The 461,373-nt window shown below is 41.6% G+C and carries 388 protein-coding genes, 3 tRNA genes, 1 other RNA gene, 12 pseudogenes, 3 riboswitches and 2 other annotated features (2 of these 409 only partly in view); of the genes and pseudogenes, 51 read left to right on the forward strand and 353 right to left on the reverse strand.

The annotated features are described in order from the left end of the window. The 5 genes in view from R8695_RS08525 to R8695_RS08545 are tightly spaced (at most 14 nt apart) and all read right to left on the reverse strand, a layout consistent with a single transcriptional unit that may run on beyond the window. Positions 1 to 1,574: the 5' portion of an ABC transporter ATP-binding protein gene (locus R8695_RS08525; RefSeq protein WP_154780660.1), read on the reverse strand. It extends 163 nt beyond the left edge of the window; only the first 1,574 of its 1,737 coding nucleotides appear in the window; the start codon lies at positions 1,572 to 1,574; its stop codon lies off the left edge, out of view. Between the two features lie 14 nt (positions 1,575 to 1,588). Then, positions 1,589 to 3,334 (reverse strand): ABC transporter ATP-binding protein, encoded by a 1,746-nt coding sequence (locus tag R8695_RS08530; protein ID WP_154780661.1) that lies wholly within the window; start codon positions 3,332 to 3,334, stop codon positions 1,589 to 1,591. Next, on the reverse strand, positions 3,331 to 4,845 hold the full coding sequence (locus R8695_RS08535; protein WP_154780662.1) for an ABC transporter ATP-binding protein: 1,515 nt from the start codon (positions 4,843 to 4,845) through the stop codon (positions 3,331 to 3,333). The genes R8695_RS08530 and R8695_RS08535 overlap by 4 nt, the downstream gene beginning before the upstream one ends. Before the next feature lie 5 nt (positions 4,846 to 4,850). Beyond that, positions 4,851 to 5,588 (reverse strand): energy-coupling factor transporter transmembrane component T, encoded by a 738-nt coding sequence (locus tag R8695_RS08540; RefSeq protein WP_154780663.1) that lies wholly within the window; start codon positions 5,586 to 5,588, stop codon positions 4,851 to 4,853. Further along, positions 5,588 to 6,169, reverse strand: coding sequence for an MptD family putative ECF transporter S component (locus R8695_RS08545; protein WP_144123473.1), 582 nt, complete (start codon positions 6,167 to 6,169; stop codon positions 5,588 to 5,590). Before R8695_RS08545 ends, R8695_RS08540 begins: the two co-directional genes overlap by 1 nt. Positions 6,170 to 6,394: 225 nt before the next feature. Between R8695_RS08545 and R8695_RS08550 the strand changes: the two genes are divergently transcribed. Continuing rightward, complete coding sequence (locus R8695_RS08550; RefSeq protein ID WP_117738842.1) at positions 6,395 to 7,360, forward strand: AraC family transcriptional regulator; 966 nt, start codon at positions 6,395 to 6,397, stop codon at positions 7,358 to 7,360. 111 nt (positions 7,361 to 7,471) lie between these two features. Here R8695_RS08550 and R8695_RS08555 read toward each other — a convergent pair whose 3' ends face one another. The 11 genes and pseudogenes from R8695_RS08555 to R8695_RS08605 all read right to left on the reverse strand — a co-directional run bounded on the left by R8695_RS08555 (position 7,472) and on the right by R8695_RS08605 (position 18,072). Then, positions 7,472 to 7,744 carry a hypothetical protein gene (locus R8695_RS08555; protein WP_154780664.1) on the reverse strand — a complete coding sequence of 91 codons (273 nt, stop codon included), beginning with the start codon at positions 7,742 to 7,744 and terminating at the stop codon, positions 7,472 to 7,474. 117 nt (positions 7,745 to 7,861) lie between these two features. Then, positions 7,862 to 8,064, reverse strand: a pseudogene (locus tag R8695_RS17690) (hypothetical protein); the annotation flags it as partial. A gap of 422 nt (positions 8,065 to 8,486) precedes the next feature. Next, positions 8,487 to 10,280, reverse strand: a complete 1,794-nt coding sequence (locus R8695_RS08565) for a DUF4209 domain-containing protein (protein ID WP_154780665.1) — start codon at positions 10,278 to 10,280, stop codon at positions 8,487 to 8,489. 123 nt (positions 10,281 to 10,403) lie between these two features. Continuing rightward, positions 10,404 to 11,786 (reverse strand): DUF6034 family protein, encoded by a 1,383-nt coding sequence (locus R8695_RS08570; RefSeq protein ID WP_154780666.1) that lies wholly within the window; start codon positions 11,784 to 11,786, stop codon positions 10,404 to 10,406. Positions 11,787 to 11,896: 110 nt separating this feature from the next. Further along, the gene (locus R8695_RS08575; RefSeq protein WP_117942129.1) at positions 11,897 to 13,156 is read right to left on the reverse strand and encodes a sensor histidine kinase; all 1,260 of its coding nucleotides are present in this window, start codon (positions 13,154 to 13,156) and stop codon (positions 11,897 to 11,899) included. A 2-nt stretch (positions 13,157 to 13,158) separates the two neighbouring features. After that, positions 13,159 to 13,818 (reverse strand): response regulator transcription factor, encoded by a 660-nt coding sequence (locus tag R8695_RS08580; protein WP_015525013.1) that lies wholly within the window; start codon positions 13,816 to 13,818, stop codon positions 13,159 to 13,161. Between the two features lie 170 nt (positions 13,819 to 13,988). Beyond that, positions 13,989 to 14,783 carry a CPBP family intramembrane glutamic endopeptidase gene (locus R8695_RS08585; protein WP_154780667.1) on the reverse strand — a complete coding sequence of 265 codons (795 nt, stop codon included), beginning with the start codon at positions 14,781 to 14,783 and terminating at the stop codon, positions 13,989 to 13,991. A gap of 69 nt (positions 14,784 to 14,852) precedes the next feature. Next, positions 14,853 to 15,569: an AAA family ATPase gene (locus R8695_RS08590; protein ID WP_117593977.1), complete on the reverse strand. Its 717-nt coding sequence runs from the start codon at positions 15,567 to 15,569 to the stop codon at positions 14,853 to 14,855. 33 nt (positions 15,570 to 15,602) lie between these two features. Continuing rightward, positions 15,603 to 15,854 carry a DUF6019 family protein gene (locus tag R8695_RS08595; protein ID WP_015542760.1) on the reverse strand — a complete coding sequence of 84 codons (252 nt, stop codon included), beginning with the start codon at positions 15,852 to 15,854 and terminating at the stop codon, positions 15,603 to 15,605. A gap of 63 nt (positions 15,855 to 15,917) precedes the next feature. After that, positions 15,918 to 16,268 (reverse strand): DUF2116 family Zn-ribbon domain-containing protein, encoded by a 351-nt coding sequence (locus tag R8695_RS08600; protein ID WP_092072149.1) that lies wholly within the window; start codon positions 16,266 to 16,268, stop codon positions 15,918 to 15,920. Positions 16,269 to 16,623: 355 nt separating this feature from the next. Next, entirely contained in the window at positions 16,624 to 18,072 is a 1,449-nt protein-coding gene (locus R8695_RS08605; protein ID WP_154780668.1) for a L,D-transpeptidase family protein, read from the reverse strand. Positions 18,073 to 18,448: 376 nt separating this feature from the next. Between R8695_RS08605 and R8695_RS08610 the strand changes: the two genes are divergently transcribed. Beyond that, a complete protein-coding gene (locus R8695_RS08610; protein WP_205730803.1) occupies positions 18,449 to 18,757 on the forward strand; it encodes a hypothetical protein in 309 nt (102 codons plus the stop codon). 88 nt (positions 18,758 to 18,845) lie between these two features. Here the strand turns inward: R8695_RS08610 and R8695_RS08615 are convergent, their stop codons facing one another. The 21 genes from R8695_RS08615 to R8695_RS08715 form a co-directional block, all read right to left on the reverse strand. Beyond that, positions 18,846 to 20,594 (reverse strand): M56 family metallopeptidase, encoded by a 1,749-nt coding sequence (locus R8695_RS08615; RefSeq protein ID WP_015542764.1) that lies wholly within the window; start codon positions 20,592 to 20,594, stop codon positions 18,846 to 18,848. Positions 20,595 to 20,600: 6 nt separating this feature from the next. Further along, on the reverse strand, positions 20,601 to 20,990 hold the full coding sequence (locus tag R8695_RS08620) for a BlaI/MecI/CopY family transcriptional regulator (protein WP_059085781.1): 390 nt from the start codon (positions 20,988 to 20,990) through the stop codon (positions 20,601 to 20,603). Between the two features lie 132 nt (positions 20,991 to 21,122). Further along, positions 21,123 to 22,025: a hypothetical protein gene (locus R8695_RS08625; RefSeq protein WP_119235188.1), complete on the reverse strand. Its 903-nt coding sequence runs from the start codon at positions 22,023 to 22,025 to the stop codon at positions 21,123 to 21,125. Between the two features lie 410 nt (positions 22,026 to 22,435). Beyond that, positions 22,436 to 23,221, reverse strand: a complete 786-nt coding sequence (srtB, locus tag R8695_RS08630) for a class B sortase (protein WP_055056204.1) — start codon at positions 23,219 to 23,221, stop codon at positions 22,436 to 22,438. A gap of 68 nt (positions 23,222 to 23,289) precedes the next feature. Further along, positions 23,290 to 29,808, reverse strand: coding sequence for a SpaA isopeptide-forming pilin-related protein (locus R8695_RS08635; protein WP_317676259.1), 6,519 nt, complete (start codon positions 29,806 to 29,808; stop codon positions 23,290 to 23,292). A 155-nt stretch (positions 29,809 to 29,963) separates the two neighbouring features. After that, positions 29,964 to 31,229, reverse strand: coding sequence for a DNA primase (locus tag R8695_RS08640; RefSeq protein WP_117593743.1), 1,266 nt, complete (start codon positions 31,227 to 31,229; stop codon positions 29,964 to 29,966). Between the two features lie 64 nt (positions 31,230 to 31,293). Continuing rightward, a complete protein-coding gene (locus tag R8695_RS08645) occupies positions 31,294 to 32,454 on the reverse strand; it encodes an ERF family protein (RefSeq protein ID WP_117738855.1) in 1,161 nt (386 codons plus the stop codon). Positions 32,455 to 32,490: 36 nt separating this feature from the next. Next, positions 32,491 to 33,204 carry a hypothetical protein gene (locus R8695_RS08650; protein ID WP_117639912.1) on the reverse strand — a complete coding sequence of 238 codons (714 nt, stop codon included), beginning with the start codon at positions 33,202 to 33,204 and terminating at the stop codon, positions 32,491 to 32,493. A 16-nt stretch (positions 33,205 to 33,220) separates the two neighbouring features. Beyond that, positions 33,221 to 33,739, reverse strand: a complete 519-nt coding sequence (locus R8695_RS08655; RefSeq protein WP_015525057.1) for a hypothetical protein — start codon at positions 33,737 to 33,739, stop codon at positions 33,221 to 33,223. A gap of 56 nt (positions 33,740 to 33,795) precedes the next feature. Next, positions 33,796 to 34,908, reverse strand: coding sequence for a hypothetical protein (locus R8695_RS08660; protein WP_154780669.1), 1,113 nt, complete (start codon positions 34,906 to 34,908; stop codon positions 33,796 to 33,798). 18 nt (positions 34,909 to 34,926) lie between these two features. Beyond that, complete coding sequence (locus R8695_RS08665) at positions 34,927 to 35,058, reverse strand: hypothetical protein (protein WP_005423021.1); 132 nt, start codon at positions 35,056 to 35,058, stop codon at positions 34,927 to 34,929. Positions 35,059 to 35,534: 476 nt separating this feature from the next. Then, positions 35,535 to 35,762: a cold-shock protein gene (locus R8695_RS08670; RefSeq protein WP_005423033.1), complete on the reverse strand. Its 228-nt coding sequence runs from the start codon at positions 35,760 to 35,762 to the stop codon at positions 35,535 to 35,537. Between the two features lie 113 nt (positions 35,763 to 35,875). Continuing rightward, on the reverse strand, positions 35,876 to 36,379 hold the full coding sequence (locus R8695_RS08675; protein ID WP_049940373.1) for a hypothetical protein: 504 nt from the start codon (positions 36,377 to 36,379) through the stop codon (positions 35,876 to 35,878). Then, a complete protein-coding gene (locus tag R8695_RS08680) occupies positions 36,339 to 37,028 on the reverse strand; it encodes a hypothetical protein (RefSeq protein ID WP_154780670.1) in 690 nt (229 codons plus the stop codon). Before R8695_RS08680 ends, R8695_RS08675 begins: the two co-directional genes overlap by 41 nt. A 70-nt stretch (positions 37,029 to 37,098) precedes the next feature. Beyond that, positions 37,099 to 37,752 carry a hypothetical protein gene (locus tag R8695_RS08685; protein WP_154780671.1) on the reverse strand — a complete coding sequence of 218 codons (654 nt, stop codon included), beginning with the start codon at positions 37,750 to 37,752 and terminating at the stop codon, positions 37,099 to 37,101. A gap of 18 nt (positions 37,753 to 37,770) precedes the next feature. Further along, entirely contained in the window at positions 37,771 to 38,223 is a 453-nt protein-coding gene (locus R8695_RS08690; RefSeq protein ID WP_055066318.1) for a zinc-finger-containing protein, read from the reverse strand. Positions 38,224 to 38,314: 91 nt separating this feature from the next. Beyond that, the gene (locus R8695_RS08695; protein ID WP_118037303.1) at positions 38,315 to 39,277 is read right to left on the reverse strand and encodes a S1 RNA-binding domain-containing protein; all 963 of its coding nucleotides are present in this window, start codon (positions 39,275 to 39,277) and stop codon (positions 38,315 to 38,317) included. Positions 39,278 to 39,715: 438 nt separating this feature from the next. Next, positions 39,716 to 40,006, reverse strand: a complete 291-nt coding sequence (locus tag R8695_RS08700; protein ID WP_117639918.1) for a type II toxin-antitoxin system YafQ family toxin — start codon at positions 40,004 to 40,006, stop codon at positions 39,716 to 39,718. Then, positions 40,003 to 40,281 carry a type II toxin-antitoxin system RelB/DinJ family antitoxin gene (locus tag R8695_RS08705; protein ID WP_055066319.1) on the reverse strand — a complete coding sequence of 93 codons (279 nt, stop codon included), beginning with the start codon at positions 40,279 to 40,281 and terminating at the stop codon, positions 40,003 to 40,005. The genes R8695_RS08700 and R8695_RS08705 overlap by 4 nt, the downstream gene beginning before the upstream one ends. 227 nt (positions 40,282 to 40,508) lie before the next feature. Beyond that, positions 40,509 to 41,234 (reverse strand): transposase, encoded by a 726-nt coding sequence (locus tag R8695_RS08710; protein ID WP_330412472.1) that lies wholly within the window; start codon positions 41,232 to 41,234, stop codon positions 40,509 to 40,511. Between the two features lie 123 nt (positions 41,235 to 41,357). Then, positions 41,358 to 41,837, reverse strand: a complete 480-nt coding sequence (locus R8695_RS08715) for an ABC-2 transporter permease (protein WP_227222849.1) — start codon at positions 41,835 to 41,837, stop codon at positions 41,358 to 41,360. 76 nt (positions 41,838 to 41,913) lie between these two features. Between R8695_RS08715 and R8695_RS08720 the strand changes: the two genes are divergently transcribed. Continuing rightward, the gene (locus R8695_RS08720; protein ID WP_117738860.1) at positions 41,914 to 42,108 is read left to right on the forward strand and encodes a hypothetical protein; all 195 of its coding nucleotides are present in this window, start codon (positions 41,914 to 41,916) and stop codon (positions 42,106 to 42,108) included. 260 nt (positions 42,109 to 42,368) lie between these two features. On the opposite strand, the gene R8695_RS08725 is transcribed toward R8695_RS08720, so the two are convergent. From R8695_RS08725 to R8695_RS08810, 18 genes are all read right to left on the reverse strand, one after another. After that, positions 42,369 to 44,783, reverse strand: coding sequence for an ABC transporter permease (locus R8695_RS08725; RefSeq protein ID WP_154780672.1), 2,415 nt, complete (start codon positions 44,781 to 44,783; stop codon positions 42,369 to 42,371). A gap of 14 nt (positions 44,784 to 44,797) precedes the next feature. Continuing rightward, entirely contained in the window at positions 44,798 to 45,463 is a 666-nt protein-coding gene (locus R8695_RS08730; protein WP_117738863.1) for an ABC transporter ATP-binding protein, read from the reverse strand. Positions 45,464 to 45,660: 197 nt separating this feature from the next. Beyond that, positions 45,661 to 48,039 (reverse strand): ABC transporter permease, encoded by a 2,379-nt coding sequence (locus R8695_RS08735; RefSeq protein WP_154781076.1) that lies wholly within the window; start codon positions 48,037 to 48,039, stop codon positions 45,661 to 45,663. Positions 48,040 to 48,053: 14 nt separating this feature from the next. Further along, positions 48,054 to 48,719, reverse strand: a complete 666-nt coding sequence (locus R8695_RS08740) for an ABC transporter ATP-binding protein (protein ID WP_117738863.1) — start codon at positions 48,717 to 48,719, stop codon at positions 48,054 to 48,056. 177 nt (positions 48,720 to 48,896) lie between these two features. Beyond that, the gene (locus tag R8695_RS08745) at positions 48,897 to 49,928 is read right to left on the reverse strand and encodes a sensor histidine kinase (RefSeq protein ID WP_154781069.1); all 1,032 of its coding nucleotides are present in this window, start codon (positions 49,926 to 49,928) and stop codon (positions 48,897 to 48,899) included. Beyond that, positions 49,925 to 50,617 carry a response regulator transcription factor gene (locus R8695_RS08750; RefSeq protein WP_117738865.1) on the reverse strand — a complete coding sequence of 231 codons (693 nt, stop codon included), beginning with the start codon at positions 50,615 to 50,617 and terminating at the stop codon, positions 49,925 to 49,927. The genes R8695_RS08745 and R8695_RS08750 overlap by 4 nt, the downstream gene beginning before the upstream one ends. Positions 50,618 to 50,621: 4 nt before the next feature. Continuing rightward, positions 50,622 to 53,213, reverse strand: a complete 2,592-nt coding sequence (locus tag R8695_RS08755; protein WP_227222846.1) for an FtsX-like permease family protein — start codon at positions 53,211 to 53,213, stop codon at positions 50,622 to 50,624. Position 53,214: 1 nt separating this feature from the next. After that, positions 53,215 to 53,877 carry an ABC transporter ATP-binding protein gene (locus R8695_RS08760; protein ID WP_117715689.1) on the reverse strand — a complete coding sequence of 221 codons (663 nt, stop codon included), beginning with the start codon at positions 53,875 to 53,877 and terminating at the stop codon, positions 53,215 to 53,217. A gap of 308 nt (positions 53,878 to 54,185) precedes the next feature. Then, entirely contained in the window at positions 54,186 to 56,414 is a 2,229-nt protein-coding gene (locus R8695_RS08765; protein ID WP_182279782.1) for an ABC transporter permease, read from the reverse strand. Next, complete coding sequence (locus R8695_RS08770) at positions 56,401 to 57,168, reverse strand: ABC transporter ATP-binding protein (protein ID WP_117738867.1); 768 nt, start codon at positions 57,166 to 57,168, stop codon at positions 56,401 to 56,403. Before R8695_RS08770 ends, R8695_RS08765 begins: the two co-directional genes overlap by 14 nt. 101 nt (positions 57,169 to 57,269) lie before the next feature. Next, the gene (locus R8695_RS08775) at positions 57,270 to 58,283 is read right to left on the reverse strand and encodes a sensor histidine kinase (protein WP_117738868.1); all 1,014 of its coding nucleotides are present in this window, start codon (positions 58,281 to 58,283) and stop codon (positions 57,270 to 57,272) included. Beyond that, entirely contained in the window at positions 58,280 to 58,951 is a 672-nt protein-coding gene (locus R8695_RS08780) for a response regulator transcription factor (RefSeq protein ID WP_117738869.1), read from the reverse strand. Before R8695_RS08780 ends, R8695_RS08775 begins: the two co-directional genes overlap by 4 nt. After that, entirely contained in the window at positions 58,948 to 59,133 is a 186-nt protein-coding gene (locus R8695_RS08785) for a helix-turn-helix domain-containing protein (RefSeq protein ID WP_055201202.1), read from the reverse strand. Before R8695_RS08785 ends, R8695_RS08780 begins: the two co-directional genes overlap by 4 nt. A 123-nt stretch (positions 59,134 to 59,256) precedes the next feature. Next, positions 59,257 to 59,670, reverse strand: a complete 414-nt coding sequence (locus R8695_RS08790; protein ID WP_117738870.1) for a sigma-70 family RNA polymerase sigma factor — start codon at positions 59,668 to 59,670, stop codon at positions 59,257 to 59,259. A gap of 517 nt (positions 59,671 to 60,187) precedes the next feature. Next, positions 60,188 to 60,373: a cysteine-rich KTR domain-containing protein gene (locus tag R8695_RS08795; RefSeq protein WP_117738871.1), complete on the reverse strand. Its 186-nt coding sequence runs from the start codon at positions 60,371 to 60,373 to the stop codon at positions 60,188 to 60,190. Position 60,374: 1 nt separating this feature from the next. Further along, positions 60,375 to 60,797 carry a YjdF family protein gene (locus tag R8695_RS08800; RefSeq protein WP_117996885.1) on the reverse strand — a complete coding sequence of 141 codons (423 nt, stop codon included), beginning with the start codon at positions 60,795 to 60,797 and terminating at the stop codon, positions 60,375 to 60,377. After that, positions 60,794 to 61,318 (reverse strand): PadR family transcriptional regulator, encoded by a 525-nt coding sequence (locus tag R8695_RS08805; protein ID WP_055201204.1) that lies wholly within the window; start codon positions 61,316 to 61,318, stop codon positions 60,794 to 60,796. Before R8695_RS08805 ends, R8695_RS08800 begins: the two co-directional genes overlap by 4 nt. A gap of 69 nt (positions 61,319 to 61,387) precedes the next feature. Further along, entirely contained in the window at positions 61,388 to 62,764 is a 1,377-nt protein-coding gene (locus R8695_RS08810) for an MATE family efflux transporter (protein WP_317676266.1), read from the reverse strand. A gap of 214 nt (positions 62,765 to 62,978) precedes the next feature. Here R8695_RS08810 and R8695_RS08815 point away from each other — a divergent pair, with 214 nt between their 5' ends. Beyond that, on the forward strand, positions 62,979 to 63,506 hold the full coding sequence (locus R8695_RS08815) for a PadR family transcriptional regulator (protein WP_055056202.1): 528 nt from the start codon (positions 62,979 to 62,981) through the stop codon (positions 63,504 to 63,506). A gap of 145 nt (positions 63,507 to 63,651) precedes the next feature. On the opposite strand, the gene R8695_RS08820 is transcribed toward R8695_RS08815, so the two are convergent. After that, a complete protein-coding gene (locus R8695_RS08820) occupies positions 63,652 to 64,065 on the reverse strand; it encodes a sigma-70 family RNA polymerase sigma factor (protein WP_055056201.1) in 414 nt (137 codons plus the stop codon). Positions 64,066 to 64,220: 155 nt separating this feature from the next. Between R8695_RS08820 and R8695_RS08825 the strand changes: the two genes are divergently transcribed. Then, positions 64,221 to 64,646, forward strand: coding sequence for a hypothetical protein (locus R8695_RS08825; RefSeq protein ID WP_167515471.1), 426 nt, complete (start codon positions 64,221 to 64,223; stop codon positions 64,644 to 64,646). Between the two features lie 216 nt (positions 64,647 to 64,862). Here the strand turns inward: R8695_RS08825 and R8695_RS08830 are convergent, their stop codons facing one another. The 17 genes from R8695_RS08830 to R8695_RS08910 form a co-directional block, all read right to left on the reverse strand. Further along, positions 64,863 to 65,570 carry a hypothetical protein gene (locus tag R8695_RS08830; RefSeq protein ID WP_243139524.1) on the reverse strand — a complete coding sequence of 236 codons (708 nt, stop codon included), beginning with the start codon at positions 65,568 to 65,570 and terminating at the stop codon, positions 64,863 to 64,865. Next, positions 65,567 to 66,865: a COG1361 family protein gene (locus R8695_RS08835; protein WP_154780362.1), complete on the reverse strand. Its 1,299-nt coding sequence runs from the start codon at positions 66,863 to 66,865 to the stop codon at positions 65,567 to 65,569. The genes R8695_RS08830 and R8695_RS08835 overlap by 4 nt, the downstream gene beginning before the upstream one ends. A 2-nt stretch (positions 66,866 to 66,867) precedes the next feature. Beyond that, complete coding sequence (locus R8695_RS08840) at positions 66,868 to 67,518, reverse strand: ATP-binding cassette domain-containing protein (protein WP_044925097.1); 651 nt, start codon at positions 67,516 to 67,518, stop codon at positions 66,868 to 66,870. Positions 67,519 to 67,561: 43 nt separating this feature from the next. Then, positions 67,562 to 68,290: an ABC transporter permease gene (locus tag R8695_RS08845; RefSeq protein WP_308418826.1), complete on the reverse strand. Its 729-nt coding sequence runs from the start codon at positions 68,288 to 68,290 to the stop codon at positions 67,562 to 67,564. Between the two features lie 18 nt (positions 68,291 to 68,308). Then, a complete protein-coding gene (locus R8695_RS08850; RefSeq protein ID WP_154780361.1) occupies positions 68,309 to 69,199 on the reverse strand; it encodes a hypothetical protein in 891 nt (296 codons plus the stop codon). Position 69,200: 1 nt separating this feature from the next. Next, the gene (locus R8695_RS08855) at positions 69,201 to 70,685 is read right to left on the reverse strand and encodes a DUF6034 family protein (protein WP_154780360.1); all 1,485 of its coding nucleotides are present in this window, start codon (positions 70,683 to 70,685) and stop codon (positions 69,201 to 69,203) included. Positions 70,686 to 70,784: 99 nt separating this feature from the next. Then, entirely contained in the window at positions 70,785 to 72,206 is a 1,422-nt protein-coding gene (locus R8695_RS08860) for a sensor histidine kinase (protein ID WP_154780359.1), read from the reverse strand. Continuing rightward, positions 72,203 to 72,868 carry a response regulator transcription factor gene (locus R8695_RS08865; protein ID WP_005423065.1) on the reverse strand — a complete coding sequence of 222 codons (666 nt, stop codon included), beginning with the start codon at positions 72,866 to 72,868 and terminating at the stop codon, positions 72,203 to 72,205. Before R8695_RS08865 ends, R8695_RS08860 begins: the two co-directional genes overlap by 4 nt. 59 nt (positions 72,869 to 72,927) lie before the next feature. Then, positions 72,928 to 73,140 (reverse strand): hypothetical protein, encoded by a 213-nt coding sequence (locus R8695_RS08870; RefSeq protein ID WP_117627829.1) that lies wholly within the window; start codon positions 73,138 to 73,140, stop codon positions 72,928 to 72,930. Continuing rightward, the gene (locus R8695_RS08875) at positions 73,121 to 74,146 is read right to left on the reverse strand and encodes a hypothetical protein (RefSeq protein ID WP_154780358.1); all 1,026 of its coding nucleotides are present in this window, start codon (positions 74,144 to 74,146) and stop codon (positions 73,121 to 73,123) included. Before R8695_RS08875 ends, R8695_RS08870 begins: the two co-directional genes overlap by 20 nt. Before the next feature lie 11 nt (positions 74,147 to 74,157). Further along, positions 74,158 to 74,343 carry a hypothetical protein gene (locus R8695_RS08880; RefSeq protein ID WP_154780357.1) on the reverse strand — a complete coding sequence of 62 codons (186 nt, stop codon included), beginning with the start codon at positions 74,341 to 74,343 and terminating at the stop codon, positions 74,158 to 74,160. 127 nt (positions 74,344 to 74,470) lie between these two features. Further along, positions 74,471 to 75,823: a L,D-transpeptidase family protein gene (locus tag R8695_RS08885; RefSeq protein WP_243139523.1), complete on the reverse strand. Its 1,353-nt coding sequence runs from the start codon at positions 75,821 to 75,823 to the stop codon at positions 74,471 to 74,473. A 212-nt stretch (positions 75,824 to 76,035) separates the two neighbouring features. After that, positions 76,036 to 77,463: a DUF4179 domain-containing protein gene (locus R8695_RS08890; protein WP_118048779.1), complete on the reverse strand. Its 1,428-nt coding sequence runs from the start codon at positions 77,461 to 77,463 to the stop codon at positions 76,036 to 76,038. Next, a complete protein-coding gene (locus R8695_RS08895; RefSeq protein ID WP_118048780.1) occupies positions 77,463 to 77,981 on the reverse strand; it encodes an RNA polymerase sigma factor in 519 nt (172 codons plus the stop codon). Before R8695_RS08895 ends, R8695_RS08890 begins: the two co-directional genes overlap by 1 nt. Before the next feature lie 292 nt (positions 77,982 to 78,273). After that, entirely contained in the window at positions 78,274 to 78,906 is a 633-nt protein-coding gene (locus R8695_RS08900; protein ID WP_005423087.1) for a PBECR4 domain-containing protein, read from the reverse strand. A gap of 398 nt (positions 78,907 to 79,304) precedes the next feature. Beyond that, positions 79,305 to 79,643, reverse strand: coding sequence for a glycoside hydrolase family 95-like protein (locus tag R8695_RS08905; RefSeq protein ID WP_243008091.1), 339 nt, complete (start codon positions 79,641 to 79,643; stop codon positions 79,305 to 79,307). A gap of 110 nt (positions 79,644 to 79,753) precedes the next feature. Further along, positions 79,754 to 80,176 carry a group II intron maturase-specific domain-containing protein gene (locus R8695_RS08910; protein ID WP_005423092.1) on the reverse strand — a complete coding sequence of 141 codons (423 nt, stop codon included), beginning with the start codon at positions 80,174 to 80,176 and terminating at the stop codon, positions 79,754 to 79,756. Between the two features lie 239 nt (positions 80,177 to 80,415). Between R8695_RS08910 and R8695_RS08915 the strand changes: the two genes are divergently transcribed. After that, positions 80,416 to 81,288, forward strand: a complete 873-nt coding sequence (locus R8695_RS08915; protein WP_118048783.1) for a helix-turn-helix domain-containing protein — start codon at positions 80,416 to 80,418, stop codon at positions 81,286 to 81,288. A gap of 62 nt (positions 81,289 to 81,350) precedes the next feature. On the opposite strand, the gene R8695_RS08920 is transcribed toward R8695_RS08915, so the two are convergent. The 9 genes and pseudogenes from R8695_RS08920 to R8695_RS08960 form a co-directional block, all read right to left on the reverse strand. Beyond that, positions 81,351 to 82,703, reverse strand: a complete 1,353-nt coding sequence (locus tag R8695_RS08920; protein ID WP_118048784.1) for an FtsW/RodA/SpoVE family cell cycle protein — start codon at positions 82,701 to 82,703, stop codon at positions 81,351 to 81,353. Positions 82,704 to 82,706: 3 nt separating this feature from the next. Continuing rightward, on the reverse strand, positions 82,707 to 83,036 hold the full coding sequence (locus R8695_RS08925; protein WP_055066334.1) for a PadR family transcriptional regulator: 330 nt from the start codon (positions 83,034 to 83,036) through the stop codon (positions 82,707 to 82,709). Between the two features lie 129 nt (positions 83,037 to 83,165). After that, a complete protein-coding gene (locus tag R8695_RS08930) occupies positions 83,166 to 83,516 on the reverse strand; it encodes an FtsX-like permease family protein (RefSeq protein WP_147329815.1) in 351 nt (116 codons plus the stop codon). 357 nt (positions 83,517 to 83,873) lie between these two features. Next, positions 83,874 to 84,236, reverse strand: a pseudogene (locus R8695_RS08935) (GDP-mannose 4,6-dehydratase); the annotation flags it as partial. Beyond that, positions 84,227 to 84,391, reverse strand: a pseudogene (locus R8695_RS08940) (TnpV protein); the annotation flags it as partial. The pseudogenes R8695_RS08940 and R8695_RS08935, both read right to left, overlap by 10 nt. Before the next feature lie 227 nt (positions 84,392 to 84,618). After that, on the reverse strand, positions 84,619 to 85,176 hold the full coding sequence (gene lepB, locus R8695_RS08945; protein WP_118048785.1) for a signal peptidase I: 558 nt from the start codon (positions 85,174 to 85,176) through the stop codon (positions 84,619 to 84,621). Between the two features lie 159 nt (positions 85,177 to 85,335). Beyond that, the gene (gene asnB, locus R8695_RS08950) at positions 85,336 to 87,195 is read right to left on the reverse strand and encodes an asparagine synthase (glutamine-hydrolyzing) (RefSeq protein ID WP_118034806.1); all 1,860 of its coding nucleotides are present in this window, start codon (positions 87,193 to 87,195) and stop codon (positions 85,336 to 85,338) included. A gap of 520 nt (positions 87,196 to 87,715) precedes the next feature. Continuing rightward, a complete protein-coding gene (locus R8695_RS08955) occupies positions 87,716 to 88,822 on the reverse strand; it encodes a DUF4179 domain-containing protein (RefSeq protein ID WP_118034805.1) in 1,107 nt (368 codons plus the stop codon). Beyond that, positions 88,816 to 89,355: an RNA polymerase sigma factor gene (locus R8695_RS08960; RefSeq protein ID WP_055056185.1), complete on the reverse strand. Its 540-nt coding sequence runs from the start codon at positions 89,353 to 89,355 to the stop codon at positions 88,816 to 88,818. The genes R8695_RS08955 and R8695_RS08960 overlap by 7 nt, the downstream gene beginning before the upstream one ends. Positions 89,356 to 89,898: 543 nt before the next feature. Between R8695_RS08960 and R8695_RS08965 the strand changes: the two genes are divergently transcribed. Then, positions 89,899 to 90,576 carry a hypothetical protein gene (locus R8695_RS08965; protein WP_118048786.1) on the forward strand — a complete coding sequence of 226 codons (678 nt, stop codon included), beginning with the start codon at positions 89,899 to 89,901 and terminating at the stop codon, positions 90,574 to 90,576. Here R8695_RS08965 and R8695_RS08970 read toward each other — a convergent pair. From R8695_RS08970 to R8695_RS08980, 3 genes are all read right to left on the reverse strand, one after another. Beyond that, positions 90,568 to 90,699 (reverse strand): hypothetical protein, encoded by a 132-nt coding sequence (locus tag R8695_RS08970; RefSeq protein WP_005424140.1) that lies wholly within the window; start codon positions 90,697 to 90,699, stop codon positions 90,568 to 90,570. The two genes, R8695_RS08965 and R8695_RS08970, sit on opposite strands and share 9 nt — an antisense overlap. An 88-nt stretch (positions 90,700 to 90,787) precedes the next feature. Then, positions 90,788 to 91,006, reverse strand: coding sequence for a helix-turn-helix domain-containing protein (locus R8695_RS08975; protein WP_005424142.1), 219 nt, complete (start codon positions 91,004 to 91,006; stop codon positions 90,788 to 90,790). A gap of 354 nt (positions 91,007 to 91,360) precedes the next feature. Then, positions 91,361 to 92,002: a hypothetical protein gene (locus R8695_RS08980; protein ID WP_005424144.1), complete on the reverse strand. Its 642-nt coding sequence runs from the start codon at positions 92,000 to 92,002 to the stop codon at positions 91,361 to 91,363. A gap of 158 nt (positions 92,003 to 92,160) precedes the next feature. On the opposite strand from R8695_RS08980, the gene R8695_RS08985 reads away from it, so the two are divergent. The 6 genes and pseudogenes from R8695_RS08985 to R8695_RS09010 all read left to right on the forward strand — a co-directional run. Beyond that, positions 92,161 to 93,618, forward strand: coding sequence for a DDE-type integrase/transposase/recombinase (locus R8695_RS08985; RefSeq protein ID WP_015542790.1), 1,458 nt, complete (start codon positions 92,161 to 92,163; stop codon positions 93,616 to 93,618). 482 nt (positions 93,619 to 94,100) lie between these two features. Further along, entirely contained in the window at positions 94,101 to 94,460 is a 360-nt protein-coding gene (locus R8695_RS08990) for a BlaI/MecI/CopY family transcriptional regulator (RefSeq protein WP_008704785.1), read from the forward strand. A 10-nt stretch (positions 94,461 to 94,470) separates the two neighbouring features. Next, positions 94,471 to 96,144, forward strand: a complete 1,674-nt coding sequence (locus R8695_RS08995; protein WP_020993729.1) for a M56 family metallopeptidase — start codon at positions 94,471 to 94,473, stop codon at positions 96,142 to 96,144. A gap of 54 nt (positions 96,145 to 96,198) precedes the next feature. Continuing rightward, complete coding sequence (locus R8695_RS09000) at positions 96,199 to 96,642, forward strand: RNA polymerase sigma factor (RefSeq protein WP_008704783.1); 444 nt, start codon at positions 96,199 to 96,201, stop codon at positions 96,640 to 96,642. Then, positions 96,629 to 96,718, forward strand: a pseudogene (locus R8695_RS09005) (helix-turn-helix domain-containing protein); the annotation flags it as partial. The gene R8695_RS09000 and the pseudogene R8695_RS09005, both read left to right, overlap by 14 nt. Next, a pseudogene (locus tag R8695_RS09010) lies at positions 96,706 to 97,005 on the forward strand (DUF4368 domain-containing protein); the annotation flags it as partial. The pseudogenes R8695_RS09005 and R8695_RS09010, both read left to right, overlap by 13 nt. 466 nt (positions 97,006 to 97,471) lie before the next feature. Here the strand turns inward: R8695_RS09010 and R8695_RS09015 are convergent. The 14 genes from R8695_RS09015 to R8695_RS09080 all read right to left on the reverse strand — a co-directional run bounded on the left by R8695_RS09015 (position 97,472) and on the right by R8695_RS09080 (position 113,810). Continuing rightward, complete coding sequence (locus R8695_RS09015) at positions 97,472 to 97,861, reverse strand: HEPN domain-containing protein (protein ID WP_022388711.1); 390 nt, start codon at positions 97,859 to 97,861, stop codon at positions 97,472 to 97,474. Next, positions 97,854 to 98,195 (reverse strand): nucleotidyltransferase domain-containing protein, encoded by a 342-nt coding sequence (locus tag R8695_RS09020; protein ID WP_015542791.1) that lies wholly within the window; start codon positions 98,193 to 98,195, stop codon positions 97,854 to 97,856. The genes R8695_RS09015 and R8695_RS09020 overlap by 8 nt, the downstream gene beginning before the upstream one ends. 217 nt (positions 98,196 to 98,412) lie before the next feature. Then, entirely contained in the window at positions 98,413 to 98,733 is a 321-nt protein-coding gene (locus R8695_RS09025) for a hypothetical protein (protein WP_117592288.1), read from the reverse strand. A 4-nt stretch (positions 98,734 to 98,737) separates the two neighbouring features. After that, positions 98,738 to 100,639 carry a VirD4-like conjugal transfer protein, CD1115 family gene (locus R8695_RS09030; RefSeq protein ID WP_308418824.1) on the reverse strand — a complete coding sequence of 634 codons (1,902 nt, stop codon included), beginning with the start codon at positions 100,637 to 100,639 and terminating at the stop codon, positions 98,738 to 98,740. Next, positions 100,636 to 101,631, reverse strand: coding sequence for a DUF6017 domain-containing protein (locus R8695_RS09035; RefSeq protein ID WP_117627843.1), 996 nt, complete (start codon positions 101,629 to 101,631; stop codon positions 100,636 to 100,638). The genes R8695_RS09030 and R8695_RS09035 overlap by 4 nt, the downstream gene beginning before the upstream one ends. Positions 101,632 to 101,657: 26 nt before the next feature. Continuing rightward, positions 101,658 to 102,428, reverse strand: a complete 771-nt coding sequence (locus tag R8695_RS09040) for a hypothetical protein (protein ID WP_243103297.1) — start codon at positions 102,426 to 102,428, stop codon at positions 101,658 to 101,660. Between the two features lie 438 nt (positions 102,429 to 102,866). After that, positions 102,867 to 103,514, reverse strand: coding sequence for a DUF6100 family protein (locus R8695_RS09045; protein ID WP_226844694.1), 648 nt, complete (start codon positions 103,512 to 103,514; stop codon positions 102,867 to 102,869). Between the two features lie 61 nt (positions 103,515 to 103,575). Beyond that, the gene (locus R8695_RS09050) at positions 103,576 to 104,121 is read right to left on the reverse strand and encodes a DUF5697 family protein (RefSeq protein WP_227222833.1); all 546 of its coding nucleotides are present in this window, start codon (positions 104,119 to 104,121) and stop codon (positions 103,576 to 103,578) included. Positions 104,122 to 104,314: 193 nt separating this feature from the next. Further along, positions 104,315 to 106,978 carry a VirB4 family type IV secretion system protein gene (locus R8695_RS09055; protein WP_154780369.1) on the reverse strand — a complete coding sequence of 888 codons (2,664 nt, stop codon included), beginning with the start codon at positions 106,976 to 106,978 and terminating at the stop codon, positions 104,315 to 104,317. 562 nt (positions 106,979 to 107,540) lie between these two features. Further along, positions 107,541 to 108,119, reverse strand: a complete 579-nt coding sequence (locus tag R8695_RS09060; protein WP_317676114.1) for a hypothetical protein — start codon at positions 108,117 to 108,119, stop codon at positions 107,541 to 107,543. Between the two features lie 223 nt (positions 108,120 to 108,342). Next, entirely contained in the window at positions 108,343 to 110,430 is a 2,088-nt protein-coding gene (locus R8695_RS09065) for a transglycosylase SLT domain-containing protein (protein WP_227222835.1), read from the reverse strand. 10 nt (positions 110,431 to 110,440) lie between these two features. Continuing rightward, positions 110,441 to 112,567, reverse strand: a complete 2,127-nt coding sequence (locus R8695_RS09070) for a hypothetical protein (protein WP_154780355.1) — start codon at positions 112,565 to 112,567, stop codon at positions 110,441 to 110,443. A gap of 69 nt (positions 112,568 to 112,636) precedes the next feature. After that, positions 112,637 to 113,032, reverse strand: coding sequence for a hypothetical protein (locus tag R8695_RS09075; protein ID WP_226844683.1), 396 nt, complete (start codon positions 113,030 to 113,032; stop codon positions 112,637 to 112,639). 223 nt (positions 113,033 to 113,255) lie between these two features. After that, positions 113,256 to 113,810, reverse strand: a complete 555-nt coding sequence (locus R8695_RS09080; RefSeq protein WP_022388723.1) for a hypothetical protein — start codon at positions 113,808 to 113,810, stop codon at positions 113,256 to 113,258. Between the two features lie 151 nt (positions 113,811 to 113,961). Between R8695_RS09080 and R8695_RS09085 the strand changes: the two genes are divergently transcribed. Further along, positions 113,962 to 114,207, forward strand: a complete 246-nt coding sequence (locus R8695_RS09085) for a helix-turn-helix domain-containing protein (protein WP_015525038.1) — start codon at positions 113,962 to 113,964, stop codon at positions 114,205 to 114,207. A gap of 311 nt (positions 114,208 to 114,518) precedes the next feature. Here R8695_RS09085 and R8695_RS09090 read toward each other — a convergent pair whose 3' ends face one another. From R8695_RS09090 to R8695_RS09155, 14 genes are all read right to left on the reverse strand, one after another. Then, positions 114,519 to 114,740: a hypothetical protein gene (locus R8695_RS09090; RefSeq protein ID WP_005424177.1), complete on the reverse strand. Its 222-nt coding sequence runs from the start codon at positions 114,738 to 114,740 to the stop codon at positions 114,519 to 114,521. A 255-nt stretch (positions 114,741 to 114,995) separates the two neighbouring features. Further along, positions 114,996 to 115,211, reverse strand: coding sequence for a helix-turn-helix domain-containing protein (locus R8695_RS09095; protein ID WP_022388724.1), 216 nt, complete (start codon positions 115,209 to 115,211; stop codon positions 114,996 to 114,998). Continuing rightward, positions 115,204 to 115,644, reverse strand: a complete 441-nt coding sequence (locus R8695_RS09100; RefSeq protein WP_005424179.1) for a sigma-70 RNA polymerase sigma factor region 4 domain-containing protein — start codon at positions 115,642 to 115,644, stop codon at positions 115,204 to 115,206. The genes R8695_RS09095 and R8695_RS09100 overlap by 8 nt, the downstream gene beginning before the upstream one ends. A gap of 358 nt (positions 115,645 to 116,002) precedes the next feature. Then, positions 116,003 to 116,281 (reverse strand): zinc ribbon domain-containing protein, encoded by a 279-nt coding sequence (locus R8695_RS09105; protein WP_158583648.1) that lies wholly within the window; start codon positions 116,279 to 116,281, stop codon positions 116,003 to 116,005. A gap of 134 nt (positions 116,282 to 116,415) precedes the next feature. Beyond that, a complete protein-coding gene (locus R8695_RS09110) occupies positions 116,416 to 116,844 on the reverse strand; it encodes a hypothetical protein (RefSeq protein WP_154780354.1) in 429 nt (142 codons plus the stop codon). Positions 116,845 to 116,846: 2 nt separating this feature from the next. Then, positions 116,847 to 117,794 carry a ParM/StbA family protein gene (locus R8695_RS09115; RefSeq protein WP_005424183.1) on the reverse strand — a complete coding sequence of 316 codons (948 nt, stop codon included), beginning with the start codon at positions 117,792 to 117,794 and terminating at the stop codon, positions 116,847 to 116,849. Positions 117,795 to 117,912: 118 nt separating this feature from the next. Beyond that, on the reverse strand, positions 117,913 to 118,476 hold the full coding sequence (locus tag R8695_RS09120) for a hypothetical protein (RefSeq protein ID WP_005424184.1): 564 nt from the start codon (positions 118,474 to 118,476) through the stop codon (positions 117,913 to 117,915). Then, positions 118,449 to 118,628, reverse strand: a complete 180-nt coding sequence (locus R8695_RS09125; protein WP_226844680.1) for a hypothetical protein — start codon at positions 118,626 to 118,628, stop codon at positions 118,449 to 118,451. Before R8695_RS09125 ends, R8695_RS09120 begins: the two co-directional genes overlap by 28 nt. 375 nt (positions 118,629 to 119,003) lie before the next feature. Next, the gene (locus R8695_RS09130) at positions 119,004 to 119,366 is read right to left on the reverse strand and encodes a hypothetical protein (protein ID WP_044925425.1); all 363 of its coding nucleotides are present in this window, start codon (positions 119,364 to 119,366) and stop codon (positions 119,004 to 119,006) included. Between the two features lie 85 nt (positions 119,367 to 119,451). Continuing rightward, positions 119,452 to 120,402 (reverse strand): DUF1848 domain-containing protein, encoded by a 951-nt coding sequence (locus R8695_RS09135; protein WP_154780353.1) that lies wholly within the window; start codon positions 120,400 to 120,402, stop codon positions 119,452 to 119,454. Between the two features lie 670 nt (positions 120,403 to 121,072). Then, positions 121,073 to 121,231 (reverse strand): DUF4186 family protein, encoded by a 159-nt coding sequence (locus R8695_RS09140; RefSeq protein ID WP_154780352.1) that lies wholly within the window; start codon positions 121,229 to 121,231, stop codon positions 121,073 to 121,075. Positions 121,232 to 121,410: 179 nt separating this feature from the next. Next, a complete protein-coding gene (locus R8695_RS09145; protein WP_154780351.1) occupies positions 121,411 to 122,928 on the reverse strand; it encodes an alanine/glycine:cation symporter family protein in 1,518 nt (505 codons plus the stop codon). Between the two features lie 215 nt (positions 122,929 to 123,143). Further along, positions 123,144 to 123,419 (reverse strand): class IV adenylate cyclase, encoded by a 276-nt coding sequence (cyaB, locus tag R8695_RS09150; RefSeq protein WP_154780350.1) that lies wholly within the window; start codon positions 123,417 to 123,419, stop codon positions 123,144 to 123,146. Positions 123,420 to 123,474: 55 nt separating this feature from the next. Beyond that, positions 123,475 to 123,900, reverse strand: a complete 426-nt coding sequence (locus tag R8695_RS09155) for a 2-thiouracil desulfurase family protein (protein WP_154780349.1) — start codon at positions 123,898 to 123,900, stop codon at positions 123,475 to 123,477. Between the two features lie 337 nt (positions 123,901 to 124,237). Then, a riboswitch (PreQ1 riboswitch) is annotated at positions 124,238 to 124,282 on the forward strand. 115 nt (positions 124,283 to 124,397) lie between these two features. On the opposite strand from R8695_RS09155, the gene R8695_RS09160 reads away from it, so the two are divergent. Both R8695_RS09160 and R8695_RS09165 read left to right on the forward strand, forming a co-directional pair. Then, positions 124,398 to 125,372 carry a nucleoside hydrolase gene (locus R8695_RS09160; protein WP_154780348.1) on the forward strand — a complete coding sequence of 325 codons (975 nt, stop codon included), beginning with the start codon at positions 124,398 to 124,400 and terminating at the stop codon, positions 125,370 to 125,372. Positions 125,373 to 125,388: 16 nt separating this feature from the next. Then, entirely contained in the window at positions 125,389 to 125,964 is a 576-nt protein-coding gene (locus R8695_RS09165) for an ECF transporter S component (protein WP_243139522.1), read from the forward strand. A gap of 477 nt (positions 125,965 to 126,441) precedes the next feature. On the opposite strand, the gene R8695_RS09170 is transcribed toward R8695_RS09165, so the two are convergent. From R8695_RS09170 to R8695_RS09190, 5 genes are all read right to left on the reverse strand, one after another. Continuing rightward, the gene (locus R8695_RS09170) at positions 126,442 to 127,035 is read right to left on the reverse strand and encodes an FAD-dependent oxidoreductase (RefSeq protein WP_317676275.1); all 594 of its coding nucleotides are present in this window, start codon (positions 127,033 to 127,035) and stop codon (positions 126,442 to 126,444) included. A gap of 223 nt (positions 127,036 to 127,258) precedes the next feature. Then, a complete protein-coding gene (locus R8695_RS09175; protein ID WP_154780347.1) occupies positions 127,259 to 127,747 on the reverse strand; it encodes a hypothetical protein in 489 nt (162 codons plus the stop codon). Positions 127,748 to 128,149: 402 nt separating this feature from the next. Further along, the gene (locus tag R8695_RS09180; protein ID WP_154780346.1) at positions 128,150 to 129,685 is read right to left on the reverse strand and encodes a DNA/RNA helicase domain-containing protein; all 1,536 of its coding nucleotides are present in this window, start codon (positions 129,683 to 129,685) and stop codon (positions 128,150 to 128,152) included. Between the two features lie 182 nt (positions 129,686 to 129,867). Next, complete coding sequence (locus R8695_RS09185; protein ID WP_118512096.1) at positions 129,868 to 130,242, reverse strand: RidA family protein; 375 nt, start codon at positions 130,240 to 130,242, stop codon at positions 129,868 to 129,870. 65 nt (positions 130,243 to 130,307) lie between these two features. Then, positions 130,308 to 130,526, reverse strand: coding sequence for a response regulator (locus R8695_RS09190; protein ID WP_154780345.1), 219 nt, complete (start codon positions 130,524 to 130,526; stop codon positions 130,308 to 130,310). Between the two features lie 292 nt (positions 130,527 to 130,818). Here R8695_RS09190 and R8695_RS09200 point away from each other — a divergent pair, with 292 nt between their 5' ends. Beyond that, a complete protein-coding gene (locus R8695_RS09200; protein ID WP_154780344.1) occupies positions 130,819 to 131,481 on the forward strand; it encodes a hypothetical protein in 663 nt (220 codons plus the stop codon). A gap of 105 nt (positions 131,482 to 131,586) precedes the next feature. On the opposite strand, the gene R8695_RS09205 is transcribed toward R8695_RS09200, so the two are convergent. The 3 genes from R8695_RS09205 to R8695_RS09215 form a co-directional block, all read right to left on the reverse strand. Continuing rightward, positions 131,587 to 133,992 (reverse strand): helix-turn-helix transcriptional regulator, encoded by a 2,406-nt coding sequence (locus R8695_RS09205; protein WP_243139521.1) that lies wholly within the window; start codon positions 133,990 to 133,992, stop codon positions 131,587 to 131,589. A gap of 227 nt (positions 133,993 to 134,219) precedes the next feature. Then, entirely contained in the window at positions 134,220 to 135,950 is a 1,731-nt protein-coding gene (locus R8695_RS09210) for an alpha-amylase family glycosyl hydrolase (protein ID WP_154780342.1), read from the reverse strand. A 241-nt stretch (positions 135,951 to 136,191) separates the two neighbouring features. Next, positions 136,192 to 138,741 (reverse strand): beta-mannosidase, encoded by a 2,550-nt coding sequence (locus R8695_RS09215; protein ID WP_154780341.1) that lies wholly within the window; start codon positions 138,739 to 138,741, stop codon positions 136,192 to 136,194. 178 nt (positions 138,742 to 138,919) lie between these two features. Between R8695_RS09215 and R8695_RS09220 the strand changes: the two genes are divergently transcribed. Both R8695_RS09220 and R8695_RS09225 read left to right on the forward strand, forming a co-directional pair. Next, complete coding sequence (locus R8695_RS09220) at positions 138,920 to 139,432, forward strand: hypothetical protein (RefSeq protein WP_118512088.1); 513 nt, start codon at positions 138,920 to 138,922, stop codon at positions 139,430 to 139,432. Positions 139,433 to 139,641: 209 nt separating this feature from the next. Next, positions 139,642 to 141,123, forward strand: a complete 1,482-nt coding sequence (locus R8695_RS09225; RefSeq protein ID WP_154780340.1) for a helix-turn-helix domain-containing protein — start codon at positions 139,642 to 139,644, stop codon at positions 141,121 to 141,123. Between the two features lie 336 nt (positions 141,124 to 141,459). Here R8695_RS09225 and R8695_RS09230 read toward each other — a convergent pair whose 3' ends face one another. Continuing rightward, the gene (locus R8695_RS09230; protein ID WP_118512084.1) at positions 141,460 to 141,939 is read right to left on the reverse strand and encodes an acyl-CoA thioesterase; all 480 of its coding nucleotides are present in this window, start codon (positions 141,937 to 141,939) and stop codon (positions 141,460 to 141,462) included. A gap of 326 nt (positions 141,940 to 142,265) precedes the next feature. Between R8695_RS09230 and R8695_RS09235 the strand changes: the two genes are divergently transcribed. Next, the gene (locus R8695_RS09235; protein WP_118512082.1) at positions 142,266 to 143,645 is read left to right on the forward strand and encodes a citrate/2-methylcitrate synthase; all 1,380 of its coding nucleotides are present in this window, start codon (positions 142,266 to 142,268) and stop codon (positions 143,643 to 143,645) included. A gap of 102 nt (positions 143,646 to 143,747) precedes the next feature. Continuing rightward, on the forward strand, positions 143,748 to 145,610 hold the full coding sequence (locus tag R8695_RS09240) for a serine hydrolase domain-containing protein (RefSeq protein WP_154780339.1): 1,863 nt from the start codon (positions 143,748 to 143,750) through the stop codon (positions 145,608 to 145,610). Positions 145,611 to 145,673: 63 nt separating this feature from the next. On the opposite strand, the gene eno is transcribed toward R8695_RS09240, so the two are convergent. The 6 genes from eno to R8695_RS09270 form a co-directional block, all read right to left on the reverse strand. Beyond that, a complete protein-coding gene (eno, locus tag R8695_RS09245; protein ID WP_167829762.1) occupies positions 145,674 to 146,978 on the reverse strand; it encodes a phosphopyruvate hydratase in 1,305 nt (434 codons plus the stop codon). Positions 146,979 to 147,179: 201 nt separating this feature from the next. Continuing rightward, the gene (locus tag R8695_RS09250) at positions 147,180 to 147,455 is read right to left on the reverse strand and encodes a hypothetical protein (RefSeq protein WP_243139520.1); all 276 of its coding nucleotides are present in this window, start codon (positions 147,453 to 147,455) and stop codon (positions 147,180 to 147,182) included. 7 nt (positions 147,456 to 147,462) lie between these two features. Next, entirely contained in the window at positions 147,463 to 147,675 is a 213-nt protein-coding gene (locus tag R8695_RS09255; RefSeq protein WP_118512076.1) for a sporulation initiation factor Spo0A C-terminal domain-containing protein, read from the reverse strand. 154 nt (positions 147,676 to 147,829) lie between these two features. After that, positions 147,830 to 148,144, reverse strand: a complete 315-nt coding sequence (locus R8695_RS09260) for a helix-turn-helix domain-containing protein (RefSeq protein ID WP_015568871.1) — start codon at positions 148,142 to 148,144, stop codon at positions 147,830 to 147,832. 190 nt (positions 148,145 to 148,334) lie between these two features. Then, positions 148,335 to 149,174: a PD-(D/E)XK nuclease family transposase gene (locus R8695_RS09265; RefSeq protein ID WP_154780337.1), complete on the reverse strand. Its 840-nt coding sequence runs from the start codon at positions 149,172 to 149,174 to the stop codon at positions 148,335 to 148,337. A gap of 103 nt (positions 149,175 to 149,277) precedes the next feature. Continuing rightward, positions 149,278 to 149,469 carry a hypothetical protein gene (locus R8695_RS09270; RefSeq protein WP_243139519.1) on the reverse strand — a complete coding sequence of 64 codons (192 nt, stop codon included), beginning with the start codon at positions 149,467 to 149,469 and terminating at the stop codon, positions 149,278 to 149,280. A gap of 78 nt (positions 149,470 to 149,547) precedes the next feature. Here R8695_RS09270 and R8695_RS09275 point away from each other — a divergent pair, with 78 nt between their 5' ends. Together R8695_RS09275 and R8695_RS09280 are read left to right on the forward strand one after the other, a co-directional pair. After that, positions 149,548 to 150,210, forward strand: a complete 663-nt coding sequence (locus tag R8695_RS09275) for a S24 family peptidase (protein WP_243139518.1) — start codon at positions 149,548 to 149,550, stop codon at positions 150,208 to 150,210. A 56-nt stretch (positions 150,211 to 150,266) separates the two neighbouring features. After that, positions 150,267 to 150,467, forward strand: a complete 201-nt coding sequence (locus R8695_RS09280) for a helix-turn-helix transcriptional regulator (protein ID WP_118512070.1) — start codon at positions 150,267 to 150,269, stop codon at positions 150,465 to 150,467. A gap of 57 nt (positions 150,468 to 150,524) precedes the next feature. On the opposite strand, the gene R8695_RS09285 is transcribed toward R8695_RS09280, so the two are convergent. After that, complete coding sequence (locus tag R8695_RS09285) at positions 150,525 to 150,959, reverse strand: flavodoxin family protein (RefSeq protein ID WP_154780336.1); 435 nt, start codon at positions 150,957 to 150,959, stop codon at positions 150,525 to 150,527. Next, positions 150,956 to 151,330, reverse strand: coding sequence for an MmcQ/YjbR family DNA-binding protein (locus R8695_RS09290; protein ID WP_167829761.1), 375 nt, complete (start codon positions 151,328 to 151,330; stop codon positions 150,956 to 150,958). The genes R8695_RS09285 and R8695_RS09290 overlap by 4 nt, the downstream gene beginning before the upstream one ends. Positions 151,331 to 151,580: 250 nt before the next feature. Between R8695_RS09290 and R8695_RS09295 the strand changes: the two are divergent. Together R8695_RS09295 and R8695_RS09300 are read left to right on the forward strand one after the other, a co-directional pair. Next, positions 151,581 to 151,891, forward strand: a pseudogene (locus tag R8695_RS09295) (MobC family plasmid mobilization relaxosome protein). Next, positions 151,858 to 153,237, forward strand: a complete 1,380-nt coding sequence (locus R8695_RS09300) for a relaxase/mobilization nuclease domain-containing protein (RefSeq protein WP_154780335.1) — start codon at positions 151,858 to 151,860, stop codon at positions 153,235 to 153,237. Before R8695_RS09295 ends, R8695_RS09300 begins: the two are co-directional and overlap by 34 nt. A 15-nt stretch (positions 153,238 to 153,252) precedes the next feature. Here the strand turns inward: R8695_RS09300 and R8695_RS09305 are convergent, their stop codons facing one another. The 42 genes and pseudogenes from R8695_RS09305 to R8695_RS09510 form a co-directional block, all read right to left on the reverse strand. Continuing rightward, on the reverse strand, positions 153,253 to 153,645 hold the full coding sequence (locus tag R8695_RS09305) for a hypothetical protein (protein ID WP_243139517.1): 393 nt from the start codon (positions 153,643 to 153,645) through the stop codon (positions 153,253 to 153,255). A gap of 136 nt (positions 153,646 to 153,781) precedes the next feature. Continuing rightward, a complete protein-coding gene (locus R8695_RS09310) occupies positions 153,782 to 154,237 on the reverse strand; it encodes a YaiI/YqxD family protein (RefSeq protein WP_154780334.1) in 456 nt (151 codons plus the stop codon). Positions 154,238 to 154,260: 23 nt separating this feature from the next. Then, entirely contained in the window at positions 154,261 to 154,845 is a 585-nt protein-coding gene (locus R8695_RS09315; protein ID WP_154780333.1) for an SOS response-associated peptidase, read from the reverse strand. Beyond that, complete coding sequence (locus tag R8695_RS09320; RefSeq protein ID WP_154780332.1) at positions 154,835 to 159,619, reverse strand: helicase domain-containing protein; 4,785 nt, start codon at positions 159,617 to 159,619, stop codon at positions 154,835 to 154,837. Before R8695_RS09320 ends, R8695_RS09315 begins: the two co-directional genes overlap by 11 nt. A 14-nt stretch (positions 159,620 to 159,633) precedes the next feature. Further along, positions 159,634 to 162,810, reverse strand: coding sequence for a sacsin N-terminal ATP-binding-like domain-containing protein (locus R8695_RS09325; RefSeq protein ID WP_154780331.1), 3,177 nt, complete (start codon positions 162,808 to 162,810; stop codon positions 159,634 to 159,636). Further along, complete coding sequence (locus R8695_RS09330; protein WP_154780330.1) at positions 162,797 to 166,162, reverse strand: DEAD/DEAH box helicase; 3,366 nt, start codon at positions 166,160 to 166,162, stop codon at positions 162,797 to 162,799. Before R8695_RS09330 ends, R8695_RS09325 begins: the two co-directional genes overlap by 14 nt. A 28-nt stretch (positions 166,163 to 166,190) precedes the next feature. After that, the gene (locus tag R8695_RS09335; protein WP_154780329.1) at positions 166,191 to 166,427 is read right to left on the reverse strand and encodes a hypothetical protein; all 237 of its coding nucleotides are present in this window, start codon (positions 166,425 to 166,427) and stop codon (positions 166,191 to 166,193) included. Between the two features lie 13 nt (positions 166,428 to 166,440). Beyond that, the gene (locus R8695_RS09340) at positions 166,441 to 167,460 is read right to left on the reverse strand and encodes a transglutaminase domain-containing protein (RefSeq protein ID WP_154780328.1); all 1,020 of its coding nucleotides are present in this window, start codon (positions 167,458 to 167,460) and stop codon (positions 166,441 to 166,443) included. A gap of 14 nt (positions 167,461 to 167,474) precedes the next feature. After that, positions 167,475 to 168,308, reverse strand: coding sequence for a PP2C family serine/threonine-protein phosphatase (locus R8695_RS09345; RefSeq protein ID WP_167515472.1), 834 nt, complete (start codon positions 168,306 to 168,308; stop codon positions 167,475 to 167,477). 16 nt (positions 168,309 to 168,324) lie between these two features. Further along, positions 168,325 to 169,125 carry a vWA domain-containing protein gene (locus tag R8695_RS09350; RefSeq protein WP_154780326.1) on the reverse strand — a complete coding sequence of 267 codons (801 nt, stop codon included), beginning with the start codon at positions 169,123 to 169,125 and terminating at the stop codon, positions 168,325 to 168,327. 13 nt (positions 169,126 to 169,138) lie between these two features. Further along, the gene (locus R8695_RS09355) at positions 169,139 to 169,753 is read right to left on the reverse strand and encodes a hypothetical protein (protein WP_154780325.1); all 615 of its coding nucleotides are present in this window, start codon (positions 169,751 to 169,753) and stop codon (positions 169,139 to 169,141) included. Positions 169,754 to 169,767: 14 nt separating this feature from the next. Next, entirely contained in the window at positions 169,768 to 171,066 is a 1,299-nt protein-coding gene (locus tag R8695_RS09360) for a serine/threonine-protein kinase (RefSeq protein ID WP_154780324.1), read from the reverse strand. Beyond that, entirely contained in the window at positions 171,066 to 171,575 is a 510-nt protein-coding gene (locus tag R8695_RS09365; RefSeq protein ID WP_154780323.1) for a hypothetical protein, read from the reverse strand. The genes R8695_RS09360 and R8695_RS09365 overlap by 1 nt, the downstream gene beginning before the upstream one ends. An 81-nt stretch (positions 171,576 to 171,656) precedes the next feature. Further along, the gene (locus tag R8695_RS09370) at positions 171,657 to 172,724 is read right to left on the reverse strand and encodes a leucine-rich repeat domain-containing protein (RefSeq protein ID WP_154780322.1); all 1,068 of its coding nucleotides are present in this window, start codon (positions 172,722 to 172,724) and stop codon (positions 171,657 to 171,659) included. A gap of 66 nt (positions 172,725 to 172,790) precedes the next feature. After that, positions 172,791 to 174,869 (reverse strand): protease Lon-related BREX system protein BrxL, encoded by a 2,079-nt coding sequence (gene brxL / locus R8695_RS09375; protein ID WP_154780321.1) that lies wholly within the window; start codon positions 174,867 to 174,869, stop codon positions 172,791 to 172,793. Positions 174,870 to 174,882: 13 nt separating this feature from the next. Further along, positions 174,883 to 175,890 (reverse strand): hypothetical protein, encoded by a 1,008-nt coding sequence (locus R8695_RS09380; protein WP_154780320.1) that lies wholly within the window; start codon positions 175,888 to 175,890, stop codon positions 174,883 to 174,885. An 11-nt stretch (positions 175,891 to 175,901) separates the two neighbouring features. Continuing rightward, on the reverse strand, positions 175,902 to 178,448 hold the full coding sequence (gene pglZ, locus R8695_RS09385) for a BREX-1 system phosphatase PglZ type A (RefSeq protein WP_154780319.1): 2,547 nt from the start codon (positions 178,446 to 178,448) through the stop codon (positions 175,902 to 175,904). Positions 178,449 to 178,659: 211 nt separating this feature from the next. Further along, entirely contained in the window at positions 178,660 to 179,700 is a 1,041-nt protein-coding gene (locus R8695_RS09390; protein ID WP_154780318.1) for a hypothetical protein, read from the reverse strand. A 54-nt stretch (positions 179,701 to 179,754) separates the two neighbouring features. Beyond that, on the reverse strand, positions 179,755 to 180,432 hold the full coding sequence (locus R8695_RS09395) for an HNH endonuclease family protein (RefSeq protein ID WP_154780317.1): 678 nt from the start codon (positions 180,430 to 180,432) through the stop codon (positions 179,755 to 179,757). 3 nt (positions 180,433 to 180,435) lie between these two features. Further along, positions 180,436 to 181,752, reverse strand: a complete 1,317-nt coding sequence (locus R8695_RS09400; RefSeq protein WP_154780316.1) for an AAA family ATPase — start codon at positions 181,750 to 181,752, stop codon at positions 180,436 to 180,438. A 68-nt stretch (positions 181,753 to 181,820) separates the two neighbouring features. Continuing rightward, positions 181,821 to 184,547, reverse strand: a complete 2,727-nt coding sequence (locus R8695_RS09405; protein ID WP_154780315.1) for a hypothetical protein — start codon at positions 184,545 to 184,547, stop codon at positions 181,821 to 181,823. Next, complete coding sequence (locus R8695_RS09410; protein ID WP_154780314.1) at positions 184,534 to 187,062, reverse strand: TOTE conflict system archaeo-eukaryotic primase domain-containing protein; 2,529 nt, start codon at positions 187,060 to 187,062, stop codon at positions 184,534 to 184,536. The genes R8695_RS09405 and R8695_RS09410 overlap by 14 nt, the downstream gene beginning before the upstream one ends. 158 nt (positions 187,063 to 187,220) lie before the next feature. After that, positions 187,221 to 190,874, reverse strand: a complete 3,654-nt coding sequence (gene pglX / locus R8695_RS09415) for a BREX-1 system adenine-specific DNA-methyltransferase PglX (RefSeq protein WP_154780313.1) — start codon at positions 190,872 to 190,874, stop codon at positions 187,221 to 187,223. 25 nt (positions 190,875 to 190,899) lie between these two features. Continuing rightward, entirely contained in the window at positions 190,900 to 194,505 is a 3,606-nt protein-coding gene (gene brxC / locus R8695_RS09420) for a BREX system P-loop protein BrxC (RefSeq protein WP_154780312.1), read from the reverse strand. Positions 194,506 to 194,522: 17 nt separating this feature from the next. After that, positions 194,523 to 195,110 (reverse strand): DUF1788 domain-containing protein, encoded by a 588-nt coding sequence (locus R8695_RS09425; RefSeq protein WP_022427246.1) that lies wholly within the window; start codon positions 195,108 to 195,110, stop codon positions 194,523 to 194,525. 2 nt (positions 195,111 to 195,112) lie between these two features. After that, positions 195,113 to 195,703, reverse strand: a complete 591-nt coding sequence (locus R8695_RS09430) for a DUF1819 family protein (protein ID WP_154780311.1) — start codon at positions 195,701 to 195,703, stop codon at positions 195,113 to 195,115. Then, positions 195,703 to 195,924 carry a helix-turn-helix domain-containing protein gene (locus R8695_RS09435; RefSeq protein WP_154780310.1) on the reverse strand — a complete coding sequence of 74 codons (222 nt, stop codon included), beginning with the start codon at positions 195,922 to 195,924 and terminating at the stop codon, positions 195,703 to 195,705. Before R8695_RS09435 ends, R8695_RS09430 begins: the two co-directional genes overlap by 1 nt. Positions 195,925 to 196,123: 199 nt before the next feature. After that, positions 196,124 to 196,945 (reverse strand): zinc ribbon domain-containing protein, encoded by an 822-nt coding sequence (locus tag R8695_RS09440; RefSeq protein WP_154780309.1) that lies wholly within the window; start codon positions 196,943 to 196,945, stop codon positions 196,124 to 196,126. Positions 196,946 to 196,993: 48 nt separating this feature from the next. Next, positions 196,994 to 197,647 carry a vWA domain-containing protein gene (locus R8695_RS09445; protein WP_154780308.1) on the reverse strand — a complete coding sequence of 218 codons (654 nt, stop codon included), beginning with the start codon at positions 197,645 to 197,647 and terminating at the stop codon, positions 196,994 to 196,996. Positions 197,648 to 197,744: 97 nt separating this feature from the next. Next, positions 197,745 to 198,380, reverse strand: a complete 636-nt coding sequence (locus tag R8695_RS09450) for a hypothetical protein (RefSeq protein ID WP_154780307.1) — start codon at positions 198,378 to 198,380, stop codon at positions 197,745 to 197,747. A gap of 24 nt (positions 198,381 to 198,404) precedes the next feature. Continuing rightward, on the reverse strand, positions 198,405 to 198,530 hold the full coding sequence (locus tag R8695_RS09455) for a hypothetical protein (RefSeq protein ID WP_279238206.1): 126 nt from the start codon (positions 198,528 to 198,530) through the stop codon (positions 198,405 to 198,407). A gap of 195 nt (positions 198,531 to 198,725) precedes the next feature. Next, positions 198,726 to 200,297, reverse strand: a pseudogene (locus R8695_RS09460) (LPD25 domain-containing protein); the annotation flags it as partial. A gap of 104 nt (positions 200,298 to 200,401) precedes the next feature. Continuing rightward, the gene (locus R8695_RS09465; protein ID WP_243139516.1) at positions 200,402 to 201,067 is read right to left on the reverse strand and encodes a hypothetical protein; all 666 of its coding nucleotides are present in this window, start codon (positions 201,065 to 201,067) and stop codon (positions 200,402 to 200,404) included. A 5-nt stretch (positions 201,068 to 201,072) separates the two neighbouring features. Then, positions 201,073 to 201,699: a M56 family metallopeptidase gene (locus tag R8695_RS09470; protein ID WP_243139526.1), complete on the reverse strand. Its 627-nt coding sequence runs from the start codon at positions 201,697 to 201,699 to the stop codon at positions 201,073 to 201,075. Between the two features lie 27 nt (positions 201,700 to 201,726). Next, a complete protein-coding gene (locus tag R8695_RS09475; protein WP_118511312.1) occupies positions 201,727 to 202,116 on the reverse strand; it encodes a hypothetical protein in 390 nt (129 codons plus the stop codon). Between the two features lie 216 nt (positions 202,117 to 202,332). Further along, positions 202,333 to 202,593, reverse strand: a complete 261-nt coding sequence (locus tag R8695_RS09480) for a heavy-metal-associated domain-containing protein (RefSeq protein WP_118511314.1) — start codon at positions 202,591 to 202,593, stop codon at positions 202,333 to 202,335. A 75-nt stretch (positions 202,594 to 202,668) separates the two neighbouring features. After that, entirely contained in the window at positions 202,669 to 204,132 is a 1,464-nt protein-coding gene (locus R8695_RS09485) for an FMN-binding protein (protein WP_154780306.1), read from the reverse strand. 121 nt (positions 204,133 to 204,253) lie between these two features. Beyond that, the gene (locus tag R8695_RS09490) at positions 204,254 to 206,365 is read right to left on the reverse strand and encodes a penicillin-binding Tp47 domain C-containing protein (protein WP_154780305.1); all 2,112 of its coding nucleotides are present in this window, start codon (positions 206,363 to 206,365) and stop codon (positions 204,254 to 204,256) included. Positions 206,366 to 206,411: 46 nt separating this feature from the next. Beyond that, on the reverse strand, positions 206,412 to 207,446 hold the full coding sequence (locus R8695_RS09495; protein ID WP_154780304.1) for an FAD:protein FMN transferase: 1,035 nt from the start codon (positions 207,444 to 207,446) through the stop codon (positions 206,412 to 206,414). A gap of 148 nt (positions 207,447 to 207,594) precedes the next feature. Then, entirely contained in the window at positions 207,595 to 208,392 is a 798-nt protein-coding gene (locus tag R8695_RS09500) for a 4Fe-4S binding protein (protein WP_118511322.1), read from the reverse strand. Further along, positions 208,392 to 208,949, reverse strand: coding sequence for an FMN-binding protein (locus R8695_RS09505; RefSeq protein WP_167829760.1), 558 nt, complete (start codon positions 208,947 to 208,949; stop codon positions 208,392 to 208,394). Before R8695_RS09505 ends, R8695_RS09500 begins: the two co-directional genes overlap by 1 nt. 194 nt (positions 208,950 to 209,143) lie before the next feature. Next, positions 209,144 to 211,384 carry an Ig-like domain-containing protein gene (locus tag R8695_RS09510; protein ID WP_154780303.1) on the reverse strand — a complete coding sequence of 747 codons (2,241 nt, stop codon included), beginning with the start codon at positions 211,382 to 211,384 and terminating at the stop codon, positions 209,144 to 209,146. 369 nt (positions 211,385 to 211,753) lie between these two features. On the opposite strand from R8695_RS09510, the gene R8695_RS09515 reads away from it, so the two are divergent. Then, a complete protein-coding gene (locus tag R8695_RS09515) occupies positions 211,754 to 212,236 on the forward strand; it encodes a Gx transporter family protein (RefSeq protein WP_118511328.1) in 483 nt (160 codons plus the stop codon). A gap of 62 nt (positions 212,237 to 212,298) precedes the next feature. Here R8695_RS09515 and R8695_RS17930 read toward each other — a convergent pair whose 3' ends face one another. From R8695_RS17930 to R8695_RS09540, 5 genes are all read right to left on the reverse strand, one after another. Beyond that, positions 212,299 to 212,634 (reverse strand): hypothetical protein, encoded by a 336-nt coding sequence (locus tag R8695_RS17930; RefSeq protein ID WP_118511330.1) that lies wholly within the window; start codon positions 212,632 to 212,634, stop codon positions 212,299 to 212,301. Further along, complete coding sequence (locus R8695_RS09525) at positions 212,631 to 214,154, reverse strand: Y-family DNA polymerase (protein ID WP_154780302.1); 1,524 nt, start codon at positions 214,152 to 214,154, stop codon at positions 212,631 to 212,633. The genes R8695_RS17930 and R8695_RS09525 overlap by 4 nt, the downstream gene beginning before the upstream one ends. 24 nt (positions 214,155 to 214,178) lie before the next feature. Further along, the gene (locus R8695_RS09530; RefSeq protein WP_118511334.1) at positions 214,179 to 214,541 is read right to left on the reverse strand and encodes an ArsR/SmtB family transcription factor; all 363 of its coding nucleotides are present in this window, start codon (positions 214,539 to 214,541) and stop codon (positions 214,179 to 214,181) included. 82 nt (positions 214,542 to 214,623) lie between these two features. Continuing rightward, the gene (locus R8695_RS09535) at positions 214,624 to 216,489 is read right to left on the reverse strand and encodes a heavy metal translocating P-type ATPase (RefSeq protein WP_154780301.1); all 1,866 of its coding nucleotides are present in this window, start codon (positions 216,487 to 216,489) and stop codon (positions 214,624 to 214,626) included. A 113-nt stretch (positions 216,490 to 216,602) separates the two neighbouring features. After that, positions 216,603 to 216,821 carry a cation transporter gene (locus R8695_RS09540; RefSeq protein ID WP_055059772.1) on the reverse strand — a complete coding sequence of 73 codons (219 nt, stop codon included), beginning with the start codon at positions 216,819 to 216,821 and terminating at the stop codon, positions 216,603 to 216,605. Between the two features lie 257 nt (positions 216,822 to 217,078). Between R8695_RS09540 and R8695_RS09545 the strand changes: the two genes are divergently transcribed. Then, positions 217,079 to 217,453 carry a metal-dependent transcriptional regulator gene (locus R8695_RS09545; RefSeq protein ID WP_118511337.1) on the forward strand — a complete coding sequence of 125 codons (375 nt, stop codon included), beginning with the start codon at positions 217,079 to 217,081 and terminating at the stop codon, positions 217,451 to 217,453. 38 nt (positions 217,454 to 217,491) lie between these two features. Here the strand turns inward: R8695_RS09545 and R8695_RS09550 are convergent, their stop codons facing one another. From R8695_RS09550 to glpK, 13 genes are all read right to left on the reverse strand, one after another. Next, positions 217,492 to 219,588, reverse strand: a complete 2,097-nt coding sequence (locus R8695_RS09550; RefSeq protein WP_154780300.1) for a heavy metal translocating P-type ATPase — start codon at positions 219,586 to 219,588, stop codon at positions 217,492 to 217,494. Continuing rightward, positions 219,588 to 219,905 (reverse strand): DUF6110 family protein, encoded by a 318-nt coding sequence (locus R8695_RS09555; protein ID WP_154780299.1) that lies wholly within the window; start codon positions 219,903 to 219,905, stop codon positions 219,588 to 219,590. Before R8695_RS09555 ends, R8695_RS09550 begins: the two co-directional genes overlap by 1 nt. A gap of 365 nt (positions 219,906 to 220,270) precedes the next feature. Continuing rightward, a complete protein-coding gene (locus tag R8695_RS09560) occupies positions 220,271 to 220,678 on the reverse strand; it encodes a transcriptional repressor (RefSeq protein ID WP_182437444.1) in 408 nt (135 codons plus the stop codon). Positions 220,679 to 220,776: 98 nt separating this feature from the next. Beyond that, a complete protein-coding gene (locus R8695_RS09565) occupies positions 220,777 to 220,908 on the reverse strand; it encodes a FeoB-associated Cys-rich membrane protein (RefSeq protein WP_118511343.1) in 132 nt (43 codons plus the stop codon). Positions 220,909 to 221,001: 93 nt separating this feature from the next. Beyond that, on the reverse strand, positions 221,002 to 223,161 hold the full coding sequence (feoB, locus tag R8695_RS09570; protein ID WP_154780298.1) for a ferrous iron transport protein B: 2,160 nt from the start codon (positions 223,159 to 223,161) through the stop codon (positions 221,002 to 221,004). Positions 223,162 to 223,286: 125 nt separating this feature from the next. After that, positions 223,287 to 223,508: a FeoA family protein gene (locus tag R8695_RS09575; RefSeq protein WP_118511347.1), complete on the reverse strand. Its 222-nt coding sequence runs from the start codon at positions 223,506 to 223,508 to the stop codon at positions 223,287 to 223,289. A 59-nt stretch (positions 223,509 to 223,567) separates the two neighbouring features. Next, positions 223,568 to 223,777: a FeoA family protein gene (locus tag R8695_RS09580; protein ID WP_118511349.1), complete on the reverse strand. Its 210-nt coding sequence runs from the start codon at positions 223,775 to 223,777 to the stop codon at positions 223,568 to 223,570. A gap of 143 nt (positions 223,778 to 223,920) precedes the next feature. Then, on the reverse strand, positions 223,921 to 224,199 hold the full coding sequence (locus tag R8695_RS09585) for a DUF2325 domain-containing protein (protein WP_154780297.1): 279 nt from the start codon (positions 224,197 to 224,199) through the stop codon (positions 223,921 to 223,923). 329 nt (positions 224,200 to 224,528) lie between these two features. Then, the gene (gene hydF / locus R8695_RS09590; protein WP_154780296.1) at positions 224,529 to 225,737 is read right to left on the reverse strand and encodes a [FeFe] hydrogenase H-cluster maturation GTPase HydF; all 1,209 of its coding nucleotides are present in this window, start codon (positions 225,735 to 225,737) and stop codon (positions 224,529 to 224,531) included. Between the two features lie 25 nt (positions 225,738 to 225,762). Further along, entirely contained in the window at positions 225,763 to 226,791 is a 1,029-nt protein-coding gene (gene hydE / locus R8695_RS09595) for a [FeFe] hydrogenase H-cluster radical SAM maturase HydE (protein WP_154780363.1), read from the reverse strand. A 132-nt stretch (positions 226,792 to 226,923) separates the two neighbouring features. Continuing rightward, positions 226,924 to 227,904 carry a transglutaminase-like domain-containing protein gene (locus R8695_RS09600; RefSeq protein WP_154780295.1) on the reverse strand — a complete coding sequence of 327 codons (981 nt, stop codon included), beginning with the start codon at positions 227,902 to 227,904 and terminating at the stop codon, positions 226,924 to 226,926. A 287-nt stretch (positions 227,905 to 228,191) separates the two neighbouring features. Further along, on the reverse strand, positions 228,192 to 229,067 hold the full coding sequence (locus R8695_RS09605) for a phosphoribosylaminoimidazolesuccinocarboxamide synthase (protein WP_182437442.1): 876 nt from the start codon (positions 229,065 to 229,067) through the stop codon (positions 228,192 to 228,194). Positions 229,068 to 229,246: 179 nt separating this feature from the next. Then, positions 229,247 to 230,743, reverse strand: coding sequence for a glycerol kinase GlpK (gene glpK / locus R8695_RS09610; RefSeq protein ID WP_154780294.1), 1,497 nt, complete (start codon positions 230,741 to 230,743; stop codon positions 229,247 to 229,249). A 134-nt stretch (positions 230,744 to 230,877) separates the two neighbouring features. Between glpK and R8695_RS09615 the strand changes: the two genes are divergently transcribed. Continuing rightward, complete coding sequence (locus R8695_RS09615; RefSeq protein WP_154780293.1) at positions 230,878 to 231,246, forward strand: NusG domain II-containing protein; 369 nt, start codon at positions 230,878 to 230,880, stop codon at positions 231,244 to 231,246. Between the two features lie 47 nt (positions 231,247 to 231,293). Here R8695_RS09615 and spoIVA read toward each other — a convergent pair whose 3' ends face one another. The 4 genes from spoIVA to R8695_RS09635 all read right to left on the reverse strand — a co-directional run bounded on the left by spoIVA (position 231,294) and on the right by R8695_RS09635 (position 237,043). Next, on the reverse strand, positions 231,294 to 232,763 hold the full coding sequence (spoIVA, locus tag R8695_RS09620) for a stage IV sporulation protein A (protein WP_154780292.1): 1,470 nt from the start codon (positions 232,761 to 232,763) through the stop codon (positions 231,294 to 231,296). A gap of 228 nt (positions 232,764 to 232,991) precedes the next feature. Further along, positions 232,992 to 234,680 carry a [FeFe] hydrogenase, group A gene (locus R8695_RS09625; protein ID WP_154780291.1) on the reverse strand — a complete coding sequence of 563 codons (1,689 nt, stop codon included), beginning with the start codon at positions 234,678 to 234,680 and terminating at the stop codon, positions 232,992 to 232,994. Positions 234,681 to 234,695: 15 nt separating this feature from the next. Further along, entirely contained in the window at positions 234,696 to 236,567 is a 1,872-nt protein-coding gene (locus R8695_RS09630; RefSeq protein WP_118511365.1) for an NADH-quinone oxidoreductase subunit NuoF, read from the reverse strand. Further along, positions 236,564 to 237,043: a complex I 24 kDa subunit family protein gene (locus tag R8695_RS09635; protein WP_118511367.1), complete on the reverse strand. Its 480-nt coding sequence runs from the start codon at positions 237,041 to 237,043 to the stop codon at positions 236,564 to 236,566. The genes R8695_RS09630 and R8695_RS09635 overlap by 4 nt, the downstream gene beginning before the upstream one ends. A 302-nt stretch (positions 237,044 to 237,345) precedes the next feature. On the opposite strand from R8695_RS09635, the gene R8695_RS09640 reads away from it, so the two are divergent. After that, positions 237,346 to 238,851 carry a 4Fe-4S dicluster domain-containing protein gene (locus R8695_RS09640; RefSeq protein ID WP_118511369.1) on the forward strand — a complete coding sequence of 502 codons (1,506 nt, stop codon included), beginning with the start codon at positions 237,346 to 237,348 and terminating at the stop codon, positions 238,849 to 238,851. Between the two features lie 105 nt (positions 238,852 to 238,956). Here the strand turns inward: R8695_RS09640 and R8695_RS09645 are convergent, their stop codons facing one another. From R8695_RS09645 to R8695_RS09750, 21 genes and pseudogenes are all read right to left on the reverse strand, one after another. Beyond that, positions 238,957 to 239,658, reverse strand: a complete 702-nt coding sequence (locus R8695_RS09645; protein ID WP_243139515.1) for a YoaK family protein — start codon at positions 239,656 to 239,658, stop codon at positions 238,957 to 238,959. Positions 239,659 to 239,961: 303 nt separating this feature from the next. Continuing rightward, positions 239,962 to 240,528, reverse strand: a complete 567-nt coding sequence (locus tag R8695_RS09650; RefSeq protein ID WP_118511373.1) for a Fe-S-containing hydro-lyase — start codon at positions 240,526 to 240,528, stop codon at positions 239,962 to 239,964. Position 240,529: 1 nt separating this feature from the next. Beyond that, positions 240,530 to 241,372 (reverse strand): fumarate hydratase, encoded by an 843-nt coding sequence (locus tag R8695_RS09655; protein WP_118511375.1) that lies wholly within the window; start codon positions 241,370 to 241,372, stop codon positions 240,530 to 240,532. A gap of 136 nt (positions 241,373 to 241,508) precedes the next feature. Next, complete coding sequence (locus R8695_RS09660; protein WP_154780290.1) at positions 241,509 to 243,122, reverse strand: FAD-dependent oxidoreductase; 1,614 nt, start codon at positions 243,120 to 243,122, stop codon at positions 241,509 to 241,511. A 14-nt stretch (positions 243,123 to 243,136) separates the two neighbouring features. Beyond that, complete coding sequence (locus R8695_RS09665) at positions 243,137 to 243,814, reverse strand: 2Fe-2S iron-sulfur cluster-binding protein (RefSeq protein WP_008703029.1); 678 nt, start codon at positions 243,812 to 243,814, stop codon at positions 243,137 to 243,139. Between the two features lie 178 nt (positions 243,815 to 243,992). Continuing rightward, positions 243,993 to 244,847, reverse strand: coding sequence for an FAD/NAD(P)-binding protein (locus R8695_RS09670; RefSeq protein ID WP_022380684.1), 855 nt, complete (start codon positions 244,845 to 244,847; stop codon positions 243,993 to 243,995). Continuing rightward, positions 244,847 to 245,878 (reverse strand): 4Fe-4S dicluster domain-containing protein, encoded by a 1,032-nt coding sequence (locus R8695_RS09675; protein ID WP_055058019.1) that lies wholly within the window; start codon positions 245,876 to 245,878, stop codon positions 244,847 to 244,849. The genes R8695_RS09670 and R8695_RS09675 overlap by 1 nt, the downstream gene beginning before the upstream one ends. 3 nt (positions 245,879 to 245,881) lie before the next feature. Then, complete coding sequence (locus R8695_RS09680; RefSeq protein ID WP_022380682.1) at positions 245,882 to 246,856, reverse strand: 4Fe-4S dicluster domain-containing protein; 975 nt, start codon at positions 246,854 to 246,856, stop codon at positions 245,882 to 245,884. Further along, entirely contained in the window at positions 246,844 to 247,287 is a 444-nt protein-coding gene (locus R8695_RS09685) for a hydrogenase iron-sulfur subunit (RefSeq protein WP_008703025.1), read from the reverse strand. The genes R8695_RS09680 and R8695_RS09685 overlap by 13 nt, the downstream gene beginning before the upstream one ends. Further along, positions 247,278 to 249,266 carry a CoB--CoM heterodisulfide reductase iron-sulfur subunit A family protein gene (locus R8695_RS09690; protein WP_022380681.1) on the reverse strand — a complete coding sequence of 663 codons (1,989 nt, stop codon included), beginning with the start codon at positions 249,264 to 249,266 and terminating at the stop codon, positions 247,278 to 247,280. Before R8695_RS09690 ends, R8695_RS09685 begins: the two co-directional genes overlap by 10 nt. Before the next feature lie 6 nt (positions 249,267 to 249,272). Beyond that, positions 249,273 to 249,662 carry a 4Fe-4S dicluster domain-containing protein gene (locus R8695_RS09695; protein ID WP_008703021.1) on the reverse strand — a complete coding sequence of 130 codons (390 nt, stop codon included), beginning with the start codon at positions 249,660 to 249,662 and terminating at the stop codon, positions 249,273 to 249,275. After that, on the reverse strand, positions 249,659 to 250,453 hold the full coding sequence (locus R8695_RS09700) for a CoB--CoM heterodisulfide reductase iron-sulfur subunit B family protein (protein WP_022380680.1): 795 nt from the start codon (positions 250,451 to 250,453) through the stop codon (positions 249,659 to 249,661). Before R8695_RS09700 ends, R8695_RS09695 begins: the two co-directional genes overlap by 4 nt. 559 nt (positions 250,454 to 251,012) lie before the next feature. Continuing rightward, a complete protein-coding gene (locus R8695_RS09705) occupies positions 251,013 to 251,963 on the reverse strand; it encodes an L-lactate dehydrogenase (RefSeq protein ID WP_118511381.1) in 951 nt (316 codons plus the stop codon). A 204-nt stretch (positions 251,964 to 252,167) separates the two neighbouring features. Then, the gene (locus R8695_RS09710) at positions 252,168 to 253,499 is read right to left on the reverse strand and encodes a threonine/serine exporter family protein (RefSeq protein WP_154780289.1); all 1,332 of its coding nucleotides are present in this window, start codon (positions 253,497 to 253,499) and stop codon (positions 252,168 to 252,170) included. A 27-nt stretch (positions 253,500 to 253,526) separates the two neighbouring features. Continuing rightward, positions 253,527 to 254,327: a DUF4866 domain-containing protein gene (locus R8695_RS09715; protein WP_154780288.1), complete on the reverse strand. Its 801-nt coding sequence runs from the start codon at positions 254,325 to 254,327 to the stop codon at positions 253,527 to 253,529. A gap of 252 nt (positions 254,328 to 254,579) precedes the next feature. Beyond that, positions 254,580 to 256,706, reverse strand: coding sequence for a hypothetical protein (locus tag R8695_RS09720; RefSeq protein WP_154780287.1), 2,127 nt, complete (start codon positions 256,704 to 256,706; stop codon positions 254,580 to 254,582). Positions 256,707 to 256,730: 24 nt separating this feature from the next. Next, positions 256,731 to 259,991, reverse strand: a complete 3,261-nt coding sequence (locus R8695_RS09725; RefSeq protein ID WP_154780286.1) for a leucine-rich repeat protein — start codon at positions 259,989 to 259,991, stop codon at positions 256,731 to 256,733. Between the two features lie 586 nt (positions 259,992 to 260,577). Next, on the reverse strand, positions 260,578 to 261,528 hold the full coding sequence (locus R8695_RS09730; RefSeq protein ID WP_154780285.1) for an L-lactate dehydrogenase: 951 nt from the start codon (positions 261,526 to 261,528) through the stop codon (positions 260,578 to 260,580). Between the two features lie 157 nt (positions 261,529 to 261,685). Then, positions 261,686 to 262,449, reverse strand: a pseudogene (locus R8695_RS09735) (ATP-binding protein). After that, a complete protein-coding gene (locus tag R8695_RS09745) occupies positions 262,446 to 263,084 on the reverse strand; it encodes a Mu transposase domain-containing protein (protein WP_243139513.1) in 639 nt (212 codons plus the stop codon). Before R8695_RS09745 ends, R8695_RS09735 begins: the two are co-directional and overlap by 4 nt. A 27-nt stretch (positions 263,085 to 263,111) precedes the next feature. Continuing rightward, on the reverse strand, positions 263,112 to 263,549 hold the full coding sequence (locus R8695_RS09750) for a hypothetical protein (protein ID WP_243139512.1): 438 nt from the start codon (positions 263,547 to 263,549) through the stop codon (positions 263,112 to 263,114). Between the two features lie 171 nt (positions 263,550 to 263,720). Here R8695_RS09750 and R8695_RS09755 point away from each other — a divergent pair, with 171 nt between their 5' ends. Then, a complete protein-coding gene (locus R8695_RS09755) occupies positions 263,721 to 264,605 on the forward strand; it encodes a tyrosine-type recombinase/integrase (RefSeq protein WP_154780284.1) in 885 nt (294 codons plus the stop codon). Beyond that, positions 264,602 to 265,516, forward strand: a complete 915-nt coding sequence (locus R8695_RS09760) for a tyrosine-type recombinase/integrase (RefSeq protein WP_154780283.1) — start codon at positions 264,602 to 264,604, stop codon at positions 265,514 to 265,516. The genes R8695_RS09755 and R8695_RS09760 overlap by 4 nt, the downstream gene beginning before the upstream one ends. A gap of 52 nt (positions 265,517 to 265,568) precedes the next feature. Here the strand turns inward: R8695_RS09760 and R8695_RS09765 are convergent, their stop codons facing one another. The 3 genes from R8695_RS09765 to R8695_RS09775 form a co-directional block, all read right to left on the reverse strand. After that, positions 265,569 to 266,369, reverse strand: a complete 801-nt coding sequence (locus tag R8695_RS09765) for a DUF4866 domain-containing protein (RefSeq protein WP_154780282.1) — start codon at positions 266,367 to 266,369, stop codon at positions 265,569 to 265,571. Between the two features lie 201 nt (positions 266,370 to 266,570). After that, the gene (locus tag R8695_RS09770) at positions 266,571 to 267,752 is read right to left on the reverse strand and encodes an iron-containing alcohol dehydrogenase (protein WP_154780281.1); all 1,182 of its coding nucleotides are present in this window, start codon (positions 267,750 to 267,752) and stop codon (positions 266,571 to 266,573) included. Between the two features lie 300 nt (positions 267,753 to 268,052). Further along, complete coding sequence (locus R8695_RS09775) at positions 268,053 to 268,466, reverse strand: DUF4097 family beta strand repeat-containing protein (RefSeq protein ID WP_154780280.1); 414 nt, start codon at positions 268,464 to 268,466, stop codon at positions 268,053 to 268,055. A gap of 272 nt (positions 268,467 to 268,738) precedes the next feature. Between R8695_RS09775 and R8695_RS09780 the strand changes: the two genes are divergently transcribed. Continuing rightward, entirely contained in the window at positions 268,739 to 269,845 is a 1,107-nt protein-coding gene (locus R8695_RS09780) for an RNA-guided endonuclease TnpB family protein (protein WP_154779768.1), read from the forward strand. Between the two features lie 195 nt (positions 269,846 to 270,040). On the opposite strand, the gene R8695_RS09785 is transcribed toward R8695_RS09780, so the two are convergent. Beyond that, positions 270,041 to 270,571, reverse strand: coding sequence for an O-acetyl-ADP-ribose deacetylase (locus R8695_RS09785; protein ID WP_118512479.1), 531 nt, complete (start codon positions 270,569 to 270,571; stop codon positions 270,041 to 270,043). A gap of 280 nt (positions 270,572 to 270,851) precedes the next feature. Here R8695_RS09785 and R8695_RS09790 point away from each other — a divergent pair, with 280 nt between their 5' ends. Next, positions 270,852 to 271,715: a serine hydrolase domain-containing protein gene (locus R8695_RS09790; RefSeq protein ID WP_154779769.1), complete on the forward strand. Its 864-nt coding sequence runs from the start codon at positions 270,852 to 270,854 to the stop codon at positions 271,713 to 271,715. A 138-nt stretch (positions 271,716 to 271,853) separates the two neighbouring features. On the opposite strand, the gene R8695_RS09795 is transcribed toward R8695_RS09790, so the two are convergent. From R8695_RS09795 to R8695_RS09895, 21 genes are all read right to left on the reverse strand, one after another. Continuing rightward, entirely contained in the window at positions 271,854 to 274,805 is a 2,952-nt protein-coding gene (locus tag R8695_RS09795; RefSeq protein WP_154779770.1) for a response regulator, read from the reverse strand. Between the two features lie 5 nt (positions 274,806 to 274,810). After that, positions 274,811 to 276,661, reverse strand: a complete 1,851-nt coding sequence (locus R8695_RS09800) for an ABC transporter substrate-binding protein (protein ID WP_154779771.1) — start codon at positions 276,659 to 276,661, stop codon at positions 274,811 to 274,813. Beyond that, on the reverse strand, positions 276,661 to 278,841 hold the full coding sequence (locus R8695_RS09805) for an ATP-binding response regulator (RefSeq protein WP_154779772.1): 2,181 nt from the start codon (positions 278,839 to 278,841) through the stop codon (positions 276,661 to 276,663). The genes R8695_RS09800 and R8695_RS09805 overlap by 1 nt, the downstream gene beginning before the upstream one ends. Next, the gene (locus tag R8695_RS09810) at positions 278,825 to 279,640 is read right to left on the reverse strand and encodes a substrate-binding periplasmic protein (RefSeq protein WP_118512469.1); all 816 of its coding nucleotides are present in this window, start codon (positions 279,638 to 279,640) and stop codon (positions 278,825 to 278,827) included. Before R8695_RS09810 ends, R8695_RS09805 begins: the two co-directional genes overlap by 17 nt. Positions 279,641 to 279,817: 177 nt before the next feature. Next, positions 279,818 to 279,911: riboswitch (cyclic di-GMP riboswitch) on the reverse strand. Between the two features lie 136 nt (positions 279,912 to 280,047). Continuing rightward, positions 280,048 to 280,818 carry a glucosaminidase domain-containing protein gene (locus R8695_RS09815; RefSeq protein ID WP_243139458.1) on the reverse strand — a complete coding sequence of 257 codons (771 nt, stop codon included), beginning with the start codon at positions 280,816 to 280,818 and terminating at the stop codon, positions 280,048 to 280,050. Position 280,819: 1 nt separating this feature from the next. Continuing rightward, a complete protein-coding gene (locus R8695_RS09820) occupies positions 280,820 to 281,674 on the reverse strand; it encodes a bifunctional 5,10-methylenetetrahydrofolate dehydrogenase/5,10-methenyltetrahydrofolate cyclohydrolase (RefSeq protein WP_118512467.1) in 855 nt (284 codons plus the stop codon). 143 nt (positions 281,675 to 281,817) lie between these two features. Beyond that, positions 281,818 to 282,447, reverse strand: coding sequence for a cyclodeaminase/cyclohydrolase family protein (locus tag R8695_RS09825; protein WP_008703872.1), 630 nt, complete (start codon positions 282,445 to 282,447; stop codon positions 281,818 to 281,820). Positions 282,448 to 282,546: 99 nt separating this feature from the next. Further along, on the reverse strand, positions 282,547 to 284,232 hold the full coding sequence (locus R8695_RS09830) for a formate--tetrahydrofolate ligase (protein ID WP_154779773.1): 1,686 nt from the start codon (positions 284,230 to 284,232) through the stop codon (positions 282,547 to 282,549). Positions 284,233 to 284,352: 120 nt separating this feature from the next. Continuing rightward, the gene (locus R8695_RS09835) at positions 284,353 to 285,021 is read right to left on the reverse strand and encodes a DUF3786 domain-containing protein (RefSeq protein WP_118508877.1); all 669 of its coding nucleotides are present in this window, start codon (positions 285,019 to 285,021) and stop codon (positions 284,353 to 284,355) included. 58 nt (positions 285,022 to 285,079) lie between these two features. Continuing rightward, positions 285,080 to 287,020: a corrinoid activation/regeneration protein AcsV gene (gene acsV / locus R8695_RS09840; protein WP_055057459.1), complete on the reverse strand. Its 1,941-nt coding sequence runs from the start codon at positions 287,018 to 287,020 to the stop codon at positions 285,080 to 285,082. 106 nt (positions 287,021 to 287,126) lie between these two features. Beyond that, positions 287,127 to 287,912, reverse strand: a complete 786-nt coding sequence (acsE, locus tag R8695_RS09845; protein WP_022380768.1) for a carbon monoxide dehydrogenase/acetyl-CoA synthase methytransferase subunit — start codon at positions 287,910 to 287,912, stop codon at positions 287,127 to 287,129. A gap of 117 nt (positions 287,913 to 288,029) precedes the next feature. Further along, positions 288,030 to 289,388, reverse strand: a complete 1,359-nt coding sequence (acsC, locus tag R8695_RS09850; protein WP_154779774.1) for an acetyl-CoA decarbonylase/synthase complex subunit gamma — start codon at positions 289,386 to 289,388, stop codon at positions 288,030 to 288,032. Between the two features lie 22 nt (positions 289,389 to 289,410). Further along, a complete protein-coding gene (gene acsD, locus R8695_RS09855) occupies positions 289,411 to 290,355 on the reverse strand; it encodes an acetyl-CoA decarbonylase/synthase complex subunit delta (RefSeq protein WP_022380766.1) in 945 nt (314 codons plus the stop codon). Positions 290,356 to 290,431: 76 nt separating this feature from the next. Next, positions 290,432 to 292,567: an acetyl-CoA decarbonylase/synthase complex subunit alpha/beta gene (acsB, locus tag R8695_RS09860; RefSeq protein WP_055059584.1), complete on the reverse strand. Its 2,136-nt coding sequence runs from the start codon at positions 292,565 to 292,567 to the stop codon at positions 290,432 to 290,434. 124 nt (positions 292,568 to 292,691) lie between these two features. After that, positions 292,692 to 294,818 carry an acetyl-CoA decarbonylase/synthase complex subunit alpha/beta gene (gene acsB / locus R8695_RS09865; protein ID WP_118508873.1) on the reverse strand — a complete coding sequence of 709 codons (2,127 nt, stop codon included), beginning with the start codon at positions 294,816 to 294,818 and terminating at the stop codon, positions 292,692 to 292,694. Between the two features lie 23 nt (positions 294,819 to 294,841). Next, on the reverse strand, positions 294,842 to 295,606 hold the full coding sequence (locus R8695_RS09870) for an ATP-binding protein (protein WP_019161837.1): 765 nt from the start codon (positions 295,604 to 295,606) through the stop codon (positions 294,842 to 294,844). Positions 295,607 to 295,650: 44 nt separating this feature from the next. Beyond that, positions 295,651 to 297,543: an anaerobic carbon-monoxide dehydrogenase catalytic subunit gene (cooS, locus tag R8695_RS09875; protein WP_154779775.1), complete on the reverse strand. Its 1,893-nt coding sequence runs from the start codon at positions 297,541 to 297,543 to the stop codon at positions 295,651 to 295,653. Between the two features lie 206 nt (positions 297,544 to 297,749). Next, positions 297,750 to 298,520, reverse strand: a complete 771-nt coding sequence (locus R8695_RS09880; protein WP_118508871.1) for an ATP-binding protein — start codon at positions 298,518 to 298,520, stop codon at positions 297,750 to 297,752. Between the two features lie 31 nt (positions 298,521 to 298,551). After that, entirely contained in the window at positions 298,552 to 299,484 is a 933-nt protein-coding gene (locus R8695_RS09885; RefSeq protein ID WP_154779776.1) for a methylenetetrahydrofolate reductase, read from the reverse strand. Positions 299,485 to 299,609: 125 nt separating this feature from the next. Continuing rightward, positions 299,610 to 299,792 (reverse strand): CooT family nickel-binding protein, encoded by a 183-nt coding sequence (locus R8695_RS09890; protein WP_118508869.1) that lies wholly within the window; start codon positions 299,790 to 299,792, stop codon positions 299,610 to 299,612. Between the two features lie 13 nt (positions 299,793 to 299,805). After that, complete coding sequence (locus R8695_RS09895; protein WP_118508868.1) at positions 299,806 to 300,201, reverse strand: DUF8180 domain-containing protein; 396 nt, start codon at positions 300,199 to 300,201, stop codon at positions 299,806 to 299,808. Between the two features lie 411 nt (positions 300,202 to 300,612). Between R8695_RS09895 and R8695_RS09900 the strand changes: the two genes are divergently transcribed. Then, complete coding sequence (locus R8695_RS09900) at positions 300,613 to 301,440, forward strand: aldo/keto reductase (RefSeq protein ID WP_118508867.1); 828 nt, start codon at positions 300,613 to 300,615, stop codon at positions 301,438 to 301,440. 87 nt (positions 301,441 to 301,527) lie between these two features. Here the strand turns inward: R8695_RS09900 and R8695_RS09905 are convergent, their stop codons facing one another. The 4 genes from R8695_RS09905 to R8695_RS09920 are packed head-to-tail and all read right to left on the reverse strand — an operon-like array spanning position 301,528 to position 305,877. Beyond that, positions 301,528 to 302,544, reverse strand: a complete 1,017-nt coding sequence (locus R8695_RS09905) for an NAD(P)H-dependent glycerol-3-phosphate dehydrogenase (RefSeq protein WP_118508866.1) — start codon at positions 302,542 to 302,544, stop codon at positions 301,528 to 301,530. A 15-nt stretch (positions 302,545 to 302,559) separates the two neighbouring features. Continuing rightward, complete coding sequence (gene plsY, locus R8695_RS09910; protein WP_154779777.1) at positions 302,560 to 303,204, reverse strand: glycerol-3-phosphate 1-O-acyltransferase PlsY; 645 nt, start codon at positions 303,202 to 303,204, stop codon at positions 302,560 to 302,562. 2 nt (positions 303,205 to 303,206) lie between these two features. Further along, a complete protein-coding gene (der, locus tag R8695_RS09915) occupies positions 303,207 to 304,532 on the reverse strand; it encodes a ribosome biogenesis GTPase Der (RefSeq protein WP_118508864.1) in 1,326 nt (441 codons plus the stop codon). Next, a complete protein-coding gene (locus R8695_RS09920) occupies positions 304,495 to 305,877 on the reverse strand; it encodes a DUF512 domain-containing protein (protein ID WP_154779778.1) in 1,383 nt (460 codons plus the stop codon). The genes der and R8695_RS09920 overlap by 38 nt, the downstream gene beginning before the upstream one ends. Before the next feature lie 225 nt (positions 305,878 to 306,102). Here R8695_RS09920 and R8695_RS09925 point away from each other — a divergent pair, with 225 nt between their 5' ends. Continuing rightward, positions 306,103 to 307,272 carry a ribose-phosphate pyrophosphokinase gene (locus R8695_RS09925; protein WP_118508862.1) on the forward strand — a complete coding sequence of 390 codons (1,170 nt, stop codon included), beginning with the start codon at positions 306,103 to 306,105 and terminating at the stop codon, positions 307,270 to 307,272. 69 nt (positions 307,273 to 307,341) lie between these two features. Here R8695_RS09925 and pgeF read toward each other — a convergent pair whose 3' ends face one another. From pgeF to R8695_RS10045, 24 genes are all read right to left on the reverse strand, one after another. Then, a complete protein-coding gene (gene pgeF / locus R8695_RS09930; protein ID WP_118508861.1) occupies positions 307,342 to 308,190 on the reverse strand; it encodes a peptidoglycan editing factor PgeF in 849 nt (282 codons plus the stop codon). Further along, positions 308,187 to 308,558, reverse strand: coding sequence for a YraN family protein (locus R8695_RS09935; RefSeq protein ID WP_118508860.1), 372 nt, complete (start codon positions 308,556 to 308,558; stop codon positions 308,187 to 308,189). The genes pgeF and R8695_RS09935 overlap by 4 nt, the downstream gene beginning before the upstream one ends. A 65-nt stretch (positions 308,559 to 308,623) precedes the next feature. Continuing rightward, positions 308,624 to 309,379, reverse strand: a complete 756-nt coding sequence (locus R8695_RS09940; protein ID WP_118508859.1) for a ribonuclease HII — start codon at positions 309,377 to 309,379, stop codon at positions 308,624 to 308,626. A gap of 2 nt (positions 309,380 to 309,381) precedes the next feature. Continuing rightward, positions 309,382 to 310,242 (reverse strand): ribosome biogenesis GTPase YlqF, encoded by an 861-nt coding sequence (gene ylqF, locus R8695_RS09945; RefSeq protein WP_154779779.1) that lies wholly within the window; start codon positions 310,240 to 310,242, stop codon positions 309,382 to 309,384. A gap of 6 nt (positions 310,243 to 310,248) precedes the next feature. After that, complete coding sequence (gene lepB / locus R8695_RS09950) at positions 310,249 to 310,854, reverse strand: signal peptidase I (RefSeq protein WP_118508857.1); 606 nt, start codon at positions 310,852 to 310,854, stop codon at positions 310,249 to 310,251. A 78-nt stretch (positions 310,855 to 310,932) separates the two neighbouring features. After that, positions 310,933 to 311,280, reverse strand: coding sequence for a 50S ribosomal protein L19 (gene rplS / locus R8695_RS09955; RefSeq protein ID WP_118508856.1), 348 nt, complete (start codon positions 311,278 to 311,280; stop codon positions 310,933 to 310,935). Positions 311,281 to 311,447: 167 nt separating this feature from the next. Then, positions 311,448 to 312,323 carry a methionyl aminopeptidase gene (locus R8695_RS09960; RefSeq protein ID WP_154779780.1) on the reverse strand — a complete coding sequence of 292 codons (876 nt, stop codon included), beginning with the start codon at positions 312,321 to 312,323 and terminating at the stop codon, positions 311,448 to 311,450. 84 nt (positions 312,324 to 312,407) lie between these two features. Further along, positions 312,408 to 313,376, reverse strand: a complete 969-nt coding sequence (locus tag R8695_RS09965) for an OmpA family protein (protein ID WP_118508854.1) — start codon at positions 313,374 to 313,376, stop codon at positions 312,408 to 312,410. Between the two features lie 15 nt (positions 313,377 to 313,391). Next, complete coding sequence (locus R8695_RS09970; RefSeq protein WP_118508853.1) at positions 313,392 to 315,032, reverse strand: MotA/TolQ/ExbB proton channel family protein; 1,641 nt, start codon at positions 315,030 to 315,032, stop codon at positions 313,392 to 313,394. Positions 315,033 to 315,171: 139 nt separating this feature from the next. Next, positions 315,172 to 315,780 (reverse strand): histidine phosphatase family protein, encoded by a 609-nt coding sequence (locus tag R8695_RS09975; protein WP_154779781.1) that lies wholly within the window; start codon positions 315,778 to 315,780, stop codon positions 315,172 to 315,174. Next, positions 315,780 to 318,197 carry a phenylalanine--tRNA ligase subunit beta gene (gene pheT, locus R8695_RS09980; RefSeq protein ID WP_154779782.1) on the reverse strand — a complete coding sequence of 806 codons (2,418 nt, stop codon included), beginning with the start codon at positions 318,195 to 318,197 and terminating at the stop codon, positions 315,780 to 315,782. The genes R8695_RS09975 and pheT overlap by 1 nt, the downstream gene beginning before the upstream one ends. Before the next feature lie 24 nt (positions 318,198 to 318,221). Then, positions 318,222 to 319,241, reverse strand: a complete 1,020-nt coding sequence (gene pheS, locus R8695_RS09985; RefSeq protein ID WP_154779844.1) for a phenylalanine--tRNA ligase subunit alpha — start codon at positions 319,239 to 319,241, stop codon at positions 318,222 to 318,224. A 90-nt stretch (positions 319,242 to 319,331) separates the two neighbouring features. Continuing rightward, positions 319,332 to 319,566, reverse strand: a binding site (T-box leader). Between the two features lie 43 nt (positions 319,567 to 319,609). Then, complete coding sequence (locus tag R8695_RS09990; protein WP_118508850.1) at positions 319,610 to 320,572, reverse strand: YihY/virulence factor BrkB family protein; 963 nt, start codon at positions 320,570 to 320,572, stop codon at positions 319,610 to 319,612. Between the two features lie 96 nt (positions 320,573 to 320,668). After that, a complete protein-coding gene (locus tag R8695_RS09995) occupies positions 320,669 to 321,958 on the reverse strand; it encodes a SpoIID/LytB domain-containing protein (RefSeq protein WP_154779783.1) in 1,290 nt (429 codons plus the stop codon). A 45-nt stretch (positions 321,959 to 322,003) separates the two neighbouring features. After that, on the reverse strand, positions 322,004 to 323,065 hold the full coding sequence (locus R8695_RS10000) for an aldose epimerase family protein (protein ID WP_118508848.1): 1,062 nt from the start codon (positions 323,063 to 323,065) through the stop codon (positions 322,004 to 322,006). Positions 323,066 to 323,151: 86 nt separating this feature from the next. Continuing rightward, positions 323,152 to 323,333: non-coding RNA, 6S RNA (gene ssrS / locus R8695_RS10005), on the reverse strand. 71 nt (positions 323,334 to 323,404) lie between these two features. Beyond that, complete coding sequence (thrC, locus tag R8695_RS10010; protein WP_154779784.1) at positions 323,405 to 324,895, reverse strand: threonine synthase; 1,491 nt, start codon at positions 324,893 to 324,895, stop codon at positions 323,405 to 323,407. 182 nt (positions 324,896 to 325,077) lie between these two features. Next, positions 325,078 to 325,983 (reverse strand): cell wall hydrolase, encoded by a 906-nt coding sequence (locus R8695_RS10015; RefSeq protein ID WP_118508847.1) that lies wholly within the window; start codon positions 325,981 to 325,983, stop codon positions 325,078 to 325,080. 293 nt (positions 325,984 to 326,276) lie between these two features. Next, positions 326,277 to 328,769 carry a methyltransferase domain-containing protein gene (locus tag R8695_RS10020; protein ID WP_118508846.1) on the reverse strand — a complete coding sequence of 831 codons (2,493 nt, stop codon included), beginning with the start codon at positions 328,767 to 328,769 and terminating at the stop codon, positions 326,277 to 326,279. Between the two features lie 254 nt (positions 328,770 to 329,023). Next, positions 329,024 to 329,764, reverse strand: coding sequence for a pyruvate formate-lyase-activating protein (gene pflA, locus R8695_RS10025; protein ID WP_154779785.1), 741 nt, complete (start codon positions 329,762 to 329,764; stop codon positions 329,024 to 329,026). Positions 329,765 to 329,782: 18 nt separating this feature from the next. Next, the gene (gene pflB / locus R8695_RS10030; RefSeq protein ID WP_020993932.1) at positions 329,783 to 332,038 is read right to left on the reverse strand and encodes a formate C-acetyltransferase; all 2,256 of its coding nucleotides are present in this window, start codon (positions 332,036 to 332,038) and stop codon (positions 329,783 to 329,785) included. 405 nt (positions 332,039 to 332,443) lie between these two features. Further along, positions 332,444 to 334,099, reverse strand: coding sequence for a 2-isopropylmalate synthase (locus R8695_RS10035; RefSeq protein WP_205730792.1), 1,656 nt, complete (start codon positions 334,097 to 334,099; stop codon positions 332,444 to 332,446). Between the two features lie 129 nt (positions 334,100 to 334,228). Next, positions 334,229 to 334,485: a binding site (T-box leader), on the reverse strand. Positions 334,486 to 334,533: 48 nt separating this feature from the next. Next, positions 334,534 to 334,607 (reverse strand) — tRNA-Pro (locus tag R8695_RS10040). A gap of 148 nt (positions 334,608 to 334,755) precedes the next feature. Continuing rightward, the gene (locus R8695_RS10045; protein WP_118508844.1) at positions 334,756 to 335,997 is read right to left on the reverse strand and encodes a DUF1015 domain-containing protein; all 1,242 of its coding nucleotides are present in this window, start codon (positions 335,995 to 335,997) and stop codon (positions 334,756 to 334,758) included. A 211-nt stretch (positions 335,998 to 336,208) separates the two neighbouring features. On the opposite strand from R8695_RS10045, the gene dpaL reads away from it, so the two are divergent. The 4 genes from dpaL to arcC all read left to right on the forward strand — a co-directional run bounded on the left by dpaL (position 336,209) and on the right by arcC (position 341,353). Continuing rightward, entirely contained in the window at positions 336,209 to 337,438 is a 1,230-nt protein-coding gene (dpaL, locus tag R8695_RS10050) for a diaminopropionate ammonia-lyase (RefSeq protein WP_154779786.1), read from the forward strand. A 78-nt stretch (positions 337,439 to 337,516) separates the two neighbouring features. Beyond that, the gene (locus R8695_RS10055) at positions 337,517 to 338,827 is read left to right on the forward strand and encodes a YgeY family selenium metabolism-linked hydrolase (protein WP_154779787.1); all 1,311 of its coding nucleotides are present in this window, start codon (positions 337,517 to 337,519) and stop codon (positions 338,825 to 338,827) included. 241 nt (positions 338,828 to 339,068) lie between these two features. Beyond that, entirely contained in the window at positions 339,069 to 340,262 is a 1,194-nt protein-coding gene (ygeW, locus tag R8695_RS10060; protein ID WP_118508841.1) for a knotted carbamoyltransferase YgeW, read from the forward strand. Between the two features lie 146 nt (positions 340,263 to 340,408). Beyond that, complete coding sequence (arcC, locus tag R8695_RS10065) at positions 340,409 to 341,353, forward strand: carbamate kinase (protein WP_154779788.1); 945 nt, start codon at positions 340,409 to 340,411, stop codon at positions 341,351 to 341,353. A 126-nt stretch (positions 341,354 to 341,479) separates the two neighbouring features. On the opposite strand, the gene R8695_RS10070 is transcribed toward arcC, so the two are convergent. From R8695_RS10070 to R8695_RS10170, 21 genes and pseudogenes are all read right to left on the reverse strand, one after another. Beyond that, positions 341,480 to 342,064 (reverse strand): nucleotidyltransferase family protein, encoded by a 585-nt coding sequence (locus tag R8695_RS10070; protein ID WP_154779789.1) that lies wholly within the window; start codon positions 342,062 to 342,064, stop codon positions 341,480 to 341,482. Positions 342,065 to 342,070: 6 nt separating this feature from the next. Further along, the gene (gene yqeC, locus R8695_RS10075; RefSeq protein WP_154779790.1) at positions 342,071 to 342,787 is read right to left on the reverse strand and encodes a selenium cofactor biosynthesis protein YqeC; all 717 of its coding nucleotides are present in this window, start codon (positions 342,785 to 342,787) and stop codon (positions 342,071 to 342,073) included. Continuing rightward, positions 342,747 to 343,612: pseudogene (yqeB, locus tag R8695_RS10080) on the reverse strand (selenium-dependent molybdenum cofactor biosynthesis protein YqeB). The gene yqeC and the pseudogene yqeB overlap by 41 nt, the downstream one beginning before the upstream one ends. An 81-nt stretch (positions 343,613 to 343,693) precedes the next feature. Further along, a complete protein-coding gene (gene xdhC / locus R8695_RS10085) occupies positions 343,694 to 344,182 on the reverse strand; it encodes a xanthine dehydrogenase subunit XdhC (protein WP_118508836.1) in 489 nt (162 codons plus the stop codon). Next, positions 344,179 to 345,063, reverse strand: a complete 885-nt coding sequence (gene xdhB, locus R8695_RS10090; protein ID WP_118508835.1) for a xanthine dehydrogenase subunit XdhB — start codon at positions 345,061 to 345,063, stop codon at positions 344,179 to 344,181. Before xdhB ends, xdhC begins: the two co-directional genes overlap by 4 nt. Positions 345,064 to 345,079: 16 nt before the next feature. Continuing rightward, on the reverse strand, positions 345,080 to 347,353 hold the full coding sequence (gene xdhA, locus R8695_RS10095) for a xanthine dehydrogenase subunit XdhA (protein ID WP_154779792.1): 2,274 nt from the start codon (positions 347,351 to 347,353) through the stop codon (positions 345,080 to 345,082). A 330-nt stretch (positions 347,354 to 347,683) separates the two neighbouring features. Beyond that, on the reverse strand, positions 347,684 to 348,175 hold the full coding sequence (locus R8695_RS10100; RefSeq protein ID WP_154779793.1) for a 4Fe-4S binding protein: 492 nt from the start codon (positions 348,173 to 348,175) through the stop codon (positions 347,684 to 347,686). A 2-nt stretch (positions 348,176 to 348,177) separates the two neighbouring features. After that, entirely contained in the window at positions 348,178 to 350,760 is a 2,583-nt protein-coding gene (gene xdh / locus R8695_RS10105) for a selenium-dependent xanthine dehydrogenase (protein WP_154779794.1), read from the reverse strand. 265 nt (positions 350,761 to 351,025) lie between these two features. Further along, a complete protein-coding gene (gene ygfK, locus R8695_RS10110; RefSeq protein ID WP_154779795.1) occupies positions 351,026 to 354,025 on the reverse strand; it encodes a putative selenate reductase subunit YgfK in 3,000 nt (999 codons plus the stop codon). A 129-nt stretch (positions 354,026 to 354,154) separates the two neighbouring features. Continuing rightward, complete coding sequence (gene ssnA / locus R8695_RS10115) at positions 354,155 to 355,486, reverse strand: putative aminohydrolase SsnA (RefSeq protein WP_118508830.1); 1,332 nt, start codon at positions 355,484 to 355,486, stop codon at positions 354,155 to 354,157. Positions 355,487 to 355,729: 243 nt separating this feature from the next. Next, a complete protein-coding gene (locus R8695_RS10120; protein WP_154779796.1) occupies positions 355,730 to 356,500 on the reverse strand; it encodes a DUF975 family protein in 771 nt (256 codons plus the stop codon). Between the two features lie 3 nt (positions 356,501 to 356,503). Beyond that, on the reverse strand, positions 356,504 to 357,103 hold the full coding sequence (locus R8695_RS10125; protein ID WP_118508828.1) for a histidine phosphatase family protein: 600 nt from the start codon (positions 357,101 to 357,103) through the stop codon (positions 356,504 to 356,506). After that, on the reverse strand, positions 357,096 to 357,476 hold the full coding sequence (locus R8695_RS10130) for a bifunctional adenosylcobinamide kinase/adenosylcobinamide-phosphate guanylyltransferase (protein WP_118508827.1): 381 nt from the start codon (positions 357,474 to 357,476) through the stop codon (positions 357,096 to 357,098). The genes R8695_RS10125 and R8695_RS10130 overlap by 8 nt, the downstream gene beginning before the upstream one ends. Positions 357,477 to 357,489: 13 nt before the next feature. Further along, positions 357,490 to 358,272 (reverse strand): adenosylcobinamide-GDP ribazoletransferase, encoded by a 783-nt coding sequence (locus R8695_RS10135; RefSeq protein ID WP_118508826.1) that lies wholly within the window; start codon positions 358,270 to 358,272, stop codon positions 357,490 to 357,492. After that, positions 358,269 to 358,814, reverse strand: coding sequence for a bifunctional adenosylcobinamide kinase/adenosylcobinamide-phosphate guanylyltransferase (locus R8695_RS10140; RefSeq protein ID WP_118508825.1), 546 nt, complete (start codon positions 358,812 to 358,814; stop codon positions 358,269 to 358,271). The genes R8695_RS10135 and R8695_RS10140 overlap by 4 nt, the downstream gene beginning before the upstream one ends. Beyond that, the gene (gene cobT, locus R8695_RS10145) at positions 358,814 to 359,866 is read right to left on the reverse strand and encodes a nicotinate-nucleotide--dimethylbenzimidazole phosphoribosyltransferase (RefSeq protein WP_118508824.1); all 1,053 of its coding nucleotides are present in this window, start codon (positions 359,864 to 359,866) and stop codon (positions 358,814 to 358,816) included. The genes R8695_RS10140 and cobT overlap by 1 nt, the downstream gene beginning before the upstream one ends. A gap of 27 nt (positions 359,867 to 359,893) precedes the next feature. Continuing rightward, positions 359,894 to 360,310: a GtrA family protein gene (locus R8695_RS10150; RefSeq protein ID WP_154779797.1), complete on the reverse strand. Its 417-nt coding sequence runs from the start codon at positions 360,308 to 360,310 to the stop codon at positions 359,894 to 359,896. Beyond that, positions 360,307 to 361,263 carry a glycosyltransferase family 2 protein gene (locus tag R8695_RS10155; RefSeq protein WP_154779798.1) on the reverse strand — a complete coding sequence of 319 codons (957 nt, stop codon included), beginning with the start codon at positions 361,261 to 361,263 and terminating at the stop codon, positions 360,307 to 360,309. The genes R8695_RS10150 and R8695_RS10155 overlap by 4 nt, the downstream gene beginning before the upstream one ends. A 129-nt stretch (positions 361,264 to 361,392) precedes the next feature. After that, complete coding sequence (locus tag R8695_RS10160; RefSeq protein ID WP_154779799.1) at positions 361,393 to 364,149, reverse strand: YfhO family protein; 2,757 nt, start codon at positions 364,147 to 364,149, stop codon at positions 361,393 to 361,395. 241 nt (positions 364,150 to 364,390) lie between these two features. Next, a complete protein-coding gene (nifJ, locus tag R8695_RS10165; RefSeq protein WP_118508820.1) occupies positions 364,391 to 367,927 on the reverse strand; it encodes a pyruvate:ferredoxin (flavodoxin) oxidoreductase in 3,537 nt (1,178 codons plus the stop codon). Between the two features lie 247 nt (positions 367,928 to 368,174). Continuing rightward, positions 368,175 to 368,582 (reverse strand): RrF2 family transcriptional regulator, encoded by a 408-nt coding sequence (locus R8695_RS10170; RefSeq protein ID WP_118508819.1) that lies wholly within the window; start codon positions 368,580 to 368,582, stop codon positions 368,175 to 368,177. A gap of 283 nt (positions 368,583 to 368,865) precedes the next feature. Between R8695_RS10170 and R8695_RS10175 the strand changes: the two genes are divergently transcribed. Beyond that, the gene (locus R8695_RS10175) at positions 368,866 to 370,506 is read left to right on the forward strand and encodes an ABC-F family ATP-binding cassette domain-containing protein (protein ID WP_118508818.1); all 1,641 of its coding nucleotides are present in this window, start codon (positions 368,866 to 368,868) and stop codon (positions 370,504 to 370,506) included. A gap of 70 nt (positions 370,507 to 370,576) precedes the next feature. Here R8695_RS10175 and ybaK read toward each other — a convergent pair whose 3' ends face one another. From ybaK to R8695_RS10230, 11 genes and pseudogenes are all read right to left on the reverse strand, one after another. Then, positions 370,577 to 371,062, reverse strand: coding sequence for a Cys-tRNA(Pro) deacylase (gene ybaK, locus R8695_RS10180; RefSeq protein WP_118508887.1), 486 nt, complete (start codon positions 371,060 to 371,062; stop codon positions 370,577 to 370,579). A gap of 16 nt (positions 371,063 to 371,078) precedes the next feature. Continuing rightward, entirely contained in the window at positions 371,079 to 374,129 is a 3,051-nt protein-coding gene (locus tag R8695_RS10185) for an EAL domain-containing protein (protein ID WP_154779800.1), read from the reverse strand. Positions 374,130 to 374,185: 56 nt separating this feature from the next. Next, on the reverse strand, positions 374,186 to 374,884 hold the full coding sequence (locus tag R8695_RS10190) for a TM7S3/TM198-like domain-containing protein (RefSeq protein WP_154779801.1): 699 nt from the start codon (positions 374,882 to 374,884) through the stop codon (positions 374,186 to 374,188). Positions 374,885 to 374,941: 57 nt separating this feature from the next. Then, complete coding sequence (locus R8695_RS10195) at positions 374,942 to 376,204, reverse strand: transglutaminase domain-containing protein (protein WP_154779802.1); 1,263 nt, start codon at positions 376,202 to 376,204, stop codon at positions 374,942 to 374,944. A gap of 162 nt (positions 376,205 to 376,366) precedes the next feature. Continuing rightward, the gene (locus R8695_RS10200) at positions 376,367 to 378,271 is read right to left on the reverse strand and encodes a C40 family peptidase (protein ID WP_243139459.1); all 1,905 of its coding nucleotides are present in this window, start codon (positions 378,269 to 378,271) and stop codon (positions 376,367 to 376,369) included. Positions 378,272 to 378,554: 283 nt separating this feature from the next. Beyond that, a complete protein-coding gene (locus R8695_RS10205) occupies positions 378,555 to 379,142 on the reverse strand; it encodes a zinc dependent phospholipase C family protein (RefSeq protein ID WP_118508813.1) in 588 nt (195 codons plus the stop codon). Positions 379,143 to 379,242: 100 nt separating this feature from the next. Then, positions 379,243 to 379,482, reverse strand: a complete 240-nt coding sequence (locus R8695_RS10210; protein ID WP_243139460.1) for a hypothetical protein — start codon at positions 379,480 to 379,482, stop codon at positions 379,243 to 379,245. A 95-nt stretch (positions 379,483 to 379,577) separates the two neighbouring features. Then, positions 379,578 to 379,856: a hypothetical protein gene (locus R8695_RS10215; protein ID WP_118508812.1), complete on the reverse strand. Its 279-nt coding sequence runs from the start codon at positions 379,854 to 379,856 to the stop codon at positions 379,578 to 379,580. A 292-nt stretch (positions 379,857 to 380,148) separates the two neighbouring features. Next, complete coding sequence (metA, locus tag R8695_RS10220) at positions 380,149 to 381,081, reverse strand: homoserine O-acetyltransferase MetA (RefSeq protein WP_118508811.1); 933 nt, start codon at positions 381,079 to 381,081, stop codon at positions 380,149 to 380,151. Positions 381,082 to 381,126: 45 nt separating this feature from the next. Then, positions 381,127 to 383,085, reverse strand: a complete 1,959-nt coding sequence (ligA, locus tag R8695_RS10225; protein ID WP_154779804.1) for an NAD-dependent DNA ligase LigA — start codon at positions 383,083 to 383,085, stop codon at positions 381,127 to 381,129. Between the two features lie 91 nt (positions 383,086 to 383,176). Continuing rightward, positions 383,177 to 383,827 (reverse strand): annotated as a pseudogene (locus R8695_RS10230) (pseudouridine synthase); the annotation flags it as partial. 109 nt (positions 383,828 to 383,936) lie between these two features. Here R8695_RS10230 and R8695_RS10235 point away from each other — a divergent pair. Further along, positions 383,937 to 385,163, forward strand: a complete 1,227-nt coding sequence (locus R8695_RS10235; RefSeq protein ID WP_154779805.1) for a polysaccharide deacetylase family protein — start codon at positions 383,937 to 383,939, stop codon at positions 385,161 to 385,163. Between the two features lie 196 nt (positions 385,164 to 385,359). On the opposite strand, the pseudogene R8695_RS17935 reads toward R8695_RS10235, so the two are convergent. The 12 genes and pseudogenes from R8695_RS17935 to R8695_RS10290 form a co-directional block, all read right to left on the reverse strand. Further along, positions 385,360 to 385,527, reverse strand: a pseudogene (locus R8695_RS17935) (transposase); the annotation flags it as partial. Positions 385,528 to 385,686: 159 nt separating this feature from the next. Continuing rightward, the gene (locus tag R8695_RS10240; protein ID WP_243139461.1) at positions 385,687 to 386,604 is read right to left on the reverse strand and encodes an SH3 domain-containing protein; all 918 of its coding nucleotides are present in this window, start codon (positions 386,602 to 386,604) and stop codon (positions 385,687 to 385,689) included. Between the two features lie 55 nt (positions 386,605 to 386,659). Beyond that, a tRNA-Arg gene (locus R8695_RS10245) sits at positions 386,660 to 386,731 on the reverse strand. Between the two features lie 237 nt (positions 386,732 to 386,968). Beyond that, positions 386,969 to 388,591, reverse strand: coding sequence for a Na+/H+ antiporter NhaC family protein (locus R8695_RS10250; protein ID WP_118508808.1), 1,623 nt, complete (start codon positions 388,589 to 388,591; stop codon positions 386,969 to 386,971). A gap of 154 nt (positions 388,592 to 388,745) precedes the next feature. After that, positions 388,746 to 388,912: riboswitch (Lysine riboswitch) on the reverse strand. A 114-nt stretch (positions 388,913 to 389,026) separates the two neighbouring features. Beyond that, positions 389,027 to 389,860 carry a hypothetical protein gene (locus tag R8695_RS10255; protein WP_167829741.1) on the reverse strand — a complete coding sequence of 278 codons (834 nt, stop codon included), beginning with the start codon at positions 389,858 to 389,860 and terminating at the stop codon, positions 389,027 to 389,029. 30 nt (positions 389,861 to 389,890) lie between these two features. After that, the gene (locus tag R8695_RS10260; RefSeq protein WP_154779806.1) at positions 389,891 to 390,949 is read right to left on the reverse strand and encodes a DUF6077 domain-containing protein; all 1,059 of its coding nucleotides are present in this window, start codon (positions 390,947 to 390,949) and stop codon (positions 389,891 to 389,893) included. Next, positions 390,946 to 393,360 carry a xanthine dehydrogenase family protein molybdopterin-binding subunit gene (locus tag R8695_RS10265; RefSeq protein ID WP_154779807.1) on the reverse strand — a complete coding sequence of 805 codons (2,415 nt, stop codon included), beginning with the start codon at positions 393,358 to 393,360 and terminating at the stop codon, positions 390,946 to 390,948. Before R8695_RS10265 ends, R8695_RS10260 begins: the two co-directional genes overlap by 4 nt. 2 nt (positions 393,361 to 393,362) lie before the next feature. Beyond that, the gene (locus tag R8695_RS10270) at positions 393,363 to 393,830 is read right to left on the reverse strand and encodes a (2Fe-2S)-binding protein (protein ID WP_118508804.1); all 468 of its coding nucleotides are present in this window, start codon (positions 393,828 to 393,830) and stop codon (positions 393,363 to 393,365) included. Continuing rightward, positions 393,820 to 394,638: an FAD binding domain-containing protein gene (locus R8695_RS10275; RefSeq protein ID WP_154779808.1), complete on the reverse strand. Its 819-nt coding sequence runs from the start codon at positions 394,636 to 394,638 to the stop codon at positions 393,820 to 393,822. Before R8695_RS10275 ends, R8695_RS10270 begins: the two co-directional genes overlap by 11 nt. 248 nt (positions 394,639 to 394,886) lie before the next feature. Continuing rightward, a complete protein-coding gene (locus R8695_RS10280; RefSeq protein WP_154779809.1) occupies positions 394,887 to 395,354 on the reverse strand; it encodes an ABC transporter permease in 468 nt (155 codons plus the stop codon). Further along, positions 395,351 to 395,485 carry a hypothetical protein gene (locus R8695_RS10285; RefSeq protein WP_279238192.1) on the reverse strand — a complete coding sequence of 45 codons (135 nt, stop codon included), beginning with the start codon at positions 395,483 to 395,485 and terminating at the stop codon, positions 395,351 to 395,353. Before R8695_RS10285 ends, R8695_RS10280 begins: the two co-directional genes overlap by 4 nt. A 64-nt stretch (positions 395,486 to 395,549) precedes the next feature. After that, positions 395,550 to 395,777, reverse strand: a complete 228-nt coding sequence (locus tag R8695_RS10290; RefSeq protein ID WP_154779810.1) for a hypothetical protein — start codon at positions 395,775 to 395,777, stop codon at positions 395,550 to 395,552. Positions 395,778 to 396,095: 318 nt separating this feature from the next. Here R8695_RS10290 and R8695_RS10295 point away from each other — a divergent pair, with 318 nt between their 5' ends. Then, a complete protein-coding gene (locus tag R8695_RS10295) occupies positions 396,096 to 396,683 on the forward strand; it encodes a cytidylate kinase-like family protein (protein WP_154779811.1) in 588 nt (195 codons plus the stop codon). A 138-nt stretch (positions 396,684 to 396,821) separates the two neighbouring features. Here R8695_RS10295 and R8695_RS10300 read toward each other — a convergent pair whose 3' ends face one another. The 4 genes and pseudogenes from R8695_RS10300 to R8695_RS10315 form a co-directional block, all read right to left on the reverse strand. Then, positions 396,822 to 397,919 carry a DUF362 domain-containing protein gene (locus R8695_RS10300; protein ID WP_118508800.1) on the reverse strand — a complete coding sequence of 366 codons (1,098 nt, stop codon included), beginning with the start codon at positions 397,917 to 397,919 and terminating at the stop codon, positions 396,822 to 396,824. 84 nt (positions 397,920 to 398,003) lie between these two features. Continuing rightward, complete coding sequence (locus R8695_RS10305) at positions 398,004 to 398,873, reverse strand: DegV family protein (protein ID WP_243139462.1); 870 nt, start codon at positions 398,871 to 398,873, stop codon at positions 398,004 to 398,006. 104 nt (positions 398,874 to 398,977) lie between these two features. Beyond that, positions 398,978 to 399,148: pseudogene (locus R8695_RS17700) on the reverse strand (winged helix-turn-helix domain-containing protein); the annotation flags it as partial. Between the two features lie 96 nt (positions 399,149 to 399,244). Next, positions 399,245 to 399,679, reverse strand: coding sequence for a DUF2383 domain-containing protein (locus tag R8695_RS10315; protein WP_154779813.1), 435 nt, complete (start codon positions 399,677 to 399,679; stop codon positions 399,245 to 399,247). A gap of 88 nt (positions 399,680 to 399,767) precedes the next feature. Here R8695_RS10315 and R8695_RS10320 point away from each other — a divergent pair, with 88 nt between their 5' ends. Continuing rightward, on the forward strand, positions 399,768 to 399,911 hold the full coding sequence (locus R8695_RS10320) for a hypothetical protein (RefSeq protein WP_154779814.1): 144 nt from the start codon (positions 399,768 to 399,770) through the stop codon (positions 399,909 to 399,911). A 35-nt stretch (positions 399,912 to 399,946) separates the two neighbouring features. On the opposite strand, the gene R8695_RS10325 is transcribed toward R8695_RS10320, so the two are convergent. Further along, the gene (locus tag R8695_RS10325) at positions 399,947 to 400,525 is read right to left on the reverse strand and encodes a phosphatase PAP2 family protein (RefSeq protein ID WP_118508797.1); all 579 of its coding nucleotides are present in this window, start codon (positions 400,523 to 400,525) and stop codon (positions 399,947 to 399,949) included. Positions 400,526 to 401,314: 789 nt separating this feature from the next. On the opposite strand from R8695_RS10325, the gene R8695_RS10330 reads away from it, so the two are divergent. Further along, entirely contained in the window at positions 401,315 to 402,700 is a 1,386-nt protein-coding gene (locus R8695_RS10330; protein WP_154779815.1) for an MATE family efflux transporter, read from the forward strand. Between the two features lie 113 nt (positions 402,701 to 402,813). On the opposite strand, the gene R8695_RS10335 is transcribed toward R8695_RS10330, so the two are convergent. From R8695_RS10335 to R8695_RS10380, 10 genes are all read right to left on the reverse strand, one after another. Then, on the reverse strand, positions 402,814 to 403,245 hold the full coding sequence (locus R8695_RS10335) for a DUF6465 family protein (protein ID WP_118508794.1): 432 nt from the start codon (positions 403,243 to 403,245) through the stop codon (positions 402,814 to 402,816). Between the two features lie 354 nt (positions 403,246 to 403,599). Further along, the gene (locus R8695_RS10340; RefSeq protein ID WP_154779816.1) at positions 403,600 to 406,017 is read right to left on the reverse strand and encodes an ABC transporter permease; all 2,418 of its coding nucleotides are present in this window, start codon (positions 406,015 to 406,017) and stop codon (positions 403,600 to 403,602) included. A 14-nt stretch (positions 406,018 to 406,031) separates the two neighbouring features. Then, positions 406,032 to 406,730, reverse strand: coding sequence for an ABC transporter ATP-binding protein (locus tag R8695_RS10345; RefSeq protein ID WP_118508792.1), 699 nt, complete (start codon positions 406,728 to 406,730; stop codon positions 406,032 to 406,034). Between the two features lie 443 nt (positions 406,731 to 407,173). Then, positions 407,174 to 409,459, reverse strand: coding sequence for an FAD-dependent oxidoreductase (locus tag R8695_RS10350; RefSeq protein ID WP_243139463.1), 2,286 nt, complete (start codon positions 409,457 to 409,459; stop codon positions 407,174 to 407,176). A 21-nt stretch (positions 409,460 to 409,480) separates the two neighbouring features. Next, positions 409,481 to 410,434, reverse strand: coding sequence for an ABC transporter ATP-binding protein (locus R8695_RS10355; RefSeq protein WP_118508791.1), 954 nt, complete (start codon positions 410,432 to 410,434; stop codon positions 409,481 to 409,483). Beyond that, positions 410,431 to 411,438, reverse strand: a complete 1,008-nt coding sequence (locus R8695_RS10360; protein ID WP_118508790.1) for an ABC transporter ATP-binding protein — start codon at positions 411,436 to 411,438, stop codon at positions 410,431 to 410,433. The genes R8695_RS10355 and R8695_RS10360 overlap by 4 nt, the downstream gene beginning before the upstream one ends. A gap of 20 nt (positions 411,439 to 411,458) precedes the next feature. Next, positions 411,459 to 412,319 (reverse strand): ABC transporter permease, encoded by an 861-nt coding sequence (locus R8695_RS10365; RefSeq protein ID WP_243103050.1) that lies wholly within the window; start codon positions 412,317 to 412,319, stop codon positions 411,459 to 411,461. Beyond that, complete coding sequence (locus R8695_RS10370) at positions 412,312 to 413,262, reverse strand: ABC transporter permease (RefSeq protein WP_118508788.1); 951 nt, start codon at positions 413,260 to 413,262, stop codon at positions 412,312 to 412,314. The genes R8695_RS10365 and R8695_RS10370 overlap by 8 nt, the downstream gene beginning before the upstream one ends. A gap of 228 nt (positions 413,263 to 413,490) precedes the next feature. Beyond that, positions 413,491 to 414,999, reverse strand: coding sequence for an ABC transporter substrate-binding protein (locus tag R8695_RS10375; protein WP_118508787.1), 1,509 nt, complete (start codon positions 414,997 to 414,999; stop codon positions 413,491 to 413,493). Between the two features lie 250 nt (positions 415,000 to 415,249). Continuing rightward, positions 415,250 to 416,263, reverse strand: coding sequence for a M42 family metallopeptidase (locus tag R8695_RS10380; protein WP_118508786.1), 1,014 nt, complete (start codon positions 416,261 to 416,263; stop codon positions 415,250 to 415,252). 538 nt (positions 416,264 to 416,801) lie between these two features. On the opposite strand from R8695_RS10380, the gene R8695_RS10385 reads away from it, so the two are divergent. The 3 genes from R8695_RS10385 (at position 416,802) to R8695_RS10395 (ending at position 420,652) form a co-directional block, all read left to right on the forward strand. Next, the gene (locus R8695_RS10385) at positions 416,802 to 417,470 is read left to right on the forward strand and encodes a GntR family transcriptional regulator (protein WP_118508785.1); all 669 of its coding nucleotides are present in this window, start codon (positions 416,802 to 416,804) and stop codon (positions 417,468 to 417,470) included. Between the two features lie 380 nt (positions 417,471 to 417,850). Further along, on the forward strand, positions 417,851 to 419,077 hold the full coding sequence (locus R8695_RS10390; protein WP_154779817.1) for an iron-containing alcohol dehydrogenase: 1,227 nt from the start codon (positions 417,851 to 417,853) through the stop codon (positions 419,075 to 419,077). A 174-nt stretch (positions 419,078 to 419,251) separates the two neighbouring features. Beyond that, positions 419,252 to 420,652, forward strand: a complete 1,401-nt coding sequence (locus tag R8695_RS10395; RefSeq protein WP_154779849.1) for an aldehyde dehydrogenase — start codon at positions 419,252 to 419,254, stop codon at positions 420,650 to 420,652. A gap of 147 nt (positions 420,653 to 420,799) precedes the next feature. On the opposite strand, the gene R8695_RS10400 is transcribed toward R8695_RS10395, so the two are convergent. The 7 genes from R8695_RS10400 to R8695_RS10430 form a co-directional block, all read right to left on the reverse strand. Continuing rightward, positions 420,800 to 421,459 (reverse strand): DUF4317 family protein, encoded by a 660-nt coding sequence (locus tag R8695_RS10400; RefSeq protein WP_118508783.1) that lies wholly within the window; start codon positions 421,457 to 421,459, stop codon positions 420,800 to 420,802. A 12-nt stretch (positions 421,460 to 421,471) separates the two neighbouring features. Then, entirely contained in the window at positions 421,472 to 421,714 is a 243-nt protein-coding gene (locus R8695_RS10405; RefSeq protein WP_154779818.1) for an SGNH/GDSL hydrolase family protein, read from the reverse strand. 667 nt (positions 421,715 to 422,381) lie between these two features. Further along, entirely contained in the window at positions 422,382 to 424,682 is a 2,301-nt protein-coding gene (locus R8695_RS10410; RefSeq protein ID WP_154779819.1) for a PTS sugar transporter subunit IIABC, read from the reverse strand. A 439-nt stretch (positions 424,683 to 425,121) separates the two neighbouring features. Then, positions 425,122 to 425,694 (reverse strand): Fic family protein, encoded by a 573-nt coding sequence (locus R8695_RS10415; RefSeq protein WP_243139465.1) that lies wholly within the window; start codon positions 425,692 to 425,694, stop codon positions 425,122 to 425,124. Positions 425,695 to 425,931: 237 nt separating this feature from the next. Further along, positions 425,932 to 428,562, reverse strand: a complete 2,631-nt coding sequence (gene ppdK, locus R8695_RS10420; protein WP_055058049.1) for a pyruvate, phosphate dikinase — start codon at positions 428,560 to 428,562, stop codon at positions 425,932 to 425,934. Between the two features lie 364 nt (positions 428,563 to 428,926). Next, on the reverse strand, positions 428,927 to 430,183 hold the full coding sequence (locus R8695_RS10425) for a 6-phosphofructokinase (protein ID WP_154779820.1): 1,257 nt from the start codon (positions 430,181 to 430,183) through the stop codon (positions 428,927 to 428,929). A 361-nt stretch (positions 430,184 to 430,544) separates the two neighbouring features. Continuing rightward, the gene (locus R8695_RS10430; protein WP_154779821.1) at positions 430,545 to 430,694 is read right to left on the reverse strand and encodes a hypothetical protein; all 150 of its coding nucleotides are present in this window, start codon (positions 430,692 to 430,694) and stop codon (positions 430,545 to 430,547) included. Positions 430,695 to 431,017: 323 nt separating this feature from the next. Between R8695_RS10430 and R8695_RS10435 the strand changes: the two genes are divergently transcribed. Beyond that, the gene (locus tag R8695_RS10435) at positions 431,018 to 431,896 is read left to right on the forward strand and encodes an aldose 1-epimerase family protein (protein WP_118508777.1); all 879 of its coding nucleotides are present in this window, start codon (positions 431,018 to 431,020) and stop codon (positions 431,894 to 431,896) included. 129 nt (positions 431,897 to 432,025) lie between these two features. Continuing rightward, on the forward strand, positions 432,026 to 432,898 hold the full coding sequence (locus R8695_RS10440) for a homocysteine S-methyltransferase family protein (RefSeq protein WP_118508776.1): 873 nt from the start codon (positions 432,026 to 432,028) through the stop codon (positions 432,896 to 432,898). A gap of 105 nt (positions 432,899 to 433,003) precedes the next feature. On the opposite strand, the gene R8695_RS10445 is transcribed toward R8695_RS10440, so the two are convergent. From R8695_RS10445 to glgB, 12 genes are all read right to left on the reverse strand, one after another. Beyond that, complete coding sequence (locus R8695_RS10445) at positions 433,004 to 434,137, reverse strand: DUF362 domain-containing protein (protein WP_154779822.1); 1,134 nt, start codon at positions 434,135 to 434,137, stop codon at positions 433,004 to 433,006. Between the two features lie 83 nt (positions 434,138 to 434,220). Next, entirely contained in the window at positions 434,221 to 435,849 is a 1,629-nt protein-coding gene (gene ptsP, locus R8695_RS10450) for a phosphoenolpyruvate--protein phosphotransferase (RefSeq protein WP_154779823.1), read from the reverse strand. Between the two features lie 9 nt (positions 435,850 to 435,858). Beyond that, positions 435,859 to 436,893: a polyamine ABC transporter substrate-binding protein gene (locus tag R8695_RS10455; RefSeq protein WP_154779824.1), complete on the reverse strand. Its 1,035-nt coding sequence runs from the start codon at positions 436,891 to 436,893 to the stop codon at positions 435,859 to 435,861. Between the two features lie 89 nt (positions 436,894 to 436,982). Then, positions 436,983 to 438,827 (reverse strand): extracellular solute-binding protein, encoded by a 1,845-nt coding sequence (locus R8695_RS10460; protein ID WP_154779825.1) that lies wholly within the window; start codon positions 438,825 to 438,827, stop codon positions 436,983 to 436,985. 11 nt (positions 438,828 to 438,838) lie between these two features. After that, positions 438,839 to 439,654, reverse strand: a complete 816-nt coding sequence (locus R8695_RS10465; protein WP_154779826.1) for an ABC transporter permease — start codon at positions 439,652 to 439,654, stop codon at positions 438,839 to 438,841. Next, a complete protein-coding gene (gene potA / locus R8695_RS10470) occupies positions 439,654 to 440,697 on the reverse strand; it encodes a spermidine/putrescine ABC transporter ATP-binding protein (protein WP_154779827.1) in 1,044 nt (347 codons plus the stop codon). The genes R8695_RS10465 and potA overlap by 1 nt, the downstream gene beginning before the upstream one ends. Positions 440,698 to 440,722: 25 nt before the next feature. Continuing rightward, on the reverse strand, positions 440,723 to 441,499 hold the full coding sequence (locus R8695_RS10475) for an ABC transporter permease (RefSeq protein WP_118508770.1): 777 nt from the start codon (positions 441,497 to 441,499) through the stop codon (positions 440,723 to 440,725). Continuing rightward, a complete protein-coding gene (locus R8695_RS10480) occupies positions 441,496 to 442,350 on the reverse strand; it encodes an ABC transporter permease (protein WP_154779828.1) in 855 nt (284 codons plus the stop codon). Before R8695_RS10480 ends, R8695_RS10475 begins: the two co-directional genes overlap by 4 nt. A 1-nt stretch (position 442,351) precedes the next feature. Next, on the reverse strand, positions 442,352 to 443,425 hold the full coding sequence (locus tag R8695_RS10485) for an ABC transporter ATP-binding protein (protein WP_154779829.1): 1,074 nt from the start codon (positions 443,423 to 443,425) through the stop codon (positions 442,352 to 442,354). Between the two features lie 4 nt (positions 443,426 to 443,429). After that, positions 443,430 to 444,764: a peptidase dimerization domain-containing protein gene (locus R8695_RS10490; RefSeq protein ID WP_154779830.1), complete on the reverse strand. Its 1,335-nt coding sequence runs from the start codon at positions 444,762 to 444,764 to the stop codon at positions 443,430 to 443,432. Between the two features lie 568 nt (positions 444,765 to 445,332). After that, a tRNA-Thr gene (locus R8695_RS10495) sits at positions 445,333 to 445,405 on the reverse strand. A gap of 59 nt (positions 445,406 to 445,464) precedes the next feature. Beyond that, positions 445,465 to 447,855, reverse strand: a complete 2,391-nt coding sequence (glgB, locus tag R8695_RS10500; protein ID WP_154779831.1) for a 1,4-alpha-glucan branching enzyme — start codon at positions 447,853 to 447,855, stop codon at positions 445,465 to 445,467. Between the two features lie 172 nt (positions 447,856 to 448,027). On the opposite strand from glgB, the gene R8695_RS10505 reads away from it, so the two are divergent. After that, on the forward strand, positions 448,028 to 449,002 hold the full coding sequence (locus R8695_RS10505; RefSeq protein WP_154779832.1) for a carbohydrate kinase family protein: 975 nt from the start codon (positions 448,028 to 448,030) through the stop codon (positions 449,000 to 449,002). Positions 449,003 to 449,119: 117 nt separating this feature from the next. On the opposite strand, the gene R8695_RS10510 is transcribed toward R8695_RS10505, so the two are convergent. From R8695_RS10510 to tgt, 7 genes are all read right to left on the reverse strand, one after another. Then, complete coding sequence (locus R8695_RS10510; protein WP_118508764.1) at positions 449,120 to 450,283, reverse strand: phosphoglycerate dehydrogenase; 1,164 nt, start codon at positions 450,281 to 450,283, stop codon at positions 449,120 to 449,122. Then, complete coding sequence (gene serC, locus R8695_RS10515; protein WP_118508763.1) at positions 450,283 to 451,365, reverse strand: 3-phosphoserine/phosphohydroxythreonine transaminase; 1,083 nt, start codon at positions 451,363 to 451,365, stop codon at positions 450,283 to 450,285. Before serC ends, R8695_RS10510 begins: the two co-directional genes overlap by 1 nt. Beyond that, positions 451,349 to 453,040, reverse strand: a complete 1,692-nt coding sequence (ilvB, locus tag R8695_RS10520; protein ID WP_154779833.1) for a biosynthetic-type acetolactate synthase large subunit — start codon at positions 453,038 to 453,040, stop codon at positions 451,349 to 451,351. Before ilvB ends, serC begins: the two co-directional genes overlap by 17 nt. Before the next feature lie 43 nt (positions 453,041 to 453,083). Further along, positions 453,084 to 454,757, reverse strand: coding sequence for a dihydroxy-acid dehydratase (gene ilvD, locus R8695_RS10525; protein ID WP_154779834.1), 1,674 nt, complete (start codon positions 454,755 to 454,757; stop codon positions 453,084 to 453,086). 97 nt (positions 454,758 to 454,854) lie between these two features. Next, entirely contained in the window at positions 454,855 to 455,937 is a 1,083-nt protein-coding gene (gene leuB, locus R8695_RS10530) for a 3-isopropylmalate dehydrogenase (RefSeq protein WP_118508760.1), read from the reverse strand. 261 nt (positions 455,938 to 456,198) lie between these two features. After that, the gene (gene yajC / locus R8695_RS10535) at positions 456,199 to 456,498 is read right to left on the reverse strand and encodes a preprotein translocase subunit YajC (RefSeq protein WP_118508759.1); all 300 of its coding nucleotides are present in this window, start codon (positions 456,496 to 456,498) and stop codon (positions 456,199 to 456,201) included. A 216-nt stretch (positions 456,499 to 456,714) separates the two neighbouring features. Beyond that, positions 456,715 to 457,869 (reverse strand): tRNA guanosine(34) transglycosylase Tgt, encoded by a 1,155-nt coding sequence (gene tgt / locus R8695_RS10540; RefSeq protein ID WP_118508758.1) that lies wholly within the window; start codon positions 457,867 to 457,869, stop codon positions 456,715 to 456,717. Between the two features lie 241 nt (positions 457,870 to 458,110). On the opposite strand from tgt, the gene R8695_RS10545 reads away from it, so the two are divergent. Then, positions 458,111 to 461,373 carry the 5' portion of a 2-hydroxyacyl-CoA dehydratase gene (locus R8695_RS10545; protein ID WP_154779835.1) on the forward strand. The gene runs 979 nt beyond the window's last position, so only the first 3,263 of its 4,242 coding nucleotides appear in the window; its start codon is at positions 458,111 to 458,113; its stop codon lies off the right edge, out of view.

A 461,373-nucleotide genomic window follows, 5' to 3' on the forward strand; every position in this document is an offset into this window, starting at 1 on the left:
GCAATCATGATGATGGTCTTGTCGTGGGTCAACGCCTCAATAGCCCGCTGCAATTCATCCTCGTTCTCCGGGTCAACACTGCTTGTTGCCTCGTCCAAAATGATGATGGGTGCATTTTTCAGCATGGCGCGGGCGATGGAAATACGCTGTTTCTCGCCGCCGGACAAAGTGCCGCTGCCCTCGCCAATCACAGTATCATAGCCCTCCGGCAGAGCGGAGATAAAGTCATGGCAGCAAGCCTTTTTCGCCGCCTCAACCACCTGCTCATGAGTGGCGTCCGGGCAGCCAAACTTGATATTGTTCTCAATCGTATCTGCAAATAGGTACACGCTCTGAAACACCATCGAGATATTCTTCATCAGGCTGTCCAGCTTGAAATCCCGTATATCCGTACCACCTATGGTAATCTTCCCGGCGTTCACATCCCAAAAACGGGCAATCAGGTTACACATCGTTGTCTTTCCTGCCCCAGAAGGTCCGACAATAGCTGTAGTCGTTTTTTCGGGAATGGTAAAGCTGACCTGATCCAGTATCTTGCGGTCTGTGTAGGAAAAGTCCACCTTGTCAAACACGATCTCACTGGACTTCGGCGTAATGTCAGCGCCTTTCTCGTCCATCACCGGCATGTCATCAATGGAGTTTGCCGTATTCATCGAGGCCGCCAGCATTTGAAGCAGAGAAGCCATGTTCCCGGCGTTCTCCAAATCGTTGAACACCATGAAAGAAGCGATTACCAAAATCAGGCCGTAGGCTAGCGGCAGAGAGCCATCCAGCCAGAACCAGATTGAGGCCAAAAGCAGCAAGACGCTGAACACCCGGACAACCACTTGCTTGATAGCGTCATAGGGAACGCTGGCTTTTGTCAGTTTCAGGTTATCCCTGCAGCTTGCCTGAATAGCGTTTCCAATGGATTGAGTGCTATCCCGTTCTAGCCCAAATGCCTTTACAATCCCCATGCCCTGAATGTACTCCAACACGGACTCCACAAGGGACTCCTGCGTGTGCTGGCGCACCGAGCTTAGGGTCGCAGACTTGCGGAGGGCCAGTTCCGCCGCCGCAAGATAAAGCAGGACACCGACAGCAGCCACAAGCCCGATCCGCCAGTCGAATATCAGCAGGACAATGACAAGAGCCACCGAGTTGAAAAATCCGCCCAGTACAGACACCAGGACACGAGCCGCCAAGTTCTCTACATCGCCCAAAGTCGTTGTGACAATGGCGGTAATGTTCCCGATACTATTCTTGTTGAAGTAGCCCATCGGGATATAGCGCAGCCGATCTCCGATGTGGATACGCTTTTCCGCTACCATGCAATAGCCGGTTTCCGTTTGCTCCATCGTGGAAAAGTAGGTCGTGATGATACGCCCGATGAGGGATACCGCCATAATTCCCAACGAGATCCAGACAATACTTCCGTCCCGGTTGTCAGATACCAGCGCACCAATCACTACAAAGAGGGCGGCAAACTGCATGGCTGAAAACAGCCCGGACAGAAATGCAAACAACAGGGATTTTTTCAAAAGCCCCTTTTTGCTGCCTGCAAAAGCAAAGATTTTTTTCAATGTTCCATACATCTGACAACACCCCCTTACATCTGATCTTTCGCGCCGATATGCGCCTGCCACATATCCCGGTAGAGGGGGCAGGTTTCCAGCAGTTTCTCATGCGTGCCCTGTGCGTGGACGGTTCCATCCTTCACAACAACGATGTTGTCCGCGCCAACAATGGTAGACAGCCGATGTGCAATCACAATCAGAGTCTTGCCGACAGTCAAAGCGGAAATAGCTTTTTGCACTAGTGCTTCATTTTCGGGATCAATGTAGGCTGTTGCCTCGTCCAAAATAACAACCGGCGCATTTTTCAGCATGGCGCGGGCGATGGCAATACGCTGGCGCTCCCCGCCGGAAAGGTGGGAACCGGCGCTGCCGACAATCGTATCATAGCCTTTGTCCAGCTTGCGGATAAAGGCGTCGCAGCCACTTTGTTTGGCGGCCTGTTCTACCTCCGCGTCTGTGGCGCTGGGCTTTCCCATACGGACGTTTTCCCTGATACTGCGGTTAAAAAGATAGTTATCCTGGGATACATAGGAAATCTGGTCTGAAATTTCGGACAGCGGTATATCCTTCAGCTCATGGCCGCCGAGGGTAATGCTGCCGGATGTAACATCCCAATACCCGGCAATCAGCTTCGCCACCGTGGACTTGCCAGAGCCGGACGGCCCTACAAGGGCCGTTATGGTTCCGGGCCGGATGGCAAGGTTCACATCATGCAAAACCTCCGTTGTCCCGTCATAGGAAAACGACACAGACCTAAGATAAATGCCGGTATCTTCCAGATTGACCGGCGTGTCCTTATGGTTCAGTTCTTCGGCGTTCAGAAGCTGGCTGATTTCTTCCACATTTGTCCCCAGTACGGCCAAATCGTCCGTAAAGGTAAAGGCCGCGATAATCGGCCCGATCAGCCCCAGCGAGAAAATCACAATGGACAGGAAGGTGGAAAGTTCCAGGCTGCCGGAGAGCCAAAATGCAAAACCGCAGGGCAGCACGCAGATCAGCACTGAGGGCAGGATGGCGTTGTAGGCGCTCATGGTTTTCTGGTTTTCCCGCATCCAGTCCACATAGTAGTTGGCATTATAATTCACCGCGTCAGAATATTTTTTGTAGGAACCGGCGGACTGGCTGAACGCCTTTACCACCTCAATTCCGCCGATGTACTCTACAATGGCGTTTGCCATCAGCTTTCCCGCTTTAACCGCGCCCTCCCATTTGACGGGATAATTCTTCATACCGGCAGACATGACAGCAAGGCCCACCACCAGCGTAACAAGGGATAGGAGCGCCATGCGCCAGTCCATAACGAACAGATATACGACAATCACCAAAGGCACCAGAACATTTGCGGTCATTTCCGGGAGCAGGTGTGCTAAGGTCGATTCCATGCCTTCAACCCGGTCAACAATCGTCGTTTTGTACTGGCCGGACGGAGTATCTAAAATCGTCCCCATCGGGATGCGGGCCAGCTTTGCGGTGATATTCTCTCGCAGATCGCGCAGCGTGTAATAGGTCGCCGTGTGGGAAATCGTTGTAGAAAGACTGGAAAACAGCACTTTCCCAAAGTAGCCGCACAATGCAATAATGCCAGCGGTCACATAGCGGGAAAAATTCTGTTCCCCAGACAACATCATTGTGACAATATGCGCCACGCAGAAATAGGGCACCATCTGGCAGGCCACGCCTAATACTGCAAGGATAATACTGCCGATGAATTTTCCATGATAAAGTTTGCCCCATCCCCATAAGACGCCTATGGGCGACTCTTTCTTTTCCTCCTTCATTCTGTGGACACCTCCTTCTTCATATCACTCAGGAAAAACTTTAGCAGGCGTTTTCGGCCATTGCTGTCCTCTATGGAATAGCTTTCCTGAATTTGCCCGTTTTCTAAGTGAAGGACATAATTGCAGCAGCGTAGAATAAATTCCGGGTCATGCGTTACCACAAGCGCGGTTCTTCCGGCATTTGCCACCTGATTGACAACATTGGCAACCTGCCTCATGTGAAACAGGTCAAGGCCGCTGGTCGGTTCATCAAATAAAATCAGAGGGCGTTCCGAAGCAATCGCAGAGGCAACCGCCACGCGCTGCTTTTCACCGCCGGACAGTCCCATCGGGTGGCAGTCCTCAAAGGAAAGCAAGTCCATCTCCTTTAAGATTTCTCTTGCCCTTTGCTTATTCTTGGTTCTCATACTGAGCAGAATTTCATCCAGAACACTTTCGGTAAAGAGCTGGTGGTTTACATCCTGCATGACCATATAACAGAGTTTCAATCGTTCTTTTCTGGAATAGTTCTTGCTCTGATCCTGCACCGTTCCTTTGAAGTGCTTTTCCAACCCGCAGAGGCACCGGGCAAAGGTGGATTTTCCCGCACCATTATGTCCGATGATGGCCGTGGCGCTGCCGGATGGGAAAGAGGTTTCCGTTATATGCAAGGTTTCCGGCTCATGCTTATAGGCAAAGGACACATTCTTTATCGTCCAAACCGCCTCATTCATTCTCTGCGGCGTGCCTTCAACTTCTGAAAGCCCCGCAAGATCAAGAGGGCGCAATCCCATATCATCGCGCAGTCTTGCCGACAAGCCGCAAAATTCCTCTGCTGTATAATCACCTTCGATTTCTCCATCTTTTAGGTACAAGACACGGTCAAAGAGGCCGGACAGATAATACAGCCGATGTTCAGAGATGATGATGGTCTTTCCCTGCGATTTCAAAGTAAAGAGTAGCTGTCGGAAATCAGCGATAGCGTATGCGTCAAGGTTGGATGATGGCTCATCAAGCACATAAATATCCGGGTCAATCGCCGCTGCCGATCCGCAGGCGATTTTTTGCTTTTCACCGCCGGACAAAGAAAAAATACTTCTATCAAGCAGCGGCTCCAACTTTAGCTGTGCAGCTACACGCTTTACACGGTCACGCACAAGATCTTCCTCTATGCCGTGATTCTCTGGGCCGAAAGCCAGTTCGCTGGTCGTGTCCACATTGAAAAACTGAGAACGCGGATTTTGAAATACAGAACCGACTTTCAGAGAAATATCAAACAGTGACAGGTCACGGGTATCCTTTCCATCCAGATAGACGGAGCCGGTATAAGTCCCCTCATGATAATGGGGGATCAAGCCGTTAAACAACCGGGTCATGGTTGTTTTCCCACAGCCGGAAGTCCCGCAGAGCAGGACAAAAGAACCGTCCTCAATAGTGCAGGAAATATGTTTCAAAGCGGCACCGGCCTGCCTCTCACTGTCGGGAAGGGTACTGGCAGGATAAGAAAAGGACACATCTTGACATTTAATCATTTCCTTCACCCCCTTGCGGCAAGCACATAGATTTGCGCTGCAAATGCTCCTAGACAGATCAGCAGGAAAACAACATCCTGCACATGAAAACCCAGCTTACAGATATTCGTCCGTTTTACCGGGCCTCCCAATCCCCGCGTAAGGGCTGCCTGGGACAGTTCCTCTCCGATTTTGACGGAGCAGATCATCATGGGGACAATCCGATACTCTAAAATCGCACCGACTTTTCCACCCCCAAAGCGGACGCCACGCATCCGCATGGCGTCCCCAATAGCGCTCCCTTCTTCCGCAACCGTGGGAAAGAAGCGAAACATCACAGACATAGGAATGGTGATCTGCTGCGGCAAGTGGAGCCGTTCCATCGCCGCAACAAATTCGCTGACCGTGGTTGTCGTTACCACGAAATATCCCATGACCACGCTGGGGGTGAACCTCAGCAGAATGCCAACAATGGCTACTGCAATGTAGTTTGCTACGCCAGCCAGTCGTGACAGACCGAACATTTCCAGGCACAGACTGCCTCCAAAAATCAGGATATAGAGAACAGCGCCTTTCCATTTTCTGGCCACTGACAAAAGTAACAGCGGGATCGCCGCCAACACGATGATGTAATACTGCATGATACTTTCATACGAACCGCCTAAAATAAAGACAGCTATGGTAATCAGTACCGCCAGTTTTGTCCGGGGGTCTAATAAAATTCCACTATTGTTTTTTTGACTTGCAAGAAGTTCGCGGCTCATTACACAATTCCCGCCCGCTCAAAGTGCTTTTTGAAAATCTTCCGTCCGATCAGGCCGCCGACAAGACCACTGACGAAAGCAGCAATAAGCAGTACCGGCAAAATCCAGTCGGGCATATAAGCCATGAGCGTGTCGGCATATTCCTGACCGTAACCGGGGAGCAGGTTCTGATAGTAAGCGTCACGCGTCACAACGATGGGAATAAAGGCGCCGATTACCCACATGGAAAAAACACCGTGAATCAACACTTCGCGCTTGGCATTTTTGTAGTCACAGGCTTTCATCATAAAATCGGAAATCAGCCCGAAGATCACCCCGGTAGGGATGCACCACCAGCCCATGCCGGTCAGCAGCATAATGATACCCAGCAGCACTCCGCAGATGGTAAGCATACCGAATTTCTTAATTTTGGAGAAGAACAACATCATCGGAATACCGCCGACAAGCGGCACGATCACGCTGATAAGCGGAATAAAGATCGGGATAAAACCGATAGACGCCGCTGCGAAAATGACGATAAAGTAAATCGCCGTAAAAATACCGATGTTGATTAAGTCCTTTCCTTGCAATTTGTTGTTCATTGCGAAACCTCCTAACATGATTACTTTTACCTTTGTTAGTTCTTGCTAACTAACCCTAATGATAGCATAAATTCAGCTGTGCTTCTATGCACATATCGGTATTTTAAGCCCGTATAGCAAGGAGTTTTTTCGCTCTGCCAGAATATCCATTGACCGGGAGTTTTCTCGCAGGTATAATAATATCAGCGATTTTGCGTGATGAAAGGGGCGAAGCAGTTGCGTAACATGATATACAACATTTTAGAAAACAGCGATGCTGTTTCTGGTGTGACCTTGAAAAACAGTCCAAATAGCAGCACATTGCTTTTGGATCGGGCAGATGGCAAGGGACGCATGACATTCCATACGCTCTTTCCGGGGCTGACTTTGGCTTTTATTTTTGTAAACGCTCCCGTATGGCCGGAGTCGGATGAAAATTCAAATCTAAAGCCTTTGCTGATTAACTATTGCGTTTCGGGCAGAAGTGAATTGCTTCTGGATGACGGCTCCTACATTTACCTGAAGGAAAATGATTTTTGTGTCAGTGAACAGACCGCACAGAAAGAATATATCTTTCCCACACGGCAATATCAGGGCATAAAAATATACTTTGACCTGCCACTTCTTTTACAGTCCTGCGGTGAACTTTTGAAATCTTTTTCACTTGACCTCCCTACGCTGGAAAAAAGTTATTGTGGCAACCATAAGACATATATCAACGAAGCGGACAGCGAGCTAGAAAATATATTTCAAAAACTCTGGCGGCTATCCGAAAGACCCTCTGCCTTCCTTTTGCAAATCTATACTCTTGAACTTCTCCACCGGCTTCTTAACATGGAAATCCGGCCTCCGAAAACTTGCGGCTTCTACACGGAAACACAGGTTGAAATTGCAAAAAGGGCGGCACAAATCCTTTCTGATGACCTTCGCCAGCACATCCCTGTAAGACAGATTGCAGAACGATTTTCGGTCAGTGAAACCAGCCTGAAAAATTATTTTAGAGGCGTATATGGACAGAATATATCCACCTGGCTGCGGGAAATCCGTATGAACGAAGCCGCAAGGCTTCTTTCGAACACAAAGCGTCCGATTGCCGAAATATCAGAACAGGTTGGCTATTCTAATCAAGGAAAATTTGCAGCTGTATTTAAAAAACAGCTTGGATTATCACCCTTAGAATATCGACGATTCAAAAATTTGGAAAAATACTAAAGCCGAGATAGATTAATACTCTCGGCTTTATTCATTTCACATTCTTTATACAAAATTATCCCTCTAAAAGTTTATTATCATTTGCGTACCTATATTTGTCATTGCACAATGTCAAAGTTTCTTAATTTCTTTATAGGCTGACATAAATTCTTTTTTTCCAACAGGTGCCCATTTAAAACCCAGTTTTTCTAAAATGTATATTGTTTTATCAACTTTGATCTTCCTAGTATTTCTACCAATATCCGGAACAATTTGGCATTCAAAAACTAATTGTTTGATCCACTCCTTCTCTTTGATATTTGCTTGTTCGTAATAATTATAGATTTCCTCTACAGAGAGTTCTTTTAAAACCTTGTTTTGCACTTCTTTTCGGCCGGAATCCATAGGAACATTCTCTAAAGTCAGCTTCGAATACTGGCTCTATTGCTATCTTTGTACGGTATCAATGATTGTTACCTCTTTTCCAGCTTCAATCTCTTTATTGCCGTTCTTATCAGTAGCAACACGCTCTTTTGACTCCGTCCAGTATTGCTTACTTTCTGCATGAACGGGTGTAGTCGGTAAGCAGTAACGACAGTTGCAAGAGCTAAGAAGCCCGTACACAATCGTTTCAATGTCTTTTTCATAAATCTAATGCTCCTTTCATTTTTGGTAATAAAATAGCCGTCCAATAAGAACGGCTGGACATAGAAAAGGAACGTCATTTTAGGCGTTCCATAGTCTATGAGTTATTCATTTTTTTGTTGTTTCAATACTGATGTGCTGTACCATATCTTTGCATATCTAGGAAAACTTGCGTATCAAGGCTCATTCGTTAGTAGTAAATAAGTAGTAAATTGATGTGTTTGTTTCCTTGAAAATGCTGATAGATACTGTGTTTTAGCGGATAATCAGATTTTTATTGTGTTTTTTATTTAAAAATATATGTTTATGAAAAACACTCTGACTACTAATAAGTTGGAGTGTTTTTATAATTCATATTATATTTATAGATTTACTCTCAGTGCTACACATTCCGGGGGTTGAGGCCGTCCCCAAAGTGCGTTTTGATATCCAAACGCTATGCTTGCCAGATACTTCCGAACACTTTTTAAGGAAACCATACCATCCGTCCAACCATTTTATATTAATTCTCATCCATATTATCTTTCTTCTCCATCAGCTGTTTCAGCTTTTTATTTATTTTGCTTCTATTCTCCTCCTGTAATTTTCCGCAGAATAGATAGCAAAATTTCAGTGCAAACCACCAGATATACAAAGCTTTAAAGCTCTGGAATGCCTGATCATCCAGCATTCCATGTGCCACATTGTTGCGCATGTTAAATCCAAATTTTGAACAGAAAATCGTATTTAAAGCAAATATAAGGTCTTCATCCAGGCTTTCTTTTACTCCTTCCAATTCTAAGACAGCGTGCATTGGTTTTACTTCTTCAATCCCTTCTTCATTCATGTTGTAAACAGGTTCTCCACATTCCACTGCCAGATATCTTACTGCATTTTCTATCTGTGGAATCAGGATACTTAGCGCCGTCAAAAAATCTCCTGAAAAGCCAAACATAAGACCCTTGGTATACGATTCTTTTCTCCCCTCCGGAATCGCACAACTTACATCTACAATCTTTTTTACATCACTCTCTTCGATCACAAATCTGGAACGAATATATTCAAACGTATTTCTCACCAGAATCTGTGCAAAATAATCCATCTCCATGGCTGCTGTCCGCTCCATATTATCCTTAAGCGCACCTTCATCGATTGTTCCATCAGGCTTTTTCACAGGCCTGCTTTTAGCAATTAATTTTCCTCCTTTTCCAAGGATTGCCGCTGGAAATATCGTGTTCAGGATCCCAGTCCTATTTAATACTTGATTCTTTACCTTTTCTCTTACCGGAATCGGAAGAAATGAAGCAAAATAACATAATGCCTCTTCTTTATCAAGATCTTCCAGTTGGCGGAACAGTTCTTTTACAATGCCGCTGGCATCCTGTTTATCACTCCATACCATCATCTCCGAAAGGGAAGCTTCTTCTATCTGTGCTATTTCCTGCAACAGTGCCTTTCTTTCTTCTTCTGTACCCTGTATGGTCTTTAACAACTGAATAACCTCTTTCAAATAGTGAATCTTTCTCATTAAATTTCCTTTAGAAGAGGCCCCGGCATATTCAGCCTCCATCCGGACAGCCTGAATCTTACGTCTTCGTATCGCAATCAGTTTAGGTTCAGTAATACACTTTTTCTTCTGCCAGTTATTTTTTCTGCAATAGAGTTCTTCCAACAGATCACAAAACTTACCAATGAGCGGTGCATCGCAGCTATTGTCATCGTAGGTTTTCAAGATATTTTCCACATAAGGGATCAGATATCCTGTATCCACTTTTTCCTCCATGGCAGTTTTTATCAAATATCCAATTTTTGCATGGCTGCTGTTATCATACTCTTCTAATACTTTTATCAGCAGATTCTTTCGCACCTCTTCATTGATTTCCTTGCTTCGGATTTTTTTAGAGATAAACAAGATCCGGTTTATAGCCATGATATGATCTGCAAATGCACCGGTGTTCTTCAAGTGTTCGCAATAAGCCGTTTCTGCTATTTTAGCATTTGAGAAATCATTTTCCACAACCCATAAAAAATCCGATATCTTTGCCTTGTTGATCGGTGCGATGGGATAGCTTCGGATTTCCTCCAACAATGCCTGATACTCTTCTCTATTTATATCTTTCCGATTCCAAATGCTGCGGGCATAGGAAAATGGTACGTCTTTAGGCGTATCGATCCATCGTTCCACAATAATATCCACCAGAAGATTCCTGAATTCCCCATCCATCGGTCCGCAGAAATCTGTCAGTGCTTTCTCTGCCGTTTGAAAATTAGGTTCTTTTAAAATCTCTGCGATCTGTTCTGCCATTTTTTCTGCCATACATATTCCTCCAACCTTTTTCTATAGGAAAAGTATAACGTATTTTTCTTTTTCCTGTAAAGCAGAAAGACCTGAAATTCCAGGTCTTTCGGTCATCATTGATTAGAAATTGAAATTCACACTCTATTTTACATCCTTGGAACCCATAGAAGCCGCCCATCCAGCCTGAATCCTTTGTATTACGCTTCCATCCCGTGCATCGATCGTAAGGAGTGGAACACCTGCATCATCCATCGTCACGTCTCCTATGACCGGTCCATCATCCCCATTTCCGTACTCATACTCTGGCTCTTTGGATGTCCAGGTTCCATAAAAATCCCACACCGGGATCAGGACTGCTTCGGTATCGCTGCCTTCACTGTCTGGCATGCACATATAACCTAGCTGTACCTTTGTTATGGTTATCTCCGCACTCTGTGCATCAATGGACGGATAACGGTAGTGGCTTCCTCCATCGACAGAGATCAGACGATTCTTGTCTTCTGTCATGACCTGCAAAGTGATCGTTTTTTCAAAGATATCCTTGACCTCATCAAAAGGAAGTAGGAACAGCCTTTCATCGGAAGCATTCGATGCTTCTATGGGATTTCGGTGCAGAAAACTCTGAAGTGTCCCACTGCAAAAGTCCATCGTCAGTACTTCATTTTCCCATCCTTCAGACTGTCCTTCATGAAGTGTTCCATCTTCGTTTTCCCATTCAAGAGCCTGCTCATTAACAGGCAGAGAGGTTTCCCTCACATAATTAACCGGAACCCCGTCTATCATCCGTTCAAAAATGAAATCATCTTTTTCCAAGGTAGTGCTTCCTTCAGTAAGTGCTTTTGAGGAACTTTCAAATATCTCCCAGTTTCCGGACACAAGACCTGAAACCTTCTCCTTTGCTTCCTTTTCAGATACTTTCCCGCTTCCTGCCTTTATATAATTTTGAAAGCGTTCTTCCCTTTCTTTTTTCTCACTCGATTCCAGGGTCATGTCTCCACAATCGTCAAAGATAAACTTCGCTATCCCAAATCCGAGTTCCTCCACATCCGATACCTGCTCACTCTGTGTATAAGAATACCGATAGGTCAGTCCATCTACTTTATATGTCCCCGCCTGTTCGTTCTCATTCTTCTCTTCCTGCATGGGCTGTCCTTTTCCGAATGTGTCTTTTATTTTATTCTGTTCTTCTTCAGGAATCGCCACCCTTTTTACTTTTTTTAAACAGATTGCATCTACATCCGGGACTTTTACCGGTGCATCCGCTGTCAGGGTAAAATTCATCGGGGTTTCTTTATCCTCCCGGTCCGCTGATCTTAGATCTGCTTGGATCGTTGTCTGGTATGTTTCCGGTGCCTGTACCTGTTCGGCAACGGTTTTCTGAACTGTCTCCTTTTTCTCTTCTTTTTTCTGTTCTGTCTGATCCTTTTCTTCCACAACAGCAGACTGGACAACACGGTCACATCCGGATAATGTCAAAAGATTCATACACAGAACGGCTCCCATAAACATTTTTATTTTCTTCATCCTTTTTCCATCCTTTCCTTTCGGTATTAAAAAAGGTACCCTCTTCTTATGAGAAAAGAGTACCATATTGCTTTGCCGATGTATTCATCAAGATGTAAACAAATTGTAAATCAGAAGATGGCTCTTACCGTGGTCCCCTCTCTCTGTCTGCTTTCGATTTTCAAGCATCCGCCATGGATTTCAGCCACCTTCACACAGAGTGCCAGCCCAAGTCCGGATCCGCCTTCTTTTCGGCTTCGTGATTTGTCCACCATATAGAATGCATCTGTGATCTTTCCCAGTTCTTCCTCCGGGATCCCCATTCCGGTATCCGACACCTCAAAGATCTTTTTTCCAGCTTTCTCATAAGCCTTTACCCAAATGCTTCCACCGGCATCCGTAGCCTTTAGGGCATTGTCGATCAGGTTTATCAGAAGGCTTTCCATCAAGGCCGGATCTATTTTCATGGAAAAGGCTTCACATTCCATCTTGAGGTGCACCGCTTTCTTTTCTGCCTGTTCTTTTTCCATGTCTATGACATGGTTTAAAAGGTCACCTGCCATGGTCATTTCCATCTGTATGGCATGGTTCTGATAAAGCCCCAGCATCTGCAGCATCTTCCCAGAAAGAGCCTCCAGGCGTTTTCCCTCCCGGTTGATATGTTCCAGTGCCCGGTCTTTCTGTTCATCTTTCAGCTTTACATGGCGCAGGGTATCCGAATACCCGATAATGGACGTTAACGGGGTACGCATTTCATGGGAAAGTGCCCCCATGAGTAGCTCCTGTTTCTCTGCCACTTCCTGTAGCTTCTCCATCTGTTCCACAGTTCTTCGCATCATCATATAAATAAAAAGGCCGGCGATCAGGAACACAGCCAGATAAATTCCCAAAAACCAGACAGCGGTCTGTCTCAGCTCTGCAAAAAGCCCTGTGACTTCCCGGACAGAGAGGACTTCGTATCCTTCCGGTCTGGATAATGGTTCCAGCTGGAGAAGGAGGTATTTCTGTCCCAGTTTCTGTATCTTGTAGGCATACGGATCTCCTTCATCTTTTAAGCCTAAGTTTTCGAGCCCCACCACTTTATAATCTGTCAGGTTTTCAATGACGGCATTGCTTTTTCGGTCGATCAGGGCCATGCCTTCCCCACAGCATCGCTGGAACTGAAAGCCCATATAAGCCTGCTTTCCAGTCTCGGACATCTGCTCATATTTGCTGTTATCCCAAAATTGTTCCAGGAGTATCTTGCCATTTCCCAGCTGTCTTCCGTAGGTCTCTGCAGCATTATTGAGGCTTCGTTTTCCTGTGATATAAAGACTTAGCGTTCCCACTGGGATCAGGGCACATAATAGCGTTACCAGCATAAGAAGTACCGTTCGTTTCCACAGCTTCATCCTTATTCCTCCAGACGGTATCCAAGTTTCGGGATCGTCCTGATCTCATCATAAAGTTCCAGCTTTTTTCTGAGCTGTCCGATATGGACATCCACCGTCCTGCTTTCTCCCAGGTAGTTTTCTCCCCAGACCCGTTTTAACAGTTCTTCCCTTCCAAGCGCAATGTTCTTATTTTGCAGGAGCAGCACAAAGAGGTCATATTCCATTGGCTTTAGGCTTACCGGAAGCCCGTCTTTGTAGACCTGATGGCTTTGCATGTCCACCAGGATGTTCCGGACCGTTAAGACTTTCTTGGCCCGTCCCGTCCTCTCCAGCACCTTCTCAATGCGTACCAGAAGTTCCAGCATCTCAAAAGGTTTTACCATATAATCTTCCGCACCCAGCTTTAATCCCTTCACCTTGGAAGCCACATCATCCTTTGCAGTCAGGTAGAGCACCGGAAGCTCCTTCTTTTTAAAATCCTCCATCAATGCAAACCCGTCTTTTCCCGGCAGCATGATATCCACTACTGCCAGGTCCGCGTCCTCCTGCCATAAGAGCAGCCTCTGGGCTTCTTCCCCATCATACGCTGCCACAGTCTCATACCCTGCTGCCTCCAGGTTCATGCACAGCAATTCTGAAATTGCACGGTCATCTTCTATCACCAAAATTTTATTTTTCATTCCCGTTGCCACCTCTAACGCTTTTCTATAGTATAGTTTTTTATATCCCAAGTCTACATTGCATTTGTTCTTGTTTTCTCATCATTTATACGCATCAGGGCACGATAATGTGACCAGCTCAATTCAGGGCACAGTGTGTCTCGAATTAGAAAAGTACAATAAAACTGAAATTATAGATTTTTGTCCCTTTTCTTTTTTGCCATTACGAATCCAAACATTAAAATCAAGTTCATAAACAGTACAACTATGCTACCTTCAATTTTACAGCTGCCACCCGACAAAATTGAATTTCCACTAATTACCATGTTGAACAAATGCGGATAATCTTCTGCTAATGATACTCCACCCAAAATAATTGCACCAACTCCATTCCATAAAAAATGGATTACAATCGGAGCAACTAAGGATTCCGTGTATTCCAAAACTGCCGTCACGAAAAGACTCATCGTTATAACATTTAGTACAGGAAGTATTCCTGCCTCAAAAGCCCCACCATGTGCAAATGTAAATAATCCGGTAGATATAAGGACAGCGACAACTATGTTGTAATTATTTTTTATCATCTGATATAAGTAACCACGAACTAACACTTCCTGCATAACGCTATTGATAAAAGCTGAAAATAACCATAACCAAAGCATAGAAATTTGGTTTCTGCCATTAATATGTATGACCCCTGTTAAAGATAATATTACAACAGATACTCCTAACCAAATAGCTCCTGTGATACACCCAAATACGATATTATAAACAGGTTTTCCAGTCAGATGTAATCGTATGTTTCTTTTATCTATTAACCAGAAAATAATTGTAAAACCAATAACTGACAATAATGGAATCAATTCTGCCCAAAATCTCCAGACTGCCGCACTTTTTGTATCTGGTATAGGCAAAATTGAAACACATATAGCCCAGCCTACAAAAAAGGCAAACGTTTTTAATGATACCAATACTAATTTCTTCATGTAATATTTTCCTCTACAATCCAGATTTTCTTAATTTCACAAACTTGAATCCGTCGATTCCTTTATTATCTAATCTGTTAGCAATTTATCCAACAGCATCTGCCTGTTGTTTATGAACATTTCTGTTATCCGATAGCTCTCTGTTTCTTCATATTCGCATAAATGTATTCGTCCATCATCAAAACAATAGATATCTGCATCAGGTATTCCTAACAAAATTGGCGAATGCGTAACTATAATAAACTGTGCTCCCTCTTTTGCACAACTATATATTTGCATCAACAATGTAAGCTGTCTCTGTGGGGATAATGCAGCTTCAGGTTCGTCAAAAAGATACAAGCCATTTGGACGCAGATTATTCTGTGCCAATGCGAGAAAACTCTCTCCATGTGATTTTTCATGATATTTAGCGGAAGGATGTGTGAGATCCGCATATTCTTCTTCCTTCGTTGCAACATTATAAAAACTTTCAGCCCTAAGAAAATAACCCCACTTTTCCTTCCGATAGCCTTTGGAAATTCTTATCGCATCACACAATTCTGAATGTGTATCATGCGTAGAAAAAACATAATTCTTTGTTCCACCCTCCGGATTAAAACCATGTGCTACAGCAAGTGCCTCCAATAAAGTCGATTTACCACTGCCATTTTCTCCGACAAAAAAGGTAATTGGTTTATTGAAAACAAGTTTTTCAATCCCTTTAAAAGCCTTAATTCTCTTTAAATAACTATCGTTATCAATTCTATTCCAATCGAATAATACTCCTTGTAAGAATTGATCATTCATCTAATCACCTGCCTGTAAAAAACACTTTCTAATCTACCTTTTCTTGCTCTTTGGACAAGAAGCATCATTCGCTCTAAGTAGCTCGGTCAACTGGAATTTATCTTCTAACTCAAATCCGAGTTCTTTCAATTCTTTTTCGTTTCTGACATCTTCTTCCGTTTTCTTTCCAGTAATGGCACTGTAGGCTTCTTTGATTCCATTTTTCACTGCCCATTTGATGACGAAATACAGCGCAATCAAAATAATAATTGCGGTTCCCCCGCTTAAGCCTAATTCATTCCACATAATCATTAACTCCTCCGATTTCGTGACTTTCAATTTATTTTCAATTTTGCAGGCTGGAATTTATCATTGAATAAAACACATCCATACTCCAACTGCTATAAGCAATATGCCTGATATTCTTCCTGCGAATTTTGACTTTTGATATCCTAGAAAATTAATTGTTTCAGGAGTTGTAAATGGCAATAAAACAACATCTATACCCATTACTACAATCCCAATTCCTATTATAAAGACATTATTGTTAGAAATAATGCCATAAAACATAACTAAGAATCCCAAAATAATGCCTAATGTAAAATACTTGATTTTATGGCTGTCTTTATCCATCATCTTTTCATAACAATTTTCACATTTACTGTTACAAAATTCAAAATTATCATTGAGTTTTTTGCCACAATATTTGCATTTTTTCACACTCTATTCCTCCATAATTTTCGTTTTGTCACTAACATGATATCATATTTTTTCCTCAATTACATCCACCTAATTTTAATACACTGCCATTCGTTTTGCTTCTGTAACCAGCATCCTCTTGATCTTCTCCTGCAAGGGTTCCTTTGCATCTTCATCAATCGAATAGATCTCATTTATCTCGATTTTTTTCGCTTACCGGTCAAAATGGTCAAAGACTTCTTTCCATATCTGGACGGAACATACACACTTTTCTTCCATGAAAATATTGCTGATAATTATAAAAAAACAGAAGACCATTTAAGATCTTCCATTTTATAAACAAACCTCTATATAAAACTATATATACTGCCCATTTTTAATAAAAACAGACAATCGGCACACTTTCGTCTATCCTATTATAAAGTTCTGCCGCTTTGTCTGCCGGAAGATTAATGCATCCATGGGATCCACCACCTTCCCGGAAACGATTTCCTCCAAAGTATGGCTGCCATGAAGCATCATGAAATCCAATCCCCCCATTAAAAGGCATCCAGTAAGTTACTGGTCTTTCATATTCATATTTCCCATTTTCCAACATCTTTCCTTTCAGCACAGATGGACTTTTCTTGTAATACAATTGAAAAATTCCCGGTTGTGTCTGCCGTTCTACATACTGCATATCTCCTGACACAATATCCGATTCCAAAATGATAGAACCATCCTGATAATAATATAAATGCTGTGCAGACAGGTCTACTTCAATATACGTGTTGCCTATATCATTCATACCCCGTGCATTCGCCCGCATAGCGTACACCGGTTCCCGGTTTATCTGTACTCCTGCAATCATTTCCTGCATAATGGTTTCTATTTCTTTTTCCTGATCGATCTTCCATCCATAAACAGAACTATACACCTGAACAGTACGTCCGCTTGTTGTACAAAATTCCCTCTCTGTATTTACTGTATCATGTGTGGCAGCCAGCTGTGCCACATATTCTGCTACACACTGTCTCAGCTCATCCTCATTTTTTTGCAGCTGTCCTCTCTCATCAAAAATCAGCCAGTTTCTGATTTCCTCTCCATCCAATGTTACCGTTTCTTCTCCAAACACGTACACGATTTTGGTCTGGATCAGATTTTGACATTCTTCCAATGAATTTTTAAGATCTGAATCATCTTTCATTACTGCCGCTTTTACATAAACAGCCGGACAGCTATTCAGATCAATGGTTCTTTTTTTGCCAGCAACTGCTTCTGACAGTGCCTGATAGGCTCCATTGAAATCCAGAGTATTCCCTTCTGTTTCCGGTACGATTTCAAACTTCGAATCTTTATAAGCTACATACGCATCTTCTGGTGCTATCTGATTCTCTTTTTTTACACATTCCAGTTTTTCCAGCTGTTCTTTTAACTTCACTTTATCATAGATCATGTTTTCCTTGGCTGTATAATTTTGCTTCTTCCAAAATCCCTGAACCCATTTATATGGTTTTTGTTCATCCAGATATTGGGAAATACTGCCATCCGAAACATAACGATATCCGATCAATTTTCCATTGATACTCTGTGATTTCAGCTTTCTTGCCTTTACTTCCAGCAGATAGTCCTCTGCTTTCTTTGCAACCGCCTGTTCTGCCTCTTCCGATGTTTTTCCAGAACAGTTAATCCCATTGATCGTTGTTCCCCGAAAAAATCTGTCAGAATAGTAATAAGACATTCCTGCATAGCCAGCCATAGCAAAGAACACTATGATGACAGTGATCATTATCCACATTTTTTGCTTTCCATTATCCTTATCGGTTATCTCTTTTCTTTTTCCCATCCATGCCCCCTGTTTTTAACGATAAACAGCATTCAGACAAATTTTTTAAATCGTCTGATTTTAATATCTCCGATTTAATAAAAAATAACCAAGGCTGCTGGAAAAAACATTTTCTTTTCAAGCGCTTTTTCTGAGAAACGTTCAGGAACTCCTGCCAAGCAAAACGGCAACTCTAAGTTGTATTTTTCCAAGGGTTTCCGGTTCCATAAAATGTCCCGCACAGATCCATCCGCTACCAATTTCCCTTGATTTAAAACCAATACCCGGTCACAGGTTTCCAGTAGCAGATCCAGATCATGGGTTACAATGATCCTTGTTGTCAGAAGCTTCTGCAGGATTCGTATCAGCCGTCTCCGGTTCTTTGGGTCTAATGCTGTTGATGGTTCATGGAAAAGTACAGCTTTACATTCCAACAGAACAGGCCGGCGATGGCTATGACTACATTAGCTGGGACGGCGTGGCAAAGACTGGAGGAATGGTATATTATAGTGTCTCTGAAAATTATGGCAATGGTGGAAACTACATTTCCTCTATAAAACCAGGCGAAAGTGTACAGCTGAACATGGCCTGGATCGTAAATGAAAGTAACCTCAAAAATCTGTATCTGAATGTGACTGGGGACGGAGCTTCGTATGAGTTCTCTGAATATATACTGAAAAAGGGACTGGTAGATATTCGCCAATAATGTGTCATCGTTTATAATCCCATTTTTTATATGTCATATATAAAAAAAGCGTTTTTCGATTCCTTTTGGTTTCGAAAAACGCTTTCTTTTATTCTGTATAGATGTTCCCATTCTCATCCGTCCAGGTGCCGTCACCATTGTCTGTGTATCCGACCCCATCTGCGTCACAATAATAATAATCTCCGTTTGTTGTTTCTATTACATTAACAGTACCGTTACTACCCTGGAGTTCATGCTGTTCCAGTTGGTTTCCGAAATGATAACCTTCGTCATTCCAGGTACGATATGAATTTCCATTGGCATCTGCCCAGTTTCCATCTCCCTGATAACTGTATCGGCTCCCATAATAATCAGAATAGGTCCCATCTCCGTTATCGTAAAGAACTCTGGATTCTTCATCTCCTCCACCCGGTGCTACAATTGATGCTACACCGGAAGTAGTACTGAATCCACTGGTATATGGTACGCCTGCTGGCAGATTTTCATAAGATGAAACAGACCCGTTGTTGTCAGAGGTAATTCCATCATCGGTCGTTTCACTTACCTGTCCGCTGTTTTCCATGGCAGGTTCATCGTTTGTTTCCGCATCTGCTTTTTCCTCTTCGTCTACAGAATCCTCTGTATCTGTATTCTCTGTCACTCCTCCTTCGTCCTGGGTTTCAGCAGCTTTCTGCATAGTTACCATTTCAGAAAATGGTGCATAATCCGGTACATTATTTTTCTCTGGATCTGCATTTTTTTCAATACCAGACTTCTCCGTCTCTACTGAAACTGTATCTGTCCCGGCAGAGACATTAAATACCAGATTACCGCCTGCAAGCAGCAGCGTCACAAGAATTCCCGGAAGAATTCCTTTGCGGAGTTTCCGAATGTTCACCATATACAGAATCCGATCTTTAAACACCATTTCGCTGTCATTAAGACTTGCTGTCACATATGGAATCTGATTTTCCATGGCTACTGTCCTGAGAAGCAGCTGTCGATATAATTTATGTTCCTTTTTATTAACTCTGCGAACAACTGCTGTATCACACAGATTCTCAATATCCTTATCCGCTTCTTTCAGCATGATAAGAAGAAAGGGATTGAACCAGTATATCGATGCACAGATTCGAAGGAGCATCTTATACCAGAGATCCCGATGGCAATAATGTGTAAGTTCATGGTAAAAGATAAGTTTTCTTTCTTCTGCTGAATACCCGGTTGCTGGTAGATACAATTTTGTATGTAAAAGTCCTGCAAGAAGCGGTGTGGTAAGACCTGCGTTTTGCCTGAGTTCCGGTATTCTGCGTACGTGCTTCTTTTGACACGCTGCACGGTACATCTGAATACTCACCGTATCACTTACCTGCAGACTCATCCGTTCCAGATTCCTTATAGAAAAATAATATGCCAGCAATTCTCCCGTCAGTTTAAGTACCGCTACGCTCAGCCAGACAGCAGCAAAAATCAAAGCCACAATTCCCAGCCATTTATCTGATTCGTACCTGACAGTTCTCTTTTGTTCCGGGATTTCTGTCAGATTTTTCATGTCTTTGCTCGCAGATGATACGTTTTCTGTTATCTTCTGACTTTCCTCTGGTCTGACTGCGTAATCCGTTATCTTCGGGCTTTGCGTATTCTGTTGACTGCTTCTAAGTACTTTGAAATCCACCAGTGCCAGATTCGCCGGAAGGCGCACCGGAACACAAAGGCTTATCGTAATCAACAGCCAGATAAGGTACTTCCATCTCGCTGATACACGTCCTTTAAACAGAGTCGCAAGCACTTTTACCAGTAAAATTACTACTGCTGCAATAACATTCAGTTTCAGAATGTGTAGAATGAAAACCTCCATAATTCGCTATTCCTCCCTGTCCTCCAGGTTCTTAAGAAATTCACTGAGATCCTGGACTTCTTCCGAGCTGATCTTCTTTCCATGATAAAGTGAAGTTACAAACTTTTTTAGTGAATTCCCATAAAGTTTCTCAAGAACACTCTGGCTTTCATGTGCCTGATAATCTGACTGCGAAACCAGGGGTGTATACAGATTCATTTTTCCCTGTTTCGTCACTTCCACGAAATTTTTGTTCTCCAATCTGGTCAGCAATGACAAAATTGTTGTTGATGCAAGTTTTTTCTTCATAGTGATCACTTTCTCAATCTCCGGTCTGGTCATCGGCGGAGTATTATTCCAAAGAACGAGCATAATATCCAGCTCTGATTCCGGAAGTCTCTGGTAAGTTTTTTTCACTTTTTCATACCTCCTGTTACATATTTTCTACAAATGTAGGAATAACTCTATTTTACCACGGTTCACGGAAATGGCAAGGGCTTTTGCACAATTTGCAAATGCCCTTGCCATTCCTGCAGCTACTGACCACTATCAGTCTATTTCTGTATAACTGCTGCCATTTTCATCACTCCATGTCCCGTCTCCGTTGTCCGTAAATCCTGTACCATTTTCATCCTGGAAATAATAATCACCATTTGTAGTTTCCGTAACCGTCACAGTATTACCGTTTGCATCCTGAAGGTCATGCTGTTCCAACGTATGTCCCAGATGATGAGTATCATCATTCAGAGCTGAGTAGGTATTTCCATTTTCGTCGGTATAAGTCTCATCCCCATTATCGGTATAGTTCATTCCATCATCTCCACGATATTCACAAGAATAATCTTTGTGAAGAATGTAATTAATCTCAATGGTATTTCCATCACTGTCAACTAATGTCATTGGTGAAGTAGAAAGGATATCGGAATCATCATTGCTGTCCGAGGATTTTGCAGAAGCATTTTCTTCTGTATCGGAGGAATCTGAATCTCCTCCTGACTTCTGACTGGCAGTATCTGTAGTTGCCTTATCAGAATCATCAGAAGAATCATCGGTCTGGTTTTCATTCTCCTGTCTGGTAAGTGAAGGATTTCCAGGATACGAAATATATTCTACAAATTTTCTGACTTCACTGATGTCATCTGCATCTTTTGCATATCCCACTGCCATATACAGGCTGTTTCCTTCTGAATAAATTGTCTGATAGCAGGCATCGTATGTGTCATTGCATTTGGCAATCCCTGTTTTGACATCCTCCAGTGAATATTTATAGATATTTACATAATCATTTCCGTTCGTATAGCTTGCATAGGTACCTTCCGTATCTGCTTTTTCCCATTCAGATCCAGCCGGCGGCTGTGTATAGAAATCGTTATTTCCTGCTGCCATAACCGTTGCAGCTGAAAAAATCCCAAGTGTTGCTACCGTCATAAGTGTCATAAATTTTGTCTTCATCGTGGATTCTCCTAGAATTTTATTTTCTACATCTGTAGAAGTTAATTGTATTCTACAACTGTAGAATACAATTGTCAATTCTTTTTTCTATATTTTTTTATCATTTCAGTTTAATTTCTATTTTTCCTTCCACTGGGCTATATAAATCCAGAGGATCTTCATCACTTTCATAAACACATCCTTCGCCTTCTCCAAATGATTTGCGGCATACTGGACATGATAGTCAGAACTAACATTTCTTTTTTCATTTTTCTGCAATCATATTTCCATCAAAAGAGCCATTTTACGCCATTCCTGCAATAAAAAAAGGCCTTTCCGGATAGACCATGATTGTTCCTGTCCATCCAGAAAGGCCTGAAAATTAATATGTTATATTTTGTAGAAATTGTCTATTAAATTCCTGCAAGCATTTAAATAAAATCGTGGGTTTCGTTTTCCACAAACTCCCCATCTAAGAAAGCAAGATCATCCGTAGCTTCCTGTACTTCTGTTTCCTCGTCAGAATATTCTATCTGTTCTCCATTCTCTTCCTGCCTTTCACACCATACAACCAGACGTTTAGAGGTATCTGTTCCACAGGTGGAAAGCAGAAGCGTCGGAACTTCCTCCTGTGTTCCAAGTAAGAAAGCATCTCCATCTGCCGGTGTATACTCGCATTTTACGATCACAAAGATCCATACCCCTTCATCTGGAAGATACAGATAGAGGATATGGTGTTCTTTTAAGAATTCATCGTCAAGGAAATTTCGAAGTCCGCGGAACATGCTGCCATCTTTCATATTGTGGCCATAAATGATGTTCTTGTCATCAGAAAAATCGGCATTGTTATCGGAATCCAGGAAAATGGCCCCTGCCACATGTTCTGCCTTTTTAAAAGTATGTGTCAGGTAATAGGAGTCATCGTTTCCCTGGACTACCGGGTAATCAATGCTGGTATCCGGGATCCGGATCCATGCAACGATATCCGGATTGATCTTTTTCAATGCTCTAAAATCAACCACGGTCTGTTTCCCATCGCTTCCGTCTGTTCCTTCTGTGTGGTCATCCTCATCTGTTTCCTTGACGTATGTACGCAGGTCTTCATATTCCTGCACACCTTCCCGGTACATAAAGTAAATGCCAAGACCGGTACATACGCAAAAGCTGAGTACCATCAGGCAGACTGCCACGATCATGATTTCTTTTATGTGTCTCATACAAACCTCCGATTATTCTTCCTGGAAAAAGGGCTGCCGGTAAATCGAGCAGCCCTGAACCGTATTCCTTAATTTCCTTTTTTCTTCTTATACCAGATCACGCCGCCAATGCCACAGGCAGAAAGGACTGCCAGAAGGATCGGAAGCCAGATGTTGGTGCTGTCCCCTGTTTTCGGGCTGTTTCCTGTCGGTGTGCTGCCGGAAGGGGATTTGGTGTTTTTGATCTCTTTTACGATCTCGATCACCTTGGTTTTTCCGTCTTTGTATTCAAAGCGGATCTCTTCTTTTTTGCTGCTTAATTCATAACCATTTGGTGCTTTGGTCTCTACCAGGATATATTCCACGGTTTTCTCTACTTTTCCATTTTTATAAGTAGCAATCGGAATCTTGCCGCTTGTCGCTGTTCCGGTCTTATCCGTTACCAGTTTTTCTACGACTTTTCCGCTTTCCTTTTCACGCAGTTCAAATTCTGCTCCTGAAAGGGCTGCCTTACTGGTGGAATCAGTCTTTTTGATGACCAGTTTTCCATATGGATGTGCGTCCTTCATTTTGACTTTCTGGACTTTTCCAGTATCTTTTACCGTAAATTTCACATCTTCCGCAATGAGGTATCCATCCGGGGCCTGCTCTTCACGAAGGGTATATTCGCCTACCGGAAGTTTTTCGACCATATGCGGTTTATCCGTGGACGTCCAGCTTTCAACTTTCTTTCCATCTTTATCCAGGATGATCAGTTTTGCTCCCGGTACCTCACTGGAATCCGTAATGTCTTTCTTGCTGATTTCCACTTTGGTCACATCATCAAGCATCTGGTGTTTCTGTACTTCTTTTGTGTTTTCGACGGTAAATTCAATACTTTCCGCAGTCACATAACCATCTGCCGGCTTTGTTTCTGTCATCTTGTATTTCTTTCCTACGATAAGGCCCTTGATGATATGTGCTTCCTCTTTGGATACCCATTCATCCACCGTATTTCCATCCTCATCTGTTACCTTTAAGGATGCTCCCGGAAGTTCTTTTTTGTCCGTCAGGTCTGCTTTGGAAAGTTCTACCGTAGTCTGTTCATCTTCAAAGGTGAACGCATACTCTGCAACACTGGTTCCACTGCCCTGGTACTCAAAAGTGAATTCCTGCGGTTCCTGGTCTGTCACATAGCCATCCGGGGCGGCAAGTTCCTTAATGTAGTACCTGCTATCAACCGGGAGATCTGCAGCAAACTGGATCTTTCCCTCCTCATCTGTGGTCTTCAGTTCGATCAGGGTGTCTTTCGCAAGGAGTACTTTTCCTTTTGAAGATACGATGTCGTCTGCTGCATAGAGGCCAAAGATTGCCCCGGAAAGTACTTTGTCACTGTCCTTTTCTTTTTTCAGGACTTCCACCTGTACCCTCTGGCGCGCATTCTGCCAGTCGGCACTATAAGTAACCAGAGGTGTATCCTGGTCACGGTATGTAAGATCCACATATCTTGGTTCATTATCCAGAACGTAGCCATGTGAGGTCTCTTTTTCCACGATGTAATAGCGTCCAAGCGGGAGGTTATCCATCTGGGCGATGCCATTTCCATCTGTTGTAATGGAGCCGACCAGTTCATCTGCTGCATAATAATCTGCACTTACCCCGTCTGCTGCACGGATGGCTTCTGCCGCGTAAACATTGAAGGTTACATCAGTCAGGTTTCCAGTCACATAGTTGAACAGGTGCTCGATCATGCCTTTTGCATTGTCAAGAAGGGATACGCTGTCTAAGAATTCCCCTTTCTTGTTTACCAGAAGTCTTGCTACCGGGACTTCATCTTCCATTTTGACTTTCTGTACTTCTGCAGTATCAGAGATCGTAAACTCTACGTCTGTTGCACGTAAGTAGCCATATGGTGCAAGCTCTTCACGCAGAATGTAAGTTTTTCCAACCTGAAGTCGCTTGATCACATGTGGGGAATCTTTTACGGATGTCCAGGAATCGATCACGTTGCCATCCTTATCCAGTACACTCATGGAAGCCCCGTCAAGTTCTGTTCCGGTCGTGATATCTGCTTTTGTTACTTCTACCGTTGTCGGCTGGTTTTTCTTCACGGATTTTAATTTGATCGTTTTTACGTCCTGGCCCTGGTATGTGGCATCAAATTCCAGGATCTCATCGGAAGATACATAACCCGCCGGCGCCTGCAGCTCTTTCAGATAGTATCTGCCAAGCGGAAGATCCAGCGTAAACGCTGCCTTACCTTTTTCGTTGCTTGTGATCTCCTGAAGCAGTGTATCTGCTTTTACGATCACCTTGTCGCCGGAAGAAATCGCTTCTTTATTGTATAATCCAAAGGTTGCACCTTTTAAAGCCTTTCCGGTCTCGGCATCCTGTTTTTCCACGCTCAGCTCTACTTTCTGGCGTTCATTGGAAAATTCCAGTTTTTCTTCGATCTCAGGTGTGTTCTGATCCTTATAGATAAAGGATACTTCCTGGCTGTCTGGATTTAAGACAAATCCGGACGTTGCTTTTGTTTCTTTCACACGGTATTTTCCAAGCGGAAGGTCTTTGATAACAGCTTCCCCATTTTTATTAGTGGTCACTGTTTTTACCAGGGTATCCTTTGCATAGATCACGTGACGGTTTCCCTGCTCATCCACCTGATGATCCGGTGTGAAAATATCTTCTGCTGCGTAGATTTCAAATTCTGCCCCTTCCAGGGAAGTTTCTTCGTATACAAAATCCTTTTTAAAGGATTTTAAGGTTTCACCAGATTTATGGATCACCAGTTTACCTTTGACCGGATGGTTTTCATAGGTCACGGTAATGATGGCATCCCCGCTGACAGAATCCATCTGATAAGCTGTATTCTTGTCAACTTTGATCTCCACATACTGGGTATTCTGGGTGTAGCCATCCGGCGCGCTCACTTCCTCGATCCTGTAATTTCCGCATTTTAAGGATTCCGGAAGGATCAGGTAACCATTTTCGTCCGTAAAATAGGATTTATGGACAACCGTATTTGGATAGGTCGTTACCTGTTCCACATACTTTTTCGCATCCAGGTCATACACTTTGAATTCTGTATTGGCAAGGAGGACCGGCTGTTTGGTCTCATCATCCTGTTTCACGATCTTAAGCTTTGCTTTGAACTCATCGTCCAAAAGGACTCTCCATACCTGCGGTGTGCTGCTGTTCTCGGTTACGGTTACGATAAAATCATCTACCGGCATAAAATTATGCGGTGTTGTAGTCTCACGGACAATGTAGCGTCCATAAGGAATCGGGATGCTGCACGCATAGCCGCGTTCATCGGTAAACATTTCTGTTTTTCCGTCTTCTGTAAGAACGATCGGGGTCGCATTTGTAAAGTCATAACTTCCATCGTCCTTTACAGTCAGGCTGCTGATCAGATAAGCAGAGAATCCGGCACCTTTTAAAAGATCCGCATCGGTCTTATCATTATCCGCTGCTTTGATCAACTGGAATGGCTGTTTGATCACGTCTTCTTTGGAAACGGTATTTCGTTTTACCGTCTCTACCTGATCTCCTTCGTAGTTACAGTTTACATCATGCTCCTCTTCGTCCAGAAGATAACCTACTGGAGGCGTGATCTCCTTCAAATAATACTTTCCAAGATACAGATTGCTTACACTTGCTTTTCCCGCTTTATCGGTCGTCAGGGTAGCTACCTGCTCGTCCTTTTTATAAAGGACTCCGCTCCTGCCATCCGGATGGTTAATGTCTTCCCTTGCATAGAGCCCGTAAATGGCTCCTTCAAATACGGCATCTCCCTGTGCGCTGTTTCCTGTCTTGCTGTCTTCTTTTACCAGGTCGATCGTTGCATTTACACGTTTATTTGTAAAGGTATAGCTAAAGTTTACCTTTTCTTCCTTATCATTGGTAAACTTAAAAGTGAAGGTGTAAGTATCCTCACTGTTTCTAAGGTAAAGTTCCGGTGCCTGGATCTCCCGGATGCTGTAGCTGTAATTGATCGGAAGTTCCGCTTTATAAGAAGCTTTTCCATCGGCTCCGGTCGTTGCTTTTTCGATCAGTGTTCCTTTGGGAACAACGGTCTTACCATCAACTTTGATATCTTCTGCTGCATACAGCCCGTAGATGCCTCCGGAGAGCGGATTTTTTGTCTCTTCGTCCTGCTTTTCCACACGGACCGCTGCCTTCTGGCGTTCATTAAAAAAGGTGGCACTGCCGGTCTGCACTTCTACGGTCTGTCCCGCATACACAAGCTCAACCGTCTTGGACTCTCCTTTGCATACATAATTATCCGGAGCTTTCATCTCGGTTACTGTGTAGGTGCCAAGATAGAGATCCTTTAACGTAACGCTTCCGTCATCTCCGGTAACCAGATTATCCTTGACAAGTGCACCTTTTTTATAGATGAGGGTGCCATCTGCCGCCTTGATATCTGCACCTGCATAAACACTGTAAACGGCTCCTTTCAATTTCCGTTTTTCGTAGGCAAAGGTCACACCATCTTCCGTGACGGTCGCTCCGGTAAGCACTTCTCCTTCTTTATAAATGGTGAGTGCACCTTTTTGCTCTTTATCCGTTAAGTTCTTGGAAGCGGTCTGCCCCACGACCAGCTTTACTCCATAGGCTTTCGTATCCAGCACATATCCGGACGGGCCTGAAATCTCACGAAGGTAAACGGTATCCTGTGTTTTGGTGATCTTTACTTCGGATTCCCCTTTTGCATTTGTTGCCGGCATTTTTTTGATAAGTTTCGTGCAGGCTTCATCTGCATAGATGCCGTAAACGGCACCTGCAAGGAGCGCGTTGCTTCCCTTATCTTTTTTGATGATCTTGACCGTTGATTCATCCGGCCAGTCTACCTCCAGGTTCAGCTCCAGTGTATCGGTATAATATCCAAAGCCGATATCCTGGCTGTTCGCCAGCTTTAAGAGCATGGCATGGAAATTAAGCGGATAGTTGGATGTGATCGCATATTTTCCTTTCAGGCTTCCAATATTCTGGGTGGTTGCTTTCAGATGGAATTTTTCACCGCCCTTTACGCTCACATTTCCGGTCCCGGTTTTTCCTGTCGTCTCATTTACAAGGGAGACCCCGTTTTCCAGATGGATCGTGATCACAAAAGCTGCATTTGCCTTCCATGTAAATGTCGGGCTCTGGTTTCCATTTGCAGAAGCACTGAGCCCTGGTGTCAGTTCCATGGTCGTTGGATCCGGCATCTTTGAAAGGGCTGCCTTGATCTCTTTTAACATGTTTTTGGCAGTTGTCGAAAGGGAGCCGCCAAATCCGGATTCCCCGTCATATAAATAATCGACCAGATAATGCTGCATTGCACGGGTCTCGGAGGAACAGCCGTATTTTTCCATGATGGATTTGATATTATAGCCGTTGAATGTGCCGCCCCATCCGGGACCGCCATATCCGTAAAACATGGCCTTCCTTAAATAACGGTCATCGCCGCCTTCATCCAGTTCGACCATATTTTTATAAGTCGTTCCACTTGGCGGGGACTGTTTACTGTGCTGCATGCAGTATGCATAGACGGTATAAGTCTTTCCGCCTGCTTTGTAACGGATATACTTATAGGAATCATTTCCGCCCTGTCCCATAACAGAATCAAACGGATGCAGTTTTCCATCTGAATAATAGTAATAGGTATTAGCTTCAATGTCTGTTGAATCATCCCACAAGTCTCCATCGGAAGCTGCCACGGTACTAATACCGCCCTCAGCCTGGTCATATAGCACACTTAATGCAACATCATCTTCCGGCATCTCAAAGCTGAAGGAATTTGTTCCCTCATCGTAGCTTACTTCTGCATACAGAAGATCTTCGGTATTCTCTGTCTGGTTTGCTTCGACAAGACTTGTTCCCACTGCGATCAGGCTTCCCTGCGGGATATCACCGGAAAAGTTGACCGTCTCCCCCGTCTGGTAACGTCCGTCCTCGTGGTCCAGTTCAATATTGAATTCATTTCCCTGTACGATGTCAACCTGATGGCTTCCATCCTCTGGTTCCTCATCGGAAAATCCTTCTGCTTCCTCTTCTTCTGGCTCCTCCGTTTCTTCCGGCTCTTCCAGAGTTTCCGGGGCATCTTCCGGGCTTATGGTCGGGAGGACGGGGTCTGCCTCCGGTTCGTCATCGCCGGTTTCCTGTTCCTGACCGCCATTGGATCCGTCTGTTTCTGCTTCCCTTGGTGTCACAGTAATGTTTCTGGCAACCAGATAGGCTTCCCCCGATGCGGGCGTAACAAGATATACGCATTTATAGGTCCCCGCATGGTTATAATCAAATACAGTCCCGTCTTCCATTGCTGCTTTTTTCAGTTCCACATGGTCTCCGTCAGAGAGTTTCAGTCCTGTAAAATCATTCTGGATATCAAAGGCTTCCCCTTCGGTAACCATAAGCGCAAGTTCCGGATCAGCAACGGTTTCCTCGATCAGTTCCTCCTCGCTTTTCTCCGTCTGCGTTTCTGTCTGCGTTTCTGTCTGTACCTCGATCTGCGTCTCGCTCTGTGCGGAAACGCCTCCCACATCAGCGGCGGATACTGCAGAAGCTCCCGTCTGCAAGAGCGTAGTGCAGCACAGAGCAAAAGCCATCGCACCCGCCATCCATCTTTTCTTCCAGTTTTTTTCCAAGTGCACGTTCTCCTTTCATGATCGCTTTTTTCCCTGCAGTTTTCTTTTGGTCCGTCTCTTATCTGCATCGCTTTCTCCTTTCTTCCGGCTTTTTCAGCCAGATAAAAAGGAAACTGAAAAAAATTCCAGTTTCCCTTTTATCTGACCAAACCATTTTATGCCGTCTTCCTGTGTCCTTTTTCCTCTTTTCGAAGGATCCAGTCATCCACGCCTTTGTAGTGTTCCATCCAGGTACCGGATGCATCGGTATCCCAGGTGACTCTTTTGCAGGATACATTCAGTTCCTCACAGATCTCATATAGTTTTATACAGCCTTTTCGGATCATGTCCCGTTTTCTGCGCTTTTTGGGGCATTCTCCATGATACAGATAAATTCCATGTTCACATTGCCGGCACGCACTTTTTTCATCGTGCTTACAGGACAATTCCATCATTTTATCCATGTCGTAACATTCGTAAACTCTTTTTAACCCCTGCTCTTTCAGTTTTCGCAAGACAGTTTCCAATCCTTTATGATTGGAAACTCCAGGGACTCCGATATAAGGATTTCCTGTACACATCCATGCGATCTCTGCCTTTAAGATCCCTTCCGTTACGTAAACCGTGCCATCCTTTATTTTCCCAAACATTCCTGCCGGGCTGCCGCTTGATGTGCCTCTTTCTAAGCCGCTGCTGGTAAACCAGAGGTACTTCCGTTCTTTTAAAGGAACATCCAGCCGGATCTGGAATCCTATGATCCGTTCCTTCCCATCCCGGACCGGGCAAAGATACCCGTTATTCTTCCTATAAAAAGCAGCTTCCCAGTCACCATCCCGGTTGATGAAAAATCCAGGAACCCCATCCAGGCGAAATCCCTTTTTTAAGAGCTTTCTGGCAATGGTCACGGAATTCTCATCATCCGTACTTAAAAAACCTCGTTCTTCCATCTGTCTGACCTCATTTAATGTCAACCCACGCAGGAGGAGGTTCCTCCGGTGTGTTTCCTTAAGCTTAAGAAAAGTGAGCATTTCCTTATATACATGGTCCCGGTAATCCCATTCCTCTTCCGTAAGGGAAATGCGTTTCTTTTTAGAAACGATAGAAACGAACCCATTTCGTGTCGTGGACTGCTGTCTTTTATCCGTTCCAGAAAAAGAAAGTTCCTGCTTTATCTCCCGGTAGGCTTCTTTATACCGGTTTCTCCCATAAATGCCGGATAGTTCCGCATACAGTGTCAGCATATTTCCGGCTGCCCCGCAATGATAGCAATGGTAAACATTTTTCAGTTCTCCATTTTTGCGGATGCAAAAACTGCATTTTCCTCTTAAATCCCCACAAAAAGGACATTCCACCGGAAATTCGTCCTGGTAAGAATCACTCAGTCTTCGGATTGACAAAAGATCTGCTACTTCTGCGATCGTAAACGATTCTCTGGCATACATGCCTTCCTCCTCTTCATAAAAGATGGCCCCGTTCCCGGAGCCACCTCAAACTATTTCTCTGTTTTCAGGCTGCTTTTTGCATTTCCTTTTCATGATCCAAAAGAATCTTCGCAGCTTTCTGTATTTCCTGATTCTGGCCTTTGTAACGCTGTACCAGCCATTTGATCGTCTGGTAACCTCTGGCATCCTGCATCATTTTCCCAAGAGGGGTTCCGGCATAGACACCAAAATTGCAGATAACCTTTTCTGCCCATTTCACTTCGTCTTCTGCATCCTCTACGTTATCTATATCCTCTACCGTTTCCTCTGCCGTCTCTTCTGGTGTTTCTTCCTCTTCTTCTGCATCAAAAGAAATCTCATCATCCTCATCAAATGGAACTTCATCCGTTTCTTCAACTGCACGGAAACCGTCTGCATCCGTCGCGGCAGTGATTTCCTCATCTACGGAGATTTCCTCGGTCTGAACCGGATCTTCCGCTTTGGTTTCTTCATCGGAAAATTCTTCCAGTCCGCTTTCACTTTCTTCCATTCCAAAAGTCATCTGTCCAGGAAGGTTTTCTTCTGTATCCGTCACTGCATATTCCACTTTTACAGTACCTTCTGATATGGCATTTCCATCACGCAGTTTTTTACGATCCGTTTTCTTTTCCCTGACCGGTTCCGTTTGCTCCTGCTTTGCTGCGGTTTCTTTTCTTTCTGCCTTTTCCTGTTTCTTTTTCGGTTTTTCCGGTTTTACGGAAGCTTCCTGCTTCGGCATTTCTTCTTTTTCCGTCCCACGCATGTCCGGATCGTCTATTCCAGATGCCTGCATGATGTTGAATTTATTTAAGAAATAATACTTCAGGCCATACGTCCATGCCGCACCTTTTGCTTTATCCGGTGCTTCATTGGTTCCAATGACATGCAAAAAGCTCCTTACCTTGTCTCCCGGACGGTCTGCATTGGTCCAGCACAGCTCCAGGTCAGCCTCATATCTCCAGAGTGTTCCCATTTCCTTTAAAAATACGGAATTGCCCTGTTCGTCCATCTGTGTCGGTCTTTCACTTAAGATGTCAAAATCGACCCCGTATTTATTAAGGGCCGGTGTCAGGCATTCATAAATATCATCCAGTTTTACAAAATCATAAGTAACGTCCTCACTGTACCGTTTGCGGATCAGCTTCGGCACTTTCTTCCGGATCCTGATCATCTTCTGGTTCAGATTCATGTAATTGTATTTACCCATATTATTCGTTTCCTCCTGATTTTTTCATTTTTTATACTAAGCAGAACGCGGAAGGCTTACCTCCGGCCCTGTCCCAGTCTTTTTTAACATTTCTTCCATTTCCTCCCGGATACATCCGATACAGATCTTCTTTTTTGAGATCTCCGGAAGTTTTTCAAGCAGCCACTTCTGGGCGAAAAGCTCTGCTGCCCGCTGTGGGTTGCTTAAATATTCCAGAAACATCCAATCAGAAAATTCCCACTTCATATCCGCAAAATGAAACTGCGGCTGATAGATCAGATCCTCCGGCCGCTTTCCTTTTTTAATAAAACGGTCTGCATTTAGCTGGATATAAACCCTGCTGATCTCCGGGATCATCTGTGCAGCTGCATACCCGCCTTTTAACAAAAGTTCATCCCATTGTTCCCGGATAAGTTTCTTTCCAATGCGGCTTATCTGTGTTTCCAGTTTCGGGATCAGATCCTCACGCACAGGAAAACCAAAATCATCCGGTATCCCGATCGGCTTCAGAAAAAGATCTTCTGCTTCATAAAGGGAATACTCCGGCATGTGGATCACGGCACACCAGTTCCGGTCTGTTTTTCTGTTTTCCTTTAAACAGTCAAAGAAAAAGAAACAGTTTCCATATTTTGCCTTTATAAACAGCTGTCCGGAAAATTCTTTTACTTCACAATCCGGCGATTTCAGCCATGCGATCAGTTTTTCTGCCTCCCTGCTCTCTTTTAACCAATCCGGAAGTTTTCTATCCATCACATACCTCCGTAATTCAGATATATGGCAGGGAATACCTGGAATACACCATCTTTGCCCGTTTTAAAAATGCAGAGCCTTTTTCTGCTTTTGCAAACCATTCCACAAAAAACCGTGTCAGGTTCTGCTGCAGTGTCCGGTGGGTATCAAGGGCATAATCCACAAATTCCCCATATCCGTCCATACTTCCTGCAAGCAGGTAGCAGGTAAACATTTTTGCCATCTGCTCTTCATCTGAAGGATTGATCTCCATTTCCTCTGCACCTTCATACACCAGGCGCACCCTTTCTGGCTGTTCCTTTACATGCAGACACAGATCATCGGCCATCAGTTTCGATGCTTCGTTTCGAAGGTCGTAATATCTGACCTCTGAAAGACCTTTTAGCCAGGCAAACCCAAGATAAGTGTAATTGTCTTTTATTTCCTGCTGCTCTTTTGCCATGGACTCCATAAATTTTTTGTGTCCGGTGGGATGGCAGTTCAAGTATTCATCTACCAGCAGCCTTGCCACATCTTTTCCATTCGTAACCTTCATGTTTTCCTCCCATCAAAAAAAGACAGTCCTTGCTGTCTCCATTCTTTTAAATCCTGTTAGTATTTTACAGTGCCAGGAATATCATATTCATGCCAGCGTTTTGACACACAGCCGGCAATTTTTTCTTCCAGAGCTAAAAGTCCTCTCTCATTCGTCTTTTCCTGCCTTGCAATGGTAATGGATTCACAGATCCCACAGTAGATCTCGTATGCGCTGCATGGCTCATCCCCAGTAGTAGCCTTAAACTGCTCCACGGTTTCTGCAAGCAGTTTTTTTCCAAATCCCGCCTGCTTCATGATCCCTGCCATGGCATTTGCCGGATGCTCGATCCAGATATCACACAGCCGCATGACCCCTTTTAAGACTTCCCGGTAGTAATCGAAGATCGACTCTATGTTTTCCGTGAAATCTTCCATTCCTTTACAGTTTTTGTGCGTAACCTTCAGGGCATTGCCAAGGATCACATTTCTTGTCGGCTCCTGCAGGGAATAAAAAATATTCGCTCCGGACACACCAACGTCTGACGTAGTGATCCGTACAACTGCTTTTATGTCCTTATCGGTCTTTCTTCCATAATTCTGCATCAGTTCCTTATAAACATCTGTAAGTTTCGTATCTTCCAGCTGCCAGGACGCCGTAACAGAATAATGGTCTGCATAGCCGTTTAAAAACGTTGCCTTCTCATAGTCCCCATGGATATATGCCGAGGTAACCATGTACATATCCGGCATGGATATGATGGCATAATCTTTTTCATCACCGGACAGGACTGCCCTTATTTTTCCTTCACAGAAACGGATCAGTGCTCTTCCTCTTGCAACCTTCAGGCATTTATTCAAGATCTCTGTCAGTGTTTTCTTATCGACATCTGCCAGGGCTTTGCCATCAATCCTGGCCCGTCCTTTCAACGATTTGATTGCTGAATTTCCTATATAACAGATCCTCTCGGGCAGGATAAGAACCAGCCTGGAATGAGATAAGGTATCTTTTTCCAGTGCTTCCAGGGAAATGCCCGGAACCTCTGTACAGGTTTCCTCTCCTGCAGCTGCCACCTTTAATTTCTTACTGGTGACCCGGATCCATTCTGCCCGGCTGTCTATCTCTTCCAGATACTCGCACAGTTCCTTTTCTGTCCGGAACTCCTTATAAAAGTCATCTTTATAATACATAATGTCCGCCTTTCCACGCTAGCTGAAAATCCGGACTTCAACAGCCTGTATCTTTCCATCTTCGATGCAAAATACATAGCCGTCTTCTGCCATCTCCATAAGCATTCCAATTTCCAGTGCATTTGCGTTTTCCCATTTAATTGTCTCCATAATCGACCCTCCTGATTTTACAATGTGTTTTCTTTTTTTGATGTTCTTAAGGTATTTCTTTTTGCAGTTTGTTTAACTGACAGTTTCATTCGTGCTCCTCCTTTCTGCTTTTTATGCAATAAAAAAAGACACAAAAAGAATCTTCTTTCCTTCTTGCATCTTCCTTATATTTTGCATATCCATTTTTTCTCATTAAGGGCAAGACCACCCCAAAGTGTTTCTTCCGGAATGTCCGGAACTAAAGAATAACCACAGTCTTTTATAGACTGTTAAATTATTTTTCATTTAAAGACTACCACAACATTTTGTGGTTGTCAATTAATTTTAACTATATATTGTGTTATTGTGTGAGTTATCTTTATTATTCTGCTACATGTTGTGACAGGCGGCATGATACCGCCTGTCTTTTCATCCGTCTGCATAAATGCATGTATCTGAGGGGAATAGGTAATCTGTACATGCACTATGAAAACGTCTTACTCAGCGTTTGGATCCGCCGGGGAAATATTTTTGGCAAGGCTTCGCCCGTTGGCATCCGTCCCTGCTTCAAAAAGGACCGGCTGGCCACCGCTTAATTTCCGGTATCCATCCATCTGGATCTCCGAAAAGTGGGCGAAATAATCAATCCCGTCTTCACCGGTGATAAAACCGTATCCTTTCTGTGCGCTGAACCATTTCACGGTTCCCTGTAGTGTTTCTGACATATCCTTCTCTCCTTTGCTGTATTTCCCGCAATAGTCTTTTGCGGAAACAGGGCAGCATGGAATCGAACCATGCCTGGTGCTCCCCTCCCTGCTATAAAAGGAATCTCTTCCTCTTATATTTCTTCGTTTCCCAAAAAAGTCCCGTTATTGAGCGCTGCATCCACCCGGCGGATTCCTACCAGCTTCTTTTCATTTATGCCAAAATAAAACCGATAGCGTTTTCCCTCCAAAACTTTTACGTTTTTATCCAGCAAAAGTTCACTCTGCCGTCCGGTCGGATCACTTACCCGGATCTTCCGTAATCTTGCAAAGGGATTTTTCCCGTCTATCCCGGTTACCAGCCCTTCCACGATTTCATAGGTCTTTTTATCCGCGGTGCGGAAAATAAGATATGTTCTTATAAACCCGATAATCCCAAGCAGAAAAGACCAGAAAATAAAAGTTTTATCTTTCATCCATGTTCCCATAAATGATCCGAAAAGCAGGATAAAAAGAGACAGGATACCATATCGCTGGATCCTGTCCTTAAAAAAATCCGGTATATTCTGATAACGTGTTCCAAAATCTTCCAAACATCTATACAGCCTGTGCCAATACGGATGTTCCGTTTGCTTCAAGGCAGTCCTCCCTTCTTATGTTGTCGATCACAAGCTGTTTCTTATAGTAAAGCTGCGCTACACGGCTTATAAATTCCCGTTGTATCTGTTCCTGGAGGGAATCTGCTAAATTGGGTTCCCTGTTTTTTGCCTCTTCTTTTAAACATTTCAGGTGGCAGGAAACATCCCCTTCTCTTTGAAGATAGGAAAGTAGCTGGTATTCCTCTTCTGTAAGCAGCGGCTTTTTAAAAGCCCTCAGTGAAAACTTCAGTCCTTTTCCCATGGAAAGGGCTTCCATAAAATGCTTCATGCGTTCTGTCCGTGAAAAGGCCATGGGAGCCATGACTGACCGGCTGATAATGCTGTATACAGCTTCCTCTTTGGTACATCCTTCTGTCAACACAACCAGGCCCCGCTTTACCAGACGGTTCAGGCAAAACTGAAAATCCTCTTTGTCCGCCCATTCCTGTGCCTGTTTTTCTCCAAGGCTAAATACAAGAAGACGATGCATCTGGGAATGGACCTTATCCTCTTCACAGAAAGACCAGGTGAGCGCAGCCCACAAAATAGTTTCCATTTCTGTAAGTACTTTTTCTTCCCCATCTACCCAGACACAAAACCTTCCATCTGCATCATCTTTTTTCATTCCGATTGCTGTATACCATCTCATGACATTTCCTCCTTGTCATTTTCACTCTTTCTAATCTCTGCTTCTGATCTGTTTTCTTTCATATAACTTGTTACCCATACATCATTTCCAGGAGTTTTGGAAGTACATACCCCAAAAACATGCCTGCTGCCGTACAGATTCCGATATTCGGCCGCCGCAGTTTCCATACTTCCTGTGTTTTGGTCCCGATAATCCTTGTTCTTCCCGGTACGATCCACCTGAGTTTCCGATAAAACTCCATGAATCCCTGATTGTCAAAGCCAAATGATCGTACACAGAAAACATCCCGTTCCTGTTCTTCTTCATCCAAAAGGAAAAAGCTTTTCTGTTCTTTCCCTTCTTTTCGGATCACGATATAAAATTCCGGAATTCCCCGTCTGGTTCCTTCTACGATCTTATCCATCTCATCGTAAAAGATCCTGCAGGACTCATATTTTCCGTTTTTTTCCGGCTGGCAGACTGCCAGGCTGTCCTCTTCAAGTGCCATATAACAGTTTTCTGCCTCCATGATCCTCCGGCTGATTTTTATGGCCTGACGAAGAAGCAGGATTATCGCAAGTGCCAGTGCAGTACACAAATATACAAGATCCCAGCATCTTTTCTGGTATATGAAAAAGTATGCGCTGATTCCCTCTGCCACACTGCATATTGCTGTCATAATAAAATACTGTTCTTTAAGGTCCATCAGATGATATACATCATCTTCTGTCGCCTGTAGTCTCAAGGGCATCCATCCTTTCCGTCATGCCACGCTTATTTTATCCGGGGATTTCTTTTTCTCCTCTCGGCTTTTTATATAGTCTGTACATTCCCGGATGGTCTGTTCACACAGGTAATAAGAAAATTTCCCGATATGTGTGTCCTTTTCCCGGAGATTCAAACGGTTCTGAAGCCAGATATATGTGCTGTGTTTGGTCATATAACCATTTTTCCAGATTGCATCCAAAGCTCTGTGTGCTTCGATCCGCTTATTACGCAGATTGCTGTCAGCCATGGTTCCCATGGGACGCATACTTTTTTTGTGTGCCCCAATGTATGAATCACAGGAAGGATAGCCGCTGCATACATACAGGTATTTCTCCGGATCCAGGTTGTTATCCCCATAGACATAAGCTGCAGGCCTAAGTACCCCGGGTCTTTTGCAATATGGACAGTACAAGGTTTCCCGCATCTGTTTTTTCTTCTTTTTTGCCATCTGACGTCACTCCTTTCCATCTTTATCTCCGATGTTAAAGAAATTCCTTTTTCTGTGTCAACAGAATTCTTTGAAAATCATAAAAACATTTTCAGGAAGCTCTTTTGATAAGCCTTGTGATAATGCCTTCTGCCACTTCATAGTTGTCGTTGATGCGGGTCACCACAAATCCAATCTTATCTTTCTTTCCCGGAAGTGCGGACATATTGCAGGAATGTGCCACGGCATTGACTCCGATATCAAGGCGGATAAAATAGGTTCCCTTATAGACTTCCGTAATAATCCCTGTATATTTTCCCTGTTTATGGCATTTCCGGAGGTTATCTTTATTGATATTGGCTGTCGGACTCTTTGCATCCACTTCTATAATGATCTGGTCAACAGAGCTTGCTTCCACCTTATTGACCATGACCAGCACCAGATCACCTACCTGGAATTTTTCTCCGGCATCTACCATCCACTCCCAGGCCATGTCTCTGGCCCGGACAGATACTTCTACACCAAAGACTTCCAGGCGGACTGCTTTGGGAGCTACTGCGATCACCCTTGCTTCTACGATTCTGCCTTCATAGAGCATTGGTTTTTCTGTATCTTCTCCGATATAAAAAGTCTGTCTCTTTTTAAGCATTGCATCTTTTCTGGATGCTACAACGCTCCGGCTCTTGTTATCCAGATCTTTGATGATGAAATCAATGTCACAGCCGAGCATATTGTTTGCGATACGGACCTGACGGTTTAAGGTATCCGCATTTTCACGCCCGTCGCCCTGAAGGTTGATCATCATTTCATTCATTGGGATAATGATCCGGAAACCATTAAAGTATGTAACAGCGACCATCCACCCGCTCTCCAGTTTTTCAATGCCCCCGAGCTGGCCCGTCAGGATCTTTCTGGTACGATGTGCATTCAAAAGCTGATGCCATCTGGCTTCTTCCTGTTCCTCCATGCTTTCAACCTGTGCGTCTACATCAATTGTCAAAACACCATCGTAGACCGCACGCGGAACATCTTTTTCCCCATTTCCCGCCAAAACTGTTTTTTTGGTATCCTCCATATACTTCCTCCTGTTCTTATTTATTTTTGTCTTCTCTGCTCCATCCAGAAGACTCCTGTTCCTCCGGTACTCAGGAAAGACAAAAGAAGACACAAAAAAAGCAGCCCGTTTAAAGCTGCTTTCTTCATGCCTTCTTTTTACAGATACCATTCTATAATACATGGAATTCTATGTCAATATTACCTTAATTGCAATAGCGTCGCATATCGGTTTCTTTTATGAAATTTCGAAAATTATTATTGCAACAATAGCGGCAACTATCATATATGAGTAAGCAAAGTTCAACATTGCAGATATTCCCGATCCATTTTCAAAATATCGAAGCGGTAAGGGCTACCGCGTTTTGGCGTACCACTATCAAGGTCGTCGCGTTTCACGACACCCCTTTTGCATACAGAAAAACCGCCGGACAGGTTTCCCCATACGGCGGCAGAATGTTTATTTGCCGAACAAGTCGCTGTGTGTACCGGTGCGGGCCAGCGTCAGCACCAGAACATCATCTTCTATGCGGTAGACAAGTAGCCAGTCCGGGAGAATATGACATTCCCGATGACCTGCCCAATCGCCGGACAGGTCATGGTCGCGGTTCTTATCTGGCAGTGGTTCGCCCATTGCCAGCATTGCTACGACTTCCTCCAGCAGCTCGATCTTCAAGCCACGCTTGATGGCTCGTTTGTAGTCTTTTTTGAAACTGGTCGTGTACTTGACGGTATATTTGGTTTCTTTCATCTTTTCAGGTCAGCAAACAACTCGTCAAGGTCATTGAAGCCCTTTACAGACGGGTCTTTTGCAATCCTTTCCGCTTCCAGCATGGCAGCAACCGTTTCTTTGTTCGGCTGTTCCAGCCTTACTTCAAAGGGAATGCCGCCTTCACGAAGCGACTGACGCACAAAGATGTTAAACGCCGTAGTCAGGTTCATGCCAAGTTCAGTAAACAGTGCGTCCGCCTGCGCTTTCAAATCTGCGTCCATGCGGATACTGATGTTTGTGGTATTTCTAGCCATACGATCAACCCCTTTCTGCTGGCAATTATAGTATACGCCATTTGCACGAAGAAAACAATACTTTGCACGAATATTTAACAATAAATTCATTCAATGAGGTTAGCTGCACTGTCAACTACCCAGTCGTAGTAACGGCTTACGCCTCCGACCTTTTATCCCCAATAGGCATTGCTGCCTAAAGTGGCGTTACATCATTGGATGGTTGACAGCACCCTTTTTAGCAGAGTTTACTCTGTTACAACTGTATTAGGTACTTGGCTATCAGTAAGATAGTTTATTCCCATACGATACAGATTCATAGCTCCAATACGGTCATCATTAGACGTATAACCGCAGTTTTTGCAAGTAAACAAGTGTATTTTCTTATTACCATTAGACTTTTCAGTATGTCCACAAGCAGGACAGCATTGACTGGTATAACGAGGATCCACCTTTATTACAGAAGATTGATTCTGCTTTGCTTTGTAAATCAGCTTCTGCTCAAGGTCATAAAAAGACCATGATACAGAAACATAGCGGTCTTTTGTTTTGACACGCTCTGCAGCATTGCGAATACCAGTCAAATCTTCTAATACAAAGAGAGTATGCTTTGGATTACCGGTGGCGAGTGCCTTCGATACCTGATGGTTAATATCCTGCATCCAACGGTTTTCTCGCTGACCGATAGCTTTTAGTCTTCGTCTTGAGGATGGCGTATGTCGCATTTGAAGTTCTTTACGAAGCTTGGAATAATTAGCCCGTTTCTGTTTAATAGCTTTACCACTAACAAATCCGGACTTATGTTTGCTGTCATAAGTTGCAACAACAAAGTTGATACCTCTGTCAATACCTACAACATTACAAATATCAGAAATATTACTTTCTTCAACCTCATAGGTAACTGGTATATGCAGATAATATTTACTATCATGGGTATAGCGGATATGTTCTTGATAGGCTTCATATTCGGTCATGGAAAATCCCTCTTGATTACCCACCAGCAAGGACAGGCGGGGCTGTCAACGGCGGGCGTAGCCCATTCACTTGCCGTTGACTGGTTCGGCTGGGTTTGCTATTTTTGAATGGTAATTGCAGATTTAATTCTTGCGACTATATCCAATGGTGCTTATTATGAGGGAAATTCCAAAGATCAAAATTGCCGCTATCCCTGTTATTAGCACATATGAATGAACAGAATTTACCATAGCAGCCATTCCCGGCCCATCTTCAAAATATTTTACAAAGTAAAACATTGGAATTACCACAATCAATCCCATAGTTTGCGCAGAACGAAAACCAAACCAATAAGTTAATGGCAAGCAAATTCCTGTCCATAATAATGGGATAATAATTGCTGCTGCAATCGAAAATAACCAGATAAGCATATCGAAGTTTTGAAAAATTATGCTGGATAAACTATTGAACGCAATGCTTCCCAAAATGCTGATTGCAACAGTATATATTACGGAAACATATTTACTTGCAACAACAGTAAAATTGCTTATCGGCATAGCTAATTGATATTTTTTCCAGCTTGCCTTTTCATCACTTGCCTGGTTATAGTCCTCATAACTCAATTCAGCGGAGCCATAAGTCCCTAAGATTGACTTTCTTCATTATGTACCTCCATTTCGATTCACGGGCGATTGACGAGTGAATCGAAAGGAGGCGGAGATCGGCATCGACATACTTCGGGAGCTTTCCCGAAAAATCGACAATAAAAAGCGCCAGCTCCCCGCAACGGGAAACTGGCGCAACAAAAATGACTATGATTCTTCTGCTTTAGTAGGAATGATAATGCCGATAGGTAGTCATACCTCCCCGGAGGAGGGGCAAGGCTTTTTTTAATTGGTGCAGCTCATGGGTGCTATGAATGACGAAAATTGACATGGCGGTATCCTCCCATATACCGCCCTCCTGATTGCATGAGCATCGGTCCTAAAAGCAAAAAGAAACGGCGGCTCTGATCTTCTCAAAGCCGCCGCTCCATAGGCGCGTGAAAATGTATCTGCTGTACGACGGCTTTTTTTCTTTTGCCGTCGTCCGGCAGATTTTCTTCTCTTGCAGAAATATTTATAAAGTTTATGATACAACAAAATCTAATAAATCTACTCGCTTTTTATTGCTGATAAAATGCTCGCTTTTTTCAATTCCATTTGGGAATACATCGAAAAAACAAAATATATCACAAATAATATACCAGTCAGCGCCAATAGGAAAAACCATGGTAATTTCAATGTAATACAATGATTGATGGCATCTAACCGTCTGCATACAATTATGCTAAAAATACTTCCGCATATAAGAGATATTGCCAATGAACCTCCGAGGTAAATTCCTATCTCCCTATCCAGCATTGCTTTCAACTGTTGCCGTGTTGTTCCAACAGCTTCAAGCAAACCGAATTCACGCTTTCTATTCTGAAAATCAACCATAAGCATATTCATAAGGCTGATACTTCCAAAGACGAACAGAATAGCAGAAGTCATATATAGAGCATTTATAGATGCACTGTATCGATACTGAATATTTTTAATCGTTTGTTCAATCGTATTTACTTCTATTTTTTCATTTTTATCCGCAATCTTCTGAACTGCGGTCAAAACTTCATCAAAACGTCCCTCTGAATTTTTAACCGCCAGAATCCCCGTCTGTTCCGTTATCCCTGTCAGTTTCTTTGCTGTGTCATAAGTCATAATGAAGTAGGGGCTTCCGGGAACAACCGGGCTATCCTCCATTAAATCAGACCTATTGTATGTGCCTACAACAACGGCTTCCACATCAAAGGTTCTACCATCAAAAGCTCTGCCCTCAATCTTCAAAGTATCGCCAACTTGTGCTATATCTTCTGCAACCAATATTCCATTTTTCTCAACCATATCGTTGTAATCTGCTGTTCCAGAGGATAACACCGCCTGCTTTTCTTCTGTCTGTTCCCGATTTAAGGTTGGAAAGAAGTCTGAAATGCTCGTGATAGAACCACTTTCGCCCGAAAAAGTAGCTGTCATATAAACGCTGTCAAATGTGGTAATCTTTTCTATCCCATCTACCTTTTCTAATTCCTGCATCAATGCCTGATCTTCAAGTGGATTTTCTTCCAGTTGCAATTTTGCGCTTCCGTATGGCTCCGCTTCGTTATCGAAAGAGCTGCCCACTGTATTTCTTATTTGTATAATAATGTTACCGGCAGGATAATATTTGAAACTTGCCTGTTTTGCCGGATCAATAGAACCAGCAACCGTAGAAGTAACCAGTAAAAGAGCCCCGCTTACTCCAAGCATTAAAAGCGTCAGAACTGCTTTTTGTTTGTTTCTTTGTATATTTATTTTCGCCAGATTAAACGGCGTAAGTTTCCGATGCAGTTTTGAGCTGCTTTTTGCCTTTCCAGCATACGCAAGGTATTTAGCACCCTCTACCGGGGAAGTATTCATTGCTACTCGGACAGGCTTAAAAATGGCAATATTCACTGTTACAAAGGCTACTGCAGCAATCAGTACAGCATAAATAACTGTTGTTTTTAGCCGGAATCCATCAGGACAGCCAATAAATCCAATCAGTACACCAATGACAAGCCCCAAAGGAATACCAGCTAAGGCATATAAACGTCCCTCTTTACTTGCCATCCGTTTAATCTGTCTTTTTGTCATGCCAACTGTCCGCAGTTGCCCAAACATCTGAACATTTTTTACAATCTTTGTGTAAAAAACACCATAGACAATCGTTGCCGCCAAAATAGCCGTCAACGCCGCCAGTAGTGGTACTGGAATCGGAATACCCGATGTTATCACACCCGACATAACAGCAGCATATTCTGTAAGCATTACCTGTTCCTCGACAATGCCTGTATTTTGTATTGCTTTGCCGGCAAAATCAAGAATAGCCGTGGAACTTATGGCGTCTGTGTTCAACCGCGTATATGCTGTAACCTGAAAAGAATCTTTTGCCAAATCTTGGGCAAGCTCTTTACTAACATAAATAAAATATCCGTTGCTTTCTTTCGTATTATTCAAAACACCTGAAAGTGTATATTCTGCTTTCTGTCCTGTTCCAGTCAGGTCAATAGAAATTGTATCGCCAGTCTGATAGGATTTTCCTAAAAAATCAAGGTAGTTCTGGGGGAGCATAATCTCATCCGCTTTCTGCGGCACACTTCCCTGAAAAGTTTTTTCTTCCTGATGTAAAAAATAATCTTCATTTCCATAAGCAACAGTGATTGTTTTATTTTCAACATAAAACACACCTAGAGCGGAATATTCGCCAACCCATGTAATATTTTCGTTTTGATGCAGCTGAGCCGTTTGTTCGTCCGTAACTCCCAAAATGCCAATCTGCGCTTTATTCCTCTGTGTGTTCTTGAATTTCTCTTGTGTACCTGTTGATATTAGGAGAATCGAAAAAACCATACAGACAGAGATGGCGATTGTCAAAAGCAGAAATGCCTTGTTTCTCTTATCCGCTTGCATACTCCTACCTGCCAATTTTTTTACAATGGCACTTGTATCATTCTCAAAAGGCCATGTCATAGTCTGCCACCTCCTTATTCCACAATCTTGCCGTCCTCAATGCGGATAATCCGATCTGCAAGGCGGGCAATGTCGTTGTTGTGTGTAATCATCACTACGGTTTGTCGGAACTCTGCACTGGTGCGCTTGATTAGCCCCAGCACCTCTGCACTGGTCTTGCTGTCAAGGTTGCCCGTCGGTTCGTCGGCCAACACGATAGCCGGTTTGGTAATCAAGGCACGAGCAATCGCTACTCGCTGTTGCTGACCGCCGGATAGATTATTTGGCATATTTTTCAGTTTATCTTCCAGCCCCAGCAGATGAACAATCTCATTCAAAAACTTTTTATCTACCGTGTCCCCGTCCAGTTCCACCGGCAGGACGATGTTCTCATACACATTCAGGATCGGAACAAGGTTATAGTTCTGGAAGATAAAGCCGATGTTACGGCGGCGGAAGATGGTAAGCTGTTCATCGTTCATTTTTGACAGTTCTTTGTCCCGGACAATCACATTGCCGGAAGTAGGTGTGTCCAGCCCTCCCATCATGTGAAGTAAGGTGGATTTGCCGCTGCCAGATGTTCCCACAACAGCCACAAACTCGCCGTCCTCCACGGAGAAGTTCACACCGTCAAGGGCACGGGTAATGTTCGGCTTTGTGCCATAATACTTTTTCAGGTCAATAGTCTGTAAAACGCTCATATTCAAAACTCCTTTCAAGGCTTCTTGCCTGTTGATAAAGGTATTATAAAACCCAAATGTCCGCGAAATGTTACAGCGACCAAAAAATTTCATTGAAAATCGGGGTGAAATGTTACAACGCTCGGACATTTCAAAAATTTTTTGAGAAATGGCGAAAAAAGCGGGGCAGCACACGCCGCCCCGCCGATCCCATACGGTTATTCCATCGCCCGCATTTGTTCGATCAGGGATTGCTTTTTCTGTCTGCGGATTGTCCATACAGACAAGATCAGTTCCATTCCGAACAATACCAGAATGAACAGTCCCATTTCCAAAACCGGGAATTTGTAAGGCACTACATTTCCGGCAAAAGCTCCTATACTCATTTTTCTGCAAGCAAAGATGGAAGCCGGAAGCCCAACGATCAGCGTCGCCAATGTTGCAAAGAGCGCATAGCACAGCCCCTCACAGATGTTCATTTCACATAGCTGTTTTTGTGTTAGGCCGATAGAACGCAGAATACTGTTTTCCTGCTTTCGGGCTATCTGGTTAGAGAGTGTCGTATTGATAAGGTTGATAACGCCAAAGAGAAATACCAACCATGAAAGTATCTCCATACTGCCAAACGCAAAAGAATTTGTCATTTCTTCATATTCAATCACTGTATTGATTTCATCTAAGGCAATATTACTATGGCTGGCAACAATATTTTTCAATTCAGCTCCCACATAGTCCGTTTTTTTCGGATCGTTTACAATGCTCCATGAATAGTCGAAAGAAGCGATTTCCGGGTGCAGTTCATGGAACAATGCTTCTGGTGCGAAAAAGAGTACTCCATCGAGGGCCAGTTTTCCATGCCCGGAAGGCGTCTTGTTGGAATCAAACAATCCTGATACAGTGACGGAAACAGGCGGTTGCCCCTCTCCAAAATAAAAGTCAACTGTTGAACCAACACCCATATCCTCATTCTGCTTTAGCACATTATAGTCAATTACAATACTACGGGAATCTTTTGGCATCGTTCCTGCTGTCAGAGCCGCTTCAACTGTTGCATAATTCTGGTCGGTCAGCATATCACACATACCACCGCTTTGGTAAATGTCCGTCTTAAGGGTTGCATAGAGAGATTGTCTGCTTGAAATTATATCTGTAACACCATCAATAGATAAGATTTCCTGTTTTAATTCTTCATTCAACGGATTTCCCGCTGCCATAACCTTTTCTTCTGTCATTTCAGAATCCAAATAAATTTTATAGTCGCCGTCCGGGAAAAACCGTCTTGCAAGCGCCTCTGGAGAACGCAGCAAAACAATGGAGGATACCACAAGCAGAATAATTCCGCCCAAACTCAATGAGGCTACAATAGCAACGGTCTTTTTTCGGTCACGCTTAAAATTCGCAATTCCCATTGAAACAGGATTGAGCTTGATATTCTTTTTTCGGCTTCGGATGTCCTTTTGTGCCGGGGTAAAACGGACGGCTTCAATCGGGGAAATCCCTGCCGCAATTTTTACCGGCTTACGGATGGAAACAGATACCATGATCCAACTGCTTATGAGTGTCAAAATAACCGTTGCCACATAGGAAACAGCGTTAAAACCCTTAGAAAACAGGAGAAAACCGCCACATATGCCCAACACTGTACCAATCACAATCCCGATACTGCCGAGTTTGCGTCCCTCCCGCTTTACAATCCGCTTGATTTGCTTTGGCGTTGCACCAATCGTCCGAAGCTGCCCGTAGCTCTGGATTTTGTCATTGATGGAGATACGGAAGATACTCTGGATCACAATATAGCCGCCAATCAGAACAAGGGCAATCACACCTGCCATCAGTGCAAAATCAAAGGATTTAGAAGCATAGGCAAAATACTTACTGTTCATTTTGGGCATAGGAAGCTGATATTCCTCCGCAATCTCCCTGCAATAAGAGGTCATCAGTTCTTCGCCCAACTGGTCGCTGTTTTTGAAATGGACATAGGCGCGATAGCCAGCCGGGTCAAACCCGTTCCATTCTGTCAGGGCAGCGTTGGAAAGAATGATAGCGCAGGTATTCGCTTCTTTTTCATTTACGCTGTCCGTAATGCCGGTAACGACATAATCACCATGAAAACTCTCTGTATCTAAGGTCACAGTGTCCCCGATCTTGGCATTGTTTCCATAGGTGGAAAGAAAGTATTCGCTTACAACAACTTCATTTGCTTTTTCAGGAACCCGGCCCTCTAACAACTCCATCTGCGCCTTGGCAATCTCCATCATTTGCGCGTCGCAATACACATAGGACGCATGATAGCCCTGTTCTGAAAGCTCCTCACCCAGCATATAGTAGCCGCCTACGCGCTCAAACTCCGGCAGTCCTTTCAGGGTTTCAATGTCGTTTTCCTCTACGCCCAGCCAGACCGCCTCATAAGTATCGACAACCTGATTGCGCTGCATTTGTGTCAGGGAGGTAGACACAATTCCCGTAAAGCAGATCAGAAATGCCGCCAGCGCAACGGCAATCACCACCATCAGATTCCGGCGCTTCTCGCTTTGCAAACTTTTCTTTGCCAGCTTCTTTGTAATGGCGCTGGTATCATTCTCAAAAGGCCATGTCATAGCCTGCCACCTCCTTACTCCACAATCTTGCCGTCCTCAATGCGGATAATCCGATCTGCAAGGCGGGCAATGTCGTTGTTGTGTGTAATCATCACTACGGTTTGTCGGAACTCTGCACTGGTGCGCTTGATTAGCCCCAGCACCTCTGCACTGGTCTTGCTGTCAAGGTTGCCGGTCGGTTCGTCGGCCAACACGATAGCCGGTTTGGTAATCAAGGCACGAGCAATCGCTACTCGCTGTTGCTGACCGCCGGATAGATTATTTGGCATATTTTTCAGTTTATCTTCCAGCCCCAGCAGATGAACAATCTCATTCAAAAACTTTTTATCTACCGTGTCCCCGTCCAGTTCCACCGGCAGGACGATGTTCTCATACACATTCAGGATCGGAACAAGGTTATAGTTCTGGAAGATAAAGCCGATGTTACGGCGGCGGAAGATGGTAAGCTGTTCATCGTTCATTTTTGACAGTTCTTTGTCCCGGACAATCACATTGCCGGAAGTAGGTGTGTCCAGCCCTCCCATCATGTGAAGTAAGGTGGATTTGCCGCTGCCAGATGTTCCCACAACAGCCACAAACTCGCCGTCCTCCACGGAGAAGTTCACACCGTCAAGGGCACGGGTAATGTTCGGCTTTGTGCCATAATACTTTTTCAGGTCAATAGTCTGTAAAACGCTCATATTCAAAACTCCTTTCAAGGCTTCTTGCCTGTTGATAAAGGTATTATAAAACCCAAATGTCCGCGAAATGTTACAGCGGCCAAAAAATTTCATTGAAAATCGGGGTGAAATGTTACAACGCTCGGACATTTCAAAAAAATTTACGGCGGGCAGCCGGGAATGGCCGTCCGCCGCGTTCTATTTTGTAGGCAGCATAATGGAAAATTCCGAACCCTTGCCCGGCTCCGAAACCACTTTGATATAGCCGCCCTGTCGCGTTACGATCTCGCGGGCCAGATACAGACCAATGCCCACGCCCTGCTGTTCGTGTACTTCTTCCTCACGATAGAAGCGCCGGAAGATGGCAGCCTGATTGCTTTCGGAAATGCCCTTGCCGGTGTCGGTCACTTTGATCTCCACATACATTTCCCACAGCACCACCGACACAGCGATTTTCCCTACCGCCGGGGTGTACTTCACCGCATTGTCCAGCAGGTTAAAGAGAGCTTCGGATGTCCACTTGCTGTCATGGGAAACGGTCAAATCCTCCGGGCAGTCCACAGACACGGCGATTTCCTTTTTCTCCGCTGCATACACGATCCCACTCATGGCCTGCGCCACGGTATCAAAGAGGCGGCCCGGTTTCTTATCCAACTGGATCACGCCCGTTTCCAGCCGTGAGGTTTTCACAAGGGCCTGAAAGAGAAAGTCCAGCTTATCCGTCTGGCTGCGGATTCCCCGGATAAAGTCGGTACGCTCCGCCTCGGTCATAGGCTTTTCCAGCAGGGTGTCCGTCGCCATTTTCAGATTGCTTACCGGCGTTTTCACCTGATGGGAAATATCCGATACAAGGTTCTGTAACTCCTGCCGTTCCTCGTCCACCCGGCGGCGGTTCTCCTGCATGATCTGGTAAAGCCTTGCCAGCCGGTGTCCGATTCTGGCAAGCTGGGTTTCGCTGTCCTCTGGCCGCTGGGGTGCTTCATTTCCGGCGATCATGTGGTCTAAAGTCTGGCACAGGTTAGCGGTAAACTGCGACAGCCGCTTTCCAAACGCCTGCGTCAGTACAATAATCCCCACAAGGGCGCACAGTAGCAGCGCCCCGCCAGTCAGCAGCACCGCCGTCTGTTTTGTCACAAGAAACAGGGCTATGGTGATCCCGGACATGGAAAGGACAAGTCCTATTGCCACCAGGCTAAACAGCCGCTTTACCGATAGGTTTTGAAACTTCATTTTGCCTCGCCTCCCGTCCATTGATAACCCATGCCGTAAACGGTCTTGATGTAGGACGCGCCGCCGTCGGATTCGATCTTGCTGCGAATCCGGCTGATGGAGGTTGTCAGGGTGTGTTCGTCCACAAACCTTTCGTCTATATCCCACAGCTTTTCCAAAAGCCACCCACGGGTCAGCACTTGCCGGGGATTTTTACGGAACAGGTTCAGCATTTTGTACTCCATCGGGGATAGGGTCAGGGGCTTGCCGTTTAGGGAGGCCGCCTGCTCCGAGAAGTCCAGAAACAGCCGCCCGTCGTCGTAAATGTCCTTGGCCGGTCTGTGGTGTTCCAGCATGGCGAACATGGCTTTGATTTTCCGCTGCAAGGCCCCGATCACAAAGGGCTTTGTGATGTAGTCCACCGCGCCCGCCTCATAGCCCCGTATCTGGTCGCTCTCCTGATCGTTGGCGGTCAGGAAAATTACAATGGTGTCCGGGTGCTGGGGCTTTATCAGCTTGCACAGCTCAAAACCATTTCCATCCGGCAGGTTGATGTCCAGCAGCACTAAATCAAATTCCCGGTGGCGGATGGCGTCGGCTGCGGTTCTGGCATTTAGGGCAGAAGTCACGCCGTAGCCGTCTGCGGTCAGGTTATAGTCTAACATCTTATTCAAAAAACTGTCGTCCTCGACAATTAAAATCTGCTTCATATCCTCACTTCCTTTTCTTTTTTAGTTTTTTATAAATAATTCCTGGAAAAATAATGCTGAACAATAATAAAAATACCATCAACGCAATCATTTCTTTTACCGGATAGCGGAAAGCGAAATAGGAAATCTGCATTTTCATATACCACTGCATGATACCAATCCCTAAATTTCCAAAACTCATAAGCAATCCACATAACAGTAACCAATAGAAAAGACCCTCTGTTACAAACATTCGATATTCTTGTTTTTTTGTCATCCCTACACGTTCCAGGATTTTACACTCCCATTGCCGAAGCATAATATCCGATATTCTTGTATTTGCGAAATTCATAATTCCTATAAATATTAAAATTCCACTAATACTCATAAGCAGCCATCTACTTGTCTGAATATAGTTCTGCTCCTTTAGCAAACGTTCTGATTTAGAATCTAAATAAAACAAGTTCAATTTATCAGCGTGTCCATATTTTGATTGAAATTCCATATTATAATTGCGAATCATCTGATTCAGTCTTTCTCGGATAACTGACTCCTGATTTTTGTCAACATTAAATTGTATTTCAAAAATTTGTGGTGTTAATTTTTCTACCAGCCAATCATATGTAGTCTCTGTTACCAATAGGATATTTATATTTTTACCATCCCAGCACAATTTCATCTCTGGGAAATCATCCTCTGTTATATCCAGATAACCACAATTTACTAATTTCTCAGGAACTAAACTGCTCATTTCCGTACCAACCGGAACCAGATCATAAAATTCCATCTCTGTTCCTATATAATCCTGCACTTCTCCTGCTATATAATCTGACATCCTATGATCATGTAGCACGATTGTTCCATGATTATTTTGAAACTGCTCCCAATTTACTAGCTTATCATTTTTCTGAATAAAGTCTTTTAGTTCTTCCTGCTCCCCGATACTAACTGTCTGAATTACCGTGGATATTTTATCTCCATCGATTAGAATCTTTATATTCTCCTTGCCATTTTTTTCGACGATCGGATAAAATCCTTTGATGTTTTCTACTGAATGAAGTTCGTTTCCTATGGTCGTTTCAATATCATTCATAAGGGACTTCGGAAAAAACTTCATATTCTTTGTGTCCGGTGATGATTCAATTAAATAATTGCAAGCTTCCTCTGTAATTCCTATTTGGAAGTCCGGCTCTTTACTATAATAATTCTGTAAATCCACTCCGTTCACAATTACCGCAGAACATAATGCCAATTCGCACCCAAGCCATAATGACAAACTTGTTATCCCAAATGTTTTTTTATTCCGAAATAAATATTTCTTTGCAAGATAAATTTCAGGATGTTTTCCCCAGCAGTGGAATTTCTTTATCTTCGGTTTCTTCCTGCTTTTATGATAAGTAACCGCCTCCGTATATTTCATACACTCCAACGGACTTAATTTCCTCATTTTTCTTTTCAGACATTCCACTGCCACTCCCAACGTGAAAATCACAAGAACAATCGCTAGGATAAGAAGTTTGGGTTGAAAGAAAACCATTCTTTCTAATTTCCATGTATTCTCTGCATACATTTTTTCTAATAACAATGGCATAATACCCCATATAAACATTCCCCCTAAAACTGCTCCAGCGATACTTCCCGTAAGTCCTATTTTTAGCATCTCACGATTCATAACTTTAATATTCTGCTTTTGTTCCACACCAATTACTTGTAAAAGACCATAACGTTGTAAATCTTTTTCCAGCGAAATATTTAGGATATTGTAAATAAACAAAAACATAGAAAGTAAAACCATAACCGAAAAAAAGACTGCAAATCCATAACTTCCCATCATTTCACTTATTGCCCGATATTCTGCTGGGTTCATACTTACAATTCTCTGTCCCTCATTCAACTTTATGTTATTTGTCAGCATATGTTCTATTTGCGAACCACTGGAATATTTCTTTGTATGATCTATTAAAATCCTACATGGCTCCCATTGAAGCCCGTTCTTCTCCATTGATTTCTCTGATATAAAAGCCACAGAAGCACCGGAGGTTTGATTTTGATACTCTGTAAAATACCCAGAAAGTAAAAAGTTCTGCATACCGGTTCCACTGGTATTGAAAATGTCATTCCAATAAAAATCCAGTTCAATTTCCATGCCCACTTCGGGATTCTTGATTCCAAGATATTGCAGAGTTTTCGTAGAAAGCATAATTTCATTTTCTTTTTCTGGATAAGTCCCTACCACATTTGTAAATGCAGGACGTATCATTTTTTCAAATCCGGTCACATCTGTAATGACGCAATCACAATATTTTATGGAATCATCTAATAATTTTCCTGCAAACTTTTCTTTCCCAATGCTTTCTATGCATGGTAGCTGTGTAAGCTGTTGTGTCATATCCGCTGTACCATTTTCAATATAGGTCGATACAGCCATACCATCGGCTTTCATATTTTTCTGAATATCAATCTCCATCTTCCCATAGATTAAAGAGAACACACTAAAAATCACGCCTACAGTAATTGTAATTACGATAAACAGTAGACGATTTCTGTTTTGATTCTTTTTCCTGGAAGCATCCATAAGCACTCTTTCAGCCGACTGATTACAATCGTAATTCTCCATCCTATACAACCCTCCCATCTTTCATCTGAATAATCCGATCTGCCATAGCTGCTATTCTTTCATCATGTGTAACGATAATCATTGTCTGGCTATATTTTTTACACATCTTTTTCAAAAATTTCATAACGGATATACTGGTTGTAGAATCTAAATTTCCTGTCAACTCGTCTCCCAAAAGTATAGTAGGATGTGTATAAATAGCTCTGGCGATTGCGACCCGCTGCTGTTGTCCACCAGATAAAGTCATAGGATTTTGTAATAGTTTTTCCTCAATTTCCAGTTCTTCAGCTATCCGCATTACTTCTTTTTTACTGATATTTCTTTCCATAAGTTTGGCAGGTAAAACTATATTTTCAAATACATTCATCTCTGGGATTAAATTAAAATTTTGAAAAATAAACCCAATATGCCATCTTCTGAAGGAACTCCTTTCCTCCATAGATAACTGTGTAATATCTACATCATTGATATAGACACATCCGTGTGTGGGATTTTCCAAACCACCTAGTAAATTGAGCAACGTGGTCTTTCCGCAACCTGAACTTCCCATAATAGCTACAAATTCATTTTCTTCAACTGTGAAAGATATATCATCAACTGCTCTTAAATAGTGTTCTCCATTAGAATATTCTTTTGTTAAAGATACTGTCTTTACTGCTGCCATATCAATCCCCCCTTATCTTTTTCAGATAGTATAACAGGCAAATGTCCGCGAAATGTTACAGCGGACGGATTTTTTTCTTTTGCCGTCGTCCGGCAGATTTAATCACATTTTCTATCTTACTTGTAATTCTATAATAAAGACCAAATGTTGCAGAAATCTCCTAACCATTTTCTTTTTTGACAAGAAAACAGGCTGAATTGCTTCATTTTTGTAGCAATTCAATTCATAGATGTACCTCCAAAACCAGAACGGAGGGTAATACTATTGCATTTTCTTTTGTTGATAAGGTCACTGTAAAACGCAAAAAGTTAGGCAGATGCAGACTTATTAAACAAGACCCATGTACTAATAAAGTAACTTATTAAAAGGGCACCTAAAATAGCCAACACAATCAAAAGCTGCTGCACCAATCGCTGTACTCCGATATACACTGCAATCTGCATATGGAATCCTACAATCAAAAATACAAGGAATGCGCCAGCCAAGATAAGGGCCAGTATAACCGGAACACCAAACCATACAGCTAATTGTTTCAAAATCAACTTTCGTATATGAGGTTCTTCAACACCCATATTTCTTAGAACCCGAAAGCGATATTTGTATTTTCCGGAATCTGATAATTGCTGCAAAGCCAAGATAGTAAAACAGGTTACAAACAAGATGATTGCGCTATATGTCAATCCAGTTTGCATAATGAAAATAATAGCAGAATTATCATTAACCTCGATTGTCCGCATGGTAATGTTATAAGTTACAAGCGAATCAGTAAGGCTTGAATTTTCAAAGTATGATTTTAATTCTTGAGCAATATCATAAGAAATTGTTTTATCCGCCATCATATACCGGAATGTATTAGCTGATGTCAGTTTATTGCAAATGTGATCTGGTACAATATATATCACACTTTGAAAATTATAAAAATCTTCGCCTAAGTCTACTGTGTGTGCAGAAATATCAGCAAGCTGTAAATCGCCTCCATCTGTTCTAATAGATTTGTGAGCTTCAAGATACGTCGAAATAGCATCTTGGGGTGTTATGGAAAGCCACTGGGTTGTAAATTCATGATCCCGTAAAGAAATTTCATCATAACCTGCCATCTTTAATAGATGGTTATAGTCGGACAAAGAAATTGCTGTAATGGGTGGGGCATTTTTTCTGCTATTCTCCAGTTGGTTATAAAAGTCAGTTTTGTTTACAAAGTATGTCTTAAAAGAGCAATCATCACGAACAGAAATATTCTTTTCAATGAAAGAGTCAAGAAAACTATAATCCGTTACAGGTAGTTCTTTTTCGGACTGTATGCCGATATAACCAGACTGCATACCAATGTAGTCCGAAGAAATCTGTATATCAAAAGGAACTCTTTTTTCCAAAAAACCTTGTGCCCATCCAACAAGGAGTGGTGTTACAAAAAATAATGCCATGGACAATGTAAGTGTGAGGCAAATCAAAGTCATTGAAAGTGTTTTCGATTTTAATTTAGATAACAGTTGTCCAAAAAAGAACAGATTTTCTTCTTTATACTTCTGGCGTTCTTTGATAACCAATAAGTAATTACTAAACAAAACGAAAAATACACTCACTCCAAATACAACACACCAAAACAGAAATCCCATATAAACATTAAAAGCACCTTTATCCATCGGCATTGCAAGGTACACTTTGAAAACTGGTAATATGGAAAGAATAATCAGTTCCAACAGGCCAATACATTCAATCAAAAAGAGCTGCTTTACTGTGTTTTGTTCTTTTCTTCTGAATCTTTCCCTTATATGCATAATCAACATCAGAATTGGTACAATAATGCTGATTGCAGACCATATTTTGATTACCAGTTCAAATTCTCCGTTAAAGTAGTAAGACAGGGTTCTAATATTATAAAAGGTAATCAGCAGATAAAGGACAAAATTTACTGGAAAGAGTTTGTATATCCATTTGTGGGGGGGTCCCAATATATCATTTTTTCGATCTGCATTTAGCATATCAATTATCTTTGTTTTTCGTATCGTGCGAACTTGAGATAAACCAACTGTCGCAAAACATATGCAGAAAAATAGAATCGTCAAAATGATTGTATCTGGAAAAAGCATAAATGAAAATTCAAATGGTTTATGATACATTTGAAGCAGCATAGCAGTAATGAATTGAGAAAACACACCACCTAATCCTATCCCCACAATCAGCGAAAAAATTCCCATTATTAGTGATTCCACAAAGAAAAGTCGAGCTATCGTTGATTGCTCCATTCCAATAATACTCTGAATTGCAAATTCCCTTTTTCGCCGTTGTATCATAAAGTGGTTTACATACTGCATAAGGAACATCAGCAATACGGTAATCAATAGAATCGCATATTTTATTCCATCACCTAATATATCTAAATTAAATTCTGCTCCTATATTCGGATCATAATAATTGCTGGAAATGGAAAGGAAAGCATAAAACATAGATATACACGCCGTCAGAGTGACAATATATATCAAATAGTCTTTTGTGGATTTCTTTACATTTTCAAGTGCTAATTTAGCGTACATCATTCATGCCCCCTCCCATCATGGTAAGGACATTCAAGATTTTTTCAAAGAAAACCCTACGAGAATCACTGCCTTTGAGAATTTCCGTGAAGATCGCACCATCTCTTAAAAAGAGAATACGATTGGCATAGCTTGCCGAAAAAGCGTCGTGTGTTACCATCAGGATTGTGGCGTCAAGGCTTTCGTTAATACTCTGGATTGTGGAGAGCAAGGCTTGTGACGAGTGACTATCTAACGCGCCGGTAGGTTCGTCCGCCAGGATCAACTTTGGCTGGTTGATAATAGCTCTGGCACAGGCACACCGCTGTTTTTGACCGCCGGACACCTGATAGGGATATTTATCCAGAATATCCGTGATATTCAGCTTTCCGGCCATTTCCCGCACCCGCCCATCAATCTCACCTGCAGGAACCTTGTTGATAGTCAGTGCCAAGGCAATGTTTTCCGAGATTGTCAGAGTGTCCAGCAGGTTAAAATCCTGAAATACAAATCCAAGATTCTCCCGACGAAACCGGGCAATCTGTTTTTCGTTGATTTCCGTCACATCGGTTCCGTCCAGATAGATATGTCCCGCACTGACGGTATCAATGGTGGAAATACAGTTGAGCAGGGTAGTCTTGCCGGAACCGGATGCTCCCATGATTCCTACAAATTCCCCCTCCTGAACGGAAAAGCTGATGTCCTGAATTGCTTTTGTAACATTCCCGCCATTTCCGTAATATTTTTGGATATGATCCAGTTTCAAAATTTCTTTCATTGTTATCACCTCTGATCTCTATTGTAGAATAAGAGTGGCTTCGTTTGTATCAAGTTTTCTTACAAAGTTCTAACAAAAATGTAAGAAGTGCAGGACCGCAATCAGCCCTGCACTTCATGGATCAGACAGTTGATGTGAAACGCCAGGGAAATGGCGGTTCCTTGTTCCGATGATTCTGCCGCAATGCCAATGCCCAGCTTTTCACAGAGCCGTTTGCATAGGTACAGGCCAATGCCTGTGGACTGCTGGATCATACGACCATTCTGACCGGTAAATCCCTTTTCAAAGATACGGGGCAGATCGGACGCAGCAATCCCGATTCCATTGTCCTCCACGACAAGAACAACCTGATCTTGCCGTTTATGAGTAGAAATGCGGAGAACCGGTTGTTCCGTACGATACTTGACCGCATTGGCAATCAGTTGGTTCAGAATAAAGCGCACCCACTTTTCATCTGAATAAACCGTGTCCTGCATTTCCTCCACTTCCAGACGCATACCACCTTGGAGCAGCAGATATTTATTATCTGCAATCGCCTGATGCACCACTTGGGACAGTGCCATTTCCCGGACAGAATAATCTTTCTCTGTATGCTCACTGCGGGCGTAATAAAGAGCTTGTTCGGTAAAGCGGTTGGTCTTTTCCAGTTCCAGCAGAAGTTCCTTTGTCCAGTCCGTCCGGTGGTTTTCACATAGGAGTTTCATGGCAGTAATGGGCGTTTTGATTTCGTGAATCCATTGCTCAATGTATTCTTTGTACTCCAGGCGTTCCCGCTCGACTTCTCCAATCTGTTCCAACATGGATTTTCCAGCCATTTTCAAAAGCTGATAGTAAACCTGATCCTCGGCCTGTTCCGGCAACTCCATCACTTCGGAAATAAGGTATCTTTCGGAAAGCTGCTCCGCCATATCCAGAAGTTTTTTCATCTGCCGCTTCCGTTTCCAGTAAGTGAGGACAAGTCCCGTCAGCAAAATCAATGCCCATACAATCAGGATCAATACTACTGCGGAAACCGAATTGCCGCACACCAGCAAAAATACAGTGAGTGCAGCCATACAAACAAGGTTCGTCAGCAGAAATGGTAGCCTGTTTTTCCAATATCGTCTGCTGTTCATATCGTGTACCCCTGTCGGTGCTTTGTCTTGATAAAATCCGTCAGACCGATGCCCGCCAGTTTTTCCCGGATGCGGTTGATATTGACGCTCAAAGCATTGTCATCCACATATAGCTGATTGTCCCACAAATACTCAATCATATCTCCGCGAGAACAGATTTTTCCACCGTTCTTGAACAAATAATAGAGAATTTTCAATTCGTTCTTAGTAAGTTCTACGCTCCGTCCATTATAGTCCAAACTGCTGGATTCCAGATGCAGCACCGCATCTCCATAGACTATCTTCTCCCGTTGTTGTGCGGGATAGGTTTTCTTCAGCAGAGAAGCAATTTTCGCAAGCAGGATTGCTGTGTTATAGGGCTTCGTGATAAAAGCGTCTCCACCCAACATAATGCTATTCAGCTCGTCCATATCCGTGTTGCAGCTTGTCACAAAGATGATTGGCACTTCGGAAAAGGTACGAATTTTAGAGCATAAAGCAAAACCATTCTCTCCGGGTAACTTAATGTCCAACAAAATCAGATGTGGCTTTTCATCCTGAATCTGTTCTGTCACAGCAGAAAAATTCCTTACTCCAAGCGTTGTATATCCATTTCCATTCAATAAAGTTTGTAATTCTCCCTGTATCACAGGATCATCTTCAATTATCATAATTTTAGATAGTTTCATGCTTTCTGCACCTTTCCTTGTTTTGTCCGGCCATCAACTGGCTTCTCCGCAGTTTTAGGGATCAGCCAAACACCAGCCATCTTCACAGCGCCGGGGATACGCCCACTGGCACACAGATAATTGATCTGCCTTGGGGTAACACCCCATTTTTCACTTGCTTCTTTCAGCGTCATATAATCCATATAGTTTCCCTCCAATATGGTTTATTATATTTCCTTTGCTCGAAGAATACAAGCGTGCAAATGGGGCGCAAGGCCCTGTGCCAGAAGCATTTTGAGACCTTGCGCCCCATTTGTAGTTCTATCCTAAAAATACTTTGCCAGTTGCTTCAGACCACGCCGGATACTATCACGGACACGGCTTTGGTCTACGCCCTCCGCTGTGGCGATCTCACTCACACGCATCCCCAGATAATACCGGGCATAGATCCGCTTGGCCTGCTTCTCTGGCAGAGCCATCACAGCAGCATAGAGCTGCTCCCGCAGCTGCTTTTCCTCCAAAAGCATTTCCGGTGTCTGGGGCTTCATCAGGATCGCATTTTCAATGCCGTTGTCGCAGTCCAGGGAGTAGTACGCCTTATAGCGATACATCCTCCGGTCATAAGCAGCTTCCGCACGCTCAGCGGCTCGGATCGTCTCCAGCACATCTTCTGTTACTTCTACAAAGTAATCATTTTTATAAACATCGGGATATAAGTCCCTAAGATTGACTTTCTTCATTATGTACCTCCATTTCAATTCACGGGCGATTGACGAGTGAATCGAAAGGAGGCGGGGATCGGCAGCGACATACTTCAGGAGCTTTCCTGAAAAATCGACAATAAAAAACGCCAGCTCCCCGCAATGGGAAACTGGCGCGACAAAAACACCTACCATTCTGCTGATTTAGGCGGAACGATAATACCGATAGGAAGTCATACCTTCCCGGAGGAGGGGCAAGGCTTTTTTAGCTGGTGCAGGTCATGGATGCTGTGAAAATAGGCAAAAATAGACACGGCGGCAATCCTCCTATATGCCGCCGTGGATTTACACGGTGTTAGATCGTCGTTGGTTTAGGATAGGTGAAAAGAAACGGCGGCTCTGATTTCTCAAAACCGCCGCCAGAGTATGTAGAGTAAGCGCACAAAATCAACCTGCCCAGCTACGGTTTTTTTCTTTCCCCATTGGGCGGGGCAGGCTCTCATCGTATATTGAAATAAAAAAGAACCGATAATCACAAGTGAATTTACCTTGCGTATTATCGGCTCTGCGTCTGTGCGTCTGGCTCTTGGACGATGGATAAATTTAGTTTTCTTACTGTAATCAGGGTTTCATGTTTGCATTTAGGACAATATAACGGAAAGTTTTCCAATACTGTATCATAGCGAATTTTTAATCGCGTTTTGCTGCCGCAAAAGGGGCATAAAATCCATTCTATCTTCATGTTATCTTCCTCTGTGCTTGGCTTTCTTCTTTTCCTGCCGTATGGCAAACTGACGGTCTTTCTCTGCCTCTTTCTGTTCACGGCTCTTGGCTTTACGTTCCAGCTTACATTGCTCATGCTGGAGTTTCAACGCCTGCTGTGCCTTTGTGCCAACGCCTTTATCTTGCAGTTGACTTTGAATTTCGCGCTGCATTCGTTTGGGATTGAGTTTTCGCTCTATGAATACTTCAGCCTGGATTGGGGGACTGAATTTCAACTTATGCCAATTCTTCAGCAGAAACTCATAGACCTCATAGTCTTTGGGTTCTGAACCAAAAGTGATTTTACACACCTCGTATTTACCGCTATCCGTTCTTTCATATAGACCGATCCAAAATGGAGCTTCAAACAGGATGGTCAAACTGCTTTTGAAGGCCGTGCTCATTCTTTTAAGAACTGTCCTTCAAAGTGATCCAGCCATTCCATAAGGGCTCGATAGAGAAGCTGCTGCTGCTCAAAAATCGTTCTCCCAACCAAAGGAATGTCTGCAAATTCGCGCGCATAGCCCTCGTTAGCTTCAACCGAGGATTGTATGCTCCGGCGCAAAGTCGAAACCAGCTCCAACGCTTCGGCTTTGTCCATCTTGTTCAGATTGGTAATGACCACATTGAAATCGAATAGCAGGGGGACTGGACCAGCGGCGCAAGCGGCCATCAGTTCCTTAAAATATGCTCTGCCCTGGTCAGTAATAGAATAAATAGCCTTATCTGCAAACTTATCGCCCTTGACAATGTTGCTATGCAAATAACCTTTCTCACTCAACTGGAGAACCTTACGATAAATAGAAGGTACGCTTATTTTTGTCCATCGTGGAAAATGGTGGTACTCCACATCTTTTTGAATATCATAAGCGCTTTGCGGTTTTTCCAATACAATACCAAGTATGACTAAATCGATTGACGACATAACTACACCTCCAACTTTTACTATTATCAATAGTACTATTGTTGATAGTAAAAATCAAGGAGAAGTACCTTATATTTCCGAATTGGACATAGCCTGTTTTTCAGCCATAGACAATTCCCGATGAAGGTGTAACGCCATAAATACAGTGATTACTACGGAAATTACATCTGCGATGGGTTGGGCATATAGGATTCCGTTCATTCCCCATACCATAGGCAGCAGCAAAACGACAGGAACAAAGCAGACACCTTGTCTACATGCTCCCAAAAAGAAACCTGCCGCACCTTTACCCAAGGCAAGGAACAAAGAGGAGTAAACCGTGTAGAAACCAAAAAGAATGAATGTGATCCCATTTGCAAACAGTGATTTTTGACCCACTAAAATCATTTGATTATCTCCCTCAGTAAATTGAGAGATAATCTGCGTAGAAAAAACGGCCATCACCAAGCCTACGACTAAGCAGAAACTTGTAGACCAAATGATTGAGGTTTTGATTGCTTCGCGCAGGCGATCAAACTTCTTTGCCCCATAGCTGAATCCAGCAATAGGCTGGAACCCTTTCAGAAATCCAAAGACAACAAGAGTTCCCATAGAAGTAACTCGCGTAACCGCCCCCATGCCTGCAATGACCGAATCGCCATAATTGCTGGATGCGCGGTTAATTAGCGCAATCGAAAGACTTGTTAGCAGTTGGAACACCAAAGTGGGAACTCCAATTTTCAAAATTTCCGTTATCATTTGCCTCGTAGGAGAAAACTCTTTTATGCTGAACGAAAATACGCTTTTTTTGCGCAGAACATAGGTAAGATAAACAAGCGTGGATACCTTTTGCGAAATTGCTGTGGCGATTGCTGCACCTTCTACTCCCATGTCCAAAGTATAAATGAAAAGAGGGTCTAATCCGATGTTCAATACGGCTCCCAATAGCAAGGCACACATGGTCGTTTTTGCTGCACCCTCGCTACTTACAATATTGTTCATTGTTACATTAAATACATTGAAAACACAGGACAGCACATAAATTCTTGCGTATGTCAAGGCATACGGCATAATTGTTTCCGTCGCGCCCAACATTACCAAAATTGGTTTAAGGAAAATCGCAGAAAGTAGGATGATAATAGCACCAATCAGAATACTGCTATACAATGCGGTGCTTGCCACTTTATCGGCGGTATCTTTATCTCCGCGTCCCAATAGTCTTGACAGATAAGATGCGGCTCCGTTACCGAACATAAGACCTAAACCAACCACGACTTGTCCCAACGGAAATACGACAGAAATAGCACCCATTTGACTTTTGCCCAAGCCACTCACAAAATAGGCATCCACCAGATTATAGAGTGCATTGATCAACATCCCAATCATAATCGGTATGCCGAGAGCCATCAGCGCTTTTGGGATAGGCGCACTGCCCAAAAGTTCAAGTTTGTTGTTGCGTTCATTCATTGTTAATACTCCTTTCGCTTCTTTAAGTGTAATTTATAGTAGTATAAATTATAGTATACTACCGTATAAATCATACTACTATAATTTATAGTATATGTCAAGAGAAGTCAGGCGTTTTATCTTGACAAAGAGTATAAAATCTAATACTATAATTTATAGTAAATTTGACAGTATTCTTTCATGCAGAAAGCATAGTGAAAGGGTGTGATTCCACATGGCAACCATAGATTTAATCGTGTTGGGAATATTGAAAAAGGAGCCAATGAGCGCCTACGATATTCAAAAGTTAGTAGAATATAGAAACATATCCAAATGGGTAAAAATCAGCACTCCATCCATTTATAAAAAAGCCATTCAGTTAGAAGAAAAGGGGCTAATCCGAGGCGAAATCGTAAAGGAAGGGAAGATGCCAGAAAAAGCGATTTATTCCCTGACGGAAGCCGGAGAAGCAGAATTTGAACGGCTCATGTTTGAGATTTCTGGAAAACCTATTAACATTTTTCTGGACTTCAACGCTGTTATTGTGAATTTGGATTCCTTGCCACCTGAAAAACAAAAATCGTGCATAGCAGAAATTGAGGAAAATATTAGTACTTTAAAATCCTATCTGGAACATAATATACAGAAAAAAGAAAATGAACCCAGTATTCCCGCAACAGGTATGGCTGTTTTGCGTCAGCAGTATGTACTGGTGGAAGCAATCCAAGCATGGATTGCCTCATTAAAAAAGAATATTGGATAAACAGGCAAGTACAAATCTATAAGAAAACGCCAGATGCAGAGGTGATACGCCCCTGGATCTGGCGTTTTCTTAATAAGCGCACTTCAAATCGGTATAACCTTCTTATTAACACTGACAAAAAACAGGCGAATCAAATGAATTTTTATCAAAAATATTTTACAAGCTGCTTTAATCCACGGCGGATACTGTCTCGGACACGGCTTGGGTCTACACCTTCTACTTCGGCAATTTCATTTACCGTCATTCCCAGATAGTATCGGGCATAACTTCGCTTTGCCTGTTTCTCCGGCAGCTTCATCACAGCGGCATAGACCTGCTCCTGAAACTGTTTTTCCTCCAGAAGCATCTCCGGTGTCTGGGGCTTCATCAGAATCGCATTTTCAATGCCATTCTCGCAATCCAGAGAATACTGTGCTTTATAACGATACATCTTTCGCTCATACGCAGCCTCCGCACGTTCAGCTGCTCGAATAGTCTCCATTACTTCCTCTGTCACATCTACAAAAAAGTCTGTTGTATAAATATCAGGATAAAATTCCCGAAGGTTAATTTTCTTCATTATGTACCTCCATTTCGATTCACGGGTGATTGACGGGTGAATCGAATGGAGGCGGAGACCGACACCGGCAGACAACCGGATCATCTCCGAAAAAATGGCAACAAAAAACGCCAGGTTTCCGTGATGGAAAACTGACGCGCCAAGAGCAGCCACGATTGTACTTAATTACATGGAACGATAATGCCGATGCAATGCTAAACTTACCCGGAGGAGGAGCAATGCTTTTTTTAACTGATGTAGATCATGTGAGCTTTGAAAAAGCAAACGAGACACGGCAAAATAACCTCCAATCGGCTACCGTGTCCCTGCAAGTCGTCATGATGGACAGCTATAAAGGAACTCTGGAAAGTATCAAAAAAGGAGTATTGTATTCCAAAGACAGCGGTGACGGCGATACCTACTCCATGATTCCACCTACTGAAGATGTAGTTTCCTCTTATAGTGTTGATGTAACAAAAGATAACGGAAAAACAGTACACATTGGAGATTATTCCACAGTTGAGAAATTAGACAAAGCCATTTCTGATGCAGTTAAAAATGGTCAGCTCACACAAGAAGAAGCGGACGCCGTTCACCAATAATAACCAAACCATTCTGCCGCACGACGGCAAAAGAAAAAAAGCCGTCGTACAGCAGACAAATTGATACGCCCATTTAAAGCAGCGGCATTGATTTTCAGAGCCGCTGTACCAAACGGGCAAAAAGCAAGAACTGCCCGGGCAACAAAAAAATTTGAAGAACCGGACACCCGCCGCCAGACCATTTCGAAGGCGATCGCCGAATTGCTATATATTATGTTAAATTCCTGAAAGTATTTTCTTTGCGTTCTCCAGGTTATTTTTTCCATTTATTTTTAAATATACTTTACTGATCTCAGAAGGCTCTCCTATTTCTCTGCAGAGATCCTGTGCCTGGGAAATGGGTATGTAGATTTCGTTGCCTTCTATTACTACAGCGGCTTTACAGGGCATATATGAGGTTTGCGGTTCTCTTGCGGAATTGCCGGATAAAGTGGTAAGATCATCTGTGGCTTTGGAAGTATCCTTCTCTTTTTCATCCAGGAAATAAAAAATATTCAGGTTTTCACCCATCTCTAAAAATTTTTCCTGTTGTTTTTTTGAAATGGCATGATTATTATAGTCTTTCATATCCCGTAGGGAACCATTTCCCAGCAATAACAACGGCATCTTCCCCAGTTCATTCTGAGTTGAATTTTTTCCAAACGCATTCATATCAATTCCTGAAAAAGTCGTTGTTTCCGTATAATCTTCAATTTTGATGACAACCGGGACTTCTATGACTGGCCAGATTTCTTTTATACCTTTTATCTTCTTCGCTTTCTGCAAAAAATCTTCATCATAAGCCAGATCTCCAAGTGGGAGCAGCACAGTAAATTGCCGTTTTTCTTCTTTCATGCCTGCCAGCAGCATTCCTAATAATGTAAGTATCAATGCCAGCAGAAGTATGACAAATAAGGTAAAGCTGTCTATTTTTTTTCTTTTCAATGAGAAGCCGCCTTTCTCGCTTCTTCAAGAAGGATATTTTTCTTATGAAGCTTTCTGACCAGAATCAGGATTATGGAAATAAGCAGTACTGCAACAACTGCAGCTATGGAATACCACCAGTTATTGGTTTTCTCCTGGTCATCTTCAACCTTTAAAGACTTTATCTGGGTTTCTTTGATTTCAGAATCAAATTTTATTTCGTCCTCATACGATTTTCCATCGGCATCCTCATACGTAAGAATTAATTGACCTGCACATTTTCCTGTTTTTCCTTTTACATATATGCGAAGACTTCCTTGGGATAAATCTCCGGCCTCTATGGTCCCTAAGAATGCCGTATCGTTTGAACTTAATTCATCAGCTTTTAAGCTGACACTTGCATTGTATATTTTGTCTCTTCCGAGATTCATTGCTTTTACCGGGATCTCTACTGTATCCATAGTGTATAAAACAGATGGAATATCTGAAGCTTCCAGCTTAACACGAACCGGTTGGATGATCTGAAAAGACAGTGATTCTGTACCGGTAGTTGCCGTTGCTTTTGAATCTTCATAATCCAGAGAAAAAGTAATGACAGCCTGTCCAGGATCACAGTTTTCTGTTATAGTAATCATCTGTTCCAAAGTAATTGCTTCACCCGGAGCCAGGACTTGTACATAAAAAGAGTTTTTCTCAAATTCGATTCCTTTGTTCTCTGTAGAAAGGGAAATTTTTAAACCAAATACATTTTGACTGCAGCTTTTATTTCGAAATGTCAGCGACATTTCTGTTGTAGAACCAGCCTCCAATCGTCCACCTGAAAGATTGCTGTCTTCTAATAATACCTGCGGTTTATGTAATATTTTTTCACTTGATGAGTCTGATGTTGAATTACCTCCTCCCCCACCGCCCGAATACCCTCCGTTGTCTATAACCGGATCTGTTATCTGCGGGGCGTCACCGTCCTCCGGATTATCACTGTCTATTACAACATGAAAAGGATTCGATTTAGAACCATCACCAAAGTCATCTCCTGATGTAAAAATATCCGGATCCGAATTTTCTTTATCGGTATCAGCTTTATCAGGAGTCTTTTCATTCTCTGCCGGAGGTTCGGTACTCGTAGAATCATCCTCTTTTTCATCAAGGGTTAATGAGTTATCATTCTCATAAGATATGGACGGATCTGAGTCCGTAAATCCTTCTTCAGCAGATGTAATCTCCGTGTTTTGAGGCTCTGTGGCAAAAACGGTAGCTGGAAGAAATATTATTGTCGTACACAATACTAATGCCGTTTTTACAAATAAATTTCTCATTATCAGGCAGTCCTTTCTCTTAAGATTCCTCCATCCATTTCATATACGTGGTCACATAAGATTCTGATGTCCTCTTCATTATGGCTTGCCAGCAAAATGGTTTTTCCTGCTGCTTTTAAATCCAGCAGCAGTTCTCTTATTTCTTCCACGCCATGTTTATCCAGTCCATTAAACGGCTCATCCAGGATCAAAAACAGAGGATCTTCCATAATGGCCTGTGCAATACCAAGGCGTTGACGCATTCCAAGGGAATATTTTCCGACTGGTTTCTTCATGTCCGGATCCAATCCTACCCTTTTTAAGACTATGCGGATATCGGCCTTCGAAATCCGGCCATTCATGTCTGCCAGGATCTCCAGATTTTTAAAGCCCGTATATTGTGTAAGAAAACCGGGAGTCTCGATAATAACTCCAAGACTTTCAGGAAAATCCACATCATGGCCTATTTTTTTTCCAAATACAAAGATAGTGCCCGTAGTTACAGGGAGAAACCCACAGATGCATTTCATAAGAACGGTCTTTCCGGAACCGTTATTTCCAACAATCCCATAGACGTTCCCTGTTTTCAAGGAAAGATTTACTTCCTGTAACACGATGTCTTCACCGAAACGTTTGGTCACGTGTTCTATTTTTACGCAGGTGTTCTGCATCATTCCACTTGCTCTTTGCGGATCACAGGCCAGATTAAATGTCCCTTCAGATTTCTTCCAATCTTCCATATAAAACACCTCCCAGAATTCCCAGCATTACTAATAAAAACAACAGTAGAAATAGCCAAAGTCCTATTTTGTCCGATCCCCAATTTTTATCAGCCAGTATCCATTCTACTGGATAAAACCATATCTGATTTTTAAAATAGCGGTCATGAAGAATAATTCCGAAATAGAAGCTTACAAAAGGGATTCCATATACCATGTAAGCAGAATCCCATAAAATCCCGCAGCTTCCACCGAAAGTACTTATGATACTTCCGATAAGTCCTGTCCGGAATGCCTTCATGAGCAAGTCCAGAAGTGCTTCTTTCTGAATAGCACCCTGTATCTCCAGCGGATAGAACACAATAAAATTGATAAAAAGTACCGTTAGTATAGCTAATGTCCAGACCATAAAACCAGACATCATAATAGAAAAGACTTTACCTTCGACATACTGTCTGCGGGTCGTTCTGGGAAGTATCTCCTTTAAAAATCCACTTTTATATTCTTGCAGAATGGAATCACTCCATGGCAATACGGCCGCTACCGGAATGGCAAAAGATACTGCCTGACTTTTTAAGGAACCTTCCAGTATACTGATAAAAGTACCACATGCCAGTGCTTTTTTTAAGCTGGGATAAGTCTGGCCAATGGCGATGGAGATGCAGGCTATCAGCCATGCTGCCAGAAAATTCTTATTAAATAACATACGTTTTGTTTCACCCCACACAGGTATTCCCCCTCCCGATCATGTCTTTTCTCCAAGAAATTCAAAGGTATATTTTTTCATCCGGTTAATTGCAAAAACTGCAAGAAGAACTAAAATACCCAGAAAAAACATGTAGGAATGCGTGATTTTCGGAAGCAATGGGTCATAACCCAAGTTATGTTTTCCGTATACTGCCTGGTTCAGAGGACTGATCCAGCAGATTAATACATTTACCTGATACATTTCGTATTTTTCTTTATGTAAAATTGCAGCCAGTACTTTCGGGTCCAATAAAAAACCAAATACACTGTAAAGAAGGCCAAAAATCATACCCTTAGTCTTCCCTTTATAGAGATTTCCTACAAGGATTACAAAGCTTAAGGTCAGCGAATAACAAAACAGAAGGAAGAAAACCTGCAGCATACAGCCATAGGGTGAGATACTTTCCATGACCCTTACTGTAGAAGGGACCTGCAGGTTTTTTCCTAATTCTGAATAACCAAGCATGGCCGCAGTTTCGCTCCACAGGTTACCTGGATAACTCTTTTTCATACACAGCACGGCCGTAAACAGCAGCATCAAAACCGTATATAAAACAGTCACAAGAATAACATAAATGAATTGACCTAAAAGCCATTTCCTCTTGGTTGTCCGGGTCAGCTGGTATGGAGTAATAGGTGTCATCTTCGGCAGGTCAGAAAACATAAGAAGCAAGAGCAGCGAACTGGACAGTACTGCTATCCCATCCCCAAATGTCCAGATAAATGGCTCAATGGCCTGTACCGGTGTATCGTAGGTCTCCATTACAACCATGATTCTGCCTGTAAGCAGGAAACTAAGTACAAATTCTAACAGAAATATAAAAACAACTTTGGGATTGCGTAGAAATCCGAAGAAATTGTACCTTACAATTCCAAATACCTGTCTCATGTCAGTAACCCAGATTCCGATCTATGATACTGCCATCCACGGCATTAATGGTAAGGAAACTTTCATTCGGATCTTTACTGGTATTTGATTCTGTTTCTCCGTTATATTCACTTTCTGAAGTCATGCTGCCGAAAAAATCCCAGACGGGGATCAAAATACCTGTGTGTGCGTCAGTAGACGGCTCATATATTCTGGCATAGCCAAGAACGATCCGATCAATATTATAGACCCTGGAATTTTCATATTGCATATTATCAGCGTTTGTTACCACCATCATTTTTTCATAAATTTTCATAATCTCGCTGAATGAAAGAAGATTTAAGTTCTCTGTCTTTATGTTACCAATTGTGTAGGGATTTGAATAAGTCATGCTTTCTATGCCATCTTTATCGACATAGAAACAGAGACTTTCATAAGACCATGTTTCCATTGTGCTGTCCATATCTTCCAATGCCCCACCGTCTGCAAGTGTCTGAGTGACCGGCACACCATTTATGGTACGCGCATAATCAATTCTATATCCATTTCCAAAATCACCTGAACTATTATCGCCTTCAAAACTTTTGCACACCGCGTAATTCCAGTTAGAAAACTGTAAATCTGTGATGCCCATTTTTTCAACTTTTTCCTTTACAAGTTTTTTTGCTTCATTCAGGGACAGCCCGATAGATTCTTCTGTAGGTTTTTCTTCCTCTTCAGAATATCCGTAATCACACCACATTGCATCCTCCGGTATTTTTTCCCCGCCCTTGTTTGCTGCTTTCTTGATCTTGACTGACAAGGTATCGGAGCCAGTGGAAGATATTTTATAGTAGTATTGTGAATCGTCTGGCATTTGTGCAATACAATCGAAAGGATTTCCGGCAACAGGTTTTGCCTCTGTCAGGGTTTTCTTTTCCGGAGCAGTTTCGTATTCCTGTTCCCATGTCTCAATATCTTCATAGATATCATAGACATAATTCCCATCATCGTCTGTTCCATAGTTATACGGATCCAGGTTTCCGTTAGCAACGTCTTCTTTTAGTTCATCCAGAGTTTTTTTAATTTCATCCTTTGTCTTCACATAATAACTATCCATGGTATAAAGTTTTGCCTCTGAGAAGAATGCGTTTGTAATACGGTCTAGAAGCTCCTGGGTAACTTCTGCCGCAGTGACAGAAATAGCAGATATCTTTTCCACTTCCGGAATTTCTACGCTTGCATCTGTATTTACCACGAGCTTGGCACTGTCATCTTCCACATGGCTTTTATAATTTTGAGGAGCATCAATGAGATTCCTGATGGTTGTCTTTGACTCTGAACCGTCATCGTTCTTGCTTTCAGATGCTTCTCCTTTAGAACCGCTAACATCATCCGCTTCCGTATAAGCATCTACAGCCTTGCTCCCCTTCGGCTTTACCAAAGAAGAATCCGGGGTCTGTGCGCATCCTGTAAACATTCCAATACAAAGCACTATTCCTGCAAACTTTTTTATGTTTTTTCTCATTTCTGGTAATATCTCCTTTCTAAGGTTGTTATAAGTATATCATCGAGCATTACACCAAATCTTTCGCGATTTGTAACTGATATGTAAACGTTAGTGTGATTACCAGAAAACAGAGACGGTAGTTCCTTTTCCCGGATTGCTTTCAATCTTCAGTTGGAAATCGTGCAGTTCTATAATTTTCTGACATAAAGAAAGACCGAGCCCTACACTTCCTTTTGCCCTGGAACGAGATTTGTCTACCATATAAAATGGTTCCGTCACCATTTCCAGATCCTCTTTCGGTATTCCCTTTCCAAAATCCTGAACCATCAGATGGTCTGGGGTTGCCTCAAGCACAATTTTAGATTCTTTCCTGGAAGCTTTGACTGCATTATCAATTAGATTTGTCACTACACTTATCATTAAGTCCTGATCAAACTTCTTTACCAATTCTTTTGGTTCACAAAATACATCAAGAGAGATGTTTTTTTCTTGAAGCCTGCAATCAATGAGTTCTTTTACTTCTTTCAGGAAGTTATCCACCTGTATTTCAGCTGGATTGAATGAGTCTTCCGAAGCTTCGTAGAGTCCGGTTAATTCCAGCATTTTCATAGAAAGTCTTGAAAGCCTGCGACATTCATTTTCAATATAAATCAGAGCCTTCTCCTGCCTTTCCGGAGTTAGGCGCACAGTAAGCAATGTATCTGCATAGCCTATGATTGCAGTCATTGGGGTCTTCAGCTCATGAGCCAGACTTCCAATAAGCTGTTTTTGTGTCCGGTTTATGTTAGAAAGACTTTCAATTTGTTCTTTTATTTTACCTGTCATAAAATTAAAGGTTGCACCTACCTGCGCAAGTTCTGTATTTCCCTCTGACGGTACTTTAAAATCATAAATACCTTCAGAAACAAGAAGCGTAGCTTCTCTTAGGCTTGTAAGCGGTGCTGTGATTTTTCGAAGGCTCAAATAAAGGATAATTCCCATTACCACGATCAAAGATAAAGTAAATCCACCCGTCTGAAAAAACAGCAGATGACTTTTTTCTATTACATCTGTTATATCTTTATAAGTAACAATCTGATATCCCATATTTACATTGCCATAGTAAAATAACAAAAGTGTCCTTCCATTTATCTGACTGATCATAGGGTCATGACCATCACTGTTGCTGCCATGATCCACCATGTTTGCCTTACTTGCACATAATTCTCTTAACTTTTTTACATCGAATTCATAAACAGTTCCATTATAGGTCATTTTTCCATCAAGATATAAAACCGCGCTGTCATGAAAAACCTGCCGAAAAGCATAAGTAACTATTTGGGGGCGCATTTCGTTGTCGGCATTCTGTTTCTGATTGTCAGAAAGGCTTGTTTTATTTTCAAACTGTAAGATATTTGTTCTGAATATACTGCTTTCATAACTGTTGATATTCTGTATACTCTGATTTTTCCAACAATAAGTGGTATAGAGAAAGATCCCTGACGATACCAACAAAATGATACATGTAGTCTGAGAAAAGATTTTTATTAAGAGTTTCATAAATCCACCTCAAGTCTGTAACCGATTCTGGGAATTGTTTTAATCTTATCCTGCCAGCCAAGCTTTTTCCTGATACGACCCACATGTGCATCCACAGTTCTTGTTTCTCCGCAGAACTCTTCATTCCACAGTTCCTGCAGAATCTGATTCCTGGTCAGTGCTTTATTCGGATTTTTGGCGAACACCATGAGGCAGTTATATTCCATTGGCTTTAAATAGATTTCCATGCCCATTTTTGTAACAGTGCGACTTGCAGTATCAATGATGACATCACCAATTTGAATCTGTTCTTGTACAGTGCCATTACGTTCCAGTACTTTTTCAAGACGGACCATCACTTCCAGCATTTCAAATGGTTTTACAATATAATCTTCCGCACCGTCTTTTAATCCCTTTATCTTGCTCGCGATATCTCCCTTTGCGGTAAGAAATATTACGGGGATTTCATACTGCTTCAGTTTCGGTAACAGGCTATAGCCGTCTCTTCCGGGAAGCATGATATCTACAAGTGCACACTGAAACGCATGATCTTGAATAATTGCTTCATATGCCTCATTTCCATCCAGATATCCTACTGTTTCATACCCTGCAATCTCCAAATTCATACATAGCAGGTCATTGATTGACATTTCGTCTTCTATCACAAGAATTCTTGCCTTCATAATTATTACCTCACATGTTTTTATAACTATCTTTTCACAGGTTAATTATACATTAAATTCTATAATGCAGTTGTAACTGATTTGTAACAGCAAAAAAGGAAACCAAAACCATTCTGTGAGAATAGTTTTGATTTCCTGTATAAACCATGACTTCCTGTCGGGTCACCTGCATTTGGTATCTGCTGCTGATATATTTCCCCTATTTTTTCTGAAACAACAGCATCCACAGATTCTACGGAAGAATTATTATTTTTACTCCATTCCAGAATCATTCGAATCACATCCACTGATGATGCGATTCCATAAGTTCTCCCGCTTGTCCATTCCTTTGGTAAAATAGGGAAGTCTTTCCTCTTCCAGCTCTTCCAGACGAAGCACATTTCCATTCAGATAATTGTCAATCCGGTATCCTGTACTTTTAAGTCTTGTAATTACGCCACCAATTTTTATATCCAGAATCTCATAACCAAATGGCTTTGCATCGTTCATCCAGATTTTTTCTCTTGATGATTTCATATCTGTCAGATTGCAGATGATTCCAGGAATAACATTCTGACTGATATCTTTCAACGCTGCTCTGTCCGATCTGTCATATGCTGATTTTATACATATGCCCAAATCGGCTTTATCAGCTAATACCGCCGCCAGTTTTTCATAAAATGAAAAAAAAAGCTGATATTTTCCCGTTTTTTTTGCACATTCCTTCATACATTTCTGTATGTTTTGGTAGTAAGATTTTGTATTGACACCTGATTCTTTCACATGATAATCAAAAATGCCTAACATTGAATCCTGGTATAACAGATATTTTGAAGGATTTTGAGCCTCTTTATTCTCTTTCGTATTTAAGAATAAGGAATCAAAATTGTCAAGTGCCATAAAATCATCAAATTCTCCGCCTGTGCAGTTCCTGAACTCCTGCTTAAGGATTGTTTCGTCATAGTCTCTGTGAAAATCAAGGTGTGCAAAAAGTACAAGTCCCGGAAGCAAAGCATCCACCGGAGTTTCTGCACCATTATCCATCCATGCTGTACAGAGCACCTCTTTTATATTGTATTTTTTACAAGTAGAAAGAGCTGCTTTGGTACACGCATAGGTCTTAGAATAATTGGGGGAAATTCCGTTCCAAATCCAAGATCCTCCTGCAAAAATAATGTTATCCGAAAGCTGTGCATGGATATCCAGCATTTTTTCATAGGTTCTGGTATCATCATGATAATAGTCCCAATATACTCCTTTTTCTTTATTATACCTGACAGCATTACTTATGATGTTCATAAGGATTCTTTTTAAACTTTAATCACAGCACTTTTGTATGCTCTGTCAATGTGTTTGTTTCCATAAATAAATTTTTCTTTGTACCCATTATATGGTTCCAGTATTGATACGTCAATCCCATTAATGTGCCTTCTCTTCTTCACTCTTTGTGAAAGGAAGAGATTGCTAGCTTTTGCCAATCGCTCTGCCACTTCCACATCATGCCTGCTTTGTTCTGGATTACCGAAATGGTGATCATGCGCCAATCTGATACTGTTGACAATGAAGGACAGGAGCCAGCTGCATTACAACTTAGCTCCTGTCCTGTACATCTTGAATATAGAATTAGTAAAAACAAATTATCGGGACATCATACTGAATAAGACTATAAAGCTGTCCGGCATTTTCTGGTGGAAGATTGATGCATCCATGAGAACCACCTGTAAGATATCTGTCACCACCAAAATACGGCTGCCAGTCTGCATCATGAAAGCCAATTCCTCCATTGAATGGCATCCAGTATGTTACCGGCTGTTCGTAAGAATAGGTTCCATTTGCTGTCATTTCACCTCGCAGCACGGACGGACTGCTCTTTGAATTCAGTGTGAATATTCCAGGGGGTGTTTTTCTATCCGGATCGCTTGGCAGTCCGGATACGATTTCTGATTGGAAAATAATATTTCCATTCTGATAATACCACATATACTGTTCTGTAAGATCAACCTCTATATATGTATCTCCGAGATCATTGATTCCGTGTGCATTTGCCCTCATAGAATATACCGGTTCCCTGGTTGTCTGGGTTCCTGACTGAATTTCCTGCATGAGCTGTGCTACTTCCTTGTCCTGATCAATCTTCCACCCATAGGCAGAACCATATACATACACAGTCCTTCCGCTCGTGGTCTGAAATTGTCTTTCAGTGCCAACTGTATCATGATCTGCTGCAAGCTGTGCCACATAATCCACTACGTGCTGCCGGAAGGCTTCATCATTCTGGAGCAGCTGCCCTTTCTCGTCAAACTGCAGCCAGTTTTTGATGGTATTCCCATCGAGTGTTACCGTTTCGTCTCCAAATGTATATGTGATATTTGCTTTTGTCAGGTTCTTATATGTATTTACCATATTCTGAAGCTCTGAACTTTCTTTCGTCACATCTGCTTTCTTATAAGCCTTTGGATCACTTTCCAGATCTACCTCTGCCGCATCGTTATCGATTGCCCTGCATATCATCTGATAAGCTTCCCTGGTATTTAATTCGTTGCCTTCCGTTTCTGGCACAATAGTGAATTCTGAGTTAACAAAACTTACATACGCATTTTCCGGTGCTGTCTGATTCTCTTTTTTCGCACAATTTAATGAATTTACCTGTTCTTCCAGTTTCTCCCGGCTGAAAAAAGTCTCTTCTTGAACCATATAGTTTTTTGTTTCAAAAAGACTGCCGATCCATTCCCATGATTTCTGAGTTTTCAGCAGCTGGAGAACCGCACCGCTGGATACGTATTTATAATCAATGTCTTTTCCTGTAATGGCCTGCGGGTCCTGCATTCTTGCCCTTACCTGAATAGTATAGTTATCCTTTTTCCCAGCAATCTCCTGCTCAACCTCATATGCTGTCTTATTTGAACTGTCAATCCCATTGATGGTCGTCCCATAAAAGAAGTGATATGAGTAATAATAAGATATACCTGCATACATACAACAGCCTATAACAAAAATCATCAATATAATCAATATTACAATTTTCTTAATTTTATTTTTCTTCTTTTCTGAAAATATAATAGATCTGAATTCCGATTTATCCATCGGCACATACATAACTGAACCTGGTCTTGCCGATTTTGTGGTTCTCATTGACTGCCCTATCACTTCTTTTGGTTTCATGTCTTATTTATCTTTCTTTGAATCAATTAGTTTTTTGCATTGTCACTGTCAAAATGTAATGTCTTATGATATTTCGCATTTTCCTCCAGAAGTTTTTTCCATTTCTGTCCGTCTTCTTTCGTAGGATTATCAAAATTCTGCTGCCCCTTCAGTTCATCCATATACTGGATATAATCCAGGAAATAAATATCTACTGTCGAAATATCCCTGTCCTGAATTGCGAAGTTATTACAGTTTCCAGTAGACTCATTATATGGAAGTGTGTTTCCGTTGGCATCAAGAGCTACCATGAAGCAGTCACTGTTGGATCCTTCCTTATAAAGTTCATTTACCGTCAGTTCATACGGAGAACGAATTACGGATTTGAGTCCGATACCAGCATCGTTTGTATCATTCAGTTCCAATACTTCTGTCCGGGAATCATCTACTGTAACCGGGATATCGAAACTCCAGTCACCTTCATATTTGTAGTAGCCGGCATCCCTTCCATAGTTTTCATCATCCGCTTCTGACCACTCATAGTCTGCTTCCAGCCCTCTTACCTTCGTGATATCCAGATGCAGATTAAAAGTATCCGGAATCTCAATATCTTTAATATATTTCTGATATGCTCCACCACGCTCAGATACTTTATCGATAAACTCTTCCAGCAGTGCATAACCTTCATCCGTCTGATCATCTAAGTCCGCCTGAGTTATTCCCATCTCATCCATTACCTGCTGTGTCATTTCATTGTATTTCTCATTATATTCCGTATAGTCTTTTGCCGCCTGAGCAAGATCATAACGGAAAATGCATGCATAGGTGTTGTCATCCAGAAACTGTCCTTCCACCTGACCGTCGATCACCGGACTAGCTTCTGAATCAAAGTCCACACCGCCAGTCATATCCAGATCAATGACCGGTGTTCCACTTTCCGCCCTGGTTGACGTTTCTGGAAATGGCTTATCACTCTTAAACTGCATAGTTATATAGACTGCCTGGCTGTTGGCATATACCTCAGAACATGTAATTGTCAGCCCATCTGCTGTTTTAATGTAAGCATTCTCACTAGTGGCATTACCTGTCTTGTCCCCATCTGCTTCACTGCCATCTGCCGTTGTTCCATCAACGGATTCCAAGGTTGTTGCATAATCCGAAAAATCACCAAAGAAACTTACATTATCCTGCAAGATTTCAAAAAGCCCTCCTACAACCGGAATATTCTTTGCCATTACTGGATTGGTTGCACAGAATATAAATCCGACTGCCAGTACCGCTGCCATACCTCCTGCTACCCTGCCTCCAATTTTCATCCAGTGATATGGATCCTTTGGTGCTTTTTTCTGTAACACAGCATTATTTTCAATCAATCGATATGCCTGATTGATACGTTCATGCACGATTGCCGGCATTTCTGTATCCTTTTGAAGTTTTTCCTGAAAGTCTTTCTCATTATTATTTAAAGTCATCATTAAACACGTCCCTCCTTAACCTCATATCCATACATCTCTGCAATCTGTTTTCTACCACGATGAAGACGAGATTTCACAGTGCTTTCCTTCATATCCAGAGCGTCACTGATCTCCCGGACACTAAATCCTTCCATATAGTACAAAAGAACAACCAAACGATATTTGCTATCCAATGTTTCTAATACTTGTGCCCATTCCATTGCCGCATATTCTTCTTCGTGAAAAGGTGTTTCCGGCATCTGATCCGTATAAGTAACCAGCTTTTTCTTCTGTATCATGTCCTTACACTTGTTGATCAAGATTCGAATCATCCAAGTTTTAAAATATCTGTTCTGTTTCAGACTTTTCAGATTTTCATAACAGGAAAGAATCGTATCCTGTATTGCATCCGCAACATCTTCATCATTTTTCAGATATGCTGCCGCAATCTTATACATACTCTGTACATTCTCATCCATAAGTCGGCAGAAAGCATCTTTGTCGCCTTTCTTCGCTTTTCGTATCAAAACCTCATTCATTGTCGTCTCCATTCTCCTATATCAGACCGGTCGTCAGGAAATGTTGTATAAAAGCCTTTGTTTATGTGCTTCTACTTATTAGACGTGCGAATCCCTAAAAAGGTTGCAAATATTTTTAAAAAAATTATCTCAGATAAAAACACTCCCGAAATCGTTCAAAATTTTTATGATCATCAGGTCCTATTAGGGTATAAAAACAGCCGTACCATGTGTTTTTACATGATACGGCTGTCAATAATTCTCATACCCTCAGGATAGATTAATTGAATCGCCACACTAAGACTCTCCATTTTTATTTATGTAATAAAGTTTGATCCAGCATGTTTTTAATTTCATCCGGAAGACTGTCTATCATTGCATTTTCGTCCAAAAACAGTAAAGTTGTATATTTTTTCGCATCATTCGGTGCTGAGAAAATATGAGTTACTGTATATGCTGTTGTACTTTTAGAAAAACAATCTTCATCTCGCAGTGATTCTACTACAAAGCAATCGCCTTTTTGCTGTCCCTGATCATCATACTCTTTATTTAAGCATAGAGTAAAATTAAGATCTGTTGTGCCAAACTTATAAGTTCTCGTATCTGTAACAATCTCTTCCAACATAAAGCCTTCTGAGCCAGCCAGCATTGCAATCTGTCCGATATGCTTAATTTTACGCTTACACAATGAAAAAGGGTGCTGCGGTGTAAAAAATATCTGCGAAGCCTGAAGCAGTTTTTTTGCTGCATAACTATAAAACTTTTTTGCGGAAAGGTTTGTGGCCACACCTGTTAAGTGCCTGAAATTGGCAGCTTTATAAAGCACCTCAATATATCTGCCTTCAAATACATATAGAAATCTTTTACCTACTAAATGCTTCCTATACAGATCGGCAGCTATTTTAATCTCCTGTACGATTTTCTCTCTATCCTGTTGTTTTCCCATCTATCTTTTCCCAATCATCACTATAATATAAAAACAGCACCGGACAACTTTTTGTTATCCAGTGCCCATAATCTTAAAAAGCGGTTTTATGCTGGCTGTCAGCCGCGACATCCTTCCGAATGTCTAAAATGTCGCCGGTATCATTAAGTCCCCGGCGCGGACTCACCGTATCTCCCTGGTGTGGGCGTAATACCCTTCCGAGTATCAAATAGTCCCAGTAATTACCCTGCCCGGGCACAGTACAGCTTTTACGTGCCGCTACACGAAACCTTTTGGTTTAACTATATTATATGCGATACCCTAAGAAATATCAATAGTTTCTGGCAAAATCGATTGGCTGTATTTTATTGTACCCCATTACTTACCACTGTCTATGATTTCCAGGCCCTCAGGACAGATCAATCAAAAATCATATTCTCTGTCCCATCAGGTTTTAAAAATACTGTTTTCGAAATTCCATTGCATTCCAGCGTTACTTTCTGCTCACGGAAAGAACAGAGGCGAACCCTGTGTATCCTGCCCTCTCTCCATTCAAAATCAACTGTGATGTCACCCTGTGCCTTCATTCCCCCGACTTTTCCGTCTTTCCACTCATCCGGAAGTGCCGGAAGCAACAGGAAATGCCCTTTCCTGCTCTGGATAAGCATCTCTGCAACTGCAGCTGCAAAGCCAAAGTTCCCATCGATCTGGAACGGAGGGTGTGCACACAACATGTTGGGATAAATGCTGCCTCCCACACAGGAGATATTTTCCTCCCTGGTATAACGGAGCTGGTTTGATCGAGTAGGAGACGGCTTTTGCCGCCGACCTCTCACACCACCGGACATGCGGTTCCGCATCCGGCGGTTCAGTTAACTTGACATCTCGCTTTACAAAGATATTCCTCGGCTGAGAGTAAACCAAATTTCTTCAAACGTGCATTTGACATCGCATAACAAACAGTTTTTGTACGGCACACTCGGGCATATCCATGAAATCCCGCCGCACACCTTGCATTCTTTTTACTAATACCCAGTTTTACCAAATTTTTATATCTGGTTTTTGGATTTTTCCAGTGTTTCCATATGCACATCCTGAATCTATACCTGATTACTGTATCAAGTTTTCGGCTTACTGTAAGAATTGAGCCAATTTTAAAGTAATTAATCCATCCTCTTACTACCTCTGCTATCTTTTTCGCTTTGTATGAATTACTCACGCTCCACTTGCGGCTCGTAAGTTTCCTGACTTTCTTCTTTACTTTATCCAATGACTTTTTCGGAACTTTCATCCTATATTTCTTTTCCTGAAATTGATAATAAAAAGCAAATCCCAGATATTTTGCTTTTGTCGTACTATCATTATACTTTTTTATTATAAAAAAATACATAAACAACATTCGCCAAAACATGCACAAAATGTTATACTTTTACATAATAGCCAACTATTTTTTAACAATATTTTGTAGAATCGTAAAATTGCACAATTCATATTGTTGTATTTTGTGCAATATGACAAGGAAGACATTACTTGTATACATTATCAGCATACTATCACAAATCCAGGGTTGATTTTATGGATAAAAAACATCCCCTGTTTATTGGAAGCTGCGGTACTTATCATCTATACACCGTAGAAAAGCTTCCTACCCACCGCCCGAAAGGCCGGCTTGATTATCAGCTTCTTTACATCGCATCCGGACGGGCACATTTTTATTTTGATGGAAAACCTACTGTTGTAGAAGCCGGCAATATGGTACTCTACCGTCCACGTGAGGAACAACGCTATTATTATGGAGCGGATCAGACCGAAGTTTACTGGGTTCACTTTACTGGAAATAATGTAAAGAACTTTCTGAGAAGATATGGGATTGCCGACGATACCCGCATTATTTATACCGGTATCTCCATTGAGTACAAAAATCTATTTATGTCTATGATCGAGGAACTGAATCTGCAGCGAATTGATTACGAGGAGATGCTGATAAATTATTTCACGATTCTCCTGATCAGCCTCCATAGAATAGCACTGCAAAAGCCACGTAAAAAGAACCTTCAGAACATGAACGATATGGAACAGGCTGCACAGTACTTTCGGATGCATTATAATAAACCTATAAGTATTGAGGACTATGCTGTTTCCCACAATATGAGTATCAGCTGGTTCATCCAGAACTTCCGTCAGTATGCCAATACTACACCTGCTCAATACGTGCAGTCTCTGAGGCTTACCAATGCAAAAATGCTTCTGGAAACGACAAATTATAATATCACAGAAATAGTCAACCTGGTCGGGTACGAGAATCCATTATATTTCAGCCGCTTTTTCCGAAAACAGTGTGGCATTTCCCCTTCACAGTTCCGCAAACAGCTGGTGCCGAATGCAGAAAGCTGTCCAAAATAAAACCAATCAAAAACGCTGGGAGCAATTCTCAGCGTTTTTGATTGGTTTTATTTAACATAATATTATGATACTTTTTTTACCTTAGAATTAATGGACATAAAGCCTGTTTCAGGATGTCGCGGATAAATATTCTTATACCTGTAAGTACTCAGCACGATCCCCATGAGTCCATAAGAAATTATGATACAGCTTCCTCCGGCTGAAAAAAACGGAAGAAATGTTATTGATTGCGGAAATACGCCAAGATTCTCAAGGACATTTATCAAAAAACTGATGAGAAATACAATTCCGCACCCGCATCCCATCATCATGCCCAGCTGATTTTTCTGTCGTAATGCAGTGTTGAAGACTGCAAAAATCAGAACCGCAAGAACACAGCACAAAAGTATAGCTGCAATTATTCCATATACAGATGACAGATAGGTCAGAATGTAATCCGCATTAAATGCTGGCAGGATTCCCGTTACATCTGATTTGCTTTTCCCGATCAGCTTATTTTGTCTCCAAAGTGAATGCAACATTTTTGTGAGATAGTCTGTTTCGCTGCCGCTGGAAAACATCGCCTGTATGCGCGCAATTTGATATTCCGCCAGCCTGTTTCTCAGGTACATACTCAGAAAAGCTGCTATGGGCGCGGTCAAAAACACAGCCCATATTCCACAGATAGTTCTTTTCTTTCTGACTGTAAACCAGTCCTTTTTGATTGCGATCGTCAACATAGTCAGCATAGTTACCAGCATCACACAAGCTGTCCTGAGTGCCGGCAGGCTGTAAACTAATATTACTGGAGCAATCAGCCATAAGATTGCTCTTATCAGTCCCTTATATCCCCACCCATGATATTTATATAAAATCGCCCCATATATAGGGACATAAAACAGCATCAGTTTTTGTACATCCATGCCTCTTCTGCCTCCCGGCAGTGATATAAAAATCCTCGCTCCGTTTACCTGGCCTCCTTCCAATATAACCAGCAAACAGACGGCCAATAAAACAGCTGCAATTATTTTTGAAAATTTTGCCAGTACGGTATAGTCCAGCAGATACAAAATCATCATGACAGCCAGCCCGATCATAACATGAAACACATATCTGTCAGAACCGGCTACCGCATTCTCACTAGCTTTTCCGGAAATCCCTGCATGTATCAGAACACCTGCAATGCTGATAAATATAATTATTCCCAAAAGTTTCCATGCAGCCTGAGGTCTGTGGATACTGTCAAGGGAGATTCCTGTTTCCACAGGATCCCCCATGTCTCTGACAGCTTCCTTCTCTGCCTGTTCATGATCCATGCCTGCCTTCATGTTTTCCGCAATCTGATCCTCCATATGATCCTGCAGTTCCTGTTTTATGTATGGTCTGGCTTTTGTGCAGCGAATTTGTTCCAGTAATAATTTCAGATATTCGTCCATAACTCACACCTCCAATATAAGCACATTGGTCACTGCTGCAGAATACTCTTTCCATTCCTCTATTTTCTTTTCAAGGAATCCTCTTCCCTGTCTGGTAAGGCTATAATACTTTCTGGTCTTTCCAGCTACATCCTGTTCATATACTGTCAGGAGTCCTTTCTCTTCCAGGCTGTGCAGCAATGGATAAAGAGTTCCTGCCTTCAGCTCAAATACATTCTGAGATTTTTGCCTCAGTGTGTCGATCATCTCATATCCATACATATCCTTTTCAGACAAAAGTTTCATTACAAGCATTGCCATACTTCCTGAAACCAATGCTCTTTCAATAGCCATCTGGTCCACCCCCTTCTTAGAATAAATTATATATCGGCTTCCTATATATCGGTTATCTATATAATAGATTATTTTACATTATTTGTCAATATATCAATAAGATTTATCAAAACTAATGGCTATTACCATTCATTGATTGTTTCGGTAATTGCCATATTGTATGTGCTTCGCCGGGGCGTAGGCCGCAGCAATGGCGGTAACGAAAGAAAACACAATAACAATAGCAAGTAATTCTACCGGCATGCTCCACAGAGTTCCAAAATACCATGTAAGCAGCTTGATATACAGGAAACGACTAAGAGCAATCCCTATGACGCCACCGATTACAAATCCAGAAATGGAATAAGTAAAGGCTTCTTCGGCAATCATCCGTGTAAACTGATTTCCGTCCATACCGACAGCCCGCATAGCACCATACTGTTTTATCCGGGCTGTTACGCTCGTAGAAATGCTGTTTATAGTATTAAACAGTGTAATCATAGCAATAATTGCCAAAAAACTATATACACTAAAATTTCAACCTCTTGTCCCGCTATCTGAATGGTATCTCCAACTTTTAGTGGATTGTCTTTATTTGAAGCAGTCATGACCTTATTACTGTCCCCGTAAATTTCTGATAAATCCCCTTGTACAAGACTGTCTTTTGCTCTGTCTAACAAATAGTCACTGTACGATGTGATATTTACATGATTGATTCCCTGCCGTGAAGAAGCAGCAGAAACATTCTCTATGTATGTGCTGCCAAAGACGTGATCTATACCAGAAATAGAACTGACGGTATCATTCAAAAAAATAAGAGGGCTGCATCTTACAGCTCTCTTATTTTAAATATACATCCTATTCTTCATATCCCTGCGGATTATTAGACTGCCATCTCCAGGAATCTTCACACATCTCACGGATACCGTTTTCTGCTTTCCAGTCAAGCTCTTTTTCTGCCTTAGATGCATCACAATAACAAGTTGCAATATCTCCTGCTCGGCGAGGTTTGATCACATATGGAATTTTCACACCAGTTGCAGCTTCAAAATTCTTCACAATATCAAGAACACTATAGCCCTTTCCGGTTCCCAGATTGTAAATCGCAAGCCCTGGATTTCCTTCGATTTTCTTAAGTGCTTTTACATGACCCTTTGCCAGGTCCACAACATGAATATAATCTCTTACACCAGTTCCATCCGGAGTATCATAAGCATATCCTGCAGAAGCATCACCTGATAGGTTGAATTTCGATGGTTTTTCAGATAATCTCTGCGAAGAAAACCATACTTGCCAAGTTGATCCATCTGCTCACCGGATTTATAAGTAAGATCTGGAAGCAGATATCCATTTACATTCGTATACGTTAGTTTCATTTTGTTAGCACTCTCCATTTCTCATCATTTTTTGACCACAAATTTACGACATTTACGACAAATCTGACACTGCTTTACAATACCAGACAAAATGACTGATACCCCGGAAAGCCTGTAAAACAGGCACTTTTGGGATACACAAGACAGGACAAAAATCGACTTCCATTATCAAATAAAAAACGCGAATATTCCAGTGCTTAATAAGCCACTGATATTCGCGTTTCTTATTATCCTAACCACTTGAAAGATGGATAGTATCTTACAATAGCTTTCCCCACAAGCTGGTCAAATCGCACGAATTTGTTTTTCCATGAACGTGAATCCTTCGAATCATTCCGGTTGTCACCAAGCATGAAATAACTGTTTTCCGGAACTGTATATGGACCATAACTTCCAATCATTTTCTCCGGAATGAAAGAGTCATCCAATGGAGTGGGTGAACCATCAATGTAAACTTTCCCATCCTTAATTTCCACTACTTCTCCCGGCAGTCCGATCACTCTTTTGATAAAAAGACGACTTTCATCATCTGGGTATTTGAATATTACAATATCGAATCGCTCCGGGTCCTTGAACTTTTCAGAAATTTCATAACCGAACAGATCAAGATTAATTCCATACGCAAGCCGAAAGCCGAAAAGGCGGTCTTTCACCATAAGTGTTTTTTCCATGGAGGGTGAAGGGATTTTTGCGTTAATCAAAACAACATTATTGATAACCAGAGTAATTGCCACTACTATTACAATCAATTTCACATAGCCTAACAGTTCACGCCAGATTTTCATGCTCTCCACCTCACCGTTCTTTATTATCCTCTATATAGTTTATGTATCGTATTATACATATATCCGATAGCAAATATAATTTTATCATAAAAGTCCCAAATACCATTGTCAACGGATTTTTCGTATATTTATATTTTTACCGTCTCATAACCAACTCTCTCACTTCGAACATGTAGCAAAAAATCTATCATACCAGATAAGGAATGTCAAAACTGTCCAGATTTTACGGCTGTTATCTGCCTTTTTCTCTTTGTGCTCTTTCAGAAGTAAAAGAAGCTTATCTGTATGAAAAAACTCTTCTGCTTCTTTCGAGGTAAATAACTCCTTTACCATCTGATACCAGTCATCCTGCCGCAGCCACACACGAATTGGAATTGGAAAACCAAGTTTCCTACGTTCATCGGTTTCCTGTGGAAGAAATTCTGAAACAGCTTTACGGAAAATATATTTGGTTGTACCCGCTGCAATCTTGGCTTCTTTCGGAAGCTTTGCTGCAAAGTCAAAAACTTCTTTATCCAGAAATGGTACCCTGACTTCCAATGAATGTGCCATGCTCATTTTATCTGCTTTCTGTAAAATATCGCCAGGAAGCCAGTATCTCAGATCTACAGACTGCATTTTTTCCATGTCTCGAAGTGATCCTCTGTTTTCTGACTCAAGTTCTTTAAAAAATGGTCTTAAATATTCCTGTGTGGAAGGTCCTGTTACTTTATTTTTCAAAATCTGCGCTTTCTCCTTTTCACGGTAAATATATGCATTTCCGATGAAACGTTCTTCCACTTTCATTCCTGCACGGATAAGGAAATCTCGTCCCTTCACATCCGGCAGCTTTGCAGCCAGTTTTCCAATTACACGTCTGACACCAAATGGAATCCAGGCAATTTTTTTCAATGATTCCGGTTCTCTGTAAATATTATATCCACCGAAAAGCTCGTCTGCTCCTTCTCCGGAAAGAACAACCTTGACATGACCTGCAGCCTCTTTTGAGAGAAAGTAGAGTGCAACGGCAGAAGCATCAGCAAGGGGCTCATCCATATGATACATAACATCTGGAAGGGCATCCCAGAATTCCTGCTTGGATATGATTTTCACATGGTGTTTTAAACCAGCTTTTTCTGCCACTTTGGCAGCTTTGTTTACTTCACTATATCGGTCTCCCTCATCGAATCCCACTGTAAATGCCTGATCTGCACCAGAGGAAGAAGCCAGATAACCGGAATCCACTCCCCCGGATAAAAACGCGCCGACTTCCACATCACTTAACATATGGTGCTCCACTGAATCCTTTAAATTCTCTGCAAGCTGATTCCGCAGCTGCTCCATATTCGTCTTACGGTCCCATTGGCCTGGTGCAAGCTTTGTTTTGAAATAAGTCTTTATCTCATAGTTTCCGTTTTTATATAAAAGCATATGACCTGGCATAAGCTTATAAATCCCCCTGAAAAAAGTTTCTTCCAGAGGGGAATATTGAAATGACAAATACTGCTCCAGTGCCTTCTGATTTACTTTCCTTTCATAGCCTGGAAATGCAAGGATACTCTTAATTTCAGAAGCAAATACAAAGTGTCCATCTATTTCGGCATAGTACACAGGCTTAATTCCAAAAAAATCCCTTGCAAGCATCAAACTCTGCTCCTGTTCATTCCATACAGCAAACCCAAACATTCCCCTGAGCTTATCCAGTGCCTTCTCCCCATACTGCTGAATAGTATTTATCAGAACCTCCGTGTCAGAATGAGTACAGAAAGAAATGCCGAAAGCCTCAAGTTCTGCCCGCAGTTCCTTATAATTATAGATTTCTCCATTAAAAACAATATGAAGGTTTCCGTCCGTACTTTCCATAGGCTGCTGCCCATCTTCTAAATCAATAATACTAAGTCTTCGAAAGCCCAGCGTGATCTTCTCCCTGCAAAAAGAGCCCTCACTATCCGGACCCCTATGCTCAATGGCTTTCATCATCCTTTCAATTACTGTCTTCTGATCCTGTCTGTAACCTGTAAATCCACAGATTCCGCACATTTTATCCTCCGTATCTATTTGATGTAGTTTATACGCTGCAGCAACTTTTTTACCACAATTGAATCCCACATGGTCACATCGTAATCATAGTGGTCTGTGAGTCTGCGCCTCAGCTTGTGTTCTCCCTGTTTTTCTACAGATGTAGAAATCTTTTCTAATTCTACATCTATAGAATCAAAAAGTCAATCTTATTTTCTACAATTGTAGAATCTATGTCATATATTTGATTACCCGTCATGACATACCCCAATGACTCAGTTCTTACAGATTTTCAAACGGTGTGAATGCCTCACTGCTGATAAAATGAAAAGCCGGAAAAACGGTCTTTTGTTACAGAGCCATTTTTCCGACTGTATGGTTACCTATATTTAGTCAACTACCCATTACCTAAAGGTAATGGGCTTGGCAGACTTAGCCAAAAAGAACCGATATCAGTCTTGCAAAGACCTTGTATCGGTTCTTTTTGTATTTTCTCATTATCTAATTATGGGAGGATTTTTCTGTATCACCGAAAAAACTTTTATCCCCGCACTTCAAGCCACTGGTCAATGTTCCCAAAATGTACCGCCTGCAGGTTATCTACATCAACCAGTTGCGGGAAGCTGTTTCTGATGATCAGGACACCGTTTTCCTTATCCTGTTTTTCTCCACCGCCAGCGATGCCTCCCATGGTCCTATCAAGTGTTAAAACTGTTCCATCTTTATAACGCACCTGGTCAATACTAGTTCTGGCATAAAGATCCATGCCATAGTCCGTACCTGCGTACTCAAATTTGTTTTTTTCATCTTCATACACCTTCATAGCTTCATCATAATCAAGATATAATGACCATAAAAGGGGCGTTACTTCCATTTCTTTCACAGTGATTTCATAACCTCCAAAATCACATTTCCGGTTCACTTCCAGAGTTGTCGGAGGCTTTACTGCACCCAGAGTCCATTTAAAATCCCATGTTCCATCTGTAATAACAGTCGTATCATAATCTCCTTCCTCCGTAAGATTCTTTAATGTGATTTCTACTGTTTTATTACTCAGATCATAATCACCGTCATAAGATATACAGGCGTTAAAATGTTTAAGATGTGCAGAATTTTGATCTGTTTTCAGTAACACATCCTGTCCTACCCCAATATTGAAGCTTCCAAATCTGTTATCGTCCACTGCATATACTTCTTTTCCATCGATCTTAAAATGTGTCATCTCCTCAAAAGAAGTATGATCAGTCATAGAAATACTGTCATCTGTTTTCACTTCAAAAAAAGCATACAGGAATCCCTGATCCTGAATAGAATCTGTCAGGGTAACCGTCACACCATTTTGTGTTACAGACTGGTCTATATTCTGAATATAAGTTGATTCCTGCAGTGTCTCCTGCTGTTCCTCCGATGGATCCAGTCTTTTCACCAGGTAATCATTCCATTTAAAGAACTCTTTTGCAGCCACAGTAACAGCCATACCAGTACAGATTACTGCTGCTGCAATCAATAATCGTCCACTGATTTTTTTTCTTTTGTATTTTTTATCAACTGAATCCGCCTGTTCAATCTGTTTTAGTGTATCTTCAAATTTATTATGAAAATCCTGTGGTACTTCCGGTGCGATATTATTCCATTTCTTCTCTAACATGACATTTTCCCCTTTCCTGTTATTCTCTTTAATTGCTTGCTGTTTTTCCCAGTTGCCGGTCTTTTCTCTTCTTCGGATAACTGCACCTTCAAAAACTCTCTTGCACGTGAAAGTCTGCTTTTGATCGTTCCTTCCGGAATATCCAGAGCCTCACTGATCTCTTTCAATGAAAATCCTTCTAAATAATACAATGTTACCAAAACCCTCAGATCCTCCGGAAGTTCCATAATCGCCATATACAGATGACTGTATCTGTCCTCCTCAGTCATTTTCATATTGTCCATATATTCTTCATATGGAATAACATTTTTTCTTTTCCGAAGAATCCCTTTGCATTCATTGATCAATATCCTTGTGATCCATGTTCGGAAATATTTTTCTTTCTTTAAAGTGGGAAGTTTTTCATATGCCTTAAGAATTGTTTCCTGCACAGCATCCCCACAATCAGAGTCATTCTTCAGAATGGACTTTGATATATGATACAGCATGGCTTCTGCATCCCGAACCTCCTTAATAAATACATCTTTTGTCATAACTTTGTCTTCTCCTTTTGTCCAGCTGGATTACTACTCATGTTTACTTTTACACTAATTAGATGCATCGGAAAGGAAATCGGTTCTCATAAAAGTATTTTTTTCCGTTGTCTCTTCCATTGCCAACGAAATATCCGATTTTTTAATCTCTGTTCTGTTTGTGTTTATATTTTTTATGTAATTCCGTAATATATTCCTCAAGCTTCTCTTTGTCTTGCTCTCCACAAGCAACTAAACCAAAATACTGCTTAGATCGATCCTATATGCTTTCGCTGTTTTCTGACCCAGTTTCTCTGTATATGTGCAATAATTCCAGAAACGGTGCTATTTTATCCGGTAGTCTCATTTTTCGTTCTCCCCTACGTTTGCGGTAATCCCTGTTACCATTGTTCTTAGCAAACTCTAGTATACAGGTAAATCCACGTTGCTACAAATGTGGGGTCACTTCATATTATCTAAAACATATTTCGATAAGTCAAAATTACAATTTTCACACTTTAATTGATATAATATTCAATAACTAAACAAGGAGGCCATTTAACCATGAATAATGTAAAAATTCTATGTATCGCAGGCAGTATCGTACTCGGTAGTATATTGCTATCCGGACAAGCTTTTGGCAAAGCCCCCTCAGATCTAACCACCCTTTCCGCCCCTAAGGAGCCTGAGGGGCAATATGTATCTTATGATATAGATGGTTCCGGCTCTTATTATGATAGTGATTCAGATATAACTTACTATTTTGTCAAGGGGATTGTCACTTCTTATTCTAATCATGCAAAAACCTTTTCGCTGACTTCTGACGCCGGTGAAACTTATGAGTTACCGGCAGATACGGATATTAATATAACCGACTATCTCAACACAGAAGCACATATATGGTACTCAGAAGACTCTCAAAAAAACTTAAAATTACTTGCGTTCTCTCCTCAAATTTTTTGGGAACATATTAATGAGCTGGAATCAGATGAACAAATTCTGGATGGTGCCACAGAAATTGATGGGACTCTTTCAAAATATATCTCTTTCTGGTTAACAGAAGATAAAATAGATGTTACTCTCTTATTTGTTGAGGACAACGATGGAAACACTCATATATATGCAGAGGATAACACCAAAACAATCGAAGACTATATCAAGTTATATGAAGATATGCATTTAAATTCTCAAGTATATGATGATTTTAATGTTGCATATCTTATATCAGAAGCATCATCTTGACTTACCCAAATGTCTGGTTGAGAACCTGATGTTTTTTACATCAAACATATCATATATTTTAAATGCCGCAGCCAATATTTTCAAAGGCTGCGGCATTTTTGACTTAATTTTTCTTTCAAACATGTTGCTTCTTCTTTTGACTGCTGCAAATATGTTTATGTCACAAATTCAAGCAATAATTCAGCACTTACTATTTATGTAAAAAATCATTTCAGAAATTGATATATTTTTTCTTTTCTCTGTTTACATATTGACGGCTAAAGTGTAAGAAAGATGCGATTTCACTATCTGACCACCCTAAAATCAAGTATTTTAAAATATCCCTTTGGTTTGAAGTCATTTTTAAGGTTATATTTTTCAGATCAAATGCTAATTCCACAGATGAATAATCCGCTCTATAGCTTTCTTGTAAATCACCTTCATTATCCATATATGCACATTCGTATTTTTCTTTTTTTAAGTTTTTTTTGCATATGATTTTACTAAAGGTTCCATTATGCAAAGTAAGCTTTGCATATATTTTGAATCATTTTTCGCCTGTATAACCAAATCTTTATATTCCTGCATCATATACCCTTTTATTTTTTAAAGAGTATCTGGGCATAAAAATGTAAACTTATTTTTTGTTCAGAATCAAAGGTTTCTTATATCTATAAAAAAAGGAATATTGTATTTAAACAATATTCCCCAGACTGTAGACAAACTTGGTGTTGGGTGTTATACCCAGCACCAAGTTTGTCTACAGTCTGAGGCGCTGCATATGCAGTGCCTTTTCCGAGAAAATCTAATATTCACTGGGAGGGGTATCTTCAAAATCTTCGTTTTCCGATTCACTCACATCAGGTACATATTCGTCGGCCATTTTCTGCGCTTCCTCTAATGTACTGGAAGGTAAATATTCCTCCCCATCACTCGTAAGCATGATTACTATATTAACGTTATTCTGACTATAATACTCCAGGTCAACATTCAGTCCGGATCGTACAGCACTCCCATTAGCTATATTCAGGACGGCGTTTTCTATATTAAAAACCATATTATAATAATTTCCTGATTCGCCCACTTCTACTGTTATCGTATTTTCATCGGAATACAGAATATTACCAGTGATATATTGGGTATCATAAGTTTCTTCCTGTGCAGATTCCTGATCTGCGGGATCTCCCTGGCTTTGGTAAATTTCCGCTTCTGCGTTATTTCCAGACTGTTGATTCTGCACACTGTCTCCTGGATTTGCTGCCACAGCTGTGGGCGTTGGCTTCCTGGTAACAGCCGTAGTAAGATTTGGAATAAACTTTACAGCATCCTTACCACTTTCGCTTTCCGTTTGCGCGGATTCGTTGCTTCCTGACAATTCACATCCTGTCAGGGTCACCGTGATACCTGTCAATATCACAAAAAACACTTTCAGAATCTTTTTTCTCATTTTTTTATCCTTTCTTTTTTACTGGTAGTGTCAAATTACTACCTGATTTTTATTGTTTAAACCTTGATTTTATGGGAGTTCGCAATAAAAAGAGCAATGACCTCTTTTTTGGTATAATGCAATCACCACAAGCAACACTACCAAAGGAGACATTGCTCATGGACATTATACTCTATTTACTTCAATTCATTCAATACCAACATAAACAAATTTGCTGGCTTATTAACCTTATCTGTAGATATATCCCTCTTAAGCAGTGGGCTTTCGATGATTCCCATTCTCCAAAGTACCAGAAGTTTAAGATTGATGAACTTCCCAAAGTCATATCCTATCAGCAGGACTGGAACTGGAAAGACCTTATCTCTTACTACCAGCAACGCTACCACAAGACCATTCGCCCTATATTTCGTCGAGTTGAGTGCGATATACCCAAACACTGCACTTGCCCTGCCTGTGATGTGCCTGTGGACTATCTGATGTGGAACGATGGCAGGAAGAAAAGTCAGGTTCTATGCAAGGTCTGCCAAACGCTTTTTTCTCCAACCAAAGATAATCGTTTTTCCAAAAACACCGTCTTGAGATGTCCTCATTGCAACCACAGCCTGGTGCATAAGAAAGACCGTAAACACTTTATCATCCACAAATGTGTGAATCCCAAATGCCCTTACTATCTCCACAACTTGAAGAAAGTGGATAAGAAACATCTGGACGAAGACTATGGCAAAAACAAATACAAACTCCACTATATCTACCATGAATTTACGATAGATTTCTTTAAACTGGACTTAAACTCCCTGACGAAGAACGCTTCTTCCCTAAAATTCACCAAGTTTGATTCCAACACCATGTCCTTATGCCTAACTCTTCACGTAAATCTTGGTCTATCTCTTAGAAAAACGAAACAGGCTCTCAAAGATCTGTACAACATCGATATCTCACACCAGAGCATTGCTAACTACTGCAAATCCGCCGCTATGTGTATCAAACCCTTTGTTGTCAACTATGACTACGGAACTGGCAAGGTATTTACTGCTGATGAAACCTACATCAAAATCCGTGGTGTAAAAGCTTATATCTGGTTCATCATGGATGCTTCCAAACGTTCCATCATTGGCAATCAAGTCTCTGATAACCGCGGCGTTGGTCCCTGCATTCTAGCCATGCGAATGGCTTTCCGGCACTTGAAAAAGCTTCCTGAAAACTTCCACTTTATTGCAGATGGTTACAGCGCCTATCCATTAGCTGCACAACAGTTTTTCCGTGAGTTCGGTGATAAGTTTAAGTTTGATATCACTCAAGTAATTGGACTTACCAACGACGATGAAGTATCAAGAGTATTCCGACCATACAAACAGATGATCGAAAGATTAAACCGTACATACAAGGTTTCTTACAGACCTACAAACGGCTTTGATAACATCGACGGTGCCAACTATGACCTGGCTCTATGGGTCGCCTACTACAACTTTCTCAGACCTCACAAGCACGCAGGATGCAAAGTTCTAAATAAAGTAGAGATGTTGGAAGGTGCAGAAAATATGCCAGGTAAATGGCAACTGTTGATTTTCCTTGGTCAGCAAACTATCTTAAATCTACAAAATCAGGCATCTGCATAACTGGAGCGGAACCGTTGTCAGGAGAACCGTGGAATACCGCAGCACCTGTGGTGCGAGGATATGCCGCGAAAGTCTCTTGACATAATGCTCATGTACAGTAAAGAAGCAAACAACCGAAAACAAGAGATAGACCGCCAGCACCACACTATTCCGAACCAAAGAGCAAACGACAAGCACCATGGAAATGTGTATAACTTGCTATTCCGTTATGGAAAAGTCCGTTCACAGAACATGGAAAAGCTAAAGAGCAGCTTTCCCACATTCTGCAAACGGACTTTCCCACAACTCCATAAGATAGCAAGTTATGCACATTACGCACAGTGCCGACTGCTGCGGAAGCCCTCTCATTTCATTATCTATTCAAGAAAATAAATTATGAATTTTTTCTTAACACTACTGCGGTAGTGTTGACAACCGATTAAGAAAGGTGTAATGTGTAATCAAGCAGAAACTACTGCGGTCTTGTGGAAAGGAGGAAACAAATGGATATTAAACTTTTCGATTCAGAATTGAAAGTAATGTGTGTGCTTTGGAACGAGGGCGACACCACTGCAAAACACATATCCGACGTTCTGAAAAAAGAAATTGGCTGGAACATGAATACTACCTACACACTGATAAAAAGGTGTATCAAAAAAGGGGCGATTGAACGTTCCGAGCCTAATTTCATGTGCCATGCCCTTATTCCCAAAGAAGAAGTACAGGAAGCGGAAACAAAAGAATTGGTTGACAAGATTTATGACGGTTCAGTTGACAAACTGTTTGCAGCCCTGTTAGGCAGAAAAAAGCTTTCCGCTGAACAGATTCAGAAGCTCAAGCAGATTGTGGAAGATTTGGAATGAGGTGGTGTAAATGAATTTACTGCAAATGAGCTTTTCGGGGGCTGCTTTCATTACTGCGGTAGTGATTATCCGTGCGGTGGCAATCAATAAACTGCCGAAAAAGACTTTTCTTGTTTTATGGGAATTGGTGATATTAAGACTGCTTATCCCGTTTTCGATTCCGTCAATGTTTAGTGTTTATACGTTGGTAACTCATAGCATATCTTCTACAACATTGCCGGAAGCTGGAACAGATTACAACATTCCCACTATGCAAGGGCTGTTTGTTACGACACAGGGAGCAGAACAGCCGCCAGAGAATATTTTATCATCTGTTTCCATGTGGTTTATTGTATGGTGTGCAGGAATAATACTTATCGCATTGTTTTTTGTAATATCCTATTTGCGTTGTCTGATTGAATTTCGGACAGCTTTACCCGTCCACAACCATTATGTAGAAAAGTGGCTGGCGGAACGCCCATTGAAACGTCCAATTTTGGTAAAGCAATCTGATAGGATTTCCGCCCCATTAACTTATGGCATTTTCCGTCCTGTTATTTTGGTGCCGAAAAAAATGGACTGGAAAAATGAAAAACAACTGCAATATGTCCTCTCACATGAATATGTGCATATTTATCGCTATGATACTGTAACAAAGCTGATTGCGACACTTGCCCTTTGTATTCATTGGTTCAACCCCTTTGTGTGGGTGATGTATATTCTTTTTAACCGTGATATAGAACTGGCTTGTGATGAAAGCGTCATACGACAATTTGGAGAAAAATCAAAATCTGCCTATTCGCTAATGCTTATCAACATGGAAGCAACGAAAAGTGGGCTATTGCCATTTTGTAACAGCTTTAGTAAAAATGCTATCGAAGAAAGGATAACTGCTATTATGAAAACAAAAAAAACAACTATTTTTTCGCTGGTACTGGCGTGTCTGATTGTTGTCGGGGTAGCTACAGCATTTGCAACTTCCGCCCAAGCTAATAATAATCCAATTTTTGAAGAACAGGAGTACAAACCAATACATGCTTCCGAGAATGCTTCAGATTACGATACGGCGGCAGAACTGCCCGGCGGTAATATTGACTATGGGATATATGAAGAATATGGATTGATTTATGATAAGAATAGCAAGTGCTACACTTACAAGGGAAATGTTGTCCGATTTTTTAATGACCCAGTGGGCGGCGCAAGTTTTACCAATTTCTTTACGGGAACAGTGGATATTGAAGCGGAACGGGATACAAACGATAAACTTATTGGTATTCGGGAATGCACAAAAGAAGTTTATGACAGGCATACAGAAAAGTATGAAAATTCAGGACTTAAATCAATGCCCGCTGGCACTTCTACAGAAAATGGAGATATGATTAGAAATCATGAATCTTACAGCATGGAATCTGGAGATAAGACAGAAAACATGAATACGCTCCAAGATTATGAATCCTATGGCATAGTTTATCACCCAAAAGATGGGTATTGGTACTACAACGACCAGATAATTGGTATATTCATTGATACTAAAAAACCCATCATCTATTTTAATAACAGTGGCAGTATATATCTTTCCATTGCTGAAAATAGTGAAAATGGAGTTATGGAGATTAAGGAAATTTCCGAAGCGGAAGCACAAAAACTTTTACGGGATAATAATTCGGGCAATTCTGCTTCATTCACAGTAGAAACCTTGAAATAACAAGTGTCTTATAAACCATACGCCGTATTATGTGGGAGAAAGGGGGAACTATTTATGCCTTGCACAGAAGCATATAAGGAGCATATCGAGTACACCTTTAATGCCTTTTGCAGAGTTGTCATACACTATGCAGCAATCAACGCATGGCGTGACAGGGATAAACGGCGGCAAAGGGAAATATCCTTTGAATATCTCACAGAAGAAAAGTTTTATCCATTTTGTACGTCAGACACATATTTCATAGACCCTTACAAGCAATACCCTGTTACGATATGCGGTCAGAGGGTTATCCTCACAAATGGAAATCTTGCCGAAGCCCTGTCCTCTCTGCCAGAGAAAAAGAGGGAAATCATTTACCTTTATTTTTTCGGGCGTTACACACAGCAGGAAATCGGGGAACTGTACGGACGCTGCCGGAGTACGGCGTGGCATCACATACACAGTGCCTTGCAAATGCTGCATGAAGAAATGGAGGTGCTTTTCCATGAGGAATCCTAAACTTGTACCGTATGAAACCATTGTCCGGGCGACCAGCGGAGAGCCGGAAGCCATTGACGAGGTTTTGCGGAACTTTCGGCAGACTACGAAGCCGAGCAAAAGGAACTGAAAGAGAAAGCCGCCGCCTTGCAGAGCGAGCTTTCCAAGACGCTGGAAGCCACGGCAAACGCTGAAAAGTTTATGAAAGTAGTACGCAAGTACACCAGCTTTGAGGAACTCACCCCTACCCTGCTGCGGGAGTTTGTGGAGAAAATCGTAATCCATGAATCGGAAGCACTGGACGGGAAACGGCGGGGGAAGCTCCGCAGACAGGAAATCGAAATCTATTACTCTTTTGTCGGCAAGGTAGAGCTGCCCGACTAAAGCCCGACCCGTCCGGCAGTCAGCCGGACAGGGAACGGCAAAATTTTTTACACTTCTTTTACTTCTTTATCTCACATGAGCAAAGGTTCACGGATTATCCTATTTCAGCAGAAAAGGGGGCAACTGCGCCCTTTTCCTGCCTTCCGGCGAGGATGGGTTCGGGCAAAGCCCGAATCTGGGTCAAGGGACGAGTCCCTTGCGGGTACTTAGGGCAGCGCCCTAAGCCCTCGGAGAGCTTATTGTTATCAATATCTACAATTTTCAAGGTTCGTTTGAGCCTTATTTTTGGGCTCAGTTTTTTCATAAATCATTTGACACTATCACGTTTTTTAATTCTCCGTATCATACTACTACTTCACCAGAATATTTTCAGAAATTTTATATACAAAAAAGACAGGGTATAGAAATATATCATACCCCGACTGTAGTTGCTTCATGAAATATTTTATTTGTTCTCACCAATATTTTATGCTTTTAAAAACTCTTCTATCGCCGTTAAAAACTCCTTTGCCCTATCAGCCTGTTCACGGGCATCTTCAAATGATACTACAAAAAAATCGGCATAGTCCGTATTGTTTCTAATCTGAAATGCCTGACTCAAATATTTTGAATATTTCTTTTCGAATTTTTGTGTTTTAATATACTCTCGCTGGAAATAGGAAATTACTCCTGCATGTTTTGAATAATCAACGCCATCTTTTGCAAGCAATGCGCGAACTGCAGTAAACATGGCATAATAAGATCTTCCGATAGAATCTTTATAACTTTTCGATGCAAGCAATACTTCTGCCGAATTTAAACGCTCTCTTGCACTTTCCAGTCGATATTTTATCAGTTCCCTTCGATTATCAGGCACTAATTACCACTCCTTCCTGTGAAATGTTACGATAATATGGAAGAACTGTCTGGTATTGTTTAAACTCTTCATACGGAATTACGGTCGGAGAAAGAATTGTATCGTACTCTAACTCCAGCTCGCAAGAGGAATCCCATACCTTTTTCAACTGCTGCTGCAATGTTTTCCTGTCACCATGCACGATTGCAACAACATCTACATCTGAATCCGTATGATAATCTCCTCTTGCATAAGAGCCGTATAAAATTACCTGAACAAGATTTTCTCCATATACTGAGCGATAAATCTGTGTCAACTTTTGTAAAATACTATTCAGTTCATTTTTTGTGCACATATCATCCCTCCTGTTTTCTGGCATCTTTTTGCCTACAAGAATCAAAGCACTTGTCATCCATCATTTCAATGTTTCTATAATAATTTTAACTCAAATAAGCGAAAATCACAAGCAAATGTCCTATTTTTGCTTTTGGCTTTTTACAATAAAAAAAGGCAGTAACACCCTTTTGGCCAGGATATTACCGCCCTTTCACACTTCGAATACTGCGTATTCTCTAATTGAAGCCCTGCTTCATTCCCCGCAATCCATTTTCATACTGTATTCTTGAAAAATACCAGATTTTACCCTGGATTTTTCTACAGATATGATTTTCAAATAAATAGCATTCACTGCACAATTCTGGATTATCCCGTCTCCATCCGCTTTTTTCCAGAAATTCCTCTACATCTTCATATACTTCAATGCAGCTTTCTGCAAGCAGTATTTTTTCCACCTCCTGCTCCTTCAGATAAAGTCCAAATTCTTTGGCAAGCAGAACTCTGAATCCATAGCGGACCAGTGAATTTCCCCGTATTTCATTTAGATTAATTTCCAAACCTTCACCCCTTTGATTTTTTTACAAAAAGATCATCTACTTTCATGACCGTATTACCAGTACTTGTCCGCTTTTTATTCTTTGTTTTTTGAACAGCCCCATTTACAGTCAGTGGTTCTTGCACGTCATTTTCTTTTATCGGACTCTCATTTTTTTCCAATGGAGCCGAAGCTTCATATACCTGCTCATCCAGTATCTGAAATTCCTGCTGCTGTTTTTCCCACTTTCGATACCAGTCCGGAATATGATCCACAACCTTTTCCATCTTCAGTTTTCCGGCATCTGCATGTTCCGTATAATCCATTTTCTTAAACCGAAGCACATTGTGTCCTCGGATGATTAGGATTCCCTGATCCAGCGGATAACGAAGGATTTCATCTGGCAAAAGGAGCTGCCGTTTTCCAATGGAACGTGATTCCGAATATTCCGGCACATAATCTGTGGCACGGATCGTAAAAAAGTTCTTTCGGATAGAAGCAACTGAAACTGTAATCTCACCGGTCCGGTCACTGTAGTAGGTAGCGGTTGTCATATCATTACAGCCAAGAAAGATCGAGAAATCACAGCCGCCAAGGATCTCTTCCCACTGGTTATCCGGATAACGGTTCTGAAGCTGTGGAATATTCTGAAACAGGATGCTCATGCCTATCCGCCGGGATCTGGCCGTAGCCAGTTTCTTTTTAAAATCCGGAACAACACCGATATTTGGAAATTCATCCAGTATAAAACTTACCGGTACTGGTAGGACACGTTCTTCCGTTCTGTCAGCCAGGCGAACCAGCTTGATACTTAAAAATGATGTAAACAGTGTAGCAAGCATATCGTATGTAGAATCCTGATCCGAAGTAATACAAAAATACGCACACTTTTGCTTTCCCGGCAGTGACAGGTCTATATCTGTATGGCTCGTAATCTGCTGCACCATCTTATTCTGCAAAATCTGCAGACGGGTTCCAAGACCAAGCACAGCATTTCCTTTTACTTTTTCTGCCTTGGAAAATAACTGATAGGGACCTTTTGCCGGATGATCCGTTGGAAGCCTTTCAAAAATGGAATCCAGCATTTCCACACTTTTATTGAGCAATAATTTATAAGCTTCCGGAAAAGTTTTCTGCTCTTGTGGATACTCTTCAAAAACATATAAGCACAGAGCTTTTAAGAGATCCATTTCCACATTGTCATAAAAATGATCAAACTTATCCGTTGTGTTACGAATCACGACATCACAGAACACATCAATCAGCTCCCCGTCTTCAATCTCTGCGAGACAGTTCCATGCATCTGAATGGGTAAGCTGAATCAGATTCAGCTGCTTTACAACATATCCCTCTTCTTTGAGATACGCACAAAGATCCTCATAAAGTTCTGATTTTGGATCCGTAATATACATACTCTCACCCCTGCGCACACACTGTAATGCCATCACTCTTGCGAAAGCCCTGGATTTCATGGAACCTTGCGAACCGCATACCGCGATATTTCGGTTCAGTCTTGAATCCACCGGAAGACTTAATATATTTCCATTAGACAACTCCCTTCCGAAAATAATCCCCTTTATATGCTCCATTCCACGGTCTGCCTGCAGTATCTCTTTTTGTTCCTGTGTTCCCATAAATCCTGCCGTTCCATAAGTTCCCTGATCCGAAATCTCAAAATTCCGTTCATCATGCAATGGATTGTCTTTTCCTCGCCAGATTACCAGTACCGTTAAAGCCAAAAGCAGTACCACGGCTGCCATTGACCATTTTCTTCCTGACGAAGTACCACACCCTGCATACAGACATTGCAGAGGACTTAAGCATACTTCTGATCTGGAAAACAAGATTTCAAAAAAGCCTCCCACATATGCTGCTAACAAAACCATTCCGCATCCGGTCACGATTTTTTTCCAGTTTTCTGTTCTCAATCCGTTTCCTCCATTTCTCTTCTGGTTTCTTCTGCCAGATGGAAATGATAGCGGTTCCCGTAGTAGCTGTTTATTGTATTGACAGAATTGTATAATGCAGTCAGGAGCACCGCTCGGATATTTCTGGCCTTTGTGCTGGTATCATCCATACTCTGAAGCACGAATTCGACATGATCCTTCGTAAGCTTCGCAAACTGTGCTTTCACAATCTCTATATCTTTTTCCTCACGGTTAATCCGAAGTTTAGGTGCTGTAGAAACCATTACATCCAGAATAAGTCCCAGGATTTCTTCAACTCTTCTGTCATATGGATGATCGTTTTTTAACGCATCATAAGAAATCTGTATCCGAATCGCACGCTCCACAGCCTGATAGGAACAGAGTGGATACTCTATGTCTGTATTCTCTTCCGTAATCTCTGTATTTGTATCCCCTTCAAAAGAGAGATATGCCTCGTTTGACTGTGATATCCTGTCACATCCTGATGTGGCACCTCTCTCTTTGTGTGGTGACAGCTCTCCCTTTAAGAAGTGATACCCTGCATCTGACAGATTTTCCGGATAAGTCAGTTGTATCAGGACATCTACATTCAGCTCCAGAAACAGCACGTTTGAGTTCCGCATTCCTCCTTTCCTGACAGTTCGAAAAACTCTTCTCACAACTCCTATTTTCTCCAGTTCAACTACCGCGTTCACAGCTTCTCTTTTTGAGATTCCAAACTGATCTGCAAGCTGCTGGTAATTTCTCTGTAAAATATCTGCTTTGAATTTCTTTCTGAATCCACATAATTGTCCCGTTAATTCATCTCGGATTTCCACCGGCCGATACCAATACACAACATCTGACAAAATAATGATTGCTGTCAGATTGGGTTTCCCATTATCTCTGGTAATTGTACGATACCACGCTGCCGGGATTACATTTCCGGTAAACTGCAGCCGACACATCCGGTCCACAATCGGACTGCCTGTTGAATGAAAAGGATTCGCCATCTTGCAGCCACCTCCATCGACCAAGATCATTCTCCTAGGTCATTTATAAGGTATTTCATTACATTTTCTGCATTGAGCTCATAAATGATCACCTTCTCTCCCAAATATTCTCTTATTGTTTCCGCCTGATAATCCATGCACACAATACTTACTGACGGTCTCCATAAGAGTTCCTGTTTAATGCGGCATAATTGACGCATTTCCAAATCATAAACTAAATATATAGGGTTCCCATTTTCATCGCACACATTATAGGTAGCATATTCTTTTTCTCTCTTTATGGAAAATCTTGAAAACAAAGACTGCTTTAGCTTTTCTCTTTTCCGCTTCTCTGTCAGCAGGACAATCTGCAATATTCCCTCTCGGCACATAGGAATATAATAATATTGATCATAAATATCATCTGGTCGAAACAGATCCTTTTTTATGCCTCCATCACTTTCCAAAAGCTTTAACAATACTTTTATGTTCTGTCCTACAATAAGCGCATCCGCTTTGCTGTTATATCCGCCCTTTAAGAGCATTCGCTCTGTCCAGGTACGCATGGAACATTCCATTTTTTTCGCCCATTTCATATTTCGATCCATGGTATTGTAAACAACTAACACAGTATCCCCGGATAAAAGCACCCCACATGATCTGGAACCCCTGATTGCTTCCGACATTCCTTTAAATTCCAGACTGCCATAATAAAACGCTTTTCCCCGATCTCTCACGAACCCTTTATCCATATCTGGTTTATGGTTCCGCAAGATCTCTATACCCGCCTTCCAGAAGAAGACCCATACCTCGCTCATTCGATACAGCCGCATTCTTTTTTCTGGTTCACTTTTCACATGCCCCGTCTGCCCGGAACCGGAAATAAAAAAAGAGAGTTCTTTTTCATATTCTGAAAGAAGATAATTTCTGCCTTTTTCTAATAAAACGTATCCTCTATATCCATCCTTGCATCTCAGAGAAATATATCTTTCTTTTTTTAATCTTGTAATCAGGGCAGCAGTATATGAAATCGAGCCAGTCACGTATTGTCCTAAATAAGTCGGCATTTCACCCGACATCGCTATAATAATCAATAATTTATCCTGTTGTCTTTTCAATTATTTTCCCCTCGTTGAAAAAGCAAAAATACCCTATCTGTTGAATACCTGGGTACATAACCTGGCAATTTTGTTCAGATTTTTGCTTATTTTATGCCTTATCAGATATTCTTTTCCCATGTAGAATCCCCATGCAATTTACTCATGATTTTTTTCGATACCTGTTTCTTTGCCAAAATCAGAAATCCACGCTGGAAATTTGCTGCTGTCCATCACATATAACAGTGTACGGTCTTCCTCGCCCATACGTGTCACATGACAGGTATTCGTGTATAATCCACTATCTGACCGCAGGAAAAAATTTGTAATAATATCCTGCACATGTTTTTCTTCATAATTGTCATGATCTCTCACTCTTGCAAGCGGAAGTGTTTCATCATAAACATGTACAAAACAAATCGTACAATTTGTATATGTCGGAATTTCCAGCTTCTCCTCCGCTCTCTGCATGCACCAATTTCGAAAAGCGGTATGCAATGGTTTATAAAGATAATCCGTATAACAATCTTTCCGGTGAGGGATCAGGACGGGAGCAGATACCCGAAGAATCTCATCCTTATACTCCAGTTCAATTCCGTGTATCAGTACCAGATCTTCTTTGTATTTCTCATATTCTTTGGGATTTACTACTATTTCAAGTGTCAGGCGTCTTAATTTATCTGTCAAACGTTCTGAAGTTTTCGCAGTCTCCTGAATCATATCTCCCAAATAAGCATATTGGAACTCTGACTGCCGCCGGATACAGGACTGCAATACCCCTCTTGCTTCCACTATATACTGTTCCATCCTTCCCATTAGTTTTTGAGCATCTTCTAACTGTTCTTTTAATTTAAAAAATGAATCATTTTCATCCATCCGCATTTCTGTAATATTCGATTTCTCCACCTTCTTTCACTGTACAAAATCCAAGCACGTCCGGTATCCTGATTTCATGTATGTACCCGGGCTTTTCCACAATAACGATATGCCCGCAATCATCTGTCATCTTCCGGGTAAACAAATTGTTGGTAACCTGTACCTCATTCTCTGACACATACAAAATGTCATAGATTTCTCCTTCACCGCATAACACAATGCGAACAGGATATTCCTCTTTTGATGCAAGGAAGTGCTGGTCTACCTCTTTTTGATCCATAATATCCAGAAGAACCCAAAATGCCTGCAAAGTTCCTACATTTCTGGCTTTAAATGCCTCTTCATTTATTGCTGCCATTTCCAGATCCTGATGAATATAAATCTGTTTTTCTTTTTCCAGCGTCTTAAATGCACGTCCTACAAAATGATCTCTTTGGGTTTTTGCGAAATATGCATAAATCTGAGATTTTAAGAGCACATTATATGTCTGAATTAACTGTCTGGTTTCACGTTCCACGGGTTTTTGTTTGTTTTCCATCTGGTCTATCCTTTCCATGATAAACATATGCCACATAAATGACGTTTTTTATGTGGCATATAATGTGTTTTTTCATGTCTTTTTCAAAAGACATCTGTTACACGTCATCACAAAACGTTTTTTATGACATATAATTAATTTCATTCCTCTTATACGTCCTTTGTAACGTTTTTAATGCCGTTTCTTATTCACACTATTTCCTGCCATAAGCATCTGTACCATATTTCCGGATTCTGTCTTTCAATTCCTGAAGATCTTTGCGGTCAGTGGTAATCAGATCTTTTTCCAGAGCACTTGCTTTAAATTCAACAATCAAATTATTATTATTTGTGGAAATCAGACCATTTCCTCTTTCAAAATGAATAATAGAATTGGTTTCGGCTTCTGAAAGATCCAACTCCTCCTGAATCCGTTCTGCTTCTGAAACTTCCATGTTCAGAACAATTTTTGTTTTTGAGTTGCTTAATATACCGCGTCCAAGTTTTCCATCTCTTACCGCAAAACAGTCTGCCAGATCCTGTGTGGCACAAATAGCCGATCCACCATAAGCTCTGATTGTTTTGAATATTTCAATCAGATATTCTCCTGCCAAATCATTAGACATCAGAAGTTTCCATGCTTCATCTACAAAAACCGCTTTTTCTACTGTCCGGTCTTTCTTTGTTTTTGTCCAGACAAAATCCAGTGCCACAAACATTCCAAGGAGCAGGTCACCGGAAAGTTCTGAAATATCCAACACAACATATTTATTTTCCAGATCCACATTTGTCTGCTGATTAAAGCTGGATGCCGATCCACTCACCAGACGATTTAATATATTCGCCATACGTCTGCATTCTTCTTTACGCATAAGCACTTCATGCAGATCACCAAGAATCGGCATCTTTTTGTATTTTCCTGGATGTTCCGGATCCGTCAGACTCAGATTATCATGTGTGATTCCCTTTTCCTGATAGCAAGTAACCATTGCACCATCTAAAAGCTGTTTTTCTTCATGTGACATATCTGGAATCAGAAGGCTGAAAAAAATATGTAAGCTTTGAATTTTGCTTGCAAGTTCTGACCTTTCAGATGTATACCCATCCAATAAATCGCGAGTTTCCATATCTGCAGGCCGTATTTCCATTATGTTGATGCAGTTCGACGATGAAGGAGAAATCTGTATAAATTCTCCACCAATGTTGTTACAGGCTCTTGCAAATTCATGTCCTTTATCCGGAGCAATAATAAATACCTGTATGTTTTTTTGTCTCATACGTAGTGCCATAAGCTGCATCAAAAATGTTTTTCCTGAGCCAGATGTTCCAAATATTGCTATGTTTGCATTTTTGTATTTTAACGAATTAAAAATATCTATGATGACAAGCGAACTGTTTGCTTTATTTACTCCGATCATGATGCCATCTTTATCAGACATTTCATATGAAGCAAATGGATAACATGCTGCTACACCGGATGTAAGTACATTCCGTTTGGACTTCTCATAAATATTTTTGTCTATCTGTAAAAATGGCAGAGAAGATAAAAAAGCCTGTTCTTCTCTGAAAATGCAGCTACCTGTGCCAATGTCCTGAGAGCTTAACAGCTTTGTCATTTCCTTTGAACGCCATTCTACTTCCTGTTCACTATGTCCAGTTATCGTAACCAGAATGCTCATGTAGTAGAATTCTTCACTGCCGCTCAGCCCCCTTTTCAGGTAATAACCAGCCTGAATGGATTCACTCAGACTGTCAAAGTCGCTGTTTGAATCATAAGTATCCTTGATTTTTGAACGGTTCAAGCGTATTCTGCGTCCAATTCGCTCCACACAGCGGTTTTTATCCTGCTTGAAGAAAAAAACGTCTATATCTATTCCTTCACCTGCATTGATCAACAGAGACAGCCATCCGGCCGGGACTCTTGAACGGTATTTTTGAACATACAGATATGTATAATACAATCCATCTACAACCACATAGTTCCAGTTCCTGAAATCAATGGTTCTCGGAGCGACCAGTTCTGTTACAGGAATATATCGTATACTTTCTGGACCGTTTTCTTCTGTATAGTACTTCCGAACTTCTTTTATCCGATCATTCAGAGATTCTGTCAGGCATGTTTGACGATTTAACAGCTGGTATAAGATTTCCACGCAGAAGCGCGTCTCATTCTCATGCTCCAAAACTATATTTCCGCACATGGCAAGATATTTTTTTGCAGTCTGCACAGCAGAACGCATATAAAGATGTACATCTCTTTCGTCTGGATTCTTACTCCCACTACGGGAAGGATATTCAAAAATCAAAAAGAAGCGACGTGTAATCGCTTCCTTCATACCCAGGGATTTAATCAGTTCTGCATAATCTTCCTGCAGAATTTTACAACGTTCATCTGTTTCTTTTTCAGCCTCTTCATCAATCTTATCAATATACTCCTGAATGTCTGCCTTTCTGGAGAGCACTTTAAGCTGGATATTGGGCGGTGCGATTTTCAGGTATGACATAAAAGAGAGAATGATACTTCTCTGTTCTGAAGATGACCGTAATAAGAAATTGATTGGCAATACTTCAACAATTTTAACAAAACGATTGTCGGAAGTTTGGATAATACCATTTTTTACTTGTTTTAATGGTATATAAGAGGCTGTCCAGCTCATTGGCAGAAGATCCGGTACTTCCTGGACTTTCTCACTTTTCTCTTCTTTTCGAGAAAGTTCTTTCTTTGGCGGTCGCACTGGCCGTTCTTCTTTTTCTACATTCTGAACAAGCTGATTCCTCAGATTACGTTCTTCTGCCTCTTGCTCACGGATCTGCCTGAAATTCTCCCTGGCCTGCTCTTTCTGTTTCTGTGCGTCTTTTTTCTGCTGTTCCTTCTGCATCTGGCGATTTTCTTTCTCCTGCTTCCTGGACATCGCCTTGTCTTCTCTCTGCTGTTGCTTCTGCTCCCGCCGTTCTCGTTTCTCGGCAAGCTGAGCTTCTTTCAGCTTTTGCTTCAATTCTGCGACTTCGCTTCCGATCTTTTACACCGCCTTCCTGCTGCCTTTTCTTCTTTTTTCTCTCCTGTTTCTGTTGTTTCTTTTGCTGTCTCCTAATACGACGGTTTCTCTTTAATCTATACTGTCCATCGGGTACAGTCACTACCCGCCTTCTTGTTACAAAGCGTATAAACTGAATAATGAAAGAAAGCAAACTTTCCCCGTTAACACCGACTACCGCCAGTATTGTTAAAGGCAGGATTACAATTATACCAATATAGATTCTTAGCTTTATTGAAACATCTATAAAAAACAGTATCCTAAAAAGTACTATAAAAAGGACAGCTGCCTCAAAAGCATTCCTGCCTTCAATTCTCCCTGAAAACAGGGTTCCCTCTTTTGCAAAATTGGGTGGAATGATATAAACATCGGATCGTTCTCTCTGCATCATTCTGTACCTCCCGAATTATTTTTTACGATGAAATTTCCGATATAATAACCACATTGCCGCACCCAGAAAACTCAAACCGCCAATAATGATTCCTGTTTTCTGTCCTGTTTTTTTCACAGTTGTCACCACCTCCGTATTTTTAATTCCTGAATCCGATTTTTCTGGATTTTGAATGTTATTTTGTTGATCTGTCTTGTTCTGCTTTTTCTCCGTCTGAACAGCTTCCACAAGCTCATTTTTCACTTTAATTTTCATTATAATAAGACCCTGTTCCGGAAGATTTTTATAGTTGTTATCAAATTCTGCAACATATTTCTGGTCATTCTGTGTTGCTTCCACAGATTTCAAGCGATAATTTCCGCTATTCACGGACAGGTTCCATTCAAAAAAAACAGAGGAATCCAAATCAATTTCTCTTTGAACTCCTCCATTTTCTTCTATTGTCACATGAACCATTCCAGTGAATCCTTCAAAAATCTCTGCCCGCACTGCAATATTTGCTGGCTCAAGTTCTGTCCCAGAATACTCATCCTCCGCATTTACAGGATCCATCGTTTCAGTTCGAAGCTGCACCATGCCATTTTCATCAAACAATACATATTTCCCAGCCGGGTTCACTGTATCATACCCCCAGCCATCAGCAATAAATGTCCCATCTGACTGATAACCTTTGCCATCCTGCCAGGAAACAATCTGCGGCAAGTTCTCTGCCTTTTGTGCATATGCCACTTGGAAGGTTTCCAGGAAATATGTGAACAGCAGTATTGCCAATACCAGTATTTGCTCTGTGCTCCTAATCTTTTTCACTGTATTTCCCTCATTTTTTTCCAACAATCCAGAACGCTCCTTCGCTAAGATCACGTCCGTAGGATTTGATAGTTTCCACACTGTACACTTTTCCGGTTCGTTCTCTGCTTGCACAATCCGCTATCGTGATATAACCATCTCTGGTCACACCAGTCAATACGATAAAATGTCCGCTTCCACTTCCTGTAATCGTATAGGCTTCACAGATTTCTACAACCATCTTGCCTTCTTTAAGGGACTGCACGACATAATTCATACGGTCCTTTCCGACTCTTTCACAAGTAAGTCCCCAGTGATAGGCAGCATTCGTCGGAAATGAATGAGACGTTCCCATGCCTGGAACATATTCTCCATTTGCAATGGAATAAGCACATGTCATCTGAGGTGTTACCGTCTGTCCAATTAACGTTGAAATTATAATTGCCATAGATGTAGGTCCACAACCGGACGCACCGATCGTACTGGAGCCATAAGACATGCCTTTCCACGGTTCCTCTGTCTGATTAAAATAAACTACTTTTTTTACGCCTTTTCCGACTGTATCATATGTAATGATATCCCCTGAAGCATCTATATTTCCTGCAACAAAAGAATCTCCACTGCTCCCACCAGTAACAAAATCTGTCCAATGAAAAATCGTGGAAAGTGCATTTTTAACAGCATCTACGCCTTTTTGTAAATATTCCAACAATTTGATCACAATATCAAAGGTTGTCTTGTTTGTGACAAATTTATACTGATACCCGCTTCCGCCTGTAATCTGTGCATTCAAAAGCAACGCTAATGTATATTCTACTTTCTTGGATACTACTGTCCGGTTTTCCTGCCATGCATTTCCACCCTGTGCCAGAATCTGCTCATAGGTTGTTCGATCTATCTCACCTCTTTTCCCATTCACTTCCATACAATAAATGGTCTCCGTTGCTTCGCCTTTTCGCTCATCTGTAACTGACCAGTCAAAAAAACTATCCAGATGCTTTTCAACCGACTCTTTTAAAAGTTCATAGGATGTTTGTAATTTTTCAGTATCTGCATCCGATTTTTGAGCATCCTTTGCAGAACTTGAAGAAGTGGATGTTTGATGTTGCTGAATTTCAACATAGCCTAATACTTTTTTTACATATGCCTGCGTTTCCGCATATGGAGGAATCTGATATCCATATTTCATAACTGCTCCGGGCCCTGCGTTGTACCCTGCGATTGCCAGTTCCAATCCATTTGAATAGCCTTTAAACTGCTCAATCAGCTGGGAAACATACTTTGCTCCGCCCATAATATTCTCTCTGGGATCAAAAACATTAGATACCCCTAGAGATGCTGCTGTAGATGGCATAAGCTGCATAATACCAGATGCCCCTGCACCAGAAACAACATTTGGATTAAAGTCTGATTCTACTTTACCCATTGCGATCAACAACGCTGCCGGCACATTGTACGTCTGTGCCGCTTCATAAAAAAATGAGTCGTATGGGCTGGACAAGTTTGTGGACATATCAATCCCCAAACTATTTGCATAACCTAAAAAAGAAAAAACCGTACTGTTATCTTCGTTTTCCATCATCAGTACGGCAAGGTAATATCCAAGATTCCTTTTCAGCTTCGTTTCATATTCATCCACCACAACCAGCTCATGGCCTGCATATTTTTCTGCTTTGTCCTGGTCAATTTCTTTTAAAACAGCCTTGTGCTTTTTGTTTATTATTTTCAAGATTTCTTTTTTGTAATCTTCCTGCTGCAGAACTTCTTCAACCCGGTCACGTATATTCGTAAGCTGCGTAGATTGAGCTTCATTCGCATACGAATCTGCATTTGCAAATCCAAGATAACTAAAAATAATTCCTATCATATTTGCAATAATAAACATCCAGAGAAAGCAAAACAGGAAAATAGAAACGAGTATTTTCCAAACAGTTTTATTTGATACCAATGCCCCGATCACAGTTCCAAGAGGACCTGCAAGGGCTGTTCCTGCTGCCATTCCTGCTGCTGTTCCTCCAGCTGCTACTGCCGCTGTTGTTGCATATGCAGTTTGAGCAGTATGTGCAATAATTTCTGTGCCTTCATCCAGAGGGGACGAATTTTTATCTTCTTCTGCCATTTTCATCCCCCTATCTGAGTCTGTCCGAACCTTTTTCTTTTAATTCTGCTCTCGATTTTGGAACTTCACGTATTCTACGGGTATCTGGTCTGCTTCTTTTTAAGGAAATATCTCCTGTTGGAATGGATCCCGAAACATTCATAAATCCATCAGCTGCCATACCTGTTTCATCAGCTACAGGCTGAATATCATCTTCATTTTGCATACCAGGATCACTCAATTTCGTGTTTTCAGCCTTTAGCGGATTTCCTGCTGTATCTACCAAAATACCCATTGCCGATTTCGCATAAAAATCGGCCTCATCTGTTTCTTCATCCAGATCTTCTCCTGTATCCATAATTCCATCTGACTGTATTCCATTTTCAGACATGGATTCCATTCCTGTCGGCATAGAATTTTCATTATAATTCATCCCTGCTCGTGGTGCAGCATCAAACCCAAACACAGACGAAGTACCAACTTCATCCAGGATACCTTTCTCCTGGTTCACAGAAGATACCCCATTCCCCTGAAGTGCAGACATTATTTCTGATCCCAGCCCTTCTCCTGCATTCGAAACCTCACCAGATACAGAAGAATTATACGCTGTTCCTGTTTTTCCATAGGACATACTTTCCTGGCCAGTCATTTCAATGCTTCCGCTTTCCAGATCCATTTCTGAATCAAAATCACTCATTTCCTCTTCAACCGGATAATCGCCCATCTCTCCAAGAATGCCGTGCTCACTTCCACTTTCGCTGAATCCGTTGGCGGATACATTGCTCGCAGCCGGAATTGCAAGATCCTGTTCACCTCCGGAAACGTCCAAAAGAGTCTCTCCTTCAGAATTACTCTCTGAAACAGCTCCCGCAAATGCTTCTGCATCATCTTTCACACTCATAGCATTAATTCCAGACATAGTTTCTGATGTAGCAGACATAGAATCTATATTGCCATTTACATGATCTCCAGATCCGAAATCCATCTCTGCCGTATCGCTGCTTCCCGTTGTCATGCCAAGTTCCTCAAAAACAGTCTTATCTGCCGGAGAAACTTCATTTTGTTGATTTCCTGGACCAGGCGGACTTTCTTTATCAAAATCTCCATCTGAAGTCATATCATTTATATCCATTGCATTTCCGCCATTAGGAGTCATTGGGATTGGCCCAGTAAAATTGGTTGTCATTCCATCCGACGATCCCATATCTGTTCTGGTTCCACCGACATCTCCTGTTCCACCAGAGCCAGAAGCTGTCCTTGCTGCCTGAGAGATGATCCTGCTCGCTGCAAGCATTGCTCCTGCTGCTCCCATTCCAGGAGCCGGACGGCCAAGGTTCACTCCAAGCGATGCCATATAGGAATCAAGTTTAAATGTGATCTTACAAAATCCTACCAGACAAAGTGTAGCTGCGAAAAATTTCGTAAACCCATAACTGCTTGCCATCATATTTCCATAACCAGATAAAAACATCTTCATGCACCAGGCATTCAGTATAACAAGCACTACTTGCCCTCCAAACATCTTGCTCCATGAAGCCAGGATATTATTTGTTGCTTTAGAACCACCGGTTGCAAATGCAAGAGGTGCTGTGTAGGAAAATACACCAAGCAATACATAACGTTCAGCAATGACCATTAACATCTTAAAATAGTTCCATGCTACAACAAACTGCATGATCAGCATCAAAACCGAAATGCTAAGGCTGCTGATTCCAAGTGTATCTGTAACACCTTCCAGAGTTGATACATAGCCTGAAAAGCTAGCGACCTTGACCTTTGTTCCTACAACCCATTGATATGGCGTTCCCGCAATTCTCAAAATGTAGTCAACCAATGGTTTCGATCCGGCAAGAAGAAATAAAGAAATGGCCGACCGACAGATAAGTTCTATTGGTTCTTCTGCATTTACCCCTGCTTTTCCACCAAACATGGACTTAAAAAGCTGCCATACAAGAATCATCAAGAGGATTGCAATTCCTGTAGGAACAATCACATTTTTGTATAGGCTCCCCACTACTGAAAACAATTCTTCAAATAATGAAAGATTACAGGACAGAAGTTCTGTAAACATATTTGTGATCAGTTCCATCATATCCACGATAAACTGACTGCACATTTCGCGAATGGCATCTACCAACAGCTCCAAAAGCCAGCTCATGTTTTATTCATATCCATAAGAGATACCCTCCTTTCAAAAACCGGGAGAGCACCGGTAAGAAATCATACATCAGCCCGTAAACATACTTTTCGGAATAATTTTTTCCAAATATGTTACAATGGCACCCAGGGTCATAAGTGCAGCCCAGCATACAACAATACGTTTCAGCCAGGATCTTGACTCATCCACGGTTCTGCCCGATTTGGAAAAATTCATTAAAAACAGGCACACCGCAGCACATACCACCGCTGCTACAGTAGCAATACCGGCCACATCTGTATATACTGTCTGCATTGCATTTTTTGCTGTTGCAAAGATATCTGACGCATAAACCGGAATGCCTGTCAGTGCAATTACATTAATTCCCAGATACGACATAAAGAAAATACGGGGAATCATCTTTCTTTTCAGATTTCCCGGTGACAGATAAACCTTCTGTTTTTCTTTTTTTAATTTTCCTGCCATAAAAATCCCCCTTTCCTGATAGGCTCCGAAGTCACACTTCAAGGATCAAGTTTTCGGGCAAAAAAAGACAGCCGTTATAAAAACAGCTGTCTTTAATATAAAATTCTATGGCTCTCCATGCATGATACGCATGCACAGAACTTTACGCTAACATTGTATAAATTCTAAAATCAGATGTCAATATCAGTGCTGTTGCAATACAGATGCAATACTGTCGCATCCATTATTTCCTGTATTCATCAACCATTTCTTCCAACAAATATTCCCTCACCTTTTCTTGATTATCTTCAAGCTGTTTCTTCAATGCTTCGATTTCTTTTGAATGATCCGCTATTTTTTCTTTTTCATACAGATTAAAAATAAAATTAATTTTTATAAGATCATTGTGTGCAGAAAAAAAACATTGTTCTGAAAATTCCATCGCCTGTGAAAGAAAATTTTCGAGTGTTCCATCGTCCCCTTCAGTTTTTATAAGAAACCGTCCACAACATCCCAATGTTGCAGTATGCTCTTCTTCATCAATGTTCAAAATCATATCCCAGCCCTGTGCATATGCTACCTTCTCAGCCATAGGATACAATTCCGAAAGCAGGTAACAATAAGCTTCATTACTCCTCGATTTTACATATTGCGATTCTTCCAGTTCCCTTTGTTTATTCGTAATATCCAGGATCTCACTGTCCCACTCTGATTTACCTGGTTTCCAAAAATCTTCATTCTCAAGTAGTGCATCTAACTCTTTTTCCGAATCATCAAGATACAACGCTTTACGTTTCATTCTTCCTCCTCTTTCACACCCTAATACCAACTCAATTACTATATCATTTTTTCTCATTCTTGATCAGTATAGCGGACAATATTATATCGCGTTTTTTCATACAATAACATCAGCATTTGACACCTATACTGGTCAATGGAGGATGACTTTTATGGAGCAAAAATTAAAATGTGACGTATATATTGGTAAAAATCTTCGCCGTCTTCGCGAAAAATTTGGATTATCCCAAGAAAAGCTCTGTGCAGAATTACAGTGCAGAAATTGCGACATTGGTCGCTCTACTTATGCCAAATATGAAAACGGTGAATTAAATATCCGAATCAGCGTCCTTATGGAATTAAAAAAGATCTATAACTGTTCTTATGATGAATTTTTTGATGATCTTGATTCCCATTAAACACAAAAATCAATAGTTTCTGGATCACAGTTCCAAAAACTATTGATTATATTATACTTCTTTTATTCGTATTTGCATACCTAATTCTGTAGTGCACTTATTTAATCTGCAATCAGGAGCATTTCTTCTCTTCTACTTTATTTTCCGCTAATCCTGCAATTCCATCTGGCCTGCTTGTTTCCATGTTTTGGTTGGAATTCCACATTTCTCCAGTTCATCCTCATATCTGATACCATTTTTTCTTTCAGAGAGACCAAAAAAGTACTGACTGACGCCAATACTTTTTTGATCCAGGATTATATGCTCCTTTGTCATGCCACCAATGCTAGAACATTGGCTTCTCTTCCATAGTGATCAATACAATACCGTACTGAATCTGTTTCGAATTTTACATAGTCTTCTGTCTGTTCAATAATTTGCCGTACTCTTCCTGTGGTTTTCCAGATACCATTCTGACAATATCTTGCTTTTTGTCCTACCGTTAATGGAAGAATTAGGTTCCCATGTGCCATGATCATCGGCTTCGTCTTCATTCGTGCTCCTCCTTTCTTTGAGATTTACCTTGTCAGAAATATTCCTCCTTTCCTCCAAAACGCAAAAAAAGACACTGACTATTCATAAAAATAATCAATGTCTTTCTGCTTTTTCGATAACCGAATATACTTCAGTTTAAATTATCCTTCCAGCAAAAAGCCGGAACAAAAGTTATATATTTCCGCAACCAGCAGAAATAAATGTTATACATTTATATCATAACCACATCCTATCACTGTGTCAATACTCATTACTTAATCCAGATCATTTTCTGCATTCCATTTTTCAAACGGAAATTTAAAAATACAACTAATCACACAACATACAAATTCCTGGTACAAATCATCATCAAAACCAGTATTCAAATTAGCATATTTAAGCATCAGGGGACGATACATTTCTACAATCAGCTGTATAGCTTCCCTTTCGCTCATTCTCGCTCTACATAAAACCCCTACAAAATCATCCAAAGTTATCTCCCATCTGTTTTCGTATTTTTCTGATTGCATTGTAATAGCTGTTTTCAGCCTGTTTTGCTGTCATATTCAAAATACCTCCAATATCATCGAATGATTTTACATATACTATACGGAGCATTAATACTTTCTGCTGCAGTTCCTTCAACGAACACAGAGAAACATAAAGAACAGGATCATTGATTTGATCCAGAAAAGAATTTACATTGATTTCATCACTCAGAACCATATCTACATTTAAATCCATCTTATCAAACAGGTCTTCTGTCTGCTTTTGTAAGATTTCATCTATTCCTTCATCATCCATGGCTATTTCATTATCCAGAATCTTGCCTTTTTTTATTAAGTACTGCTTTTGTGTATTCTTAATTGCAGTCTTCACATAAGCACTAAATTCCTTTTTCAGTTCTTTCTCTGTTTTTGTCATATCCGCATTCCTCCAAAATGATCTAGTGTATACAGTAATCTCTGAAGGAGGTGGTCTTGCAATACAGACATAAAACAGGACTGCCGGAAAATTACTCCAGCAGCCCACGCAAATCAAGTAATTTATACCCTTTCTAATTTTAATACCGATGCCCTTCCAATCTTTGAGCCCGGTTTAATTAGTATGGTAAATTATTTCACCCCGGGAAGTCGGTTCTAATCCATCATTTAAAGTCAGCTTTATGAATTATACTATTTTTCGCAATCTATTTCTTACTTTTCACTGTATTTTCACAATCACATATGAATTTTTATGCATCTGAATATATTTACAAGCTATTCTCTTATTTTCTCTGTTTTTATTCCTGTAAAAAATCATTTATATCACCATCAAAAGAATCTATCTCATCTGCGGCAATATTATCTGTTTTTTCAAATGCGCGATCAATTTGTTCCGAACTCATTTCTTTTTCCTGCTCCTGTTCAATGTATCCCGTCAGCTGTTCTTCTGACAGTCCCTGCTGAAAAAGATAACCGCATTCCGGACATATCCTGACTTTTTTTGATATCTCAGAATCACACTCAGGGCATTTTTTTCTGCCCTTTTCCTGAATTGCCAGATATACAATATCCAACATAAGGAAAACACTTCCTGCAAACCCTATCCAAATATCTGTTTTAAATCCTGCAGCCCGACATGCATAACCAATCAGCTGCACTCCACATATACCGCTTAAAATTTGCACTTGTTTACTACGCACCCACATACCTCCTATTCCAGATCTTCAAACATCTTGTAATTATTTTTTATCAGAAGAACTTCTGCTTCGTCTGCTTTACAATCACCTTCCAGATTTACAAAATGATCTTCCTGCAAACTCTTTTCCAACAGCTGCTGCTCTGAATGATCTTTCTGTATATATGTCCCGTTATCATTTCCAGCATCACTTGCTTTTGCTACAACTGCTATTTTTTTATCATTTTCTGGCTTTGCTTCTGGTAACAGCTGTTCAGCATCTATTTCCGGAAACACATACGAAAGCAAACTTTTGCCGGACATTTTCCAATATGCCAAAAATGCCCGTACAATGTATTTTGCTTTATTATGCCCACAGGAATTTAAATACTTTACAACCAGCCTGTGCATTTCATCTGTTTCATCAAACCGAAGATTAAAACGATATTCGTCTTTCTTTCCCATTTTTAATCCTCCCGTTCTTTAGCTTCTATCTGAAACTGCAATTTGTATCCTTTAGCATTTGCCTTAGGATCATTAATAATAAAATACTCCCCTTTGAAGCGTTCCCAGACTACCTTGATAATTTCAGACACCAGAATGGCTCCTCCACCCATGAATACAGTCTGTGTTGTTCGAAAGTCAATGCCAAGCTCACGGAACGTTCCGAGCAATTCCGTTACATATCCAATCGTTACCTCCCGGACTCGTTCTTTAAGTTCCTGCATATATCCTGTGTTTTTTCCAAGAATGATGTTATCAATATCTTCTTCATCAAGTGCAATGCTGTATTTTTGGCGTATAGCAGCCCGAATTCTGCCATACAGACATATCACGCCACTTTCCAGAGAATCAACGTGTTCCTTCTCCAATCTTCCGTATCGGAGGATCATATAATCCACCGTAAACCCACCAATATCAATAACAAGAACTTTCGGAAGTTCGGTCAAATGACGTCTTGCTGCCAGCACACAATATGCAGCATAGGCCTGCACATACACTTTCACCTCATGAATCAAAATCTGATAAGAGGTACCGCCATACTTAAAGCCAACCACTTTGCCATCTCTTTGGAAATACTGCTGAAACTTTTTTCGGTACTTTCCGTAATGTGCCGGTGGTAATCCTACCAGAAGTTCTATCTCGATCAGCTCATTAGGTGCTAAAACCGCCTCTTTTTTCATCGTATCCAATTCTTTTGCAATGGCAATCAATGTAAGAATGTAATAGCGATCATCTTCTGTCTTGTCTTCCATGTAAGATATCCTTCGGTTTGTTGTCCTGTAATATTTTCCACCAAATTCAATCACTTCATCGTTTTCTCCAGGAATCGTATCCAATACATCTATTCCTGAATTAAATTCATAATGTTCTGTTTTAATCATCTTATTACCGGTGTCAACTGATATAACCATATCTGTTCTCCTTTCAAAATTCCGAATTTTTATGCGTCTTTTTGTACGTCTTTTCAGCTTCAATATAATTTTTTCGGAATTTCTGTGTCAACAGAATCGCAGAAAAATTTTTTGTACCTCATATTTCCTGAAACTCTTCGCTAAACTGCTTCATCATTTTTTCACATTCACCTTCACAGCCCCAAAGTATACTTCCAACTGCCTCGAATGCCTGATCTCTCCACCGGAAATAAGTAGTTCTGTGAACCCGTGTAAGCTGAGGACAATGTGGTTCCAGTTTATCAAGGATTTCCTCTACATTTTCTGCTTTGTAAGCCGACATATAACTGTAATAGAGCACCCAATAATATCTCTCGCCCTGCGGATGATATTTTCTCATCAGATCAACGGACTCATCCATCAGTTTTAGAAATTTATTGGAATGATTAATCGACTCCACCCGTTCCTTTTCACTTGCAAGATCCGTATCTACATCCATGCCCGCCTGATATAAACTGTCCAAAAATTTATCTACATCGGTTCCATACTCTAACTGAAAATGTCTTTTGACCTGATTAATCTTAATCTGCATTTTCCAATTTACCGAACGATAAATTTTAAACAATTTCTCCACGTCATGATATGCCGTATTTTCTTTTCCCTTAAATTCCTCTGTTATAATGCCTGATCTTCCTTTTGGCATTTCTTTCCACCTTTCTTTCCATATTTTTCATTATAGAACCTCTCCAGTTCAGCATCTGCCTCACTCGCCTTGACCAGACAGCAATATAACCCCGTAATAACACATGCCAATACTACCAAAATCACTAAAACTATTTTCCAGATAATAAGCATCCTCCTCATCAATTATTTTCCCCTCTGTATAGAAAGAATAAAAAAAAGTACCATTTTCTGTAAAAAATAAAATTTTTTTGCAACTTTTTTAAGATTTTTTTGGAATCACACAAAAAACTGCTGTTATCTATGATTTTCACCTATAGATAGCAGCAGTTTTAAACAATTTGATTCTTTTCCCAATAGTCTCAATGCCAACAATCATATGAATTTTTCTAAACTTTATGCTCTGGAGCCTGACTAATACTTTTGACAGTTTTCCAAGACGTAAGAAGTAAGTGATATGCTTTAAAGTACAATCCGACGCCGTTATCTTTAAAACACACAATATACAATTCTCCATTACATCTGAGAATTTCTACCTCATGAACAAATCTATTTGATTCCACAAGATAGGCCGTATCTCCCGCTTTCATCTTCTCTCGCTCCTACACTTAGTATTTCATTCATTCTTTCTAAAATCAGAAGACCTTTATGATCCACAAACGTTTTATCAGAGGCATTTTCAGGAATTTCTTCCTTTACAAGCATTGTAAGCAATGCCGTACAGAGCTCATAATCAGCTTCCGGAACACGTTTCAATTCTTCCACCAAATCAATCGGTTCTGTGATCAGATAGTCCGTATAATTGCTTTTCCAGTCTCCTGTTGCAGCTAATAATCTCTCATACTGGTCCTCATACAGATTTTTTTGATTCAGCAATAATTGAATTTTCTTTAGTTTTTCACTTTTTCTCAATTTACTACACCGCCCCATTTTTCGAATGTATGTTCTTTCTTAATCTTATCACATTCTCTTTCAATAAGCCAGCTCTAATTTATTTTCATATAAAGAACCCATTCAAACTAATCTGTCCATTTATCCAGCTTTTCTGCACTGCTTTATGAACCTTGTCATTTGGCATATCATCACCTATCAAAAATGCTGATTTCGGATTATGATTTATACGATTAAGGCGCACACTTTTTTCATCATAATTTGTATAACAATACTTGCACATATGCGGACAACTATTATAAGCACCAATATCATTTCCCAAATAACATGCACACTCTTTTCTAAGGAATTGTTTTTTCGGCATGTCAAGTGACATATGAATGGCATTTTCATAAATCTGCTGTGTCATACAGCCATTACAGTCTGCTCCAAATGCAGCAAGTTCCGTTCCCTCCCCACAAGGCCGCAAAATCATTTTGTGCTCTGTGGCAATACGTGTCATACGTTCCCCAAGATATTTTCTCTGCTCTTTGGATACCATTTTCACTTCTGGAAAATTCCTTTTTACTTTCTGGTATAAATCAAGAAAACTTATCACGCAATTTTTTGTATACCCTTGTAAAGCCGCAGATATGCCCTCAAACTGTTCCAAATGATACTTGACAGTATATTTGTCATCGATAAAAATCGGATCGTATCTCCAGCCAATATGCTCTTCTCCTACAATTTCTGATATCTGCAGAAATGCTTCAATGATTTTTCTTTTACTTACAATTGTTTTAAATAATCCTGGTTCGATGTCTGCTTCATATGGAGTGATTGTGATATACCAGTATGTCCTGTAAGATTTCAGCAAATCCATATACTTCAACATAGGGACTGGATTTTTTGAACAGAATACAATCAAATCAACGACTTCAGGATCAAGGCTATATTCTGTAACCTGTAAAGGATCATAGGGATTTCTCACTCGAACATACCCTTCACGGATTCTATTTGTAAACCATTCGGAATAAAATGCAGGTATATCGGTTCTCATACTTGCATGTATAATCATCCTGCGCTCTCCTCTCGCGGAAGATAAATATTACAATATTATTACAAAAAATCTTTTATGAAGCAGACATTATTTCCGTCTGAAGCATAAAAGATTTTTTTAATGGTTGTATTAAATTTAACTTCATATTACTTAAAAAATAGATAATTGCAAATTCGTTTTCCAATGCCATGCAAATTTAAAAAAAAATGTTTAGGTTGTTTTCCGACGATAATTTTGACCACAGTCTTGTTTCTACTCAGGCATATTTCTTACCACTGAGTACCACTTATCGTTAAATGCTCATAAGTTCAAAATTCTTATAAAGCCTGTATTTATGCGGTTTTTCAACAATACCGAAATTTCACTAATGCATCATCGGTGACATTGCCATTTATTTATATCTCCTGTTCTATACAGCTGATTTGCTGATTTTTCTCTTATAGTATTGTTATTTTGACATCATAAAATTGTAACATGAATAGGGGGAAGTTGCAAGGTTGACTGTGAGGAAATTCATTCAATAAAGCAGAAAATCATCTGTTCCTTGATGGGAATTTTATTTTATACAAATAGAAATCGATAAAGCTGATGACACAATTTTCTGTATAACTTTCCAGCGCAGATGCCATTTTCTTCTGTAATATTACTCCGATTATGAAGCCATATAATAAAAATAGCGAGATGCTTATCATAGCACCCCGCCGAACATCCGGCTTCGGAAGTTCTCAAAATCAAGGCCTTTTTCATTTATATAACCAATATCTTTTTGGGTCAAATGAAATCTGCTTCGAAACCTGGAACTGCCAAGTTTATCAAACAATTGTTTATACCATTCATCTTTTGTCATAAAAATTCACCACTTCCGGTTCATGCTTTTTCAGGATATACAGGCAATAAAGAGGATGATACTGCCATTTTAAGATTCATATTTTCGCAAAATTGCAGGGCTTACTCTTAATAGTATTACTTCTGTGGGTATACCATATGGATCCCCACAGAAGTTCAGTGTTCGCAATTCAAAAACATTTATTTTTTTGTATATCCCAGGTTTGGATTTTTATAATCACCGCGTGCTTTTTTCTTTTCTACATATGGTTCCCATACGTTTGCTTCATCTTTAATACCAACAGTCTCCGGGTCAAATAACGGGTCCAGTCCAGCTTTTTTCTGTTTCTCATAGTCTCTGACAATTTTGATGACCTGTGGTGTCAGAAGCAGGATACTGAATGTATTTACCCAAAGCATGCAGCCAACTCCGATATCACCCATTGACCAGATGGTGTCTCCGTCAATAAGGATTCCGAACAGACAGAAAATGAGGAATAAAATACGTACGATGGTAACGACTATTTTGTTTTCTCCCCACAGATATTTGCAGGTGGACTCCAGCTGATAGGAGTAAGATAACATAGTAGTGAAAATGAAGATAAACAGCATCACTGCCAGGAACATGGCTCCTGCTTTTCCAATGGATACTCGGAGTGCTTCCTGCATGAAAGAGATACCATACTGGATTCCAGGTGCCTGTTCTACCAGAAGGACTGCTCCTGCTCCATCTGCTGCTACATTATAAGTACCTGCGAGCAAAATACAAAATCCGGTACAGCTACACACCAGAAGTGTATCAATATATACAGAAAGTCCCTGCACAAGTCCCTGTTTTACAGGATGGGAAGTATCTGTTGTTGCAGAGATCAGAGGGCTCATTCCGTTTCCTGCATCATTGGAGAAGAACCCCCTCTTGATTCCCCATGCTACTGCGGATCCTACGATTCCGCCGAATATTGCATCTTTTCCGAATGCACTGGCAAAAATAGAACCAAACATAGATGGAATCGCTCTGTAATTCATCACAAAAATCACAATTGTGATAAAGAAATAAATTCCGCACATGATCGGTGCCAGAACTTCTGCAACCTTACCGATACGTTTAATACCGCCCATTGTTACTACACCAACGATAATAACCATACCAATTCCAACTACGATAAACGGAAGCCCAAATGCTCCTTTGATTGCTGTAGCTGCTGTCTGTGTCTGCATTGCCGGAAGAAGAAAACCAGGTCCGATGAAAACTGCGATACAGAATAATACTGCCAGAATCCTTCCGAATTTCTTGTTTTTGATTCCGTTTGACATATAGAATGCCGGACCGCCTGTAAGTTCTCCTAGGTTTCTGGTCTTATATGCCTGACCAAGAATACATTCTACAATACCTGTGGAAGCACCAAGGATTGCTGTTATCCACATCCAGAACAGTGCTCCAGGACCGCCCATAAATATGGCAGTTGCAGTTCCTGCGATATTACCGGTACCGACACGTCCGCCTACAGTCGTTGCAAATGCCTGAAAGGCTGACAGGCCGGTATCTTTTTTATTATCTCCCTTTTCTGTCAGACATTTTACCATGTCTTTGAATTTGCGGACCTGAATGCCACGTAAGCGAACAGTAAACCAGACCGCTGCGCACATTAGGAACACACACATCACCGGATGCCAGATGATGTCATTGACTGTGTTCATTACTTTTACAAATAGTTCCATAATCTTTCCTTTCGTTCTTATCTCTTTCTCTTGAGAATTACCCTGTTTTCTAATTTACTATAATCTGAAAATTTTCACAAGTGTTTTTCATATAAAAACTTTTGCTTCTTTCAGAAAGACACAGGAATTTTGATATGTTAAAATACAAGCGTATCATTTACCGGAAAGATATATGTATTCTATTATTTTTTCATTAGCATAGATAAATAGGAAGTTCATGTAGTCTCCTGCATGGAATAACCAAGTTGTTTCAGAGTATCTTCTATTTTTTGCAATGCCACTGTACGGTTTTCTTCTGAATCAGTCAGTATCTCGAGTTCCAGATAATCTCCAAGATCTTTTACGTTATCTGAACAGGCAGTTATGTTTTCACGATGAAAATATTGCCGCTGTTTTTCTACTGGTATAACTGGCTGGAAACCGATAGATTCGAGAATCTTTCTGGCAGTTTTGGCATCGCCAACTTCTGTTTCCAGTTCCTGTCTGGTCATGGATATCTGATCCGCAGGGCCTCATCTAATCTGGCAAAGCTTTAAATTTTTCTTTTTAAAGATCTTCTACATCTAATATTTTAAAGCCATTTGTTTCGAGAAGTTGTGCCAAAATCCCTTTTCCCGGAATCTTTTTCCCTGAAAATGAGCCGTCATATATTTCATGGACTCCGCAGCTTGGACTGCGAGATTGCAGAATTGCGCAGGATATTTGATGACTTTCTGCAATTTCCAGTGCCTTTTTGGCACCCTGACAAAATTCTGTATGTACAGAAATTCCATTTTTATTTGTTACTATGCCGTTTACGATTTCAGCAGGAACCCGAGGTGTCGGAAGTCCGCCAAGTACTTCTGGACAGACTGGAATAACCTCATAGTCATGTTCCTTTATATATAAATCCAGCTTAGAACTAAAATTATTACCGCCATTATATTTGTAATTTTGCCCCATAAGACAGGCGCTGACTAAAATTTTCTTCATAATTTGTATGTATCCTCCACACAATGATTTACTGAAATATACACCAGTTTACAACTTTATATGTGAATGTAAGCTCCTTTGTCTAAATAAGTATAATGTTAGTATACGCTGTTTAGAGAAGAATAACAAGCTGTTCACTTCGTGCCCAGTAACACGATTTGCGATGCACAGAAATTATGCTGATTACATAAATTCACGCCGTATTTCTCGGAGTTTTGGCATATTCATACCAAATCACTTCGCGGAATAGTGGTGTGTGAAGAGTAACTTATATGACTCTACAAAAAAAAATCTAAAATAGTATTGCCACCAAAAGAAACCTATGCTAAAATACTTATCGAAACTGGTTCGTAAACCTCCCAGTATAAAAAACTAGGCAAAGTAAAAAATGGAAAATCAGGCTGCTGTTGTTGCAGTCTTTTTACTGATGCTTTTGTTTATTGGAGGTGATAAACAAAGGCATTTTTTATTTTGATCACCAGTTGGAAAGGAAAATAATGGAGAAAACAAAAGTAATCATTGACTGTGATCCGGGGATTGATGACAGCCTTGCTATTATGCTTGCGCTGAAATCCCCTGAGATTGAGGTGATTGGAATCACAATCGTCTGTGGAAACTCACCTGTTGAAATGGGAGCAGGAAATGCAAAAAAAGTCCTGAAACAGATGAACAGACTGGATGTCCCGGTGTATATCGGTGAAAGCAAGCCTTTAAAACGTGAATATGTGAACGCGTTGGATACTCATGGAGAAGATGGACTTGGCGAAAGTTTTCTGCCTGAAGTAGAGGGTTGGCAGCAGGAAATGGGAGCCGTGGATTTTATGGCTGACATTTTGAAAAGAGAAAAGGTTTCTGTGATCGCGTTGGGACCTATGACGAATTTCGCTACACTGATCCAGAAAGACAGGGAGGCATTCGGCCGCATAGAGAAACTGGTATCCATGGGCGGTACGTTTAAAAGTCATGGAAACTGCTCTCCTGTTGCTGAGTATAATTACTGGTGTGATCCGGATGCTGCGGCACTGGTGTATGCTACAACACATGAGATTGGGAAAAAGATCCATATGATCGGGCTGGATGTGACAAGAAAGATTGTCCTCACTCCTACTCTTCTGGAGTATATCTGTCGATTGAATAAAGAGACCGGTGAATTTATAAAGAAAATTACGAAGTTTTATTTTGATTTTCACTGGGAATGGGAACATATCATTGGCTGTGTGATCAACGATCCTCTTGCAGTTGCGTATTTCCTGAATCCTGCAATCTGTGAGGGATTTGAGTCTTATGTACAGATTGAAACAACAGGAATATCTCTTGGTCAGTCAGTGGTAGACTCTATGAACTTCTATCGAAAGACTGCAAATACAAAGGTATTGACTGAGGTAGATGTATATGCATTTTTCCAGTTATTCCTTTCACGGATTCTTGACATGAAATCGGAAAAACTGGATATTTTACAAGATTTGATTTAAAGGAGTGCAAATGAATATGATGAAGACAGAAAAAATTACCGGGAAAATGACAGCTTATAAAATCTGCCTGATTGCCTTTGCTATCTGTATTAATTTTGTAGGTGGACAGATTGCTTTACTTTTGAAACTTCCTATTTATCTGGACAGTATTGGAACAGTATTTGTGGCATCCATTCTGGGACCGTTTTATGGAATGCTTCCAAACTTACTCAGTGGTCTGTTAATGGGAATGACTGTGGATGTTTATTCTCTGTATTATGCGCCTGTTGGAATTGTACTTGGTTTTGTGACTGGTCTTGTATACAGAAAATGGCAGCCGAAAAAATGGTCGATTCTTCCTGCTGCTGTTGTGATCACACTTCCATCTACACTGATCAGCTCTTGTATTACTGCGTTTTTGTTTGGAGGAATTACATCTTCAGGATCTTCTATTTTAGTACAGATTCTTTCAAAAACACCGCTTGGAATGGTAGGAAGCTGTTTTGTTGTCCAGTTTATTACAGATTATGCAGACAGAGTACTGTGTCTGGCAGTATCTGCAGTTCTTATTACAACATTGAATAAGAGCATGAAGGGAAGTTTTGTCAGATAAAAAAATTTAATTCTCTATGTAAAAAGCAAGAATAAAAAAAATAGGATAAAAATCGGGAAGAAAACGATGTAATTGGATTTCTTCCCGATTTTTTTATCTCATATAAAATTATTAAAATCAAAAATTTCCTGAACATCCTGTTTCAGTTAAGAAAATAGTAAGAAGCAGAAGGTTTCATCATATTAGAAAAAATTCTCTACTGATAAATGTATAATTTCGTCTGACAAATAGATTGTGCAGAATGGAATGTATTATTATAAAGCTTTCTGTATACACTCTTCAATATATCCCATTCCTAATTCTGTATTTAATGCAAGATCAAAGCTGACAGACATTCCCCATATACGTCCTGTATAATAGCGGTAATTGTCAGCGCGGCGTTTATCTTCTTTACGGATCTGCTGATTATCTTCTGTTTCACAGAGAACTCCGTCAGGACGAACTTCCAGACCACGGCATCCGGTGCCAGTTCTGTTCTCATTCTACCAGATGAACCTGTTTTCCCTCCTGACCGAGATGAATCGCGCATTCACATCCAGCAAGTCCGCCACCAAAAACAACTACCTGATCTGTAACCTTTTCTTTTTCGAGATAGTAATTATTGACGATGACTACGTTGTCACCATCCAGCCCCTTGATTGGAGGAACAAGCGGCTGGGATCCGACTGCTACGATTAAGGCATCTGGTGATTCTTTTTCTACATACTCAGGTGTGACTTCCACAGAAGTACGGATCTCCACACCTGCATTTCGGGCAAAAAGTGCATAGGTATTGGAGAGTTCATACATTTCTCTTTTAAACGGAAGTGCTTGTTCGCTTTTCAGGATTCCACCGAGTTCTGCTTCTTTTTCACAGAGGATTACCTGATGTCCGCGTTTTGTAGCAGTGTATGCAACATAAAGACCTCCAGGGCCGCTGCCTGCTACGAGAACTTTCTTCTTTACAGGCGCAGGCTGTACTTCACTGCCTTCGATTTCACGTCCGATCAGAGGATTGACGGTACATCTTCTGGTTGAAGTTGCGACACGTTTGGCAAGTGCTGCGGTTTTTCCATAAGATGTAACCTTCAGTAAGGGCTTTCACCGGTACACCGTCCGGACGGACTGTATCACAGGCTCCCCACTGATGCATGGAATGTTGGCGGGATTTGCTGCCGCGCTCTATTACTAAGAATAACAAAAAAGTGCATTGTCATCCATCAGTAAAATGACAATGCACTTGTAACAATTTGTTGATACCTGCTTTTTTAGTAAATTCATTTCATCCTAAACAAGAATAAAGCCAGATAAGAGGTTATTTGTGAACATAAAGTTTTATCAGCACTATGCCTGCCAGTATTACCGGAATAATCATTAACACAGTAATTTCACCAACCTGGATAAATAAAGCTGATATACAGGTAAAAATAAGGAAAATGATCAACTTCATCCAGGCATCAGCCAGTAGTTTTTTCTTTTTGATCAGTATGCAGGAAATAATAAGAGTGATCAGAAAAAGGAAAAACAAAATTAATATTCCCACTGCCAGTATAATAGCGATTATTCCAGACACGCTTCCAAATAAAGTCACAAGGGAGCCGGGAAGCATAAGATATCCTCTGATGTAGTCTGTCGTAGTTTGAGTCCTGGCAGTCAGACCTGTTCCTGCATTGGTGATTTTTTCTGCATATTTGCTGAATATTATTATTCCTATTTCTATGCAGAGAAGTGATAATGTATATATACTGAGCAATATTGTAGATATTATTGTTTCCGGCGGCGTTTTTTGATTTCCTTTGTTCATAAAGCACTCTTTCCAAATATATGATCAAACTTTTTACAGGAAGATAAATTTTCTTTTCATTTCCGACCTTTGGTCACAATTTTATCATAAAAGTACGTACATTTCACTGAGTTTTTATTTTTTAAGTTAGTTTTTTAGTCTATCAGCATTGCTGGACAAACAGTGAAACAATGACTTGGTTATAAGGCTTTAATAATGTAGACTGCAAGCATTCTTTGTTTTCATAAAAAAGACTAAGCGGTATTTGAATTCCTGACAATAACGTTGTTCTGCCTTGTAAACAGTATGTCAGCATGTTAGAATAAATAGAAACTGTTTTTTACAATAACAAATGAAGAAAGAATAATACTATGGCAAAGAAAGTGAAAATCCGTTCTGTGACTGTTTTTTGTTACAGATAAATTATCTGGAAGTATCCGGCTGCAAAAGTGTGAGTAATGCCTCATATACATATGTATTTTCTCTGACTATTATGGCAATCTCCTCTTTTGCCTGATTTAGCTGATGAAACAGGCTGCGGACATGGGACCAGTTTTCTTTGTTGGAAGATTTTGAACGCAGATATCTGTTTTCATCGTAATAATATCGTCCATCCAGTATGATAACAAGACGCTTCATGTCTCTGACAGCAGTAATTTCAATTTCATCAGTAGTTCTGTTCGTAGAAATTCCTGATTCAATAGTTTTTGTACCAGTTGTAATTTCGGTTTCAGAAGTTTTACTGATCATACTATAAATTGGCGGTCTATACTGGTAGCCTTGGCTGATATAATCTTCCAGTAAAGTATCTGTCTCGTCTTTATTATTTGCGAAAACAACAGAAACGTGTGGATAGGGTTTGGAAGTCTTTCGGTCGGTGAGATGCATCATGTTCTGAATAAAGGAAGACAATTCCGCATTGGTGCGGATACGGTTTGTTAAGTGAAACATCTGAATCTCTGGCAGGGTTTCTATAAGTTTTATTATATTTACTCCTAATTCGTCCGGACATATAGCGTCTTCAGAATCACTGGAGAATATTACAGGAAAATGACTTTCTGACTGTTTTAATAAAATCTGCAACTTTTCAGTAGGTAGTAAATGAGCTTCATCTACCAGAACTGCACTGTAATGTTCGAGCTGTATATTCCCATTCAGCTGATTGTCGGAAAGAAAAACGATACGCTGCAGACGTTCATGTAATATTTTCCATTCTTTTCCGGCATTTCCACAGTGAATGATGCATACTTGCTGACGTCTAGACAGTTTCATGGCGATATCATAGAGCAGCAATGTTTTTCCTGTTCCAGGAAGACCGGTGAAGCAGAAATATCCGGATCGGCTGGTTCGGAGTTTCTTAAGGATTTGGCGCTGAATGTCCCGTTGCTGGGAAGTAAGGAAATACTCTTTCTTCAGGAAACGTGCCGGCTCTGTGATGGGGGAGATCAGATACAATTCTGCCTGAAACAGATCATCGATATTCCCCTGATAATCTTTACTTTCTCTTTGCAGTGCTCTGCACAGATCATTCCAGTCGGTATCTACAATATGATCATGGTTGGTAAGTCTCACAAGGCGGTTTTGGCTGCTGATATAAGTATAGGACTGTATGGCACGACCAAGAACGGAAAGGTAGTAACGGTTTTGGATAAGCTGTTTGCGGATTGCCTCATCCGATACGATTCCGCTTTTTAATTCGATGTTTATAATCTGGTCGTCTTTGATCTGGAGAAGGTCAAATTCCTTTCCTAATCTTGGAATCTGGTAAGAATAGAAAAATCGCAGAGAATAAACTTTCTGCATATATAATTCCAGCTGGCGCACCAATGCTCTCATACTCTCCAGCTCCCATTCCCGTATTTTCAGGAAATATTCCCGGTCTGATAACTGACGCTCCAGTTTTGACAGAGAAGATATATTTTGATTTCTTGTAATCGTATAGATAGATATAGATCTCATAATTTCTGCCTTTCATTTTTGAAGGATATTGTAAATTCCATTGGTATAAATGTCTAATACTTATCTATCATCCTTTTTTATGCCTCAAAAGCATAGGATCAAATTGTGCAGAAATCTTTCCTGTAGAAAAAAGAGAGAACGCTGAAACATTCTCTCTTAATGTCTAAATAATTCTATTCAGATTATTCAGTTACTGCAATAGCTTCTACTTCGCAGAGTACGTTCTTTGGAAGCTGTTTTACAGCAACGCAGGAACGAGCTGGTTTGCTTGTGAAGTATTTCTCATATACAGCGTTGAATGCTGCGAAGTCTGCCATATCAGCCAGGAAGCAAGTAGTCTTAACAACATTGTCAAATGTAAGTCCGGCTTCTTCAAGGATTGCGCCTACGTTCTTGCAGGACTGCTCTGCCTGTGTTTCGATCTTGTCACCTGCAACTTCACCTGTTGCCGGATCTACCGGGATCTGGCCGGATGCGAATACAAAGTTTCCTACCATTTTTGCCTGAGAATATGGTCCGATTGCTGCTGGTGCTTTTTTAGTTTCAAGTGTTTTCATGAGTGAATTCCTCCCGTACTATTTATTCAATAACCTATATCCATATCTTACCACTCCAAAAATATTTAGTCAATCATAAAAAAATTGTCAAACCATATTTCACCCAGGGTCTTCAGAAGTTCCGATTCAATGATCGGCTTTGCCAGATGACCGTTCATTCCTGCTTCATAGGAAGCTTCCATGTCTTCGTCAAAGGCGTTTGCTGAAACTGCGATGATCGGGATATGGGAATGGAATCTATTGGGCAGTTCGCGAATCTGCCGTGTGGCAGTATATCCATCCATGGCGTCTACAAAACTGTATAATGAAGGTGCAGAACTGCCTGTGGCCAGTTGATGCTGATCACGGCGGACTTGTTTTTCTCTGCGACGGCCTTGCGGATGAGAGTGATCAGTTCGTTGAGGACTTCTCTGGTGAGGTAGCCGCCGCGCCAGTGAAAGGTGAGAACTTTTCTCTTTTTGGCTGCCTGGAGGGAACGCTTGTATAAAAAAACTAACTAATGGTTAATAGAAATTTTTTACAGAAATCTATATTATAAAATAAGAAGCAGTATATTAATTAAAAGGAGGGACAGGAATGAGTATCAGAAAAAGATTTTTATGTAAAACAGGCAAGCGTAGATTATTTGTGGGAATTTTATCACTGATATTATTGATGCTGTTTCCATTGCAGACATCGGCGGCCGTAACAACAACTGCACAAACCAGCTCAGCAATATCTGTGCCCAAAAAAGCTTCGATCAATACAGGACAGAAAAAAAGACTTTCCAGTTTTGTTATTACATCCGGGAATAAAAAAGTAAATGTTAAAAATATAAAAACGAGTAACAAAAAAATTCTTACAGTATCCGGACAATATGTGATCGGAAAGAAAGCCGGAAAAGCCAAAATCACTGCTGTCTTTAATGGGAAAAAGAAAACTATAATTTTTACAGTGCACAAAAAAAATTCAGAACCAACGCTGGATCAGCTGAAAATAAAAGTTACAGGATATACGTACAATCCATATACACGAAAAACCTATATCCAGACCAGATTTTCAAATACATCACGAAAAACTATCACAAAAGTCAAACTGAAATATCGTATGACTTTAAATGAAGAAATTGCTGTAACAAAAACCTACGCAATCAGTATAAAGTCGGGAACAAATATGAGTAAGATGATTTATGTTGGAAAGCTGATCACAGATCCTTCGGATATTAAAGTAAAATGTCTCACATTCTGGTATAAAGCATAAACATTTTGGCTTTCGACAGTAATAAATCCATACAGATAGATTGAATGCCAGAAGGATGATCCTACGTTCCTTCTGGCATTCTTTTATGAGCTGTTTACATATTTTTTATTGATGAAACAATTCTATAAGCTGTTTCCGTTTGTTTCTGATATCTCCGGTGATCTGCAGTTTTGAATAAATCTGATTGATATATTGTTTAATGGTTCCTTCTGAAAGAAACATTTTTTCTGCAATTTCTTTATTGCTCAGATGTTCTGCTATCATGTCTGCAATTTTCTGTTCACGTTCTGTAAGGGACTGGAAAATTTCCGGATAAGATTTTTGCAGACGGATATTCGACAGATGCTCCTCATATTTCTGTCCAAGTTCCATGATCTGCATAAGAAATTCGTTTTTACCAGTTGCTGCAATTTGTTTATATGTACAGGATAAATATTCGTAATTTTCTACAAATGGCATCAGGATATTATCAGGTTGTGCCTGTACGAAAGCTTTCTTCAGGATTCTTTGAGCATTTACATACTTTCCAAGATGTTCATAAGCCGCAGCAGTCTGAATGCGAATATGAAGCGATACCATGTCATAGTGCATATTTTCACACAGGGCAAGCAGTCGTTCACTTCTTCCAATCACCCTGGCATATTCTTTTTGCGCCAGATAGACCTGATTCTCAATCATATCCATCATTGGCTTTCCAGGTGCCAGAAAGTTTACAGAAGAAAGCTGATGTCTGCGGAAAAGCGCCGGGATTTTGTCTTCTTCAGTTAAAGCATAATAGTATGCGCAGATACTGTCAAAAATGTTGATCCACATAATATTGTGCTGCTGAATCAGTTGTCTGCGTCGTTGATTTATAATTGTTTCCGGATTCGTATTCATACACACAGCCAGTCTGTACGACAAAAAATCTCCACATAAGGAAATGCTTTTCTGGCCTTTTTCTGCAATTTTCTCCCAGGCTTCTTCCAGTTTAATCTGGGCATCCACAAAATGTCCTTTTATAAATTCTGCTTCTGCAGCCATCATGTGTTCTGCCCCATATCCATGACCATTAGTAACCTTATAATAATAGGGCATACAATCTTCCATTTTATTCAATTCTCTGTTCAATTTTCCAGGTTCCCGGTGAAACATCAAAAGTACAGATGGAGAACCAAAAGTCCAGCCTCCCTTATTCTGAATGCTGATAGCTGGACGTGACATTCGGGTGGCTGCACTGCGGTGAAAGTGGCTCATTTGCTCAATATCATTGTACATCAGAAAACTCATGATAAGATCACATTCACCGAGAAGATTCTCCCGTTCATTCTGTGTGATTTCCGGATGTTCAGAAATTCCCTGCATCAGAAGATCCTTTAGCTTCAACATTTCAGGGATTTTTTTCCAGTTAAACATATTACGCATCAGTACCAGTACAGATAATGGATGATTTTTTAGAAAAGATACAGGACACTGTTCTATAAGCTCTAATATAGCAGAAGGATTTAAAGATGACAGAAGAATTCCTGCATCTTTTTGAATAATGCGGAGAACACCGTCATAATCTGTACTTTTCCGATAGGCTGACAATGCATGAAGATACATATGATGTTTTTCATACCATGTGCCATAACGATTCAGATATATCTGTTGTTTTTTGGTGTCCAAAGTTGAAAATGTCTGTTGTGCACATTCCTTCATCATATGATGAAAACGATATCTATTGTCAGACAGACGTTTAACAAATGCATTTTGTTCCGTCAGGATTCGGAGAATAGATTCAGTGTCAGGATTCCGGGTAATTTCCCGTGCCATATCATCTGTAAATTCATCCGCAAGTCCCATTACAGTCAGGAATTCCTGCTGCATTTCCGGCAGAGGAAGAATCATGGCAGCAGCAAACATTCTGTAAATATCTGATCTGTGGTTCGCAAATTCGCCTTCTTTTAGATAGACACATAAATTCAGATATACAGCAGAAAACCAGCCTTCGCTGGAATCTGAAAGTATTTCCAGTGAAGACTCGTTCAGCATAATTCCACATCTGCGGGCATATATACCAATTTCTGATCTGTTCAGACGCAGTTGATCCACATTGATCTGATAGAGATTCCTCCCCAACAGAAGAAGTGAGGCATCTGAAAAAATGCGGTCACGGCTGGCAAGGATCAGATGGATATTTTCGGGAAGTCTTTTGGCAAGACAGCCGAAAAAGTTTGCAATGTGTTTGTTTTTCAGCAGATGAAAATCATCGATAAATATGTAGCAGGACAGATCGCTTTGAAAGGAATGGATGAAATCATCAGCAATAAATTCTGCTGATGCAGTATCAGCGGGACAATCGTATTCGTTCAGAAGAGTTATCCCCAATCGTGAGAAACTGTTCCGAATTCCTTTCCAGAAAACAGACAGATTGTCTGAATAGACATTGATCCGGACAGAGACTGCTGATTCTGTTTTCATGCATTGGGACAAATACCAGTTTACTGCCGTGGATTTTCCGTATCCCATAGGTGCTGTTATTACTGTCATAGGATATCTTGAAATAGAGCTCAGTAATTTCTGCAGTCTTTCTGGTATGTAAATAGTATTTAAAGAGTTTTCAGTTTTTTTCATAATTTCCGCCATAAAAATTACAGCCGTTTCTTCCATGTTCCTGTACTTCGTATAAAAGAGACGGCGGCTTCTATCGGCTGCAGTCTCTTTTGAACTAAGGGAATAAAATCATATGTTTTGTTGAGTTATTTTACGATATCTGATCAGCGGAAGCTCTTAAACCAGTTTACCAGAGAATCATGCCAGATGTTGTCATATACGGTTTTCTTCATCTGGTCTGTAACAGGACCATTATTTGCCATTTTGGCAAGGATAGCCTGCTGTAATTCTTCTACAGTCATGTCTTCCGGAGATTTATTTGGATCTACTGTTACTGTCTTAACTGGTTCTTCAGGAACTGCGGCTGCCTCAGAAGTATGGTTTTCAGCTGTTTTTTCCGGCTGCTGTTCTTCAGCTTTCGCTGTTGCGGTTTCTGCAGCTGCGAGATTTACATCCTGTACAGGAGTTTCCGACTGGATGGAAACTGGCTCTGCTATTTTTTCTTCTGCTTTTGCAGTTTTAGTTGGAATTTCTGTTTTTATAGGTGTATATTCCGGCATTTCGCCTGCAGGAACCCAGATTTCTCCGCTGTTGGCAGCTACTGTTACATTGATGCAGCCACCCTGGACGGATACTTTCTGACCTGTTAAGGTTCCGATGTATTCTGCGCAGTTTCCTGCCGGGAGGTTCATGCCTGCTGCGTTGTCATCATTATTTACAGTAACGATCACGCGAACTCCATCAAGGTCACGGGCAAATGCGAACTGGCGGTTGGTAAGCTGGAGTTCTGCATAGCTTCCGTAGCTTAACGCAGGTGTATGCTGTCTTACTTTTCCAAGGGCTGCGATCAGTGCAGTGCATGGATTCTTCTGTACAGCATCTGCATAATCTTCGAGGTTCAACGCAGGTCTGAGACTGTCGTCTGAGAATTTCTCTTTCTTTCCCTCGATGCCGAATTCGGAACCATAATAGATGCTTGGTATACCTGGAAGTGTATAGAGTAATACATGGACAGGTGCAAAAAGTGCTTTATTGGAAAGCTTGGTATAAATACGTTCTACGTCATGGTTGTCCACAAAGTTGTAGAGATCCAGGTTTCCCATATTCTGGAGATATTTTACAGTATGGGCGATCTCGAAATAGTTATGATCATTGTGTCCACTGTAGAGTGCTTTGTGCAGTGCGTAGTTTGTTACGCTGTGAAGAGTTTCTCCGTTTACCCAGCGGCTGTAATCTCCGTGGATGACCTCGCCCATAAGCCAGAAATCTTCTTTTACTTCTGCTGCTGTACGGCGCAGGGCACGCATGAAATCGAAATCAAGAACGTCTGCTGCGTCAAGGCGGATTCCATCTACATCAAATTCGGATACCCAGAAACGGATCACATCGCAGATGTAATTCTGTACTTCCGGATTTCTTTGATTTAATTTTACCAGGAGGTTATAGCCACCCCAGTTTTCGTAGGAGAAACCGTCGTTGTATTCATTGTTTCCACCGAAGTTTACATTACAGTACCAGTTGAGATATCTGGAATGTTCACGGTTCTGCTGAATGTCTTTGAATGCGAAGAAATCACGACCTGTATGGTTAAATACGCCGTCGAAAATAACTTTGATTCCTTTTTCATGACATGCCTCTACGAAGTTTTTGAGATCTTCGTTCGTTCCAAGACGGGAATCCAGCTTCTTGTAATCAGTAGTTTCGTAACCATGTCCCACACTCTCGAATAAAGGTCCAATGTATAATGCTGTACATCCGATTTCTTTGATGTGGTCAATCCATGGAAGTAATGTGTTCAGACGGGAAACTGGAGCACTGTAGTCATTGTGTTTCGGTGCACCGGTTAAGCCCAGTGGATAGATGTGATAGAAAATTGCCTCGTTATACCAGCTCATAAATGACACCTCTGTTTGAAAAATTTATAATTTCAGGGAGTTTTTGGCACCCTGATTATATTCATGCAGTCTTTATAATAACAGATTTTTCGGACAGAATCCAGTTTTTTTCGATTTTTCTGACTTTTTCAGGAGCATATTGACATATTAACGAAAAACAACCGCTATACTATACAAAATGCTGTTATAGTATGACGGCTGTTTTATGCAATATTTAACCAAATCAGGTAAGTCCACTGCCTTAATTGCGAACGCCGTCCTTTACAGGAATCAATGTAAGAATTTCCAGTCTGTTTTTCATATTCTGAGCATTTTTAAATGAACCATTCCGGATGTCTTTTTTGTCTGCACGGATTACTTTTTCTTCAGTATCTGTAATATGGAAGAAATTATCTTCGAGTGTTACATCAGCATCTTTGAAGTCCAGAGACAGGAATGGTACAAAGCAGTTTGCTTTTATTTTGAGTAAATAGGTATCTTTCTGCTCTTCTACATCTATATTGATCTCAGGAGTTTCGAGCTCCACATATTTGTATGGAACCAGTGTTTCTGTGTCTGTGAGAACTGTACCGTCAGAAAGCTTCAATACAGTTTCTACAAATACATAATCTTCCTGTTTTTTCCAGTTTGATACATCAATCTGGATGATTTCTTCAGCTTTGAAAGGCGTAGTTGATCCGGCTGCCTGTACGGAATCAAGGATTTCACATTTCATGTTTTTGACAGAAATTGTGGCGGTCCATTCCTGAGTCTGAGCAGTTTCGTTTTCCAGATATGCTCTGAAAATTTCTCCATCTTTTCTCATGCTCACTGCCAGCGGTGCATAGAATTTCTTTGCCATATAATGCAGTGCTTTCCAGCGTCCAAAGTAATCAATACTTGACCAGGAAGCTACCGGCCAGTTGTCATTTACCTGCCAGTAAAGGGTTCCCATGCAGCGGCCTCTGTTTCGTCTCCAGTGGTCTACACCATATTTCATTGCCATTCCCTGAAGAATCTGGCTGACATACAGCAGGTGGTTCAGGGAATGCGGATATTGGAAGTTCTCGGATAAATAATAGAGGATTTTACCGTTTGCAGCGTCATTTTTCTGATGGCTTTCCATTACTCTGGAGAAAATGTTTCGATCTTTTTCTTCTGTATAGCTTTTTACTGTTTTCATGCATGGGAATGACTGAAAACCGAATTCTGAACAGAAACGGAAATGGTATTTCTGATAGTCTGTGAATGGTTTCTGTCCATGCCATACATCCCAGTAATGGGTGTCACCTCTGTTTTCATCATCCGGGTTGTCAAAGCAACCTCCTGATGACGGGGAAGACGGCCAGTAGAAAGTATCCTGATCTGTTTCTTTCACTGCATCCGGAAGGATATCTTCGAATAATTTTACGTAATCTGCGCGGAGATAAGGGGTCTCTGTCTGGAAATCCTGCCAGTGATTCCAGGCAGATTCAATCTCATTATTTCCACACCATAAGCCCAGGCTTGCATGATGACGGAGACGTTTTACGTTATCCAGAGTCTCCTGTCGGCAGCTTTCTCCGAATGCTTTTGTTACGTCATATACATTGCAGGCATACATCAGATCCTGCCATACGATAAGCCCCATTTCATCGCAGAGATCATAGAAATGATCGGATGGATAATAGCCACCGCCCCACACACGGACGCAGTTAAAGTTGGCTCTTTTGCAGGATTCCAGCAGATATTTCTGGGTTTCATGGGAAATTCTGGTGTACAGACAGTCTTCCGGAATATAGTTTCCGCCTCTTGTAAAAATTTTCAGACCGTTGACGCAGAATGCGAACTCACTGCCCCACTGATCTTTCTCCTGACTTATGGTTAAAGTGCGCAGACCGATTCGTCTGTTGACTGTTTCCAGGATGTTATCAGTGTTGCTTCGGAGTGTTACGGTTACATTATAAAGAGGCTGTTTGCCGTATCCGTTAGGCCACCATAAATGTGGATTTTCAATATCAAATGTGAAAGTTACTCTACCGTTCTGGCCTGCTGTCAGTGTCTGATTCCGGGTATAGTCCGGACCGCTGATTTCAATATTTACGGTATAGTTTTCATATTTATAGTCCGGACTGACAGTATTGGAAACTGTATGATCGCAGCAGTTGTTGAGGGAAATATTCTTTTTGCTAAGCTGTATCTCTGCTGTTACAGTAACTTTGCCGTCCTGATGTTTCTGATGGAATATGATGTCTTCCATACGTGGGTGGCTGAATCCTTCCAGATAAATATCACGGAAAATTCCTGCATCAATGGTCTGTGGACCCCAGTCCCACCCGAACATGGAATGTGCTTTTCGCAGGAGCTGATTGCCTTTCATTCCACCGCAGGGCACATAATGTATTTCCTTGTGTTCTGCATAAGTATAGTTTTCAATATACTGGAGAACAGAGTGAAATATGATACGAATCTGGTTTTCGCCCTCTTTCAGATACTCTTTTACAGGAAATTTCCATGTACGGTGCATGTTATCTGTAGCTGCTATAAGATGATCATTAATGTAGATATCTGTAAGAGTATCCAGACCTTCACAGATCAACAGAATCTGATCTTCCGTGAGCAGATCTGCCTCCACAGAAAAGCTGCGTTCAAATACATAATCTTTCCAGAATAATTTTCTGGTCTGCTCTTCATTAGTTCGGTAAAATGGATCCTCAATTTTACCTGCGTTCAGCAGTCCGGACAATACAGTTCCGGGTACCTGAACCTGGCAGAGGGAATGATCGTTTCCTTCGCTTAGTTCCCAGATTCCGTTCAACTTTATGGTTTTCAAAATGTCGTTCCTCCTTTGAATGTCACTGACATTTATTTTACCACCAGAAAGTTTTTTTCGCAATGCAGGTGTCATATTTTCTCAGATTATGTTATTATGATAGAAAATTAATTTTACAAAGATTATCAGATACAAGCTTATAATTTGTCTGGAATATGATTAACAGGAGAGATGAGATATGAAATATATAGACGAATTACAGATAGCAGGAACAGCCATTCTCCTTTGTGGTGCTATGATAGCAGTTTCTGTAGTTGCCCCGAAGGACAGTAGTGTTTCAAAAGGCGTAACAACCTTTACAGAGGCTCCGGAGACAGCTGCTGAGGCGCAGGCGCAGGCCGAGGCACAGGAGGAAGATTTCCCCATCTATACACAGGACAGTAATTATGATTACAATACTGATTACAGTGACGATAACAGTGATACTTCTGCTGATAACAGTGATCAGGATAGTACGGATAACAGCGATGATGATAATTCCGGATATGATGATACGCAGCCGGACACTTCGGATGACCAGATTGATTACGAGAATCCCGATGACGGAAACAGTTCCGATCAGGTAACATATCCTACAGACGACTCTGATGGAAATTATACAGAAGATCCGTCACTGGATGACAGCAGTGATAACAGCCAGGATGATACCTCCTGGGAAGATAATACAGATGATGCAGAACAGATGGAATAATTAAAAGAACAGTTTACCCCGGGTACAGGCTTTTTACAGTCTTACCCGGGATATTTTATTCCATAGAAAATTCCTATGATATAAAAAAGATGGCCTTTCTGACGTGCTTGATTTAATACAAAATAGTGTTATGATCAGACTTTCCTCTTTGGGTAAAAAATGTTATGATACAGATAATGAAAACAAAGTAATAGAGGTGTATAAAAGCTATGTCAGAATTTTCCGATCTGCTCAGTTCCTATATCGAAGAAAAAGAAATCAAAGTATATGCTCTCCTGGAATATTGTAATCTTGACCGTTCGACCATGTATAAAATCATTAATGGAAAACGCAATCCCACATCAGAAGCAGTATTTCAGAAAATAGCTGAATTTCTCCATCTGACTCCTGCGGAATATCAAAAATTCAAAGAGGCCTATACTATTTCAAAGATAGGCAGGGACCTTTATTATAAGCGGAAGTATACAGAGAATTATCTGGTGGATTTTCCCAAAACCTTTTCCGCAAAACCAGTATTGTTTCTGGATGTTTTAAAGAAAATGAAGGCTGACGATGACTATAATATAGATATGATAAATACATCTGACTGTATTGCAGTTTCCACTCATCTGGAATTAAATCATCTTCTGTATTATATGGTTTCTTTGGAAATACAGAAATCTTCTGGAAAAATTGCTCTGTTATTACAGCCGGATTATGATTTTTTGCTGAATATGCTTTCCAGCCTGAAACCCAATGGAAATTTAAAAATCGAGCATATATTTTGTATGAGTAAGACGAATCAGATGTCAGATAATCATGAAATCTATAATCTGTTGTATCTGAATAAAATCCTGCCACTGTATTTCTCAAACATGGATTATCATCCATATTTTTTTTATGAGGACATATTTGCCCACTATTACAGTATGAATGGTCTTTCCTGTATGATATTATCTTCAGAATATGCTATTACCTGTAATTCAGATTATACAATGGGAATCCTTCACAGAAATCCAGCGGTGGTTTCTATGCTCTGGAGTTTGTATGATTCGTATCAGGATAAATGTCATCCATTATTTTGCGCTACAGAATATCTGTCTATGGATGGAAATGATTTCAGCAGTCCTGTTTACAGTGAAACACCAAGTTATGTACTTCAGCCGGAGGCATGTATGGTGCCATTTGTGGACAGGCAGATTCTGAATGGAGCAATTATACCGGAATTTCCCGACAGAGACATGGCAATCGAACAGATGACAGCACTTCTGAATGCGAATCAGACCAAAATGGAAAATGGTCTTGCTCATGTATATTTTACCAAGAGGGGATTGGCTGAATTCGCCAGACAGGGACGTATCAAGGAAATTCCGGACTGTTTTTACAGACCTCTTACTGTAAAAGAGAGAATCCATCTGATGGAACGGATCCTTCCCTGTTGTCAGAATGGAAATTATCGTCTGTTGAAAAATCCTTTAAATCAGCTTTCAGATAATCTTCATCTGTGTGTAAATAAAAATTTCGGCTACCTGCTGTTTAACAATATACATAATCGTACCATCTGTCTGGTAATTAATGAATCCAGTATTCTTACTACTTTTATGGACTATCTGTCCAGTCTGGATGACAATACATTGTATACAGGCGAAGAGACGGCGGAATTTGTACAGATACTGATTGATGAACTAAAAAATACCTCTCTGTCAGAATGACAGAAGGGTATTTTTGCAGGCATTTACTTACGGATATAAACGGAACCGTCCATGATGCGTCTTGCAGTTCTCCGGACTGCTATGGATGGTACTTTGATCTCGCCCAGGCTGCTGTTCCACGGATTTTCTCGAGAACTTCGCAGAGTTTTTTATTTGCATTGACTTCTTCCGGAAGTTCCATTCCGGTTGCCTGGATGTCTTCAGCTCTGATGCTGTCATTTATACTCTGTACATTCAAAATATAAAAAACAGTATATGCGATAATTTAACCAAATCAAGCACGTATCGAAGCGGATTGCGAATATCCACTTGAACATCTGATATTTCGCAAACAGATCAGAACCCTTCATGTCTGCGGACTTTCCAGAGTTTCGCACGTTTCTGGGCAGACTCGTTCTCAATCTGCTGTGTGACTCCCTCAATGATAAGTCCCGGAACTTCTACAGGATGCTGGTTTTCATCTGTTCCCACCATTGTGAAATAGGCACGGTTGATCATGGTTCTGGTTCCATCGAGAGCTTCGCAGTAAGTATCAATGCGGACTTCCATGGAGGAACGTCCTACGTGAGTAAGGCGGCCGATCAAAACGATCGTGTCGTTTACTTTGGCACCGGCTTTAAAATACATATTGTCAACAGCTACTGTCACAACATTCATTTCTGCATGACGTTTGGCAACGATCCCTGCTGTTTCATCGATCCAGGCCAGCAGCTGGCCTCCGAATAAATAGCCTGCAGCATTCAGGCATTTGGGCATTAATAAATGAGACTGTTCCGTCAATGAGTCCTCAACACGTTTCATTTTTCTTTCTGACATTTCTTTCGCACTCCTTTTTTCCTGCAATTACTGTTGCCTATTATATCATATTTCCTGGTTTTATGTTATAATTACAGAAAAATATTCCTTGTATTTCTCACTGTCTCTGTATAATTTTAAAGTGTTACCACTTTGATTGTACAGAAAAAAGTACAATCTTTAGCTTGCCTTTCCCGTTGCTTTCCTGTACAATCATTAAATAGGTAAAAACACAAATGTTCGCCATACCAAAACACTGATTGCAGAGATGCTGCTCATCTTTTCCTGTATCAGTGTTTTTTAGCAGATATACTTACATAAATAATGGGGAAATGAGGAAAGATATTATGGAAAAACATGAAATGATGAGTCTGGAAGACTCCAAACAGCTTCGTGAAAGAATGAGATTCTTTGAACAGGAACTGCTCAAAAATCATCATATCAATCCAAATTTGTATGTAGAATATGATGTAAAAAGAGGTCTGCGTGATTCCGCAGGTAAAGGTGTCCTGACAGGTCTTACAGAGATTTCTGATGTTAATGGCTACAACCTGATCAACGGAAGACAGATTCCGGCTGATGGACGTTTATACTATCAGGGAATCAATGTAGAGGACATTGTCAGTGGTCTGAAAGGCAGACGTTTTGGCTTCGAAGAAACGATTTATCTTCTGATCTTTGGCAAACTTCCTGACAAAGATGAACTCGCCAGATTTCTGGATGTGATGTTCGATATGGAAGATCTGGGTGGCCGCTTTGTTCGTGATGTTGTTATGAAAGGTACCAATGCAAACATTATGAACGCCATGCAGCGCTGTGTTCTCGCCCTTTATACATATGACGATAACCCGGAGGATATTTCTCCTGAGAATGTACTGCGCCAGTCTCTGGAACTGATCGCAAAGCTTCCTGAAATTGCCGTATATTCCTATCATGCATACCGTCATTTCCGTAAAGATGATACTTTATTTATCCGCAATCCACAAAGGGGACTTTCTCTTGCAGAGAACATTCTTCTTATGCTCCGTTCGGATGGGAAATATACAGAACTGGAAGCGAAAGTTCTGGATATCGCGCTGATTCTTCATGCTGAGCATGGTGGTGGTAACAACTCCACTTTCACTACGCATGTGGTAACTTCTTCAGGTACGGATACCTACTCTTCTACTGCAGCATCTATCGGATCTCTGAAGGGACCACGTCATGGTGGTGCGAACCTGAAAGTCCAGAATATGTTCGCTGATCTGAAGGCACATGTAGAACATTGGGATAATGAAGATGAAATTATCGATTATCTCCAGAAAGTCCTGAATAAAGAAGCATTTGACCATGCCGGACTGATCTATGGTATGGGACATGCAGTTTATACACTTTCCGATCCCCGTGAAGTGATCCTGAAGCGTTTCGCTCAGGCACTGGCTGAGGAAAAAGGAATGACAAAGGAATTCGAACTCTATGACAGAGTGGAAGGCATTGCCGGTAAGCTGATCATGGAACATAGAAAACTGTTCAAGAATGTCTGTGCAAACGTGGACTTCTACAGTGGATTTGTATACAGCATGCTTGATATTCCAGAAGAATTATTTACACCGATCTTCGCCATTGCACGTATGCCTGGCTGGAGTGCCCACCGTCTGGAAGAACTGATCAATGCCAATAAGATCATCCGTCCTGCTTACAAATATGTGGGACATCATACAGATTTCATTGCATTTGATGAAAGATAAAATATCTGTAAAATATTACCGGCTGCGGTTGATTCCGTAGTCGGTTTTCTTTATAATATACATACTATACATGAAATTCAGAGTTACAAAAGGAGGGATTTTATGGCGAAAGAACAGATTGCAGTTGCAGAACTGGTTTTGAATATGATCCTTGGAAAAACTGGTGGTACACGGACAGATTATTTTCCACAGAAGCCGGATTTTCCATTTGATGCACCTTATGAGCAGGCATTTGAACGCGCAACACCGGAGAGCCAGGGGATTTCTTCAGATCTCTTTGCTGCACTTCTGCGGGAGTTGGATGCTTCGAAGGATACAGAAATGCATCACTTTATGGCACTGCGTCACGGTAAGGTGATCTGTGAATGTAACTTTGCTCCTTATCCGAAGGGAATGTGGCATGTCACACATTCCATGTGTAAAAGTATCACAGGTATGGCAATTGGTATGCTGGTTGAAGAGGGAAAATTAAAGCTTGATGAAAATATCTATGATATTTTTTCAGAACACGTAAATGTTCTGTCAAAAATCTTCCGTCCCGTTGTTACAGTAGAAAATCTGCTGACTATGACAAGCGGTGTAACCTTTAATGAGTCAGGTATCGTATCCGGAAATGACTGGCTTGAAAGTTTCCTGAATTCCCCGGTAAATGGGAAACCGGGGACTGAATTTCAGTACAATAGTCTGAATACGTATGTGCTGTCTGCAATTGTAACGAAACGCACAGGAGAAACTTTGACAGAGTATCTGACACCAAGGCTGTTTGAGCCACTTGGCATCACGAAATACTACTGGGAGACCTGTCCGAAAGGAATTACGAAGGGTGGATGGGGATTATTTATCTGTGCAGAAGATATGGCAAAGCTGGGTCAGCTTTATCTGCAGAAAGGAAACTGGAAAGATCAGCAGCTGGTATCTGAATACTGGGTGGAAATATCCACCGCAAGACATCAGAAAACACAGAATGATACCTATGGATACGGTTATCAGATTTGGATGGAACAGCGTCCGGGAAGTTTCGAATATAACGGAATGCTGGGACAGAATGTTATGATTTACCCAGATATCGACATGGTTCTTGTTACCAATGCGGGAAATAAAGAACTGTTTCAGGACTGTATTATGCTGAACATTATCCGCAAATATTTCCCGGCAGATTATCATCCGGCTGAGGTTTTACCTGCAAATCCACTCTCCTATGGTCTTCTGAAACGGTTATGCGGAGAACTGGAAAATGGAGAAAACATGAATCAGATGCTTTCTGAATCCAGAGCCTCTTTTATGCACAGAGGCTGGAAAAGAAACGCTGTTTCCAGAATAAAAAATCCTGGAAATAAATATAGCTGTCGTATTTTCAGACCAGCTGTTTTCCCATCCGGCTATCATAGTTTTATGCAGGCGGTAAACGGCAGAACTTACGTTATGGAACAACAGCACATTGGTATTGCACCACTGTTTGTTCAGGTGTTCCATAATAATATGACAGATGGAATTTCAAAAGTTTCTTTCGCATATGAAGCAGGAATTTTCTATGTTTCTTTTACTGAGGGCGAGGTGACCCATAAACTTCCTGTTGGATTCCGTAAAGCTGAGAATGGGTGTGTTGACCTGCATGGGGAGCATTATCTTGTAGCGACTCTGGGAGAATTTACAAAGGATGAAAATCATATTCCTGTGTTAAAACTGGAAATTACTTTTATTGAAGAATGTGTAAAACGAAAAGCACATATTTTCTTCCATGAAGATAGTGAAATTGAGATCAGATGGAACGAAACGCCGGGCAGGAAAATGATCCTGGAGGGACTTAGTTCCATTACAGAAGAACTGTCCGGAAATTTTCTGTATCATTCTCTTCTGGGGGATAATAATATCACAACAGAATTGCTGCACAGACTTATGGAACAGACGATTGAGCCGGTTGTACAGGGAAAATTGGAGGAAAAAAATGCATTTCCCACTGAATAATCAGATGGGAAATGCATTTTCATTTTTTATGGCTTATTTATGTATGGAAGTAAGGGATATCTCTTAGTCCTGTTTTACGTTGAATGCTTTCATTCCAGGATATACAGCACTTGTGCCCAGTTCTTCTTCAATGCGAAGGAGCTGGTTGTACTTCGCAACACGTTCGGATCTGCTTGGTGCACCTGTCTTGATCTGGCAGGTGTTCAGTGCTACTGCAAGGTCAGCGATTGTTGTATCCGCTGTCTCACCGGAACGGTGTGAAGAGATTGCTGTGTAGCCTGCTTTGTGAGCCATCTTGATTGCTTCCAGTGTTTCGGATACGGAACCGATCTGGTTTAATTTGATGAGGATCGCATTCCCTGCGCCAAGGCTGATACCTTTTGCAAGTCTTTCTGTATTTGTAACAAACAGGTCATCACCAACAAGTTGTACTTTGTCGCCAAGTCTTGCAGTGAGTTTCTGCCATCCTTCCCAGTCTTCTTCATCCAGACCGTCTTCAATGGAGATGATCGGATATTTCTCACATAATTTAGCCCAGTGTTCGATAAGCTCTTCGGATGTATACTCTGTTCCTGCTTTTGGAAGTTTGTAGTATCCTTTGCCTTTTTCGCTCTTCCATTCGGAGGAAGCTGCGTCCATAGCGATCTTGAAGTCTTTGCCTGGTTCATATCCGGCTTTCTTAACGGCTTCAAGGATTGTTTCGATTGCTTCTTCATCAGATTTCAGCGCAGGTGCGAAACCACCCTCATCACCTACTGATGTAGCAAGTCCGCGTTCTTTCAGGATAGAAGCAAGTGCATGGAATACTTCTGCACACCATCTTAAGCATTCTTTAAAGGAAGGTGCCCCAACTGGCATGATCATAAATTCCTGTACATCCAGACCAGATGATAATGCATGGCATCCGCCGTTTACGATGTTCATCATTGGTACAGGGAGACGATTTCCGGATACTCCGCCAAGGAAACGATACAGCGGAATTTCAAGAGAAGCTGCCGCTGCTCTGCAGCATGCGATAGATACTGCAAGGATTGCATTTGCTCCAAGTTTGGATTTGTCTTTTGTTCCGTCTGCTGCAATCATAGCTGCATCTACTGCATAGATATCGCCTGCATCAAGACCTTCGATTGCTTCGTTGATTGTTGTGTTGATGTTCTCTACTGCTTTCTGCACACCTTTTCCAAGGTAACGAGCTTTATCTCCATCTCTTAATTCCAGAGCTTCGAATTCTCCTGTAGATGCACCGCTTGGAGCAGTTCCTCTTGCAACAGTGCCATCCATCAGATATACTTCTGCTTCTACTGTCGGGTTTCCTCTGGAATCCAGAATTTCTCTTCCAATTACTTTCTCAATTTCTAAGTACATGATAAATCCCCTTTCTGGTTTTGCATTTGGACTCCTGGCACATCGTAGCTTTGATGTACCAAGTGGAACATATCTGCGATACGGTTTTCAGCAAAACCGTGATTTCAGCAAGTACAGATCTGATCCAGTATTCCGAAGAATTCAGCAGGTCTTCGAATGGAGTTCAAATGATTTTATTCACGCGAGAGTTTATTATATCTAACTCTATTGGTTAGTATATTCTAACTTTTGCGAAAATGCAAGAGGAAAATTAGGGTGATATTGAGAAAGTATTTCAGAATAAGAAAGGATTGCTTTTATATCCTCGATATGTCCCCGGTTAGCAACCACGGTAATATTTTCATCTCGATTTACGGAAAATGTTCCTACCACATCCGGTTCACCTTCCTTATGACTTGATTCAGGTTTCCCATAAATACTTCCTGCAGCAATTATTAAGATGACTGCTCCTGAGATCACTGCAATTATCTTTTTCTTCATATTTTCATTAATTTCCTTTTAATTGTTTTACTGCGTAATTGATTACTTCTTCCGGTGTAGGTCTGTCTCCTTTAAGATTTACCTTCTTCCATTCTGCCTGTACAGCCGGATCTGGATTATCAAATCCAGCATCAATCGCTATCTGCATTTCCCGACGCACCTCTTCTGGTGTCGTATTGTACTTTTCTGCAATTTTCTCATAAATATTTTTTTCTCTCATTTACCCGCCCTCTGGTTTTAAAGAATTAATTATAGTTCTTTAGAACTATTATATCATGATTATCACTATGAAAAAAGATTTTTTCACAAACGAATCCATAAAAAAGAATAAAAAAAGAAGAGCTTAATGCCCTTCGATTTCAATGCCTATTTCATTAGTCTACCAAAGCTCTGACCGCATTTAAAATTCTTTTCTGCTCGTCCTTTGGCAATTTTCCTATCATATCAGATAATTCATTAGTAACACCTGTGACAGAATGTGTCACAACATCTATCAGTAGCGCATCAGCCGATACATCAAGTGCATTGGCAATTGCTACAAAGGTATCCAACTTTGTTACTTTCAGTCCTCTTTCTATCACACTGACATGTGTTGTACTTAAATTTACCAGCGCCGCCAGTTCTTCCTGTGTAAGATTTTTTGCTTCTCTTGCTGCTTTGATTCGCTGACCAACCGCTTTTAAATCCATCGTAGCACCTCCTTCAGAACGATAATTCGGTCTAAAATTAGTATACTGATGGATAATTGAAAGATACAGAATCTGCAAATCAAGTTGTAGTTCTATAGAACTAGTTTTCATTTTTTTATACATGCAACACACAAAAAAGCCACCAGAAGAATTAGTATCCCCTGGTAGCTCCATTAAAATTTATCATTTGTTAATGTGCAACACTCATGCTCTCATCAATCCATTTCTGCACCATTTGAACACTCACATTAAGATAGTGGGCTATTTTATCAACCTTCATTCCATCCGCAGCCATGGATAATGCTGAGGCTTTTGCTTTTTTCAGCTCACCACTTTCAATACCTTCACTATAAATCTGTTCCATCTCACGGCACATGAAATCCACCCCTTTCTGTGTTTTCTTCAATTCATATACTCTGTCAGCAAGTATCTTACTGTGCATATCTTCTGCATTCTTACAGTGAAGATCATGCATCAGTCTGCCTAATTCTGTATCCTCTTGTTTCTTAGAATTTACATAGATAATATGAGCTTCATCCTTGAAATTCTCACTGACTTCTTCGATTTTCCTGTCTATATGATAAATCGGAAGTCCGTATCCAAGCGCATCGTCTCTGGTGATAAAAATCACGTAGGTTTCCGGAAGGTCATCAAAATCCTGTCCTGGATTTAATGTGTTCATATCCATCAGACCACTATGATACCTTGCTCTTTTTGGAGATGCCCCTTCGTTGTCCTGTTGGATTTCTACATCCATCTGCTTGCCTTCAGAATCTCTGGCAACACAGTCCAGAATAGCTGAACGCCCCTGCAAATTCTTATAGTCTTTCTGCAGAACTTGATCAATCACTTTCAGATCCTTTTTATTCATAATTACCTGCAGAACATATTCTGTACATTCCCGTTTCTTGAATACATTCCGCATAAACACATCGCTCATGATGGTAAGGTCTTTTAAGATACCCTTGTATCTTTCGTAACGTGTTTCCAATTCTTCTGTTTTCACGATTTCTTCTTTCGCCACGTCCATTCTCGCCTCCATTCTTTGCTATGTCAGGATAGGTTCCTAAATGTCTCCTATCCCAATTTCATCTTAACATCAAAATCAGCTTTTCACAAGCCACTATTTTATCCTACACCACTTGAAAACAATAATTTCCAATCAGTTTCATCCAACTATTATATTTATTCTTTTCACACACCTTTCGGCAAATTTCATTTTCCATCAATACACAGAACATCTTATCATAATCAAATGCCCAAACAGCACCATTCACATGGTTTTCCACTGCTTTCTGATCTATGCTCTTTAAGCGTGTGACCATTTTTTCAATTTCTCCATTTCCCAAGTTACCGATATTTTTGCAGATAAATCGAAAGAAATTCAACGTTGCATATTCGTCATGCCAATGGAACTCTTCTGGATTCAGGTCACTACAAAAGCAATCTCCAAATGGGAGACCAATGCACGAGAACCAGCTTTACATGTTTTCCTGACACTTTGCCAGTTACTTGATATCGAAGATATATATGAATCCTTCTTTGGAGAAAACCCATATAACATTATGAATGGATTGAATGAAGAAGGCAGAAATAAATTGATTGAATTTGCTGATATTTTGAAAGCTTCTAAAAAGTTTTCTCCACTGTCTGCAAAGATTATCCCATTCCATCATCCTGTAGACATTACCTGGGAACCTGTTTCTGCTGGTACTGGAAATTATCTGGAAGATTCTGTAAAAGAAACCTACGACGTAGGACATCTTGCTCCTGAGCAGACGGACTTTGGTGTACGGATCTCCGGTGACAGTATGGAGCCACTTTATCATACAGGCGATGTTGCATGGATTCAGAAAAAAGATTCTCTTGCTAATGGTGAAATTGGAATCTTCTATCTCAACGGTAATACTTACATCAAGGAATTACACGATGAGCCAGATGGTGTTTATCTGATCTCTTTAAATCAAAAATATCGTCCTATCCAGGTTTTGGAATCTGACGCTTTTAAGATTTTGGGAAAAGTAATCGGGAAATGCAAAGGTGCAGAAATTCCGGGATTTCATTAGATTTCAACAGCAGGTTTATGATCCTGCTGATAACAATAAGCAAAGGAAGTGATTGAATGGCACTCAATAATACACTAAAAGATATTCGTGAAGAACGGAATCTCATTCAAGCAGATTTGGCTGAAGCCATAGGTTCCTGCAGCCAGACTATAGGCCGCATCGAACGTGGAGAACGTAATCCCTCTCTTGAGATTGCAATCCGGCTGGCACATTACCTGAAAGTGCCTGTAGAAGATATTTTTCAAGTTGAAGACTGAAGCACAACAGCCAGAAAACCGAGGAGTAAAATCCCCGGTTTTCCTTTTGCTCAAAAATCAGTGTAATCCTTTTACAAAATCCGTTGCATTTTTCATATCTTCTTCATTCGGATGGCCTTTAGCAATACCTCCAACCAGTTTAAATGGTCCGAATGTGTCATACCCTTTACAGCCAAATTTTCCAACCACACTGGCATGTTTTTTATCCAAAATCCGCTCTATTGATTTGTAATTCGCACTTCCACCATAAGTACAGATCAGAAATATCTTTTTGTCATCCGGTAGGTTCTTCTCTGCAAATCCCAATATCGACTGATGAAATTTTGAAAAATAGATTCCTGATGCAAATCCAATCATATCATAACTGTTCAGATCTGCATTTGGCTGTTTTACAGCATCAATCAAATCGACCTGGCACTCTTCTGCTATGCCCTTTACTAATTTTTCTGTATTTCCATGATGTACAGATGCATATACGATCGCTTTTCTCATTTGTTTTCCTTTCTGCCTGCTCCATCAATCAGGTCATAACTCATATCCAAAAAGTCCAGTATCTTTGCTTCACTGACTGAACCATCCAGTAAAATCGTGATCCAGTGCTGTTTATTCATATGGTGTCCTGGTAAAAATCCATAAGTCTGAATAATCATGCTGGTCATTTCTGGATCGCACTTTACATCCATGATGTCAACCAGATCATTTTCCTCTAATCCCAGTTTCGATTTTTCAACCGTCATGATCACTGCATACCATTTCCCATTTTTATGTCGGAGCACTGCACTGTCCGGTAGTTTACTCCATAAATATTCCGGCATTGTGCCATACTGTTTCTGCACATATTCAAAAATTTCTTCTTTCTTCACAATCTATTCAACTCCTGATTCTTCTGATATCCTGCCCATAATCATACCACATTTTCACATCCCATACTACCTGCCAAATTCTTTTGCATTTTCCAGGTTCTCCTGACTTTAACTAATAGAGGGGTAAAACAGCAAGGACAGGAAGTGAGGATACACTTCCGGAAAATCCCAATTTAGGGTCCCCTTCCCTAAATTGAAAAAGCACTGAAAGCAACGATACTACTGCCTCTCACAGAAAGGAGAAACTGCAATGGCTGAGAAAAAGAGAAACAAAGAAATCCATTTTTATGTTACCGAAGAAGAAAGGAAACTTATCCGCAGGAAGATGATAGAATCAAAGGGAGCTTATCTGCGTAAAATGGCAATCGACGGTTAATCGTCAACACCGACACTACTCCGCTAAAGAAACAGTATGAGGAAATGCACAAGATTGGCGTAAATATCAATCAGATTGCAAAAAAGGTAAATACCACCGGAGATCTGTATCCGGAAGAAATGCAAGAATTGAAAGAGATGGTGAAAGAATTATGGCGTATCTTAAGATCTTCCCAATTAAAGTAACAGACAAGAAAGCTCTGGACTACATCACGAATCCAGATAAAACAGATGAAAAACTGTTAGTTTCCAGTTTTGGCTGTTCTCCTGAAACAGCTGATCTGGAATTTGCCATGACGAGAGAACATGCAAAAAAGAACGGAATGGATAAAGGCGATAATCTGGCATTTCACCTGATCCAGTCTTTTAAGCCTGGCGAAACAGATGCAGAAACCGCTCATCGCTTAGGACAACAATTTGCAGATGAAGTACTGAAAGGAAAATATGAATACGTGATCAGCACCCATGTTGATAAAAATCATATCCATAACCACATCATCTTTAATGCAGCAAGTTTTGTTGATCATCACAAATATGTTTCCAATAAGCGGAGCTACCATAAAATCTGCCGGATCAGTAATCGCATTTGCCATGAAAACGGACTTGCCACCAGTATGCCAACCGGAGAAAAAGGAAAAAGCTATAAAGAGAACATGGAATATCATCGTGGCACCAGTTGGAAAGCCAAGCTACGTGTTGCAGTTGATAAGGCAATCTGGACTTCCATTAACTATGAGGAATTTCTACAAAAAATGCAGTTAGCCGGATATGAAGTCCGCCAAGGAAAACATCTGTCCTTCCGTGCACCGGCGCAGGAGAATTTCACTTATATGAAATCTCTCGGAAGCTATTATTCAGAAGAAAATGTTCGCATTCGCCTGGCTAAAAATCGTAGCAAAGTGAAAACTCCAAAGCATCTATCCAGAGAAGCTCGCCTGTATATCAATATCTCCACGTATGTTACAACCGGCAATCGAGAAAGATTTGAACGTTGGGCAAAATTAAGTAATCTAAAAGAGGCAGCCCGCACCTTCAACTATCTTTCCGAAAATAACCTGCTGAATTATGAAGATTTCAAGCAGCACGTTTCCGATATTGATGCTTCTGTTAAAACGGCTGATCAGAGAATAGCACAAATCAACAGTGAGCTGAGCACACAGAAAATCATTCAGAAACACTGCGATTCTTACCGACTCTGCCGTAAAGTAATTGAAGATTGCCAATCTGCTAAAAATCCAAAAGCATACCGCACAAAACATCAGGCAGAATACCAGCTCCACGATTCACTAAAAAAAGAGCTTCAGTATCTCGGCGTTACCCAAATCCCAAGCTCTAATAAAATCCAGAAACGAATTGAAAATCTTGAATCTGAACAGGCTGCTACCGTCCGGGAAAAACAGGAATTACAGAAAAAACAAAAGACACTGGAAATCATTCAGCAAAATTTCTCTACACTGCTCGATGCTCCAGAGATCAGTTCAGACTTACTTCCGGCAAAAAGGGAACCTGTTTCTGTCACAAGAGATAAATAAGAGTACACTGGCAAATCACTCATTTTCTTCCAAATCTTCCCAAGGTTTCAGACCCATTTCCTCCCAGGTGACACCATACGGTGCACCTCCGGAGGTATAACCGGCAATAAAGAAAAATCGGTCATCTTGCAAGATTTCTTCTTTAGTCAGATTATCTCTTGCTTCTTTTTTCCGTTTTGCTCGCTTCTGCTGCTTCTTTTGTTTCGCAACAGCTGCTTTTTCTTCCGGTGTTTTCTTATGTCCTTTTGACATAAGTGTTTCTAGTGTAATTCCACTCTGAATGTCTCTCAAGATACGTTCTTCATAACCCTTTTCACGCTTTTCGACAATTTTATAAAATTCTTCATATTCCGTTTTAGGAGCAAGCGATTGAATTACTGTAAACAACCTTTTCCATATATCATTCATTTCAGTAGCATCCGGCATTCGCCGATTTTCAAGATAAAACTTCAAATACATTTTGTATGTTTTATCTGCTATTGCACTCTTCTGTTTTTGTTTTAAGTCTTTATAGCTTCTGTCGTTTCTCTACATCTATAATTCCTCATCTGCCTTCTTTCTCCCGTGCCATCAAAAGCATTTTTTCAAAAGACTGAATGAATCTTTCATCATCTTCCGCCGTACGCTTCTTCGGTCCCTTGATATGGCATTTACGGGAACTTCTTCTAGCTTTTTTATTCAGGTGACGTTCCATGAGCATCTGATCAATATTATCATTGGTGTACCATTTACCTGATTGATGAATAGCATAAGCACCTTTTCCCAATGCCATTGCAGCTACACCGTAGTCCTGTGATACAACAATATCTCCTTTATGGCAGATACTGATCAGTTTATAATCTACTGCATCTGCTCCTGCACCGACAACAACTTCACTATAAGCTGATGACAGCACATGATTCGTATCACACAACAACGTTACTGGGACACTATTTTCTTTTGCAATCTTTTCAATGATCGCAACCACTGGGCAGGCATCTGCATCAACAAATATTTGCATCTTTCTATTTCTCCTCTGAACCATTATAAGAACAAGCTCTGCTGCTCGTATTCTGCCTCTCGCTTTAGCTGAACCGGTACCTGATGCAGAATCTGTTCCATTTTCTTGTCATCAAACCAATCTTTCAACTGCTCTTTTTCTAATATTAACGGCATACGGTCATGCACTTTTATCATAGATTCATTGGCTGCTGTAGTCATGATTACAAATCGTCGTTCATTCTCGAACCAATCACAGAAGCCAGCCATATACAATACTGGTACATCATATCTGGAAAATGTATTTTTCTCTTTTAACCGATTCCATTCATAGAACCCACTTGCCGGTATCAAAATGCGATGATAGAGGATTCCATTTTGAAAAGAAGGTTTGTCCATAACAGATTCTGCTCTTGCATTTATAACCAGATTCTTTCCTTGTGACAATGGATATCCCCACTTGCAAACATCCAGTTTCAATCCATGTTCTGATTTTTCAATAATCGGTGCTACATTAGTTGGAAAGATATCTCCTGCAAAATGTTCCTGCCAGATTCGTTGGTCTATATCATGCACTACTTTTTCGATTTCATCTGCCATATCAGAGTCAATATAATATCTACCACACATTATCATCACTTTCCTTTGAATGTTGATCGACTGTACATATTGCGTCAATTTCTTTTAATTTTAACTCTTTTCCGACATAATATCGTAAAAATTTGTCTTTTAACACATACTTGTCATCCCGAAGTACAACTGTGACAGGCTTATCAAAATGTCCATGTTCTTTATAATATTCAATCATAGAATCAATTTTCTTTTCTGCGGGCCTATTCTTTTTAAAACATGGTGGAACTTCAATTTGATTTATAGGAATGCTTCTTATACCATCAAAATGTTCTGGTTGTGTCGTTGTGATTTTTCTGTGCTTTTCAGTTTCACTATTTCTAAGATAAATCTCTGCATTCTTTATGTCCATTTCAATTTCATGCTTTTCTGATTCAGATAATTTCTCTGTAGCCGCAATATAAAAAACACATTGTTCATCTTGAACACATCTTTTTCCTATATTTTCAACACAGTTAATATTGTAGCACTTATTTTTCTTCTCTTTGTATATACAGGATATATGGAGTAATAGATCACTTGATTGTTGTTCAACTCTTTTTTCTTCATTTAGAGCACCAGGCAACAGCTCTTCTTTCTGCTCGGATAAATTCTTTTCCTGGTTTCTTTGAATCTCATCCGTTTTTTTTATACAGATCGCATTTACTTTTTGCAGTTTTAGATTGCTGGCAACAACATATTGTGCATAATTATCTTTCAATAAATATTTTTGTCCATCTACTGCTACTCTTATGGGAAGATCAAGCTTTCCATACTTCTTATAGTAATTTTCAATATTCTCCAGTAATTCCTTTACAGGTTCTTTAAATTGAGATGAGTTTTCGACTTCTATTTGATTCAAAAAAATCTCTCTTTCTTCTGAAAACTCCTGTACTGATGACTTCTCTACTATTTCATCTTTCTGTAGTTTCTTTTTACCATCCCATTTTAACGCAGCAGACTTTCTTTTCTTGCTCTCTGTTTTATGCTCTTTTTTGTTAGTATTTATTTCTTGATTTTTGTTGGATTCTGTATCATATTCTGCTATACTCTCATCCACAACAATAATCAGTTCTGATAATGCTCTGGTATAGGCTATATACTTTTCATTACGACGCATTTTGGCACTTACAACAAAAACTTTATCAAATTCAATGCCTTTCACTTCATCAACATACATAACAGCTATAAAACCATTATCCATTGTTTCACCTATCATATTTCGTATGTTTTCTGGTAAAATATCCATATCAAGGTATTTCATTTTTTGTACAGTTCTTGGTAATAAAATAGCAACTCGTTCGGTTGTTACCATTAACCCTGCAAGTTCTTTCTCCAGATCTCTTCGTGAGATTTCTCGTACCTTTGGTCCGTCTACGCCTGTTTGCAGTGTTTTAAGTCCAAAATTATCGTTACAGAAACGAGTAATCTGATTCGTATTTCTATAATTTTCATTCAACACATATTGTTCTGCCTGAAGCTCCGACAGTAACAGATTCCAATCTGATATACCTCTACCAGATTTCATTACCTGATTGGTGTCCCCGAAAATATTGAAAACCACATTATTTTGGTTTAATTCCGACAATAATCTATATTCATTTACTGCCAGATCCTGTCCCTCATCCACGCATATAAACTGCATATTTCCAATTTTCTTATTAAAATACTTCATTGCAAACATCAGCTGTACATACAAGTCATATCTATGACATTTTCCTGTGATGCTTTTAACACCATTTTTCTCTTTGAACACCTGCACGGATTCATCATATATTTGCTGATATATATTCACTAAAGAATATTTTTCTAATTGTTCGTACAGATATTGAATTGTCTTTTTTATCTCTTCCGAATATTGTTCTGCTTCAACACGATGATATTCTTCGTAGGCTGCTTTAATATTATCATCAGATTCACTCAACTCATTGAAAAAACGACTATATTCATCTTTTGCATTACTGCATAATCGTACTTCATCCTGTATTTTTTTAACGTATACTGAGACTTGTTTCATCCATGCAAGGATTTCATCATCTTCCTTTCCATCCTGGCTCATGGACAAAATCTTCTTTTGTTCATCCAATTGCGTCTGTAAAGGAATTACCTTGGCTTTGACTTCTTTAATATCTGCATCCAGTTTTTCCAGCTTTGCCCGTTTTCCAAAAATAATCAATGCACCTTGAATACGGGCATATTCTTTCTGTAACTCCTGAATTTTCTTATTAAGTGCTTCAATCTCCTGTTGCTTTTCCAATACGTATTCACCAATCTTGGTATTAACTCTTGGCAAAGATTCTTGTACAATGCTCTTTGCAAACTGTTCTGAAGCCGGAATTCGATCTTCCAGAAACGCCCTACGTTCTTCTGCTTTTGTAATTTTATCTTGGGCAGATGCAAAATCTTGTTCTTTTTTTCTTACCAGATCATTCAACGCATCTACACTATATTTCATCTGGATTGTAAATCTGCTCTCTTCAGTCCAGGAAATAGTTTTCTTTTCCTGATTCATCGCCTCCTGCAGTTGAATCAGAATGTCTACTAATCCATTACGCTTTTCCAGAATATCGTTATATGCACGTTCAAAATCATTCTTAAATTGATCAGAATAAATGTAATCCACATAATCCTGACGTACCTGCATTTCAGAAACAATTTTGTTTTCCGGTTTAAATGCAGAATCATATTGTAAAAGCATATCTAAATAGTATTGCTCAACAGATATTCTATGTACAGATCCTATTTGCAAACCTTCTGCAAGTCCTTTAATATGCAAGCTGAATTGTTCGTTTGGTGTCAAAATCAAAGCATTCTGTGAAAAGTCAAAATACCGTTGCTTATATTTTAGTGCCGAAAGTCTATGCAGTAAAACCATTGTTTTTCCTGATCCTGCACATCCCTGTACGATAATATTCTTATTAAAATCTGTATTAACAATCTTATTCTGATTTTCCTGAATGGTTACAAAAATATCTGTAAGGCTATGCTGTTTTTTACGCATATTAAGCACACGTACCAGAAATGGATCCGTAATACCACTTTGAAATATTACATCCTCATCCGTTCGTAAATTCACATATCCATATAAAGACGCCTGATCAATATCAAATTGTCTGGATAATTTAATGCCATATTCTTTTCCATCTTTATGAACCTTTATGGTCTGATAATTGATCAGCTCATATCCCAAATCACTATTAGCTGAAATTACCTTTTTACCATCTTTCAAAATAACATCTGATGCACCGATATAATATGTTTCTGTCTCACCATCTGCTGAAATATCCACTCTGTATGAATATGGCTTTGGTATATAATTTTCTAACTCCTCTAATCTTTTCCCGTATTTATTTGCACTGAGCGATTTTGCAAAGGATAAATTTCCGTCATCATAATCACCTACTGCATATGGATTTACGTAATCCGTGCTTCCATGAATTTCTTTAATCTCACCAGTAATTCCTGACTCTATATTATTAAGGTGATTTCTTTCTAAATTAAATACTTCACCTGAAGTAATTTGATAATCTGCATCATTTACATCACTTATGATTGTAACTTCTGGTCTTCCCAAAGGGTAAATCACATTATAATCATCAATATCCATATAATACTTCTGACACTGCGAGCAATATCCTACCACAAAAATATAAGATTTTCTGCCGCCTTTTTTTTGATTTACCCAAATCAGTACCAATACTTCCTCTGTTTTATGTCCTTCCAGCGAACAATAAATAGAATCTGATACTACTACGGTATCCTCCTCAGTCAACTTGAAGCAATCCGCAGCATGACTATACGTATATATCTCATGTTTACCGTTTTCAACGATATAGTCCGGCTTTATTTCTCTCATTTTAATCAACTGTTTCTTCGGCCGCTTTTTAACTAATGATTCTGTTTCTATTACCGGAACACCATTTAAGGCACAGTTATCTTCTATTTCCGCAACAGAAGAACTTCTCATAAGAATTTTATTGCATTTGTCGCAAAAGTATCCTGTGAACTCTACTTTTCGATCTTTATATTTTTTTATACAAGGAATTTCAAAAAGTGCTTCCTCATGGACAGGACATAATGGATTGTCTTCTGTCCAGATTTCAGGTATATAGATTTTGTCCTGGTCTGCAATTTCGTAAGCCTTCATCTGACTTCTTAAATACTGGTTGCTAGTCTCCAAGGAATAAAAAGTATGAGCAATATTTCTTTTGGTTAATGCCTCATGAATATATTCTTTCCCTGATTCTTCCAAATAAATACGATTACATTGCGGACATATTTTCAAGACAACACCATATGTTGCCCCTTTCCCCGTATATCTAATTTGTTTCTCTTTGAATGGAACCCGATGTATGAAACATTTATCTGTCTTATCCGGAATCGCTAATGCCTCCAGCGGCTCCATATTATCCTTCAATATTTCTGCTAATCTCTTTCCTTCATAGTAATTATTCTGAATTGCTATAAACTCTTCATCTACTTCTTCCGGTTCATCAACATCCGGTTCCACATCCCCACTATTCCGTATGTCTTGTTTTTCTTCAAATACTGCTGATGATTTCGGGTTTCTTTCATCTTCCTGCACTATTTCACTAGAATCATCGGTAGTATTTACTGTATCTTGATTACTGCCTTCTACTGACACACCCAATACTTTAGCTATATCAGGTCTTGAAGCTAATAATCCTATTTTCCCAGCTTCATCTAATGTCTCTAAATAATTGATAAATTCTTCCGGAATATCATTTACGTCCATTTCATCAATATCCCGTTGTTTAAAGAAATTTAATGCCATTTTTCTAATCCCTTTTATTTTTCATCGGCAAATATTTTGAATGCCTCTTTCAATGCCATAAAATGTCTTGGGCTGTATCTAATCCTGCGTGCTTTACCTTCAGGCATCTCTATTCCAATATCTAAAGTTTCCTCAGATCCTGGTTCAACTTCCATCTGCATTACCTGATCATATAAAGAAGATATCTTCTTAGAGCAATAATTATATTCTGCCGCACAGTTTGGACATAAGCACAACGAATTCCATCCGTATTTCCCGCTATTTGCCAACCTCTCTGGTAGCTTACTAAATTTTATAATGTTGATTGCTTCAAAGTAATGTTCTCCATTATATTTTCGTATCTGTTTTAAACAGATCTGGCAATGTCCATCATATTCTTGCTCCAGGAATATTCTTTCTTCTTTATTACTTGGTCTACTTGAAAACGAAAGACCTCTTGCAACACTTATGAAATTATCCATAGAATCGGCTAATTGGCGATCCAAATTTTGCTCTCTTTTCAGTTTTCCTTTCTCAGATATCGGTGAAATTTCCAACTCCATGTCATCTTTTCCCGATTCTCTCTGTTTTCTATCCCCTTGTTCAATTAGTTCTTTTGCTGATTTTACCTTGTTTTTCTTTGCTTCCATCTGAGCTTCATTCTTTGCCATTGCTTTCGCAACTTTAGCTAATGCTTCTGGATCCGCAAGGTAATGTTTTATCAGATTTAAATCAGACTTATCATCTATATTTGCATCCAGCCATTCTGTCAACGCACTTTTTACCTCTTTAAACGGTAAAATAGCCATCAGTCTTTTGGCTGTTTTATACTCAGGAAGTAAATCTTCTTTATCAATTTCAAGAGGCCTATGCGGAAAAGGATCTCCCTGTATATAAATCCATTTTTCGTAGCACAACTGCAGACCGAGCATAGAATAAGCCATCATGCTTTCTACATTTTTCCCACTAAAATGTTGATCGTCTGCTGCCACTAATTCCCCTTGAATATCAAAGTTCATTGCATTTGGATTTAAAAATCTGGCAATCGATAATGATTTTTCTTTTGTCATATCAGTAAAGATATCTGGAAATCCCTCATAATTAAAAGACCAGTCCAATTTCTTTGAGATATAAGTTTTAAAGAAAATGTTAGTTCGGTAATCAGACTCTGCCTTTGCTCCACAATACTTCCGAATAGCACGTAAATATTCGTCCCTTGAAGCAGGCATCATACGAATTCCTGCATTGCATCCAATCTTTTTAAAGAAGTCTTCATCTAATTTCAAGCTCCTTATCGTTCCATCGAAATAAGTATCTGCAAGATATTTGATTCTTATAATACCCTTAACTAATGCATAGCCGCTTCTTGTGTCATTGGAACAAAGATACATCTCCTCGGGTCGGTACCAGTTCTTACCGTCTGTAACGATGTATTTATCTTTTATCCGTTCCAAAATAGATGTATTTGTATAAATAGCATCCTTAATAACTTTCAGATCGTCAATATTTTCTGTTATTGGATCCTTCGTTTTAAATTTTACATTTGCACTTTCATATTTAGGAAGTATGTTTTCAATCGTTTCCTGTTCAATATTGTATTCCGGTATTTCGAGGGCACGTCTATAAAAGCTCCGGATGCACTCATTTTTTATAAATGTACTTTCTATTCGATACTTTGCAATGTCTGGATTGTTCAAATAAACCTGTAATTTTCCATGTTCATCACGGGCACAAATTTGTTCCTGACTTACAGTTCTTACAAAAGGTATCTGAGAAACATCAATATAATGACTATCGTAGGTTGCCCTTTTTATACAGTAGCTTTCAATTCTTGACATTAGTGCTTCCATCCAGGACAACTGTTTCTGGCTCAGGAAGAATGCATCCATATTCAAGACTAAATCTTTCCACTCTAACGTCTCAAGTTTAAAGTTTTGATTCAAAAAGGCTCTGGCATCACGATATGCTTCCGTAGAAAATTCCTTTGCCAGCCAGCTTATATTTCTCTTTCTTCTTAATGCTCTGAGATCATTATCGTCAAAAGTATCTACTATAATCCCCCATAGTGGTACACAGATTTCCTGAATTTTTTTAAACTCTCCAGGAACATTTGTTGGTAACAAAGCCTCTTCACGGATCATGTCTATACTGTTCTGGTATATCCCATACAATACATCATCTGCTTCGTACTCATAGACAGGAAAAACTGTATTAAATCCAGATACTGATAAATACTGATGATTTTTCATCCATTGGAATGCAAACCATATCAATTCTCCTACTGCTTTTATCAATTCAATATTATGCTTGCCATATTCTGCACCTTCTTTGAAATTATCCCTTGCCGGTGTCGTATCAAATGGTGCATGTATATAAAAATTCTGATGTGCTTCTTTTGCAGTCGGGAAAAACGCATAAATTTTACTATTTTGGATTGCTTTCAGCTCTTTCCCTTCTACCCGGAATATAATTGCTGTTGCTTCCGCATTTGCATCTGTAAAAAACAAATAATCTGCATCTTTTGTTCTAGTTTGTTTAGAACGAGTATTCGTTATCGTCGTGTTCATATTCAATCCAAATACATTATCTGCGTATGCTTTTTTATCTAAAGAGTATTTTGCTTTATTTATTTCTATTTCTTCCGGATATCCGTCAATTTTTATCCTCACATCCGAAATCTGATTTAACATAATGATGCTTTCAGCCGTTATTTTCTTCGTTAAAGCATCTCTAATTTCCTGATATGCAATACTAGAAGGAACTTCCCCCTTATCAAAAGGCAGAATCATGCATGTTTCATCGTAAGCAATCTCTTGACTTCCTGGTACTTCCTTTGGAAATAACTGATTCTGAATTACAAAATGATATTCGCCGGAATAAATATATGGGTGTTCCGTATAACAATACACCGACTTGAATCCTATTCCAAAATGTCCTATTCTGGTTCCATCTTCCTTTGTACCGTTTGCAATACCGCACACGCCTTCAATGTCTTTTTCATTAAAGGGACGTCCATCATGTTCAATAACCAGTTTTTCTTTCTTCAAATGAAATTGTATTCTTGTAGCTCCAGCATCTTCAGCATTTTGCAGGATTTCATAAATAAAATGCGTTCTATCACTGTATTGGTTAATAATGATCCGCAGAATCTTTTCAGCCTCTGTACCGTACTTGATTCTATTCGCATCACTAATTTGTTTATATAACTCCATTTCTACTATCCTTCTCCATAAAAACTGTCAGATATTGTATGTATTTTTTCATTTCTTCCTCAGTAAATCCTAACTCCGTTTCTGTCATTTGGATTACTCTTTCTATATTTTCCGGATTACTTTTTAACTGATCAACCACACCTATATCAAATAACAGTTTTAATTTTCGTCTTTCATTAAACTGCTCAGGTGCCAAATCTGATATTAATCCAAGTAATCTTCTTGGTGACTCCAATAGTTCCAATCCATATTGATCCCGAATATACTTCATAGTATCAAGCATCGACTGATTCACCGCTTTTTGTGAGTCGGGTTCTATATCAAGAACTCCATATGCCAATAATTCAAATAATATATCTGCTTTGCTTTTTGCATCTTCAAGCTGATGCATATGTAAATCATAATCTTCCTGAGCAATACGAATTTTTCCAGTCATCATCTGAATATAGTTCTTCTTACCGCTATTATTCTTCAATGCATCTTCTAGTGACTTCATACGCGCAGTATGACTTGTACGCAGACTGGCTTCTTTATAATTGATCATTTCTTCTGTTTTTTCTTTATGTTCTTTTAAAGCCTCAGTCCAAAAGCTATGATGTGTTGCATCTACCGCTTTCCAACTTTCTTCTTTTATGTCAGCTAAATAGTTTACTCCACAACTTTGCTTTAACAATTCGAACAATATCCTATTTAAATTCGTATTGGAAGAAACCGGAATCATTTGAATATCTTCCCGTTCTCCGGATAATTTCCATTGATAAATTGCAAACGGATACACCCCAGCAGCAAATTGATCCGATTCCACACGTAATGAGGTCACAACTTTCCCCTTACTCTGTAAATAATCTGCTGCAAATTTTACAAGGGGATGCGTAATTGAAAGCAACGTTGCTGACGGATTTTCTTTCCAACACTTACTCTCAAAAGTAATCTCCATTAACTGTTCTCCGGATTCCAACCATCTACGCCACGACCTATTGATTTCATTCCGTGGCAATTTTGCACGTTTAAAATCATCCAGGAGTGACATTCTGGCATCTTGAGATAGTCGTAATTTTTTCAATTCCTTTGTACCCAGAATATACTCTTTATCGGCTTCCAATCTTTGTTTTAAATAGCACTGTACTAAATTCTGTATATTTTCGGATGAAAGCCAATAATTCGTAGCATTTTTCAACTCGCTGTCAAAAGCAGACTGCGGAACATGGATTCCAAACAGGTCCCTCTGTTTTTCTTCAAGTTCTTCCTGTTCCTTGAGAAACCGGACTTTATTATCTGTCATCTGCTGCATCTTCTCACGACGATCCTCATCAGATAATTGGAAATTATCAACCAGCTTCCTAATCTCACCTGTAATTTCTCCCAGAATATCTTCACAATCTCCAATTGAACTATGGAACACTCCGATTCTCATCAAACATCTTTCATATATATCTGCATCTACTGTTCCCGGCGTAACCATATTATAAATAGCAACACTTTCACTGGTCTGCCCGTTACGATCAATACGACCAATTCTCTGTTCCACTTTCATCGGATTCCACGGAAGATCATAATTCACCATACAATCGCAGAATTGATAGTCCAATCCTTCGCATCCAACTTCCGAAAACAATAGGATATCCAAGGCCGTTTTATCCTCGCAAGGTGTCTGATTCGGATTAAAACGTTTTCTCAATTCACGTCTTTCTTCATCTATGACATCTCCATGAATTAAGCCAACTCTCAAGCCTTGCTCTGTTAGTTTGTTATATAAATAGTGCAACGTATGCCGGAAACTACTAAAAATCATTAGTTTATTCTTAGTTTCCGTTTGTTTTTTCTTAACAATCTCCATTAACGCATCAAACTTAGGATCCTCATCCGGCAGTGCGTCAGCAATCTCTAAAATTTCTTCTATTTGTTCCTGAATTGAAAAAAGTGATTTATCATGATTCAATGCAGAAAGATCAATAGATTCATCATCATTGTCTGTAATTTCATACAGATGCCTATAAAGAATACTTCTCAACATTGGTGCCAATCCAAACAGGCAGCTAGCTGTCTGACGTCGAATCGTTGTCATCATGAATTTTGTATTATCTGTACAATGAATCGTAGAGAAAATCTCGTGCACGACCTCCAATACTTTATCATGTAGCTCTCTCTGTTCAGGAGTAAATTCAACTGTAACTGTATAAGGCTTACGTATTGTAAATTCTCCAATATCCCGACGCCTTGTACGGCTGATTAAATTTGAAAATGTATGCATATTTTCAATATCAGAAATCAGTTGTACTCTTTCTTCAACAGATATTTCGTTTTGATTTAGTACACGTATAATTCCTTCCATTGTCGGATTACCCTGAAATACTTTTTTCCCCCAGGAAGTATTACAGGCATTTATAATCTGTTCATAAGCGTTTTCTTTCCAGCCCTCTTTAAATCCCCTGACATACGTTGAAGCCATATTGATAAACTGATTTGGCTCTGCCATATCCTGAAATGTCTTTCTGTCGATAATCAAATCTGGACGTAAAAGATTCAATAAAACAAATAAATCGTCGTATTGAAGCTGAACAGGAGTTGCCGTTAATAAAACTACGGCTTCTGCTGCATCACAAAACCGACTAACGGCACGATAGCCATAAGTCGCTGTATTTCTAATGTGATGTGCTTCATCGACGATTACCAGATCAAACTCCGGTGGATCCACTTCCATCAGACCTTTATGTTTTTTATTTCCAAATACATTACTTTCATCAAACAAGGAATACGGGATAATCGCTTTCTTATATTTTTCAGGCCATTCTCCTTCCATATCAAGTTCATTAATACAATGGCGGAATAAATCTCCGTCCAATGCCGTAAATTCCTCGCCAAATCGTTTCATCTCCTCTTCCCATTTCCGTTCTGAGACTAACGGACGAGGACAGATAATCAATACTGAATCTAAATTTCTTCTAGCCTGCAGTTCTCGAAGAATCAATCCTGCTTCTATCGTCTTTCCGACACCAACACTATCTGCGATTAAAAGGCGTGGTCTGTCCGCACGTATAAATTTAAGAACTGGTCGAAACTGGTGTGGAATAAAGTCAATCTTAGCTGTATTTAAAGAATACAATGAAGATATAGATGGATTGCGAATCAAAGACGCAGTCAGACCTGCATTGAATCTCTCTGCATCCACTTTCTCCATTTCTTCATCAGATTCCTGAATATCAATCTGTGATTCATAATATGTTTGTATACCGGCTGCTGTAAATACCTGATATCTTGTTTCCGGATATCCTTCCATAATATTCACTATTGCACCGGTAATACTCTTATCAGACTTTAATGTAATTACCTGTCCCTGTTTAAATCTACTCATAACTCATTCTCTCTACTCTTATTTGTACTCAATGCCAGCCAGCAGCCTTACCTACCTCATCCGCACAGATAAAGCCCAGTATTGCTGCGAGATATTCTATCCTATGATTTACAATACCAACCATGCACAAAACTATAATCGCTCTGCTACCAACCCATATACCATTCGCTCCATGATTATGATTTTTCCGTAATTTGAAAAGCATATATTGAATCAGCAACGTGAATAAGAAAAAAAATAGTCCATAAATTGTTAATTCTAGCATCTCTTTAACCTCTTTAAGATATTTCCATTCGATATATTCCAAGTTCTTTGTTGGAGCATGTTCTTATCCCGACACTATCTCTTCCCTGCTCATATAATTTCTGTACAATGTGATCAGCTACTTCCTTCTCTATGGCAACTTTATTTAGTCTGCCTTCTGCGCGAAATTCATATATCCGTTCATTGTTGTCAATCAACCTGTCTATATATGCCATAAGTCGATGTCTCATCCGAAAGGAACATCCTCTCTGAACAAAATAATTTGCTTTCTTACTTCTACATGCTGGCAAACTGCTGTCCGCTTTGTGATCCCGATTTATTAATTCATCTGTCAGATTAAAATAATTATATATCATGGACTGCTTATTCTGCCCTGTTGCACCTATATCCCAGGTAGCATCTAACTGATAGGGTTCTCCATCAATATCCACAATATTCCATGCATGCGGCACGCACTGTCCGCTTTTTATTGAATCACCAGTTACAACGATACACTTCACATCGACTGCATTTAAAAGAACTTTTACTGCTTTAGCAATCCCTTCGCACTGAGCTTTATGATGTGCAAAAACACCGAGAATATTGTGTGAAGCAATCACTCTGGATACTTTATCCTTATCAGTTCCTTCGTAATCATATTCAACATTCTGACAAATCCAGTCGTGCACCCGAAGTTCTTTTTCATAATCATTACATTCCAGCAAATGCAGCTGTCCTGCCAGTTCATTTACTACTTTTTCAATTTTACGATTATATTCTTTTACCTTCTCTTTCGTAAAAAAATACTGAGGACATATCGCAAGACGTCCAAACATATCACTGGCAGTGCTACAAGCGGATTGATTCAAGAAATAAATCAATGGATTATCCCTCGTCATTGCCATGAATATACGCTCAGAACTCTCCTGGCTAAATTCTCCACGCACCGGAATTGGAATAATCTCCTGATGTGACATTACACCTTTATAAAATGCCTTATAGATCGCCTGCTCTTGTTTATTCAGTTGATGATAATAATAGCGGTCTACAATCATTTCCTGTGACTCCCTTACTCTCCTGTAAAATACACCATCACTACCGTGATATCATCTCCACACCCGAGTTCACTGGTCTCTGTCAGCCAGTTCTTCAGATTTGCCTGTACTGTCTCAGCTCCATGCTCTTGAATCATCTGCAGATAATCCTTACATGTCTTCTGATACTCTTCATCAGAAGTATAACTATTTGCAAATCCATCTGTAGAAAGAATGTACATATATGGCTCTTTGCTTTCCATTTCCCGTCTCCGCACCGATGCCACAGCTTTTCTCCAGGCATCCGGTTTTGAAAGGGAATGTGTCTCTGTTCCAAGGAATTTCTCTGGTTCCACCAGCGGTGCCACTTCATCTTTTGTCACAACACTGATATCACCATCTCCGATCTGGAAAGAAAAAACAAAACTGTCAGTCACCAGCATTCCAAGCAGTGTCGTTCCATACAATGAAAATACAGACGACCACTTGATATTTCCATCTTCATCGGTCATTCCATCTACTTTATTTTTATAAAAAGACTGTTTCACTCTTGCCTGCCACTCTTCACATACATCCTGGGCAAACCGCATATCCCCTTCCCGGTTAAGGAAAGTAATCAGATTAGAAAGTCCTGCTTCATCTTCTCCATAAACTTTCAGGTAGTTCTTCATGACTTCATAGAAAGAATTAACAGCAATCATGGAACCTCTATCACTTCTTGGACATTTAGAACTTCCATGTCCGTCTGCAACTGCGATGATTGCAATTTTATCTGAAATCTCTACAATTCGTTTATTATCCTGGCAAGGCATTTGGTTTCTTACGTGAGTCGCACCCTTGACGATTTCGTCACATATATAGCGTTTCATCCGACTCCTCCTCTTCTTACCAGACAGCTCCTTCATCAAAATCATCTGGATTTGGAATATTACTCATATCAAGTACCAGTGGTGCCCCATTGTTTGCCGGTGCAAACGGATCATCTGCCGGTACAGATGCTACGGAAGCTCCTGATGCAGCTGCAGGCGTGGATACGGATGCTGCAGGTGTAGATGCTGCAACCGAATTCATTGGCTTACTTGATGGTGCGGATACCATAGAAGCTGTGGTAGATGCCCATTTAATCATTTTTGCAAGAGCTGTTGCATTGTTTGCCTGCAATACAAGCTCTTTATTTCCAGTAAATTCAATAAGAACCTCATCGTCTGCATCTTGTCCAATAGAAATTGCAATCTTCACTGCTTTTCTAAACCAAGGAAGCTTTTTCAACTTCTCCATACTCTTTTTATAATCATCTGTCGGCTGTCCGTCTGAAAGAAGCACAATAACCGGTGGTAATGCTCTCTCCGGCATTGGTGGAATACTTAACTGTGCTGCCAGAAGATCAAATGCTTTTCCAAGTTCTGTCAGTCCATTGGCATCCATATCTTCCCATCCATAATCCTCTACTGGCACTGGACTGGATGTAATCCAGCTTGCTCCTGATGAGAACTGTAATGCACGGATCAGAAGCTGTGCATTTGGATTATTGTCCGCTGCAGAGCGCATTTCCGGTATGCACTCCTGAATCGTATTGTTTACGATTCCAATTTTTTCTCCATACATAGATCCAGAACAATCTACTACCCAAAAGAAATGAATCGGTCTTGTTGCTAATTCTCCACCCGGTCTCTGTAATACTTCCATGACTTTTCCTCCTTCATACTTCAGCTATACACATATAGTTTTCATTTCGATCTACGACAGTGAATTGGATCATATCTCCTACATGAACTCCAAAAGCTGCATCTGGTTCAGTTAAAAGCATGCCAACTAGTTGTCCATTCTTTATCCCTTCACATCGAACCCAGCATCCTTCAGGTCTACGGCCGCCATGAAGCAACATTACCAGAATATCATCTGGAAACTCACTATTTCTGCAACCATCCAAAACTGAAAGTCCTCTAGTGATTTCTACTCCATCACTGTATTTATATCCAATTTTTATTTTAGCTATTTTATCTAAATGTCTAAACTCAAATCCTTTACAGTCTTTTACAATAAACAAATCGCAATCTTTTACTGAAGCAGAACGATATTTTGCTGAAATGGTATTATCTCCGCTATATGATGTAAGTCCTTCATCTGTGAGTTTAGCACATGTGAGTATTTCATAAGTTAATCCCGCTTGATGATCCACATATCCATACGCCAATACCCCGTTTCCATTTTCATGATCTGGTAATTGCTGCGTTACTTTTTGATAGTTTTTACCCGCCGAAATAAAACAAATTCTATGGTAAACATCTCTATAAGTTATATCTTTTGCTTTCATACCCCGTTTCCCCCTTAGTTAAACTCCCCTATTGACTCTGGAAACAAAATCTTAACACCTTTTGCAATTCCAGCTGTTCTTCCTGGTGCAACCGGAATTTGTGTACCATCTGCTTTCTGATAAGTCCAGTTCACTTTATCTTCATTCCGAATTCCCCAAAGTGCCGGGTTCTTCGGATTCTGAACCACTGAACCTACTACGGTATCCATATCAAAATCATCGTAAACATGATGATGTAACAGCTTTGTATTCTGATGTAACAGCACTCGGTTCTTTCCAATGATAATCTTATTTGGTACTTGTACTGTCTTTCCGCAGTTCCAACAAGTATGTGCCACACCCTTTGCTTCCAGATTCTCATCATAGAAAAGCTGAGCACCGCAGGAACACTGTAACATTCCGCTCATCATGTTAGAGAATAACGTCATCCATTCCGGCTCCGTAATACGTTTGCTCGGCTCATTCAGTCCGACTGTAAATGCTTTAGTAAACATCTGACGCAATTTTTCCGGATACAGTGGCCAGTAAATCGTTGCATTATCATGAATTCCTTTTACCGGTCTGTTCGTCTTATTATTCGGATCAAAGATAAATACTGGATCTGTACCATACAGCTTCACTCTGGCAGCCATATCCATACATCGAATACTTGCTTCCAGTTTTCCTTCCAGTGGATGATTTACCATAAAAAGATAGAACAGTAGCACGGAAAGTGAATATCGGTCTGTATCTTTGGATGGTCGTTTTTCTCCTCTTACAATCTCTGGTGCCATAAATCCCGGTGTACCAAGAACTCCACCTGGCTTACTGTTATCAAAGGATACGTTGTCATTGTCACAAATCAATACATCTCCATTATCCGGATTAAAAAATAAGTTTCCGAAAGAAATATCCTGATACTTGGCTCCCATGGCGTGCAGTTTCTGGTAGCCTCTGGTCAGATTAAAAGCAGTTCTGCACAGTGTATAAAAAGATGGATTCACACGTTTCTTCATCAGATCCACGATACTTTTATAATTTTTTGGTCGAAGAGGCATGATATAACCATACAGATCACTTTTCGCCGGCACAATCAGCTCCATAGGCCAGAGAAAACTTTCATCCGGTGAACCTTTGACAATGATTGTTTCCAGAATCTTTTTCTGACGCTCGGTCGCACTGCCTTTAAAGTACCATTTCAGAGCATAATGACTGCTGCCACATTTCACATCATAGACTTCTCCCTGTCCACCGGCTCCCAGGAGACTGACTACCTCATATTTATTTCCACTTTCTGAAGTGAGTATTGTTCCATTTTTTAATTGTCCTTCCATTATGGTATCTGCCTCCTTTGTTTGATCAACTGCAATACCTGATTTACTACACTGCCATCCGCCACGATCATGCAATAGGATTTATTTCCAAACTGCATCTCGCAGGCATTGCTGTATGGAGTAATTGCGGTCAGATAACGATAAGTCTTGTCAAATCCCCATTCCGTTGCCTGAAACACAATCCTTTGATTCGTTATGTATAGAATTCCCCGGTGCTGCACAAGTTCTGTATGCTCGACCGTTCTTCCTCTTCCGGAACTCCATCTGGTTCCATCAAATAATCCTGGGGCACTTCCTCCCACATGACGGAACTCTTTCACTGTTTTCTGCTCCATATTGATTGCCTTATCAATAAAGTGAATCTTTTCTCCACGTTTCAGGAACAGTTTGTCTGTGTTTAAAATTGGAAGTCTGCCTGCAATGATCTCCTGTCTCGCTGCATCCGGCAAAATCGTTGTCACCGTAGGAATCTGGTTCCGATTTCCAAATAGTGCATCAAAAAGTCCCATCCTCTCACCTCTTTACCCAGTCAATATACCGTAAATCTTCTCTTTCGTTGTCGCATAGCAGGCGACAATCTGAAACTCATGCTATACCAGCTGATATTTAAATTTGTTCTTTCTTGCATATTCTTCTGCATAAGACCCAAAAGAACATTGAATAATAAACTGCTTGTCTGTATTGGTAAATGCGTCCTGCCCGATCTGCTTTACACTGTCCGGAATTACAATGAAATCCAAAGAACTACAGCCGAAAAATGCACGTTCACCGATTGCTCCCAGTTTTTCATGTAACTCCACTTTTTTCAGACTCGTACAGCCTTCAAACATACGATCCGGGATTCTTCCTATATTCTCTGGAATCGTCACATGCTCCATTGACTGACAATCTGCCACCAGTCCATCGCCTAACCAGAACACACTCTTCGGAATCTCGATGGTCCGCAAGCCTGTTCCTTTCAATGTAGCGTCTCCGATTGTCTTCAATGCCATCGGCAATGAGATTGATTTGAGACTGCTACAGTTTTCAAAGGCTGAATCTTCAATCTCCTCGATACTAATCGGCAATACCACCTGATGTAGTTTGTTGCATCCAGAAAAAGCATTCCGTCCAATATACGCTATTCCTTCTGTCAGAATGGCTTCCTCTGTCGGAGAATTGCTGAAGCTATCATCTGCAATCTCCACTACCGGCATATTCCCAGATCTGTTCTGGAAAATAATCGTCTTGTTCTTATCCCCACGGAATCCAGTCACTGCAAGACCTTTTCCCCTACGGCTTTTCTCATATGTAAAAAGATCTCCATAAGATCTGCCAGAAGATGACTGTTCTCCCTGAATTGCCGGTCCGTTTCCCTGCTTCTGTATGGAAATGTCACAGGCTTTTCCCAGCACTCTTCCTCCATAGCAGGAACACCATATGGATACAATCCAGTCTGCATTGACACGGCTCATGCCAAAATCGTCCATAAGCTGCTTCACATAGCGGAAAGCAAAGGTATTATTGATATGGGAGGCACTCTGGATATCCTGTGCAATTCCCATGTTATATGCCATCAGCAATAAATTGACATTCTTCGCCTGATCTGGAAATAAGTCTTTTACCAATGCAGTAAATTTCTTTCTATCGTCCAGAGATGCCTGGTGTCTCGTAAGCATCTCTTCAAAATCCTGTTCAAAAATAACCCATCACCTTCTTATCTGCTTTTGTACTGTTCTCAAGCCTTATTCCACACCAAGTGCTTTAAATACTGCTTCTTCTGCGGAAGAATAGAAAATTAGGCTAAATGCCCCCACCAGATCAGATGGTACAGTTCCAAGATCTCCTGCGGAAGTAATTGGCAATAATACTTTCTTTGCTCCACTGTTCAGACATACTTGCAGGGTACTTGCCAGCTCATCAACCTTAATCAAGGTGCCACCAATACTAATTTCACCTAGAATTGCAAGGCTGTTCAATGGTGTCTTTCCAAGTGCTGCGGAACAAATCGCAATCAATGTCGGCAATGCCAGATTTCCTGTCATTCCAATGCCCTGCATATCCTGATAGTTGATAATATAGTCCTTTGTTGTGGTACTGATCTGACCGGAAATACGGTTTCCATTGGCTTTCAGATAATTAAATGCTGTATTGGTTGCCTCTTTCGGCTCTTTTCCTGATCCAATACCAGTACAGGTCAGCTTTCCATTACCAGGCATCATCTGTGTTTCCAGCATATAGCATCCGATCATACCTGTCTTTGATTTGGAAACGGTATAGACAGATCCTGGCTTTCCCATGCCTTCTGGAATCAGCTTGCCGCCACCCTGCTCTGGAACGGAAACATAATGCTCCTCAAAACTGTCATTATCTGTATAAGAGAAGTTTACATCATAGAACTCCATGCCGCCAATCTTCTTCAGCTGTTCTTTTACTCTGCGACGAAGTTCCAGTGAAATCTCCACAATCTCACGTAATTCTTCTTTTGTTACCTCTCCATCTGGATACAACAGTTTCGTAAATCCAGAAATCATCTTACGAACCGCAATGGTATCACGCTGATTCAGGTTGTTTCCAAGACGGAAATACTTGTCCATCAGGTCACTGTAGCTGTCCTTACGAAGTTCACGCATAAATTCAGACAGATAATCTGTGATAAATCCATAATCGTTGGTAAAGGAAGCCGGTCTATATTTCGGAATCTCCCAGCCAGGAATATAACAATGCATACGATCCAGGAATGCTGTATCTGTTCCCATTTCTGGTGGGAATGGATCAAATAAGCTAGAAGTCTTTAAAAGAGTATCTACGCTCTGATTGATATTTCCTACAAATACCATAGAAGCCTTTGCCTGAATCTCTGCTTTTCCTCGTGAAAATGCTCCGGATGCCATGTATCCTTTCATGATCTGGATACCGTCTTTATCTTTGAATTTAATACCGGCAACCTCATCAAAAGCCACACAGTCCCACATACCTACAAGACCTACGGTATGGTTGGACATATTGTAGAAGAGGTTGGCAACGGTTGTCTGTCCTCCGGCAACCAGAATACTGTTTGGAGAAATCTGCTCATATATGTAAGATTTACCAGTAGAACGTGGTCCCAATTCACAAAGATTGAAGTTATTCTCTACAAGTGGGATCATACGTGCAATCAACAACCATTTTGCTCTCTCACTAAAGCTTTCAGGCTCCAATCCCGTAGAGCGAAGCAGGATATCCATCCATTCCTCTTTTGTAAATGCTTTTCTTCCATTTCTCACTTCATCCATATCCACATGTGGCATCTGGATTGGTGTCAGCTTACGAATACGGATTGGCTGTGTATTCTTCTTATCTTCCTCAATAAATTCATACTCCATCTGCAGAATACACCAGATACCACCACAGAGCAGCCTGTCATAATCTTTCACATAATCCGGATGAATCGGAATTCCTTTTACACCTAGATTAGAGAAGGTAGCTTCATAGCGGTCTTCCTTTGTATTCAGCACAACTGTAATACGGTCAATTACTGTATAGCTGCCTCTTTCACGCAAAAGAGAGAGAATCTTCTGTGCCTCATCCGGACGCACATAGTTATCTCTCAAAATACGCTTTACGTTCTCTACTCCCTCTTCAATGATCTCTTCATCATCGGAATTACAGTACTGTCCAAGGAGATATTCCAGTACATAGACCGGAACATTAGCCCCTTCACGGATGGATTTTGTTAAATCCTTCCGTACTATACGACCGTCATAGTATTGACGAAGTTTCTGTTTTATTTCTTCTCGCTTGTCTTCTGTTGTATTTTCTTGTACACTGCTAAACTCTTCCATCTTCTTATCCTCTTTAATTGTCACTTTCCCTTGCACTGCTGTTCAAATACCCATCTTCTTTTAATCTTTCGACTATAGATATCAACTTTAAAATATAATTTTTCCTCCAGACATCATATTCTAAAATATGTTCTAATTTATACTTGTCATAACAAAAATCAAGATAATTTAGCAACAATCTCCGCACATAATTTCTTAATATTTTTAATTCTTGCTGAGTAATATTTTCATTCTTTCCCTCGTGAGTTTCGTCAGATCTGTCTTTATATATTCTAATTGCATCATCATACACATTTTGCGCATCATCATCTGTTGCAATAGATGCAGCTAAACGATTTGCAAATTTTTGTTTTTTTGCTTTTTGTCTATCATCTGAATTATAACCTATTAGAATCATTTCCGATAATGTAACCAAATTTTTATATGCATCATCAATTTTCGATGTACTATATCCCCTTTCAAATCTGCCAAAAATGACTTTCATTTTTTCATAAAAATCTTCCGGAAAATCCACAAGTTTTCTGAAAAGTTCAGCATTATCATTATTCCAATTATAAAAATCGTCATACACACTAATCGGTTCATCTATACTCAGCTTCTTGCGCAAATTAACATTCATTATTCCTTGTTTGCTATGGAAAAAGAAAAATTTTTCTGCTACTTCGATATTACCATCTTGAACAACATGTAAAGCTTGGATAACACGAATCATTTCTAAATTTATTTTATGCACTATATTTTCAAACACTTCTTCTATTTTTGATGTAAGTAATCCAACAGATATTGACTCCGTTATTCTTTTTTCTATAAATATAAATTCCGGATCTCCATCACTCGATAAATCACTTGAAATATATTTTTCATCTACTTGACCTCTGGCATTTAATATTTCATCCTTTATAAGTGTATCTGAAAGTTTCATCTTCTTTAATTCAAAACTATATGGCATCTGTATTTGTAGTAAAGATTCCTGAGCTCCCAATACTATTGCATATACTTCTAAATCATATGTTCTTTCCACTATCCATCCTCCTAAAACCCAAAATCATCCACAAATGCAATATCAATCATAAATTCATACTGCTGTAGAATATTCTTCTCATCGTTCGCATCAGCCAGTACCAGATAATACTTATCACCATACTTATATTCTCTGGACTTCAGTGTAAATTTCTCATGGAATGTTCTCTTCTCTGGTGCATCTTCCCGGCTGTTTGCCACAATCGGCACATCAAAAGATATCTTTTCTCCCGCTTCTGTCGTAAAGTATGCCACCAGACTTCTTGCTTTCACGGTATCAGTCACTTTCTCTGTCTGGATAAAATCAAAGTAAGTAATCAGATTCGTTACTTTTCGGTTCACAGAGGTCAGAATCACATCTACGTAATCATATGCAACCGCTCTAGTATTTGTTGTCAACTCAATTACCGGAATCAGCATTTCCTGAAGTGAAGAACCACCATGCACATAATTCTGTCCGCCACCAGCTACTTTAAAAATATCTGCTCCAATCGGTGTTGTCACATACAAGTTGTTCATGTATGTCATTAATCTAGACTTCATTCCCGGTTCGTTTACTTTCTGTGTTGTAAGCAGGAACCGTTTATTGGAATATGTACAGATTTCCCGGTCATAGGATACCTTATCAAATTCATGCAGCTTGTCTCTCTTATACAGGAAGCCATGGTCTGTTGTAATAAAGAATTTCGGCGCTGATATATAGCTGGTCAGTTTCTTGATTAGCTTATGAATCTCTTCAATTGCTTCTGAACACGCTGTAAATACTTCATTTTCACTGGCAGTCTTATCACCACGGGCATCCACCTGATTGTGATAAATATATACGATATTTTTCTTCTGCAACAATTCTCGGATTTTCTCTTTATTAGCACTTGCTACTTCGTCAAAAGCTAATGCCACATTATTTTCATTCTGTGCTTTTAAGATTTTATCTCTGGATGCAAGATCACTGCAACTCTGTCTGTTTACTGTGACATTCAACTTATCATCTACCTGTAATTCCTTATGTGGTAAAAGACTTGCCATTCCCACTGATGTTACAGATGGTAGTCCGCTAATCATACATTCCAGTTTCGGTGTGCACTTCTCATCCAGTTCCAGTCGTTCCATCAATTCCTTTGCACACTCATATCGGAATGCATCAGAAATAATAACAATGACACGATTCTTTCCTTCATAAGCCTTCAGGTAATTGCGATAAAAGTCTTCCTGACGTTTTAATCCGGTGTCAGCCATCAGATTATCTGTCAGTTCCTGATTCCACTTCGGTGTTACTTTCTGCAGATAAGTAAAGGAATACATATTCTCAATCCGTTCTCTTACCTTGGAAAATCTCTCTGCATCTTCTATACAGTCATAGGCACTGTAAAACCATCTATAATAAGAATCAATCAAATATGTCTGTTTCTGATAATCTTCCACCATAGCCTTGATATCGCTGGTCACTTCCAGAACAGATATTGCCTTCATCATCTGATAAGCATATTTGATTGCCTGATATTCGTTTTTATATACATTTCCAAAATGACAGGACTTTGCAGTTCGCTGCTCTGCGATCTGTGCAAGGTTCATGCCATCAATCTGAGCATCCAGGATCTCATCATTCAACTGATCCAGTACCCAGGCAATTAAGATATTATCCAATTCTCTGAACGCATCACAATTTGCAATGTCCAAAAGCTGTGCGGACTGATCCTTTGATTTGTTCGCATCCTTTTTCAGTTCATCCCGGATTCTGCTTACTACTCGTAATGTCTTGTCGACTTTTTCTGATAATACATCATACGCATCCTGATAAAGCACATTGTCCATCAGATTACGGACAAATACGACCACATCATTCTTCTTTTTCAATACATACGATTGCAAAACAGCTGGCAATGTATCTTTCAATGCTACTGATGCATACGTCAACAGCATACATGCAGCCAGGTCATCCATGTTCGGATTTTCAGACTGATATCCAAAATGCTTCTCACATAATTCCCAGAACTTTTCTAAAAGTCCATTATCCTCAAGTATTTTCATGTATGCTTCGCTGTCGTTTAATAATAACTGTCTTGTAATTTCTTCAAAGTTTGGAGTCTTCACATCTGTAAGCACAGCAATAAGACCAATATCAATAGTTTCCACATTGAAATGGTCTATGCCAAGCTCTTTAAATTTCTCAATACGAGTCTTGTTTTTCCAAAAGTTACTGTACTGTGCCAGATGTTCTTTAAAACGGTTATCAATTCCTATTTCCTGTGACATCTGGGATACTCGGTCCGTATAATACGGAACCGAGTAATAATACATATCTGCCAATGGATTTTCTGCATCACTTGGTTTTGGAAATGGTGCATATACAAGATACTTGTTCTCTGTATCTGATTCATTTAATAACCATTTGGAATAAAACCAGTTCGTACCATCCAGGATATGTAATTTGGCGTTATCCAGTTGCAATTCTGATACCTCGTCTTCGTATTCCCCTTTATCATCAAACCAGAATATAATACGAGTATCTTCTTTGGAAAACTCAGTATTTAACTGATCTTGTATGTTTTGTAAGTCCATTAACTTCTCCCCTCCTCATTACTTTTATTTGTAAGTAAAATGTATGTCTTATAACGTCAGTACTTAAACTATTAAATATCTTACTACTACTTTTCGTTTGTAAGCTAATAGTTACACATGAATTTATATAAATTATTGCAATTCTGTATCCAGTCTTCGCCCCATCAAAAAGAACTTTTTTAAATATTTTTATTATCTAACCAACATAATTTTATTTTGGTGGAAATGCTAAAACTTGTTTCTGCAATATTCTGTTATCGTTCAAATAATAGTGTTCAATTTTATTATCCATTAACCACTCTCTTAAAGTAAAGAAAAATTTTCCATCCGTATTGTATATCGGAACATCTATATGAGCTTGTCCAATATCTGATTTACATTTTTTTACCAAAGTATCTGTATAAATTTCAAAATGGTACTTAACCTGACAGGATTCTTTTGGATAAATCGCTATCTGAAGGTGTTTGTCACTATTCGCACCCAATGAATGCTGAAGATTGATTTCAAATTTTTGCGGTTCTTTCTCCATATTTTCTAGAAGAATTGCACCACTTTCAACATCTGCTGTACCACCTTGGCAAAAACTATAATTGAATTTATCTCCCGAAATTAAAAGTGTACCCAAATACAACTCTGAAATCAGTTCTTCTCCCTCACTATATACAGTTCCCCAAAAAACTAACCAGTTATCTTCTATGTATTTTTTTATAAAACAATCTTTATTTGGTTTCCACGATCCAAGTTTAAAAATTTCACCCGACTTAAGTTCGGATATATTATAATTTTCACAGAATTTCTCACCCAATAATTCCTTAAGGTCATTTTCCGTGCAACCTTTAGAAAAAATTTTCACATTCAAATCATAACAATCGATATTACCATTATTAATTATATAAAAATGCATCAATCCATTTGCATAATGACAAATAATGTCTACTCTTTTATAACCTCTTGAAGATATTTTATCTATAACCACCAATGCCTTATTTACACCTATATTATGTGAGGATATATTTCGATAAATACAATGTGCAACCGTTCCACAAAAAAATTCTTTATATTCTTTATTTTCTTCTAACACATAAGTTCCATCTTCTAACATTTGTTCATCATACTTAAATGAAGAAAAAACTTTACTTTTTCTAATCGGGCAAATTACTCGCACTAAATATTTTGCAAAGAACATGATTGCTCCCGCAGCGACTGCAATAAATATACCTTGCACTATTGAGTTACTTATAATAATTTTCACAATTTTACCTTTGTTCCTTTTTATTTATCTGCTAGCTTTCCTTTGAATTTATCTTTATGATATCTTCAATTTGCACTCAAGCCAGGAAATGATAATTCCGCAATACGGAGTTAAATTTCTTTCCTGCACAAGACTCGCATAAGTGCGTTCCAGTTCATGTATAAATGCATCTTGTGATTTGCCTTTGCATTTTCTCATGATTCTATTCTTCTCTGCCATCAAAACATTTTTCCGTGTCTGTGGTAACGAAAGTGCCTGGCAATTCAAATTCAATGTTTCTGTCACGTCTTTATTGATATCCGCATCATCCGAATAAATGCTTCCATCCGCTTTATACTTAATTTTTCTGACAGACATTTCATCAAACGGATTCACAGTAAGCTCTATATTGCCCCTGTGTGCATCACAGGTTTTATCTTCTGGTTTCACACCTCGCACCAAACTGTTTCCATAGCACACGCCAAGCATCCATTTAAAATCCAGCGTTGCCTTTTTATCATGTTCCTGCTCATCCTGTGGATGTCTCGGCCTGCAATGTTCAATTCTCACAACACTTGGAGCCTCAATCTTCTTCATACAATATGCACACAGGCATCTCTGTTCTTCCCACATCTGTTCCCGGATGTCTTTTAACACATCTGTAGGCATATCAGACTCATAATCCGCATCCGGATTTTCTTTACGGAATTTCAGAAGACTATTGGGTTCTTTTCCTCTTTTTATAACGATCATACACTATTCTCCCAATATTCTCTCCAAATCCAGAGATGTCCTTGCAGCTGCGATATCCGGATCTGTTGTTCCAACAATCGCCTCGATCTCCGTCAAAACCTTATCTGCTTCTTTGTAATTATTCTCATTCATATACGCATAGAATAAATCCATACGCTGCTTAATGTCAGCCGGACGTTCTGATACATTCATAACCTCACGTAATATGGAATTAGCATCTCTTCCATAAGTCTGTGCCACAGGCATATAAATTTCTCCAGAATCTAAAATACGAATCTGCTCTCTTGGAACAGAATTAATAACTGCTGGAGCATGAGAACTGACAACAAACTGAACTTCCGGGAAAATTGCATGGAGATCGCTCAGAATTGTCTGCTGCCACTGCGGATGCAAATGTAAATCTATTTCATCTATCAGTACAACGCCTGGTGTTTTTTCCAGTACTTGCTCGCCAAGTATCGGATTTAACACTGCCATGCGATAGGCAATATCACCAATCATGCTAAGTGTGTTCTTATATCCATCGCTCATTTCATCCATTGCGAATTTCTGTGCATTTCCATCTGCGGATTCAAATTCCAATACCAGTCTATGAGTATCAAGATCGAAGATAAGGCTGGCATTTCGTGCACCGCTGATTCTCTCAAAACTTCTGCAGATTGCTTTTTCTACTGTTCTCAGAAGCAGTGGTCTTTCCAATATACCTGTCTTCTGTTGTTCCTGAAGGCTTTTCATTGTCTGCATCTGGAACCAGTTCAGCATCAACTTTTCATTTGACTCTGCTGCCATACAATCCACGTAGCCAACCTGACGTTTAAACTCCGTTAAAGATTTCAGATTTCTCTTTTCTTTCTTCTGTGCATATAAACGTCCCGTTCCATAATAAGAGATCAAAGGAAGTACGAGAGATTTATCTCCTGTCATGATCTGGTTCTGTGCTTTCTTCGCGAGTCCTGTCAATTCACCCGCATCTTTGATGGTTGTCTTGCCACTTTCAGAGTTCAAAGAACGAATCCACTTCACATTTTTCTGTTCCAAACAATCACCAGTACTCTCAATAATTACCGGAAACTGGTGCTGCGGATCAATCGTTCCGTTTAAATCATGAAACTCATATCTGGCATCATCCTTTAAGATACTTCTACTGACGCCACCATCTATCCCTAATAGAAAGGTACTGACCGAGACAGCTACTGCATCCAATATCGCAGTCTTACCTGCTCCATTCTTACCAACTACCAGTGTTATATGGTCATCAAAATCAACCTCCGATTCTTGGAAGCATCTGTAATTTGAAATCTTAATTTTTTTTAACTTCATTCAACATCACCTTACTATTTCTATCATGAATTTCAACCCATTAATAATTTATATTTGTCATCTACTTTTTAACTATATACTTCTTTCTTTTTAACAAACATGCATATCGATTTTTTGGGATTTATCAGCATCTCCTCTGGAAAAACATTTCCTTTCGTCATATTGAATTCACGGATTACCGTATAAACATCACTATTCGCTCTTTTCCACTTCTCGCCAAGCCTTTGTAGTTCATCATTAATCTGTGATTCCTTCTTTATAATTTCTCTTCCATAAGATACGGTTAAATTTTTTATATCCTTCTCAACTAAAAACTGTTTTATTTCTTCCAAACCTTCTTTTGTTCCATAATAAGCATGTATTTCCAATGAACAACTATTCTTCTCAACAATATCGTCAATGTCTACTAATATTTTATTACCAGTTTTATCCGTCATATAATATTTTTGACTTCTTTCCTTTGCATTCCTAACATATTGTTGTTCGTTTTCAGAATCATGAGATATATCCATATTCAAATATGCTTTAATCATTCTTTTGGTGGAACCTCCTTTTTCAAAATTATCCGAAAGAAACACAATTTTTTTTATACATTTACCATTATGGTAATATTTATCATTTTTTAATTCTATCGAATCATCAAACAAATCATTTTTTTCACGAATACTTTTAGATTTCAAATACTTTTCATACATACTGCTAAGTACACTATCGCTACGTCTTCCATCTTTTGGCACGTATAATGTATTTTCATCTTTTCTCATAAATTTTTCATCTTTACTTATTTCACTAAATTCCAATTGTTGATGATGTTCAAAAATTTTAAGATAACTCTCTACTGTATTTTCATTTACATTTGACCATATCATATTATGTATCAACCGATAGTATACTTGAGAATCAAAATCTGAGAAAAACTTCTTCCCAACTTCATCTAAAGCCTCTTGCTGCAATTTCATTTTATTATAAATCTCTTTATATCGTATCAAAGTTACTTTAGAAGTAATTTCCCAGTCTAGTCCATTTTTTTCTAAAATTTCTACTAACTTTGAAAAATTTTTCAAAAACTTATTTTCGTAAATTACAGCTTTTTGCTTTTTAGCATCATACAAAAAATAGTATTCCAATTCTCCAACTTCTAACCCTTCTAGAAAAATATTATCAGGATCTTTGATGTTTTCCTTAGTTATAATTAATTGACGTATTCCTGTTTCCTTTTGTAAAATTTTCCCCCAATAATCAAATACTACATCCCCAACTAAGATAGTTTCTTCTTCGTCTTCTTGAACTCTTCCAATCAAAACATACGCATTTTCTGTGTTTTCAACCCCTAATATCTTATATATCCAATTACATTTGTCTCTCAAAGGGTAAAAGTCCAAAGCCTCTATATCATGATTTTCAATGCTTTTATCTGATGAGCGTTTTGAAGTATTGGTTCTACGAATACAATATGCATTTTGTTTATACCATTCTTCTACAATAAACATCACCGCATCTATTTGACTTCTACAACTCTTAACCCAGTTTTTCAAAAGTTGCTCTTGGTACCATTCATCTTCTCCAAATGAATTCAACTTTAAATTATCTACTCCAATATTTTCTCTTTCTAAAAGCAGTAATGCTAGACCAAAAGAAACTCTATTCAAAACATTATTTCGACTCTTTTTCAACGAAGAATTCCTATAAGATGATAATGCATCAATAAATTCCTCTTTAATATATGCTTTCCCATGAATCGAATTAAGTTTTCCTTTTACAAATACCTTATCTTTATAACAAAACGGATTAATTGGACAGATATCACCATTTACTTTTTTTATAAGCGAATTTTCTAATAAAATATTATATATTCCTTTATCATAAACCAATTTTAAGAATTCTTGCCGCCCTTGTTCATCTTTTAATATATCTGAATAATCAACTAAGGTATCTCCCTCATCTAATTTATATTCAATAAAATATCCCATAAGATTTTCATGATAATCTTTTTCTATTTCAATTTTTAAATCTTCTTTTTTGAATAATATTGATGATGTAAAATAGTTACTATTTTTATTTCTTATGAGAACACTATTTTTCCCCCTATCATAAAATATCATAACACCATTTTTCTGATGATTTAGTAGATCTTGTGTGTCAATTATATCTCCTGTTGATTGAAGGTAATTTATAAACTTCAAATTACACTCTTCAGTTAGTGTTCTAAAGATTTCCGGCTTATCAGAAATTGTTTTAAATAATCGCACAGCAAGCTGCAAAATATGAATCTGATACTCTCCTAATGGATTATTCACATCGACAAATTCCGGATTCGTAATAACTTTTTGTAACATATCGTGTATTGGAAACACATATTTCCCATCTTCTTGGATTTCAAAAATAAAATAGATTTTTTCCAGTTCTTCTAAAAGTACGTATATCTTATCTTGCAAATATGTATCATCTATATGTTGTAATGTTCCCAATGCACCATGTGTTTTTAATTCATGAAGAAACCATAAAATAGTTATGCTACTACAACTTTTTTCCTCTTCTGTAGCTTCTGTACTAATTTGCTCAATATTTTTTAATGTATTTAGTATAGGTTCTTTCAACTCTTCTACTGTATTTGTTGTGTCATACAACTTTTGGCAATATTGTAACAACTGAAAAAAAACATCCGCTACTAATTTTCTATTTGCTGATAAATCTTGCAGACTACAATTTTCTATTTCTGCAACAGTTCTTAATACAATTTCTTTTTCGTATTTTCCTACCTGCAACGCTTGCAGACAAATTTCAAGATTTTTCATTTGCTACCTCCGCATCAACCAAAAGAAGAGCTTTTACAATAATGCAATCATTTTTCTTTAATTCAATATCTAAAATTTTTTTTAGATATTCTTCCTTTATTCGTTCAAATATTGGGGGTGAAATTGTCCTATCCTGTACTGCATAATACAATGTATGAATGAAATTGCTAAAATTCAATGATTTAAGAGGTATCAGCTTCAGTTCATGATTATCCAAAATTATTTTTATATATTTTTCATTTTGAAATAAAAATTCATAAAATTTTCTGTAATTACTACCTCTGCCTTCACATGCACTCAAAATTTCTGTACGGCAATTTTGCAAACACCATATTTGTGCTTCTGAAATTGTATACTTACCAAAAATGTAGCCCAATGAACCTACATTAAATGGGTTTTCTGTCAAATATTCTTTTAATTTACTTTTCTTTTCTTCTTCTAGCAAATATCCGGTATAATCATTTTCGATTAAATCATAATTAAAACTATCTGTATGCAAAATTTGAACCTTTTCATTACCAGATAAATCACATATTTTTCCATAATATTTACTTTTATTTAAATTAACTGGTAGACCAACTAAAGGAAAAAAACTCATTAATTCATCGAACAGCATTCTACTATCAAAATCTGGACGGCAAAAAAATACCATATCATCCACATAACGATACACATAAATTTTTTCCTGATCAAACTTCTTTAACACGGAATTTAATAATTTGTCCAAAAACATTTCCGCTATTATCCTTGCATAAGCTGGTCCTTGAGGTACTCCAATACGATCACCATTTTGAATTTTTTTCATTAATTTATCATTATATTCGGTTAAAAAAACAAAAATATTTCTTGCCTTTTTGTCCAAAACATCTTCAAAACTTCTTAATACCGCCAAAAAATCTATATGATCATAAAAACCTTTTAAATCTATATAAAATACCTCATAATTATCCATAAATGGTACATCCATAAATACATGTATATAGTCTAAATATCTTCTCCAGGAGGAATACCAATGATAGAAAATATATTTATTCGATGTATATGATATATGATAACTAAATGATTTCCAGCTTTCATTTATCAAGTCACATAATCGAAGGGCTAAATTAGTTGTAATGATACGCTCTTTTGCCGACAATGCAACTAATTTTCTTGTTTTTTCCTCACTTTCAATTCGGCTAAAAATTTTAAAATTTTTCGGTGTAAACTGTATTCTTTTCCCTTCTTCTATATCTTTAATTAAATCTTCATAAAAACGAAAATCATAATTTTTTAAGTTACAGAGTTGATTCCATATATAAACATCTGCGACTTCATCATTTTCTTTTAAATAATTCTTCTCTTTTTTTGCAGTAATACTAATGTCATAAATCGTTTTTTTCTCATTTGTATTTTCAATTTGTTGTAATATATTCGGTTCAACTCCACATCTCCGTAATAAATAATGCAATCCCGTCTCTTCTGGATCGATATTTTCTTCCAATGTAATCCCATAAATGCGGTAAAGATACCCAAATGTTGCTGGGAAATATGACTTTCCTAATTTTTCGATATTACTGAATGTTTTTCTCTCATCATAATTGGGAAATCTTCTAAACACGTCCGTTACAAGTACTGCATCTGCATCACATAAATATAATGTTCCCAAAATAACCAGCCAATCTTGATGCAATGAATTTCCCTGTTGCATTCTTTGAAAAATTTCTCTAAAAACTTTGGTTTCCGATAAAATGTTAATAACTTGATCAGATGTCACATCTATATTTCCTTGCAACCAATATTTTCTATATTTTAACTTTGTTGTTTCAGCGTATGTTGTATCAATATTAAGTTTTCTAACAACTTCCGTTATCTCATTAGGCATATATGCTTTCATTATGCCTAATTGTGCATTCAAGAATACTTCCGATTCTGTATCTTCTTTTTTTTGAAATTCGCCCTGGAAAATATAAGACCTTTCACCTGCTACATGACATGATAATGGAAATTTCACCTGTTTTCCTACTATATTACCCCGGCTAGTATCTGTAGCCGGAAATCTATCCAGCTCCCACTCCTCATTATCTTTTATTTCTGATAAAATCTGACATTTTTTTTCTAATTCACATACAATACGATATCCTAATTTTTTTTCAAAAACCGTTTTAAATATTATCCATACATGAATTCCTCTTCGTCCTGAAAATTCTGTTAAATATTTAATTTCTAATTCATCCAACATATTTGTAAATGGGAGAATACAGTTTTTATATAACCCATAGACATTTGGATTTTTTTTATCTTTACAATCAAAATCAAAACAAATCCATTTTATCCGATTGGTTTTGTATCCCTGTTGATAGCACCCCATAGATCCATGTCTTAAAAGCATATTTTCAATCACAAATGGAGACATTGGAAAATATTTTGTAATATAACGACCATTCGGTTGCTGTATACCTGCTGCATAAGTATTTACCACCCACAACGAATATTCAATGTTTGCAATATCCTTAATAATCTGATTAATTACCATAATGCTTTCTCATCTCCTTTATTCCGTCTATGTTCATCTTAATGTCTATCAGAAAATATCATCAACAGACAATACATTAAAAATTTCAATCATCTCAAAATTTTTTCGCTTTATGCTTTCAATATATATTCCATATCTATATACTACCTGTCATTATACTATTTTATTTTTGCCAAAAGATCCACTTTTAATGCTTTCTTTCCTTCCTGAGCAACTTCCACTCCCTGGAATTTCTCATAATTCACTTTCACACCATCATCCAGGTCAATCTCAATTCTCTTATTGGCAATATGAGCAATGGCTTCATCATAAATCTTCATTTCAGCAAGCTGCTTTGTATATTTGGTCACTGCTTTTGTTGCCTTTGATTTCTCCGATGCTGATGATGCATTGTCAATAGTATACTGAGCACTCTGCATAGCTGTCTCTACATATTTCTGTGCCCGGTGTAAATAATCTGTTCTTACACATCCCACGGTATCAGCATCGTAACGGTGCATGTAAATCAATGCTTTAAATCCATTTTGTTTTCCGCTATCAAACAACCAGTAAATTGGTCTCTTCTGATATACTTTCAGATGATCTGCATAAAAATCTTTTAGGAAATAATTACGGATAACTTCTCTGGAAGTATCACCTTTGTTGCCTAATGCGTTTGCAATGAAATCCAGGTTTTCTTCTAAGGTATCTGCACTGTAAACCGTTTTTACAAATTCTACAAAACGTGCAACAATATCATCTGTGAAAAATTCTTCATCTGTTATTGGTATACAATTATCTTCATCTGGCAAATACTCTTCATACATCCGTGTATCTAATATATCTCCAGAACATATTAAACCAGGATAATCGATACTATATCGCCCAAACATACATCCTACAAAATATGATACAAATGCTTTACATGCCTCAGTCAAAGTACAGATTTTAAGAGATATACTTTCTTCTTTTACTTCCGCTGACATTTCTTCCTGTAGCTGGTATAATTCTATAAATTTAAAATTAATTCGTTCTTCATTTCTTTTTAGTATTTTTCTTTTCTGTTTACTTTTTTTTACCCATGCTTGATAAGATTCTTTTAATGTATCATATTGATCAATTAGTGGTGATCGTACAAAATCCCATGATTGCTCATATGAATCCCAATCATCCTTCATAATTTGCACATTTTCTTTTACCATCTCGATTACATTTTCTTTATCATTCTGTGGCATTTGCAAAATAGGTAATCGAGCAATATAACCGCAATTGAAATCTAAGGTAGGTGATAAAAATTCCAAATATTTCATTGCCACATTACTGTTTAAAAAACCTGCATAATAATTTAAATTATCTTCGCTATCCGCAAATAAACTTTCACCCTTATTATCAAAAATAAATCCATGTCCAAATCTTCTAACACCAATTTGTCCTCCCGAAATTGTAGACCAAGTAATTCCAGGTTCCATAAAATGCTGATAGTTTGCAATTACTGCACTAGGAATTGCTCTCATTTCTGCCGCATCATCTTTCCAGTCAACTACATATTCATTATTACCATACCACTTACGGTAACTTCCACCTTTATTATAAGGATACCAGCGTTTATAGTGTGATTCATTTTTATCAATTTTCTTTGCCCCTAAATTCAATTTATCTTCGGATACCTCATGCCAAAATCTTAAAAACCTATCATTGTTTGATGTTGAATTACCTTTACGAGGTTCAGATACGTCACCTAATTTTTTAGATTTATTAAAAACATCTATTACAGCCTTCGATGCCCAATACGCTATAGGCATTCCTGGTATAACCTTATATGAGTCTTGCTTTGCTGAATAATCATTTTCTTCACTATGAAATGCGTTTTCTTTTTCAACGGCATTATCCATCTGAACTAGTCTTTTATATCGGCTAATAAAATCGTTGCAATATACATTACGAACTGTAAAAGTTGCTGTTTGAACAACTTCTCCACCTATTTCTTCAAATGCTTTTGTTCCTAAGTGAACTAAATTCTCAAACAACATCTTGTACAAATCTTCTCGTAGAGTCAAAAAGCTGGACAAAAACATAAAAGAATGTTGAGTAATCATACTCATAACTCCATTATACTTTAACATTGTCGTTACTTTTTTTATAAAAACAGCATACATGTCTGCTTTATAAGCTTCATATTCTTTCTTTACTATTTTTAGCAGTGAAGAATTCATTCCCCGATTTCTCATATATGGTGGATTTGTCACAACTACATCATATTTCTGTTCAAGGTTTCGAGCTATTCTTATCAATTTTCTTAACAGCACCTGTGTTTCTTCACTTCCGACACTCTCAAATGAAATCTGTCCTGTTGTGCCTAAATCATCTACAAATTTTTCCAGCACATTCCAATCACAAGCATCTATATTCAAGATAGATCCATACTCTCTGGCATTTTTAAATGTATGCAGTAATCCTTCAATCTGCATCGTAGCCAGATTTCGTTCCATTTCACTCAAATGTGTTCCAAAGAACTGCAGATGATTCCGATTAATTTCATTGCTCTCTACAATCGCATAGACTTTCGGCTCTGGCTTTCCATCTCTTCCGCGCAGAAATCGTCGGTTATATCCACGCCCCTTCATCATAACTGCAAAATATGCAAGCTGATATGCTCTCTGGTCAATATCCAGTCCGTGAATATTGTATTCTACAATCTCAAATGCTGCTTCTCTCTTGTCATATCCGGCACTTTCATAGATATCCATCAGTACATCAAACATTGCAATCAGGATATGACCGCTTCCCATACATGGATCAATACAGGTAATATCTGTAGGCTTCAGTTCTTTGTATGAAGTACGGATTTCTGCCAGTTTTACATTAACAGAATCTTCCTGCTCTGCCTCCGGAAGATAGTATTTCCATCCAAATCTTTCTGCAGTTGCTTTTTCATCTGTACCTGAATCAACCGCCCTTAAATGTTCAATCCAGATTCTTCCCACAGAGTTTTCTACCATATAGCGAACAATCCAGTCTGGTGTGAAAAGCTGAGTTGCCGCTGGAATTCTTTCTTTTGTGATTTTTACGTTCTTTTTCAGTTTTGCAAAGGTATCATCTTTTAATTCTGTGTTGTAATACTGATACAGCCATCCAATGATCTCAACCTGTCCGGTTGGATTTCCTTCTGCATCCAATGTTGACACATCAAAGTCAGCTTCCGGAATACCTGTTTCTGGATTCACCAGCATATAGATAACATCATCTTTATTCGTATAAGAAATACCAAACAGCAATTCCATATAATCAGAATCTGCCTCAAAGAGTCCCGGCAGAATATCATGCAACTGATGACACTGTTTTAGGAATAATTTGCAATACAATTTATCCGTATCTTCAGATGTACCACTCATTTTCCAGTTGATAATTTCTTCTTTTTCCTGTGCAGTCAGGTCTAAATCTACATCCGGTGCCTGTGTCACAAGATCCGGCTCCATCTTCCCTTCTTTTTCGGAAGAAAGTACACGAACTCTGGTTGGAAGATAGTCGTTCACTTCCATAAAACGGATCGCACAGATTCTGTTGAACCAGGTATAAGCTACTTCTTCTACAACTGCCTCAAATCCACGGGATTCAATCTGGGATACCAGTCGTCTTCTCTGTTCACATTGTCTTTTATTCAATGTTACTTCTGTTCCTGCAACGGTCTGGTATACTTCAAAGTCTGATCCTTTTGTGATTGGTTCACTGCATGATTTTTCTGTAATTCCAAGCATACCGGCTTTATCTGTAACAGAATCAATCAGTTTTTTTCTTGCTTCTATGGCAAATTTCTTTATCGCATTCTTGTTCATGTACTGTTTCCTCCCACTGGAATGATTAGCTTAATGTAATAATCGTATTTTCATCCAGCTCGTTTAATAATTTTTTCTTCATTTCTGCCAGGAACTTATCAATATCCTGTTCATTCTCAATCGAATAGGTTCTCGCACCTGCCACACTGCTAAGAGATACATTCTTACGTTTCTTTTGCTGAACTGGCGGATTTACTGGTTTCGGTGGCTCTGTATGACCGCCACCTGTTGGTGGTGTTACCGGATCAATTGGTGGTTTTGGAACTACTGGCGGACGATGTGTTTCTTCGTATTCTGTAATCTCATCCATGCAACGAAGCTTCAATGTGTCACTTTCCAGTCTGATATTTTTAACTGCCGCAATCTCATGGGATGTATCCAGTTTCTGTTTTAATTCTGCAAAGGCATTTACAAACTTGTCCCTGAATACAGATGCAAATTCTTTTTCATCCAACGTATGTAATACTTTTTCCAGATCATCATCCACAATCGGACGCATCTCTTCTGCTTCTTTTTCAAGCAAAGCACCATACTGCTGTACAAACTTTATAGACATATCCGGCAGTTTCTGAATCTGGCTAAATGGATTTTTCGCTGTCACAATAGCTTCCATCTGGGCAACATTATCCATGATTTCCTGTTCACGGATATAGGTTTTACTGTTTTCAAACATTTGAATCTGTTCCAGTGCTTTTTCGAAGATCTTTTTCTGACCGCCTTTAAAGAAGTCAAATACCGGTGCAGTATCATCTGCATCGTCTAACAGATCATCTCGCTTTTTATCTACTGTTTTAAAGAACTCTACCGGCTCTTTGATAGCCAAAAGTTCTTCCAGATTTTTCTTCGCCTGTTCCATCAGGGATTTACAAGGCAGCTTCGGATTTACACGGTATTCAATCATGATTTCACCGAAAGTATCCAGCTTATCCTGTGCTTTATTCTTAAAGTTTCTCATAATAGTATCGTCATCATCGCTGGATACGGAGAAACCAAAATAATCTTTCAACACTTCTTTTACGGAACGGATCTGTCCGTCTGTCGCCCGTTCTCTGATATCAATCAGCAGTTTCTCGACAAATTCACGTTTTGTCAGGTAACGTACCAGTTCCTCTTTCGTATTGGACCACATGGATAAACTTTGGCTGTTATAGGTAAGGGATACTCTTCCCATCTTAAAGAGCATAGCAACCAGCCACTGTACATCTTTCGGATCAAAACCATACGGAGCTGCCCCGAATTTATCCTGCAGAGATTTCAGAGAAGTCTTCATATGTCTTGCATTGTTAAGACCGATGACCTGAATCACTTCTTCCAGTGCTAATTTATTCGGTGTAGTATCACTGGTTCCAAGGAAAGAAAGCTGTCCATCGTTGCCATTGAATACTGCAGCGATATCAGAAAGCTCCGGAGCTGTTTCCATATAGGTCAGCTTGTTATACTGCATGGCTACTAACTTGCCAAGTGCTTCGTTGATACGACTTGCCGGTTCTTTGGCTGAGATATTTGCTTTATCTCCGTTCACATAGATATCTGCATGTTTCAATGCATCCTCAATAAAGATGCGGATACGGTCTTTCTTTTCAATACGTTCATCTTCTTTTGCACGACGGATGCTGTCAAAGCTTCCTCTTGCACCAGAAGCATTTTTATTCAGGAACTTATAAATTTTAATGGAGTCAGTAATCTCATCCAGGAAGGTACTATCGTTCGGTAATTTTACAATCACACTATGTTCCTGTGCAGAAAGCATACGCAGAGCAGAATCCGGATAATCTTCCCCATATGGTGTGATGATGGATACTCCGATATCATTGGACTGATTTCCCTTGAAATAACGATCATCTACCTTCTGGTTGAATGGGAATAAATACCGGCTACTGTAACGATATTTCTTATCTGTAAAGATTTCCTCGAAGATTACGGTAGATGCTTCTCCAATAATCTCACCCATTTCTACGGATTCGTTATTGATGGCATTATTGATTTCCTGTTCTTCATTGGTCAGGAAGATATAGATTTCTCCATTTTTCTGTACCAGTGTCTCTCGGATCAGTTTCTTTAAGGATTCTTCTATCTTCCCACGGATTTCAATACGGTCATCGTCAATATTAGAGATCATCAGCGTAGTAAGGTTATCTACGTTTGCTTTGATTTCTTTGACGTATTTAATCATAAACAGCACTTTCAGCAATTCTACATCGAACTCGTCCAGTCTGCTATTGTCTTCTGCATCGGTAATAACCTGACTATGCTGATGATCAATAAATTTATGCAGTGGATCATAGAAATAGCTAAACGGTACCAGTACACCTTCCTGGCTGTCTTTTAACCTGATTGCAGACTCCTGGAACAGTGCTAACATAGAACGGGACTGGTCAGATAAATGCTTTCCACTGGCTCCATGGGTACGCACTGCCGTCAGTACCTGTCCAAGCAAGTTGAACTGATATGGAATAAACGGATAACAGTCTGCAAAATCTGTTTTATCTGTATATAATTTTTTATCTGCTGTATCTGCTGTAAATGTGATCAGATTCTTGATAATGGATTCTTTCTGCTCATATAACAGCTTCAATGCAGATTCTGCAATCTCATTTTTCTCCAGGATACGTTTCCGTATAACTTCATCCACGTTGGATGCAGACAGGGATAATCTGGTATCAAAACGTCCCTGAATCTTTGAGAAGTCATTTCCTTTTGTCTTTGTGATAGAATCAATATCTTCCTGGCTGGTAACGATGACCCATGCTTTTCCTCTGCAGGCAGTTCCCAGATCTTCTACGATGGTCTGTAAGTTCAACATTAACTGAGTGTCGTCAGCAATGTACTGTCCGATCTCATCTACAAGAAAAATAACGTGATGGTTCGGTCCTTTTTTCTCACAGTACTCTTTGACCAGAGATACAAACTTCTCAATACTGAGGTCATAGCTTCCCTTTGCATTCTTACACCAGTTGCGGGCAGCCTCCTCACTCATGAAATCCATATCCACGATTGTTTTTACGATTTTATCCTGAATAACTGCAAAAGCCTGTCTCTTTTTCTCCCAAGGTGCCCCTGCAATCTCTTCAAATTTCTCCTTGAACTCTTCAAATCTGCCTTCGTTATCCAGCTGGCGTTCAAATTCTGCAAGATATGGAATAGATCCGCAGTATCCCTGCATTTCATTAAATACCTTCATGAAAACTTCCACGATAGCTTCTTTCCCTGAGCCAACCTTTGCAGATCCTTTGGAATCAATATTAAAGAGCATAACATCAGAAGAAATGGTTCCGGAATTGGTCATCTTGGCAATCAGCATCGGATCATCGATTTTCTTTCCGTCTGTAAAGTACTCGATAGCTCTCTTTCCTTCTACCACACTGTTTTTTAACAGATAAGAAAGAATCTTTAAGAAGTGAGATTTACCACTTCCAAAGAAACCGGAGATCCAGACACCCATTTTGTCCGTATTGTTATTGATCCCCTTTTCATAGTTATCGAAAAAATCACGGAAATGTTTTAACAGTTCTTTTGTTACTACATATTCGTCCAATTCCTGATATACGTTTTCTTCATCAGACTGACCTACTTTGATTACGCCCTTAATATCACGGTCAATCTGTTTCTCAAACATCTCTTTAATCTGCATTTTTCTTCTCCTTTGTTTTACACAAGCCGGAATGCCCGGTAATAATTTCTGGAATCCATCGTTCCAAATAATTTCAGATCCTGTCCGCTGTATTCTCCAGGATAAAACATCACAACCGGCACACTGTCCAGTACCTGATGTAAATTGTTCAAAATATTATGGCTCGCAATGATTGGATGGCATTTACCTACTCCTGTCAAAAAGATTACGCTGTCTGTCAAATCTTCCTGTAGAATCTTAGAGATAATCAGGTTCAGTTCGTTCGTTTCATCCAGTCCTAATGTCTCTACCAGACTGTCTGCCATATCAAAAAAGCCATTGTCTTTTTCCAGATCAAAGAAGGCTTCCAGATATCCTTCTTCCTCCAATACCTGAATCATCGTGTGAAACAGGTCAAATTCTATGATTTTAAAATCTTTATTGCCATTATTGATTCTGTCTTTTAAGTATGCGATATGATTGCGTACTTCCAGCTCTGCTCTCGGATCGTAATCAAACACATAATATCCGACTTCATTTCCTAGTCCTTTATTTTCACGGAAAGACTTTTCAGAAATCTTATCCTCAATCCGGTTCAGTCTTTCTTCCAAACTTAATCTTGCCATCCTTAGACTCCCTTCACTGCTTTCAAGTATTCGCCAAGCCCATTTGCAGTCAGTAATTCTTCTGTCCGGTAATCAATATGAATTGGCTTGATTGTTCTTGGTTTTGCACTGCTTTCCAGTAATCCTGCCTCAAACATCATTCTGGTAAAGCACTGTTTTAACTTCCGTACTGCAGTATCCGTCCAGCCAGCAACCACATCACTCTGCATTGCCTTATCTGCAAAAAAGACATTCAGATCCCGGTCTGTGATCTCCTTTTCACCTAATCGAATCTTCTCGTCATAGACTTCATGTAAAAACTCAAAAAATAATCTGCTGTCCATCAGAATTGTAATCAGATTCAAAATCTTTGCGGTTTCTACATCACATGTGATAAACACCTGTAATACTGCTTCCGGTAAGGCAGATACTCTTCGGTATGTTCCATTCAGCACCTCATAGGCACGATATTCTGCTTTCACCTGATAGATATTTTCCTCCCAGGCAATCTTGCGGATGTCTGCCTTGCTAAGTCCTTCCAGAATATAAGCTGCTGTTTTTCTGGACTCTTGCAACCAAAATAATTTTGATGTAAGTCCTGCACTGTATTCCATTACTGTCCACCATCCTTCGTCTCTTTTTCATAATGGACAATATCTCCGAAATCACAATCTAACTTCTCGCAGATCTTTTCCAGAACCTTCATGGAAACCAGCTCGTCATTGGTCATTTTTGCCACGGTGCTGCTGCTGATTCCCACCTGGTTCATCATATCCACTTTCTTCATTTTTTTATCAATCAATAACTTCCATAATCCATTGTATGATACTGCCATATGTATTCCCTCTTCGTTATACACAACTTATGGTTTTCCTGTATTTTGAAAGTATATTTTTTCATTTTCGGTCTTACACTTTCAATCCATATTATTGTACCATACTGTATGTTTTTCTTCAATGATAAGTGCAAATGGGAACTTCGACTTTGCGAATGATTCATTTGAAAAATCTAAGGGAGTCGCATGACCTTTTCTTCTATTCTTCCAAATATATTTTCAGAGCATTGTAACAATTCAGTGTCTCGTTATCTGCATCATTAAAATTCTGAGAATAGGTCTGCAGGCTTCCTGTTGGATCTGTTGCAAGATTTGTCAATGATATATACGCATCATACAGTTTTGAAAGCGATTCATAAACGTCCTTATATTCTTCTGGTGGATTCTTTAATTTCTTCATCAAGGAATTGACGGTATCTTTGTTGTCATTGATATCTGCTATCTGACTGCTAAAACTGCTGTCAGAGAACAGATTTTGTAAGGCATCATTAAAATCAGACACATAGTATCCCTTTGGTTTTGTGTATTTATCTGTTTTGCTGTCACTTTTCTCATAAATTGCATTGTACCAAACCTGTTTAATCAGATTGCCGCAGGTTTCCGCATCACTGGCGCCAGAAAGCATAGAATATGCTGCCATGTTCAGATTTGTTCCATATTCCTCGCTCTGTTTCTGTGCCTCTGCCGCTGCCTTTGCTGCAACATTCTTCTTATGTGTCTGTACTCCAATAGCTGTGATAATTGCTGCAACAATAACTGCTATCGTTGCAATCACAATTATTTTCTTTGATTTTTTTGTTATCTTCACACCGGTTACTTCTACCTGTTGTGGAGTTTTTTCTGTCTCAATAATGTTTTCTATCGGGCAACCACATTTCGGACATGTATCCATTCCTTCTTCCAGTTCTGCTCCGCAGTCTGGACAGCACTTCTTTTCTTCTGGAACCAACACTGTTCCACAATGCACACATTTCTTCGCCTTATCCGATATTTGCTCGCCGCAGTTCGGGCATGTTGTCATAGCTATAATCTTTTTCCTCCAAATTTTTTATTTTCAATTCCATTTCTATTAATTTTTCCCTTCTTTGTATGCCTGAATCTCATCTGCCCAATGATCATCCATAAAATCCATCATTGCATCACTTTCAACTGCTTTAGAAATTGCTCTTCCTACAGCTTTAAAGTTTAATTCAACACCCTTGGAATCATTTTCATATGTTACAGATCTGTTTCTGGCAATCCCTATCTTCTCAGCCTCTCTTCCCGCATCAATATTGGCCCCCAGGAACAGGAACTCCCATCCGCACTCTTTCTTAGCTTCTATTTTTCGCCTAATCTGCTCCTGTGTAAAATGCTCACTGGAATTTTCTAATCCATCTGTAGTAATAACAAATATGATTTTTCCTGCCCTGTGATCCTCCGGAAGATGTTTCTGCACATTTTCCATTTTTTCAATCGCTGTTCCAACTGCATCTAATAAAGCGGTACAGCCACGCACAAAATATTCTTTTTCCGTAAGTGGTTCAATGATCTCCACTGGAAATCTGTCATGGATGATATCTACTTCATCATCAAATAAAATAGTAGTCACATTCACTTTCTTTTCCTGTGCCTTTTGTTTTTCAATCATGCCATTAAAACCACCGATCGTATCACTTTCCAAGCCACCCATTGATCCACTTCTGTCCAAAATAAAAACCAACTCAATTAATTCTGTATTCATGTGATTTCCTCCTCTAATATTTGTTGTTAATCACATTTTATCTACAGAACCAACTGGGTTGGTCGCCTGTCAGGTGACATTGCACCAAAATATTTTATTAAAACACTGGTTGTCCATACGCATCCAGCACATCATTGATTTCAAACATATCATAAATCTTATTCTGCAAGAAATATGCCACGATAATATCTGTTTTTGAACTTCTGGATAATGCGAAACCGGCACTTGCCAATAAATCCTTTGCTTCATCCAGGGATAATTCCAGAGCAATCGTAAAAGCCAGTACCGTTTTTTTATTTGGAACATAATTGACATCTTTCCGAATTTTTGAAAAATGACGACGATCCACATATGCCTTTGTATATGCTTCTGAATCAGTCATACCACGCTCATCAATCATTCGGAGTAATCTCTGTGAAAATGTTTCCTCCAACTGATTCATCAAATTATCAATATTTCTGTTTACCGACATCGTAGAAGACATACCTTTTTGTATTTTTGTCTTCTGCATCGTTGAAACATCAAATTCTTCCGGTAATGCATCTTCTGACAAACTGCTTTCTTTTACCGGCTCTTCCTGCAAAGCCTTTTCTTCAGCTCTCTTTTTCCGAAATTTTGTAATTTTATCAAAAATGGATTTCATTTCTTTATCCATTTTGATATCATCTTTTATCGGCTCATAATACTTATCTATGTATTTCCCTACCTCATCAATCAGCTTCTGATCTGCCATAATCTGTACCGCCTTTTATAATTCTTAATCATCGTAATGATTGAATCCACCTAAAAATCCTGGATTGCTATGCCCCCGCTTATGCCCCTTGTCATCATAATGGTTCAAACCGCCAAATAATCCTGGTCTGCTATATCCTTTTTTACTCATAATGTCATCCTCCTGACTCTATTAGCCTCTTGTTTGATCTCAGAATAACACACTTTTCTCATTTGGATGTCGCATAACAGGCGACATTCTTATATCACATTTACAAACATTATACCATTTATAATTCTTCCGACAATACTCAAAAAAGCCGGAAGCCACGTTGTCATCCGTGACCTCCGACTCGTTGTGCTTATTCTACACTGTCCTTACACCCAAATCAGCTCCTCTCTCTGGCTTATCTTTTCCCTGTTTTTCCTGGATAATCCTCTTATTGATTTCCAATCGTTCATGAATTGACGGTTTTTTCTCTTTTCCTGGCATTGCCTTTTTCTGTGCTACTGCCTTTCTTTCAGCTTTCCCTGCGTCCTTAACTGCTGTATTTGTTTCAATGCCAGCTCTCGGCACAGCTTCTCGGCTCTCATTTTTCTCTGCTACCTGCTGTTCTCGTCTCTCCTTCACACCTTTTTCTTCCAGACTGCAAAAGCTCTGCAGATACGGCAACACATGATTCTGCATATCCGTCAGATCTTCCATATACTTCTGATACTCTTCATTGCCCTTTCCTTGCTGGTAACTGATCCAACTTTCATCAGTCAACTTCATTTCATTCTGCATCTTTAACTGACTGATGATGCCGCCATTTCCGGTACCAATATCTATCTTACCTTGAAAATGATGCAGCATCTTGTCGCCTTTCTCAACATAATATACTGTAAAAAACATCTGTGCTGTCGTTTTTGGTTCGTTGGTGTTTGGATTACGATCAGCATACCAGGCTTTGTCCTGTTCTACTGTTTTGGAATCCAGATCAGATAACTTTTGACATCTTGGATTCTCCAGCTCACTTTTCTCACAATAATTCACATACACCATCGGTTCCATATCTTTCAGAAGCTCCGGTTCATAGGCTTTCAGTCTTTCCAGCAATACACCTGCACGAACAGACTGATCGCATTCTTTGTCTACAATATCCTTCAAGTAAGAAACATAGTAATGAATATTACCGCTTTGTAAATCCAGCATTACTTCCTGTACCGTATTTTCTCCCATCTCCACATTATCCCGATACTCATACGGATCAAAAGCTTCTGCAATCTCATCCATTGCCTCTGCCAGCTGTTCTGTGGTCATCTTCTCTGGATACATTGCTTCCCGAACATCCCGTATCGGTACATACTTATAATCCTGCAATGCTTTATGAATTTTCTCAATCCCCTCTCGTACCAGTGCAAGTTCTCCATAAAACCGAACATCATCCATCAGATTTCCAAATGCAGTATTTCCTTTTACGATTGCAAATTCGGCTTCATCATAGTAACTGTCTTCCGGATCACGATAGATAATTCCCATTGAGCATCCGAGATAAGCTGCTTCTGGATTCTCCCTATATTTTTCATAGACTGCAGCTATCTGATTAACATCGGTACTTTTTTCATATGCTCCCATATTATGAAACTCATCACATTCTGTGGCAAAATATTCCAGATAAGGTTCTTTCTTTGGTGTCATATTGTTGAGGACGTTATCAATCATGTTATAATTCGCCTCTTTCAGTTCCTCCACCTTTGCCAAAGGCTTATATTCGCCCTGGCTTTTCTGAATCTCTGCCATTACAACCTCATCCATTTCTTCTACCTTTTCCATCAACTGATCATAATCCCCACGGATGCGTTCTCCAGTCCATCCTTCGTCTTCCAAAAGTTCCTCTGCCGCTTCTTCAATAGAAATTTCATCATTCTCATAGACTCCACCATCCATTAAATAAAAATTTTTATAGCAGGAATTAAAATCTTAATTTTAAATATAAAAACGCTTTAACTACTTTTTTAAGCAATTAAAGCGTTTTGAATTTACTAATTATTTAATGTAGATTAATGAGGGCATTTAGCGTATGTAATTGTTTTATAATATTTTGCATTAGCTAAATATCCACATTTATTACATCTTTGACAAGTATAAACTTTTACTTCGCAGCCACCGGAGCTTTTACTTGCATGACTATAAAAATAACCATCTACCATACTGTGTATGCAAAGAGCATATGGTTCAGTATCTTGTATTTTTATTTGGATTCCATCGGAAGATATAAAGATACCTACGCAATCGGAGAAATCCAGGGTATCAACTAAACTATCTTCTTCTAAATCTAAGTCATTAAAAGTATATCCAAAATAATCTTGTTTATCATCTGTTACAACATCACTAAAACTCTCATCCGACGACTGCATCGGCTCATAAGCAAACACCGTGCAGGCACTGGCAATAACTGTGACAATCGCAAGCGCTACCATCAGCACTTTCTGTAATAATCCTGCGTTTTTTCTCTCCATCATATAACTAATCCTCCTTTTGAGTATTTTCCCTTTCGAAGAAAGATTGTTTTTCCATACAGTCGGGAAAACTTTCTCTTCCGGGACACCTGTTACTACCATGATCGAATATCTTTCAATTTCATCATCAGAACAGCACTCAATGGCGGCTCCATCACTGACAGCTTCTGCAGTAAACCGATAGAGATAAAGCAGCACATATGCCATGGGATTCATCCAGTGTAAACATAACACTGCCAGACATAAATCCAGTGTAAACATAACACTGCCAGACATAACAGTTTCATCAGATTGTCATGATTTCTTAAATGTCTGTATTCATGCTGATATACCATTAAGAAATTAGGATTCTCCGTAAAACTCTCCGGGATGATGATCCTCTGACGAAAAAATCCTACCGTGCACGGACCACAAAAGCCATCCGGTACAACTGAATAGGTAAGATCTATATCTGAACGATCTACGACATGGTCAATGGAACTGAGAATAATACGAATACCTCTGCGGTATTTTATAAACTGACTGACGGCGAAAATAAAAATCACTGCCGCCCACAGGGAAATAATTACAGACGCCCAGCCGGGAAGCCATACAACTTCGCCCTGACGCTCATTGAGAAAAACTAAGGATTTTGATAAGAACATCTGAGATTCTTCTCCAAGAATAGCATGAGGAAGAATTCTTTCTGGCAACAGGCCTTTTACCAGCTGAACTGGTATCAAAAAGAAGAACAAACCTGCCAGCAATAATCTTCTGCCCCAGATATAATCATAATTTTCTTTCTGAACCAGAAATAATATCAGACATATGAACACAGGAATCGCTCCTGCAACAGACATACATAACAACAGTTTCAACTAATCACATCATTTCTTCTTAATGTATTCCAACAGAAGCTCTTTCTCCTCATCAGAAATATGCTCTTCATCGCTGAGTGCACTGATGAGCCTGCGAACTTCTGGATCAGCAGTATAGCTGTATTTCCCGGATAAATTCTGTGAGGTTACGGTCGGCTTTCTCTTGTAAGCCGGAGTCTCTGATCTTTTCTGAAGCCTTTCACGAAGGCTGCGATTTCTGAATGCCAGAAAAAGCATAATTGCCGGATAGATAATTGCTGCTCCGGCTGCGCAGATCATATATATCGTCAATGCTTTCGGATCATTTACCGGTGGCCTGCTCATAAAGTTATAAAAGAGACATACCATAGAGCCTGCGGTAAATACGATCCAGCAAATTGTTTTCATTTTTCTTTTCATTATCAACATAAACTCCAGATTCTTTATTTCGTCCAGATGGTTGTTGTGACATGAACCAAGTTTACCATATCCCTGTCATTTCCACAACCTAATTCTGCCATTTTTCCCCATGTTCTTAACGCCATTCTTCGAGTTTTATCGAGGTTTGAGTCCTGGAAAATGGACAAAAAAGATACGCAGAATCTGTAAGAAACTGCGTATCTTCCGGCTTTTATTCTACTTATGAAGAAAGGAAAAAAGTCCCTTTTTTTTCTCGTAAGGCTCTGATGTAACACCCTTTACTTCATATCCTGTAGCGTTGATAGCTGTTTTCAGTTTAGCTTCGTCTACCGGTGTATCTGTGATGATCACTGTCTCACCTTTGGTATGAGAAGATGTTACTTTATTTACCTGAAAAGCTTTTCTGACGGCATCATTTACATGAGATTCACACATTCCGCACATCATACCGTCTACTTTTACTGTTGTCCTGACCATGAATGAGTCCTCCTGTTTCCGGAATAGAAAGTCTGCTTACATGCTGGCTTCCAGATCTTCCACTGCTTTTATAAATTATACTGCTGCCTGCGCCAGAGCTTTTTGAACAGCCCCCAGAATTCCCTCTGAAGAAAATGTTGCGCCGGTTGCAGTGTCAATTCCATCTGCTGACTGATTTCCCATGATTTGCGGATAAATAGTTTCCCATGCATAGTCGAAGTATTCCGGTGAATCATTGTTTGTCTGCTCTATAGACACAATCTGGCCACCTGAAATAGTGACAGTTACATAAACTTTGCCATTATATCCAAAACTTCCGGCTGTGTAGGTACCATCCCTGTATGGTCCCAATGGTTCTTCCGGTTCCGGGGTAGGTGTAACTTCCGGATCTTCTCCAGGATTATCCGGTGTTTCTGATGGTTCCGGGGTTGGAGTAGCCTCAGGAGTTGGTGTTGGCTCCGGTGTAGGGGTGGTTGTTGGCTTAGGTGTTGGTGTCTTGGTCGGTTTCGGAGTAACGGTAGGCTTGGATGAGTTATCCTTTTTCGCCTGATTGATAATATCCCTCATAGCATCCAGGATTCCATTGGAGGAATAAGTAGCACCGCTGACTGTATCAATTCCGTCTGCTGTCTGATTCTGGATGATCTCGTCTTCTAAAACTTCCCATGCCTTGTCAAAGAATGCCGGTGTGTCTGTATGTTCTGCTTTCAGTGACTGGATCACACCCTTTTTAATCTTCGCAGTAAGGGTGACTGTACCATTATACCCCTTTCCTGTGCCTGTATAAGTTCCATTCTTATACATCTCTTCCTGATCCGGATCAGGGGTAGGAGCAGGTTTCTTGGTAGGTTTTGGTGATGGTGTAGGAGTAGGAGCGGCTGTAGGGGTTGCTGTGGCAGTCTGGCTTCCAGAAGGCATGGCCTGTGACAGTGCACTCTGTACTGCCTGTATGATTCCATTGGAAGAATAAGTAGCACCACTGACAGCATCAACATTTGGAGACTGGCTGGACAGAATCTGGCTGATCACGCCCTGTGCATTGGAAAAATATGCCGGTGTTTCGCCGGAAGCATCCAGGATATCAATGGCTGTGATCCTGCGTCCGCTTACAGTTACCTGAACAGTAATAGTCCCGCCGAATCCGGTTCCTGAACCTGTGTAAACACCATCTACATATCCATCAGAAGGAACTTCTGTGGTAGGAGTTACTGTAGAACCTGCTCCACCGCCTGCACCGCCGGATGCAGCAGCGCCGGTAGTGGTATTTTTCTTAGTTCCTGTTTTGATCTTACTGGCCTTTTTTGCTGTTGTCTTTTTTTTGGAAGTTTTATTTGTTTTGGCAGAAGAACTACTGGTTGTATTACTGCTGTCTGCTTCATAATTTAACATTTTTTTAATTTCAGAAGTAGACATAATGTTATTATTTTCTACCTGTGTAGCCTCTGCCGGTGTCTTGTCTGTCTGGTAACAGGTTACACAGACTGCTGCAAATACAGCTGCAGCGGGCAGAAGTTTCAGCCATTGTGTATTCTTGTTCATATTTTCCTCCTGTTTTCTTGATCCGTTAAAGGTCACCTGTAGTAACACGAAAAGAAACCTGTGCCTGTTTTGGGGCAGGACACAGGGTTTCTTATTTGATACAGCTGTCAGATAATCGAAATTATTTAACAGTTACTGTAAATTTCCTGGAAACGCCATTGCATGTTACTGTAATGGTTGCTTTACCTTTTCTGATTCCCTTTACAACACCTTTGGAGTTTACAGTTGCAACTTTTGTGTTGCTGGATTTGTATTTGATAGTCTTTGAAGGTGTAGCTTTGGCCTTGATAGTGGTTGTTTTCTTCACGCTGATAGATGCGGAAGATTTTGTCAGGGTCAGAGTTGGATTTTTGACAGTTACTGTGCAGGTTGTTTTTGCAGAACCGCATGTTACTGTGATTGTTGTTTTTCCGGCAGCTTTTGGTGTGATCTTACCTGTTGTTTTATTTACAGTAAGAACCTTCGTATTGCTGGATTTGAATGTAGGTGCTTTGGAAGAACCTTTTACAGTCGCTTTCAGAGTTGTGGAAACACCCTTGTATGCGGTAAGTTTGGAAGAAGAAACTGTTACAACCGGTTTCACAGTTACTTTGCAGGTTTCAGTTAAAGAACCACATGTTACTGTGATTGTAGTTGTTCCTTCAGCTTTTGCTGTAATCTTACCTGTTGTTTTGTTTACAGTAGCAACTTTTGTATTGCTGGACTTGAAACTTGGTGTTTCGGTTGTATTCTCTGTTTTTACACTCAGAGTTGAAGTTTTACCTGCATCAAGAGTAATGCTCTTTTTGCCCAGAGTCATAGATGGCTGTTTCAGTACAAGTCCTTTCATAGCAGCATTAAGGTGTTCATATGCTTCATTTACAGTTGCCTGAGAATTAGGGCTGGCAAGCTCATCTTTTGCTTCCTGTAATTCTCCTGCAAAAACAACCCAGCTTTCTGCAGTATAATCTTCTTCTTTTAATGTCTCTGCCTGTTTTACAAGTTCTGTTAAGTTATATGTAGTAATTTCATTTTCACCAGGCTGAACGAGATTTTCTTCTGTAGCATTTACAGTGAATGTAAAGTCCTGGTATCCCATCGCATATACTGTGATCTCCCATTTACCTGTTCCATCTGTATCTGTTGGAAGCTGGCAGCGGACAGATTTTGTCAGACCAAGCTGAATTCCCATAGATTTATGCATCCAGTTATCTGCTGCAAATTTAGTACCATAGGTAGCAAGCGGTGTATCTCCGTTTCCATAATACACCCATTTTACAGCATACATGTTTGCACCAAGGTCGCCGTAACCTTCACCTTTAATATCAGCTCTGATAAATGCACCGTAAGCTTCAGCTTTTTCTGCTGCTGTCAGCCCTGTCTCTACATTGGATACTGTTTTCTGTGCTTCATCAGCAATACCGGAGCCAGATCCTGTTTTTCTTGCTGTGAAAGAGAATGTTCCGTCAGAATTCTTCACAGCTTCTTTCAGGCCATTGGTTTCTGCTGTTACATTGGCTGTTTTGCTGTATCCAGATAAAACGCCTTCACCAAATCCACCAATCAGAAGACCGCCATCTTCAACAACACTGTACTGAGCTTTAAATGCATCGTAATCTTCTGCCTTCACTGCTACAGGAATATACTTCATTCCTTTTACTTTATATTCTTTCATTTCTGCAGTACTTCCATCCGGTTTTGTGATCACGCCTTTATTAAATCCAATAGAAGTACCATCTGTCAAAACAATAGTATTTCTGTCTGACCAGTATGAAACTTCATAGGAACCGCCAGCTTCATCGTAGATAACTGTGTCACTCTGGAAACTTCCTCTGTGAAGACCATGATTTATGGTAGCTCTGGTAACTGCATCAAAGCCACCTTTGTCTGTTTCACCTTTTGTATCTTTCTCATCTGAAGAAGTAGTATTAGTTGCATTGTAAACACCCTCAGATGCCCAGTACTGATCCCATGTCAGAGAAGCATAGACATATTTATAACCATCCTGTGTTTCCTCTGCTGTAGCAGAAAACTGATCTGCTTCTGCCTGCTGTTCATCTACAAATGGTGTTTCTTCTTCGCTGCCAAATTCATCTGCGGAAAAATCATCTGTTGTTACTGTAGCATCTTCCACAGTTGCTTCTACTGTTGCTCCATCTGAGAACTCGGCACCCATTACCGGTAACCCGGATACCATCATCGCTGCACTTAAGATCGCAGGTGCTGCCAGCTTAATTAAATTTCTTTTGCGCATACCTAAAAATCCTCCTGATATGAAATTTAAATGTATAAAGATGAACTTATTCACTGACCGAATAAGTATCTTTCATCAACTGAAAGCGTTCCTTCATGCCTTCTGTAAGGTAAACATGACCGGAATCATCGACAAACAATCCGTCTGCATTGTACTGTTCCAGAAGCTTCTTTGCTTTCTCGCGTCCAAGTACAAAGCAGGCTGTAGATAAACCATCTGCATCCAGACCATCACTGCATACAACTGTTACTGATGTGAGCCCGCTTATGGCCGGATATCCCGTAGAGGGATCCAGAATATGATGATAACGGACTCCATCTTCTATAAAATACTTCTCGTAATCTCCGGAAGTAGAAAGAAATTCTGTTCCATTGAGAGATACAACGCCAAGATAATCGCCTTCTGTATCACGGGGATCTGTCACAGCTACCTGCCAGGATGAACCATCCGGTTTCTGACCGTAACTCATCACACTGCTTCCGCCCAGATTCACAATAGCACCTGAAACTTCTTTATCCTGTTCCAGAATGTCTTTTATGGCATCACAGCCGATTCCTTTTCCCACTGCTCCCAGATCCAGGGTTACTCCTTCAGACATGGTGACCTGATCGCCATCCAGAGTTATTTTCTCATATCCTACATCCTCAAGGAGAGAATTTAACTCTTTCTCATCGGGAACATGAGGATTTTCTCCGTCTATATCCCACAGACGGATCACTTTTCCCATTGTGGGATCCATGGCTCCATCAGAAGCTTCAGACAGTGCAAATGTCTGCTGCAGGTATCCGGCTGTCTCGTCAGAGACTTCCTGGGTGCTTCCTGCATTCTGATTGAGCTGATAGATCTGAGATCCTTCGTCTGTCCAGGAAAGCCAGTTTGTCTCTATATCTTTTAATGTAGAAACAAGCTTGTCCGTAATATCTTCGCCGCTTGTATACAAAGTTTCAGAAACTACAGTATCCATTGCAAAATCTGTTTTTGTGTATGAGGCAGTTTCTGAATTTCCCCATGCCGGGCAGGATGTATATACAAGTGATGTCATTACAAGCAGTCCGGATAATATAGATTTCTTTCTTGTCATATTAATCTCCTGAAATATTTATGGATAAATTTATACGGATCACAGCTTTTTGCAAGCAATCAATATAAATCACATTAGCTTTAACTAACTTCATAAACTATACCACGGTGAGTTTGTGGTGTCTACCCCAAAAGTTAGACGTTACTAATCATTTTTTCTCAATAACTGCCTCATTGTCCCTATCAGGGTCTCCGAAATGAATGTTCTGTCTTGGACAGGTAACTGTACATGTATGACAGCAGATACATTCTCCGGAATGTGCGGTATCCCCGTCAATGTCCAGATGTGCAGGGCATCTCTTCTTGCAGAGTGTGCATTTCGGCGCGCAGTTCGGCCGGTTTCTTTTCAGCAATGCCCCCGGGATTACAGGCATAATGGCAAATACTGCGCCCATAGGACACAGAAACTGGCAGAAGAAACGTTCCTGGGTGCACATTCCGATCATGATCAGAAAGAGGAGCACTGTTCCAACAATATAGGCAGGTTTTGGCAGTTTCCCTGTAGTCAGCATGGAAAAAACATCCCAAGGGCTCATTCCCTGCAGGCTGGAATAGAAACCGGTAACACAGAATAATAAGATCAGTGCCAGGACTATATATTTCACTTTCTGCAGTTTATGTACCATTTCTTCTGAATAACCATGTCTCTTTTTCTTATGGAAGAATCTGGATCTGATAAACAGGGTCAGTTCATACAGTGCATCTCCAAGGGATCCGAACGCGCAGGCATATCCGCAGAAATGTCTTCCAAACAGAATCGTAACCAGAAGTAAGACTGCTGTTACATCCAGAAAAGAGTTCCATGTCACACTCTGATGATTCCCTATTGCCAGAAATATGGATTTCACGCCTGCAAATGCAGTGGAAAATAAAGATGGCGCTGCTATAAAAAATATAAGCTGTATGGCGGCGCGGATCAGCCGCACCTTTCTCTGTCTCTTTTTCATCAGTTTTCCGCCTTTGTCAGTGCATCATTAACAGCTTCCAGAATACCTGTGGAACTGAAAGTAGCACCGGAAACCGTGTCTACATCTGTACTTTGTTCACTGATAATACTGCTGATCACATTTTCCCCCTGTGCCAGATAAGCACTGTCTTCTCCCGGCGCACTGGTTACGCTTACATCTGTGATCGTATCATCCTGAAGAGTTACCTGTACAGTGATGGTTCCGCCGTATCCTGTACCGGATCCTCCATATGTACCGTTTTTGTATACATTGTCAGAATCATCAGATGTTTCTTCTGCAGCTGTACTTTTTTTACTGTCAGAAGATTTACTGTCGGATTCTGTTTTACTTTCTGCAACAGTTTTCTGCTTTTCATAAGCCTCCTGTAATGCTGTAAGAATCTGTTCCTGCTGATCCTGAAGGTTCTGTACCTGTGTAGTCAGGTCTGTAATGCTCTGTTCCTGCTCCTTGTCTTTTACTGTACCATTATAGAAAAATACTGCCATGATAATCATTAAAAGAGCGATCAGACGCAGGTAAAAGTTTTGATTATTCACGTTATGTCCTCTCCTTCGTTATTTTTCTGCAGCATGCAGTACATTAGCTGCAACTAACTTCAGAAGTATAGCATTTTTTTATAAAAATTTCTATTCTTTCTTTAAAATGTTAATACTGTTTTTTTATCATTAAGAAAGTCCCGGAACGATGTATCAGTTCCGGGACTTCTGAATCAGGCAATTCAGTTTGAAATTTATTTTACAGTAACTTTGAATGTTTTACTTACACCATTGCAGGTTACGGTAATCTTCGCAGTTCCTTTTTTCTTTCCGGTTACTACACCTTTTGAAGATACAGTCGCGATCTTTTTGTTAGAAGATGTATATTTTATAGTTCCGGATGGTGTTGCTTTTGGTTTGATAGTTGTCTTTTTACCTACTTTAATACTTGCAGAAGTTTTGGCGAGTTTCAGTGTTGGATTCTTGACAGTTACTGTGCAGCTGGTTTTCAGGCTGCCACATTTAACTGTGATCACTGCTTTTCCGGCTGCTTTAGCCACAATTTTGCCTGTTGATTTGTTTACAGTCACAACTTTTGTGTTGCTGGAAGTAAATGTTACTTTTGATGCATCAACACCTTTTACGGAAGCTTTCAGAGTAGTTCTGGTTCCTTTGTAAAGAGTTGTAGATTTTTTATTTAATGTAAGAGACGGATTCTTAACTGTTATTTTGCAGGTTGCAGAGTATTTTCCGCAAGATACCGTAATCACGGCAGTTCCTTTTGCCTTGGCAGTTACAACTCCGGTGCTGTTTACAGTGGCAACTTTAGTATTGCTGGATTTCCATGTAATTTCATCTTTAAGGTTTGTCGTAAGTTTGAGAGAAACTTTTGTTTTACCTTTTGTATAAAGAGTTTTTGCTGTGGTATCTAATTCAAATTTGTCTTCTGCTTCTTTATAAGTGAAAACAAGATTGTTTTTATATCCTACAGAAGTCACTTCAAATACAGTTGTATCTGTCACCTGAAGATCTGTAAGATCAAGTGTTCCATCCTCTTTTACAATTACTTTTGCTCCTCTTCCGGATGCTGCATATTCTTTATCGTCGACTTTTACTTTGCTGATGTTTTTAATGTATGCAGAAAGTTCGTCAGCTGTAGCTCCGTCAGCCGCAACCAGCTTACCTGCCTTACTGTCATATGCTGCAGGCATTTTGTCAGTATTTACTGTAAATTCTGCAATGATAGGAACATAGATTCCGTTGGTATCTGTAATTACAACTTTATGTGTTCCCAAAGCCAGAAAGCCAACTGCAAGTTTTCCGTCTGCACAGGAAACTTCTGTTCCGTCTACAGTATACTGTGCATTGAAATCAGCAGGCAGTATCTGGTCAAATGTAACTGCAGCAGAAGAATCTGTATCCATGATATCTGCTACTGTTGCTTTAATACCTGTGGTTGTCTGAACTTTTACATCAGGTACATCAAAAGTAATGATTCCTTTATCTGTGTAATAAGTAACACTGTCGATGGTTTTTCCCATGATTGATTTATAGTGTGCGGAAGAAACCGGGCATCCATGAACTTCTGTTGTGTATCCTGTTCCCCATGCGAGCATACTTCCGCGCCAGATATTCTCCAGATGGCGAAGACCATAGTTGGTTCCGTCTGTAGTATTTACTGTTACGCCATATATTTTATCTGTATTTGTGTCGATCACTTCCGGAAAAGCATTGTTATCAAGATCCAGTTCATAATCACCATAGTTTGTTTCTGTTTTCAATGTAGCATTGATAGAAACAGTTTTTGTTTCTGCACCTTTCATTGCAGAGAATGAATAGCTTCCGTCTGCATTGACAGTGAGTTCTTTATAGTAAGACGGCGCTTCGCTCAAAACATAATAAGAATAGGATGCATTCTCAATCAGGGAATCTTTTCCTGTATAAGTATTGGAGCTTGTCTGGCCTCTGTTTGTTACTGTGATCGTTACTGAATCAGAATCTGTTACCTGTTTCTGGTCTTTAAGAATGGAAAGATCGCTGACCTTAACAGGAAAAGTAACACCCGTAACATCAGATCCGTCCGGATTTACATGATAAGCAGAATTTCCGTTCATCATTCCGGATGTTCTTGATTTGTTAAAAGTTGCTGATGTGAACGCGTCAACTTTGACATCATTATTTTTCAGTTCTGCCTTATAAAAATCATCATATGGAATATTCATAAGGACATACGTTTCACCCTGCTGTGTTTCTGCTGAAAAAGCATCTTCCTCTGCATTTTCCGTGGTAAATTCATCTGGTTCTTTTTCTGTAGTAAATTCATCCTGTCCTTTTTCAGTGGTAAATTCTTCAGGAGCAGAGATATCAGTGCTGTCTGTAATTACTTCAGTGTCCGTAAAGTCAGATGCCAGTACAGCATACGGCATATTGGACATTACAACTGCTGCGCTCATCACAACAGGAGCTATCTTTTTCTTAAGATTTTTGTTTATCATGTTTTTCTCCTCTTCTAAAAATTTATTTTTGGAATAACTCTTACCAGAGGGTTAATTAACTTATTAACCAAAAGGGAGTAACTTCTGCCAAAGATATTCATATAGGATTTTGGTATGCAGTTAATAGCAACTATAATTAGTCACTACTAACTTTTTAAAAGAATAACATGTATATTAAAAAAAATCTACCATTTTTTGCCAGAGTTATTCGTCAAACTTTTTCAATAAGGAAATACAGGAAGAAGCTATGTGAAATATCAACATACGTTAGAGAAGACTAACTTATGCTTGCAGAGATATTTTTTTTGTGTTAGAATAATTGAAGAATTTTTATTTTTTGCATTTAACGGTTGAGAGGAGATATATTTTATGAAACAAAAAACAGCCTATCTCGGACTTTTTTCGGCTGTGGCTATTATTCTTGGATATGTGGAATCGCTGGTTCCGGTGTTTGCGGGGATTCCTGGGATTAAGCTTGGGCTGGCGAATCTGGGGGTACTTTTTATTCTGAAGAAGTATTCTTTTAAAGAGGCTGCATTGGTTTCTGTCGTACGTATTCTGGTGATCGGGTTTATGTTTGGAAATCTGTTCAGTATCCTGTACAGCCTGGCAGGGGCTGCGCTTAGTATGATGGTTATGACCCTTATGTTAAAAAAGACCTCTTTCAGTCTGATCGGAGTTAGCGTTGCGGGAGGCGTTTCACATAATATCGGGCAGCTTATTATTGCTATGTTGATCGTAAATAATGCAAGTGTATTTGTATATACGCCAGCGTTGCTGGTAGCCGGTGTAGCTGCCGGTGTTGTGATTGGTGGACTTACAAATGAGATTATAAAAAGAGTGCATATATAGGACTGATATTTTGGTTTTGTTCAGTATAATATCTATTAATCAAACACGTTCTAAAAATGCTTCTATTCATCGGTTTCATTTGAATCTGACACAGCCCATAAAGCAGGATCTGCAGGGTCTTCCAGCAGGGTTACATCTTTGCCAAGCTGCATCTCCTCTTCCACTGCTTCGGCTGTATTCCGGATAGCCGTGCTGTGTCCGGTGAGTGCTGCAAAAGGTGCAAACTGGGCTGCACGGTCATTAAGAGGCATTCTTGGATGTGATGCAGATGCGTGGTGGGGAAGATTGATGATATCATCATATCTGTGTGAAGACTGATTTCCAATACTGCTGTCAGAGGTATATTTGTTTGTAAAATCAGCATGGCCTTTCACATACGTATCATTCTGTTTACTCAAGCTTTATGTCCTCCTATTCTCTGATTTCTGTCAATGGAAGTCGCACCTTCTTCGAAGTTTGTTCCTTTGAGAATTGCATTTTTCCCATATTTTTTCTTGATCTCCAGCATTGCATGCTGAAGTTTTTTTTCTTTCTGAAGCTTTTCTTCTTTTTCCTGGTTTTCCTTTTCAACCGCTGCATAATCTGTAAAGAGATCCAATTGTTCATAGGTTTCTTTTTGGACAATATCCTGCTCTTTTTTGATATGGTTGGCAGTCAGGGTAATCCTTCGGATCAGCAGATCGCGGTTTATGATACGGTCATAGAGTTTCAGGATGTTCTCAATAATCTCGTAAGTTGAATTTGTAAATTCAGACAGGTTCTGTGTTCCGTGGGCATGTTTCGGAACGCTTCTTCCATAACGGTCAATTGTAATCTCTCCTTTATAAGCTTTACGGATGACAGGATCGGAAAGATTCTCTATATCATATCCCACTGTTAGTACCATCTGATCTGTGACCATTCCCTTATCAACCAGATCCAGTGCCATCATCTCAGCCATTTCCCGGACTACGATCCTGGTTTTTTCGAAGGTATAAGGACATTGAAGGACCTGACCGGAGCAGATACTGTTGTTCTCCGGTTTATAGGACTTAATTTCTGCAATAGTACAGGGTTCCCAGCCCCAGGCGTGGTCGATCAGCAATTCTGCGTTGATCCCGAACAATTTATAGAGTAATTCTTCATTATGATAATCATTTGGGCCGCCTACAGAACATCTGGCAACATCTCCCATCGTCTTCATTCCGTTTTCTGCAAGTTTCCGGGCATATCCACGTCCAATCCGCCAGAAATCAGTAATCGGTTCATGTTCCCACAGCAGTCTGCGGTATTCCATTTCATCCAGCTGCGCAATACGGACTCCGTTCTCATCCGGTTCTACATGCTTGGCCACAATATCCATGGCGATTTTGCACAGATATAGGTTTGTACCGATCCCTGCTGCTGCAGTAAGTCCATGGGTATCCAGGATATCCAGGATGATCTTCTGGGTGAGCTGATAAGCACTCATCTGGTAAATTTTCATATAATGAGTAATGTCTATAAAAATCTCGTCTATAGAATACACATGCATGTCTTCCGGCGAAAAATATTTCAGATATGTCTGGTAGATTGCGATGCTGACTTCAATATATCTGGCCATTCTCGGCGGTGCAATGTGATATCCCACTGCCAGTGACGGATTATTTTTTAACTCTGTATCATTACACGACTTTCCTGTAAACCTGTGCGCGGGTGCTGCTTTCAGACGTTCCTGGTTCACTTTTCGGATTTTCTGGATAACTTCAAAAAGCCTTGCTCTTCCCGGGATCCCGTAAGCTTTTAGGGATGGGGAAACTGCAAGGCATATGGTTTTCTCCGTGCGGCTGGCATCCGCTACTACCAGATTGGTAGTCATAGGATCCAGGACATGGTCTTTACACTCTACTGATGCATAAAAGGATTTCAAATCTATTGCTACATAAATATGAGATTCCATTTATCCAATCCTCATTAAAATAATTTAATCTTCTTCGATATGCTCTCTGCCCTGATTAATAATTGCACGGACATGTTCATCTGCCAGAGAGTAAAAGATAGATTTTCCCTCTCTTCTGTTCTTTACCAGCTTGTTCTGTTTCAGAATACGGAGCTGATGAGAAATTGCAGACTGTGTCATGTTCAATGCTTTTGCAAGATCACATACACATACTTCTGCTTCAAACAATACAAACAGAATACGGATTCTGGTGGAATCTCCAAAAACTTTGAATAATTCTGCCAGATCATAGAGCTCTGTTTCTTCAGGTAATGTTTCATTTACGATTTTCAGCAGATCTTCATGAACTTCACATCCATCACATACTTCATCCTTACGTTCTTCCATTGGCTCACCGGTTCCTTTCTTACAATTATTATATTACCACAAATGGTTACTGTCTATGACCAGACAGTAACCCTGCAAATTTCTATAAATTCTTTACGAATAATGTACGGATCGCGTTTAATACCGCGATGATCATAACACCTACGTCTGCAAAAATCGCCATCCACATATTTGCAATACCCAATGCCCCAAGAATCAGGCAGAGAATCTTAATACCGATTGCAAAATAAATGTTTTCATATACAATGCGGATACATTTACGTGCGATCTTGATCGCTTTGGAAATTTTCAGTGGATCATCATCCATCAGTACGATATCTGCTGCCTCGATCGCTGCGTCTGAACCAAGTGCTCCCATTGCGATACCGATATCTGCCCTGGATAATACAGGTGCATCGTTGATACCGTCACCTACAAATGCAAGTTTATTCTTTTCAGATTTCTGATGAAGAAGTTCTTCTACTTTAGAAACCTTATCAGCAGGGAGAAGTTCGCTGTATACTTCCTGAATACCAAGTTCTTTGGCAACCTGATCTGCAACTCGTTTGGAGTCACCTGTCAGCATAACGGTCTTGCTGATTCCGGCTTTCTTCAGTTCAGTGATCGCTTCTTTTGCATGAGGTTTGATAATATCGGAAATCAGGATATGTCCTGCATATTTGCTGTCAACAGCCATATGCACAACAGTTCCTACATGGTGGCAGTCCTGATAAGCGATTCCAAGTCTGTTCATTAATTTGGTATTTCCGGCAGCTACAGATACGCCGTCAACTTTGGCAATTACACCATTACCACTGATTTCTTCGATATCAGTAACACGGTTTCTGTCGATGGGTTTACCGTATGCTTTCTGCAGGCTCTTGCTGATCGGGTGGGAAGAAGAACACTCTGCAAGTGCTGCATACTCTAATAATTTCTCATCAGGCATTTCGCTATGGTGGATACCGCTTACTTCAAAAACACCCTGGGTCATAGTACCGGTTTTGTCAAATACAACATATTTTGTCTGAGCCAGTGTTTCCAGATAGTTGGAACCTTTGACCAGAACACCCTGGTTGCTGGCACCACCAATTCCGGCAAAGAAACTTAACGGAATACTGATGACCAGTGCACAAGGGCAGCTGATTACAAGGAATGTAAGGGCTCTGTAGATCCAGTCTCCCCACATAGCCGGTTTTCCCATAATAAGAAGTACGATTGGAGGGATGATTGCAAGTGCAAGGGCTCCATAGCATACTGCCGGTGTATAGTATTTCGCGAATTTGGAGATAAAATTCTCGGATTTTGACTTTCTGGAGCTGGAGTTCTCTACCAGTTCAAGGATCTTGGATACTGTAGATTCACCGAATTCCTTAGTTGTACGGATCTTCAGCAGACCTGTCATATTGATACATCCACTGATGACCTCATCTCCTGCTTTCGCATCACGCGGAAGGCTTTCGCCTGTCAGTGCGCTTGTGTTTAATGTTGAAGTTCCTTCAGTGATCACACCGTCGATGGGTACTTTCTCACCTGGCTGAACAACAATGATCGTTCCAATCTCAACTTCATCCGGATCAACCTGTTCCAGTGTTCCGTCTTTCTCTATGTTTGCATAATCAGGACGGATATCCATCAGTTCGCTGATGTTTCGTCTGCTCTTTCCTACTGCATAGCTCTGGAAAAGCTCACCGATCTGATAGAAAAGCATAACCGCAACACCCTCAGAATAATCACCAAGTAGGATCGCACCTACGGTAGCTACAGCCATCAGAAAGTTCTCGTCAAATACCTGTTTATTTAAAATACCCTTGAATGCTTTCTGCAGGATATCGTAACCGATAACCAGATAAGGAATCATAAAAAGACCAAATCTTAAATATCCCTCTACAGGCAGTAATGAAAAAGCAACGATCAGTACTGCTGCAATGATGATCCTGGTAAGCATTTTCTTCTGCTTCTTGTTCATATCAATACCTCTCTCTTCTTATAAAAGCAGGACTGCTGTAAAAACATCTCCAGCGGAAATATCAGTCGCAAAGATCAGTTTATACAACAGTCCCTCCCCTGGATGATCCAGGATTAAAGATAGATTTCGCAGTCGTCTTCTACCTTCTTGCAGTTCTTTAATACGTCTTTCATAACTGCTTTCGGATCCTGTCCGTCTTCGAATTCAACGATCATCTTCAGCATCATGAAGTTTACTGTTGCATCCTTAACACCAGCTGTATTCTTAGCAGCTTCCTCCATTTTGTTTGCACAGTTTGCGCAGTCTACATCGATTTTGTATGTCTTTTTCATGATTTAATTCCTTTCCTGCTTTTTATTTTATCATATGAGCACTTGTTCATTTGTTTGATTATATTATAGCATGATTTTGTTTTCTGTCAAGAGATTTTTTAAGATTTCTTTACGTGAAATCAATTTTATGATATAATTTATCAAAATATAACTAAGCAGATATTTAATGCTAATCGTATAGTCAGGAAGTAAGTTGCTGCAAAGAATAAAGTAACAGAAATAATGCTATACAAGTACAGGGAAAGGGAGGTGCTTTTATGGCATTACATGAATCAGGCGAAGATTATTTAGAGGCTATCCTCGTAATCAGAAATCGAAACGGAAACTGTCGTTCCATTGATATTGCGCACGAACTGTCATTTTCCAAGCCAAGTGTCAGTGTTGCTATGAAGAATTTAAAGGCAAACAATTATATCACAGTTGATGGGAATGGATCTATCAATCTCACGGAAACCGGTCTTGAAATTGCGAATAAGATCTATGAAAGGCATACATTTCTGACAAACTGGCTGACCGCCATCGGTGTCAATCCTGCTACAGCAGCAGATGATGCATGTAAAATGGAGCATGCGATCAGTGCAGAGAGCTTTTCAGCAATAAAAAAATATATTGCAAAAAATCCAGCCGAATAATGGCTGGATTTTTTAATTCATTATTTTATTAATTATCTTTAGTCTTCTTCCTCTTTCGGAAGCAGGTTTTTCATACTTCTTAAGCTGATGGTAAGAGTAGACATATTGTGAAGCAGCGCAGAAGTGGTCGGCATGATAATGCCTGTTACGCCCAAGGCGATCAAACCACCATTGATACCGATGATCGTACGGTAATTATTATGAATACGTTTCATCAGCGCTGTACTCAGTCTCTTTAAGGTAACGATTTCGTGCAGATTATCCGCAGAAATTGTCACATCAGCAATCTCACGGGCAATAGCTGCACCGTCACTGATAGCAATTCCCACACTTGCAGAAGAAAGTGCCAGGGAATCATTGATTCCATCTCCGATCATAATAACTTTATGACCAAGTTCTTTCTCTTTCTCTACGAAAGATGCCTTATCTTCCGGAAGTACTTCGGAATAGTATTCATCTACACCCACACGTTTCGCAATAGCAGCTGCAGTACGTTCGCTGTCTCCTGTCATCATGACAACTTTGGTAATTCCAGCTTCTTTTAATTCACGGACAGCATCTGCTGCTTCCTCACGGAGAGGATCCTCAATACAGATCACAGCTGCCAGTTTGCCTTCGATGGCAAGATAGAGATGGGAGCATTCCAGAGGAAGATGTTCGAATTTATCTTCCATGCCTTCCGGAATCACACATTTCTCATCTTCCATAACGAAATGCCAGCTTCCAATCACTGCCTTTTTGCCTTCGATGGTTGTGGAAATACCGTGTGCCACAATATATTCAACTTTGGAATGCATTTCCTCATGAACCAAATGTCTGTCCTTAGCAGCATTGACCACGGCTCTTGCCATGGAATGAGGGAAATGTTCCTCCATACAAGCTGCGATACGCAGAAGTTCATCTGCACTCATATCTTCATCAAAAGAAACTACATCAGATACGACTGGTTTGGCTTTTGTAAGTGTACCTGTCTTATCAAATACGATAGTCGTAGCGTCTGCCATAGCTTCCATATACTTGCCGCCCTTGACTGTAATACTGTGAGTACTTGCCTCACGGATCGCAGACAATACGGAAATAGGCATGGCAAGTTTCAGTGCACAGGAAAAATCAACCATGAGTACTGCCAACGTCTTGGTTACATTTCTGGTAAGCAGATATGTTACAGCTGTACCTGCCAGAGTATACGGAACCAGTCTGTCAGCCAGATGTTCTGCATTGCTCTCTGCAGAAGATTTCAGCTTCTCAGAATTCTCGATCATGCCTACAATCTTCTCATAGCGGCTGGCACCTGCCACCTGTCTTACTTTCAGAGTGATCTCACCCTCTTCCAGAACGGTTCCCGCATAAACATAACTGCCCTCTGCCTTGCGCACAGGCTGTGACTCACCTGTCAGAGAAGTCTGGTTGACCATTGCTTCTCCCACCTGTACATCACCGTCAAACGGAATTACATTGCCCATATGTACACGGATCAGATCTCCTGCTTTTACAGAAGAAACCGGTAACAGAACCTCCTGGCCGTCATCAGTAAGTGTCCATACCTTTTCTGCATGGATAGACATACTTCTTGCCAGATCATTTACAGATTTCTTATGTGTCCACTCTTCCAGGATTTCACCGATTCCCAGAAGGAACATGGTAGAACCTGCGGTATTGATATCTCCACGAAGCATGGATACACCGATCGCTGTAGCATCCAGAACCGGCACTTCCAGTTTGCCTTTCATAAGGGTACGTACACCGTGATAGATATATTTCACTGACTTCAAGGTGGTTACTGCGAAGCGCACCGGATAAGGGAGAAACATCTTATTCATCGCACGCAATAATACGGAGTTGATCAGTTTCTCCTTATATTCTTCATTTAATTCACGTCCGGAATTCTCCAGAAGTGATTCTGAAACCTGGGCAGTTTCATAGGAAAATCTGCTCAACATCCGGATCAGTTCTTCTCTGCTGCCTGTATAGACAACAGCCACATCCTGAGTTTTTACATAAACCGTAACCTTGCTGATGTTCGCCTGATCTTCCAGATAATACTGCAGAATATCAGCCTGTCTGTAAGTCATTCGTTTCTGTGCAAGATGGATACGGATTCTTCCTTTTATCTCATGCTTAATAGCAAACTTCATTATTCTTCGCTGCCTTCTTCTGCTGTTTCTGTCTCTTCTTTGAAGTCTTCAACTGTTTCTTCAGCTGCATCTTCTACTACTTCTTCAGCTGCTTCTCTGTCTTCATTGATCTGCTGTGCTTCTGCATAAATATCTTCAGCATTCTCCTGGATTGTGGAAGCTGTTTTCATTACACAGGATTTCGCACGTAAAACAGCTGCTGTACAGTTTGTGTATAATTTCTTAGCATCCTTGCTTGTAAGAACTTTGATACCTGCTGTGCCGAAAAGTACTCCTGCAGCAAAAATTCCTGTTTTTTTACCATTAAATTTAATCATTGTCTGATTCCTCCTGAAAGTATATTATTAGTTTCGTGTAACCTGTAAGATAACTGTCAGACGGGGCAGGTTCTGAATCATTTATGCCCTAAACTTATGATTTTCAAGCATCAGGTTATCTATAGTTTTTGTATTATACAACCTTGATTTCAAAATTTCCACCATTTTTTGCCTTTTGAGAAATAATCTTATTTTCTGACAGTTAGATGCCAATAATTTGGCTTTCAAACAATGCATAAAAACACATTGCTTTTTGCTATATATTCCAGAATCCTGTAAAGCAGGATTCTATGCCTGTGGCGAATCGCTTCAGCGATATAATAAAGCCGCCAGGAAAGTTCATATCTCCTGACGGTCTTGTTGTCTTACTTAAAATCACAGGAATTCACAAACATTCGTTCAATTTCCTGATTTTCAATATAGCCGCATGCTTTTAAGCCTGCCTGAATCACATTGTTAAAATTATCTCTGGATAATTTCTGAACAGTATTATCATCCAGTTCGATCGTGCAGATACTTTCATCTCTGCAGTTCGGATTACGTACGATCTTATACATGTTTCTTCTGCTGATCGCACCGATTTCCTCCAGAAGATTTACCATACGATATACAGTCGCAGATCCGATTCCCGGATCCAGGCGGGAGGCATTGTAATAAATCTCTTTACAGCAGGAACACTCATTTTCAAGAATCACATCCAACAGCATCCTTCTCTGTTTGGTAATCCTGCATCCTCTTTTTTTCAATTCCTGGATTACAACATCCTTCTGCATCAATGTTCTTTGGTAATTCGGTTCTGTACAACTGTTCTGTTTCTGTAATGCTGCTGCGCCCAAAGTCACATCATCCTTCCGCTTATCAATAATCAGTATCAGTGGCATCCACGGCAATGGCTGCAGTCTCCGCCACATGAAGATTTACCGCTTTTTTTGTCCTTGACGATCACTCGGATGATCAGGACTACGATCACAAATAAAATTCCACCAACAACTAAAGTTCCCATAACGACACCTCCTGTTTTCGGATATCATCTATGATGTATATTCTTAATATAAGAGCCTGCATCTTTATGACGCAGGCCCTTTTTAGTTTCTATTTATTTAGCCTTTGCCATACCTTTCACGTTAACCTTAAGGGTTTCGCTTTCTTTGTATGGTCTGAACAGCATATACAGGAAACCGATTACAAGTACAAATGCAACGATTGTCCAGAAGCTGAATCCGCCACCTGTAAGCAGAGTACCAATCTGATAAATGCAAAGGGAAACTACATATGCAAGACCGCACTGATATCCGATTGCAAACCAGAACCATTTTGCATTGTTCATCTCTCTCTTGATCGCACCCATAGCTGCGAAGCAAGGAGCACAAAGAAGGTTGAATACCAGGAAACCGTAAGCTGCGATCGGTGTCATGGCTGCTGCCAGGTTACCCCAGATCTCAGCACCGTTTTCTGCAACTTCTGCGAATCCATAAAGCATACCGAATGTAGCTACTACATTCTCTTTTGCGATCAGACCTGTAACAGCTGCAACTGCCATCTTCCATCCTTCGCCGGCTTTTGTCCAGCCAAGAGGTGCAAAGATCCATGCGATTGCTGTACCGATCTTAGCAAGAATACTCTCGTTAAGTTCTTCAACCATACCGAAGCTTCCGCCTTCCCATCCGAAGCTCATTAAGAACCACAGAATGATTGTTGAAAGAAGGATGATTGTTCCGGCTTTCTTAATGAAGGACCAGCCTCTTTCCCACATACTTCTTAAGATGTTGCTGACTGTTGGCCAGTGGTATGCAGGAAGCTCCATAACGAACGGAGCCGGATCACCGGCGAACATTTTTGTTTTCTTTAAGATGATACCGGAGCAGATGATTGCTGCGATACCAACGAAGTAAGCACTTGTTGAAACCCATCCGCTGTTTCCGAAGAATGCACCTGCGATCATAGCGATGATCGGAAGTTTAGCTCCGCAAGGAACGAATGTAGTTGTCATGATTGTCATTTTTCTGTCACGGTCATTCTCGATTGTACGGGAAGCCATAACACCAGGAACACCACATCCACTACCGATGAGCATTGGGATGAAGGATTTACCTGAAAGACCGAATTTACGGAAAATTCTGTCCATGATGAATGCAACACGGGACATATATCCGCAGGACTCAAGGAATGCAAGGAATAAAAACAGTACAAGCATCTGCGGTACGAAACCGAGAACAGCTCCCACACCGGCTACAATACCGTCAAGGATCAGTCCCTGTAACCATGCTGCACAGCCAATCGCATTCAGTCCGGATTCAATTGCCGGAGGAATGATCTCACCAAACAGAACATCGTTTGTCCAGTCAGTTACGAAAGCACCAACTGTACTTACAGATACATAATATACAATCCACATTACAACTGCAAAAATCGGCAATGCCAGCCATCTGTTGGTAACAATACGGTCGATCTTATCAGATGTGGAAAGCTTATCTTTTCTTGCCTTAGTCACACACTGACCAATGATAGAAGAAATATAAACATATCTCTCATTTGTGATAATACTTTCTGTATCGTCGTCAAACTCATCTTCCATTTCTTTGATCTCGGCAGATACATTTACGGATGTATTCATCTGCTCAATAATCTTGTCATCTCTTTCGAGAAGCTTGATCGCGAAGAATCTCTTCTGTTCTTCAGCTACAGTTCCGGAAAGCTTATCTTCTACTGCACTGATCACTTCTTCAGCCTTATCGCAGAATTCATGTACAGGAACCATTTTCTTATGGTTCTGTGCGATAGATACTGCTTTGTTTGCCGCTTCTGTGATTCCGGTTCCCTTCAGTGCGGAAATCTCAACAACTTCACAGCCTAATTTCTTTTTCAATTTATCAATATGTATCTTGTCACCGTTCTTAGCCACGATATCCATCATGTTGATAGCCATGATCACCGGAATACCAAGTTCCAGGATCTGAGTGGTAAGATAAAGGTTTCTCTCGATGTTTGTACCATCAATGATATTGATGATCGCATCCGGTTTTTCCTGAAGGATGTAATTTCTTGCAACTACTTCTTCAAGTGTGTACGGTGATAAAGAATAGATACCAGGTAAGTCTGTGATGATGACATCTTTATGTCCTTTCAGCTTACCTTCTTTTTTCTCAACTGTTACACCTGGCCAGTTACCTACGAACTGATTAGATCCGGTCAGTGCATTGAACAATGTCGTTTTACCGCAGTTCGGGTTACCTGCGAGTGCAATTTTTACTGACATAATCTCTCTCCTCTTTTTAGATATCATTTCATTGTGTCAGAATGTTCTGCATCAGATACCTGATCGGAAGTTTCCAATTAGAATACCCTAATTGTTAGAACGTTCTAACATAATGCTAAAAAAAATTATTCTACGATAATCATTTCTGCATCTGCTTTACGTAAGGACAGCTCATATCCCCTTACTGTTACCTCAACCGGATCACCCAGCGGAGCAACTTTTCTTACGAAGATCTCTACGCCCTTTGTAATTCCCATATCCATGATTCTTCTCTTTACCGGGCCTTCTCCTGTAAGCTTCTGAACTTTAACAGTTTTTCCAACAGGAATATCTTTTAATGTTTTCAAGTTTCTTTCCCTTCTTTCCCTAGAATTTTTAACTTGTTTTTTCAGGAAGAAATTATGGATCAGACCATAATTTTATTTGCCATATCCTTTCCAATGGCAACCCTGGAATCTTTGACATTAACGATCAGGCTTCCGTTGATCTCGGAAACAACTGTGACCACGCCTCCCACTACGAAACCAAGGTTTTCAAGATGTCTTCTGACTTCTTCTTTCCCTCCGATCTTCTTAATGGTATAAGGCTCTCCTGCATTAACCATTGATAACGGCATTTTGTCATCCCTTCCTTTGCATTAAATTAGTGATAAACATTTTCTTTATCATTTATCATGGCGTTAGTTTAACCTAATTTAGGTTAGATGTCAATAACTTTATCGGAATTTTTTTTCATTTTGAAACATTTTCAACAATCTGCTTAACAACAGTGTGCTTCAAGGATTCCATTCAGTGCGTTTTTACTGCTTGTATGGCATCTTACAATATCGGTGGACGTTCCCACCTCATCTAATGCACATTTCACCATCTTATGGGATACTGTGTTTGTAAAAAGTACCAAAAGATCCGGACATCCGATCTTCTTGCTGAAATCTGCCTCCATCTGGGTAAATACCTTGCATTTGCATTTGTATGACTTACAGATCTTTTTATACTGGGCTACCATACGGTCATGACCACCTACGATTACAATACTCATAAAAAATTCCTCCTGTTCTTTTGCATTCTGCTTTTCACAGAATGTTGTATTTTATACGGATAATTGTTATATTGACCCTTTCCGGGATCAGATATGCTGCATCATTGCTTTTATCAGTTACATTTTAAAGTTGTTTTATACTAACTGTAAGTTAGTATAAACTAACACTGGAAAATTGTCAATACTATTCTGCATTTTTATATTTTCTTGTAATCCGATAGGAAATCGTATATTTATATCAGATCCAACAGGTATACATAAGAATGGCCTCCCAGATAAACTGCTTGCAGTTTATCTGGGAGGCCATTCTTATTCAGCGAAACCATTTCTTATTCCGGAACCTTCACATACGGAAGAATCCCGCTTAAATGTGCGATCGCCACACCATAATTAGTCATAGGGATCTGCTGCTTTTTTGCCCGGTCGATCCGGTACATGACGTATTTCCGGTTAAACATGCATGCCCCGCACTGGATCACCAGATCATAACCTGTGAGATCTTCCGGAAAATCTGTCCCGCTTACCAGGTCTACTGTCAGCGTATCCCCGAAACGTTTTTTCAGCATACGGGGGATTTTTACTCTTCCTATATCTTCCTGCAGCGGTGCATGGGTACAACATTCTGCGATCAGCACCCTGGAATCTGCATGCAGAGTATCAATGGCTTTCGCCCCTTCCACATAATAATGAATATCTCCCTTATATGCTGCAAAAAGTACTGAAAAAGACGTCAGCATGCTGGCAGAAGGTTTCCTTTCATATACATAAGAGAAACCCTGGGAATCTGTAATGATCAGTTTCGGCGGAGCCGCCAGAACCTCCAGTGCTCCGGTGAACTGGTCTGTTGTCACACTCATGACCCGGCATTTTTTATCCAGCAGTTCTCGCAGAGTCTGAACCTGTGGAAGGATCAGACGTCCTTTCGGTGCCTGGATATCCTGAGGCATGACCAGAAGGACCAGATCACCGGCAGAAACCAGATTACCTGTGATCATACGGTTTCCATACCCTTCCGGTATGCATCTTGTCAGGTTTTCCTTTATTTCCTGTATCCCCTCTCCTGTTACAGAGCTGATACAGCATGGGGTTACTCCGGTTTCTTTTTTTATCTGTGAGATCAGAAAAGATTTTTCTTCCTGTTCATATGTATCTGCTTTACTGAGCACCGGGATCACCGGGGTATTTTTTTCTTTGAAATACCGGAACCAGTCCAGTTCTTCCTTCATATCCCTTCCGGAAAAAAGAATGATCCCCGCATCTGTTTTCTGTGCTGCCAGTTTCGTTTTCTCCATGCGGAGAGCTCCAAGTTCCCCCTCATCAGCAAATCCCGCTGTATCAATGAGTACGCAGGGACCCAGAGGATAAATTTCCATGGGCTTATATACAGGATCTGTAGTTGTTCCTGCAATATCTGCCACAATGGAAACTTTCTGGCCGGAAAAAGCGTTGATAAATGAAGATTTACCACTGTTTGTTTTCCCAAAGATTCCGATGTGCAGACGGTTTGCAGAAGGTGTTTCATTTAATGTTACTGCCATAGGATTTCGTCCTTTCTGATTAGTTTTAACCTTTGTAGTCACCTCTGTCTGTTACTACTTCGTAACCTATGCTCTTCATTCTGGCTGACATACATGCCTTACATTCTGCTGCCTCATCACCTGTACAGATTTTATTATCATACAGTTTATATTTATCCCTGACATCTACAGGAGAAAGATTAGGCATAACCACATTGGCTCCTGCCAGAACTCCCTTTTCCCTGCCTTTGGGATGAATAGTTCCCAGTGCAGTAGTCGCCGGCAAAAGTACTCCAGGCTGGATCAAGCGGATAACAGCCAACAACCGCAGGGTCATTTCCAGTGTACCGGCAGGTTCTGCCTTGAAAGGAGTATCCTGATGGGGAATAAAAGGGCCTATTCCGACCATCTGAGGCTTCAGTTCTTTTATAAACATCAGATCCTCATATAAGGTATCTATGGTCTGTCCCGGAGATCCAACCATGAATCCGCAGCCGGTCTGATATCCTATCTCTTTCAGAATTTTCAGACAATTTTTTCGATAAGAAAGGGACATTTCTTCAGGATGGAGTTTCCTATAATGTTTCTCATTTGCTGTTTCATGTCTAAGAAGATATCTGTCTGCTCCTGCTTCAAAATATGCTTCATAACTCTCTCTGCTTTTCTCTCCAATTGATAATGTCACTGCACAGTCCGGGTATTTCTCCTTGATCTGGCGGACGATCTGGCAGATTTTTTCATCTGTGTAACAGGGGTCTTCTCCTCCCTGCAGGACGAACGTTCGAAATCCCAGGTTCCATCCGGTTTCACAACATTCCATGATCTGATCTGTTGTAAGGCGGTAGCGCTGTGCGTTCTTGTTCCCACAGCGGATTCCGCAGTAATAACAGTTATTCTTACAATAGCTGGTAAATTCTATAAGACCACGGATATAGATCTGATTTCCGTAATATTCCCGGGCGGTTTCCCTTGCCTGTCTGTAAAGTTCCTGCACAAAAGCCTCATCTTCTGTGGTGAGAATCATCTCCAGTTCTTCTCTGGATACAGATTCTGTATTTTGGATCTTCAGCAGCATTTCAGAAGCAGGTGTTATTTCTATATCTGACAATCTGTATTTGCCTCCCTTTCCCAGAGGTTCTGATAGAAAAAACCCTGTACCGGTGAGTATGAACCGGTACAGGTAATCTCTGTTTTTATTAATGATTTATTAATGATTATTGAAGGAAACAACCTTCTGAACCTGATGGCTGATGGGATAGTAACTGTATCCGTACACTCCTCTCATCCATCCTGCGTACTGCGCTTCCGGATCATAGTAAAGTCCATTGATCCTTACCCAGCAGTGGCGGGTATATCCGTCTGCTGCGCCGTCTCTGCTTCCCGGTACTCTTCCGCACATCATATACGGAGAATAACCTACTTCCCTGGCAAGTGCTGCAAAGGTACAGGAGAATCCATAACAGTTACCGTAACCGCTGCTCAGCATTCTCAGGGCTTCGCTTCTTGCCCATCCTGTTGAATTCAGGTTCGGGTCAGGACCACCATAGTAGAAATTGCTCACTACATAATTCCAGCAGGCTCCCAGCTTCTCACTCTTGGTCATATTGGAGTTGGTAATTCGTGATACAATGGTCATTACCCTCATTTTTAACAGGGCATCATAGTTTCTTTTTGCTTTTCCGTTGGATCCAAACTGAAGCTGGCCGTTTTCTCTGGAACGGTTCTTGTAGCATCTGCCTTTGGGATCTGCATAGTACAGGTTATTTTTGTAAATAAAATATCCGGTTGCTGCACGTCCATACTTGGATGTAATATAATACAGATTCCCGTTTACTGTCACCATCCGGTTGGTCTTGTCCGTAATCTGGCGGCCATTTTCATCCAGTACGTAGGTTACATATGTATTTCCAGTCTTGATTCTGACACCGCCTCTTACTGCATTTCCGTTCTGGTTAAAGTAATATCTGTTGCCTTCCCATTTCTTCCAGCAGTTTTTCGCCTGTCTGCCTTTGTACCAGTAGGTGATCTTATTTCCTTTTATAATAAGACCATGTTTCACTGCCTGTGCAGAAACAGTTTCTCCGCTGTAAGAAGATACAGCAGGAACTTCAACAGCTTTCGCAGATGCAGGAGCAGCCAACATAAACACTGCTGCTGCCACTCCTAACAACAGTTTCATTTTTTTCATTTTGATATTCTCCTTCTTTCATTTTAGTAACTTTTTTCTGTCTCACTAATTATATCAGAATATGACTGTATTTTCTATATATTCCTTTTATTTTATATAAAAAGTATCTGAAGGCAGGACTCTCCGACGCAGTGCGATCCTGCCCGGAGGGCTTTTTTTATGCCATTGGAACATTGCGGAGTAATTTTCTATGACATAAAAAAACTGCCATAGCTTTAGACTACGACAGTTTTCATATTTAATGTTTGCGTCAAGCATCCTGCCTGATCCGGCCGGACTCTCAGAAATTATTCTCCCAGCTTCTTACCTGTAAGCATTTCATAGCTCTGGAGATATTTCTCAATGGTCTTGTCCACGATCTCCTGTGGAAGAGTCCAGTTATTATCCGGGTTGGCTTTCAGCCAGTCACGGGCAAACTGTTTGTCAAAGGATGGCTGGCCATGTCCTGGTTCATAGCCTTCTGCAGGCCAGAAACGGGAGCTGTCCGGTGTGAGCATCTCATCGCCGATCACCATGTTTCCATCTTCATCCAGACCAAACTCAAATTTCGTATCTGCGATGATGATTCCTTTGCTTAATGCGTATTCTGCACATTTCTTATAAAGTGCAATTGTATTATCCCGAAGTTTTGCAGCTAATTCCTCTCCTCTGCCAGGGAAGTATTTCTCAAGGTGAGCGATGCTCTGCTCATAGGAGATGTTCTCGTCATGATCACCAATCTCAGCCTTTGTAGACGGAGTATAGATCGGCTCAGGAAGTTTGTCAGATTCTTTCAGGCCTTCCGGTAATGTGATGCCGCAGACTTTACCAGTCTCTTTGTAGCTTGCCCAGCCGCTTCCTGTAATGTAACCACGTACAATACATTCGATCGGCAGCATCTGTAACTTGCGGCACATCATACTGTTTCCATCAAATTTCTCCTGCTGGAAGAATTCAGGCATATCTTTTACATCTACAGAAATCATGTGGTTCGGCAGAATGTCCTGTGTCATGTCAAACCAGAATTTGGACATCTGAGTCAGTACAGTTCCTTTCTTTGTTACCTGATTGTTCAAGATAACATCAAAGCAGCTGATGCGGTCTGTTGCTACCATGATCAGGCTGTCTCCGTTGTCATAAATCTCACGTACTTTACCTTCTTTGATTGGTTTCATTTCCTGCATTTTTTCGCACCTCAATATTCTTATGTACTTTGTTAAAACTTCCTGATCTGTGTCTGTACAGACGTAGATCGGAATATTTTTCCGGTATCTGCCGGAATTACTGTATTACCGTACCACCATCCCTGTCAGGTTGTCAATACACTGAATTTTATTTAGCTTTGCTGATAAAATGTAAGCAATTAATCTTCTTTTGCCCATCCATAAGAATATTTTACCGCTTTGTTCCAGCCTTTGACCTTCTCATGTCTGGCTTCTTCTGTGATGGATGGGTAAAATTTCTGGTCAATAGACCAGTTCTGGCGTACTTCTTCTTTGCTGCTCCAGTATCCTACTGCCAGTCCTGCCAGATAGGCAGCACCCATGGCTGTTGTCTCTACACAGCATGGACGGTTGACCGGTGCATTGATAATATCTGCCTGGGTCTGCATCAGGAAATTGTTTGCGCTGGCACCGCCGTCCACTTTTAATGCTGCAAGATTGATTCCGGAATCTGCTTTCATGGCATTTAAGACATCATTTACCTGGTAGGCAATAGATTCCAGGGTTGCACGAATAATGTGGTATTTGTTTACACCACGGGTGATTCCTACGATCGTGCCTCTTGCATACTGATCCCAGTGAGGTGCTCCCAGTCCTGTAAAAGCAGGAACTACATAACATCCATGTGTATCAGATACTTTATTAGCCATGTATTCTGAATCCTCAGAGGAATCAATGACTTTCAGTTCATCTCTCAGCCACTGGATCGCCGCACCGGCAACAAAGATAGAACCTTCCAGCGCATAGGTTACTTTCCCATCAAGTCCCCATGCGATCGTAGTGACCAGGCCATTCTTTGAAAATACAGGCTTGTCTCCGGTGTTCATCAGCAGAAAACAGCCGGTACCATAGGTATTCTTTGCCTCCCCTGCGCCAAAGCAGGTCTGTCCAAATAATGCAGCCTGCTGGTCTCCTGCTGCACCTGCAATAGGAATTGCTCCGCCAAAGACAGCCGGATCGGATTTTCCATAGACGCAGCTGGATGGCATTGGTTTCGGAAGCATGGATTTCGGTATGCCCAGTTCATCAAGGATTTCCTGATCCCACCGCAGAGTATTAATGTTAAACAGCATGGTCCTGGAAGCGTTGGAATAATCTGTGACATGAACCTTTCCTTTGGTTAATTTCCAGATCAGCCAGGTTTCTACGGTTCCGAACAGAAGCTGGCCGTTCTCTGCTTTTTCTCTGGTACCTTCTACGTGATCCAGGATCCATTTGATCTTAGTTGCAGAGAAATAGGCGTCGATCACAAGACCTGTTTTCTCACGGAATTTCTCAGTGAGGCCTTTGGCTTTCAGCGAATCGCAGTATTCGGAAGTTCTGCGGCACTGCCAGACAATGGCATGATAAACAGGTTCTCCTGTATTCTTGTCCCATACGATAGCAGTTTCACGCTGGTTGGTGATCCCGATGGCTGCAATCTGGGAAGCATCCGCTCCGATCTTGGTCATTGACTCTACTGCTACCCCCAGCATACTTGCCCATATTTCATCTGCATCGTGTTCTACCCAGCCTGGTTTCGGGAAATACTGGGTAAATTCCCTCTGCGCCACACTGCAGCGTTTTCCTTTTTCATTGAATAAAATGCATCGGTTGCTGGTTGTTCCCGCATCCAGTGCCATGATATATTTTCCCATAAAAAGCCCCTCCTTAGTTATACTGTCTCATATTTTTTATTAGTTTAACCATACCACAAACATCCACAGGTTGCTATTCTTTTTTGTTCATGTTATGATTCATTCATATTATAACAGAAAGATGAAATACTACCTTGAAGAAAAAAGAACTTATTTTTATAGGCGGGATCCTTGTTCTTGCGCTTGTGTTGTGGGGCGGGATGACTTTCATGAACAGGGGCAGCCATGGATCTGTCCGTATTACTGTGGACGGAGAAGAATATGGAACCTATTCTCTGGCCAAAGATCAGATCATCCAGATCAATGATACAAATATCTGTGAGATTAAGGATGGAAAAGCACGCATGATCTCGGCCACCTGCCCGGATCACCTTTGTATGAAACAGAAAGCAATCGATGAAAACGGGGGAACTATTGTCTGCCTGCCGAATAAAGTTGTTATTGAAGGAGAAAAAGCAGCAGATTCTGATGATTCTTCTCCTTCTATTGATGCCGTAACCTGAAAAAGAAGGTCTGTACAGGACCTTCTTTTTGGGTATCGGAGCATATTTTATATGATGATGCAGACCAGTCCCCCTTTGCTGTCATTTACGATCTTCTGCATGGTATCCTGCAGTTTCACCTGGCTTTCTTCACTGATGGCTGCGATTTTGGTGCGGATACCGTCTTCTACCAGCTGTTCGATGGATTTTCCGAAAATATTGGTTTCCCAGATGCTTTCCCCTCTCTGGCTGCTCTCATCAATATATTCAATCAGATCTTTTGCCTGTTGTTCCGTTCCTACGATGGGAGCAATTTCAGTTTCTATATTTGTTTTGATCATATGGATAGACGGACTTTTGGAACGGATCTTTACTCCGAATTTATTTCCCTGCCGGATCACTTCCGGGGAGGCAATCTCGATCTCTTTGAGTTCCGGTACAACTACGCCGTATCCGGTTCCCCGGACAGCTTCCAGGGCTGCCTGTACTTTTACATATTCTTCTTTCATCTGCACCAGTTCCCGCATGGTATGTATCAGTGCATATTCACTGTCCATGGCAACTCCGCTTAATTCACTGAGCATTTTGTAATAATATTCATCTTTTATCCGGACACGGATACGGACAGTTCCATCAGAAAGCCCCCGGTCTTCTAAAACGATATCCTGCACATAGGGATTATCCATCTGCATATTCTGTGCTGTAATATCCCGGATCTGTCTGGCTGTTTTCATTTTTTCTCTGATTCCTGAAATCAGCTGCTGTTTTATCTCATGATCCATGGGCAGCATCTCCACCCATTTGGGAATAAAGAACTGGATCTGTCCTACAGGAAATTCATAGAGGACCTTTTCCAGAATCCGTGTGATGTCTTCTTTTCTCAGCTGATCACAGTTTACAGTGAGCGCCGTTACCTGGAATTTCTCCTGGATCTCGGCGGCTGTATTCAGAGCTTCTTCCCTGTAGGGCATCTGGGAATTGACAAGCACCAGAAACGGTTTTTGCTGATTTTTCAACTCCTGTATGGTCTTTTCTTCTGCTTCCCTGAAATTCTCTCTGGGCAGTTCTCCGAAGCTTCCATCTGTAGTGATCACAAGACCGATGGTGGAATGTTCCCGGATCACTTTCTGTGTTCCTATTTTTGCAGCTTCCGGAAATGGCACTGCCTTTTCTGACCAGGGGGTTTTTACCAACCGTTCTTTTCCGTCTTCCAGATTCCCGGCTGCATCTTTTACCAGAAATCCGACACAATCGATCAGACGGACATTCACTTTCTGTTCGCCATCTAATGTGATCCCCACAGCTTCTTTTGGAATAAATTTAGGTTCTACTGTTGTGATCAGTTTCCCGGAACCACTCAATGGAAGCTGGTCTCTGATTTCATCCTGCTGTTTCTCCGACATTTGTGCGAGAGCTGTAAGCTCCATAAACCTTCGTATAAACGTGGATTTTCCTGTCCTTACCGGTCCTACCACACCTATGTATATATCCCCGCCTGTGCGGGCCTGGATATCATGGTATACCTGAAAATTTTCCATATAACAGCCCCCTTGCATATTTACATACAATCTACATGTATTGTTATAAAATATGCAGGGGAATATCAGAATATTCGATCACGGTAAAATTTTTCGGAGTCCGTCTGGTAATCCTTCCGGAGGAATTTGATAACATAAAAACAGGCCTTATAATGTAAATATACACCATAAGACCTGTTCACTATTTATCGTTTGAACATATTTTAACTGTTAATATAACAGATATTTTTAATAAGACTCGTTGTGAAGCAGATGATGCTCTTTGCCTTTCAGAAGTCCGTTGTAGAGTTCCAGAACTAATGGGTTCTCATCGGATTTCTTGATGATGGTCGTATTATCTGCATTGTACAGTCCCTTAGCTCTGAGAGCTTTGGTTCTGTCACCGGATCTTGTAGGCTGTCCGCCACCCATGATACATCCACGGCGGCATGCCATAACCTCGATCAGATGGTATTTTTTCTCACCATTCTTTACCTGCTCCATAACGGTTCTTGCATTTGCAAGACCACTGGTAACACAGATCTTAAGATCGATTCCCTCATAAGGAACTGTGAATTCTTTGATTCCCTCTTCTCCACGAACACCACACTCTGCGATTTCATGCATGGTTTCTTTGCTGTGATCCGGAGTCAGACGGCGGAGAACTGCCTCTGTAACACCACCGGTAACACCAAAAATAACACCACCGCCGGAGCCGAATCCAAATGGCATATCACATGCTTCCGGATCAAGAGTTGCGAAGTCAAGGCCAAAGTTATCAATCATACGAAGCAGCTCTGTCGTTGTGATAACAATATCTGTATCCTGTTCGCCATCTGTGAAGCTGTTCGGACGGACTGCTTCTGCTTTCTTGGCTGTACATGGCATAATAGAAACCATAACTGTCTTCTTACCGCCCGCATGTTCCGGATCACGGAAGTACTCTTTGATAACTGCAGAGAGCATTCCCTGTGGAGAACGGCAGGTAGAAAGATTCGGGATGTAATCTTTGTACTGGTCTGTGATAAATTTCACCCATGCAGGACAGCAGGATGTAAGGAGAGGAAGTTTCTCACCCTTCTTAATTCTGTCAAGGAACTCCGCACTCTCTTCCATAATGGTAAGATCGGCACTGAAAGAGGTATCGTAAACTTCATCAAATCCCATTCTGTGAAGTGCATTGACGATCTTGCCCATAACGCTTTTACCTTTGGTAAGTCCATAATGGTCACCTACTGCAACACGTACTGCCGGAGCAACCTGTGCAACAACACGGATATTCGGGTCTGCAAGTGCTTCCCATGCCTCATCCATATGAGTCTTGATGGAAATCGCACCTGTCGGGCAGTATACACGGCACTGACCACAGTTTACGCACTCTGTCTCTGCGATCTTCTTGTTAAATGCCGGCATTACCATGGCTTCTGTTCCACGGAATGCAAAGCCTAATGCACCGATTCCCTGAAGTTCCTCGCAGGCACGTACACAGTCACCGCAGAGGATACATTTATTCGGATCACGTACCAGAGACGGGGAACTTGTATCCAGTTCATGAAGTTCTCTGGTATTCTCGAAACGGATATTCTGAACTCCAAGACGGTGTGCCAGTTCCTGTAAGATACATTCGCCGCTCTTTACACAGGTTGTACAGTCACGGCAGTGTGCTGCCAGAAGCAGCTCAACGATCAGTTTTCTGTATTTCTTGATGCGTCCGGAGTTGGTATAGATCACCATTCCGTCTCTTGGTTCTTCGGAACAGGAAGCAAACGTCTTGCCTCTGTCGTCCTCTACTGTACATAAACGGCAGGCACCAAAAGTAGATACCTCTGAGTGGTAGCACAGTGTCGGAATATTGATCCCTGCCTTACGGATGACAGACAGGACATTTTTTTCATCGGTAAATTCTACCTTTCTACCGTCAATTATCATATGGCCCATAGTGTATCCTCCCTTCTATGCTTCCACGTATACAGCATCAAAATTACAGTTGTCTTTGCAGGCACCGCATTTGATACAGATATCGTTGTTAATGTGATGTGGATGTTTAATCTTACCTGAGATCGCACCTGCCGGGCAGTTCTTCGCGCATTTGCCACAGCCAATACAGAACTCAGGGTTAATGTGGAACTGACGAAGTGCTGTACATACTTTCGCACGGCATTTCTTATCACGGATATGTTCCTCATATTCATCACGGAAGCGTTTGAGAGTACTGATTACAGGAAGAGGTGCACTCTTTCCAAGTCCGCACAGAGCCATGTTCTGAACCATGTTTGCAAGTTCTTCCAGTTCATCCAGGTCGGACATCTCGCCCTTTCCTGCTACAATTCTCTCCAGGATCTCAAGCATACGCTTGGTACCTTCACGACACGGAACACATTTACCACAGCTCTCACGCTGAGTAAAGTTCATGAAGAATCTGGCAACTTCTACCATACAGGTATTCTCGTCCATAACTACCAGACCGCCGGATCCCATGATCGCATCTAACTTCTTAACAGAATCAAAGTCAAGAGGTGCATCTAACTGGTCAAGGATCAGACATCCGCCGGACGGACCACCGATCTGAACACCCTTAAATGCAGCACCACTCTTTAAGCCGCCGCCGATATCATAGATAATGTGACGGAGCGTGGTTCCCATAGGTACTTCAATCAGACCTGTATTCTCAATAGAACCAGTCAGTGAGAATGTCTTTGTTCCAGGGCTTCCCTCTGTACCGATGGTACGGAACCAGTCAGCTCCTTCAAGAATGATTTTCGGTACATTGGCATAAGTTTCTACGTTATTAAGAACTGTAGGTTTACCCCACAGACCTTTCTCTACAGTACGAGGTGGTTTTACACGAGGCATACCTCTGTTTCCTTCAATAGATGCGGTAAGAGCAGAACCTTCACCACATACGAAAGCACCGGCACCTCTGTTGATATGTAAATGGAAGTTTACGCCGGAATTTAAAATATTATCACCTAACAGGCCGTATTTTTCCGCCTGTTCAATCGCCATTCTCAGTCTCTTTACAGAAAGAGGATATTCAGCACGAACATAAATATAACCGTCTTCTGCGCCTACTGCGTAAGCTGCAATGGTCATACCTTCGATCATCTTATATGGATCACCTTCCATTACGGAACCATCCATAAATGCACCAGGGTCACCCTCATCACCGTTACATACTACATAACGGATCTTCTCTGCCTGACGTGCAACCTGAGACCATTTCTTTCCTGCTGGGAAACCAGCACCGCCACGACCACGAAGACCAGACTTGCTTACTTCATCAATTACTTCCTGAGGTGTCATTCCTCCCACTACTTTTGCAAGGGCCTGATAGCCACCTACTGCGATATATTCATCAATGGACTCTGCGTCAATCTTACCACAGTTTTCCAGAACGATACGTGTCTGCTGATTCAGGAACGGAATGTCATCCGGATGTGGACAGACAGTGTCATGATCCTTATAGAACAGTCTCTCTACCGGTTTACCTTCCAGAATAGTTTTCTCTACGATTTCCTTGCAGTCTTCCGGCTGTACATGTACATACTGATAATCGTACGGTTCGATTCTCATCAGAGGTCCAAGTTCGCACAAGCCCTGGCATCCTGTTTTGACTACGCCTACATGAGGCACGTCTTTCTGCATCTCAACGGTTACGCCGTCAATTCTCTCACAGAGTGTTGCCATCTCATCATAAATCTTCTGGGCACCGGATGCGATACATCCTGTCCCTGAACAGACAAGAACGCGACAGGTGTAGGATTTGATCTGTTCATTTACCTCTGCCTGTTTGTTTAACAGGTCGTCCCTGCTCTTAATACTCATACGCACTCACCTCTCAATTCGTTCAAAAGTTCAACTGCTTTCTCAGGTGTCATTTTAGGATGTACTTCATCATTTACAGTCAGTGTCGGTGCAAGTCCGCATGCACCAAGACAGGATACGGTCTCTACTGTAAAAAGCATATCATCTGTGGTATGTTTCTTATGACTTAATCCCAGTTCTTTCATTAACGCCTCTTTTACAGGCATGGATTTTCTTACATGGCAGGCTGTACCATCACAGACTTTAATGACATATTTTCCTTTCGGCTCAAAGGAAAAGTTCTCATAGAATGTGGCTACGCTGTAGGCTTTCGCCTCTTTTACTCCGATTTCTTTTGCCACATAAGTGAGCAGTTCACCCGGCAGATAGCGGTATTCAGCCTGAATATCCTGCATGATCGGGATCAGTGATGCCGCTTTTCGTCCGTAGTGTTCGATAATCTCATCCGTTTTTTTGTAATAAGACTGGTCTAACATTCGGTTCCCTCCTTAAAATTAGTTTTTTACCTCTCCGCATTTTTGTTTTAGTCACTTTTTACATATGTGCTGTCTGTATTATACATTATGCATGCATTTTCCACAACACCATATTTGCATTTTTCTGAATTTATTTGATATTTTTTACATATAATTCATTTTTACATTGAATTACATGTAAAAAATGCGCAATTTCTTTAACAAGTGTGTTAAATAAAAAACATGACATTTTCTTCCTTTTTTGATATATTTTTATCGTTAAAAGAGCGCGGAAATAAATTTATAGGAGATAACAAAAGAATATGAGAACTCTTGATACCCCAGTAAAACAGATTCGCCGAAAGATCTTCACCGAAGTGGCAAAACTTGGTTTTGAATCTACCGATGATACTCTGATCCATGATATTGAATCTATCCCGTATAATATCGTACAGGAACGGGCCCAGTACCGTGAGAGTATCTACCGTGAACGTGCAGTTGCCAGTGAGCGTGTAAGACTGGCCATGGGTCTTTCTCTTCGTCCAGAGAATAAAGCAGTTCATCTGACTGATGGAGTGGAAGCTTCCAATATTGATGAGAAATATTATGAACCGCCGCTTATGCAGGTTATCCCATCTGCCTGTTCTGCCTGTCCTCCTAATATGTATGAGGTAAGCAATATGTGCAGAGGATGTGTGGCTCATCCATGTATGCAGGCTTGTCCAAAGGGTGCAATCTCTATGGTAAACGGCAAATCTCATATTGATCAGACAAAATGCGTGAAATGCGGAAAATGCAAATCTGTCTGTCCATATGATGCTATTTCTCATAAAGAACGTCCGTGTGAACGAGCTTGTGGTGTAAAGGCAATTGGAAGTGATGAACTTGGCCGTGCACAGATTGATAATAAGAAATGTGTTTCCTGCGGTATGTGCATGGTAAGCTGTCCGTTTGGAGCTATTTCTGACAAGTCCCAGATTTTCCAGCTGGCTCATGCACTTCGTGAAGGAACTGAGATCATTGCAGAGATCGCACCTGCCTATATCAGCCAGTTTGGAGATGCGGTAACTCCGGGCAAATTCCATGCAGCACTGTCAGCACTTGGATTTACCAAAGTATATGAGGTTGCACTTGGTGCTGATATCGGTGCCATCAGCGAAGCTCATCATTATGCAAAGGAGGTTGCTACAGGTAATCTTCCATTTCTTCTCACTTCCTGCTGTCCTTCCTGGTCCATGCTTGCAAAGAAGCAGTTCCCGACCATGATCGATAATATCTCCCAGGAGCTGACTCCTATGGTCGCTACTGCAAGAAGTATTAAGAAAGAACATCCGAATGCACATGTTGTATTTATCGGACCATGTGCAGCCAAGAAACTGGAAGCTATGCGTAATTCTGTACGAAGTGATGTTGATTTTGTCATCACTTTTGAGGAATTATGGGGACTGTTTGATGCGAAAGGAATTGATCCGGCTGCTATGGAACCGTCATCCAGTCTGCATGATGCTACTGCTGCAGGCCGTGGATATGCAGTTGCAGGCGGTGTTGCAGGTGCTATCGAAGCATGCTTAAAGGAATATTATCCGGATATACCGGTACATATCGAACATGCGGAGAGTCTGGCAGAATGTAAGAAGATGCTGACTCTGGCAAAGGTTGGTAAGTTAAACGGATGTATGATCGAAGGTATGGCATGTCCCGGTGGATGTATGGGAGGTGCCGGAACCAATGCACCGTATGCAAAAGCTGCCAAAGCATTAAAGAGTTATCTGGCTTCTTCTACGGAGAAGCTTCCATCAAAAGAGCTGGAAGAAATTGAACTGAACTAAAAATATTGTCACAATAAAAAAATGTCCCAGAGTCATATTCTGATATGCTCCTGGGACATTTTTTATCTCGGTGTAAAATCCTGCAGACAGGATCCGTTTTTATATTTAATTATGTTCATGTTCTTCATGGAATCTTTTATACTTCTCAACAAACATCAACAAGAAACTGACTGTAAGGAATCCACAGGAAACCCAGATCATTCGGATTCCGAAATGAATGGATAAGTTTCCACCGATACCTGCACCTACTGCAAACATGAAGATGATTCCAAAATAATACATCGCCTGTTCCAGCTGTTTCGGCTTCTTTTCACGGAAATATCCTGATATGGCTGCGGTACCGCTGCGTAGATTTCCGATACACATGGTGCTTGCATAGGAATAGCCGTTTACTTTACGGAAAGACTGTACCTGCATTGCACAGGCAAAAGAGGCCATGGCATTTGCCAGCATATTGTATTCTGTCGGTATGAAGCCTACTGCAAACAGTATCAGGATCTCTGCAAGAAGGATACTCTGCCTCCAGTGCAGTTTCCTTGCATATTTAAAATTCGCCTGGACTTTTTCTGCGACCCATACACCAAATGCAAAGAAGACTATAGGAAAGAAATAGCTCAGTCCTGCCATCAGCTCCCCTGCCATGAAATGCTGGCTCATAAGCACAACGTTTCCTGTCTGGGCATTACAGAATACTTCATTTCTTGCATTATAGGTATAGGCGTCCTGAAAACCTCCTGACAGTGCCAGGAATGCACTGTTTAAGAAAGCTTCCGACATCTGTATCTCGTGTTGATTATGATCTTTCATGATTTCCCCGTTCAAGTTTATTTGCAGTTATTACCTGTAGGGATAACTGCATTTATTTTTTTACCGTCTATTTATGTTATACGTTTATAGGTCAAATGTAAAAGATATAATTCATATTATGGTCTATATGATTTTTATATATTGGATACAATATATATAATCCAATATTCACCAGAACAGATGGATATGATGCAGACAAAGACTGCTGCTTTCTGATCCGGTTTATTTTCACTATATAAAGCAACTTCCATACACTGTATATCACTACAGCATATGGAAGTTATTTTTTATATATCAGCTAATTTATTTATCTCCATGTTCTTTGAGATATTCAGCTTTTCCTTCTTCATAAAGGTTATTACCTTCACTGTCAATGATAACTACAAGCGGCATATCCTCTACATATAATTTACGAAGTGCTTCTGCTCCCAGATCTTCGTATGCGATGAGTTCAGCTTTCTTGATACATTTTGCAAGAAGTGCGCCTGCACCGCCGATTGCTCCGAAGTATACACCGTCATATTTCTTCATGGCTTCTACTACTTCCGGAAGACGGGCACCTTTACCGATCATTCCTCTTGCTCCAACTGACATCATCGTCGGTGCATAAGCATCCATACGTCCGCTGGTTGTAGGGCCTGCGGAACCGATAACTTTGCCTGGTTTTGCAGGAGTAGGTCCTACATAGTAAATCGTTGCATCTGTTGGATCAAACGGAATTTTCTCACCTTTTGCAAGGGCTTCGCACATTCTCTTATGTCCTGCATCACGGGATGTATAGATTGTACCTGTTAATAATACCTGATCACCTGCATGGAGAGTTCTTGCCAGCTCTCTAGTAAGTGGAAGTGTAATTTTCTTTCTTTCCATCTCAAATCACCTCCGTTTTATGACGGGTTACATGACAGTTGATATTGACTGCACATGGCATACCTGCAATATGAGTCGGCATTGTTTCGATATTCAGGCCGATAGCTGTTGTCTTTCCGCCAAATCCCTGCGGTCCGATTCCAAGTTTGTTTACTTTCTCAAGCATTTCTTTCTCAAGGTCTGCATAAAATGGATCCGGATTCTGGGAATCCAGTGGTCTCATCAATGCTTTCTTTGCAAGAAGCGCACATTTATCAAATGTACCGCCGATACCAACGCCAACTACCATTGGAGGGCATGGGTTAGGACCTGCTGTCTCTACTACTTCAAGGATAAAGTCCTTGATTCCCTGCAATCCTGCGGATGGTTTGAACATACGGATCTGACTCATGTTCTCACTTCCGAAACCTTTCGGTCCTACTGTGATCTTAACTTTATCGCCAGGAACGATTTCTGTGTAAATCATAGCCGGTGTATTGTCCCCTGTGTTTCCACGACGTACCGGGTCTTTTACTACAGATTTTCTTAAATATCCTTTGTCGTATCCGCGGCGTACACCTTCATTGATCGCATCGGTGAGATCTCCGCCAACAAAATGTACATCCTGTCCTATTTCAAGGAATACACATGCCATTCCTGTATCCTGGCAGATCGGCACGTTCTCGTTATCTGCAATATCAAAATTCTCAATAATATTGTCAAGGATACCCTTGGCAATCTCTCCGTCTTCGCATGCGCGGCATGTTTTGATCGCACATTTTACGTCTTCCGGAAGATGTTCATTTGCTTCGATACAGAGTTTTTCGATGACATCTGTAAGTCTGCTTACTTCTACTTCACGCATTCTGGTAAGCTCCCTTCTTTCATTTGGGGATATTCACCGGGAGGTGACATATCCCTTTTGCATTATATCAAAGGCTCCCAGTACCGGTAATCCCTTATCGATACCGGGAGCTCTTTTTTACATTCTGAGTATCTTATTAGCGCTGTTCGTGACGAGCGTATTTTGGAAGCAGTAATGGAGATACCTTATCAGTATGTACGCCTGCTTTATCCAGTTCTTCTGCATATTTGTAGATATGGTCGAGGTTCATTTCACCAAGCTCTACGTTCTTGCATTTTGCAGCTGCTTTTTTACCGGCATTTCTTCCGAATACGATAACATCCAGAAGAGAGTTACCCATCAGTCGGTTTCTTCCGTGGATTCCACCTGCTGCTTCTCCTGCAACTAAAAGGTTCGGGATTTCTTTTGTAAATCCATCTCCGTCGATCTCAAGACCACCATTCTGGTAATGAAGTGTCGGATAAATAACGATCGGAACTTTTCTCATATCAATGCCATAGTTCATGTACATACGGAACATAGCCGGGATTCTCTTTTCGATGGTTCCTTCACCACCGAGGATCTCGATCATCGGAGTGTCAAGCCATACACCTTTCAGTCCGCCAGGAACTTCTACGCCGCGGCCTTCTTCGCATTCACGGATAACACCGGAAGCATTTACGTCACGGGTTTCAAGGGGATGAATATAAGCTTCTCCGTTTGCATTTACAAGCTGTGCACCAACGGAACGAACTTTCTCAGTTACCAGAGCACCCATGATCTGTGATGGATAGATTGCTCCTGTTGGATGGTACTGGATAGAATCCTGATAAAGAAGGGAAGCACCAGCTCTATATCCAAGTACAAGTCCGTCTGCAGTTGCGCCATAATGGTTAGATGTCGGGAATCCCTGATAATGCATTCTTCCTGCACCACCTGTTGCGATTACAACAGTTTTGGCTCTTGCAACAGAATAATCTCCTGTTTCCATGTTAAGAAGAACTGCACCTGCAACCTGTCCTTTTTCATCTTTCAAAAGTTCAACAGCTGAAGTAAATTCAACTACCGGAATCTTAAGATTCAGAACTTCATCTCTGATGGTACGCATGATTTCTGATCCGGAATAATCCTTTGCAGCATGCATTCTCTTTCTGGAAGTTCCACCGCCGTGTGTTGTGATCATTGTTCCGTCTTCTGCCTTATCAAACTCAACGCCAAGGTCGTTCAACCATTTGATCGCATCCGGAGCTTCCATTACAAGTCTTTTTACCAGTTCCGGTTTTGCAGCAAAATGTCCGCCGCCGAAGCAATCCAGATAATGCTGTACAGGAGAATCGTTCTCTTTGTCAGCTGCCTGGATACCACCTTCAGCCATCATTGTATTGGCATCACCGATACGAAGCTTTGTAACGATCATAACGTCAGCACCTGCATTATGTGCTTCGATTGCACAGGAAGAACCTGCACCGCCGCCGCCGATTACAAGTACATCTACATCATAATCAATTTTTGTAAGGTCAACTTTTTCGTTGATCAGACGGCTTGTTGAATGAAGCATTTCTGCCAGTTCCAAAGGAGCTTTCTGTCCTTTGTTCGGTCCTACTTTGATTTCTGCAAACGCGTCTGGATTATAATCCGGATGGAATTTCTCAAGAAGAGCGTCTTTCTCTTCAGCTGTCAGACGTCTTGGCTCTGTTGCCATACGCTGTGCTCTTGTAGCCTCTACCTTTTTGATGGATTCCATCATATTTTCTGGATATGGTGCATACATGTTTTACGCCCTCCCTATTTCTCAATTTCTCTGTTGTTGTAAAGTTCCTGCATGTCTGTGATTGGTTTCTGCATGATCTGCTCGATCAGATCATCATATTTACCTTCGTGGATTTCTTCTACACGTTTCTCCAGATGTTCGCTCTTAGGCGCGATATATTTACCTGTGAGACGTCTTGCCAGAAGACCTACCATCGGATGGGAAATACCGGCCGGACATCTTACAGAACAGCATCCGCAGCTTACGCAGTCGAAGGATTCCTCTGCACATTTTTCAAGTTCGCCTCTCTGTGCATATGCGATGTACTGCATTACATTTAAGTCCTGAGTACATGCTTTTGTACAGGCATTACATCCGATACAGCTGTAGATTTCCGGATAGAGTTCCATCATTACCTGCTGATTCGGTTTCAGGTCTTCGATGTTGTAGAGTCTCTTATCTGTAGGGAAGAACGGGATGCTTGCTACATACATTCCTTCCTGTACCTGTGTCTGACAGGCAAGACATGTTTTCAGCTCGTTTTCACCTTTGATTCTGTAGATTGTTGCGCAGGCTCCGCAGAATCCGTGTCTGCAGCCGCATCCTCTCTTTAATGTATAACCGGCATATTCCATGGCAGTCATAATTGTAAGTTCTGCAGGTACGCTGTATTTCTTACCGAAAAAATATACGTTTACCATATTCTTTTCCATTTGAGATTACCAGTCCTTTCTATATATATCATCTGTCGTCAGCAGCACATACAAGCTCGAATCCGCTACGCTACTTCTCGCTTGAGGGCGTTCGCCCTACAGAATGTTCTGTGAAAGAATGCTTATATGCAAGCATGACGCATTCCTTCACATCACTTTCTGCACTGCTCATTGCTTATCAATATTCTGCAGGTAATTCATCAATCTCGTCGCATCTGAATACCGGACCGTCTTTGCAGACGTATTTGGAACCGATATTGCAACGGCCGCATTTACCGATACCGCATTTCATACGAAGCTCCAGAGTTGTGTAAACCTGTTCTCTGGAGAAGCCCAGTTCTTCCAGTCCTGCAAGAACGAACTTGATCATGATGGGCGGTCCGCAGACAAGTGCTGTTTTGTTTGTATCGAATCCAATCTCTTTCAGATAAGAAGGAACGAATCCAACGTGTCCGTCCCAGCCTTCCTGTTCACGGTCGATTGTCAGATAAACATTAACTCCCTCTGCTTTCATCCAGACTTCCTGGATTTCTTTTAACTGTACCAGGTCATCTGCGGAACGGGAACCATAGAGGATATCTACTGTTCCGTAATCTGCACGGTTATCCAGTACATAGTTGATAACAGAACGAAGAGGTGCAAGTCCGATACCACCTGCGATAAACAGAAGGTTTTTACCTTTTAATTTATCTTCTACAGGGAAATGATTTCCGTATGGTCCACGAACTGTGATCTCATCTCCAACCTGAAGGCTGTGGAGATAATCGGTCAGTGCACCGCACTTCTTGATACTGAATTCCTGATATTCTTTATTTGTAGGTGAAGAAGTAATGGAAAACATACCTTCACTTACACCTGGTGCGCAGACCATTGCACACTGGCCAGGCATATGTTCAAAAAGTTTTCCTCCTTCAGGAGCGTTTACACGGAATGTTTTAACATCCGGTGTCTCCTGACGGATATCTGTGATCACACCAACCTTCGGGATCAGTGTGTCTAATGTGTAGTTTTTATGGCAGGTACATTCGCTCATTATTTTTCACCTCCCTGATTTTCAAAAGCTTTGATGACTTTTACGATATTTAAGGATGATGGGCATTTCTCAACGCAGCGGCCGCATCCTACACATGAGAACATTCCATTGTTGTTTACCGGATAGTAAACAAGTTTATGCATGAATCTCTGACGGAAACGCTGCATCTGGCTGTTACGGTTATTTCCGTGTGCCATCATTGTAAAGTCAGAGTACATACAGGAATCCCAGCAGCGGTAACGCTGTACGCCGTGTCCTGTGTCATAATCTTTGATATCATAGCACTGGCAGGTAGGGCATACAAATGTACAGGTACCACATGCCAGACATGGTTTATAAAGTTCTTCCCATACAGGAGAATTGAAACGATCCATGTAATCTTCCTGTCCCCATCCTTCCAGAGAAAGATTAGAGTACGGAAGCTTCTCTACGATTGCGCGAATCACAGCTTTCTCTTCTTCTACTTTTGCTTCGTCAGCATCGTTGAGAAGTTCTGCAACTGCTTTTGTAAGGGCTTCCCCTTTCTCTGTAAGAGGTTTCCAGTAAAGCTCTCCCTCGATCATCCATGTTGCAACATCTGCAACAGGGTCTGCGCAGTCAATACCGAATACTTTACAGAAACAGCTTTCTTCCGGCTCATGGCATGCAAGTGCTACAATCGTACCATGATCTCTTCTGGCTGCATAGAAAGTATCGATCGGATCACTTAAGAACACGTTATCCAGTACTTTTACACCCTGGATATCGCAGGCTTTCATTCCGAACACAACAAAGTTCTTTTCCTGTAATGCCTGTGGCTCAATGGAGATATTCTTCTCCTCTTTCTTACAGGTGTAGAGGTTTTCGCTCTGTGGAAAAAAAGCATCTTTTGGTGATTTTACAGTTTTTAAAGTATCAAGACAAACTTCTGCATCTTCGCTCCATGCTTTGAAGTTTACCTGATCACTGACTTTGACCGGTAAATATAAATCCTGATCTGCGGCAATCTTCTGGAATAATGCCTGCAGATTCTCTGCTGCTATCTTATACATACATTATCCCCTTTCTGCCACGATACTCGGCTCAACATCTTCAAATGTAAAGTTTGTAAGAGGTCCCTTGGATGTTGAATCCTCTCCTGCCTGATATTCACCATAGAATGTATCAATATCTTTGATAAATTTACGATTGAACAGATGAAGCGGAATTCCCTGAGGACATACTCTGCTGCATTCGCCGCAGTCTGTACATCTTCCTGCCACATGGAATGCACGGATGATATGGAACATCTTCTCTTCGAAAGAGTCCACGTTTGCTTTCTGCGCACTGTCAAACTTATTGCTGTCGAATACACATTTACGGCAGCTGCATGCAGGACAGACATTACGGCAGGCATTGCAGCGGATACATTTGCTTAACTGGCTCTGGAAGAATGCAAATTTTTCTTCCGGGCTCATTGCTTCGATCTTCTCTACTTCTGCAAAACGATCTGCATCTTTTGTGTCTTTGGACTCACCGATAAGTTCATCATAAATCTTATGTTCTTTTCCTTTACATACGTGACATCTTTCAAGCATTGCATCTTTGTATGCACAGGTCTTCTCACCATAGATTGTCTGAATAGTCAGTGTTTCTGCCTCATCTGTGATCTCTGCACCGGAAATGCTTTCGATACCTTTGATTCCCTGTTTGCGGATTCTCTCGATATCCAGTTTTCCTTTACATCCAACACCAATGATATAAGCTTTCTCACGGTCTACACGATGCTCTTTGATCAGCTGATTAAAGCTGTATGTATCACATGGTTTTAAACAAACCAGTGTCTTGCCTTCCAGTTTGGAAGCTTCGATCATATATTTGCTTAAGTTTGCACCGCAGAATCCGTTATATACAAAATCTTTCAGAGATTCTTCTGTTTCAAAGTAAGCCGGTTCCGGATTGTAAGGCAGATCTCCGGCTTTCCATCCCAGAACTCTTGCAACTGTACCGTCAGCAAGCAGTTCTTTTGCACGATTTATCAGCTCCTGCATCTTAAATCCTCCAATCTTACGTTCTTACCGAGTGAATGGATCTTCTCTACAAACTCATTCATAGTCTGGGAGAATTTCACACCTTCAGCAGCGGAAACCCATTCTACTCGTGTTCTTCCGTTTTCCACACCGATGTAGTCGAGCATGGAGAAAAGAAGTGTCATACGTCTTCTTGCATAGTAGTTACCTGTGCTGTAATGACAGTCTCCAGGATGACATCCACACATGATCACACCGTCAGCACCTTTCTCAAAAGCACGGAGGATGAACATTGGATTGACACGGCAGGAACATGGAACACGGATAATCTTTACGTCAGCCGGGTAAGAAAGACGGCTGCTTCCTGCAAGGTCTGCACCTGCGTAACTACACCAGTTACAGCAGAATGCTACAATCTTAGGTCTGAATTCTTCGTTTGTTTCTATCGACATATTGCATCTACCTCCGCGATAATCTGTCTGTTGGAAAAGCCTTGCAGATCCATAGCACCAGATGGGCAGGCTACTGTACAAGCGCCGCATCCCTGGCAAAGTGCTGTATTTACAACGGCTACTCTTCTTGTTTCACGGATACCGTGGTCATTTACCTGTTTATCCTCATAGGAAATTGCTCCATATGGGCAGACATTTGCACATGTAGAACATCCGTTACATAACAGTTCATCGGATTTTGCTGTACATGGGTTGGTTGTCAGTTTATCTTTGGCAAGAAGGCCGATTGCCTTAACTGCTGCTGCGCCAGCCTGTGCAACTGTCTCCGGAATATCTTTCGGTCCCTGGCATACACCGGAAAGGAAGATACCTGCTGTAGGAGATTCTACAGGACGGAGTTTTGCATGGGCTTCTGTGAGGAAGTTGTTTGTATCAATACTTGCTGTAAGCATAGTAGCGATTTTACGAACATCCGGGTTCGGTTCAATGGCTGTTGCAAGAACGACCATATCTGCTTTCTTAAGGATTTGTTTGTTGTCGATCAGGTCAGATCCCTGTACAAGAAGGCTTCCGTCCGGCTGTGGAATAACTTTTCCTACCTGGCCTTTGATGTAGTTTACGCCGTACTGTTCTACGGCTCTTCTGTAGAACTCATCGAAGTTTTTACCTGGAGTACGGACATCAATATAGAATACGGTTACATTTGTATCCGGATATTTATCACGGATCAGCATTGCATGTTTTGCTGTGTACATACAGCAGATCTTGGAGCAATATGGTTTTCCTCTGTCGTCGGAGCAACGGCTTCCAACACACTGGATGAATACCAGTTCCTTCGGAGCTTTTCCATCGGAAAGACGCTCTAAGTGTCCTTTTGTAGGACCTGCTGCGTTCATGATACGTTCCAGTTCCAGGGATGTGATAACATCTTTACTCTGGCTGTACGCATATTCATCATATTTGTCAAGTTTGATGGTATCAAAACCTGTAGCAACTACGATTGCACCGTATTTCTGTGTTACGATCTCATCCTGCTGATCGTAATCAATGGCTCCTGCCTGACATACTTTGGAGCAGACACCACATTTTCCTGTTTTAAATTTCAGACAGTTCTCACGGTCGATAACCGGAACATTCGGGATTGCCTGTGCAAATGGAGTGTAAATAGCAGTTCTGTTATTTAATCCTCTGTTAAATTCGTTCGGAATCTTCTTGGACGGACATTTTTCCTGGCAGACACCGCAGCCTGTACATTTGTCCATATTTACACTTCTTGCTTTCTTTCTGATATCAACGGTGAAATCACCTACGAAACCGCTGACATGTTCTACTTCACTGTATGTATAAATATTGATCTTCTCATGTGCTGCTGCCTCTACCATCTTAGGTGTGAGGATACATGCAGAACAGTCAAGTGTCGGGAATGTTTTATCAAGCTGTGACATTCTTCCACCGATACTTGGAGTCTTCTCTACGATATCTACTTCATATCCTGCATCTGCGATATCCAGGGCTGTCTGGATTCCGGCAATACCGCCGCCGATGATCAGGGCTCTCTTTGTAACACGGCTCTCTCCTGGCTGAAGAGGTGTGTTTAAGTTTACTTTTGCGATTGCTGCCCTGGCAAGGATCACGGCCTTCTTTGTAGCCTCTTCCATATCCTTGTGGATCCAGGAACAATGCTCACGGATATTTGCAATCTCCACCATGTATGGATTCAGGCCAGCTCTTTCAGCTGCTTTTCTGAATGTTGCCTCATGCATACGTGGAGAGCATGAACAGACAACAACGCCTGTCAGGTTTTTCTCTTTAATGGCTTCCTGAATTTTAGCCTGGCCTGCTTCTGAGCACATGTACTGGTAGTCTTCTGCATGAACGACACCCGGCTCTTTGGCAGCTAATTCAACAACTTTTTTTACATCTACCGTAGCGGCGATATTACTTCCGCAATGACAGACAAATACACCAATTCTCTGCACGCTGGCTTACCTCCTGTATCTTCTGAATGCACTTACCAAAAGCTGCTGTGGCAGTTCCGGATCAAGAAGCTGTGGTATCTCATCTGCTTTCAGATAATCGCCACCTTTTTCACGGACAACTAACTGTCTTGCTGCATCGATGATCTTTCCCGGTTTTACATCTCTTGGACAACGCTCTACACAGGCGAAGCAGGAAAGGCATTTCCAGAGAGACTTTGAATTGACAAGTGCTTCGATATCTTCATTTACAACATAGGATACAAACTGATGTGGCTTGATATCCATTTCATTGAAAGATGGGCAGGTAGCAGAACATTTTCCACATTTCATACATTTCAGCGGATTGGTTCCGGAGATCTCTTTGATCTTTTCTGCTGCTGAATGCTGGTTTCTCATTTTGCCACCTCCTCTTTTACTCCGAGGGCTTCTGCAAGGAGCTCTGTGAAATAATATACAGGCAGTTCGCTGGAAGCGTTTTTATTTAAATTATATTTACACAATGGACAGGCTGTGATCAGCATATCTGCGCCAAAGCCTTTCGCACTGTCTTCGATTTTCTGACACATGTTCTGAGACATATCTTTTTCTTTCAGAGAAATGTAACCGCCGCAGCATTCATTTCTGTATGGATAGATTACCGGTTCTGCCCCAAGTGCACGGATGAAATCTTCCATGATTGTCGGATTCTCAGGATCATCGAAAGCCATGATCTTGCCCGGACGTAATAAGAGACATCCGTAATATGCTCCGATCTTCTTTCCTGTAAGCGGGTTTACTACTTTCTCTTTCAGCTTGTCAAAGCCAACTCTGTCGCGAAGCACTTCCAGATAATGGAGTACTGTTGTCTCGCCAGCATAAGGCTCGTCAAGCTGCATGTAATTATTTGCTCTGGTGCGGATATCTTCCACATTCTTCATGTCGTCATTGACACGTTTGATCACGTGATGACAGGCAGAACAGATTGTCACCAGATCCTGGCCTTTTTCTTTGGCCTGATTAAGAGCACGTACGGAAGAAAGTTTCGTAGCAATCTCGTCAGTTCCCAGAGGATAAACGCCTCCGCAGCACTGCCAGTCTTCGATCTCTTCCAGTTCAAACCCAAGTGCTCTGGCGCTGGCTCTGGCATACTCGTCCAGATCTTTCGCCTTGTTTCTCAGGGTACAACCCGGATAATAACTGTACTTCATACTTAACATTATCCTTTCTTAGTTGTTCAGGTAAATTCATGTTGCTTAAAATATAGATATTAATAGTTTGTTTACAGCAGTTAGTATCTGCTAATCTTTGTCTTTTTTTTAACGATAAATAGACAAAAATATAAAATCAAGACTAATACGTTACTTTTTATATCTTTTTTGAGACATAGAAAATAAAAGAGTTCGCACACCCTTCCTCCGCAATTAAAGGAGTGTATCAGCTCGACTTCCGCGATTTATTATAGCATATTGACAACATTTTAACAAGAGGTTTTTGATATTTTTTTACATCAACACCGCTGTTTTTTCTCTCTGATCTAAATTAATTTTATTCAAACAGATAAAGTTATCCGCTTTTTCTGTTTACTTACAACCAGATTTCCGGTTCCGGGATCTGATCCTGTATTCTATATCCATGTCAGTCAAAGTTCCTATGCCTCCGCTGCATAGAGGAACTTTGGCTAATGAATAAAAAGGAGTAAACAGTAGCTTTTTTTTGTCCAGAGGGGCAGGCGCGTTCCCTGCTCCTTCGGATTCGTTGTTTTATTTATTAATTAAGGTCAATCTGAGCAATAATTTCTTTCAGTGCATCTGCACTCTTCTGAAGCTGTTCGATCTCAGCTTTGTTCATTCTCATTGGTACTTTACCCTGTACACCGTTTGGTCCTACCAGTGTCAGTGTGCTTAAGCATACATCTTCGATTCCGTACTCTCCATGCATCATGGTAGATACTGTGGAAATAGATTCTGAAGAAGATACAAGTAAGCTGCAGAGCTTGCATACAGAGGAAGATACTGCATAGAAAGTTGCACCTTTCTTGGAAATAATCTCACCGCCGGACTTCTGTACATACTGAAGCATTGCTTCTTTGTCGATCGGCTCGATATCTTTTCCCAGTTTCTTTTCCAGTTCATAGTACTCATCTACGCTTACGCCTGAGATATAAGCACCTGTCCACGGGATAAAGGATGTATCGCCATGTTCACCAAATACATAAGCATGAATGTTGCTCTGTGCGATCTGGAAATGTTCGGAAATTCCGCAGCGCAGACGCGCAGAATCAAGGATGGTACCGGAACCAAGAATCTGGTTCTCCGGAAGTCCGGAAATCTTTGTAAATACATAAGTCATGATATCAACCGGGTTGCTTACGATCAGGTAAATAGCATTTGGAGCTGCTTTTACGATCTCCGGTGTGATGGACTTCAGGATATTTACGTTTGTCTGTGTAAGCTCCAGTCTTGTCTGTCCTGGCTTACGTGCAATACCGGATGTGATGATAACGATGTCGGAATCTTTGGCATCTTCGTAATCTCCGGCAATGATAGAGATAGGATCTCTGAAGCAGGTTCCCTGGATGATATCCAGAACTTCGCCTTCTGCTTTCTTCTTGTTGATATCGATCAGAACGAGTTCAGAAGCGATATCCTGGCTTGATAAAGTGTACGCGATGGTGGATCCGACGCTGCCGGCTCCAATGATAGTAATTTTACTGCTCATAATCTTAATACTCCTTTTCTCCTAACAAAATTGACGTCTTAATGATAACACATTGTCAAAAAATTGACAAGAGCTTTTGTATAGAAACCTGAACAATTTTTAAACTCAAATTTTTGTTTTGGAGCATAAAATTGTTTGTGAGTTTGATATAATTTTCACATTTTTTGAGCAGCCAGGAGCTATAATCATCTGTTTTGACATCTGTCAGGTACAGTATCTGAACCCTTTGTCAGTCAGAATACGTGCAAAGATCAGTCCCAGTGGCAATGCGGCAATAATCAGGATTGCAGATGCAAACCAGGATGCAGCTACCGATAATGACATGATTCCAAGATTATAAAATCCTCTGTACAAATACAGACCCGGAACCATGATGACGATTGACGGAACTGTTACAGATATCCTTGGATATCCAACTTTGTTTTTCAGCAGAGACGCCAGAAGTCCTGCAGTAAGTGCACCGATAAATGCGGCTGCTGCAGGAGGAATATTGGCAAGATCCACCAACTCCAGTCTCAGAGTATTGGCAACTGCTCCTATTCCTGCTGCTGCAACTGCCAGACGCACCGGGCTGTTAAACATAATGGAGAATCCAAATACTCCGCAAAAGCTGGCAAGAATCCGGAATAAGATCCATTGTTCTGTAGACAATGACAGTTTCATAAAATCTACAGGTTTCAGATGCAGGATCAGAGCCATGATCCACGCTGACATAGTTGCTACCAGAATAATGATCAGAGCATACATCAGACGTTCCATTCCGGAACGCATATCCAGTTTGGCAAGGTCAATACCACTGGTAATGAATGGAAATCCCGGTATGATGAAGAGCATGGCGCAGATATATCCGGCTTCATGCTGAACAGAAATCCCAAACAGTATTTCTCCGAGTTTGAGCATACCTGCATATGCAAAACATGCCAGGGATACAGAGGATACAATACATAAGAATAATGTAAAATGATGTTTTGTCAGTTTACAGCGCAGGTAGTTTCCGATCCCTGCACCCACAAATGCACAGAACATCTCGATGGGACCGCCTCCCAGCAGAAAGGTAAATCCACAGCATGCGATTGCTGCTGCAAGTCCCAATGCAGGCGGGGAATAGAGACCATGTGTTTTTTCAATATTATCAAGGAAAGTATGCAACTGTTCTCCTGACATATGTTTTCCTTCTTTTTCAAAATTCCGGATAAAATGTTCTAGGCGGTTTAACTTCAGAGTATTTACTCCTGTATTAGTCAGACACAGAGACTGGGTAAAGCCACTTTCTCCGTCATAGCATGTATATTCAATGGACATCAGGCCAATATCTGCTGTACATGTAATACCAAGCGCTTCTGCCAGTGTATTCATGGAACTCCTTACTCTCCATGCTCCGGTACCGCATGAGAGAAACATGATCCCCACACGGCCGATAATGGATGCTTTCTCTGCGATGCTGGCATCTGAAACGGGTATATTTTCCCCGTTTTCGTCTGTATATTCATGCCAGGCAACATCCATATGATTCTTTTTGATCACTTCCTGTGGCATTTTCTCACTTCCTCATTTCCATATGTTTTAGAGCTGCAAGCTGTCATTTCCTGCTTTCTTCATCATTTTTTCCCTACAGGCCAGTACAATTCCGTCAACCTCGTCTAAATGCTGGAGCATTTTTTTCTCAAATTCATGGATGGGAAGGAGAATGCCAATCTCATCATATGGTTTATCCGGACTCTCTTTTTTCAATCCGGTTTCCTGTCCATAATATACCATCGCTCGCGGAGCTTCTTCCTGGATCTTCTGGAAGGCATCCCATACAACAGCATATGCCTGTGCTTCGGTCAGACCCAGTTTACAGGTATCTGGCAATGCATAGAGCGCCAGGACGCCACGTTTGCGATTGTCTTTCTCTTCTGTGATGTTCAGACCTTCTGTATAGGTTCGGACAAGATCATATCCGTCTGCAAGGTACAGGGCTGATCTTGGGGCGCATTCATGGTTCTTATAGGTTTCTTTAAATTTCGCATATTCTCTGGCTGAGACTTTTTCTCCAGGAAGAAGTTCTCCTGAAGCATCTGTGAGAAGAACCGGATTCTCACCTGCTTTTCCATGGAATTTCTTCGGGATCAGATAAGCCTCCCTCAACAGATCAAACATACTCCTTCCACACAGTTCCAACAGTAATGCACTGATGTCACCATTCTGATATGCGTGAAACAGCACCTGCAGGAAATGATCTCTGTCGTTATCTGTCAAACGATGATCATCATCTATATGGTCATAAAAAACTCCTCTTAATCGTCCGGATGCTTCCGGTGAAGCCAGAATTTTAGAAAAAATTGCTTCCACTGCTTCTTCTCTTGGCAAAACTGTACTCATAATTAACTTCCCCTTTCCGATAATGTTCGATTCTTTTTCTCGGTTCTCATTATAGTCTCGCTTTTCACAGTGTCAACATGAAAAGAGGGGAGTTTCTGATATCAATTTTGCATACATGTAAGATAAAAATTATATAGAAACAAAATGAGACTGTTGAAAAATGACGATTTTTACGTCGTCATTTTTCTAACAGTCCCATAAAGCGTCATACCCTAAAGCCCCCGTTTTTATTTTATGTGGGTTATTTTGCTCCTAAAGACGGATAGATAATATTTTACTGCTGGATCCTGCCACAGCTTTTCCGTTTATCTTCGCATAAGGTATTACTTTATAATACCAGGTCTTTCCTGAAGCCGCCTTTTTATCTGTATATTTTACTGTTTTTGCACTGGTGATTGTTGCTATCTTGCTGTATTTTCCATTCTTTGATGAAGCGCGGTATACATAATAACCGGATACTCCGGATGTGTTTGACCAGTTAAGCTGTACATTGAATGTTCCTGATTTTTTAACTGATTTCAGAGTACAGCCTGCTACTTTGATCTTAAATGTTTTCTTTATACTTCCGGTATAGCTTCCTTTTCCTTTGATTGTAATAGCAGCTGTTCCTGGATTTTTATTATTACTGTAGGAAAGAGTATAATCAGTACCCTCTGTCAGATAAGAGTTCCCATCTGAAACCGTAACTGCCGGTTTGATCGTTTTGCCTGTATAAGAACAGGATGTCTTTGACAGGGTTACTGTACAGCTGGAAATTTTGGCTGATTTCGGCTTGATCGTAAATGTTTCTTTATCCACATCCATTCGACTTCCCTGGGCTGCAATATAATAAACGGAATTCGGCTTTAGCACTTTTATTCCTTTACCGCCTCCGAGAGTTCCTGCCCATTGTGTTTTTCCCTTACCGACCTCATAGACAAATGTCATAAAAGTTAATGGTTTGGCGGTAATTACATATCTTGTGGCACTTCCTGTGACGAAACGGAAAGCATCTGCCTGGGCGCTTGATTCATCGGATTTACTGACAGGAGTTGTTATCGTACCGCTGCCTTTTAAAGTTGGAGATGCTGATACCTTTTTCAGGACTGCACCCTTTGATATTTTTACTTCTACATCAGAACCTTCATAGCTGAAATACAGATCATAGGTACCATATCCGCCCTTTCCTGAAGATTTAACATAAGGAATCAGAGCCTGGCCATATTTGTTTTCTGCATAGGTGGGAAGGATTTCTGTCTGACCATTGCTGTAAGTAACTTTTACTTTACCACCGTATTTCGAATAGAGTCTGTATTTACCGGAGTTCCATGTGATACCTGAGTTTCCCCAGATATAATAATTTTTGGAGTATGGTTTTTCCACAATCTTTACAGATGTTATACTTTGAACCTGTTCTACTTTATAATTCAAAGAGGTGACTTTATCTGTCTCATACAGTTTATATGACAGGTAATATACCTCTCCTTTTTTTACTTTGTATTTCGACATTCCCATTCCGGAATAATTTTCACTGGTGATTCTGGAAACAGGAGAATATTTAGAGTCATACAGGTTAAAACTATATCCATTTCCCCAGTCAAACCCAGAGGTGTTAGATGTAAATGTATAAGTGCCTGATTTTTTCGGAATAAATTTGGCGCAGGCGTATTTACCGGACACCTTTACTTTGCGGGAATATTTTCCTGTTCCTGAAGAATTCAAAACCGGAAGTGTATCGCCGACCGGCACGATCGCAAGTTTTACAGAAGCTGCATTCTCATTATTGCGATCTGTTACCCGCAATGTATATTCTCCCACTGCCAGTGGTTTGCTGACTTCTCCGTCTTCATTCCACTCAAGTTCTTTATCCCCCTTCCAGACAGAACACTTGTACATGTTTCCGTCTGAATCTTCGAGAAACTGTTCATCATATGCAGTAAGCGTCAGATCTTCTGTTTCATCCTCGAAATTAGTAACCCTTATCTTCAATCCGCGCAGATCAAAATCTGAAGCCTGACGTGCCTCGATTCCATACATATATTCTGTCTTATACGGAGCTTCCAGAATTTCAATTTGGGAATCCTCATCATCGTCACCTGCCTCCGCTTCTGCATCTGTCAGATTCTCAGCAGGCGGTTCTCCCTTTTCTTCTTCCGGCGCAGTGAATTCTTCCTGCTCTTCTTCCGGTGCACCTGGAATTTCCTCTGCTGTTATCTCATCTTCCTCGGGTACATCATGAATTTCTTCTGCGTCAGTACTTTCTGTACTGTCCTCACCTGTCCAAAAGGACTCTTCACTTTCTGTTCCGCTTGAAAATTCTGCACCGCAAACCGGCAATGCCACAGTACTGCCGACTACAGAGACCGCCAGTACAACTGCCAGCATTTTCTTCTTCATCATAGTTTCTGCCTCCTGTTTCGTTTATTATTTTATTACTATCTTTTTTACTGCACTGTATGTACCAGTGAGCTTTTTGCCTTTTATTTTTCCGTAAGGTACTACTTTGTAATAGTATTTTTTATTCTTTTTTACACTTTTGTCCGTATATTTTAAAGTATTGCCACGGGCGACTGCTTTGATCTTGCTGAATTTACCATTGGCACTGGTGGAGCGGTAAATATAGTAACCGACAGCTCCGGTGGTTTTTTTCCAGTTTATCACTGCCTTATGGCTTTTCAGTGAAAGAGAGATCACTGTGGTAAGTTTTCCGGATAATCCTTTTTTGTTATAACTGCTGTATGTTTTCTTTCTCTTTACAGTCTTATATGCTTTTACTGTGTAAGTATATTTATAACCGGCTTTTACTTTGGTATCTTTGTAGGAAGTCCCTTTTGTTGTTTTTATGGGAGTCCACTTGCCGGAATCTGTCTTTCTGTATATCTGATAGCCACTGGCACCGGATACTTTTTTCCAGGTAAAAGTAATGGAATTATTTGATACAGTAAGCTTGGACAATTTCGGTGCAGATGGTTTGGGAATCGGAGTAGCAGTTGGTATAACTGGTGTTTCCTCTTTCACAACAGTTACCTTTATCTCTTTGAACAGGTCACGATTTTCTGCGCTGGCTACCCTGGCGGTTGTTTCTCCGGCTGCCATCCCCTCCACTACACCATCTGAATTAATCTTTGCAATGGTATCATCTGCAGATGACCAGATGATGTTCTTTGTTGTTGCATTGTCCGGTAAAATCTGTGCATTGATCAGTACTTTTTCTCCGACTTTCAGATTAACAGCATCTGTGTCTGTTTTTATCTCAGCAACTTCAATATATTCTGTTTTTTCCGGCTGTGCAGTATATTCTTCTTTTACATTTCCTTTCTCATCAAGAAGTTTACAGGATGGTTTTTCTTCTGCAATATTGGTAATCTCTATGGTACTTCCTTTAGAGATTGGAATGTCGTCGGTTTCTTTTCTTTCTGCAGTACCATCTGCACCGATATCTGTGACATAGTATTCAACCTTTCCCATGTCTGTTGCAATACACTTCAGTGTATATCCGCTGTCCTGAGGCAAATTGATGATTTTTACATAATCCTGATCCAGTGGATGATACATGACATTATAATAGATATCACCTACATTTCCAGAGCTCTCCTGGCCGTCATATACAGTCAGGACTTTATTACCCGATTTATCGTATACTTCTACATTAACCGGACAGGAAATAACAGAATTGGAATATTTCCCCAATACTCCGCTTGATTTCAGGCATTTTTCTATAGCTTCCAGAGTTGAAGTAACCTGAAGGGAATAGGTGTATTCTTTTTTGCTGGATCTTTTCATTATATCCAGATATTTCCGTACACTGGTTTCTCCTGCTGTTCTTGATTTCATCAGCATGTAAAATGCAAATATTGTTCTCTTTGCATAATAATTTTTATCAGAGATCCCGGACTGCTGGTACATTCTTTTGTTATACTGCATCCAGTTACTCAGGTAGTATCCGATATATGCCACACAGCGCATGTTATCTACCTGTTTCTGCGTGTCTCCTGTGTTAAAAAGAATGTTGGCAAGACCTGTGCTGTATTTATATGATGTATAGATCACTGTGCCCAGCGGAAGGGCTGAGGCTACTGATGTCAGCATGGACTCCAGGGCTACATCACTCAATTCATCAAAGGCTGCATTTGACAAATACATCATCTGATCTTCATATGTTCCGTGGATCACACCATACAGTTCTTTTGCTGCTTCACATATGGGATCGTATTCGCAGTTATTTTTCAGGTACAGGAGCATTTCCGAGTACATTTCATCGGCTTTTGCCAGGGCTACGATGTCATAGTATCTTTTGATTGTGTCTGTGCCGACTTTTATGATGCTGAGTCCATTGCTGATAAGATCCATACCATTGGAAAGTGTTTTGGCGAAATTTTTCGATGAGGAAAAGCTTTTAATACATTTGATAACTTTTGAGTCTGCGGCAAAGTGCCCGACATTCTGGAGATAGTCAGCCAGATCGTCATATTTTTTATCAACAAAGAAGGCAGACAGAGTATCTTCTGTGCATACTGAGGCTAATTTCTTTATTTCGTCATTACTTAATCCATACGCAGCCGCATAAGCCCAGTCGCCTTGTTTGAAAGTATCCAGATAAATTTTGACAAATTTCTTCATTGTTTCTGCCTGTGAGAGATCCAGGACAGTTCCTGAATATGAGTCCAGCAATGCGATCAGAACTTCCCTTGCCTGATTCTGACTGGTTTCACCGGCAAATATCTGTTTCCATCCGTCTTTCCCACGGAAATACATGTTTGACATTGTTTCTACTACGCGGTCAATAAAACTGTCATCCCATTGTGCAACCAGCATGGAATTCATGAAGTTTCCATCTCTTGTAAGATATGCCATAGCACTGGCTGTTCCTTCGTCCTGTATCCAGCGGTTGAGATTTTCTGTGTAATCGTAATCCTCGTATTCCGGGATATATTCTCCCAGACTCTGGAATGGGATGTTTTGTCCGGAAGCGTAAGTTTCCGCATAGGAGCCGGCGTAGCCGTAGATGGTGAGAAGACGGCATTCGTCAAACGCAAGGCTGGAGATGCTTGTTACTGTTGGGTAGAGTGTAATGCTTTCAAGCTTCCGGCAGTACTGGAACGCTTCATAACCGATCTTTTTCAGCTGTCTTCCTCCGGTTACTTCTGTCAGGCTTCCACAGTACTGGAATGCATAATCCCCGATCTCCGTTACGCTATCTGGGATCTCTATCTTTTTCAGACTTGAACAGCTACTAAATGCACTTCTTCCTATCGTCTTCACCACATAATTATTAATCTTCTCCGGAATTTTTACCGTGGATTCAGATCCAATATATTTAATAATAGTGGCTTGCTGACCGGAAACTGTATATTTGTAGTTTCCGTATGTAAGTTCAGTATCTGTACTATATGCAGAAACCTGATTTTCATCCGATGAATCGTTTTCATTTTGATCATCTGTGAAAATGTTTTCCACAGGCTCTTCTTCCGGAGAAATAAGTTCCGGGACAGTCTGAGGTGTTTCCTCTGCAGTTTCCACATCTTTCTCTGGTTCTCCATCTGAAAAATCATCTGTCGATTCTCCGCTTTCTGACATTTCAGTACCAGAATCACTGAAAATATCCGCCGCTTCTCCAGCATAAACTGGCAACGACTGACAACTTACTGCCATAGTCAATATAACAGCCAGCAATTTTTTCTTCATACTCTTCTCTCCTCTACCGTTTCATATTTTATAGTTTTATTTTACTACAAAATTTTCCATTTGTCTTATCTGTTTTTTTATATACATCTATATCCAATAAAATATCAATAACGCAAAAAAGCCTGAAGTTTACTTCAAGGGCCTTCTGCGGTCAGTTCTTTAGATCTGACAATATTTCTCTTAATTTACTTCCATAATTTTCTCCGGCAGCCCAGCCGCTGCCATAGGGATTTTCCTGGATTTCCAGCCATTCTACATAAGGAGCTGTTTCCCTTGTTACATATCCAAAACGTTCATCTATACATTCCTGATTCAGGTCATCTGAAGACGCATAGGCTTTTAAATGCTGAACCTGTGCACGGATGCCTGTTCTTACATTTGCAAAGGCAATGCTACTAACTCCGTCCCCAGTGGTTCTTACTTACAGCTATATTTTTATTTCTGTTTTCATCCATAAGAGTCAGAATTCCGCTGCCTCAGCTACAATATGGAATTTTGACTGATGAATAAAAAAGGAGTAAACAGTAACTTTTTTATTCAGAGGAGCAGCGCGTTCTCCACTCCCCTGAATCCATTCTCTTATTTATTAATTAAGGTCAATCTGAGCAATAATTTCTTTCAGTGCATCCGCACTCTTCTGAAGCTGTTCGATCTCAGCTTTGTTCATTCTCATCGGTACTTTACCCTGTACACCGTTTGGTCCGACAAGTGTCAGTGTACTTAAGCATACGTCCTCGATTCCGTACTCTCCATGCATCATGGTAGATACTGTGGAAATAGATTCTGAAGAAGATACAAGTAAGCTGCAGAGCTTGCATACAGAGGAAGATACTGCATAGAAAGTTGCACCTTTCTTGGAAATGATCTCACCGCCGGACTTCTGTACATACTGAAGCATTGCTTCTTTGTCGATCGGCTCGATATCTTTTCCCAGTTTCTTCTCCAGTTCATAGTACTCATCTACGCTTACGCCTGAGATATAAGCACCTGTCCACGGGATAAAGGATGTATCGCCATGTTCACCAAATACATAAGCATGAATGTTGCTCTGTGCGATCTGGAAATGTTCGGAAATTCCGCAGCGCAGACGCGCAGAATCAAGGATGGTACCGGAACCAAGGATCTGGTTCTCCGGAAGTCCGGAAATCTTTGTAAATACATAAGTCATGATATCAACCGGGTTGCTTACGATCAGGTAAATAGCATTTGGAGCTGCTTTTACGATCTCCGGTGTGATGGACTTCAGGATATTTACGTTTGTCTGTGTAAGCTCCAGTCTTGTCTGTCCTAGCTTACGTGCAATACCGGATGTGATGATAACGATGTCGGAATCTTTGGCATCTTCGTAATCTCCGGCAATGATAGAGATAGGATCTCTGAAGCAGGTTCCCTGGATGATATCCAGAACTTCGCCTTCTGCTTTCTTTTTGTTGATATCGATCAGAACGAGTTCAGAAGCGATATCCTGGCTTGATAAAGTGTACGCGATGGTGGATCCGACGCTGCCGGCTCCAATGATAGTAATTTTACTGCTCATAATCTTAATACTCCTTTTCTCCTAACAAAATTGACGCCCTTAATGATAGCACATTGTCAACAAATTAACATGCAAATTACGCTCAAACGGAATGCCAGTTCCGCTACTGCGGAACGGCTATTCCATTTTTAACGGTACGAAGTACCGCTAGATGATATCATTCTGTTTCACGCATATTTATACCGTTCATTTCCAGACGATATGTATGATGTTTATCTGTGATTCGTGTAAGGCACGCATCAGCGTAGGTATTATCAGCAGACATATCAAACCATGTACTGACTGGAAACTGTGAGATGACTACAGTTGATTTTCTTCCATCCCTGGTGTCAAGGACTTCAAAAAGATCCCGGCATTTATCAAGATCGAGATCCATAAGGCCAAAATCATCGATCACAAGAAGATCCAGCTTGGTCAGCTTATTCAGGTAATCCAGATTTGTGGATTTGATACGTGCCTGTTCCATTTCGCTCATAAGAGTGTTCGCTTTTATATACTTTACACTCTTAGACTGCTTCATTGCAGTTACACAAAAAGCATTGATTAGATAAGTTTTTCCACTGGCAGAAGATCCTGTTACAATGAGATTCTTTCCTTCCTCTATCCAATGGCAGGTACTCAGTCGCTCTATTGTCTGGGTATCAAGCTGACGTTCTGGATGGTAAATAGTTTCGCAAGATCCGCCGCCGGGTATCGCAGATGCGCTTCTTTCATCAGACGATTAAAACGTTTCTCTGCCCGCGCCTGCCACTCTGCATCAACCATTGCTGTTATGCGTTCCATAAAAGTGTTCAGATCTGCATTAGGATCTTTCAACTGTTCTTCCAGGATATGTGCCATTTCTGGAACACGGAAACTCTTCAGACGCATAATCAGAGCCTGTTCCTGAGGTGTTAATGTAATGTCATGGGATGAACTCATTTGTATGCCTCCTTTCCACGGATGTTTGTATGGGAAGGAAGTTTTCCGGTTCCGTTTATAGCACTGCTGGAATGATTATTCTGAACCATGCTAAGTACTTTCTTGAAATAAGAATACTTGCAGGCATTGGCTTCTACGCATTTCTCAGCAGCCTCCTGAACCAGCCTGTGAGGAACATCTTTACAGGAATGGAGTACACCGGCACAGCTGTTGTATGCCTGTTCCTCATGCTTGGAACTGCGGAGTATCCTGTCAATAAGAGTTACCATAGATTCTCCATAAACAGATGCCCATCGTCTGTAATAAGCTCCGTCATGTGCATTCACTTCTTTGTAATATAGGTGTTCTGGAGGCATATGACTGTCATCTGTAATGTAAAGAGGAAAATCACGGTAAGATCTTGGATGGCGGCAGATCAGCCGGTTATACTCATCACAGATCCGTATCTCCGTCATTGTAGCCTTAAGAATTGCAGGCTTCCCTTTATAGGTATACAATACAGAATAGTAGTGGGCATCATATTCAAGGTGGTAATTATCTGGAACTTTAAGAAAGTATTTATAATCACAAAGCGTATAACTTTCGTCTGGAAGTTGGTTCATACGCGGTTTGTCGTACTTTTCAAATCCATTCATGCGGGATTTCCGAATGTCAGATTTTTTCTAGAAAGGACGCTGGTTGATGTCCGCTACGATCTTTTTGACCGCAGCATTCAGAGCTTCCAGAGAGGTATAAGTATCTTTCTTTAATTCTTCTACCAGATGCGTCTCCAAGAAACGCACATGATTTTCAACTGTTGGTTTGCCTTTCGGTTTCCTTGGTGGTGGCGGCAGAATGATCGTATCATAAAAAGTTTCCAGATCCAAAAAAGCTGACTGCAGCACAAGTTCATCTTTACTATGCCTGGTAACAGCTGTTCTCAGATTGTCCGGGACAAGATATTTAGGAACTGCCCCATAATAAGACAGTGCATGTACTGTGCCGGTAATAAAATGTGGAAGTTTTTCATCCGGAAAGATCTCTGCATAAACAAGGCTGCTAAAACCAAGTGTAGTTGTAAAAATGTGAACTTTCCGAAGTTCGCCAGTTGTTGTATCCAATAGTAGTTCCGGCTGGTCGCCTATCCAGTCTTATGAGAAGAGAAAAGTTATGAGAAGAGATGGCGCTAATTCACGATTTTCAATCTATTTCTTCGTATTTTACTTCTCATAACTTTTAAATCAAATATATCTGCTATACTGAATGTACTTGGCAAATGAAAGGAGAAAATTATGAACAGCGCTAAGTACATCGAAATATTTAAAAATGGACAGAAAGAAGGAATCAGGGATGTGACTGTCAAACGAAAACTCCAGACCGTGAGAAAATTCCTAAGTTATCTTGAAGACGCTCAGACAGATGATCTGCTGAACATTGATAGAAAGAATGTTTATGAGTTTGTGAACAGTCTGGATTACAGATCTCAAACCATCAGCGGGGTTCAGTTTACTCTCAGGCAATTCTTTAATATCATGTATGAACAGAGGCTGTCGTCTTTTGATGGATACCAACTGTTTCCAATGATCACTACTGACAAAAGAGATTCTATCCTATCCTACTATTCGCCAGAAGAGATTAAAATTCTGGTCGAAAGTATTGACACTGCAAAAAAATGTGGCATCAGGGACAAATGCATGATCCTTATCGCTGCGGAATGCGGTCTGAGGTCAAGTGATATCATATGGCTGAGATTTGATGAAATCAACTGGGATAAAAAACTCATCAGCAAAACCCAACATAAAACCGGCATCCATGTGAATGTCCCGTTTACGGAACAGGTACAGTTTCTCCTCCTGGACTATCTGAAGAATCACAGGCCTGATGTGAGATCGGAATACATCTTTATAAATACTATCACTAACTCTGCTTTTACTTCAGCCAAGATACTCACACAGATTGTTTATAAAAATTTTGAGAAAGCAGGTATCGAACGGAGATGCCGGAAACGTGGTGCCCATACATTAAGGCATTCCCTGGCGACTACGATGCTCGCAAATAATACTCCTGTGCCCGTTATTACCGGGGTGTTAGGGCATGCCAGTTCCAGGACAACACAGAAATATCTTTCCATTGACGTAGACGGACTCAGGAAAGTATCACTGGAGGTGCCGGAATGAAAGAAATCACAAAGAAGGAATTCACCGGCATATTTAAAGAAGAGTTTGAAAACTTCCTGAGATATAAAAACGCTTTGGGATACTATAAGAAAATAGAGGGAAACCTTCTCTACGACTATCTGGCATTAAACCGGTTCCTTGACAGCTACAAGCTGGAAGAAATTGCCCTTACGGAAGAAATGACATTCGCATATGTGAAAACAGCTGAACATCTTTCACAGTCGACAAGGCATCACTGTGAATGCAATATCAGGCAGTTTGCGAAATTCCTGAAAAGCCAGGGCTATGAAAATATCTATATCCAGTATGACTGTACAGTAAAAATGCCAAGAGATTATATTCCATATGTTTTCTCTAATGCTGAGATGAAGAGAATCTTTTCAGTCATAGATTCCAGGGAAAGCGCCTATGGCCGCTATGACTCACGGCTTTTTTATCAGACGCTTATCAGGCTGCTGTACTGTACAGGGCTGAGACTGGGGGAGGCATTGGAACTTAAGATCAGTGACATTGACTTTACAGATAACATTATCATTGTCAACAGCGGAAAAGGAAACGTATCCAGACTGGTTCCATTCAAGGCTTCCCTTGGCAAATGGCTCATAAATTATAATAGGAAAAAATCAAAGCCTGGCGATACATATTTTTTTGAATCTCCGTCAGGGGACCGGAGATGCAACCACAGCATAACAACAACATTCAGAAAAAACATCCTTCTTAAGGCAGGGGTCAGCCTTGCTTCTGCCAATGTGTTCATGGAACTTCTTACTCTCCATGCTCCGGTACCACATGATAGAAACATAATCCCCACACGTCCGATAATGGATGCTTTTTCTGCAATACTGGCATTTACGACTGGTACATTTTCCCCGTTTTCATCTGTGCATTCGTGCCAGGCAACATCCATATGATTTTTTTTGATCAATTCCTGTGGCATTTTTTCCACTTCCTCATACAATAATTTTAGAGTTGCAGACTGTCATTTCCTGCTTTTTCCATCATTTTTTCTCTGCATGCCAGTACGATTCCGTCAATCTCGTCTAAATGCTGCAGCATTTTCTTTTCAAATTCGTGGATCGGAAGGAGAATTCCAATTTCATCATATGGTTTTTCAGGGTTCTCTTTCTTCAGACCGGTTTCCTGTCCATAGTAAACCATAGCTCTCGGTGCTTCTTCCTGAATCTTTTGGAAAGCATCCCATACAACTGCATATGCCTGTGCTTCTGTCAGACCCAGTTTACAGGTATCCGGAAGTGCATAAAGAGCCAGAATGCCACGTTTACGGTTATCTTTTTCCTCCGTAATGTTCAGACCTTCTGTATAGGTACGGACAAGATCATAACCATCTGCAAGATACAGCGCAGATCTGGGGGCACATTCATGATGTTCATATGTTTCCTTGAATTTTGCATATTCTCTGGCTGAAACCTTTTCCCCGGGAAGAAGTTCTCCGGCTGCATCTGTAAGGAGCACCGGGTTCTCTCCTGCTTTTCCGTGGAATTTCTTCGGGATCAGATAAGCCTCCCTTAACAGGTCAAACATACTTCTGCCGCATAATTCCAACAGCAGTGCACTGATATCACCGTTCTGGTACGCATGAAACAATACCTGCAGGAAATGATCTCTGTCATTATCTGTCAGACGATGGTCGTCATCTATATGGTCATAAAAAACTCCACTTAATCGTCCGGATGCTTCCGGCGAAGCCAAAATTTTAGAAAAAATTGTTTCTACTGCTTCTTCTCTTGGCAGAATTGTACTCATAATTAACTTCCCCTTTTCAATCGTGTCAGATTCTTTTTTTCGGTTCTAATTATAGTCTTGCTTTTCGCAATGTCAACGTAAAAAAGGAGATTTTCTAATATCAATTTTGCATAGATGTAAGCTAAAAATTATATAAAAAAGACATTCCATCCTTCTGACAGGATAAAATGTCTTTTCTGTAACCTTTTTATGGCTTTTTAATTAAAAATCGACCTCTGTTCCATAATAAATGCATGTAAGAAGTTTCTCCATATTTGCAGAATCAATTGCCCTTGGGTTAGAGCCTGTGCATGCATCACCAACTGCAAGTTCTGCAATTTTGGCAACTTTTTCTTTAAATTCTTCTTCCTGGATTCCAAAGTCTTTCAGTGTTTTTGGAATATTCAATCTTACATTAAACTCGTCAATCTTCTCGCAGAGACTATTGATCAGAGCCTGCTGGCAGGTTCCTTCCAGTCCCATTCTTCTTGCAATCTCAGCATAACGTTCTGCTGCTGCAGGATTTTTTGCATTGTATCTGATCACATAAGGAAGATAAATTGCATTTGCACATCCATGGGGAATATGTCCAGTGGAGAATGCTGCACCTGTCTTATGTGCCATAGAATGAACAATACCAAGCAGAGAATTGGAAAATGCCATTCCTGCCAGACACTGTGCATAGTGCATCTGCTCACGTGCTGCCATGTTCTTATTATAAGATGACGGCAGATATGCCAGAACCATCTCAATGGCCTGCAGTGCAAGCGGATCTGTATATGGACAGTGGAGTGTAGAAACATATGCTTCAATTGCATGTGTTAATGCATCCATACCTGTATATGCTACCTGTTTTACCGGAAGTCCCTCAACCAGTTCCGGATCAACAATTGCTACATCCGGAGTGATATTAAAATCTGCCAGGGGATATTTAATTCCTGTATTATAGTCTGTGATTACTGAAAAAGCTGTAACTTCTGTAGCTGTTCCTGATGTAGACGGAATTGCTGCAAATTTTGCTTTCTGTCGTAATTCAGGAAAACCAAATGGTGTGATAAGATCTTCAAATTTTGTATTCGGATATTCATAGAATGCCCACATTGCTTTCGCTGCATCAATTGGGGATCCACCGCCCATAGCTACGATCCAGTCCGGCTGGAATTCCTGCATTACTTTTGCGCCTTTCATAACAGTTTCTACTGATGGATCAGGTTCCACACCTTCGATCAGCTGAACTTCCATTCCGCCTTCTTTTAAATAATTAATTGCCTTATCCAAAAATCCCTGACGTTTCATTGAGCCGCCGCCCACAACAAGAACTGCTTTCGTTCCTTTTAAATTCTTTAATTCTTCGATGCATCCTTTTCCATGATAAATGTCTCTTGGTAATGTAAATCTTGCCATTGCTGTTATCTCCTTTATAAATTATGTCTGTTTACATGTTACTGCAGAAGGCACTCATCTCTTCTGTTCGCTTGCATTATATCATTGTTAAATTTATAACGCAATAGTTTTTTATATCTTTTTGTATTTTGGTGTATTTTATTATTTATTCCTATATTTTTTACTGTTTTTCTATATATATTTATTGTTTTTTATTATTTTACTTATATTTGATGTTATTAATTTAACATTATATGCCAGAAGATATTATAAGCTTCCTGCAAAACCAGACCCTCCAATAAAATTACAGTACCTTCATTTTTAAGAATCACTTGCTCTGCACTTCAGACGTACATCTCCACTATTGGTCTGGATCACCAGATTTCCGCCTGTTCCTTTTTGTGTGTAGGAAATATCGCAGTCGTCTTGGTCTTCCATCCTCTTACCGGTCAGCGCATCATCAACATTGATATCTCCCATATCAGTGTTCACCTGTATGCTCCATGTACGCATCACGTCTTCTTTACCAATAAAGCACAGGTCACCCATATCAGTTTGCACTTTCAGATTATCGAAATCGCAATTTTTAAAGAATACATCTCCTGAATCTGTCTGAACAGTTCCATTTTCGATTTTGCATCCATTCAGCAGTATGTTGCTCATATCCGATTTAACAATCGTAGCAAGAATTCCCTCACCTCTATAGGTGATGGGATGAATTGCACATTCGAGCATATCTGCTCAAATTCATAAAAAACCACAAAACGCTTGTTCTGATACAATAAATATATTATAATAGCAAAAGAACAATATGCTCTTGACTTTTGGCCGGTCGAAATAAGTGTACAGAATGAGTTTAGATAATAATTCTCATTCAGTGCTTTTATTTGATCATGGTTATGAAATATAGCAGAAAGATGCTGGACAATAAGAGGTCAGAGAGAGCAAAAGAAATCTTTGAAATATAGCACCTGTTGAAACAATCCATTAGTATATAGAGAGTCAGGGTGAGAAAGATAAACCGAGCAGTAAAAATAAGGATCTATCCAAATAAAGAACAGATAACCCAGATAGAGAAGACAATCGGCTGCAGTCGTTTTCTTTATAACCGGATGCTTGCGGATAAGATCCGTTATTATCAGGAAGAAAAAAAGATGCTGAAAAATACGCCGACCGGATATAAAAAAGAATATCCATGGCTGAAAGAGGTGGATTCTCTTGCGCTGGCGAATGTACAGTTAAATCTGGAAGGGGCTTTCCGGAAATTTTTCCAGGAACCGGGAGTGGGCTTTCCGCATTATAAATCAAAAAAGCACTCGCGGAAATCTTATACAACAAATATGGTAAATGGGAATATCTGTCTGCAGGACAGGTTCCTGAAACTGCCAAAGATGCAGCCGGTAAAAATAAAACTCCACCGTATGATCCTGGAGGAATGGAAGCTGAAATCAGTGACTGTGAGCAGGGAACCATCCGGAAAATATTTTGCCAGCCTGCTGTTCGACTGTGAAAACCAAACAGCGGAGAAAAGACAGGCGGAAAAATTCCTGGGGATTGATTTTGCCATGCATGGAATGTGTGTATTTTCCACCGGTGAAAGGGCCGGATATCCCATGTTTTACCGGAATGCAGAGAAAAAACTTGCCCGGGAACAAAGAAAACTCTCCAGATGTGAAAAGGGCAGCCGTAACTATCAGAAACAGAAGAAAAAGGTTGCTTTATATCATGAAAAGATAAAGAATCAGAGGAAGGATTTCCAGCATAAGCTCAGCCACAGCCTTGCAGAAGACTATGATGCAGTATGTGTGGAGGATCTGAACCTGAAGGGAATAGCCGGAGGCCTGCATTTCGGAAAAGGAATACAGGATAACGGATACGGTCAGTTCCTTTCCATGCTTGGATATAAGTTGGAAGAACGTGGAAAATATCTGATAAAAGTAGACAGATATTTTGCATCCAGCAAGATATGCAGTGTATGCGGACATAAGAAGAAAGAACTGGCATTATCAGAACGGACATACCTGTGCGAATGTGGAAACCAGATGGACCGGGATGTGAATGCGGCGGTCAATATTCTGGAAGAAGGAAAAAGAACATATAAAAAATGTGCATGATAGCACAGAAAAGATCCATAACCGGATAAAAAAAGAACCGCGGGACACGCGGGGATAGCTTGTTTTAGCTTTGCCCTGAAGGGCAATCGAGCAGGAAGCTCCCACTTCAAAATCTGTAAAATTTAAGTGGCGGGAGCATGTCACACAATAAAAAAAGTTCCAGACTTATCATCTGAAACTCTTTTTGACTATTTTTCATTTACATAGCTTCTTTATCCGTTCCACCTCAGCCTTATAAACCGATTCTGTGTGAGAATCAAAAAGCACCCATTCTACCAGGTCAAATTTGTCCGGATGATCCTGCAAAAATTTATTTACGGTATTTACCGCTATCTTTGCCGCCAGTTCGACCGGAAATCTGTATACGCCTGTTGATATGGAAGGGAATGCAATAGACCTGATTCCATTCTCACTTGCCAATTTCATGGAGTTAAAATAACAGCTTGAAAGAAGCTCTTCTTCCCTGTTTCCACCTCCGTTCCATATGGGACCTACAGTATGGATCACATACTTACAGGGCAGATGATATGCCTTTGTAATCTTTGCTTCTCCAGTCTCACATCCGTGAAGTGTTCGGCATTCGGCAAGCAGCTTTGGACCAGCGGCTCTGTGAATTGCACCGTCTACGCCACCGCCTCCGAGAAGTGAATTGTTTGCTGCATTTACGATTGCCTGTACATCTGTTATTTTTGTTATGTCATTTTTTATTGTCTTTATCAAATACATTTTTCTTACCTGCTTTCTAATATTTTTAAATCACCTGAAAAATCAGTATTTTTCCCGTTTATCCTACTCTTGTTTTATCTCAGAATAACACACTTTTCTCTCTTTGCAGTCGCATAGCAGGTATATTCTCTTATGCGTCTATTAACATTATACCATCTATCATCCCAACAGCAAGATAAAATGTTGCCATCCACCTTCTGTAATAACTGGTTTATCTGACATTTTTGTGTTAATATAAAATCAACATAATACATTTAAAGATGGGAAGGGGGTAAATACTATGGATATTTCAGATTTTATAAAGATAGCAAGAGATTATAATGTTCTTGGAATCAAGGTTTCAAAAGATAATGAACTTGCAGCAGAGTGGTACAGTGAACCGGAATGCAGAAGGAATATTTATTCTGCAACAAAGAGCTTCACATCCTGTGCAGTTGGATTTGCTGTTCAGGAAGGACTGATCTGTCTTAATGAAAAACTAACGGAGGCATTTGCAGGTGACTTGCCGGAACTTATAGATGAGAACCTGAAAGAAGCAACTGTTCGTGATCTTCTTACCATGTGTCTTGGACAGGAGAAAGGCAGTCTGATGGGAGAACAACGACCATTATATGAAGAAGATAACTGGGTGAAAATGTCTCTGGCTATTCCCTTTAAGTATAAGCCAGGTACACATTTTGTGTATAATAATGTTGGTCCCTATCTGGCAGGCATTCTTGTTCAGAGACGTTCCGGCTGTGATCTGGTTTCTTACCTTACACCAAGACTTTTTTCCCAACTTGGAATAAAACGTCCTACATGGGAGACTGATCCGCTTGGAAACAGTTTTGGCGCAGGCGGATTATTCCTGACCCTTTCTGAGCTTCACAAATTTGGAATGTTTTATCTTAATAAAGGTAAGTGGAATGGAAAACAGATACTGTCTGAGAAATGGATAGAAGAAAGTACAAAGGCTGCGGATGTGGAATATTATGGTTATCTTTTCTGGCGGGGTGAATATAATTCTTTCCGGGCAGATGGAAAATACTCTCAGATATCTATGATCCTGCCTCAGAAAAACGCAGTCGTTTCGTTTGTTTCAGAATGCCGCAGGGGAGAAGAACTTCTGAGGGCAGTTTATGAGCTTGTCTGCGCAAAACTGTAATATCTTTTTCTGAAATTTATAACCTGATTCTCCCACAGGTATTATTGTGGAAAAATCGGAATAACAAAAGGACAGACTTGTCAAAAAACCAAAACCTGCTAAAAAGTTTTTAACTTTTCTTAGCAGGTTTTGGTTTTACTAATCCGTCAGAATATTTTGCAAGGTATTGATCAATTCCTCTATAACAATTGGTTTGGATAAGAATCCATTCATACCACATGCCAGTGCTTTCCTTCTGTCTTCGTCAAAAGCATTGGCAGTCATGGCAAGGATCGTGATTCCCGCCAGTGAAGGATCATCCAGTGAACGGATCTGCTCAGTAGCATCATATCCATTCATTACAGGCATCTGCACATCCATAAGCACCAGGTCATAATCACCTGGTGTTGAATTCTTAACTTTCTCCACAGCCTCTGCTCCATCTTCTGCTGTATCAACCTGAAAACCATATTCACTAAGGAGTGCTACAGCAATTTCACTGTTCAGTTCATTATCTTCCACAAGCAGTATGCGCCTGCCTCTGAAATCTGAATCTGCTGCCGGAAGAATATTATCATCTGCCTCAGCCTGCTTCTGGCCGATAGCAGCCATCAGAGTCTCTCTGATATCTGACATAAACATAGGTTTGGCACAGAACGCAGTCACCCCTGCTGCCCTGGCTTCCACTTCAATATCTGACCAGTCATAAGCAGTCAGGATAATAATCGGTGTATCATCACCAAGACTTCGGATCTGACGGGTAACTTCAATGCCGTTCATATCCGGAAGACGCCAGTCAATGATATAAGCATGGAATGCATCACCCATTTCCATAGACTGTCGTGCGCGGAGAACAGCCTCCTTACCGGAAAGTGTCCATTCCGAACGCATTCCAACCTTCACAAGCATCTTAGTCACACTGTCACAGGTATTGAAATCATCGTCTACTACCAATGCTTTCAGACCTTCCAGCTCTGCGATTTTCTCTATACGGTGGTTCTCAGGCTGGATCCGCAATGGCAGACGGATAATAAATTCAGTACCTTTGCCCTGTTCTGTCTGAACCTCAATGGTTCCGCCCATCATATCTACGATGTTCTTGGTGATAGCCATACCCAGTCCTGTACCCTGAGTCCTGCTTACAGTGGAAGTCCGCTCTCTCTCAAAAGGAGAAAATATCTTCTGTACAAATTTCTGACTCATGCCGATTCCGTTATCCTTTACCCGGATTTCGTACAGTTCACAGCCTCTCTGTGTACCCGGATACTCTCTCAGCCGGACAGAAACGGTTCCGCCTGCAGGAGTAAACTTGATCGCATTGGACAAAAGATTCAGCAGTACCTGATTCAGCCTGGTCTTGTCACAATAAACATCCTCATTGGTAACATCCATGACATCCATGTAAAGCTCTAACTGTTTCGCATGGATCTGTCCGCTGATAATGGTTTTCAGATCATGAAGAACCTCTGACAGACTGACTTCCGTTTCTTCCAGATGAATCTTTCCACTCTCAATACGGCTCATATCCAGGATATCATTGATCAGTGAGAGCAGATGATTACTGGAGGAAAGAATCTTACCCAGATAATCCCGAACCCTTTCTTTATCATCAATGTTGCTTACAGCCAGTGTGGTAAAACCAATGATCGCATTCATTGGTGTCCGGATATCGTGAGACATATTGGAAAGGAAGGTGCTCTTTGCCTTGTTTGCAGTCTCCGCAGCGCGGACCGCCTCAGAAAGAGCCTGATTCATTTTTCTGTCAGAGGTACGATCTGACAGAACCAGGATATATTTCTTTTTTCCGTTTACCTCGCTGCCCATTGCAACGTTATGAAACCAGCGGTGTTCTCCTGTTTTCTGATGAACATATTCAAAATCCCATTCCTGCTGCTCATGAACCTGGATTTCTTCCAGATAATTCTTTTCCGGATCTTCAACGTCCCCGGGATGCAGTTTCCCAAGGACACAAATATCTTTACGAATCTGTTCTACTGTAATTCCTAGCAGTTTTTCCACATTGGGACTGACGTAATCTGCTTTATATGTTTTGGCATCCAGCATCAGGAAAACGTCATCCACATTCATTGACAGCTTTTGAAACAATTCGTCCCTGTACAGGATCTCCGTATCCTTTCTCTTCAGGTTTACCCTGTTTTTCCGGAGAATAATTCCAATAAAAAGACCTGCAATACACACCGCTACTGCACTTACAAGCAGCATAGTGCTACGCTGCAGAACATTCATACTGGCATTGACGATATCAGCCTGGACAAGTCCCAGAAAGATCCAGTCCTGAGGTTTAGATTTCTCATAGACCAGATAGTAATCCTTTCCATCCAGATTTATCAGCATTGCATCTGTATGTCCTTCCTTAAACTCTTCTGAAAGTTTAAGGATCTCTTTTTCAGACATATCGGAATACTCTCTCAGAATCCCAAAGAAATTATACACCTCTCCCCATGCCTCAGAAGAATGATCCACAACAACACGGCCATCCGGATGAACCACATAACTCTGGGCATTTCCATTGAAAGCAGAAATATTCAGCACATTTAAGATATCAGAGTTTTCATAGGCAATGGCAATGGCATCATATTCAAAGCCCTGATAACTTCCATGAGGCCTGGGAGTAGCAAAAACAAGGAGCTGGGATTTTCCGGGAACCGTTGCATTGGTTATCACATCATTTCCCTGCCGGATCTCATCTTCAATATTTTCCTGCAATCCCAGATACCCGGTTTCACCTGTTGCCATCTTATAGTTCCCGTCCGCTGACAGGAAATAAAAATCTAAAAAGCCTGCATCTTCCTGTGCTTTCTCTATATACTCACGAATTTCACTTTCATCGGAAGTGTTCTGCAAATATTCCCCCCATATATGGAGATAAGTCAGATTCTTATTTGTCAGCTCACTTAGCATATTATCAGACTGATGAAAAATTTCAGTCAGGTGAGAAACACTTTCCTCATAAACAGTCTTCGATACAAACCCCAAATATTGGAAAACAGTCAAAAGGATTCCAACAAATAGGGCAATAAGAACTGCTGCATTCCATCGTTTTCTCACAACCCGTTTCTTTCTGTTTGTATTATGATTCTTAACATCCATTCTTCTCACCTCAGAGTAATGTAGTCTTCAGGCTCTGCAAGAATGGCATTACCATCTGAAACATATGTTGTCCAGGTATCTTCCACAGAGGTATCCCCTCCATCAAATACAATATTTTCCTCTGCCGGATAAGCTTCCATATATTGTGGTGCTGCAAGGCAGGTCACAGTAAAAGTATCCTTGTCCTGAATCTGTTTTCCATTCTTTAAAACTTTACTCAATGTATAACCATTATCCGTTTCCCTGATTTCTACAGAAATACCACTGAACACAGGCAGAGAGCCGCGGTTAAAGGGGATAAAGCCTCCCTGGTAGCCTTCTACGAAGTTTCTGACCGTTTCCTTCAGTTCTGCCCCACTTATTTCACTGCTGTAAGCGGAAAGCTCATTTGGCATGATCATGTCGCCCGCCATTTTTTCTGTATAACCGGCCTTCAGTACATTTCCTGTAAAGCTGTTTCCTGTTGCAATCAGCACATCCGTCCCATAAATACCGCGCAAAGTGTTTGCCATAACAGAATAGGCTTCATTGCCTCCGCTGGTATGGAAACGATTGGAATAAGTTTTCTTTGAATCCAACACAATATCCTCAGAAGTGGATTTTTCTTCAAGAAGCTGGGAATTAAATGACTGATAAGCCTGCTCTGCATTATATTCTCCTGAAATCATCTTAGACACCACATCCCTGGAAATGGAAAAAAAGTCATTTGACGCAATACGGATATACATATGGTTTTCTTCGATTACAGGTTTCACATCCTTCAGATATTCCGTAAGCCGGAAATCCACATCCTGGCTATAGCTTAACAGATCCTGCCCATCATAAATGATCCGGTTCTGCGCATCCTCTGAAAGCATTGTGTTCAGTACCTTCATTGCTTTCTGCCGACGTGTTTCATCCTTTGTCAGGTCACGGTTTAAAGCTATCTGGAAATATGGTGTAGTCATCAGCCACTTTTCGCCGTTCTGCTGAAAGAATGGCAGGAATGTTGTGTTAATGCCCTGATCCTGGAACATTTTTACACCGGCAGAACTGCCGAAATACATGGCAAGCTTACCACTTTTGTACATCTCAACCACATCATCATAATTCATATCCAGATCATTCTGGCTCAGCCCTGTATCCTGAATAAACTGCTCCATACGTTCAAAAGCCTCCGGCCAGACGGTACTGTCCAGACCTTCTCTCTTTGTATTGTCCGGGTCACTGTAGATGGTACGCCACTTACGTCCATCCACAGAAGACAGCTCTGATGCAGACAGACCCTGCAGTGTTTCCATACAGGTATAATCATAGTAATAGTCTGCAGTAAACCCACGGATACCCACCTCATCAAATGCCTGGCAGGCAGAAACGAAGCTTTCATAATCCGTTGGAAGAGGAATATCATACTTTTCAAAAAGATCTTTGTTCACTACAAAGCCATGGGCATCTGCACACACAGGAAGCCAGTTTACACTGCCATCCTGATTTTTGAAATTGTTAAGGTAGGTATCATAGACAGCACCTGCAGCATTGGTTGTGGAAAGATCCATCAGACTGTCCTTCAGGGGGCTTGCATCATGGAGGGAAAACCTGCAGCAGGTTATAATATCCGGCAATCCGCCGTTTTCATTCAGAAAACGATAGAAATCCAGATCATTATTGCCTACTACAAATTCAACGTTGATATCCGGAAGCTGTTCCTGGATGTATGGCGCATATTTTTCATACAGCTTTGTGCTCCATAAATACACTGTGATGGTTTCTGCATCTTCTTTTTCCGCACTTTTCCCGCCGCAGCCAGACAGAAGTGATACGGCTGTCACCATCGCCAAAAGCACAGCAAGTATCTTATTCCATTTTTTCTTTTTCATTATAACTTCTCCTGATTATGTTTTACTAACTCATTGATCGCTTTTACTAATAACTTTCCATCAACAGGCTTGGCAATATGTTCATCCATTCCTGCTTCCTTTGCTCTCATTTTGTCCTCAGTGAACGCGTTTGCTGTCATGGCAATGATCGGTATCACTTTTGCATCCTCTCTGTCCAGAGAGCGGATCATCTTTGCTGCTTCATATCCATTCATGACAGGCATCATAATATCCATAAGAATAACATCAAATTCTCCAGGACTGCTTTTTCTGAATATGTCAACAGCCTCCTGTCCATTCCATGCTTTGGTCACCACAGTGCCTTCATTCTGAAGCACAAATTCTGCAATCTCCATATTCAATTCATTATCCTCTGCCAGAAGAACATGGAGCCCCTGGATAGATGTTTCCGTTTTTTCTTCCGTTTCAGTCCTGTCCTTCATATCTGCATCAATCTGGAATGGAATCCGGATCACAAATGTAGTCCCTGTGCCTTCTTTACTTTCAAAGGAAATGGTTCCGCCCATTTTCTCCACCAGTTTTTTTGTGATTGGCATTCCCAGTCCTGTTCCGGCGAATTTTGTGCGGCTTCCTGCATGTTCCTGTGCAAATGGTTCAAAAATGCGTTTCTGGAATGCCTCTGCCATTCCGATCCCGGTATCTCTGCAGACAAATTCCAATGTGGTCATTGCTGTCTGTTTTGATGGGATTTCCCGACAGCTGATATAGATATATCCGTTTTCTTTGTTATATTTCACCGCATTGGACAAAATATTCATCAGGATCCGCTTCACATGCACCGGACTTCCAATAAGATTCCAGTGTGTAACTTCTTTCTTTTCCCAAAGGATCCGGATATTCTGCTCTGCAGCCACCTGTTCGATCACACCCAGTATTTCCTCAGAAATACTGTTCAGATTAAATGGGATTTCTTCCAAAACCACTTCATCTGACTCCAGCTTGCTCATGTCCAGAACTTCGTTTACCAGTTCCAGCAGCAGATGGGATGCCTCTTTGATCTTTGCCCTGCATTCCGTCTGTTTCTCCATATTGTCTGCATAATGGTCTGCCACATTGATCATGCCGCAGATTCCATTGATCGGTGTCCGGATATCATGGCTCATTCTCTGCAGAAACTCAGTTTTTGCCTCATTGGCTGCTTCTGCTTTTTTTGCTGCTCTTAGAAGTTCTGCTTTATATGTTTCATCTTTTTCCTGTTCCTGTTTCCGGTGTGCCAGATCCACTCTGTAACCCCAGAAGCAGAATATACCGAATATGAGTAAATAAAGAAAAACGACAGCGGTTACATTTAGTGGCAGGTTACGGAATACTTCCGTATCCGGAAGATAGGCATAAATATAATAATCCCGCTGCTTCAGCATGATTCCGTAACCTCCGGTTCCTTCATTTTTTAAATGAAAAATATGCTGACTGTCTGTATGCTCTTTCATTGCCTGGACAACCTGGTTCCCGGCAGTATCCTGTCCCAGCAGGCTTTCATCGTTGCTGGCAACGATGGTTCCCTTGTCTGCAACAATAATCGTTCCATCCTTCTGAGTGCTATAGCCATTTAAAAGGTTCTGTATTGTCAGGGTATAATTTCTGACAAATTCCGGAGATGTGTAATAATAAATTGCAACCATACCTGGTGCATCTTTTCTGGCACAGGCTGCAATGTCGATACGTGATCCGTCTTCTCGGTCAATCCGTTCCGAATAAGATCTTTCTTCATATCCGGTAAAATCCATGATAATGTCTTTTTGCAGATAATCTGTGATCTCATTGGTCAGAGCCTCATCCATGCTGTATTTGCAGACTGTCTTTCCCTCTGCATCCAGCACAAGGATACCATCCACCCAGAGGGTCTGCAGATTTTCTTTCAGAAACTCCTGGCTTAGCCGGCTGCCGTTTTCTGTTTCCATGTCGATATTCGTACTCATCTGTCTGGCACTTTCAATGGCGCGGAGGAGACTTTTAGATTCCGAAGCTTCATTATAATGGGTGTAGGTGGAACACTGCACTTTGACATAGTTTACAGTTTTCACCATCCTGTTCTCTGCTTCCTTTTTCTCTGCCTGAAAAAAGTAATACAGGGAAGCTGCAGTCACACAGATTCCAAGCAGAATGCCGAATATCCAGAATCGCTTTACTTTTATTCTTCTCCTAATATCCAAGATCATCCACCTCCAGATACTTCTGGGGATCATCCAGATATTTTTTAATGATTTTCAGGGATGTGCCATCCTGACGCATTTCTTCCAGCGTCTGATCCATCTGCTCACAGATTCCTCTGTCATCCTCTTTTGCAAAAGCAACACCTATCCCGACCACCATCAGCGGATCTTCCAGGATACGGAAGCTTGCATCATAATCCTTCATGTACTGGACAATGGATTCCTCATGTGCAGCAACTGCATCTACATATCCTTTTCCCAGAAAGGTATAGATTAGTTCCCTGTGCCCAAGACTGATCAGATTGCCCAATTTGGGGATCCTTTCATCTGTCCGGTTCAGAAAGATGCCTTCCGGTTTGGTTGTGGACTGGACGGCAAGGTTCTTTCCCTCCAGATCACTTAGTTTATAGATATCACTGCTCTCATTTACAGCAACTACCTGGCGGCTTGCTATGTAAGGTCCTGCCCAGCGGTAATCGTCAAGGCGTCCTTCCATGGAAAAACAGCCCATAATACAGTCGATCTCTCCGCTTTCTACCAGCTCTTTTTTCTTCTCCCAGTTGATCTGGACAACATCCACCTGATAACCCATTCTTTTAAAAGCTTCTGTAGCCAGTTCCACATCAATTCCTGTGGGAATCCCATCTTCATTCAGATAATTGTATGGCGGATAACTGTCACTGCCCAAGGTGATGACGGGCTTTTCCCTTTCTTTTTTAGTGATATTTGTGTTTTTACACCCTGCCAGGGCAGTTGCTAAAATTCCCACAAGCAGAATGCCTGCAATCACCTTTTTCCTTTTCATCTTTTCTCCATTCCTGCTATTCTTTTCTATTTTTTCTCAAATTTAACCGAATTAAGTAAGTAGCGAAGCGGATGATTTTTATCCGCTTGAAGCCAAAAAAAGTTCCATGTAAAAAATTTCACAGGAACTTTTTCCATAATGCCCATTTAACATTTACCTTTTTTTATTACTGAGGCATGATGCAACCGGTTGGCATGATCAGATTTCAGTCTGACTTTAGCTCCTTCTGGCTTTGCGCTCCGGCTTTTCAACCGGTTTGCCAATAAATGCCATAAAAAATTTTTTTTATTATAGCACTCATACTATATCATGTCTATAAGAAATATATCAATCTGTTATCTGAATAATTATTACTGTTCGCATTACTGTTCACAAAGCATATTGAGAAAAGAATAAACAGTAATGCTTTATGCTTCAGATTTTAAATCTGAAAGTATTTTTCTTAATTTACTTCCGTAATCTTTCCCCGCAGCCCAGCCACCGCCGTATGGATTCTCCTGGATTCCCAGCCATTCTACATAGGGGGCTGTTTCTCTGGTCACATAACCAAATCGTTCATCTACGCATTCCTGATTCAGGTCATCTGTTGATGCGTAGGCTTTGAGATGCTGAACCTGAGCGCGGATTCCAGTTCTTACGTCAGGAAAGGAAATTCCTTTGACTCCATCTCCGGTTGTTCCAAGTCCTGCGAAGTTGAACTGGTCGATTCTGGCATCTCCATCAAATCCAAGCCATCCGGTTTCAAGCATTGCCTGTGCAAAGACCACTTCGCCGCGTACATTCTCTGCGTTTGCTTCTTCTGCGATAATGTCACAAAAGGTTTCGATGTCAGGTGCTCCTCCACTGCTAAGTTCTTCTGATGGGTAAGTGCATCCCTGGCTGTTGTATAATGAACACATATCATCAACGGAAACTGTAGTTTTGCCCATGATCGTGTAGTATCCGTAGGTATTGTCTGTGGGACTTTCGTCGGAGATTATTTCTTCTCCGCTATTTTCTGCATTTTCCAGATGTTTGGGTTTTGAAATCTGACCTTCTCCCGAGTGATCTGCTGTGCTGTTTTCTGTACTGGTGGAGGTTATTTCTTCACTGGCACTTACCAAAGCAGGTGCCCCGAATATCAGGGCACCTGTCATTGTCATAAGTAGCCAGAAATGTTTTCCTGGCACTTTTTTCATCTTATGCGTTTACCTTTCTCATTGCAGCTTCTACTACATGACCAACCAGTACAGAAGTTGTTACGCTTCCAACACCGCCCGGTACAGGTGTAATAGCATCTACGATCGGCTCTACTGCTGCATAGTCAACATCACCGCAAAGTTTACCTTCTGCATTTACGTTGATTCCTACATCGATAATTGTCTGGCCTTCTTTTACGTATTCAGCACCAACAACACCAGCGCGGCCTGCTGCCACGATGATGATGTCTGCTTCACGTGCTACAGACGGCATATCTACAGTTCTTGTGTGGCAGATTGTAACAGTTGCATTCTTTTTAACGAGCATCATTGCTGCAGGTTTACCAACAACAAGGCTTCTTCCGATCACGACTGCTTTCTTACCTGTGCAGTCAATTCCGTAATGATCAAGGATTTCCATACATGCCTGTGGTGTACATGGCGGGAATCCGATCTGTTTGCCAGTGAATACACCAGACATAGAAAGATCTGTCATACAGTCAACGTCTTTTTCAGGAGCAAGTGCGTTCTCGATCACTGCCTGATCCAGATGTTTCGGAAGCGGACGGAATAATAATACACCGTGGATCTTGTCATCTTTGTTTACTTTGTCGATTGTTGCAAGAAGTTCTTCCTGGGAAACATCTTCCGGAAGTAAGATTTTCTCACATGCAACGCCTAAAGTTTCGCAGCGTTTTGTTGCTCCTCTTTCATAAGAGATATCGCTTGGGTTCTCACCAACACGAATGATGCAGAGAGTAGGATTTACTCCTTTTCCCTGAAGCTCTGCTACGTTTGCTTTGATTTTCTCGTTTAACGCTGCTGTTACTTCTTTACCTAATAACTGCTTTGCCATTTGTCGTTCCCTCCAAAATTATGCATTATTATCCTGTATTGTAACTGAATAATTCCAGTATAGCTGACTGATATTTCATATGCACTCTATAAAATATTTCTTCAGAAAAACCGAAAAACAATACAGGATTTTCTATTTTATTATTATTTCAGTCTGCCAAGTACACTGTTGAATGTGTCATCTGCGATCTTTGTGTATTTCTCAAGCATCGCATCTGCTTTTCTGTTTAATTCTTCTGCGTATTCTCTGTCAGCCATGGATTTTGTATTGATGTATACGTTCAGGCTTGCACCCTGTAATGCTGCTTTACAGAAAGCTGCACCAACACCTGCATCACTGATGGCGAGTTTGGAACCTTTTGCACCGAATTCAACGATCAATTCGATAGCTTCACAACATTTCTCCATAATTTCCATAGGTACGGAGCATGCGTCTTTTAATACAATCTCCATAACTCTGGCTTTCTCAGCTTTCTCTTCTTCTGTTTCTTTTGGCATTCCGTATGCTTTGGATAATGGCTCGAATACTTCAGCATCACGTTCGATCAGACGAAGGAAATCCTTCTGTAACTGATCGCATTTTGCTTTTAATTCATACATTTCGTCTTCTACGTCAGCATATTTCTTTTTGCCTACAGTAAGACTTCCTACCATGTTTCCAAGAGCTGTTCCTACAGCACCAACTAATGCAGATGCACCGCCGCCGCCCGGAACCGGAGCTTTGGAAGCTAAAACCTCAACGAATTCTGTGCAAGTACTTGTTGAAAATCCCATCTTTTTCTCTCCTGCTTTCTTTTATTATTCAACAGATATCTGTTTATATTTTTCAGAGGGTGTCTGATACAGACACTCTCTGACATATTTAATAAACTTTTAGAACAGACCTGTGATCTTACCTGTCTCGTCTACATCGATTCTTTCAGCAGCCGGAACTTTCGGCAGACCTGGCATAGTCATGATCTCACCTGTAAGAGCTACGATGAATCCTGCACCAGCGGAGATCTTCAGGTTACGTACTGTAACTTCGAAGTCTGTCGGAGCGCCAAGTTTGGTCTGGTCATCTGTTAAGCTGTACTGAGTTTTAGCTACACAGATCGGGCAGTTGCCGAAGCCAAGAGCTTCTAACTGTTTTGCCTGTTTCTGAGCGTTTGCTGTCAGAACAACTCTCTTACCTCCGTAAACTTTCTGAACGATCTGGTTCAGTTTGTCTTCGATAGAACCTTCCAGTTCATATGCATAGGAGAAGTCGTTTGGTTCTTCAACAAGACGAAGAACTTCTTCTGCAAGTTTGATTCCGCCTTCGCCGCCTTTTGCCCATACTTCAGAAAGAGCAACATTAACGCCGAGTTCTTTACATTTTGCTTCTACAAGATCAAGTTCTGCTTTTGTATCTGTAGGGAATGCATTGATAGCAACTACGCATGGCAGTTTGTATACATTCTTGATATTGGATACATGTTTGAGCAGGTTTGGAAGACCTTTCTCAAGTGCTTCCAGGTTTTCGTTGTTGAGATCAGCTTTTGCAACACCGCCGTTGTATTTCAGAGCACGTACTGTAGCTACGATAACAACTGCACTTGGTTTTAAGCCTGCCATACGGCATTTGATGTCGAGGAATTTCTCAGCACCAAGGTCTGCACCGAAACCAGCCTCTGTGATCGCATAATCAGCAAGTTTCAGAGCCATCTTTGTAGCTGTTACGGAGTTACATCCGTGAGCGATGTTGGCGAATGGTCCGCCGTGTACGATTGCAGGAACGTGTTCCAGAGTCTGTACAAGGTTTGGTTTCAGGGCATCTTTTAACAGAGCTGTCATAGCACCTTCTGCATGAAGGTCGCCGGCTGTTACAGGTTTCTGCTCAGAAACTTTACCATATGTATATCCGATGATGATCTTGGATAATCTTTCTTTCAGGTCTTTGATGTCACTTGCAAGACAGAGAACTGCCATGATCTCAGATGCAACTGTGATGTCGTATCCGTCTTCACGAGGCATACCGTTTGTTCTTCCGCCAAGGCCGTCTACTACGTTACGAAGCTGACGGTCGTTCATATCTACGCATCTCTTCCATGTGATCTTACGTGGGTCAATGTTTAATGCGTTGCCCTGGAAAATATGGTTATCGATCATAGCTGCAAGTAAGTTGTTAGCTGCACCAATTGCATGGAAGTCACCTGTGAAGTGAAGGTTGATATCTTCCATAGGAACAACCTGTGCATATCCACCACCTGCTGCACCACCTTTTACTCCGAATACCGGTCCTAAGGATGGCTCACGAAGGGCTACCATAACGTTCTTGCCAAGTTTCTGCATAGCATCTGCAAGACCTACAGTTGTAGTAGTTTTTCCCTCTCCGGCTGGTGTCGGGTTGATTGCTGTCATAAGGATCAGCTTTCCGTCCGGCTTGTCTGTTTCTCTCAGAAGATTGTAGTCAATTTTTGCTTTGTACTTTCCGTACTGCTCCAGATATTTGTCATCAATACCTGCCTTCTCTGCAATCTGGGTAATTGGAAGCATTTCGCATTCCTGTGCAATTTCAATGTCTGATTTGAATCCCATTTCAAATTACCTCCTTTTTACTCCGCTTTTAAGTCGGTTTTTTGCTGCTGTCCGCATCATCTGCCAGCAGCTTCTTTATCTAAAACAGGTGACACCTGTCTTATTCAAACTCAATCTGATTTATGCCTGAACACATTTTAAAAATGCTTTCAGGGAACCAATGATCACGTCTCCCATAACTGCCATATCCTCTGCCTGGAAAGAAACAGGGAAGTTATCAGAAAAGAGAATCTGTGAAGACGGCGGGAATTCCTCATCGCCCTCCCAGAGGATCATCTGCACTTTGTATTCCGGGAAAATCTCTACTTCATAAGCAATATCGCCGTGCTTTACAGGTGCAGCTTTGATATGCTCCATGATTGCTTTGAAATCTCCCAGTCGGTTTCCATAGGAAAATGCCAGACGTTTGATACATCTGCCGTCAAACTGTCTTAAATATACCTCTCCCCATGGCATTTCACGATATGTTTTGAATTTTCCTGAACTTTCGGATTTCACTCCATTCAGGAGAAAACGGATCGTCAGGATTCTTGCATAGATCATATCCTCCAACGGATAAAACCCTTTATCATCCGGAGTATGTGTCACTGTGAAATCCGGCCAGGTGATCTGATATTCGGTTCCAAGAAAAGTTAAAGTCAGAGTTTTTGTTTCTTCGTCATAAGGAATCGCAAGTCTGGAAGCGATCTCTTTCGGATCTGCTGCTGCATACTCCTGAGTATAGTGCTCCCACGGCATTCTTTCCTTACTGTCTTTTTCATAGTTTAAATCATTTAAGCTAAACGCCATTGTAAGTCTCCACAGACAGGACAGATAAAAGATTTACCTGCCCTGTTATTTTTATTACTTAGCGGTTCTGAACCTCTTCCATTACAGTCGGGAACATACTTGTATCTGTATGAGGAATGAAACATGCACCTACAAATTCATCCATATAGATCGGTACTGTAGAAAGTTCCATATATGTCATATTTGCAGCAAGTTCATAAGTCTTCTTCTCTGCCGGTGTTGACAGAAGCATCAGATACGCACCTGTCAGAGAAGAGTTACCAATGTAGTGGAATTTCTCGATCGGGATATCCGGGAACATACCGATGTTGACTGCATTCTGCATGTTGATACCGCTTCCGATACCGCCTGCAACATACACATCATCGATCATGCTCACATCGAAGTCCAGAGAAGTAAGCATTGTACGGATTGCTGAGAAGATGGCACCTTTGGCACGGATGAAGTTGTCAATATCAACTTCTGTAATCTCAACATCCTTTACAGAACCTGCCTCTTCCTCAAATGCAAGGATATAGCTGCCCATTCCGTATTTGTCATGTTTGATTCTCTTTCCTTCACGGATAAATTTACCCTTGGGGTTGATGATTCCGCAGATATAAAGTTCACTGATCACATCGATGATACCGGATCCACATAAACCTACAGGTTTCGTTCCCGGATCACCTACGATCTTGTAGGTAGGCTCCATAGTCTCTTTGTCAATGGTACATGCTTCGATAGCTCCGTCTGTGGCACGCATACCACAGCTGATATCACCACCTTCAAAGGCAGGACCTGCGGAACATGCGCAACTCATCATAAAATCTGAGTTTCCAAATACAAGCTCTCCGTTTGTACCAAGGTCGATAAACAATGAAAACTCCGGTCTGTTCCAGATCTGGCTGACCATTGTTCCGGCTGTGATATCGCCACCTACATAGCTTCCGATATTCGGCGCCATAATAATATGCGCGTCTTTATTGATATCAATCCCCACATCAGAAGCAAATAGGGAATTGGTCTTAAAGAATGCAGGGATATATGGTTCTGTACGTAATGGGTCAGAATTAATTCCTGCAAACAGATGATTCATAGTTGTATTGGATGCTACACACATCCTGTAAATACGGTCTCTTGGGAATTTTGCGCTTTTACACATTTCATGGATCATCGGGTTGATGGTCTCTTTAATTACAGCATCCTGTAATTTCTTTTGTCCACCAGGTTTCTGTGATTCCACAATACGATTAATTACATCTGCACCAAAACGGATCTGGCCGTTCCCTGCAGAACTCTTTGCAAGAATCTCACCGTTTTCCATATTGATCAGTACAGCAGAAACCGTTGTTGTTCCGATATCTACAGCAAGACCGCCGATTATTATATCTTCGTCTTTGCCGAAAATATCATACACGAACATATCGTCAGATGTGGCACGAATCACGCACTTCACTGCAAAATTGTTCTCTCTTAATACATCCGGAAGTTTCTTCAGAACTGCATAAGGGATACGAACCCTGCCAATATTTAAATATTTACGCAGTGCACGTGTCAGTCTCTCATTATCCGGCATTGTGTCATCCAGAGACGGAGGAGTCATCACAACTTCCACTACCTCAAGACTGTTCTTTAATTCTATGCCAGCAAGCTCAATGTCTCTCTTGGCATTTTCAAAAATGGCTATTTCCTCTTTAGAGCTTAAATCAGCTACTTTCATTCTGCTCTTATAGGCAGATGCAATATCAGGTACCAGCACATTTACATCTGCACTGATCTTGCTGCAGCATGCAAGGCGCCATCCTTCCTGATATTCTTCGTCAGAAATATGTAATGTCTTTTTGCTCTCCAGTTCTCCGCTCTTTAACTGGACACGGCATTTTCCGCAGGCTCCGTTTCCAGAACATGGTGCATCGATCGCCACATTGGCTCCACGAGCTACCTCAAGTAAATTGTCCCCCGCATTGGCAAACGCTTCTACCACACTGCCATCTTCGAATGAAAATGTTACCTTAAACATTCGGCAACCACCTTTCTCATAATCGTTAATAGCCTGTAATAAAACAAGGGCCGAAGACCGAAGCCTTCAGCCCCCATAATTATGTATTCAATTCGTATGAAACTGATTAGATTTCCAGATAGGAATCTGCATACAGTGTATTGCCTTTGAATACATCACAGGATTTGATAGTTTCCATCAGACGAAGGTCGTTAGGGTTAACGATTGCTGATGTAAGACCATTCATCATAGCCATTGCTACAAGAGCAGAGTCCATGATCGGACGGATATGTTTTGGCATACCGTTACTGTTATTGGAAAGACCACCTGTAGAGTTCAGTCCCATTTCAGAGAACATCTTGATAGCTTCAAGAACTTCCATCTGTTTGTCCTGCATTCCTTTTACAACGAGGAATAACGGGTCAAACCACAGATCTTCTGTATCCATGCCCTGAGCCATACCTCTTTCAAGCATGTTCTGGCAGTGCATCATACGCTCATCATTGTCAGCTGCTACCATACCAGAGGAGCAAAGTGCGATACAGATTGCATCATTTGCTGCTGCAAGGTCGATATTGGAAATTCTGTCACCTGCGTCTGCAGAGTTAACGATTGGTTTTCCTTTTGCTCTGTTGTATACAGAAATACCAGCTTCGATAGCTTTCTGGTTTGTTGTATCCAGTGCAAGCGGAACATTATCAAACTCAGACTGAAGGAGCTGAACAGCCCATTTCATTAAGTCTTCGCCATCATTTTCTGCAGGTCCGATATTTACATCGAGGTAAGTAGCACCAGCATCCAGCTGCTGTTTTGCTCTTTTGATGATCGGTTCAGGATCTCTTTCTGTAAATGCTTTGTTTACTGCCGGTGCAGTAGTGGAAAGTCTTTCTCCAATTGTTACGAATTTTGCCATAACCCTGTTCTCCTTTTATATTTATTTATACAGAGAAATCTGACAATTGCAGATCCCTCTGCATACATTTTTCTTTATAATCCGGCCGGTACAAAACCGACCAGATGTTTACGGTCATTAGATCTGGCCGTCTGCCTGCAGATCCTTTAAGAATTTAACAAGCTGTACAGCTTCTCTTGGTCCAACGATGATTTCCCATCCAGGAAGTTTTGCTTCCAGATCACCCTTCAGAACCGCTACTTTACCAGGAATGATCAGTTTTCTGGATTTAACCTTCGGTTCAACATTCTCTTTGATATAAGAAGAAATACTGTTACCGGAGAATTTACCAGCTGCCCATGATGTCAGTACGGAAAGTCCGCCTGCATCATTGATTACCAGGTTAAGCGGAACACCGGAACGCTCCAGCTCACCGGATACTACGAAATATGTAAGAGCAAAGTCTACAGTAGTAACTACTACAGAATTCTCATCAGCACCATTTAATGGATAGATGCCTGGCTCAACTTTCATTGGTTTCTGCGGGTCTGTGTAAACATTCTGACGCAGACCATATAACGGAAGAGCCTCTGCATATGTCATCTGCTCCATAACGATAATGGAACCATATTTCATTGTAAACATAGATGCTAAAGCTGCCTGTAAGTGAAGGTCACCTTTTGCAATCTTAACAAGGTTTACGATAGATGGATAACCAAATGTTCTGTCCTGATCTTTCAGAGCTGCACGACGAACCTGTACAGTATTTGCAAAAGTTTCTTTGATGTCAGCGCCTGTTGTATCAAGAACAAGATTCTTATTTCCAAGTTTTTCAAGAGCTGCTGTTGTATCATATAATTCATTTAAGTCTTTACCGGATACACCAAGAACAACACCTGCTTCTGTAGCAACTGCGTTCATTGCTTCGTAATTGGAAGCATCTGCACCGTTTAAGACCGGTTTGCTGTCTTTGCATACTGCAAGAGCTGCTTTAGCGATTTCAGGATCTTTGCAGTCAAGAACTAAAGTTCTGCCAAGACCTGCTGCTTTTTCTACAAGTGCTGTATATTTGGCAGCATCTGCGCCTTCGCCGCAGTTTACATATACAAGTTCAGCGTACATTCTCTCACCGATACGGTCATAATCAACCTTCGGGATCTCAGCAAGTTTAGCTTCTACTGTAGCATCATCCATGCATGTGCACAGAGCTACTGCATATCTAGGTTTGCTTACGAATGTTTTCTCATGTCTGAATAATACAGTTTCACCGCCAAGTGTGAATTCGCCGTCGCCTGTTCCGATTTTGATTGTTTTCATTGGCGGAGCTGTAGCCTCGGATAAGGAAGCTAAAGCTTCATCAGACATATGCGGACATTGTTCAATCTTCATAGCGCCCTGAGCAACTTTCATAGAGAAAGCCATACAAGTTGGGCATCCGCATTCCTTACAGTTTTTCTTTGGTGTTAATTTAAAAATCTGAATACCATTCAGTGCCATTTTATTTGTTCCTCCTATTCAATTACGCAAGTGCTTTGATCATTCTGGAAATAGCTGCAACAGCTTCCGGATGTCTTAAGATGACTGCATCAGATCCGGCTGCAAGGTCAGCAGCAGCTGTCATAACTTCCATATCGATTCCACGCTCTTCTTCCGGTCCCCATTCAGGCATATCTTTCTCAGAAGCTGTTGCTTCTTTTACGCCCCATGTTTCAGCGGATACCGGTGTAATGATAGGCATCTGCAGCATGTTATCATTCTGAGATAAAGCTGCACCTTTAATACGGTCCATAGTGGATACAACATATTCATATCCATATCCGGCAGCAGCACTACCGATATTCATAACAATTTTCTGTGCATTAACGCCTAACTGAGTAGTTACAACGTTAAGCTGTTTAGCAAGGTTGATATCTACGGCAGATTCTGCACCTACGATCTGATCGTAAGCAAGTCCTGCTGCAGCACCGATTGCTTTGTAGTTTTCTTCTTTTTCTGAAAGAATCAGTACGTTTCTTCCCTGAAGAGCTTCTGCTACCTTAGGAAGGAGTTCTGCGTCTTTCTCTACATTCTTGCATCCTTCAACTACTAATGGTGCATCAATTGCATCTGCAACTTCTTTAACAACTGCGATAAGTTCATCAACAGATTTGTTTACACCGTTCGGATCTCCACCCTCAAGGATCAGAGCTACAAAGTCAGCACCTTCCATAGCTGCTGCTTTTTTAGCCATTTCTCCGATTGTGGATGCTCCGTCATAGTATGCTTTAATACCTTCGGATACAATATTCTCAAGACCCATATCAGAGATCTCAACACCGATCTTAGGTGCGTTTTCTGATGGTGCATCAAAAGAATAAAATGGATAAGTAGAGTCTCCGCCGATTGTTACAGTCTTATCTCCGCTACCAATTGTGACTGTATTAATCTTTGCATTAAATTTCTGAAGTTTCTGATTAAACGGCATTTCTATTTGGCCTCCTTAAAAAAATTACTATGTACTTGCCTCTACGCAGACAAATCACATCATCTCATATAGTATACTACATCATCGGGTCCATTGACAAGGCTGGATGATTATGTTCTGTTAAAAATGCAACAAGCTCTTCTGGATCTGTTGTATTTGTCTCGTCACCAATCATATCAGTAAAGTTGTCAATACCATACAGTTCCTTTGCTGTCTTATTCAAACGCTCCGCAACTGTCTCTTTTAATTCCTTAGGCATCCATACGATACGTTCAATACCGCCTTCTGCCTTCATGAATTTCTTGGATGAAATAAAGTGTTTACCATGTCCCATGAATCCTGGTGTCTGAACACCGCCGCCAGTCATAGATGCCATCTCTGAGAATGTCATTCCGAGAGGTGTCATTCCTGCATATTCACGGTTGGCGATTACTACACCATTAGAAAACGGCTCAATACCACAGATACACTCGAAGCATCCACAGGAAGTCATAGGATCCTGCATAATGGAATAAAGTGTAACGTGTTCGAGAGCTCCCTGTGAGAATTTTTGTACAGCTTCATCAACATCCTCATAAGAACCAAGGTTCTCATCAATTGGTCTTTCCTTTGTAATGATCTGACAAGGTCCGTTTGGATCCAGTTCATTTGTTGCTTTTGCATCCAGCCATGAAACGGCTCCGCAAAGTCCAAGTCTCTCTGGTGTAACAACACATACATGAGACGGTGAAAAAGCCTGACAAAGGATACAGCTGTAATATACGTCTACAGTTTCATCTGTAAGATTTTCAAGACGTGCATCACGTTTATCGAATACAGGGATTGCTACCTCATGACGGATTCTTGTACACTCAGCCGGATCAGTATAAACGGTTACCTGACATTTATCAACTACAGCTTCAAACTCATTTTTTACCTGTGTATACAGAACCTCACCGATATGTCTGATACGGAATCCTGCATTGTAAGCTTCCTTACCGATACGGATCCTCTGCATATCTCTCTGTCCTGTATGATAAACTCCCTCAATACAGTTAATGTAATTGTGGAATTTACGCTCAATTACAGGTTCAAAATCAGGCTGCATTCTCTTTCCCGCTACTTCTACCACGTAAGCGATCGGATTCTTGCTTCCCAATTCCATTTCATCTACATCTGGTCCTACAACTGTAATCTTGTGGTCCTCTACCTCATCCATGCTTCTTGTCTGCACAAGTTCTGCACAATCCACACGGGAACCGTCGAACTCAACCTGCATATCTTTACGACGGATAATCTCGCCTTCGAATGCAGACGCAAACGCAACAGGAATATCAATATTGGTAATTTTGATCTTAATATTTCTGGCTTCCAGAGAAACCTTATTAAAATCAGCAACATTCGGGCATGCGATCAGCGCACCCGGAACTTCTGTAATGTTTTCATCTTCATTGGAAATCACAGGGAATCCAAGTTTGATTGCTCCTGCACCAGCAGCCAGAATCACATCATCGATCGGTTTAAACGCATTGACAAATGCCGGTACTCTCTCTGATGTATACTTGATCAGAGCGGCTGCATCTCCAGGAGTAACGTTTCCGAAGATCAGAGCTGCACGAAGTGCCACGGATACTACATGGATTACAGAAGTAATATCTTTTCCAAGTGGTACGATTCGAACATTATAGCCCATTTTCAATCCAAGTTCCTGCGCCTGGTCAATAATTCCTCCAACCAGTGTAACAAGAATTCCCTGTGCCTGATAACTCTTTACCAGATCTACACCTTCCTGTGCGGTAGGTGCCGATCCAATAATAACAGCTACACCAGGAATATCACCGGTTACAAGAGGTACACCAAGTTCACGGATTATGGAATCCGGAAGGTGTCCATAGTACGGTTCACTGTATGGCTCCGCTCCATCCAGATACTTCAGTACTTCTATGAACTCTGCACAAAGTGCGGTAGCGACTCCGGACATCAAAGCGTCATCTAACTGATGCTCTCTTGTCATAAGAGATTTGATCACACCAAGTGCTTCTTTCATTTCACCAAGGGTCTTCACCTTGACTCCTGTTACTGCATAGTAACATGGCAGACAGTAGGCAGTATGAGGAAATTCAACTGCCTTGTCTGCGCCGTGCTGTGCAATGGCTCCCTCTACAGCCTGACAGGTTAACCCGTAGACTGCATCATTTCCGTTAAAGATTCTGTCGATTAACAATTTGCACATCTCCATTTCGTATTTAGAATAATACTATGGTTTTATCTATATAACGCTTTAGGCGTTTAAACCCCGGAGACGTTTAGTGGCTTCCGCATTGCCCATCCACGCCTCCGGGCAAAACCACCAATCTTTACATCATCGGATCAAGAGCTAATGCCGGATGGCCTTTTTCTGTAAGGAATCCAACCAGTGTCTCCGGATCAGTAGCGATTGTTTCATCACCGATCATATCTGTAAAGTTTTCAATACCATAGAGTTCATTTGCTGTCTTATTAAGACGTTCAGCAACAAACTCTTTCAGTTCTTTCGGCATCCATACGATACGTTCAATACCGCCTTCTGCCTTCATGAACTTCTTGGAGCTGATGAAATGTTTACCATGTCCCATGAAACCAGGTGTCTGAACACCACCGCCTGTCATGGATGCCATTTCTGAGAATGTCATTCCAAGAGGTGTCATGCCTGCATACTCACGGTTAGCGATAACAACACCATTGGAGAATGGCTCGATACCGCAGATACACTCGAAGCATCCGCATGATGTCATAGGATCCTGCATGATAGAGTACAGTGTAACGTGCTCTAATGCACCCTGGGATAATTTCTTAACAGCTTCATCTACATCTTCATAAGAACCAAGGTTCTCATCAATTGGTCTTTCTTTTGTAATTACCTGGCAAGGTCCGTTTGGATCCAGCTCGTTGGTAGCTTTTGCATCCAGCCATGAAACGGCACCGCAAAGTCCAAGTCTCTCAGGTGTAACAACACATACGTGAGACGGGGAGAATGCCTGGCAGAGGATACAGCTGTAATATACATCTACAGATTCGTCTGTCAGAGTATTCAGACGGTCATCACGTTTCTCGAAGATCGGGATAGCAACTTCATGACGGATTCTTGTACACTCAGCAGGATCTGTATAAATAGTAACTTCACATTTATCAACAACTGCGTCAAATTCATTCTTAACCTGTGTATAGAGAACTTCACCGATATGTTTGATCTTGAAGCCTGCAGCAAATGCATCTTTGCTGATACGGATTCTCTGCATATCTCTCTGTCCTGTATGGTATACACCTTCGATACAGTTGATGTAGTTATGGAACTTACGCTCGATAACAGGTTCAAAGTCAGGCTGCATGTTTTTACCTGCAACTTTAACAACATATGCAATGCTGTTCTTGCTGCCAAGTTCCATGTCGTCTACTTCCGGACCAACAACTGTAATCTTATGGTCTTCTACTTCACTTGCATCACATGTATGTACAAGCTCTGCACAGTCTACACGGGAACCATCGAATTCAACCTGCATGTCTTTACGACGGATAATCTCACCTTCGAATGCAGATGCGAAAGCAACCGGGATATCGATGTTTGTAATTTTAATCTTGATGTCACGTGCTTCCAGAGAAGTTGCATTCCATTTGGAGATGTCTTTCTGGCAGATCAGGCTCTTCGGTACTCTTGCAACATCTTCCTGGTTTGTGATAACCGGGAATCCAAGAGCGATAGCGCCTGCACCACAAGCTACGATCACATCATTTAACGGTGCAAATGCATTAACAAATGCAGGTACACGTTTCATTGTGTAATCCATCAGAGTTGCAGCATCACCTGGTTTTACGTTACCGAAGATAAGAGCTGCACGAAGTGCTACAGATACTACATGGATAACTGCTGTAACGTCTTTTCCAAGCGGGATAACACGTACGTTAGCACCTGTCTTGTATCCAACTTCCTCTAACTGGTCAATAACGTCACCAACCAGAGTGATCAGGATACCCTGAGACTGATAGGATTTAACAAGGTCTGCTGCTTCCTGAGCGGAAGGAGCTTTTCCAAGGATAACTGCTACACCAGGGATATCGCCTGTTACAAGCGGTACACCAAGTTCACGGATCACTGCATCTGCAAGATGTCCGTAGCAAGGAGCTTCATATGGTGTAGCTCCGTCAATATATTTCAGAACTTCGATAAATTCTGCGCAGAGAGCTGTAGCAACACCTGACATAAATACATCATTTGTTCTCTTCTCTCTTGTCATAAGAGTCTTTACTACTGCAAGAGCATCTTTTAACTCTGCAAGAGTTCCAACCTTTGTTCCTGTTACTGCATAGTAGCATGGTAAGGAATATGCTGTATCAGGGAAGCTGACTGCTTTGTCAGCGCCGTATTTTTCAATTGCCTGGTTAATGGCACCCTCTGTAAGTCCATAAACCGCGTCGTTTCCCGCAAAAACACTTTCAAATAAAGTCACTTGTTCTACCTCCTAATATATGATTACTGACGATCTATCTTTTCTTTTATTTTAATGATCTCATCGGTAACTGTCTTGCTGAAGTCATACGGGGATTTTCCCTGTCTGTCTGCATCAATTACCTCTGTGTTGTAATGAATCATACCTAAAAGATCTTCCTGTGGAATCCGTTCTCTGATAAAGTTTTCGTCATCTTCATTGCGCACTTTGTTTGCGACAACCTTTACCTGAGACACTCCTAAATCTTTTGCCAGGCGCTTTACATTTTTATATGTCTGCACACTCCTTGCACCTGGTTCGATCACTACGATAAATGCGTCAACTCCTTCTGTGGTTCCTCTGCCGAGATGTTCCAAGCCGGCTTCCATATCAAGAATTACTACATCTTCTCTTCTAAGTACCAGATTATTGATAATGCGCTTTAACATTACATGTTCCGGGCATACACATCCGCCGCCGCCTGTCTCGACAGTTCCCAGGACAAGGAGACGCACGCCATTGCAGACCTTACCATATTTCTCCGGGATATCGTCTACCTTCGGATTCAGATGATAGAACTGATTTCCCGCAGTGGCACCTGTACGTTCTTCCACAAGTTTACGCATTTTGGAAATTGGTACAATAGAATCCAGTGTTTCTTCATCAAAGCCTAATGCAAGACCAAGATTCGCATCCGGATCCACATCTGCTGCAAGTACCGGTCTTCCCTCTGCTGCATACAACCTGGCCAGCGTTGCTGCAAAAGTAGTTTTGCCTACGCCGCCTTTTCCTGTAACTGCTATTTTCATTTTACGTCATCCACCTTTTATTACATTTTTAAGATCACAGCAGATTAGATTCCTAATGCTGTTCTCTTCTCTTCGATTCTTTCGATCATCAGATCAACTAATTTCTCAATATCTGTTTCTACTGTATAAGCAGCTCCTGTCCATTTTCTTGTTCCCTCTGTAAGGAGCTCTCCCATTTCTGAAGAACCGGAAACATATGGATCAACACCAAGGAATGTATCAATACCAGTACCTACTACATAGTTACCGATGGATACAGCTTTTTCAGACATCCACTCAGGAGCACATCCAACTACAGGAAGCTGATTGATCTGAAGACCTGCATCTTTTGCAAGTTCAGCAGCAAGGATCATCATACGGGAAATATCTACGCATGATCCCATGTGGAGTACCGGTGGGATATCAGCCAGTTCACAGACACGTTTCAGACCTGCACCGCAGAGATCTTTTGCAGATTTGTCCATAAGACCTGCTTTTGCAGCTGCCTGTGCAGAACATCCGGAAGCAATGACAACGATATCATTGGCGATACATTTCTTCATCAGTTCAATATGTGCATAGTCAGGACGGATCTTAGGATTGTTACATCCAACCATAGCAACAGCACCACGGATAACACCGGAAGTGATGCACTCAAGTAATGGTTTTGTTGTTCCTGTCTCATCAACCTGAGAGTTTGTAACACCGTCAAGAACCTTAACGATTGCTTCTACGGAATAACCAACTGTAGCTTTCTGTTTCAGCTGTGGGATATGTACAAGTTCAGGTTTTCTGTTCTTGAAGTTGTCAATAGCCATCTTGACGATTGCTTTTGCATTCTCTCCTGCTGTCTCAGCATTGAATCTGATAAATTCAGCATCAGGCATCTGAGCGATCGGAGAAGTTGTGATAAATTTAGTATGGAAGCATTTGCTTAAAGGTCCTAATGCAGGGAAGATACACTGAACGTCTACTACGATCGCTTCGCAGGCACCTGTCAGTACTACATTCTCCTGCTGCAAGAAGTTACCGGCCATCGGAACACCGCGACGCATAGCTACTTCGTTTGAAGTACAGCATACACCGGAAACAGTGATTCCTTTTGCTCCTACAGATTTTGCATAATCGATCATTTCTTTGCTGTCTGCATATTCACAGATCATCTCAGAAAGGCTCGGATCATGTCCGTGTACAACAATGTTTACGTTTTCTTCAACCATAACACCAAGGTTAGCTTCTGTGTCAATTGGCTTCGGAGTTCCGAATAAAACATCAGAGAACTCTGTTCCCATCATGGAACCGCCCCATCCATCAGCCATACCGCAGCGAAGAGACTGTTTTACCAGTGCTTCCGGAAGAGAAGAACATCCCATATGTGCCATATGTAAAGAAGTGGAAACCTCACGGTCGATCGCACGTGGTGCAATTTCATTTTCAATCAGTTTCTCTTTCTGTCCTGCAGGCATTCTGTCAAGGAATCTCTGATATCCAAATGGTTTACCATATTCCATCAATCCTGTCTCAGCCATTTCATGAGCCAGATCATAGATATCTTTTCCTTCTGTCTCTACGCCCCATTCTTTTGCGATACGGATCAGTTTCTCAGGATCTTTTACCTGATAGTTTCCGCCGTCTTTTGCACAATATAATGTGTGGCAGATTTCACGACCGTGATCAGAGTGAGTAGCTGCACCACCTGCTGTAAATTTCAGGAAGTTTCTTCCTACGATACCATGGACGTCACATCCACAGATACCTCTTGGTGCTTTAGGGGTAATACGACATGGTCCCATAGCACAGATACGACAGCAGACACCCTGCTCACCGAATTTACAATGTGGAGTCTGATTTTTTACACGGAACTGCCATGCGTCAGCTCCAACCTTTGCACCTGTCTCCAAAAGTCTGGCAGTAGCCTCTTCAAACTCTTCCACTGTAGTTAATTTGAATTCACTCATTATAGACCTCCTTTAATTCTGGTTTGTGCATATCCTGTTTTCATGCACTTTTATTTTTAATAATCCCGCAGATAAAGAACCCATCCCTACCCATGGGTTATTTTACCGTAAATAAAACACTTTTTTTGTATGTTGTGCCTAAGATTCTCAATTTTCCCATGCACACAAACATCCCTTACCGTATTTCATACGGCAAGGGGTGCATATTATAAATCTAACTTGTCAACGATCGCACGAAGAGCAACCTTGACAGGGTTATTTTCCGGAAGTGTACTTGTCGGACGACCCTCGCAGTCATATTCATAGACTGTTTCGTCCTGTGGAACAACACCCAGAAGTGTCAGACCCTGATTGGCAATTTCTTCCTGAATTCCTTTGTTCAATTCCCCTTTCGGAGCTCTGTTGATAATCAGGCCGACTGTATCCGGATGCATGTCACATTCCTTGATCAGTTCTGCAATTCTGCCTACTGCCTGTACGCCCCTTCTGGAGCAGTCGCTGACCAGAATAGCAGTCTGCATGCTCGGAAGAACACCTCTGCTGATATGCTCCATTCCAGCCTCATTGTCTACGACAATATACGGATAATTATTCTGATATTTTGCAAGCTGAGTCTGAAGAAGTCCATTCACATAACAGTAACAGCCTTTTCCCTGTGTTCTTCCCATTACAAGAAGATCAAAGTCATCGTCCTCAACCAGCGCATCTTCAAAGCGCATTTCCGCATAATCTGCCTTGGATACTCCGGCAGGGATTGGATTCTCTTTTGCAAGTTCTGCACGGGCGATTTCTTCACGTACATCGCCAAGAGTGGTCTCCACCTCTACCCCAAGTACCTCATTGAGATTTGAATTCGCATCAGCATCTACTGCAAGAATCGGTCCTTTTCCCTGTTCACACAGATACTGGATCAGCATTCCGCATAATGTTGTTTTTCCTACGCCGCCTTTTCCTGCGACAGCAATCACGTGTGCCATAAAACCAGGTGCCTCCTAAATCTGTGTTATATTATACTAATGTACGAAGACCGGATCTGTCGATGATCTCAGATACGTCTTTCCATTTGTTCAGTGCATAGAGATGGATACCATCTACGCCCATTGCACGATATTCATCGATCTGTCTGATTGTATATTCGATACCTTCTTCTTTGAATCTCTTAACTTTGTCATCATAGAACATATCGAATGGTTTTCCGTCAGCATCTTTTGCTGCGAATGGATTCGGGAACAGCCAGTTTCTGGAGATGAGTCTGCAAAGCTCACTATCCATTACACAGCCGTTACGGGAAAGTGCCATGTTGATTGTGGCAGACATGTCGAGGATTGGCATTACCCCAACATCTACAGGCATTGTAACACCAGCTTCACGGATTGCATCCAACCAGTATTTGAACTGTTCCATATCCCAGCAGAGCTGAGTCATGATGTAGTCTGCGCCATTGTCCTGTTTCTGTTTCAGGACTGCGATATCAGCATCAAGAGAACGACATGCAATATGTCCTTCCGGTGATCCTGCTACTGCGATCTCAAATTTATCACCAAATTCATTACGTACGAATTTAACAAGATCTGTTGCATAATTGAAGTCACCGCATGTTGTTGTTTCACCAAGCGGAATATCTCCACGAAGTGCAAGCATATGATCTACGCCTTCATCTAAGTACTGCTGAAGCTGATCTTTGATGCCTTCTTTTGTATTTTTGATAACTGTGAAATGTGTTACAGGTGTTGTACCTGCTTTCTTGATCATCTGACATACTTCACGGTTTGCACCAACGTTTCCGCCGCCTGCACCATATGTACATGAAATGTACTCCGGTTTGTATTTCATCAGATGTTCAATTGTTCCTGGAAGGTTTTCCATACCTTTTTCTGTCTTAGGTGGGAATACTTCGAAGGAAAGGAGCATTTTCTCTTTCATTGCTTCTGATAATTTCATAGTTACTACCTCCACGTCTTTTATTATTTATTATCAAGGCATTTATTTCTGCCTTTGATTCATATGAAATCCAATCCGCCGCAAATCCGCATTCTTTCCGCAGGGCGAATCTTCATTCGCAGGTATTAATCACATTTAAGTTTCACAATGCTGTTGGCAAGGTCAACCATAAGGATTGTTCCCTCAACTACTCTTTCGTCTCCCATGATGTCACGGAGAACCAGCTTGTTTCCGTCCACATCAATGCGGGATACATTCTTAAAGATAACAGAATCATCGCTTTCTTTATATACAGTTGCTAAACACATGTGATGCCGCCTCCTATTTCATTTCTTCTTTAACAAGTGTTAAAGCAAGCCCAAGTCTCATATTGCCTTTTTGGAAATCTGCAACAGCTTCCTTGATCGTCTTACATGCTGCATCCATTCCCATCTTGGCAAGATTATCTGCCATCTGATCCAGTTCCTGAGCATGGTGCTCGTTATGCTGAAGCATATATGTCAGAAGTGCCAGTGTTTCGTTCTTACAGTCTCCCTCATTACAGGATCCGCAATGACTGTTCTCACAGGCATGGTCTGTATGGGTATGTCCATGATCATGACCGTCGCCATGAGTATGTTCATGAGTATGAGTCACACCATCTTCATGAGTATGCTCGTGGGTATGTCCGTGTCCATGCTGGACAAGATTCCCGTTTTCATCTTTGATTAAATGCATGATTAAATGCCCCTTTCTATTGAAAAACATGCTGAATCTATAGAATTCCCGCTGTTTTTATGACAATTAATTATCAATTTATTGATATTATACATCGTTTTTTTCATTTCCGCAAGGTATTTAGCATAAAAAATTACCAAATAATTCTGAAATATTCGCCCATAAATAGTCTTTTTTACGATATGTGTTAATTGTTTAACTATTATGTTATTTCGTTAACAACATGAACAATAAAAAAGTTAATAAATTTGATGTACTTGCGACATACTTTTATGTTATACTTAAACAAGATTATCGGGCAAAACCTTAATTGTCCGCCAAAATATCGCAAAGTATACAGGATTGCTGAAAATGTAACAAACAGCAAACTATATATCAAGCAAGAGGATTAGAGGAATTGGAGGAATTATTTTGAATAATACCGTTTTTCTGAATACAAACAGAGAGATGCCTTTACTGGGTCTCGGGGTATACAAAGCTACCGGAGAAAATGAAGCAGAGAATGCAGTCATTTCCGCTGTTGAATCCGGATATCGTCTCATCGACACAGCTTCCGTATATAAAAACGAAGAAAATGTCGGACGCGGCATCGCCAGATGCGGAATTCCCAGAAGCGAGCTTTTTATCACCAGCAAGGTCTGGAACACAGCACAGCGTCTCGGAGACATTCAGGGAGCTTTTGAAAGAAGCCTTGACCGTCTGAAGCTGGATTATATTGATCTATACCTGATCCACTGGCCTGTTCCGGGATGTTACCTCAGCACATGGAAAGTGCTGGAAGAAATCCAGAAAACCGGACGTGCTCTCTCTATCGGTGTCAGTAACTTCGAGATCCGGCATCTGGAAGAGCTGGCAAAGAATTCCGGCATTGTCCCTGCTGTAAATCAGATCGAATGCCACCCACTGTGTTATCCTAAAGAACTGATCGACTACTGCCAGGCCAAAGGGATCCAGGTACAGGCTTATGCGCCGCTTGCAAGGGGTGCTTATCTGGACAATGATCTTATGTGTGTGCTTGGCACCAAATATGCTCATACGCCTGCCCAGGTCGGTCTTCGCTGGGCAACACAGAAGGGAATTTCCGTAATCCCGAAATCTGTTCATCCTGACCGTATCAGAAGCAACGCTGATATCTTTGATTTCACCATCGAACAGGAAGATATGGATCTGATCGATGATCTGAACGAAAATTTCCACAGCTCTCATGTCCCAGAAGATTTGAGAGATGTTGCATTTTAACCGTATCAGACCAATAATAAAGCAGGCATCCCAAAAGTGCCTGCTTTAATCATCTGCATATTCTCTTTGAATACGTCAGATCCCAAACTAATTATTATCCCACGGAAGCATCGGTGTTTCCACCTTCTTATCTCTTACCATCAGGTCGATCACTGCCTCTGCAGCGCTCTTTCCTTCAAACAGAACTTTATTTATTTCTGTGATGATCGGCATCTCCACATCATATTTCTCTGCCAGTTCTTTGGCAGCTTTCGCAGAATAAACACCTTCAACCACCATCTTCACTTCATCCATCGCCTGCTGCATGGTATATCCCTGTCCCATCAGATATCCTGCCTTGCGGTTACGGCTGTGAACGCTGGCACAGGTAACGATCAGATCTCCGATTCCGGACAGACCGTAAAAAGTTTCCATACGTGCGCCCATTTTTACGCCAAGACGGGAAATCTCTGCGATCCCCCGGGTGATAAGGGCAGCTTTTGTATTGTCGCCGTATCCAAGTCCATCTGCTGTTCCCGCCGCAAGAGCGATCACATTCTTTAATGCAGCTCCAAGTTCAACTCCCAGCATATCCGGTGTTGTATATACTCTGAATACAGGACTCATGAAGATTCCCTGCAGATATTCCGCAGTCTCTCTTTTATGAGAACTTACCACACAGGTCGTAGGCAATCCTTTTCCAACTTCCTCTGCATGGCTCGGTCCCGAAAGTACTGACACATCTGCCTGTGGAAGTTCCTGTTCGATGATCTCGCTTAATGTAAGAAGTGTTTTCTCTTCCACACCTTTGGCAACATTTACAATTTTCTGCCCTTCTTTTACAAAGGGCGCCAGCCGCTTACAGGTACTTCTGGTATAAGGAGACGGCACTGCCAGCACAGCAACATCCGCATCCCGCAGACTTCTCTCAGCATCTGTTGTAATGTCAATTGGTTCAGGAATCTTAACACCCGGAAGTTTGCTTACATGTTCACGTTTTTCTCTTAATGTTGCAATCTCTTCTCCAAGTGCTGACCAGAGGATCACCTCATGTCCGTTGTTATAAAGAAGAATAGACAGGGCGGTTCCCCAGCTTCCCGCACCAAGTACACTGATTTTTGCCATATAAACACCTCTTTTTTATTTATTTTTCTTACTCAGATAAATCTTGCTTTCTGTTCCGTCAAGAAGGCGGTGGATGTTCTTCTTATGTCTGTAGAATGCCAGCACTGTCAGGACTCCCATCACAACATAAAGTTCTATGGTATGTGCATGGTCCATATGATAAGATCCCATCTGCCCAAACACGATCATACTGATAAACGCGGCAAAATATGCACTCACTGAACACAATGAAACATAATGTGTCAGAAAGAACAATCCAAAGAATACGATCGCACAGATCACAAAAATGCGCCAGTCAAATGCAATAACAAGTCCTACAGACGCAGCCACACCTTTTCCACCTTTGAAATTCAGATAAAACGGGAAATTATGTCCCAGGATGCATCCTGCTGCTGCATAAAGGCTTAACAACGGCAGAATATCACTGTAAGAATTTCCAAATACTGCTCTTGCGATCAGGATCGCAACCACACACTTCAGACAGTCACACAAAAGATTCAGTGCTCCTGCCTTCTTTCCAAGTGTACGCAGCACATTGGTAGAGCCGAGATTTCCGCTTCCCTGTTTCCGGATATCGATATGATAAATCTTTCCCAAAATATATGCGGTCTGAAAGAGTCCGCAAACATACCCTATTGCTATACAAACCAAGCGTTCCATGATTATTCCTTCTCACCTCGTTCACGAATAATGAATTTCAGTGATGTTCCTGCGAATCCGAACGCATCCCTGATCTTATTCTCCAGGTATCTGGTGTAGGAGAAATGCATCAGTTCTTTGTCATTGACAAAGATTACAAATGTCGGTGGTTTTACAGCAACCTGAGTCATATAGTAAATCTTCAGTCGTTTACCCTTGTCAGACGGCGGCTGCTGCATAGCAACTGCCTCGGAAAGGATCTCGTTCAGGACACCTGTCTGGATACGAAGTGTCTGGTTCTCAATAACTGCATCAATAGTCTCAAACATCCTGGAAATCCTGAGTCCTGTTTTTGCAGAAATAAATACCAGTTCTGCATACGGCATATATGCCAGAACCTCGCGGATCCTGTTTGTATGTTTATAAATGGTCTTATCATTCTTCTCAATGGCATCCCATTTATTTACAGCAATGATAACGCCCTTTCCTCTCTCATGGGCAATACCTGCGATCTTGGCATCCTGCTCTGTAACACCTTCAGATGCATCGATCATAACGATCACCACATCTGCACGCTCTACAGCAGTTACTGTACGGATCACACTGTATCTCTCGATTTCTTCTTTTACCTTACCCTTACGGCGAAGTCCGGCTGTATCAATAAAGATATAGTCCTTACCCTGCCACTTCACTCTGGTATCTACCGCATCTCTTGTAGTTCCTGCAATATCAGAAACGATTACACGGTCTTCACCCAGAAGTTTGTTTACCAGAGAAGATTTTCCTACATTTGGTTTCCCTACGATCGCAATTCTCGGGATCTCATCGTCTTCCTCTGTATCTGCGTCCTCCGGAAAATGCTTGATCACTTCATCCAGCATATCTCCCAGTCCCATACGGTTTGCTGCTGAGATCGGCATCGGTTCACCGATACCAAGATTATAGAACTCATAAACATCCATCATAAATTTCTGAATGCTGTCTACTTTGTTTACAACAAGGACAACCGGCTTTCCGCTGCGACGGAGCATATCTGCTACTTTCGCATCGGAATCCACAAGTCCCTGATGAACGTCTGTAATAAAGATGATTACATCTGCTGTATCAATGGCAATCTGTGCCTGCTCTCTCATCTGAGAAAGGATGATGTCACTGCTGTCCGGTTCAATACCACCTGTATCGATCATGGTAAATGCCTTATCCAGCCATGTTACATCTGCATAAATTCTGTCTCTTGTAACGCCAGGTGTATCTTTTACAATAGAAATCTTCTCACCTGCCAGTGCATTAAACAATGTGGATTTACCTACATTAGGCCTGCCCACTATCGCTACTACCGGTTTGCTCATATATCTGTCTCCTTCTTATCTTTTTATGGTCTGGTGCCTCGATCAGACAGTTTACCAGGTCTGCCCCCGGCTCATCTACTACCACGACCTCTGTCTTAAGAGCCTGTCTGACATCCTCCACCGTCAGGTCATCCAGAAAAACATCCTCGCCACTTCTGAGCATATTACACGGGATCAGCACTTTTTCTCCCAGATTTCTCTGAGCAAGCTGATCCATAAGATCAGTCGCTGTGATCAGACCCGAAACTGTGATCTTCTCTCCAAAGAAATTATTCTTTACCGCATATACTTCAGCCTGGACATTCGGAAATTTTTCCTGTACCAGTTTTATCATTCTGCCTATATAAGGTGCTGCCAGCCGTCCTGTCGCAACAGTCGCGTTTACTGTTCTGTCATCACCTTCAAGCTGCTCAAGTCTCTCTTTTACTTCTGTTTCAAGCAGGCGCATCATACCAACACCGTTTTCCAGCTGAAGGTATCCGTCGTATCTGCCCTCTTCGGGAAGTTCATATCCCGCAAGAATATACCATTCATCCGAAGCATGCACAAAATGAATGTCATGCTTCTTCACCATAATCTTCTGCCACCGCTCTACCTGACTGATCAGGTACCTCGCATCCTCTTTATCAAAAGATTCCAGTGGATACAGGCCTTTTCGATATTTGGAAAGACCTACAGGCACGATTGAAACGCTCTGCAGCACAGGAGCATATTCCGAGAGTTTCTCCAGACTGTATTCCAGTTCATCTCTGTCGTTAATCCCCTTGCAGAGAACAATCTGTCCGTTCATGGTCACATCACCCTTATAAAGCTTGTCAACTTTTGCAAGGGCATCTCCGGCAAATCGGTTATGGAGCATTTTACAGCGAAGCTTTGGATTCATAGTCTGAAATGATACATTGATGGGTGAAAGATGAAACTTGATAATACGATCCAAATCATAGTCACTCATATTCGTCAGGGTAACGTAATTTCCCTGCAGGAATGACAGTCTGGAATCATCATCTTTAAAATATAAAGTTTCTCTCATACCGGGTGGCATCTGGTCAATAAAGCAGAAAATACAATGATTGGAACAGGAGCGGTACTCATCCATAAGGCTGTTCTCAAACTCCACTCCAAGGTCATCTTCGTATTCCTTCTCTACTTCCAGTTCCCATTCCTCGCCATTCTTCTTACGGACAAGGAGTGTAACAAATTCGTCGTTCATCAGATAACGATAATCAAACACATCCTCTACCGGCTGGCCGTTAATGGAAAGCAGCGCATCCCCTGGTTCCAGTTCCAGTTCCTCCCCGATACCGCCGGGAATCACTTTGGATATAATGTGTAAATTTTTTTTCATGAATCATAACTCCATCAGGATATATCCGGAAACTGTGGGATCTTTTTTCCGTTATATCTTTTCATTCGGACACGGTCATACGTATCCACGATAAACTCATTATCTCCTATATCATAACAATTGTATAAGAAAAAATCAATAAATTCCTTGACGTAATTTAGGTCAAATGTTATAAATTATATTGAAATCTATTTTTTGAGTATAAAATTACTTAGGAGGAATATTATGCCAAACATAGAATTACTGGAAAAATCCATGCCGGTGGCACCCATTCGTATTGCTGCACTTGGATGCCAGGATCTCGCCGAAGAAGTTGATAAAAAACTGGTGAAATTCCGCAAAGAACTGGTTGCCCGCAAACAGTTAAGCATCATTCCGCAGGGTTACAGCGAAGAATCTTTCCTTGTAGAATGTGCGTGCCCACGTTTCGGAACCGGTGAAGGAAAGGGCTACATCAAAGAATCTGTTCGTGGTACAGATTTATTCATCATGGTAGACGTTACCAACTACAGCGAAACCTATACTGTATGCGGACACGAAAACCACATGTCTCCTGACAATCATTTTCAGGATCTGAAACGAATCATCTCTGCTGCAACAGGTAAGGCACACCGCATCAACGTAATCATGCCGTTCCTTTACGAAGGCCGTCAGCACAGACGTACCAAAAGAGAATCTCTGGACTGCGCTCTGGCATTAAAGGAATTAAGTGATATGGGAGTTTCCAACCTGATCACATTCGATGCACATGATCCACGTGTACAGAACTCCATCCCGCTGAATGGATTCGATAATTTCTTCCCTACCTATCAGTTCCTGAAAGCTCTTATCAAGAGTGTTCCTGATCTTAAGGTAGACAACGATCATCTGATGATCATCAGCCCTGATGAAGGTGCTATGTCCAGAGCAGTGTATTTCTCCAATATTCTCGGCGTGGACATGGGTATGTTCTACAAACGCCGTGATTATTCTACTATCGTAAATGGTAAGAACCCTATCGTTGCCCACGAATTCCTGGGTGATTCTGTAGAAGGCAAGGATGTAGTCGTTATCGATGATATGATCTCCTCAGGTGGAAGTATGCTGGATGTTGCCAAGCAGTTAAAAGAGCGCCATGCAAAACGTGTTTTCGTATGCACAACTTACGGACTGTTTACAGACGGCATGGATAAATTCGATGAATATTATGAAAAAGGATGGCTGGACCGTGTCATCACCACCAACCTGAATTACCGTATCCCGGAACTTCTGACCAAACCATACTATATCGAAGCAAACATGAGCAAATATCTTGCAAGTATTATTGATATCATTAATCATGATGTTTCTGTAGAGAAGGTTCGTTCCAGCAACGAAAAGATCATGAGCCTGATGCAGAAAGTAAATGGTAAATAATCTTATAAAATAAAAAGCCTGAATTCATGCAGTATCTGTATCATAACTGTATGGATTCAGGCTTTTTTATTATTTCAGTCCCAGAAACGCTGCCAGATTCCCCCTCTTTCCATGAGAAGCTCTGTGTGAAAACAGAAACTCAGGATTACAGCAGGTACAAATGCCAGGCATGGAAATATTAGCTTCAGGAATTCCTGCTTCCAGGAAAATAAGGCGGTTTGTCTCCCAGAGATTCAACTGATATTTTCCATTTTTCTTTTTATAGTACAGTCGTTCCTGATACTCCCCGGCAAAAGCAGTTTTAAATTCTTCTATTACATCTTCGCTGACTTCATAGCAGTCCTGGCAGATAGACGGGCCTATTGCAGCCAGAATATCTTCCGGGTGGCATCCATATTCCTCTTTCATCTTCTCTACAGTTGCTTTTCCGATCTTTGCAACAGTCCCTCTCCAGCCAGAGTGAGAAAGACCGATCACACATTTCACCGGATCCACGAAATAAAGAGGAACACAATCTGCATAAAATGTGGTCAGAACCAGTCCCGGAACATTTGTCACCATTCCATCCACATCCTGATAATCCCGTGGAACTGTAATTCCTTTTCCACGATCCGCTTCTGTCACTTTTCTCACATTCGCCGTATGCGTCTGATCAGAAGTGACAATATCATCTGTCCGAAATCCAATTGCCTGTGCAATCCTTCTGTAATTTTCTTTTACTGCTTCCTCTTCATCTCCTCTGGTAAAGCTCAGATTCATAGAACTGTAAATTCCTCTGCTTACACCGCCCAGGCGGGTGCTGAAACCATGGATAATGCCTTCCAGCTTCTCAAATGCCGGATAAGTAAGATAGGTAACTTCTCCTGCTTCTTTCACATTCATATGTGGAATTTTCTCATCTTGCCATTTTATCTTCATATTTTCATTCCTGTCTGATATTCAAATGCATTCTTTTTCCACTGTAGCCTGTCTCCATCAATGCCAACCACATCGAATCTGCATGGAACATCCACACTATTGTATTTCACAGTCAGATAAAACTGTGCTACCCTGCTGATCACTCTTTGCTTCGCAGGCGTTACTGCTTCCAGAGAAACACCTGAAGAACCATTTCTGCGGTATTTTACTTCTACAAACACCACATAACGGCCATCTCTTGCTATCAGGTCTATTTCTCCGAATCTGCATCTGTAATTGTGCGCCAGTATTACAAGCCCCTGGCATTTCAGATACTCTGCTGCCTTTTGTTCATACCAGGTTCCTGTTTTTCTGGTATTATGATTCAAATCTGTTCATCCATTTCTGATCTCGTGTAGGCCTCTTTGGTGTTTCGCCTGGATATCTTCTGAAATTATACAAAGTGTGTAATAAAAGTTCTTCTGTGTATAGGACAGGGGCCATATTTTTTCAATGCATCTATATGTACCTGTGCACCATATCCCTTATTGGATGCAAAACCATATTCCGGATAGATTTTATCATAGTCCTCCATCATACGATCTCTGGTCACCTTCGCCACAATACTGGCCGCCGCAATCGATACACTTTTGGCATCCCCTTTGATGATCGGCACCTGAGGAATCACGACCTCCGGAATCGTAACCGCATCATTTAAAAGAAGCTGAGGCACCACGGACAGTTTACTCACAGCCTGGCGCATCGCTTCATAGGTCGCCTGAAGGATATTGATCTCATCGATCCTCTCAGGGTCAGCCATCCCGATCCCCACTGCCACAGCTTCTTTCATGATCACATCATAAAGTTCTTCCCTCTTTGCAGCTGTAAGCTTCTTGGAATCATTCAGGTACAGAATCTGGCTGTCTTTCGGAAGGATTACCGCTCCTGCTACCACAGGACCTGCCAGAGGACCTCTGCCCACTTCATCAATTCCGCACAGATACCCCAGATCTTCATACTTATGTTCATAAACTTTCATCTGTTCTGTGCGCAGTTTCTCCGCTTCCAGAGCTGCTTCTTTTTTATAGCTCTGTTCTATCAGTTTCTGCACACCCGCCCTGGAGTCTTCCTGGTATCTGTTTCTGAATTCCTGGTATTTGATGATATCCAGCCCGGCAAATTCTTCCTTTATCTCACTGATGGTTTTCATTTTCACTTTTCCTCGTTCTCTGCTGTCGGCCATTCAAGAGTGATCCTTCCGATCTTGCCGGAGCGGAAATCGTCAAATAATACCAGAGCTGCTTTGGCATAGTCCAGTTCTTCCTGTTTCTTCAGACATCCCCTGGCCCTTGCGATCCGTTCTAAGACTTCTACAGCAGCCCCTTCTTCTTCAACTTCATATCTGGCAGAAAGAATCCCTGCATAATGTTCCCGCAGATAATCGATCAACCATAAAGAAAGTTCTTCCATATTCAGGATATCATCTTTGATAGATCCCACACATGCCAGACGCATTCCAACCTGCTGATCTTCAAACTTCGGCCAGAGGATTCCAGGTGTATCCAGAAGTTCTACCCCTTTATTCAGGCGGATCCACTGTTTGCCTTTGGTAACTCCTGGTTTATTTCCGGTCTTGGCACACGCTCTGCCTGCAAAAGTATTGATAAATGTAGATTTTCCCACATTGGGAATTCCTACTACCATGGCACGGATCGGACGGTTTTTGATTCCCCTCCGTCTGTCTCTCTCAATCTTTTCTTTACATGCTTCCTGGATCACATTCTGGATCATTTTCATCCCGGAACCGTTTCTGGAATCTACCTTTACTACGAAAAATCCCTTTTTCTGAAAATATGCCTTCCAGGCTTCATTCTGTCTCTCATCTGCCAGATCTGCCTTATTCAGCAAAATAAGCCGGGACTTGTTCTTTCCCAGCTCATCAATATCCGGGTTTCTGCTGGAAAGAGGCACTCGGGCATCCACAAGCTCAATGATCAGATCGATCAGCTTGATATCCTCCTGCATCTGCCTCTTTGCTTTGGTCATATGACCTGGGTACCATTGTACGTTCATATTTACCTAACCTTTCAAAAATCCGCTTTTATCTTTGGGGGAAATTACAAACCATAATTTTCCCACAATATATTTCTTTTTTACATTTCCGATATCTGCATACCGGCTGTCTTCACTGTTGTTTCTGTTGTCACCAAGGACAAAATATTCCCCATTCTCCAGGGAAACAGAACTGGAGGCCAGTCCTGCATTGGTCATTTCCGGAAGATTGCCGCTTTCTTCATAAATTTCACCATTGATCAGCACTCTGCCATTGGAAATCTGTACAGTTTCTCCGGGAAGTCCGATCACACGGCCGATATGAAGAGCTGCTTCATCACTTCCGTTTGTTTTAAACACAATGATATCTCCCCGCTCCGGCGAAGATACCTTATAAATCCCACGGTTTACAAACAGTTTCTCTCCTACTGTCAGCGTAGGCTCCATAGAACTCTCCTGTATCGTCACAGACTGAAACATCACAATCCCCACCACTATGGCAAAGACCAGAGTGACAATAATCTGAAATACCCAGTTAAAAATATTTCTGGTCTTTTTATCTTCCAGATGGGTTTCCAGTCTGCCTTTTGTCTCCTGAAATCCGGGACACTCTTTCCACTTTTTTATATTCATCCAAAAATTCTCCTGACAGATGGAAAAAGAGGGACAATACCCAAGTTATTGTCCCTTCCTTTAAATTAATTCATGAAATTATTTAACCAGCTCTTTTACCTTAGCAGCTTTACCTACACGGTCTCTTAAGTAGTTCAGTTTCGCACGACGTACTTTACCACGACGGATCACTTCTACTTTAACTACGTGTGGGGAATGCAGCGGCCATGTTTTCTCAACACCAACACCGTTGGAATTCTTTCTTACTGTAAAGGTTGCTCTGTTGCTTCCACCCTGTTTCTTCAGAACTGTTCCTTCGAAGATCTGAACACGCTCACGGTTTCCCTCTTTGATCAGTGCGTGTACTCTTACAGTGTCACCGGTGTTGAATTCCGGAACTTCAGCTTTTAACTGAGCAGCTTCAATGTTTTTGATAATTTCGTTCATTTTATTCTCTCCTATCTTATATGGATGTTCTTAATACATGATTCGTAACAGAGGACCATCTTTTTTCACAACATGGATGATTATACTATAGGATTGCCCGGTTTGCAAGATATTTTTTTAATAAATAAAAAATTTATAAACCGCAGAATCCCACAGCTCATCTGGCCTTACCAGCAGATCACTTCACATCCTGTTTCTGTCACAAGAACTGTCACTTCCCACTGTGCAGAAGGAAGGCCGTCCTCCGTACGGACTGTCCAGTCGTCCTCTTCATCTGTGTAGATCTCATCGCTGCCCATGTTTACCATAGGTTCAATGGTAAACATCATACCCGGTACCATCAGCACTCCTGTGTTCTCCTGGGAAACATAGCTTACCCAGGGATCTTCATGGAATTCAATTCCCACTCCATGACCGCCGATCTCCCGTACTACGCTGTAACCATTTTTTACTGCATGCTGATGGACTGCACTGCCCATATTTCCGATAGGTGTCCACGGTACTACCTTGGAAACACCGATTTCCACACACTCTTTGGTTACTTTTACCAGTTTCTCCTTCTCAGGACTTACTTTACCGATGCAGAACATTCTGGATGAATCAGAATAATATCCATTATAAATAGTAGAAACATCTACGTTAATAATGTCCCCCTCCTGCAGGATCTCTTCCTCATTGGGGATTCCATGGCATACTACTTCATTGATGGAAGTGCATACGCTTTTCGGAAAACCTTCATAATTCAGTGGAGCCGGAATACCTCCGTGTCTTACCGTTTCCTCATGTACCCATCGGTCGATCTCAGCAGTGGAAATGCCCGGGCGGATATGTTCTGCCACATAATCCAGAACTGCCACATTGATCTTACAGCTCTCTTTGATCTTCTCGATCTGTTCCGGTGTCTTAATCAGGCTATGATCCAGTACAGCATATCCTTTCTGTTTCATGAGTTCCATTTTTTCATCAAACGCCTCATGGCATTTTTTATATTTTTTTCCACTTCCGCACCAACACGGATCATTTCTTCCAATTTTTGCAGACATGATACCTCTCCTTTTTAATCTTCTTTTGCGCCTTGAATATCATAACACATTTTTCAGGGAAATAACGGAATATTATTGGAAAAATTAATCGTTTGAAGTATCTTTTGTATCTTTTTGATCTTTGGAAGTACTTTCATCTGCTGTCATGATCTGATTCAGTTCGTCAATCATTTCATCATCCTTAAGACGGAATTTGACCTCCACTCGTCTGGATGCGTCCTTATCTACATTTCCGTCTGCATCCAGAACCGGATTTGCCATGGAATGTCCGTTAACAGTCAGATAGGACTGCAGATCTGAAATCTGGTCTGCATCCAGAAAATTCTCCCTGATCTCTGTCAGATACTGGGCCACAGCCAGGGAACGTTTCTGGGAAAGCTCCAGATTATAGGAATAATCTCCATCTGTATCCGTATATCCATCAATAATGATCTCTGCCAGATATTTCTTATATTCGTCCTGAAGCAGAACCTTACAGTAGATCGGCAGGATTTCCGCCAGCTCCTCTTTGCCTGAATCTGTCAGTTCTGACTGATCATAATCAAACAGAACACTTGCATTCAGGGTAAGGGCACCTGTCTGGGAATCAATATCAACACTTACATTATTTTTGGAAAATTCTTTTTGCAAAGCTTCAATAACATCCGCTTTTACACCAATGATATTATCAATCTTCTTCTGCTGAGTTGCAAGCAGGGATGTCTTTTCATCCAGATCTGTCTGCTGTTTGTCAAGTGTGGCCTGCTGTTCTTTCAGCTGTGCTGCAAGCTCTGCCAGGAGTTTTTTCTGCTTATCCAGCTGTTCATCCTGAGAACTTAACTGGCTGTTCTTTTCATCCAGCTCTGTCTGCTGTGCCAGGATCTCAGCAGTATACTGCTCCTGCAGTGCAATCTTATCGTCCCGTTCCTTGATACTCTCATTATAGCTCTTCTGTGCCTGAAAAAGGGTCACACACATGATCAGGACAAAGAGAAGCAACACACCCGCCATCATATCAGAGTAAGAACGCCATACATTAAATCCACTCTCGTCTGATCTTTTCTTTTTGCGCATAGTCTTCTCCTTTTCTTATCTGAAAATACCAAATCTGCCTTTCTGGGAACCTTTTGAAAGTTCTTTCATGGTCTTGTTCATTTCTTCCAGAAGTGCTTCCTGACGTTCCCCCTGTTCCTTCAGAAGCCTGCGCACTTCCATATTTTCTTTTCCGGCAGTAGTCTGAGCTGTTCTTCCGCTGCTCAGATAAATATTATTATTCTCTCCAGCCACTGCCACATCGGCCAGCAGTCTGCGAACCTGTTCCATGGTCTGATAGGTCTTTTTCTGGCAGGAAACGAAATCCTGCATTCTTTCCTCAAGTTCTTCCATAATCCTGCGGTTGGCATCCAGTACCTGTGCACTTGCCTGGTTAGATACTGAGGCCTTTTCCATTCCCTGAGCAGCTGTTTCCACATATTTCTGCATGGTCTGGTTGCAGGCAACCCAGAATTTGGCCGAAGTTTTCTCTGCCTCTTTCAGATAGTCTGCCACTCTCTGATAATCCTGCTGCTGCATTTTCTGGATCTCCTGATTATCCTCAGCGATCCTGGTAGCAGTAGACATATAACGTCCCTGAACATTCCCAAGCTCATTTACGATTTCTTTCATAGTTTCACTCTGTTTCAGGTAAGACTCATTTAGCTGTTCGCTCATGGTACGGTACAGGCTGGTCGTATAATCTGTATTGTCCTTCTGTGCTTTTTTCAGCTGTGCAAGAGCTTCATTGAAATCCTTGAACTGCATTTTAAAAGAGCTGTTCATCTCTCTCATGAAAGATCGCAGGATCTCCTGCATCACATCCTGCTGGCATTTCGTTACAGATTCTGTCAGTACATCCAGAGATTCGTTCATTTTCTGGAAAGTAGGAGTAATGGCTTTCTCAAAGCTTTCTGCCATCTGTGTAGAAAGCTGCTCTGCCATCTGCTTCATGGCACGGGTCTGCAGCTTCTGGCTGGCTACCATAAGATTTCTAGATTCATTTTCTGCTGTAGGAAGTACATAAACATGAAATTTTTCCAGAAATTCCTGGAGTTTCTCGTTCATGCCCGCATAGATGCTCTTCATTCCTGAAGTGTACACAATAGCCAGAGCGATTCCGTAAATAGAAGTCAGAAATGCCACCTTGATACCTTCCACAAGAGACGCCACAGAATTGGTCATCGTCTCATAGCTGGAAGGTTCGAAATTCTTAAGCCCCCATACAAGACCTACAAAAGTTCCCAGAATACCAAGACTTGTAAAAATATCAGGCACCATCTCCAGAAGCTTTTTATGTACATGAAGGTCAATCTCGTCTTCGTTGATGAATTCTTCTACATCTCCGATCCCTTCCTGGGTATTGCCCATGCTGTTAATGAAACTGTCCATTCTGTCATCCAGATACTTGTGGTCAAAGATTCCCTGAAGATGTGTAAGACTATCATTCTTCACCTTTCCCGGTGTCTGAAAGATCCCTGCAAGTTCTTCTGTTCCTCTTTTCAGTGCCTGTGCAATACTGTCTACGCGGAACATTCCCATAAACAGTCCTGCCAGATACAGTACTGTCATAATGCCAAGAAATACGAAGTTGTACGTCATGGTGCTGACAGATCCTTTTCCTATATACACTGTCATTACGATACAAGCTCCAAGCACGATCAGAAAGGTCAGCGCATTCATAATTTTCTTGCCCATAATACACCTCCTGTGTTTTCACTTTTTTGTATATAATATCACAATACCATAGTGATAACAAGGCATATCCCTGTGAATATTTGACGAAAAAAATCCCGGAGCAGGAAAATCATACAAGATTTCCTGTCCCGGGAAGCTTTTATGCATATACTTTATCTTCTTCGATCAGACGTGCCTGTCCGTCCTGAATCTCCACCAGATTGATGCTGCAGTTAGGCGGCACACATCCATGCCAGAAATGTGCATGATCCTGATAAATGTTCTGAAGCAGTGCGCGGACCGCACATCCATGGGAAGAGATCAGAACTGTCTTGTCTGTCAGTGCCGGATCTGTTGTTTTCTCAATCCAGAATTCCCTGGTACGTTTCAGAATATCAGAAATATCCTCTCCGTTTTTCGGACGTTTGAATTTTAGCGGATCCTCAAAAAAGATTTCCATTTCATGGCTGATGATCTTTCCCTGCACATCCTTAAACTGTGTTCCCTCAAGAACTCCAAAATCAATCTCCTGAATTCTTTTATCTTCAATAACAGGAATCTTTCTGTCTCCCAGCACACATCTGGCAGTCTGTTTTGCCCTTGTCAGAGGACTGGTAAAGCAGATGTCAAAATGTACATCCTTCAATGCTTCGCCTGTCTTTTCTGCAAGTTCGATTCCCTCCGGTGCCAGGGGAATATCTACTGCCCCCTGCACTTTCTTTCGTTTATTCCACTGGGTTATCCCATGTCTTAATACATAAAGTAACATTAACTTCTCAGCTCGATTCCAAGGTCAGTCAGACCATTTAAGATCTTCTTCATTGCTGCTGTGATCTCGTTCTCTTCGAGAGTCTTGTCATGATGGCGGAATACCAGAGAATAAGCCATAGACTTGTATCCTTCTTTAATCTGGTTTCCTTCGTAGATATCAAATAACTGATAGCTCTCGAGGATTTTTCCGCCTCTCTGTACAAGAACATGCTCAATCTGTCCTGCAAGAACAGTTTTCGGAACTACCATACTTAAGTCACGGGTTACTGCTGGATATTTGGCAATTCCTGTGTATTTATGGTTGAAACTTGCAAATTCAAGAACTGTAAGGATATCGATCACTGCCACATATGCCTTTTCACCGATTCCATAAGTATCAGCAACCAGTGGATGAACCTCTCCAAGGTACCCTACAACTTTGCCATCATAGATCATGTTTGCCTGTCTTCCCGGATGGAGATAAGTCTTACCGCTGTTCGGATCATAATCTACTTTATCTCTCATGCCGACTTTCTCAAAGAACTCTTCGCAAACGCCCTTCATATCAAAGAAATCACCGTTTCCATACATACCAAGTGTGAAATGCATACGTTCATCCGGAAGTTCTGTCAGAGGCAGGGAATGCGGACGATATACATTACCAAGTTCATAGAGACGAACGTCTTTATTTCTTCTGTTATAGTTAGTGGCCAGAGAACTTAGCATACCGTTTAATGTAGTAGTTCTCATTACACTGTAATCCTCTCCCAGAGGATTGCTGATCACGATTCCCTGACGAAGTTCGCTGTCAGCCGGAAGTCTTAATTTATCAAATACCTTGGGGCTCTCAAATGAATAGCTCATTCCTTCGGAGAATCCGCAGTATTCAGCGATATCACGTGCTACTGCTTCAATACGAAGCTTGAATGGAAGTTTACCTGTAGTAGCTTCACCTGTAGGGAGTGTTGTCGGGATCTTGTCATATCCGAAGAATCTGGCAACTTCTTCTGCTACGTCTGCCACATAGTGGATATCCTGACGGAAAGTAGGAGCCACGATTTCGTTTGTCTTCTCATCATATGTCAGTTCTACTTTTGCAAGGTATGCAAGCATTTCTTCCGGTGTCAGGTCTGTTCCGAGAAGTGCATTGATCTTCTCAGGTTTGAACGGAACTCTGGATGGCTCTCTTACTTCGCTGCATACATCTACCATTCCGCCTACAACTTCGCCTGCGCCAAGTTCTTCCATAAGCTGGCATGCTCTGTCGATAGCTGCCTGTGCATTATTCGGATCAAGACCTTTCTCGAATTTACCGGAAGCATCTGTTCTCAGACCGATTCTCTTGGAAGAAAGACGGATATTTGTTCCGTCAAAGCATGCTGCTTCGAAAAGAACTGTCTTTACATTATCAGTGATCATGGAGTTCTCACCGCCCATGATACCAGCGATGCCGACTGCTTTCTCACCGTCACAGATCATCAGTACCTGATCATCCATGGTACGTTCCTGACCATCAAGTGTCACGAATTTCTCATCATTTTTTGCACGGCGTACAACAATCTCTTTTCCTGCAATTGTATCCAGGTCATACGCATGCATTGGCTGACCGAACTCTTCCATTACATAGTTTGTAATATCTACAAGGTTGTTGATCGGGCGGATTCCGTTGGCAGCCAGACATCTCTGCATCCATTTCGGGGACGGTCCGATCTTAACATTCTTTACAACTCTTGCACAGTAACGTGGGCAGAGCTGCGGATCTTCTACTGTAACTTTTACATAATCAGATGCTTTCTCGTCATTTCCCCTGCACTTTACAACCGGAGGGCAGAACTTCTTGTCAAAAGTAGCTGCTGCTTCTCTTGCGATTCCAAGTACACCATAGCAGTCTACACGGTTGGATGTGATCTCATATTCAAATACAACGTCATCCAGTCCCAGTGCTTTGATAGCACTCTCACCTACAACAGCATCTTCCGGGAAAATATAGATTCCATATTCCGGTGCTTCCGGATACATTTCTCTTGTGCTTCCCAGTTCTTCGATTGAGCACATCATACCGCAGGACTCAACTCCACGGAGTTTCCCTTTCTTGATCTCGATTCCGCCTGGAGTTTTCTTTCCGTCATGACCGCCTGCTACACGTCCGCCGTCAAGAACAACCGGAACCTTGTCTCCCTCTTTTACATTCGGAGCACCTGTAACGATCTGTACAGATTCTGTTCCGATGTTTACCTGGCAGATGATCAGTTTATCTGCATCCGGATGTTTCTCGATCTTGTCGATCTGTCCGATTACGATCTTATCCAGATCTGCATCCAGTTTCTCGAAGCCTTCCACCTTTGTTCCGGTCAGTGTCATGGCATCTGTATATTCCTGTGCTGTCACATCAAGATCCGGCACATACATTTTAATCCAAGATAATGAAGTATTCATTTTGTTAATCCTCTTTCTTATATATTAGAACTGTTTCAGGAAACGAATGTCATTCTCATAGAGAAGTCTCATGTCGTCGATCTCATATTTCAGAAGTGCGATACGCTCAAGACCCACACCGAATGCAAATCCTGTATATTCTTCCGGATCAATTCCGCACATGCTTAATACGTTCGGATGAACCATGCCGCAGCCAAGGATTTCAATCCATCCGGAACCTTTACAGAAACGGCATCCTTTACCACCGCATTTGAAGCAGGATACGTCTACTTCTGCACTTGGCTCTGTGAATGGGAAGTGATGTGGTCTGAATTTTGTCTTTGTCTCAGGTCCGAATAATTCCTGTGCAAACTCCTGCAGAGTTCCCTTCAGGTCTGCAAAAGTGATGTTCTTGTCAATAACAAGACCTTCGATCTGATGGAAAGAAGGAGAATGTGTTGCATCTACTTCATCAGAACGGAACACACGTCCCGGTGCAATCATACGGATCGGCAATTTGCCTTTCTCCATAGTACGTGCCTGAACCGGTGATGTCTGGGAACGAAGAAGGATAGACTCATTGATAAAGAAAGTATCCTGCTCGTCACGTGCCGGATGGTTCTCAGGGATGTTCAGTTTGGTAAAGTTATAGTCTGCATACTCTACTTCCGGTCCTTCTACTACTTCATATCCCATACCGATGAAGATACGTTCTACTTCTTCCAGAGCAATGGTGTTCGGATGACGATGACCGATCTTGGCTTTCTTTGCAGGTAAAGTAACGTCAATCACTTCCTGTTTCATCTTCTCTTCACGAACTGCCTCTTCCAGTTTCTGTTTGGATTCATCAAGCAATGTTTCGATCTTGGCTCTTGTTTCATTTACAAGCTGTCCCACTTTCGGGCGCTCTTCCGGAGCTACATCTTTCATGCTCTTTAAGATTGCAGTCAGCTCGCCTTTTTTGCCAAGGTATGCCACACGTACTTCATTCAGTTTGTCCAGGCCCTCGGATTCATCGATCCGCTTTCTGGCTGCTTCAGCCAGTTCCTGAAGTTTTTCTTTCATATCCATGGTTTCTTTCTCCTTTATTTAAATAATCATAATTTCCTGTATGTCAGACAGGGCATGTGAGCAATAAAAAAAGCTCCATCCCAGTAAAGGGACGGAGCATAAATTCCGCGGTACCACCCTGCTTCCTGCATCTTTCTGCAGGCTCTCGGTCTGCTTAACGCGCAGCAACGTCATTTCCTACTGTTCTCGCAGAGAAATTTTCAAAAATGAAGCTCCGGTGGGAAATTCAGGAAATATCTGAACCTGAGGAAGCTTCCAGCCGATGACCTCCTCTCTCTGAAGGAAAATAAATCCTTAAAAACACCTTCTAAGCCGTTTTCATATATCGACAGTATTTACTATGCCACAGACTGAAAAATCTGTCAAGTATGATTTTTCGTACTGTCATCTTCTTTTTCTTCGGAAACGGCAATTTTATTCTCCAGTTCTATGTTTCTGGAGGCTTGTATCCTTTCTTTCTCCTGAGAGATCCTTCCTATCACAGATCTGTGTGCATGACGGAAATCCTTCTCAAAATAAGCATTGATCTCAGCACCGTACATAAGCAGGTTCATACACACATACAGCCAGATCATCACCATAATGATCGTAGTCAGGCTGCCATACATGTTGCTGAAACCCGGAAATATTTCGAAATAAAAGGAAAATCCATACGAGAAGATCGACCATGCAATGGCAATGATCAATGCCCCGGGTATCTGACTTTTAAATGTGGCCGGTCTGTTGGGAAGAACCTTGTACAGCAGCAGGAACACAAAGAACAGCACTGCAAATACCAGGCCGGTTCTGGCTCCGATCACCCTGCCGATGATCCTTCCCAAAAACGGAATGTATACAGAAACCGTCTCCTGGATCCTGTTGCCCAGAACCAGCAAAAGCAGACAGATGATCAGGGCGATCACCAGGCACATGGTATAAAATACAGCATAAATCCTGGTCATAAACCAGTTACGGGTTTCTTTTACATGATAGATCGTATTCAGTCCATTGATTACCGACTGCATTCCCTTTCCCGCAGACCACAGAGCAACCAGCGCAGAAAGAGGCATAATAGTAGTGCTTCGTTTATATACATCCACCACGATTCCCAGTACGAAACTCTGAATATTCTCCGGAACAAATGCAACGATCGCGTCCCTTACCACATTATAGGTAAGAGGCGTGTACCTAACCAGTGTGGTCAGAAACAATATACACGGAATAAAGGATAAAATTAAAAAATATGCGGCCTGTGTAGCATATGCTCCTACATGGTCTCCGGAAACACGTTTCATAAATCCAAGCAGAAGCGTGACTACTGACCTTTTTTCCTTTTCCCTTTCCATAATTTTCTCCATTCTGTTTATTTACAGTGATTCCATAAAACGAGGAAATCTCTTTTTATATCATACCATGAATCTGTAGTTCTGACAAACAGGAATTCAGTAGACCGTTTCAATTCTCACCTGGTTAAAGAAATACTCCAGAATTTCCTCCCAGGTATAGCCCTGATCTGCCATTTTATCCGCTCCGTTCTGGCTCATTCCCACACCATGTCCATATCCCCCTCCGGTAATTTCTAGGCCCTCTTCTTTCTTCTGTTTCAATGTGAAATAGGCACTCGGCAAAAGGGTTCCGCCCTCTATCTTTGTGCCGTCTTTTTCTGTGATCGTGCATCCCTCCGGCGAAAGAAACTTCCGTATGGAATATTCCTGATTGATCTCATAACTTTCCTTTTTTGTAGTCACCTGGAGGCTGATCACTGCGCCGCTTTCATTCTTCTTTACTGCCTCCACAGTCATCAGTTCGCTATCATCTTCAAACAGTATCCTGACCTGTTCCTGCAGTTTCTGCCAGGGAAGTACTGTCTTCCAGCTTCTCCAAGGAGAATCTCTGTCAAAATCACAGACCACACTTTTCAGATAAGCAGCCGGTTTCCTGGCACCCCATATTTCATCTGTACTGGTAATTCCTGCTGAAGTTGAAAAATAATAGGCCTCTACAGGTTCTCCATCCTTCATCATAATCTGTCCAAAGGTGTCTTTTACAGCCTGATCTGTGGATGTTTCCGGAAAAACATTGCCATATACCTGATAATTTACACTGTCATCCACATCTGCATTATATCCGTCAATTCCTTTCTCCTGAATGTGTTTCCAGGCATATGTCCGGGCACATACAGCCTGTGCGCGAAGTGCCTGGGGCTCATAAGAAGCAGGCATTTCACTTGGCACTACTGCTTCCAGATATTTTTCCAGGGGAAGTTCATTAATCAGGTTTAATTTCTCTCCGTTTTTTATAATCTCCAGTTTCCCGTAATATATAGGATTTCCACATTGTCGTTCAATAGAAGTAACTGTAATTCCTTCTTCCCCTCCGTCCAGGATTAGCGGTCCGTCCTGCACCCTGCTATCAGCTGCAGTACAGGTAAATGCTTTCCCGCCGCAGATACCGGAAACCTGTTCCTGTTCATAAGTCCTGTAATCTGTTCCTGTCAAAAGTACTCTGATATCCGGTTCTTCCTGTAAATTACCTGTATCCTCTTCAACAGTCTCCTGATTCTTTTCCTGCCTGTCCTGTTCTTTCTCCGGTGTCTGGGAGATCATAATTTCCACAGATTCGCTTATTTCCCGCCGCCCTTCTCTTTTTACTGCTTCGTTAAAAAGGATTCCCCATCCCAGCAGCATCAGCAGTATACAATTTGTCCCATAAAAAAATCTGGTTTTCTTCATATATTCATTTATATGAAGAAAACCAGAAAATATGTATCTGTCTTATCAGTCTTTGATATAGAAACGGTAAGAAGTATTAGAATCATACTGTTCCCCTGCTTCCAGGACAGGAGAATGGAAATTCTCTGTATTCACTGCATTTGGCTCAACCTGTGTTTCCAGACAGAAAGCCTCACGTTTGTTATAAATATGTCCGCCCTTACCTTTCTCATTATCTACAAAATTAGCTGCATAAAACTGAACGCAAGGACAATCAGAAGTAACATCCATGGCAATTTTGCTCTTATCGCTGTATGCAGTTGCGATCAATCTGTTGCTGCCTTTTGCATAATTATCTGTAACATAGTTATGATCATAGCCACCTGTAAACTTAAGCTGCTGGAAATCTGCATCAATATCCTGCCCTATTCTCTTAGGAGTTGTGAAATCCATCGGAGTTCCTGCAACTTCCGCATATTCTCCTGTTGGAATAGAATGGCTGTCTGCCACCGGTGTATAATATCTGGCATGGATCGTCAGATACTGATCCATTGCTGTACCGCTTCCCTCACCATTCAGATTAAAGTAAGAATGGTTTGTCATATTTGCGATTGTCGGCTCATCACAGATACCCTGATAGTGAATCTTTAATTCATTTTCTTCTGTAAATTCATATTTTACGTAAACGTCAAATTCACCTGGATATCCATTCTCGCCATCCGGACTGATACGATGGAAGATCACACTGTTTTTCTCCTGGGAAATTTCTGCAGCCTTCCACAGTTTCTTCTCAAATGCATTAGGACCACTGTGCAGATTATTGTCATTCTCATTCTGCGCAAGTGTCACCTCTTTTCCGTAAAGAGAGAATTTCGCTCCTGCAATACGGTTGCCGCTTCTTCCGATCACAGCACCAAAAAAGCATCCGTTTACTTCATAAGATTCCAGATCATCATATCCCAGAACCACATCTGTTAATTTTCCGTCTTTATCCGGCACGCATACCTTCACAAGAAGAGCACCGAAGTCCGTCACTTCTACGTATGCTCCGGATTTATTCTCCAGATGAAACATCTTCACCTGTTCTCCATCTGGCAGAACACCAAATTTTTTTTCAGAAACACCCATTGTCTTTTCCTCCCATTGTTCAGTTTTTGCTTTTCGTTTATTACGAAAAAAAGAGCCATTCACCGGCTCTGCATTTCCTGTTTTATTTAAGTCCCGAAATGTCGTTCCCTTCCCATTGACGCCTAGCCGCAGCCAGGTGGGTGTCCTCAACACTGCTTCTGCCTTCCGCTGCATAATGACGGCCTGACATCCGCAGTGCGATCTTGGAGTCCCGTTTAAGTCGATGTAGGTTCAAAAAAAGAAGGGGCCTCGAGCATTCCAGGATGTTTTACTTCTTTGACTGGTTTTATTATACTCTAGTATATTCTCTTTTTCAACATAAAATACGTATATTTTAATTTATTTTATTCCAAGAATATCCTTTACTGCTGCCGGCATATCCGGTGCGTCTACCACACGATCATGGAGAACCGGAGCTGTACGGATGGTTTCCACTGCCTGAGGAACCTTTACTCCGGACATTTCGCTGAGCTCATCTGCCAGAGCGAAATCATCTTTTCCTTCTGTAGATACGCCCAGTGCGTTCATGACGCTTGTAGTAAATTTATATGGGCTGGCTGTAGACGCTATGACAGCCGGTACATGATCCTCTGTATCTTTTACATATTTGGCATATACACCTGCAGCTACTGCTGTATGGGTATCGATTACATAATGGCTGTCTTTATAGATCTTTGCAATAGTCTCTGCAGTTTCTTCCTCTGTACAGTAATTGCCATAAAAATCAGACAGCTGTGCTTTCATTTCCTCAGTGATAGTATATTCACCACCTGTAGTCAGAGACTGCATCAGTTCTGCACATTTTGAGGCATCCCCGCCTGCGATACGATAGATCAGACGCTCCAGATTACTGGAGATCAGTATATCCATAGATGGTGATGTTGTAAGAATAAAATCACGCTTTCTGTCATAGGTTCCTGTACGGAAGAAATCATAAAGAACTTTATTATCGTTGGATGCACAGATTAATTTATGAATCGGAAGTCCCATCTGTTTTGCATAATAAGCTGCAAGGATATTTCCGAAGTTTCCGGTAGGTACTACAACATTGATCTCCTGTCCATCTTTAATCTTACCCTGACGTACGAGAGATGCATATGCATATACATAGTAAACAATCTGCGGTACCAGACGTCCGATATTAATAGAATTTGCAGATGAGAACTGATATCCTGCTGCATCCAGTTCTGCTTCCAGTTCTTTGTCATTAAACATCTTCTTTACTGCTGTCTGCGCATCATCGAAGTTTCCGGTAATTCCCACAACATAGGTGTTATTGCCTTTCTGAGTTACCATCTGCTTCTCCTGAATCGGGCTTACCCCATGCTTCGGGTAGAATACAATGATCTTAGTGCCCGGAACATCAGCAAATCCGGCCATGGCAGCTTTTCCTGTATCTCCGGAAGTTGCAGTAAGGATTACGATTTCATTCTTTACCTGATTCTTCTTAGCAGCAGTAGTCATCAGATGTGGAAGAATAGACAATGCCATATCCTTAAATGCAATTGTTGCTCCATGGTAAAGTTCCAGGAAATAAGCTCCGTCTGCTTCGTGAAGCGGTGCGATCTCCTTTGTATCAAATTTGTCATCATAGGCATTGTTGATGCAGTTCTTTAACTCATCTTCTGTAAAATCAGTAAGGAAACGCTTCATTACCTCGTATGCTGTTTCCTGATAGCTCATCTTAGCCAGTTCATTCATCGGAACATCCAGTTTCGGAATCTCTGTTGGCACAAATAAGCCGCCATCCTCAGACAAACCCTTTAAAATAGCCATGGAAGCTGTTACGGTTTCTTCTTTTCCTCTTGTGCTTTTGTATAATACCTGCATTGTGTTTCCTGCCTTTCCAAAGTAATAATATTTGTCAATTGAGCACATTATAGCATATGCTTTAGTAAAATACCATCCTAAATTATATCTCATTTTTCTTTGTACTTCATGAAATGCAAAGAAAGAATGCACAAAAAATGCAGGCTCTCCCTAAAAGAGAAAACCTGCATCTGTATCATTTCTTATCCATTACTTTTCGCCAGCTGGACAGTTGTCCCGCTGTCCTTAGGTTCTGTACTCTGGGTTTCTTCCGGATATGTATAGAATTCATGAACCCCATGTTTGAACAGTTTTTTCAGATTTTTTTCAAACCAGGTCACATTATGTTTCTCGGCTTCTGATTTCTGTATAAAGAACAAAGCACCTTCTGAATAATCCGTACCTTCCAGTGCCTGACGCACTGCTTCTTTTGTTTCATCTGTCACTTCCACTTCATTGATCCTGCCGTCATAAGTAGGAGAGAACTGGGGTACTCCGTTAGTGGTTTCCCATACAACTTCTGTAACAGTATTGGGAAATTCTGCATTCTTTACACGATTCATGATCACATTTGCCACAAGAACACGTCCCTTGATATCCTCGGTTCCTGCTTCAGCCTCTACGATACGCAGAAGAGTATCATAGTCTTCATCAGACATGATCGTGGGGTTCCGGACTGCTGTAATCACTTTCTCATCCAGAGCATTGACTTTACTTTCCATAAATGCACTTACATCAAACTCCGCAACCCTGTCTTCGATTTTCTTCACACGCTGTCCAACCATCACCTGCTCACAGGAAGTTCCGATCCGCTCTACAGACTTCCGCTGACTGACCGTACCGTTTACCCCTGATATGACTCCCGCGATTCCTGTAGGGAGGATTTCCGATCCTGTATCATCAGACTGAGAGGAAAAAGTTTCATTTTCATTCCCGGAAGCTGCATACACCTCATTCCTGCCGTTTCTGTCAGCAACATGTCCTCCTGCTGCCAGAACAACTGCTGCACAGGTACATGCCGTAACCAGCATAAAGCTTCGAACAGGATCTCCGGCTGGTTTTGTTTTCTTTTTTTCTCCGGACTGATCTAATCTTTTTTGAACTTTCATACTTTCCATTCCTCGTGCTTTTTTATTTACAAAGTTGTTTAATCAATGTAACATTTTTGTAATTTATAAGAAAATTATATTTAATAAAGTCAATTCTGTCAAGTATATTTTACATTTTTGTAACATTTGTCCAAAACTGATAGGATAAGAGGTAATACTCTTTCATCTGTGCTTATTATATATTTTTTATTCTGCGTCAGTCAAGGAAATCCCATCTCCTTCTTTCGGCACCTGCTCTCAGAAAAAGGATCCCTTTTACAGGATCCTCCTTCTTTCTTCAAATATTCTTTTTATCATGCTTTTTTCTCCCCATAGATCAGAAACATAGGGGTAGGATTATAAAATTCGTCTTTTCGGGTATAAATGCGGCTGCTGATGCCAAGATCTATGGAAAATCTGTTTACCCCCAGTCTGCCCAGCGTTTCCAGATCCCAGGCAGGACGTACATAGGAACTGATGGGAAGCTGGCGCTTGATCTCTTCGCATTCCTGCATCATGGCATCCCCTACTGTAAAATGCGCATGGTTGGAAGGAAGCCCTGAGGTATCTGCAAAATTATCTGCACCATAGTTGGCATCTGCATTGATCAGGATTCCGCCCGGTTTCAATACACGGATCCATTCTTTATATGCTCTGGCAGCATCCGGCAAGGTCCATGTCAGATTTCTGGACACGATCACGTCAAAAGTCTCATCCGGGAAATCCGGATTCTCCGCATCCATAACTTCAAAAGTACAGGAAACGCCTTCTTCTTCTGCCAGTTCTCTGGAATGTGTGATCATATCCGGTGTCAGGTCAACCCCTGTCACTTCATGGCCCATTTTTGCCAGAAGGATACTGAAAAATCCGGCTCCGCAGCCTACGTCGAGAATCTTTAATTTTCCCTTTGAAAGTTTCGGTAAAAAAGTTTTCAGTTCTTTTTTCCATTTATCAGCCATATCACTGTGAAGCTCTGCTCTTCTTTGTTTCATAAAGCTGTCGCTTCTTTTTGTCCAGTAATTCGTGATCCTCTCTTTTCGCTCATCTTTTCTGGAACTGAATTTGCCATAAGCGATCATTGGACCCTCTTTTAATACCTGCAGGCTTGCCACCTGATAAAGGATCACGCCATTTAAATCTGAATAACTTCTTTCCAGAACATTTCCTTCGTAATCTTTCGTACATCCAAGATATTCGCCGACTTTAATAAGGTCTCCCGGCTTCTTCGTCGGATACCACAAACCAAACACACTTGAAGACTGATAACGCATCTCATCAATCTCCATCGGATAATAGGTGCTGTAATTTCTCAGTTCATTATAAACGCCAATGCAGCAGAGAATGTTGTGAACGTCTTTTCTTGTGGAATAAACTTCCTCCTGTGTCCATCCACCCATCTGGCCTCTCTCGATCAGCACACTTGGGATTCCGCAGGAAGCCGCATAATTATAGGAACCACCGGAGGCTACATCAGACTTTACCATATAAGGTACATCCGCCTGCTCTGCCATCTTTCTGGACATTACAGAAACATCCGCATCTGCGCGTCCTGCATAATAAATGTATGGTGTCAGTTCTTCATAGTCATCTCCGCTGTGAATATCAATATAGAAATCTGCCTCACTGTGCAAAGACTGCGCCACTGCATAGGCCAGGCGTTCCATTCTGGTTCCTTTCGGGTTTCCCGGGAAAACACGGTTCAGGTTCTTATTATCTTCCCTGCAGATACTGCCACTTCGTTCTTCAAACTCTCTTCGACAGACTGTTTTCACAATGATCACCCTGCCATTGATCTTCTCCGGTTTCAGATTCTCAGCCAGTTCTATAGCTGCCTGAATTCCCACATGTTCTCCTGCGTGGACTGCTGCAGTGATCAGAACTGTTTTGCCCGGATTCTTTCCGCAGATCACGGTATACGGAAGTGCAAACTCTCCACCGCCAAGTTTGAGAAATCCGTTCTTTTTGGTACCTGGTGCAGTACAGAGCGAATCCAGCTCCTGTACAGCTTTCTCTTTTTCATCTGCGTTTCGATTCCAGATATCCTCTCCTTGTCTTACTGCACTGATCATAAACATCGGAGTAGAATGATAGTTCAGTTTCTCCTCCTGGCTCCACACACGCTTCCAGATTTCTGTGTCCACCGCCACAGACGAAAAACCATTTTCCTTTAACAGCTTTCTGTCCCAGGACGGTCTGTTAATGGCAGAAAGAGGCATCTGCAGTGCAATCTTCTCCATTCTGTCAATATCCGTACATAGATAATGATCATCCAGATTCTCACTCTCCACACTCTTTCTGTCCTCTTCATAAGACTGGCGCTTCTCTTCATCATAAAGATATCCGTACCAGTTCGCATCAAAATTAAGCAGCTTACCGCCCGGTTTCAGAACACGGCACCATTCTTTGTACGCCCTTTCAGGATTCTTCAGATTCCAAGTCAGATTTCTGCTGATCACAACATCAAACATATCATCTTCAAACTCCAGATTCTGCGCATCCATTTTATAAAACTTAATATTTCTGCAAAGCTCCCCTGCATTCTTCTTTGCAGTATCCAGCATCTCCTGCGTATAGTCTACCGCAGTAACCTGATACCCCGCTTCTGCCAGAATAACAGGAAAAAAGCCAGGACCTGTACCGATATCCAGAATCTTCAGCTCCTCTTTCGCTTTCTCCGGAAACTGACTCTTTAACACCTCCAGCCAGGCCTCTTTCTGCATACCGTTCAATTCTTTATGATTTACCTCTGAATACCCCTCCGCACGGGTAGTCCAGTAACTCTCAATCTCTGATAATAAATCCTTCAATCTATAATCCCTCCGCTTTCGCCTTTTTTCCTTCATTTGACAAGATTATAACAAACTCCCCTCCTGCCAGCAAGCCTACCCGGGGGATATAAATTTATGATATTCGCCAATACCAGCCAGACAGAAAAATATTTATCTTAGTGCCCGAAACCGTACCTGAAACAAATATTTTTCTTCCCGGCGTGTCCCTTTTAGTAATAAAAAACTGCCATACAGGAATCTCTCCCCATATAGCAGTCTCATTTTTTATTTCTTTAAATAGCTCCAAGAATCCTCCGGGCATTATCAACTCTCTCCTGCGTCGGCGGATTAACCCCCTCCAGTGGATAAGAAAGCCCCAGATTCTCCCATTTAAACTTACCAAGCGTATGATAAGGGAGCACCTCCACTCTCTCCACATTGGAAAGAGTATGGATAAAATCAGCTAACCGGTGCAGATATTCATCCTTATCACTTCCACCAGGCACAAGCACATGTCTGATCCATACAGGCTTCTTCATATCAGAAAGCTCACGTGCCATCGCAAGAATATTCTTATTAGAATGACCGGTAAGCTTAATATGCTCCTGCTCGTCAATCTGCTTGATATCCAACATTACAAGATCTGTATACTTCATAAGTTCCAGCCATTTGGAATGCCACGGTTCCTGCTCAGTAAAAGGATTTCCACTGGTGTCAAGATTCGTATGCACGCCCTGTGCTTTTGCTTTCTTAAAAAGCTCTGTAAGAAAATCTATCTGAAGCAATGGCTCACCACCACTTACAGTGATACCGCCTTTATTACCCCAGTAACCCTTATAACGCAAAGCTTTCTTCAGAAGCTCATCTGCAGTATAAAGCTCACCTTGGTTCATCTTCCAGGTATCCGGATTATGGCAGAACTGGCATCTCATGGCACAGCCGCTTAAAAAGATCACATATCTTACTCCGGGTCCGTCAACGGACCCGAAGCTCTCTAAAGAATGAACATAGCCTTTTATCTGTTTATTATCCATTATATCATCATCCATTAATTACATTCTGTCGTGGCAGGTTCTGGCAATAACATCTAACTGCTGCTCTCTTGTAAGGTCGATGAACTTAACAGCATATCCGGATACACGGATTGTGAAGTTTGCATACTCTTCTTTTTCCGGATGTTCCATAGCGTCGATCAGTTTCTCTTTACCAAATACGTTTACATTGAGGTGATGAGCACCCTGATCAAAGTATCCGTCAAGTACATGTACCAGATTCTCTGAACGCTCGTCATCACTGTGTCCCAGAGCATCAGGATTGATTGTCTGAGTATTGGAGATACCGTCAAGAGCATCTTCATAGTCAAGCTTAGCAACAGAGTTCAGGGAAGCAAGAAGACCGTTCTGCTCTGCTCCGTAAGATGGGTTTGCACCAGGTGCAAGAGGTTCCCCTGCTTTTCTTCCATCCGGAAGAGATCCTGTAGCCTTACCATAAACAACGTTGGAAGTAATAGTAAGGATAGATGTGGTTGGCTTGGAATCACGGTAAGTATGGATGTGTTTCAGTTTCTCAAGGAATGTAGACAGAAGAGTTGTTGCAATCTCGTCTGCTCTGTCATCATCATTACCATAACGTGGGAAGTCACCCTCAACCTGGAAATCTGTTGTAATGCCGTCTTCATCGCGGATAGCTTTAACTTTTGCATATTTGATAGCGGACAGGGAGTCTACTACATGAGAGAATCCTGCGATACCTGTTGCGAAAGAACGCTCAACCTTTGTATCGATCAGAGCCATCTCTGCAGCTTCATAGTAGTATTTGTCATGCATGTAGTGGATCATGTTCAGTGTTCCGACATACAGATGAGCCAGCCAGTCCATCATTTTATCATATTTTGCAATTACTTCATCATAGTCAAGATATTCAGAAGTGATCGGCTGATAGTTTGGTCCTACCTGCTGTTTTGTCTTCTCATCAACACCGCCGTTAATCGCGTAAAGAAGGCATTTTGCAAGGTTTGCACGAGCGCCGAAGAACTGCATCTCTTTACCTGTCTCTGTAGCAGATACACAGCAGCAGATGCTGTAGTCATCGCCCCATACCGGACGCATAACATCATCATTCTCATACTGAACAGAACTTGTTGTAACAGAAATATTTGCAGCATATTTCTTGAAGTTCTCAGGCAGTCTTGAAGAATAAAGTACTGTAAGGTTTGGTTCCGGAGCCGGTCCCATATCTTCCAGTGTGTGCAGGAAACGATAGTCGTTCTTTGTTACCATGGAACGTCCGTCCTGTCCCATACCTGCTACTTCCAGAGTTGCCCATACCGGGTCACCGGAGAATAACTGGTTGTAAGAAGGAATACGTGCAAATTTAACCATACGGAATTTCATTACCATGTGGTCAACAAGCTCCTGAGCTTCTTTCTCTGTAAGAGTTCCGTTCTGAAGATCTCTTTCAATATAAATATCAAGGAATGTGGAAATACGTCCGACACTCATTGCAGCACCGTTCTGAGTTTTGATGGCTGCAAGATATCCGAAGTACAGCCACTGGAAAGCTTCTCTTGCATCTTTGGCCGGTTTGGAGATATCATATCCATAAGATTCAGCCATAACTTTCATGCCCTTCAGAGCACGGATCTGATCAGCGATCTCTTCACGAAGCTGGAAGTCATAACGTCTCATACCCTGACGGTCGCATGCTGCGAAGTCTTTCTGTTTTCCTTCGATCAGAGCGTCGATTCCGTACAGAGCCACACGTCTGTAGTCGCCAACGATACGTCCACGTCCGTAAGTATCCGGAAGACCTGTAAGGATCTTGTTGTGACGTGCTACTTTCATCTCAGGTGTGTAGATATCAAATACACCCTGGTTGTGAGTTTTAAATTCATAGTTGTGGAAAACATCTTTAATCTTGTCACTTACTTTATATCCGTAAGTTTCACAAGCCTGCTCTGCCATTTTGATACCGCCGTATGGCATGAAAGCACGTTTCAGAGGTTTATCTGTCTGAAGACCAACAACTTTTTCAAGGTCTTTTGTTTCTTCATCAATATATCCGGGACCATATGCTGTCAGAGATGTAACTACCTCTGTCTCCATATCAAGAACTCCGCCTTTGGCACGTTCTTCTTTCTGAAGTGCCTGGAGCTTGCCCCACAGTTTGTTTGTAGCTTCTGTAGGTCCTTCCAGGAAAGAAGCATCACCGTCATATGGTGTATAGTTCATTCCAATAAAGTTACGTACATCGATTTTTTCTTTCCAACGGTTGCCCTTAAAGCCATTCCACTGTTCGAAATTTTTCATTCTTTTACCTCTTTCTCTAAAATATTTCCGCGCATCTCTCACTGGTCTGGAGTGAGATAATAAAATGTAAATTGTACTTATTTAGGACAATTTTCTGTCCATGCTGTCAGTATACGTAAACATGAGTGTTATGTCAATTAATTTCCTTTATGATTTTAATTAAATACAATTCTGATAGCTTTTCATCGGAGTTTGCTTCTTTATTGTACTTTATCGCGTACATTAAGACTTTCTTGTATTTTTATAAATACAAAAAAATACCGGTCAGGAAGTCCTCTGGACAATCTGACCGGTATCTAATTTTTGATATTTTATGTAAACTATATTATCCCCTGCCAAGCGGATATTAGCCTGACCTGCAGAAGTCAAAAAACAGCAGAAAAGAATCGGGCGTGTCGGAACAATCTAACGGTTATTGATCGCTGTTACAAGTGCATCAATAGATGCGCGAATGATATCCGCGTCTACTCCTGCACCCCAGGCAAGCGTTCCATCCGGCTTTTTGATACCGACATAAGCAATAGCTTTGGAACTTGAACTGCGCTCCAGCGCATGCTCCTGATATGTTTCCAGGGAATATTTCAGCTCATATGCCTTCTTCAGTGCATTGCTGACTGCATCAAGACGTCCGTTACCGGATGCTTCTGTAGTGATTGTCTTTCCGCGGAAAGTAGAGGTAACTTTTGTTACAATACCGCCATCTTTCTGCTGGAAATGTACTTCATTGATGCTGTACGGTTCTGTGATATTCTCAAAGGTCTGTTTAAACAGATTGAAAATTTCGTCAGGATGAAGCTCTTTATGTTTGTGGTCTGAAACAGCTTTTGTGGCATATCCCATTGCCTCACGCATTTTCGGAGGAAGGTTAAGACCGAATTTGGTCTCAAGGATATATCCCACGCCACCTTTACCGGACTGGCTGTTGATGCGGATAACATCTGCGTCATAATTTCTTCCCACATCTGTCGGGTCAATCGGAAGATACGGAACATTCCAGTGATCCGGATCCTTGTCATCTCTCCAGTGCATACCCTTGGCAATTGCATCCTGATGAGAGCCGGAAAATGCGGCAAATACAAGTGCACCACTGTACGGACTTCTTTCGCCTACTTTCATTCCGGTACATTCTTCATATATTTCACATATATGCGGCATATCAGAGAAGTCAAGTTTTGGATCTACACCCTGAGAATACATATTCATACCAAGTGTAACAATATCTACATTTCCGGTACGCTCACCGTTTCCGAACAGAGTACCCTCGATTCTGTCTGCACCTGCAAGTAATCCCATTTCAGAATCTGCAACACCGCATCCTCTGTCATTGTGCGGATGGAGAGATACGATTACATTCTCGCGGTATTTCAGATTTTCACACATATATTCTACCTGGCTTGCATATACATGCGGCATGGAATGCTGTACAGTTACAGGCAGATTGATGATGCATTTGTTATCTGCTGTAGGCTGCCATACATCAAGAACTGCATTGCATACTTCCAGAGCGTATTCCGGTTCTGTGCCTGTAAAGCTTTCAGGGCTGTACTCAAACTGGAAATTTCCTTCTGTTTCATCAGCCAGTTTCTTTAATAATGCGGCACCATCCACTGCAATCTTTAAGATTTCTTCTTTGGATTTCTTAAATACCTGTTCTCTCTGAGCTACAGAGGTGGAATTGTACACATGTACAATTGCCTTTGGTGCGCCTTTGACAGCTTCAAAAGTTTTGCGGATGATATGCTCTCTGGCCTGAGTCAGAACCTGAATAGTTACATCCTGTGGAATCAGATTCTGCTCGATCAGGGTACGCAGAAATTCATATTCTGTTTCAGAAGCAGCCGGGAAACCTACTTCGATTTCTTTAAAACCAATTTTTACAAGAAGTTTGAAGAATTCAATTTTCTGTTCCAGACTCATCGGGATTACCAGGGCCTGGTTTCCATCACGAAGATCTACGGAACACCAGATCGGTGCATTGTCTACATATTCCTTTTCTGCCCATTTCATGCATTTGACCGGCGGCATGAAATATTGTCTCTGATACTTGCTTGGATTCATCATTTTTCTCTTCCTCCATATGTATAATATATAAATATTGTGTTTGTCTCACGGGTTGGATCCGATGCCATGTTTTACCACCTGCTTCGGATAAATGACATAAAAAAATCTCTCATCCCCGCAGACTTATCTGCAAGAGACGAAAGATAAAATATCTTACGCGGTACCACTCTTATTTATGAACTACGTCATACCCTCATGGGATACGGAATGAAGCATCATTCTTATATCCTCTCCATATAACGGTGGACACCGTCTGCACCTACTCTCATTAAGATTTCAGACAGCTACTCAAAGGCGAGTTCCACAATTTCCTTCCACTGCTTCTCAGCTGCCAGCAGTTCTCTGTGCTCCGGGCCATGTGTACTATTCCTTATCATTGCATTTATACTATTCAATTCTTAATTTGATGCTGAAGTCTTTAACTAAAACTTCAGTCGGGGCAACAGGATTTGAACCTGCGACCTCACGGCCCCCAGCCGTGCGCGCTACCAAGCTACGCCATACCCCGTAACGAAATAAATTATATCAAATGTCCAGAAACATTTCAACTGTTTTTTCCGAAATAATATAGTGAAAATAAAACCCTGTAAAATACGCAGAGCGTCCAGCCGATTTCCATCTGCCAGACGCTCCGTAAAACTCCGCATGGTTGTATCTTATAATTTATGTATAAATAATCCACTCCTGAGTTTCGGTTCAAACCAGGTGGATTTCGGAGGCATCAGTCTGCCCTCGTCTGCAATCTGCATCAGATCTACCATGGAAGTGGGATACATGACAAATGCCACGCCGCCTGTCTGGTCTGCCATTCTGGCCAGTTCTGCTGCTTTATGGTTTCCACCCACAAAAGAAATTCTCTGGTCTGTCCGCGGATCTTTGATTCCCAATACAGGACTCAATACCTTGTCCTGAAGGATAGATACATCCAGCTGCTCCACTACATCCTTCTTATCATAAACATCCTGCCACGCTTTCAGATGATACCACTGTCCATCCACATACATTCCCATACAGTGCTTTTCTACCGGCTTACATGGAAATCCCGGCATCAGCATCAGTTCAAAATTGAATTTAAGTGCTCCCAGAAATGCCTTGACTGTCAGACCATTCAGATCTTTTACCACACGATTATACGGAAGGATGCACAGCTGATCATAAGGAAAAACTACAGACAGGAAAAAATTGAATTCTTCTTTTCCCGTAAATCCTGGATTCTCTTCTCTTCGTTTCAGCCCTACTTTTACCGCAGAAGCAGCACGATGATGGCCATCTGCAATATATAAAGAATCGATCCCTGCAAACTCTTCGCAGATCTGCGCTGTTACTTCCGGTGCATCGATCACCCAGACCCGATGTGCCACCTCATCCTCTTCTGTAAAATCATACGCTGCAGGATGCTCTGCTTTCCACTGCTCCATCAGTGCAAGCAGACTCTGTGGATATCTGCAGGCCAGAAAGATCGGTCCTGTATTAGCATTACAGCTGTCCACATGATGAATTCTATCCTGCTCTTTGTCCTCTCTGGTGAGCTCATGTTTCTTTACGATTCCATTTATATAATCATCTATGGAGCTGCAACCCACAATTCCTGACTGGGTTCTGCCTTTTCTTACCAATTCATAAATATAATAACACGGGGTATCATCCTGGATCAGGATTCCCTCTTTTTCCATGTTCTGAAGATTTTCTCTTGCTTTGTCGTAAACCCCTTCATCGTACAGATCAATGTCCGGTTCCAGATCCATCTCTGCTCTGTCCACATGAAGAAAAGATAATTGATTCTTCTCTCCAATCTGACGCGCTTCTTCCCTGTTTACCACATCATAAGGAAGCGCGGCTACTGCTGCCGCTTTTTCCGACGTGGGGCGAAGTGCTTTAAATGCCTGAAATACCGCCATGGTATTCCCTCCTCTCCCTGCTTCTCCCTTCCGGAGAAACCTGCTGTTTTTCTGATATATTCTATCATACTTCTATAAGGATGGCAACGTTCCTAATATTTTTTTGAAATACCTAAAAAATTTTGTATATTTCTATTGCAAAATTACAAATATATGTTATGATAGTTTTAGAAATTATTCATCGACAAGCATTTTTAAGGGAGGTCATTTTATGACAGAAGGATTAAAATGGACTATAAACGAAGTTCCGAAATCGGATGACGAACATCTGGAACTGATGTCCGAAGAAAACGTAAAGAAAGCAAATGAATTTCATAAGAGTTTCCCGCAATACAGCGTGACTCCTCTCCAGAACCTTTCTTCCCTTGCGAAGTATTTAGGAGTAAAAAATATTTTCTGTAAAGATGAGTCTTACCGTTTCGGATTAAACGCATTCAAAGTACTTGGAGGCTCCTATGCAATGGGCCGCTATATTGCTAAAGAGGTCGGCCGTGATATCAGCGAACTGCCCTACAATGTTCTCTCTTCTGATAAATTAAGAGAAGAATTCGGACAGGCTACATTCTTTACAGCAACAGACGGTAACCACGGACGTGGAGTTGCATGGGCAGCCAAACGCCTTGGTCAGAAAGCAGTCGTAAGAATGCCTAAAGGAACAACCAAAACCCGTTTCGACAACATCGCCAAAGAGGGCGCTACTGTTACGATTGAAGAAGTCAACTATGATGACTGTGTAAGAATGGCCGCTGCAGAAGCTGCCAAAACAGAACACGGAATCATCGTTCAGGATACCGCATGGGACGGATATGAAGAGATTCCATCCTGGATCATGCAGGGATACGGAACACTGGTTCTCGAAGCTGATCAGCAGTTAAAAGAAGCGGGAATTGAACGTCCGACACACGTATTCGTTCAGGCAGGTGTTGGTTCTTTAGCAGGTGCTGTAGTTGGTTACTTTGCTCATAAATATAAAGATAACCCGCCGGTTATGGCTGTCTGTGAGGCAAGCGCTGCTGATTGCCTGTACCGCTCCGCTGTTGCAAAGACAGGTGATCTGGTAAATGTTACCGGTGATCTCCAAACAATTATGGCAGGTCTTGCATGTGGCGAGGGAAATACCATCGGATGGGATATCCTGAAGAACCATGTAGATGTCTTTGCATCCTGTCCTGACTGGATGAGTGCAAAAGCAACACGTATCTACGCAAATCCACTTGGAGATGATCCACATGTTGTTTCCGGTGAATCCGGTTCTGTTCCGCTTGGTTTCTGCTTCACTGCTCTTCACGATGAAGATGCAAAAGATTTAAAAGAAGCTCTGAAGCTGGATGAGAATTCCGTAGTACTTGTTATTTCTACAGAAGGTGACACTGATCCTGTTCGTTACCGCGAGATCGTATGGGACGGATTATATGGAACAAACGAATCATTAAGTAAATAATCACAAATTTGATGAACAAACTTTGAACAGCAAATTTGTAACTAAATAATATCTTATACATATTGGGAGGTTAAAAAAATGGATTACGCAAAAATCAACGAAGCTGCAATGGGTTATAAAGATGATATGACCAGATTTCTTCGCGACCTGGTTCGAATTCCTGGCGAGAGCTGCGGTGAAAAAGGACATATCATGAGAATCAAAGAGGAAATGGAAAAAGTCGGATTTGATAAAGTTCAGATCGATCCAATGGGAAATATCCTCGGATACATGGGAACAGGTAAAACTCTGATCGGTTTCGATGCTCATATTGATACAGTAGGTATCGGTAACATCAAGAACTGGGAATTCGATCCATATGAAGGTTTCGAATCTGAAGAAGAAATCGGCGGACGTGGAACATCTGATCAGATGGGCGGTATCGTTTCTGCTGTATACGGTGCTAAGATCATGAAAGATCTTGGTCTTTTAAATGATAAATATCAGGTACTGGTAACAGGTACTGTACAGGAAGAAGATTGTGATGGCCTTTGCTGGCAGTATATCATCCACGAAGATGGTGTTCGTCCTGAATTCGTTGTTTCCACAGAGCCAACAGACGGTGGTATCTACAGAGGACAGCGTGGACGTATGGAAATCCGTGTAGATGTAAAAGGTGTTTCCTGCCATGGTTCTGCTCCGGAACGTGGTGACAACGCTATTTACAAAATGGCTGACATTCTCCGGGATATCCGTGCATTAAACGAAAACGATGCAGCTGATACTACTGAGATCAAAGGTCTTGTAAAAATGCTCGATGAGAAATACAACCCTGAATGGGAAGAAGCTCGTTTCCTTGGACGTGGTACAGTTACTACTTCCGAAATCTTCTTCACATCTCCAAGCCGCTGTGCAGTAGCTGACTCCTGCTCTGTTTCTCTTGACCGCCGTATGACAGCAGGCGAAACATGGGAAAGCTGTCTGGATGAGATCCGTGCTCTTCCGGCTGTTAAGAAATATGGCAATGACGTTACAGTGTCCATGTATGAATACAACCGTCCATCCTACACAGACCTTGTATATCCGATCGAGTGTTATTTCCCAACATGGGTAATCCCGAAAGATCACAAAGTAACACAGGCTCTGGAAGAAGCTTACAAAGGACTGTACGGTGAAGAACGTCTCGGAAATGCAGAGACAGAAGCAATGAGAAAAGCTCGTCCTCTGACTGACAAATGGACATTCTCTACTAACGGAGTAACAATCATGGGACGTAACAACATTCCTTGTATCGGATTCGGACCTGGTGCAGAAGCACAGGCTCATGCTCCGAATGAGAAAACATGGAAGATCGATCTTGTAAGATGCGCTGCTGTATACGCTGCTCTTCCAACTGCATACTGCAAATAATTTTAACTTCAAAAAATTTTAGGCAACGGATTCTTAAATCCCAGAGGCTTAATATGTGTCCAGACATAATCCCTGCTCCAACGGGCAGGGATGTAAATAAAAGCAACACTCTTTTACATATGTATGGTATATTTAACTGACATACATAAAAAGATTCATGAAATGTAAATAACAAACACAGATATTCAGGTATTTAATACAGGAAAGGATAAGCTATCAAAGCATAGCAGGTATTTATTTTATGAAAACATTACAGGATTACATTGATAAATTAAACAGCTTAAACTTCAAAGAAATGTACAACAACGATTTCTTCTGGACATGGGACAAAACAGATGATGAACTGGAAGCTGTTTTCACAGTTGCTGATGCTCTCCGTTTCATGAGAGAGAACAACATCTCCACAAAAGTATTCGAGAGCGGCCTTGGAATCTCTATCTTCCGTGACAACTCCACACGTACACGTTTCTCCTTCGCTTCCGCATGTAACCTTCTTGGTCTGGAAGTACAGGATCTGGATGAAAAGAAATCTCAGATCGCTCATGGTGAAACTGTTCGTGAAACAGCAAACATGGTATCTTTCATGGCAGATGTAATCGGTATCCGTGATGATATGTACATCGGAAAAGGACATGCTTACCAGAAAGAATTTATGGAAGCTGTTACAGAAGGAAACAAAGATGGCATCCTTGAGCAGAGACCTGCTCTTGTAAACCTTCAGTGCGATGTTGACCACCCAACACAGTGTATGGCAGATATGCTCCACATCATCCATGAATTCGGCGGTGTTGAGAATCTGAAAGGCAAAAAGATCGCTATGACATGGGCTTATTCTCCATCTTATGGTAAACCACTCTCCGTTCCGCAGGGCGTTATCGGTCTGATGACACGTTTCGGTATGGACGTTGTTCTTGCTCATCCGGAAGGATACGATGTAATGCCGGAAGTTGAAGAAATCGCTAAGAAGAACGCAGAAGCTACTGGCGGATCCTTCACAAAGACAAACAACATGGCAGAAGCTTTCAAAGATGCTGATATCGTATATCCAAAGAGCTGGGCTCCATTTGCAGCTATGGAAAAACGTACAAACCTTTACGCAGAAGGCGACTTCGACGGAATCGATAAATTAGAGAAAGAACTTCTTGCACAGAACGCAGAGCACAAAGACTGGGCTTGCACAGAAGAACTTATGAAAACAACAAAAAACGGAAAAGCTCTTTACCTGCACTGCCTGCCAGCTGACATCACAGGTGTAAGCTGCGAAGCAGGTGAGGTTGATGCTTCTGTATTCGATCGTTACAGAATCCCGTTATACAAAGAAGCAAGCTTCAAACCATATATCATCGCTGCTATGATCATGCTCTCCAAATTCGAGAAACCACAGGATATCCTGAAGAAACTCGAAGTAAAAGCAGCTCCAAGAATCATGAAATAATTTGTGTCCAAGCAGAAACTTTAATTAGGAATCTAATTATCGTCAGAAAATAATTACTATATTGTATAGCAGACCGGGCTGTCGCAGAAAAGCAGACATTGTTTATCGCGGCGGCCCTCTTTGCCCTAATCAGGAGGTTTTTACAAATGTTTACAAGAAAAAGAATCGTTATCGCGCTCGGTGGAAACGCACTGGGAAACACTCTCCCGGAACAGATGGTAGCTGTAAAAACTACTGCAAAAGCATTATGCGATCTGATCGAAGAAGGTCATCAGGTTGTTGTTGTACACGGAAACGGACCACAGGTTGGTATGATCAACAATGCAATGTCTGCTCTCTCCAGAGAAGACGAGAGCCAGCCGAATACTCCTCTCTCTGTCTGTGTTGCCATGAGTCAGGCTTATATTGGCTATGACTTACAGAACGCTTTAAGAGAAGAACTTCGTATCCGTGGTTTTGTCCGCACACCTGTTGTTACCGTTGTTACTCAGGTTCGTGTAGATCCGAATGATCCTGCATTCGAAAATCCATCCAAACCGATCGGTAAATTTCTCACCAAAGAGGAAGCTGACCATCAGGCACAGGCTTACGGACACATTATGAAAGAAGACGCAGGACGCGGTTACCGTCGTGTTGTTGCATCTCCAAAACCTGTTGAGATTGTAGAACAGGATGCGATCAACAGTCTGGTAGATGCAAATAAAATCGTTATCTGCTGCGGAGGCGGTGGAATTCCTGTAGTTCTTAACGGACATCATCTCAAGGGCGCATCAGCCGTTATTGATAAGGATTTTGCAAGCTGTCTTCTGGCCAAAGAACTGGATGCAGATATGCTTATCATCCTTACAGCAGTTGAAAAAGTTGCTGTAAACTTCGGCAAAGAGAACGAAGAATGGTTAGATGATCTGACTGTAGATGATGCTAAGAAATATATCGCCGAGGGACAGTTTGCCCCAGGTTCCATGCTCCCGAAGGTTCAGGCTGCTGTTGATTTCGCAAATTCCAAAGAGGGAAGAACTGCCATGATCACTTTACTGGAGAAAGCTAAAGACGGCATCCAGGGAAAAACAGGAACCATAATCCATCTTTAATTTGTGACTTTGCAGATACTTCATTAATGAATCAATCCTTACCAAAACACATATTCTCAAAGCAGTATCTGCCATACAAATCTTCTTAAACTAAAAGAGTTCTGACGATTTTATGCCAGAACTCTTTTAGTTTTCGGTTTGTCTGCAATAATCTATATCCTTAAGTTCTCTGGCATTTTTTACCTCATAAATGCAGGTATCCTCCAGATGCTTCATAAGTACTTTCTTACCACCTTTATCACCTTCCAGTGCCAGAAGTTCACCATAATATTTCCTGGAAAAAATGCATGGATTTCCCATCTTGTCCTGATAAGAAACACAGGCAGCTGCTTTTTTGCTCTCCAGAAATGCCTGAAGCAGTTCATAGATTGTTTCACTGGTCAGCCATGGCTGATCAGATACAGTAAAAAGAACAGCATCTGCATCCAGATTTGCATCCAGCCCGATCTTTAAAGATGAAGAAATCCCCTGTTCCGGATGTCGATTATACAGCACCTGTATCCCCTGTTCTTTAACCGTCTCGGCAATCGTATCATATTGAGTTATTACCGTAATCTCACATCTTATACTTTCTTTCAGATGATTTTTTACCTGTATAAGCTGTCCCAGTACATGCCTGTACATTGGCATCCCATTCACTTCATATAATAGTTTATTTGCGCCAAAACGGCGGCTGTTTCCAGCCGCCAGCATGATCATTGCAATTTTCAAAGTAATCTATTCCTCCCAAAGGCTTCCATATGCTGCAACCGTATGTTTCTTCTCCAGTTCTTCTACGATATATTCTGCAGGTGTTTTCTCTGACAGAACATCCGATTTATTCAGATAAACTCTGTAGATTCGCTCCTCTACATCCTTAAAGAGTCCACAGATGGAAGTTGCGATCTTTACGATATCTTCCTCTGTGATAGGCGCTTCCAGGCTTTTCTTGAGAAATTTCGAAGTCCGTTCCATACGATATGCGCTCTGTCTGATCGGCTGCCCCAGACAGTCCAGACCGATCACGCTGATCACGATATCTGCGCAGGCAGGGATCACTGGTTCCCATTCTGCCGGTACTTTTACAGGATGATGTTTCGCCCCATCTGCTTCTATAAGCATTACGTCACACAACTCCTTCAATTCTTCCAGCTTTCCCTCTTTCAGAGAAGCATATTTGCCTGTTTCTTCTTCATATTCAGCAGTGATCACATATCCTTCTCTATCCAGCATTTCTTTTACTTCAACAGCATCTCCTCCCCTTGCAAAAGGAAGTTCGGATTCTCCCGCCATATGGGTTGTGGTTGTGATGATCACTTTCTTTCCTCTGTCAAGAAGCTCATCGGCAAGGCGGTAGATCAGGCTGGTTTTCCCTCCCCCGCCCACTACAGCGATCACCGGATATTTTTTATAGTCAATCTGCAGTAGTTCCAGAAATTCGACCTGTTTTTTCATATGGCATCACTCCTTCTGAAAGCAGGATCTCCACGACACTGCCTGCAATACAGCGAGCCTTGTCGGAGATTGTAAAACAGTTCTTCTTTTGTTCCTTACGCGGATCAATATCCGCAATCTTCATTCCCTTAGGTACCATAAATCCATCACGGATGATTCCACGGAGAACGCCTGTAAGAGAAGCCCTGACAGGCGTATCCCCAATCCATGCAAGAATCTGGCCTTTCTCTACAATATCAGCAATCTTTGAGATACAGTGAATCTCTCCTGCTGCAGGAGCATGGAGCACACGTTCCTTTCCAAATCCCGCAATCACACCCGGAACTCCCGTATTCGGAAGTGCCGCACCTTTCGTGATCACTCTTGCAAGATTATGTCCACGCATAGTCTCGACTACATAATCCACGTCATCTCCCGCCACAAAGCCCGGTCCGAGAGCAACCGTCAGATCTGCCATCTCTCTTGTGGTCCCCAGATTTCGTTTGGCAAGGATCGCATCTACCAATGCTGCCGGTCTGTATTTCTTAAGAGTATCTCCTACCGTATCTACCATAAGTGGGATCTCTCCTGCCGTCCATACAGTTTCGCATTCCTGTATATTGTTTACTTTTCTACACAGCACGCCTTCTACGGAAGACTGTCCGTCATAAACTGCTTCGCAGAAAGATACCATTCTCGGATTGCAGTAGGCTTCTCACACTCCAAAACCAGAACACGGTATCCGCAACGATACAGTCTTTGGATCGTACCGCTGGCAAGATCGCCACCTCCTCTTACAATTACTACATTCTTTAATTCATTTCCGGCATTTTTTACATTGGTCATTGTTACTGTCTTCCTCTTATGTTATTTTTCTGCAATTACTGTCCGCAAAGTTACAGTAATCTTACTTTTTTATTTTATATATTATACATTATCAGCAGCATTCTCGTCCATTACTTTTTCTATTGCATTGACAATATTCTCATAACCTGTGCAGCGGCAGAGATTTCCCGCCATATGCTTACGGATAACCTCTCTGGAAAGCTTCTCGCCGCGTTCAAGCAGAACTGTAGCCGACATAATAAATCCCGGAGTACAGAATCCACATTGTATAGCTCCCTCTTCAATAAAAGCTTCCTGAATTCTGGTAAGTTCGCCGTTTTTTTCCAGTCCTTCCAGAGTACGGATGTTCTTTCCCTCTGCCCATACTGCAAGATAAATGCAGGAATCTATTGTCTCACCATTAATAATGACTGTACAGGCTCCACATTCGCCTACCTCACAGCCCTTCTTTACTGAAGTAAGTCCCAGACGGTTACGCAGCATATCCAGCAGTGACTCCCTTACATCTACATATTCCGCTACTTCTTTTCCGTTTACTGTACACTGTACAAGCTGCATCTGTTTTTTCATGCCCTGTCACCTCCTGCAAGTTCAATGGTACGTCTTAATGCTCTGGATGCAATCTCTCCGCCAATCTGCAGACGGAACACCTTGGATGCTCTCCAGGAATCTCGAGGGTTGATTTCCTCACGGACAAGCTGTGCTGCTTTTTCATAAAAATTCTCATCAATCTTCGCACCCTTTAACGCCTCCTCAGTTTTTACACAGCGATATGGAACCGGAGCCGCAACACCAAATGTAATACGCACGTCTTCCAGAACTCCCGCGGCCAGATCAGCCTTACTTACTACACTGCAGCTGATGGTCGCAATATCCATGGCATTACGCATGGAATACTTGATATAATGTCCGTGGTATCCCTGATATTCTTTCGCAGGAATGATCACATAAGTCAGAACCTCTCCCTGTTTCAGATCCACACGGCCGGGCCCCAGATAGAAATCTTTTACAGGAACCAGACGGCCTTCTTTTCCATCTTCCAGACGAAGCATGGCATTCAGGGAAAATACTGTCGGTGCACTGTCTGCGCTGACTGCTCCATTGCAGATATTACCACCGATCGTACCAATATTTCTTACCTGTGGTCCACCGACCTGATCTACTGCTTCTCCAAGTACTGGAATATGCTTCTTTATAATCTCATCATTGGTAATATGTGAAAATACTGTTCCGGCACCAATATAAATGTCACCGTTCTCAGCCATTCTTACCCCTTTGATCTCTTCAATCCCGTGAATGCTCACCAGAGAGGTACCTGCAAATTTTCCCTCTCTGGTTTTGATCAGGACATCACTTCCACCGGAGATGATCCTTGCCTCCGGATGCTCGTTTAACAGCCGTACAGCTTCTTCTACACTTCTGGCTTCATAATATTTCTCAATATCGTACATAAAATCCCCCCTCCTTCTAAATAAGACCGGCTTTCATAAAGCCATCGATCAATCTCTGTGGTGTCAGAGGGTTCTCATTAAATGCTACACCCGTTGCATGCAGAACTGCATTACGGATCGCAGGTGCGCCCGGAATTGCCGGTGGTTCACCCAGTGCCTTGTTTCCAAATGGTCCGATTGGATCATCCAGTTCTACAAAATCAGCTTTGATATCCGGAGTATCCATCATAGTCATCAGTTTATAATCAAGCAAGGTTCCGTTTAAAGGTCTGCCTGTCTTCTCATCCAGAAGAAGCTGTTCAGAAACGCCATAGCCCATTCCCATGGACATACCGCCATGAACCTGCATTTCTGCAAGTTGTGGATTAATTAGTTTACCACTGTCATGAACATTGATAATATGGAGGATCTTAATCTTGCCAAGTTCAATATCTACTTCTACCTCTGCGAAGCAGCATCCTGTAGCAATCGTATTCTTCTTCACCTGTTCGGAAACTTCAGCTGTAAGTACGGAAGAATTTGTAAGGCTGTAATAACTCTCCAGTGCAAGATTTGCAAGAGTCATTGCCTGATCCTCTCCTGCCATGATCCAGCCATGATCCAGCCATAATTCTCTTGTCTCTTCAGGCATCAGCTGTTTTGCATAAGCCAGGATCTTCTCTTTCAGAAGATTTGCACAATCCTTTATTACTGTTCCGGTTACAAAGGACTGGCGGGATGCATAAGCACCTGTATCAAATGGTGTTACATCTGTATCCTGCATGGTCTGGATATGAATATTACCGATATCCATATTCAATACTTCTGCTGTCATCTGGGAGAATGCAGTATCAGCACCCTGTCCAATCTCTGTTGCTCCCAGCATCACACCTATGCTTCCATCCTGGTTCAGAGTCATTCTGGCACCTGCGATCTCCAGAGAGATCGGCCATACACCTGTCTTATAGGAGAACAATGACATTCCCACACCTCTGCGGATCTTTCCGGTCTGGTTTGCATATTCTTTCCGCTTCTCATCCCAGTGAATATATGCAGCCCCTTTTTCCAGACATTCAAAAATACCATTCGTATTTGCAGCGATCGGTTTCAGATAAGCATCCTCATAATATCCATGGATCAGATTCTTCTTTCTGAATTCCAGCGGATCCATCCCGATTTCTTTCGCTATATCATCCATAAAACACTCAATGCCAAAACATACCTGCGGAATTCCATATCCACGCATAGCTCCGCCTACCGGTGTATTGGTATATACCGTATACGCCTTTCCACTGATATTCGGGCAGGCATACTGCAGTCTCCAGGAAGTCAGTCCATTGGCCGCGATCGCATGTCCGTGAGAAGCATATGCTCCCTGGTTGGAGATTGCTACCATGTCTTTTGCAAGAAGATATCCGTCTTTATCTACGCCTGCTGTCAGATCGTATTCGATCGAATGACGGGTTCTTGTATTGCAGAAAGTCTCTTCTCTGCTCACATCAAGTTTGACCGGTCTGCCCCCCACCTGCATAGTCAGGAATGCATTTAACGGCTCATAAAGTACATCCTGCTTATTTCCAAATCCACCACCGATATAAGGCTTAATGACCCTGATCTTTCCCCACGGGATTCCCAGAGCCTGACCGATCACACGGCGGACAATATGCGGAATCTGTGTAGAGCTTACCACTACAATCCTGCCATTTTCCATGTATGCATAGGAAATTGGGTTCTCAATGTGGCAATGCTGTACGATAGGCGTCTTGTAACTGCGTTTTAATACAGTTGCAGCCTGCTCTAACCCTCTTTCTACATCCCCGATAGAATAATTGGAACTTACCAGAATATTATCTTTCTTCTCTTCATGGACCGGAGGATTAGTTCCCAGCATGGACTTACGTGGATGGATTTCTACCGGATATTCCTCATACTCTACTTCAATTAACCTTACTGCTCTCTGGGCTGTAATTTCGTCCTCTGCCACTACCGCTGCAATGTCATCTCCGTAATAACGGACTCTGCCTGTAAGGATATTGCGGTCTGCAACATCCTGATGAGCAGTCTCTACTGACCAGGGATGTCCTGGTGTAGGATAACAATGATTCGGTACGTCCTTAAAAGTAACTACTTTCACTACGCCGTCCAGAGCCTCTGCCTTGCTGGTATCAATTGATTTTACCATACCGTTGCCGATCTTTGCGTGACAGACCTTTGCAATCAGACAGTTGGCAGGAGCCATATCGTCTGTGAATTTCGCACGTCCTGTTACTTTATCATAGGCATCTACTCTCGGAACACTCTTTCCAATCATGTTTTCACCTTCTCTATTCTTTTTTTGTTCTGGTTTATGATATAAAGAAAGCCGGACTCACCCCCCAAGGTATTATCTGTTCCCCTCAGGACTGATGTCCGGCTCCGAACCATGCTTCTTCTTTCGCCCGTTTTCAGACATCAGGCGAATTCTCTTTTAATATTGCATAAGTTGTTGCGTTTATTGTAATTTTAGTATAACATATTGTATTGGATGATACAATCTTTTTTGAATATTTCACTGTATCTATTGAAAAGTTATATACGTTTCCCCTTCTATTTATAAATTATAGTCAGAATTTATAACACAATTTTTCTATTAAATGTATAATTATCTGACTGTTGAAAATATTCCACGCAGATCATGGATTGCGTGCCGTGGGCATTTCACAGCACACATGCCACAGCTTAGGCACATTGATTCTTCGATCACCGCACAGTTATCGATCACCCGGATTGCGCTTGCCGTACAGGTCTTCTCACAGATCCCGCAACCGATGCAACTGACTTCACACTGTTTCTTTGCCTCTCCACCTTTCTTTCTGTTGGAACATTTTACTACAATGTAATTGGCACATTCATGGACATGGATCACTTTCTGTGGACATACTTTCGCGCAAGCTCCGCAGCCGATACATTTCTCTTCCTCTACTTCTGCTACTCCATATTCATTGATGGAAATGGCTCCGAATTTACATTTATTTACACAGGCTCCACAGCCGATACAGCCATCTGCACAGCCTGCTTCGCCCTCAGCTGATCTGCATCCCCCATTACACGCTACAACCGCTGATCTATATGGAAATTTCTTCTTCACTGCCATATTCAGCACTTCCTTTCATATGGTGTTCCAGTCAGAGGCAGACGGTATTGTCTCTCTCCATCCCATCTGAAATATGCATCTGCGATTGCCGGTGCTGTGGGAATGGAAGTGATCTCACCGATTCCGATGGCTCCGCAGGCTACATTTAATCCCGGTTTGTCGATCACGATGGCATCGATCTTTGGAACCTCATGAGAACGGAACAATCCAAGGGAACCATATTTCTCAATTGGCTTGCAGTTCTCATCGATCGGATAATGCTCTCTCAGGGCATATCCCATGGACATCACTACGCCGCCTTCAATCTGCCCTTCACAGGAGAGTGGATTGACTGCCTTGCCAACATCATGTGCAGCAACTATTTCCTCGATCTTACCTGTTTTCTTATCCAGAATACAGACCTGTGTCGCATAGCCATAAGCTACGTGAGAAACTGGATTCGGCACATTTGCACCAAGCGGATCTGTCTTAGCCAGATATTCAGCATAATAAACCTTACCGATCACATCATCGATGGTCTTACCTGCCTTGCGGTCCTCCATAATCTTATCGCAGGCACGGCGACATGCTTCTCCTGTGACCAGAGTCTGTCTGGAACCGGAAGTAGTTCCTGAGTCTGGCGCGAACCAGGTGTTACTTCTCTCATAAACAATATCTTCATGCTTCAGGTCTGTATTGGTAACTACCATCTGCGTCAGAACTGTGCCAAGCCCCTGACCGATACAGGATGCACCGGAATAAATATGAAGCTTTCTGTCCTCTTCAAATACAAGTTTCACACGTCCTGTATCCGGGATACCGACACCAACTCCGGCATTCTTCATGGCACAGCCGATTCCTACAGGTTTGCCGGTTTCCAGGGCAGCATCATATTTTTCTTTTACTGCCTCCAGTGTTTCTACCAGACCTGTGGAATTATCTACGATCTGACCATTCGGAAGTGTTTCACCCGGACGGATCGCATTGCGGTAACGGATTTCCCACGGTGTGATGCCTACTTTATCTGCCATCATATTCAACAAAGTTTCTGTAGCAAAACAGGTCTGTGTTACACCAAAACCGCGAAATGCTCCTGCAGGTGGATTATTGGTGTAATAAGCAGTTCCTTCGATTTCGAAGTTCTCATAATGATACGGACCTGCCGCATGTGTACAGGCACGTTCCAGTACCGGACCGCCAAGAGAAGCAAATGCCCCTGTATCGGATGCTACTTTCGCCTTAACTCCCATAATATTGCCGTTCTCATCGCAGCCCATAGTCATATTCATATAGAATGGATGACGCTTTGGATGAACCAGCAGAGACTCTGCTCTGGTAAGTTTCATCTTAACTGGTTTCTTCGTCGCATAAGTGAGCAGTGCAGCCAGATGCTGTACGGTCATATCTTCTTTTCCGCCAAATCCACCGCCTACAAGTGCATTCTGTACTTTTACCTTATCTGTTCCAAGTAACAGAGAACATTCATGTAATGTCTGATGTGCAGACTGGTCTGCGGAATATACGAAAATATCTCCGTCCTCATCATATAAAGCCACTGCACTCTCAGGTTCAAGGAATGCATGCTCTGTCCACGGAGTTTCGAAATGATGACTGATCACATATTTTGAATTACGGATCGCCTCATCTGCATTTCCTCTGCTGATATGTTTATGCGCGCAAATATTATTTTCTTCTTCATCGAATACTTTCGGAGCCCCCTCTGCTGCCGCTTCCTCAATCGTATGAATATGAGGCAGAACCTCATATTTCACTTTGATCAGCTTCTTGGCTCTCTCAGCCGTTTCTCTGTCCTTTGCAGCAACAACAGCAATGGCATCTCCAAGATAATGGGTTAATCCTCCCATTGGGATCAGGGTATACTGATCATGTTTCAGATGTCCGATCTTATTCTCCCCCGGAATATCCTCTGCTGTTAATACCGCTTCCACTCCTGGAAGTGCCTTCGCTGCTGTTGTATCAATCTCCAGCACACGTGCACGCGGATATTTACTTCTGAGTGCTGCCCCATACAACATTCCATCAAAGTAAAAATCATCCGGATATTTACCGGTTCCAAGTACTTTTTCTTCTACATCCACTCTGGATACTCTGTGTCCCAGGTTCCAGTTCGGGTCGAGATCATCCGGGATCACACCCTCTTTTAATACTTTCGCTGCCAGTCTTACTGCATCCATGATCTTTATATATCCAGTGCAACGGCAATAGTTATTGCGCAGCGCATATTTAATTTCATCATCTGTCGGCTCTTTATTCACATCTAGAAGAGCTTTGGTACACATTACCATTCCCGGAATACAGAATCCACACTGAACTGCTCCTGCTTTTCCGTACGCATATGTATAAACTTCACGTTCCCACTCTGTCAGACCTTCTACAGTGATCACTGTTCTTCCATCCAGCAGATCCGTATCCGGTACACATGCCTTGCAGGTTTTTCCATCAATAATAACCGTACAGGCTCCGCAGGCTCCTTCACTGCAGCCATCTTTTACTGAAGTCAGATGAAGTTCATCCCTCAGAAAGCGCAGTAGTTTTTGATTTCTGACCGATTCGACCTTTTGTCCATTGACTGTAAATACTGCCATATTGGACGCTCCTTTCTTTTTCGCACGTCTGCCTATTAGGGCAGTCAGCCAGAGACTTGTCTCTGGCTGCTTTTATCTGCCTGTGATACCGCATAAATATATTACTGTTCATTCCGTGCCAGGCTCCGCTTTTTTATACTCCTGCCTGTGAAAAGTAAAATAAATTTATGTAACATGCGGCCGCGATTCAGCCTGATATGCAACACTGTCCACAGCCTTTTTTCTGCTGTGAACAGCGTTAAATATTTCTTTATGGTTCTTATGATTATTTCATGATCAGATAGCTGTAATCATCGATCACTGCACAGATCAGTCTGCGAAGTCCCTCATACAGCTTATCATTGACATCGTCTGCCTTACAGTCAGAAATCTGACCAAGAAGACGAACTTTGCACTCTTTTGTCTCTGGATTGATCACTGCAAATCCATCGTTTGTGCTGTCTGCCATATCTGCTTCAGAAGCAAATAATGTAAATTTATCTTTGTACGGTGCACTTGCATACGGGCAGAAGCTCTTGCAGTTACCGCATTCGTTGCACATATAATCTACATGGATCACCTGATTCATTGCCATTCCAGGAACTTTAATGGAGATGTTTGCTCTGTTTGGACATACATCTACACAGTTCTCACATACTTTATTACATGTCAGGCAGCGTTCGCTTTCGTTTGCAGCGTCCTTGCTCTCTTTGAGGATTGCTTTCTTAGCATAGCAGTCTTCTTCTGTTCCAGGTACAGGCTGTCCTTTTACAATGTCATGTCCAAGAATTGCTTTCACTGCAACTTGAGCATCACGGATTGCTTCTACAATCGTAGCAGCACCCTTAGCGCCATCACCGGCTACATAAACGCCTTCTGCACTTGTTTCCATTGTCTTGTCATTGATGCGGGCTTTTCCGCGCTCATTGACTGCAATACCGTTTGCCTCGAAGAATTCAGTCGGAACCTTCTCACCAACTGCAACGATCACGGTGTCAGCCGGAACTTCTTCTGTTTCGCCTGTTTCTGTTACGCTTGCACGTCCGGAAGCATCCATATTGCCAAGTTCCATCTTCTTGCAGAGGAGTTTGCCATTTTCTAGAGATACAGGGGAAAGGAGTTCTTTGAACTCTACACCCTCTTCCAGAACTTCCAGTAACTCATCTTCTGCTGCAGGCATGTAGCGTTTTGTTCTTCTGTATACCAGATAAACGTGTTCTACACCTTCTGTACGTTTTGCAGCTCTTGCTGTATCCATAGCAGTATTACCGCCACCGATCACAACTACATTCTTGCCAAGTGCAACTTTACCATCTGTTGCCTTGAAATCTCTTAAGAATTTCAGCGCATTGACTGTCTCACCTTTTTCAAGTTTCAGAGTACCCGGTTTGTTTGCACCTACTGCTAAGATCACTGCATCGTAACCCTGTGCCTTTAATTCCTGAACAGATGTGATTTCTGTACCTGTCTTGATCTCTACGCCCATCTTCTCGATGAAGGAAACATCTTTGTCGATTGCTTCATTGGAGACACGGAATCCAGGGATCACATAGCGGATCACGCCTCCTACTTTCTCTTCTTTCTCAAATACAGTTACAAAAGCGCCTGCTCTTGCAAGGAAGTATGCAGAAGCAATACCTGCAGGCCCTGCACCTACAACAGCTACTTTCTTGCCGTCTGCTGTGCCTGCTTTGATCTCGTTGATTACGGTATCATATCCGTTCTGAGCTGCGATAAGCTTAGTGTTGCGGATATTTACAGGCTCTTCATAGAAGTTTCGTGTACATTTATACATACAATTATGTGCACAAAGAGTACCAGTGATAAATGGAAGCGCATTCTTCTCAAGAATGACTCTTAATGCCTGTACATAATCTCCCTCTCCTGCCAGTTTCACATAAGTTGTGATATCCTGGTGGATTGGACATCCCTCTTCACATGGAGCAAAGAAGCAGTCAAGAAGCGGAACTTCTGAATCTGTTTTTCTCTTAGGAAGTGGTTTAATGCTCTTTACATGATGAACGTCTTTCTTTGCATCCTCAGCTAACTGTTCAAGCGCAGCTACATCAATACCTGTCCACTCTCTGGCACCGTCAACCATTACTTTCTCTGCCATCTGAGTGAATCTCTGATATCCACCCGGTTTCAAAAGTGTAGTTGCCACTGTTACAGGCCATACACCACATCCAACGATACGATCAATATTATAGTAGTCAGCACCACCTGAATAAGCGATACGGAGTTTTCCTTCAAATTCTCTGGAAAGTTTTGCTGCAAGAGAAATGGATAATGGGAAAAGAGATTTTCCGGACATATACATTTCTTCGCTTGGAAGCTCATTTCTTGTAACATCTACAGGGAATGTATTGGTGATCTTCACACCAAATGCAAGGTTCAGCTCATCTGCAAGTGCCTGCAGTCTCTTAAACATCGGAATTGCATCCTCGTACTGTAAATCATCTTTAAAATGGAAATCACCAAATACCATATAATCATATCCCATGTCATCCATGGTCTTTCTGGCGAATTCATATCCAAGAAGGGTTGGATTACATTTGATAAATGTGTTCAGGTGTTTCTCTTTGAACAGATGATTTGCAATGCTCTCGATCTCGTTTGGAGGACATCCATGAAGAGTGGAGATCGTTGCAGAATTGCAGATATTAGAAGGAATTGCTTCAATGTCTTTTTTTGTAACTTTCTCAAATCTGTCGATATTGTCTAATAACCACTGTTTACATTCTTTGAAGATTTCTGTATCTTTTGCTTCCATCATGTTATTGATAAAGCTGTCGATCTTCGGAGTTTTGATTCCCTCAAGATCATACCCTACGGAAATATTAAACTGGAATCCGTCCTGTGCACCAAGGCCGAATTCTTTGGCGATCACATGGAGAATAAACCATGCTTTGATATACTCTCCCATTGCCTGAGGAATATAAAGTTCTGTAGACCATTCACAGTTGTATGCCTCGTCCTCTGCAAGGATACACGGTCTGTTAATACAGGCTGCAAGTTCAGCACCGTCCATCTTCTGAACTGTCTTCAGTTCAAAGAAACGTGCGCCTGCATAGTAGGAAGCTACGATATTCTGTGTCAACTGTGTATGTGGACCTGCTGCAGGTCCGATCGGTGTTTCCAGATTTCTCTCAAAAATATTCAGCTTCTTGTCAGCTTCTGCCACATAAGCTCTGTGCTGTCCGAATACAGTTCCTTTTGTTTCCTTTTCTTCTAATACCCAGTTCATTAACTGTTCAAAGGGCATACAGGTCATGACTTCACTCATAATCCGATCCTCCATTATTCTTATTCATGTTTATTTCAGCCAGACAGAATATCAAAAATTCTCTCCTGTCTGGCCTGCTCTTTTACTTTTCCTTCTTCTCTTGCGCCTTTTGTCTCTTCTGATCACAGATCAACCATTGATATCGTCTGCAAGCTCTTTTGCAGCCTGACGGCAGTCTGCCATAACTTTTGCTTCATCACATACAAGAACTTCACGGTCTTTCATCAGGACTTTACCGTTACATACAGTAGTCTGGACCATACTTCCGTTTACACCGAACATCAGATGTCCGTTGATATTGTTCTCGTTCATCGGTGTCAACGGATCATAGTCGATCACGATCACATCTGCTGCAGCGCCATCTTTCAGGACACCAAGCTGTTTCTTGAAGTATCTGTTTGCAATCTTTGCGTTTCCTTCGAAGAGCATCTGCGGAACCTCACCCCATGCTGCATTCGGATCGCAGAGACTGTGTTTATGAAGAACGTTTGCAACTTTCCAGGATTCCATCATATCATGCGTATATCCGTCTGTACCAAGACCTGTAACGATTCCTTTCTGCACCATTCTCATGGTTGGAGGACATCCGCATGCATTACCCATGTTAGATTCCGGATTATGTACGACCATGGTATCTGTATCTTTGATCAGATCCATCTCGTGTTCGTTTACATAGATGCAATGACCGAGTAAAGTCTTCGGTCCAAGAATATTCCAGTCATGAAGACGGTCAACAATACGTTTGCCATGCTCTTTCAGGCACTGATGAAGATCATAGATACCTTCTGCTACATGAATATGGTATCCAACGCCTTCCGGCTTCACTTCATTGCAGAGAGCCATTGTCTCATCTGAAATAGTAAAGGATGCATGCATACCCATCATTCCTGCGATCATATCGCTGTCATCAGCAAGCGCATGTTTGATGAAGTTCACGTTCTCCATTACAGCTTCTCTTGATTTCTCCATTCCGTCACGGTCGGAAATCTCATAGCAGAGACAGGTACGTACTCCCAGATCCTTCGCTGCTTCTTCGATGGCATTGAGGGAACCTGTAATATGTCCAAAACTTGCATGATGGTCAAATACTGTAGTTACACCATTCTTAATAGAATCAATGTATGTAGCATATGCAGAAAGCTTTGTCTGCTCTAAGGTCAGATGACGGTCAACTGTCCACCATAATCCGTCAAGGATATCCAGAAATCCCTTTGGATTATATCCGTTAATGCTTAATCCTCTTGCGAAGGAGCTGTAGATATGCTCATGGGCATTAATAAATGCCGGCATGATAACCTCACCCTTTGCATCAATAAACTCAGCATCTGGATAAGCTTTCTTTACTTCTTCAGTTACCCCCACCATTACTATGGTGTTACCATCCATTGCTACAGCACCATTCTCCACGAATGGGTTGGATGCGTCCCGTGTGATCATTCTTCCATTACCAATTACCAGCATATAGTTCCTCCTTTTACTTGTTAAAAATTACCAATTTGCTACTGCCATTCATCAAATGTTTGGGAATTTTACACTAACACTGTAACATATTTCTCAAAAGATTTCAATAGAAAGTCCAAAAAGTTTTTGGTTTTCTTAATTTTTTTTAGTCTTCAACAAACAAAAAAGGAACAGCCGTTGCCTGAACAACGTTGTTCCCTTTTCTGATATCATTATAAAACAGTTTTTGCGATCTGTACAGCCTTAATTCACATTCATCTGGCTTAACGTTTCGTAAAGTTCCGCATTTGTTGCATCCATATAAGGTCTTACATAGAAGATTCCCACAAGTCCAAAAGTAACTTCAGAAAGAAACAGCCATGGAATAAAAGAAAGATCCAGTACAAATGCCTTCCATTTGTTTCCATACATCATCTCCCTGCTTCTGCGGAAAGCTTCTTCCTGAGGCATATCCGGATATTCTGCCAGAAGATAGGGGATCATACGGTATTCGTAAGATTTCACAATTCCCGGTACGATCAGCATCAGAGACCATAAAATCAGATACAGATCTCTGAAAAATGTAACTTTCACCACATTCCCCACAGAGCCTGAACGAAAGGCTCCGAAAATTCTTCCAATTCCCGGATTGGAATAGGTATTTTCTATATAAAATCCTCTTCCCCCAACTTCCAGTCCATTAAAAATAAGAATTTTCAGAATGATCAGAAGAACAACCAGAAGCACCTTCATGCTGACAGTAACAAGTCCCATCATTGCACGCAGCGGTGCAGTGAGCACACGCAGTGGTTCAAACACATTCAGCGCATAGGTTACTCCTGTAACGGCAACATTTCCGTCTTCCCCCACACTTTGTGTATACCGGGAAATGCTCAGATTATCTTTATCATTGTTTCCTGATGATCCTCCTGACGCCAGGATAACAGCAAGGATCAGACTGACAACCACCGCTACCCAGTAATTTTTCTTAAACGCCTGTTTGGCTTTCATTTTCAGATCACTTCGTATCCACATTACTCAATCCTCCATAATCGCTGTCTTCACAGATAACTCTTTCCTGCCTCTTTTCCACATGTCTTCCTCCAGTACCGTCTCGTAGCCGCCGCCGTTTTTTACATGCCATTCATAAAAAGGTTTCTGTATATCTGCATATTCTTCCATGAGATTCATGATCGTTCCTCCATGGATCACAAAAGCTGCCTGGGAAATCCCGCCCCGGATACAGCCAGCTATTGCCCGTTCAAAGCCGCTCAGATTTCTCCGTTTAAATTCTTCCCTGCTCTCTCCACCTGGAAAAGGCAAGGTTCCATTACTGTCTATCCATGCCTGATAGTTTGCATTTCCATCCAGTTCTTTATAATTTTTGTTTTCGAACTCACCGAAATCACACTCTGCCAGTTCTTCTATGATCTGCAAGCTTTTTTGGGGAAAAAGAATCTGTGCCGTCTGTATACACCGCTTCATGGGACTGATATAAACTCTGTCCGGTTCCGGATAATCCAGCTTACTCAGAAATTCCTGTCCATCCGGACATAAAGGCTCGTCAGTCACGCCTATGTATCTTCCATATTTGTTTCCTTCTGTTTTTCCATGGCGGATCAGCCATATTTTAATCATCTTTGATCACCGTTCCAATCCCGCAGACCACCCGCGTTACCTTCCGGCTGTAAGCTGCCAGTTTCGTACACACCCGTCCCACAGCCTCTCTGTATTTCCTGTCAAAAGCATCCACAGGCACTACTCCATATCCCACCTCCTGGGAAACTATGATAATGTCCGGATTACCGTCGATGAGCTTTTGGGCAAGTTCCGTTACATCTCTGCCTTCTTTTAATTCTTTCCGGATATATTCCTGGAAATCCAGGATCCCCTGAAGGTTCATCAGCTCTTTTTCTGATACCAGGGCTCCGTTTCCCCAGACCAGCTGTGGATATTCTTTTTTTGCATGATCGGTTTTTCCCTGATATGCACCACCGATTATCATTTCCATATTCTCGTTCCTCTTATCTTATAAATAAGTTAGATACCACTGCAAGGATCACTGCCATCCCAGCTTCGCAGATACACAGAAAAAATCCCGAAAGATCACCTGTCGTTCCGCCGAAATATTTCATGGCAGTATGATGATAATACCCAAAGATCACCAGCGCACCTGCAAAAGCCGCAATTCCCCATACAGGTTCGATCCATATCATGACAGCTGCCAGCAGGATGAGATATACGATCAGAACATTTCTGGAGATCACATCTGAAGAATTTCTGGAAAACTCTGCCACTGTACCGTCAGATTTTGCCTTTGGAAAAACGATCACACCGATTCCCGACAGGCATCTGGAAACCATAAATCCCAAGCTCATGATCGCGATCGCTTCCATATTCTCAGAAGTATACAGCTGATCATATGCCCCGTACCATGTTACAAAATACACGGCTGCAGTGATCACTGCAAATGCTCCTGCATGGGAATCTTTCAGAATCTCTAGTCTTCTCGACCTCTCCTGCCAGGAACTGAGGGCATCCGAGGTATCCAACAGCCCGTCCACATGGATCCCGCCTGTCACAAAGACAGGCACAAGAACCAGCAGTGCTGTCACAAATCCCGGCTGATAGCCGAATCTGCGCCCCGCATATGCCACTGCCACTGTCAGCACGCCTATTACAGTACCGATAAACGGGAAAAAACAGAACATATATTTCATGTTTTCCTTGGTCCAGTCTGCACGGGGCATGGGAATTTTCGAAAACATGGCAAATGCCACCTTAAAATTATTCCATAAAGATTTCATTTATGCTCCTCCTTTTTCATACATTTATGATATACAGGAATCCCATAAACCACTTCCACCACTTCATCTGCCATCTGTGCTGTCTCCTGATTGATCTTTCCCAGATCCTTCAGATAAGTATCCATGTCTCCCTCAAAAAATGCAGCATCCGAAAAAATCTCATTGGTCACGATCACCACATGGTCTGCCTGGCGAAGCAGATTTTTAACCCCTGCCATAATCTCCTGTACAGTCTGCTCATGAGCCCCCTGCTCTTCAAACATTTCATTTGCCACAAGATTCGACATACATTCCAGCAGTACTACGCATTTCCCGGATTCTCCCGGCAAAACAGCATTTTTAAGCCCTGTATAGCATTCTACAGTCTCAAATCCCTTTCCTGCGCGCATTTTCCTGTGCCGTTCGATTCTTTTATGACTTTCTTCATCAAAAGGATGCATCGTCGCTATATAGATTCTCTTCCCTTCGCCAAAAGAAAGCACCCGGTCTTCCGCAAATGCAGACTTCCCGCTTCCGCTTCCTCCTGTTACAAGTGTCAGCATTATTTCAACTCCTCATATTGTTCCACATGAATATCATCGAAAGTGCTCATAGAATGATAAACGGCCGCAGCCAGATCAAGGATCGGAAACAGTGCCACTGCACCGGTACCTTCTCCCAGACACATATCTGCATGAAGAACCGCTTCTTTGTTCATATGCTCCAAAATCAGATGAGCAGCTGGTTCCCTGGATACATGGGATGCGATCATATAATCTCCTGCAGCCGGGCAGATCTGCATTGCGATCAGCGCAGAAACACAGGAAATAAATCCGTCCATTACCACTGGAATACCGTAAATTGCTCCGCCCAGAAATACGCCGGCCATTCCCGCAATATCCAGGCCGCCTACTTTCGCCAGAACATCAACAGCATCTGAGGGATCCGGCTGATTCAGTTTGATCGCTTTCCTGATCGCCCCGATCTTACGCGCCAGGCCTTCGCTGGTCAGCCCTGCACCTCGTCCGGTCATTTCTTCTACAGGCTGATTTAACAGTACAGAAGCAACTGCACTGCTGGTAGTCGTATTTCCAATTCCCATTTCGCCGGTTGCAAGGATCTTATATCCTTTCCCCTTCAGCTCCTCTACCATGGCGATTCCGCTCTCAATCCCCTTTACTGCCTGCTCCCTGGTCATTGCAGGTCCTTTGGTCATGTTCTTGGTACCATAAGCAACCTTGTGGTCTGTGCGGACTTTTGTATCAGTTATCATCCCCATGTCCACCGGAAAAATTTCCGCATGATTCTGCTTGCACATCACGCCCACAGATGTGTCATAGTTCAGAAAATTCTCAGCTACGATAGCCGTTACTTCCTGCCCTGTCTGTGTTACTCCTTCTTCCACTACTCCATTATCAGCACACATGGCGATCAGGCCTCTCTTGGAAAGATCGATCTCTGCATTTCCCGTAATTCCGGCAATCTGAATCAACAGAGTTTCCAGTTTTCCAAGAGAATGCAGTGGCTTCGCAATACTGTCCCATCTTTTCTGCGCAATATCCATAGCGTTTCTATCTAAAGGTTTCACCTTCTTAATAGCTTTCTCCAGCGTCATGAGTTTCTACCTCTCTTTTTCTTTCTGTTATTTTGATTTTCCAGTTGTAAATACAAAGAATTTACTGAATATGTAATTTAATATCAGTACAATAAATTGTGTCAGAAACTTCCCGATCATATCATTCATTCCCATCATTGATACCAGCAGCCACACACCGCCCACCTCGATCACCATTGTGACCAGTCTGGCACTGATAAACTTGCAGAACGGGCGGATATGATCTCTGAGAGTTTCGCATTTATCCTGAAAAACAAATTTTGAATTCACCACATAAGCAAACAAAATCGCCAATATAATAGAAATAATATTAGCAGTATTCAGTTCTACGTTCAGCTTTCTGAGAACAAAAAAACTGACCAGATTTACCATCGTCGTACATCCGCCAAAGAAAACATAGCGGATTACAGAACTTTCATACATTTTTCTGATCCATTGTTTCATAATGATCCTCTTTCATTTATTTTCGTCTGTTCACCATTCTTAATAACTTTCGAAATGATATAGCGCGGTCTGCGTTTGACTTCTTCATAAATCTTGGCAATATAATATCCAATGATCCCCAGACTGATCATCATGGCGCTTCCCACCAGCAGCAGTACCATCAGCAGTGTCGTATATCCCTCCACTGCAGAACCTGCGAAATACTGTATCAGCGAATAGATCATAAGAACCAGCGAACATATAAAACAGACCACTCCTGTAATAGTGACAAACTGCAATGGAAATGTAGTAAATGCCACAATATTGGTAAATGCATATTTTACCAGTGTCCACGGAGACCACTTGGAAACGCCTGCCTCTCTCTCCTGCACCTCGAACTCCACGCTGGTAGTTTTATATCCTACCCAGGTCGAAGTCGCACGGAAAAACATGTTTCTCTCAGGCATAGACAAAATGCTGTCTACCGCCTTCCGGTCCAGCATCTTAAAATCTGACGCATCTTTCATATTCACTTTTGTAGCTTTGGACATAATATCATAGAAAAATCCAGCACATTCTTTATGCAGAAATCCTTCTTTTCCTCTGTCAGATTTCACGCCTTCGATCACTTCATACCCATCCTGCCACAGTCTGTACATTTCAATAAGGGTCTGCGGCGGGTGCTGCAGGTCACAGTCCATCACTGCCACCACATCGCCGCCAGCCTGGGCAAGTCCGGCAAAAATCGCTGCTTCTTTCCCAAAATTTCTGGAAAAAAGAACGCCGGTCACATTGGCATCCCTCTCTCCTGCCTTCTGAATCTCCTCCCATGTCCTGTCGCTGGAACCGTCGTTCACCACTACCAGTTCATAGGGAATCTGTGCTTCCGTAAGAACCTGTGCAAGTACGCGGCAGGTTTTACCCACCATAAGTTCTTCATTGTATGCTGGAAGTACCACTGATAATTTATTCATGATGTCATTCCTCATTCATTGCTGTCATAATCCGGGCAGCATTTTTATCTGCTTATTTTCCTGTTTAATTATACACAAATTTACAGAAAAGTCCATTACACTGCCGTAAATATTTCCTATTGCTGTATATTACTGTCTGCGAACAGCAGCTTTTCTTTTTCTGTACAGAACCAGGAGCACGTACAGAATCAGTCCTGTCACGCTAAGGACAATTCCAGGTTTCAGGTACGGTGTACAGTACGTCAGCCGGATCTCATGCTCACCCGGCTCCAGTTCCAGCGCCATGAACATCGTATTCGCTTTCTGCAGTTTCGTCTCTTTTCCATCTACATATGCAATAAATCCCTGACTGTACGGAACAGAAAGCACAAGGGCTTTTTTCTTTGAAACCGTAATATTTCCGGTTATCTCATTGGTTTCCATTACAACATTCTCAAGAGTTTCCTGTCCCAGTTTCGCGGTCTTTTCCTCAATTCCCTTCACCGGCTGGCTGACAACTCTCAGTTTATCATATGTGTAAATACCGGTATTGGCAAAAGTGATGGTCATAGTCCGAAGCCCTGTTCTGGAATATCCCATATTACAGAGAAAATCGTGCCGTCCACTGTAAGCATTGTACTTATCTGTAAAAATCTTTACAGTTTTTGTCACATCATTTGCTGTAACAGACATGGCCGCTTCTTTTGATTCTTTCCAGTAACGCCACTGACTATCCTCGTCCAGAACCTTGTTTCTGTCATAATCCGACATTTTTTTCCATTTGCTCTCGCTTACCAGTTCCCGTGGAGAAAGGCTATCGTAATTCAGATTATCTGCAATCAGATAATTTTCACTGTCAGTAATCCCGTGGAAAACCAACTTCAGCTGTGCTCCCTCTTTTGTCACTTTGATCTTTCCATCTGACAGAGAGCATCCGTCTCCTGCTTCCATACGGTACACAATGTTTTCATCATCAAAATAAGTGGAAGCGGTCGGAAGTGTGCTGTCCTCAAGCACGACGCCATCCATCAGCGCCTGCTGTTTCTTTACTACATCCATTTCTTTATATTTCGATTTCGGAATATAGCTGTCATAGGTATAACCTAATGGCAGTGCATTCTCATTTTCATATGCCCTGCTCTCACTGCTTCCGCTTCCGGCAGATCCTTTTTCCTTATTATATCCATAAGATAAATAACGGAAATTATCTCCATTGATCACAAAATATTTTACAGAAGCCAGTCTGTCCAGGATCGTCCTGCCGTCCAGATTCTCGTAGTGCTGCTCCCAGGGTGTATTCAGATACATTTCACTAAAGAAATCACTGATACTGCTGTTCGCAAGACTGAAATAATACGCTGTACTGTTGGTTCCCATATACATAGAAGTATTATCATATGGAAGTGCTCCATATTGATCATACCGGTAAACACTTTCGTCCCCTGTTGCCAGTACCGCTTTGTCTGTATTTGATTCCAGCCTATCTACTGCTTCCTCCGCAGTCGCAAATTCTGACAGGTAATCTTTCTCATAAGAATACTGATAAGACACATTCAGCAGAATACTGACTACCAAAAGCCCACTGAGCATGCCGCACATATATTTTCCCTGAAGAAAAATATTTCCAAAAGAAGTTACGGTAAATACAGCAAGCACCAGAATCAGTACACCCGCCATATTTCGCTGTGTCCGCGCTGCCTTGGCAAACAAAGCAAGTACACAATAAACTACAACCATAATAAAAATCTTCTTCTTTTCTTTCACCGTCAGAGTAAATAATTCCGGATATGCTTTTACAAAAATATAGGCGATCATCATACCATACGCCCAGATCCAGCGATTTGATACATAAGAAAAACCATTCAACACATGACCTGCAAAAGGAACCAGCAGGAACAGATTCAGCAGTACAAATCCCCATTTCAGATCCAGATATTTTTTTTTCTTAGAGAAAAGTACGAACACTCCTGCCATGGCAACTGCAGAATATCCGGCAACGCCCCACTGGATCATGTTCTCACCGATCAGATTTCCCAGATACTTCTCATAATAAATCTTATCATACAACAGAGGCACATAATTTTCTGCCTGAAAACGATCTGTACCAAAAAGTGTCATGATCACCGGAAGAAAGATCACCGCAGCGATCATCAGTGCCACTGCATAATATCCAATAAACTTCACCAGCCAGTCAAATACATCTTTCACGCTTCTTTTACTGAAAATCCCGAAATAGCGAAATGCAGCATAAATAAACATAAAAATACAGATCATATAAAAGAAATAGAAGTTCGACATGGCAGATATGACAGTCGTCCAGATAAACAGCCAGGGTTTCTCTTTTTTATAAATCTTATCAATTCCCATCAGAACCAGTGGCAGATAACTCATAGGATTGGAAAAATATGGATGCTTCATGGCAGCATAGATCGTCCATCCCGCAAAAATATAGATCAAAGTTCCCATAAAAGTCGCCTGTTTCGGATTCTTATGGTAGAAACAGAAAATACTGAACGAAATCCCTGCAAGATAAATCCTCAAAAAGATCAGAACCTCATACAAAGTTTCCGTCTTATCTGCCGGTACAAACACAGACAGTAAAGTCAATGGATCACCGATCACATAATAATGCAATGTCGTAAGGATATCTGATCCATAACCAATGTTCATATCCCACATCGGCAGTGATAATTTATGCTCAACAAAAATCGTATGCAGTACATTTCGTAGATAACGTCCATAATACGCCAGAGAATTCAGATGCTGCGGAATCCCGTCATGACTCCACACCAGAGACTTCCCATTGCCTGCAAACTGATAATAAATAAAAAAGGAAATGATGCCGAATACAAGTGTATATAATATGTAGAAATCCATTTTGCTTTCTCTTGTAACAAATCTTCTCATAATATCCCTTTCTGTTACTTCACCATGTTGACGTTTCTAAAACTCCCCTGATTATAGTCAAATATCCACTACTTGTCAAATTAAGATAAAATTAAGTCTTTAACCGATATCTGTCTGGAAATGGAAAAAGACCGCGATACTAAAAAGTACCGCGGCCCATATATATCGTCTGGACACCATAAATAGCTCTATCTATTTATTTTATATAATTATTTATCAATCGTTCAAAAAATCGGAAAGATTATTCTGCGCTATGAAGAGCGATGAGCTTCTGCAGATATTCATATCTAGCTTTAGCTTCTGCTTCATTCTTAGCAAACAATCTGGCAGCTTTCTCAGGATTCTGACGTTTCAGAGAGTTGTAACGAACCTCGCCGTCAAGGAATGCCTGATAATCTTCCATGCTCGGAGCCTTAGAATCAAGTGAGAACTTGTTTCCTTCTGCTGCCGGGTTGAATCTGAAGTTGTGCCAGTATCCAACCTTAACTGCTAATTCTTCCTCTGTCTGAGCTTTTGCCATACCTTTCTTAATACCATGGTTGATACATGGAGCATAAGCGATGATCAGAGATGGTCCCGGATAAGCCTCTGCCTCTGCAATAGCTTTTACAGTCTGGTTGAAGTCAGCACCCATGGAAATCTGAGCAACGTATACATAGCCATAGCTCATAGCGATGGAAGCCATATCTTTCTTCTTAGTCTCTTTACCGCCTGCAGCGAACTGAGCGATAGCACCTGTTGGTGTAGACTTGGAAGACTGTCCACCTGTGTTAGAATAAACCTCTGTATCGAATACCATAACGTTGATGTCACGTCCACTAGCCAGAACATGGTCAACACCACCGAATCCGATATCGTAAGCCCATCCGTCACCACCGAAGATCCACTGGGATTTCTTAGCCAGGAAATCTTTCTGAGCAAGGATTTCTTTTGCTTTGTCACATCCGCAAGCTTCAAGAGCAGCAACAAGTTTGTCTGTAGCAGCGCCGTTTGTAGCACCTACAGCAAATGTATCCAGCCATTCCTGACCAGCTGCCTTAACATCTTCGTTTGTTCCGTTAGCAACAACGTCTTCAACTTTTGCTTTTAAGCCATCACGGATAGCTCTCTGAGCAAGAAGCATACCATAACCAAACTCAGCGTTATCTTCAAACAGAGAGTTGGACCATGCAGGACCCTGTCCCTTAGCGTTTACTGTGTATGGTGTAGATGGTGAGGAGTTACCCCAGATAGAAGAACATCCTGTTGCGTTTGCGATGTACATTCTGTCACCGAACAGCTGAGTGATCAGTTTAGCGTATGGTGTTTCACCACATCCTGCACAAGCTCCAGAGAACTCAAGCAGAGGCTGTTTGAACTGGCTGCCTTTAACAGTTGCTTCTTTAAATTTAGCGATAACATCTTCTTTAACCGGCAGTTTAACTGTGTAGTCAAAGTATTTCTGCTCGTCTGCGCTTGCTTCAAGGTTTTCCATAGCAAGTGCTTTCGCACCTTTCTTACCTGGGCAGACGTTTACACAAGAACCACATCCTGTACAGTCAAGTGCGGATACAGCCATTGTGAATTTATATTCTTTCATACCTGTCAGAGGTAATGTCTTCATTCCTTCTGGAGCGTTAGCAGCTTCTTCTTCTGTAAGAGCTACCGGACGGATAACTGCGTGTGGGCAGACATAAGAACATCTGTTACACTGGATACAGTTCTCTGGGTTCCATACTGGAACGTTTACAGCGATACCACGTTTCTCATATGCAGCTGCACCTGATGGTGTAGTACCATCTACATAATCTTTGAATGCAGATACAGGTAAGGAGTTACCTTCCTGAGCATTAACTTTAGCCTGAATGTTGTTAACGAAATCAACAACGTCCTGACGTCCTTCTGTTGCATGAGTCATATGAAGACCTTCGTCCTCAGCATCTTTCCAGCTTTCCGGAACCTGGATCTCAACAACCTGTTTAGCACCGGCATCGATAGCTGCCCAGTTCTTCTGTACCACATCATCACCTTTACGTCCGTATGTTGCCTTAGCAGCAGCTTTCATAAGGTCGATTGCCTGCTCTTCCGGAATGATTCCTGTAAGTTTGAAGAATGCAGACTGAAGGATTGTGTTGATACGTGTTGGTCCCATGCCAGTTTCAATACCGATCTTAACACCGTCGATTGTGTAGAATTTGATATTGTGGTTAGCGATGAAAGCTTTTACCTGTCCTGGTAAATGTTTCTCAAGACCTTCCATATCCCATGCACAGTTAAGGAGGAATGTACCACCGTCAACAAGTTCCTGAACCATGTTGTATTTGTTTACGTAGGATGGATTATGGCATGCTACGAAGTTTGCTTTGTGGATCAGGTATGTGGATTTGATCGGTTTTTTACCGAAACGTAAGTGGGACATTGTAACACCACCGGACTTCTTGGAGTCATAATCAAAGTAAGCCTGTGCGTACATGTCTGTGTTGTCACCGATGATCTTGATGGAGTTCTTGTTGGCACCTACTGTACCATCAGCTCCCAGACCCCAGAATTTACAGTTTGTTGTTCCTTCAGGAGTTGTTACGATCGGAGCACCTGTCTCAAGGGAAAGGTTAGTAACATCATCAACGATACCGATTGTGAATTTCTCTTTAGCAGTATTTTCATAAACAGCTACGATCTGTGCAGGTGTAGTATCTTTGGAACCTAAACCATAACGTCCGGAGAATACTTTTACGCCGCCGAATTTGCTGTCTTTTAATGCTGCTACAACGTCAAGGTACAGTGGCTCGCCAAGTGCACCCGGCTCTTTAGTTCTGTCAAGAACTGTGATCTGTTTTACAGATTCCGGAATTGCATCGATGAGTGCCTGTGCGCAGAATGGTCTGTAAAGACGAACTTTAACAACACCGACTTTCTTTCCTGCTGCTGCAAGGTAGTCGATTGTCTCCTCGATTGTATCGTTTACAGAACCCATAGCAACGATTACGTGTTCTGCATCAGCAGCTCCGTAGTAGTTGAATAATTTGTAATCTGTACCGATCTTAGCGTTAACTTTGTCCATGTATTCCTGAACCACTGCCGGAAGAGCATCGTAGTATGGGTTACATGCTTCTCTTGCCTGGAAGAAGATATCAGGGTTCTGAGCGGAACCTCTCTGGCATGGGTGATTTGGATTCAGGGCATGGTTACGGAATTCAGCGATTGCTTCCAGATCTGCCATATCCTTAAGATCTTCATAATCCCATGTCTCGATCTTCTGGATCTCGTGAGATGTACGGAATCCGTCGAAGAAGTTGATGAACGGAACTTTACCTTTGATTGCTGAAAGGTGAGCAACAGGTGTTAAATCCATAACTTCCTGTACAGAAGATTCGCAGAGCATTGCGCATCCGGTCTGACGACAGGCCATAACGTCGGAGTGATCACCGAAGATTGAAAGTGCGTGAGAAGCAAGTGCACGTGCAGATACGTTGAATACTGCTGGTAACTGCTCACCGGCAATTTTGTAAAGGTTCGGGATCATAAGTAACAGACCCTGAGATGCTGTATATGTTGTTGTTAAAGCACCTGCTGCCAGAGATCCGTGTACAGCACCTGCTGCACCAGCCTCAGACTGCATTTCAGTTACCTGAACTTCCTGTCCGAAAATGTTCTTTCTTCCCTGGGTTGCCCATTCATCTGTTGCTTCCGCCATAACAGATGAAGGAGTGATCGGGTAAATAGCGGCTACATCTGAGTATGCATATGAAGCATGAGCAGCTGCATGGTTACCATCCATGGTTTTCATCTTTCTTGCCATAGTTTGTTTTTCCTCCTTAAAGGTTGATGAAAATTAATTATTTATTTCAAGGCATAAGAAAGATATGCCTCAAATTTCATTGTAGATTATAACATAATCTTTCGGTTGTGTCCAATTTGTTTTGGCATATTTTGTATCTTATGAGGTACAAAAACGGGATTTCTACTATTCCAGGGTTAAATATGCACATTTTTGTAAGTTAATTTAAGCTAACTTTGTAAAGATATACCAAAATTTAAAGGAGGCATTACGCCTCCTCCATGATCTGCTGTATAGTTTTTCTCTTCAGAAGCTCCACCAGTTCCTTCTGTACAGACACCAGTTCCTTATGTACCAGACACGGAATACCATCCTGTCCATCCCTGATGCAGTTATACTTCGGATCCAGACATTCAATAATAAACATTTCCGGATCAATTGCTGAATAAACATCGTACAATGTCAGTTCGTCCAATCCTCTGTCCAGGGAATAACCGCCATGTACACCTCTGTATCCCTTTACGATCTTCGCCTTCTGAAGCTTCTTCAGGATCTTATAAGCAAAAGGTGCTGTCACCGATTCCTTCTCACAGATATCTGATACGCTTAACCTGCTCTCTCCCCAAAGCGCACGTACCACCCTCACAGCGTAATCACACTCTCTTGTAATAAACATAGTCTTTGCAACCTCTCTAAAATTAATTATCTCTCGTATTTGTGCCGGTAAGAGACTATATCTTCGTAATTGAGCAAGCGGATATTCCCAATCCGCTTCGCTACCTGCTCATAACCATATTTGTCTTATATTATAGCAGTGCTTCTTTTTTTTGTAAATAAAAGAACCCAAAAAAGCAAAAAACAGTTGCAAATTTCCTAATTTACGGTACAATGATAAGCGTTGTAATTAATATAATAGGAAATAATAAATCAAATGATTTCATGAAAAAACGAGGTATGATATGATTTCAGCAAACAATATTACTTTGCGCGTAGGTAAAAAGGCTCTTTTCGAAGATGTAAACATCAAGTTTACAGAAGGCAACTGCTACGGTCTCATCGGAGCAAACGGTGCCGGTAAGTCCACATTCCTTAAGATCCTCTCCGGACAGTTAGAGCCTACCAACGGTGACGTTGTCATCACACCAGGCCAGCGTCTCTCTTTCTTGCAGCAGGATCACTTCAAATATGATGCATACACTGTACTGGATACTGTTATCATGGGTAACCAGAGACTGTATGAGATCATGAAAGAAAAAGATGCCATCTATGCAAAAGAGGACTTCACAGACGAAGACGGTATCCGTGCCAGCGAACTGGAAGGTGAATTTGCAGAGATGAACGGATGGGAAGCAGAATCCGATGCTGCTACTCTTCTGAATGGTCTTGGAATTGAAACAGATTTACATTACGCTCAGATGGCAGACCTTACAGGCAGCCAGAAGGTCAAAGTTCTTCTTGCCCAGGCACTGTTTGGTAATCCGGACATCCTTCTTCTGGATGAGCCGACCAACCACCTTGACCTGCCTGCGATCGAATGGCTGGAGGAATTCCTGATCAACTTTGACAACACTGTCATCGTTGTATCCCATGACCGTTACTTCTTAAATAAGGTATGTACTCATACAGCAGATATCGATTATGGCAAGATCCAGCTCTATGCCGGAAACTACGACTTCTGGTTTGAGTCCAGCCAGCTCCTCATCAAACAGATGAAAGAAGCTAACAAAAAGAAAGAAGAAAAGATCAAAGAACTTCAGGAATTCATTTCCCGATTCAGTGCCAACGCTTCCAAGTCCAAACAGGCGACATCCCGTAAACGTGCCCTGGAAAAGATCCAGCTTGATGACATGCGTCCATCCAGTCGTAAATATCCATACATCGACTTCCGTCCGAACCGCGAGATCGGTAATGAAGTCCTTATGGTAGAAAATCTTTCCAAGACCATCGACGGTGTAAAAGTTCTGGACAACATTTCTTTCACACTTGGACATGATGACAAAGTAGCTTTCGTTGGTGCCAACGAGCAGGCCATCACTACTCTGTTCAAGATCCTGGTTGGTGAAATGGAGCCGGATGAAGGAAATTATAAATGGGGTGTTACTACTTCCCAGGCATATTTCCCTAAGGACAACACTGCTGAGTTCGATAATGACCTGACTATCACAGACTGGCTGACACAGTATTCAGAAATCAAAGATGCTACCTATGTTCGTGGATTCCTCGGACGTATGCTCTTCCCTGGCGAAGACGGTATCAAACGTGTACGTGTCCTCTCCGGCGGTGAGAAGGTTCGCTGTCTTCTTTCAAAGATGATGATCTCCGGTGCAAACATCCTGATCCTGGATGAGCCGACCAACCACCTTGACATGGAAAGTATCACAGCACTGAACAATGGACTGATCAAATTCCCGGGCGTTATTCTTTTCACCTCCCATGACCATCAGTTCGTACAGACAACAGCCAACCGTATCATGGAAATCCTGCCTAATGGAACCATGATCGACAAGATCACTACTTACGATGAATATCTGGCAAGTGACGAAATGGCTAAGAAACGTCATGTATTCGAAATCAACGAAGAAGACGCTTCTGATAACTAAATCAACAGAATCGACAAATCCCTGTCTCCATTGCCCCAGGCAATGCGACAGGGATTTTTATGTCATCTGATCATTCTGTTTTCATAGTAATATCAGCCAGTTTACCGCCAGTCACTTTCAGCAGATCTGCAAGCGGTACCTTCAATGTCAGTCCGATACGTCCGCCACTGACATAAATCTCGTCAAAGTTTTCCGCTGAAGCATCAAACACCACAGGATAGGGTTTCTTCATCCCCAGGGGGCTACAACCGCCACGGACATATCCTGTAATCTTTGTAATATCTTTTACATGGATCATATCCACAGTCTTTTCTCCCACTGCTTTGGCTGCTGCTTTTCTGTCTACTTCCTTCTCTATAGGTACTACAAACACAAAGAAGCCTCCATTTTTTCCCTCCATGACCAAAGTTTTAAACGACTGGTCATAAGGCGCTCCGATCTTGTCTGCACTGTGTAAGCCATCAATAAACTCGTCACACTCATAGGAAAAGGCTTCATATTTTACTTTTTGTCTGTCCAGCATTCTCATTGCATTCGTCTTTGCTTCTTTTGCCATTGTTTTTTGTCCTTTCTCAGTTCTCAGCTGCCTGTTCCACGGGAATTCCCGGGTGGAATCTCTGTAGATCATCCAGAAGTCTGTGATAACCCTCCAGGGTAATGATCGTACCAGATTCTGTTGTTTTGGTTCCCACACAGCGAACCCGGACCCATCCCCGTTCTGAATGCTTCCACGGATATTCCACTTCAACAGTATCACCGGTAGCGATCATGGTCTCCACTGCATTATTTACATAGCGCAGATAATCCTTATGTATCCGGCTGTTCCACTGTTCATAACATTGTGCCGGAGTCATAAAATCATCCGCTTCTATCAGTTTTCGCATATTATCGTCTGCCAGCAGTACAGATTTTCCTGTATCTTTATTGATCTTGATCTGCCATAAGCCAAGTCCTGATACAGAAAGAATATCATGATCCAGTTTCTTCTCCACCAGTTGATGAAGACGGGTGTGCAGATCCCTTTTGTCCCGTTTATGACAAAGCACTTCCTGTATCAGATGGGATGCACGTTTCAGCAGTCTCATATCACCCAGTCCACTGTCTGCATCGTCCACGCTGATAAACCCGATCAGTTCTTTTTCACTCCAGATCCCGCAGAGCATGCAGGTAGAAATATTCTGCATCTTCAATCCTCTCCACAGTACGTTTTCTTTCTCTCTGTATTCCTCTGTACTGCTGATGCAGACTGCTTTTTCCCTGCTCAACAGTTCTACCCACGGTTCCATATTACGGGAAGTGGTAAGTTCAAAATACCGTTTCTTGTCCATGATCCCTTTGTCATGATATGCCAGAACATCCTGCCAGACATCCAGCTGCTCATCGTGAAGGAACAAGCACACCCTGTCTGCCTGATAAAATCTGCCTGCAAAATCCAGAATTCCTTTCATCAGATCCGGCTCCGACTGTTTCTCCGCAGCCATTGCATACATATTCACAATCTGTTCCAGTGTATAAGTCTCTGTACTGAATTTCTCTGCCAAAAGGCGGCTGTCCTCATCCAGCGGCCAGGCAACCACCAGTTTCATATCTCTTCCATCCCATTTTATGATCTTCTCCCTGACACCCATATGTTCTCCACAGAATTCATAGAGCATTTTCCCTGTAAAATGTTCCTCCTTATCAGCTCCATCTACATTTATCATACAGCCTGTACACTTTTTGGTACCTCCGGAAAATACCTGATAACACTTGGCGCCGAAATAATTATACACTCCTGTAAATTTCCTGGCTGCATCATTCATGAAATAAACTTCCAGACTGTCCATATCCACAAGATAGATCACCTCTTCCAGATGATCCAGCAACCTGCGGTATTCAAACTGTTCCTCTGTCAAAGCTATAGAAGAAAACCGTTCTTTTTCCTTCTGATTTTTCTCATGGCTCTGACTCAGCCGCTGTATCAGATGTACATACTCTTCACTTGGCATAAGACAGGTTTTCTCAAATTCCTCTGCAGGCATAGGTCTTCCGAAGAGAAATCCCTGGATCAGTTCCGGAAACAGGCTGTCCAGACACCGAAGTTCTTCCTCATCTTCCACACCCTCACAGCAGACGCGAATCTGCGCGCTGTGTGTCAGCTCCAGCATATTACTCAGCAGTCTGTAATTGTAGGCGCTTTTCTGAATCTGGCGGACAAAACAGCGGTCTATTTTTACCTCATCGATTTCCAGCCCTTTCAGATAGCTTAAAGAAGAATAGCCCGTGCCGAAATCATCTATGGAGATATGCATTCCCTTATTTCTCCAGCTGTAAAAAATATCATTGAAATAATTATAGTTCTGAAGCTGCATGCTTTCCGTTATTTCAACAGTAATCAGATTTCCCGGAAGATCTGCTTCTTTTGCGGCTTCGATCACATCATCCACAATAGTCCTTTCCTGAAGCTGAACATAAGACACATTTACGCTGATATTAAAATCTTTTTTTATCCTGCGCCATTTTGCACATTGTTCAAATGCCTGTTTCATTACCCATTTTCCTACCGGGACGATCAGGCCGCTCTGCTCCAGCACAGGAATAAACACTACAGGAGACATAAACCCAAATTTCTTCGAATGATAACGCAAAAGAGCTTCTGCTCCATGAAGTTCATATTCATTGGATGTCACCTGCGGCTGATAATACAGTTCAAAACCCTCGAATCCATTACGGATACTTTCCCGCATTTCCTGACGCAGCTCAATTCTGGAAAGAGTCTTATTATAATCTTCAGATGAAAAATATACCATCCTGTTCTTACCGTCTTCTTTGGCCCGGGTCATGGCATTATCAGCATAGCTTATCAGAATATTAATATCTGTCTCCTTTTCAAAAGGATAGCAGACCACACCTGCCGAAAATGTACACAGAAAATCCATCCTGTCCTGGATCTGCTGAAAGAATCCTTCGGTCTCTTTTCTGCTTCGTCCCATCAGGTCTACAGCAAAATGATCTCCGTCCAGTCTGTAGATGGTTTCATCTTCTCCCTTCATCCTGTCCAGTATTTCGGCAATTTGTTTGAGTACCTTATTCCCATAGGAACGCCCCATCCTCTGATTCACGTCACGGAATCCGTCAATTCCCAGTACCATCAGATGTCCCCGTCTTCCCCGGGCAATATTTTTTCCCATATCCTCCAGCATTTTATTATAGTTGCGAAGGCCGGTAAGCATATCTATTTTCTCTGCCAGCACTCTTCTTGAGAGACACCCCATTACCATAAACGGCTGATGTCTGTCATTGCGGACTGCTTTTCCCCGGCCATTGATCCAGCATTTTTTGCCAAACTGATCCAGGTACCGGAAATCCACATCTACCATGCTTTCATTTCCGTCTGCTATATTCCCAAGCAGGCGAAGCAGACGCTCTTTATCTCTGCTGTAGATCATGTCTTTCAGAGTCTGCAGACGATATGTATAGATATCATCCCGTCTCTTCTCATAATCTTTATTGATCTCCTTTGCAAAATGCACTACGTTTTCCCTGATATCCCACACAAAAAAATGGTCATTTGTAGATTCATTCAGAAATGAAAGCATTTTATAATAATCTTCCACAAACTTTCTGTCATCTGCGTATGCCATATCCTACTACGTACGGAGCATGAACTCATGCATCCGCTTCCTCCTTCTTCCAAAGCTTACAGTTCTTTTTCTTCCTCTCTTTTCTTTCTCATGCGATGCTCTTCTTCCACGTCCTCTTCTTCCTCTTCCTCATCCTCCTCTTCCTCTTCCTCTTCATGGGATTTGTTAATGGCAAACTGTATCAACATTCCCAAAACTGCAAAACCCGCACTCAGTCCGAGTCCATAAGGAAAATCTGCCAAATCCCCGATCTTCGCCAGAGAAATACCTGCCATAATGCCTCCACACAGGCTGGTACCTACAATGATAACTTCCCGGCAGTATTTCACCGCAAGGGATCCAAGAGCGATTCCGATCAGAATGCAGGCAAAAAATACTGCCGAGCTGGTAGGACGGATAAAATAAATACTAAGTGTCCAACCAATCCCTGCTGCGAGTATAAATACACCTGCTTTATAAATCAAAAATGCAATCACTGCAAATATGATTCCAGTTACCAGAACTGCGATCATGTATGTAGATTTCGTTTCCGTTCCCATAGTATAAACACTGACAAATGCCAATGCTGCTCCTACGAAAAAGCCTCCTAACATCATCCAGAACCGCAGCAGCCTGTATCCAAGAATACAGTTCATAATCCCGAAGATCAGGATTATTCCGAAGATCACAGTCATAAAACGATTGACTGTATCTGAACCTATAATCCTTATCCCAATATCCGTCATACTACTCAGTAATTCTGTTATATTATTCATAATCTGCCTCTCTTTCCTGTCTTATTCTGCTCTGTTACTGTATCAGAACCGTTATAGTTAGAACATATAGTACATGGTGTGCATGGTATCCAATACACCATAATGATAAGATATCTCACTCAGGCCATGAACACTCATATAATATCTGGCAACATCCTGGATCCCGTTATTTTCTATAAGGTCTTCGTATGCTGCATCATATGCTTCCTGATTGCTGAATTTAAACCGAACTACTGCCGCATCATTATCAATCCTGAGTCTGCACAGATCCATCACATGTTCTCTGTCATAACTGTCGAAACAGGCTCCGTTCAGTACATAAAAATTCTTATCTGTAGCTGTACATACCGGAACCGGAAATTCCTCCGAAGCAGTATAATTCTCTTCATACTCCACCGGGAAGGGACAAAGATAATCATAGATCGTAGTCTTATGTTCCACAAGATCCACAGCATCTCCTTCCAGGAAATCCGGCTGATCTCCATTGGTGGCATCTACATAATAATACTCCCCGTCCAGACGCACAATATTCCATGCATGTCCCTGTGTACTGTTTCTGGCATCTCCTTCCACATAAATGCAGTAGACTCCAAGTCTTTCCAAAAGATATTGAACCGCACCTGCGTATCCTGCGCACACTGCCTGTTTCTTCCAGAAAGTTCCGGCTATGCTCTGATCATCCTGTGACACCACATAGTCTGTATTATCTATAATATAGGTATATACTACCATCACTTTCTGATAATCATCTGCTTCGTCAGGAATCTGAGTTAATACTTCCTGATATGCTTTCTCCATAGCCTGTGTAATTTGCTGCCTTTCTTCTTCTGAATATGTATATCCGGGAGAAAACTGACAGTAATCTTTCCCTTCATAGGTGGTCTTATACACCTTCTCACGATTATGCACCCAGAACAGTTCCGGATGATCCTTCAGCACTGCATGATAGATCCTGTCTGTTTCTTCATTACCGGATACAGACAGATAAAATTTATCATGAAATCCCCGGATCCCCTCCAGGATCTCTCTGTATGCTTTCTGCTCATTCTCATTCAGCAGACCAAAATAGTATTCCAGATGCCCCTCATCTGCGTCTGCCGTCTGTTGTTTCCTGAGTTCCTTTACCTCCTGCGGCTCACCGGAAACTGCTTCCTGAATTTTCTGTATCAGCGTATCCTCTTCTGCTGAATTTTCTCCTGTCAAGCTTGCTGTATTCGAAACAGGTCTGTCTTCCAGATTCCCCAGAAGGAAAAATATTCCCACTGTTATCAGCAGAACTACTGTTATGATCCGCAGTGCAGGAGATCTCCTTCTTTTCATCCTGCAATTCCTCATTTCTATTTCTATATTTTTCTCATTCTGCTGTGTTCCATTATATCCTAAATATGTTCACATTGTAAACACAGAACAGGGAATTTTCAAACAATTGTTCAAAAAAGGGAGGCCGAAATTTTCTGCCTCCCTGGTGAATTAATTCATATATTATTCTGGTTTAAATACAGTCACATCACCTTTTGAAAGATCGATCTTTCCTGAAGATACAGATGTTATGCTGCTTTCACTGGAAAAGTCTTCCTGTGCTGAGATCAGACTGTTGTCTGTGGAGCCGTCTGTCAGACCGTTGCCTCTTAATACATTCTGCAGCGTATTGCTTACTGCTACATTGCTTGTGAAAATATCACTGCCGGATGTAATAGCAGAGCCACTGTTCTGCATTTCCTGCTGCTGTTCTTCTGTCGGATAGAAGGACGGCTGACGAATATAACGGAAACTTGCACTGTATGCTTCTCCAACAGTAACTCCGTTCTTACCAGAAGAACAATGTACAGCGATCCAGTCGCCTGCATCAGTCTTTCCGCAAAGGATACCTACATGGTTATCACTGCCAGCTTCCGGTCCCTTCTGGAATACCAGATCACCAGGCTGTGCATCTGCCTCACTGACTACATTGGCTTTCTCCCACTGATCTGAGGTTCCGTCACCTACCACATCCTGCATACCCTGATTCTGATATCCATTGATCACTGCCCAGGTTACAAATCCGCTGCAGTCCAGACCATATGCACGAAGTGTGCCTGTGCTTTTGCTTCCTTCTGCAGAAACCATCTCTGTCGCTCCCCAGCTTGGGTCAACACCCAGAACTGTGGACTTGCCACCCCAGAAATATCCTACCTTGCCCACCAGTGAATAGGCTGCTGAAATAACATTTACTCTCTCTTCAGAGACATCATCTCCTACGCTTTCACGGACAAATCCTTTGGAAGCAGTTACTACTGCGCAGAGAAGTTCACAGTCTGTTTCTACGTATTTCTTAAGAATCTTACGGTCTTTTTTGGAAATTTTATTCTTCTTGATATAATAGTTGATCTTACGGTTTCCATAAGTAACATGTGTAATATTCTGCTTGTCCCTGACTACAGGATTCATCTGTGCGAAGATCTCTGCCAGTGCTCCCTTGCAGGAAGAATCCAGTTTATATTCCGTCTGTCCTGCCTTGTTCTGCTGGTATACATAAACAGCCAGAATATCCTGCCAGTTTCTTACCAGAAGACCGTCTGCAGAAGTAGTTGTTTTACTGTTCTCAGCATCACTTACATCTGTAAGTTTATTTTTTTCTTTATATTCTTTCTCAATTTCATCCATCACAGATGCGAAATCATCAGAAAAAGTAAGATTATAATTCTTCTTCAGGCTATCCAGATAGAAATCCTTGCCTGCATGAATGTTCGAAGCATAATATACAGGTGTTCCTGTCTGAGCTGTGGCTGAAAATGAATTATTGTTCGCAGGTTCCTGTTTTTTCTGTTCCTCCAATGCCGCGATGGAAGCCTCCATCTCAGTCAAAAGATTATAATTGGAAACCTGGGCTTTCTCCTCGACTGTCAGTGTTTCATAGGCAGCGCGGATACTCTGTACTATAGATTTCTTCTCCAGTGTGATCGTCTGTTCGTGAAGAGCATTGATCCTGTCTATTATATCCTGCGCACTCTTTGTAATCAGATTTCCCGGGGTCGGGGTCGGAGTTACAGGTTCCGGAGTTGGAGTCGGGGTATCCGGGACTGGCGTCGGCGTCGGAGTATCCGGAACTGGCGTCGGCGTCGGAGTATCCGGAACCGGGGTTGGCGTTGGAGTATCCGGAACCGGGGTTGGCGTTGGAGTATCCGGAACTGGCGTCGGCGTTGGGGTATCTGGATCCGGTTCCGGCGTTGGGGCATCCGGTTCTGAATCTCCGCCATCTGTAAATTCATCTCCAGAGGAGTCAAATTCATCAGAGCTGACTACTTCTGCATCTGCGTCAGCTGCTGCAAGAACAGATGCCGGTCCTGACAATGCCATACCGGTCATTAATGTCATACACAAAAGTTTAGTAAGATACTTATTCTTCATATATTTAAAATGCTCCCTTCTTTCCGTAGACATGTCTTTCTCCCCTGTATGTAAGACATGATGCACAAAAAATTCAACTAGTCTCATTCTAGCATAATCATACTTTGAAATCAACATCTGCAAATGGATAACTTCCTCATTTATCCAGATTTCATGTTTTATTCACATTTCTAAATGAAAAGTTTTATCATTGGAAAGTTATACATTTCTATTCACGGAAACAGGCTGCCGGAAACTTTTCTCTCCGGCAGCCTGTCGTTATTTTATTAGTAATTTCACCCTTTCAGGCCGGCTGACTCATCAGTACAAATTCCTGACCAACACATAGTTGCACAAGGCCCTGTATTACCTGAAAACACATATTCAGGATATACTTTATGTCTTCCTCCACACATCGAAGTTTATTGAGATACCGCTCATGGCTGGCTTCAATATAATCGATCAGTGCGGCAAAGGTGCTGAACCGGATAGCCGGTTCCAGATATCTGTGCGCTTCTCCTCGCTGTATGCAGGATTTCAGCTCGTTTTTAAGTATTTTCTCATAATGATTATGCTGTGCAAGACTGCCTGTATATGTTTTATTGTGAGGAAAGGTAAAATAATCCGCCATATAGTGAATCACTTCGCCAAAACGACGCCAGTAAACTCTCTGATTGCTCTCTTCCAACCGGGTATCCACCAGTTCTTTCATCTGTGCCTTGACATCCTCAAAAGTTCCGAAGAACTCATGGCGTCTGGTGATAAAAGACGGCTTGATATCCGGAAGAATACTTCCAAAGCAGAAAGCCTTTCTGTGAGATTGAAGGCTCGCAGTATCTGGCATCTGGTCCGCAAGATATCTTGCTAATAAAATATGTGATTTTTTACGCAATTCTTTTCCTCTTTCTTTCTGTGAGAATTGTTAACTTCAACCAACAAAACTTACTATAGCAGATTTACATAAGATTTTCAATGCTTTCTTCACAGCTTTTTTATTTCTTTTGTGAAAGATCCATGAACTGACTGAGCAGTTCCAGATCCCCTGCTTTTACTTTCAGATTGGTTTCCAGCCGTTCTCCTTCCGGAGTTACATAAGAAATCTCCAGGATACTTCCTTCCCGGATTCCCTTTCTGGAAACAGCTCTGCAGAAAGCCGGAAATTTCGGGTGATTTCGTTTAAAGGTATTCCATGCATTGGTAATTTTTAACATACTTCCTATATTCATGGGCATTTTACCTACCTCCTTTTTGCTTTTATCTTCTGTCGCATTTATATCGACTTGATTATACATAAAAAAGGGGCTGTTGTATATGCCTTATTTTTCTGTTAGTGTTTTTCCTGCATATGGGATATCACAGTTTTCACACCTGACAGATAACAAAGCTGTGCATACCGTTCATCCCTGGTGCTCAGGCAGGCTATGTAATCATCGATCACCCTGCGGGCCGCATAAGGCAGATCTAGCTTTTCATACCTGCGTTCCAGTTCTTCGAGATCTCTGTTGTCCTGCAGAATATACTCGTCACCGGCTTCAATATTCTGTTTTGTGTCCATCTGTTTTTCCACCATGGAAACATCCATGGTTTCCGCTAAAATTTCATCCATTAAATTTCTCCTTTTTGTATTTTGATAATAAGACATGGTTCGTTATTATTCTATAAATTTGCACTTTCACTGTCAACGTAATTCGTCCGACAGTATATGATGTAATTCGTCATAAAAACTGCTTTTATAACAATCTAAATCTTTCTTTAAATGCAGAAAAACCTCCCGGCAGGTATTGCCAGAAGGTTTTCCATACATATGTGAGTTTTTATTAATATGCCGTACGTCATTTTTCCATAAAGATATGTGAAATTACAGTAAAATACGTGAAATTGAATTTCCTGCAAATCCCCTAAATATGCTCAAAATCCGGTGTTCCATACAGGTCGAATGGGGTACTCTGGTAGACATAGTAATTCAGCCAGTTTGTATACAGATTGTTTGCATGGGCTCTCCACATAAGAAGAGGCATGTTGGCAGGATCATTGTCTTTGTAATAATTTTTGGGTATCTCGATAGGGAGATTTTTGCTCACATCCCTTTTGTATTCTCCATCCAGGGTTACACGGTCGTATTCCGGGTGTCCCATAACGAAAATGCGGCGGCCGCCGTCTGCCATGGCAAGGAAAAGTCCTGCTTCCTCAGATTCCGCCAGCACAGTCAGTTCCTTACAGTTGTGAATATCTTCAATAGGAACCTCTGTATGTCTGGAATGAGGTGCCAGGAACATATCATCAAATCCTCTCACCAGCGGAATCTTACGATTCAGTACCTTATGCCAAAAAAGGCCGAACATTTTCTCATCCAGCATTCTCTTTTTCAGTCCGTAGAAATGATAAAGACTGGCCTGTGCCGCCCAGCACAGGAAAATAGTAGAGGTTACATGTTCTGTAGTCCAGTCCATGATCTCTGTAAGCTCCTGCCAGTAATCCACCTCCTCGAATTCCATCTGCTCTACAGGTGCTCCGGTAATGATCATTCCATCGTATTTATTACCTTTAAGTTCCGGAAAAGTCTGGTAAAATTTATTCAGATGACTCATGGAAGTATTCTTGGACTCATGGCTCTGCACTGCCATAAAAGTCACATCTACCTGCAGAGGAGTGTTGGAAAGGGAACGCAGAAGCTGCAGTTCTGTCTCCTCCTTCAAAGGCATCAGATTCAGGATCAGAATCTGAATAGGACGGATATCCTGATGGGATGCACGGGATTCATCCATCACAAATATATTTTCTTTTTCCAGAATTTCTTTTACGGGCAGATCGCCCTGTATCTTAATAGGCATTCTTTTTCTCCTTTTTCACTGTTATTTTCTTCTTATCTGCCAGGTTTATTGTCCTGCAAGTTTCAGGAAATCTTCTTCTGAAAGAATTGGGATTCCAAGCTCTTTTGCTTTTTTATTTTTGGATGAATTGGAAGTGGTATCGTTATTGATCAGATAATTTGTTTTTCCGGTCACAGATCCCGTAACCTTTCCTCCCAGAGATTCGATAAACTCTTTCGCCTGGGCGCGGTTTGCAAAATGTTCTACACTTCCCGTGATCACGAAATTCATCCCCTGAAAGATCTGTTCCTCTTTTTTTTCTTCTTTCTTAATATTCAGATACTCCATAAGATGGTCAAGCCGCCGGTTATTTTCCTCACTGGCGAAATATTCCGTCAGGCTTCTGGCAATCACCGGGCCAATGGTATCTATCTCACTGACTTCTTCCTCTGAAGCATGACGAATCTGCTCCAGATCATCATCAAAATGTCTGCAGATCACTTTCGCATTGGCCAGCCCGATATTGGCAATTCCCAGGCTGTAGATCACTTTCGCCAGAGTGGTCTCTTTTGCCTTCTCCAGATTCACCATAAGGTTCTCGAAAGATTTCTCCCCGAATCCCTCCATCGCCACGATCTCATCTCTGTGTTTCCCGATTTCAAAAATATCTCCGAAATCATGAATAAAACCTCTGGCAATAAATTTCTCCAGGGTAGCCTCTGAGAGTCCATCAATATTCATGGCATCTCTGCTTACAAAAAGTGCAAAAGACTTGATCTTTTTTGCCGCACAGTCGGGATTGGTACAATAAAGTGCCTCCACTTCATTCACTTTACGGATCTCTGTTGCGTGGCCGCAGGCAGGACAGGCTACCGGAATCTCCAGGTTACTGCTTCTGGTAAGGTTTTCTGCGATCTGAGGGATGATCATATTCGCCTTATATACAGTAATATTATCTCCAATCCCCAGCTCCAGTTCCTTCATAATACTGATATTGTGCACGCTGGCACGGCTGACTGTGGTTCCTTCCAGCTCTACAGGTTCAAATACAGCTACCGGATTAATCAATCCTGTTCTGGAAGGACTCCACTCTATCTTCTGCAGATGGGTCTCCCTGATCTCATCTGCCCATTTAAAAGCAAACGCATTCCTCGGAAACTTCGCAGTTCGTCCCAGCGAATCTCCGTATACAATATCATCATACAGCGCAACCAGCCCGTCCGATGGAAAATCATTCTGGCTGATAGCTGTAGAAAAATACTCCATCGCCTCATCCAGTGTTTCGGCTGTCACCATCTGGTATTCTACCACATCAAATCCCTGCTCCTTCAGCCACTGAAACTGAAACGCCCGGGAATTGCCAAAGTCCACATTCTCTGCACTTACCAGGGCAAATGCATAAAATCGTACATTTCTTCTGGCAGTGATCTCATTATTCAGCTGACGCACTGATCCGCTGCAGAGATTTCTCGGGTTCTTATATTTCGCATCCACATCCTCAATGGATTCATTGATCCGCTGGAAATCAGAATAGGTAATGATGGCTTCCCCGCGAAGGACCAGCCTTCCCTGATATGGGATCTTCAGCGGAATATTTTTAAATACCCTGGCATTATTTGTCACAACCTCACCAACCACACCGTTCCCTCTGGTAACAGCCTTCACAAGTTCCCCGTTTTCATACGTAAGAACCACTGTAAGTCCATCCAGCTTCCAGGAAAGCAGCGTCTGGTGTTCCCCTATAAACTCTCGAAGAACTTCCCTGTCTTTCGTCTTATCCAGAGAAAGCATGGGGGTTTCATGTTCTTCTTTGGGAAGCTGCTCTACGGCTTCATATCCTACGCTGATGGTGGGACTGTTTGCCAGAACGGTTCCCGTTTCTTTTTCCAGAGCCTGAAGCTCGTCGTACATCTGATCGTACTCTCTGTTGCTTATAATCTCTGTATCTTCCTGATAATAAGCTTTTGCCGCTTTGTCCAGCTTCTGCGCCAGTTCTTTCATTCGCCTGATTGCCGCTGTTTCCATGACGTCCTCCTGTTCCTGTCACTGTTTCACTTGTAGAAGATGCAAGCATTGCCTGCAAAGTCTTCCATTCTTCCGGACGGATTTCCCGGTATTCTCCCTCCTGGATCCCATCCAGGGTAAGATTCATGATCCGGATCCTTTTCAGCTTCAGCACTTCATACCCCAAATACAGACACATACGCCTGATCTGCCGGTTCAGACCCTGGGTCAGTATGATCCGGAATGTATCTGAACTTGTCTGTTTCACTGTACATGGCCTGGTCACTGTATCCAGGATGGGGATCCCTCTGCTCATCTGCCGGATAAATTTCTCATCTATTGGCTTGTTCACTTTCACAAAGTATTCTTTCTCATGCTTATTCCCGGCACGCATGATCTTATTCACCAGATCTCCCTCATTCGTCAGAAGGAGCAGCCCCTGGGACTCTTTGTCCAATCTGCCTACCGGATAAATGCGAAGAGGATAATCCAGATAATCTGTTACTGTGGTTTCATCTCTCTGCTGTTTCGTGCTGCAGACGATTCCTCTTGGTTTATTAAAAAGAAGAAGTACTTTTCTGTTGTTTTTACTGACAGGCATCTGATCCAGGCAGATTTCTTCATCAGGGGATACTTTCTGTCCACTTACTGCTTTCTCTCCGTTCACGGTAATCCTTCCCTGTTCGATCAGTCTGTCCGCTTCCCTGCGGGAACATACACCTGCGTCGCTTAAATATTTATTGATTCTTATTTTTTCGTCCATTTTTCTATTATATAATTTTTTCCAGAGGTTAGCAACCTTGAATCTCCTTGTAATTTTTTTTCATTTATTGTATCATATTGTAGAATAATAAAAATAAAGGAGGCATTTTATGTCAGGCCATTCACCACAGACAAGCCGCCTGCTGACTGTCATTGCTGTCTTTCTGTGTATCTGCATGAGCGGGATTTTTACACGTTCTTCAGCTCTGCCGTCACAGATCAGCCCAAGCTCTGATGCAGAAACCCTTGTCTCTGAAGAAATCTCCCTGACAGTTACACCAGTTGATATACCCCAGGCCACTCCAACCCCATCACCGAAAGTGACCAAGGCAGCTTCTAAAAATAAATCCAAAAAATCTTTCAAGGTTTCCCACGAAGCTTCCGAAGGTAACTGGACTTCCAGTGGAAGTAACTGGATGTTTCTTGTAGATGGAAATGCATATACCGGCTGGCTCACAGACACAGACGGTAAACGTTATTATTTCGACGAAAACGGGATCATGCAGACCGGCTGGGTAGATGTAGATGGAAAACGATATTATATGGATCTGGACGGCATTATGCAGACCGGAGATATCACGATTGGCAAAAAGTCCTATCATCTCAATGATGACGGATCTTTAGAAGGCTATAAAGCAAAAAAAACTTCAAAGAAAAAAAGTTCAAAGGAAAAAAATAGAAAAAATTCTTCTTCTGATAAAACTTCAGCCGTTTCCAGTACAGATTCTGACAGCAAAAAATACGTTGCCCTCACCTTTGACGACGGCCCCAGTTCTTTTACAGACAGACTTCTGGACTGTCTGGAGGAAAATAACGCAAAGGCCACTTTCTTCATGGTAGGTACAGAAATCGCAAGTTTCCCCGAGGAAGTAAAACGTATGAAAGAACTGGGCTGCGAGCTTGGAAACCACACTTACGATCACACAGATCTGACCACTCTGTCATCAGAAGACATCAGTTCCGAGATCGCCCGGGTAGATCAGCAGCTTGTTGACCTCACCGGCCAGGGTGCATCTGTGGTACGTCCGCCTTACGGTTCTGTGAATGATACTGTCAAAGCAACCATCGGCACACCTATGATCCTGTGGTCTATCGATACCCTGGACTGGAAAACACTGGATTCCCAGTCTACAGTGGATGAAGTCATGAATAATGTTCAGGATGGATCCATTGTTCTTATGCATGACATTTACAGCACTTCTGTAGATGCCGCAGAGATTTTGATCCCTCAGCTGATCGAAGACGGATATGAACTGGTAACAATTCATGAACTGGCTTCTGTCCATGGGATTGAACTTCAGACCGGCATTACATACGGAGATTTCCATAACAACTGATGCAATTGTCAGATTTATAGCTGCTGCCGGAGAGCATTTCCTGTCTTTCCGGCACATATTTTTATATCACAATGATGATTTTTAACACCGTCAGCTCCAAATAAAACTATCCCGGCAAGTACAAGGCTTTTACGCTTTACTGCTTGTTCGGGATAGTTTTATTTTAAGAAATATTTTTTATTTTTGAGCGCAAAAAGCCCCTATCCGAACAATTGGCTAACAAGCCTGAAAAATCTAATTTCTCCATCACTTTTTTAAGGGTATAGACGGGATCGTCGTCAGGTAAACTCAATTCATAGAAACTAAAGTTAATTTTCTGTTGTCCTAATTCAAAAAAGTCATTATAATAATTAATTGTTAGCATAGTTACATTATAACATGTAACGGAGAAAAAGATGGTTGTCGTTAGCCATCTTTTTTTCTTTTTATAGATATAAACAAGAAGGATGTAATTCGAAACGAATTACATCCTTCTTGTTCTAGGACTATCTATTTCCTGACAGCCCTTTTATTATTTTCCTATTCAGTTCTGTTCAAGGAGATCTCCACGGATATATCCCGTTTCACCATCATAATCAATCTGCACCCATTCACCTTCGGTGCCCTGCTTCTCTACCTGATCTCCCGCTGAAATTACGCCAAGAATCTCAGCATCCGTATTCGCTTCCGCACGGACATTACAATCCTCGGAAGCAGTCAGCATTGTGCCGTTCTGCGCCTCTGTCGATGCGTTGACAGTAGATTCTTCTCCCAGTCCGTTCAGGAACTCTTTCAGAGCAGAATCATCCTGCTGTGCCTTATCCAGCTCAGTCTGTACTTTCGATACAAGTTCTGATACATCGCTGTCAGAAATCTGAGAATCCATATATACAGAAATCTGAGAATCCTGCGATGCATCATTGTCAATAATCCAGTTTCCGTCGCTGTTCTTATATACATAGAACTGTGTCAGCGCCGGAGCTTTGGTATCAATACCCTGACAGATATAATAGAAACAGGCGTATACCACATAAGAGTCATCTGTCATACCCTTCTTGGTGTAAACATCGCCTACTTCATACCCTTCGATATAATCGTTTAAATTTTCGACTTTTGACTCATCGGACGGTGTAAAATCATCTTCCAGAGTCTTCAGCGTTGCAATATCTTTTTCCCCCAGAGCTTTATAATAGCTCTTAATTAATGCAGTGATATCTGCATCTGCTGTTTCCATAGGATTGGCGTCTTCTTTCTTCTCGTCAGACTCCCCTTCATTTGTCGGAGAAGAAGGAACATTTCCCTGGTCACCGGATGTGGTCGTCTGTCCGTCACTGGAATTCCCCTTATTACTTCCTGTGCAGGCACGGATACCAAAGAACAAAACCACCACGATTATCAGAATTCCACCGCCCAGCATAAAATACCGGAGGTTATCTGACAACCATTCTCTAAAATCATCCAAGTTCTTGTCCTCCTTATGATACAACGCACCGGAACTGTACATACGTCCCAGGCAGCACACCTGAAGGGAATCGAACCCCCGCACATGGTACCGGAAACCACCGCTCTATCCACTGAGCTACAGGTGCAAGTAACATAATCAGATCATCTGAAATTGTCATAGATGTTCATCATTAGTTAACATTGATTCTATCACATGACCCTGAAAATGTAAAGTTTTTTTTGGGAATATGCTTAAATGCACAAAAGTTATCTACTGTTTCGACATTTTCTCCAACAGAGACTTCAAGGGCGGACACGTCAGCATGCTGACATGTTCACCCTTTTGTTCACCCTTTTATTCCCTTTTCTTTCCAGCTGAGCCTTTACATCTTAAGGGTATCAAACTTAAATCTGACAACCAGCAGAGTCAGAAACATTAAAACAAATCCGGCAGGAAGTGCGATCCACGGAGTCTGCACAAAGCCTGCTATAATATAAGTTACGAAAGAAACAACCGCTGCCATCAGCGCATATGGAAGCTGTGTGGTAACATGATTTACATGATCACACTGTGCGCCCGCTGAAGCCATGATCGTAGTATCTGAGATTGGTGAACAATGATCACCGCATACAGCCCCTGCCATGCATGCAGAAATAGAAATGATCATCAGTTCATGATTCGTTCCTGAAAATACATCTACTACGATAGGGATCAGGATACCGAAAGTTCCCCAGGAAGTACCTGTGGCAAATGCGATCACTGCACCGATCACGAAGATAATAGCAGGAAGCAGGTTCATCAGACCGCCTGCAGAAGATTTTACAACACTGTAGACGAAATCAGATGCTCCCAGACTGTCTGTCATTGCCTTCAAAGTCCATGCAAAGCTGAGGATCAGAATTGCAGGAACCATTGCCTTGAATCCTTCCGGAAGACATGCCATACAGTCACGGAAATTCATAACACGGCGTACCAGATAAAGCACAATCGTGATGACCAGTGCAAAGAAACTTCCCAGTACCAGACCAACAGAAGCATCACTCTGTGAAAATGCAGTAACAAAATCAGTACCGCTGAAGAATCCACCTGTATAGATCATTCCGATGACACAGCAGATCACAAGACTGATGATAGGGATCAGAAGATCGATCACTTTTCCACGGGGATTCACTTTCGCATCATCCTCCGCATTGGCATACGGTCTTCCCGCAGTGGTGTAAATATCACCCTTCAATGCATTTGTTTCATGAACACCCATAGGTCCGAATTCCACTTTCATAAAGACCATGGCGATCATCATGAAAATAGTCAGCAGTGCATAGAAATTGTAGGGGATCGCATGCACAAAAAGAGAAATACCATCCTCTCCTTCTACGAATCCGCTTACTGCTGCTGCCCAGGAAGAAATAGGGGCAATAATGCAGACAGGTGCTGCTGTAGCGTCGATCAGATATGCCAGCTTCGCACGGGATACATTATGTTTGTCCGTTACAGGCCGCATAACGCTTCCTACTGTCAGGCAGTTAAAATAATCATCAATAAAGATCAGTACACCCAGAACAATAGTAGCAAGCTCCGCACCTACTCTTGTCTTGATCTTCGTACCTGCCCAGCGTCCGAATGCTGCTGAGCCTCCTGCCCTGTTCATCAGGCATACCATCGTTCCCAGGATAACCAGAAAGATCAGAATACCCATATTGTAAGAACTTGTGAGCACAGAGATCAGCCCGCCTTCAAAGATATGAAGGACAGTTCCCTCGAAACTGAAATTAGAATAAAACAAAGCTCCCACCAGGATTCCAGCAAACAGAGAACTGTATACTTCCTTGGTGATCAGAGCCAGGGCGATGGCCACGATCGGCGGGATCAACGCCCAGAAAGTTCCGTAAAATTTCGCAGATGCCGCTGTTTCCTCCTCCGCTGCCAGAGCAGTCAATGGACTGGCAAGAAGCATCAGCATGATCATGGAGAATCCCAGTGACCATTTCTTTAAGTTACTTTTCATTTAAGTACCTCCCTCTTTTTTCCAGATACATAACAAGAAAGAATCCTGCCCGGAAGGCCTTTTGCATAATAGGAAATTCGTCAAATTCTCCTGTTATACAAAAAACCACGAATGTATTATGAAACACATTCGTGGTATCTAACGTAGTATACGTTATTTCGATAGCGCTTCACCCAGGTGACAGTACGGCACATATTCTGTGACGTCCCAGGAACCAGCCTCCTGACCTGTCAGGTTCCTTCGGCGGTTTCCCCTTTCACCGGATGGCTGTCATACCATACTCCCCGGTCTACTGATGAATCCCGCGCCTCTATCTTTACATATCATTTTTTACACTTTATCAGTTTTTCAGGCAAATAGCAATAGATATCCTGCTATTTCTGCTTATTTTTCCAAATTAAGCAGTATTTCCTGCATCCTAGCATTAATCATATCCTATCCGTTGTATTTATAAACATAATAGGATCCTGTCTGCGCCAGCAGTTCACATCCGCATTCTGTGAGGAATTCATGATCTCCCCCATCTGTTTTCACTATGACAAAATCTGTTTTTGTCTTTTTAAGCGCATTTATAAATCCCTCTTTATCCTCATGGATATGGTATTCTACCACATCCAGCAGTGCTTTCTGTTTCTTATAGAAACTGCCGTTCTCATTATATTTTCCAACTGCTGTACTGCCTGCCCGGTAAAGACTGGCATTTCTGCTGATCACCAGACGGATGCTGGCATCATACTGCCGCACAATACTGTTCAGATCATTGTCAAAAACTGCCCGCGGAGCTTCATTTTCCTGATTCTGATGGATCACATCACAGATGGCCCGCAGATCATCCGGAACTTTATAAATATTCTCCGCTTTCGCGAAATTGGTCACCACTCCATCCAGAGGATTTCCCAGTACGATCAGCGCCGCTGCCACCAGAACCGCCATAATGGGTCTTAACCATTTCCAGCGGATAACAGTTACAAGACGCACTCCGTAATAAGCCACCGCCGGTATCACCGGAAGGATCCAAATAAAACGGTAATACTCATTTTCAAATTTTGCCTTTGAGATCAGATATTTTACAACCAGAGGATTATAGACCGTCAATAATAAGAAAAATGTATATCCTATAAAAATCCTGGAACTTCTCCTACGCCCCCATATCAGCGTACACAAAAGCCCTACTGCAAACAAAAGAGGATACCAGCAAGAACTCCAATATATTTTCATGCAGGCACTGACAAACTGCATCCCCATTTCTTCAATTGTTACTCCTGCCACTGTTTTCTCCTTTCCACCTTATCTTCCGTTTTATGATGCTGCCAGCGTGAGCCAGCCCAGTCTGCAGGCAAAAAACACACCTGCATAAAGAATGGACGGGATCATACAGATCACACAGCACAACAGTCCGAAAGGTTTTTTGTTCATGACTGCAGCCGGAGCCATACCGGCTGTGATCACAACAGGAAAAATAATGGCAGAACCTGAAAACGTCAGCGCACTGATCGCTGTGATAAACAATATGATCCACACATTCCTGTTATCTTTTTCCTGAAGATACCATATCGCACACATCAGAACTGTCGGAATAGCAATATTGGCAAGTATGGCCTTTCCCTCATAACATCTTGTAAAGAAAAAGGTTCCTGAAGAATACAATGTTCCGCAGAATAACTGAAGCATACAGGTAAATACCACCATCAGATCTGCTTTTTTTGCGTCATTTTCCAGAAGCCTCTTTCCAATCTGATAAATGATCAGGTTCGCCGTTAGTACATTCATACAGGACATGACGATCTTCGCCTGGACAATGGGATGGATCCCCAACAGTCTGCACCATACCGCATTGTTCATGGGATATGCCGAAAATATATATCTTGCCTGAAATGTCTTCAACGCAGCACCGTTAAAAGGATTATACCTGGCAAGAGTATCCGTATATACAGATGTACTGACAGTTCCTACATAATAGGCAGCATCCACCGTAGTATCATTGTAAAAGATAACGATCAGACACTGAAGTAAAACCGCTGCACCTGCCAGAAAGATCATCCAGGAGTGCTGTTTCCAGATCCCTGCACTCTTCCTGTTTCTTTTTCTCAGGGAAATGATTCCCCAGACTGCAGCTGCCACAACCAGAACCGCCATAAAAACAGCCCAGACATACGCCGCCGTAGTCAAAGGTACCCAAAGCAGTGTCATCGGAACAATCAGCAGCTCAAACACTGCAAAATATCCCAGATATCCCAGTATAAAAACAAAGGAAATATCGGCTTTGATCTTCAGGATCTTTGCGAGAAGGCTGCCCGCTGCATAAAAAATCAGAAATTCCAGCACGAACCCTATACACGCAAGACACGCTTCTCTCAACTGTCCACCTGCTCTTCTGCCTGTTTTTTCAGAATACCCATGGCAATCTTTTCCGGTGTCATGGGTAATTCCGTCAGACGTACACCGGTTGCATTGTAGATTGCTTCTGCCAGTGCAGGGCACGGAGTATCAATAACCAATTCTCCGATAGATTTCGCTCCAAAGGGACCTGTTTTCTCATAACTGCTCTCAAATTCCACTCGGATATTTCCGATATCCTGTCTGGTCGGAATCTTGTACTGCATGAAAGAGTTATTGCGGATTTTTCCCCTGTCTGTATACTGCACCTCTTCACTGAGTGCCATACCGATTCCCTGCGCAATACCGCCCTCTGTCTGTACACGGGCAAGATTTGGATTGATTGGCGTACCACAGTCAACTGCTGCCACATAGTCCAGAACATCTACATTTCCGGTTTCTGTGTCAACTTCAACTTCTACCATACCAACCATGAACGGAGGCGGTGAAAGCGGTGAAGAATGCTGTTTTACTACCTGAAGTTCAATGTTATTGAAGAATGTGCTCTTCAGCGCGATATCTTCCAGCGATACTTTCTTTTCTGCATCTGCTGAACTGTTAAATTTCACATCTCCACTGTCAAAACCGTTCTCTGCAGAAGCATTTTCTGTGTTATTTTCTCCATTGCTCAAATCTGTGGCATCCATACCAAGTGTTTCATCATAGAAAACATAAGAGCCATCGAAGTCAACTTTTTTCTCATCTACTTCCAGCATCTCTGCGCCAAGTTTGCAGATTCTTTTCTTCAGTTCCTCACATGCTTTCATAACTGCCACACCTGTTGTATAAGTTGTGGAGGATGCATAAGAACCGGAATCATATGGAGAAATATCGGTATCTACGCTGAATACCACAATATTATCCATCGGTGTATTCAGACAGTCTGCTGCAATCTGTGCCATGATCGTGTCACAGCCTGTCCCCATGTCCGTACATCCAAGTGCAAGTGTATAAGAACCGTCTTCATTTAATTTAATGTCAGCTCCGCCTACATCAACTCCTGCAATAGAAGATCCCTGCATTGCCATGGCAACACCAACTCCGCGGACTTTGCCGTTACCCATATCCCGGCGTGGATATTTGGAATCCCAGTCCATCATCTTCTTTGCACGTGCCATACAGCGATCCATGGAACAGCTCTGCGCAAACGGTACATCATGATATCCCGGAAGTGGGCCACCCTCTACAGGCATATTCAGTTCTTTAAGCTTAACAGGATCCATTCCCATCTTGTGGGCAAGTTCATTGACTGCAGATTCCACTGCGAAAATACCCTGCGTAGCGCCATAGCCACGATATGCTCCTGCTGCCTGCACATTTGTATATACAACATCAAAAGAAAATCTGTATGCTTCTGTATGTCTGTAAAGTGCAATAGACTTGTGTCCGCTCAAACCTACAGTTGTAGAACTGTGCTCTCCATATGCGCCTGTATTGGACAGCGTATGTACATCGATCGCTCTGACAATACCGTTCTCATCTGCACCTGCACGTACTGTGATCTCCATTTCATGACGTGGAGAAGAACAGATCATGGACTCATATCTGGAGAAGATCATCTTAGATGGGCGACCTGTTTTCCATGTCACGATCGCCGGATAAATTTCACTAACAGAAGTCTGCTTCGCACCGAAACCGCCACCGATCCTTGGTTTGATGACACGTACTTTGGAAGCAGGGATATCCAGGGCTCTTCCCACGATTCTTCTCACATGGAAAGGTATCTGAGTAGAAGACAATACGATCAGTCTGCCGAAATGATCCATATAGCAGGCTGTACGGAATGTCTCCATCATGGTCTGCTGGTTGGCTTTTGTATGATAAGTGCGTTCTACTGTGTATTTACACTCTGACAGGACTTTGTCTACATCGCCCTGTTCTTCCATTGCCGTGGCACACAGATTTCTTTTATTATCTCCTCCAAGCGGGATTTTCAGCTTCCAGTTCTCTTCCGGATGAACAAGGATCGGGTTATCCTTCGCCTTATGCATATCCAGGACAGGTGCTTCCACACGATAGTTTACGCGGATTCTCTTTAAGGCCTTATCTACTGCTTCCTCTGTCTCACCGGCTACAAGGGCAACAACATCTCCCACGAAACGCACATGGCGGTCAATGATCAGTCTGTCGTCAGGACTCATCTCCGGCGCAGTCTGACCTGCAAGGGTAAAACGCTTCTGCGGTACATCTTTATAGGTAAGAATGCATGCAATACCGGCCACTTTCTCTGCATTGCCTGTCTTAATGTCTTCTACCCAGGCATTGGCATGGGGGCTTCTCAATGCTTTGACGATCAGGCAGTCCTTTGGTGCCAGGTCATCTGTATAAACAGGTTTTCCAGTTACCAGTGACATTGCATCAGTTTTCCGTACAGGTTGATTTACATATTTCATCTTTATGCTTCCTCCTGTGCTTTCTTATATTTAAGGAATTTCAGAATACTCTTGGTCTGAGAAACAAAACCGGAACATCTGCACAGATTTCCTGCCAGATATTCTTTGATCTGCTCCTCTGTCGGGTCTTTGATCTCAGCAAGCATTGCAAACACATTCATAATAAATCCCGGATTGCAGAAACCACACTGCTCTGCTCCCTCATTGGCCAGGAAACTTCCGAACTCCTGTGCTTCTCTCTGCATTCCTTCCAGGGTTACGATCTTCTTTCCTTCGATTCGAGCTGCAAGTGTACTGCAGGAAAGCACCGGGCGTTCATCCATCAGTACCGTACAGAGGCCGCAGTTGGCTGTTTCACAGCCTCTTTTTACGCTGAAGCAGCCCTGTTCACGCAGAAAATCAATAAGCAGTGTATCCGGCTGGATCTCTGCGTTACGGTTCACACCGTTAAGCCAGAAATTAATATTCATTCTTCATTCCTCCTACTGCTTCCCACGCTCTCCTTGTAAGAACCCGCACCAGAAGAGCCCTGTATTCTGCTGAACCGCGCATATTTCCATCAACATGCACTGTCTCTGCTGCATAGGATGCAAAATCTGCAATCGCCTGGGTACGCTGGTTCCTGGTCATATTCTTAAAGTTCTTCAGGATCTGTTTCTCATCTTTCACTACCATTGCCTTATACGGTCTGGCACCGATCACTGTTCTTGCTTCCTCTCCGATCAGGGATGCTGTACAGGTCAGTACCGGAAAATCTGTCTTCGTATTTCTCTGACTCTGGTAGCAGATAAAAAGCGGTTCTTTTCTGACTATAATATTTACAAGGATATCATTATCCTTCTTCATGTTCACGAATTCTGTCAGCGGAACACGTCCACCATTGTACAGTTCCACCCAGGTATCCATTCCCAGGAACATGGTAAGAACATCAGAAAATCCAAATCTTCCATAAATACTTCCCCCCACTGTGGCACAGTTACGGAATTGCACACCTACAATGTGACAAAGGCTTTCTTTCATAGCTCCATGTGTGTAGGTGTCCAGAGCCTCATTTGTTTCCAGATCCCTGAGGGATGTCATACATCCGATGACAAATTCCTCATCATTTTCCATAATGGTATCCAGTCCAAGGCCTGACAGGTCAATGGCTGTGGATACTGCTCTGTTGCCCATTTTCATCCAGACCATTCCACCAATGATACGGGCAGTTTTTTTCTGGTTCAGCTCATAGGCTTCTGCCAGACTTTTTACCTTTACATAGCTTTTGATTTTCAGCATTATGTAATCCTTTCTCTTTTTTCTATACTGAAATTTCACTTCTTCTCTCAGTATTCTGTCCGTTTCTTCCGGACAACCAATTTATCATATTAACATAATCTGATAGAAAAATCTACAAATCTGTCTTTTTTCCCCGATCATTTTAACATAATCCCGAAGTCTGTGTCTATTGATAAAAATACCCAAATTATAAATAAAAAAGGTGTATATCATGCTCTGATATACACCTTCGCCAGTCCCGGATGCTGTCAGCCGGAATATCTTAATGCATTGATTGGTTTCTTTCTGGCCGCTTTATTTACCGGATATAATCCGAATACGATCCCGATCATACAGCCCATCATACTTACCAGAAGTGCTTCAATAAGAAACTGCAGCATGATTGTTCCTCTGCTTGCACCAATGGCTTTGCGGATTCCAATTTCCTTCGTTCTCTCTGTCACAGAAACCAGCATAATATTCATAATTCCAATTCCTCCTACAAGGAGGGAAATTGCCGCGATTCCTCCAATCATCAGAGACATGGTATTGGTTACACTTTCCATAGTATCCATGATCTGTGACTGATCTGTAACAGTGAATGCATCTTCATCTTTTTCAAAACGTTCTAGAATTTCCTGTGTCAGAGCTTCCTTCGCATAGTCCAGCGTATCTTCTCTGGATGCATATGCATAAAACTGGGTAACATCCAGTACATTATCTGCGATCCTTGTCATCGTAGAGTACGGAATATATCCTTCCAGAGAAACGCTGCTGTCCCTGTCACCTGGGTTCCGGAAATCAGTGCACCGTTCTCCAGCATCACATCTGCTGTATCATCTCCTGTCTGTGCATAGATCAGTTTCACCCTGCCGCTTACAGAAGCTTCCAGGGTTTCTTCATCATCCTCATCCTGGCAGGCACTGATCTTCTCATCCAGGTCCTGAATATCTCTTCAATACCTCTTCGATCTCGATTCTCGACGGGACAGTCTGAGACTGTGCATCAGCCAGCGTCAGATTACCGGTTCCTGTGATAGTATCGGAAATCTTTCCAATCTCTACAGTAGCTGACTGAGCCTGTTTCGTTTCCTCCGGCATTTTCATCGCTGTGTTCTTTTTCCCTGATTTCTTCTTTTTTATCACCTTGCTCTCAGACATCTTTCTTTCCCTCCATTTATTCAGTCTGTCATACAGTTTTTTGCCCTGACTGCTTTTTATGCAATTAACTATATCTGGAAATTGTGAGCAATTTTTGAGGCGAATATGAAAAGCCTGTACACAAAATGTGATGTCAAATAGATTCCTGGTTTATTTTTATGTGCAAGATTCAGTCATAATCTATCGTACTCTTATTTTGTGTATTATATATAATAATGTTCTTTTAATTTTGTTTTTTTATGTATTTTACTGGTATTTTTCTGACATTAGTGTTATAATGTTAACAAACAACAGAATATCACAAAGGAGGGTTTGATTATGAGTAAACGCGTAATTACCATAAACAGGATGCTTGGCAGTAACGGACGCCTGATTGGCAGAGCTCTGGCAGATGAACTTGGGTTCACATTTTATGACAAGGAACTGATCGACATTGCAGCACAGAAAGAAAACATCCCCTTCGATATACTTGCCAAAGTTGATGAGAAAAAGGGCAGCCAGTGGCGTTTCCCCATCGAGCATGAGCTCCAGCTTGACAGTGATTTTCATTTCGTGCCTATGAATGATGTACTTTTTGATCTGCAGCGTAAGATCATTGTAGAGACAGCACAGAAAGAAGACTGTGTGATCGTTGGCAGATGTGCCAACCATATTCTGGAAGGAAACTGTCTCAGTGTATTCATTTATGCACCCTTTGATTACCGTGTACAGACTGTTATGCAGCGTACAGGCAGAGAAGAAAAAAGTGTCCAGAAAATGATCCGGAAAGTAGATAAAGAACGCCGCACTTATTATGAATATTTCACTGATAAAAAATGGACGGATTTCTCTCAGTATCATCTGGCAGTTGACAGCAGCAGATTCGACCAGGATACCATCATAAAGATGATCAAACTTGGATTGTAACAGACGACCTGCAGATAGCCCTTCTTTGATCATGTAAATCATACAGAAATAACATAGAATAATATAAAAACAGGCTTTCAGCAGATATTTCCTTACCGGACATCTGCCTGGAAAGCCTGTTTTACTATGTCAGACAACTTATTTATAATTTAAAATATAATCTTTCAGGAAATCATAGATCTGATTTTCCGTAGGCGGACAGCCTTTCACATTATGAACAAATCTGCAGGTGCATGCCCCTACTCCCAGATTCCCGGTCTTTCCCCTGAAGCCCTGTCCGATGCAGATCTTTTCATCCAGTTTTTCAAACAGGCCGTCATTTTTCAGCATTTCCAGTGCAGGGATCAGATAACCATAGCAGGCGCTGCAGGATTCCACCTCTTCCACGGCATCCTGTAATTCCACTACTTTCCGGGATTTCGGCAGTTTCTTTCTGGCTGTATCCTCACAGTATATGATGCGGGCATGTTTCAGATCCGTACTTCCCACGCCCAGTTCTTCCGCCAGTTTAATATATGGTACCTCCTCTGTCTTATAATGCATCATCTCACAGACATAAGAATCCATAAGCACAGGATCCATTCCTGCCAGAACGCGGTTCATCACAACCGGATTTCCTCCGTCTTCGAAGTCCAAATCTCCGCAGATATTATCTACCACTATGAAATCCTGATGGATTCCTGCATTTAAATGAGCGATTGGTTTATGCAGTCCCATTGCATGGAATCTTCTTTTCTCCGTGTTCGGGATCAGGCCTTTCATATTTTTCAGGGCACAGGTGATCTTTGTCTGACAGTGTCCCTTCAGAACCGGAACATTGATCAGAAAGTCTACCTCTGCCACACGTTCACAGATATTTAACTTCACACCTTTGCAGTCACGCTCAATGCCTTTATCCTTCTGCATATCCCAGAAAGGCACCTGATATTTCTCCGAAAGTTCACAATATCCGCATACCTCATATGCTTCCGTAGTCTTATCTCCTACCCAGGAGCCCTCAAGAACAGCTATTTTCTTATATCCTCTCTCCTGCAGATACTCAATAATCCCCGCCACAATCTCCGGATGCGTAGTAGCTCCCCAGGAAGCCTCAGATGGCGCAACAAGATTAGGCTTGATACCAATCTGCATATCCGTATCAAAAATCTGTGCTGCCAGATTACATTGTGTCAGGAGTTCTTTGGTCATTTCTTTGTATTGCGTGCCGTTTTTTATATAAATTTCGTTCGTGTTCATAGATTCTTCTCTTTCACAATCCTTTTTATATATCTCTCTGAGCACAGCCTGTACATGCTCTGATTTCTTTTCTTATATGCAGCCTCATCTGGTCGTTCCCCAGAAAATCAGCGCCAGCATTCCCGGACCTGTATGTGCTCCGATAACAGGGCCAATATCCGCAATGCGTACTTCTGAATCCGGATATTTGGAAAGTACAGTTTCTTTCAGCTCCAATGCAGTTTCCATACTGTCTCCATGTCCGATCACTACCAGCTTTCCAAGTTCAGGCAGCCATCCCTGCTCCATTTTGGACATCTGCAGTTTAAATGCTTTTTTTCGTCCTCTTGGTTTATCCATAACTTTCAGAGTACCATCCTCTGCCACATGCAGCAACGGTTTGATATTCAAAACAGTTCCAATTGCGGCAGATGCTGCTGAAATACGTCCTCCATGACGCAGATGATCTAACATATCTACAGTAAACCAGTGGCATACCTGAAGTTTATGTTCCTCTGTCCACTTCTGCAGTTTCTCCATGGACATCCCCTCTTTCTGCATCCGCAATGCTTCACGGACAATAAATCCCTCTCCTACAGAAGCACATAAAGTATCCACACAGATAATCTTTCTCTCAGGATACTTCTCCTTTAAATCTGCAATAACCATATTCGCAGTATTATATGTACCGGATAATCCGGATGTAAAACATAAATAAAAAATATCCTGTCCGTTTTTCAGCACAGGCTCGAAATGATCATAATAAGTCTGAGGATTGATCTGGGAAGTAGAAGCAAATTTCCCAGATCTCTGCATCTCATAAAACTGCTTTACAGTAAGATTTCCTCCCGGTCCAAACAGAAACTGCTCTCCTCCAACCTCAACCTGCATAGGAATGATCTCCAGTTTCGGATAACCTTCCAGCATTTCTTCACTCATATCTGCTGTTGCATCTGTAAGAATCTGATATTCCATAAGCATTCTCTAAGTTCCCTTCGTATTTAGTCATTACCACTGCATTCAGTATACCATAGGAATCGTTAATTTACCACATCTTCTGATTCCTGCCACTGCCTTGATCAGCTGTTCAGGCGGTACCCGGCACCCCAGACTGTTTCGATGATCTGTGGGTTTCTGACATCATCTTCTAATTTTTCTCTGAGGCGATTGATGTGTACGGATACGGTTGCTACATCTGAGACATATTCATAGCCCCATATTTTCTCAAATAATTCTTCTTTTGAAAATACAATATCATTGGCGGTTAAAGATTATAGTAGAAAAAGTTAAACAGTTTTTAAACAAAAATGCCACCAGTCGTTTTCAACTGGTGACATTTTGTATAATTACAAATATTTCTGCATATCATCCCGCAGATTCTCTTCCATTCTGATAAGTTTCTTTGCTGCGGAGATGCTTTCTGAGGATGCATCTTTGCATTGGTGCAGAGCTTCTGTGATGGACTGGATTCCCATGTTGCATCCGTTCATGATGATTTTGACTGCCTGTTTGTTTTCGTCTTCTCCTGTCACCATTTTGACGCCTGTGGTCATCCAGGAGAATGTGGAGACCATGACTCCCGGTTCTTTCTCCGGCTGACCGGCACGCAGGAACATTTTGGAGACTTCTGCCTCCAGTTCTTTGTGTCTGGAACAGTATTTCTCGATCACACCTGCGATCCCGGCGTCTGTTACATGGTGCTGGACCTGCTCCATACTTTCGATTCCCATTTTACATCCGACACTGCATTCTTCCAGCAGTTTTTTGGTGCTGTTATCCATTTGGGTTCCTCCTGTCAGAATTCAAAAAATAATTTCTGTATCGGATATAGTATGTGTATTTGCCAGTTATCTATGCAATGCGATCACTATGTTTAAATATGTTGCAAAAGTCAGCCAGATCAGATACCATAACAGTAGTATCCAGACTACTGCGAACAGCTGCCATCCCAGATTAAAGGAAAAGATTGGTCAGAGGATCAACCACACTATCGGAAGTACCGTTTCCGGCTGATAAACCGGTATGATCACTATTGCATGCATCTTGTCTTATTCCCTCTTCCATTTGTGAGAGAGACCCTCTGACTGCTCCTTTGCTTTTTTACAATATGCCTGCACCAGATGATAGGCCAGTGTACTTGTAAATACTGCTACGAGAAATCCGCCCAGAACATCGCCCGGATAATGTACACCAAGATAAAGTCTGGAAAAAGCTACCATGCCTGCCAGGATTACTGCAGGAACTCCATATTTCTTTGGCAGCATTCTGAAGAAGACCAGGGCGCATGCAAAGGATGCGCATGTATGACCGGACGGGAATGAGAAGTCCGTCGGTCTGGTGATCAGAGGAATGATCTCTGTATAAGCGTCAAAAGGTCTCGGGCGGGCAACCATATTCTTGAGCAGTACATTTGTGATCAGGAATCCTATTGCAATGGAAAGTAATGCCGCGCTTCCTGTCCTGCGTGTTTTTTTCGAGATCAGCAGTACTGCTGCCACTACAAGCCAGAACCATCCTCCATTTCCCAGGAAAGTGATCACTTTCCAGAATGGGGTCAGGGCATCTATTCTCAAATGTTCCTGTATCCACAATAAAATATTCATATCTATCTGCTGTAATGTCATCATAATGTTCACCCACCATGTTAGTTTTGTTATATAAGTTTCATATGCCCCTTGTAGTCAACACATATTAATTTTGTTTTTTATCATAATGAACACTCCTTTCATTTAAAATGTGCTTAATATAATTCCCAGTCTTAAATCCATAAGGGAAATTTCCTAAACATTTCTTAAACTCTGTGTTTACCGTTCACTTCGCGCCCAATAACACTCTGTGCGGTATATCGCCTGTGACCAGCAACACCCTGTGTTCTTTTTCTTCTGTCTTCGTGTCTGTTTCTGCCGGAAAATGCTTCCAGAATTGCATAGGAAATACAGAAATATACAGTGTATATGGTATAAAGACTGCATGTCCTGCAAAGTCCATATAAGGATTATACCAGTCCAGTACTTTTAGCGCAATGCAAACCATACTGCATATATTTAATAAAATTCCCTTGATCAAACTGACTGCCCGCATAGATCTCACCTTTTCCTTTCTTATCAATAAAGTATTAATAAAGTAATTGTTGCTTCAATCCAAGTTCCCAGTCCACTGCTTACACAATAAAGATTCCATCCGGAACTTCATAATCCGGTCTGTATGGATGATTTTCGATCTGGCTGTTTTTTACTTCGTAACTTCTCAATCAAAATGTCAAAATATCATATAAATCTGTCAAAATAAAGATAGCGTCTGAACTGAAAAAAAGTTATGATAAAAACAGATTAAAAAAGATTGTCTGATCAGACAGATAAAAATTTTCTGTTACTGTTCTCAGTAACAAATTTATAATTTTTATTATGGGGGTAAATATGACAAATACGTTATCAACCGGTAAAGATGATTTTTACCGGCAGATGTTTAAGCTGACGCTTCCGATCATTATTCAGAATCTGCTCAGCGCAGCGGTCAACTCCGCAGACGTGATCATGCTTAATTACGTCGGACAGTCTGCGATTTCCGCAGTGTCTCTGGCTGCCAATTACTCCAATATCCTGTTTATGGTATATTACGGACTTGGCACCGGCGCATCACTTCTGTGTGCGCAGTATTTTGGAAAAAATAATATGCAGGCAATACATGCCATCGAGGGAATTGCGCTTCGTTTCTCCATCGCAATTTCTGCAGTTGTTGCATTGATCGCATTTTTTACACCTCAGCTTATGATGAAGATTTTCACATCTGATCCGGAGCTAATCTCTATTGGTTCTTCTTATTTAAGAGTTATGGGAATTACCTATCTGTGCTGGGGTGTTACGGAAGTTTATCTTGCAATCCTGCGCAGTGTTGGCCGTGTAACGATCAGTATGGCACTGAATATGCTGGCGTTTGTTCTGAATATTATCTTAAATGCGACTTTCATCTTCGGATTATTTGGAGCACCAAAGCTTGGCACTACAGGTGTTGCTATCGCGACAGCTACTTCCAGGCTGGTAGAACTCGCTGCCTGCGTGATCGTATCTTTCCTGAGCAAGAATGTAAAGCTGAATCTGACTTATATGTTTATCCGCAGTAAGGTGCTGTTTCGTGACTTTATGAAACTTTCACTTCCTGCACTTGGAAATGACGTTTCCTGGAGTGTGGCATTCTCTATGTACTCTGTAATCCTTGGCCATCTTGGTACAGATGCAGTTGCTGCCAACTCATTGGTTACGGTTGTCCGTAACATCGGCTCTGTTTTCTGCTTTGCCATTGCCAGTGCGGGAACGATTCTTCTTGGAAATGTTATGGGAAAAGGCGATCTGGAGAAGTCAAAGGTATACGCTTCCAGAATGCTGAAGATGACGGTAATTGCCGGTGCGATCGGCGGTGTGATCGTGTTTGCTATCACACCTCTGGTTATGAGATTTGCTTCTCTGAGTGATGGGGCTATGCATTATCTGAAGTATATGCTGCTTATCAATACTTACTATATTATGGGATCTGCGGTGAATACCGCGTTGATCGCCGGAGTATTCCGGGCTGGTGGTGATACGAAGTTTGGTCTGATCTGTGATACCATTGATATGTGGATGTATGCAGTACCTCTGGGATTCTTCGCAGCATTTGTTCTGAAGCTTCCGGTGCTTTGGGTATATTTCCTGTTATGTACAGATGAATTTGTAAAATGGCCTTGGGTATTCCGCCATTACCGTCAGGGAAAATGGGCGCAGAATATTACACGGGAAGATTTATTTGAGCAGGAGAAAGCTTCATAAAATATAATAATGACTAGCAAAACAGCAGGTCCGCTCATTCATTGAACATTCCTGCTGTTTTTGTGTCTACAGACTCTCTCTGCGGACATTCATTTTTCAATTATAAAAAATGATTATAATGTATTCAGGTCAATTTTGTAATCGTCGGAGCCCTGGCCGTCTACGGTGTAGTATGCAGCTTTCTGCTCTACATTTAAATAAACGCTGACTTCTTTTCCTGCGATGCCTTTTACTTTGATGTCTTCTTTGATTGCTTCTTCGATGGAGCTCATTGTAACTGCAAAACCAGGTAATTCGATAGTTGTTTCTACGAATTTTTTGATGTCAATGTTCTTGGTCACTTCTTTTACTGCTTTCTTTACAGTTTCTTTTGCTTCTTCTACAACTGGAGCTTTTGCAAGGTCAGCAGCTGCATCCTTTGCTTCTTCGATCACTTCGGTAGCTTTAACAGTTGTTTTCTCTACTGTTTCTTTTACTGCCTCTGTAGCCTTGGTTGTTGCTTCTTTGATAGTTGTTTTTGCTCTTGAAGTTGATTTTTTTCTCATAATAATCTCCTATTCCAAACTGATGGTCTAACAGTGTTACTGTTCGCTCCGTACCCAGTAACACGCTTCGCGATGCAGGGAAGATGACCCCCCTTGTGCAAAGCCCAAGGAGTATCGTTTGCTCCGCAAACTTAATTTATGCCTAAGGCATAAATTCGCACGGTATGTCTCGGGTTTTCTGTGACCTTCGCTCACCAAAAACACCTCGCGGGATATTACCTGTAAACAGTAACCTAACAATTCCTTATCAACCCTATCACAAAATCCAGATAATGTCAAATTTTTGTCATAATTAATCAGAATCAGACAGATAAAATCATCCGCTTACATGTATAATTTTTCAAAGAAGCTGTTCTATTCTACATTCTTCAAAGCTTCATCCATCGGCACTTTCTTTATTTTTCTGAATTCCAGCAGTGCTACGATTCCATAAGTAATGATTCCTGCCACAAACATCTGTACATAGATCATCGGGTCGATCCATAGTGTGATCCATCCTGAAATACTGGACAGCATCATCTCACGGAACAGTATATTCATGACTGCTGTCTCAATCGGAAGACTGAGAAGCAGACAGATTATAACTACAGCGGAAGTTGACATAATATAAAGTCTGCTAATTTCACCGTTTGTATAGCCCAGGATCTTTACCATAGAAATGGACTGGGCGTTTTTCTCAATGATAATCTTAGACAACAGATAGATCAGTACCATGTAGATCATGATAGCAAATCCGTTGATCAGACCCATCATGCTTCCCATTGATACATCCAACTGTCTGGAAATCTTTGTCAGAGCATCCAGATCGACTACAGAACCGATATACTGATTCTTGATATCTGTAAGCTCTGTATCTGAGAAATAACCGCTGTAGTAGTCATCTCCCAGATCAAAGATATCGTTGAGTTCGCTTCTCGGCATGAACACGCAGAGTGCAGCTGTATAATCGTAAATTCCCGCTACCCTGAATGAATACTCATCTTTTTCATATTTTTCTTTCAAGGTAATAGTATCACCAGTTTTAATCAGGAATTTATCTGCATATGCACTGGAAATATATACGCCTGTGGTATTTTTTCCTGTGTTAATACTATTATTGTCTGTTTTTTCATTTATCTCTTCTGTATCAGCACTAACAGCAGAGCCATCCTCATCTGAGCTTTCTTCATTATCAAAGTCTATTTTTACATACTTACTGTTCGGCTCGATGCCATAGAACAGTACTTCCTCACTCTTATACTTTCCAGGCAGTGTATTTAAAGAATATGCGGAAAATTTCTCTGCATCTTCATTGTCTGTCTCAGAGTCCATGTAGAATTCCAGCAATGAGATCAGACTGTCCAATTTATTTCCGCTCACTGCACTGACCGGAACCTGAAGCATATACTGGTATTTCGCCAGCATATTTCCCTGTATTTCTCCCTGATAATGAGACAGGGCAGATGGAAGCAACAGACCAAACATCAGAAGCAGATTAGCAAAGATGATTCCAATAAACAGGACAATATAGTTGCTCATGTTCTGGAAAATGACACGCAGACGGAATCTGGAGAATATTTTAATCCTCGAACTTAAATGGACAGCTCTCTTCTGTCTGCGTCCTGACGAAAGATCCCTGCGCAGAAATTTCAGAGGAGACAGTTTTAATTTGTGTCTGAGAACTACGTAATTTACGACCAGCATAATGATCACCGGAACTACCGTTGTAAGCAGAAATGCTTCTGCATTCCAAACGGTCACATAAGTCGGGAGGCTGTAACTTCCATAGTACATAGCTGCACAGATATCTTTAAACACTGTATATCCAAGAATATTTCCAATCAATGCACCAACCAGCGTAACCAGTACCGGAAGTGTCATATAATGCAGAACCAACTCCTGTCTGGTATAGCCGGATGCACGCAGCGTACCGATAACACCGGCTTCTTTTCGGATCGTGTTGCTGATGGTGATCCCGAATACAAACGCCATGATCACCATGACAATATAAAGCAGCATAATTACCATAGCCTTATCACCGCCCATATCATCACCTGTAAAAGTAATCGCCTGATTCAGATACTGTGGTACAAAGGATTCCAGTGTAACAATCTCCCCGATATCCTCCATCAGGTCCTCGGAGACTTCTTTTTCCTCTTTCTCCGTTTTCGGTTTCTGATCGTATATCCAGGAGTAATTGTACTGCAATTTATCCTGATTCAGAGAATCAAATTCTTCTCCGGTTACAACAGAAACGCCAAACTTTACAGAATCAAACATAGAGTCATTATTATTCTGGAACAGGCAGCTATAATCAGAAAGAGCCACCAGACCTGTAATCTTCCAGGTCTTTTTGCCGCTTTGAAGTATATCTCCTACAGACAGGCCGTTATTATCTGCATACATTCTGTCAATGGCTATTTCCCCTGTTTTTACCGGAAGTTCCCCGTCCATCAGGCATACTTTATTGATTTCTTCTCTGTTTTTGAAAATACGCATGGTGCTTCCATTATCCAGAGGTTCTTCCAGGTAAAAGTTGTCATACAGCTTTACGCCCAGCTTTTCAATCTCTTCCCTCTGTGTTTTGTAAATCTGTTCTACGGTGCGGAAATTTCCGTCTTCGATGTTGTATTTCTCGAATCCCTCATTGTAGGCAGTGATCATACTTCCATCTGCTACAAGGAAACCGGACACAAAACCTATGGTCGCTACCATCAGGATAAATACTACCAGGTACTTTCCGATCTCAATCTTTAACTCTCGCGGCAAACGCTTTCTTAAAGGACTTTTCATCTCTTCATCCTCCTTTACCAGTCAAGCTCTGCAGCAGGAATTTTGTGTTCGTTGATGTAATTCTTACGGATCATGCCATCTCGAAGTTTCACTACCCGGTCTGCCATGTCTTTAATGGCATCATTATGCGTTACCATAACAATCGTATTGCCATATTTCTGGTTTACCGTCTCGATCAGTTTCAGAATTTCCTTGGAAGTATTATAATCCAACGCTCCTGTAGGCTCATCACACAACAAAATATCCGGATTCTTCACAATCGCCCTGCCAATCGCAGTTCTCTGCTGCTGACCACCGGAGAGCTGGTTCGGAAGTTTTCTCTGATGTTCATAAATCCCCAATGTATGCAGCAATTCATCCACATCCAGCGGTTTATCACTGAGATACGCACCGACTTCTATATTCTCACGTACTGTAAGATTCGGAATCAGATTATACATCTGAAAAATGTAGCCAAGATGCTTACGCCTGTACAAAGATAACTTCTTCTCCGACATATCCGCCAGGCGTTCCCCATCTATAATCAGATTCCCCTCATCTGCGCTGTCAATCCCACCAATAATATTCAACAACGTAGACTTACCCGAACCAGACGGTCCCAAAAGAACACAAAACTCTCCTCTCTCTATTTCAAGATCCAGACCTTTCAGTACATCCACACGACTGTCACCCACACCAAAAGACTTCTTAATGCCCTGTATCTGCAAAAACATTTTTCTTCATTCCTCCCTCGTAACTGCTCTTATAGAGCAAATTTTTTTGGCATAATACTACTGGTACAATGAATATTAAGTAGCCGCCATATTGACTTGTCTTAATTTTCGTTATACTAGTTTATAGCAATGTTATGCTGCACTAACTTTATGTTAGTGTAAACTTACTGCATTGTCAACTGATTTTCGTAGTTTCGTAAAAATTTCGCGGATATCCATTACTGCTCAGACATTATTATTTCAAGATTGTAAGAAAGCATTGCCTTTCACAACAATGCTTTCTCCATTTTAGAACACGTTCAGAGTATTTATTTCTTCCATCCAGAATTAAACAATTGATCAAAGTACCCAAACGTTCTTCACCTTTTGCCTTTTCTTTACACAAAAAAGACAGTCACACTATATACTTGATATAGTAGAAACTGTCTTTCTCTCACTTATTCTTAATGTCTGACTTCCACAAACTTAGCCCTGTTCATCAACGGATGTACCAGCTTGATTGCATCTTTCGGGCAGACCATGACGCAGGCACCGCAGTAATAGCACTCACCCGGATACATAATGATCGGATGTTTTCCTTTTTCCGGTGATGGGAGCAGGATGTCGCACTGACAAACATTTGCGCAGCGGTTACATCCAATACACTTGCTTTCATCATACTTCAGCGGATTTGTACTGCAAGGTACCGGCTCTACTTCAAAGCTGGCTTTTGCATCTCCAGGTTCCTGCTCTTCCTCCTGAACCTTCGCAGCAGTCACATATTTCTCCGCACGGTCCGGTGTCTGTGCTTCTTCTGTAATATAATCCTGGTTTCGCTTCTCATACTCATCTTTCAGCTTGCCAAAGAAGTTCAGCGGAACAATTCTTGTCACTGCCTGACCATTCTCCTGATGGATCACGATATGCTTACGATCTTCTACAGAATCCATTTCCGGATAGTCACTTCTGGTAAAGCATAGCGGAGCAGAACTTGACTTACGTGCCAGACATGCATGAAGCACAAGCTGAGCAACTATAAGAATGTCCAGAACCTCATGGGTACGCATCAGATCATGTGGATTATCTGCAACAAGTTCTGGTACAACGTCTTTCTCAAAACTCTGTAACAGATCCAGTCCCTCTTTTAACAGTGCCTCACACTTCACACCACCGCAGTAATTCTGCATAGCCTTGGAAATCGCCATATTCAATTCTTTCCATCCCATGCCGTTCTCTCTGTCCGCATAAAACGGTGCATATAAACGCTTCTTCTCTGCATCCGCATCTGCTCTGTTAAAATCTGCCAGCTCTACTGTCTTTGCATAAGCAGAAGCCTTACGTCCTGCATAATATCCAGTCGCACACGCAAAACCGGCGCAATCAGAAGCATAAAGCTGATCACCAGCTGCATAAATACCGTCAATATTTGTCTTCAGATCCCAGTCATGCATAATTCCACCCGGTGCACCAAAGAACTGTCTCTCCTGATCCAGAAAGCTTGCGGACTGCCATCCTGTGCCGTAGCTCTGAAGCATATGTTTCTTAGGGTCAAAGCCTCGCTCTGTATAATTCTGGAAGATTGGAATCTTTGTCTTAGCTTCCTCACCTACCATCATACCCCAGATAACTCTACGCTCTGCATCCGGCATACGGCTTAAATCTGCGTAGAACGGAAGCTGATAACCTCGCTTGATCAGCTCAGCAAAATCAACTGTCTCCGGTCCTCTGTATTCATATTTCGGATTGTCGATCACACCACCCTTTAAGAAGAACTTCTGTCCTTTTGCAGGGTAATATCTCTCGGAAACTGTTTTCAGCTCTTTTCCGTCACGATCTACATATGGGATTTCCACACCTCTGGCATCTACCATTGTAGCTGCATACCAGGTATTATGGTTATTTCCTGCACCATATGGTGGGAAACTTCTTCCTGCTGCTGAGAACTCTGCACGGACAGATTTCTCCATCATGGTAAACTCAATTCCGGCTCTCCATCCCATCGCATGACCACTTCCGATACTCTGCATTGGTCTGAACTCGCAAAGTCCGGTCATATCTGCATTGAAAAGCCATACACGGGCCGGACGTGACATGGTAAGGATCGTGGATTTCGCACGGAAAATATAGAATTTTCCTGTATGTACGTTCATACCCATGGCACCTGCACCACGCTTTTTGCCATTTTCTTCTGCTACAAGCAATGCTGTGGCTTCTGTACGGTCCATGATGTTGACGCCAAGACGCTTCATTTCTTTTACCAGTGCAGGTTTAAAAGTGGAGCCCCATACACGGATGGTAAATTTATTCTTGTAATCATAAGCAAACATTAGCTTTGTTTTCTCATCGCGGAATTCTGCTCCCACGAATTCATCCTCTGTGTCACGGATCTTTCCACCAAAAGATTCCAGATCAACAAGACGGTCGTAACCCTCACGGCATTCGATGTAATGTGCGATACCATTGCTGTACCAGTCCTGTTCATTGACATAAGCCTCTGCGATTTCTTCAGGTGTTACCTCTGAACATGGATTTGTACACGCAGATTCCCAGTGGTCAAAACCGGTTCCTGCTGATCCGCTCTTCTCTGTGGCACCTTTCTCTACCAGAGTAACAGAAAGACCTCTTCTTGCCGCAGCAATTGCCGCAAAACATCCGGAAAGTCCGCCGCCGAGTACCAGCACGTCACTGGTGATGGTCTCTTCCTGTCCTATTTCATTGGCATATGGCCAGTTAAACTTTTTGTTTTTCATTATCGATTCCTCCATATTTTGTTACCCCTGTACCGGACACGCTGAGAAATGTCCCGGTGACACTTCTACAAGTGGCATTTCTCCTGTACGGCAGCTCTCTTTCGCCAACGGACAGCGGGCTGCGAAACGGCATCCCGGTTTCGGATTGATCGGGCTTGTTACTTCGCCCTGCAGAAGTGTTCTCTTCTTATGACAGGATTCAATGCTCGGGATCGGGATTGCAGCCAGAAGAGCCTTTGTATATGGATGTACCGGATTTCGGAAAATCTCCTCTGCCGGCGCTTTCTCAACGCATTTGCCAAGATACATAACCATGATCTCGTCAGAAATATGCTTTACAACTGAAAGGTCATGGGTAATAAACAGGTAAGTCAGTCCCATCTGTTCCTGCAGATCCATAAGAAGATTCAAGATCTGTGCCTGAATCGAAACATCAAGGGCAGATACCGGTTCATCGCAGACGACAAATTCCGGATTCAGTACCAGAGCACGGGCAACACCGATACGCTGACGTCTTCCACCATCCAGCTCATGCGGATAAGCCATTGCCAGACGTTCTGACAGACCTACTGTATCCATGATCTCGCTGACGCGCTCCTGGATTTCTTTCTTATTTTTGCATACTTTGTTTACAATCAGCGGCTCAGCGATCAGCTGCTGCACTGTCATACGTCCGTTCAGACTGGAGTATGGATCCTGAAAGATCATCTGCAGCTTCGGACGTACCTGCCGAAATTCCTTTTTGGAAAGATTTGCAATATTTTTCCCTTTAAAATCAATCTCACCGGAGGTTGGCTCATAAAGCTGAAGCAGCGTTCTTCCAAGTGTGGATTTTCCGCATCCGGACTCTCCTACCACTCCCATAGTGTGTCCTTGTTCTATGGAAAAGCTGACATCATCTACTGCATGGAGCATACCGGCATTTGTCTTAAAATATTTTTTCAGATTTTTGACATTAAGAAGTATTTCACTCATTTGCCTGCCTCCTTTGCATTTTCAGAATTCATTTCCGGAGAAGAAAACAGATGGCATCTGATCTGGTGACCGTCTTTTTCCCATACTTCCGGCTGTTTGTTTTTGCAGAGTTCTGTGCAGTGACTGCATCTTGGTGCGAAATTGCATCCTTTTGACAGGTTGGTCGGATCAGGCATCAAGCCTTCGATCGGATGAAGTCTGCGGGCATTTTCCTGAAGATTCGGGATGGAGCCGAACAGACCTGTTGTATATGGATGATGATTTTCTCCTGTAAAAATATCTTCCAGAGTTCCATACTCTACAATCTCACCGGCATACATAATGCCTACTTTGTCGCAAGTTTCTGCCACAACACCAAGATCGTGAGTGATCATAATTACAGATGTGCCGTATTTTCTCTGGAGGTCGCAGATCATAGATAAAATCTGTGCCTGAATGGTCACATCAAGAGCTGTGGTCGGTTCATCCGCAATCAGAAGTTTCGGGTTGCAGACAAGTGCGATTGCGATAACTACACGCTGACGCATTCCACCGGAAAACTGATATGGATAATCGTTCTTTCGCTCTTTCGGAATACCTACAAGTTCCAGAGTTTCCTCTGTTTTCTTATCTATCTCTTTCTGGGAAAGTCCCTCTTCGTTGTGAAGATACAGGGCCTCTCCGATCTGGTCACCTACTGTAAGGACAGGGTTTAAAGCTGTCATCGGATCCTGGAAGATCATGGAAATCTTCTGGCCGCGGATGCGCTCCATCTCACGTTCTTTTAATGTACAGACATTCTGGTTTTCAAAGAGGATCTGGCCTGAAGTAATCCTGGCGGTTCTTTTCGGCAGAAGTCCCATGATTCCCATGGCTGTGGTTGTTTTTCCGGCACCTGTCTCACCTACCAGACCCATTGTCTCACCCTGTTTCAGGGAAAAACTGATGCCATTGACTGCATAAACAGTTTCAAGATCTGTCTTATAAATAATGGACAGGTCTTCTACCTTTAAAATTTCTTCCATATTAATCAGTATCTCCCTTCTTAGTCTTTCAGTTTCGGATCCAGGGCATCTGTCAGTCCGTCACCTACCAGGTTAAAAGCAAGGGAGGATAACAGGATAAACATACCCGGGAAAAGCAGCATATACGGTGCAGAAAACAGATAAGTCTGGGCATTAGAAAGCAGTGCCCCCCATTCCGGTGACGGCGGCTGGATACCCATTCCGATAAAGCTCAGTCCTGCTGCAGAGAGCATCATATCTGAAATACTCATGGTTGTATTTACAATGATCGGTCCCATTGCATTCGGCAGTACATAACGAAAAATAATTCTCGCATTGGAGGTTCCGTAGGATTTCGCTGCCTCTACGTAATCCTGCTCTGCGGTTGTCAGGACTACCGAACGGATCAGTCGGACATTTCCCGGAATACAGGAAACGGTAATCGCAATGATCAGATTTCGTAAGTTTGTTCCCAGGGCTGCTACCACTGCCAGGGAAAGGAGGATTGGAGGCACGCACATGAATACGTCCATGATACGGCTGATCACATTATCAACAACTCCACCGAAATATCCGGCACTTGCACCAAGGATTGCACCGACTACCAGTGCCATCAGACTGGTCGCAAGTCCGATCAGCAGAGAATATCTGGAACCGTGAACGATTCGTGCAAAGAGGTCTCGTCCCAGTTCGTCTGTTCCAAAGAAATGTTTCAGGCTCGGTCCCTGAAGACGGTCGGCACCAACCTGTTCAATACATTTGCTATAAGGTACGATCAGGTCTGCAAATACTGCCATTCCAATGATCAGTACCAGCAGAACCAGTCCCAGAACAGCTGCTTTGTTCTTGCGGAAACGACGCCAGAATTCTGAAAGCTGGGCATGTTTTTTTCTTCTATTCATGATGCTTTCCTCCATTCTGATATTTCGCCTTAATTCTTGGATCAATAAACGCATATAAAATATCTACAAGCAAGATGACAAAGCTGAAAAGCACTGCCAGGAATAAAGTTGCTCCCATAACCATCGGAATATCTTTCTGGCGGATCGCAGTTGTCATCAAAGTTCCCATTCCAGGCATTGCAAAAACGGTCTCCGCAATGATCGCACCACCCAGAGATGCACCAAAACCAGTTCCCAATGCTGTTACAACCGGAAGAAGTGCGTTTCTCAGCGCATGTTTCCAGATCACACGTTTGCTGGAAGCACCTTTTGCCTTGGCTGTGCGGATATATTCCTGACGGATGGTTTCCAGCATGGCTGATCTGGTCAGTCGTAGAAGTCCTGCTGCCGAGGTCAGCGAAACCGTCAGTGTCGGCAGAATAAAATGTTTCAACGAAGCAGCTCCGAATGATGGGAACCATCCAAGCTTTAAGGAAAATACGATCAGCAGCATCAGTCCAAGCCAGAATCCAGGCATGGATGCAAAAACCAGCGCAACAACTACGCATACATGGTCTGTGATGGAATACTGGCGTACTGCGGAAAGGATTCCCAGTGAGATTCCGATAATGGAGGAAACACACATGGAAAGCAGTGCCAGGATAAATGTGTTCGGAAATCTTGCCAGGATATCGTTGATCACCGGCTGACGGGAAGCATAGGAAGTTCCCAGGTCAAAATGAAAAATAATATTTCCGATGTAACTAAAGAATCGGATAAGAAACGACTTATCATAGCCAAACTGCGCATTCAGCGCAGCAACGTCTTCCGGTTTGGCGGTAATTCCCAGAATGATCGTTCCCGGATCACCAGGTGTCAGGGAAAGGATGGTAAATACCAGAAATGCTACGCCGAAAAGAACCGGTATCATATATAAAATTCTCTTAATTATGTACTTAGCCATATGGACAATGTGCCCCTTTCATATTGCATATCATAAAAGACTGCTGCAGCAAGCATTTTCATGAACTCACTCACGCTTTCGGGTAAGTCATGTCTATTGCTTAATGCAACAGTCCTTTTGTTTATTCATCTGGTTCAGTCAAATTCAGTTATCTTATCTCTTTTTTATAACTCATTTTGTACTGTAAAAAGAATCCTGCCCGGTGGGCTTTTTATATAAAAAATCAGTTTATGCCCAGTTGAAATCATATACGTAGTAGTTTCCTTCAAATGGGAACTCTTCCGGGCATGTAAGTTCTGCGTTGTATGCATACAGGGTAAGAGGATTGCAGAGAACTGCATAAATTGCCTCGTCCTGTGCTTTTGTAAAAATCTGGTCAAAGATCTCAAGTCTCTTATCGTTGTCTGTCTCTGCTCTTGCTTCATCGAACAGTTTATCCATCTCTTCATCAGAATATCTTGCATTGTTTGCAGTTCCGATGTAATCAGATGTAAATGCCATTTCAAGACTCTGTGTGTCGCCGTCCAATGTCATTGTCAGAGCTGTGATACCATAGTTTCCGCTTGTCAGATCACTGATGTAAGAGTTGAATTCTTTAACAGAAATTTCCATTTCAAGGCCAACTGCTTTCAGGTCATTCTGGATAACAGTTGCAAGATTGGAATATTTCTCTGCTACAAGGATCTCGCCCAGATCATATGGTGTTTCGATTCCCGCCTCTGCAAGAAGTTCTTTTGCTTTATCAGGATCATAAGTGTACTGCGGCTGATCATCAGAATATCCAAATCTTTCTTTTGCGCAGATATTGGAGTTTACTTCTGCTTCACCATCGTAGCATACAGAAACGAGGTTATCTCTGTCGATAGCGTAGTTAATTGCCTGACGGACTTTCTCATTATTGAATGGCTTTTTTTCAAGATTCATGGATACATAAGCGAATCCGGAATTCTCTACTTCTGCGATTTTGATCGCTGAGTTTGCCTGAAGCTGTGGAAGTACGGAAGAATCAACCTCTGCAAAGTTTACCTCTCCTGTCTGGAGTGCGATTGCCTTTGTAGCTGCATCCGGGATTACTTCAAATGTAAGGTTCTTGATCTCCGGTGCTCCGCGGTAGTAATCTTCGTTTGCTTCCAGAGTAATGTTACTTCCTGTTGCACGGCTTACAAATTTATATGGGCCACTTCCGATCGGATTTGTAGCAAATGCATCTTCATCTTTCTCATAGTATGCTTTCTCGCAAATGTAAGGAGTCAGAACACCCTGCAGGAATGGTGCATATGGAGTATCCAGATGACATACAACTGTCTTATCATCTGTTGCTTCAACACTTGACAGCATGGAAATCTGTGATCCCTGATATTCAGACTGTTTGAACAGTTCCAGGGAGAATACAACATCATCTGCTGTTACTGCAGCTCCGTCGTGGAATTTTGCATCATCTCTTAAATGGAAAGTATAATCCAGACCATCTTCGCTGACCTCATAACTCTCAGCAATTCTTGGTTCCGGGTCATGTTTTCCATCCGGGTTATAGTACATTAAGGTGTCGTAAATCTGGTTTAAGACATCCTGCTCTACGCCTGTGGAATAATTAGTTGCATGAAGTGTATCGATGTCCGCATCAAGAGCAATAACAAGATCAGTCTTGTCTGCTGCGTGTGCAACGGTTGCAAAACACATGGACGCTGTCACTGTGCATACAGCTGTTAAAATTGCAAGGGCTTTTTTCATTCTCATATTCTTGGTCCTCTTTCTTTTTATGCCGGTTTGTAAGTTGCTTATTTTAAGACAGGACTTAAACGGGTTTCTTTACTTTCCCTGTCTGAATTTCTCGCTTTACAGATTCATAAGCTGATTCAATCAGATATTCTGCTTGTCTCATCTCTTTTTATATTCGCATCAGGAATTTCGTTTGATTCAAGTCAAGCGGATAAAATCATCCGTTTCGCTACCTGCTCATAACTGAATAACTGCTCCGCAGTTTCGGTTAAAATTTAAACGTATATTTGGAAAATGCATTCATCAGATCTACACCGGCTTCAATATCTTTCTTGGAAGCTACAGCACTCTGACAGTGTGGATATCTGGTGACTACTACGATTCCGCCTGTACGCACACCATAATGGGACTGATTCATGCTGGAAGCATCTGTACCACCCTGGTCAATAACCTCTCTCTGGTATGGAATGTGATTCTCTTCGCAGCACTTGTACATTGCTTCTACTACATCTTCATCACATACAACTGACGGGTCGCAGATCTTAACGCCGATTCCACCGTCCACTTCGTTGCTTCCCTCCAAGTCACACGGATAATCATGTGCCGGGGAAATGTCTACTGCGATTCCGATATCCGGCTGGATTCTCTCTGCTGCTGTCTTGGAACCACGGCATCCTAACTCTTCCTGTACGCAGAATACATAATAAATATCATTTGGATAAGTTCCGTCATTCTCTTTTAAGGCTTCCAGAAGCTGGTAGCATCCGATTCTGTTGTCAAGGCTCTTAGAACATACACGGTCATTGTGAAGTTCCAGATATTCTCCGCGATATCCGCATGGATCACCGAGATTTACATATTTCAGTGCATCTTCCTTTGATGTAGCTCCGATGTCGATATAAAGTTTGCCGGCTTTGTTGGCAGCTTCTTCGATTGATCCCATACAGCTTACTACGCCGATTGTTCCGTTCTTAAACTGTACTCTGCTGTTGTATGCAGATCCTGTCCAGTTCCATCCCAGATTGCAGACACGTAATCTTCCGTCTGCCTCAATGGTCTTTACCATAAATCCGATTTCATCCATATGCGCTGCATACATGATCTTCTTGGAATCCGGTCCACCTGTACCGTTCTTCTTAACGATCAGGTTTCCCATTGCATCTGTCAGCATTTCGTCAGCATAAGGAGCGGCCTCTTTCTCAATATATTTGCGTACCTCTTTCTCATATCCGGATACGCCCCAGAGCTGTGTAAGCTCTTTTAACAGTTTTTCATCTCTCATCTGATCACCCCGGTTGTCTTATTTGTCACTGTTCACTTTCCCATCGTTCGCAGTAACTCTTATTTTTCTAAGCTTGTTTTTAATCGCCTTAACGCGTTGTCCCATTAAAGTTTTAAATTGTAATTAGTGTACCACTTTCGATGAATTTTTGCAATATGCATTTTGCATTTTGCAAAATATAAAATCCTTGACTTTTATGCTTTTGAACTATATCATTACAAATAATATATAAGAATAAGTCGGTTCTTACTTCTCCTGTTCATCAGGTAAAGTTATTCTTGTTACTGTCTGCTCTGTGTTCAATAACATACTTTACAGGGCAAAAAAAATGTGAACCATCTCGTGATAAACTCAAGGAGTATTGTTTGCTTCGCAAACCTAATTTATGTCTCAATCATAAATTCAAATCCGTACAATATATTTCGGGATTTTGGCATATTCATGCCAAATCACCTTACGGGATAGTAGCATGTGAATAAATAACTTATCTCTACTTAAAAACGAAAATCTACTATATTATAATTATAAGGAGTCTACCATGGCATTAAATAAATCAACCTTATCCGAGCAAATTTACCAGATTCTCCGCTCTGATATCCTGCATCAGAGAATCCCTCTGGGTGAAAAATTAACGCTTAAAAATCTCCAGGCGCAGTTTGAAGTCAGCTCCACTCCTATTCGCGAGGCACTTACCCGCCTTACAGAAGATGGTCTGGTTCGCTATTATTCTAATATCGGAGTAAATGTAATTGAATTATCGAAGCAGGATCTGACAGAGCTTTATCAGTTCATGGGCGATCTGGACCGGCTTGCGATTCTTTACAGTGGAAATTCTCCTGAGCATGAACAGATCTGTAAGATATTAGAAGATAATATCTGCCATACCCTGAAACTGGAAGAAAAAGCCCAGCAGTCGCCTCTTTCCAAAGAAGAAACTGAGAAATGGATTAACTATTCTGACCATTTTCATTTAATCTTCTACGATTATTGTGCAAACAGCCGCCTGACACTGGCAGCTGAAAAGCTTCGCAGTCAGCTTACGATCTTTTCTAATTTATATGAAACGCAGGCGGAATCTCAGCATAATATCGGGCAGATGCATAAGCAGATCTTTGAAGCGTATAAAAATGGAGAAATCACCAAAGCCGGAGATCTGATGAAACAGCATCTGGAAGATTCCCTGCAGTATGCTCTGTCCTGTCTGTAAACTACAAAATAGAATTTTCGTCAAATACTGTATCTCCCATGTTTTATGATATTCATGAGATGTACAGTATTTTTTATGTCATAAGAAATTGTTTTATAATATTCTTACTATGACATAAAATTCCCCCGGGCAGGATTTCACTGCAACAAAAGGAAATTATATCGCTGAGCCAACACACCTCAGACAGAGACTCCGGTATGCAGGATTCTTTTTTATTACAAATATTATGCCATTCATATTTTTTGATATTCAAAATATATTGACTTTTCTTTTTCACCTTGCTATATTTTTCTTAGTTATCTATTGATTCGGGCGAAGTTCTTTTGTTCTGGACGATGTACCGGTCATTTATTCATTAATTTCAGAGGGAAAAACTTATTATGAATCTAGTCAGAAAAATATATTGCAGGGCTTTTCAAAAAGCTTTTCACATTGCTATTCCATTTTTGCCTTACCGCAAACCGAAAATCGCAGGAAGTGTCAAAGAACTTCCGGAGATCATTATGCGTCACAAATGTACACACGTACTGATCATTACAGATGCAGGAATTGCCAGACTCAGACTTACCAGACGTCTGGAAAAAGCCCTGAAAGAGGCAGGTATCCCATATACCATGTATGACAAAACAGTTGCCAACCCTACTACTGTAAATGTCCAGGAAGCACTGGATCTCTATCATGAGAACGGATGTGACGTGATCATCGGTTTTGGCGGCGGTTCCAGTATGGACTGTGCCAAAGCTGTCGGTGCACGTGCAGTAAAACCAAAACAATCTCTGGCTCAGATGAAAGGAATCCTGAAAGTATACAAAAAACTGCCGCTTCTCATCGCAGTTCCGACCACTGCTGGTACAGGAAGTGAAACTACTCTCGCCGCTGTCATTACCGATGCGGATACCAGATATAAATATGCGATCAATGACTTTCCGCTGATCCCGCGCTATGCAGTCCTGGACCCGAAAGTTACCTTAAGCCTTCCGCCTTTTATCACCGCCACTACAGGTATGGATGCACTGACTCACGCAGTGGAAGCATATATCGGAAATTCCACAACCATTGATACACGTAAAGACGCTTTAAAGGCTGTAAAGCTGATTTTTGAGAACATTTATACTGTTCATGACCAGGGCGATAATATTCATGCCAGACGAAATATGCTCCATGCTTCTTTCTATGCCGGCTGTGCTTTTACCAAATCTTATGTAGGATACGTACATGCAGTTGCACATTCACTTGGAGGAGAATATAATATTCCTCATGGACTTGCCAATGCAGTCCTGCTGCCGATGGTGCTTCGTGAATATGGAAGCTGTATTGACAAAAAGCTCCACAACCTGGCTGTTTCTGCCGGAGTTGCTGATAAAAGCATTCCGGATCATGAGGCAGCAGAACTTTTTATCCAGGCAATTGAAGAAATGAAAGAGAAATTTGGAATTGGAAATACTGTAAAAGAAATTCAGGAAACTGATATTCCGAAACTGGCACATTATGCAGATAAAGAAGCAAATCCATTGTATCCAGTGCCGAAACTGATGGATGCTTCTGAACTTGAGAAATTCTATTACATGCTGATTCCTGCAGAAAATAATTCAGAAATTGCTTGCTAGTACATCGAAAATTAAGTATCTGCTATATTGACGCCGGATGATTTTCTCATATGCAAGGCGGAGAAATGAGGCGTAGCGGTGGCTACGGCGATTGACGACAACGCGGCATATGAAAAATCAGACAAGTCAACATGGCGATTACTTAATATTCGATGTACTAGTATTCCAACTTTGATGATAAGGAGAGTTTGTTCTATGACAGAAACAGAAATCAAAGAAATCGTCCAGAAACAACGCAGTTATTTCTATACAGATGCTACTTTACCGGTAGAAAAAAGGCTGGAAGCTTTAAAGAAATTAAGGGTCTGTATTCAGAAATATGAGCCGCTTATCAATGAAGCCCTGAAACGTGATCTGGGAAAAAGTAATTTTGAGTCTTATATGTGTGAAGTAGGTCTTGTACTCTCAGAACTCAGCTACATGATCCGCCACACCCCATCTTATGCAAAAGAAAAGACTGTACTGACTCCAATCGCTCAGTTCGCTTCCAGAAGTTACAAAAAACCATCTCCTTACGGTGTGGTTCTGGTCATGAGCCCATGGAATTATCCTTTCCTGCTCACAATCGATCCGCTGGTAGATGCCATTGCCGCCGGAAATACAGTTGTACTGAAACCAAGTGCGTACTCACCGAATACAAGCCGTGTGATCGAATCTATCATCGACGAATGCTTTGATCCGCATTATGTAGCAGTCGTAAATGGTGGACGTGCAGAGAACACTTCTCTGCTTAATGAACATTTTGACTATATCTTTTTCACCGGAAGCCAACACGTAGGTCGTGAAGTAATGGCAAAAGCCTCTGCACACCTGACTCCTGTTACCCTCGAACTCGGCGGAAAAAGCCCATGTATTGTAGAGAAAAGCGCCAACCTGAAACTGGCTGCCAGACGAATTGTATTTGGAAAGTATCTCAACTGCGGACAGACCTGTGTTGCACCGGATTATATTTACTGCGACAAAGAAATCAAGGATGAACTGATCCGTCAAATTCAGAAACAAATAAAAAAACAGTTTGGTTCTACCCCTCTGAATAACAAAAATTACGGAAAAATCATTAATGAGAAACACTTCTCGCGCATCCATAACCTGATCGATCCGAACAAAGTTGTCTGTGGCGGTGACAGCAATCCAGGTACTCTGCAGATTGCACCTACTGTAATGGATCACGTCACTTTCCAGGATGCTGTCATGCAGGAAGAAATCTTTGGCCCGGTACTTCCAATACTGACTTATGATTCACTGGATGAAGCTATTGTGAACGTTAATTCCATGGCACATCCGCTGGCCTTATACATCTTTACTTCCAATAAAGAAGTTGCTGAAAAAGTAACCTCCCACTGCGGTTTCGGCGGTGGCTGTGTAAATGATACTATCATTCATCTGGCTACCAGTGAGATGGGATTTGGAGGCTTCGGAGAAAGCGGTATGGGATCCTACCATGGAAAAGATGGCTTCAATACTTTCTCTCATTACAAGAGTATTGTAGACAAAAAAACATGGCTAGACCTCCCGATGAGATACCAGCCATATAGAAAAGTTTATGAAAAACTGCTTAGAAAGTTCCTGAAATAAGGGAACTCTCTTTTATGCTTAGAGCATTTATTACTCTTATTCAGACCATGTAAATTTCTGAGTCTGTTTCAACTTATAAACGAACTCAATTTAGTCATTTTACCTCAAAATGACTAAATTGAATTTCCATCTTTTATAGCACCAACCCTAATTCCTCAATATTTTTTTCAAAAATCCCTCATCTGGTCGATCTGGGTTTTCAAAAAAGATGTCTATTTTCCCAGGCTCTGAGGAGTGATCTTCAAATGCAGGAAAAATGAAGCCACATTTCGGGTTTCCGGCATTATAATCCTTATCTACCGGAGCTACAACACATACCAGAAAACTGTAGACTTCTTCAGATTCCCACTGTTCGCTCTGATCTGAGCCTTTCTTTGGGATATCATATATACCATGATAAATGTATATCCCGAATTCACGTCCATGTAAATGGCTGGTCTTATTCGGTGCATCTTCTGTTCCGCAGATTCCCTCTGCGAGCTGTTCGCAGAGAGTCTGTACCAGCAGGTCATCCTTTAATCCATACTGAGATAATGCCATCAGAAGCTTATGACTACTGTCATATGCCATGTCTCCTGCCGGAAATTTGTAGCATTTTAACTGTTCGTTAGTTTTCGAAAACGGAATTGTCTTTGCAAGATCCAGATTTACCTGCTGGTCATGCTTTCCCATATTCTTAAAGTTTACATTAAATGTATTATCTATAAATCCATCTTCATCTATGTATGCACCTGCTGCACGCATAAAACAATTTCTGGATAATGTCATTCTGCGTGTTAATTCCAGCATGTCATTTCTGTTGATCATATATCTGTACTCCTACTTCTTTAACTTATTTTCTCTGATTGGTTCTTTTACAGAAATTGTGCAATTCGCTCTTTTTCCATACTCTCTCGCAGGTTGAATTCTTTCTACAATTTCGCATGCCGCTGATAATAATATTTTCTCTGCACGCTGTTTGGGCATTTTGGTATATTCTGCCAAAAGTTCCTCAGTCTCTTTCAGGAATCCTTGAAGTTTTTGTTTATTGATCAATTCCTTATTTTTTATATAAGAAAGCATGTTTGCTTCTTTTTTGCAGAAAGAACTTATCCATAATTATTTGCATTTATTTTCATCAAATAGCGTTTACCATCTCTGATAATCCATTTCTTCTTCATTTCTCCATTTACAGAAGATGCTGGAGAAAAAAGTGAAATGTGTTCTTCTGTATCTATCCCCCAGTATCTGTCAACAAATCACCCAACTCCTCTGAGAAATCATTTTCAAAAAATTAATATCCTTCCAGTACAGTTCTTTGAAAATGGGCTGCATCCAGTAATGATCTGTCAGGCTCAGACCATAAGCCGCCAGCATCAGAGATTGAGGTGTTTCCTTATTTAAAACTCTCAGTACCTGCTGAATTCCCTTTCTCGTATCAGGAACTGCACGCATGTTCCACCATTCTATGAGTCCAGTACCATCGGAACCTCATCCGACCGGAAGTTCTTCCGCAACCATAAAGAAGCAGAAAACGACTGGTCCGAACTTTAACTCGTTCATGCCAAAACATCACTAAAGAATAATAGCAAATAAAACCAATTGTAATTTCATTTATTAAAAGAATCGTCAGATATTCATTGATATGCTACTTCATATAGGACTTTTATATTTCATTGTCCTATATAAGAGTAGCATATCATTTGATCATCTAACTGTTCTTTTATTTTGTTATTTCTATTCTATAATATTATTCCAATGTTTCCACCGCAAATAACGGCTCACCAGCCTTGATCTCGCCATTTGCGAGAAGTCTGATTCTCTGGTTATCTTCCGGTTCTGTATCAAGAATCGGGGAGGTGATAGACGGAGCGTTGGCGGTTAGGAACTCTAAATCGAGTTTCATTATCGGCTCTCCTTTTTTCACTTTCTGGCCTTCTGTTACTAGGATTTCGAAGCCTTTTCCTTCCAGTTTTACAGTATCGATTCCCATGTGGAGAAGCATTGGGATGCCGGAATCTGTCTGGAAGCCGATGGCGTGTTTTGCGTCGAAAATGAACTCAACTTCGCCGTCTGCCGGAGCGTATACGGTGTCTTCTGTCGGAGTTACGACTGCACCGTCGCCCATCATTTTTTCTGCAAATCCTTCGTCCGGTGCAGTAGAAAGGTCCGCTGCGATTCCGTCTACCGGGCTGTAAATAATAGCTGTTTTTCTGATTTTTTCTTTTTTTACAGGCGCAAATGTCTTTGCTGCATTATCTGTATTATCTACATTTTCAGTTTCTATATTCTGGTTCTGCACTGCAATGCTGTTACTGTTCTGGCTATCTATATTTTCGGCTGCGTTATTTTCAGCTTCTACTACAGTATTATTCTGTGTTCCTGGTATATTCTTCTGGGTATCCTCCGCAAACTCACTCGGAGCAGTTTCCAGATATTCTTCCAATTTCGCTTTGATAACTGTTACATGAGGACCATAAATAACCTGTACGCCCTGTCCTTTTTTCACGATTCCTCTGGAACCTGTCTGCTTCAGAAGTTCATCACGGACTCTCTCCGGTTCCGCAACTGTGACACGAAGTCTGGTTGCACAACAGTCAACATCTAAGATATTTTTCTTTCCGCCAAGACCTCTGGTGATCAGTTCACTTACCGGATCACTGGAGGTTGTTACAGCTGCACCTGCTGTATTTCCAACCTCTTTTCTCGCATTTACATCTGCTTTTGTATAAAGTTTTGTCTCTGTATCGTCGTCTTCACGTCCCGGAATTTTGAAATCAAATTTCTTGATCATAAATGTAAAGATCACATAGTACAGAATGAAATAAATAATACCCACCGGAATGATTCTCAGCCAGCTTGTCTTTGCATTTCCCTGAAGGATTCCAAACAGGAACAGGTCAAGGAAACCACCTGAAAAAGTAAGTCCTACTGCGATATTCAGCATATGTGCGATCATATAAGCCGCACCTGCCAGAATTACCTGCACTACAAACAGCGCCGGAGCTACGAACAGGAACGAGAATTCCAGTGGCTCTGTGATACCTGTAAACATACATGCCAGTGCTGCGGAAAGAAGAAGTCCGCCTGCTGCTTTTTTCTTCTCAGGTTTTGCGCAGCGGTACATTGCCAGTGCTGCTCCCGGAAGACCGAAGATCATAAAGATAAATTCACCGGAGAAATATCTGGTTGCATCTGCGCTGAAATGTGCTACATTTACAGAATCAGCAAGCTGTGCAAAAAAGATATTCTGTCCGCCCTGTACTATCTGTCCTGCAATTTCCATAGTACCACCGACTGCTGTCTGCCAGAATGGCATATAGAATACATGGTGAAGACCAAACGGAATCAGCGCACGTTTGACGATACCAAAGATTAAAGTTCCAACATAACCGCTGCCTGTTACCAGACCTCCCAGTGCGTAAATACCGTTCTGAACTACCGGCCATACAAAGTACATCAGGATTCCCACAAACATATATATGATCGTGGAAATGATCGGTACAAATCTGGAACCGCCGAAGAATGACAGTGCATTCGGAAGCACGATCTTATGAAAACGGTTATGAAGTGCCGCAACCCCAAGGCCTACGATAATACCGCCAAATACACCCATCTGCAGAGACAGAATCCCGCATACAGAAGTAATGGTTCCTTCCAGTACATCTGCTGCAATCTGCCCATCTGTAGTAATCTCATTGTTGATAAGAAGCATCGCACTGACAGCCACATTCATAACAAAATATGCGATCAGTGCGGAAAGAGCAGCAACCTCTTTCTCTTTCTTCGCCATACCGATGGCAACACCCACTGCAAAAATCAGCGGCAGGTTATCAAATACTGCACTTCCGACCTTATTCATAATAAGCAGAAGCGAATTAAGTAATGTCCCGCTTTCCAGGATATTCTGTAATCCATAGGTAGCAATGGTCGTTTCATTTGTGAAAGAGCTGCCGATACCTAGCAACAGACCTGCAACAGGGAGAATTGCAATCGGAAGCATAAAGGATCTTCCTACACGTTGCAAAACTCCAAAAATTTTGTCTTTCATGTCCTTTGTCTCCTTTTCCTAAAATCATGCAGACAATGTTATCCATATCAATTTTCCCACTCTTCATTATGACTCCAGCAAAGAGCTCCTGCCTGAATAACCGCCTTGTTTTCTGGGAGATTAAAACCTTCTGACAAATGATTATTCCGCGTTTTGCCACAAAAAATGCATCAAAAAAGGCACTAACCCACATAATTCGTTAGTTCTATCTAACTTGTAATCATCATATCATGAAGCCAACACATTATCCAGACCGAAACAGACAGCTCTAATCCATTCAGACAAAGAAAATTATGAAATAAAAAGGACCCCACAGTACAATTGCTCATACTGTGAGGTCCGGTATTACTCCTTTTGTACACTATCACGCTTTTGCGCGAATCTATATAAATCGCTTCCAAAGTTTCCAGAAACCTTAAAATATGGTAGTTTATTATGGTCAAATTGTTATACCCTGTATTGCATTTTGATATAAAAATTGTTTTAGATCTTCCCTTTCACCAGTATTATAATAATCCAACAATAATGAATTAAACTGTTCCATATATTTATCCGTAATGGTCATAATACCAGCGCCGGCCAAAATTAGTATTTTATTTGCAAGCATTAAACTGGTACGCTTATTTCCATCCCAGAAGAACTGTCCTCTTATTCCCCATGTAAAAGCTTTTAACGCTTTATCTGTTGCAGAAGCATTCGTATCATATAAAATATCTGTCAATTCTTCTATTGTTTTCTCTTTGTTGGGAACAGGTGGTTCATAGTCTGTTCCTGAAATACCAACTGTCCCTGTACGAAGTTTTCCCCACTCCAGAGCTTCATTTCTTGCAATATATTCATTCAGCCTGCACCAGTATTCGAATGTAATTTCTTCATTTACTGTATTCAACAGAAACTTCCATGCATCACGCATATTCAAAATTGCCTGAATGTCATCAAGCTGTACATTCGGCACATTAACACCGTTTAATATGGTTTGAGTCTGGGGAAATGTAACTGCTCTGTTTTCCATTTTCATTCCGCAATATACATTCTCATCCCATTTCTTTTTTGCAAGAAATAAACTCTGCTCTGATGTCAAATGAAATTTATCCTCAAATTGCATCATCTCTCACCCAAATCTTTATAATATAGAAACAAATTTCTGTATCAAAAAGACCCTGGAACTTCAGATTTCTCCCAAGTTCCAAGGTCCATTTTACGTTTGGACACTAATCATGCTTTCGCATGAATCTATATTTTATGTTAATTATGCATTCTTCTCAGCGATAGCTGCCTGTGCTGCTGCAAGACGAGCGATCGGTACACGGAATGGTGAGCAGGATACATAGTTAAGACCGATCTTGTGGCAGAATTCTACAGAAGACGGATCTCCACCATGCTCGCCGCAGATACCTACGTGAAGGTTCGGGTTAACCGGTTTGCCGAGTTCGATAGCCATCTTCATCAGCTTGCCAACGCCAACCTGATCCAGTTTTGCAAATGGATCGTTCTCGAAGATCTTAGCGTCATAGTATGCGTTGAGGAATTTACCTGCATCATCACGGGAGAAGCCGTATGTCATCTGAGTAAGGTCGTTTGTACCGAAGCAGAAGAAGTCTGCTTCTTTAGCGATCTCATCAGCTGTAAGAGCTGCTCTCGGGATCTCGATCATTGTACCAACTTCATACTGAAGGTCAGAACCAGCGGCTTTGATCTCAGCATCAGCTGTCTCAACTACGAATTTCTTAACATATTTAAGCTCTTTTACATCGCCAACAAGTGGGATCATGATTTCCGGTTTGATTGTCCAGTCCGGATGAGCTTTCTTAACTTCGATTGCTGCGCGGATAACTGCTGTTGTCTGCATCTTAGCGATTTCAGGATAAGTAACAGCAAGACGGCATCCACGATGTCCCATCATCGGGTTGAACTCATGAAGAGAAGCGATGATAGTCTTAATCTGCTCTACAGTTTTGCCCTGAGCATCTGCAAGTTTCTTGATGTCAGCTTCATCTGTAGGAACGAACTCATGAAGAGGCGGATCCAGGAAACGGATAGTAACAGGGTTACCTTCCAGAGCTTCAAAGAGACCTTTGAAGTCATCCTGCTGATATGGAAGAACTTTTTCAAGTGCTTTCTCTCTCTCTTCTGCTGTTTCGGAGCAGATCATTTCACGGAATGCATCGATACGTCCCTCACCGAAGAACATATGCTCTGTACGGCAAAGACCGATACCTTCTGCACCAAGCTCTACAGCTTTCTTAGCATCTGCAGGAGTATCTGCGTTTGTACGAACTTTCATTGTTCTGTACTTGTCAGCCCATGCCATGATGCGTCCGAACTCACCAGCGATTGTAGCGTCTACAGTCGGGATGATTCCGTCGTAGATGTTACCAGTTGTACCATCGATGGAGATGAAGTCTCCTTCATGGAACTCTTTACCAGCAAGTGTAAATTTCTTGTTTTCTTCGTCCATAGCGATATCACCGCATCCGGATACACAGCACTCACCCATACCACGGGCAACAACTGCTGCGTGAGATGTCATACCACCACGAACTGTCAGGATACCCTGAGCAGATTTCATACCTGTGATGTCTTCTGGAGATGTCTCAAGACGTACAAGTACGACTTTCTCTCCTCTTTCAGCCCATTCAACAGCGTCATCAGCTGTGAATACGATCTTACCGCAAGCAGCTCCAGGAGAAGCGCCAAGGCCTTTGCCCATTGGTGTAGCAGCCTTAAGAGCAGCAGCATCAAACTGTGGGTGAAGAAGAGTATCAAGGTTACGTGGGTCGATCATAGCTACAGCTTCTTCTTCTGTTCTCATTCCCTCATCAACAAGGTCACAAGCGATCTTTAAAGCAGCCTGAGCTGTTCTCTTACCATTACGTGTCTGAAGCATATACAGCTTACCATGCTCTACAGTAAACTCCATATCCTGCATATCTCTGTAGTGTTTCTCAAGTGTTTCGCAAACCTGTTTGAACTGTACGAATGCTTCCGGGAATTTCTGTTCCATTTCAGAGATGTGCATAGGTGTACGAACACCGGCAACAACGTCTTCACCCTGAGCATTTGTAAGGAATTCACCAAACAGACCGTTAGCTCCTGTAGCAGGGTCACGTGTGAAGGCAACACCTGTACCACAGTCATCACCCATGTTACCAAATGCCATCATCTGTACGTTAACTGCAGTACCCCAGGAATATGGGATATCGTTGTCACGACGATATACATTTGCACGTGGGTTGTCCCATGAACGGAATACGGCTTTGATAGCACCCATTAACTGTTCCTTAGGATCAGTTGGGAAATCAGCACCGATTTTTGCTTTATATTCAGCTTTGAACTGTTCAGCTAATTCATGAAGGTCTTCTGCAGTAAGTTCAACATCCTGCTTAACACCTCTTTTAGCTTTCATCTCATCGATAAGTTCTTCGAAATATTTCTTTCCGACTTCCATAACTACATCAGAGTACATCTGGATGAATCTTCTGTAGCAGTCCCATGCCCAACGAGCATTGCCGGATTTTTCAGCAAGTACGTTAACAACGTCTTCATTTAAACCAAGGTTCAGGATAGTATCCATCATACCTGGCATAGAAGCTCTCGCACCAGAACGAACGGAAACAAGCAGAGGATTTTCTTTGTCACCGAATTTCTTTCCGGTAACTCCTTCCATTTTGGTGATTGCTTCCATGATCTGAGCCATGATCTCATCATTGATCTGTCTTCCGTCTTCATAGTACTGAGTACAAGCTTCAGTTGTGATTGTGAAGCCCTGAGGTACAGGAAGACCAAGGTTTGTCATTTCAGCAAGGTTGGCACCTTTACCACCCAGAAGGTTTCTCATATTAGCGTTACCTTCTGTAAACATGTAAACCCATTTTGCCATTTTACATTTTCCTCCTAATTATTGTTCTTTCACACATAAGTAAATATTATAAAATATGTTTCTTATACGCACATAGTTATTTTATAGAGTTTGTGTCGTTTCGTCAAGGTTATTCTGCTAAATTCAGCTAATTTTTTTATACATTCTGCATAATATGATTTATTTTATGATTCCTGTTATTGTTGAGGTTTTTACTGTCCTTTATTTCGGTCTCTTTTTTATTTAAAAAATTTACATAAACGCCAGAAAGAAATCCGGGCATAACGATTCTTTATAAGTCTATTGCAGCAAAAAACAGACAGTAAAACTGGATTTTCCACCGATTTTCCTGTCTGTTGTAATCTTCTGCTTTTATTTCAGTTTATTATTTCTTTCTGCCCTTTTTCAGATTCAGTACCAGATGTCTCGGCATACCATTCACCATGATAGGCTGATAATCACCCTGGATCAGAGGTTTGATGTAATCTACAAAGTCTTTGGTTACATTTGTAGCGTCTTTGTTCATCCAGTCTCTCGGTACTAATTTCTCTTCGTTTGCGATTCTGTGCACATCATAGATACCTGTAGCTGCCATATACGGGTCATCAGAAACACGGTCGATAACAACCATTTTACCTGTGTCCCCTTCATCTGCTGCCTTAACTGCAGCACCTCCTACCATAAATGCTTCGTCGATATCCACTCTGGATGCCATGTGGGAAGCACTTCTCTGTAAGGTGGAAAGCTCCACTGCTCTTGTCTTGCATCCGCACTCTGCTGCCAGGAAATTTGCCAGGTATGTAGCTGTTCCCTGAAGCTGTTTGTGTCCAAATGCATCTACATAGTCTCCTACATTTCCAAGTTCACATACGTATCTGCCGTCTGCAAGCTTGATTCCCTCAGAAACAGCGATAACAATAGAGGATTTTTTCTTAAGAAGGTCTTTTACTTTTGCAAGGAATTTCTCAACATCAAAAGGTACTTCAGGAAGGTAGATCAGATCCGGTCCGTCGCAGTCTTCGGATTTCGCAAGAGCTGTGGCGCCTGTAAGCCATCCGGCATTACGTCCCATGATTTCCATAATGGTGATCATGTTTTTCTTATAAGTCAAACCCTGTGCATCGCGGATCACTTCTTTTGTGGAAGTACCGATATATTTCGCTGCACTCCCGAATCCAGGTGTATGGTCTGTCAGTGCCAGGTCATTGTCTATGGTTTTCGGAACGCCGAGGAACTTCTGGGTCTGTCCTGTAAGGATCGCATAATCAGACAGTTTCTTGATAGTATCCATGGAATCATTTCCGCCGATATAAATGAATGCATCAATGTCCAGCTTATTCAGGATTTCGAAAATCTTTTCATAAATTGCTTTATCTTCATGAATCTCAGGAAGTTTGTAACGGCAGGAACCTAAGAACGCAGATGGTGTTCTCTTCAGTAATTCGATATCCAGTTCTGAATGGATCTGTGTTGATAAGTCAATATACTGTTCATCCAGAAGCCCCTGAATTCCATGAAGCATTCCATATACTTTATCAAATCCACGTTCAATGGCATTCTTGTAAACGCCTGCAAGACTGGAATTAATTACAGCAGTAGGTCCTCCTGATTGTCCAACAATAATATTTCTTTTTTTCGCCATAACAATGACCTCCTTGTTTTCATGTCTTCGTTGTCATGTCTTTTTTGTTATAAGACTTGTTTAGGTGAATTGTAACAAAATTATTGTTGTTAGTCAATGTTTTTTGTTGTTATTATACATATTGTTTTTATTAAACATTATAATATTTTTACATTTTTCGATTTTATAGCAGCGATTTTTATTATTTTTTGTATATTATATTCATTTTAACAAAAAACAAGTTAAAAAGACACTGATATGGAAATTTCCTATACCTGTGTCTCTATACCCTATATGTTTTATCAACATATCAAATCATACGCTTCACTATTGGGTTAAATCCGTCAGATCCAAATGAATTCTTGTTTCTTGTAAAACTGCCTTAATTAGCTGAGTCATCTGTGGAAGCATCTGTTGTATCTGCTGCCTCAGTTGTTATTTTTGTTGTTGAATCTGTTGCTGCAAAAGCAACGTTCATAGAAGTAAATGTCAAAGCTAAACCTAATGCTACTGCTAAATATTTACGTTTCATAATCTCAAGTCCTTTTCTGTTTTTCGTTGATGGTTATGCAATAGTTTGAAATTGCGTTCAAATTGTGACGATTTTCGTAAGAAATTGTGATTTTCCTTACACAAATTATTCCGCATTCAAAAGTGCACAATATTTATATGCAATACGTGTAAAAAGAAATCACACTAACCAAATGATAACTCTATTTGTACTCATTCATACATTGTGTTATACTTAAGAAAATCGCATCAGAAATTTAGAAATATTTTTTCTGACTTTTATCAGTGAATTGCTGTATTAAGATTTTAAGCAATTCAAATACTTATATCAGGGAGGATTCACCTATGCTTCATACAATTGAAAACGACTATCTGAAAGTATCTGTAGATGATCACGGTGCTGAACTTTGCAGCATTTTTGATAAAATACATAACAGAGAAGTGATCTGGCAGGCAGACCCGGCTTACTGGAAACGTCATGCGCCGGTTCTTTTTCCTAATGTAGGCCGTCATTTCGAAGACCATTATCGTATTGATGGAACAGAATATCCGTCCAAACAGCATGGATTCGCCAGAGACAGCGAATTTACCTGCGTAGACATGACTGCTGATTCTATCACACATAAACTGAAATCTTCTGATGCCACAAAAGAAAATTACCCTTATGATTTTGAACTGAAGATCAAACATGTTCTGGAGAAAAATCAGGTCAGTGTTTGCTGGGAAGTCGTAAACCACAGTGATGAAACTATGTACTTCACAATTGGCGGACATCCGGCATTTAATGTTCCTGCCAACGGGAACAATGACAAAAAAGAAGATTATCTTCTGACATTCAACGGCGAAAAATCTCTCACTTATCTGCTTCTTGATCCTGCTTCCGGTACTGCTCTTCCAGATCAGACAAAGACATTGGAACTTACAGACGGCACCTGTCACATTGATGCCCATATGTTCGACAATGATGCATTAATTTTTGATAACCAGATTGAAAAGGCCGGCATTGCTTTTCCTGACGGAACACCTTATCTGGAACTTACCTGCCACCGTTTTCCGAATTTCGGTATCTGGTCTGTTCCCGGTTCTTCATTTGTATGCCTGGAGCCATGGATGGGAAGATGTGACGACTGTGGATTCAAAAATGACCTTTCCGAAAAGTCAAATATCAATGCATTGAATACAGATGAAATTTTTAATGCCTCCTATGAAATAAAAATTTACTAATTTTTCCCATTTATCTCTGCATTGTGCTATAATGGCAAATAGCATTTGCAGACAAAAGAGACAAATGCCTGTTATTGCTTTTCCTATAACTGAAGCGATAACAATTATATGAAACAGGAGGAAATTCCCATGACAAAAGAAGAATTTCAGAAACTGACACAGGATATCGTAGTGCTTGACGGTGCTACCGGTTCCAATCTTATGGCAGCCGGAATGCCAAGAGGAACCTGTACAGAGGCATGGATCATGGAGAACAGGGAAGTTCTTCAGAATCTCCAGAAAGCTTATGTGGAAGCAGGAAGCCAGATCGTATATGCTCCTACTTTCGGCGGCAACCGTTACAGTCTCGGACTCCACGGCCTGCAGGACAAGCTTGCTGAAATGAACCATACACTGGTCAATATTTCCAGAGAAGCTGTCGGACATAAGGTTTACCTTGCCGGTGATATCACTACAACCGGAAAGATGATGGAACCTGCCGGAGACCTCACCTACGAGATGGCATACGAAGCATACTGTGAGCAGATCAAAGTTCTTGAGGATGCCGGTGTTGATCTGATCGCTGCGGAAACCATGATCAATATTGAAGAGACACTGGCTGCCATTGATGCAGCTGCATCTGTAAGTTCTCTTCCTGTAATGTGTACAATGACCGTAGAAGCTGACGGAAGCATTTTCAGCGGAGGAAATGCTGTAGAGGCTGCGATCACCCTTGAGGGTGCCGGTGCCTGCGCAGTTGGTATCAACTGTTCTGTAGGACCTGACCAGCTGGTATCCGTTGTCCGCAATATTAAAGAGAACGTATCTATTCCTGTCATTGCCAAACCTAACGCAGGTATGCCGACAATTGACGATCAGGGAAATGCCATTTACAGCATGAATGCACAGAGTTTCGCAGAACATATGAAAGTTCTGGTTGAGAACGGTGCATCTATCATCGGAGGATGCTGCGGCACAACTCCGGAATTTATCCGTAAAGTGAATAAGATTCTCGGAAGATAATACTTAACTCAAATTATTTACCGCCAAAAAAGCACATGCTTTCAGAAGTGAGAATATCTTCTGTCATGTGCTTTTTTATTTATACTTTCTTTTGTTTCAGATTCTTCACTTTACCTTTATCGCTTTCTTTGGGCACATTTCCTGGCAGCAGAAACACCGGATGCATTTTCTGTAATCATAGACCGGCAGTTTTCCTTTACCTTTTCTGAAATCTACTGCTTTTCCCGGAACCGGGCAGCTCTGGACGCAGATACCACAGCGGACACATTTGTCAGCGTCTATATATGGCTTCTTCTGAAATACCTTTAATGCTCCTGCCATTCTTGTCCAGATATTCTTACGTACTTCGGTACGGTCTACATGAAAATCAGGATTTCCGTACTTCTTTACTGCCTCTGCCATGGAAATCTTCCCATCTGGCGTCAGAAGCGCGATCTCCTCTTCTTTCCATGTACCAAGTCCCATTTTTTCGCCATGATAGTTCGTCGGAACCATTTCCGGTTTCAGGTAGACCAGGCGGCTGAATACACTGTCCAATGCAACCGGATCTGTGGACATCAGCAGCACATTCATCGGAACCGGATCTCCTGAGCCCGGTCCATTGCCTTCCATGGCTAAGATCCCGTCTATCACATACAGCTTTGGTGCCACACATTTATTCAGGTCAATGAGCATTCTGGCAAAGCTGTCTGCACTTGGATACTGTGTGTGTCCTTTCGCCTTATGAAATCCATATATAAAACCATAGCTGTTCTTAACTGCACCTGTAATTCTTTCCAGCGCATGAGTTTTCATCTTACTCAATGAAATTACACAGTCCTGTTCTAACAGTTCTTTTGGCAGGATGAATTCTTTTGCCTGGATTCCCTGCGGATAAACAGTCTTCACACCCTCAGAATAATCAATCGCGGGAATATGATATTTCTCCAAATACATATCCATTCCAGTTCCACGGATCACCGCCTGTGTAGTTCCATGGCCACAGGAATCTGCCAGTACGATATGCTCATATCCATTTTCCCGAAGGATTCTTGCAAAAGCTCCCACTACAACCGGATGTGTGATCACTGCTTTCTCTACTTCTGCCTTTTTCAACAGATTCGGTTTGAGCAAAATCTTTGCATCTTTTGGGATCAGATTTTCCAGACCGCCCAGAAAATCCAGGCCCTGTTTCAGCAACGTATAGATCTTTTCTTCATCATATTCTCTACAGGGAAGTAACACTACCTTACTCTTCATAAAATTCAATACCCCATCATTTTTTCATCATAAGTTAAAAAGCCACTCGTTTTCACACGATATGGCTTTTTGCTGAAAAATTTTTATTTATCATCTCCGGACAGATCTGCCTGTCTCAGCGCTTTTCTCACCGGTAAAATACATGCTGGCACTACAGAAAGACAGTCCACACCCATCCTCAGAAACTCTTCTGTCAGAGCTGTATCTGCTGCAAGTTCCCCACAGATACATACTCGCTTATTCTCCGCATGTCCTGCTTCAATCACCATTTTGATCATGCGCAGTACTGCCGGGTGATGGTCATTATATTTCTTGCGCAGGAGAGGATTCTGTCTGTCCATCGCCAGAGTATACTGGCTCAAGTCATTGGTTCCAAGGCTGAGGAAATCCACTCTTCTTGCGAGCTCGCGGCTGATCATAACTGCTGCCGGAGTCTCAATCATGATTCCGGTCTTTACCTTTTTATACGGAATCTGTTTCTCATCCAGACCTTTTTTTACTTCCCGGATGACTTCATCAATCTCATCCATTTCCTCTTCAGAACTGATCATCGGATACATCAGCGCCAGATTTCCATAAGCACTGGCACGGAAAATAGCGCGAAGCTGTGCCTTAAACATCCTCTTTCTGTCAAGGCAGAGACGTATTCCTCTGTTCCCCATGATGGGATTCGTCTCATCTTGGATATTCAGATATTCCGCCTGTTTGTCAGCACCCAGATCAGCAGTACGGATCACGGCGATCCTGTCGCCCATGGTCTCAGCAATCTTCTTGTATGCCAGAAAAAGTTCATTCTCACGGGGATAATTCTCTCTCCCCAGATACTGAAACTCGCTTCGCAGAAGCCCAATTCCGGATGCTCCGTAATAGACCACACTGTTCAGATCATCCATGTTTCCGATATTGGCATAAATCTCAATTCTTCTGCCATCTTTTGTGATATCCGGTTCTTCTCTTAGTTTCAGAAGCTCTTCCCGTTCTTCCATATCAGCCTGTCTGCGGATCTCATATTCTTTTTTTACTTCTTCATCAGGATTGATATACAGAAATCCTGTGTATCCGTCAACAATGGCTATCTGTCCATCCCACTCTGTGTCCGTATCAATCTCGATCAGTGCCGGTATATTCATGGTCTTTACCAGAATAGCAGCATGTGAAATATCGGAGCCATGATGTGTGACGATCGCCATCAGTTTATCCTTATCCATCTCCATCAGTTCTGTAGGTGTAATACTCTCTGTGACAACGATCACAGGTTCATCACCAAGATCGATCCTCGGGGAAACGCCTCCAAGCTCACTGAGCAGACGGTCTGATATCTCTCGTATATTGGCCAGTCTTTCTTTGATCGCAGGCTCCTCCAGATTTCTGAAAGTAGACAGTATTTCATCTCTGGTAGTCATTACTGCATACGCAGAATTTACTTTTTCATTCTGAATAATACTCTCGATCGCCCGCTGGAAACTCTTTCCCTCCAGCAACTCTTTCTGCCGGAGAAAAAGTTTCGCCTGAGATTCCTGGATGGTGCAGTTCTTCTCGTACAATTCTGTCAGCTGTTCCATCACTCTGGCACGTGCCTGACGGAAAATACCAAGTTCCCCTTTCACATCCGCTATCTCATGCTGGCGTATCTGATATTCACTTCTGTGATAATAAACAATCTTACCGATGGCAATTCCTGAGAAAGCACCGATTCCTTTGTAAATGTCCATTTAAACTCCTTAGTCGCAGGCAGCCTTGAATTCAGTCCAGTTCTTCTGGTACTGTGCGTCTGCTTCCTGGCTTACATTCTGGACGATCTCGCCCTTTGTAACGTCATCCGGAACTACCAGATCCGGATTTACCAGTTCATCTGCTGCTTTATTTGTGCTGTAATAGCCGATATAGTCTGTGCATTTTGCCGCAACTTCCGGCTGCATAATATAATCCATGAAAGAATATGCTGCATCTTTATCCGGTGCTTCACTCGGGATAAACATACCCATGATACCAAAGCCAAGACCTTCTTCCGGATATACCACCTTCAGGTCAGGATTCTCAGCAAGTGCTGCTGTTACCTGTGAAGTGTAAAGGAATCCTACGCTTGCCTCTCCATTAAGAAGTGCATTCTGCGTATTATCATCCTGGATCAGACGTACGTTCGGAGCAAGTTCCAGAAGTTTCTCTCCTGTTTTCTTGATCACATCTACATCCTGTTCATTCATACTCTCTCCCATGGAAAGCTGAGTGATACCATTGATCACACGATAGTTTGCTGTCAGAGCAATGCTGTCTTCAAGAGAGGAATCCCAAAGGTCTTTGTAACCTTTGATGTCAATTTCAACCTGCTCCGGATCATAAACGATCAGAGGGATACCTGCTCCATAAGGAACTGTGTATTCATCATCCGGATCATAGAACTGTCCCTGATACAACGAATTAATGTTTCCGATGTTCTCCAGAGAATCTTTGTCAAGTTTCTCTGCAAGTCCTTCCTGGATCGCAGTTTCCAGAATGTAATCATCTGCGATTACGATATCATAGTCGCCACCCTTTGACATGGAAAGCTTCTCAAGCATTGTTTCATCTGTATCAAAGTTTGAGTAAACAACTTTCACACCTGTCTCTTTTTCGAAGTCATCGAGAACTTCCTGAGGGAACATTCCCTCCCAGGTAAAGAGAACAAGTTCTTTATCATCGCCTGCATCTTTGAATCCGGTGAATGCTGTTCCTGCCATTAATGCACACATCACTACTGCAAGTACTCTTTTTTTCATAAATGATCTCCCTTCTTATGCTCTGCATTGTTGTCTATATCAGCCACTGTCCGCCTTCCACCGTATCGGCAGACAGCGACTATCCTTTTTTACTTTGCTTTTACTTTTGTCCAGAGTTCCGCAAATTTCTGCTTGATCTTTGGCTTCTGATAAGCAAAGATTTCGTTATTCGGGTTGGTTGTATCCGGAATATAAGAACTGATCCCGGCATAGTCCCCCTCCTTCATGGTTTCAAAAGCACTCTTCACTGTAGAAGTATACCCTACTTCTTCCGTATTGGAAAGAGCAGATTTATCACTGATCATAAAATCAATAAATTCATGGGCAAGCTGTACTTCGCTGCAGTCCTTTGTGATAACCATTGCATCATACCATCTGTTGGTTCCCTGTTCCGGTGTGAAGTAGTCCAGATTCGGGTTCTCACTGATAATATAAGATGCATCTCCTGAGTAAACAACTGCCAGAGCCTTGTTTCCTGAGATCATATTGTCGATCACATCATCGCCTGCGTAGATCGGGTCCATGGTATCACGCTGATCGATCAGCCACTGATACGCTTCCTCGATCTCAGCTTCATTGGTGGTATTCATGGAATATCCAAGTGCCTTTAATGCTATCATAAAGGAATCTCGTTCAGAATCATACATGTAAATATTTCCTTTATATTTTTGATTGCGCAGAAGTTCCCATCCCTCTTTTAAATCAGCCTCATCTACTACCGTCTTATCATAAAGGATTCCTACTGTTCCCCAGAAATACGGGCAGGAATAACGGTTGCCCGGATCATAGCTCTGGTTCATGACATCGTCCAACAGATTTTTCTTGTTCGGAATTTCATTCCAGTCAAGAGCCTGCAAGTATTCCTCTTTGATCAGTCTTTCGATCATGTAATCGGACGGAACCAGTACATCATAAGTCTCACCGCTGGAAAGTTTCGTGTACATCATTTCATTTGACTCAAAAGTCTCGTACACAACCGTACAGTTGTACTCTTTCTCAAATTCATCAATAAGAGACAGATCCATATATTCTCCTGCATTATAAACTTTCAGCACATGTGTGGATTTCGTCACAAATCCCCATTTAACAAGGCCTGCTGTAACTGCAATGACCAGAACTACAGATATGATTTTTACTGCTTTCTGATTCAGTTTCTTTGCCTTATTTCTCAGCTTCGGAATCACATTTGCCAGAAGCAGTACCACAACGATGACTACGATCACGATGGTTGACAGGGCATTGATGGTAGGATTGATACGCTTCGTCATATTATATACAACAATAGAGATATTTTTTACACCATTTCCTGATACGAAATAAGAAATTACGAAATCGTCAAAGGACATGGTAAATGCAAGTAAAGCACCTGCAAAAATACCCTCTTTGATCATCGGCACAATAACCTTTGTCAGAGCCTGAAAAGGAGTTGCACCAAGGTCCATGGCTGCATTTGCCATGTTCGGATCCAGTGCTCTTACCCTCGGGTAAACGCTGGTAATTACATACGGAGTACAGAATGCAATATGTGCCAGCAGCATAGTCAGGTACCCTTTCCTGAATCCAAGAGAAGAAAACAACAGCATCAGGCTGATAGCAGTTACGATCTCCGGGTTCAGGATCGGAATATTATTAATGTTTAAAAGCAGTTCCTTGATCACTTTCTTTGACTTGGATAAACCAATCGCTGTAATAGTTCCAAGTATCGTAGAAACAATTGTTGCGATGATCGCAATGGTAACAGATACATAAACCGCCTTAATTACTTCCCCGTTACCGAGAAGTTCCTCATACCAGCGCAGGGAAAATCCTGTAAATCTGGTCAGTGACTTGGATGAGTTAAAAGAAAAGATCATCGTCACCAGGATCGGCAGGTAAAAGAAAGCAAGGCAGAGTACTACATATAACATTGAGAAAAATTTATTTTTACGTTTCATGCCGTCCTCCCTTATTCGTCTTTATCCATCTTCTTCATCAGGCTCATAAAGACCAGAATGAGCACTGCCAGAATCAGAGAAATGGCGCTGCCGAAGTTCCAGTCACCTACAGAGATAAACTGTGATTCGATCAAGTTACCGATGAGCATGTACTGTCCGCCACCCAAAAGCTTCGGAATAACGAAAGTAGAGATTGACAGCAGGAATACCATCATGATCCCGTTAAGTACACCAGGGATGGACAACTTCCAGATCACCTTTGTGAAAGTCTGAAATCGATTGGCCCCCAGATCATAAGCTGCCTCAATAAACGACTTGTCCATTTTGCTCAAAGATGTATGAATCGGAATGATCATAAACGGCATGAAATTACAGACCAGACCGACCACTACGGAAAAATCTGTATACATCATTGTAACCGGTGAAATTCCCAAAAATCCCAGAAGATGATTAATAATGCCATTGTCGGACAGCAAATTCATCCACGCATAAGTACGAAGAAGCATATTGATCCATTCGGGAATGGTTACCAGCAGGATCAAAAAGCTCTGGGATTTCTCAGGACACTTGGAAATAATATATGCCAGTGGATATCCAAGTCCCAGACAGATCACTGTAGTCAGGATACCCAGCTTAAATGATTTGAAGATCACACTCATATAAGTGGCTTCCAGAAATTTCCTGAAGTTTTCAAAAGTGAAGGAAAAGGTCAGAACCTCATTTCCATCCTCTGTAAAAGCGTAAAGAGCGATCAGTATCAGCGGGATGACAATGATCACAAACGCCCATACCAGATAAGGTTTTATCATATTCTTGTACTGTTTCATCAGTAGCTTCCCATTCTGTACATAACATGGATGTCTTCAGGCCCGAATTTCAGTCCCACTTCCCTTCCGACTTCCGCATAATCTGTGGTATGAACCATATAAGTACGAAGTTTTGTTTCAATAAGGATCTCATAATGTACACCCTTGAACGTAATATTCCGCACGATTCCCCTGATCTTCGCCTGATCCGGATCTACGATATCCAGATCCTCCGGTCTTAACACTACTTCAATCTCTTCATTATCTTCGAATCCTTTATCCACACATTCAAATTCAAAGCCATCAAATTTAACCAGATAATCCTTTACCATGATTCCTTCTATAATATTGGACTCACCGATAAAGCTTGCCACAAAACGGTTCTCCGGTTCATTATAGATATCTGTAGGTGATCCGATCTGCTGGATCTCACCGTTATTCATAACTACCACCGTATCAGACATGGACAGGGCTTCTTCCTGATCATGAGTAACATAGATAAAAGTGATCCCTACTTCCTGCTGGATCTTTTTCAGTTCTACCTGCATCTGCTTACGGATCTTCGCATCCAGTGCACCTAAAGGCTCATCCAGAAGAAGGACTTTCGGCTCATTTACCAGAGCTCTTGCAATGGCCACACGCTGCTGTTGTCCACCGGAGAGCAGGGTAACGTCTCTTTTTTGGAAACCTTCCAGTCCTACCATCTTCAGCATACGCTCTACTTTCTGGGCGATCACAGTCTTATCCACTTTCTTCAGGTTCAGACCGAAACCTATATTTTCTGCCACATTCAGATGGGGGAAAAGTGCATACTTCTGAAATACTGTATTTACCTCTCTCTTATAAGGGGGGAGCTTGGAGATCTCTATCCCGTTAAACAGCACTTCACCGTCGCTTGGCTCCTCAAAACCGGCAATGATACGCAGTGTGGTTGTTTTTCCACATCCGCTTGGACCAAGAAGGGTCAGGAATTCCTTTTCATAGATATCCAGATTGATTCCGCGCAGAACCTGCTGGTCATCAAAATTCTTGGTCAGATTTTTTAACTCAATCAGTTTGTTCATCGTCTCTTCCTTCCTCATAATGTATTTATTTATGCCTCTTCTTCGTAAGCAGAGAATAAATCAGAAAAATGATCAGTGTCACAGCCAGCAGGATCGTACATAATGCATTGATCTCCGGTGTTACTCCGGTTTTCAGCTGTGTATACACTTTGATCGGTAAAGTGGACAAACGAGGTCCATTTACAAAAATGCTGATCACCACATCATCCATAGACATGGCAAATGCCAGAAGGGATCCTGAGATCACAGCAGGCATGATCAGCGGCAGTGTGATATCCCAGAATGCCCGCAAAGGCCCTGCTCCCAGATCCCTGGCTGCTTCTTCCAGGGACGGATCCATTCCTACCAGTCTTGCTTTCACCTCCATGAGAATATAAGGCACACAGAAAACTGTATGTCCGATCAGAAGGGTCAGCATTCCGAATGGAAGGTTCAGCATATAAAAGAACGCCATCAGGACCATACCTAAAATGATCTCCGGGATCATAAGTGGAAGTATGGAAATATATTCCAGCGCATCTTTGCTCTTCCAGTGGATCCTGGAAAGTCCCACTGCTCCCAGAGTTCCGATCACCGCACTGACCAGACAGCTTAATACCCCAAGCACCAGACTGTTAACAAGTGCTTCCAGCATTGCGCTGTCATGGATCAGTTCCTGGTACCATTTCAGGGAAAAACCGGTCAGTTTCACCGGAAGTCTGGACTCATTAAAGGAAAATATCACCACAACTGCAATGGGCAGATACATCAGAAAAAAGATCAATCCCATATAAAAATGTTCAAATTTTGTACTCTTTTTCATCCGATTCCCTCCAGTTCTCTGGCATTGGAAACTTTCCTGTAGATCATGATCATAACAGTTGTAAGAACCATCATCACCACTGCCAGCGCTGCTGCAAAAGGCCAGTTGCTTCCCCTGGTCATCTGATCCTGGATCAGACTTCCGACAAGCACTATTTTATTTCCACCAAGGATATCTGCAATAAAAAACAGTCCCATAGACGGTACAAAAGTAAGGATCACTCCTGACAGAAGTCCGGGCAGTGTAAGTTTCAACGTAACTGTAAAAAATGCCTGCACCCTGGACGCTCCCAAATCACGTGCAGCCTCCACATAAGACCAGTCCAGCTTTTCTGCGCTGGAATATACAGACATGATCATAAAAGGCAGCAATACATAGATCATTCCCACCACAATAGCAGGATAACTGTATAAAATAGCCAGCGGCTTTTTTATCAGCCCCAGTTTCATAAGAACGAAATTCAGCAGTCCCTTTTTCTGAAGAATAATGATCCATCCATAAAGACGTATCAGGGAATTCACCCAGAAAGGAAGCGTCAGAAGCAGATGTGCTTTCTTTTTCCTGTGTTCCGGAAGTTTCGCCATAAAGTATCCGAATGGATAGCCGATCAACACGATCGCCGCCGTACTTGTCAGTGCCAGCTTTAATGATTCCACAAATGTATTCAGATATACAGGTTCCAGAATATTCTTATAATTATCCAGTGTAAATTTCCATGTCACTCCGTAACCTCTGTTAGGTGTGGCGAAACTTAATGCCACCACATAAAGCAGCGGACAGATCACAAATACTATGGTGAAGATATACAGGGGAAGGGCCATCCATGCAGAGCTGTTTTTCTGCTTTTTCATATCACGCCCTCCTGTCCACCAGCACTGCAGAAGATGGATGAAATCCCCAGCTTACCTGCTGTCCTTCTTCTACTGTCACATCAATCCCATATCTGCTGGCGATAAGCCTGGTTCCATCTGCAAGTCCCAGCGTAACCCGAAGCTGTCCGCCTGCGAAATTTTTCTCCAGAACTTTTGCCTTTAATCCACTGCTGACCTTCTCATTCAGAATAATATTCTCACTGCGGATCGCAATGGTAACGTTCTCACCTTTTTTCGGCTTATCCTCCGGTGCCAGTACAGAAACTGTATCATTTCCAATCTGTACAGATACCAGATCCTTACCTGTTTCCGTTACCACTCCTTTCAGAATGTTGGCATTTCCCACAAAAGCAGCCACATAACTGGTTTCCGGATGATTATAAATCTCATCCGGTGTGCCGATCTGCTCAATCTGTCCGTGATTCATAACTGCGATTCTGTCAGACATATTGATGGCTTCTTCCTGATCATGGGTGATATAGATAAAAGTCAGCCCCAGCTTCTTCTGCAGATGCTTTAATTCGATCTGCATGGCTCTGCGAAGCTGCAGATCCAATGCCCCCAGAGGTTCATCCAGAAGTAAAACCTTGGGATTATTCACCAGTGCCCTGGCAATGGCTACGCGCTGTTTCTGTCCACCGGATAGCTCAGAAGGTTGTCTTTTTCCATATCCTTCCAGCTGAACCAGTTCCAGCATTTCGTTTACCCTTTTTTTTATCTCTGCTCTGGGAACTTTTTTCAGTTTCAGTCCATATCCGATATTTTCCACTACATTCATATGGGGAAAAAGAGCATAATTCTGAAATACAGTATTTACATCCCTTTCATTGGGCGCCAGGTTCGTCACTTCCCTGCCGTCCAGCCATACGCTTCCTTCATCCGGCTGTTCCAACCCTGCAATGATACGCAGAGTGGTTGTCTTTCCACATCCGGAAGAACCTAACAGGGTGATGAATTCCCCTTTTTCAATAGTCAGATCAATGTTATTCAGAACCGTTTCCTCAGATGTGAAACTTTTTTTGATATTCCTTAATTCCAGTGAGATTTCTGCCATATTTTTATGCCTCCTGTTTTCGGGAATCTGCTGTCTCTGTCTTCAGGCTGTTTTCAACATATCTGCAGTAACCTTCCCGATCAAATACCGGCTGGAATCCCTGTATGATCTCTTTCGCCTGGATGGCATCTTCTTTCAACAGTTTGTATACTGTAAGTGCGATCATTTTCGCAGGCAGGATATAGGCCTTTTCTTCATCTGTGATCCTGAAATCAGTTCCGTGAAGCTTTCCTTCGAAACCATTAAAAGTGAAATTTACCACAGGAAAAAGATGCGTCAGGTCTCCTACATCTGTACACGCATTATTAAAATCATATTCTGTGACTTCCCGGAAAGAAACGCCCAGCTGGCTGGCTGATTCGATCAATGCCTGGTCTGCCTTTCTCCAGCGTATGGGCATATACCCCTGCAAAGGCTCTGTTTCAATTCTGCCTCCAAATGCATAAGCAGCTCCCTCATACGCTCTGTTTACCATATTCATCGTATGCTCGATGCATTCCAGGGAACCTGCACGTACCTTTGTCTCGATCACAGCCTCGTCCGGAACACTGTTTATCACATCTCCGGCCTTTCGGATCACATTATGAAGTCTTACATGATCCTCTTCCCGGAAAGTTTCCCGCATCAGTCCCATCATCTGTATGGCACTTGAGGTAATGCTCAGTGCATTGACACCATCCCAGGGATCAATGGCTGCGTGGGCCGCCTTCCCTCTTACTGTGACCCGTTCTGCTGCATATCCGTTACATGCAGGGTTTCCCAGATACAGGTCTTCTGATACAGGAACCATGTGTACATGAGTCGTCATCATGATATCTGTTCTGTCAAAAGCCCCTGTACGGATCAGCTCACTTTTTCCTGATCCCGGGAAACCGATGCCCTCTTTTTTCAGGCGTTTGCGTTTATCTGCATCTATATATTCTTCTGCCGGAACGGCAAAAAAAGATACGGACCCAGACAGAGAAGCTCTCACTTCTTCATCGGCTAATGCCAATGCTGCGCCAATCATGGCTGCAAGCTGTGCGTGGTGTCCGCATGCATGTGCTGTTTGATTATGGGGATCCGCCATTGGATGAGTTCTGCATCCGATCGCATCCATTTCACCAATTACAGTGATATTTGGTCCATCCTGTTCCATCCAATCTGCGCGTACTCCTGTACGTGCAAGGTCTGTATGTACCTCCAGACCCAGGTCACGCAGAACAGCCGCAGTTTTCGCTGCGGTTCTCTCTTCTTCAAATCCTGGTTCCGGATGTCCGGCAATATCACTTGCAAAGGCAATGATCTCATCTTTATGTGAATCGATGATACGTATGATCTTTTCTTCTTCTCTGGTCAATTCCACTGCCTCCTTTTGCTAAAATCTTTTATGAAAAAATATCCACAGATACAAGAAAAACCGGAAATCAACCTTTATTTTCGTTGGATTTCCGGTTAGTTTTATTTTCAATCCAAAGTTATCTTAATGGATGAAACGCAGATTGTCAAGGAGTTTTTATCTGTGTATACGGCTGTCTTTCTTTTTGTGCGTATTCAGCAGCAGATAGGCAGCCACACAGATGATCACTGACAGCAATTACCCTGTGGCCGTAGCAAGCCCCATGGAAAGCAGAGTCTGAGGACACAGCCGGATGTAAGATTTCTTTCCATGATATCATAAACTCCTCTCATTTGTCGTCTAAATTAGAATAAACCTTACAACCGTTGTAGAGTCAAGTAAATCAAGTGAATATTCACACTCTCCTTCACTGCTTACTCTTCCAATTATGTAATTCTGCAATAAGTTCTCCGGTTGTGGTAAAGATAGGGGTAGAAATTTTATTTTATATAAATTATATCGTATTGTATAAACGTAAGAAATCCCGTAAGCCCTTGATTCTACTGGGTTTACGGGATTTAAAAAGTCAAGCTGAAAATGAGACTCGAACTCACGACCCCTTCATTACGAGTGAAGTGCTCTACCGACTGAGCTATTTCAGCTTATGCTGCAACTGCCAGAAGTTAACAGTTTTGACAGCCACAACATTTAGTTTATAATATTATTTATTTTCTGTCAAGTCCTTTTTCACCGATGTTTTGGATCTCGTCTTTGTGACTTTTTTTGCTGCAGGTTTCGCTGTCTTTTTTATAACAGACTTCGTCACTTCTGCAACTTCAGGTACTGTTTTTGAATCTGTTTCATTTGTTACTTCTAGTGCTGTTTTTGTCACTTTCTTTGTCACCGGTTTCACTGCTGTTTTTACAGCTGTTTTTGTTTTCGCAACAGCCTTACGCACAGTTCTCGCCTTGGTAATTGACTTCTTAATCTGAGTTTCTGCTGCTTTCTTCTCTTTCGGTTCTTCCTCTGGCATGCAGGTAAAGATCGCCACGCCAAGTGCAGGGAGTTTCACTGTAATAGAATATTCTCTCTCATCGCACTCTGCCTTCTTTGCAGCTTTGACTCTTCCATTGACTACACCTTCACCGCCGTATTTCTTATCATCACTGTTAAAGATTTCTTTATATTTGCCGGCAAAAGGTACGCCAACCTGATAGTTTTCATATGGAATTGCCGCGAAATTGCAGACAGCCAGGATCGTCTCCTCCGGTTTCTCTGTCTTTCTCAAGAATGCGATCACATTTTCTTCATATTTCATCAGCTGGATCCATTCAAATCCGTTATATTCATCATCCATCTGATACATGGCAGGATGAGCCAGATACATATTGTTCAAATCTCTGATAAAAGATTTCATATTCTGAGGCATATCGGGATCCGGAGACATCATTTTACATCCTGGATGAAGCATCATATAAGTATAAGCTTCCCGGATCTGCGCAGCCTTCTGCTGCTCGTTTCCCGGCAGTCTGCCTGCAAATGCTTTCAGGTCACCCACATCTCTGCTTCCCAAAGTCAGCACATAATGTTCACAATATGCATAAAGCATGGATACTGTCAGCTGGTCATGATAGTTCCTGCGTTCAATGGGATCTTTGCCTAAATAAGTAAGGAGATCGCTAGTCCAGCCGCCGCTCCATTTATAGTCAAAACCCAGATGGTCATTTTCCACACTGTCTGTCAGCTCCGGCCATAGTCCGTCTTCCTGTGCAATAAGAAGCACTCCCGGATTCCTCTTCTTCACTATAGAATTCAGATGTTTCAGGAATTCCACTGCTTCCAGATTTTCATTACTTCCATACAGATTCGGAGTCCACTCTCCCGGATTCCGGCCATAATCCAGATACAACATGGCATCTACATCGTCCATACGAAGCCCGTCCACATGATATTCTTCCATCCAGAAACATGCATTGGAAATCAGGAAATCCTTTACCATAGGGCTTGCATAGTTATAAAGCAAAGTTCCCCAGAATGGATGAACCGCCTGTGCCGGATCCTGTTTCTCATACAAAGGTGTTCCATCAAATTTCTCCAGACCGGATGCATATCGTGGAAACTGTGCAGGGGTCCAGTCAAGGATCACACCGATCCCTGCCTGATGCAGTGCATCTGTCATTTTTCTGAAATCTTCAGGTGTTCCGAATCTGGAAGAAAAAGCATAATAGCTGTAAGTAGAATATCCGCCTGTGATGTCATCTATATATTCCATAACCGGATGAAGCTCCACATGTGTGTAATCTGTCTCTTCCAGAAAATCTGTCAGCTCTTCCATGCTCTTCCACTGCTCCAGAGAAGTTTCATAGACAGAGATTGGCTGCTTTCTGTCCTGAAACCTCTTTCTCTGTTCCAGCCACTCCTGATCCTTCCAGGTGAAGTTACTGAGATCAGCTACTACAGACGCTCCCTCCGGATCACTCTGTGCCCTGTTTCCATAAGGATCTGCTTTCAGCAGAACTTCTCCGCCTTTTATTTTGATCTCATATTTATAAAGGGCTCCCACCTTTACGCCCGGGATAAACAGTTCAAAGATCCCTGACATCGGCATGCGATGCATAATGCTTGCACGACCCATCCATCCGTTAAAATCTCCCACTACATTTACACTCACCGCATTAGGTGCCCAGACTGCAAACAAGATTCCTTTTATTCCATTGATCTCCATTGGGTGTGCACCCAGCTTCTTGTATGCCTCATAGTACACACCTGCACAGAATGCCTTTTCCTCTTCTTCTGTAATCTGGCAGGCAAAAGAATAGGGATCATAAAATTCCATTATTTCTTCTCCGGTCTTTACAGAAAATTTATAGTCCGGTACTTTTCTCAACGGCAGCAGCGCTGCAAAATATCCTGCCTCATCCTCCATTTCGCACGGATATGTTTTCCCGCCGCTTATCACATCGACTTCCTGTGCATCCGGGAAAAATCCCTGTACCAGAACTCCGTCTTTCGTGATCTTAGGCCCCATTACATCTCTGGGAGATGTCTCTTCTCCGTAAACAACTGCCTCTATCCGTGGCCAGTTCATATAGCTATATATTTTTTCATTCATATTAACATGCACCTCCCGATTTTCCTTCAGATATCTGTCGGATATTCATACCCGTAAACATCTGTATTGTTTACATTTTAACATTTTTATCAGGAAAAATAAAGGAAATTGTTTGACAAATACCGTATTCTGCGCTAAATTATGATTTATAAATGCAAGGAGGAAACACACAATGGGAAACAAAACCTTTGATGTAACTGCTTTAGGCGAATTACTTATTGACTTTACCGAGAGCGGAACAAGTACACAGGGAAATCCTGTACTGGAAGCCAATCCTGGCGGTGCACCCTGCAATGTACTGGCCATGCTTGAGAAACTTGGCAAAAAAGCGGCTTTTATCGGCAAAGTTGGCAATGATATGTTCGGAACACAGCTTAAAAATGCTGTGGAAGAAGTAAACATCGATACCCGCAATCTGGTGATCGATAAAGAGGTACATACTACCCTGGCTTTCGTACATACTTATCCTGACGGAGACAGAGATTTCTCTTTTTACCGCAACCCGGGTGCAGATATGATGCTTACCAGAGATGAAGTTCAGGAAGACCTGATCAGGGATTCCCGTATTTTCCATTTTGGAACTCTTTCTTCTACACACGAGAGTGTAAGAGAAGCTACACGCTACGCCCTTGACGTTGCCAAAGAAGCCGGATGTATTGTCAGCTTTGATCCGAATCTCCGTCCTCCATTATGGAAATCCCTGGAAGATGCCAGAGCTGAGATCGAATACGGTCTTGGAAAATGTGATATCCTGAAAATTTCCGACAATGAAGTAGAATTTCTTTTTGGAACTACAGATTATGATAAGGGTGCCGCTCTTCTGAAAGAAAAATACAACATCCCGCTGATCCTTATCACCATGGGTAAAGACGGAAGCCGTGCTTATTACAAAGATCTCCGTGTAGAGGCAGCTCCGTTCCTTCAGGAGCACACCATCGAAACCACAGGTGCAGGAGATACATTCTGTGCAAGCTCTTTAAATTATATTCTGGAACATGGACTGGATAATCTTACAGCAGAGAATTTAAAAGAACTGCTGACATTTGCCAATGCCGCAGCTTCCCTGATCACTACACGCAAAGGTGCTCTTCGTGTAATGCCTGCCAAAGAAGAAGTCCTGGATTTCATCAAATCCAGAAATGCTTAAAACAGCAGCATAACCTGCTAAAACAGTCAAATATACGAACATACAAAATGGATACGCTAAATGCAGCGTATCCATTTTTATGTTCTGTTATTTTATGTTTTGTTATTCTATAATTAATTATTTGATCACACGTACTCTGGAAACACCTTCGATGGACTTCAGTTCATCCAATGCCTCTTTGGATGCTGTGCTCTCTAGGTCGATCAGTGTGTATGCATATTCCCCTTTACTCTTATTGGTCATATCTGCGATATTCAGCCCTTCTGCACCGAGGATCTTGGTGAATTGGCTGATCATGTTCGGAACATTTTTATGAGTGATAGCAATACGTCCTACTGCCACACAGGTTCCCATATCACAGTTCGGGAAGTTTACAGAGTTCTTGATATTTCCATTTTCCAGGAAATCTCTCAGTTCTTTTACAGCCATCACTGCACAGTTTTCTTCGGATTCCTCTGTGGAAGCTCCCAGATGAGGAGTTACCAGGATTCCGTCTCTTCCTGCTACTGTGTGGTTGGCAAAATCTGTCACATATTTTTTGACTTTTCCACTCTCCAGCGCTTCGATCAAAGCGTTCTCGTCAACCAGAAGGTCACGGGCAAAGTTGAGAAGTACCACACCGTCTTTCATCTTGCTGAACGCCTCTTTATTGATCATCTCTTTTGTGCTGTCAAGAAGCGGTACATGGATGGTTATGTAATCACACTGAGAATAGATCTCATCCAGGCTCTTGATATGTTTAATAGTACGGGAAAGATTCCATGCCGCATCAATGGAGATATACGGATCATATCCATAAACTTCCATTCCAAGAGCAGAAGCAGCGTTTGCTACCATTGCCCCGATGGCTCCCAGACCGATAATTCCCAGCTTTTTACCCATGATCTCGCATCCTGCGAACTGTTTCTTCTGTTTCTCAGCAAGCTTGCCGATATCTTCCTGATCTTTTTCTTTGGCAACCCATTCAATACCACCTACGATATCACGGGATGCCAAGAGCATTCCTGCCAAAACCAATTCCTTTACGCCATTGGCATTAGCACCTGGTGTGTTGAATACAACAATTCCCTTTTCTGCACAGTCCATAACAGGGATGTTATTGACACCTGCACCTGCACGGGCAATGGCTTTCACTCCTTCCGGAAGTTCCATATCGTGCATTTTCGCACTTCTTACCAGGACTGCATCTGCTTCGTACAGTGTTTCTGTTTTCTTATAATCCTCTCCAAAAAGATCCAGGCCTTTTGCAGCAATAGGATTCAGGCAATGATACTGATACATTACGCATTTTCCTCCTCGAATTTTTTCATAAATGCAACCAGAGCTTCTACGCCTTCTTTTGGCATAGCATTATAGATACTTGCACGCATACCACCTACTGTACGGTGTCCTTTTAAGTTTACAAGTCCTGCCTCTTTTGCTTCTTTTACAAATTTGGCATCCATATCCTTGTCACCTGTTACAAACGGTACATTCATGAGAGAACGGTCTTCAGGTACAACAGTTCCTTTGAAGAGCTTGCTCTGATCAAGGAAATCATAGAGGATTTTGGCTTTCTCAATGTTGCGTCTCTGCATTTCTTCCAGACCACCCATTTTCTTCAGCCATTTGAAGACTTTACCGCACACATAGATGCAGAAGCAGTTCGGAGTATTGTAAAGAGAACCGGCATCAGCCTGTGTTTTGAATTTCAGCATAGTCGGTGTTCCTTCCAGAACATCGTCTGTGATCAAATCCTCGCGGATAATGGAGATTACCATACCTGCAGGTCCGATGTTCTTCTGAACACCACCATAAATGATTCCGTATTTGGATACATCAACCGGCTCAGATAAGAAGCAGGAAGAAACGTCTGCTACCAGAGTTTTACCTTTTGTGTTCGGGAGTTTCTTGAATTTTGTTCCGTAAATTGTGTTGTTTTCACAAATGTATACATAATCCGCATCCGGGCTGATCGGAAGGTCGCTGCAGTCAGGGATATAGGAAAAAGTCTTGTCCTCAGAAGAAGCGATCTTATTTACTTTTCCGTACTTCTGTGCTTCCTGGTATGCTTTCTTTGCCCACTGTCCTGTTACAATATAATCTGCAACTTTATTCTTCATCAGATTCATCGGGATTGCTGCGAACTGCTGGGAAGCTCCGCCCTGAAGAAATAATACCTTGTAGTTATCCGGAATCTTCATCAGATCACGCAGATCCTGCTCTGCTTCATCGATGATCTTCTGGAAATCCGCACTTCTGTGGCTCATTTCCATTACAGACATACCAGTTCCCTGATAGTCCATCATTTCCTCAGCAACCTCTTTTAATACTTCTTCCGGCAATACAGCCGGTCCTGCGGAAAAATTATACACTCTGCTCATTGTTTTTCATATCCTCCTCGTCAAAAATGTCATCAATGCTTGCGCCTGCCGGCACCATCGGAAATACGCTGAGATCCTGGTCAATCATACAGTCGAGTACGATTGGTCCCGGACATGCAAGGGCCTCTTTCAAAGCTGGTTCCACTTCTTCCATGGTAGTCACACGGATTGCTTTTGCACCCATGGCTTCTGCCAGTTTCACAAAATCAACGGAATCATTTAAAATTGTATGGGAATATCTGTGGTCATAGAACAAAGTCTGCCACTGACGTACCATTCCGAGCACGTGATTGTTCAGTACGATCTGAATTAACGGTCTGTTGCAGCGAACTGCTGTCGCAATCTCGTTCATATTCATACGGAAGCATCCGTCACCTGCAATATTTACCACAGTTTTATCCGGTCTTCCCATCTTCGCACCGATTGCTGCTCCAAGTCCATATCCCATCGTTCCCAAACCACCGGAAGAAAGGAATGTTCTTGGTTCTTTATATTTGAAATACTGAGCTGCCCACATCTGGTTCTGGCCTACTTCAGTCGTGATGATGGCATCTCCTTTTGTCAGCTCATAAAGCTTCTCAATAATATAGGGACCTGTAAGCTGTGAATGGTCATATCTTAATGGATATTTCTCTTTCAGCCCATCAATATGTGCGATCCATTCCGGATGTTTCATCTCAGGAAGCTGTTCCAGGATCCGTTTCAGAACTTCTTTCTCATCTCCTACGACTCTTGCATCTACTACAATGTTCTTATTGATCTCAGCAGCGTCTACGTCGATCTGAAGAATCTTTGCATTCTTTGCGAAAGTTTTGGTGTTTCCTGTGACACGGTCGCTGAATCTGGCTCCCAGTGTGATCAGAAGATCGCATTGGGAAACTCCCAGATTGGAAGCTTTTGTTCCATGCATTCCAAGCATTCCGGTATATAAAGGATCTTCGCCGGAAAATCCACCTTTACCCATAAGACTGTCACATACCGGAGCATCGATCTTATAAGCAAGTTCTGTCACTTCTTTGGATGCTCCTGAAATGATCGTGCCGCCGCCTGTGAAGATAAATGGTTTCTTCGCAGCCTTGATCATCTGGACTGCTGTTGCGATATCTTCGTCTTTAATTGTATCTACCCTAGGTGTGACAGCTGTCGGACGGCAGGCAGTGTATTCGTATTTCGCACCTGTTACATCCTTGGTCACATCTACAAGTACAGGACCTGGACGACCGCTCTTTGCAATATAAAATGCTCTGCGGACAGTGTCAGCCAGAGTGGTAATATCCTTTACGATAAAGCTGTGCTTCGTGATCGGCATTACAATTCCGGTGATATCAACCTCCTGGAAAGAATCCTTTCCAAGAAGTGGGGTTCCTACATTACATGTGATAGCTACCATTGGCACAGAATCCATGTATGCAGTTGCGATTCCTGTTACCAGATTGGTGGCTCCAGGACCGGAAGTTGCAAGGCATACACCGACTTTACCTGTAGCCCTTGCATATCCGTCTGCTGCATGGGAAGCTCCCTGTTCATGGGAAGTCAGCACATGAGTGATCTGATCTTTATATTCATAGAGGGCGTCATATACATTCAGGATGGCACCGCCCGGATATCCGAAAACGGTGTCAACGCCCTGTTCTTTTAAACATTCAACGATGATTTCAGCACCTGTAAGCTGCATCTTGTGTTCCTCCTAACTGATTTCTAAACCTGGAACCCGCTTATTATTTGGCTTTCGGTACTTCAAGGATCGCACCTCTGTTTCCGGAAGTTACCATTGCAGCATATCTTGCAAGATATCCTGTTGTTACTTTCGGCTCACGTGGCTGCCATTTTGCTTTTCTTGCCTGCATTTCTTCATCAGAAACCTTGAGTTCCAGTTTCAGTTCCGGAATGTTAATGCTGATGATGTCGCCTTCTTCAACAAGTGCGATCGGGCCGCCGACTGCTGCTTCCGGTGAAACATGTCCGATAGATGCTCCTCTGGAAGCACCGCTGAAACGTCCGTCTGTGATGAGGGCTACGGAAGAACCAAGTCCCATACCTGCGATTGCAGATGTCGGGTTCAGCATCTCTCTCATACCAGGGCCGCCTTTTGGTCCTTCATAACGGATAACGACTACGTCACCCTCTACGATCTTACCGCCTTTGATCGCTGCGATTGCATCTTCTTCACAGTCGAAGACTCTTGCAGGTCCTTCATGAACCATCATCTCTTCTACAACTGCGGAACGTTTTACAACACCGCCATCCGGTGCAAGGTTTCCTTTCAGTACTGCAAGTCCGCCTGTCTGGCTGTATGGATTATCGATCGGTCTGATAACTTCAGGATTTAAGTTTACACAGTCTTTGATGTTCTCGCCTACTGTCTTACCTGTAACTGTCATGCACTCTGTATGAAGGAGTCCCTTCTTATTCAATTCGTTCATAACTGCGTACACACCGCCTGCTTCGTTCAGGTCTTCCATGTATGTCGGGCCTGCTGGTGCAAGGTGGCAGAGGTTCGGAGTCTTTGCACTGATCTCATTTGCAAAGCTGATATCAAAGTCCATTCCGATCTCATGAGCGATAGCCGGAAGATGAAGCATACTGTTTGTAGAGCATCCAAGTGCCATGTCTACTGTCAGAGCATTGAGGATTGCTTCTTTTGTCATGATATCTCTTGGACGGATATTCTTTCTGTACATTTCCATAACCTGCATACCTGCATGTTTTGCAAGACGGATACGTTCGGAATATACAGCAGGAATGGTTCCGTTTCCTTTCAGGCCCATACCAAGAACTTCTGTCAGACAGTTCATGGAGTTTGCTGTGTACATACCGGAACAGGATCCACAGGTAGGACATGTTTTCATTTCACATTCTGTCAGACCCTCTTCATCAAGTTTGCCTGCTGCATAAGCACCAACTGCTTCGAACATGCTGGAAAGACTTGTCTTGTGTCCGTTCAGATGTCCGGCAAGCATCGGGCCGCCACTTACAAATACAGTCGGAACATTCAGTCTGGCTGCTGCCATCAGAAGTCCAGGTACGTTCTTGTCACAGTTCGGGATCATAACCAGAGCATCAAACTGATGTGCCATTGCCATGGCTTCTGTGGAATCTGCGATCAGGTCTCTGGTAACCAGAGAGTATTTCATTCCAACATGTCCCATTGCGATACCATCACAGACTGCGATCGCCGGGAACATAACAGGTGTACCGCCTGCCATTGCTACGCCAAGTTTTACCGCCTGTGCGATCTTGTCAAGGTTCATATGGCCTGGTACGATCTCATTATAGGAGCTTACGATACCTACCAGAGGTCTGTCCATTTCTTCTTTTGTCATTCCAAGAGCATTAAACAGGGAACGATGAGGTGCCTGCTGTGTGCCTGTTTTTACTGCATCACTTCTCATTTTTTTATTTCCTCTTTTCTTCTACTTAAGTTTATCCGATACCCGGATCTGCCGAACTCAGATAAACCGGCAAATCTCAGGTATAAATAATTTTTATTTACAGAGCTGCTGCGATCAGGTCGCCCATTTCTTTTGTTCCGACCAGTTTGCATCCTTCTGACATAATGTCACCTGTGCGGTATCCATCTGTCAGGACTTTCTGTACTGCTGCTTCTACTGCATCTGCTTCCTTGTCCATATCAAGGGAGAAACGAAGCATCATTGCTGCGGAAAGAATCGTTGCGATCGGGTTTGCCTTATCCTGTCCTGCGATATCAGGCGCGGAACCGTGGCTTGGCTCATAGAGACCAAACTTGGTTTCATTTAAGCTTGCAGATGAAAGCATTCCGATAGATCCTGTTACCATACTTGCTTCATCAGAAAGGATATCTCCAAACATATTCTCTGTCAGGATAACGTCGAACTGTTTCGGGTCGCGGACAAGCTGCATTGCGCAGTTGTCAACCAGCATATGCTCTAAGGTAACATCCGGATAATCTTTGGCAACTTCTTCTACCACTTTTCTCCAGAGTCTGGAAGAATCCAGAACATTTGCTTTGTCAACGCTTGTGACTTTATTTCTTCTCTTACGTGCGATCTCGAATGCTTTGATCGCGATACGGCGGATCTCATTTTCATTATAGGAAAGTGTATCGATGGCTTTCTTCACGCCGTTTTCTTCGATTGTTTTACGTTCTCCAAAGTACAGACCGCCTGTAAGCTCACGTACAATGATCATGTCAAATCCGTCTCCGATGATCTCATCGCGGAGCGGGCATGCTTTTTTTAATTCGTTATAAAGATAAGCAGGCCTTAAATTTGCAAAAAGATTTAATGCTTTACGGATAGCAAGAAGTCCTGCTTCCGGGCGTTTGGATGGCTCAAGTTTATACCATGGAGAAGTTTTTGCATCTCCACCAATAGAGCCCATAAGTACGGCATCTGATGACTTCGCAGTAGCAATTGCCTCATCAGTAAGCGGTACGCCGTGTACATCGATGGATGCGCCTCCTAACAGAACTTCTGAATAGGAAAAGCTATGTCCATATTTCTCGCATACCTTGTCCAGTACTTTCTTTGCTTCTCTTACGATTTCCGGTCCGATTCCGTCACCGGGGATCAATGCAATCTTATAATCCATAACAATTTCCTCCAAAATACTCTAATTGCGTAATTGTTATTATAATAACGCACTTTCCGACATATTTCAACCTATTAAAGTGAAAAATTGCAGAAGTAACAAAAATGAGTTCCTGTCACATGCAGCTATCCCGAGACATACAGTGCGAAACGTGTTACTGAGAACGTTATGTCATAGGAACATTACGGAGTCATTTCTTATGACATAAAAAATGGAGCTCCAGCCATTGATGACTGTCTGCTCCACTTTTAAGCTCTTTACTTATTCTGCAGCTTTCTCTGCTTTCTCTACTTCGGCGATCGCCTGTTTTCTCATAGGGATACGGCAGTTTTTGTTGTTACCGAACTCTACGATCACATCTTCATCTGTCATATCAATGACAACACCATAAAATCCACCGGTAGTAACAATGCTGTCGCCAACTTCCATGTCATTTAACATTGCCTGAAGTCTCTTCTGTTCTTTCTTCTGAGGGCGAAGCATTAAGAAGTACATAATTCCGAACAGAACTACCATCCAGATAATAGCACCGACCATACCCATTCCGCTTGATGCGTCCATTTTCATTCCTCCTGTTATAATCCTGTTATTGCGCGGGTCACGTTCCATACAGTTCCCGCAACTCACTTATAATCCCGTCAGTCCCTGCATAGCAGATGTTTTTACAATATCCACTTACAGAACTCTCTGATCAAAGCGTCACTATATATCATACACAAAAAAATGTTTTACTTCAAGAGTTTTGAGCATATTTAATAATAATTTTATATACTCCAATTATTGTCTCTTTGAATTGATCTTGCCTTCTTCGAAACCTTCGAGACGCATCTTCTTATATTCTGCGAAGTTTCCTGCGTCAATGGCATCACGGATCTCTTCCATCATGTGATTATAGAAATACAGATTATGAAGTACGCAAAGGCGCATTCCCAGCATTTCTTTTGCTTTCAAAAGATGACGGATATAGGCTCTGCTGTAATGCTGGCAGGCAGGACACTGGCATCCCTCTTCGATCGGACGTGTATCCAGTTCATATTTCGCATTAAATAGGTTCATTTTTCCGTGATTGGTATAAACATGTCCATGACGGCCGTTGCGGCTTGGATATACGCAGTCAAAGAAGTCAATTCCACGTTCTACACCTTCCAGGATATTGGCAGGTGTTCCTACTCCCATCAGGTAGGTAGGTTTGTTCTGTGGAAGATATGGTACAACTTCATCCAGAATCCTGTACATCTCTTCATGAGTCTCACCAACTGCCAGACCGCCTACTGCATAGCCATCCAGATCCATCTCTGAGATTGCTTTTGCATGCTCAATACGGATATCTTCATAGACAGCTCCCTGGTTGATACCAAACAAAAGCTGCTCTTTATTGATGGTATCCGGCAGGCTGTTCAGTCTCGCCATCTCAGCTTTACAGCGTGCAAGCCAGCGTGTGGTTCTGTCTACAGATTTCTGTACATAATCTCTGTCTGCCACACTGCTCGGGCACTCATCAAACGCCATTGCAATCGTGGAACCAAGATTTGACTGGATCTGCATACTCTCTTCCGGTCCCATGAAAATCTTGTGGCCATCAATATGGGAATTAAAATAAACGCCCTCTTCTTTGATCTTTCTTAACTTGGCAAGGGAAAATACCTGGAATCCGCCTGAGTCTGTAAGGATTGGTTTGTCCCAGACCATAAATTTGTGAAGACCGCCTAACTGCTTCACGATTTTATCTCCCGGACGTACATGAAGATGGTAGGTATTGGATAACTCTACCTGTGTTCCGATCTGCTGTAAATCCATGGTAGACACTGCACCTTTGATGGCGCCGATCGTTCCTACGTTCATAAAAACAGGAGTCTGGATCGTACCGTGCACAGTATGAAATTCTGCACGCTTTGCACGTCCCTCTGTTTTCAGAAGTTTGTATTCTGCCATTTATTTTTCCTCTTTTCATTTTATAATCATTTTCGAAGTAAATTTTATTATATCCTGAAATAGCTGAAATTTCAACAAGAAAGAACAGAATCATTGGTAAACTTTTATATTGTCTTTTCTTGACCTTTAGCGTATAATATTACGGAATATTCCATATCTGAAAACAGATATTTAATAGGAAAGAACAGGAATGATTTGATTTTGTTTTTATATACGAAACGAGGAGGCTTGAATTTACTTTATGAATTACAAAACACTGGGAATCGATATCGGTTCCACTACTGTAAAGATTGCAATCCTGGACGAGAATGAGAATCTCATTTTTGCAGATTACAAGCGTCATTTTGCAAACATTCAGGAAACCCTTGCAGACCTTCTTCAGGAAGCTTTTGATCAATATGGCGAGATGACTCTCCATCCTGTGATCACAGGTTCCGGCGGTCTGACTCTTGCCAACCATCTGGGCGTCCCCTTTACTCAGGAGGTTATCGCAGTTTCTACATCTCTGCAGAAACTGGCTCCAAAAACAGACGTTGCTATCGAGCTTGGCGGTGAGGACGCCAAGATCATTTATTTCGAGAACGGAAACGTAGAACAGCGTATGAATGGTATCTGCGCAGGTGGTACCGGTTCTTTCATCGACCAGATGGCTTCTCTTCTTCAGACAGATGCAACAGGTCTGAATGAATATGCCAAAGATTACAAAGCACTTTACCCGATTGCAGCCCGTTGCGGTGTTTTTGCCAAAACAGATATCCAGCCACTGATCAACGACGGTGCGACCAAACCGGACTTATCTGCTTCTATTTTCCAGGCAGTTGTAAACCAGACCATTTCCGGTCTTGCCTGCGGGAAACCGATCCGCGGACATGTTGCATTCCTGGGCGGTCCGCTTCACTTCCTGTCTGAGCTGAGAGAGTCCTTCATCCGTACGCTGAAACTGGATGAGGAGCATACCATTATCCCGGAGAACTCTCATCTGTTCGCAGCCATCGGTTCTGCATTAAATGCAAAAGAAGACAATTCCATTTCCCTGACAGAAATGAAAGACAGACTCCGCAATTCCATTAAGCTGGATTTCGAAGTAGAACGTATGGAACCGCTGTTTGCTTCTCAGGATGAATACGACGCATTCGCGAATCGTCAGAGTTCCTATAAAGTAAAAACTGGAGATCTCGCTACATATAAAGGAAACTGCTATCTCGGTATTGATGCCGGTTCCACCACAACCAAGACTGCTCTGGTAGGTGAAGACGGAACACTTCTTTACTCTTTCTACAGCAGCAACAACGGAAATCCGTTAAAGACCACCATCCGTTCTATTAAAGAAATCTACGAACTGCTTCCAAAGGATGCAAAAATTGCATATTCCTGTTCTACAGGTTACGGCGAGGCTTTGATCAAAGCTGCTCTGATCCTGGATGAGGGCGAGGTTGAGACTGTTTCCCATTACTATGCAGCAGCATTCTTTGACCCGGAAGTAGACTGTATCCTTGATATCGGTGGTCAGGATATGAAATGTATCAAGATCCGAAACAAGACTGTCGACAGTGTACAGCTGAACGAGGCATGTTCTTCAGGATGCGGTTCCTTCATCGAGACATTTGCCAAATCCCTGAACTATACAGTACAGGATTTCGCCAAAGCTGCAATTTTTGCCCAGCATCCGATTGATCTGGGTACCAGATGTACTGTATTCATGAACTCCAAAGTTAAACAGGCCCAGAAAGAGGGCGCTGAAGTTTCCGATATTTCCGCTGGTCTTGCTTACTCAGTTATTAAGAATGCTCTATACAAAGTTATCAAAGTTTCTGATGCTTCCGAACTTGGTAAACATATCGTTGTACAGGGTGGTACTTTCTACAATGATGCAGTTCTGCGAAGCTTTGAAAAGATTGCCAACTGTGAAGCCATCCGTCCGGATATCGCCGGAATCATGGGAGCTTTCGGTGCTGCTCTGATCGCTCGCGAACGTCATCAGGAAGGCAAAAATACTACCATGCTCTCTATTGATAAGATCAATGAACTGAAATACACAACTTCTATGGCCAACTGCCGTGGATGTACCAATAACTGCCGTCTGACCATCAACAAGTTCTCCGGCGGCCGCCAGTATGTAAGTGGTAACCGCTGTGAACGCGGTATTGGCAAAGAAAAAAACAAAGACCATATTCCGAACCTTTACGAATATAAATATAAACGTATTTTCTCCTACAAACCTCTCACTGCTGACAAAGCATCCAGAGGCAAGGTAGGTATCCCGCGTGTCCTGAATATGTTTGAGAATTATCCGTTCTGGTATACGTTCTTTACAGAACTGAAGTATGAGGTTGTACTCTCTCCTACTTCCAACAGAAAGATTTACGAACTGGGTATCGAATCCATCCCAAGTGAATCCGAATGTTATCCGGCGAAGCTTGCACATGGTCATGTAACCTGGCTGATCCGCAATGGCGTGAAATTTATTTTCTACCCATGTATTCCATATGAAAGAAACGAATTTCCGGATGCAGTCAACCATTATAACTGCCCGATCGTTACTTCTTATGCAGAGAATATCAAAAACAATGTAGATGAATTAAATGATCCGTCCATTACTTTCCGCAATCCGTTCCTTGCATTTACTTCTGAGGAAATCCTGGCCAAACGTCTGGTAGAAGAATTCAAGGATATCCCGGCAGAGGAAGTCAAAGCTGCTGCACATAAAGGATGGGAAGAACTGGCAGCTGCACGCCGCGATGTACAGAAGAAAGGGGAAGAAACCCTGAAATATCTGGAGGAAACAGGCCGCCACGGCATTGTCCTTGCAGGCCGTCCATACCACATTGACCCGGAAATCCATCATGGTATCCCGGATCTGATCAACAGCTACGGAATCGCTGTACTGACTGAGGATTCTATCTCTCATCTGGCACCTGTAGAACGTCCGATCCGTGTCAATGACCAGTGGATGTATCACTCCAGACTGTATGCAGCAGCAAACTATGTAAAGACCCGCGACGATCTGGATCTGATCCAGCTGAACTCTTTCGGATGTGGTCTGGATGCGGTTACCACTGATGAAGTTTATGAGATCCTTGACGGAAGCGATAAAATCTATACCTGCTTAAAGATCGACGAAGTAAACAACCTCGGTGCCGCAAGAATCCGTATCCGTTCCCTGATCGCAGCGATCCGTGCAAAGAAGGAGCAGGGACAGAAACGTACGATCAAACCTGCCTCCATCGAGAAAGTATCCTTTACAAAGGAAATGAAAAAGGATTATACCATTCTCTGCCCGCAGATGTCACCGTTCCATTTCAGTCTCCTGCAGGCGGCATTCAATTCCTGTGGATATAACCTGGAAGTACTTCCGAACGATAACAAACATGCAGTAGATGTTGGTCTGAAATATGTAAACAACGATGCATGTTACCCGTCTCTGATCGTAGTCGGTCAGATCATGGACGCATTGCTTTCTGGCAAATATGACCTGAACAAAACAGCAGTTGTAATGTCCCAGAC

The organism is Blautia luti (assembly GCF_033096465.1).
Classification (GTDB): Bacteria; Bacillota; Clostridia; order Lachnospirales; family Lachnospiraceae; genus Blautia_A; species Blautia_A luti.

Coding starts and splice junctions, on each gene's coding strand:
- R8695_RS08565 (WP_154780665.1), bottom strand. CDS start 10,280: ATGGCAGAAAAAATGGCAGAACAGATCGCAGAGATTTTAAAAGAACCT.
- R8695_RS10120 (WP_154779796.1), bottom strand. CDS start 356,500: ATGTGGATACGAAGTGATCTGAAAATGAAAGCCAAACAGGCGTTTAAG.
- R8695_RS09335 (WP_154780329.1), bottom strand. CDS start 166,427: ATGCTAGAATTAACAATTTATGGACTATTTTTTTTCTTATTCACGTTG.
- lepB (WP_118048785.1), bottom strand. CDS start 85,176: ATGAAAATCTGGCGTGAACTGTTAGGCTATGTGAAATTGATTGTAATA.
- R8695_RS10395 (WP_154779849.1), top strand. CDS start 419,252: ATGATAAGGAGAGTTTGTTCTATGACAGAAACAGAAATCAAAGAAATC.
- R8695_RS10000 (WP_118508848.1), bottom strand. CDS start 323,065: ATGGGTGTTTCTGAAAAAAAATTTGGTGTTCTGCCAGATGGAGAACAG.
- R8695_RS08910 (WP_005423092.1), bottom strand. CDS start 80,176: ATGAAAGTTCCGAAAAAGTCATTGGATAAAGTAAAGAAGAAAGTCAGG.
- thrC (WP_154779784.1), bottom strand. CDS start 324,895: ATGCAGGTATTATACAAAAGCACAAGAGGAAAAGAAGAAACCGTAACA.
- R8695_RS09870 (WP_019161837.1), bottom strand. CDS start 295,606: ATGAAAATAGCAGTTACAGGAAAAGGCGGCGTAGGCAAAACTACTTTT.
- pgeF (WP_118508861.1), bottom strand. CDS start 308,190: ATGAAGATAAAATGGCAAGATGAGAAAATTCCACATATGAATGTGAAA.
- R8695_RS10275 (WP_154779808.1), bottom strand. CDS start 394,638: ATGCTGAAAATCAAAAGCTATGTAAAGGTAAAAAGTCTGGCAGAAGCC.
- R8695_RS09580 (WP_118511349.1), bottom strand. CDS start 223,777: ATGCCGTTATCAATGGTTAATGCAGGAGAGCCTTATACCATTAAGAAG.
- R8695_RS08775 (WP_117738868.1), bottom strand. CDS start 58,283: ATGAACAGCAGACGATATTGGAAAAACAGGCTACCATTTCTGCTGACG.
- R8695_RS09020 (WP_015542791.1), bottom strand. CDS start 98,195: ATGTGCACAAAAAATGAACTGAATAGTATTTTACAAAAGTTGACACAG.
- R8695_RS09145 (WP_154780351.1), bottom strand. CDS start 122,928: ATGGAACTATTTGTAAAAGTAATGAACACAGTCAATGACATCATCTGG.
- R8695_RS09050 (WP_227222833.1), bottom strand. CDS start 104,121: ATGGAAAACAAACAAAAACCCGTGGAACGTGAAACCAGACAGTTAATT.
- hydE (WP_154780363.1), bottom strand. CDS start 226,791: ATGCTGCTGAAGATCCAAAATACAGAATCTGTATCCAGAGAAGAACTG.
- R8695_RS08955 (WP_118034805.1), bottom strand. CDS start 88,822: ATGTTAGAGAAGAAATGGAATAATATCGCACCGGAAGTACCACAGGAT.
- R8695_RS09165 (WP_243139522.1), top strand. CDS start 125,389: ATGATGAAGACAGAAAAAATTACCGGGAAAATGACAGCTTATAAAATC.
- R8695_RS10445 (WP_154779822.1), bottom strand. CDS start 434,137: ATGAAGAGTAAGGTAGTGTTACTTCCCTGTAGAGAATATGATGAAGAA.
- R8695_RS09545 (WP_118511337.1), top strand. CDS start 217,079: ATGGCATTACATGAATCAGGCGAAGATTATTTAGAGGCTATCCTCGTA.
- R8695_RS09770 (WP_154780281.1), bottom strand. CDS start 267,752: ATGGCAAGATTTACATTACCAAGAGACATTTATCATGGAAAAGGATGC.
- R8695_RS09210 (WP_154780342.1), bottom strand. CDS start 135,950: ATGAGCTGGTATAACGAGGCAATTTTCTATCACATCTATCCACTGGGC.
- R8695_RS08655 (WP_015525057.1), bottom strand. CDS start 33,739: ATGAAGGTTACGAATGGAAAAGATGTGGCAAGGCTGCTGGTAGATGAA.
- R8695_RS08530 (WP_154780661.1), bottom strand. CDS start 3,334: ATGAAGGAGGAAAAGAAAGAGTCGCCCATAGGCGTCTTATGGGGATGG.
- pheS (WP_154779844.1), bottom strand. CDS start 319,241: ATGAAAGAAAAACTTCAGGAACTGGCTGAAGCAGCCAGAAAGCGGATC.
- R8695_RS09635 (WP_118511367.1), bottom strand. CDS start 237,043: ATGTTAGACCAGTCTTATTACAAAAAAACGGATGAGATTATCGAACAC.
- R8695_RS10045 (WP_118508844.1), bottom strand. CDS start 335,997: ATGGCGGTATTTCAGGCATTTAAAGCACTTCGCCCCACGTCGGAAAAA.
- cyaB (WP_154780350.1), bottom strand. CDS start 123,419: ATGACCAGACAGGAACTGGAAACAGAAGTTGGCGATGCCAAAACTGCC.
- R8695_RS10290 (WP_154779810.1), bottom strand. CDS start 395,777: ATGTCTGAGAGCAAGGTGATAAAAAAGAAGAAATCAGGGAAAAAGAAC.
- plsY (WP_154779777.1), bottom strand. CDS start 303,204: ATGGAACGCTTGGTTTGTATAGCAATAGGGTATGTTTGCGGACTCTTT.
- R8695_RS08965 (WP_118048786.1), top strand. CDS start 89,899: ATGAATAATGTAAAAATTCTATGTATCGCAGGCAGTATCGTACTCGGT.
- R8695_RS08575 (WP_117942129.1), bottom strand. CDS start 13,156: ATGAAGCTGTGGAAACGAACGGTACTTCTTATGCTGGTAACGCTATTA.
- R8695_RS09625 (WP_154780291.1), bottom strand. CDS start 234,680: ATGGGCCATATGATAATTGACGGTAGAAAGGTAGAATTTACCGATGAA.
- metA (WP_118508811.1), bottom strand. CDS start 381,081: ATGCCTATTAAGATACAGGGCGATCTGCCCGTAAAAGAAATTCTGGAA.
- glpK (WP_154780294.1), bottom strand. CDS start 230,743: ATGGGAAAATATATCATGGCACTGGATGCGGGAACAACCAGCAACCGA.
- R8695_RS09820 (WP_118512467.1), bottom strand. CDS start 281,674: ATGGCAAAGCAGTTATTAGGTAAAGAAGTAACAGCAGCGTTAAACGAG.
- R8695_RS09410 (WP_154780314.1), bottom strand. CDS start 187,062: ATGGTAATTAATCAGATTATTAAGGATATTGCAAACATTGAATATTCG.
- R8695_RS09680 (WP_022380682.1), bottom strand. CDS start 246,856: ATGCAGGAGCTGATAAATCGTGCAAAAGAACTGCTTGCTGACGGTACA.
- R8695_RS09345 (WP_167515472.1), bottom strand. CDS start 168,308: ATGAAACGCTATATATGTGACGAAATCGTCAAGGGTGCGACTCACGTA.
- R8695_RS09285 (WP_154780336.1), bottom strand. CDS start 150,959: ATGAGAAAAGCGATCGTATATGCATCTGTACATCATGGAAATACAGAA.
- R8695_RS10190 (WP_154779801.1), bottom strand. CDS start 374,884: ATGAATAATATAACAGAATTACTGAGTAGTATGACGGATATTGGGATA.
- R8695_RS10160 (WP_154779799.1), bottom strand. CDS start 364,149: ATGAGAAGATTTGTTACAAGAGAAAGCAAAATGGATTTCTACATATTA.
- R8695_RS08995 (WP_020993729.1), top strand. CDS start 94,471: ATGAATTTACTGCAAATGAGCTTTTCGGGGGCTGCTTTCATTACTGCG.
- dpaL (WP_154779786.1), top strand. CDS start 336,209: ATGACAGAAGGATTAAAATGGACTATAAACGAAGTTCCGAAATCGGAT.
- R8695_RS09920 (WP_154779778.1), bottom strand. CDS start 305,877: ATGAAAAAAAATTTACACATTATATCCAAAGTGATTCCCGGCGGTATC.
- R8695_RS08960 (WP_055056185.1), bottom strand. CDS start 89,355: ATGACAAAAGATGTATTTATTAAGGAGGTTCGGGATGCAGAAGCCATG.
- R8695_RS10015 (WP_118508847.1), bottom strand. CDS start 325,983: ATGAAAGTTCAAAAAAGATTAGATCAGTCCGGAGAAAAAAAGAAAACA.
- R8695_RS09990 (WP_118508850.1), bottom strand. CDS start 320,572: ATGGAAAGGGAAAAGGAAAAAAGGTCAGTAGTCACGCTTCTGCTTGGA.
- R8695_RS10340 (WP_154779816.1), bottom strand. CDS start 406,017: ATGAAAAGTCCTTTAAGAAAGCGTTTGCCGCGAGAGTTAAAGATTGAG.
- R8695_RS09340 (WP_154780328.1), bottom strand. CDS start 167,460: ATGATTGTAGACCGCTATTATTATCATCAACTGAATAAACAAGAGCAG.
- R8695_RS08925 (WP_055066334.1), bottom strand. CDS start 83,036: ATGGCTATTGAAAGAGCATTGGTTTCAGGAAGTATGGCAATGCTTGTA.
- ppdK (WP_055058049.1), bottom strand. CDS start 428,562: ATGGCAAAATGGGTTTACATGTTTACAGAAGGTAACGCTAATATGAGA.
- R8695_RS10055 (WP_154779787.1), top strand. CDS start 337,517: ATGGATTACGCAAAAATCAACGAAGCTGCAATGGGTTATAAAGATGAT.
- R8695_RS08760 (WP_117715689.1), bottom strand. CDS start 53,877: ATGGCAGCAGTAAAGACAGTATCTTTAACAAAAGAATATTCTAATGGA.
- R8695_RS09660 (WP_154780290.1), bottom strand. CDS start 243,122: ATGTATGCACCATATCCAGAAAATATGATGGAATCCATCAAAAAGGTA.
- R8695_RS10175 (WP_118508818.1), top strand. CDS start 368,866: ATGATTTCAGCAAACAATATTACTTTGCGCGTAGGTAAAAAGGCTCTT.
- R8695_RS09760 (WP_154780283.1), top strand. CDS start 264,602: ATGAAAGAAATCACAAAGAAGGAATTCACCGGCATATTTAAAGAAGAG.
- R8695_RS10280 (WP_154779809.1), bottom strand. CDS start 395,354: ATGACAAGGATCGCAGATAATGTACTGGATGTTACCCAGTTTTATGCA.
- R8695_RS09835 (WP_118508877.1), bottom strand. CDS start 285,021: ATGGCGTTTAGCTTAAATGATTTAAACTATGAAAAAGACAGTAAGGAA.
- R8695_RS10170 (WP_118508819.1), bottom strand. CDS start 368,582: ATGTTTATTACAAGAGAGTGTGATTACGCTGTGAGGGTGGTACGTGCG.
- R8695_RS08985 (WP_015542790.1), top strand. CDS start 92,161: ATGGACATTATACTCTATTTACTTCAATTCATTCAATACCAACATAAA.
- R8695_RS08770 (WP_117738867.1), bottom strand. CDS start 57,168: ATGAAAGAAATTTTGAAACTGGATCATATCCAAAAATATTACGGAAAT.
- R8695_RS09365 (WP_154780323.1), bottom strand. CDS start 171,575: ATGGGACTTTTTGATGCACTATTTGGAAATCGGAACCAGATTCCTACG.
- R8695_RS08975 (WP_005424142.1), bottom strand. CDS start 91,006: ATGGATAATGAAGGTGATTTACAAGAAAGCTATAGAGCGGATTATTCA.
- R8695_RS09120 (WP_005424184.1), bottom strand. CDS start 118,476: ATGCCAAAAGGAAGATCAGGCATTATAACAGAGGAATTTAAGGGAAAA.
- R8695_RS10325 (WP_118508797.1), bottom strand. CDS start 400,525: ATGATGACATTACAGCAGATAGATATGAATATTTTATTGTGGATACAG.
- pglX (WP_154780313.1), bottom strand. CDS start 190,874: ATGAACAAGAATGCGATAAAGAAATTTGCCATAGAAGCAAGAAAAAAA.
- tgt (WP_118508758.1), bottom strand. CDS start 457,869: ATGGCAGAATACAAACTTCTGAAAACAGAGGGACGTGCAAAGCGTGCA.
- R8695_RS08615 (WP_015542764.1), bottom strand. CDS start 20,594: ATGGAGGTTTTCATTCTACACATTCTGAAACTGAATGTTATTGCAGCA.
- R8695_RS08590 (WP_117593977.1), bottom strand. CDS start 15,569: ATGAATGATCAATTCTTACAAGGAGTATTATTCGATTGGAATAGAATT.
- R8695_RS09895 (WP_118508868.1), bottom strand. CDS start 300,201: ATGCATTTAATCAAAGATGAAAACGGGAATCTTGTCCAGCATGGACAC.
- R8695_RS08815 (WP_055056202.1), top strand. CDS start 62,979: ATGGCAACCATAGATTTAATCGTGTTGGGAATATTGAAAAAGGAGCCA.
- cooS (WP_154779775.1), bottom strand. CDS start 297,543: ATGAGTGAATTCAAATTAACTACAGTGGAAGAGTTTGAAGAGGCTACT.
- R8695_RS09180 (WP_154780346.1), bottom strand. CDS start 129,685: ATGAGATCTATATCTATCTATACGATTACAAGAAATCAAAATATATCT.
- R8695_RS10235 (WP_154779805.1), top strand. CDS start 383,937: ATGTCAGGCCATTCACCACAGACAAGCCGCCTGCTGACTGTCATTGCT.
- R8695_RS08730 (WP_117738863.1), bottom strand. CDS start 45,463: ATGAGCGTTTTACAGACTATTGACCTGAAAAAGTATTATGGCACAAAG.
- R8695_RS09125 (WP_226844680.1), bottom strand. CDS start 118,628: ATGCTTATTATCTGGAAAATAGTTTTAGTGATTTTGGTAGTATTGGCA.
- R8695_RS08645 (WP_117738855.1), bottom strand. CDS start 32,454: ATGGGTAAATACAATTACATGAATCTGAACCAGAAGATGATCAGGATC.
- R8695_RS08550 (WP_117738842.1), top strand. CDS start 6,395: ATGATATACAACATTTTAGAAAACAGCGATGCTGTTTCTGGTGTGACC.
- R8695_RS08865 (WP_005423065.1), bottom strand. CDS start 72,868: ATGAAGGCAAGAATTCTTGTGATAGAAGACGAAATGTCAATCAATGAC.
- R8695_RS10385 (WP_118508785.1), top strand. CDS start 416,802: ATGGCATTAAATAAATCAACCTTATCCGAGCAAATTTACCAGATTCTC.
- R8695_RS08750 (WP_117738865.1), bottom strand. CDS start 50,617: ATGAAGCAGATTTTAATTGTCGAGGACGACAGTTTTTTGAATAAGATG.
- R8695_RS10430 (WP_154779821.1), bottom strand. CDS start 430,694: ATGAAACGTAAATATTTAGCAGTAGCATTAGGTTTAGCTTTGACATTT.
- R8695_RS09055 (WP_154780369.1), bottom strand. CDS start 106,978: ATGCAGAAGGAACAGCAGAAAAAAGACGCACAGAAACAGAAAGAGCAG.
- R8695_RS09965 (WP_118508854.1), bottom strand. CDS start 313,376: ATGCGCAAAAAGAAAAGATCAGACGAGAGTGGATTTAATGTATGGCGT.
- R8695_RS09640 (WP_118511369.1), top strand. CDS start 237,346: ATGAGAACTCTTGATACCCCAGTAAAACAGATTCGCCGAAAGATCTTC.
- nifJ (WP_118508820.1), bottom strand. CDS start 367,927: ATGGCAAGAAAGATGAAAACCATGGATGGTAACCATGCAGCTGCTCAT.
- R8695_RS09155 (WP_154780349.1), bottom strand. CDS start 123,900: ATGAAGAAAATTTTAGTCAGCGCCTGTCTTATGGGGCAAAATTACAAA.
- R8695_RS09455 (WP_279238206.1), bottom strand. CDS start 198,530: ATGAGTAAAAAAGGATATAGCAGACCAGGATTATTTGGCGGTTTGAAC.
- R8695_RS09500 (WP_118511322.1), bottom strand. CDS start 208,392: ATGAAAAAGAGACAGAGAAAGGTGCGGCTGATCCGCGCCGCCATACAG.
- R8695_RS08820 (WP_055056201.1), bottom strand. CDS start 64,065: ATGAAGAAAATTAACCTTCGGGAATTTTATCCTGATATTTATACAACA.
- R8695_RS09310 (WP_154780334.1), bottom strand. CDS start 154,237: ATGCAAATATTTGTTGATGCAGATGCCTGCCCAGTGGTTGCGATCATT.
- R8695_RS09160 (WP_154780348.1), top strand. CDS start 124,398: ATGGAGAAAACAAAAGTAATCATTGACTGTGATCCGGGGATTGATGAC.
- ligA (WP_154779804.1), bottom strand. CDS start 383,085: ATGGAAACAGCGGCAATCAGGCGAATGAAAGAACTGGCGCAGAAGCTG.
- R8695_RS08895 (WP_118048780.1), bottom strand. CDS start 77,981: ATGAATGAGGTTTTGATACGAAAAGCGAAGAAAGGCGACAAAGATGCT.
- R8695_RS10335 (WP_118508794.1), bottom strand. CDS start 403,245: ATGAGAAAAAAATCAACTTCAAGAGCAAAAACAACTATCAAAGAAGCA.
- acsE (WP_022380768.1), bottom strand. CDS start 287,912: ATGGCAAAATTCGTAACAATTGGAGAAAGACTTTCCACTACTGCACCG.
- R8695_RS09185 (WP_118512096.1), bottom strand. CDS start 130,242: ATGAAAACACTTGAAACTAAAAAAGCACCAGCAGCAATCGGACCATAT.
- R8695_RS09090 (WP_005424177.1), bottom strand. CDS start 114,740: ATGAAGACGAAGCCGATGATCATGGCACATGGGAACCTAATTCTTCCA.
- R8695_RS09200 (WP_154780344.1), top strand. CDS start 130,819: ATGAGTATCAGAAAAAGATTTTTATGTAAAACAGGCAAGCGTAGATTA.
- R8695_RS10400 (WP_118508783.1), bottom strand. CDS start 421,459: ATGATCAACAGAAATGACATGCTGGAATTAACACGCAGAATGACATTA.
- R8695_RS09450 (WP_154780307.1), bottom strand. CDS start 198,380: ATGGCAGATCAGAAGCTGATTGATGAGGTAGGGAAATACATAGATAAG.
- R8695_RS09425 (WP_022427246.1), bottom strand. CDS start 195,110: ATGGCAAGATTAAGTTTGGAAGAAAGACTGAACCGGATTGAGGATAAG.
- glgB (WP_154779831.1), bottom strand. CDS start 447,855: ATGAATGAAAAAATATATAGCTATATGAACTGGCCACGGATAGAGGCA.
- R8695_RS09710 (WP_154780289.1), bottom strand. CDS start 253,499: ATGCCACAGGAAGTGATCAAAAAGAATCATATGGATGTTGCCTGGCAT.
- ssnA (WP_118508830.1), bottom strand. CDS start 355,486: ATGCTGGTAATTGGTAATGGAAGAATGATCACACGGGACGCATCCAAC.
- R8695_RS08640 (WP_117593743.1), bottom strand. CDS start 31,229: ATGTATGCCAGAGAATCGTTTACGATCGCAGAAGTAGCAGATCTTTTG.
- R8695_RS10330 (WP_154779815.1), top strand. CDS start 401,315: ATGACAAATACGTTATCAACCGGTAAAGATGATTTTTACCGGCAGATG.
- R8695_RS08920 (WP_118048784.1), bottom strand. CDS start 82,703: ATGGACGAATATCTGAAATTATTACTGGAACAAATTCGCTGCACAAAA.
- acsB (WP_055059584.1), bottom strand. CDS start 292,567: ATGTGCAAATTGTTAATCGACAGAATCTTTAACGGAAATGATGCAGTC.
- acsV (WP_055057459.1), bottom strand. CDS start 287,020: ATGTTTAAGGTAACATTTTCATTCGAAGATGGCAGTGTGGTAGAAGCG.
- R8695_RS10405 (WP_154779818.1), bottom strand. CDS start 421,714: ATGCTTTCTTATATAAAAAATAAGGAATTGATCAATAAACAAAAACTT.
- R8695_RS08765 (WP_182279782.1), bottom strand. CDS start 56,414: ATGATGTACGCTAAATTAGCACTTGAAAATGTAAAGAAATCCACAAAA.
- R8695_RS09515 (WP_118511328.1), top strand. CDS start 211,754: ATGAAACAAAAAACAGCCTATCTCGGACTTTTTTCGGCTGTGGCTATT.
- R8695_RS10300 (WP_118508800.1), bottom strand. CDS start 397,919: ATGAACACGAACGAAATTTATATAAAAAACGGCACGCAATACAAAGAA.
- spoIVA (WP_154780292.1), bottom strand. CDS start 232,763: ATGGAAAATTTTCAGGTATACCATGATATCCAGGCCCGCACAGGCGGG.
- R8695_RS10270 (WP_118508804.1), bottom strand. CDS start 393,830: ATGAATATTAATTTCTGGCTTAACGGTGTGAACCGTAACGCAGAGATC.
- R8695_RS08870 (WP_117627829.1), bottom strand. CDS start 73,140: ATGATTCTGGAATGGAGTAAAAATAATAATTCTTCCGTAGAATCTGTG.
- R8695_RS09585 (WP_154780297.1), bottom strand. CDS start 224,199: ATGAGTATTGTAATCGTAGGTGGTCATGACCGTATGGTAGCCCAGTAT.
- R8695_RS09405 (WP_154780315.1), bottom strand. CDS start 184,547: ATGAAAAATCTTGAAATTTGTCTGCAAGCGTTGCAGGTAGGAAAATAC.
- R8695_RS09065 (WP_227222835.1), bottom strand. CDS start 110,430: ATGGCAGAAGAAGATAAAAATTCGTCCCCTCTGGATGAAGGCACAGAA.
- R8695_RS09140 (WP_154780352.1), bottom strand. CDS start 121,231: ATGACAAAAGATGAATGGTATAAACAATTGTTTGATAAACTTGGCAGT.
- R8695_RS10265 (WP_154779807.1), bottom strand. CDS start 393,360: ATGAAATATGTAAATCAACCTGTACGGAAAACTGATGCAATGTCACTG.
- brxL (WP_154780321.1), bottom strand. CDS start 174,869: ATGGAAGAGTTTAGCAGTGTACAAGAAAATACAACAGAAGACAAGCGA.
- R8695_RS09730 (WP_154780285.1), bottom strand. CDS start 261,528: ATGAGCAGTAAAATTACTATCATTGGAGCCGGCAGCGTCGGATCCACC.
- R8695_RS10390 (WP_154779817.1), top strand. CDS start 417,851: ATGAATCTAGTCAGAAAAATATATTGCAGGGCTTTTCAAAAAGCTTTT.
- R8695_RS09485 (WP_154780306.1), bottom strand. CDS start 204,132: ATGAACAAGAATACACAATGGCTGAAACTTCTGCCCGCTGCAGCTGTA.
- acsD (WP_022380766.1), bottom strand. CDS start 290,355: ATGCCGTTTAATCAGAAACTTCAGAAATTTAATGCAAAGATTAATACA.
- R8695_RS08605 (WP_154780668.1), bottom strand. CDS start 18,072: ATGGGAAAAAGAAAAGAGATAACCGATAAGGATAATGGAAAGCAAAAA.
- R8695_RS09960 (WP_154779780.1), bottom strand. CDS start 312,323: ATGTCTGCAAAAATTGGAAGAAATGATCCGTGTTGGTGCGGAAGTGGA.
- R8695_RS10440 (WP_118508776.1), top strand. CDS start 432,026: ATGACAAAAGAAGAATTTCAGAAACTGACACAGGATATCGTAGTGCTT.
- R8695_RS09225 (WP_154780340.1), top strand. CDS start 139,642: ATGTCAGAATTTTCCGATCTGCTCAGTTCCTATATCGAAGAAAAAGAA.
- R8695_RS09110 (WP_154780354.1), bottom strand. CDS start 116,844: ATGGGAAAGAAAGACGAATATCGTTTTAATCTTCGGTTTGATGAAACA.
- R8695_RS10250 (WP_118508808.1), bottom strand. CDS start 388,591: ATGAAAAGTAACTTAAAGAAATGGTCACTGGGATTCTCCATGATCATG.
- R8695_RS09085 (WP_015525038.1), top strand. CDS start 113,962: ATGGAGCAAAAATTAAAATGTGACGTATATATTGGTAAAAATCTTCGC.
- R8695_RS09670 (WP_022380684.1), bottom strand. CDS start 244,847: ATGAGCGAATGTACCTGCCATAAAAACTACACATTAGACACACTGATC.
- R8695_RS08540 (WP_154780663.1), bottom strand. CDS start 5,588: ATGAGCCGCGAACTTCTTGCAAGTCAAAAAAACAATAGTGGAATTTTA.
- R8695_RS10510 (WP_118508764.1), bottom strand. CDS start 450,283: ATGTATCAGTATCATTGCCTGAATCCTATTGCTGCAAAAGGCCTGGAT.
- R8695_RS10345 (WP_118508792.1), bottom strand. CDS start 406,730: ATGTTTTTGCAGATACAGGGCATTAAGAAGTCTTTTGGTGTGGGTGAC.
- R8695_RS08805 (WP_055201204.1), bottom strand. CDS start 61,318: ATGTCGTCAATCGATTTAGTCATACTTGGTATTGTATTGGAAAAACCG.
- R8695_RS09775 (WP_154780280.1), bottom strand. CDS start 268,466: ATGCTCGAATGTGCAATTCATCCCATCACCTATAGAGGTGAGGGAATT.
- R8695_RS08860 (WP_154780359.1), bottom strand. CDS start 72,206: ATGAAACTCTTAATAAAAATCTTTTCTCAGACTACATGTATCATTTTG.
- R8695_RS09355 (WP_154780325.1), bottom strand. CDS start 169,753: ATGAAAGCAAAAGATATAACTTATAGAGATGTTTACCATAGAATTTGT.
- R8695_RS08930 (WP_147329815.1), bottom strand. CDS start 83,516: ATGATTACACTGTTTAATACTATAAACAGCATTTCTACGAGCGTAACA.
- R8695_RS08980 (WP_005424144.1), bottom strand. CDS start 92,002: ATGAGAAAAAAGATTCTGAAAGTGTTTTTTGTGATATTGACAGGTATC.
- srtB (WP_055056204.1), bottom strand. CDS start 23,221: ATGAGACACATAAAAGAAATCATGATCGTGGCAGTCTGCCTGATGGTA.
- R8695_RS10195 (WP_154779802.1), bottom strand. CDS start 376,204: ATGAAAAGAAGGAGATCTCCTGCACTGCGGATCATAACAGTAGTTCTG.
- R8695_RS08700 (WP_117639918.1), bottom strand. CDS start 40,006: ATGAAAGAAACCAAATATACCGTCAAGTACACGACCAGTTTCAAAAAA.
- R8695_RS09260 (WP_015568871.1), bottom strand. CDS start 148,144: ATGGATTTAAAAGCGGTTGGTCAGCGAATCAAAGCAGCAAGAGAAGCA.
- ilvD (WP_154779834.1), bottom strand. CDS start 454,757: ATGAGAAGTGATGCAGTAAAAACAGGCACACAGCAGGCACCTCATCGT.
- R8695_RS09040 (WP_243103297.1), bottom strand. CDS start 102,428: ATGAGCGAGGTATGGGTCTTCTTCTGGAAGGCGGGTATAGAGATCTTG.
- R8695_RS10185 (WP_154779800.1), bottom strand. CDS start 374,129: ATGGCATACGCAGATGACAGAAAGTTTGTGGAAGATTATTATAAAATG.
- R8695_RS10480 (WP_154779828.1), bottom strand. CDS start 442,350: ATGAAAAAGCAGAAAAACAGCTCTGCATGGATGGCCCTTCCCCTGTAT.
- R8695_RS08595 (WP_015542760.1), bottom strand. CDS start 15,854: ATGTGGAATGAATTAGGCTTAAGCGGGGGAACCGCAATTATTATTTTG.
- cobT (WP_118508824.1), bottom strand. CDS start 359,866: ATGACGCTGGAGAAAGCTATTAAGAAGGTGAAACCTTTAGATAGAAAC.
- R8695_RS09205 (WP_243139521.1), bottom strand. CDS start 133,992: ATGACAGTAATAACAGCACCTATGGGATACGGAAAATCCACGGCAGTA.
- R8695_RS09510 (WP_154780303.1), bottom strand. CDS start 211,384: ATGATAAACAAAAATCTTAAGAAAAAGATAGCTCCTGTTGTGATGAGC.
- R8695_RS09765 (WP_154780282.1), bottom strand. CDS start 266,369: ATGAGTACAATTCTGCCAAGAGAAGAAGCAGTAGAAACAATTTTTTCT.
- R8695_RS09885 (WP_154779776.1), bottom strand. CDS start 299,484: ATGAAATTATCAGAAGCAATGAAAGAGAAAATGCTCCTTTCCTTCGAA.
- R8695_RS10380 (WP_118508786.1), bottom strand. CDS start 416,263: ATGAGAGATGAAAAACTGTTAAAAGAGCTTACACAGCTCTGGGGCGTA.
- acsC (WP_154779774.1), bottom strand. CDS start 289,388: ATGGCACTGAATGGTATTCAGATTTTTAAATTAACACCAAAGAAAAAC.
- R8695_RS09495 (WP_154780304.1), bottom strand. CDS start 207,446: ATGACAAGAAAGAAATCTATATTATCCGGACTGCTTGTAATGACATCA.
- R8695_RS10465 (WP_154779826.1), bottom strand. CDS start 439,654: ATGAAACAGTACAAGAATATGATAAAACCTTATCTGGTATGGGCGTTT.
- R8695_RS08705 (WP_055066319.1), bottom strand. CDS start 40,281: ATGGCTAGAAATACCACAAACATCAGTATCCGCATGGACGCAGATTTG.
- R8695_RS10425 (WP_154779820.1), bottom strand. CDS start 430,183: ATGGCGAAAAAAAGAAATATTATTGTTGGACAATCAGGAGGACCTACT.
- R8695_RS09745 (WP_243139513.1), bottom strand. CDS start 263,084: ATGAATGGATTTGAAAAGTACGACAAACCGCGTATGAACCAACTTCCA.
- R8695_RS10475 (WP_118508770.1), bottom strand. CDS start 441,499: ATGAAAAAGAGTACAAAATTTGAACATTTTTATATGGGATTGATCTTT.
- R8695_RS10320 (WP_154779814.1), top strand. CDS start 399,768: ATGTTTAAATATGTTGCAAAAGTCAGCCAGATCAGATACCATAACAGT.
- R8695_RS10350 (WP_243139463.1), bottom strand. CDS start 409,459: ATGAAAAACAAAAAGTTTAACTGGCCATATGCCAATGAAATAGGACAG.
- R8695_RS08855 (WP_154780360.1), bottom strand. CDS start 70,685: ATGAGAAAAAACATAAAAAAGTTTGCAGGAATAGTGCTTTGTATTGGA.
- ptsP (WP_154779823.1), bottom strand. CDS start 435,849: ATGGACATTTACAAAGGAATCGGTGCTTTCTCAGGAATTGCCATCGGT.
- R8695_RS08535 (WP_154780662.1), bottom strand. CDS start 4,845: ATGATTAAATGTCAAGATGTGTCCTTTTCTTATCCTGCCAGTACCCTT.
- R8695_RS09080 (WP_022388723.1), bottom strand. CDS start 113,810: ATGAAACGTAAAGCGTTGTATCTTGATGATTCGGAAAAAGAGTTAGAT.
- R8695_RS08680 (WP_154780670.1), bottom strand. CDS start 37,028: ATGAGATGGTATACAGCAATCGGAATGAAAAAAGATGATGCAGATGGA.
- R8695_RS10125 (WP_118508828.1), bottom strand. CDS start 357,103: ATGATTAAAATATGGCTGATCCGCCATGGAAAAACAGAAGGAAACAAA.
- R8695_RS09795 (WP_154779770.1), bottom strand. CDS start 274,805: ATGGATGTTAAGAATCATAATACAAACAGAAAGAAACGGGTTGTGAGA.
- R8695_RS09430 (WP_154780311.1), bottom strand. CDS start 195,703: ATGGAATACAGTGCAGGACTTACATCAAAATTATTTTGGTTGCAAGAG.
- R8695_RS09925 (WP_118508862.1), top strand. CDS start 306,103: ATGCCAAACATAGAATTACTGGAAAAATCCATGCCGGTGGCACCCATT.
- R8695_RS09700 (WP_022380680.1), bottom strand. CDS start 250,453: ATGAAGTACAGTTATTATCCGGGTTGTACCCTGAGAAACAAGGCGAAA.
- R8695_RS08580 (WP_015525013.1), bottom strand. CDS start 13,818: ATGAAAAATAAAATTTTGGTGATAGAAGATGACCGTGCAATTTCAGAA.
- R8695_RS08850 (WP_154780361.1), bottom strand. CDS start 69,199: ATGAGACAGGTATTTGGAATTGTAAGGTACAATTTCTTCGGATTTCTA.
- ygfK (WP_154779795.1), bottom strand. CDS start 354,025: ATGAGTGAAGTCATGACCTGTATGCCCTTTGAACAGTTAATGAACTGG.
- R8695_RS10375 (WP_118508787.1), bottom strand. CDS start 414,999: ATGAGAATGAAAAAAGCCCTTGCAATTTTAACAGCTGTATGCACAGTG.
- R8695_RS09975 (WP_154779781.1), bottom strand. CDS start 315,780: ATGTTACTTTATGTATTAAGACATGGGATAACCCAGTGGAATAAACGA.
- leuB (WP_118508760.1), bottom strand. CDS start 455,937: ATGGATTATAAGATTGCATTGATCCCCGGTGACGGAATCGGACCGGAA.
- R8695_RS09280 (WP_118512070.1), top strand. CDS start 150,267: ATGGCACTCAATAATACACTAAAAGATATTCGTGAAGAACGGAATCTC.
- serC (WP_118508763.1), bottom strand. CDS start 451,365: ATGAGCAGAGTGTATAATTTTTCCGCAGGACCGGCTGTATTGCCGGAA.
- R8695_RS08545 (WP_144123473.1), bottom strand. CDS start 6,169: ATGAACAACAAATTGCAAGGAAAGGACTTAATCAACATCGGTATTTTT.
- R8695_RS09465 (WP_243139516.1), bottom strand. CDS start 201,067: ATGGCATATGTGCTGCTTTATCTCTATCGGTTTACTGCAGAAGCTGTC.
- R8695_RS08840 (WP_044925097.1), bottom strand. CDS start 67,518: ATGATGCAGAACACCTGCGTAAAAATAGAACACGTGACCAAACGTTTC.
- R8695_RS09535 (WP_154780301.1), bottom strand. CDS start 216,489: ATGAACAAGAAGCAGAAGAAAATGCTTACCAGGATCATCATTGCAGCA.
- R8695_RS10140 (WP_118508825.1), bottom strand. CDS start 358,814: ATGCTGACACTTGTAACAGGAGGAAGCGGAAGCGGGAAGTCTGCATTT.
- xdhA (WP_154779792.1), bottom strand. CDS start 347,353: ATGATTGGAAAGAGTGTTCCGAGAGTAGATGCCTATGATAAAGTAACA.
- R8695_RS10485 (WP_154779829.1), bottom strand. CDS start 443,425: ATGGCAGAAATCTCACTGGAATTAAGGAATATCAAAAAAAGTTTCACA.
- R8695_RS09315 (WP_154780333.1), bottom strand. CDS start 154,845: ATGTGTGGTAGATATTATATTGACTCTGATATGGCAGATGAAATCGAA.
- R8695_RS08795 (WP_117738871.1), bottom strand. CDS start 60,373: ATGAAGATAGAATGGATTTTATGCCCCTTTTGCGGCAGCAAAACGCGA.
- R8695_RS09305 (WP_243139517.1), bottom strand. CDS start 153,645: ATGAATGATATATGGAAAAGGTTGTTTACAGTAATTCAATCGCTTGCT.
- R8695_RS09370 (WP_154780322.1), bottom strand. CDS start 172,724: ATGCTTACGAGACACCAGGCATCTCTGGACGATAGAAAGAAATTTACT.
- R8695_RS09490 (WP_154780305.1), bottom strand. CDS start 206,365: ATGCGCAAAAGAAATTTAATTAAGCTGGCAGCACCTGCGATCTTAAGT.
- R8695_RS10035 (WP_205730792.1), bottom strand. CDS start 334,099: ATGATGAATCCAAGCAAGTATCAGAGACAATATTTCATGCCGCCGGTC.
- R8695_RS10370 (WP_118508788.1), bottom strand. CDS start 413,262: ATGGCTAAGTACATAATTAAGAGAATTTTATATATGATACCGGTTCTT.
- R8695_RS08710 (WP_330412472.1), bottom strand. CDS start 41,234: ATGACCGAATATGAAGCCTATCAAGAACATATCCGCTATACCCATGAT.
- R8695_RS09905 (WP_118508866.1), bottom strand. CDS start 302,544: ATGGCAAAAATCAGTGTACTTGGTGCGGGAAGCTGGGGAACCGCCCTG.
- R8695_RS09265 (WP_154780337.1), bottom strand. CDS start 149,174: ATGGACGTGGCGAAAGAAGAAATCGTGAAAACAGAAGAATTGGAAACA.
- R8695_RS09830 (WP_154779773.1), bottom strand. CDS start 284,232: ATGGGATTCAAATCAGACATTGAAATTGCACAGGAATGCGAAATGCTT.
- R8695_RS09540 (WP_055059772.1), bottom strand. CDS start 216,821: ATGAAAAAGACATACAAAATCGATGTAGACTGCGCAAACTGTGCAAAC.
- pflB (WP_020993932.1), bottom strand. CDS start 332,038: ATGAAAAATTTCGAACAGTGGAATGGCTTTAAGGGCAACCGTTGGAAA.
- R8695_RS09705 (WP_118511381.1), bottom strand. CDS start 251,963: ATGAGCAGTAAAATTACTATCATTGGAGCCGGCAGCGTCGGATCCACC.
- R8695_RS09070 (WP_154780355.1), bottom strand. CDS start 112,567: ATGAGCTGGCTTTTGGAGCTGTTGGTAGATGCCATTCGCGAAATGTGC.
- R8695_RS09695 (WP_008703021.1), bottom strand. CDS start 249,662: ATGAGAAACCAGCATTCAGCAGCAGAAAAGATCAAAGAGATCTCCGGA.
- R8695_RS09230 (WP_118512084.1), bottom strand. CDS start 141,939: ATGTCAGAAAGAAAAATGAAACGTGTTGAGGACTCATTGACGGAACAG.
- asnB (WP_118034806.1), bottom strand. CDS start 87,195: ATGTGCGGAATCTGTGGATTTACAGGTTACAGACAGGATCAGAAGACA.
- R8695_RS09320 (WP_154780332.1), bottom strand. CDS start 159,619: ATGGCATTAAATTTCTTTAAACAACGGGATATTGATGAAATGGACGTA.
- R8695_RS09325 (WP_154780331.1), bottom strand. CDS start 162,810: ATGGAGTTATATAAACAAATTAGTGATGCGAATAGAATCAAGTACGGT.
- hydF (WP_154780296.1), bottom strand. CDS start 225,737: ATGGCAGTAACATTAAATGAAACACCTTCTGCAAACCGTCTGCACATC.
- R8695_RS09645 (WP_243139515.1), bottom strand. CDS start 239,658: ATGAAAGATCATAATCAACACGAGATACAGATGTCGGAAGCTTTCTTA.
- R8695_RS09360 (WP_154780324.1), bottom strand. CDS start 171,066: ATGGAAGGACAATTAAAAAATGGAACAATACTCACTTCAGAAAGTGGA.
- R8695_RS09105 (WP_158583648.1), bottom strand. CDS start 116,281: ATGTTGGATATTGTATATCTGGCAATTCAGGAAAAGGGCAGAAAAAAA.
- R8695_RS08695 (WP_118037303.1), bottom strand. CDS start 39,277: ATGGAGGATACCAAAAAAACAGTTTTGGCGGGAAATGGGGAAAAAGAT.
- R8695_RS09235 (WP_118512082.1), top strand. CDS start 142,266: ATGGAAAAACATGAAATGATGAGTCTGGAAGACTCCAAACAGCTTCGT.
- R8695_RS10215 (WP_118508812.1), bottom strand. CDS start 379,856: ATGGATGAAATTTTAGCGGAAACCATGGATGTTTCCATGGTGGAAAAA.
- R8695_RS08570 (WP_154780666.1), bottom strand. CDS start 11,786: ATGAAGAAAATAAAAATGTTTATGGGAGCCGTTCTGTGTATGAATCTT.
- R8695_RS10455 (WP_154779824.1), bottom strand. CDS start 436,893: ATGAAAAAAAGAGTACTTGCAGTAGTGATGTGTGCATTAATGGCAGGA.
- R8695_RS09135 (WP_154780353.1), bottom strand. CDS start 120,402: ATGATTATACATGCAAGTATGAGAACCGATATACCTGCATTTTATTCC.
- R8695_RS10100 (WP_154779793.1), bottom strand. CDS start 348,175: ATGGCAGTGAAGAAGAAATTTCCATATAGATCAGCGGTTGTAGCGTGT.
- R8695_RS09880 (WP_118508871.1), bottom strand. CDS start 298,520: ATGGCACACGTGATTGCTGTCGCAGGAAAAGGCGGCGTAGGAAAAACA.
- R8695_RS08810 (WP_317676266.1), bottom strand. CDS start 62,764: ATGAATGAACGCAACAACAAACTTGAACTTTTGGGCAGTGCGCCTATC.
- R8695_RS09555 (WP_154780299.1), bottom strand. CDS start 219,905: ATGATTAAATTTAATGGTAAAAAAACAGGAATTTTTGCTGCAGGAGTA.
- R8695_RS09810 (WP_118512469.1), bottom strand. CDS start 279,640: ATGAAAAGGAAAAAGGTGATTGCAGGCATTCTGCTTGTGGGAATTTTA.
- R8695_RS10460 (WP_154779825.1), bottom strand. CDS start 438,827: ATGAAACGTAAAAATAAATTTTTCTCAATGTTATATGTAGTACTCTGC.
- R8695_RS08665 (WP_005423021.1), bottom strand. CDS start 35,058: ATGGAGACAATTAAATGGGAAAACGCAAATGCACTGGAAATTGGAATG.
- R8695_RS08990 (WP_008704785.1), top strand. CDS start 94,101: ATGGATATTAAACTTTTCGATTCAGAATTGAAAGTAATGTGTGTGCTT.
- R8695_RS09665 (WP_008703029.1), bottom strand. CDS start 243,814: ATGGAAAAGAATATGGTAAACGTATATTTTTTCGGTAAGAAATACAGC.
- R8695_RS09175 (WP_154780347.1), bottom strand. CDS start 127,747: ATGAACAAAGGAAATCAAAAAACGCCGCCGGAAACAATAATATCTACA.
- yqeC (WP_154779790.1), bottom strand. CDS start 342,787: ATGAAAAAACAGGTCGAATTTCTGGAACTACTGCAGATTGACTATAAA.
- ygeW (WP_118508841.1), top strand. CDS start 339,069: ATGAAAACATTACAGGATTACATTGATAAATTAAACAGCTTAAACTTC.
- R8695_RS09190 (WP_154780345.1), bottom strand. CDS start 130,526: ATGGATGGATATACTGCCACACGGCAGATTCGCGAACTGCCCAATAGA.
- rplS (WP_118508856.1), bottom strand. CDS start 311,280: ATGAACGAAATTATCAAAAACATTGAAGCTGCTCAGTTAAAAGCTGAA.
- R8695_RS09715 (WP_154780288.1), bottom strand. CDS start 254,327: ATGAGTACAGTTTTGCCAAGAGAAGAAGCAGTGGAAGCAATTTTTTCT.
- R8695_RS08890 (WP_118048779.1), bottom strand. CDS start 77,463: ATGATGACTTTAAATAATAATGAGAAAGACTTTCAGGAAAAACTTCAA.
- R8695_RS09475 (WP_118511312.1), bottom strand. CDS start 202,116: ATGAAAAGAAAAATGAAAACAATTTGCTGGATCGTATTTACCGCAGGC.
- R8695_RS09530 (WP_118511334.1), bottom strand. CDS start 214,541: ATGGAAGAACGTAAGGATGAAGTATGTGATGGATGTGAAGTTCATGAA.
- R8695_RS08900 (WP_005423087.1), bottom strand. CDS start 78,906: ATGGGAAAACAACAGGATAGAGAGAAAATCGTACAGGAGATTAAAATA.
- R8695_RS09675 (WP_055058019.1), bottom strand. CDS start 245,878: ATGTATAAGATAGCAGCAGAGAATCTGCAGGCATTATTCCAGAAGATT.
- R8695_RS09790 (WP_154779769.1), top strand. CDS start 270,852: ATGGATATTTCAGATTTTATAAAGATAGCAAGAGATTATAATGTTCTT.
- R8695_RS09940 (WP_118508859.1), bottom strand. CDS start 309,379: ATGAAAACCATCAGTGAGATAAAGGAAGAATTTGCCGGGCTGGATATC.
- pheT (WP_154779782.1), bottom strand. CDS start 318,197: ATGAATACTTCATTATCTTGGATTAAAATGTATGTGCCGGATCTTGAT.
- R8695_RS08555 (WP_154780664.1), bottom strand. CDS start 7,744: ATGGATTCCGGCCGAAAAGAAGTGCAAAACAAGGTTTTAAAAGAACTC.
- R8695_RS08650 (WP_117639912.1), bottom strand. CDS start 33,204: ATGGATAGAAAACTTCCGGATTGGTTAAAAGAGAGCAGGGAGGCAGAA.
- R8695_RS09075 (WP_226844683.1), bottom strand. CDS start 113,032: ATGGCAGGAAAATTAAAAAAAGAAAAACAGAAGGTTTATCTGTCACCG.
- R8695_RS10295 (WP_154779811.1), top strand. CDS start 396,096: ATGAGTAAACGCGTAATTACCATAAACAGGATGCTTGGCAGTAACGGA.
- R8695_RS09720 (WP_154780287.1), bottom strand. CDS start 256,706: ATGATGAAGAAGAAAATGCTGGCAGTTGTACTGGCGGTCTCTGTAGTC.
- yajC (WP_118508759.1), bottom strand. CDS start 456,498: ATGGACGCATCAAGCGGAATGGGTATGGTCGGTGCTATTATCTGGATG.
- R8695_RS09630 (WP_118511365.1), bottom strand. CDS start 236,567: ATGAGTATTAAGAGCAGGGACGACCTGTTAAACAAACAGGCAGAGGTA.
- R8695_RS08745 (WP_154781069.1), bottom strand. CDS start 49,928: ATGAAGTTTCAAAACCTATCGGTAAAGCGGCTGTTTAGCCTGGTGGCA.
- R8695_RS10365 (WP_243103050.1), bottom strand. CDS start 412,319: ATGAATAGAAGAAAAAAACATGCCCAGCTTTCAGAATTCTGGCGTCGT.
- R8695_RS10135 (WP_118508826.1), bottom strand. CDS start 358,272: ATGAAATCTTTATGGAATAATTTTAAGGTGGCATTTGCCATGTTTTCG.
- R8695_RS10155 (WP_154779798.1), bottom strand. CDS start 361,263: ATGAATAAATTATCAGTGGTACTTCCAGCATACAATGAAGAACTTATG.
- xdhC (WP_118508836.1), bottom strand. CDS start 344,182: ATGAAAAAACAGATGCAGCTTGTACAGTGTACAGTAAACGGAAAAGAA.
- R8695_RS08735 (WP_154781076.1), bottom strand. CDS start 48,039: ATGACATGGCCTTTTGAGAATGATACCAGCGCCATTACAAAGAAGCTG.
- R8695_RS08740 (WP_117738863.1), bottom strand. CDS start 48,719: ATGAGCGTTTTACAGACTATTGACCTGAAAAAGTATTATGGCACAAAG.
- R8695_RS09300 (WP_154780335.1), top strand. CDS start 151,858: ATGGCGTATCTTAAGATCTTCCCAATTAAAGTAACAGACAAGAAAGCT.
- R8695_RS09100 (WP_005424179.1), bottom strand. CDS start 115,644: ATGACAAAAACAGAGAAAGAACTGAAAAAGGAATTTAGTGCTTATGTG.
- R8695_RS09815 (WP_243139458.1), bottom strand. CDS start 280,818: ATGAAAAAAGTGCCAGGAAAACATTTCTGGCTACTTATGACAATGACA.
- R8695_RS09220 (WP_118512088.1), top strand. CDS start 138,920: ATGAAATATATAGACGAATTACAGATAGCAGGAACAGCCATTCTCCTT.
- R8695_RS09435 (WP_154780310.1), bottom strand. CDS start 195,924: ATGGCAGTATCATACAATGGATTATGGAAGTTATTGATTGATAAAAAA.
- R8695_RS09395 (WP_154780317.1), bottom strand. CDS start 180,432: ATGATCGTTATAAAAAGAGGAAAAGAACCCAATAGTCTTCTGAAATTC.
- R8695_RS10305 (WP_243139462.1), bottom strand. CDS start 398,873: ATGGAATATCAGATTCTTACAGATGCAACAGCAGATATGAGTGAAGAA.
- R8695_RS09805 (WP_154779772.1), bottom strand. CDS start 278,841: ATGATCTTGGATATTAGGAGAAGAATAAAAGTAAAGCGATTCTGGATA.
- R8695_RS09785 (WP_118512479.1), bottom strand. CDS start 270,571: ATGTATTTGATAAAGACAATAAAAAATGACATAACAAAAATAACAGAT.
- arcC (WP_154779788.1), top strand. CDS start 340,409: ATGTTTACAAGAAAAAGAATCGTTATCGCGCTCGGTGGAAACGCACTG.
- R8695_RS09470 (WP_243139526.1), bottom strand. CDS start 201,699: ATGTCTGTTGCAGGAGCGATTCCTGTGTTCATATGTCTGATATTATTT.
- R8695_RS08725 (WP_154780672.1), bottom strand. CDS start 44,783: ATGACATGGCCTTTTGAGAATGATACAAGTGCCATTGTAAAAAAATTG.
- R8695_RS09250 (WP_243139520.1), bottom strand. CDS start 147,455: ATGAAGAAAAAGATAATTGCAGTGATCTCAGGAGCAGTCATCTTAATA.
- pflA (WP_154779785.1), bottom strand. CDS start 329,764: ATGGATAATAAACAGATAAAAGGCTATGTTCATTCTTTAGAGAGCTTC.
- lepB (WP_118508857.1), bottom strand. CDS start 310,854: ATGAATATAAAAAAGTGGAAAGAGTGTCCCGGATTTCAGGAGACAAAA.
- R8695_RS08690 (WP_055066318.1), bottom strand. CDS start 38,223: ATGGCAAAAAAGAAGAAAAAACAGATGCGGGAAACCTTGTACTGTCCA.
- R8695_RS10435 (WP_118508777.1), top strand. CDS start 431,018: ATGCTTCATACAATTGAAAACGACTATCTGAAAGTATCTGTAGATGAT.
- R8695_RS08835 (WP_154780362.1), bottom strand. CDS start 66,865: ATGAGAAATTTATTTGTAAAAACGGCATTAGTATTGTGTACGACAATA.
- R8695_RS08790 (WP_117738870.1), bottom strand. CDS start 59,670: ATGAAGAAAGTCAATCTTAGGGACTTATATCCCGATGTTTATAAAAAT.
- R8695_RS09655 (WP_118511375.1), bottom strand. CDS start 241,372: ATGCGTGAAGTAGAAGTAAGCAGACTTACAGATGTCATCGAAAAACTC.
- R8695_RS09995 (WP_154779783.1), bottom strand. CDS start 321,958: ATGAAGAAAACCAGATTTTTTTATGGGACAAATTGTATACTGCTGATG.
- R8695_RS09565 (WP_118511343.1), bottom strand. CDS start 220,908: ATGGGAACTTTAGTTGTTGGTGGAATTTTATTTGTGATCGTAGTCCTG.
- R8695_RS10360 (WP_118508790.1), bottom strand. CDS start 411,438: ATGGAAGAAATTTTAAAGGTAGAAGACCTGTCCATTATTTATAAGACA.
- R8695_RS09825 (WP_008703872.1), bottom strand. CDS start 282,447: ATGGGATTTTCAACAAGTACTTGCACAGAATTCGTTGAGGTTTTAGCT.
- R8695_RS09725 (WP_154780286.1), bottom strand. CDS start 259,991: ATGAAGAAAAAATTGCTGGCTGTTATATTGACTATGGCAGTAAGTTGT.
- R8695_RS09605 (WP_182437442.1), bottom strand. CDS start 229,067: ATGCAGGAAATGAAACCAATCAAAGAAGGTAAAGTACGTGAGATTTAT.
- R8695_RS09560 (WP_182437444.1), bottom strand. CDS start 220,678: ATGCAGAAGGATGTTGTAATCCAGGAATTGAAAAAAAGAGGATGCAGG.
- R8695_RS08800 (WP_117996885.1), bottom strand. CDS start 60,797: ATGAGCACGGCCTTCAAAAGCAGTTTGACCATCCTGTTTGAAGCTCCA.
- brxC (WP_154780312.1), bottom strand. CDS start 194,505: ATGCAGATTAAAGAGATGTTTGAGAAACAGATTGACCGTGATATTAAG.
- R8695_RS08585 (WP_154780667.1), bottom strand. CDS start 14,783: ATGAAGAAATTAGTATTGGTATCATTAAAAACGTTTGCCTTTTTTGTA.
- R8695_RS08625 (WP_119235188.1), bottom strand. CDS start 22,025: ATGAAGACAAAATTTATGACACTTATGACGGTAGCAACACTTGGGATT.
- R8695_RS09440 (WP_154780309.1), bottom strand. CDS start 196,945: ATGACAACATGCCCGAACTGCGGCGAGCAAATATCGGATAAGGCGAAG.
- R8695_RS09275 (WP_243139518.1), top strand. CDS start 149,548: ATGCCAATGGAACTCTTCTGGATTCAGGTCACTACAAAAGCAATCTCC.
- feoB (WP_154780298.1), bottom strand. CDS start 223,161: ATGTCAGTAAAAATTGCACTCGCAGGTAACCCGAACTGCGGTAAAACG.
- R8695_RS08670 (WP_005423033.1), bottom strand. CDS start 35,762: ATGTCAGAAACACTACAGGGAACCGTGAAATGGTTCAGCGCACAGAAA.
- xdh (WP_154779794.1), bottom strand. CDS start 350,760: ATGGCAGTATTTACAGTCAATGGACAAAAGGTCGAATCGGTCAGAAAT.
- R8695_RS09115 (WP_005424183.1), bottom strand. CDS start 117,794: ATGGTTATATCAGTTGACACCGGTAATAAGATGATTAAAACAGAACAT.
- R8695_RS10210 (WP_243139460.1), bottom strand. CDS start 379,482: ATGCCCATGAATATAGGAAGTATGTTAAAAATTACCAATGCATGGAAT.
- R8695_RS08660 (WP_154780669.1), bottom strand. CDS start 34,908: ATGTATTATAAAGATGACTTTTATAAGGAGTTCCGGACAGAAAAGGAA.
- R8695_RS09045 (WP_226844694.1), bottom strand. CDS start 103,514: ATGGAACAGTATATAGTGGAAGCAAGAGGGGTATTGCAGTCCTGTATC.
- R8695_RS09550 (WP_154780300.1), bottom strand. CDS start 219,588: ATGAAGTTTGCTATTAAGCATGAGATAAAAGGAAGAATCCGTATCCAT.
- R8695_RS08970 (WP_005424140.1), bottom strand. CDS start 90,699: ATGTTTGAAAGAAAAATTAAGTCAAAAATGCCGCAGCCTTTGAAAATA.
- R8695_RS09270 (WP_243139519.1), bottom strand. CDS start 149,469: ATGGTCACACGCTTAAAGAGCATAGATCAGAAAGCAGTGGAAAACCAT.
- der (WP_118508864.1), bottom strand. CDS start 304,532: ATGAGCAAACCGGTAGTAGCGATAGTGGGCAGGCCTAATGTAGGTAAA.
- R8695_RS09480 (WP_118511314.1), bottom strand. CDS start 202,593: ATGGTCAGGACAACAGTAAAAGTAGACGGTATGATGTGCGGAATGTGT.
- R8695_RS10355 (WP_118508791.1), bottom strand. CDS start 410,434: ATGAGTGAAATACTTCTTAATGTCAAAAATCTGAAAAAATATTTTAAG.
- R8695_RS10150 (WP_154779797.1), bottom strand. CDS start 360,310: ATGAAACAATGGATCAGAAAAATGTATGAAAGTTCTGTAATCCGCTAT.
- R8695_RS09400 (WP_154780316.1), bottom strand. CDS start 181,752: ATGAAGTTAAAAAAAATTAAGATTTCAAATTACAGATGCTTCCAAGAA.
- R8695_RS09525 (WP_154780302.1), bottom strand. CDS start 214,154: ATGGAATCTCATATTTATGTAGCAATAGATTTGAAATCCTTTTATGCA.
- R8695_RS08785 (WP_055201202.1), bottom strand. CDS start 59,133: ATGGATTATATGACGCTGAAAGAAGCAAGTGAAAAATGGGGTGTTACC.
- R8695_RS09800 (WP_154779771.1), bottom strand. CDS start 276,661: ATGAAAAAGAAAAAATGGAATAAGATACTTGCTGTGCTTTTGGCGATG.
- R8695_RS09035 (WP_117627843.1), bottom strand. CDS start 101,631: ATGGCGAATCCTTTTCATTCAACAGGCAGTCCGATTGTGGACCGGATG.
- R8695_RS09755 (WP_154780284.1), top strand. CDS start 263,721: ATGAACAGCGCTAAGTACATCGAAATATTTAAAAATGGACAGAAAGAA.
- R8695_RS09685 (WP_008703025.1), bottom strand. CDS start 247,287: ATGTCGATAGAAACAAACGAAGAATTCAGACCTAAGATTGTAGCATTC.
- R8695_RS09970 (WP_118508853.1), bottom strand. CDS start 315,032: ATGGGCAAGAAAATTATGAATGCGCTGACCTTTCTGATCGTGCTTGGA.
- ylqF (WP_154779779.1), bottom strand. CDS start 310,242: ATGAACGTACAATGGTACCCAGGTCATATGACCAAAGCAAAGAGGCAG.
- ilvB (WP_154779833.1), bottom strand. CDS start 453,040: ATGCAGCTTACAGGTGCTGAAATCATCGTTGAATGTTTAAAAGAACAG.
- ybaK (WP_118508887.1), bottom strand. CDS start 371,062: ATGGCAAAAGAAGCAAAGACGAATGCAATGAGAATGCTGGACAGACAA.
- R8695_RS09650 (WP_118511373.1), bottom strand. CDS start 240,528: ATGGAAAGAAAGAAAATTACACTTCCACTTACTAGAGAGCTGGCAAGA.
- R8695_RS09890 (WP_118508869.1), bottom strand. CDS start 299,792: ATGTGTTTAGCAACTGTATATAAAGAAAGCGATGATTCTGTTATCTTT.
- pglZ (WP_154780319.1), bottom strand. CDS start 178,448: ATGGACTTACAAAACATACAAGATCAGTTAAATACTGAGTTTTCCAAA.
- R8695_RS09445 (WP_154780308.1), bottom strand. CDS start 197,647: ATGAATACAGAATTAATTGAGTTGGTTTTTATTTTGGACAGAAGTGGA.
- potA (WP_154779827.1), bottom strand. CDS start 440,697: ATGAACAAACTGATTGAGTTAAAAAATCTGACCAAGAATTTTGATGAC.
- R8695_RS09350 (WP_154780326.1), bottom strand. CDS start 169,125: ATGGAAGTATTACAGAGACCGGGTGGAGAATTAGCAACAAGACCGATT.
- R8695_RS10410 (WP_154779819.1), bottom strand. CDS start 424,682: ATGAAAGACAAAATTTTTGGAGTTTTGCAACGTGTAGGAAGATCCTTT.
- R8695_RS09600 (WP_154780295.1), bottom strand. CDS start 227,904: ATGAAAAAAATGAAACTGTTGTTAGGAGTGGCAGCAGCAGTGTTTATG.
- R8695_RS09330 (WP_154780330.1), bottom strand. CDS start 166,162: ATGAGTAGATTTAAACAGGGACAGGTAATTACATTAAAGTCTGATAAG.
- R8695_RS10505 (WP_154779832.1), top strand. CDS start 448,028: ATGGGAAACAAAACCTTTGATGTAACTGCTTTAGGCGAATTACTTATT.
- R8695_RS09255 (WP_118512076.1), bottom strand. CDS start 147,675: ATGAGAGAAAAAAATATTTATGAGAAAATTGCAGAAAAGTACAATACG.
- R8695_RS08875 (WP_154780358.1), bottom strand. CDS start 74,146: ATGAACATCATAAGTAATGCTGTCAGGTATAATAAAGAAAAAGGAGTA.
- R8695_RS10315 (WP_154779813.1), bottom strand. CDS start 399,679: ATGGATAACAGCACCAAAAAACTGCTGGAAGAATGCAGTGTCGGATGT.
- R8695_RS10130 (WP_118508827.1), bottom strand. CDS start 357,476: ATGGAAATGATAATCGGTGGTGCATATCAGGGAAAAACCGATCATGCA.
- R8695_RS08780 (WP_117738869.1), bottom strand. CDS start 58,951: ATGAAACTATCTAAAATTATGATAATTGAAGATGATCCTGTGATACAG.
- R8695_RS09240 (WP_154780339.1), top strand. CDS start 143,748: ATGGCGAAAGAACAGATTGCAGTTGCAGAACTGGTTTTGAATATGATC.
- R8695_RS10200 (WP_243139459.1), bottom strand. CDS start 378,271: ATGAAGAATAAGTATCTTACTAAACTTTTGTGTATGACATTAATGACC.
- R8695_RS08885 (WP_243139523.1), bottom strand. CDS start 75,823: ATGTATGCAGGTATATCTTATTATTACTCATATCACTTCTTTTATGGG.
- R8695_RS10415 (WP_243139465.1), bottom strand. CDS start 425,694: ATGGAAAACAGAGCAGTTACATTTCCCCAGACTCAAACCATATTAAAC.
- R8695_RS08755 (WP_227222846.1), bottom strand. CDS start 53,213: ATGGAGAATTACGATTGTAATCAGTCGGCTGAAAGAGTGCTTATGGAT.
- R8695_RS09000 (WP_008704783.1), top strand. CDS start 96,199: ATGCCTTGCACAGAAGCATATAAGGAGCATATCGAGTACACCTTTAAT.
- xdhB (WP_118508835.1), bottom strand. CDS start 345,063: ATGTACGATATTGAGAAATATTATGAAGCCAGAAGTGTAGAAGAAGCT.